We start from the raw sequence: 423,727 nt of genomic DNA on the forward strand, positions 1-423,727 counted from the left end.
ACTCACCGCTCCATGTTAGGCGGTCGACCCGGGCGTGCCGGGTCCGCCTCGGGGTTCCTGCCGCGCCCGCCCCGGGTTCGCGCCATGCCCGTCGGTCTGCGGGCGTTCCGCGCGGCACGCCCGCGTGCGCCTGGCCGCGCGTATCCTGGAGGGCAACTGTTCGCGAGAGACGAGGAGCGGCGTGGACGAACTGGGTCAGCGGGTTCTCGTGGTCGCGTTCGACGGATGGAACGACGCCGGCGAAGCCGCCTCGGCCGCGGTGCGCCACATCCGCGAGTCGGGCGCGTATCGCGAGGTCTTCGCGGTCGACCCCGAGCTGTACTTCGACTACCAGTACACGCGGCCGCAGGTGCGGCTGGATGCCGACGGCTCGCGTTCGCTCGTCTGGCCCGACGCCACGCTGTGGCGGCCCCTGCATCCCGCCGACGGCACCCGCCTCTGGCTGCTGTCGGGCTTCGAGCCCGCGCGGGCGTGGCAGGCCTTCGTCGCCGAGCTGATCGACGCGGCGCTGCGCGAGGACATCACCGGCATCGTCGCGCTCGGCTCGATGATGTCGGATGTCCCGCACACGCGCCCCATCTCCATCTTCGCGGGCAGCGATAACGAGGCGCTGCGCGCGGAGTTCGGGCTCGAGAAGCCGACGTACGAAGGTCCGGCGGGCATCCTCACGGTGCTCGCGACCGCCGCCGAAGCGGCGGGCATCCCGTGCGCCGCCCTCTGGGCGAGCGTGCCGCACTACGTCGCCGGACACACCCCGTCGCCGAAGGCGACCCTCGCCCTGCTCGACCGCCTCACCGACCTCACCGGCGCCGTCGTGCCCCGCGGCGAGCTGCCCGCCGAGTCGCTCGCGTGGGAGGCGTCGATCGACGCGGCCGCGTCGGACGACGAGGAGATGACGGAGTACATCCACCAGCTCGAGCAGACCCGCGACACGTGGGATTCGCCGGAGGCCTCCGGTGACGCGATCGCGCAGGAGTTCGAGCGGTACCTCCGCCGCGGCGGCGACGGCCCCGGCCAGGGACCCAAGGGTCTCGGCGGCCCGGGCTCCGGCCGCTGATCGCTCCGCCGGACTCCGGGCGCTGACCGTCGCGCTGGCCTCAGTACGCCTGCAGCACGCCGAGGCTCAGCAGGATGATGAGCACGATCCCGAGGACGACCCGGTAGATCACGAACGGCAGGAAGCTGCCGCGCTTCAGGTACTGCATCAGGAACGCGATCACCGCGAGGCCGACGACGAACGCGATGCCGGTCGCGACGGCGGTCTCGACGCCCGTGAACACGGCCGATCCGGGCTCCCGGATGGCGTGGATCAGCTCGTACAGGCCGCTGCCGAACACCGCCGGCACGGCGAGGAGGAAGGCGACTTCGGCGGCCGCGGTGCGCGTGAAGCCCAGGGCGAGACCCATCGTCGTGGTCGCGCCCGAGCGCGAGACGCCGGGAATGAGCGCGAGTGACTGCGCGAGACCCAGCAGCAGGCCGTCGCGGTAGGTGAGGTCGCTCTCCTCGCGCGTGCGGCGGCCGAGCGCGTCGGCGGCGCCGAGCAGCAGGCCGAACACGATCAGCACGATCGCGACGAGCCAGAGGTTCCGGAAGGTGTCGCGGATGACGTCCTGGAAGAGGAAGCCGAGCACGCCGATCGGGATGGTGCCGATGATGACGATCCAGCCCATCCGGGCGTCGGGGTCGTTGCGCGGCACCGCGCCGGTGAGGGAGCGGAACCACTGCCCGACGATGCGGACGATGCGCTTCCAGAAATACGCCAGCACGGCGAGCTCGGTGCCGATCTGGGTGATCGCGGTGAAGGTCGCCCCCGGGTCCTCCGCGGAGGGGAGGAACTCGCCGATGATGCGCAGGTGCGCGCTCGAGGAGATGGGCAGGAACTCGGTGAGCCCCTGCACGATCCCGAGGATGATCGCGTCGAACAGCATGCCGGCCTTTCAGTACGTGCGGAGGAGGTCGGTCAGCACCCGCTGGCCGAACACGAGCGCGTCGATCGGGACGCGTTCATCCACCCCATGGAACATACCCGTGAAATCGAGGTCGTCGGGAAGGCGCAGCGGGGCGAATCCATACCCGGCGATGCCGAGTTCGGCGAGGGCCTTGTTGTCGGTGCCGCCGCCCATGAGATACGGCACCACCGGCACCCCCGGATCGTGCCGGCCGAGGGCGGCGACCATCGCCTCGACGAGGTCGCCGGAGAACGGCACCTCGAGCCCGATGTCCCGGTGGGCGATGTCGATGACGATGTCGTTGCCGACGATCCGCTGGATCTCGGCGAGCACGAGATCCTCCTGCCCGGGCAGGGTGCGCACGTCGATCGCCGCCGACGCGGCATCCGGGATCACGTTGTGCTTGTAGCCGGCCTCGAGACCGGTCGGATTCGTCGTCGTGCGGAACGTGGAGCGGAGGAACCCGGCCGCCGGCCCGGTCGCCGCGGCGACCGCGTCGGGGTCGGGTGCCCCGCCGTCGTCGGCGGAGTCGGACGCCGCGCCGCACAGCGCCGCGAGGGCGTCGACGGTCTGGCGGGTGGTGTCGGTGAGCTCGATCGGCCAGTCGGTGCGGCCGAGCGTCGCGACGGCCTCGGCGAGCCGTGTGACGGCGTTGTCGGGGTGCACACGGCTGCCGTGGCCCGCGGTGCCGCGGGCGCGCAGCCGCAGCCAGACGAGGGCCTTCTCCCCCACCTGCAGGAGGTACGCGCGGCGGTCGCCGACGGGGATCGAGTAGCCGCCGACCTCGCTGATCGCCTCGGTGGCACCGGCGAACCACTCCGGCCGGTCCCGCACGACCAGCTGCGAGCCCTCGACGCCGCCGTTCTCTTCGTCGGCGAAGAACACGAGCACGAGGTCGCGTTCGGGCTGCTCCCCCGCCCGGAGGAGCTCGGCGACGGATGCCAGGATCATGGCATCCATGTCCTTCATGTCGACGGCCCCTCGGCCCCACAGCAGGCCGTCGCGCACGACCCCCGCGAACGGGTCGACGCTCCAGTCGCCCGCGACGGCGGGGACGACATCGAGGTGTCCGTGCAGCACCAGCGCGGGCTTGTCGGAGCTGCGTCCCTTCACCCGCGCCGCGACGTTCGTGCGCCGCGGGATCGGCTCGTAGTACTCCGGCTCCAGCCCGAGCGAGGCGAGGAACGTGCCGACGTACTCGGCCGCCTCGCGCTCGCCGTTCGCGCGGCCCTCGCCGTAGTTCGTCGTGTCGAACCGGATGAGGTCGCGCGCGATCCGCGCGACCTCGGGCAGATCGTCGCCGTCGCCACCCGGGAGAGGCGCGGTGGACGGTGCGGACGGCTCGGCTGCGCTCATGCCCTCACGCTACCGGGCACCGTGGCGCGCACCGAGACGGCCGACGCGCACCGAAACGGTGACGTGCGCCGGAACAAGAAAAGGGCCCCATCCGGGGCCCTTTTCACTGTATTCACACGCTGTGCGCGAGGGGGGACTTGAACTGACCTCGACCCCCTCGCGCTCAGAATCATGGATCGGCGTTGAGGCCCGGAAACACGGGGCAGAACGGCAGTCAGCCTGTGCACAACTGCATCGAGATGCGCGCAGCTACACGTTGCTTAGCACCTGAGTTAGCACTTATGACACCGCCATGAGAGGGGGGGTTCGGCCCCCGCGAAACTGCGTTGCTGACCCTCGCTGGCCTGTGTTTCCGGGGTGTCGAGTGCGTCCGACAAGTTCTTGTCGTCAGCATTCGTTGCCAAGATGTTGCCACGTTGGCGCCCTCAGGAGGCGGCTGACCGAGGGCGAACAGCGCGTGCCCGGCGCGAGGCCAGACCATGCAGCGACTCCTGCGTGCTCCTACCTCAGCGCCAGGCGCAGGGCGCTCCTAGTCTGTGAACATGGCCCACCCAACCGCTGATCGCGTCCATCTGATGATCCTGGTCGTCTGGATCGCGGGCTTCCTCATCAGGGGGCAGGACGAGGTTGCCGCCGGTGATCGTCTCGGTGCGCGTCATAGCGAACAGCCGCTTGTTGATCGCCGCCTGATCCGCACGGTCGGCAGCTCGCGCAGCAGTTGCTCGTGATCGGGTCGCCCGCGCTTGCCCAGTGTGCCGAGAACATCCAAAGGGGAGCACGGAACCGCGCTGATCTGCTCCAGCTTGGCAGGCTGTGGGAGTGGCCGGTTCGGCAGGCACAGCTTTTCCGCGCCAGCTGCTCGTGGTTCTGCTCACCTGCATCCCGTGCGGTGTCGCTCAGACGGAGTGCGTGATGCTCATCGCGCCGCGCACAGCGTTTCCTCCCCGCGCCATATCGTGGCATCGCGGTCACGCACCACAATCCGAGGCATCGATCACCGAAGCAAGTACGCTGATGCCATGGTCAAGAGACTGTTCGTTGGATGATGGGCACCCCGTTCACTTGGCTCGCAAGGCGTATCAGGTTTGGCCGCCGAAGTCTCCGCTGGGCGGCCGCTGCCGCGCTGGTGGCCAGTATTCTGATCGTCGTCACCGGCGGTGTAGTACGCGTCACCGGTTCCGGCCTCGGTTGCCCTACTTGGCCAGCATGCACGACAAGCACTCTGGGGCCAACCGCAGAGATGGGGATCCACGGCCTCGTCGAGTTCGGGAACCGCGTGTTGACTGTCGTGCTTTGCATCGTCGTCGGATGGCTGATCGTCGTGTCTAGGCTGCAAGCAGTTCCAGTGCCGCGGGTCACGCGCTGGGCATGGGTTCAGTTCTGGATCATCGTGCTCAATGCAGTCGTGGGGGGCGTGACGGTGCTCGCCCGCTTGAGTCCATATGTCGTTGCTGCCCACTTTCTGGCGGCGACTTTGCTCTTGACGGCCGCTACTGTCGCCTGGCGTCTCGTTGGATCGTTCGAAGACCGAACGACGCCGCAGACAGTTCCCGCAAGTGTTCGAAGGCTGTCGACTGCGCTTGTGGCGATCACGGCGATATTGGTTGTCGCTGGTACGGCTGTTACGGGCGCCGGTCCGCACGCTGGCGATTCCGCCAGCGTGGAGCGGATCCCCATCGACTGGGGCGTCATCACGATCGCTCACGCCATCACCGCGTCCGCGGTCCTTGTACTCACCATCTCCGTGTGGCTTGTTACGCGACGAAGCGAGACGTTCATCGTGCACCGGAGAGCCGGTGTGCTCGTCCTCGTGCTTGTCGCACAGGGAATAGTTGGCCTCGTCCAATCAATCACCGGCCTGCCCGAGATGGCGGTTGTCTTGCACCTTCTCGGCTCAGCCTTGGTCTGGGCGGGCGTTGTCAGTCTGCTGCTTGACGCACATGAACGGCCACACGTCGCTAATGCGCCACTTGGAACCGAGCTCCCAGCCTCCCCTGAGTGATGACGCAGGCATCCTGGATCGTAGACTCGCAGAAGCCTGCATGCGTGGGGAGGGCCACGAAAGATGTCAATATTCACTGAACACACAGGCCGCCCTCTGCCGCCCGTGATCGTTGGCGCAGAGCTTGCGCTAAGCCCATCGTGTGCCCTGGATTCAGCGGCGGTGGTCAAGTTTGTACTCGCACTACAACGCACAGCCTTCGAGGTTCTCGTGGTCACTTCCGCTGACGACGCACGGACCGCCGAGGTCGACACAGTATCTGTCGCTGCATACTGTGCGCGGCTATCGTCACGGCTCTACGTCGTGCCAGAGGTCTCTGCGCGAAGCGAGCCATTCCACGTCGCTTCCCAACTTGCCACTCTTGACTACGTGTCGCAGGGACGGTCAGGCTGGGTCCTCGCAGACGAGAGTCACGATCCACAGTTCGCTCGCGTTCTCCAGGCGCTGTGGGACTCGTGGGACGACGACGCTGTGATCAGAGATCCGCTAAGTGTGATGTCCAGGCAGGTTGTTGAGTCTGCTGATGGGTGCGGCTCCGACTGCGGAGTGGTGCCTGTGATGATTGTAGGTGTGTAGCCAGGCGGGTAGCGCGGCTCGGCGTTCGGATTCTGATCCGTAGAAGCGTGCGTAGGCCCAGCCGTCGGCGAGGGTGCGGTGGAACCGCTCGATCTTGCCATTGGTCTGTGGACGATAGGGGCGGGTGCGCTTGTGTCGGACGCCGAGCAGGGTGCAGGCATCTCGCCATGCGTAGGAGCGATAGGCCGACCCGTTGTCGGATAAGACGCGCTCGACTGTGACGCCGCGATCTGCGAACCAGGCGACAGCGCGTTCAAGGACACCGATCGCCGTGACGGCTTTCTCGTCGGCGCAGATCTCGGCGTAGGCAACGCGGGAGTATCCCTCTTAACCGGCTATTCCATCCTGGATCCCTTGCGGCGACACGCCGAGCACGATGAGGTGCGTCGGTCTTCTGGGTCGCGGGTGCAACATGTGTCGCATGACGGACAAGGAAGTCCTGCGGCTCGAGCAGCGTGACGGCGAGTGGGTGCTCGCCGGTGAGCACGCCGCCCGGTTCGGGTTGGTGGACGAGTACCTCGCGCATCTGCTGGATCGGAACTACTCGCCGGCGACGGTGAGGTCGTATGGGTATGACCTGCTCGCATTCTGCCGCTGGCTGACCGGGCAGGACCGCCCGCTGGAGGGGGTCACGACCGATGACCTCCTCGGGTTCCTCCGCGCATGTCGCGAGGCGACGCTGCCCGGCAGGCCGGGACCGAACGTCGTCGGGATGGACGGCCGCCGGCTGGATCGTTACGCGGCGACGACGATCAACCGCCGGCTCGCGGCGATCTCAGGGCTGTTCACGTATGCGGGACTGCGGGACCCGGCCAGACGCAACCCGGTCCCGCGGGGCAGGGAAGCGCGTTGGCGGACCAGCGGGGAGCGGTCGGGGATGCTCGCTCACACGGTCCGACGCCCCGCAGCACGGTTCGCGTTGCGGTTGCGGGAGCCGCGACGGTTGCCGGTCGCGCTGTCGCCGCAGGACGCGGCGACGCTGGTGGGGAGTCTGCGGACCTGGCGGGATCGGGCGATCGCCGGGCTGATGCTGTGGTGCGGGCTGCGGTCGATGGAAGTCCTCGGCCTCCACGTGAAGGACGTCGATATCGGCGGCCGCTGGATCACTGTCACCGGGAAGGGCGCGAAGCAGCGTCGTGTCCCGCTGGATGCGGATGTCGCGTCGGTGATCGATGTCTACCTCCTCGCCGAGCGGCCCGAGTCGGACTCCGAGATCCTGTTCCTGGTCGGGAAGGGCCCGCATCGGGGCGGCCCGTTGACGGCGGCGGGGTTGCGGACGGTGTTCCGCTATCACCGGGGCCTGACCGGGGTGACCGGCGGGCACCCGCACGCGCTGCGTCACACGTTCGGAACAGTCCTCGCCGAGGCCGGTGTCGATCTCGCGGTGATGCAGGCGCTCCTCGGTCACGCTCACGTCGATACCACCGCCCGTTACGTCCACCTCGCTCCTGCTCATGTGAAGGCCCAGTTCGATGCGGCACGCGAACGCATCCGCGCTCAGCAGCGGTGACGCCCCGATCGCGTTGCTGCGAGGCTCCGATCTCCGGGACGCGTATCTGCGTCATCTGACGGCGACGGGCCGAGGAAATCTCCCCTACGAGCGGGCGGCGCGACGGTTCTTCGAGACCTGGTCGGACCCGCAGGACTGGGCCGCGACGCCGCTTGCGGAGCGGTTGTCGGCGGGGTCGGCGACGCGTCCGGTGATCACGTTCCTGATGCTGCACGGCGGGTTGCGGCCAGGCTACGACTACCTGCTGTCGAGGAAGCTGTCACCGCTTTGGCGGGAGATCCAGACCAGCCCGCTGCGGGCCGAGATCGACGGGTTCCTTCACGAGGCCGAACAGCTCGGGTTCACCGCTCGCACCAGGCTCGCGACCGGCTCCCAGGCCCCGATCCGGCTACTGATCCAGACCGGGAAGCCGATGCGGCAACTCACCGTCGACGACCTCCAGGAGTTCGCCGCGGCCTGCCGGGAACGCGAGCACGCGACGGGGATCTCGCATCGCCACTACTTCTCGGCGATCAGCATGGCGCACATGGTGCTGTTCCACCTCGGTGTGCTCGACTCCCCACCCCGGACTGGCGGCCCGGTCCCTTACGAGGAGCGGCTCGCCGAGGTCTCCGCGCCGTTGCGAGCGGAGCTGGTCGGCTACCTGGAACGCAAACGCGCGACCTGCGACCGAAAGACGGTATCGGCGACGGCGACCCGGCTGAAGCACTTCGGGGTCTTCCTCACCGACACCGACCCCGCGTTGACTTCCGTGCGGGATCTGGATCGCCGCCGTCACATCGAGCCGTTCCTCGCGTCGCTGGTCGACACGGCCAGCGACAAGGACGGGGCCCCGATCAGCATCGGGGACCGCAACCGGCGGGTCGTCGCGGTCGCGACGTTCCTGCGCGACATCACCGAATGGGGCTGGGACGCCGCGCCACCGCGGAAGGTGCTGTTCCGCGACGACATCCCCAAGCTCCCGCAAGTGCTGCCCCGCTACCTTCCGATCGACGCCGACCGGCGACTCACCGCAGCGCTGACGGAGCATCCCGATAACGAGCTGGCCGCACTGGCGCTGCGATTGCAGCGGGCCTGCGGGCTGCGGATCGGGGAACTGCTTGATCTCGAGTTGGACTGCGTTCACGAGCTCGACGGGAACGGGGCATGGTTGAAGGTCCCGCTCGGCAAGCTCGCTACCGAACGCATGGTCCCTCTCGATCCCGAGACGCTCGAAGTGATCGACCGGGTCGCCCAGATCCGCTCCCACGGCAGACCCCTCCCGCATCCGCGTTACCGGCGGCCCACGCAGTTCCTGTTCACCTACCTCGGCCGCCGGCTCACACAGCAAGGCGTCCGTCGCGAGCTCGATCACGCCGCCGAGACCGCGGGGCTCGGGCACGTCACCTCCCACCAGCTGCGACACACCTACGCGACCGCGCTGGTCAATGCTGGCGTCTCCCTGCAAGCCCTCATGGCCCTCCTCGGCCACCAGTCCGCGGAGATGAGCCTCCGCTACGGGCGGTTGTTCGACGCGACGGTCCGAACCGAATACGAACGAGCCCTCGACCTCGCGAAACAGAACACCACCGCCGCTGCTGCCGGAGACACGGCCGGGCGCACCCAGTTGCCGCTGACGGTCATCACTGGCGGGCGCGACTGGAAAGACACCCCGCTGCTGAAGTCGCGGATGGCCGGCGGGTTCTGCCTCCGCACCCCAGCGCAGGGAGCATGCAGCTACGCGAACATCTGCGAGCACTGCCCGTCCTACCGGTCAGAACCCTCATCACTGCCGATTCTCGCCGCGCAACGCGTCGACGCCGAAGCCCTCGCCCGCGACGCGGAAGAGCGAGGATGGATCGACGAGGCCGACCGCCACCACAAGCTCATCGCCCGCCTCGACGCGCTCATCGCCGACTCGGAGACACAGACCGGATGACCAGTCCCACGCTGAACCAGATCGAACGCGCCTGCGCCGATCTCGCCCGAAACGGGCATCCCATCACAATCGCCAAGGTCGCCGAACACGCCGGGATCTCCAGGTCCACGATCTACCGCAACCCCGAACTCCACGCCCTCATCGAACACCACCGGCAGGTCGCCCCGGACGGCAGCATGACCGCGATCACCGACGAACTAGCCACCCTCCGCCAAGCCGTCCAGACTCTCGCCGACACCGTCCGCCACCACGACGCGCAACTCCGACAACTCGGCCGCGGCTGAGCCTTATCCGGCCAAACGCAAACCCGAGGCCAATTAGCCGGATAAGTCATCGATAACGGTATGGACGAATGCGGTGCCGATGTTCGGGTGACCTTTGCTGGTTCTTCCCGTGCGGAGAGCCGTCGTCGCCTTGTGTTTGTCTCCTTGCTGCTTGCCGACGAACCGCCAGCCACCACCATCGGGGATGCTGCCGAATTTGGTCACGTCGACGTGAATCATCGATCCGGGATGGGGATGCTCGTATCGGCGGATGGGTTCGCCGGTAACCCGATCGATATGACTGAGTCTGTTGATCCGCGCGCGCACCAGTACCGCATGAACAGTCGAGGTCGGGAGGCCGAGCTCCGCGGCGATCTGCGCCGGGCCGAGCCGGCGTCGCCACCGTGCCTTCACGATCCGTTTGACCAGCTCGGGAGGGGTCTTGGTCGGCATCGATCGCGGCCGGCTGGATCTGTCGAGCATCCCTGCTGCCCCCTCGACGCGGAACCTGGCGGCCCACTTCCGCGCCGTAGGCGGCGAGGTCATGAACATCTTCGCCGCGACAGTGGCGGACCAATGCTCTTCGACAATGAGCTTGGCCAGCCGCAAACGAGCGCGCGGGGTCAGAGCAGCGTTAGCGTGGGACATGAAGGCCTCCTGTGTTGCGTGAGCGGTTTCTAAACAGCTCCACTCTCGCAACCGGAGGCCTTCACCCCTCAGAAATCACGAGCGATTCACGCAACAACGTCCCTGGACATCACAGCTAAGTGGCCGATTCTTGGATGCCAAACGTCTGCGCCATGTCAACATCGACACGGGCAACTACTCAATCCGAGGGCCCCTGGTGACCCCTCGCCCCCCGCAAGGTTACCCGGTCCGCTTCGGAAACGAACTGCTCTCGGAAGTTCGGATTGCACGCGCCGATGACGTAGATCCCGAAACTCCATGCCAGCAACTTCCCGCCCCGAAGCAAGAAAGGAATCAGCCGACTCTGGTCCTCCTAAAAGGGAGAGACATCTGGGCAGAATGGGGGGGCTTGACCCCTGATCTTGGACACGCTGATTCCAGCACGATGCTGGGGAAGCGAGAATCTGAGGGATGGCAAGGAAGAACTACACGGACGAGTTCCGGCAGCGTGCGGTGGATTTGTACGAGTCCACGCCGGGCGCGACGCTGAAAGCGATCGCGGCCGATTTGGGGATCTCCCGTGGTGCGTTGAAGGAATGGGTCGACAAGCTCGGATCCGGGACCGCTGCGGCCGGTTCGGTGTCGCCGCCGGTGTCGGTGCGGTCGGAGTCGCAGGCGGCGAGGATCATCCGGTTGGAAGCCGAGTTAGCGGTCTCGAGAGCGGAGCAGGTCAAGCTCGAGACGGAGCGGGACATCCTCCGTCAGGCGGCGAAGTATTTCGCTGCGGAGACGAACTGGTGAACCGCTTCCAGTTCGTCGAGGACCACAAGGACGCCTACGGCGTGAAGCGGTTGTGTGAGGTCATCGAGATCGCCCGGTCCTCGTTCTACGCGTGGCTGGCCGCAGCCCCGGGACGGGCCGCGCGAGCCGCGGACGACGCCCGGTTGGCGGCACGGATCCGGGTGCTGCAGGACCCCGCGCAGGGTGGTGACCGCGCCTACGGGGCACCGAGGATCACTGCCGACCTCAACGACGGCGTCCCCGCCGCCGGGCGGGTGAATCATAAGCGGGTCGCTCGGGTGATGCGGGAACACGCGCTCGCGGGGATCCGACTGCGCCGCCGGGTGAAGACCACGATCCCGGACCAGTCCGGACGGAAGTTCCCCGACCTGATCGGGCGGGACTTCAGCACCGGGGAGCCGAACCGCAGGTATGTCGGCGATATCACCTACCTCCCCATCGCGGACGGCAGCAACCTGTATCTGGCGACCTGCATCGACCTCGGGTCGCGCAAGCTCGCCGGCTGGCAGGTCGCCGACCACATGCGCACCGAACTCGTCGAAGGCGCTCTCCGCGGCGCGCACCGCGACCGCGGATCGCTGGCCGGCGCAGTGTTCCACAGCGACCACGGCTCGGTCTACGCGTCGAAAGCCTACGCAGCACTCTGCGAGCAGCTCAAGGTGACCCAGTCCATGGGCGCGGTGGGCACGAGCGCCGACAACTCGCTGGCCGAGAGCTTCAACGCCGCGCTCAAACGCGAGCTCCTCCAAGGCGCGTCGGCGTTCCCCGATCAAGCCACCGCCTACCGGGCCGTGTTCCGGTGGACGAACCGATACAACACGCGCCGACGCCACTCCGCGATCGGCCAGATCACCCCGAACAGCTACGAGAACACCTACGCGGCCGCGAGATCAGCTACCCTCACGGAAGCGGCATAACCGAAATGACACCGTGTCCAAGATCAGGGGTCAAGCCCCGGGCGCCACCGGAGCGCGGGGAGACAGCACCCTTCCTAGGTCAACGCGGCACTGTTCGAGGACGCCGCCGCACGATTCGCCGCACAGAAACAAGCGCATCACGTCGAAGCCGAGGAACACGCCGAGCATGTGGCCCAGGCGAAGGAGCTTGCAGAGCACACCCGTCAGACGGTCGCCGCTGAGGTGGAGAGGCAGGCGCGGGCGGACGGGCAAGAACTCGTGCACGCTCGCGCGCATTTCCATGCCGCCCGAGAGGAGGCGAGGGCGGCGAGGTTCGGGCGCAAGCGCGCCGCCGCCCGGAACATCATCGCCGCGGAAGAGTCGGTCGAGAAGATCGACCAGCGTGTCTCCCAGACCTGGGGCACCGCACCGTCTCTCTTGCGTCCCGTCGCCGAGTGGGCGCAGACGATCGCGACGGAGCACGCTGACGCCCACCCCGAGGTGCGGGCGGCTGAACAGGCCCTCAGCGAAGCGGAGACAACGAAGCAGCAGACGGCCGAGCGGCAGGCCGCCGAGCGGGATCGCCTCACCGTGCAGGTGTACGGAGCGGAGCAGGCACGGCAGATGCGGGGCACCTTCCGCATCCTCAACCCGAGAGCCGACGCCGAACACGCCAGGAAGCGGGCAGCCGAGGCGCGGCGGGTCATTGCGGAGCTGGACGCACGGCCCGTTGCGGAGGCCGCCGATTGGCTCACCCAGCGCCGAGAACAGCAACGGGTTGAGCGCGAAGCGCTGCAAGCCCGCCAGGAAGCTCTCGCCCGCCGCCACGCGGGGCCGACGGGGACCGGGCCGGATCAGCCGCGAGGACGGCCCGGACTTGGCTTGTGAGCAGTCTTGTCAGGCGGCGGTCGGAACCTGCGGTTGTGTACCGCGATCGTGGCAGGCATCACGATCAGCGGCAGAGCGAACACGATTGGCGCAACCCAATAGCCAAGCGTGGGAGCAAGAGCTGCCGCGCCGATGACGAGCACGCCTGCCCCGATGCTCCTCATGGCGATCGTGCCCGAGGGATTGACCTCAACGTTTCGGAAGTACGGGATACGCCTATCGAGGTTCGCGCGAACCATCCGCGCAAACGACACGATGAACAGCGCCATGCCGACAGCGACCGCGATCCACCCGAACAACTCCATGCTCACAGCGTACCGAGCGGCCTATGCACTGGCGCTGTAGCGCTGACGTGCGGCCTCGCCACTGGTGCCGATCGCCTCACCAACCTCGCGCCACGACAGCCGCTTCTCGCGCGCGGCGCGTACGGCGTCGGCGAGTTCGCGTTCGGCGGTGTCGCGTCGCCAGGCGGCGAGCCTGACCGCCATCACGGGCGGGATCGGGGCGTCTTGGTCGCCAGGCTGGGGGTCGTAGTTCTCGAACGCGTCCGCGAACTCGTCGGCGCGGGCCTTGATGTCTTCGATAGAGCGTGGAGCCATGATGTTCACCTCAGATACTTGGGTCGGGTCGGACGCATCGCGTGCGCGATAGCGAGGATGCCGTGCCATTCGATGACGCCGACTTCGACCAGGGTGCCGGTCTCGTCGGGGCCGATGAACATGGTCATCGCATCGTCTTGCACGAAGTGCCGGACAGGGAAACGGAGCGCATGGAGCATCGCCGCATCCGAGACGCCGTGCCGGTGGGCACTGTCCAGGATGATCGGTTCCGGCTCCATGTCACAAGTTTACTTGCCGCAAGGTAACTTGCCAAGCCTCACGCGCCGTATGACTTCCTCGTCGGTGCAACTGCTCGTCAAGTTCCGTGATTACGTTCTACCGTAGAATCTGTGCATGAGTGCAGGTGATGTTGAGGCGCGGTTGAGCGTGTTGGAACAAGCCGTGGTGGAACTGCAAGGGCGTTCCGCTACTACTGTCGTCCCATCCGGCGCGGAAGCAGCGGCCTCGATGGCTGAGGCGTTGTGGGCGTTGGAGGGGTTGAAGAGTCGTGCTCCCGAGGGCGGCGCGGTGCTGTACACGGGTGCTGTCGATCTGCCGACAGGCGGTGCCGTGCAGTGGCAGTATGGGCTGGCCGCGTCCGAGGTTCTGGCGCAGGACTGGACCGAGCACGCGGGCACGCTGGATGCGTTGGGGCATCCGGTTCGTCTGGCGATTCTGCATGCGGTGCTGCACGGGACGGTCACCGCGTCTGGTCTGGTCGAGGCGTTGGAGAGCGGGACGAGTGGTCAGGTCTACCACCACCTGAAAGAGCTGACCACGACGGGATGGCTCGTCTCTCCCGGCCGAGGCCTATACGAGGTTCCGGCAGCTCGGGTGGTGCCGTTGCTCGCGGTCCTGGTGTCCGTGGGGACGCCACGATGAGGCCGTCTGTTCCTGGCTGGGCCGCGCATCTTCTCGGGTTGCCGGGCGCGGTGTCCTTCCGCCGTTACCTGCCGATCGTCCGCGATGCGAACGCGCTCGAAGACCGGATGCGAGCACTGGACGACGACGGGCTGCGTTCCGAAGCAGCAGCACTGTATCTGCGCACCGGGGAGAAGCGGCTGCACCGGGAGGCAACGGCACGCTACCTCGCGGTTGCGCGGGAGGCAGCGGATCGCACGGTGGGGTTGCGGGCATTCGATGAGCAGCTGTTGGGGTGCTGTGCGCTGTTGTCGGGTCACGCGGTGGAGATGGATACCGGGGAGGGCAAGACGCTCGTCGGCGCTCTCGCCGCCGCGGGGTTCGCGGTCGCGGGGCGGCGGGTGCATGTGATCTCGGTGAACGACTATCTCGCCGAGCGTGATGCGGCTTGGATGGCGCCGTTCTTCGATCTGCTGGACGTGAGCGTGGGCTGGATCGGCCAGCACACCTCGCATGAGGATCGCCGCACCGCCTACGAGTGCGATGTCGTGTACGCGCCGGTGAGCGAGATCGGGTTCGATGTGCTCCGAGACCGTTTCACAGTCACCGAGCAGGAGAGGGTGGCACCGGTGTTCGATGTTGCGGTCGTCGACGAGGTGGATGCGGTGATGATCGACGAGGCGATGGTCCCACTCGTGCTCGCAGGCTCGTCGGATCACGAGGCGGACGAGTTCGACCAGGCCACTGCTCTGGTGGAAGCTCTCATCCCGAATGAGGACTTCACCGTTGACGGAGACCTGGCCACCGCAAGCCTGACCGATGACGGGCTCGATCGTTTGGAGGCGAAGCTCGGCCGGATCAACCTCTACGACACCGAGCACCTGGCGATGTTCACTCGCATCAACCTCGCCCTGCACGCCCGGACACTGGTGCAGCGTGACGTGGACTATCTGGTGACCGACGGAAAGATCACGCTGATCAACACCACCCGCGGTCGGGTCGCGCACCTGCAACGCTGGCCCGACGGCCTCCATGCCGCACTCGAAGCGAAGGAGCATCTGCCCGTGTCAGCGCCCGGCGTGATCCTCGACCAGATCACCGTCCAAGACCTTCTGCTCCAGTACGAGACCAGGGCGGGGATGAGCGGCACCGTCACCGCAGTCGCAGAAGAACTCATCGAGTTCTACAAGCTCCCCGCAGGCCGCGTCGAGCGGCACGAACCGAACCAGCGGGTCGATGTCGCCGACAGCATCGTTCTGACCGAAGAAGCTAAGCTCACGGCCATCATCACCGAAGTGGCGACACGACACCGGGCCGGGCAGCCGGTGCTCGTGGGGACGCAGAGCGTTGCCGAGTCCGAAGCCCTCGCCGCTCGCCTCGATGCCGCCGGCGTGCCGGTTCGGGTACTGAATGCGAAGAACGATGCGCAAGAGGCGGAGATCGTGGCTCGTGCGGGCGAGTACGGGGCGGTGACGATCTCGACGCAGATGTCCGGTCGAGGAACCGACATCCGTCTCGGCGGAGTGAGCGAACTCGACCACGACCGGGTCCTGGCAGCAGGTGGCCTCGCCGTGATCGCGACAAGCCGATACCTGTCCCGGCGCCTCGACGCCCAACTGCGCGGACGCGCGGGTCGGCAAGGTGATCCTGGCATCAGCCGCACGTTCCTCAGCTTCGAGGACGACGTGATCCAGTTGCACGCCACCGACCGAATGCTCACCCGCATCGACCGGGAGCAAGATGCCTTGCCCGGAGTCACACGTCAGACGATCGCCGATCAGTGTCAGGCGATCGCGGAGAGCCTGCGCACAGACCGCCATCGCGCAACCTGGGTCTACAACCGCGCCATAGCCGCACAAAGAGCATCCGTCCTCGCCCATCGTGGAGAGATCATCCACGGCTCGGCGTCGGACGAGCGAGTGAAAGACCTCATCCCCAAGCACTGGCGTCGACTCGTGGACGCTCGGGACCTGGCGCGCGTGTCAGAGACCACCCGAGCTGTCGCCCTGTTCTTCCTGGATGAGCAGTGGGTCTCGCACCTGACCGTCCTGCAGGAGATCAGAGACGGCATCCATCTCCGAGCCCTCGGCGGTGAGAAACCCGCCGACGAGTTCCACCGACTCGCCCTGCGCGAGTTCCACGGCTTCTTCGACCGCACCTATCAGGCCGCCGCAGACTTCATCGCCGGTCTCAGCGCCGACGATATCGGCCGTGACCTCACAGAGCTGGGGCTCAGGCGGCCCTCCGCGACCTGGACCTACATGGTCACCGACGACCCCTACGGAAACCCCGGAGACCGGTTCATCCGCGGAGTCGGAAAGTTCGTCCGCTCAAAGATCCTCAACCTCGAATAGCGCTAACGACCGACGAGGGCGGGGGTGCCGATTCGGCACCACCAGTGGGAGGGTCAGGAATCGCCGGTATCGGTCACGGCGTCCGCGAAGAGGGCAAGGAACTTCTCGCGCGGGATCACGATGCGCCGCCCGAGCTTCACATGTGGGATGGTGCCCTCGTTGATGCTCGTGGTGATCGTGCGCGGATCGACGCCGAGGGCTTCGGCGGCTTCTTTGCGGGTGATGACGAGGCTGCGCCGCCCCCGGAGGTCGTCCATGTCGAGGGTGCTCTGTCGCATGTCGCGCCATCCGTTCGTGTCAGCGCCGAGAACTGTGGTTCATCCCACCGTAGAGAATCGCACTTGCGCTGTCAAGCATTGCGTTGTAGTTTTCTACTATGGAAACAGAGAGGGTGCGGGGCAACCCCGCAGGCATCACGAACACGCACGTCGCGCAGAACATCCGAGCCGCCCGGCAAGCGATCGGCATGGACTTGCGCACCATGTCCGACGGGCTGAAAGCCGCAGGGCGAAAGCTCTCCACCTCGGGCATCAGCAAGCTGGAGGCCGGGGATCGCCGCGTGGACGTGGACGACCTGACCGTGATCGCCTACCTGCTGCGCACCACCCCCGCCGCCCTCCTGACCCCACCGGACGAGCAGACGACCCTCACTGGGGTGCCGGAAGGGTATGAGCCGGAAGAGATCGACAGGTGGATGCGCGGGGAACTCGTGCTCACCGATGAGGGGCTGTTCAACTACTGGCAGCAGGAATGGGTCATCTGCACCGACCGCATCCACCACCTCGAAACCACCCTCGCGAGCATGACCGCCCCCAGCAGAGACGACCCAGAGAAAACTCAGGCACACCCCAAGACCATCGCCGCCTACCAAGAGCGGCTGGACACGGCCAGAGCACGAGCGCGCGTGATCCGGGAACGCGGCGTGCAGCTCGATCCCGAGGGGAGAGTGTTCAACGCCGCCGACTACATCGACAACTACGCCCAGACCCACCAGCCCGGCACGACGACGGCAAGGAGCACACGGTCATGACCGCGAAAAGGCAGCCCGCCGAGCAGGGCAGCGGGGGTGAGAAGCAGCAACGGCGTTCGCGCTCACGGCAGCCCGGCTCGATCCAGGCTTACGACACCGACAAGGGCAAGCGGTGGCGGTTCCAGATCTACGTCCTGAAAGACCCCGAATACCCCGAGATGGGATCGCGGCGGCTGACCCGTTCCGGGTTCACCAGCACCGACGAGGCGAACGACGCCTTGCAGGAGGCGCTGAAGCAGCGGAAGCAGAACGAGAAGTTCGGCAACAAGGTGCCCACGGTGGGCACCTATGCGGATGAGTGGGTGTCGGGGTTGAAGCTCGCGGCGTCCACGATCAAGGGGTACAAGAAGATCATCCGCAACCACATCCGCCCCCAGCTCGGCAGTATCCGGCTCGACAAGCTGACTGCGACCCGGATCGCGCGCCACTACCGCGACCTCGAAGACCACGGCCGCCGCGACGAGTACGGCAAGGGCGAGCCGCTGTCAGCCAACAGCGTCCACAAGGTGCACGTCGTGCTCGGCGCGATCCTCGACGCCGCGATAGACGACGGGGACCTGACGGTGAACCCGGCGAAGAAGAAGCGCACCGTCAAGCCGCCGAAGTCCAGCGAGGTGCGGGCGCAGAAACCCGAGATCGCGACCTGGACGGCCGAGCAGTTGCAGACGTTCCTCACCTGGAACCGCGACGAGTTGGAAGACGAGCTGTTCCCACTGTGGCGGCTCATCGCCTACACGGGAATGCGTCGCTCGGAAGCGCTCGCCCTCAAGTGGTCGGACATCAACGCGAAAACGATGCGGGTCAGCATCCGTCGCGCCGTCGATACCGACGACTGGACGAAGACGAAGACCACCAAGACCGGACAGGCCCGTGTCATCGACGTGGACGCCGAGACGTTGAAGGTGCTCGCCTCGTACAAGGTCACCCGCGCGGAGGTGTCGTTCGAGCTGGCGAAGGCCGACGCCTACGTCTTCGGCGACGATGACGGGAAGCTCCGCTCACCCGACGCAATGACGAGCCGCTGGGATCGACGCCTCAAGTGGGTGACCGCGAAGTTCGACAGCCTGCATCGGGTCACGATCAAGGGGCTGCGTCACACTCACGCGACCCTGCTGCTGGAACTCGGGGAGCATCCCAAGGTCGTGCAGGAGCGCCTGGGCCACTCAACGATCACCACGACGATGAACATCTACTCCCACGTCACCCCGACCATGCAGCGCTCGGCAGTAGACCGCTTCGCCGCCCACCTGAACGGCTGATCCAGGAGAGCGACGATTGTAAGACTCCGAACCGCTAAGCCGAGCGTCGAGGGCGGGTAACCGCGTAGATCTCGAAACAAATCCCGAGCACGATGAGGACGAAGCCGACGACACCGAGGGCTGTAAAGGTGATAACGAGAGCACCCGCAAGGACTAAGGCGATCGAGAGAATCACGCCAACAAGCGCCGCTGTGCTCAACTTCATACTTCGAGCCTATCCAACGCTGCTCTCATCGACTGAGGTGGCTGCGTCCTCACCTCACGGAACCGCTAAGCACCGTTTCTGTGGCCGTCCTCAACCACTCGCACATCGCCCCTTAGCACTTTTTCTAGCACTCCCAACGAAAACGACCCCTAACCTTAGGAACTAAATCCCAGGTCAGGGGCCATTTCATTCGCGTGCGCGAGGGGGGACTTGAACCCCCACGCCCTATACGGGCACTAGCACCTCAAGCTAGCGCGTCTACCTATTCCGCCACCCGCGCAAGGTGGTTTCGGTGCTTTCGCAACCGAGGATCGACATTACCACGTCTGAACGGTCGTCGAAAACCGCGGCCGCCGATCACCCGGCCGAGACCCCGAACGCCAGTCCCAGCACGTACGTCACCGCCGCAGCGCCGTAGCCGATCGCGAGCTGACGAAGACCACCCTTGAGCGGCGGGGCGCCGGAGAGAAGTCCCACCATGGCGCCCGTGGCGAGCAGCGCGATCCCGACGAGCACCAGGGCGAGCACGACTGCCGCCGTGCCGCTGAGGCCGAAGATCCACGGCAGCACCGGGATGATCGCCCCCGACGCGAAGAACAGGAAGCTGGATGCCGCGGCGCCGAACGCGCTCCCGACGACCTCGTGGTCGCCCGGCAGCGTCAGCGCATCGGTGGCGGGACTCGACCCATCGAGGGTGCGCGCCGCCTCGAGCACGCGCCGCGCGCGGGCTTCCGCCTCCGCCTCCGGCATCCCGCGGGTGCGGTACACCAGGGCCAGCTCGTTCGCGTCGAGATCGAGATCGGGGAGGGCGGCATCGGCGTAGTCGCTCGGCTGGGTGGCATCCAGCATCTCGCGCTGCGAGCGCACCGACACGTACTCCCCCGCACCCATCGACAGGGCGCCGGCGAGGAGGCCCGCGATGCCGCTGAAGAGAACGAACTGCGCCGAGACGCCCGTCGCGCCGATGCCCATCACGAGCGCGAGGTTCGAGACGAGTCCGTCGTTGGCGCCGAAGACTGCTGCGCGGAAGGTGCCGGAGAGCCGGCGGCGCCCGCGCGCGGCGAGCCCGCGGACGACCTCGCGGTGCACCTTCTCATCGGCGGCCATCTGCGCCGAGGCGTACGGCTCGCTGTCGTAGGGCGAGCGTCCTTCGGCGTTCTGCGCCAGGGCGAGAACGAAGATCGAACCGAACCGGCGTGCCATCCAGCCGAGCGTGCGAGCGCCGACGCTCGGGGCGGGGAGGCGCTGCGGCTCGCCGCCGAGCAGGTCGAGCCAGTGCTGCTCGTGGCGGCCCTCGGCCTCGGCGAGGGCGAGCAGGATCTCGCGCTCCTCCCCCTCACGCCGGCGGGCGAGGTCGCGGTAGACCTGCGCCTCGGCACGCTCTTCGGCGAGGTAACGCGCCCACCTGCGGCGGTCGGCCTTGGTGGGTTCGGGCGGGGTCGCGGTCACGGGCTCTCCTCGGGTCGGTCCCACGCTACCGACGGCGGCCGGGCGCGCCGGTCGAAGGGCCCCGATGGCCAGCATTTCGGGGATCCGAAGCACGGCGAGACCGGCCCCTGAACGCGACCGGTCCCTGGCGCGAGCGCCTCCGGCCGGCGGCGCGATCAGGAATGCACGCGGCGGCGCAGCACGTCGATGCGCGCCTGCAGCTGCGCGACGGTCGCACGGGCCACCTCGGGCCCGCCGCACAACCGCCGGAGTTCCGCGTGCACGGCGCCGTGCGGCTCGCCGCTCTGCCGGGCGTAGAGCCCGACCATGCTGTTGAGCAGCTGACGCTGTTCGCGCAGCGTGCGGTGCAGCGCCGGGGGCAGGCCCGCGTCGAGACCGCCCGCGGCGGACGCATCCGACGCCCCCTCGCCCGCGCCGTTCGCGCTCGTCGCGCCGCCACCCTCGCGGGCCTCGCGCACCCGCCGGTGCCGACCCTGGCGCGCCTGGCGCTGCATGAGCAGCTCGTGCACGTGCTCGGGTTCGAGGAGGCCCGGAAGCCCCAGGAACTCCTCCTCCTCGGGCGTGCCCGGCACGGCGAGCTGGCCGAACTCCTTGCCGTCGTAGAGCACCCGATCGAAGTGCGCGACGGAGCCGAGCGCCTGATAGGAGAACTCCTGCTCGAGGTCGTCGGATGCCTTTTCCTCGCGCTCCGCCTCCGCGAGCAGGGTGTCTTCGAGCCCGTCGTCGTCGCCCGCCTCGCGGTCGAGCGCGTGGTCGCGCTCGCGCTCCATCTCGCCGGCCAGCCCGAGGAGCACGGGAACGTTCGGCAGGAACACCGACGCAGCCTCGCCGCGACGCCGGGCGCGCACGAAGCGGCCGATCGCCTGCGCGAAGAAGAGCGGCGTCGACGCGCTCGTGGCGTACACGCCGACCGCGAGCCGGGGCACGTCGACGCCCTCCGACACCATCCGCACGGCGACCATCCACCGGGTCGTCGCGTTCGCGAAGGTCTCGATCCGTCCCGACGCGGCCTTGTCGTCCGAGAGCACCACGGTCGGCGCCTCGCCCGTGATCCCCTGGAGGATCGAGGCGTAGGCGCGCGCGGCGGTCTGATCCGTCGCGATGACGAGGCCCCCGGCATCCGGCACGTCCTGCCGCACCTCGGAGAGCCGCCGATCGGCGCTGCGCAGCACCGCGGGGATCCAGTCGCCCTCGGGATCGAGCGCCGTCCGCCAGGCCTGCGACGTCACGTCTTTGGTGTTGTCCTGGCCGAGGTGCGCCTCGAGCTCGTCGCCCGCCTTCGTGCGCCAGCGCATCTTGCCGGAGTAGACGAGGAACAGCACCGGGCGGACGACGCCATCGGCGAGAGCGCGACCGTAGCCGTAGTTGTAGTCGGTGCGGGAGAGGCGGATGCCCTTCTCGTTCGGGTGGTACTCCACGAACGGGATCGGCGCGGTGTCGCTCCGGAACGGCGTGCCGCTCAGCAGCAGCCGGCGGGTCGCCCGCCCGTACGCCTCGCGCAGCGCGTCGCCCCAGCTGAGCGCGTCGCCGCCGTGGTGCACCTCGTCGAGGATGACGAGCGTCGGCTTCTCGTCGACGAGGCGGCGGTGCACGGATGCCTTGACCGCGACCTGCGCGTAGGTGACCGCGACCCCGTGGTAGTGCCGCGCGTGGGTGTGCTGGCGGTTGCTGAACCGCGGGTCGAGGCGGATGCCGACCCGGGCGGCGGCGTCGGCCCACTGGGTCTTGAGGTGCTCGGTCGGCGCGACGACGACGATGCGCTCGACCACGCGGCGGCGCAGGAGCTCCGAGGCGAGACGGAGGGCGAAGGTCGTCTTGCCGGCGCCGGGCGTGGCCGCAGCGAGGAAGTCGCGGGGACCCTTGCCGGGGCCGTGCGGTCCGTCGAGGGTGAAGTACTCCTCGAGGGCTTCGGCCTGCCAGGCGCGCAGGTTCTGCGCGGTTCCCCAGGGGGCGCGCTGCGGGAACGCGGGCGACAGGTGCTCGGCGGCGAAGTTACCGAACTGGGACGACGGGCCGCTCTCTTCCTGCCGCTCGTCGTCCGCCGTCACGAGTGACCACCCTAAACGAGGTCACCGACGTCGGGCTCCGCGTCCGGACGCCGACGCGGGTAGCCTCGTGGTGGAGCCCGAGTCAGGAGAGCCATGAGCCGGAACGAACCCACCCCCGACGAACACCGGTCGCCGTACGTGCCGAACGAGAGCGCGCACCCGTGGCGTCGCATGGTCGCGATCGGCGATTCGTTCACCGAGGGCATCGGCGATCCGATCCCCGGCACCTCCGACGACCACCGCGGCTGGGCCGACCGCGTCGCCGAGGTGCTCGGCGCGCAGGTCGACGACTTCGCCTACGCGAACCTCGCCGTGCGCGGCAAGCTGATCGGGCAGATCGTCGCCGATCAGATCGAGCCCGCGCTCGCGCTGACCCCCGATCTCGTCACGTTCTCGGCGGGCGGCAACGACGTGATCCGTCCGGGCGGCGACCCCGACGCCGTCGCGCAGCAGTTCGACGACGCGGTGGCGCGCCTGTCGTCGCAGGGCGCGACGGTCGTCGTGTTCACGGGCGTCGACACCGAGTTCACGCCCGTCTTCCGAGGCATCCGTGGTCGTGTCGCGATCTACAACGAGAACATCCGCGCCATCGCCCACCGCTACGACGCGATCGTCGCCGACCAGTGGGCGCTCAAAGAGGTGCAGGACATGCGCTTCTTCGACGACGACCGCCTGCACTACAACGCGCTCGGCCACCACGAGATCGCGCGGATGGTGCTGCGCGCGCTCAACGTGCCGAACGAGCTGCAGCCCATGCAGCCCGATCCGTTGCCGACGCTGACGTGGCGCGAGGCGCGCACGAACGACTTCGTGTGGGCGCGCGCGCACCTCGTGCCGTGGGTGCTGCGGCGGCTGCGGCACCAGAGCTCGGGCGACAACATCGCGGCGAAGCGCCCCGACGCCCTGCCCGTGACGACCCAGGCGCCCGCCCGCGACCGCACCGCCGGTCCCGGCCAGCCCGTCTGACCCGCGCCGGGCGCCGTCGCGGGGGAACTTGTTGGCAGTCGTTGCTGCCTCGCGGCCGCGACCCCGTCACAACTGCCCAGTACTCGGCGCGAGTGCCCGGCTCACGCCCCGGGGCGGAGGGCCCACAGGGCGACGGCGGCGGCGGACGCCACGTTGAGCGAGTCCACTCCCCCGGCCATCGGGATCGTGACGATCGTGTCGGCCGACGCGAGCGCGTTCCGCGACAGGCCGTCGCCCTCCGACCCCAGCACGAGCGCGACCTGCTCGGGACGGGCCGCGGCGAAGGCATCCAGGGGAACCGCGCCGTCGGCGAGGGCGAGCGCGGCGACGTGCACCCCCGCCTCGCGCAACGCCTCGCGTGCCGACCGCCAGCCGCCCTCGGCGTCCACGGGCAGCCGCGTCCACGGCACCTGGAAGACCGTCCCCATGCTGACGCGCACACTCCGCCGGTACAGCGGGTCGGCGCAGCGCGGCGTCACGAGCACCGCATCCGCCCCGAGTCCCGCGGCCGCGCGGAACGCGGCACCCACATTGGAAGCGGTCACGAAGTTCTCTAGAACATCTTCGGCCCGCGACCTCTGTCCCTGTCAGTCGGGACGCCGGTCAGATAGCCGCCATGTTTCTGCAGGTCATGGGGCCAATACAGCTGCTCCATCGCCAAGGTCCGGGGACCGAGCGTGTTCAATAAACCTTATGCGACTTGTTCTCCCATGTCCCTGCCCGCTTGGACGGTGCGGCAAAGGTCTGCGCGCGGGTTGATGGCGCTCATCGGACTCGTCCGGCTCGGCTCAGATCCTGGGGACGCGAGGTCGCAACGGGGGGCGCTCGAGCCGATCTGCACGCGCATCTTCGAGGAGACGGCGTCGCGTCGACGCGTCATCACGAACCGACCTGGGCTCCTGGATGCCCTGGCGGTCCTCGGTGACGAGGATGTGCTTGTCAGGCATGATCCGGGCGGGACGCGGCCCCCCACCGGGGATGACCCTGCCGGGCCGCCGGGTCCGGACCCGGTCACGCGGCTCTCGGGACGGGCTGGGCGCGTACCTGCCGCTCTCAGCGCCCGCGACAGGGAGTTCCGCGAGTTGGCGACGGAGGTCGGGGGCCGGACATCCCGTTGTCGTCAGGTCCGGTAGGGTCATACCGTCGAGCTCCCCGCCCGAGGGACATGACGAGGAGGTCAGCATGGCTCTGCGCGAACTCGAGTTCACGTCGCACAACGGCACCGACACCATCCAGGCCTGGGTGTACGAACCGGCGGTCACGCCGGTGGCGGTGGTCCAGCTCATCCACGGTCTCGGCGAGCACTCCCGCCGGTACCTGCACATGACGGCCGCGCTGGTGGATGCGGGGTTCGTCGTGGTCGCGGACGATCACGCGGGTCACGGTCGGACGGCGATGCAGTCGGGGACGTGGGGTGACGCCGGTGACGAGTCGGCGACGGTCATCGTGCAGGACGAGGTGACGCTGTACCGGAAGGCCAAGGAGCTGTTCCCCGACCTGCCGTACGTGGTGTTCGGCCACAGCCTGGGGTCGATGATCGCGCGGGCGCTGGTGCTGCAGCCGGGTGTCGAGGTCGACGGGCTCGCGCTGGGCGGTATCGCCGTGGGCATGCGCGGTGTCGAGTCGACGCTGGATCGCGAGGCCCTGAAGGCTGCCGTGGCGGCCGACGGTTCCGCCCCCGCTGCGGATGCGTTGGTGGGCCAGCTGTTCGACGGTTTCTACGACCGCCTCGGCCCGGACTTCGGCCCGACGGACTGGGTGGCGCGCAACGCGGACGTCGTCCGTGATCACGGCCGCGACCCCTTCAACAACTTCGGCGCCCCCTTGAGCAACCGGTTCCTGCAGGGCTTCGTCGACGTGTACGACCAGGCCAACGGCGACGACTTCTTCGACCGCCTTCCGCAGGTTCCCGTCGCGATCTTCGCGGGCGCGGAGGACCCGGTGACCAACTACGGCGAGGGTGCGCGCGAGGTCGCCCGGCGCCTGGAGGAGAAGGGCCACGACGTCGAACTCCACATCTACCCCGACGTCCGCCACGAGGTTCACAACGAGCCCGAGACCCGCGCCGAGATGGAGAACTCCCTCATCGAGTTCGTCCACCGCGCCGCCGGGCGGGACGACGCCTGACCCCCGAGCCGCACCCGGCCGCTCGCGCCCAAGCACCGTGACGGGGCCCTGCCGTGAGGATCGTCTCTCGGCAGGGCCCCGTCGGTGATGTGAGGTCTCAGGCCATGACGGGACGCACGCGTCGCCCAGCGAGGGGCTCGTCCATGGTGACCTCGCGAAGCGGAGGATGTCGCCGGTGGCGCAGCGAGGGCGAGAGGCCTGGCCACGGGTGACCTCGCCGAAGTGAAGGCGAGGATGCCGAGAGCACGGGATCTCACCGTTGCGGCCGGACGTCCCATGGGATCAGGGGTGACACTCCGGCCGTGCCCGAAGGATCGTGGACGTATCGCACCGAAATTCGGTGCCCGACGTCCACATTGTTCGGGGGACCAGACAACGTGGACGCATCTCACCGACGTGCGGTGGGATCCGTCCACGTTGTCTCACCGCGGCTCGTCACGGACGAGGCTCCGCTGCGCATGGCTTGGTGCGTCCTCCCCGCCGCCCCAGCACTCAGGTCTCCGCTGAGGCGTTCTCCCCCGGCAGGTCGGGCCGATCGCTGGGGCGTCGGTGGCTCACGCCCCGCCGCGGCCCTTACGCGTCGGCGCGGAGGATGCGGTAGACGACGGAGTCGTCCTTGCGGCTGAGGCCGGCGCGGTGGCCGCGGAGGTACAGCTGTTCGGCGGTGGAGGCGAGGGGGGTCTCCTGGTGGACGGTGCGTGCGGCCTCGCCGACGAGCCCCATGTCCTTGACGAAGATGTCGAGGGCGCTGCGGACGTCGTCGAAGGCCTCGGCCACCATGCGTCCACCGCGGTCGCCGAACATGAACGACGCCGCCGCGCCGGTGCCGAGGACCTCGTGGACCTGGGCCCGGTCGAGGCCCATGGAGTCGGCGAGCGCGAGGGCTTCACCGGCGGCGGCGATGTGGACGCCGCACAGGAGCTGGTTGACGATCTTGAAGCGCTGCCCGTCGCCGGGTGCGTCGCCGACGACCGGCGCGTTGGAGGCCATGGCGTCGAGGAGGGGCTGAACTGCGGCGACGGCCTCGGGGACACCGGACACCATCATGAGCAGGTCGCCGGTGCCGGCGCGGGCGACGCCGCCGGAGACGGGGGCGTCGACGACCCTGACCCCGAGGGGTTCGAGGCGGCGCACCGCGTCCTCGATGGCTGCGGGGCCGACGGTGGCCATGACGAGCACCACGGAGTCCGGGGTGAGGACCTCGCCGATGCCGCCCTCACCGAAGAGCACGGAGTCGAGTTGGGCGCCGGTGGCGACCATGACGGCGACGACGTCGGCGCCGCGGGCCGCGTCCTGGGCCGAGGCCGCCGCGGTGATGTGCTCGGAGACGGCGTCGAGGGATGCCGGGGAGACGTCGAAGGCGGTGACGGTCATGCCGGCTCGTGCGGTGGTGAGGGCCATGGGGGCGCCCATGGCGCCGAGGCCGATCCAGGCGACGGTGGGGTGTGTGGTCATGAGCGGTTCTCCTGAGCGGCGGGCGCGGCGGCCTGGGCGGTGATGATGCGGGCGACGACGTCGGCGAGGGCGTCCGGGCCGCCGACGTTGCCGGGGAAGACCACGTACGGCACGCCCAGCACGTCGGCGGGTGCGTTGGTGGCGGTGAACATGCTGATCTGGCCGGGGTAGGACTGTCCGGCCACGGTGGCCCGGCGGATGCCGAGTCCGTTCGCGGCGACCTCGTGCGAGGTGATGCCGCCCTTGGCCACGACCCAGGCGGCGCGCGCGGCCCGTGCCTCGCGGACCACGGCGACCACGGCGTCCGAGACGGACCGGGCGATGGCGAGGGACTCGTCCTTGGAGTCGGTCTTGATGAGGGTGCGGCTGGTGGCGAGGATGACGTGCGCGTCGGCGAGGGCGGCGCGGACCTCGGCGCTCTTCTCGGCGAGGTAGCTCTCGCGCGAGTCCGCGTCGAGGAGTCGCTCCACGTCGAGCTCGATGTCTCGGAATTCACCGAGGTCGGCATCGCCGCTGCGGGCGCGTTCCTGGAGGGCCGCCAACTGACGGCTGGTGAGGCCGACGTGGGATCCCACGACGACGAGGCCGTGCCAGCTGCGTCCGGGGGCTGATCGCTTCGGAGCTCGTTGTCTGAGGCTAGCGACGACCTCCGACACTGGTGGAGTCAATCCAGTTCGAGGACTGACCGCACTCAGCGCGTCGCGTAGAACGCTACCGCCGTGGCCGCTGCGACGTTCAACGAGTCGACGCCCTCCTCCATCGGGATCTTGACCCGCAGGTCGACCTGCCTCGCCGTCCGCGGATCCACGCCAGCGCCCTCGGTGCCGAAGATCATCGCGATCGCAGGGAGGTCACGCTGGACCAGCTCGTCGAGCGTGATCGAGTCATCCGAGAGCGTGAAGACCACCGTCGTGTACCCGTCCGCCTTGAGCGTCTCGAGCATCTCCGGCATCTTCGGACCTCGTGTCCATGGCACGTTGAAGACGTTGCCCATGCTCGTCTTGATGGCCCGACGATAGAGTGGGTCGGCGCAGGCTGGAGTGATGAGCACTCCGTCGATCCCCAGCGCCGCAGCGTTGCGGAAGGCGCTGCCGACGTTGGCATGGTCGACCAAGTTCTCGAGCACGGCGATCCTCCGTCGCCGGGGTTTCGGCCGGGATGCTTTGGAACACTCCACGTTCGTGTGGTCGACGATGTCTTCGAGGATGAGCACCAGCCGCGCGCCCCGCACGATGTCGGCCACCGGCGGCAGCGCCGGGCGCTGCATGGATGCCAGGGCGCCGCGATGCACGGCGTAGCCGGTGAGCTCCTCGGCGACGTCGTCGGCGACCAGGTAGATCGGCGCGTCCGGGGCGAGCGCCTCGGCATCCGCCAGCCACTTCTCCTGCACGAGCACCGAGCGCGGACGGTGCCCAGCGGCCACCGCGCGACCGATCACCTTCGCCGACTCGGCGATGTACAGCCCCTCCGCCGGTTCGGTGCGCCGGCGCAGGGCCACGTCGGTGAGGTCGCGGTAGTCGGCCAGGCGCGGATCGGACGGATCATCGATCCTCACAACGGGCATACCGACATCGTGTCACGGCGTACGCAACATCCCCGCGCCGCAACATTCCCGAAACGGGAGGGGCGTACGCTCGAGGCGAGGGGGTGCCATGACCACGGTGCTGGAGTTCGACGCGCAGACCGCCGCCTCGCTCGGACGCGCGGTCGCGGCGCTCGCCGGTCGGCGCATCGCGGTGCTCACCGGTGCGGGGGTCTCCACCGATTCGGGCATCCCCGACTACCGCGGCAAGGGGGCGCCCACGCGGACGCCGATGACCGTGCAGCAGTTCCTCGCCGACGAGGCGTCGCGGCGACGGTACTGGGTCGGCAGCCATCTCGGCTGGCGCACCTTCGCCGCCGCCCGGCCGAACGCCGGGCACGAGGCGCTCGCCGCGCTCGAGAACGAGGGCATCGCGACCGGAGTGATCACGCAGAACGTCGACGGCCTGCACCTGCGCGCCGGCTCACGCCGCGTGGTCGAGCTGCACGGCACGATGCGCCGGGTGCTGTGCCTGCACTGCGGTCAGGTCTTCGACCGCCGCGATCTCGCGTCCCGCGTCGAGGCCGACAACCCCTGGATCACAGTGCCCGACGCCGTCGAACTCGGGCCCGACGGCGACGTGCTCCCCGCCTCGACCGACGGCTTCGTCGTGCCGACGTGCAGCGTCTGCGACGGCATGCTGAAGCCCGAGGTCGTCTTCTTCGGCGAGTACATCCCGCCCACGCGCTTCCAGGAGGCGGAGCAGCTGCTCGCGGCGAGCGATGCGCTCCTCGTGGCGGGCTCGTCGCTCGTCGTCAACTCCGGCATCCGCCTGCTCGATCGCGCGCGGCGGCGGAAGCTGCCGGTCGTGATCGTCAATCGCGGCGAGACCCGCGGTGACGCACGCGCGACCGTGAAGATCGACGCCGGCACGACCGAGGTGCTGCAGGCGCTCGCCGCGGCGCTGCCGGCGGCGCGCTGAGCCGCGCCGGCCGCGTCGTAGGCTCGTAGAGTGACGACTCTCCTTCTCGTGCGCCACGGCGAGACCGACTGGAACGCGGCGCGACGCATCCAGGGCTCCACCGACATCCCGCTCAACGACACCGGACGTGAGCAGGCCCGGGCGACCGCGGCGTCGCTCGCCGCGCAGTTCGCGGGACAGTCGCCGGTCGTCGTGTCGAGCGATCTGGCCCGCGCGCGGGAGACCGCCGAGATCATCGCCGAGGCGCTCGGCGTGCCCGGGCTGCACCTCTACCCGCAGCTGCGGGAGCGGTCGTACGGCGTCGCCGAGGGAATGACGATCGAGGAGTACCTCGAGAAGTTCGGGGCCTTCGACCGCGAGAACGTGCCCGAGGCCGAGACGACCCCGCACCTGCGCGCCCGCGCCGTCTCGGCGGCGCGCCGCGTCGTGCGCGACGCCCGCCGCCATCATGCGCCGCAGGACGTGCCCGTCATCGCGGTGGCGCACGGCGCGCTGATCGGGCAGCTCATCCGACACGCGAGCGGCGACACCCTGCCCCTCGCCGGGGAGCGGCTCGCCAACGCGTCGACGCACACGTTCCTCGTCGAGCGCGACCGCCTCGGCGTGCTCTCCTACGCCGCCGTCCCCATCGACTGAGTCGCGCGCGGGGTGCCGCGCGATCGCGGAGATCTGCATAATTGCGGATGCCCGGGCGCGAGGCATCCGCGGATCTGCAGATGTCCGCTGTTATGCAGGCGACGCCTGACTTCGCCGCACCCTAGATCTCCGCGCGCTGGCTCCCGGCGCGCCGTGCGCAACCGCGGAGATCTGCATAATTGCGGATGCCTGGGCGCGAGGCATCCGCGGATCTGCAGATCTCCGCGGTTGCGCGGGTGATGCCCGGCCCCCGCCGCCCCGACCTCAGGCGCGGGCGAGCACCGAGCGGGCGTGGCGCAGCACGGGCTCGTCGACCATGCGGCCCTCGTAGCGGAACACGCCCCGCTCCCCCTCCGCGGCAGCGAGCACGCCGTGCGCCCACGCCAGCGTCTCGGCGTCGGGGCGGTAGGCCGCGCGGATCGTCTCCACCTGACCGGGATGGATGCACGCCGATGCCTGGAACCCGCTCGCCGCCGCATCGCGCGCCTCACGGCGGAGGCCTCGCTCGTCGCCGATGTCGACGTGCACCGCGTCGATCGCGGCGATCCGCTCGGCCCCCGCCGCCATCAGCACACGCGACCGGGCGTAGCGCGCGACGTCGCGATACCCGCTTCCCTTCTTGCGGCTGCCGGTGCCGCCGAGCGAGGCGACGAGGTCTTCGGCGCCCCACATCAGCCCCACGACGTTCGGCGCGGCGGCCAGCTTCTCCGCGGCGACGATCCCCCGCGCGGTCTCGCACAGTGCGATCACCTCGAATCGCGTGTCGATCCGCACGATCTTCTTCGCCGACTCGGCCTTCGGCAGCATGATGAGCCGGAAATCGGTCTGCGACAGCGTCGCCATGTCGACGTCGAAATCCGCCGTGCCGAGGGCGTTCACCCGCACGATCACCTTCGCCGGATCGAGGTGCGCGTCGATCAGTGCGCCGCGCGCGGCGGTCTTCGCCGCGGGCGCCACGGCATCCTCCAGGTCGATGATCACGGCATCGGCGCGCTCCGCCGCCTTCGCGAACCGCTCCGGCCGGTCGGCCGGGCAGAACAACAGGGCCGGTCCCAGAGCGAAACTCATGCGTCCTCCGTCGAAGAATGTGCGGTCGGTGTGGATGCCTCGGTCTCCGCCGACGCCGAATCCGAGGCATCCGGCCGGCACCACATCAGTGCGGTGCGCGTCGCGCGGGCGACGATCTCACCGTCCTGATTGCGCCCGGTGTGGGCCATCGTGACGATCCCCTGCCCGGGCCGCGACCGAGAGAGCCGCACCTCGGTGATCTCGGTCTCGGTGTACAGGGTGTCGCCGGCGAAGAGCGGATGCGGGAAGCTCACGTCGCCGAGCCCCAGCTGCGCGACGAGGGTGCCCTGGGTCAATTGGCCGACCGAGGCGCCGACCATCGTCGCCAGAGTCCACATCGAGTTCATGAGGCGCTGGCCGAACGGCTGCGTGGCGGAGAAAGCCGCGTCGAGGTGCAGCGCCTGCGTGTTCATGGTCAGCGAGGAGAAGAGCACGTTGTCGGCTTCGGTCGCGGTGCGCCCGGGGCGGTGGAGGTACACCGCGCCCACCTCGAACTCCTCGACGTAGAGACCGCGCTGCACGTGCCGAACCAGGCCGTCGGCCGCGTGTATCGCTGCGTCGGCGGCCGGCGCCACTGCTGCAGTGGCCGGTTCGGGGCGGGAATCGCTCACGATGCCACGCTACCCGGGGTCACCGGCCGAGGCCCAGCGCGCGGGCGATCAGCAGCAGCTGCACCTCGGTCGTGCCTTCGCCGATCTCGAGGATCTTCGAGTCCCGATAGTGCCTGGCCACCGGGTACTCGTTCATGAAGCCGTTGCCGCCGAAGATCTGCGTCGCGTCGCGTGCGTTGTCCATCGCGGCATCCGACGCAGTGAGCTTCGCGATCGCCGCCTCGGCGCCGAACGGCCGCCCCGCGTCGCGCAGCCGCGCGGCGTGCAGCCACGCCAGGCGTGCGTTGTGCACGCGCAGCTGCATGCGCGCGAGCATGAACTGGATCGCCTGGCGCGAGCCGAGCGCCTGACCGAACACCTGTCGGCTCCCGGCATAGTCGAGGGCCGCTTCGAGGCATCCTTCGGCCGCACCCGTCGACAACGCGGCGATCGCGACGCGTCCCTCGTCGAGGATGCTGAGGAAGTTCGCGAACCCGCGTCCCCGCTCCCCGAGCAGGTTCTCGGCGGGCACGCGCGCCCCGTCGAACGTGAGCGGGTGGGTGTCGGAGGCGTGCCAGCCCACCTTGTCGTAGGCCGGACCGACCGTGAATCCCGGGGTGCCGTTCGGCACGATGATCGTGGAGATCTCGCCCCGACCACCGTTCGGGGCCGGAGCGGTCACCGCGGTGACCGTCACGAAGCGGGTGAGGGGCGTGCCGCTGTTGGTGATGAACTGCTTCGACCCGTCGATCACCCACTCGTCGCCCTCGAGCCGCGCCGTGGTGCGGGTGCCGCCGGCATCCGATCCCGCCTCGGGCTCCGTGAGACCGAATCCGGCCAGGGCGCGCCCGGCGAGGAGGTCGGGCAGCAGCGCCCCGCGCTGCGCGTCGGTGCCGAACCGGAACACCGGCATCGCGCCGAGACACACCCCCGCTTCGAGTGTGATCGCGACCGACTGGTCTACCCGTCCGAGCCCTTCGATCGCGAGACCGAGGGCGACGCTGTCGCCGCCCTGCCCGCCGACCTCCTCGGGGAACGGCAGACCGAACAGTCCCAGCTCTCCCATGCCGCGGACGACGTCCATGGAGAGCGTCTTCGTGCGATCGGCCTCATACGCCTGCGGCGCGACCACCTCGTCGGCGAACGTGCGGACCATCGCCGCGAGCTCGCGCTGCTCCTCCGTGAGGCCGTAGGCGGATAGGTCGAGCACAGCCATGTCATCTCCTTCGATGCGGGGCGGTCACGATCCGATCACGGGCCGCAGCGGGCGCTGTGCCGGACGTCGCAACTCGGGTTAGTGTTCACTAACCGAGTATCGCCAGGTTAGCGAGGATTAACTGATATGGCAATGCACCCCGTCGAGACGCCCCGCGAGACACCCCCCGAGGCATCCACCACGCCCTCCGAAGCGACGACCGGTCGCGGTCTCGCGAAGGCGAAGCGTCAGGATGCCCTGCTCCGCGAAGCGGCCCGGCTGTTCGCCGCCCAGGGTTTCGACGGGGTGAGCCTCGAAGACCTCGGCGCGGCGGTCGGCATCAGCGGCCCCGCGGTCTACCGCCACTTCGCGAGCAAGCGCGCACTCCTCGGCGCGATCCTCGTGCGGACGAGCGAAGAACTGCTGAGCGGCGGGCTTCGGGTCGTCGAGGGCGGGGTGGATGCCTCGGATCAGCTGCGCGATCTCATCGACTTCCACGTCGACTTCGCCGTGTCGAGCGCCGACGTCATCCGGGTGCACGATCGCGACCTCGCGCGCCTCGACGACGACGACCGGCACCGCGTGCGGCGGCTGCAGCGCGAGTACGTGGATGTCTGGACGAGCGTGCTCGCGCGCCTGCATCCGACCCGCCCCGCCCGCGACCTGCGCCTGCGCGCGCACGCGGGCTTCGGACTCATCAACTCGACGCCGTACTCGGTGCGGGCGCTGCGCGACGCGCCGTCCGAGGCCGACGTGCACGACATCCTCGCCGACATGGCCTTTGCCGCGCTCAGCGCGGACTGAGCGCGGACTGAGCGCGGACTGAGCGCGGACCGAGCGCGGATGAGACGCGGGCCGACCGCCGACGGCGCCGCCGCGGCGCTCGACGGGCCGGGCGGCATGCGCACCGACCGGCCCGTCGCGCGCGGTTCAGCTCAGCAGCATCGCTCGCCCGGGTTCGCGCAGCACGTCGCCGACGGCGGCGAGGAAGCGCGCTCCCTGCTCGCCGTCGACGAGCCGGTGATCGAACGACAGGCTGAGGGTCAGCACGTCGCGGAGGGCGATCTCGCCCTCGAACTCCCACGGGCGCCGCCGCACCGTGCCGAGCCCGAGGATCCCCGCCTCCGGCGGGTTGAGGATCGGCGTGCCGGCATCCACTCCGAACACGCCGAAGTTCGTGATCGAGAACGTGCCCCCGCTGAGCGACGCGGGCGTCGCGCGCCCGGCGCGTGCGGTCGCGGCCAGGTCTCGGATCGCCTCGGCGAGCTGCGGCAGCGTCAGCCGATCGGCATCGGGGATGTTCGGCACGATGAGCCCCCGCTCGGTCGCCGCGGCGATTCCGAGGTTCACGTAATGGTGGGTGACGATCTCGCCGGCCTCTTCGTCCCAGCTCGATCCGAGCGTCGGCTCCGCGCGGAGCGCGAGACACGCCGCCTTCGCCGCGACGGCGAGCAGGCCGATGCGCTGCTCGGCGAACCGGGGGTCGGCGCGCAGACCCGCGATGAACCGCGTCGTCTCGGTCACGTCGACCTCGAGGAAGCACGTGACGTGCGGGGCGGTGAAGGCGCTCCGCACCATCGCCGCGGCGGTGGCCTTGCGCACGCCCCGGATCGGCGTGCGCGTCTCGCGGGTGCCGTCATGCGATGGGCCGCGCGGCGCGTCCGGAACCTGCGGCTGCGCAGGCTGCGGGGCCGCGGGCATCCGCGTGGCGAAACGCTCGACGTCCTCACGGCGGATGACGGCGGTGACTCCGGATGCCTCGACGAGGGCGAGGTCGACGCCGAGCTGCTTGGCGAGCTGGCGGACCGGCGGTGTCGACCGGGGGCGCTCGTGGCGCACGTCGAGCGGCGGCGCGCTGTCGACGATGTCGTGCGGCGCCGCGGCGAGCACGGCGGTGTCGGATGCCCCGGACCGGCCGTGCTCGCCGAGCGCAGCACCGGCGCCTCGCCGCACCGCTCGCCGCTGCGGGCGTCCCTGCGCCCGCGGAGCGGCGCCGTATCCGACGAGGTTCGGCACGGCCTTCTCGGGTTCTGCGGCCTCCGACTCGGCCGAAGCCGGTTCGGCCGACGCCTCGGGCTCCGTCGATGCGGGTGCCTCCGCCTCGGGCTGCACCGGCGCGGACGCCGCCTCCCCAGGCTCCTCCCCCGGCACACCGATGACGATCAGCGGGCTGCCGACCGCGACGACGTCACCGGCCGCGGCGTGCAGCGTCTGCACGGTGCCGGCAAACGGCGAGGGCAGCTCGACGATCGCCTTCGCGGTCTCGACCTCCGCGATCGGCTGGTTGAGGGTGACCTCGTCGCCTTCGGCGACCAGCCACTGCACGATCTCGGCCTCGGGCAGTCCCTCGCCGAGATCGGGCAGCCGGAACTCCGCGTTCACAGGGCCACCTCCGAGAGGCTGTTGGGGCGGTCGAGCACCCGGTCGACCGCGTCGAGGATGCGGTCGAGATCGGGAAGGTGGTGCTTCTCGAGCTTCGCCGGCGGATACGGGATGTCGTGCCCGGTGACGCGCACGGGCGCCGCTTCGAGGTGGTGGAAACACTGCTCGGTGATGCTCGCGATGAGCTCCGCGCCGACGCCCGCCTCGCCGCCCGCCTCGTGCGTGACGACCATCCGACCGGTCTTCCGCACCGACGCCGACAGCGTGCGGTAGTCGACGGGCGACAGCGAGCGCAGGTCGACGACCTCGATCGACACACCGTCGTCTTCGGCCGCCGTCGCGGCATCCATCGCCGTCGTGACCTGCGCACCGTACGCGACGAGCGTGACGTCCGACCCCTCGCGCACCACGCGCGCGAGCCCCATCGGGGCCGCGTCGGCGATGTCGGCGCCGAGGTCGACGGCACCCTTGGTGTGATAGAGCCGCTTCGGCTCGAAGAAGACGACCGGGTCGTCGCACGCGATCGCCTGCTGCAGCATCGTGTACGCGTCCTGCGGGTTCGAGACGGCCACGACCCGGAGGCCCGCGGTGTGCACGAAGTAGGCCTCGGGCGATTCGGAGTGGTGCTCGGCCGCGCCCACGCCGCCCGCCCACGGGATGCGGATCGTGATCGGCATGTTCACCTGTCCGCGGGTGCGGTAGTGGAGCTTCGCCACCTGGCACACGATCTGATCGAATGCCGGGTAGACGAACCCGTCGAACTGGATCTCGACGACCGGGCGGAACCCGCGATACGCGAGACCGACGGCGGTGCCGACGATGCCCGACTCGGCGAGCGGGGTGTCGATGACCCGACCCGCGCCGAACTCGTCGAGGAGTCCGTCGGTGATCCGGAAGACGCCGCCGAGACGGCCGATGTCCTCCCCCATGACGACCACTCGGTCGTCGCCGGTCATGGCGGAGCGGAGGCCCGCGGTGAGCGCCTTCCCCATCGTGAGGGTCGCGGGTCCGGCGGCGGTGTGCTGCTCGGTCATCTCACACCTCCTCGTCGGCGAAGCCGTCGAGGTAGGCCGCGAACCGCTCGCGCTGCCGCCCGAGGCCGACGTGCGGCTCGGCGTACACGTCGTCGAGCACCTCGATCGCGGGGCGCGACTGCGCCGTGAGCGCCGCCTCGCGCATGCCCGCCGCGAGAGCGTCTCCGGCGGCCGCCACCTCGTCGGCGAAGGCGTCGTCCCACGCCGAGGTGCGGCGGAGGTGCGCCTCGAGCCGCGTGAGCGGGTCGCGGCTGCGCCACAGCTCCAGTTCGGATGCCTCGCGGTAGCGGGTCGGGTCGTCGGAGGTCGTGTGCGGACCCATCCGGTAGGTCACCGCCTCGATGAACGCGGGACCCTCACCCGAGCGGGCCCGGTCGAGCGCCCACCGCATCGCGGCGGTGCAGGCGATCGCGTCGTTGCCGTCGACGCGCATGCTCGGGATGCCGAAGGCGGGCGCCCTCCCCGCGATCGGGAAGCGCGACTGCACGGACACCGGCTCGGAGATCGCCCACTGGTTGTTCGAGCAGACGAAGACCACCGGCGCGCGGAACGAGGAGGCGAACACCATCGCCTCGTTGACGTCGCCCTGGCTCGTCGCGCCGTCACCGAAGTAGGCGACCGCGACCTGGTCGGTACCGTCCCGCTGGATGCCCATGGCGTAGCCGACGGCGTGCAGCGACTGGGCGCCGATGATGATCTGCGGCGTCGCGACGTGCAGGGCGTACGGGTCGAACGTGCCGTGCACCTCACCGCGCCAGCCGAGCACGAGCTCGGCGGCGCTCGCCCCGCGCGTGACGAGCACGCCGAGCTCGCGGTAGCTCGGGAAGAGGAAGTCGTCGCCGCGGCAGGCCCGGGCGCTCGCGACCTGGATCGCCTCCTGCCCCTGCGCGGGCGCCCACAGACCGAGGTGGCCTTGACGCTGGAGGGCGACGCCCTCGCCGTCGAGGCGCCGCGTGATCGCCATGTCGCGGTAGAGGGCGCGAAGGGCCGGCGCGTCGAGTACCAGTGCGGCGCCGGTGCCGTCCACCCAGGCATCCAGGCGCGGATCGGCGATGCGGTCGCCGATCGGGGTGAGCAGTTGCGCGACGGAATCGGTGTCGGCCGCGTGCATCGGATCGATGGTCAGGGTGTGCATCGTCGTCACTCCTTCGGCGGGGCGCGGGGGTCTCGTGGACCCGGCGCTTCCGGACGCCGGCATCGTCGCCGGCTGATCCCGAGGCTACGTCCGCCCCGCACGTCGCTCAAGCATCCGACCCACGCTTGAGCATGTTGCGCAGTGGACGGGTGTCAGTCCTGATACCGTTGTGCACTATGGGATCCCTGGACCGCGTCGACCTCGACCTGCTGAAGGCACTCGCCGATGACCACCGGGCGACCGTCGTCGCTCTCGCCGACCGGCTCGGCCTCTCCCGCAACACCGTGCAGGCGCGGATGGCGCGCCTGGAGCGCTCGGGGGTCTTCCAGTCGTTCGAGCGCGCCATGTCGCCGGCGGCGCTCGGGCTGCCGATCGAGGCGATGGTCAGCGTCATCGTGCGCCAGGCGGACATCCCCCGCATCACGGCGGAGATCGCCGAGATCCCGGAGGTCATCCAGGCGCACGGCCTCAGCGGTCAGATCGATCTCATGGTGCGCGTCGCGGCGCGCGACACCCAGCACCTGTTCGACGTCGACGCGCGCATCCTGTCGATCGAGGGCGTCGAGCGCACCGAGACCTCCCTCGTCATGGGCGAGGTGATCGGCTACCGGATCCGGCCGATTCTGGAGTCGGTGCGCCGCGAGCAGTGAGGGCGTCCGCCTCCGCGGCATCCAATCGCACCAGCACGACGCCGGCGAGCAGCACGACGCCGCCGACGAACTGGATCGGGGCCAGGGTCTCGCCGAGCAGCAGCCACGCGAAGCCGAGGGCGAAGAGCACCTCGCTGAGTCCGATGAACGACGCGAGACGCGACCCCACGCGCGGCACCGCCATCACCCCGAGCGCGTAGCCGAGGGTCGTGGCGACCGCGCCCACCCAGAGGATCGGCAGGATGCCCGGGACGTCGATCCCGCGGAAGGTCACCGTCACGGCCGGGGCGGCGAACGGGATCGCCCCGACCGCGGCCACCACCGCCATCGTGAGCGCTCCGATGATCAGCCCGCCGGCGGCGAGGGCGAGCGGCGGCAGGTCGTCGCCGGTGCGCTCGCTCATCGTGAAGTAGACGCACACCGTCACCGCGGCCCCGAGCGCGAGGAGCGTGCCGAGGAGGTCGAAGCGCGCGCCGGAGACATCCACCACCAGCACGAGGCCGACGACGGCCACGACCGATCCGATCAGCACGAGCCGCGAGGGCGCGCGTCGGGTGCGCAGCCAGACGAACCCGACGAGCAGCACCGGGGCGAGGTACTGGATGAGCAGGGCCACCGCGACGGGCATGCGCTGCATGGCAGAGAAGAAGAGGAGCTGGCACCCCGCGACCGGGATCAGGCCGAAGGCGAGGAGCGAGCGCCAGTGCCGCCGCAGGAACGAGCGTTCGCGCCGCACCGCGGCGATCAGCGCCGGCGAGAGGATCAGGCCGGCGAGCCCCATCCGCACGAGGAGCGCCGCCGACAGCGACCAGCCCGCCCCGAGCAGCGGTTTGACGAGCGGCCCGCTCGACGAGAACGCGAGGGCCGAGACGACGGCGATGACGATGCCGCCCGTGCGGTGTCGCGCGATCGGACGGGTGCCCGGCGCGTTCACCGGGAGCGGCAGCGCGGGCGAGGTCGAGGCGATGATCTCGATGGGGGCGGTCTGGGTCACCGGCGGTCCTGCCAGGGATGTCATGAGTGAACCGTGCGTACACTGGTGACTGTACTGCCGATGAATGTCAGGAGTCAATATGGTTTTCATCCATGACACGGAGATGTCGCTGCGGGTCGCGGCGGCCCTCGTGAACACGCTGCCCGAAACCGATTCCGACGGCATGGACCGGCTCGTCACCCAGGCCGACTTCGACGCCTATCTCGACGAGTACGCCTACACCGGCACCTTCCACCGCGACGACGAGGAGCTGGAGGCGGTGCGCGACAATCGCCCGCGGCTGTTCGAGCTGTGGAGCGTCGGCCGCGACGAGGCGGTGCCCCTCGTGAACGCCATGCTCCGCGATGGGCAGGCACTCCCCCAGCTCGTCCGCCACGACGAGTTCGACTGGCACATCCACGCCACCGAGTCCGAGGCGCCGCTGTCGGTGCGCATGCTCGTCGAGTCGGCGCTCGCGTTCGTCGACGTCATCCGCTCCGACCAGTGGGATCGTGTGCGCGTCTGCGCGGCGGACGACTGCGAGTCGGTCTACGTCGACTTCTCCAAGAACGGGTCGAAGCGCTACTGCGACACCGGCAACTGCGGCAACCGCATGAACGTCATCGCGTACCGGCGCCGGAAGGCCGAAGAAAGCGCCTGACCGCGGATGCCGCGACCTGCGGCGTCTCGTAGTGGATCAGGTGCCCGACGTCGGCGATCTCGACGAGCTCGGCGTCGGGGAAGAGCGTCTGCAGATGCCGCTCCGCCTCGATCGGCGTGATGTCGTCCTTATCGGCGGCGATGAGGAGCGTCGGCTGGGCGATCTGCGGCGCGAAGCGGCGCACGTCGTTCGAGACCGACGCGACGAACCCCTCGTGCAGCACGTCGCGGTCGCTGAATTTCGAGAAGTAGGTGTCGTGCTGGTCGTGGATGAAGGCGAGCAGCGCCTTATCGCGCGTCTTCGCCATCGACAGGCTCATGACGCGCACGATGACGCCGTTCCGCAGCAGCGCGTCGCCGAGCCGCCGCGGCAGCTTCGCGCCCGCCCAGTAGTAGAAGACGGCGAGGCGGGTGAGGATGCCTCGGGGCCCCTCGAGCGCGGGCGCGCCGATCGGGTTGACGAGGATCACCTGGGGGGTGTCGAGCCCGCCCGCGACCGCCGCGGCGACGACGATCGAGCCGAACGAGTGTCCGAGCACCGGGGCGCCGGGGGCGACCTGCGCCGCGAACGCCGTGAGCCACGCGGCATAGGTGTCGAGGTCGTGGGTGCGACCGGGCAGCGGATCGGTGTCGCCGAAGCCGGGGAGATCGGGCGAGATCACCCGCACCCCGTCGAGGTGCGCGACGACGGGCTCGAGCCCGTGGTGGTCGCCGCGGTAGCCGTGCACCGCGAGGAGCGTCGTCTCGGCGTCCGCGTCGCCGTACACCCAGTACGCCGTGGTTCCCCCGAGCACCGCGATCTCGCGGCGTTCGACGGGAATCGCGGCCAGCCGCTCGGCGTACGGGGAGGGCACGGTCATCCTTCGAGTCTACGAGTGCCGCGTGGCGTCGCCGCGCTGTCGGAGGTCGGGCATACCGTCGAAGGCATGGACCATGGGGAGCAGCTGCCGCTCTGGGATGACGCGGCGGACGAGCCGGCGGGCGTCCCCCCGCGCCGCGCGCTCGATGAGACACGCCCCGCCGAGGCATCCGTCGCCAAGGCATCCGTCGCTCAGCCCTCGGCGCGCGCCGCGCACTGGACCGACGCCGTCGGCGTGTTCGACCTGGAGACGACCGGCGTCGACGTCACGTCCGACCGCATCGTGACGGCGCACGTCGGCCTGCTCGGACCCGACGGGTCGGCCCGGTCTGCACGCTCGTGGCTGAGCGATCCGGGCGTCGAGATCCCCGAGGGTGCCACGGCGGTGCACGGCATCACGACCGAGCACGCACGGCGGCACGGCCGCCCCGCCGCCGAGGTCGTCGCGGAGGTCGTCGGCGCGCTCCGCGAGCTCTTCGCCGCCGGCGTGCCGGTGGTGGCCTACAACGCGCCGTACGACTTCTCGCTGCTCAAGTACGAGGCGCTCCGGCACGGCGTCGCGCCGATCCTCGACCCCACGCCGGTGATCGATCCGCTCGTGCTCGACAAGGCGCACGATCGCTACCGGAAGGGCAAGCGCACGCTCGAGGTGGTCGCCGCGCACTACGCCGTTCCGCTCGTCGGCGCGCACGATGCGGCGGCGGATGCCATCGCCGCGGGCCGCGTCGCGCAGGCGCTCGCGCGCCGGTTCGGGCTCGCGGCGCCGGTGCACGAGCTGCACACCCAGCAGATCGGCTGGGCGCGCACGCAGGCGGAGAGCCTGACGGAGTACTTCATCCGGGTCGGCCGACTCGACCCGACCGACGCCGTCGACGGCAGCTGGCCGATCCGCTGATCCGTCCGCGGGTGGGGATCGCCAGACGGCATCACCGGACGGAGCCGGCCGGCGTGATCGGCCGGTGTGGCCGGTGCGTGATCAGCCGACCGCGGCGTTGTCGCGCGTGATGACGAGCACGCCCGCATAGGGGTTCGCCCGGACAGTCACCTGTGTGAGCGCACCGTCGCTCTGGTAGCCGACCGCGGCGGCGAGACCGTCGCTGCGCACCTCCGCGGTGTCGCCGCACGCCCGCGCGAAGGACAGGTCGCGCGCTTCGATCGCGATGCAGGTCTGCGCGCCGCTCGTGCCCCACCACACCAGCAGGTCGCCGGCACCTCCGAGCAGATGCAGCTCGTCCCAGGTGCTCTGGGCGAGGACGACGCCGCGGGAGGCCTCGATGCGCTCCGTGTCGATGCCGAGCGGCAGGAACGGCTGCGCCGCGGCGGCGGGAAGCGCGTTGGACGCGGTCGCCCGGCCGAGCGCGAATCCGCCCGTGACGCCGGCCGCGACCGCGACCGCGCCGACGGCGGCGAGGATCCACGCCCGTCGGCGCGCCCGGGGCGTCGTCGTCGGGGCAGCCGGAGCCGCCGGCACGGCATCGCTGTCGGTGTCGTCGTGTCCGGCGGGGCCGCTCTCGGCGGAGTCGCTCTCGGCGGAACGGTCGCCGATCGAGGCCTCGCCGGCGGCGGACGACCCGGACTGCACGGCGGGGGGATCCGCCTCCCCGTCGTCCCCCGCGGCGCGCCACCCGGCCTCGAGGGCGGCGAGGCGGGCGCGCTCTTCGGCGGACAGCGCCTGGCCGCCGCGGCCGTAGGCGCGGGCGCGCAGGGCGGCGAGCTCGTCGGGCGCGGGAGTGGCCATGGACTCAGCATTCCACGTCCGCGGAACGACGAAAGCCCCGCCGAAGCGGGGCTTTCGCGGGGCGGCTTACTTGCCGCCGAAGTTCTTGAAGCGCTGGTTGAACTTCTCGACGCGACCGGCCGAGTCCATGATGCGCTGCTTGCCCGTGTAGAACGGATGCGAGGACGATGAGATCTCGACGTCGATGACGGGGTACGTGACGCCGTCGAGCTCGATCGTCTTGTCGCTCGTGACCGTCGAACGGGTCAGGAACGTGTCGCCGGAGCTGAGGTCGCGGAACACGACCGCCTGGTACTCGGGGTGGATGCCAGTCTTCATGAGGTTCCTTACGTGGTGCCCTGGATTTTGCCAGAGCGCGGGAAGTCTGCGGTGCGGATGCACCAAGGATCGATTCTACCAGTCTGCGGACGGAATCGAGAACCGGTCGTGGAGCGTGTCAGGCGCCGGAGGTCGCGCGGGCCGCGTACCGGCCGTCTTCGACGCTCAGGGCGATCGGCATGCCGAAGGTGTCGGAGAGGTTCTGCGCGGTGAGGGTCTCCTCGACCGGCCCCGCCGCCACGACGGCGCCGTCGCGCAGCAGCAGCACGTGCGTGAAACCGACCGGGATCTCCTCGACTTGGTGGGTGACCATCACCATGGCGGGCGTGGTCGGCGCCTGCGCGTAGCCGCCGAGGAGGCCGAGTAGCTCCTCCCGGGCGCCGAGGTCGAGGCTCGCAGTCGGCTCGTCGAGCAGGAGCAGCTCGGGGTCGGTCATGACCGCCCGGGCGATCTGCACGCGCTTCTGCTCGCCGTCCGACAGCGTGCCGAACGTGCGGTCGGCCAGGTGGTCGAGCTTCCACTCCCCCAGCACGCGCCGCGCACGGCGCTCGTCGATCGTCTCGTACTCCTCGTTCCAGCGACCGAGCACCGAGAACGCCGCCGTCAGCACGACGTCGAGCACCGTCTCCTCCGGCGGCACGCGCCTGGCCATCGCCGACGAGGCGAAACCGATGCGCGGGCGCAGCTCGAAGACATCCGTGCGTCCGAGGCGCTCGTCGAGGATCGTCACCTCGCCCGACGTCGGGTGCAGAAGCGTCGCGGCCAGCTGCAGGATCGTGGTCTTGCCGGCCCCGTTCGGGCCGAGCACCACCCAGCGCTGGTCGTCGGTGACCGTCCAATCGACGTGATCGACGATGTTGCGGGCGTTCCGGCGCACGACGACGTCGGCGAACTCGAGGACCTGGGGCATGCTCCCAGCCTATCGGGAGGCCTGCGCCACCTCGCGGTAGAGCGCCTCCGTGGCGTCGGCGATCGCCTGCCAGCTGAACTCGGTCGCGGCGCGCTCCCGACCGGCCTGACCGTACGCGCGCGCCCGCTCGGGGTCGGAGACGACCTCCGTGAGGGTCGATGCGAGGTCGGCGACGAAGCGGTCGGGGTCGGTCGGCGTGCCGGTGCCGTCCTGCACCTGGTCGATGGGCACGAGACGACCGGTGACGCCATCGACGACGACTTCGGGGATGCCGCCGGTGGCGGTGCCGACGACCGCGGCCCCGCACGCCATCGCCTCGAGGTTCACGATGCCGAGCGGCTCGTAGATCGACGGGCAGACGAAGGTCGTGGCCGACGTGAGGATCGCGCAGAGGTCGGGTCGCGGCAGGAACTCGTCGATCCACACGACGCCGTCGCGCGTCTGCTGCAGATCGCGCACGAGGCCCTCGACCTCGGCCAGGATCTGCGGCGTGTCGGGGACCCCGGCGCAGAGGACGACCTGCACCTCCGGCGGGAGGAGCGCGGCGGCGCGGAGGAAGTACGGCAGACCCTTCTGCCGCGTGATGCGCCCGACGAAGACCACGGAGGGTCGGTCCGGGTCGATGCCGAACCGCTCCAGCAGCGCCGGGTCGGAACGCGGATGCCAGGCATCCACATCGATCCCGTTGTAGATCACGCGCACCTTGGCGGGGTCGAGCGCCGGGTAGCTGCGCAGGATGTCGCGGCGCATGCCCTCGCTCACCGCGACGACGGCGGCGGCGTGCTCGTAGGCGGTCTGCTCGATGTAGCTCGACACGGCGTAGCCGCCGCCCAGCTGCTCGGCCTTCCACGGCCGGAGCGGTTCGAGCGAGTGCGCGGTGACGACGTGCGGGATGCCGTGCAGGAGCGAAGCGAGGTGACCGGCGAAGTTCGCGTACCAGGTGTGCGAGTGCACCACATCGGCCCCCGCGACGTCGCCGACGATCTCGAGGTCGACGCCGAGCGTCTGGATCGCCGGATTGGCCTCCTGAAGCTCCACCGGCACCGTATAAGAGCTCGTGTCGGGCTCGTCGCGCTCCTCACCGAAGGCGTGCACGCGCACCTCGATGCTCGCGCGCAATGCCGTGACGAGCTCGGTCACGTGCACTCCCGCACCCCCGTAGATCTCCGGCGGATACTCCTTCGTGACGATGTCGACGCGCATGTCTCGAACGCTAGTACAACGCCGCGCGGGGGGCATAGTGTGGGGCCATGCCAGCAGCGCCGAAGGTCTTCGGAATCATCCTCGCCGGCGGCGAGGGCAAACGTCTCATGCCCCTCACGGAAGACCGCGCCAAGCCCGCGGTGCCCTTCGGCGGGCAGTACCGCCTCATCGACTTCGCGATCTCGAATCTCATCAACTCCGGCCTCCGCCAGATCGTCGTGCTGACCCAGTACAAGTCGCACTCGCTCGACCGGCACATCTCGCAGACCTGGCGCATGTCGGCGCTGCTGAACTCGTACGTGGCATCCGTGCCCGCCCAGCAGCGCCTCGGAAAGCGCTGGTTCTCGGGGTCGGCCGACGCCATCCTGCAGTCCCTGAACCTCGTGCTGGACGAGAAGCCCGACATCGTCATGGTGATCGGTGCCGACCACGTCTACCGGATGGACTTCCAGCAGATGCTCGCCGCGCACATCGAGTCGGGCGCGAAGGCGACGGTCGCGGGCATCCGGCAGCCCATCTCGCTCGCGAACCAGTTCGGGGTCATCGACGTCGACCCGGCCGACGGGGTGACGATCCGCGACTTCTTGGAGAAGCCGCAGAACCCCGACGGACTCGTCGAGAGCCCGAACGAGGTGCTCGCATCGATGGGCAACTACATCTTCGACGCGGATGCCCTGATCGCCGCCGTCGAGGCGGACGGCGAACTGCCCACCTCCGACCACGACATGGGTGGCGACATCATCCCCTACTTCGTCGGACGCGACGAGGCCGCGGTCTACGACTTCAAGCGCAACGACGTGCCCGGCTCGACCGATCGCGATCGCGACTACTGGCGCGACGTGGGCACACTCGACTCGTTCTTCGACGCGCACATGGATCTCATCTCCACGCTGCCGATCTTCAACCTGTACAACACCGACTGGCCGATCCACTCGCAGGCCGTCAACTCACCGCCGGCGAAGTTCGTGCGCGACGGGGTGGGGCGCATCGGCAACGCGATCGACTCGATCGTCTCGCTCGGATCGGTGCTGTCGGGCACGCATCTGGAGCGGTCGGTCGTCGGTCCCTGGACGCTCGCGGCGGGCGGATCGACGATCACCGATTCGGTGCTGTTCGATCACGTCGACGTCGGCGCGGGCGCGCGCGTGCACCGCGCAATCCTCGACAAGAACGTCGTGCTCGAGCCGGGTGCGACGGTCGGCGTCGATCGGGCGCTCGACCTGTCGCGCGGGTTCACGGTGACCGACAGCGGCATCACGCTGGTCGGGAAGAACGCGCGCGTCGCACGGTGACGCGGCGCGCGGAGACGACGCGCGGCGCCCGGTAGGTTGGTCGGGTGCCTGACGCCCGGTTCCTCGTCGTGTTCGACGCTGATTCGACCCTGCTCCGCAACGAGGTCATCGAGCTGATCGCCGACGAGGCGGGGCGCGGGGCCGACGTCGCCGCCGCCACCGAGGCCGCGATGCGCGGCGAGGTCGACTTCGCCACCAGTCTGCGCACGCGCGTCCAGGCGCTCGCGGGAGTGCCGCTCGCCGCGTTCGAGCGTGTGCTCGCCCGCGTCGAGCCGACTCCCGGCGCCGCGGAGCTGATCGCCGAGATCCACCGACGCGGCGGTCGGGCGGCCGTCGTCTCGGGCGGGTTCCTCGAGGTGCTCGACACCGTCGCGCCCGCGCTCGGCGTCGACCGGTGGCGCGCCAACCGGCTCGCGTCGGCCGGCGGAGCGCTCACCGGAACGGTGGACGGCGGCATCGTGGATGCCGCGGCGAAGGCCGCCGCGCTGCAGGAGTGGGCGGCGGCCGAGGGCATCGGACTAGAGCGCACGATCGCCGTCGGCGACGGCGCGAACGACCTGCGCATGATGGCCGTCGCCGGGCTCGGCATCGCGTTCAACGCCAAGCCCGCCGTGCGCGCGCAGGCCGACCTCGTCGTCGGCCCCGTCGATCTGCGTCAGCTCATCCCCCTGCTGCCCTGACCGGGTCGCTGCCACCGGCCCTCATGGTGGGGGTCTCTGTGCCCGGGGGCTCCCCAGTGACGGGGGTCTTCTCGGTGTCGGGGGCACGCACTACCGTCGGGCCATGGAAGTCATTCTCGTTCCCGGGCTCTGGCTGACGGCGTCGTCGTGGGATCCCGTGCTCCCCGCGCTCCGCGAGGCGGGCCATACGCCCGTCCCGCTCACCCTTCCCGGCGTCGGCGGAACCGCCGCCGAGACGGCCGACATCATCATGGATGACTGGGTGGCGGCGGTGGCCGCGGAGATCGACCGGCACGAGGGTCCCGTGGGTCTCGTCGGCCACAGCGGCGGGGGCAACGTCGTCTGGGGCGCTGCGGCGGCGCGCCCCGACCGCGTCGCGCGCGTCGTGTTCGTCGACACCGTGCCGCCGGCGCCCGGGCGCGAGGTGTCGGAGTTCGACGTCGTCGACGGGGTGGTGCCGTTCCCCGGCTGGGACTTCTTCGACGCGCCCGACACCGCCGACCTCGACGCGGATACCCGCGCGGCGACGGCGCCGCTGACGCGGAGCATTCCGGCCCAGGCGCCGACCTCGCCGGTCACCCTCGACGACGACCGGCGATTCGGCGTGCCGGTAACGCTCCTCATGGGGTCGCTCGACGAGGCGGCGCTCCGCGCCGAGCTCGCCCGGTGGGGTCCGTATGCGGAGGAGTTCGCGGCGATCGACGACGCCACGGTCGTGCGCCTCGGCACCGGTCACTGGCCGCAGTTCAGCGCGCCCGCCGCCCTCGCTCGCGCACTCGTCGAGGCATTCGCGGAGGACGCCCCGCGGGAGGATGCCCCGGCCTGAAGTGCTCCCGAGGAGGAGGCATCCGAGGAGGACGCTCCCGCGGAAGCGGTTTCCGGGGAGGCGGCGGTCAGTGACCCATGCCGAGGCCGCCGTCGACGGGGATGACCGCGCCGGAGACGTAGGCGGCGTCGTCCGACGCGAGCCAGGCGACCACGCCGGCGACCTCGTCGGGCGTCGCGAAGCGACCGGCGGGGATGCTGCGCTTGTACTCGGCCTGGGTCTCCTCCGGCAGCTCCGCCGTCATGTCGGTCTCGATGAACCCGGGGGCGACGACATTCGCGGTGATGCCGCGACCGCCGAGCTCGCGGGTCAGCGACCGGGCGAACCCGACGAGTGCCGCCTTTGACGAGGAGTAGTTGATCTGCCCGGCCGACCCGTAGAGCCCGACGACACTGGAGATGAGGATGACGCGGCCCCAGCGGGCGCGCAGCATGCCCTTCGAGGCGCGCTTGACCACGCGGAACGTGCCGCCCAGGTTCGTCGAGACGACCGAGTCGAAGTCATCCTCGGTCATCCGCAGCAGGAGCGTGTCCTTCGTGATGCCCGCGTTCGCGACGACGATCTCGACCGACCCCCACGCCCGCTCGACCTCGGTGAATGCGGCGTCGAGCGACGCCGCATCGGTCACGTCCGCGCGCACGGTCATCGTGCCCTCGGGGCCTTCGCCCGAACGTGCGGTCACCGCGGTGCGGTAGCCCTCGGCGACGAAACGCTCGGCGATCGCGCGGCCGATGCCGCGGTTTCCGCCGGTGACGAGGACGACTCTGCCAGTGGACATGCTGCTCCTGAGGTTCGGGACGCGGGGATGCCCTCGCGACGGCGCAGCCGCGGCGAAGACCGCACCAGCCTACTGCCGGTGCCCCGGCCCGGTAGGCTGACGGCAGGCGAGAGGAGCCCATCGTGACCGATCCCACCGGCCCCCAGTCGGAGCAGCCCGCACACCCCGAGACGGCGCCCGAAACGGCATCCGACACCGCGGCGGCGCAGCAGGGCGACCCGACCCCGTACGGCGACTCCGCCGCGTACCCGACGGCCCCGCTCACGCCGCCTCCGCCGGCGTACGACGCCGCATCCTACGTCGCTCCCGCGGCACCCGCGTACGACACCACGCCGTATCCGCCGGTCGCGCCGTCGAGCGAGGTTCCGGCCTACGCACCCCCGACCTATGCCCCGCCCGCCTACGGCGCCCCGCCCGCCTACGGCGCCCCGCCCGCCTACGGGGCAGCACCCGCGTACGGCGCGACGCCGGAGGGCGCGTACGGCGGCTACCCCGTGCAGACGACCCCGGGCGCTCCGCCGGTGGCGCCCTACGGCTACGGCGCCTACCCGACGCGCAAGACCAACGGTCTGGCCGTCGCCTCGTTGGTGCTCTCGATCGTCGGCTTCCTCTGGATCCTCCCGCTCGTCGGCTCGGTCGCCGGGGCGATCATGGGCCACATCGCACTCGGTCAGATCAAGCGCACGGGCGAGGGCGGCCGCGGCATGGCCCTCGCCGGCGTCATCATCGGCTGGGCGGGCGTCGCGCTGCTCCTGCTCGGTGTGCTGTTCCTGTTCTTCGTCGTCGCCGTCTCGTCGGGCTCGTCCTAGTACTCCTGATCCGTGGCGCGGCGTCGCTCGGGCGGCCGCCGCACGGGTGTCGGCGGCGTAGGCTTGAGGCACCGTGAAGCACACTTCCGCTCAGTCTGCGACGTCGCTCCCGCGCGCTCCGCGCGACGACGCCCACACCCGCATGGGCAAGTACTTCTCGATGATGGCGATCCGCGTCGTCTGCTTCGTGCTGATGGTCGCGATCCAGCCGTACGGCTGGTACACGTGGCTGTTCGCGATCGGCGCGGTACTGCTGCCGTACTTCGCCGTGGTCATCGCGAACGTCGCCGCGGCGCCGGCCGCGCGGGCGGTGCCCCCGGAGCGGGCGATCGAGGCGCCCCCGAGCGCGGCACCCCGCGCCGCGCAGACCCCGACGACCTCGGACACCCCCACCGTCGTCCGCGTCCACGAAGCCCCGCGTCGTCCGGAGGACGCGGCATGAGCGCTGCGACGGGCGTCGACGCGCGCGGCGGTGTCGCCGTGTGCTCCCGTGCGGGATGCCGCGCCGAGGCGCTCTGGCAGGTCGTGTGGCGCAACCCGCGCATCCACGACGCCTCCCGCCGCAAGATCTGGGCCGCCTGCGCCGAGCACGTCGATTACCTCCGCGAATACCTCGCTTCGAGGGCGTTCCCGGTCGAGGTCGTCGCCATGCCGGATGCCGCGCCGGACGACAGTGCGAATGCCCCGCCGGATGCCACCGTGAAGGCGGACTCGTGAACCGTACGGCCCTGCGCTGGGGCGGCTACATCGCGTTCGCGATCGTCTTCGCGATCGCGTGCGCGTACCTGTCGAACTGGCAGTTCACCCGGAACGAGTCGCGCGAGCGGCAGCTGGCGCTGATCGCCGCGAACTACGACGCGGCCCCGGCGGAGCTCACCGATCTGGTCGGAACGGACGGGTCGTTCGACCCCGACGACCAGTGGCGCCCCGTGCGGCTGACGGGCGAGTACCTCACGTCGGACACGCTCCTCGCGCGCAACCGCGCGCACGGCGGAACCGCGGCCTTCGAGGTGCTCGTGCCGTTCCGCACCTCGGCGGGCGACGTTCTCGTCATCGACCGCGGATGGGTTCCCCCGGCCGAGTCCGGGTCGGGAGCACACGCCGTGCCCGATCCCCCGAGCGGCACCGTCACGGTGATCGCGCGGCTCATGCCCGGCGAACCGCTGCGCAACGCCACCCAGTCCGCGCCGGCCGGCCAGGTGCCGACGATCAACCTGCCGCTCATCGCCGACACCACGCACGTCGACGGCGTGATCGAAGGAGCCTACGGCCTCATGGTGTCGGAGGATCCTGCGCCCGCGAGCGCACCGACCGCGCTCGAGCCGCCGTCCGAAGACCCCGGGCCGCACCTGTCGTATGCGATCCAGTGGATCCTCTTCGCCGTCATGGGGTTCGTCTTCATCTGGTACATGATCCGCACCGAGCTCAAGCATCGCCGCGAAGACGCCGAGGACGCGGCGGCCGAGGCGGCGGCGGCCGACACCGCCGTCGGCGAGGCATCCACTCCCCCGGACGCATCCCCCGTGGCATCCACGACCAGGCGACGCCGGCGCGGCGATCCGCGCCCGAAGGATCGCGACATGACCGAGGAGGACGCCCTCCTCGACGAGCTCACGCCGCGCTGAGCCGCGGAATCGCGTCACCGACGCAGGAGATCTCACGAAGGCAGGACCGATCCCCCGCGTCTCGTCCTGCCTCGGTGAGATGTCCTGCGTTCGTGAGGTGAGAAGCCGGGGCTCAGGCGAGCTCGATCAGGTCGACGTAGTCGCGACCCCAGATGTCCTCGACGCCGTCGGGCAGGATCAGCACCCGCTCGGGGTTCAGCGCCTGCACGGCGCCCGAGTCGTGCGAGACGAGCACGACGGCGCCCTCGTAGTGCGCGAGCGCGCCGAGGATCTCCTCGCGCGAGGCCGGGTCGAGGTTGTTCGTCGGCTCGTCGAGGAGCAGCATGTTGGCGCTCGAGACGACGAGGGTCGCGAGCGACAGTCGGGTCTTCTCACCGCCGGAGAGCACGCCGGCGGGCTTCAGCACGTCGTCGCCGGTGAACAGGAAGGACCCGAGCACTTTGCGCGCCTCGGTCGCCGTGATGTCGGGGGCCGCCGACATCATGTTCTCGAGCACCGACCGGTTCACGTCGAGGTTCTCGTGCTCCTGCGCGTAGTAGCCGATCTTCAGGCCGTGGCCGGGTTCGAGCTCTCCGGTGTCGGGCTGGTCGACGCCGGCGAGGATGCGCAGCAGCGTCGTCTTGCCGGCACCGTTCAGACCCAGAACGACGACCTTCGAACCGCGGTCGATCGCGAGGTCGACGTCGGTGAAGATCTCGAGCGACCCGTACGACTTCGACAGGTTCTTCGCCATGAGCGGCGTCTTGCCGCACGGGGCGGGCTTGGGGAACCGCAGCTTCGCGACGCGGTCCTCCTGGCGCACCTCTTCGAGGCCCGAGAGCATCTTCTCCGCGCGCGCGACCATCTGGTGCGCGGCGGCGGCCTTGGATGCCTTGGCGCCGAACCGCGCCGCCTGCAGCTGCAGGGCGGTGGCCTTCTTCTCGATGTTGGCGCGCTCCTTCTTGCGTCGCTCCTCGTCGGCCACCCGCTGGCGCAGGTAGTTCTTCCAGTTCATGTTGTAGACGTCGATCACTTGGCGCATCGCGTCGAGGTAGAAGACGCGGTTGACGGTCTCGCCGACGAGCTCAACGTCGTGGCTGATGACGATCAGCCCGCCCTTGTAGTTCTTCAGGAACTCGCGCAGCCACACGACGCTGTCGGCGTCGAGGTGGTTCGTGGGCTCGTCGAGGATCATCGTCTGCGCGTCCGAGAACAGGATGCGCGCGAGCTCGATGCGCCGGCGCTGACCACCGGAGAGCGTCTTCAGCGGCTGATCGAGGATGCGGTCGGGCAGCGAGAGGTTGTGCGCGATGGATGCCGCCTCCGCCTCGGCCGCGTAGCCGCCGAGCCCCTCGAACCGCTCGGTGAGGTTGCCGTAGCGGCGCATCGCCTTCGCGGCGACCTTCTCGTCGGCGTCGCCCATCTCGATCGACGCCTCGTGCATCTGGAGGGCGAGAGTGCCGAGCCCGCGGGCGTCGAGGATACGGGTGCGCGCGAGCATCTCCGGGTCGCCCGAACGGGGGTCCTGCGGCAGGTAGCCGAGTTCGCCGGAGCGCTCGACCTTGCCGTCGGCGGGCGGGAGGTCGCCGGCGAGCACCTTCGTCAGCGTCGTCTTGCCGGCGCCGTTGCGCCCGACGAGGCCGATCTTGTCGCCGTCCGAGACGCGGAACGACACCTCCGACATGAGCGTGCGGGCGCCCACGCGGATCTCGAGGTCGTGCACGGCGAGCACAGCGGACGTCCGTTCTTCGGTGGTGTTCGGGGGTGGGATTGCCGGCCGGGGCGCGCATTCCGTTCGCCTGCGCAGTGTCGCAGACGGCGGCCCGCGCGCGGGCCAGCCTCCCAGTCTACTCGGCTGCGGAGACGCCGACGCCCTCCGTGGGGGCGGTCGTGCGCGCCATCCGCAGCTCGCGCACCCCCGACTCGACCCGGCCGGCGCCGTCGAAGTCGAAGCGGTGCTTGCGGTAGAAGGCCTGTGCGCGGGGGTTCGGGTCGGCGACCCAGAGCGAGGCCGTGCTCTGCGGGCGGACGACCGCCTCGAGCAGCGCCGAGCCGAGTCCTGTGCCGTGGTGGGCTGCCAGCACGTAGAGCACCGTGAGGTTCACCTCGACCGAGGCATCCTCCTCGTACGGGTCGGCGGCGAGCGTATCCCGCGACGCCCGGCGCGGAAAGGCACGCGGACTCCTTCGCCGGCGCCGCCGAGCCCGGTGTCGCCGGCGCTGTCACTGTCGTTGCCCGACAGCGCCGTGCGGGAACCTTGGTGGACGTCGTCCAAGAAGTCGCGGTGGCGTGCCCCTAGGCTGATCCCGACGCCGCGGCCCGTCGACCGGCCGCCCACCCTCAAGGAGCCTCATGTCTCTCGCCGCCCCCGTCCGCCGCCCGGTGCTCGCGGACCTCATCGCCCGCCCCTCGAACCGCGCCCGCGCATTCGCTCTGGATGCCGCCCTCGTCGTGGTCAGCGCGGGGTTCGTCGCCGCGCTGGCCCAGGTCGAGGTGCCGCTGTGGCCCGTGCCGATCACGGGTCAGACGCTCGGTGTCGTCGTGGTCGGCGCCGCGCTCGGCGCACGCCGCGGTGCCGCCGCCCTGCTCACCTATCTCGTCGCGGGGCTCGCGGGCCTCCCGGTGTTCGCGGGCTTCACCGGCTCGATCGCCGCGGTCGCGAAGCCGAGTTTCGGCTTCATCATCGGCTTCGTCTTCGCCGCCGCCGTCGCGGGATGGTTCGCGCAGCGCGCGTGGGACCGTCGTCCCCTCCTCGCCTTCGCCGGCTTCGTCCTCGCCAGCGCGATCCCGTTCGTCTTCGGCATCCCCTACATGGCGTTCATCCTCAACGTCGTCGGTGGCGGCACGTTCGGGCTCGGCGAGATCCTCGCGTTCGGCCTGTGGCCCTTCGTCATCGGCGGCATCGTGAAGGCCGCGATCGCCGCCGTGCTGATCCCGGCCGCCTGGGCGGGCGTGCGCGCCGCCGACCGCTCGACGCGTCGCTGAGATCCACCCCCACGCCGTCCGCGCCCTCGGCCCTGTACCCGCATCGGGTGCGGGGCCGTCTGCGTTCGTGCGGGGCGGCACCTACCTTCAGTTTGACTGCAGCGGATTGGTGCGTTCTCTCGCCGCGAACTAAAGTAACCCTCGCCTTACTCGGTATCCATCCACTTCGCACCGGAGGAGCTCCCATGCCCCGATTCCGCCTCGCGGCCGCCGTCGCCGCGGCCGCCCTCGTCCCGCTGCTGCTGACCGCGTGCAGCGGCACCGCCTCGACGGGCGCGAGCGGCTCCGACGCCGCCGCGGACGGCACGTTCCCCGTGACGATCACCCACGCCCTGGGCGAGACGACCATCGAGGCGAAGCCCGAGCGTGTGGCGACCATCTCGTGGGGCAACCAGGACGTGGCCCTCGCCCTCGGCGTGCTGCCGGTCGGCATGGATGCGCAGGTGTGGGCGTGGAGCGGTGCGGCCAAGCCGGGCGTCTACGAGTGGACGAGCGACAAGATCGCCGAGCTCGGCGGCGAGATGCCGCCCCTGTTCGACGTCACCGACGGTCTCGACTTCGAAGCGATCGCCGACACGTCGCCCGATGTGATCCTCGCCGCCCAGTCGGGCCTCACCGAGGAGGACTACGGCACGCTCAGCGAGATCGCCCCCGTCGTCGCCTACCCCGGCATCCCGTGGTTCACACCGTGGCGCGACCAGATCGCGCTCGACGCGAAGGCGCTGGGTCTTTCCGCCGAAGGCGATGAGCTGATCTCCGACCTCGAGAAGCAGATCGCGGATGCCACCGCCGACGCCGGCCTCGAGGGGAAGACCGCCGCCTTCTTCTTCGCCGACCCGACCGACCTGTCGAAGGTGTCGCTGTACACCGGCGGCGACTCGCGCACGGCGTTCCTGCACGACCTCGGGTTCGATCTGCCGAAGGTCGCCGTCGACGCTGCGGACGCCGGCTCGTTCTACCTCGACTTCAGCGCCGAGAACGCCGACCAGCTGCAGGACGTCGACGTGATCGTGAGCTACGGCGACGACACGCTGCTCGCCGCGATGCAGGCCGACCCGCTGTGGAGCACGCTTCCCGCCGTGAAGAACGGCGCCGTGGTCGCCGTCGGCGAGGGCGACGCCTTCAGCGCGGCCGTCACCCCGACCGCCCTCTCGATCCCGTGGGTGCTGAAGGACTACGTCGCGAAGCTCCAGGAAGCGGCAGCGAAGGTCCAGTGACCTCCGTATCGACCACGACGGCCTCCGCCGGTTCCGCCGCGCGTCGCCCCTCCGCCGCTCCGGCGCAGGGGCGACGCCGCGGCGTCGTCGTCACGGTCGCCGTCGTGGCGGTCGCGGTGACGATCGTCGTCTCGCTCTCGTTCGGGTCGCGCCCGGTGGGGGCGGCGCAGGTCGTCGAGGGCATCTCGATGTGGTTCCGCGGTCAGACGCCCACCGACATCGGCGCCCTCGCGGTGCAGAGCCGCATCCCGCGCACCGTGCTGGCCGTCCTCGCCGGCGCAGCGCTCGCGCTCTCCGGCGCCCTCATGCAGGCGATCACCCGGAACCCCCTCGCCGACCCCGGCATCCTCGGGGTGAACACGGGCGCCGCACTCGCGGTCGTCATCGGCATCGCGTTCCTCGGCGTCTCGAGTGCGTTCGGCTATCTCGGCCTCGCCCTGGTCGGCGCGTTGCTCACCGCCTTCTTCGTCTACATCGTCGGGTCGATCGGCCCCGGCGGCACGACGCCGATCAAGCTGGCCCTCGCGGGGGCGGCGACCACCGCCGCGCTCTCGTCGCTCGTCGCGGCGATCCTGCTCCCCCGCCAGGCCGTGATGGACGAGTTCCGCTACTGGCAGGTGGGCAACGTCGCCCGAGCGGACTGGGAAACGATGGGCGTCATCGTGCCGGTGCTCGTGATCGCCGGCGTGATCGCGCTCGTCGCCGCATCGTCGCTGAACGCGCTCGCCCTCGGCGACGACGTCGCCGTCGGTCTCGGGGTGCACGTCGGCCGCATCCGTGTCGTGTCGGCGGTCGCCGGCGTCGCCCTCTGCGCCGCGGTGACCGCGCTGGCCGGGCCGATCGGCTTCGTCGGCCTCATGGTTCCGCACGCCGTGCGCCTGATCTCCGGGCCCGATCTGCGCTGGCTGCTCCCCCTCTCGGCGCTCGGCGGAGCGGTGCTGCTCACCCTCGCCGACACGATCGGGCGCGTGATCGGCTCTCCCGGCGAGGTGGAGGCGGGCATCATCACCGCGTTCCTCGGCGCGCCCGTGCTCATCGCCATCGCCCGGCGCACGAGGATGAAGGCCCTGTGACCGTGACGACCCTCACTCTCCCCGCTCCCGCCTCCGTCGACCTCGTGCGCACCGGCCGCCAGCGCCGCGTTCGTCGGCGCCGCATCGCCATGGCCGTGATGGCGGTGCTCATCATGGTGCTCTTCGGCGCGATGCTCATGCTCGGGCGGACGATCTATCCGGCCTCCGACGTCATCGCGGTGCTCACCGGCGACCAGGTCACCGGCGCCTCGTTCACGGTCGGAACGCTGCGGCTCCCCCGCGCCCTCACCGCGGTGCTCGCCGGCATCGCATTCGGCGTCGCGGGCGCGACCTTCCAGACGCTGCTGCGCAACCCGCTGGCGAGCCCCGATGTCATCGGCATCAGCTCTGGCGCGAGCGCGGCCGCGATCCTCTCGATCGTCATCCTCCACTGGGGCAGCACCGCCACGATGGGGCTCGCTCTCGCCGCCGGCATCCTGACCGCACTGATCATCTACCTCGCCGCACGCGGCGGGGACTCCACCGGCGGCCGGCTGATCCTCGTCGGCATCGGCGTGGGCGCGATGCTCGACGCGGTCGTGGCGTTCCTGCTCGTGCGCGCCGCCGTCTACGACCTGTCGGTCGCCGCGCGGTGGATGACCGGGAGCCTGAACGGCTCGCGGATGGCCGACATCCCCGCCCTCGCCGTCGCGGTCATCGTGCTCGTCCCGATCGTGCTCGTGCTGCAGCGGAATCTCGGCGCCCTCGAGCTGGGCGACGCCTCGGCGACCGCGCTGGGCGTCCGGGTCGACCGCACGCGCATGGTGCTCGTCGTGGCGGCCGTGGCGCTCGTCTGCGTGGCGACGGCGACGACGGGGCCGATCGCGTTCGTCGCGTTCCTCGCCGGCCCGATCGCCGCGCGGATCGTCGGCCCCGGCGTCCCGGTCATCGCGCCGGCGGCGCTCACCGGAGCCTGCCTGGTGATGGCCGCCGACCTCATCGGTCAGTTCGCGTTCGACACGAAGTTCCCGGTCGGCGTCATCACCGGCATCCTCGGCGCGCCCTACCTCATCTACCTGCTCACCCGTACCGCCAGACGCGGAGGATCCTCATGACCGCAGCGCACACCCTGCGCACCGAGGGGCTCGTCTCGGGCTATGGCCGCACCACGATCGTGGACGGCGTCGACCTGCAGATCCCGACCGGCAAGGTCAGCGTGATCGTCGGCGCCAACGCCTGCGGCAAGTCGACGCTGCTGAAGACCATCGCGCGGCTGCTGCCGACCCAGTCGGGCGCGGTGCTGCTCGACGGCCAGGCCATCGAGCGTCTGCCGACGAAAGACCTCGCGCGCACACTGGGGCTGCTGCCGCAGCAGCCCGTCGCGCCGGAGGGCATCGCCGTGGCCGATCTCGTCGGTCGCGGCCGTCACCCGCATCAGAAGATGTTCCGCAGCTGGAGCGCCGACGACGACCGCGCCGTCACCGAGGCGCTCGCGGCGACGGGCGTGCTCGACCTCGCCGATCGCGCCGTCGACGAGCTCTCCGGCGGCCAGCGGCAGCGGGTGTGGATCGCGATGGCGCTCGCCCAGCAGACCGACATCCTGCTGCTCGACGAGCCGACGACGTTCCTCGACGTCTCGCACCAGATCGAGGTGCTCGATCTGCTCACCGATCTGAACGCGCAGCGCGGCACGACGATCGTGATGGTCCTGCACGACATCAACCTCGCGGCGCGCTACGCCGACCACCTGTTCGCGCTCCGTGCCGGACGGCTGGTCGCCTCCGGCGCGCCGCGCGACGTCGTGACGAGCGCGCTCGTGCGCGAGGTGTTCGATCTGGATGCGCTGGTGATCGACGACCCCGTCTCCGGCACACCGCTCGTGCTCCCCCGCGGGCGCCACCGTGTGCGTCAAGCCGGAACCGACGCGGCTCCGGCTGCCGACAGCTCCGCCGCCGCGTCGCCCGCCCTCGTGCCCGTCCCCTCGACGACTGGAGAGAGCCGATGACGACCGAACAAGCGACGGCCACCGAGCCGGCGACCGCCGACCGCCCGCAGAGCCGCTTCTTCCGCGCGCGGGTGACGGCGATCACCGACCTCACCCCGAGCTTCCGCCGGTTCACCTTCGGCGGCGAAGATCTGGCCGACTACGGCGACCCCGGCTTCGACCAGCGCATCAAGATCGTCTTCCCGACCTCCGACATCTCGATCGACGACATGCCGACGGCAGACGACTGGTGGGACCGCTGGCGCGCGCTCGACGATGCGGAACGCCCCCCGTTCCGCACCTACACCACCCGCGCGGTGCGCCGCGCGGCGTGCGAGGTCGACGTCGACATGGTCGCGCACGACGTGCTCGGCCCGGCGTCGGAGTGGATCGCGCGCGCCGAGGTCGGCGACGAGGTGCTGATCTTCGCGCCCACCACTGCGCACGCCGCGGTGAGCTACGGCATCGACTTCGTGCCGCCCGCCCGCACCGACGACATCCTCCTCGCCGGCGACGAGACCGCGGCCCCCGCGATCGCCGTGATCCTCGAGCAGCTCCCCCGCACCGCGCGGGGTGTCGTCGTGCTCGAGACGCCCGACCCGGCCGACGCGGCGTACCTCCCCGAGCACCCCGGCTTCGTCTACCGCGTGGCAGCTCGCCGCGACGACGCCGATCGGCACCGACACCTCATCGCCGCCGTCACCGAGGCCGCCGCGACGCTCGCCCCGGCGGGACGCGGCAGCGAGGTCGAGGAGATCGACATCGACGCCGACATCCTGTGGGAGGTGCCGCGCACCGCCAAGGGCGGCGCGGCGCTGAAGAGCGCCGCGCTCTATGCGTGGCTCGCCGGTGAGGCCGGCGCCATCAAGACGCTCCGCCGCCACCTCGTCACCGAGCGCGGCGTCGACCGTCGCGCCGTGGCGTTCATGGGCTACTGGCGGCTCGGCCGCGCCGAGGTCTAGTCGGCGACGGTCGCCGGCCCCGTCACGGCCCCGTCCGCAGGCCCCGCCTCGGCAACGCGGCCCATCCGCAGTCCGGGCACGACGGCGAGCACCGCGAGGGCGGCGGCGATCAGGAACACAGCCGGGAACGAGGCATCCGTCGCCTTCAGTGCCACGAACGTCAATCCCATGACCGCGATGGATGCCGCGGCGCCGATCGAATCCGAGATCGACAGCGCCGACGAGTTGAACCCCTGGTTCTGCGGGGTGGAGTACGCGAGCGTGAGCACCGTCAGACGCGGGTACATGAGGCCCATGCCGGCGCCGGCGAGCGACCACCCGGCGATGATCGTCCACGCCGGCAGGTGCCACGCGGCGGTCGCCGCGGCGACGAGAGCCGCGGCGGCGAGCAGGCTCGCGCCGATCAGGCTGATGCGCGCATTGCCGAGCCGGTCGCCGAACCGTCCCTGCACCTCGGCGCCGGCGGCCCAGAGGAGCGCCGCCGCGGTCAGCCCGAAGCCAGCCGCGGTCGCCGAGAAGCCGTACTCGTCGATCAGCAGGTAGGGCACGTAGATCTCGGCACCGAACAGGGCGCCGGCGATGAGGGCGCGCATGAGCACGACGCTCGGCAGGCCGCGTCGTGCGCGGAGCGTGCCGGGGGGAAGCAGCGGCCGTATCGCGAGCGCGATCGCGATCAGCGCCACGACGACCACGACGCCCGTCCAGGCGCCCGCTTCGCCGGCGAGGCTCAGGGCGAGGGCTCCGGCCGCGACGACGCTGGCGAGTGCGAGACGCCGCCCGACCGGGGCGTGCCCGGGATCGTCGATCCGCAGCGTCAGCCCGCGCAGCCGCAGGTAGACCATGGTGAAGGCGACGAGCGTCAGGACCGCCACGCCGAAGAACACCCACCGCCAGTGCAGCTGCTCGGCGACGAAGCCGGCGAGGAGCGGCCCGACGATCGAGGGGATCACCCACGCCGCCGAGAAGGCCGCGAACACGCGGCCGTGGAGGGCCGGCGGGTATACCCGCGCGACGACGACGTAGAGCGCGACCGTCTGCCCGCCGGTGCCGAGACCCTGCAGCAGACGACCCAGCACCAGCACCTCCATCGACGGGGCCGACCCGGCGATGACGAGCCCCGCGACGAACAGCGCCACTGACGTCGCGAGCGGCAGCACCGGGTCACGCCGGTCGCACCACGCGCCGACCGCGACCATGCCGATGACGCTCGTGGCGAGGGTACCGGAGAACGCGACGGCGTACAGCGCGTCGCCGCCGAGATCTGTGGCGACGAGCGGCATGACCGTCGTCACCGCCAGCGCCTGGGTCGCGGCGAGGAAGATCATCGCCACCGCGCCCAGGGTCACCCAGAAGTACCGCGCCTGCCACACGCCGCCCGCGCCGGAAGCCGCGAGGTCGGTGTCTGCGCGGGGCGCCCTCTCCGCCCCGCTCACGGGCTCGCGGGCGTGAGGCCGGCGGGCACCGCGGCGATGCGCGCGACGGCCTCGGTGAGCACCTCGGGTGCGCAGCCGAAGTTCAGGCGCACGTGGCCGACGCCCTGCGGCCCGAACAGCGGACCGTGGTGCAGCGCGACCTTCGCCGCGCGGCGCAGGTGCACCGCGGGGTCGTCGCCCCAGTCGTAGGCCGACACGTCGATCCAGGCGAGGTAGCCGGCGTCGGGTCGGCGATAGCGCGCGAGCGGCAGCTGCTCGCGCAGCAGATCGCCGAGGAGCGCGCCGTTGCGGGCGATGGCGGCGCGTTCGGCGTCGAGCCAGTCGTCGGAGACGGCGTCGAAGGCCGCGACGGCGGCGAGGGCGCCGAACAGTCCCGTGCGCCACTCGACCTCGGCGACGAGCCCCTGCACGACGGCGGTCGTGCGGTCGTCGGCAGTCACCATCAGCGCGCATTTCAGGCCGGCGAGGTTGTACGCCTTGGAGGCGCTGGTGACGGCGAATCCGACCTGCGCCGCGACCCGAGACGCGGTGAGGAACGGCGTGTAGTCGAGGCCGTCGCGCACGAGCGGCCCGTGGATCTCGTCGCTGATGACCACCGCGTCGTGACGCGCGGCGATCTCGGCGAGCTCGACGAGGTCGCCCGCCGGGTGCACCGTTCCGGTGGGATTGTGCGGATTGCACAGCAGCACGGCACGGGCGCCGTCCGCGAGCGCGCGGTCGATGCCGGGAAGATCGAGCCGCCAGCCGCCGGCGTCGCCACCGTCGCCCGCACTGTCCGGGGCGCCCTCGCCGCCCGGGTCGCCGTCGCTCGGCGCCAGCAGGGGCACCGCGGCGACCTGGCATCCGGCCTCTTCCACGCACATCGCGAACGGCGGGTACACCGGCGGCGTGATAACGACGCGGTCACCCGGCCGGGTCGTGGCGCGCAGCAGCTCGACGACGCCCATCATGACGTCGGCGGTCCAGCGCACGCGCGCCGGGTCGACCCTCCACCCGAAGCGGCGCTCCGCGTAGCCGACGAACGCGCGGGCGAGGGCCGGGTCGGGGGGCGTGTACCCGGTGTCGCCGATCGCGACGGCCTCGGCGAGCACCGCCGTGATCGCGGGCGCGAGGGGGTAGTCGGTCTCGGCCACGAACATCGGCAGCACGTCGGCGGGATAGGTGCGCCACTTGGTGCTCGAGCGGCGGCGCAGGATCTCCAGAGGCAGTGCTTCCAAGGGGGCGTGGCTCACCCTGCGAGCCTATCGGGGGCGGCGGACACGGGACGCCGCCGGAGACAGCGCGAGCGGCACCGCGGGCGGCGTCGATCGCGGGCGGCGCGATCCGGGGCGACGCGGTCCGGATCGATAGACTCGAGACACCCCGATCGACAGGATCCCCGTGAGTCCACACCGACTGCTCGTCCGTGGCGGCGAGGTCGTCGACGGCACCGGCACGCCGCCGCGCCGGGCCGACGTGCTCGTCGAGCACGGAGTGATCGCCGCGGTCGCGAGGTCAGCGCGCCGCGCGGTGCGCGGGTGCTCGACGCCACCGGCCGTCTCGTGATGCCGGGCCTCGTCGATGCGCACTCCCACGCTGACCGGCGCCGTCTTCCGGAGTGATGTGCAGCGCGCGCTCCTCCGCCAGGGCGTCACGACCGTCATCGCCGGGCAGGACGGCGTCTCCTACGCCCCCGGCGACGGCGTCTGGTCTTCGCGCTACTTCGCCGCCATCAACGGACCCCACCCGACCTTCGCGGGCGGCGCCGTCGCCGAGCTCCTCGCGACGTACGACGGCACCACTCCGCTCGGCGACGGCTACCTCGTCCCCGCGGGCACCGCGCGCCATGCCGTGATGGGCATGGATGCCTCGCCGCCGACCGTCACGCAGCTCCCGGAGATGACGGCGCTGGTCGCTGCCGGGCTCGCGGATGGCGCGCTGGGCCTGTCGACCGGGCTCGACTACGTGCCGGGGATCTTCGCCGACGCCCGCGAGATCGCCGCCCTGTGCACTCCGGTCGCCGCCGCCGACGGCGTGTACGTGACACACATGCGCGGCGGCTACGAGACGGCCGCAGCAGCGGGCCTCGAAGAGGTCTTCCAGATCGCCCGCGCGAGCCGTGTGCGCACCCATGTCTCGCACTATCACGTGGATGCCGCCGAAGGCATCCGTCTCATCGACGACCTCGCGGCGCTGGGCGTCGACGTGAGCTTCGATACACCCGCGGCTGCACGCTCGTCGCGATGGCGCTGCTCCCGCCGGAGTACAGCGCCCGCAGTGTGGACGACGCGGTCGCGCTGCTCGCCGACCCAGCCGAGCGGGCGCAGCTTCGCGCCGACTGGTTCCCCCTCGTCGCCGACAAGCCGAGCCTCGGGCCGGCGTGGCCGTCGATGGCCGTCATCGCGCACGCCCCGGCGACGCCGGAGGCCGCCGGGCTCTCCCTCGAGCAGGAGGCGGCACGGCGCGGCACCGACGTCATCGATGCCACCCTCGACCTGCTCGTGGCGAACCGGCTCGAAGTCAGCGCGGTGATGGCGGTGCGCGACGAGCGCTCCGTCGAGAACCTCGCCCGGCTGATCGGCCACCCGGCGTACACGGGCGGCTCCGACGGCATCTTCATCAGCGACGCGCCGCACCCCCGCGGCTGGGGCACGTTCGCCCGCCTGCTCGGCACGTACACGCGAGACGGCGGCGCCTTCGACTGGGCCGGCGCGGCGCGGCATCTGTCCGCCCTTCCCGCCGCGCGCTTCGGACTGCACGATCGCGGTGTGATCGCGCCGGGGCGCCGCGCCGACCTCGCGCTCGTCGACCCCGCGACGGTCGCCGACCGCGCCACCTACGGGGCCCCCACCGCCCTCGCCGTCGGCATCGACGATGTCGTCGTAGGCGGCGTCGCCGTGCTCACCGGCGCGACACCCGGCGCCGCCGCGCGGCCGACCGCCCGACCGTCCTGACCACTCCCACCCCTCACGAAGGAGACACACATGACCCGCACCGCCGTCACCATCCCGAACGCCCCCGTCCCCGCCAGGCCCTACAGCCACGGCGTCGTCGCGGGCGGTTCCTCTTCACCGCCGGTTTCGGCCCGCAGGACCCGGCCACCGGCGAGGTCGTCGCCGGCGGCGTCTACGAGCAGACGCAGCAGGTGCTCCGCAACATCCAGAAGGTGCTCGCCACGAGCGGCGCGACGATGGACGACGTCGTCAAGGTGACCGCCCACCTCGAACACCTCGACCGCGACTTCGCCGAGTACAACCGCGCCTACGCCGAGTTCTTCACCGCGCCCTACCCGGTGCGGACCACGGTCGGCTCGCGCCTCGCCGACATCCTCGTCGAGATCGACGTCGTCGCGCAGCTCCCCGCCGCTCCGGCCTCCCACGCCCAGGGCTGAGCATGACCTGGCAGCGGGTGCCCGCAGACCGCATGCTGCGCGCCGACGACAAGGCGCTCCCCGCCTGGGCGGCGGGCATGGATGCCACGGCGTTCGCCGGCGTCGCCGGGTACGAGGGAGCGGTCGCGCACGGCCGGTCGGGCGACGCGCTGCACGATGCGGGGGCGTTCGTCGCCGATCTCGTCGCCCTGCACGAGACGCTGCTCCCCCGGTACGACGATCCGGCCGCAGCGATCGTCACCGCGGGCGGCAGCGCCTTCCCCGATGTCGTCGCCGACGTGCTGGCCGAGGCGGCGGCGCGCCTCCCCGGCCGCTTCGTGATCCGCTCCGGCGCGTCGCTCATCCACGACGAGGGCTACTACCGGTCGGTGTCGCCCTTCGACGGCGCGGGCCTCCGGCCCGCGGCCCGCGCGATCGCACGAGTGGTCTCGACGCCCGAGCCGGGCCTCGCCCTGCTCGACGCCGGAAAGCGCGACGTGCCGTACGACCTCGACCTGCCGGTGCCGCTCGCCCGCCTCGACGCCGACGGCACGAGGCATCCGCTCGGCACGTCGACCACCGACGCGCGGATCGACGCGGTCAACGACCAGCACGCCTTCCTGCGCACCGACCCGGCCGTCCCCGTCGCCCTCGGTGACCGGGTGCTGCTCGGTCTGTCGCACCCGTGCACGATATTCGACAAGTGGCGGCTCCTCCCCGTGGTCGCAGATCTCGACGACGCCGACCCGCTGATCGTCGAGCTCATCGAGACCCGGTTCTGAACGCGCAGTGCTGACCCAGGGCCCGCCCGGTGCCGGCAGGGTCAACCGCGCCGGGCGTACGGGGCGAGCACCGTCACCGCGACGACGATGACGAGAGCGACGAGCGCGAGCCCGCCGTAGCCGATCCACGCGAGCACGAGCCCCGCCAGCACCGCTCCGACCGCCGCGCTGAAGGTCATGACGGTGTCGCTGATGCCCTGGCGCCGCGGGCGGAGCGCCGTGAGCGTGCTCTCGGTGAGCAATGCCGCGCCCGCGACGGTCGCGGCGCTCCATCCCGCCCCGAGCAGGAACAGCGCGACGACGACCGCGACCTGGGCGTCCGGTGCGACGGCCGCGAGCACGAGCGACGCGGCGAGCAGCGCCTGGCCGAGCATGATCGTCGCGATCCGTCCGACGCGGTCGGCGAGCACGCCGAAGACCGGCGAGAGCCCGTACATCCCGAAGACGTGCAGCGCGATCGTCGTGCCGACCACGAGCGTCACGTGATCGGGCGCGAGGTGCGCGAGGTGGATCGGCGTCATCGCCATGACGGAGGCCATGACCACGTGCGACCCTGCGACGGCGAAGATCGCGTAGCGCGCCGCGACGGGCCGGTCGGTCTCGACGATGTGCTCGCGGCGTGCCTCGCCGCTCTGCGCGAGCCGCTGCGCCGTGAGGAGCGGATCGGGCCGGAGCGCAGTGAGGTACAGCACGAACGCGGCGATCTGCGCGACGATCGAGAATGCGTACGAACCGGTCAGCGGCGGCATGCCGAGCAGCTCTCCGACGGCCTCACCGGGGGTGAGCAGGAGCGGCCCGGCGACGGCGCCGACCGTCGTCGCCCAGACCACCGTGCCGAGGTCGCGCCCGCGACGACCGGTGTCGGCGAGGTCGGTCGCGGCGAACCGCGACTGCAGATTGCCGGCGTTGCCCGCACCGATCAGGATGACCCCGACGATCAGCAGGGGGAACAGCCGCAGCGACGCGGCCGTGATGACCACCGCGATGCCGACGAGGGCGAACAGGTTGCCGAGCGTGAGCGCGACGCGCCGGCCGCGCCGGGCGGCGAGACGGGCGAGCGGGATCGCGCACAGTGACGCGCCGAGCGTGACGGAGGCCGTGGCGAGGCCCGACAGCGCATCCTGACCCGACAGGTCCGCCGCCAGCAGCGCGCCGAGCGACACCGTCGCACCGAACGCGATGCCGCCGAGCACCTGACCGGCGGCCAGCACGCGCACCGTGCGCCGCTGGACGCGGGCGATCTCGGCGGCTTCGCCGGTGACCGGCGAGGCCGCGGGCATCATCCGGCGTCGCGGACCGGGTTCCGGAGGACCCCGAGCCCCGTGATCTCCACTTCGACGGTGTCCCCGGCGACGAACGGTCCGACGCCCGCCGGCGTGCCGGCAAGGATCACGTCGCCGGGCAGCAGCGTGAACGCATGCGACGCGTACGAGATGCACTCGGCGACCGAGTGCACCATCTCGCCGAGCGTGCCGTCCTGGCGCACCTCGCCGTTGACGCGCGTGATGATCCGCACGTCGCCCGACGGCGTGAACTCGGTCTCGATCGCCGGACCCAGCGGGCAGAACGTATCGAAGCCCTTCGCCCGCGCCCACTGCCCGTCGGTCTTCTGCAGATCGCGGGCGGTCACGTCGTTGCCGATCGTGTAGCCGAAGATATAGTCCAAGGCATCCTCGGTCGACACGTTCTTCGCGACGCGTCCGATCACCGCGGCGAGCTCGCCCTCGTAATCGGTGCGCTTCGACTGCGGCGGGCGCACGATGGCGTCGCCCGGTCCGATGACCGACGTGTTGGGCTTCAGGAACATCATCGGCTCCGCCGGCACCTCGTTGCCGAGCTCGGCGGCGTGGTCGCGGTAGTTGCGGGCGATGCCGATGACCTTCGAGCGCGGGATGACGGGGGCGAGCAGCGCCGCCTCGCCGAGCGGCACCCGCTCCCCCGTCGTCTCGAAGCCGGCGAACAGCGGATCGCCGGCGAGCACCACGAGGTCGGTGCCGTCGACGATCCCGAACCGGATCGCGTCCTGGTGGGCGAAGCGGGCGATGCGCATCTCAGCCGTCCAGCCGCACGAGCCAGCCGTGCGTGTCTTCACGGCGGCCGTACTGGATGTCGGTGAGCTCCTCGCGCAGCGACAGGGCGAGCTCGCCGAGAGGCTGCTCGTCGATGAAGTCCGCGCCCTTCAGCACGCCGATCGGCGCGACGACCGCGGCGGTGCCGCACGCGAACACCTCGACGATGTCACCGGATGCCACACCCTGGCGCCACTCGTCGATCGAGACCGCGCGACCCTCGACCTTGTGCCCGCGATCGGCGGCGAGCTGCAGGATCGAGTCGCGCGTGATGCCCTCGAGGATCGACTCGGACTGCGGGGTGACGATCGTGCCGTCCTTATAGACGAACACGACGTTCATGCCGCCGAGCTCCTCGACGTTGCGGTCCTGGTCGAGGAAGACGACCTGATCGCAGCCCTGCTCGTACGCCTCGGCCTGCGGCAGGAGGCTCGCGGCGTAGTTGCCGCCGGTCTTCGCCGCACCCGTGCCGCCCTTGCCGGCGCGCGCGTAGTCCTCGCTGAGCCAGATCGAGACCGGCTTCGCGCCGCCCTTGAAGTAGCCGCCGACCGGCGAGGCGATGACGTAGTAGCCGACCTTGTTCGCGGGGCGGACGCCGAGGAAGGCCTCCTTCGCGATCATGAACGGCCGCAGGTACAGGCTCTGGTCGGCCCCCGACGGCACCCACGCGCCGTCGACGGCGATGAGTTCGCGCAGCGACTGGATGAAGTACTCGACCGGAAGCTCCGGCAGCGCCAGGCGCCGGGCGCTGCGCTGCAGGCGCTTGCCGTTCTGGTCGGGTCGGAAGGTGTGGATCGAGCCGTCAGCGTGGCGGTACGCCTTGATGCCCTCGAAGATCTCCTGGCCGTAGTGCAGCACCGCGGCGGCCGGGTCGAGCGAGAGGGGGCCGTACGGCTGCACGCGCGGACGGTGCCAGCCGCCGCGCACCGACCAGCACACGTCGATCATGTGGTCGGTGAACGCCGTGCCGAACTGCGGGTCGGCGAGCAGCTCGGCGCGCTCGGCGTCGTTCTTGGCATTGAGGTTCTTGGAGACGGAGAACTCGAGCGGGGCGAGCCCGGCGTCGGGGTCGTAGGTGAGGGTCATGGTCATCCCTGGTTTCAGTGCGGTCTCGGGTGTCGTATCCCGGTTCTGAGGCTACGCCTGCAGCGCCCGGGCGATGGCGTCGCCGACCTCGGCGGTGGTGCGCGGGGTCGTGCCCCGCTTCGCGATGTCGCTCTCGGCGGCGCGGGTGACGCGCGCGGACTCGGCCCCGAGCCCGAGGTGATCGAGCAGAAGGGCGACGGAGAGGATCGCGGCCGTGGGGTCGGCCTGCTGGGTGCCCGCGATGTCCGGCGCCGAGCCGTGCACGGGCTCGAACATCGAGGGGAACGTACCGTCGGGGTTGATGTTCCCCGATGCGGCAAGGCCGATGCCTCCGGTGACGGCGCCGGCCAGGTCGGTGAGGATGTCGCCGAAGAGGTTGTCGGTGACGATCACGTCGAAGCGACCCGGGTTCGTGACCAGATGGATGGTGGCGGCATCGACGTGGGCATAGTCTACGGCGACAGCGGGGTGTTCGAGTGCCACGGCATCCACGATCCGCTTCCACATGCCGCCCGCGTTGACGAGCACGTTCGTCTTGTGCACGAGGGTCAGCCTGTTCCGGCGCCGCTCGGCGAGGGCGAACGCGTAGCGCACGACCCGCTCCACGCCGTACGCCGTGTTGACGGAGGTCTCGTTCGCCACCTCGTGCACCGTGCCGGTGCGGATCGATCCGCCGTTGCCGACGTACGGCCCTTCGGTGCCTTCCCGGACCACGACGAAGTCGATCTCGCCCGGGTCGGCGAGCGGGCCGGGAACGCCCGCGTAGAGCTTCGCGGGCCGCAGGTTGACGTAGTGGTCGAGCGCGAAGCGCAGCTTCAGCAGCAGGCCACGCTCGATGTTCGCGTCCTTCAGGCGCGGGTCACCGGGGACTCCCCCGACGGCGCCGAGGAGGATCGCGTCGGTGCCGGCGATCGCCGTGAGGCCGTCGTCCGAGAGCGTGTCGCCGGTCTCGAGGTAGCGCGCGGCGCCGAGCGAGAACCGGATCTTCTCGATCTCGACGTCGGAACTCGCGGTCGCGGCATCCAGCACCTTCTCCGCCTCGGCGATGACCTCGGGGCCGATGCCGTCACCAGGGATGACGGCCAACCTGATGACGCGCGACATGGATCTCCTGCGGGTAGAGCGGGGACCGCGCCGCCGGCGCTGGCGGTCAGTGCTCGACGTGCGCGGTGCGGGACCCCTTCAGCGTAGTGGCCGCGATGACGGCGGCGATCGTCACGAGCACGGCGCCGATGAGGGCGGTGGTCGTCACGCCCGCGTCGAACGCGTGCGCCGCGGCGAGGCGCAGGGCGTCGCCGGTCGCGGCGTCGAGGGTCTCGGCGACGCGCATCGCGCCGGCGAGCGTCTCCCGCGCGGCATCGGCGGCGGCGCCCGTGACCCCGGCGGGCAGCACGATCCCGGCGCGGTAGGCGGCGGTGAGGATGCCTCCGAGGATGGCGGTGCCGAGCACGGCGCCGACCTCGTAGGCGGTCTCCGACACGGCGCTGGCGGCGCCCGCCTTCTCCGGCGGGGCGCTGGAGAGGATGAGGTCGTTGGAGACCGTCTCGGCCGCGCCGATACCGATGCCGAGGAGGGTGAACGCGGCGATGAGGAGAGCGAGCGCGCCGTCCCCGACGGCGCCGGGGACCAGCAGGTACGCCACGACCGAGAACGACAGCGCGACCGGCACTACGATGCGCGGCGACACGCGGCGTGCGATCGGCACGACCACGAGGCCCGCGATGATCATGGCGAGCATGCCGGGCACGAGCGCGAAGCCCGCCTCCATGGGCGAGAGGCCGACGATCAGCTGCAGGTGCTGCGCGACGAAGTAGAGGAATCCGACGAGCGAGAGCACGCTCAGGAGGTTCACGAGCAGCGCACCGCTGAACGTGCCGCGCGAGAACAGCCGCATGTCGAGCATCGGGGTGCGCGCGGCGAGCTGACGGCGAACGAAGAGCACGCCGAACCCGATGCCCGCGACCGCGAGCACGACCGGCAGCGGGCCGAAGCCGTGCACCGCGACCTCCTTGATCGCAGAGACGATCGGCACCATCGTCAGCATCGACAGCGCGATGCTGAGCGGGTCGATGGGTCCCGGGTGCGGGTCGCGGCTCTCGGGCACCAGCAGCGGCGCGAAGACGAGGAGGGGCAGCAGCACCGGCACCGACATGAGGAAGACCGATCCCCAGGAGAAGTGCTCGAGCAGGAAGCCGCCCACGATCGGGCCGAGCGCGGCGCCGGCGGAGAACATCGTCGCCCAGACGGCGATCGCGAGGCGGCGCTGGTCGCGGTCGGTGAAGATCGAGCGCAGCAGCGACAGCGTCGAGGGCATGAGCATCGCGCCGAACACGCCCATCCCGGCGCGGGCGGCGATGAGCCAGGCGGCCGAGGGCGCGAAGGCGGCGAGCACCGACACGGCGGAGAACCCGGTTGCGCCGATCAGCAGCATCCGTCGCCGTCCGAACCGGTCGCCGAGGGTGCCCATCGTGACGAGGAGGCCCGCGAGCACGAGCGGATAGGCGTCGATGATCCACAGCTGCTGAGCGCTGGAGGGGCCGAGCGCGAGTGCGATGTCAGGCAGGGCGAAGCTCAGCACCGTGTTGTCGACCGAGACGAGCAGCACGGGCAGCATGAGCACCGCCAGCGCGGCCCAGCCGCGCCAGCCCACACGCTTCCCGCGCGCGTCTGCCAGGGTGATCTCTTCGGTCAACGTCACTTCCGTGCTCCATCGTGTTCCGTGTTTTGTCGTGCTGCGGACGGCGGCTTTTCTATACCGTCCAGCCGGTATAGTATCAGAGCAGGGACCCCACAGGGAAGGATCGACGACCATGGCACGACCGCCGCGCGCCCGGGAGAGCGTGCTCGACGCGTTCGAGCAGCTGCTCGTCGACGAGGGCGAACGCGCCGCGACGATGGATGCCACGGCGCGCACCGCCGGCGTCTCCAAGGGCGGACTGCTGTACCACTTCGCGTCCAAGGATGCGCTCGAGCAGGGGCTCCTCGAGCGCCTCGACACGCTCGTCGACGACGACCTCGATGCGATGGCATCCTCCCCCGACGGCCCCGTCGCGTTCTTCCTGCGCACCTCGGTGATGGACGACGATCCCCTCGATCGCGCCCTGATCGCGACCGCGCGGCTCGCGCAGGGCGGGCACCCCGGCGCCGCCGAGGCGCTCCGCTCCGTGCGGGGCCGCTGGGCGGAGGCCCTCCGCCCGCACGTGCGCGACGAGGCCTCCCTCGCGCTCGTGCTCCTCCTCAGCGACGGGCTGTACTACAACAACGCCCTGTCCGGGCAGACGGCGGTCGCCGGCCCCGTCCCCCGCGGTACCGCCCTCGATGCGCTGGTCGCCCTCGTCGAGGCATCCGTCCGCTGACCCGCCCGCGCGCGCCGCGCGGCCCGGGTCAGGCCTCGGTGATCTCGATCTGGCGGAAGAGGTCGGCGCCGACGGCAGCGCGCATCGACTCGAGGATCTCCTCGGGCACGGGCTGGTCGACCGTGAGCACCGACAGGGCGCGGCCCGACGCATCCGGCTGCGCGACGAAGAGCCCGGCGATGTTGATGCCGGCCTCCCCGAGCTTCTGCCCGTAGATCGCGACGATGCCCGGGCGGTCGGCGTAGCGCATGACGACGTGGTGCTGCTCGATCGGCACCTCGATCTCGTAGCCGTTGATCCCGACGATCTTCGGTACCATCCGCGTCCCCGCGAGAGTGCCCGCGACGGTCAGCACCGACCCGTCGGAGAGCGTGCCCCGCAGGATCGTGATGTTGCGGTACAGCGGGCTGTCGGCCTCGACGATCATGCGCGTCTCGATCCCCCGCTGCTCGGCGAACAGCGGCGCGTTGACGTACGAGACGTTCTCGCTGACGATCTTCGACAGGATGCCCTTGAGTGCGGCCAGTCGGTACACGCTCACGTCGTAGGCGGCGAGCTCGCCGCGCACCTCGATGTCGAGGCTCGTGAGCGCGCTCGCGGCGAGCCCCGAGAAGACCTGCCCGAGCTGCTCGACGAGCGCGATACCGGGGCGGACGAACGGGTCGATGACCCCGCCGGCGACGTTGACGGCGTCGGGCACGAGGTCGCCCTCGAGGGCGAGCTTGACCGAGCGCGCGACGGAGATGCCCGCCTTCTCCTGGGCCTCATCGGTGGATGCCCCGAGGTGCGGCGTCACGACGACGTTCGGCAGCGACAGCAGCGGGAACGCGGTGCCGTCCTCCTTCGGCGGCTCCGACGTGAAGACGTCGAGGCCGGCGCCGGCGATCTCGCCCGTCGTGAGAGCGGTGTAGAGCGCCTGCTCGTCGATGAGGCCGCCGCGGGCGACGTTGACGACGTAGGCGGTCGGCTTCATCAGCGCGAACTGCTCGGCGCCGATCATCCCGGTCGTCTCGGGGGTCTTGGGCATGTGGATCGTGACGAAGTCGCTCTGGGCGAGCAGCTCGTCGAGGTCGAGCAGCGTGACCCCCAGCTGCTGCGCCCGCGCGGGAGTCACGTACGGGTCGTAGGCGACGACGGTGACCCCGAAGCCCTGCAGGCGCGCGGTGATCAGCGCGCCGATGCGGCCGAGGCCGATGATGCCGACGGTCTTCTCGAAGAGCTCCGTGCCGGTGAACGAGCTGCGCTTCCACGCGCCGGCGGACAGCGACGCGTGCGCGGCGGGGATATGCCGGGCGAGGCTCAGGATGTGGCCGACGGTGAGCTCCGCGGCCGAGATGATGTTCGAGGTCGGGGCGTTGACGACCATGACGCCCGCCTCGGTCGCCGCCTTGATGTCGACGTTGTCGAGACCGACGCCGGCGCGCGCGACGACCTTGAGGCGGGATGCCGCGGCGATGGCCTCGGCATCCACTTTCGTCGCCGAGCGCACGAGGATCGCGTCGGCGTCGGAGATCGCGGAGAGGAGCGCGCGACGGTCGGTGCCGTCGACGGTGCGGATCTCGAAGTCGGGACCGAGCGCGTCGATCGTGGCGGGAGAGAGTTCTTCGGCGAGGAGGACGACAGGTTTGGACACGGCGGCAGACCTTCGGTGCTTCGCGCGGATGCGCACGGGTGGGACCGCTCGCCGCACGCCATCGGGGGCGAGACACGCCCAGCCTAGCGGCCCCGGTGAGGGCCGGATGACCGTGTGAAGGGCCCTCAGCCGAGCATCGAGGCGCCGTTCGTGGCGCTGTAGGCGATCACGTCGAGCCAGAAGACGGCGACCACGCCGAGCCCGGCGAGGAGCACCAGAGCGAACTCCCACCCCACGCGGCGCCAGCCGATCGCGAAGGCGATGCCGAAGGCGATGAGGGGAAAGACCACGGCGAACAGCAGCAGGAACCAGCCGTAGCCGTTCAGCGGCAGCGTGCCGGAGGCGAGGGTGATGAGGAAGTCGACGGCGTTCCAGACGAAGTAGGCGTAGAACAGCCCGAAGATCACCGAGATCGTGACTATCGCCCACGTCGGCATGATGCGGGGCTTCGGCGTCTTCGCAGCCTCGCGGTGCGCCTCGGTCGCGGCCGACTTCGCTGCGCGCGCGTTCATCGCGCCACCGTCCCCACCGCGCCGACCATGATGAACGGCCACGGCACGAGCACGACGAGGCCCGCGATGAGCCACACGATCCGCACCCAGCTCTTCGACGCCCGGGTGAGCCCGTAGGCGGTCACGAACCAGAGCGCCGGGGCGGCGACGGCGAGCCACAGCGCGACCTGGTAGCCGATCGGGCTCACCAGGAAGTGCGCGGTGCCCTGCAGGCGCAGGCCGCCGATGATCCAGCCGATCGTGAAGAGCAGGTAGACGCCGGCGAGGATGCCGAGGGTGATGAGCATCGGGCTCGACATCGGCGCGGTGTCACCGGGCATGACGACGGTGCCGTCCTTCTCGATGTGTCCGACCTTCGCGCTGTCCTTGCCGACCGCCTGGAAGCCGTCCGGCAGTGCGAGCGGCTGCGCCGGGTCGTCGGCCTCCGCCGCCGGGTCGTCCGCGGCCGCCGGGTCGACGGCGCGATTCGAGCCGGCGCCGGCCTCGCGGGCCGCGGCGCGCGTGCCGACGTCGAGCGTCGGGTCGTCGTCACCGTCCCAGCGGAGGGCGTCTTCGTCGCGTCCCGTGTTCACGTGGTTCAGCGTAGCGGCCGATCAGCCCCGCGTCGCGGTCACCGCCGCGACGACGAGCGCCGGGTCGGTGATGTCGTGCCCGGCGGTGCCGCCGCCAGGGCCCGCCGGCGCGTCGAGGCCCGCCTGCCCGCGGCCTCCCCGGCGGGCGTCAGCGCGCCGATCACCACACCCCCGGCCCCGGCGCGGACGGCCGCCTCGATGTCGGCGGCGACGAGCAACGGCGGAGGGCGGCCCCCACGGCAACGCCGACGGCCCGGCCCCCTTGTGGGAGGGCCGGGCCGTGTGACGATCATCTCGAGAGGGCGCGGACGCCCGTCGATGAGCGACAGACTCGGCGGGTGAGCCGAGGGTCAAGGGGATCCGGTGCCGAGGATCAGCGCGCGGCGGAGCCTTCGGTGTAGCCCTCGTCCTGCTGCTTCCAGGCGAAGAGGGCGCGCAGCTCCTTGCCGACCTGCTCGATCGGGTGCCCGGCGGCCTTCTCGCGCAGGGCGAGGAACTCGGGCGCACCGGCATCCTGATCGGCGATGAACCGCTCGGCGAACGCTCCCGACTGGATGTCGGCGAGCACGCCCTGCATGTTCTCCTTGACGTGCTCGTCGATCACGCGCGGGCCCGACACGTAGTCGCCGTACTCGGCGGTGTCGGAGACCGACCAGCGCTGCTTGGCGATGCCGCCCTCCCACATGAGGTCGACGATGAGCTTCAGCTCGTGCAGCACCTCGAAGTAGGCGATCTGCGGCTGGTAGCCCGCCTCGGTCAGGGTCTCGAAGCCGTACTGCACGAGCTGCGACACGCCGCCGCAGAGCACCGCCTGCTCGCCGAACAGGTCGGTCTCGGTCTCCTCGGTGAAGGTCGTCTTGATAACGCCGGCACGGGTGCCGCCGATCGCCTTCGCGTAGGCGAGCGCGGTCTCCCAGGCGTGGCCCGAGGCATCCTTCTCCACCGCGATGATGTCGGGGATGCCACGGCCGGCGACGAACTCGCGACGCACCGTGTGGCCCGGGGCCTTCGGCGCGACGAGGATGACGTCGACGCCCTCGGGCGCGTCGATGTAGCCGAAGCGGATGTTGAAGCCGTGCGCGAAGGCGAGCGTCTTGCCGGGCGTGAGGTTCGGCTTGATCTCGTCGTTGTAGATGCCGCGCTGATGCTGGTCGGGCGCGAGGATCATGATGAGGTCGGCCCACGCGGTGGCGTCGGCGACCGAGAGCACCTCGAACCCGTCCTCCTGGGCCTTCGGAGCCGACTTCGAGCCCTCCTTCAGGGCGATGACGACCTCGACGCCCGAGTCGCGAAGGTTCTGCGCGTGGGCGTGGCCCTGCGAGCCGTAGCCGACGATCGCGACCTTCTTTCCCTGGATGACGGACAGGTCGGCGTCGGAGTCGTAGAAGATCTCAGCCATGGTGTGTGTTTCTCCTTGGTGTTGGTGCGAAAGTCAGCTGCGGAGGACCCGCTCGGTGATGGACTTGCCGCCACGGCCGATGGCGACCATGCCGGATTGCGCGAGCTCCTTGATACCGAAGGGCTCGAGGGCGCGCAGGAGCGCATCGACCTTGCCGCGGTCGCCGGTCACCTCGATGACGAGGGCGTCGGTGGCGTAGTCGACGATCGAGGCGCGGAAGAGGTTCACGACCTCGATCACGTTCGATCGGGTCTGGTTGTCGGCGCGCACCTTGATGAGCATGTGCTCGCGCTGGACGGATGCCGACTGCTCGAGCTCCACGATCTTGATGACGTTCACGAGCTTGTTCAGCTGCTTGGTCACCTGCTCGAGCGGCAGACCCTCGACGTCGACGACGACCGTGATGCGGGACAGGCCCGGCACCTCGGTGACGCCCACGGCGAGCGAATCGATGTTGAACCCGCGGCGGGCGAAGAGCCCCGCGACGCGCGTCAGCAGGCCCGGCTTGTCTTCGACAAGGAGGCTCAGCACGTGCTTGGTCATCGGTCACGCCTCCTGATCGAACGTCGGCGCGTGGTCGCGCGCGTACTGGACGTAGCTGTTGCTGACGCCCTGCGGCACCATCGGCCACACCATCGCGTCGGCCGACACGACGAAGTCGATGACGACGGGCCGGTCGTTGGTCGCGAGGGCGGTCTGGATCGCGGCATCCACGTCCTCCTCCTTCTCGACGCGCATCGCGAGGCATCCGTAAGCCTCGGCGAGCTTCACGAAGTCGGGCACCCGCACGGTGTCGTGACCGGTGTTGAGGTCGGTGTTCGAGAAGCGACCGTCGTAGAACAGCGCCTGCCACTGCCGGACCATGCCGAGCGAGGAGTTGTTGATGATCGCGACCTTGATCGGGATGTTGTTGATGACGCAGGTCGCGAGCTCCTGGTTGGTCATCTGGAAGCAGCCGTCGCCGTCGATCGCCCACACGGTGCGCTCGGGCTCGGCGACCTTCGCGCCCATCGCGGCGGGCACCGAGTAGCCCATCGTGCCGGCGCCGCCGGAGTTGAGCCACGCGTTCGGGCGCTCGTACTTGATGAACTGCGCCGCCCACATCTGATGCTGACCGACGCCCGCGGCGTAGACGCCCTCGGGCCCGGTGAGCTCGCCGATGCGCGAGATCACGTACTGCGGCGACATGAGACCGTCGGTGGGCTGCGTGTACCCGAGCGGGAACTCGTCGCGCAGGCCGTCGAGGTACGACCACCACTCGGCGGTGTCGGGCTCGGCGCCCTCCGCCGCGCCGCGGTAGGCGGCCTCGAGGTCGACGAGCACCTCCTTCAGGTCGCCGACGATCGGGACGTCGGCGGTGCGGATCTTGGAGATCTCCGCCGGGTCGATGTCGACGTGCACGACCTGCGCGTTCGGGGCGAACAGCGCCGCCTTGCCGGTCACGCGGTCGTCGAAGCGCGCGCCGAGGGCCACGAGCAGATCGGCCTCCTGCAGCGCGAGCACCGCCGGCACCGTGCCGTGCATGCCGGGCATACCGAGGTGCTGCGGGTGCGAGTCGGGGAACGCGCCGCGGGCCATCAGCGTCGTGACGACGGGAGCGCCGGTCGTCTCGGCGAGGGTGAGCAGCTCGTCCGCGGCGCCCGCGCGCACGACGCCGCCGCCGACGTAGAGCACCGGCTTCTTCGCCGACTGCAGCAGCTGCGCCGCCGCCTGGATCTGCTTGCCATGCGCCTTCGTGACCGGGCGGTAGCCGGGCAGGTCATAGCGCGGCGGCCAGACGAAGGGCACCTCGGCCTGCTGCGCGTCCTTCGTGATGTCCACGAGCACGGGGCCGGGGCGGCCGGTCGAGGCGATCTCGTAGGCCGCGGCGATCGCGCCGGGGATCTCCGAGGCATCCTTCACGAGGAAGGAGTGCTTCGTGATCGGCATGGTGATGCCGACGATGTCGGCCTCCTGGAAGGCGTCCGTGCCCATCAGCGTCGAGAAGACCTGGCCGGTGATGGCGAGGAGGGGCACGGAGTCCATGTAGGCGTCGGCGATCGCCGTCACCAGGTTCGTGGCGCCCGGTCCGGAGGTCGCGATCGCGACGCCGACCTTGCCGGATGCCGAGGCGTAACCCTCGGCGGCGTGACCGGCGCCCTGCTCGTGGCGGACGAGGATGTGGCGGAGCGCCGTCGAGTCCATGAGCGGGTCGTAGACCGGGAGGATCGCGCCGCCGGGCAGGCCGAACACGTCGGTGACCCCCAGCAATTCGAGCGAACGGACGACGGCCGCGGCTCCGGAGAGCACCGGAGCGGAGGCAGCGCGGGCGGGCGGCCGGGGAACGGCCGCAGCAGTGTCGACAGACATGAAGGAGACCTCGGGTGATCGATGGCGGGAAAGCGGGGCCTAGCCCGTGATCGCGCCCTCCGCAGCGGAGTGCACGAGCTTCGAGTACTTGGCCAGAACGCCACGGGTATAGCGCGGAGGAAGGGGCTCCCAGCCGTCCCGGCGGGAGCTCAGCTCTGCCTCGTCGACGAGTAGGTCGAGGGTGCGAGCCGCGATATCGACCCGTATCAGATCACCATCGCGCACGAAGGCGATGGGACCAGCGTCCACCGCTTCGGGTGCTATGTGGCCGATGCACAGGCCGGTTGTGCCGCCTGAGAATCGTCCGTCCGTCAACAGTAGTACATCTTTTCCGAGCCCCGCGCCCTTGATGGCGGCGGTGATCGCGAGCATCTCGCGCATGCCGGGGCCGCCCTTGGGGCCTTCGTAGCGGATCACGATGACGTCGCCCGCGTCGATGGCGCCCGCCTCGAGCGCGTCCATCGCGGCGCGCTCGCGCTCGAACACCCGGGCCGGTCCCTCGAACACCGACGCGTCGAAGCCGGCCGTCTTCACGACCGCGCCCTCGGGGGCGAGCGAGCCGTGCAGGATCGTCAGGCCGCCGGTCTTGTGGATCGGATTGTCGAACGTGTGGATGACCGTGCCGTCGACGGGGTCGGGGTTGAGGTCCTCGAGGTTCTCGGCGAGCGTCTTGCCGGTGACGGTGAGCGCATCACCGTGCAGCAGACCCTCGTCGAGCATCGCCTTCATGATGACCGGGATGCCGCCGTGCCGGTCGACGTCGTTCATCACGAACTTGCCGAACGGCTTCATGTCGGCCACGTGCGGGACCTTGTCGCCGATCCGGTTGAAGTCCTTGAGGCTCAGGTCGACGTCGGCCTCGCGGGCGATCGCCAGCAGGTGCAGCACGACGTTGGTCGAGCCGCCGAGGGCCATCGCCAGCGCGATCGCGTTCTCGAAGGCATCCGGCGTCAGGATGTCGCGGGTCGTGATCCCCTGGCGGAGGAGGTTCACGACGGCCTCACCCGAGCGGTGCGCGAAGTAATCGCGGCGGCGGTCGGCCGACGGCGGGGCGGCCGAGCCCGGCAGCGAGAGGCCGAGCGCCTCGGCGACCGAGGCCATCGTGTTCGCGGTGTACATGCCGCCGCACGCGCCCTCCCCCGGGGCGATCGCGCACTCGATGCGCTTGAGGTCCTCCTGGCTCATCTTGCCCGCGAGGCATGCGCCGACCGCCTCGAACGAGTCGATGATCGTGACGTCCTTCTCGGTGCCGTCGGAGAGCTTCACCCAGCCCGGCGCGATGGAGCCGGCGTAGAGGAACACGCTCGACAGGTCGAGGCGCGCCGAGGCCATGAGCATGCCCGGGATCGACTTATCGCAGCCGGCGAGGAGCACGGTGCCGTCGAGGCGCTCCGCCATGACGACGGTCTCGACGGAGTCGGCGATGACCTCGCGGCTGACGAGCGAGAAGTGCATGCCCTCGTGGCCCATCGAGATGCCGTCCGAGACCGAGATCGTGCCGAACTGCAGCGGGTAGCCGCCGCCGGCGTGCACGCCCTCCTTCGCGCCCTGCGCGAGCCTGTCGAGGCTGAGGTTGCACGGCGTGATCTCGTTCCAGCTGGACGCGATGCCGATCTGGGGCTTGTCCCAGTCCTCATCGCCCATGCCGACGGCGCGGAGCATGCCCCGGCTCGTCGTCGCCTCGATGCCGTCGGTGACGGCTCGGCTGCGGGGCTTGATGTCGATGGTCGGGTCGTTCTCGGGCATTCCCGCAGTCTATTCCCGTGCCGCACCGCGCTCGTACGCGAGCGTGCGGTCGTGCGTGGCGGTGCGGTCCTGCGCGAGTCGCGCGAGCAGGTCGGCGAGCTCGGGGATGCCCGCGACGCGGACGATCGCGGCGGTCTCCCCCGCCCCGACCCGCACGCCGACGTCGCCCGGCACGAGGGAGCGGAGGGCGTCTTCGTCGGTGACGTCGTCGCCGGCGAACAGCACCGCCGTGGCATCCGTGCGGTCGCGGAGCCACGCGACGCCCGCATCCTTGCCCTCGTCGCGGAACGCGTACTCGACGATGTGGTGGCCGGTGCGGCGACGCCAGTGCGGGGCTTCGGCCGCGACGAGCGCGTCGACGGATGCCTCGACGCCGGCCCGCTCCGCGGGCGCGACCGTGCGGGTGGGCACGGCGAAGCCGAACGTCTTCGGCTCGATCCAGGCGCCCGGGATGCCGGCGACGAGGTTCTCGGCCTCGGCGCGAAGGCGATCCCGGAGAGCGACCGCGTCGGCGTCCTCGGCGGTCGGCAGCACGCCTTCGCCGGGCACCCAGTGCTCGGCGCCGTGCGATCCGACCAGGAGCACCCGTGCGTCGTCGTCGTGCTCGGCGATGATCCGGAGATCGGGCAGGCTCCGTCCCGAGACGAACGCGACCGTCGTCTCCGGTGTGGCGACGAGCGCGTCGACTGCCGCGCGGGCGGCCGGCAGCATCCGCGCCGACATCGGGTCGTCGACGAGCGGCGAGAGCGTGCCGTCGAAGTCGAGCGCGACGAGCAGCCGCGGCGTCGTCGCGAGGGCGTGGAGCGCTGCGGCGGGGTCGGCCGAGGCGGCGAGGTCGGCGGGGCCGGCTGTGGGTTCGGCGGCGTCGGCGGGAGTCATCCGCGGTCCTTCCCCTCGGTCGCGGCCGGCGGCGTGGCATCCGCGTCCCGTGCGCCGCGCACGGTCGCGAGGTCGCGCAGGAACGCGCGCGACCAGGCCGCGACGTCGTGATCGCGCACGCGCCGGCGAAGCGCGCGCATGCGGCGCCGCTGCTCGTGCTCGGGCATCTCGATCGCGGTCATGATCGCGTCCTTCAGCCCGTCGATGTCGTGCGGGTTCACCCGGACGGCCTGGGTGAGCTCGTCGGCGGCGCCGGTGAACTCGCTCAGAACGAGTACGCCGCGACCGTCCACACGGCTCGCGACGTACTCCTTCGCGACGAGGTTCATGCCATCCCGCAGGGCCGTCACGAGCATGACGTCCGCCGCGAGGTAGAGGGCGACCATCTCCTCCCGCGGGTAGGCGTGGTGCAGGTAGCGGATGGCCGTGTGGCCGACCGTGTCGTGATCGCCGTTGATGCGACCGACGGTCAGCTCGATCTCGTCGCGCAGCTGCATGTAGGCGGCGACCCGCTCGCGGCTGGGGCTCGCGACCTGCACGAGGGTGACGTCCTCGACGTCGAGGCGGTGCTCGGCGAGGAGCTCGCCGTAGGCCTTCAGCCGGTGGCCGATGCCCTTCGTGTAGTCGAGCCGGTCGACGCCGAAGAGCACGACCGCCGGGTCGCCGAGGCTCGCGCGGATCTCCCTCGCCCGCCCCTGCACCTCCGGGCGCCGGGCGAGCTCGTCGTACACCGCGGCGTCGATCGAGATCGGGTAGGCCTTCGCGACTGCGGTGCGCACCCCGCCGTCCGGCGTCGGCACCCGGATCGATCCGGCCTTCGTCTCGTAGCCGAGCCGGCGCCGCACCGCGCGCGCGAAGTTGCCGGCGTCGGCGACCCGCTGGAAGCCGATCACGTCGGCGCCGAGGAGTCCCTCGATCACCTGCGTGCGCCACGGCAACTGGGCGTAGATGCCGTAGGCGGGGAACGGGATGTGGTGGAAGTAGCCGATCACGACGTCGGGGCGGAGCTCGCGCAGCATGCGGGGCACGAGCTGCAGCTGATAGTCGTGGACCCACACCGTGGCATCCGGTGCGGCGACCGACGCGGCCGCCTTCGCGAACCGCTCGTTGACGCGCACGTACGCCTCCCACCACTCGCGGTGGTAGGCCGGCGGCGAGATCACGTCGTGGTAGAGCGGCCAGATGGTGTCGTTGGAGAAGCCCTCGTAGAAGAGCTCCACGTCGTCGGTGGAGAGGGAGACCGGCACGAGCTCCATCCCGTCGAACGAGAACGGATCGACCTCGATGTCGGGCTGGCCGGGCCAGCCCACCCAAGCGCCGCCGGTGGACTGGATCATCGGCTCGAGCGCCGCGACGAGGCCGCCGGGTGAGCGGCGCCAGCCGCCGTCATCGGTCGAACGATCGACGGGAAGGCGGTTGGAGACGACGACGAAGTCGGCCCCCACGGGCGGTTCGGCGGCGTGCGCGCTCACACGGTTCCTCTCGGCAGGCGTTCTTCCAGGCTAACGTGGAGTCATGCGAAAGTACCTGTTCGGAACCGGGATCATCTCCGCCGTGAGGAGCGGGATGGCGCTCCTGCGCGGCGCGCGCGGCGATGTGCCGTTCACCTGGCGGCAGGCGCTCGCCTGGCTCAGCTGGGGCATCACGCTGGCCCTGTCGATCGGCACGATCGTCGACACCTACCGCGCGTCGAAGGGCAAGCTCGTCGCCGGCGACTCCCCCGTCTCGAGCAGCGAGCAGCACGCGCTGCTGAAGAAGCACCTCGACCGCTGACGGGCCGGGCCTGACTCGCGCGGGCCGCGCGCGGGGTCAACCCGTGATCAGCGCGGGCAGGTGCAGCGGGCGTCCGCCGCGACGCCGGCGAGGGCGGCGTCGACGTGCTCGCCGCAGCCGGCCCAAGTGGTCTTGCCGCAGGTGTCGCAGCTCACGGGGTAGCACATGTCACAACTCCATCTGGTAGTGCACGAAACCGGTATCGGTCGCGAGCGAATCGTACAGGCGACGCGCGGTGGCGTTGCCCGACTGGGTGAGCCAGTAGACCTTGTGGGCACCGGCATCCGTCGCCGCCGTCCGCACCTGCGCGATGAGCGCCGAGCCGACGCCGCCGCCTCGGACGTCCGGCGCCACGAAGAGGTCCTCCAGGTAGCCGTCGCCGGCGACGAGGCGCGCGAACACGTCCTCCGTCACCGCAGGATCGAGCTCGCTCTCGTAGAAGGTCAGGTACTGCTCCCAGAGCTCGCCCCACTCGGAGCGGTCCGACGCGCGCAGGGGCGAGATCGTGGTCACGTTTCGAGCCTAACGCCGGCGAGGTTCCCCGTCGCCGGCGCGAAGCCGATGACGATCAGCGGGTGAGGATCAGCGCCTCTCCCTGGCCACCGCCTCCGCACAGGCCCACCGCGGCGGTGCCGCCGCCGCGACGCACCAGCTCGTGCACGGCGTGCACGACCAGTCGTGCGCCCGAGGCCCCGATCGGATGCCCGAGCGCGATTCCCCCGCCGTGCACGTTCACGACGTCGGACGAGAGCCCGAGCTCCGCCTCGGAGTGCACGACCACGGCGCCGAACGCCTCGTTGATCTCGACGAGGTCGAGGTCGCTCGCCTGCAGGTGCTGGCGCTCGAGGGCCTGCTCGATCGCCCGGGCGGGCTGCGCGTGCAGCGAGTTGTCGGGCCCCGCGACCTGACCGGCCGCACCGACCACCGCGAGCACCGTCCAGCCGCGCTCGTCGGCGTGCGCGCGGGTCGTCAGCACGACGGCGGCCGCGCCGTCGGAGATCTGCGAGGCGTTCCCCGCCGTGATCGTGCCGTCGGCGGCGAATGCAGGCCGGAGCGCCGCGAGCGTCTCGACGGTCGTGTCCGGGCGGATGCCCTCGTCGGTCGTCACCGTGATCGCGGCGCCCTTCCGCTGCGGGACCTCCACCGCGACGATCTCGGCGTCGAACAGGCCGTCCGCCTGCGCCGCGGCGGCGCGCTGGTGCGAGAGGGCCGCGACCTCGTCTTGAGCGGCGCGAGTGATCTCGAACGTCGGGTTCAGTCGCTCGGTGGAGGCGCCCATCGACTCTCGGTCGTAGGCATCCGTCAGCCCGTCGTACGCCATGTGGTCGAGCACCTCGACGGAGCCGTACGACCAGCCGTCGCGCGAACCCATCAGCAGGTGCGGGGCGCGGGTCATCGACTCCATGCCGCCCGCGACGACGACGCGAGCGTCGCCGGTGGCGATCATGCGCTTCGCGTCGATGATCGCGGTGAGGCCCGACAGGCACACCTTGTTGACGCCCGACGCGGGAACGTCCCGCCCGAGTCCACCGGCGAGGGCCGCCTGACGGGCCGGGTTCTGGCCCGACCCGGCGGGCAGCACCTGGCCGAGGATCACGGCGTCGACGTCGGCGGGGTCGATGCCGCCCTGGGCGAGGGCACCGGCGATCGCGAACCCGCCGAGCTGCGGCGCCGTGAACGAGGCGAGCTGCCCCTTCAGGCGGCCCTGCGGCGTGCGAGCGGCGGCGACGATCACGATGTCGTCGGTGGCGGTGCGGTCGGTCATGCGATCTCCTTCAGCGAGTCGGCGATGCGGAGGGCGGGCTCGGTGGCCGCGACGACCTCGTCGACGGTGACGCCCGGCGCGGTCTCGACGAGCACGAGTCCATCATCGGTCACATCGATGACGGCGAGATCGGTGATGATCCGATCGACCACGCCGCGCCCGGTGAGGGGCAGCGAGCACGCGTCGACGATCTTCGCCGACCCGTCGCGGGCGACGTGCTCCATGAGCACGATGACCCGCCCGGCGCCGTGGACGAGATCCATCGCCCCGCCCGGACCCTTGACCATCTTCCCGGGGATCATCCAGTTGGCGAGGTCGCCGGTGGCCGACACCTGCATCGCGCCGAGGATCGCCGCGTCGATCTTGCCGCCGCGGATCATGCCGAAGCTCGTCGCCGAGTCGAAGTACGAGGCGCCCGGGAGCACCGTTACGGTCTCCTTGCCGGCGTTGATGAGGTCGGGGTCGACGTTCTCCTCGGTCGGGTACGGACCGACACCCAGGATGCCGTTCTCCGACTGCAGCACGACGGTGACGCCGTCAGGCACGTAGTTCGGCACGAGGGTCGGCAGGCCGATGCCGAGGTTCACGTACGAGCCGTCGGAGAGCTCCGCCGCGGCGCGCGCGGCCATCTCGTTGCGGGTGAGTGCCATGTCAGGCTCCTTCGGGAATCTCGCGCGGCGTGCCGTCGGGGTTCGTCAGCGCGTCGGCGACGGTGACGGTGCGGCGTTCGATGCGCTTCTCGATGTCGGTGCCCACCTCGACGATGCGGTGCACGTAGATGCCGGGCAGGTGGATGCTGTCGGGGTCGAGCTCCCCCGCCGGCACGAGCTCCTCGACCTGCGCGATGCAGACCCGGCCGGCCATCGCGGCGAGCGGGTTGAAGTTGCGAGCCGCCTTGTTGAACACGAGGTTGCCGTGCACGTCGCCGCGCGCCGCGTGCACGAGCGCGTAGTCCGTGAGGATCGCCTCTTCGAGCACGTACTCGCCCTCGGCGCCGCCGGGTGCGAAGGTGCGGACGTCCTTCTGCGGGGACGCCACGGCCACCCCGCCGGCGCCGTTGTAACGCCGCGGCAGACCGCCCTCCGCGACCTGGGTGCCGACGCCGGTCTGCGTGTAGAACGCGGCGATGCCCGCTCCCCCGGCACGCAGCTTCTCCGCGAGGGTGCCCTGCGGTGTGAGCTCGAGCTCGAGCTCGCCGGAGAGGAACTGCCGCTCGAACTCCTTGTTCTCACCGACGTACGACGAGGTCATCTTGCGGATGCGCTGGGCATTCAGCAGCACGCCGAGCCCCCAGTCGTCGACGCCGCAGTTGTTCGAGACGATCGACAGCTCGCGCGTGCCCTGCGCGAGGAGCGCCTCGATGAGGGCGATGGGATTGCCGGAGAGCCCGAACCCGCCGACGGCGAGGGACGCCCCGTCGGGGATGTCGGCGACCGCCTCGGCTGCCGAGGCGTAGGTCTTGTCGATCACGTGTACTCCTTCGTTCGTGTCGCACCTCCATCGTGCGCCCCCGGCGCGCACCCGCGCACGCGGTCGTTTGCGATGTGGGCGATCGGGCGCGTAGTGTCCACATCATGGACAGCGCCGCCACCCGTACCGTGCCCGGCGCGCAGGCGGTGGCCCGCGCGGCGGCGCTCCTGCGCCTCGTCACCGGTGCGGGCGACGACGGCATCACCGTCGCCGAGCTCGCCCGCCGCGCCGACCTCACCCGCCCGACGACGCACCGCCTGCTGGCCGCGCTGCGGCACGAGGGACTCGTCGACCAGGACGAACAGACGGGGCGGTGGATGCCGGGGCCCGAGCTCTACCTGATGGGCACCGTCGCGGCATCCCGCTACGACATCACGAACATCGCGCGCGACATCGTGCGCTCGCTCGCGGTGCGCACCGAGGAGAGCGCGTTCCTCTCGGTGCGCCGCGGCGACGAGACGGTGTGCCTGATCCGCGAGGACGGGAGCTTTCCGATCCGCTCGTTCGTCCTGTCGGAGGGCGTGCGCTTCCCGCTCGGCGTCGCCTCGGCGGGGCTCGCCATCCTCGCGTTCCTGCCGTCCCACGATGTGGACGCGTACTTCGAACGGCATCCCGAACTCGCCGAGCGCTACGGGGGCGCGCACGCCGAACCGCGACTGCGCGCTCGGCTGCGTGAGACGCAGGAGCGCGGGTTCGCGCTGAACCCCGGGCTCATCGTCGAGGGCAGCTACGGTCTCGGCGCCGCGGTGTTCAGCCGCTCGGGCCATCCGCAGTGGGCGCTGAGCCTCACCGGGGTGCAGTTCCGCTTCACGCCTGAGCGCATCGCCGAACTCGGCCGCCTGCTGCTCGGCCACGCGCACCAGCTCTCGACCCGCGTCGCCGCGGGTGCCCGCTGAGAGCCGATCAGCCGGCCGCCGCGGTGACCGCCAGCTCCGCCCGCACGAGCCCGGCGAGCCGCTCGGCGCCGGCGACGCTCAGCACCACGGTGTAGTGGTTGAACTCCGGCCAGCGCTCGTGTGCGATCGCCGGATGCGCGGCGAGCAGCCCCTCGAGGTACGGCTCGGCGTAGAGGCCGGGTTCCTCGTTCTGCAGGCCCCGCGGCACGGTCACGAGCGTGGCGGGGCGATCGAGAGCGGCGACCGCGTCGACGACCGTCGTGGTCGTGTTCATATCGATCGTGTCCTCGACCGTCGTAGCGTAGGACGTCGCCGGACGCAGCCGCGGCGGCTCGGCGGAGCCCGCCGCCGCACCCTCGGCCGCCTCCGGCACGAGGTCGTACGCGAGGTAGCGCTCGAGCGCGGGCGACCAGTCGTCCTGGAACGCGGGGTGCGAGCGCCAGAAGTCGAGGTAGTCCTCGGTCGAGTCGAAGCGCAGCGTGAGCCGCGCGGCGGTCGGCCCGAGGATCGCCGCGACGAGCGCGTCGGCGTCGAGCCCGGCGGGCGCGTCGAGGGGCAGTCCCCCGTCGACGAGCACGAGCCGCGACACGAGCTCGGGATGCCGCGCCGCGAAGGCCATCGCGACGAACGCGCCCATCGAGTGCGCGACGACGACGACCGGGCCGAGCCCGAGCGCGGCCGACACGGCGGCGAGATCGTCGGCGTGCCGCGCCATCCCGGCGGGCCCGACCAGCTCGTTGCTGCGGCCGCGGCCGCGGAGATCCGGCGCGACGATCCGCACGTCCGGCAGTTCGTCGGCCAGCAGTTCCCACGCGAGGTGCGACGACGTGACACCGTGGATCGCGAGGATCGTCGGCGCCGCGTCCTCGTGCGCCGCCTGCCCCTGCCTTCCGCGGTCCTGCCTCCCCCGCTCGTCGACGGCGTCCTGGCCGCCGCCCGCGTCACGGGCATCCCACACACCCACCTGCAGATCGCCGCCGGGGACCGGCACGGCGACGGCGCGCACGGGCCGACTCATCGCGACGTCCACCCGCCGTCCATCGTGTAGCTGCCGCCGGTCACCATGCCGGCGCGGTCGGAGACGAGCCAGCCGGCGAGCGAGGCGACCTCCTCGGCCTCGATGAGCCGCTTGATGACCGACTCCGTGAGCATGATCTTCTCGACGACCTCGCTCTCGGCGATGCCGTGCACGACCGCCTGGTCGGCGATCTGCTTCTCAACGAGCGGCGTGCGCACGTAAGCGGGGTTGATGCAGTTGCTCGTCACGCCGTGCGGGCCGCCCTCGAGCGCGGTGACCTTCGACAGACCTTCGAGGGCGTGCTTGGCGGCGACGTACGCCGACTTGTAGGCGCTCGCGCGCAGGCCGTGCGCGCTCGAGATGTTGACGATGCGCCCCCAGCCGCGCTCGTACATGGCCGGCAGCGCGGCGCGAATGAGAAGGAAGGGCGACTCGACCATGAGCCGGTGCATGAAGCGCCAGCGCTCGGGATCGAACTCGTGGATGGGCGCGACCGTCTGGATGCCGGCGTTGTTCACCAGGATGTCGACGTCGAGCGCGAGATCCTCCTGCGCGGCGGTGTCGGCGAGGTCGACGACCCAGGCCTCTCCCCCGACCTCGGCCGCGACCGTCTGCGCGGCGTCGGCGTTGAAGTCGGCGACGATCACCGTCGCCCCGCGCCCGGCGAACTCGCGCACGCACGCGAGCCCGATCCCGCTCGCGCCGCCCGTGACCAGCGCGCGCTTGCCCTGGAGGTCCTGCTCAGGCATCCGTGTTCCCCTCTGTCGCGCCCGCGCCGCGCACGGCGAGGGCGTTGCGGATGAACCGCATCATGTGGTCGATGATCTCGTCGGGCATCGCCTCGGGCGGCCGCCCCGCGCCGTCGCGCTCCCAGAGCAGGAAGCGCATGCCGATGAGCTCGCCCGCGCCCATGAGCGCCCAGGCGGTCACCTCGGGGTCGAGCGCCGCGTCGACGTCGCCGTCCCGCTGGGCTGCGCGCAGGCCCGCCTCGTAGCCTTCGACGATGCGCGTGTAGTGCAGGCGCAGCATGTCGGGCGAGACGAACTCGGCCTCGCGGACGATCCGGTAGAGCGCCGGGTGGGCGGCCGTGAACCGGAAGAACCCCTCGAAGCCCGCCCGCTCGGCGTCGATGCGGTTGTCCGCTCCCGCCATCGCCTCGGCCATCGAGTGGCGCACGCGCCGGTTCAGGTCGACCACGAGCTCTTCGAAGATCTGCTGCTTGCTGTCGAAGTAGAGGTAGAAGGTGCCGAGACCGATGCCGGCGCGCTCGGTGATCTTCACGATGGATGCCTCGTGATACCCGAGGCTCGCGAACACCTCCTCGGCCGCTTCGAGGAGCTTCCGGCGGGTCGCCTCACCGCGCTTGGTGAGCGGCTTGCCGGTCGCCGACAGTGCCGCCGTGGGCGCCGGCGGTTCGCTCGGTTCGAAGCCGACTCCCGCAGCGAAGGCGTCAGTGGTGCTCATGCGCGGTCTCCTTGATCAGGGCGGTGGCTTGCTCACGCAGCCGGGAACGGGCGAGCTTCTCGATCGTCGAGCGGGGCAGCGCGTCGACGAACGCGATGCGGACGGGCACTTTGAAGCCCGCGAGCTCGGTGCGCGCGTGCGCGAGGAGCTCGTCCTCGCCGAGCGCGGCGCCCTCGAGGTACTGCTTGCCGTAGCCGGCGAGGGGTCCGGTCTCGCTCGTGATGACGCCGACCGTGATCTCGGCGGTGCCCGCCTCGCCCGAGCCGGAGGCGTCGGGGGCGGCCGTGGTCGGCGCGCACGCCGACAGGGCCAGGGCGGCCGTGGCGGCCATCGCCATCACGACCCCGGGGAGCAGCTTCTTCGTAACCCGCATGTGCGTGCCTTTCACCATTGGAAGGGATACCTGAGATCTGATTCAGGTACTGAGAGTCTGTTCAGGTTGGCATCCGTTGTCAAATGGCGCGCGCGATGCATCCATCACCATCGGGTAACCCTTGGGGGCGCTGCGCGATCCGATCCGCATTGCATACCCTGGGTATATACTTCTGGTATGCAAACCGATGACGACCTCCTGCGTCTCGTGCTCGGCGCCCACGCGCTCACGCGTGTCGCCTCGCTCGAGACCCGAAACGAAGCGCCCGCCGCACAGTGGCGCACGCTCAGCCTGCTGCGCGAACACGGTCCTCAGCGCATCGGCGACCTCGCCGCCCTCAGCCGGGTCACCCAGCCCGGCATGACCCGGCTGGTCGCGCAGATGGCCGACGCCGGGCTGCTCGAGCGGGGTCACGACGAGCACGACTCGCGCGCGACGGTCGTCACGGTCACTCCCGCCGGTCTCGCCGCGCTCGACGAGTGGATCCAGGTGCTCGGCGCCGCCCTCGCTCCCCGCTTCAGCGACCTCGACGCCGACGACTGGGCCGCAATCCGCCGGGCCGCCGACGTCGTCGACGCGCGCACCCGCACCGCGGAGGTCTCCCGATGAGCGCCGGCACGAAGACCGCGAAGGTCAGCGTGTGGCGCCAGCCCGCTCAGGTGTGGGCGGTCGCCTTCGCCTGTGTCATCGCGTTCATGGGCATCGGCCTGGTCGACCCCATCCTCCCCGCGATCGCCGCGTCTCTGCAGGCGACGCCGGTCGAGACCGAGATGCTCTTCACGAGCTACCTCGTCGTCACCGGTGTCGCGATGCTCTTCACGAGCTGGATCTCCTCGCGCATCGGCACGAAGGCGACGCTGCTGATCGGCCTCGGGCTCATCGTCGTGTTCGCGCTGCTGTGCGCCCTGTCGGGCAGCGTCGATGCCATCATCGGCTTCCGCGCCGGCTGGGGTCTCGGCAACGCCCTGTTCATCTCCACCGCGCTGGCGACGATCGTCGGGGCGGCGTCGGGCGGCTCGTCGGCCGCCATCATCCTCTACGAGGCCGCGCTCGGTCTCGGCATCGCGATCGGCCCGCTCGTCGGCGGCATCCTCGGCGAGGTGAGCTGGCGCGGACCGTTCTTCGGTGTCGTGGCGCTCATGGCGATCGGCTTCATCGCGGTGCTCGTGCTCGTCCGCAGCGCGGGTGAGAAGCGTACGCCCGTCCCGCTGTCGGCCCCGTTCCGGGCACTTCGCCAGCCGGCGCTCGCCGTGCTCGCGACCGCGGCACTGTTCTACAACATCGGCTTCTTCGTGCTGCTGGCGTTCTCGCCGTTCCCCCTCGGCTTCGGCGCGATGGGCATCGGCCTGACCTTCTTCGGCTGGGGTGTCGCGCTCGCCATCACGAGCGTGTGGATCGCGCCGATCCTGCTCCGCACGATGAAGCGCAGCACCGCGATGCTGATCGTGCTGCCGCTGCTGGCCATCGACCTGATCGTCGCGGCGCTTGTCGTCGGTTCGGCGCCCGCGCTCGTCGCGTGCATCATCGCCGGCGGCCTCCTCCTCGGCCTCATGAACACGATCCTCACCGAGTCGGTGATGGAGGCGACGGACCTGCCGCGCTCGGTGGCATCCTCGTCGTACTCGGCCGTGCGCTTCCTCGGCGGCGCCGCCGCCCCGCCCATCGCGGCGGCGCTCTGGCACGCCTTCAACGCCTCGGTGCCGTTCTACTTCGCCGCGGTGTCGGTGCTGATCTCAGCCGCGGTCATCCTCTTCGGACGCCGCGCCCTGCGCCGGATCGACGTGCACGAAGCGGATGCCACGGAAGAAGCCGCCGCCGTGCTGGTGGGCGACGCCGCCTGAGGCAGCCCGGCCCCCCGACCGCCCGGATCTCTCCGGGGCGCGCACCGCGTGCCTCCGGAACGGGCCGGGCGGTCTTCGGCGTCACGGGGCGTGCCTCGCGCCTCCGACCACGAGCGACGCCGGTCAGGCGATCGCGTGACCGATGACCGACAGCAGCTGCAGCTTCTCGTAGCTCTCGCTGCCCGGCACGGCCGTGTAGACGAGCAGGAGGTGCGACTGCTCCGGGTCGAGCAGCGTCTGGCATTCGAGCTCGAGGGGCCCGACCTCGGGATGCACGAAGTGCTTCACCGTCGCCGGGCGCAGGCCGACCTCCTGCAGCTCCCAGAGAGCGCGGAACTCGGCGCTCTCCCGCAACAGCCGCTCGACGAGCTGCGCGGCGCGCGAGCGCGGTCCGCGTCGAGGACCATCTCGGTGCGCATGTGCGGCGTGACCCGCCACACCACGATCATGCGGGAGAACGCGTCGACGATGAAGCACACGACGTCGCCTTTGTTCGCGTCGATGAACGCGACTACTTCCGGTAGTGGCGGTCGAGCTCCGCCCCGAAGCAAGACGCGGCTCGCTTGAGCACCTCGTTGGCCCGGCGAAGCTCCCGATTCTCTTGCTCGAGCTCTCGCACCCGCTGCGCCTCGGCGCTGCTCACGCCGGGGGCGACACCGTCATCGACGTCGGCCTGCCTCACCCACGTCCGCACGGACTCGACCCCGTAGCCGAGTTGCGTCGCGACGCGCTGCACGGTCCCTTGCGTGACGCCGAGCTCAGCGCGCAGCGTTCTCACCATCCGCACCGCGGCGGCCTTCTCCTCGACCGAGTAGCGACCCGTTGCCGGCTTCCCATTCGCCAGTTCTTTGGGCATAACTCCATCCTCGTTTCCAAGGTCAGGAGCCTCCAACAGACCCAGGGCGCTTCAGATCGCGTGGGAGCTTTCGCTCGGGTATCGTCACGAGCACTTCGCCACCGTCTCGGAGGGATGCGCTCACTGCATGGCGTCCGTTGACGATGAACGCCGTCGAACCGCCGTGTTTGCGGATGCCCCAGCCGCCCCAGTCGGATGGGTGCACCGTTGTTGTCCGGACGTCGCCGAGCTTGCTGGCCGGAACCTGCTTGAGCGGGAACCGGAGGAGGGCTGAGCGGATGCGGAGGCCTTCCTGATCAACGCGTACGTCGATGCCGAGCAAGGCGACCAGCGCGATCCCCGCGATCGCGAGGACAGCCCAGATGAGCGTGCGAACGATGACCGGTGCTTCCTGGGCCGCAACGAGCCCGGCCGCGCCGGCGACGGCGAAGATGGCGAACGCCACGCCGATCTGCGGGGAGTAGACCGTCGCCGCCCAGCCAGAGCTGATGGTCCGCACGGATGGCTCTTCGTCGACCTCGCGCTGTTCTCTGGATGGGACGAAGGTGCGCAGAAGAACGCCGTAGAGGAGAAGTGCGGCGAGGAGGATCAGCCATCCGTTGAGTTCGGCGTCTTGTGCGCTTCCCGCTGCGTATGTGAGCCCTGCGGGGACGAGCCACAGTGCCATCCCGATTCCGGCGAAGAACCCTGACCAGGTGAGGACATCGCGCTTCGTGCGCAAGCTCGGAGACTTCAGCAGGACGACGATGGCGGCAACTGCGCCAGCGGCCGAGGCGATGCCCAGGGCGAGTCCGAAAACCCAACCTGTCTCGATAACACCGTCGACTCTGCCTTGAGCGTCCCAGTGGAACGCGACCTGCGAGCCGAGTCCGTCTCTCCAGAAGAAGTAGGTCACCGCAATGGCGATGGCGGGGAGGAGGCTGGCGAGGGCAGCAAGGGTGCGGCGTGCGAGTGACATCGATCATACTCCAGTTCTGGATTCGGCGGGCTCATCGTCGCTTGTCTCGGTGTCCTCTGTCGGCGGTGATGAGGGGAGGAATGTCGCGAGTGCAGGGGCTGCAGCTTGCGTCTTGATGACGTGCTGAACTATTGGCTCGATATCCATGCCCGAACAGTACAGGCGGACAGCCTGTGACAGGCAGGAGCGTCGACGCTGATTCTGCACGATCCTGACAGAATCCTGACTCGATCCGAGAAGCAGAACCGCCTCTCCGCAGGAAATTCCTGATGAGAGGCGGTTTTCTGTGCACCCCCTGGGACTCGAACCCAGAACCCACTGATTAAGAGTCAGTTGCTCTGCCGATTGAGCTAGAGGTGCGTTCCGTCGGTCCGCCGATCGGGATGAAATCCACGGGGCGAACCGAGGGTCAACGTTACCATCACGATGCCGTTCATCGCCAATCGAGCATGCCACGCCCCGTATTCTGGTGGGGTGACCTCCCCCGCCGCATCGCCTTCCTGGAGCGCGCCCTTCGACGCCGACCTGACCGATGAGCTCACGCTCGCCCTGCGCCTGGCCGATGCGGCCGACGCGGTGACGATGGCCCGGTTTGACGCCGCCGACCTCGACGTGCAGGTGAAGGCGGATGCCACCCACGTCACCGAGGCTGACCTCGCCACGGAGCGCGCGATCCGAGACATCCTCTCTCACGAGCGTCCGAACGACGGGATCCTCGGCGAGGAGTTCGGCGAGGACGCCGGAGTCGCCTCCGGCACGCAGCCGTCCGGCGGGACGCGCCAGTGGATCATCGACCCGATCGACGGCACCGCCAACTACCTCAAGGGCATCCCGATGTGGACGACCCTCATCGCCCTCGCAATCGACGGCGTGCCGCGCGTCGGGGTCGCCAGCCAGCCCGCGCTCGGACGGCGCTGGTGGGCGGCGACCGGCCTCGGCGCCTGGACGAACACCCCCTCAGGCGAACCAGCCCGCCTCGCCGTCTCGGGCGTGACGAACGTCGCCGAGGCGAGCGTCAGCTTCCAGTCGATCGCCCAGTGGGACGAGGTCGGCCGCGCCGACGACCTCCTGCGCCTCAGCCGCGCGGTCTGGCGCGACCGCGGCTACGGCGACACCTGGCCGTACATGCTGCTCGCCGAAGGCCGCCTCGAGTTCGTCGCCGAGTTCGACGTCAAGGAGTACGACATCGCCGCGCTCGTGCCGATCGTGACCGAGGCCGGCGGCCGCTTCACCGACATCGACGGCGCCGACAGCATCTCGTCGCGTTCGTCGCTGGCGACCAACGGCGCCCTGCACGACGACTTCCTGACCCTCCTCACCTCCCCCACCTCGACCGGACAGACACGATGACCCTCCCCTCGATCCGCACCCGCACCGCGTCGGCCCTCGCCGCACTCGGCATCGCCGCACTGCTGCTCGCCGGCTGCTCCACGAGCTCCGCACCGGCCCCCACCGAGACGATCGGCACGGATGCCCCGACGACGCCGCCCCCAACCGACGATTCCGCCGTCGACCCCTCGGCGTCACCGTCGGCCTCGGCGGTCGATGTCACATGCGAGAGCCTCGTGCAGGAAGACCTCCTCGCCGAGTTCCGGCAGAAGGGCTGGACCGCGAAGGAGACGCCGTTCGCCGCCGGCGGCGTGACGCTTGACAAGGGCCTTCAGTGCACCTGGGCAGACTACGCGGTGCCGTCCGGCAACCTGATGATCTTCGGCTGGGCGCCGATCACCGTCGACCAGGCCGACGCGATGCAGCGCGGCCTCGGCGCGAAGGGATGGCGGCGCGAGGAGCACGGCGACACCGTCTACATCACCGAGGACCCGACGCAGGCGCCGACCACCGATGAGAACGGCTACGGCATGACCTACGAGTTCGGCGACGGCTGGGTGACGGTCGCCGACGTGAAGCAGAGCCTGCTGCTGATCCAGCGCCCGCAGGGCTAGGCCGTAGACCTCCCGGCGGCGCACCGCACCACAGACAGCACGAAGGCCGAGCCCACGGCGGGGCTCGGCCTTCGTGACATCCACGTTCCGTGTGACAGTGACGTCGTGGAGCTGGGGGGAATCGAACCCCCGTCCAACGCTGCAATACTGCGTCTTCTCCGGGCGCAGTCTGTAGAGACGTTCTGCTCGGCTCCGACCTTTGTCACAGACACCTAAGTCGACGAGCCCAGTCTCAGAAGAGTCCCATGTGACGTCGAGACCCCGTCACACAGCTAGATCCCTAGATGACGCCAGGGTCCGTAGCGGGATCGCCTACGGTCTGACGGACTATCGAGCTCGCTTAGGCAGCGAGGGCGAAGTCGTTGCGCTTTGCATCGGCAACTATTGGTTCGCAGAGATCGTTTACGAGATAACCCTGCATCCTCGGCCCGCTTCCCGCAGCATCACAGGCGCTGTCGAAACCGATCAGCCCCTGGAAGCCTCAGACCTCTCGGTCTCGCGGCAGGGTGAGCCACTGTCACACTGTGGAGTTGGATGCTCGGATGCCGAGGCATCCGAGCATTACAGTCTACACCATGAACGAGGTCATCATCACTGTCCGTGGCGAAAGCGAGCGACGCGTCGCTCCCGAACGGGCCGTCGCGCACGTGACGGCGACCGCCGACGGGCCCGAGCGCGGCGCGGTCGTCGAGCGCACCGCCGCGCTGGCGGAGCCCGTGCGCACCGACCTCGGCGCACGCAAGAGCGCCGGCCGGATCGCCGACTGGTCGAGCCAGCGCATGAGCGTCTGGGCCGACCGCCCCTGGAACAACGAGGGGCGCCAGCTCGACCTCGTCGAGTGGCAGCTGACCCCGGAGACCCGCGCACACGTCGAACGCGAGGTCGCCACCGATGCCGTCGCCGTCGCCGTCGCCCGGGCACGCGCGTACGCGGGCGCGATCGACCGGTCTGCGGTCGAGCCGCTGCAGATCGCCGATCTCGGCCTGCTCGGCGGATCCTCGCCAGAGCCGCCCCCCCGCGCATGTTCGCGCGCGCGGCGATGACGATGGATGGCGCGGGGGCCGCGCCGGCGGTGGACTTCCGCCCCGACGACATCGTCGTCACGGCAGCCGTCGAAGCGCGATTCCGCGCCTGACACGGCCCGCGCCTTCGACTGACGGACCGAGGGTGCGCACAGCCGGGGGCGGCCGCGGCGCCTGCGCTCAGTCGCCGAGGCGGTTGCGCGAGCGCATGGCGCGCTCGGCCTCGCGCTTGTCTTCGCGCTCGCGGATCGTCTGGCGCTTCTCGTACTCGCGCTTGCCCTTCGCGACCGCGATCTCGACCTTCGCGCGCCCGTCGGCGAAGTACAGCTTCAACGGGATCAGCGTGTACCCACCGGCGCTGATCGCGTGCGAGAGCTTGATGATCTCCTGCTTGTGCAGCAGCAGCTTGCGGGTGCGCTTGGACGAGTGGTTCGTCCAATGCCCCTGCGAGTACTCCGGAATGTGCACGGCGTCGAGGTAGGCCTCTCCCCCGTCGATGTAGGCGTAGCCGTCGCTGAGGTTCGCACGGCCTTCGCGGAGGGACTTCACCTCGGTGCCGGTGAGCACGAGCCCCGCCTCGTAGGTCTTCTCGATGGCGTACTCGTGGCGCGCGCGACGGTTGGTCGCGACGACCTTCTCCCCGCGTTCCCTGGGCATGGTGACTCCTCGTTCCGGATGCCGTGGACACGGCAGCCTGTCAGCTTACCCCAGCGGGAGCGTCAGGCGCGCAGCCAGCGGCGGATCGCGAAGCCGGCCGACAGTGCGGCGAGCACGAGACCGATCGCGATGATGATGGGGATGACGATCGCGGCATCCGCCATGCCCACCCAGTCGGTGATGAACGTGACCCGGTCTTTCAGGTAGCCGTTGATGCCGAAATGCACCCCGGCGACGATCGCGGCGCCGGCGAGCACCGAACCGATGAACGCGGCGAAGACACCCTCCAGGATGAACGGGGTCTGGATGAACCGGTTCGACGCTCCCACGAGGCGCATGATGCCGACCTCGCGTCTTCGCGCGTAGGCGGAGAGGCGGATGGTCGTCGCGATCAGAAGCACCGCGGCGATGAGCATGAGCACCGCGATGCCGACGGCGATGTAGGTCGCGATCGTCAGGGCGGAGAAGAGCGGCTCGAGGTACTGCATCTGGTTTTTCACCGCCTCGACGCCCTGCGTCCCCGTGAACGCCTCGGTGATGACGTCGGACTTCCCGGGATCGACGAGACCCACCCAGTAGGTGTCGCCGAGCTGCGCGGGCGTGACGTAGTCGGCGTACTCGTCGCCGTAGAGCGCGATGAGGTTCTGGTAGGCCTCGTCCGCCGATTCGAAGCGCACGTCGCGCACGATGTCGGCGAGGGCGGGGCTCGCGAGCCGATCCGCGACGGTCTTCAGCTGCTCGTCGTTGGCCGCACCGTCGACGCACGTGGTCGCCGTGGAATCGTCGCGGCACATCACGATCGACACCTGGGCGCGCTCCACCCAGTAGGCGCGCATCTTGCCGACCTGCATCTGCATCAGCATCGCGGCACCGACGAAGGTGAGCGACACGAAGGTCACGAGGATGACCGAGATCACCATGGAGGCGTTGCGCCGCAGGCCCGAAAGCGCCTCGGCGAGGATCAGGCGCACTCTCACGAGGTCGGCCCCACTTCGTCGTCGTCGGATGCCAGGCCGAGCCGGTCGGCGACGCCGGGACCGTCGAGGTCGAGGCCGTCGAGGTCGACGGCGGGTGCGTCGATACGGATCGGTCGCGTGTGCGGGGCGGGCTCGGCGGTGGCCCCGTCCGCGGGCTGGGCCTTGACGGGCGCCGGCCGTTCGCGGGTCACCGGGGGTGCCGCGGGCTCGCGGGTCACGGCGGGCGCCGTCTCGCGGTCGGCGAGCTCAGAGGTGACGAGTTCGGGGGTCACGGCGACCGCCGCGGCGACGGCCGACGCGGCGACCGCGTCGGATGCGGCCTCGGAGACGGCGGCGGCGGCCGCCGGTGCCACGCCCTCGACGGTCGACGCGGCGATCTCGCGCTGCAGCTCGAGCACCGCGGTGAGCGCGGCGGTGGCGGCCGCGCCCTTCTCCTCCTGCGGCGCGAGGGTCGGTAGCGACGAGCGGTCGCCGTATCCGCCGTGGCGGTCGTCGCGCACCATGACGCCCGACTGCAGTTCGATCACGCGGCGCTTCATCTGGTCGACGAAGCCGGCCTCGTGAGTCGCCATCACGACCGTGGTGCCGCCCTCGTTGATGCGCGCGAGCAGCTGCATGATGTCGATCGACGTGGCGGGATCGAGGTTTCCGGTCGGCTCGTCGGCGAGGAGGATCTGCGGACGGTTGACGATGGCGCGGGCGATCGCGACGCGCTGCTGCTCACCGCCGGAGAGCTCGTGCGGCAGGCGCTTCTGCTTGCCGTCGAGGCCGACGAGGGTGAGCGCCTCGGTGACCGCCTGCTGGATGTAGGCCCGCGACGATCCGATCACCTGCAGCGTGAACGCCACGTTCTGGAAGACGGTCTTGTTCGGCAGCAGCCGGAAGTCCTGGAACACCGATCCGATGTGCCGGCGGAAGTACGGCACCTTGCGGGTCGACAGGGTGTGCAAGTCGCGCCCGAGCACGACCACGCGTCCCTCGCTGGGGGTGTCCTCGCGGAGGATGAGGCGCAGGCACGACGACTTGCCCGACCCCGACGCGCCCACGAGGAAGACGAACTCCCCGCGCTGCACTTCGAAGTCGACGTCGCTCAGCGCCGGCTTGTTCGTCCCGCGGTACTTCTTGGTGACGTGCTCGAACCGGATCATGACCCGACGAGCCTAAGCGGGCGGGCGCGGGATGCCGGGCGACGCGCCCGCGCGTCGCGGTTCCCGCGACACCCCCTCCTCTCTTTATGCCGGCCCGCAGCAACGCCGATGTCCGAGGGCAAGATTAGGGTTTTCATGAGAATCACTTAATATTTGTTCAGCAAACTCGAAAGGAGAGCGAATGACGACGCCCGCAGGTTGGTACGACGACGGATCGGGACGCTCCCGCTGGTGGGACGGATCGCAGTGGACCGCTCACTTCGCCGACGATCAGAAGGCTGGCCCCGCATCACAGTCGATTGCCAAGCGTTTCACGACCAGACTCGACGGCGCCGCTGTCGAAGGAACGCTGTGGTCTGCCGTTGGTAAGCCGATGACCGGAATCGGAGCGGGACGATATCGCCTCACCGCTGAGTACCTGATCTTCGAAACGGGAACGCTGTCGACGAAGAGCCAGCAGATCAAGGTTCACGAGATCCACGATGTGGACGCGTCGCAATCCCTCACTCAGAAGGCACGCGGCGTGGGGAACGTCACTCTCTGGGCTCGCCGGACCAGCGGCGACGAGAAAGTCGTTCTGGAGGACATCGCCGAGTTCCGCGAGGGCGTTGAAGTCATCAACCGAATCGCCGATGAGGCACGTCACCGTCTGCAAGATCGTCAGAACACGCAGACCGTGAACTACACGGGCAGCCCGCTGCCCACGACGACGACCGCGGCGCCCGCAGCTACCGATCTCAACAGTGAGATCGAGCGGCTAGCCGCCTTCCATGCCGAAGGAATCCTCGACGCCGAGGAGTTCGCGGCGGCGAAAAAGAAGCTCCTAGGTCTCTGACAGACAACCATCCACCACCCATCTACAAGAAAAGCAGCACATGACAGACCTTCCCCCCTCCGCGCAGACGCCCCCCGCCGCCAGCACGCCCCCTCCGCCAGCGCCTGGCTCGGCGTCGCCGATCCAGTCCGCGCCTCCGAAGACGAAGAAGGTCTGGTACACGCGGTGGTGGGTATGGGTGATTGCGGCGATTCTCGTCGTCGGCGTCATCTCGAACCTCGCCAATGGCGGGAAGAAGCAGGACGATGGTGCCGCTGGCGCGCCGGCTCCGGTTGCGACTGCGGAAGCCGACGCCGCGAAGACTCCAGAAGCTACGAAGACGCCTGAGCCCAAGATGGTGGCGGTGCCCAACCTCGTCGGCAAGACCGTCGCAGAGGCGCGTGCCGTGCAGGGTATTGTCATCGAGGCAACGGCAGGAGCCGCCGATGACTGGAAGATCACGGACCAGTCCCAAACCGGCAAGGTCGCCGAGGGCACGGTGGTGCAGGTGACTGCGGCGCAGCCGGTGCCTGCCGAGTACGCCGCCGCCCTCCGCAAGGCCGACAGCTACGCGAACATTATGCATATGAGCAAGGCGGGGCTCTACGACCAGCTCACGTCGCAGTATGGCGAGCAGTTCTCGCCCGAGGCTGCCCAGTATGCGGTCGACAACGTGAAGACTGACTGGAACGCGAACGCACTCGCCAAGGCCAAGAACTACCAGCAGTCGATGTCCATGTCGCCCGCCGCGATCCACGACCAGCTCACCAGCGAGTACGGAGAGAAGTTCACTCCGGAAGAGGCGGACTACGCCATCGCAAACCTGAACAGCTGACCGTAGCGAAGATGGCGGGGCGTGACCGGCATCGGTCGCGCCCCGCCATCTTGAACCCGAAGATCAACATCGGCGGACTTGGTGTCCTAAGCCCGCGCCCGCGCGTCGCGGTTCCCGCGACGGGTCAGTCGTCGTCGTCTTTGCGCTTGCGCCAGCGGATGCCCGCGGCGATGAGCCCGTCGAGGTCGCCGTCGAAGACGACGGCGGGGTTGCCGACCTCGTAGCCGGTGCGGAGATCCTTCACGAGCTGCTGGCCGTAGAGGAAGTAGGAGCGCATCTGGTCGCCCCAGCTCGCCGTGATCGTGCCGGCGAGCTCCTTCTTCTTCGCCGCCTCCTCCTCGCGCTTGAGGAGGAGCAGGCGCGTCTGCAGCACACGCATCGCGGCGGCGCGGTTCTGGATCTGGCTCTTCTCGTTCTGCATCGAGACGACGAGACCGGTCGGAAGGTGCGTGATGCGCACCGCCGAGTCGGTCGTGTTGACCGACTGACCGCCGGGGCCCGACGAGCGGAACACGTCGACGCGGATGTCGCTCTCGGGCACGTCGACCTCGACGGCCTCTTCGAGCGCGGGGATCACCTCGACCGCGGCGAAGGAGGTCTGACGCTTGTCGGCGCCGCCGAACGGGCTGATGCGCGCGAGCCGGTGCGTGCCGGCCTCGACCGACAGGGTGCCGTAGGCATATGGGGCATCCACCTCGAACGTCGCGGACTTGATGCCCGCGCCCTCCGCGTAGGACGTGTCCATGACCTTGACGGAATACTTGTGCCGCTCGGCCCAGCGCAGGTACATGCGCAGGAGCATCTCGGCGAAGTCGGTCGCGTCGTCGCCGCCCGCGCCCGAGCGGATCGTCACGACCGCGGGGCGATCGTCGTACTCGCCGTCGAGGAGAGTCTGCACCTCGAGCTGGCCGATCACATCCTGCAGGTCGGCGATCTCGCGGAGCGCCTCGGCGGCGGTGTCGTCGTCGTCCATCTCCTGCGCGAGCTCGACGAGCACGTCGAGGTCGTCGAGGCGCTGCTCGACGTCGGTGACCCGCTTGAGGTCGGCCTGGCGGTGGCTGAGCGCGCTCGTCACCTTCTGGGCCTTCTCGACGTCGTCCCAGAGATCGGGCGCACCCGCCTCTTCGGACAGGCGCTCGATCTCCGCGCGCAGCGCGGTCACATCGACCACCGCCGCGATGTCGGAGAACGTGGCGCGCAGGGCCTGGATGTCGGCGGAGGAATCGAATTCAAGCATGACAGTCCACACTAACGTGGATGGGGTGACGGATGCCTCCACCCCCGAGTCGATCCGGAGGATGATCCGCCGCCTCGCCCCGGTGATCTACGGCCCCACGGTGCTGTTCGCGCTGGGCGAGGGGGCGGTCATCCCCCTGCTGCCGATCTTCGCCGCGCACCTCGGCGCCGACGTGCCGACGGCGGCCCTCGTGGCCTCGGCGCTCGTCGTCGGGCAGCTGTGCGGCAACATCCCCGCCGGCTGGGCCGTCGCCCGCATCGGCGAGCGGATCACGATGGCGATCGGCGGCGCCGTCGCCCTCCTCGGCGTCGCCGGGCTCGCGCTCGCGCCGAACCTCCTCGTGCTGGCGATCTCCGTCTTCGTGATCGGCCTCAGCGCCGCCGCGTTCGGACTGGCTCGGCACTCGTTCATGACGACGCGGGTCCCGCTCGTCTTCCGAGCACGGGCGCTGTCCCTTCTCGGCGGCACCTTCCGACTCGGCATGTTCGTCGGTCCGTTCGTCGCGGCGCTGCTCATCGGGATCTTCGGCGACGAGCATGCGACGGTGTGGTTCTTCGCGGTCTGCCTGATCGCGGCGGTGCTGCTCGTGATGCTCGGGCCCGACCCGGAGCTGCAGGTCGCCGTGCCGCGCACCTCCCCCGCACCGCGGAGCGACGCGCACCTCGCCGAAGACTCCGGCGAGCCCGTCACCGGGGCGATCCCCACGCCCGAGCGCGCGGGCGTGTTCCGAACGATGTGGCGCTACCGCGGCGTGCTCGCCCGGCTCGGCGTCGCCGCGGCGTCGCTGTCGGCCGTGCGTTCGGCCCGCCAGATCGTGCTGCCGCTGTGGGGCGTGTCGATCGGGCTCGACGCGCAGACGATCGCGCTCGTCGTCGGCGTGTCGGGAGCCATCGATTTCGCGCTCTTCTACGCCAGCGGCCAGGTGATGGACCGGTTCGGGCGCCTCTGGGCGGCGCTTCCCGCGATGATCCTGATGGGGGCCGGCTTCCTTGCGCTGTCGTTCACGCACGATCTGCCGCAGGCGGCGATGTGGTACGCCCTCTTCGCCGCTGTGCTCGGCGTCGGGAACGGCCTGTCCAGTGGCATCCTGCTCACCCTCGGCGCCGACGTCGCACCTCAGGACGACCCCGCGCCGTTCCTCGGATCGTGGCGCACCCTCACTGATGCCGGCGGTGCGATCGCACCGCTGCTGTTCTCGGGCCTGTCGGCCGCCTTCTCGCTGTCTGTTGCGACCGGGGCGATCGGCGTCGTGGGCCTGCTCGGTGCGGCGGCGTTCGTGAAATGGGTGCCGCGGTTCGTGCCCCGGGCCGCCGGCGGCGACGCGGGCTGAGCGGCGCGGGCTGTGAGGCGCGCGCCGAGCGCTGAGCGGGCGCGTCAGCGCAGCGCGGTGCGGCTCGTCGCGGTCGCCTCGATCGTCCAGCCGTTGGGTACGAACACGCTCAGCACCGGCGGATGCCACACGGTCGCGACCCGTACCCGGGCGGAGACGCCGTCGGGTGTGCCCGCTTCGACGAGCTGCGCGGTGCCGAGCGCGTCGATGATGTCGGATGCCTGGGCGTACACGCCGTCGTCGGTGAGGCGTGCCGTGGCGCCCGCGCCCGACACGGTGAGGGTGAAACCGTCGGCGCCTGCCAGCGCGGCGGCGTCGGCCGCGGCATCCGCGCGCTTCTGCGTCAGGTAGAGGCTCGTCGCGTCGACGCACACGAGCACGAGCGCGATGGCGAGCAGGGCGTAGCCGAGGGTCAGCAGGAGCACCGAGCCCTCGTCGTCGTCCCGCCCGTCGCCTCGCACCCGCGGGCGCAGCGTGTGGGCGGTCACGGCGCGGTTCCCCAGAACCGTGACACGCGCTGCACCGAGGCGGCCTCGACGGGCACGCGGGCGAGCTGATCGAGTCCGAGGACGGCGGGGACGAGCGGCAGCGGCACCGACGTGCGGACCGTGACCGACAGCAGCGCGCCCGGCGCGGGGCATTCGGGCGCCGACCGGTCGCAGTCGATCGAGACGTCCACCGCGGCGGGGTCGAGGCCGTATTCGGCGACGATCGCGTCGAGCACCCGGGCGCCGCGCGCGTCGGCGGTCACCGCGTCGGGCGACTCGGCGATCGTGCGGGCGAGCTGGCGGGCGCCGGTCTCCACCCCGAGCGACTGCCCCTGGATCGAGCCGAGCGCGACGATGAGGTAGACGAGCGGCACGAGCAGCACGAGCCCGACGAGGATGAACTCGAGTGCGGCGGACCCTTCGTCTCCGGGCGTGGCCGCGTCGGAACGGTCCCGATCGCGGTGCGGGCACACCGCGCTCCGCAGGTCAGTCGAAGCTCTCGCGCGGAGCATGGGCGGTCACCTCCATCCCGGCCGGCACGCCGAGCAGGCCGACGAGCGGGAGCGTCGCGACGACGGTGACCTGCACCTCCGGCCCGGCGCCGCCCTCGACGGCCGCGGCGCTGACCTCGGCATCCAGGGCTCCGCCCACCGCGGTGTCGATGAGCCGCGCGGTGCGCGCCGCGCCGTCGGCGGGCTCGGTGTCGGCGAGGGCGCCGTGGTAGGCGCCCTCCACCGCGGCGTCGTGCACGACGTTCCGCACGTAGACGGCGAAGGCGAGTTGCAGCACGCCGAGCGTGAGCACGGTCAGCAGCAGCCCGACGAGCACGAACTCCACCGGCGCGGAGCCGGTGTCATCGCCCTCGCCGAAGCCGCCGCCGCGCGCCCGCTCGGCATCGCGCATCGCGGGTCAGAGCCCCGAGACGCGGCTGAGCGCCTGCTCGAACAGGTCGGCGAGAGCCGGCCCGGCGAGGCTCCAGATCGCGACGACCAAGCCTCCCGACTTCACGCAGTAATCTCTTTTCATGAGACGAGCCATTCTTTACCTGCGTCTGTCAGTCACTGATTCCAACGACGGCGTCTCTGACAGTATCCAGCGTCAGGAGAGCGACTTGCGGGCCTTCGCTGAATCCGAGGGCCTCGATGTAGCGCAGGTGCTGTCCGATGACGGCCTCTCAGGCCGGAAGGCGCGGGCGAACGCTGATGAAGCCCTTCGGATGCTCGACGCGGGCGAAGCCGACGCGCTCCTGGTGTGGAAGTTGGACCGCTGGACCCGTCAAGGACTCGGCGCAATCGGACGCCTGGTCGAAGTCCTTGATCGCCACCCAAAGGCCGAGTTCATCGCCCTCCGCGACGGCATCCGCTCCACCCAGCCGAGCTGGCGGCTCACCGCAGCCGTGCTCTCCGAAGTAGCGCGCAGCGAAGCCGACAACACCGCGATGCGGGTCTCGGCGGCGATCCGCGACAACCAGCAGAAGGGTCGCTTCAAAGGCGGAACCGTCCCCTACGGGTATTCCCCAGCGCCTCACCCCTCTGGCCGCGGCCGAACGCTGATTCTCAACCCCGCCGAGGTCGCGACCATCAAGCGCATGGCTGATTGGGCGCTCGATGGTCGGCCCATCAATGGCTTGATTGACATCCTCACGAACGAAGGCGTGCCGACCACCCGCTCCCCCTACCGTCTCGCAACTCTCCGCGGCGAAGACGCCCACGGGCTCGCTCGGGGTGTCTGGTCCTGGCCAGCCGTCGCCGCGATCCTCACGGGGGACGCTGTGCTCGGTCGGGTCAGCGTCGGCAGTCCGATCGACGGCACCCGACGCAAGGCTTGGTCACTTGTCCTTGACGAGGCGGGACTGCCGCTGCAAGCGTTTCCGGCGGCTCTCGATGTCGAGACGTCCGCACGACTCCGCGACCGGATCAAGTCATCCAAGATTCCGAGTGGCAAGCCGCGCCGAGTCCCGCGAAAAGCGCGACTGCTCAGCGGCTTGCTGTGGTGCGGGGTGTGTGGAAAGAAGCTCTGGGTGACAGTCCGCTCGGGTCGCTCGACCTACACATGTTCTCGCAAGGCGGGCGGGACATGCCCCGCACCGAATATGACTGCCGAACTCGCCGAACGCGCAATCACAGATACATTCCTCGCGGAGCGCGGACACTGGCCAGAGGCCGTCCTCGAAGAAAGCGTGCACCGACCGGAGCATGTAGACGAGCTGGCCCGCGTCCAGGCTGCGATCGACCAGACCGCGGCCCAGATGACCCACGACGACGCCGACGTGGCCCGACTCGCAACCGAGCTCCAGACGCTCAAAGGGCGGCGGACGGAGCTCCAGGCGGCTCCTGTGACCATCGAGCGTCGGTGGATACCTACGGGCCGCACGATTGCAGAGGCGTGGGCAGACGGCGATGACCACACCAAACGCGGTCTGCTCGAACGCTTCGGCCTTGATCGCATCGACCTCCTGCCAACGGAGACGCGGGGAAGCAACGTCTTCCAGCCTGAGCGGCTGGTGCCTCACTGGATCGACGTCGATGACCCCGACGCCCCAGACTCACTCGGTCGAGGTCTCCTGATCCCGCGCCTCAGCGCGCCCGTGAAGCCTCCGCGCGACTACTATTCACGCCCTCCGGGTGACGCCTCCCACACAGCTGGGTGACACCTTCAAAATCAAAGGTGTCACCCGAAGGTGTCACCCGGCTTTGGCCAGTGTTTCCAAGGCATCGGGGCACTGGGTGACACGGGTGACGCCTTCGGGAGCATCTTTCACTATGTCCGCCCCTCCCTGACGCTGGCTTCCGGCGCCATTGCTACCTATGCGTTTCCCCTGAAGCATGCGCCCACGCCGCCCATAGCCCAGGCCGCACGCTATAGTCATCAATCGTTCCTGCGGGAACCGGGGCTGCCGCCCGTCACACGGCAGACGAACCACGAGACTCCACTGCTGGCGCGATCCTTCGATTCACGCGCCGTCCGGCCGTCCTGGCCACCGCTGACCACGGTCAGTCCATCTCCCTCGGCGCACCTCGCGCAGATCGGAGTCTCGCATGTCTGCGAACCTTCTCATCCCTCGTCCCTACCTCGCGATCCAGCAGGTCACCGTCGAACCGGACGGCACTCGCTCCGCGTTCGTTCGCGTCCACACGCGCTCCGGCGGCGTCATCATCAAGAAGCTGCCCGCGGGCGAGAACCACCAGCCGCTCCTGCCCTTCCTCCAGAACGCGCATCTGCTCCTGCCGAAGAGCTACCAGCATTACCGACTGGTCTGGGGCACCGGCGCTGGCCTGGTCCCCACGACCTACACGCTGCGTCACGACTCCCGCGACGAGGGGGTGACAAACGACCACCTGCTGAGCTCCGACTTCGAAGACCTTTGGGGCGCCGACAACGGGCCCGACTTCCTCGACGCGCGCGGCTCAGCGATCCCCCGCGACGAGGTTGACCTCATCGGCGTCTACCCTGAGCTGTTCCTCACGAACGACGAAGCCGCGTTCCTCCGCGACGGTGGACAGTGAGCAACCGCTACGACGCCTTCAACCGGATCGCACCCGACTACGACTTCAGGCGCACCACGGAGGGCGCCTATGTCATCATCCCTGCTGATCCGGCAGTCCCCCACGTCGCCGAGTCCGTGGACTACCTCATCCCGGAGTGGCAAGAACGCCTCGCAGCAGAAGGCTCGGACACGTTCGGCCAGGCCCAGGTCGTCTACGACATGGCGAGGGCCTACGCCCGGAAGGTCACCCAGTACCAGGAGCGCGTGCCGCTCGTAACGCGCGTCAACCAGTACACCGGCGACGACGGTATCCCTCGCGTCCTCATCGACCTGGGCGACCGCTTGACCGGCTTCGTCGTACAGGTCGGACCCGCTGGCTGGTATGTCCACGACCCGCGCACAGAGGGCGGCCTGTTCGACTGGACGCCGGTGTGGCACCGCGAAGCGAACTTCCAGCCTCTTCCGCTCCCCGACGAGTCCCCCGACCGGGTGCCCGGCGAGGCCAAGGCCTGGTTCCGCGAAATGCTTGCCCTCTCCGATCGCGACTGGCATCTGGTGTGGCTGTGGCTGATGAGCGTCTACTTCCCGCACTGGACGCAGCAGGGCCTCATGTTCGTGGCCTCATCGCAGATGGGAAAGTCCCTGCGGAGTGCATGGCTGCTCAGCTTCCTGCATCCGGCTGACCCGACCCTCGGCGGTATCGGCGGCGACTTCCCTACGACCGAACGGGGCTGGGGCAGCCTCATGCACACGTCCCCGATTCTGGCGTTCGATGACGTCGAGTCCATCTCACCGTCGCAGCACCAAGCCATGAAGCAGGTCATCACCGGTGCGGCGTTCCGCACCCAGACCCTCTACGAGACACGGGGCACGACGACCACCACGGGCAAGCGCCCCCTGCTCATCACCGCGTCCGGGACCCCTGCGGGCTTCCGCGACGACCTCCGCAACCGCATCTGGACGGTCTCACCGACCCGCCCGCCGCTGGGCCGCGACCTGGACGCCGAGTTCAAGCGGATGGCCCCGGCGATCTTCGCCGACCTTCTCGATGACCTGGTGATCGCTCTCAAGGGCTTCCCCGATGGCCTGGCTGAGATGGATGCTTTGATCGCTGCGGGCCAGCCGGTGCGTCCCCGTGAAATCCGCGCCCTCGCGCGCTCGCTCGATCAGGCGACCGGCGCTCAGTACGAAACCGCGATGCTCGAAGAGCGCCAAGACACTCTGCAAGCCGCGGCAGAAGAAGACCGCTTCGCCCGCGTGGTCTACGAGTTCGTCAAGGCACACCCGGCAGGCGGCGAGCTCTCGAACGACGACCTGCTCAGCGAGCTCCGCGGAACCGCACTCGGCATGTTCGACTTCGAATCAGCCGGTGCCCTCGACCGGGCGCAGTGGTTCCCTCAGGACACCGGGCGCATGGGATCGTGGCTCGGTCGAAAGGCCGACAGCCTCGCATCGGTCGGCGTCGTCTTCCACGCCCGTCGTGGCGCCAAGGGCATACGACTCCGGTCCTGGGACCCACTTCCCGGCGTCCCCGAACCCCAGCCGATCATCACCGTCAACGTTCACCCTGCCGAAGGCTCACACGCGCAGGAGGCATTCTCATGACTCGATTCAACCGTCCGACCGCTGACGCCGACTTCGCCCGGGAACTGCGCGCTGCTGGCCTGGCGCAGCTCCGCGGAGCACTCTTCTACGACAACGAGCAAGCCGCCATGTTCTCGGACGCCGAGACCATCGCGCTCGCCAAGCTCCACTTCGAACAGCGCAGCGGCCTGTCGGCGGCCCTGGAGCTCAACAACTGGCTCGACGTGTCAACCGCCGCGCTCACGCTGCACGAACTCCAACAGGGTCTCCAGAAGCTGGACCACGCCGACATGCTCGCCTGACTCAGGCGTGCCCGTCCCCCCGAAGACGCTATAGATCGGTAGGGAGAGGATGCGCTGCCCAAACGTGCACCCCGCCCCACTCCGCCGCTGACCGACCGACGCGCGCGCCTACAGGAGTAGGGCCGCCCGGACGATCGACCAGCCAGCCGACACATCGGCGCAGACAGTACCGCGAGGCCCAGGAGGGCAGACGGTGCCGAGCCGATGCTGCGCGGTCCGTTGGGAGGCACTTCCGCGCCAGCTAGGCGCATCAAGTGACTACCCCCCATTGGAGTCAACCATGGACCCTAAGTCCGAACTCAAGACCATCCAGGCACGGATGGCAGTCATCGTCGACGGCTACAAGTCGGGCGGCAACCTCTCCGACGAGCAGGCGACCGAGCTCCAGGAGCTCAACGACCGCGCGACCGAACTGAAGGCCGCGATTCTGCGCGCTGAGAAGTCGGCCGAGAACATGCGCGCCGTCGCCGGCGAGCCCATCGACCACGAGGGCGACCGCAGCATCCCCGGCGCAAAGGGCTACCTGGACTTCTCGCCGGCCCGCGTGAAGTCGCTGGCCAAGTCCATCGCCAACCCCGGCATCAAGGCGCTCATCGCGGGCGGCTCGTCGGGCACCGCGGTCCCGCTCGACCCCAAGCCGGTCCCGCTCGGCCTCACCGGCCCGAACGCCGGCTTCCTGTCGCTGTTCAAGACGGTGCAGCGCACGACCCCGTCGTACAAGTTCCTCCAGCAGACGGTGCGAACGAACAACGCGGCTGTCGTGGCTCCGGGCGCACTCAAGCCCACGTCGGTCTACTCGGCCGTCGAGGTCACGAACTCGCTGAAGGTCATCGCTCATCTCTCCGAGATGGTGGACCGCTTCCTCCTCGAGGACAATGACGAGCTCGAGTCGTTCCTCGCGACAGAGCTCGGTAACGGCGTCATCCGCAAGGCTGAGGCCGAGGCGATCAGCACCATCCTGGGCACGTCGGGCATCCTGACCTACGCCACTTCCGCGAGCTACACGCCGGCCAAGGGATTCGACGGCATCTTCTCCGGCATGGCGAAGCTCGCGACCGTCGGCGGCTACACGGCTGACCTCGTGGTCATCAACTCGTCGGACTACGAGACCCTGCGTCTCGCGAAGAACGGCGAGAACGACTACTACGGCGGCGGCCCCTTCACGGGGGGCCCGAACCCCGGCCTGTGGGGAGTGACGACCTTCGTCACGTCCGGCATCGCCGCGGGCACGGCCCTGGTGCTGGACACCGACACGGTCCAGATCAGCACCGACACCAAGGGCATCCGCACCGACGTGGACGCCGCGACTGGCTTCGACAAGAACCAGGTCCGGTTCCGCACGGAAGGCCGCTTCGCCACGGACGTGAAGCAGCCCACGGGCATCCTCAAGGTCACCCTCACGGCGTGACCTCACAGCTCCGCGAGTAGCTAACTCGCCGGGCCGGCATCCTTCATCGGGTGCCGGTCCACGCAGCTCTGCGCGTCCTTACTTCGGGTTCGACGCGCAGAGTCTCAGCAGCCCTCTCCTTTCGGGCGTGGCTGAGCGCTGATGCGGAGTGATAGCCCGACGATCAGACCTGCTGGGGCGTAGGACACCCGCGAGCAGGATCACTGTGCCGGCCTCGCCCGTCGAGGTCTCCTGCCTGCGCAGCCTGACCCGCTACGCAGTAACCCCTCCGGGCGCGGGCCGGCACAGTGTGACCCCAGCTCCCTGCGACCCAGCCCCCGGGTAGGCGCCTCGCATCCTGCGGTGGCTCGCCCCACGGCTCAATCCCCGGCAATGGTCTCAATGTGTGCGATCCGTTTTGAATCCAGAACGGACCGGGCCACCAGGATCAAGCACAGATCATCCCTCCCGCCCCTGCGCCAGGAAGGCCTCATCATGACTCTCCGCGACGACCTCGAAACCGTCATCTCTTCTGACCCCGTAATGGCCGAAGACCGCATGGCGGGCATCATCAGTCTGGCGCGCGCGGTCGCCGACCAGGCCGACGCCCAGCTCAGCAACACGGGCGCACTCGAAAGCCGGATCATCGCCAGCTACGGCGGCATGCTCGCCCAGATCAACCGCACGATCCGCGATGACCGCGACCGGCGACGCCGTACCGAGGCGAAGACCGCGGGCAAGGCATCCCGCCTTTCGCTCATCCGACAGCAGGCCGCTGAGGCGACGAAGGTGCGGGAGGAGGCCTGGTGACCGGCCCCGCTCTGATCCGCTGTACCCGCTGCCGCCGCGAGCTACCCGAAGACGCCTACGGCAACCACGCTGGCCGCCGCGAAGGCAGAAACAACGAGTGCAAGGACTGCGCCCGCACACGTCGGCTGGCCTACCGCCACACCGACGTGGGCCGCGCCAAGCACAACGCCGCCAACAAGCGCGCTCGCGAACGCCGCTCAGCGGCCTGACTGACCACCCCGTGGGGCTTGATATCGAGCCTGGCCCCACGGGGGTTTTTCTTCGGCTCACTCCGCGCGCCCACGCGCCCCTTCGAAAGGAAACACCTTGTCCGCACTCGCCCACCTGCCCACCAGCATCAAGGCGCTGGAGACGCTTCTCCTGACTTCCCCGAACCCTGAGACCGCTGACCTCATCCGCGAACGCATCAACGAGCGTCGGATGCACAACCGGCGTAGCCGTGCGAAGCGTCAGGCCCGCCTTGACGAAGCGCGCGCTGAGTGAGCAAGCCTTCAGTCGCCGTACTTCGTCCGCAGCCACTCGTAGACGGCTTTCTGGTCATCCAGACCAGCACGCCTCACCTGAGCCAGCAGCCAGATCGCTGACGGCTTCTCAGTCGTGACGTTCTTCGCGCCCTGATTGCACGTCGAGCACAGGGCGCGAAGATTCGACAGCTCATCCTTGCCACCGTAGATCTTGTCCACGATGTGCCCGAGGTGCAGCCGCACCTTCCGGCCTGTGTCGGGGTCAATCTCACCCGCGGCCTTCCCGCACATCTGACAGGTGGAGCCGTCGCGGTCCAGGACCTCCGCGCGGAGCTTCTGCGAGATGCCCCGCACGAACGCCGCATCTGGCTTCTCCGGCGGGTCTGCCATCAACATGTACTCACCAGGCTTCAGGTCCTGCGTGTCGTTGTTGGTGTAGATCAGCCAGCCCTCTTGCTCGCGCAACTCGCGAACGCGTCGAGCCCATTCACCGACTGGCGCAACAAGCTGCGCGAGCTCTTTACCCTTGACTACTTCACCCTGGTGCTCACGGAAGTATGCCCTGAGCTTCGCTTTTGCGCTCGTGCTTGCCACGCCCCCGAGTCTAGGCGGCGCGCTCAGACTCCCGCGCGACGCCGCGCAGCGACCCCTGCTTGACGGCGCGCATCAGGAAGCCGCCAAGGTACTCGGTGTAGGCGGGCGGGATCGACTCGTTGAGCTCTCGCTTGTTCATCCAGTCGATGCCGAGTGCATCCTTCGCGTTGGCGATCGAACTGTTGCCCCCGCCCGTCACCTGCACGAACGACTTGTTCTGATCCAGCTTCCCGTAGTGGGCCTTACGCTTGTCGTGCGTGAACACCAGCGGGTGCTTGCCGTGCTCCGGCGCATCAAGCTCAATGTTCGACTCGAACAAGCGGTGCCGGATCACCCGCAGACCGGGGAACATGGTCCCGCACAGCACAGTCGGGTTGAGCAGCGGGGCACCTTCGACGTTCTCGATGATGTACGGCACACCCAGGCCGTCCAGCATCTCGCGCACGGGTTCGATCAGGCGCGGCCATGCATCGGCGTTCCCGTTTCGCTTTGCAAGGTCGGAGTACGACTGACACGGCGGCGATGCATGGATCGCGTCAAACGACGCCAAGAACTCAGGATCGAGGGTCAGCGCATCGTGCTGAATGAACTCGAACGGGTAGCGCGGCTGAGGGTCGATATCGACGCCGACAACCTCGAACCCCGCGCGGTGATAGCCCATTCCGGCCCCGCCGGCGCAGCTGAACAGGTCTAGGAGGCGGGGCTTCTGGGAAGGCATGCCGTCACATTACCGAAGGGTCCCGACGTTGCTGGACAGAACGCGCCGACCCCGGGCGGAACCCTAGGAACTCTGTTCTCCAGTCGTCCTGTGAGCTCTCCGATCACCCTAGGTAGCCGAGGGCACTCCCCCTCAAAACGGAGTGACCCACGGAGCCCAGAACGACGATGAGAACGCCTCAACGACAGAGACCCCTGAGGAAACCTCCCCAGGGGCCTTCTCCCACCGCGACTCATGCGGTCTTCTGGGCAGCTTCGTACATCGCAAGCGCCGCGGTGATCTTCGCCTTGCGCTTCTCGTTCGACGCCTTGCTCTGCGCGGCGCGCACGGCCTTGGCGTGGGCTCGCTTGATCCCTCGCGCCTGGTCAATCAGCTCGTCGACCCGGGCGAGGGTGTGCATCAGGTCCTCGCCGCTCTGGTCCATGCTCTCCGCAAGAATCGCGTCGAGGGCCTTGCTGGTGGTGGTGAAGTTCTTGTCCATGATCTGTCCTCCGTGCTGGTGATTGGGTGTTGCTTGCTGTCATCGACATTGCCGCGACCTCGACCACCTCGGAGCGCCGGGCGCCTCACCCCAGCGGCACTCCCGGACAGATTACTGCCGTAAGTCCGCACCTGCGGTCATCAGCGTCACGAGAACCCAGCCGGGCACGTCGCCGCGGTCGTCGTCGATCGTGTTCGTGAGGGAGGCGCGGAGCCGTCCCCATACCGTGCGGATCATGTCCGCCTCCTTCCGACCGTCGCCGGTCATGAGATTCCGAGCTTGAGCATGACGATCCCCGGGAAGACGGCGAACAGCACCGACAGCGGGAGGATCAGGAAGACGAGCGGGAGGAGCGCGCCTGCTCGGATGGCTTGCGGTCTGACACCTCCGCGGGCAAGAACATGGACGGGTCGAGCACCCCGTGAATGGTGATCGCCTGCGGTCGCCCGTCCACGATGTCCGACACGATCACGCGCACGTCGAGGAGTTCGACCACCTCGCGACGGATGGCGGCGCTGGCGTTCTCCAACCGACCACGGGCACGCTCCGCGAGCGCCGCCACGTCAGTGATCCGCTGGGCCTGCTCGGCGCGGTTCGACCGCATCGCGGCCAGGCCATCCAGACGCTCCCGAAGCTCCGCGAGGTCGCCCCGGAGTCGCTCGACGGTCGCGCGGTGCTCCGCCGGGTCGTCCGCCATCAGGTACAGATCCTTCGCCCGCCCCATGGCGCGTTCAAGGGTGGCCTCCTGCTTGCGGAGCGCCGCGACCATCGGGGCCTCGTCGTTCAGGTCCGCGTCGTCGTCCAGTTCGAGCCACTGCCGCGCTAGCCGCTCCAGACGCTCAGGGTCCGCGAGCATCGCCGCGAGTTCGGCCCACACCGGCTCATCGATCGCCGGTCCCTTGATCTGCGTGCAGGAGCACCGGGGCTGTTCCTTCGAGCGGTAGCGCTTGCCCGCGCAGATGTAGAACGGATTGGGTCGGCTCTTGGTCGTCACGCCGTCGTAATGCTTGTCGAACTCGCACTGCCCGAACAGCCGCCCGGTCAGCATCTGCCGCTGAGGAGCCGAGGGCGTCCACCCCGCGCGGCGGTTGACAGCGCGTTGGAGCGCCTGCCACTCCTGCCGCGTGAAAACCGGATTGCCGAGGACGACGCGCACCGTCTCGCCGTACTTCGGCGATCCGTCGCGGTTCATCTTCGTGACCTTGCGATGCGGGCGGTACGCGCCAGTCATCGCCGCGCCCCACTCCGTCTCGCCAGTCCACAACGTCGGGTTCGTCGCGGTCTGCCTCACCGTCTGGTACTGCCATGTAGCGGCCTGGCGCGGGCGGAGCCCCATCAGGTTCAGTCGGTCCGCGACCTCGGCGGTGCTGAGGCGCTCCTTCACGAACAGCGAGTACATCGCGCGGAGCACCTCGCGTTCGCGCTCGTCGCGCACCGGGCGCGCCTCCCGCTTCAGCCCTTCGAGCTTCCAGCCGAACGGGGGCTTCGACCCTGCCCATCCCCCGGCGCGACCCTTGGCCCGCTGACCGGCGGCGGTGCGCGCGACGATGGTGTCGCGCTCCATCTCGGCGAAGCCCGCCATCATCGTGCGCATCATCTTGCCCTGCGGCGTGCTCATGTCGATCTGCTCTTTGACGAGCACCAAGTCGACGCCCATCTCGGACAGTCGGTCCGTCTCGCGGATGGCGTCCCCGGCTTTGCGGGCGAAGCGGTCGAGCTTTGACACGACCACGGCGTCGATCTTGCCGTCGCGGGCGTCCTGGAGCATCTGTCGCCATGCGGGGCGCGAGGCGTCCGTGCCCGACAGCCCCTCATCGACGTAGGTGCCGACGAGTTCCCAGCCGCGCATCTTGATCGTCGCCTCGCAGATTTCCTTCTGCTCGGGCAGTGATGTGTTGTCGACCTGCATGTCGGTGGACACTCGGGCGTAGTAGACGGCCCTGGTCTTCGTGCTCATCGGCTCGTCTCCTTCCATGCGAGGTTGTCGGCCCTGTTGTCGGCCTTGATGTCATTGAGGTGCTTCACGGTCGCGCCCTCGGTCGGCGGCTCGCCGTGGAACGCGCGAGCGACCAGTCGATGCACGGCGAGGGTCTTGCCGCCGCCGGGGCCATAGAGGCGCACGACGGCGCATCCGGTGCTCTGGTTGACGGGCGTCGTCAGGACGTAGCCCGCGGGGCGTCCCTGGGTCGCACGCGCGTTGCGGATTCGCCCGAAGTCCGACACGTCGTAGAGCCCTTCGTATCCGGGGATCGGTCGCCATTCGGTCATGCGAACACCTCCCATCGGTCCTCGCCCGCGATGAGCCCGAGGGTCTGCCCCGAGTCCCACAGAACGTGCACCGTGTCGGCGTCGTCCACGGCCACGACTGTGCCCGTCGCGCCAGGTCGGAGGTCGGTGTGGGGGTCGGTTGTCTCCGCGAGCCGCACACGCTCGCCGACGCGCGCCACGGGGCCGATGGCCACGCACGACTCGCCGGGATGCGGGTGGCCGGGCACGCACCCGATGTCGCCGGTCATGCGGCCACTTCCTCGGCGTCGGCCTTCGCCTCGGGTGCGGGCTTCGGGGCGGTCGCACGGGCGGCGGCGCGCTCGAACTTCGCGCGGAGGGCGTCGGACGGGAGCGACTTTGCGAGCTTTGCGATCCCGGCCTTCGTGAGGCTGTCGGCCACCACTACCGCGACGAGGTTCGAGATCATCTTGGCGTCATGCCCGGCGCAGAAGGTCGCGCGGGTGGCTCCGCCGCATCCGCAGAGGCAGGCGTTGAGGTTGGTGGCCTTGGCGTTCATTGGGGTATCCGATCTGAGTAGGGTTCCGGGGGCTCCTGCCCCCAATTCCCATTCAAATGTATGTAAATAATCGGGCACAATATTCGGTCTGATCCGGCTTTTCCCGAGCCGTTGAAGCGCTCGCACCTGCGCCTTCTCGCGCTCAATCGACCGGCGGCGTTCTTCACTGCTCGGGCCGAAGAGCTTGCCGCCCCAAATGCCTGCGAGCGCCCCCGCCGTCTCGGCATATGCGCGGCATTGCGTCGCGAGCGGGCACGACCCGCACCGCTCGGCGGCGACATCTTGAAGCACGACATCTTCAGAGGTCCACGCCTCCGCGCCAGGACCGACACACGGAATCTCGATGCCGTCGTCCATTGAGGCACGCACGCGCTCGATCAGCTCCGCGTAGGCAGTTGCAGGATCGTGCGGGCGGAGAGCCATAAGCGGGGCGGACATCACGATTGGAAACCTCCGGGTCGAGGAAGAATCGCGAGTGGCGCGGCCCTCCCGCGCGGAGTCAACCAGCCGCAGACGCGCGCCGATCTGCTCCACGTCGAGAGGGCCGCGACGAATCACGCGACGGCCTCCACGGCGTCATCGACCAGACCAGCGCGCCGGAACTGCTCGGCCCGGATCCAGTCGAGGATCACTTGGTGGTGCGACTCCTTGAGCCACAACATCCCGTTGACGTATTCGACGGGTCCGGCGATCCCGGCGACGCGCCCGAGGTCGTATAGCACCGACGCCGAGGCGTAGATGTCGGCGTGCTCGGTCGATGCTCCGTCAGCGGTCATGCGGGCCTTCCGCATCGAGATGATCTCGGCGAGCGGGAGCGGCCCGCACACGAGCCATGCGGCGACCTCGGGGGCGCGCTTTGCGTCCTTCGTGTCGTCGATGAGCCACTCCATGAGGCGGTCGTCGGTGTTGTCGATCAGGATTTGCATAGTGCTAGTCATGATGGGTGCCCTCCTGGGCTGGTTACTTTGAATGGGTGTTGAAAGCAGGGTCGCGCGGCGGCGAGCGCCCCCGGCCAGCGCGCGCGATCACCGCGTCACGCCGCATCTCGCGAGTGCGACCTTCGCGTCGATGTACGCCGACCACGCCACCGAAGCCGCCTCGCGGCGAACGCGACAGCGCTCCCCCCACTCGGCCAGCGGCAGGCACGCGAGCGGATGATCGCTATGCACGAGGTCCGGATGATGCGCCTCGACTCGGATCAGCGCATCACGCGCCGTCTTGTAATCCAGCCGCGCGCGCTGATACTCACGCTTTGCGACCTGACGTGCGATCTCGTTCTCGGTCATGGTGTTGTCTCCTCGGCGTTGTGGGTGGTTTCTCGCAGGGACGGTCGTCCCGGCGCTGGCTGTGCGGCCTCCGCGAATCGAAAGCGTCGGCGGGCCATCTCGCGGTGCGCATGACACAGGCCGTTCGCCGATGCGGTGCGCTTACAGGCGGCGACCCAGCAGATCGCCTCGGGCGACCTCACTGCCGGAGCGTTCACGACGGCATCGGGATGCTCGGCGACCCAGACCGCCATCGACCCCGACTCGCGGAGCGCACGCACCCGCAGGTTGTCGTAGTGCGTGTGGCAGAGCCCGAGTGAGAACGCGGTGCGCGAGCACGCCGTCACGATGCATCGCGGGTGAGGCCGGGCGACGACGGGCCACGTCCTCACGACCGCGACATGCGGCGCGAGCCACGACGGGACCGTGAACTTCGGAACCTTGGCGCTCATGACTGCGCCTCCCCCGAGGTGAGGTCACACGGGCGCGCGAGGGTCAGCCAGACAGGGTGTAGGTTTCGCGTTCGGCGTCGTGAGCGGCGGCTCATCTCCGCCTCGCGTGTACTACTGAACTGGCGGAGATGATGGAAATACGTCTGTTCTCGGGGTTTCTTCTTTCCGTTATTTCCTTCATTTTGTAACGGGGAGTAGCGGAAATGGGGCACGGAAATCGGTACCATCAGTACTCCTCCTCGCCGAGGCCGTCGATCGGTCTGAGCCCGTCTGGCTTGTGGTACAGCCCCTTGCCCACGCGGCGGATATCCCCTCGGTCGACAGCGCGTCCGAGCTTGCGGTGCAGGTTGGTGCGCGCCTGCTTCCCGGCACCCTCCCTCGCGTTCGGGTCCACGTCGAAGCGGATGCAGATGTCGATCCAGCGGACTGGCTCGTCCTGCTCGCAGATCCACTCGATGACCTCGGCCGTCTCTTCCTTCACGCCGCGCCTGCCGTCACGCTTCGAGTTCTCGGCTTCGAGCAGGTCTTGCACGCTCTTAGGCGAGTCACCGATGTAGGCGGCTTTCGACACGAGCTGACTGCGGACGTTGCCCTTGGTGTCGCGACCTTGCACGACAGCGCCGGTCACCTCGAAGAGCATCGACTTGCCGCGCGCGTTCGAGTAGTTCGATTTGTCGATCGAGACGACGCGGTAGTCGGATTCCTCGTCGATCGCCATGACGAGCAGTGAGCGGAGCACGTCACGCCAGACGTGGGAGCCTGACACCTTCTCCCCTGCGACCCCGTGGCCCTTCTTGAAGTGCATGACCACCACGAGCGCGATGTTGAGTTCGCGAGCGAGCGCGGCAAGCGGGTCGAGTGCGCGGCGCACGTCGCCCTGGGCGTTCGGGTTGCCCTCGACGAAGCTGAGGATCGGGTCGAGGATCAACATTTTCGCGCCGGTGTCGATCAGCATCTGCCGGATTCCGGGGAGGTCTTGGGTCAACTGCATGACGGTTTCGATCTGCTGGCCCGCCGTCGTTTCGATGGTCGGCTGTAGCACGTGAACCCGACTCATGTCGGCACCGGCCACGTTGAGGCGCGGCGCGAGCTGACGGCTGATGTCGTCCTCGCCTGCGACGATCAGCACCGATGCGGGCTGGCCCTTGAGGTCGCCCTCGAAGGTGCCGCGGGTCACCCCGGCGGCGAGCCACGAGACGACGGTCGACTTCCCGATGCCCGCCTGCCCGGCGATCCCGGTCGGCACCCCGAGCGGGACCACGTTGTCCCAGGCCCATTCGGTTACCTCGAACTCCACCGCCGACAAGTCGACCAGATTGAGGGATCGCTTCGAGTTCTCGCCGGCCGTGACCGTGGCGGGCTTCTCGCGGTTCGACCACGCGCTCCGGATCGCGAACTTCACCGCGTGGCGCTCGGGCGGCTTCCCGCTGTATCCGGTGCGGTGGTACCCCCAGACCTGATCTTCGAGGTCGGTCAGGTCGGGCGCGATCTTCGCGACGGCCTCGGCCACCACGTCGATGGGCAGATCTTTCCGGATACGGTCGGCGACGGTCTGGTGCGCCGATGCGATCTTCGCCTCGACCTGCTCAATGCCCCACGCTTCATCGGTCGGGGCATGCGCTTTGACGAGCGCTTCGGCGTCGGCGACAGTGAGGTCGAAGAACGGCACGTTGGCGATCTCCAGCAGGTTGCACGCCTCGGTGTAGGTGCCTTCGTCCCAGCCCGCGCCCCCGAACCACGGTTGTGGCAGGGCGCGGAGCTTCGCGATGCATCCGTTGACGGCGGCGCGTTCGTAGTGAGTCCCACCGCTGTAGGCGTCGCCCCCGGCATAGGCCGGAACGGCTTCCGTAGCATCTCTCTTGACCTCGTGGCGCGGCGGGGCGCTCAGATAGGTCACGAGCCACTCGGGCATCACGGAGACGGGCGCGTCGTCGTTCTCAGCTTCGTAGACGACACCGGTCGCATGCGCTGAGCCTGCCGCGACGGCATAGGCGTTGCCGCCCCGAACGTCGAGGTTGTAGCCCTGCTTCTTGAACGGCGTGCGGTTGCCGAAGTGGATGCCCACGGGCTCAGCGAAGTAGTAATGCCAGCCCTTCGCGCTCCGCACCCGGTAGGTGACCGGCACCTCGACGCCGTGATCGGCGCAGAACCGCTCGAAGTCGCCGAGTTCGTCCTCGTCGAGGATCACGACGCCGGACGGGCCGCAGACCACACCGAGGTTGTAGCCCTTGCGCCTCCACGTCGCGATCACGCCGGGGTCGTTGCTGGCGTTGCGGACGTGGCTCCCGATGGGATGCTTGCCACGCTCGGCGCAGGTCCCCGGGTCGTGCGTATCGCTCTTGGGGGCGAGGCACTGCGGTGCGGTCGGGTCGTCCAGCGGCGCGTAATGGAAGCGCGCAACCGGGGCGGTCTTCGCGGCGTGTCCGATCCTTGGGGTCATCGTCCGCCCCCGATCGTCAGGGCGAACACGAAGCCGTACCCGATGTAGGCGAGGAGCCCTGTGACCGTGACGGTCGCCCAGAAGATGTCATCGTGACCGACGCGCGAGCGGCGACGGCGATGCGTTGAGGTGCTCACGCGGCGCTCACCGCCTCATCGGGGGCGTCAGTGAACGTCGGCGCGAAAAGGATCTCGCAGAGTCGTCGAACATCCTCGGCGGGAAGCGGGCGAGCTTCCCAATGGACAGTGGATCGGTTGAGCACCGTAACCTCCAGGGCTACGGGTCGCTTGCATGACAAACGCCCGTGGTTCCGTCGCTCATCGCATCTGTTGACACGCGGTGAGCGGACCCGGAACCTACGGGCGTGGGTATCGGCTACCGACATTGCTGTCGGCACTCCTGGACATGGTGTCTTCTTGCCAGCCCAGGTGAGGCGGGACCTGTCGGACCCGTCAGCCTCTGTTCAGTTGTCTATCTGCGTCTATCCAAGCACGCCGCATATTCCGGGAGCGACCTTCTCAGCTGGGAGCTTTCTGCATGACCCTGAGTCAAGCTGCGCGGAACATTCCGGCGAGAATCTTCGCCTGTTTGACTAGAGGTCGTTCGGGTGGTTCCGTTCAGACCGTTGGTCTATCTCGGCTTGGCCCCCGCTTCGGCGGGGGCCTCGTCGTACACCGTAGCTACTGCTCAGGGCTCGGTTGGGTCGTCCGCATTCTGATGACCGTACAGCTCCGCGTTGAGTTCCTCGGCGACCGCGCGGTCCGCCTCTCGCTCGGTTCGCGACGGTCTGAACGCGTGTGCCGGGTCGCGGAAACGTCCACGAGGAATAAACATGGCATCGTGCGGCTCGACCACAATGCGAACGCCGTATCTGTCAGCGACGCCCTGCAACAGATCCGAGTCGAACTCGACTTGAGCAGACCCGGCATCGACGTGAAGGACCATGCCTTCGCTCATATCGCGGAAACGATACTTGATCGGCTTGTCCAGCTCGGTAATGCACCTGGCGATAGTTTGAGCCACCTCAGCCTTCCTGGAGGCGCCCCAGCTGTGCCCAGGATCTCGACGCGAACGCTCGATCCGGCGGACCCTGAGCAGAATCTCATCCAGGATCTCCGCTTGGTCGCGAGTCGTAGTAGCTGGCTCACGCCCGTCTGCCGCCGCCGTAACGGCCGCTTCAAGCTCCGGCCAGAACTTCTCGAACAGCACCTTGAGGCCGACTTCGGGCATGGGCTCACCGTCCAGCAACTTGTTCATGTCGCGCAACAGCTTCCACACGTCGTCCTGGTCGCGAACGCTAGTCATCTGAAACTGCGTGAGCGGACCCGAAACGTCCGACTGCGTGAGGTCAACGAGTAGTGGCGCAACCCGCGAAGTACCGAGATCCTTGCCGAGCGCTCCGGCCTCAAAGTTGATCCACTTTGCGTCCTGATTCGCCTGAGTCAGGACGACGAGCCCGAACCCGGTGTCCTCAAGGCTCGAAGCGATAATGTCCATGCCGCGCGCGCCTTTGGCTATGTCCTGACTCGATACGAACGGGGTGACCCGTTCCATCAGCACGTTTTTCAACCAACCCTGCAGAAATTCGGCAATGGCTCGCGAGTCGGACCCCGACCAACTAATGAATACCTTCACGGCCTCAGATTAGCGGGCGGTTTGCATGCGGAACGCCCGTTCCTCATTGCAACTAGAGGCGGTAGGTGTCCGCTCCACGCTCCTCGTACTCCGGCGAGTAGTCCATGATGTACGACGGCTCCTCGTCGCCCTCATCGATTCGGTAGAACGCGACGAATCGCGAGCCGAATTCGAGAACGTCGTCCTGGACGACCGGCTCGCCGTTCGCTACTCCGAGACGCATGCGGAAGTACTCACCGATGAAGCTGTTGTTCTGCGGCGTCTCCAGCGCCTTGCCCTCCTCCTGAGCCAGCTTCATGAGGAACAGCTTGTTGTCCGTCGTGGTGACGCGAAACACCACTCCCAGCGGCGGGAAGAAGCCCATCCGCCGAACCTCAGCAGGCACAGGAATGTACGCCTGGTTAGGTTCACGTTGATACTCAGGTCGCTGACCCCAGTTCAGCCCGCTCTTAGCGTGCACCTTGCCGCGTTGCGTCCCTGTCCTCGAATTGGACGTGAGAGCCACCAACGGGAGCACCACCGACTCGGCGCTCATGTAGTCGGGTTCCACGTCTCCCTCGGACGATGCAACCGAAACGGCGGTCGAAAGTGGCCGGTTATGGATCGTGATCTCGTTCTCAACGTCCGGATGGTCGATGGCGATCGACACACCCTCGATCGCCGCATAGTAGGCGAGCGCCGTCTCGATGTCCGTGGTCGTCATGATCTCTTTGTGCAGGCTCCCTCGGAAGCCGACGCCGAAACCGTTCTGAGTGAAGTTCGCCGACCCAATCCAAGCGCCGAGGGGCTGGTTGCCCTGCATCCAGATGAACAGCTTTGAGTGGACGCTGATCCCGTTTGTGACGTAGCTGACGCTCACCGAGCCGGAGTCTTCCGGCGGCTCAGCCTGCACGCTCAACAGCCCTTGGTGAGTGTCGACTGTGATGCCTTCGTAGCCAGTCATGCCGACGATGAGTCGAATCTTGAGCCCCTTGTGCATCTTCTTCGCGGCGAGCAAAAGCCGCGTACACATCTCAGCCGACGCGTAGCCAGACACAATGCGCAGTTCATCCGCGCCGCGCTCGATATAGCGGGTCAGGACCGTCTCGAACAGATCTTTACTCAGAAACATGGGCACCCCTCCGTGCCCATGACTCTAGGCGGTAGCCACCGACACTCGCTCGGCCTCAACACGACGGGGCGGGACAATGTGCTGGAGGTTGGGCTCGATGCCGTCGTACTCCACACCTGCGAACGACTTGAGCACCGCCTCGAACACGATGCGCGCGCCCTCGACAGGCACCGCCATGCCGATCTGCTTCCGCACGCTCTCCTTGCCGCCCTTGAACTCGAAAGTGTCGGGGAAGGTTTGAATGCGAGCGCGCTCACGGTTCGTCAGCGCACGGTGCTCTTCCCAGTGATAAACGTGCGTTCCGCCGCCGCCCGAACCCGTGATCGTATACGAAGGCTTGTCGGCTTCGAGGCGCTTGTAGATCTGGCTGATCTTCGCGCCCGCGACGTTCAGCTGGAGGTCTGCGGGGATGTCCGCCGTGAACGCGTTCTGGCCCGGCAGGATGTGCTTGAGTCGCTTCACCACGTCGTCGCTCTGGCGGGTCAGCTCCTGGTTCTCGGCCCATCCGGGAATGTCAGACAGCGCCTTGCGCGCGGAGTTGTCGATGTCCTTGTACGACGCGGGCGACGGAACCGTGAACTCCACGTCGATGTCGTCGCGGATGCCGACGATGAGGATGCGGTGGCGGCGCTGAGGCACGCCGTAGTCCTCGAACTTGTAGAGGTGCGGATAGAGGCGGTAGCCGCCCTTCTCACCGCCAGCGTGCTGGAGCCGGTCGAGGATCATCTCGAAAGCCATGCCGTCGTTCGAGTTACGGAGTCCGCCGACGTTCTCGGCGACGAACCACTGCGGCGCGTACTCGTCAATGACTCGCGCGCCGTACTCGTAGAGCGGCCCGAACGTGCCGTCGATCCCCTTCTGCTCGCCGACCACGGAGAAGTCGTTGCAGGGGAAGCCGAACGCCAACCCGTCGATGGGTCCCAGCTGGTTCTCGATGTCCAGTTTGCGCACATCCTCGTGGATGACCCGCGTGCCAGGGAAGTTGTGCCGGTAGGTCGCGCAGGTGTCCTTGTCGTAGTCGGTCGCCCAGGCGTGTGCGATCGAGTAACCGGGGACTGACTTAGAGGCCTGGCGCGCTCCTTCGGCGATGCCCCCGGGGCCACTGAAGAGTTCACCGAGGCGGAAGGTCTTGGGGGTTTCGGTCTGTGCCACGGGGTTTGGCCTCTCGGTCGGGGATTGCAGATCGCGTTTAGTTCAGGCTAGATAGTCCACTAATGGGGAGCGTGGATTGGTTACCGCGTGTTGCAGGGTTTCTTTCGAAAGCATCGCACGCATGTTCGAACTCGGACCAGCGCGGGTGTGTAGCCTAACGGGGTGGCAGAGTCGTGGGCATCGAGCGAGCAAGCCCGCCTGACGATGGTCGCCAACCGCTCGAAGAATACGACTCCCGAACTCGCGGTGCGGGCACTCCTACACGCGCGCGGTCTGCGTTATCGAGTCCACTTCCGGCCAGTGCCTACTCTCCGACGAACCGCCGACATTGTGTTCACGAGGCAGAAGATCGCCGTCTTCATCGACGGGTGCTTCTGGCACGCCTGCCCGGAGCACTTCGTGATGCCTCGGTCGAATCCGGCCTACTGGGTGCCGAAAATCGAGGGCAACCAGCGCCGCGACCGCGAGACGAATGACGCCCTTCGGGCGGCGGGTTGGACCGTCACACGGTTCTGGGAACACGACCCGCCCGCTCAGGTCGCTGACCGCATCGCGGCGGTTGTGCGCGAGCTAGCAAGCTGACGCAGGAGCGTGCATCCCGGCTCGAAACCAGCGATCGCAAACGTTTGGTGCCCCCGAAGGGATTCGAACCCCCGACCCTCTCCTTAGGACGGAGTGGCTCTTCCACTGAGCTACGGAGGCCAGCCCTCCGATTCTACCGCTGGGTGTTCGCCTCGATGAAAGCCACCAGGGACGCGCGCGAGATGTACTTCCCCGAACCCACCTTCGTGTATTCGATGCCGCCTTCCTTCATCAGCGCGTGCAACGTGCCGTAGGAGATGCCGAGTTCCGTCGCGGCATCCTTCAGCTTGAGCAACATCGGCCCCGACGCCGACATCTGGCTCTGGTCCGAGTGGCCCGCCTCGGGCTGGGAGTCGACCACATGCACGTCGGTGGCTTTCGTTTCCCACCGTCCGGCGTAGGCCCACGAGGTGGTCAATTCGTCCTTGACCTTCTTCGCGGCGGCTTCCTCGTCGGTGGCGCGAACCCACAGTTCGGCCACCTCGACCTTCGTCACCGTCACCTTGAACCGCATGGGCACCTCCTGCAAATGGAGAGGGCCTCGGGTGCGACCCCGAGGCCCGAGCAGCTCCGTCCTAGGAACATCGTACGCTCGCGGGCACCCACGCGCGGCCTTCCTTGGGGTCTTCCTTGACCTCGGATACGCCAGGAGCCCCTGAGATAGTCCCAGAGGCTCCCGAGGTCACGGAGAGGCTTCCGTCGTCAGGCGGCGGCGTACTCATCCAGGTCGCGCACGCCCGCCGCGTGGTCCGACGCGGCAGACACCCGCACGATGTCCCGCCAGAAGCGCCGGGTTGAGTACACGACGTATCGCCACGCATCGAGCTCGTCGTCGTTCTCCTTGATCGGCTCATCCTCACCACGCGCCGCCGCCTTCGGATCCCACATGTACCCCGGCACGTGCTCGATCAGCGCCGGGCAGGCATCCGATACGACGATGCCGTCAATCGCCAGCAGAGCATTCAACGTCTGTATGCCGCCGTCCTTCGCATTATGCGCCGGGAACGTCACCAACCCGTCGTCCGCGAGTTGCGCGCGGAAGTGCCGCGCCGCCGGGTCCACGAATACCCACTCCGGTGCGCCGAACTCGGCCTCGACGCGCTCCAGCCACTCGCGAAACCGTGTCGATTGCCGACCAGGACTCATGTCCGGCTCAGGCGCGAACTCCGCCACGACATACAGCCTGCGCGGGATCTTGCGCGGGTCCGTCGCGGGTGTCCGCTCGAACTGGTGGTCAGGCCCGATCCCCAGCGCGTAAGCCCGCGTCGGGTGCTGAGTGCCGAAGTCGAGCGCGACGCCCAGCACGGCATCGAGCGTCGGCACGTCCTCAGCGCGGACCACATGACGCTCTTCGTCCCACTCCTCGTAGACCGCGCCTTCGGCCTGCACCCACTCCCCGTTCAGGAAACGGCGTCGCCAGAGGCCGACGTACTCGCGATCCAGTTGCGCCACGTACGACGGGTTCGACTTCATCAGCCACTCGTTGTCGGCGAGCATGAAGTGGAACCTCTTGTAGCCCAGTTCCTTGACGCGCTTGATGACCATGCGGTGCGCCCAGTGGTGCGGACCATCGGGGTTCGTCGTGGCGAAGATCCGCGAACCGGGAGGTGACATGCGCCCGAGAAGCTGAGTCCAGAACGGCTCGCTGATGAGCGTCAGCTCATCCACGTAGGCGAGGCCGACCGTGAGGCCACGGAGCACCATCTCGGATCGCACATCCGAAGCTCCGAGGATGTGCACCGTCCTGCCGTAGATCTTCGCGGTCGATGCCCCCGGCGTGTACGACACCAGCGACGCGAACTCGCCGAACAGCGACGGATCCATCAGGACATCGAAGACGTTGCGCGCGATGCTGTCGCGAGTCCTGCCGACGACGACAACCGCGCCACCCGGCGGCGGGTCCGCGCACGCCATGAGGAACGCGAACAGCGACGCGATGGTCTTACCCGAGCGGATCGCGCCGTCCCAGATGCAGACCTTCGCGATCTCGCCGTGCGAGTTCGGCGTGAACGCGCGACCGATCGACTCGCGCTGTGCCGGTGACAGGTCGAGGGAGACATCACTCATTCGATCACCAGCCCCTCGCGTGCGCCGTTCTCGCCCACCGTGGCGGTCAGCGCGACGATCAGAGTGCCCATGACGGACTTCGCCTGCTCTGCTCCGCCGTCCCCGGCCTGGTCGGTCTTGGTCACTTTGTCGTATGCCCGGATCGCGGCGTCACCGCCCTGCATGAAGTAGGCGAAGTCGCGGGCGTTCTCGGCGGTCGCCGCCCGGTCTGCGGCAGTCTCGGCACGGTCGAGCATCTTCTCGGCGATCGCGTCGCGACGAGCTTTCGCGTATCGCGACCGGTAACCGCGCGCCCGCGCGGCAGACTCCGGCGTGCCAGACGAGCCCGCATTCACCCGCCCCCACTCGACGCCAGGCGTCCGCCGGACGATGGCCTTCACTGTGGCTCTGTGCAGGCCGGTCGCCTCGGCGACCTCGCGGGTCGACTTGCCCTGGCGGGCAAGCGCGACGACCTCCGCTTCGACTTCTGGCGCTGTGCGCTTGCCCGCCGTCATCGGTCAGCCCACCTTGAGGTCGCCCGAGACGACCAGCGAGTCGATGCGGGCCACAGCCTGCCGCACGTCACCCGTCGGGTCAGCGGTCGCCCGCGCCACGGCGAGCGCGCGGTACCCCTCAGGGTCGGCGCTGTGCAGTGCGGTGAGTGATCCGAGGCTCTGGTCGGTGCCCAGCGCCTCGGTCATCACCTCGTGCCAGGCCTGGTGCGCGGCGAACTGCTCGTTCGACGTGTTGGCGGTCACCGCGGGCTCGTAGTCGACCTGCACCAGACGGTCGTAGACCATCGACTTGAGGTCGGCGGCGACACCGGCAGGATCGCTCGTCTCCTGCCCGTAGGCGAATGCTTCGGCGTGGCTGAGGATCGCGGCAAGGCGCTCCACCGAGGTGGCCTCCATGATCACCTGCTGGATAACTCGGCCTGACTTGAGCGCCGCCTCGACCGTCGCCCATTCGTGACTGTGGACGGCCACAGCGTCGGCACTCTTCGGTGCGAGGGCATCCAGCACCTTGGGCCGGTGGTCGGTGAGCGTCTCGGGCCGGAGCGCGGCGGGGATCTTGGCCTGGAACTTCTTCCGGGCCTCCACGACGCGGCGGGCGCGCTCCCGCGTGATGCCGCTGTTCGAGTAGTCACGGTGAGTCCATGTCGCGGCGGCGGCGAGTTCCGCCTGATATGCGGCGTACGCCTCGACGTACAGCTTGGTGTTGATTGTCATTTGAGATCCCAATCTCTGGATGAGGGCGCTCTGGCCCTCTGGGTGACTCGCCGACCGGATAGCCGACGAGAGTTCGTCGGCCTAAGCGGCCTCCCGGAGAGTTACCTCGAACGGGAAGCGCGGCAGGGTCTGGAGGGGGCTAGATGCAAGCCCACCGAGTAGGGAGGAGCATCAAGATCTCCTTGCGTCCGGCCGACTCGATGAGCGCACGTTTGGCGTCTTCGCGGGCGTCGACGGCCTGCTCCTGCAGCACCTGGGCGAGCGGGGCGCCGCGGTCCATCGCGGCGACGAGGTGTTCGATCGCCCGGGAAAGCGCGGGCGAGTCCGCGTTCTTGCCGAGGGCGAGCAGGGCGTCGGAGAGGTTCGAGCCCGTGCCGCTGGCGAGCACGGCGGCGCGGAGCTCTTCGGTCAGCACGCCCGACCCCACGTCGCCGACGCGCCGCAGCGCGTCGCGCAAGCCCTCACCGGCCGCGAGGCACAGCGCGAGGAACTCGAGCACCGTCGGCAGCTCCTCTTCGAGTCGGGCGATGCGGCGCCGGGCGCGCGCCGTGAGGCGCTGCTCGCAGAGCACGATCGCGATCACCGCCAGCAGCGGCGGCAGGAGCACGGCGATCAGTCCCCCGCGCCCGCTCACGGTCAGCACGACGGCGAGCACGCCGCCGATCGCGAGACCGGCGACCGCCCAGCCCAGCTGGGTGGCCCGGAAGGCCACGACGTCGGGAGCGAGTCCGGCCTGACGGAGCCGCTGCGCGAGGGCGTCGCCGCTCGCACCGCCGCCCCAGCCGGCGGCGAGCCGGTCGCGCGCGCTGCGCCACCCGCGCCACGCCACCGCCGGCTGGAGCGGCGTGAGTCCCGCCGGGTCGGCGACGTCGCGCAGATACGGGGCGATCCGGCGCGTGAGGTTCGGCGCCGCCCAGCGCGGAATCCGCTGCGCGATCAGCAGCGCCCCCGCGGCGAACGCCGCGCCGAGGATCACCGCGCACGCCGCAGCGCTGACCGCACTCATCCGAACCACCGCTGCGGCTCGGGGAGCCGGCCGAGGCGGATCGTCAACCGATACGCGACGAGGGAGAGCACCGCACCGGCGATCACGACGACCACTCCGGCCGGCGTCGCGTAGGCCGCCGCCCCTTCGGGGCGGATCGCGAGCAGCGCCAGCACGATCCACGGCGCGACGACACCGACGATCGCGGCGCCGCGCACCCACGACTGGCGCGCCTCGACCTCGGCGCGCAGCGTGGCATCCGCCCGCACCGACGACGACAGGGCGCGCAGCACCCCGGTGAGCTCGGTGCCGCCGACGTGACGCGCCATGCGCAGGGTCTCGATGATGCGGTCGGCGACGGGGTCGGCGAGGCTCGCCTTCAGCCGCAGGGCGCTGGAGTCGAAGTGACCGGATGCCGCCATGTCGGCCGCGAACCGGGCGAACGCGCCGCGCAGCGCGGGCGGTCCGCTCGCCGCGAGCGCCGCGACGGCGTCGGGCAGGGACATCCCCGCGCGCACCGCCGACACGAGCAGGTCGCACACATCCGACCACAGCGCGCGGCGAGACCGGCGCAGGCGCCGCGCCCGTGACTTCAGCCAGGAGAACGGTGCCGCAGCCCCGGCGGCGCCGGCGACGAGTGCGACGGCCGGAAGCCCGGTGACGAGCCAGGCGACGGAGGCGCACACAGCGCCCAGTACGACGGCGATCACGCCCGGTCGAGCGGTGGGGGTGTGCGCGAAGCCCGCCTCCTGCAGCAGCCGCGACAGACGGCCGTCGACGGGAGCGGCCTTCGGCTGCTCGCTCGCGGGCCAGAGCCACGGCGAGATCGTGAGCAGCAGCCCCGCGGCGAGCACCGCACCCCAGACGATCGTCACGACGCCACCCGCTCCCGCCCTGCCCTGAGGCCCGCCCGGTAGACCGGGCGCGTCTCGACGACCTGATCGTCGGTGCGGCCGGTCGTCTCCACGATCTCTTCGACGTAGCGGTGCCCGTCGGCGTCTCGCCGGCAGTGCACTACGAGGTCGACGCCGGTCGCGATCGCGGGCACGACGAAGCCCGCGTCGATGTTGCGGCCCGCCAGCAGCGGCAGTGCAGCGAGGCGGCGCAGCGCGTCGTCGGCGGAGTTCGCGTGGATCGTCGCGGCGCCGGGCACGCCCGTGTTGAGCGCCAGCAGCAGGTCCAGCGCCTCGGCGTCGCGCACCTCGCCGACCACGAGGCGGTCGGGGCGCATGCGGAGCGCCTCCTTCACGAGGCGCCGCAGGCTCACCGCGCCGGTGCCCTCGAGGCTCGGCTGGCGCCCTTGCAGGGCCACGGCGTCGGGCGCGGTGATGGCGAGTTCGAAGGTCTCCTCGACGGTGACGACGCGGTGCTCGGGCGGGCAGGCGCCGATGAGCGCCGCGAGGAACGTCGTCTTGCCGGCATGCGTGGCGCCCGAGACGAGCACATTGCGCCCGTCGGCCATCGCGTCGCGCAGGAGGTCCGCGGTGCCGGCCGGGAGCGAGCCCGCCGCAATCAGATCGTCGAGGCTTCGACGCGCAGTGAGGAACTTCCGGATGTTGACGGCGTAGTGCGCCCGCGTCACGTCCGGAATCACGACGTGAAGGCGCGAGCCGTCCGGCAGCGACGCGTCGACGAATGGCTGGCTGAGATCGACGCGGCGGCCGGTGGCGTGCAGCATCCGCTCGACGATGTCGCGCACCGCGTCATCGCTGAGCCGCAGGGGCACCCGCTCACTGCGCCCGGCGCGGGCGGCGAAGATCGTCTGCGGGTCGTTGATCCAGATCTCCTCGACCTCCGGGTCATCGAGCAGCGGCTGGAGCGGCCCGTACCCGGCGACGCGAGCGAGCACGTCGCGCACGCAGCCCGCCTCGTCGTCGATGTAGGCGAGCCCGCGTGCGAGGGCGAAGTCGTTGTGCCGACGTACCTCGGCCTCGGCGATCTCCTGCGTGCGCCCGGGATCGCGGAGCGGATCGACCTGCTCCTCGCGCAGCCGTGCGCGCACCCGCTCCGCCACCGCGTCGGCGGCGGGCAGAGGGAGGACGGTCGCGGAGATGCTCACCCCGGCATCCTCACAAGACCCGCCGCCGCCCGCCGGAGTTATCCACAACGACCCATTGACGGTGTGGTCTGACCACAGATACAATGAGTGACCGTGCTGAGCATCCCCGACACCCTCGAGGTCCAGGCCGCGGCCGCCGTCCACAAGTCCGACGCGCTGCGCTCCCCGGGGCGCTTCCTCGTGTCGGGCATGCTCGCGGGCGCCTACATCGGCATCGGCGTGGTGCTCATGGTCGCCACAGCCGGCCCGCTCATCGCCGCCGGCGACGGACTGGCGAAGCTCGTCAGCGGCCTCGTGTTCGGCGTCGCGCTCACCCTCGTCGTCTTCGCGGGAGCCGATCTGCTCACGAGCGCGATGATGATCCTGCCGCAGGGCGCCCTCATGCGGGTCGTCGGTCCGTGGCGCGCGCTCGGCGTGCTCGCCGCGACACTCGTCGCCAACCTCCTCGGTGCACTCGTCTTCGCCGGGCTCATCGTCGCCTCCGGCGTGCTGCACGCCAACGCCCCGGCCGGGCAGATGCTCTCCGACATGCTCGCGGCCAAGGCATCCGAAGGTCCCGTCGAGCTGTTCGTCCGCGGCATCCTCTGCAACCTGCTCGTCTGCCTCGCCATCTGGATGTGCGCGCGCGTGCGCTCCGACGTCGCGAAGATCCTCCTGATCTTCGCCGCGATCCTCGCCTTCATCTCCTCCGGCTTCGAGCACGTCGTCGCCAACATGACGACGTACGGCATCGGCCTCTTCTCCGGCGACCCGAACGCGACTTGGGCCCTCTTCGGCACGAACCTGCTCTGGGTCGGGCTCGGCAACCTCGTCGGCGGAGCGCTCATCGTCGGCGTCGGCTACTGGGTGATCGGCGGCTCGCCGCGCGCCCCTCGCACCCCGGTCCACGGCGACGCCCACGACGCGTCCCGCACCGAGGCACTCGGCACCGCTCCGGAGACTGAATCCGCCACCGCTGCCGCCGAACCCGCCCCGATAGACTGATCATTCCCCGCGGGAGTGGTGAAATCGGCAGACACGCAGGATTTAGGTTCCTGTGCCTTCGGGCGTGTGGGTTCAAGTCCCACCTTCCGCACAGGGTGACGCAGGTTACGCTCTCACCGTCTGCGCCGGCGACACCTCTCCGCACACCGACGACCGACGGGACCCACGTGCACTCTCTGGCCCTCATCCCCTGGCTGGACCCCGAGAACATCATCAGCGCGGCCGGCCCATGGGCGCTGCTCCTGGTCTGCTTCATCGTGTTCGCCGAGACCGGACTGCTCCTCGGCTTCCTGCTTCCCGGCGACACGCTGCTCGTGATCTCGGGCCTGCTGACGCACACGAACGACATCTTCGGCGTCAACATCTGGGTGGTCTCCCTGCTGATCGCCCTGTCGGCGTTCCTCGGCGGCGAGGTCGGGTACCTCATCGGCCACAAGGGCGGCCCCGCCGTGTTCGAACGCAAGGAATCGGGGCTGTTCAGCAAGAAGAACGTCGACCGCACCAACGCGTTCTTCGAGAAGTACGGCGGGCTCACGGTCATCCTCGCCCGCTTCGTGCCGATCGTGCGCACGTTCGCGCCGGTCGCCGCTGGCGTCGGCCACATGCCGTGGCGTCGCTACTCGCTCTACAACCTCATCGGCGCGCTGCTGTGGGGCTTCGGACTGACGATGCTCGGCTACCTCATCGCGTACATCCCGTGGGTCGCGCACATCGTCACCGAGTACATCGACCGGATCCTGCTCGCGGCTGTGGGCGGCACCGCCCTCGTCACCCTGTGGCACTACTTCTCCGAGCGCCGCGAGGTGCGCAAGGAGCGCGAGGCGGGCCTCGCCCCCGAGCCGATCGAGCCGATCGACGGCGACCTGCCCACCGCCTGAGCCCGCCCGGCGCTCCGGCGCGACCCGGCGCCCGCTCAGGACGCCTTCTTCTCCTTGGCGGGCTTCGCGCTCTTCGCAGTCTTCGTCTTCGCGCCCGCCCTCTTCGCGCCCGTCGTCTTGGACGATGAGCCGGATGCCTTCTTCGCCGGCTTCTCGTCGGCGCCGCCGCTCTCGCCGCGCGCGGCACGGCTGCGTTCGACGCTCGCCGTGAGCGCCGCCATGAGGTCGATGACCTCTCCCCCGGCATCCGTCGGCTGCTCCTCGCCGAACGTCTCGGCGGTGTCGAGCGCGTCGCCCTTCTCGAGCTTCGCGTCGATGAGGGTGCGGAGCTCCTGCTGGTACTCGTCGACGAACTGGTCGGGGTCGAAGTCGGCGGAGAAGCTGTCGACGAGCGAGGCGGAGAGTTCGAGCTCCTTCGCGGAGATCTTCACCGGCTCGTCGAGCGCCGGAAAGGCGGGCTCGCGCACCTCGTCGGCCCACAGCAGCGTCTGCAGCACGAGCACGTCGCCCCGCACCCGCAGCGCCGCGAGCCGCGTCTTCTGCCGCAGCGAGAACCGCACGATAGCGGTGCGTTCGGTCTGCTCGAGCGTCTGGCGCAGCAGCACATACGCCTTCGGCGAGCTCGAATCAGGTTCGAGGTAGTACGCCTTCTCGAGGGTGAGCAGGTCGATCTGGTCGCTCGGCACGAACTCGACCACCTCGATCTCGCGACTGCGCTCGGCGGGGAGCGACGCGATGTCGTCGGCGGTCAGCACGACGGTGCGCTCGCCGTCGTCGTAGGCCTTGTCGATGTCGGCGTAGGGCACGACCTCGCCGTCGAGCTCGCAGATCCGCTGGTACCGGATGCGTCCGCCGTCCGCCGCGTGCACCTGGTGGAGCGGCACGTCGTGGTCCTCGGTGGCCGAGTAGACCTTCACCGGCACGTTCACGAGCCCGAACGTGAGGGCGCCCTTCCAGATCGTTCGCATGCCCCCAGTGAACACCGCCGTCGGCGTTCGGCGCCAGGGCGGCGCTAGCCTGGCGGCATGCCCACGCGCGGTCAGCTCGTCGAGATCGACGGCCGTCGACTGCGCCTGACGAACCTCGACAAGGTGCTCTACCCGGCGACGGGCACCACCAAAGGCGAGGTGATCGACTACTACTCGCGCATCGCTCCGGCGATGCTGCCGCACCTGCGCGGACGCCCGGTGACGCGCCTGCGCTGGCCCGAGGGCACGGGCAAACCGCCGTTCTTCGCGAAAGACCTCGAAGCGGGGGCGCCCGACTGGCTCGGCCGCCACGCGATCGACCACTCCGGCGGGGCGAAGGACTACCCCCTCGTCGACGACGTCGCGGGTCTCGTCTATCTCGCCCAGGTCGCGAGCCTCGAGCTGCACACCCCGCAATGGCGCTTCGATCCGCCGCCGGGCACGGCCGGCGGGCGTGGCAGGCCCGACCGGCTCGTGCTCGACCTCGACCCAGGACCTGGTGCGGGGCTCGCCGAGTGCGCCGAGGTCGCGCGGTGGGCGCGCGAGATCCTGCAGGGCGTCGGCATGGACCCCCTGCCTGTGACGAGCGGTTCCAAAGGCATCCACCTGTACGCGGCGCTCGACGGCACGCGCACCTCCGACGACATCGCCGCGTTCGCCCGTGAGCTCGCACGCGCTCTCGAGGCCGACCACCCCGACCTCGTCGTGAGCGCGATGACGAAGGCGGTACGGCCGGGGAAGGTCTTCGTCGACTGGAGTCAGAACAGCGCCGCGAAGACGACGATCGCGCCGTACTCGCTGCGCGGGCGCGCCGAGCCCACCGTCGCCGCGCCGCGCACCTGGGCCGAGCTCGCCGCGCCCGACCTCCGCCACCTGCGCTTCGACGACGTGCTCGCCCGCGTCGCGGAGAGCGGCGACCTGCTGGCGGGGGTGGAACCGGATGCCTCGGAGGCGCTCGCCCCCTACCTCGCCAAGCGCACCGCAGGTGCGACGCCGGAACCGCTCCCCGCGGCGCCGGTCGCGCGCGCCGGTGCGGACTCGGGCGGCGAGGCGCGGTTCGTCATCCAGGAGCACCATGCGCGCCGGCTGCACTACGACCTGCGGCTCGAGCGCGACGGGGTGCTCGTCAGCTGGGCCGTGCCGCGGGGTATGCCGGCCGTCGGCGATCGCAACCACCTCGCGGTGATGACCGAACCGCACCCGCTCGAGTACCTCGACTTCGCGGGCACCATCCCCGCGGGCCAGTACGGCGCGGGAACGATGACGGTGTGGGATGCCGGGGTGTACCGCGCCGAGAAGTGGCGTAGCGACGAGGTCATCTTCACCGCGACCGGCCGCGCCGGCGGGCCGCTGGGCGAGGCGCGCTTCGCGCTCATCCGCACGTCGGGCGATGGCGAGAAGTCGCAGTGGCTGCTGCACCGGATGGCGCTCGGCGAGCAGGGCAAAGCGCAGCACGCGGCGTCGGATGGCAATCCGGCCCCGGGTGCCGGGATGCGTCAGACCACGAGCAAGCGCCGCAATCCAGACGCGGCGGACTCCCCGATGCTCGCCACCCCGTCGACGCCGGCGCTGGCGAGCGCTGCTGCGAACCGGTGGGGTGAGCCGTGGGTGGAGTTCAAGTGGGACGGCATCCGCGCGATCGGCACCTGGGACGGGGAGCGCCTGACGCTCCGCGCGCGCAGCGGCACCGACATCACCGCCCGGTACCCCGAACTCACCGCGATCGACCCGGGCTTCGGCGACAGCCCCGCCGTCGTCGACGGCGAGGTGGTCGCGCTCGACGCCGCGGGGCGCCCGAGCTTCACCCGTCTGCAGAGCCGCATGCATCTGACGAAGCCGCGCGAGATCGAGCGCGAGGCATCCCGCACCCCCGTCACGCTCATGCTGTTCGACGTGCTGCGCGCCGGCGGCGACGACGTGGCCGCGCTGCCGCTGCGCGAGCGGCGCGCCGTCCTCGAGCGTCTCGCCGCGCATCCCGCGCCCGCGATCGTGCTCCCTCCCGTCGCCGACGACGTCGACGCGGCGCTCGATGCCGCCCGCGAGCTCGCCCTCGAGGGCGTCGTGGTGAAGAACCCCGCCGCGCCCTACCGGCGCGGGCAGCGCTCGGAGGAGTGGCTGAAGGTGAAGCTCACCGCCACGCAGGACGTCGTCATCGGCGGCATCCGCCCGGGCCGCGGCGGGCGCGCCGGGTCGATCGGATCGCTCCTCCTCGGCGTCCCCGCCGCCGACGGCCTGCACTACGTCGGCCGCGTCGGATCGGGGTTCAGCGAGCGCGAGCTCGCCCGCCTCGACGCGCTGCTGCAGCCGCTGCGCACCGACACCGACCCGTTCGTCGACGTGCCCGCGGCGGATGCCTCGGACGCGCTCTGGCTCCGCCCCGAGATCGTCGGCGAGGTGGAGTACGCCGAGTTCACCCCGGGCGGCACGCTCCGTCACGCGCGCTGGCGCGGGATCCGGCCGGAGATGACCCCGGGCGACGTCACCCCCGGCTGAGATCGCTCGGCTCAGGCCGTCGTCGTCGGCGTCGGCGTCGGGGTCGGAGACGGAACCGGCGCTCCGACGAAGACGCCGACGACGTCGCCGCCGAGCACGAACTGCAGCGCCGTGCCGTCGCCGAACCGGTCACGAAGCTGCTGCGGCGAATCGATGCCCACGAGAAACTCCGCCGTGGCGGGGAAGCTGCCCGCGCGGCATCCGGTGTAGATCGGTCCATTGATCGAGCCGTCGTCGCCGATCCGCTGGTCGGCGACCACGAACAGGCAGTCATCGTCGCCCTGACCGAACATCGACCACGGTGTGCGGGCGACGGTCAAGCCCTCGAACGAGAACACGCGCACGCTCTCGCCACCCGCCCACCGCTTCAGCCACTCGCCGGCTTCGACCGGCTGCGTCAGCGTCTCGACCTGCCGCGCGCCGGACGCGGTGGGGACGGGCGGCATCGCCGCGAGCCGGAACACGAGACCACCCACGACGATCGCGACCGCGGCGACAGAGGCCGCCCACGCGAGGATCCAGCGGGTCGCGATCGGACGCGGCGGGCGCGGTTCCCCGTCGCGGGCGTCGCCCGTCACGTCGGCGGCGGTGTCCGCGGCCGGGTCTCCCGTCGCGTCGCCTGCCGCGGCAACCGCGGTGAGGGCCGGCGCGCGCTCGGCGGGCTCGTCGGGCTGAGCGACGGCCTCCGCCGCACCCTCCGCCCGCGCCTCGCTCGCCGCGGCGCGCCGCGATGGGTGCCCCTCAGTGCGCCTCGGGCTCGCGGTGGCCGGCGGGTTCGAACTGGAACGTCGAATGCTCGACGTCGAAGTGATCGGCCAGACACGACTGCAGCTGCGACAACAGCCGGACGCTGCTGCCGCCGGTGAGCACCTCGAGCGCGACGACGACGTGCGCGGTGAACACCGGCGCGCCGCGCGTGAGCTGCCACACGTGGATGTCGTGCACGTCGGCGACGCCGTCGGCGGCGAGGATGTGTTCGCGGATCGTCGCGACGTCCGTACCCTCGGGCACGCGCTCGCCGAGCACCGCGAACACCTCGCGCAGGAGAGTGATCGCGCGCGGCACGATCATGACGGCGATGAGCAGGGATGCCAGGGCGTCCGCCGGCATCCACCCGGTCACGGTGATCACGATCGCCGCGACGACGACGACGGCCGAGCCGATCAGGTCGCCCAGCACCTCGAGGTAGGCCCCGCGCACGTTGATCGAGGTGCGCTGCGCCGCCGACAGCAGCCACATCGAGATCGCGTTCGCGATGAGGCCGACCGTCGCGACGACGATCATCAGCCCGCCGGCGACCTCGACGTCGCTCGGGTGCAGTAGGCGCTGCACCGCCTCGACGGCGATCCACACGCACAGCACGATGAGGAGCACCGCGTTGATCAGCGCACCGAACACCTCGGCGCGCTGGTAGCCGTACGTGTTGCGCTCGTTCGCGGGGCGCGCGGCGACGACGCTCGCGATCAGCGCGATGACGAGCGCCGAGGCATCCGCGAACATGTGCGCCGCGTCGGCGAGCAGGGCCAGCGAGCCGGTCATGACCGCCCCGACGATCTGCACGAGCATCACGACCGAGGTGAGGCTCAACGAGATCGCGAGCAGCCGGTGGTTGGCCTGCCCTCTCACCCCGGAGACGTCGTGCGCGTGATCGTGCATGAGGCGAGGCTACGCCCGCGCAACGGTCGCGCGAGCCGTTTCGGGCAATTCGGGAATGAACGTGATTCTCACTTGCGGCGCGCCGCAGGTCGCCGAGCTCCGCACGGTGCTCACAGCGCTCACACGGCGACGAGCAGCGGCACGAGCGCCGCGAAGGCGCGGGCGCGGTGGGATGCCTCGTTCTTCTCCTCGGCGGAGAACTCCCCCGCGGTGCGCTGCGCTCCCCCGGGCTGGCCCTCGGGGATGAAGATCGGGTCGTAACCGAACCCGCCCTCACCGGCGCGCGCCGTCGCGAGGCGGCCCGGCCAAACCCCCTCGACGACGTGCTCGGCGCCGCCGGGCAGCACGAGCGCGATCGTCGAGACGAACTGCGCCGTGCGGTGCGGATCGGCGATGTCGAAGAGTTGATCGAGCAGCAGATCGAGGTTCGCCGCGGCATCCTTGCGGTGGCCCGCCCAGTACGCGGAGAAGACGCCGGGAGCGCCCCCCAGCACGTCGACGCAGATGCCGGAGTCGTCGGCCAGCGCGGGCAGACCGGTGTGCGCCGCGGCGGCACGGGCTTTGATCAGCGCGTTCTCGGCGAAGGTGACGCCGTCCTCGACGGGCTCGGGGCCGTCGTAGCCGACGACCTCGAGGTCAGGCCGGGTCGCGGCGACGATCGCGGCGAACTCCTGCACCTTGTGCGGGTTGTGGGTCGCCAGGACGATGCGCGTGGTCATCGGTCACCCTTCGCCGGTCGTCGAGACGGGGTCACTCGGCCAGCGCCGCGCTCTGGGCCTCGCGCAGCCGGTCGCACCCGGCGACGCCGAGCCCGAGCAGCGCGTCGAGCTCGCTCTTGTCGAACGGCGCGCCCTCGGCCGTGCCCTGCACCTCGACGAACAGGCCGCGGCCCGTGACGACGACGTTCATGTCCGTCTCGGCGCGGACGTCCTCGACGTACGCGAGGTCGAGCATCGGCTCACCGTCGATGATGCCGACCGACACCGCCGAGACCGAGTCGATGAGCGGCTTCGCGTTCTTCGAGACGAGGCCCTTCGCGCGGCCCCATTCGATCGCGTCGGCGAGGGCGACGTAGGCTCCGGTGATCGCGGCCGTGCGCGTGCCGCCGTCGGCCTGCAGCACGTCGCAGTCGATGACGATCGTGTTCTCGCCGAGCGCCTTCGTGTCGACGACCGCCCGGAGTGCGCGGCCGATGAGGCGCGAGATCTCGTGCGTGCGGCCGCCAACCTTGCCCTTGATCGACTCGCGGTCGTTGCGGCTGTTGGTGGCGCGCGGCAGCATCGCGTACTCGGCGGTCACCCAGCCCTTGCCCTTGCCGGTGAGCCAGCGCGGCACACCACCGGTGAACGAGGCGGTGCAGAGCACCTTCGTGCCGCCGAACGAGATCAGCGCCGACCCTTCGGCATGCGCGCTCCACCCCCGCTCGATCGTCACGGGGCGCAGCTGGTCGACGGCGCGGCCGTCGGCACGGGTGGTGGGCTCGGTCATGGTGTTCCCTTCGGAAGGTCGATGGCACCGGTCTGCACGAGGCGCACGGCGGACACGCCGCGGCCCATCAGCCGGTCGGCGAGACGGAGGAAGTCGTCGGCGGAGTCGCCGGTCGCCTCGTAGGTGTGTGACGCCGTGGCATCCGGCCCGGCGAGCAGCCCCCGGGAGACGAGCTGGCGGTAGACGTCTTTGGCGGTCTCGGTGTCGCTCGAGACAAGCGAGACATCCTCGCCCATCACGTAGCTGATCGCGCCCTCGAGGAACGGATAGTGCGTGCACCCGAGCACGAGCGTGTCGACGCCCGCGTGGCGCAGGGGCGCCAGATACTCCTCGGCGACGCGCAGCACCTCGGGCGAGTCGGTGATGCCCGCCTCGACGAACTCGACGAACCGTGGGCACGCCTGCGCGAAGACGTCGAGGGTCGCGTCGACGCCGAGCATGTCCTGGTAGACGCCCGATCCGATCGTGCCCTGCGTGCCGATCACGCCGATCCGCCGGTTGCGGGTCGTCGAGACGGCGGTGCGCACGGCCGGGCCGATCACCTCGACGACGGGCACGTCGTAGCGTTCGCGCGCGTCGCGCAGCATGGCGGCGGATGCCGTGTTGCAGGCGATCACGAGCATCTTTACGCCCTCGTCGACGAGCGTGTCGAGCACTTCGAGGCTGTACCGGCGAACGTCGGCGATGGGTTTGGGTCCGTACGGGGAGTGCGCCGTGTCGCCGATGTAGACGATCGATTCGCGAGGCAGCAGCTGAGAGACCGCCCGGGCCACCGTGAGCCCGCCGACCCCGGAGTCGAAGATCCCGATCGGCGCGTCCGTCACGATCGTCCAGCCTACTCGGCCGTCGATAGAGTGACGGCATGTCCACGGCACTGCTGACCGACCGGTACGAGCTGACGATGATCGATGCGGCGCTGCGCGACGGCACCGCCGCACGCCCCTGCGTGTTCGAGCTGTTCGCGCGCCGCCTGCCCGGAGCCCGCCGGTTCGGCGTCGTCGCCGGCACCGGCCGGCTGCTGCAGGAGCTGCGCGAGTTCCGCTTCGGCGACGACGAGCTGCGCTACCTGCGCGACCACGCGGTCGTCAGCGCCGAGACGCTCGCCTTCCTCGAGGGATATCGATTCTCGGGCACCATCCGCGGGTACCGGGAGGGCGAGCTGTACTTCCCCGGCTCCCCGATCCTCACGATCGAGGGCACCTTCGCCGAGGCGGTCGTGCTCGAGACGCTCGCCCTCAGCATCCTCAACCACGACTCGGCCGTCGCGACCGCCGCGGCGCGCATGAGCATCGCCGCCGGAGACCGGCCCCTCGCCGAGATGGGGTCGCGCCGCGCCGGGGAGCGCTCGGCGGTCGCCGCGGCCCGCGCCGCCTATATCGCCGGCTTCGGTGCGACGAGCAACCTCGAGGCGGGGCGCACCTGGGGCATCCCCACGATGGGCACCGCCGCGCACTCGTTCACGCTCCTGCACGAGACCGAGGAGCAGGCGTTCCGCAGCCAGATCGACGCGCTCGGGGTCGACACCACCCTCCTCATCGACACGTACGACATCCACGAGGGCGTCGCGACCGCGATCCGGGTCGCGGGGCCGGAGCTCGGCGGTGTCCGGATCGACTCCGGCGACCTTCCCACCGTCGCCGCCGCCGTGCGCACGCAGCTCGACGAGCTCGGCGCGACCGGCACGAAGATCACGGTCACGAGCGATCTCGACGAGTTCGCGATCGCCGCCCTCGCCGCCTCGCCCGTCGACTCGTACGGCGTCGGCACCTCGGTCGTGACCGGTTCGGGGGCGCCGACGGCGGGCATGGTCTACAAGCTCGTCGCCCGTCAGGACAGCGCCGGCGGATGGGTGGCGGTGGCCAAGGCATCCGCCGACAAGGGCTCGATGGGCGGGCGCAAGGCAGCATTCCGCACCCTCGCGCGCGGCACGGCGACGAGTGAGCTGATCGTCGTCTCCGACGGCTTCGAACAGGTCGAGACTGCGGCGGAACACCCCGACGCGCGGGCGCTGCAGGTGACGCTCGTCGACCACGGCGAGACGGATGCCTCCTACGAGGGCGTCGGCGGCGTCGCTCGGGCGCGCGAGCACCACGCGTTCGTGCGCGAGGAACTGCCGATCACGGGGCTCGCGCTCAGCCGCTCCGACCCGGCGCTGCCGACGGTCTACGAAGACGCGTGAGGCGGCGTCCGGTTCACACGGGCGCGTCGGTGCTCAGCGCATCAGCGATTCGTAGATCTCTTTGCAGGTCGGGCACACCGGGAACTTCTCCGGGTCGCGACCGGGCGTCCACTTCTTGCCGCACAGCGCGCGCACCGGCTTGCCGGTGATCGCCGACTCGAGGATCTTGTCCTTCTTGACGTAGTGCGAGAAGCGCTCGTGGTCGCCGGGCTCGATGTTCTCTTCGCGCAGCAGCTCTTCGAGCTCACGATCGAGCGTCAGCGTGCCGCCCTGCTCGGGACCACCGGGTGCGTCGAGAGTGCTCATGGCAGACGAGTCTAGCCGCGGCTCGGGACACCCGGGCGGGTCAGGTCGACTCGGCGAACTCCATCAGCCGACCGCCGCGACGTTCGAACACGGCTCCCCCGGCGACCACTCCGATGATCAGCACGACGAGTCCGATCGCCAGGCCCGCCCACAGCGCCGGCCACGTCTCGTCGACGTCGACGGCCACGGCGCGCCAGCCCCACCAGAGCGCCGGCACGCTCAGCACCAGCGCCCCGAGCAGTACGACGCCCTGTGAGAGGCCGCCGTGGGTGCGCTGCGGCTGCTGGAACGGGCTGTCGCCCGGGCGCGAGACGGCGTAGGGCGAGACGACCGACGCGAGGGACGACAGTCCGAGCCCGCTGAGGAAAAGGCTCGCGCACACGCCCGCCATCGCCGGCAGGATCGCCCACCGGCCGTGCAGCGAGACCGTCAGCGGGACGACGACGGCGAGCGAGGCGAGACCGACCAGGAGCACGGGCACGAGCCGCCCGATGCGGTCAGATGCCCCGCGCACGGCGCTCGCCACGTGCATCCACAGCGCCGTCGAGTCGTACGCGAGATCGTTGTGGGCGATCCAGCCGAAGAAGAGGGCCATGAGCGGCGCGGGGATGAGCGCGACGTACGCCGGCGGAACCCCGACGATCAGAAGCGGCACGATGACGACGACCGCGACGACCGGCACGATCGCGAGGTTGACGATGTAGCGGGGGTCCCGGAGCCAGTAGATGAGGCTCCGCGCCGCGATGCCCCCGGCCGGGGTGCTGGGCGTCAGGGCGAACCACCCGAGCCCGCCGCGCTCGCGGGCGACGGCGGGGCGTTCGGCGGTCGTCAGCAGCCGGTGCACGAGCCAGACCCAGAGGGCACCGAGCGCCAGCACGGTGGCGATCGCCACCAGCAGTGGCCCGGTGAACGACCCGCTGAGCGAGGCGGCAGGGATCGCCCACGCCGCGCCGAGCGGCGTGACGGAGAGGACCTCCACCGCTTCGCGGAGTGCCGAGGGCACCTGGCCGTTCCATTCCAGCGAGACGAAGAACAGCGCCGTGGGGATCACGACGACGAGCACCGCGACGAGGAACACGCCCGCGAGCTCCCGCGACCGTCGCCCGGGCAGCACGAGGCCGGCGAAGGCGAGTGCGACCTTCGCGGTGAGCGCGCAGGTCAGCGCGCCGAGCACGGCGGCGACGATCGTGAGAGCGACGGATGCCCCAAGCCCCACCCACAGGCGGCCGACGGCCACGGCGACGACGATGAGGGCGAGCACCGGCAGGCTGAGGATGCCGGCGGCGAAAGTCGAACCGGCGACCGAGAGCGGGGAGAGCCCGAACACCGCGAACCGGCGCGGGTCGAGCTGATCGTCGATGCCGCCCATGAACGCGGCGGCGAAGACCCCGAGCGTGAGAGCGGAGCCCGCGACGATCGTGACCGCCGCGGCGACGTCGACGCCCGCGGTCTGCAGCCGCAGCGTCCCGATGACGACCCCGGCGACCACGACGATCAGGGCGAGGAGGGCGAGGAGCACCCGCGTCACGTGGCGCGCATCGCCGCGGAGCGCGCCGAGGAGCAGGTCGAGCCTCAGTCGGAGAAGGTGTGCAGCCACTCCAGCCCCTCCACGTCGCCGATGCCGCCGGCCAGTTCGATGAAGCGCTGTTCGAGGGTCAGGTCACCGCGCACCTCGTCGACGGCGCCCTGGGCGAGCACCTGACCCGCGACGATCACGGCGACGCCGCTGCAGACGCGTTCGACGAGCTCCATCCCGTGGCTGGAGAGGACGACGGTGCCCCCGTGGTCGACGTACGCCGCGAGGATGTCGAGGATCACGGCCGACGAGACGGGGTCGACCGACTCGAACGGCTCGTCGAGCACGAGCACCCGTGGCGAGTGGATCATGGCGCCCGCGAGCATGATCTTCTTCGTCATGCCGGTGGAGTAGTCGGAGACCGAGCGGCCGAGCGCGTCGGTGAGATCGAACGCCCGGGCGAGGTCGGCGGTGCGCGATTCGACGACCGACGAGCGCAGTCCGCGCAGCACCCCGTAGTAGTGCAGCAGCTGTCGCCCGGTGAGTCGGTCGAAGGTGCGCAGGCGATCGGGCAGGATGCCCATCTGTCGCTTCGCCTTCGCGGACGCACCGGCCAGATCGATCCCGGCGACCTCGATCGTCCCCTCGTCGGGGCGGAGGAGGCCGGCGATCATCGACAGGGTCGTGGTCTTCCCGGCGCCGTTCGGACCGACGATGCCGTAGAACGTGCCGACCGGCACGGTGAGGTCGATCCCATCGACGGCGCGCGTCTGACCGAAGCTCTTCGTCACGCCGCGCAGGCGCAGCGCCGCGCCCGCCGCATCGGCATCCGCGTCGATCGTCGCAGCATCGGCGAGAGCGGCGACGGCCTCGCGCGCGTCGGTGCGCGCAGCGTCGTCCAGAGCATCGTCGTCGTGGGTCTCGTCGAGCGCGTCGTCCAGCACCTCGTGAAGTTCGAGCTCGGAGAGCAGCGCGGGAAGGGCGTCGTCGGATGCCTCGGGCTCGACTGCGGGCTCGGGCGTGTCTGTCTCGGGCTCGGGCGTCTCCGCATCGGCCGCCGTGTCGACCTCTTCGACGGCCGGCGTCTCCTCCTCGACCACCGCGAGTTCCTCGACGACCGGCTCCTCCACGGTGGCCGTCTCCGCGAAGCGCGCCGCGGCGACGGCCGCAGGCACCGCGGGCGGGGGCGGCGGGGGCGCGCCGGGATCGACCGGCGTGGTCGTCTTCCGGGGGGTGCGGCCGGTCTTCTTCGGAGCGGCCTTCGTGCGCGGCGTGGTGCGGGAGGCGGGTCGCGGCTTCGGCCGAGGCAGCGCCGTCGGCGGCGCTTCCGCCGCGGCATCCGCCGCACTCAATCGGGGCAGCGGCGGGGTCGCAGATCCCCGCGCGCCGGCGTCATCGTCGGGCAGCGGCAGGGAGGCGGGCACCCGTCCAACCTAGCAAGCGTGCCCCTCGGGCGCCGGGGGTATTTCACAGCGTGACGAGGCTCGCTATTGTCACGAAATGGCAACGGACCGGCCACTTCCTGCGCCCTCCCAGGGGGTTTCGCTACCATGTTCAGCGGCACGAAGGAGTGTCCAGCTGTCAAACGGACAGTGAACAGATCCTCCAGGAGTACCCCCTTGACTCTTCAGACCGTCATTCTCGCGGCCGGCATGGGCTCGCGTCTCGGACGCAGCCTGCCCAAGCCGCTCACCGAGCTCAACGACGGGCGCACCATCATGCGTCAGCAGCACGACAACATCCGTGCCGCCTTCGGCGACGAGGCCCGCATCACCGCGGTCGTCGGATATCGCGCCGAGACCATCATCGACGCCTTCCCGCACGCCGACTACGTGCACAACGAGCGCTACGACCAGACGAACACCTCCAAGAGCCTGCTGCGCGCCCTCAAGGCGACCGGGCGCGGCGGTGTGCTCTGGATGAACGGCGACGTCGTCTTCGACCCCCGCGTGCTCGGCCGCGCGATCGAGTACATCGAGCGCGACCAGTCCTTCGTCACGGTCAACACCGCGAAGGTCAGCGACGAAGAGATCAAGTACACCGTCACCGCCGAGGGCTACATCAAGGAGCTCTCGAAGACCGTCGTGGGCGGCATCGGCGAGGCCGTCGGCATCAACTACATCTCCAGCCGCGACAAGCGCGCCCTCATCGCGCAGCTCGGGCGTGTCGATGACCAGGACTACTTCGAGCGCGGTCTCGAACTGGCCATCGCCGAGAACGGCCTGCTGCTCGAGCCGCTCGACATCTCCGACCTGTACGCCGTCGAGATCGACTTCGCCGAAGACCTCGAGCGCGCCAACCAGTTCATCTGAGCCCAGGTGCATCTGAGCGCCGCCGCTGGCCGTCACGACGCACAGCGGCCGCTCAGGGGGCATCCATAGGATCGGCGGCGTCATGGCAAAGGTCCACCGCATCCACTCGATGACCGACGACGCGCCCTGGGCGGGCGGTCTGCCGCCGCAGGGTTCGCCCGAGCATCCGCGTACGATCCAGGCGCTCGACGGCGTGCTGCGTGTGCAGCGGCCGGCGGTCGTGGCGCACCTGCGCAGCATCCGGCTTCGCCACCCCGACGCCTCGACGGCGGAGATCGTGCGGATGCTCGAGCGCCGCTACCTCGCCGCCGTCACCACCGGGGGCGCCGCCGTGGGCGCGACCGCCGTGGTGCCGGGGATCGGCACGGGCGTCACGCTCGCGCTGTCGGGCGTCGAGACGGTCGTCTTCTTGGATGCCACGGCACTGTTCGCGCAGTCGCTGGCCGAGCTCCACGGCATTCCGGTCGAAGACCCCGACCGTGCGCGCGCGCTCGTGCTCACCCTGATGCTCGGCCAGGAGGGCGTCGACCTCGTGGCCCAGCTCACCCGACAGGCCACCGGCCGCGGCGGCACGCGCACCGCCTACTGGGGAGAGCTCGTCACCAAGTCGCTCCCCCGCGCCGCGATGGGACCGCTCGTCGACCGCCTGAAGAGCGCGTTCATCCACCAGTTCGCCGCGAAGGGCAGCGCGTCGGTGATCGGCAAGGCGCTGCCGTTCGGCATCGGCGCCGCCGTGGGCGGCGCGGGCAATCACCTACTCGGACGGCGCGTCATCGTCGGCTCCCGACGCGCGTTCGGGGTTCCGCCGCAGGAGTATCCGGCCGACCTCGAGCCGCGCCCCGGAGCGTCGCGGTTGGAGGCCTCCGCGATAGGCACCGCCCGCCGCGCCGGCACGGCGATCGGTACGGGCAGCCGCCGCATGGCGGGAGCCGTCGGGTCGGCGGTGGGGTCGACGCTGAACGGAGCGGCCGGGGCCGTCGCGGCTGCGAACCCTGCGCGACGCCGCCGCTCTCGCGACGAGGTCGTCGAGAACGTCGAGAACGTCGAGAACGTCGAGGATGTCGAGAACGTCGAGAACGTCGAGGATGTCGAGGGCGACGCTTCGGCGGAGGGCGACGACCCGCGGGACTGAACCGCCGTCGCCTCCTCCCCATCCGGGCCCGCGCACGAGTTCTCCACAGAACCGGTCTCGGGCGGGTCATCGTGTCGCCGGAGCGTCGGTGCCCGCCTCTAGCGTCACCGGCATGCTGCGCAGCCTCGACCCGTCCCGCTCCCGGCCCTACCGCGCGCCGTGGACGGTCGACCACCGCGACGACCGGCACACGCTCGTCCGCAACGACGGGCACGAGCCCGCCGATTTCGTGCGCGCCTTCCTTGTCGACGGCAGCGGCGCGCATTGGGGTCAGGTGCTCCCCGGCGAAGAGGTGGTCGTGTGTCTCACGGGGGTGCGCGGTCAGAGCTCGCGCGTGATGCTCGCCTGGTATCGCTGGCGCACCGACGATGAGTACTGCTGGGCGTTCGTCCCGTGAGCGCGCCGGCACCGCCTGAGCCTTCGCGGAGGTGGGAGGCGCACAATGGGATCATGGGAATCTTCCAGAGCCGACCCGAGGAGCCGACCGAGTGGGCGGGTCTTCCCGCCGACCCCTGGGAGCCGCGCGTTCCCGGTGAGCTGCTCGGCGATGCGTCGACCGACCCCGCCGCCGTCGGCGACGTCGCGGCCCTCGGCGTTCCCGGCGTGACGGGGATCGTCATCTCGGTGCCGATCATGGCAGAGCCCGAGGCGGCGGATGCGGGAGCGGCGGAGCCCGGCGAGGCGAGTGGCGACAGCGTCGACGGCTAGCGTCCGCGGCGCGGCACAGCAGTTCGGGTCCGCGGTGAGGCTCGACGGGTGGCCGCGCTCCTCATCACGCTTCTCCTGCTCAACGCCGTCTTCAACCTCGTCACCTGGCCGCGGTTCTACGGCCGCGTCGCAAAGGACCCGCGCGCGCACGATGCGTCCGGCCGCTCCACGCGCTTTCTCATCGTGCATGCCGTGCTGATCGGCATCGCGCTCCTGCTCGCCGCGGCCTCGGCGATCGCCGCGATCGTCGCGATCGTCGTCGGGGTCTGATCCGCGACCTGACCGACCGCGCAAGCGTCGCCGGGTGCGCCCGCGCGTCCGCACGCGCGCACCGCGCGACGCACTACCGTGGGACGCATGCACGGCACCCTCGCGCTCCTCACGGCCTGGCTGGCCCGCCAACGCTGGTTCGCCGGCACCGCCGCCTGTCCCCGGCTTCGGGTGCTCGCCGACCGCGAACTCGCCACGGATGACCCGGCGGTGCGTGTCCGGCTGCTCGTGCTCGTCGACGAGGCGCCGGAGCCTCGTGTCGTCTACCAAGTGCCCCTCGTCGAGCGGGCGACGGCCGGCGACGCCGCCGCCGGCGAAGGTTTCATCGGGCTGCGGGAGGACGGTGTGGCGCTCATCGACGGACCGCACGACCCGGCTTTCACCGCGGCGCTGCTGAGTCTCGTCGCGCCCGCGGCACCGCCCTCGACCGCCGAGGTGCTCCGCGGCGAGCAGTCGAACACGTCGATCATCTTCCGCGCCGTCGATCCCGCCGCCGCCCCCGACCGCACGCCCGTCATCTGCAAGGTGTTCCGGGTGCTGCACCCCGGGCTGAACCCCGACATCGAGCTGCAGAGCGCGCTCTCCGCCGCGGGCTCGCCGCACGTGCCCCGCGTCGTCGGACGGCTCGACGGTTCGTGGCGCGACCCCGATTTCGCCGCGGAGCAGGCGGACGCACCGAACACCCTGGACGCCCCGGATGCCGCCCTGCACGGGTCGCTCGCCTTCGCGCAGGAGTTCTACCCGGGTGTCGAGGACGCCTGGCGCGTGGCCCTCCGCGCCGCGCGCGGCGGCGTCGACTTCGCCGACGCGGCGGATGCCCTGGGGCGCGCCACGGCCGACGTGCACCTCGACCTCGCCCGGCTCTTCCCGCACCCCGAGGCCACACCCGATCAGCGCGCGACGCTCGTCGCCGCCTGGCATCGCCGCCTGCGGATCGCCCTCGCCGAGGTTCCGCAGCTCGCGCCCTGGGCCGATGACATCCGCCACCGCTACACGGCAGCGGAGGCGGCGCCGTGGCCGCGCCTGCAGCGCGTGCACGGCGACTACCACCTCGGTCAGGTGCTGCAGGTGCCCGGCCGGGGCTGGGTGCTCCTCGACTTCGAGGGCGAGCCGATGCGCCCGATGGGCGAGCGCAGCGCGCCCGACCTCGCCCTCCGCGACGTCGCGGGGATGCTCCGCTCATTCGACTACGTCGAAGGATCCCTCACCCTCGCGCGCAGCCAGACCACCGGTCTCGACGCCGACGCGCGCGGGCTCGACGCGCAAGAGGACGCCGACGACGATCGTGCCCGAGCCTGGGCGGTCTCCGCACGCACCGCGTTCCTCGCCGGCTACCGCGCCGGCTCCGGTGCGTCGCCGGAAGGCGCACTGCTCGACGCCCTCGAACTCGACAAGGCCGTGTACGAGGCGATCTACGAGGCGCGCCACCGTCCAGCGTGGCTCCCGATTCCGCTCGCGGCTGTCGCCCGTCTCGCCACCCGCTGAGACGGTTCGACAGGCCGACGAGCGGGCCCGGCAGGCGAGAAGCGCCCGCCCGACGATTCACGCGTCGTCGAGCTCGGCCGCGTCCGCGGCATCCGCCGTCTCGTCGTCGACGTCGATCGTCTCGCCGTGCCAGTGCTCCCACCGCTCCATGAGCAGTCGGATCGCCGCCTCGAACCGCGTCGTGGCCGCGCCCGGCGTCGTGTCGCCGAAGTAGCGGCGCACCCACCCCTCCAGCGCAGCCACCGCCGCCGGATCGCCCTGCAGTCGGGCGGCCTCGTCGACGATGCGCGGGGCCTGGTCGGCCGTCAGCCACTCCGCTTCCGACAGGTAGCCGTGCGTGTCGATGAGCGCCTCGGGGTCGACGGGACGGGTGACCATCAGCGGCTTGTCCGCCGCGAGCCGGTCGTAGACCATCGCCGAGATGTCGACGACGGCGACGTCGGCCGCGGCCAGCTGCCAGCCGAGCTCGGGTCCGGCGTCGTGGACGTGGTGCGCCGTGGCATCCGCCTCGTTCGCCGCGGCGATCGCCGCGATGATGCGCGCGTTCGCCGCGCCGTACTCGGGGTCGACGACCCCCGAGCGCGGGTGCGGCCGGTAGATGAGGCGATGCGAGCCCGAAGCCAGCAGCGCGCGCACGAGCGCCTCGCCGTGGGTGCGGATCGACCCGTAGTGCGCCGAGGGGCGGTCGCCCTCCCACGTCGGGGCGTAGAGCACGACCGTGCGCTCGTCGGGCGTGTACGGCAGGGCTCCGGCGTAGTAGTCGGCCTGCGGTCGGCCGATGTCGATCGCGCGCCGGTCGAGGTCGTAGTCCCACAGCACCCTCGACAGCCGTTCGCGCGCCGCGTCGCCCGCGATGAACGCGTAGTCGTAGGCCTTGAACTGGTTCGTGGTCATGTACATCTTGTCGGACTCGCCGTGGTTGACGAACACGTGCCAGCGGCGCCCGTACCGGAACATCTGGAAGTTGCGCGTGTTCTGGTTGACGTACAGCACGACGCGGATGTCCTGCCCGGCGACGTACTCCTCGAGGTCGCGCACCGTGGGTACGAACGCGACCGGGAGCGCCCCGTCGGAGAGGAGCACCCGCGCCCCGGTGGCGTTCCGCGCCAGCACGACGACCGGCCACGTGCGGGCCAGGTGCTCGAGCGGGCGATACCACTGCCGGATCTGGTACATGTTGACCTCGCCGTCGGCGAAGTAGACCGCGACCCGGTAGTGGTCGGAGGGGGCGGGCCCCTGACGGCCAAGGCGTGCGCGCACGTCGCGTGCGGCGGCGCGCCCGCGCACGGCCCGGCGCACGAGCGCGAGAGCCTTGCGGCCGTCGGAGATCAATCCCATCCGACCAGCCTAACCAGGGCGCCCGGCGCCGTCGTGACATGATCGACGGATGCACGTTCACACCCCCGGAGAGCGCGATGCCCCCGTTCCCGCCCCGGACGCGGGGGTGAGCTTCGTCATGCCCGTGCTCAACGAGGAGCGGTACCTCGAGGCCTCCGTCGCGAGCGTGCTCACCCAAGATGTCGACGGGCCATCCGAGCTGATCCTCGCCCTCGGCCCCTCCACCGACGGCACGGATGCGCTCGCCCGCCGCCTCGCCGCCGGCGATCCGCGGGTGCGACTGATCTCGAACCCCGACGCCGACATCCCGATCGGGCTGAACCGCGCCATCGCGGCATCCGCCTACCCCACGATCGTGCGGGTCGACGCGCACTCCGCGCTCGAACCCGGCTACACCCGCCGCGCCATGGCGACCCTCGCCCGCGTCCGTGCGGCGAACGTCGGCGGAGTCATGCGCGCGGAGGGTCGCACGCCGTTCCAGCGCGCCGTCGCGCGCGCGTACAACTCCCCCATCGGTCTCGGCGGCGGCGCGTACCACTCCGGCGGGTCAGACGGTCCGGCGGAGTCCGCCTACCTCGGCGTGATGCGACGCGCCGTGCTCGACGAGGTCGGCGGCTTCGACGAGTCGATCCGCCGCGGTGAGGACTGGGAGCTGAACCTCCGCATCCGCAGGGCGGGCTACCGCGTGTGGTTCGACCCCGATCTGGCGGTGGCGTACTGGCCGCGCGAGCGGTGGAGCCGCCTCGTGCGGCAGTTCCGCTCGACCGGCACGTGGCGCGGCGAGCTCGTGCGCCGGTACGGCCGCCGCAACTCGCTGCGTTTTTTCGCGCCGCCGGCCCTCGTGGTCGCGGTCGCGGTCGCCTTCGTCGTGGCGGTGCTGCAGCTCACCGGCGTGCTGCACGGCGTCTGGTCGGTCATCGCCTCGCTCGTCTACCTGCCGCTCGTCGCCTACCTCGCCGTCGTCATCGGCTACGCGGCCGGCGGGCGCGCGGGCCCGGGCATCCGCGAGCGGCTGTGGGCGCTTCTCGTCGTCCCCTCGATGCACCTCGCCTGGGGCACGGGTTTCCTCGGCGGTGCCGCGCGCGGCGCGCGCGAGAACGTCGACACCTCGCGTCTGCGGCGCAACACGCCGCTGCCCTAAGCGGCGGCACCGCGCGTCAGAGCGATGCCGCGTCCCTTGTCAGCGCGACGCGGCGCCCTGTCGTCAGCGGGTCGAGCCGTCGCGGTCGACGAAGCCCTGGTCGAGGATGCGCGCGACGACGCGCTCGGCGGCGTGGCCGTCGTCGCGCAGGTTGAACCGCGCGCGCCAGTCCGCGTAGTGGTCGACGTGGGCCGCCGGGATGCCCTCGTTCGCGAGCGCCGCGGTGAGCTCTTCCTGAGTCGTCGTCAGCGGCCCGGGGGCGTGCGCCACGAGATCGAAGTAGAACCCGCGCAGCTGCTCGCGGTAGTGCGCGAGGTCGGGCGTGAAGAAGAAGATCGGCTTGCCGGTCGCGGTGTAGTCGAACATCACCGACGAGTAGTCGGTGACCAGGGCATCCGCCACGACCAGTAGTTCGGACATGTCCGGGTACGCGGTGACGTCGATCACCCGGGTGCCCTGCGCGTCGCGGCCGGGGAGGATGGTGCGCGAATGCCCACGCACGAGCACGACCGCGCCGGTGTCGGCCGCGAGGCGCGCCGGGTCGAGGTCGTCGATCAGCTCGTCCCGATCGTCTCGCCACGTGGGGGCGTAGAGGATGACCCGCTCGGCAGGATCGATCCCGAGCGCCTGCCGGGTGGCCCGGCCGTCGCCGGTGCGGAGCACGTCGTTGCGGGGGTAGCCCTCCACCCACACCGGCCGCCGGAGGAACGCGTAGGCCTTCCGCATGATCCGCGCACCGTACGGGTTCTGCGCGAGCAGCACGTTCCACCGCCGGCTCTCTCGCACGACCGCCAGCGCGCGGCGCGGATCGAATCCGGGGCGGTGCAGGGCGAGGCGCTTGAGCGGAGTGCCGTGCCAGGTCTGCAGCACCACCTGGCCGGCGCGACGCTCGTAGCGGCGGCGCAGCCAGTCGTTGACGACGAGCAGCCGCGCCCCGCCGCGCGCACGCCACCACTGCGGGCTGCCCTCGATGACCGGCACCGCACCCTCGGGCACCTCGACCGACAGGTCGACGACGCTCCAGTACCGCGTGACGCCGGGGGCGACACGCGCGAGTTCGCGGTCGATCGCGCGCGGGTTGCAGCTCGCGTTGCGGCCGTAGAAGCTCTCGAAGAAGACCGCGTTCTCGAGTCCTCCCGGCCGCGTGGCGTACCGCCGTTCGAGGGCGGCCTGCCCCTCGCCCGAGTCGTAGGCGGGGTCGATCGGCGGGCGCACGGTCAGCATTCCGTCGTGCAGACTCACCCGCACGGTCGAGGTCATCGTCTCGCCGATCGTCGCCTCGACCGGCGCCTCCGCGCCGCCGTCGCCGGTGACGCGCAGCCGGTACTCGCCGCTCGGCAGCGGCAGGCGCGGTCCGCCCCACCGGGAGACCGCGAGCGGCAGTCGCGCGGTCCAGGTGACCCCGCGGCCGGTCAGTGCGCCGTCGACGCGGGCGCGGCGCCCCTCGAGCGTCACCGCCGTCGGGCGGGCGCCGGGCCCCGACAGGACGAGCACGGCGGTGGCGACATCGGTGTCGTCGATGCGGGCGGTGATGGTCATGAGACCCTCTCGGTCGGAGACAGCGCGTGCCGGATCGCCCGGTACACCCGCTCGGTGTTGCGGCCGTCGCGGAACGCGTGCACGCGCGCGCTCAACCGCTCGGCGCGGTGCGTGCGCTCGGCGCGGGCGCCGGGATCGGTCAGGACGCCCCTCAGCTGGTCGATGAGCGTCGCCCAGTCGTGCGCGGCGTCGTCACCCGCCACGTCGGCGTAGGTGCCGTAGAACCCGCGGCTGCGCTCGTAGGCGGCGAGGTCGGGGGCGTGGAAGAGTGTCGGCAGCGGAACGAGGGCGGCATCGAACGCGAGCGACGAGTAGTCGGTGATGAGCGCGTCGAACCCGGGCAGCAGTGGTGTGATGTCGGCGACGACGTCGCTGCCGAACGGGCGGATGCCTGCCGCAGACGCGGTGCCGGCCGCCGCTGCGCCGGCTGCCGCGCTCCCACCCGCCGCGCTCCCGCCGAGGTGGTGCGAGCGCACGAGCAGCAGCGCGCCGGTCTCGGCGAGCAGGGCCTGCAGCGCGGCGAGCTCCGTGCCGGTGGGCGGTGCCGGATCGGGCGCCCCGTCGCGCCACGTCGGCGCATACAGCACGACCGGGGCGGGTCCGGGGTCTTCGCCGAGCAGCGCGCCGATCCGGGCGCGGGCACGGGCACGGCGCTCGTCGGCGGCGCCCTGCGACAGGGTGTCGGTGCGCGGCTCCCCCGCGACGGGAACGCGGAGCGTGTCGAGCCCGAACGCCGACTCGAGGCGGCCTCGGACGATCTCCGATGCCGCCGGCAGCACGCGGATGCGTCCCTGCGTGCGCCGGTACAGGGCCGCGAGCACGCGGGCGACCGCACCCCGGGCGAACGGCACCGGACTCGCCGTCGTCACCGTGGCATCCAGCCCGATGCGCTTCAGCGGGATGCCGTGCCACAGCTGCACGACCACCCCGCCGGTCGCCGCATAGCGGTTCACGTCGCCGAACCCGTGCGTGATGACGATGACCCGCGCCCGGGCGGTCAGCCAGAATCCGCGGAGCGAGTGACGCCGCACGAAGGGGATGCCACGGGAGCGCGCGTCGGCGTCTTCGTCGGCGCTGCCGGTGAGCCAGATGGCCCGTTCACCGGCATCCGTCGCGTGCCGGTGCACCGCCAGAGCACCGTCGGCGACGCCCACCGCCGACCCGAACACCCACACGTCGCTCGTCCGCGGGATCACGAGGGTCGCCACGCGCCCGAGCAGGTAGAGCGGGATGCGCAGAAGCTTCCCGGCGTTGCCGGCGCCGAACGAGAAAGACGCCACCCCGCGAGCCTATCGCGGGGTGGCGTCCGTTCCGGCAGAGCGGATTACTGCGTGAGGGATCCGAGCGTGACCTCGGCCGAGATCGTCTTGCCGTCGCGCACGTAGACGATCGGCGCTGTGCTGCCGGCCGCCAGCGCGCGCACCTGCGCGATGAGGTCGGTCGCGTCGGTCACCGGGAAGCCGTTGAACGAGGTGACGACGTCACCCTTCTTCAGCCCCGCGGCGTCCGCCGGCCCGCCGCTCGTGACCTCGATGATGTAGGCACCGAGCATCGTCGAGTTCGGCTGCGCGGCAGCGTCGCCGACGATCGCGCCGAGCAGGCCGTGGGTGGCTTTGCCGTTCTCGATGATCTCGTCGCTGATGCGCTTGACGATGACGGACGGGATCGAGAAGCCGACACCGATCGAGCCGGCCGGGCTCGCCGAGCTCGCCCCGCCCGTCGAGGCGATCGCGACGTTGATGCCGATGAGCTTGCCGTCGCCGTTGGCCAGCGCGCCGCCGGAGTTGCCGGGATTGATGGCGGCGTCGGTCTGGATCACCGCGATCGAGATCGAGCGGGTCGCCGACTGCTGCTGACCCTGGCCGAAGTCGAACCGGAAGGGCGAATCGCCCTGACCCTGCTGCGGCGAATCCTCCTGGCTGTCGCCCTCGGGCGCGGCCGACGAGGCGATCTGGATCGAGCGGTTCAGCGCGCTGACGATACCGGCCGTCACCGTGTTGGGCAGGCCGAGCGGCGCGCCGACGGCGGCCGTCTGATCGCCCACGTTGAGCTTCGTCGAGTCGGCGAACTCGATCGGGGTGAGCCCCGACGCGTCGGTGAGCTTGATCACGGCCAGGTCGTAGGTCGGGTCGGTGCCGACGATCTCGGCGCTGTACAGCTTGCCGTCGGAGGTGGTGACGGTGAGCTCCGGGTCAGCCACCTGGCCGTCGAGCGTCACGACGTGCGTGTTCGTGACGACGTAGCCGTCGGCGGTCAGCACGACGCCCGATCCAGTGCCGCCCGACGAGCCGGACGAGACCGAGATGGTGACGACCGAGGGCACGACCTTCGCCGCGATCGCCGTCGTCTGGTTCACCGAGTCGGTGTTGTTCACGATGACCGTCGACGGGCTCGTGGTGACGACCGACTGCGGGAAGAGGGATGCCCCGGCGGCGCCCGCCGCACCGCCGACGAGGGCGGCCGCGACCATGATGCCGACGACCTTGCCCGCGCCGATCCGACCCGACGGCTGGCCCTGCGAGCCCTGGTCGGTGGCGGCGCCGTGCGCCGTGGCGGTCGCCGTGTGGTGCGGTGTGGTCGCCGCGTGCTGCGGGGCGGCGGCCGGGGTCGACGCGGCGGCCGGCGCAGGCGCAGCGGACTGCGTCGGGGTCGACGCGGGCGCCGGGGCTGCCGATCCCTCCGCCGGGGTCGTGGCCGCGGCATCCGCCGCCGGCTGCGCCGGCACGGGGGGACGCTGCGGCTCGTCGCCGGCGGAGCCGTGCGGGTCGTTCGAGGTGGGGACGTTCTCGCTCATCAGTGCTCCCTTCTTCCCAAGACACCCTCAGCATGACGCAGAATCCTGTGTGCTGCGTATGGCAGGGCCGCGCTCCTCATCCTAGGTGAGCCTATGACCGCGCCCAGGTCGGTTGCAGCCTCGGTGTGGCGCCCGTGCGGCGCCGGCGCGCGCCTGGCGTCTGACCGGGCCGGGACCCGGACCGATAGCCTGGGCGCGTGCGAGAGATCCCCGGCGCCTGGCGGCGCACCGCGCTCGGCGCGGGACTGCTCAGCCCTGGGCCGCCCGGTGTCGGCGAGGTGCCCGTCCCAACTGTCTTCGCCGAGATGACGGCCCTGGCGATCGCGACCGGCGCGGTGAACCTCGGGCAGGGCTTTCCCGACGAGGACCCACCCGCGGAGGTGCTCGCCGCCGCCCACGAGGCGATCTCGGCGGGCGCCAACCAGTACGCGCCCGGCCGCGGGGTGCCGACGCTCCTCAGCGCCATCGCTGACCACCAGCGACGCTTCTACGGCATCGGACTCGACCCCGAGCGCGAGGTGCTCGTCACCGCCGGGGCGACAGAAGCGCTCGCCGCGACGATCCTCGCCCTCGTCGCCTCGCCGGACGATGAAGTGGTCGTCTTCGAGCCCTATTACGACGCCTACGCCGCGTGCGTCGCGCTCGCCGGCGCGACCCTCGTGCCGGTGCCGCTGCGCTTCCCCGATTTCCAGCCCGACCTCGACGAACTCGCCCGCGCGGTGACCGACCGCACGCGCCTGATCATCGTCAACGATCCGCACAACCCGACGGGAGCGGTCTTCTCCCCCGAGGTGCGCGCCGAGATCGTGCGTCTCGCCGAACGTCACGACGCCTGGATCGTCACCGACGAGGTGTACGAGCACCTCGTGTTCGACGGCCCGCACGTGCCGATCGCGACCCTCCCCGGCGCCGCCGAGCGCACCGTGTCAATCTCGTCGGGCGGCAAGACCTTCCAGGCCACCGGTTGGAAGGTCGGCTGGGTGACCGGCCCCGCCGACCTCGTCGACGCCGTGCTCGCCGTGAAGCAGTTCCTCACCTATACCAACGCCACTCCCTTCCAGCACGCGGTCGCCGCGGGCCTCCGCCTGCCGGACGACTACTTCACCGGTATCGCCGCGACGCTGCGCGCCAAGCGGGACCTGCTGGCGGACGGGCTCCGGCACGCCGGATACACGGTGTCGCCGGCGGCCGGCACCTACTTCACCGTCGCCGACGCGTCGCACCGGCTGTCTCCCGGGCAGGATGCCGCGGATTTCTGTCGCGCGCTTCCCGCCCGCGTCGGCGTCGCCGCGATCCCGCTGACGGCGTTCGCCTCGGCCGCGCACCGCTCGGAGTACGCCTCGCTCGTGCGGTTCGCCGCCTGCAAGCGCGTCGAGGTGATCGCGGAGGCGGCCGCGCGCCTCAGCCGGGGCTGAGCGGCACTCGATCCGGGCTGAGCCCGCAACCGAGCACCGCCGCGGGTCAGTCGATCGGCTCGACGCGGAACCGCCGCAGCGCCAGGGCGGGGTTCACTCGGCGCACGCGCTCGATCACCGCGGCATCCACGAACGCCACAGCGACGTCCGTCGCCGTGCCGACGCCCGCGAGCTCGACCCCCTGCGGGTCGACGATGAGGGATGCCCCCACCCCGAGCGGCGGCGGGTGATCGGCGCCCGCGACATACAGCGTGTTCTCGATCGCGCGGGCGTGCACGAGCGTGCGCCAGTGATGCTCCTTGAGAGGACCCCGCACCCACTCGGCCGCCGTGAGCACGACGTGGGCGCCGGCGTCGGCGAGCACGCGTGCCACCTCGGGGAAGCGCAGGTCGTAGCAGGTCATCAGCGCGAAGCGCAGTCCCCCGACCTCGAAGGTCTCCGGAACGGACGGCGTTCCCGCCTCGACCCAGTCCGACTCGCGCTGCCCGAACGCGTCGTACAGGTGCAGCTTGCGGTAGACCGCGCGCACCCCGTCGGCGCCCACGGCGACGACGGCGTTGCGCACCCGATCGCCCGCGCCGCGCTCGACGAGCCCCGCGACGACGACCGCGCCGTACCGGCTCGCGATCTCGCGCAGCCCGCGCGTGAAGTCGCCGTCGACGTCCTGCGCGTGCGCGCGGAGGGTGTCGTCGAAGGGGTCGACGAAGTAGCTCGCGTACTCGGGGAACAGCACGACCTCCGCCCCCCGCGCGACGGCGCGTGCGGTCAACTCGTCGATCGCGGCGAGGTTGGCGCGCTCCTCGGCCGTCGGAGCGAACTGCGCCACCGCCACACCCACCGCGACACCCACCGCCGCGCCCGCCGACGCCTCGCCCCCGCTCATGCGTCCGCTCCCTTCGCGCGGAGGATCAGCGGGATCACGAGCCACAGCACGGCGACGAGGACGATCGCCACGACCGCGACGATCACCGCGGCGGCGCCGCCGATCACGACGTCGAAGACGATGTCGACGACCCCGACCAGCAGCGCCGCGACCGTGGCGAGAGCCACGACCAGGGCGGCGTGGCCGTAGAAGACGACGGTGCGCTTCTCCCGCCGCCCGAACAGCGCCCGGTGCAGCGCCACCGGGGCGAGCGCCACGATCGCGCTGAGCATCGCGAGCACGAGGAGCACGAGGGAGAACACACGTTGACCGGTGGAGAGATCCGCGAAGGCAGGCTGGAAGGCCAGCGCCAACAGGAGGCCGGCGAGGATCTGCGTGCCGGTCTGCATGACCCGCAGCTCCTGCAGCACCTCGGTCCAGTTGCGATCGGCCCGCTCGTTCGGGGTCTCGTCGCGTCCGTCGACGAGGTCGTCCACCGCCTCGACGGCGCGCTCGGAGGCATCCGGACTCATGCGCTCATCCTCCCCCGCGCCGATGGATGCCTGCAACGTGCGCGGAGCACTCCGAACCCGTGCTATGCTTAGTTCTTGTGCCGCGGGGTGGAGCAGCTCGGTAGCTCGCTGGGCTCATAACCCAGAGGTCGCAGGTTCAAATCCTGTCCCCGCAACGAAAAACGAAGAAGGCCCCCGGAAACGGGGGTCTTCTTCGTTGTCCGCCCTCAGCCGCCGAGCGCCGTCTCCATCTCGCCGAGAAAGCGCACGATCGCGCGCAGCTCGTCGTCGGTGAACGACGCCATCCCCTCCCGCATGCGCCCCATCCGCTCGCCGAAATGGCGGTAGAACTCCGCGCGGGCGGCATCGGTGAGTACGACCACGCGCGCCCGCCGGTCGCTCGGGTGCGGACGCCGCTCGAGGTGACCGCTGGCCGTCAGGCGGTCGAGCAGCTTCGTCGTCGAGGCGGTGGAGATCGACAGGTGCGCCGCGATCTGATGCGGCGACACCCACTCGCCGCGCTGCTCACGCACGACGAGCAGGCGCATCGCCGCGAGGTCGGACGCGTTCATGTCCATGTCGCCGCGCATGTCGCCGTGCATCCGGTCCATCGCATCCGAGAACGCCCGCACGGCCGTCATGGCCGACATCATCAGCGCGTCCCGCGGCGTCTGCGGCACCCATCTCTCGGTCACGTGTGGACACCTCCCTGCCCCCCAGGTAGTATCGCTGAAAATCGCTAGATAAACTAGCGAAAGGAGAAACTCGTGTCCCCCACCGATATCGCCACCGACTTCGTCGTGCTGTTGGACGAAGACGGGAGCGAAATCGGCGTCGCTCCCAAATCGAGCGTGCACGGCAGCGACACGGCGCTGCACCTGGCCTTCTCATGTCATGTCTACAACGAACGCGGTGAGACCCTGGTCACCCGTCGCGCCCTCGGCAAGAAGACCTGGCCGGGCGTGTGGACCAACTCGTTCTGCGGTCACCCGCGCCCGGCCGAGCCCGTCATCGATGCGGTGCGCCGGCACGCGCAGCACGAACTGGGGCTGACCCTCCGCGACATCCGGCTGGTGCTGCCGCTGTTCCGCTATCGCGCGGTCGATGCGAACGGCATGGTCGAGCACGAGGTGTGCCCCGTCTACACGGCCGTCGTCGACGACGAGCCGCACCTGAACCCCGACGAGGTCGTCGAGGGCCGCTGGGTCGAGCCCGCCGACCTCGCCGTCTCGCTCCGCGCCACGCCGTGGGCCTTCAGCCCGTGGCTCGTGCTGCAGGCCGAGCAGATGCACGTGTTCGACGAGGCCCTCCCCGGCCGCCCGCCCGGAGCATCCTGATGATCGCGCTCTCCCCCGCCGACCGCGACGGCGTAAATGCCGCGATCTCGGCCTCCCTCGCGCGCCTGACCGGTCGCGCGGCCGCCCTCGGCGAGGGTGCGAGCACCCTGGCATCCGCCGTCGCGGCTGCGGCGAGCGACGGCAAACGCGTGCGACCCGCGCTCGTGGTGGCCGCCTACCGGGCGCTGTGCGCCCCCGCCGGCGTCTGCGCGGCAGGCGGCGCCGCGGGCGCCTGTGCGGCAGGCGGCGCCGCGGGTGCCGGCGACCGGGATGACGAGGAGTCCGCCGAGGCGGCGCTGTGGCAGACCGCCGCCGCCTTCGAGCTGCTGCACACCGCCTTCGTCGTGCACGACGACCTCATCGACCGCGACCTCGAGCGGCGCGGGGTGCCGAACGTCGCCGGACGCTTCCGCGCTCGCGCCGCCCAGTACGGCGCGTCCGCCGACGATGCCGCCCTCGTCGGTGACGCCGCGGCCGTGCTCGCCGGCGATCTGCTGCTGTTCGAGGCGGCGCGCCTGGTCGCGACCGTGGACGTCGATGCCGCCGCGCGCGGCGCACTGCTGCAGGTCTTCGACGACGCGATCCTCGTCTCGGCGGCTGGCGAGCTCGCCGACGTCGAGAACGCGGCGCGTACTGACGTGCCCGACACGGCGGCACTCCTCGGCGTCGCCCACGACAAGACCGCCGCCTACTCCTTCGAGGCGCCGCTGCTCGCGGGCGCCGCTCTCGCGGGGGCGTCGAGCGAGGCCCGCGCCGCCCTCGGCGCCGCCGCGGCCGATCTGGGGCTCGCGTTCCAGCTCGTCGACGACCTCATCGGCACGTTCGGCACGCGGCGCCAGGCGGGTCGCGCCCCCGGCGCCGACCTGCGGGAGGCCAAGCGCACGCCGCTCATCGGCTTCGCGCGGGGCGGCAACGCCTGGCCGCAGGTGCGCTCCGCGCTCGCGCTCGCCCACACCGGCCCGATCGCCGTCCGCCGCGCGCAGCGTGAGCTCGAGGCGAGCGGCGCCCGCGACGAGGTCGTCGTGCTCGTCGGCGACGCCCTGCAGCGCGCCCGCAGCCGCGCGGCCTCGCCCGCCCTCCCCGCCCCCGCCGTCGCCCTCCTCGCCGATATCGCGACGGCGATCGAGGAGCGCATCCCGTGACGACGAGCCTCTACGACCGGTGTGCGCAGGATGCCGCGGCATCCGTCATCGTCGCCTATTCGACCTCCTTCGCGCTCGCGTCGCGTCTCCTCGGCCCGCGGGTGCGCACCCACGTGCGGAGCGTCTACGCGCTCGTGCGGGTCGCCGACGAGATCGTCGACGGCGCGGCCGACGAGGCTCTCGTCCCCGCCCCGACGCAGCGGCTGCTGCTCGACGAGTTCGAGGCCGAGACCCTCACCGCGATCGCCCGCGGGTTCAGCACGAACCTCATCGTGCACGCCTTCGCGCTCGCCGCGCGCGAGTGCGGCATCGACGGCGAGCTCGTCCGCCCGTTCTTCGCGTCGATGCGCACCGACCTCACCCGCACCGAGCACGACGCGCAGTCGCACGACGCGTACGTGTACGGGTCGGCCGAGGTCGTCGGGCTCATGTGCCTGCAGGTGTTCGTCAACGCCGGGCGCGCCGTGCCCGAGACACCGTCGCCCGAGCTCGTCGAGGGCGCCCGACGGCTCGGCGCGGCGTTCCAGGACGTCAACTTCCTCCGCGACCGCGCCGACGACCGGGGGCGGCTCGGTCGCGACTACCTGGGGATCGACGGCGAGGCATCCCGCGCCGCCGTGCTCGCGCGCATCGACCACGACCTCGACGTCGCCGCGCTCGCGATACCGGCGCTGCCGGCCGACTGCCGCCGCGCAGTGACGACCGCGCACGGACTGTTCGCCGAGCTCGCGCACCGGCTCCACGACGACGACCGCGACGACGTGCGCGTGTCGGTGCCGACGGCGGTCAAGGCGACCATCGCGGCGAAGGCGATCGCCGGTCTCCCCCCGCGACGGACCGACGCGTGAGCGGGTCGGCGGCCGTCGTCGGCGGCGGCATCGCGGGGCTCGCCACGGCCGCGCTCCTCGCACGCGACGGGTGGGAGGTGACACTCTTCGAGGCGCGCCCCGAGCTGGGCGGCCGCGCCGGATCGTGGGAGCGCGACGGCTTCCGCTTCGACACGGGGCCGAGCTGGTATCTCATGCCTGAGGTGTTCGACCACTTCTTCCGGCTCATGGGCACGACGGCCGAGGCCGAACTCGACCTCGTGCCGCTGACCCCCGCCTACCGCGTGTACCCCGAGCCCGAGGGCGATGCGCCGTCTGCTCCGGTCGACGTCGTCTCCGGCCGTGACGCGGCGCGGGCGCTGTTCGAGGAGCGCGAGCCCGGCTCGGGGCCGCAGCTCGACGCCTACCTCGACTCGGCCGGCGAGGCCTACGACCTGGCCGTCTCGAAGTTCCTCTACGACACCTACCAGGGCACCGCGGGCCTCCGCGATCCGGCCGTCGTGCGGCGGCTGCCGCAGCTCGCGCCGCTTCTCGCCCGCTCGCTCGAGCGCCACGTCGCGCAGCGGTTCGACGATCCCGTGCTGCGCCAGATCCTCGGGTATCCCGCGGTGTTCCTCGGCGCGTCGCCGGCGACCGCGCCCGCGCTCTACCACCTGATGAGCCGTCTCGACCTCGACGAGGGCGTGCTGTACCCGCAGGGCGGATTCACCGCGCTCATCGCCGCCATCGCACGCCTCGCCGAGAGCGCCGGGGCGACGCTGCGGACGGATGCCCCGGTCGAGCGCATCCTCGTCACGGGCGGCGCCGCGCGGGGCGTGCGCCTCGCCGACGGCACCGTGCACCACGCCGACATCGTCGTCTCGACCGCCGACCTCCACCGCACCGAGACGGAGCTGCTCGCCCCGGCGGAGCGGACCTATCCGGACCGCTGGTGGGAGAAGCGCAACCCCGGACCCGGGGCGCTCCTGCTCCTCCTCGGCGTCGACGGCGAGCTGCCGCAGCTCGCGCATCACACGCTGCTGTTCGCCGCCGACTGGACGGAGAACTTCGACGACATCTTCGGTGCCGACACCCGTATTCCCGATCCGGCATCCATCTACATCTGCCGTCCGTCCGCAACCGATCCCGGTGTCGCGCCGGCCGGGAGCGAGAACCTCTTCGTCCTCGTTCCGATGCCCGCCGATCCGTCGCTCGGGCACGGTGGCGAAGACGGCGACGGGGACCCGGCGATCGAGGCGGCCGCCGACCGGGTGATCGCGCAGATCGCCGACTGGACCGGCACCCCCGACCTCGCGGACCGGATCCGCGTGCGGCGCACGATCTCGCCCGCCGACTTCGAGAGCGACCTCGGCGCCTGGCGCGGCGGCGCGCTGGGCCTCGCGCACACCCTGCGGCAGAGCGCGGTGTTCCGGCCGCGCAACGCCTCGCGCCGCGTCGACGGCCTCCTCTACGCCGGTACGTCGGTGCTCCCCGGCATCGGGCTGCCGATGTGCCTCATCTCCGCCGAGCTCGTCGCCAAGCGGCTGCGCGGCGACAAGAGCGCCGCCCGCCTGCCCGAACCCGCGGCATCCGGCGCCTGAGCATGCCCGGCCTCTATCTCCTCGCCCTGCTGGTCTCCTTCGCCGGCATGCTCACCCTCGACGCGCGTTACCGGCTCGCCCTCTGGGCGGCGCCCGTGCCGTCGGGCCTCGCGATCCTCCTCGGCACGGTGTTCTTCGTCGCGTGGGATGCCACGTGCATCGCCGCGGGCGTTTTCGTGCGCGGCGGCAGCCCGCTGCTGCTCGGGGTCGAGCTGTTCCCGCACATGCCGGTGGAGGAGCCGGTGTTCCTCGCGTTCCTCTGCCATCTCGCGCTCGTGACGCACGCCGCGGCGCTTCGACTGGCGCAGCGGCGTCGTGCCGCGCGCCGAACCAGCGACGGGGAGGCACGGTGATGTACGCCCTGCTCACGATCCCGTTCCTCGTGCTCACCGCCATCGTCACCGTCGCGACGGCACGTCGACCGGGCTTCGCGGCGCGTATGCGCGCGTCGGCATGGACCGCCCTCGTGCTGATCATCCTGACCGCGATCTTCGACAACGTGATGATCGCCCTCGACCTCTTCACTTATCCGGAGCACCTCATCAGCGGCATCCGGATCGGCCTCGCCCCGATCGAGGACTTCTCCTATCCGCTCGCCGCGGCGTTCCTCGTGCCGGCGATCCGCTGCCTCTGCACCCCGCGACGGGCCGAGGAGGAGGCATGAGCGCGGGCGTCGCGCGGCAACTGGTGATCTCGTCACGACCGGTCAGCTGGATCAACACCGCCTATCCGTTCGCGGCGGCGTACCTCCTCACCACGCGCCAGGTGGATCTCGTGCTCATCGTCGGCACGGTGTTCTTCCTCGTCCCGTACAACCTCGCGATGTACGGCATCAACGACGTGTTCGACTACGAGTCGGACCTCCGCAATCCGCGCAAGGGCGGCGCGCACGGCGCGGTGCTCGACCGCAGGCTGCACCGCACGACGCTCTCGGCGGCCGCGCTCAGCTGCCTGCCGTTCGTCGTGTTCCTCGTCGCGGTCGGCTCACCCGCGTCATGGGTCGTGCTGGCCCTCAGCCTCTTCTTCGTGGTCTTCTACTCCTCGCCGCCGCTGCGCCTCAAGGAACGCCCGGTCGCCGACTCGATCACGAGCAGCATCCACTTCTTCTCCCCCGCGGTCTACGGCCTCGTGCTCGCGGGCGCGACCTGGACCTGGCCGCTCGTCGCGATCATCGTCGCCTTCGCACTGTGGGGCATCGCCTCGCACGCGTTCGGCGCGGTGCAGGACGTCGTCGCCGACCGGGAGGCCGGCATCTCGTCGATCGCCACCGCGTTCGGCGCGGCCCGCACCGTGCGGTTCGCGCTCGTCGCCTACGCCCTCGCCGGGCTCGTCATGCTCGGCACCTCCTGGCCGGGGCCGCTCGCGGCGCTGCTCGCCGTGCCGTACCTCGCGACCGTGTGGCCCTACCGCTCCGTGCCGGATGCCGAGGCCACCGCCGCCACGCGCGGGTGGGACCGCTTCCTCTGGCTGAACCAGTTCACCGGCTTCGCGGTGACGCTGCTCCTGATCTGGTACGCCCTGAGCCGCTGAGCGGGCGCCGCTGCAGCCGCCCGCGCACCCGCACGCAATCGGAGAACACGAACAGAATCGGATGCCGCGGTGGCTGGCATCCGATTCTGTTGCGGATCTCCGATTCTGCGCAGGACCCGTCGCCGCTCAGTTGCCGCCGCTCAGCGTCAGCAGCTTCTGCACGGCGGCCGTCAGACGCGCGTCGGCCTCGGCGAACTTCGTCAGGTCACCCGCCTTGAGCGCGGCATCGCGGTCGATCATCGCCTGCTGGGCATCCTTCAGCGCCGCCTGCATGGCGACGTCGGTTCCACCGCCGGTCCCGCCGCCCGTGCCGGGCTCGCCCGACTCGCTGGGGTTCGGCGACGGGGTGACGTTGTTGTCACCCGTGGAGGCACCCGAATCGCCGCCGAACAGCGAGTCCAAGGCATCCTGCAGCGTGTCCTCGAACGCGACCTTGTCGCCGAACGCGACGAGGATCTTCCGCAGCACCGGCAGTTTCGTGCCGCTGGATGCCTGGACGAACACCGGCTGCACATAAAGGAAGCCGCCGCCGACCGGGAGCGTCAGCAGGTTGCCGTTGAGCACCTCGGACAGCCCCTGCTTGAGCAGGTTCAGTTGCTGCGAGATCGTCTCGTTCGAATTGAAGGTGTTCTGCACCTGCCCGGGGCCAGGAACGCTCACGTCGGCGGAGATCTGCAGCATGCGCAGCTTTCCGTAGTCGGCCGCCTTCTGGCCGGCCACTGCGCCCGCGTCGGAGTCCACCGCCAGATATCCCATCAGGACGTTCCGCGCGCCGTCGCCCTCCGCGGCCGGGATGAACGAGGTGAACATCGAGAACGTCGGCGCCTCTTGGCCCGGCATCTTCATCGACAGGTAGTACGGCGGCTGCAGTACGTCCGCCTGGGAGACGGGGTCGTTCGGGGTCTTCCACGCGTTGTCGCGCGCATAGAACGAGGCCGCGTCGTCGACGTGGTACGTGCCGAGCATCGCGCGCTGCACCTTGAAGAGGTCGGTCGGGTAGCGCACGTGGCTCATCAGGTCGGCGGACATGTCCGAGACCGGCTTGAGCGTCGACGGATAGACCTTCTGCCACGCCTGCAGCATCGGATCGGTGTCGTCCCACGCGTAGAGGGTCACTTCGCCCGAGTAGGCGTCGACGGTCGCCTTGACCGAGTTGCGGATGTAGTTGACGTCGTCGAGCGCGACACGCGGCGACGTGTTCGTCGTGTCGCTGATCGCGTCGCGGAGGCTCACGATCGACGAGTAGGGGTAGTTCGCGCTCAAGGTGTAGCCGTCGACGATCCACACGATCTTGCCGTCGACGATCGACGGATACGGATCGTTGTCGAGCTCGAGGTACGGCGCGACCTTCTGCACCCGGGTCACCGGATCGCGGTCGTAGAGGATCTGCGACTTGTCGTTGATCGCGTCGGAGAGCAGGATGTCGGTCGACTGGAACTTCAGCGCGTAGATCAGGCGGTTGAAGAGGTTGCCGATCTGGGGGCCGCCGTCGCCCGTGAACGTCGTCTTCGTCTGCGCTGCCCCGCCGGCACCGCGCGGATAGTCGAGCTCGATGTCCGTGCCACCCTCGGGTCCGCCGACGATCGAGTACGGCGGCGAGGACTCGCCGAAGTAGACGCGCGGCTCGTAGGCGGTCTCATCCGTGAGCGCGCCCGCGGTCGGGATACCCCGCTCCAGGAACACGGGGTTGCCGTCGGCCGCGCGGTCGTTGCCCTTCGCGGCGACCATTCCGTAGCCGTGCGTATAGACGAGCGTCGTGTTGTACCAGGTCGCCGCTGCCCCGAGCTGGTCGAGGTTGAGCTCGCGGACCGAGACCACGGCATCCTGGCTTTTCCCGTCGATCTGGTAGCGGTCGACATCGAGCGGGTCGGAGAACTTGTAGTACGGACGGTACTGCTCGAGCTGGCGGACCGTCGGCGGAATGATGGCCGGGTCCATGATGCGGATGGACGCCGTCGTGTCGGCGTCCTCGCGCAGCTGCCCCGGCTCGGCGTCGGTCGCTGCCTTGAAGTCGCTCTTCTCGAGGCCGTCGATGCCGTAGGCGGCCTTCGTCGCGTCGATGTTGCGCTGGTAGAAGGGGCTTTCCAGGGTCTCCTGGTTGGGCACGACCTGGAACTGGTTCACGAGGGACGGGTAGGCGACCGTGACGACCAGGAACGACACGATGAGCAGGGCCGTTCCGATGAGGGGAAAGCGCCAGCGTCCGATCACCGAGGTGATGAAGAACAGCACGGCGACGATCGCGGCGGCGATCGAGAGGATGGTGAGCCCCGGGATGACGGCGTGCACGTCGACGTAGCTCGCACCCGTGATGCGGTCACTCGTCTCGGTGAGCGTCTTGTACCGGTCGAGCCACAGGCTCGCGCCCTGGACGAGCAGGTAGAGGCCCGCGATAATCGCGAGCTGGATGCGTGCCGCCTTCGAGATGCGCAGCTCGCGCTGGCCGATCCGCACCGAGCCGTAGAGGTAGGCGACGAGCACCGTCACGCCGAGGCAGACGAGGAGCACCGCGGAGGCGAAGCCGAGCACGGCGGAGAGGAACGGCACCGAGAACAGGTAGAACCCGACGTCCATCTGGAACTGCGGGTCGGTGGTTCCCGTGTCGACCCGATTGGCCCACAGCCACACCGTCTGCCACTGCGCGGCGGCGGCGAAGCCGGCGAAGAACCCGAAGAAGACCGGGATGCCCCACATCGCGAGGCGGCGGAGCGGCTCGACGACCTCCTGGTAGTGGTCCAGCTGCGAACTGAGCCGCGCGTAGACGGGTCGGAGCCGGTAGACGAGCTGGATCGCGACGAACACGGGGACGGCCATCGCGAGGAAGCCCACGATGAACATGACGATCCGCGCCGTCCACTGGGTCCACAGCACGCTGGTGAAGCCCAGCTGGTCGAACCACAGCCAGTCGGCGTAGAGGCTCGCGAAGATGAAGAAGCCGACGACGATCACGGCGATCACGACGAGCGTGATGGCGATGGCCTTGCGGACGGGATTCGGCGTGGCCTGGTTCGGCGCGGAGGTCGTGGTCACCCCACCATCCTAGGCGCGGCCCCGCCGCCCGGCTCGTGTGCCGGTGCGGCGAGGTGCCGGTTGGGGCATATTCCCAGCAGAACGTGACGAAGGCGTTGCGCGCCGCCCGCTCGGAGGCCGCTCAGAGACCGGTCGGGCGCGGCCGGCGACTCAGGAGCAGGTCGGCAGCGCGCCGAGGTCGCCGCCGTCGCGGATCGCGGAGAGCACCCCGAGTGCGTCGTCGAGCGTCGAGACCTTGAAGACACGGAGTCCGTCGGGGATGTGGCCGACGACCTCGTCGCAGTTGTCGGCGGGCGCGAGGAACCAGGTGTCCCCGGCATCCACGGCGCCGAACATCTTCTGACGGATGCCGCCGATCGGGCCGACCGTGCCGGCGGCGTCGATCGTGCCGGTGCCGGCGACCCGCTCGCCGCCGTTCAGCTCGCCGTCCGTGAGCGTGTCGATGATCCCGAGGGCGAACATCATGCCCGCCGAGGGCCCGCCGACGTTGTCGAGCTGAATGGTCACCTGGATCGGGAAGTCGTAGTCGTGCATCGTCGAGACGCCGATCAGCCACACCGTCTCGCCGCCGGCGGTGGATGCCTGGGGCGTGATCGTCACGTCGAGCGTCTGACCGTCGCGCTCGACCGTGAGATCGACCGGCGCGCCGTCGCCCGCGTTGATGATCTCGCGGAGGGCCGGCGTGTCGGTGATCGGGGTGCCGTTCGCGGCGCGGATGACATCGCCCTCCTGCAGGATGCCCTGCGCGGCGGAGTCGTCGGTCAGCGAGTAGACGCGCACCATCGGCTTCACGTCGTAGCCGAGCTCGGTCAGCGCCGCGGCGGTCGCCTCCTTCTGCGAGTCGACCATCATGACGGCGCTCTCCTGATTGCGCTGCTCGGTCGTCTGCCCGGCGGGGAACACCTGGTCGACCGGCAGCACCGCCTTCGACGGGTCGAACCACGCGAGGGCGAGCTCGAACCAGGACGGCGTGCGCTCGCGCGAGCCGACGACCTGCACCGTGAGGAGGTCGAGCGCCCCCGCGGTCGGGTAGGTCTGCGCGCCGTCGACCGAGATGAGCGGCACCTCGTCGCCGTCGGAGTTCTGCACCGAGCCCAGCGTGTTGAACACGGGCCCCGGGCGCTGGATGACGAACGACGTGGGCAGCACCGTGAGCGCGAGCAGCGCGAACAGCGCGACGGTGAGGGCCCAGACCCCCACCGTGGTGCGGCGCGACATGCGGCGGCGGGGCGTGGGGACGATCGTCGTGACCTCGTCGAACAGTGCCACGGCAGACCCTTCCGGCCGGTCGTTCGCGATCGGCGTACATACGACCCCCTCACCGAGAGCGCGAGACGCGCCGCGGCGGAGACCGTGCGACTAGCGTAGAGCGCGACGACTTCCGCCTGCTGAAAGGCGCCTGACATGGCTGACGACGACAACGACGACCGCTTCGGCGAGGACGAATTCCAGGAGCTCCTGCGGAACCTGCTCGGGGGCGCGGGAGGTGCCGGCGGCGCGGGAATCGACCCGGCGCAGCTCGAGGGACTCTCCCGCATGGGCATCGACCCCGCGATGCTGCAGCAGATCATGGGGCAGATGCAGGCCGCCTTCGCGCAGAGCCAGAGTGCGGGCGGCGCCGGGGACGGCATCGACTGGAGCTCGGCGAAGACGCAGGCGCTGCACCTCGCCAATCGCGACGGGCTCGGCATCACCACCGGCGACCGCACCGAGTTCGATCAGGCATTCGCCCTGGCGACTCTGTGGCTGAGCGAGGCGACGACGATCTCCGAGCTCGCCGCACCCCCGCTCGCGATCACCCGCGGCCAGTGGGTCGAGCAGACGCTGCCGGTGTGGCAGGAGCTCGCCGAGCCGGTCGCCGACTCGATCGCCGGCGCTCTCACCTCGGTGCTCGACGAGCAGACGCCCGAGGAGATGAAGCAGCTCGTCGCGGGCGCGGGCGCGTTCATGCGCCGCATCGGCGGGTCGATGTTCGCCGCGCAGCTCGGCGGCGTGATCGGCCGCCTCTCGCTCGAGGTCGTCTCGGGCGGCGACGTCGGGATCCCGGTGATGCCCGACGGGGTCGCGGCGATCCTGCCGCAGAACTTCGCCGACTTCGGCCGCGACCTCGACGTCACCGACGACCAGCTCGCCCTCTACCTCGCGACCCGCGAACTCGCCCACGCGCGGCTCTTCCGGCACGCGAAGTGGCTGCGGCTGCACGTGATCTCGCAGGTGACCGATTTCGCCCGGGGCATCCACGTCGACACGTCGGCGCTCGAAGACCTCGCGTCGCGCTTCGACCCGTCGCAACCCGAGGAGCTGCGCGCGCTGCTGGAATCGGGGGCCCTCCTCCCCCAGCGCACGCCCGTGCAGGAAGCGGCACTCACGCGCCTCGAGAACCTCCTCGCGACGATCGAGGGCTGGGTCGACATCGTGACGGCGGATGCCACGGCGCGCCTCCCCGAGGCGCCGAAGATCGCCGAGGCCGTGCGACGCCGCCGCGCCGTGGGCGGGCCGGCCGAGCAGGCGATGGCCTCGCTCGTCGGCCTCGAACTGCGCCCGCGTCGCCTGCGCGAGGCCTCGGCGATGTGGCGTGCGGTGACCGATGCGGTCGGCGTGGCCGAGCGCGACAGCCTGTGGGACTACCCCGACCTCATGCCCGGACCCGCCGACATCGACGACCCGGAGGGGCTGATCGTGCGGTTGCGCGCCCGCGCCTCCGGCGAGGCGCCGCCGCGCGACGCCATGGACGATGCGCTCGACGCCCTGCTGGCGCAGGAGGCCGGCGCCGGCGGCGAGGGCGGTGACTCTCCGAGCGACGCGGACGGCGGCGACGGATCGGGCGGCGAACCGGCCGATGACGCGGACAGCGAGTCCGGCACCGACGAGCCCGGAACGGACGACCCGCGCCCGGTCTGATCGGTCGCCCACCGCTGTCCATCGCCTCCTCCACAGGCCGGCGGAACGGACCTGTTCAGCTGATTCCTGTGGACAGCGGGCGCGGGGCCAGCCGCCGGTCGGCATGATCGGGGCATGCTCCGACTCGCCCCCTCGCACCCGCCGCTCTGGCGCACCGCTTCCAGCATGCAGCTCGGGCCCGACGGGGCGGTGCGGCTCGACGACGTCGCGCCCTGGCAGGAGCAGCTGCTCGACGCGCTGACCGAAGGCATCCCCGACGCGATGCTGCTGCCCCTCGCGCGCACGTTCGGCGCGAGCGCCGAGGCGGCAGAGCGGTTCGTCGCCGGCATCGGCGGCGCGCTCGCCCCCGGGCCGGCCGCACCGCTCGCCGTGCAGGCGGAGCTGCCCGCCGACGTGAGCTTCGCCGAGGCCGACGCCCTGGCGCACGGCTGGCAGGCCGGTGGACTCGACGCCGTGCAGACGACCCGCTGGCGGCAGGACGCGCCCGATCCGGCGCTGCCGATGATCGTCGTCGCGGATCACCTGATCGAGCCCCGCCGTGCGGGCGCGCTCCTGGCCGCCGACATCCCGCACCTGCCGATCGTGCTCGCCGGAGACCGCGTCGTCGTCGGGCCGCTCGTGGTGCCCGGCGTCACGGCCTGCCTCGCCTGCCTACACGCCCGGCGCACCGACGCCGATCCGCGCTGGCCGCTCGTGGCCGCGCAGCTGCTCGGACGCGAACGCGTGCCGACCGATGCGGGGCTCGTGCTCGAGGCGGCGGTGCTCGCGGCGCGACTGCTCCGCGCCGCATCCACCGGCCCCGTGTCGGCGACGGCGCTGTCGGTGACCCTCAGCTGCGCGGACGTGCGGCGCGTGTGGCACGCGCACCGCCCGCACGCAGATTGCCTGTGCCGATCTCCGGAACGAACCGCGACCGCTGCCGAGGACGGGGCGCTCCGTGACCCGGCGAGCCGACCTGCTCCGACCACGACAGCGACAGCGTTCGCCCGGCCCGCGTGATGCCGACGTAAACGAGACGGCGCTCCTCGTCGATCTCGGCGGGAGTGCTCGCGTACGAGATCGGCAGCAGGCCCTCCGACAGCCCGACGAGGTGCACGTGGTCCCATTCCAGACCCTTGGCGGCGTGGAGGGTCGCGAGAGTCACGGTGCGCAAGGCCGGCTCGTGCTGGTCGCGGCCCCGCGCCATCAGCTCGTCGGTGAAACCGCGCAGGGTGGTCCCTTCCGGGGCCTCTTCAGCGAGGCGCAGCACGGCGGCGCGCGCCTCCCACGCGTCGCGGAGGGCGCCGCCCGCCGGTGGCGGGTCGTCGCTGAGCCCGAGCGAGCGCAGTACGTCGCGGACGGCGGCGAGGAACGTCGTCTCCACCGGCGCGACGGACGCGCCGCGGAGGGCCATCACGGCCTGGCGCACCTCGGGCAGGTCGAAGAAGCGCCGTCCGCCGAGCACGCTCGCCGCGATGCCGCGCGCCGCGAGGGCGGCGAGAAGGGGCGCCGACTGCGCGTTCGCGCGGTAGAGCACGGCGATGTCGTCGGGCGAGACGCCGGCGGCGATCTGCGCGGCCACCGTTCCGGCCACCCCGTCCGCCTCGGCCGCATCGTCGGGATAGGCGGTCGCGACCGGCGCGACGCCGCCCGACGTGGCATCCGGCGCGGTGGCGCTCGAGAGCGTCAGCGCCCCCGGGCGCCCGTGCATCAGCGCGTTCGCGACGGTGAGGATGCCGGGGTCCGACCGATAGTTGCGCTCGAGACGCACCACCTGGGCGTCTTCGTGCCGGTCGGCGAAGTCGAGCAGGTAGCGCGGGTCGGCGCCCACGAACGAGTAGATCGTCTGGCTCGGGTCGCCGACGACGCAGATGTCGTGCCGGTCGCCGAGCCACAGCTCGAGCAGGCGGTGCTGCACGGGCGAGACGTCCTGGAACTCGTCGACGGTGAGGTGCCGGTACTGCTCGTGCACGGCCGCAGCGACCCGCGGCTCCGACTCGAGCATCCCGGCGCAGGCGAGCAGCACGTCCTCGAAGTCGAGCTGGCGCCGCTCGTCCTTCACCTTCTCGTAGGCGCGCATCAGGTCGGCGAGGGCGCCCGCGTCGAGGCTCCCGAGTCCCGTGGGGTGCGCCGCGGCATCCTGGTCGATCGTGCGCATCGCGACCTTGCGCCATTCGATGCGGCTCGCGACGTCGCGGAGCGTCGCCGCGTCGAGGTGCAGCCGCAGCAGGTCGGCGGCCTGGCCGAGCACGCGCACCTTCTTGTCGACGATCGACGGAGCGGTGTCGTTCGCGAGCTGCGGCCAGAAGAAGTTCAGCTGCGCGAGCGCGGTGGCGTGGAAGGTGCGCGCGGCGACCCCCTCGACGCCGAGCGCCCGGAGCCGTCCGCGCATCTCGCCGGCCGCCTTCGCCGTGAAGGTGACCGCCATCACCCGGCCGGGCGAGTACGCGCCGGTGTCGACGCCGTGCGCGATGCGGTGCGTGATGACGCGCGTCTTGCCGGTGCCGGCGCCGGCGAGCACGCACACCGGGCCGCGCAGCAGCGAGGCCGCGACCCGCTGCTCGTCGTCGAGGGCGGCGAGGGCGCCCTCGCTCACGCGCGCTCCACCCAGTCGACGATCAGACGGTGGGCGATCGAGGCGGTGCCGGGGAGCGCGAACGGCGCGGTGTCGCCGGTGACGGATGCCCCTGACTCGGATGCCACTGACGCGCGCGCCTGCGCCTCGCGCGCCTGCGCCCCGAGCACCTCGGCGAGCTCGCCGCGGGAGAACCAGCGCACGTCGACGATCTCCTCGCCGTCCGCGCGGGCGACCGTCCCGGCAGCCGCCGTCGCGTGGAACCCGAGCATGAGCGAGCGCGGATAGGGCCACGACTGCGACCCGCGGTAGCGCAGGTCGTCGACGGCGACGCCGGCCTCCTCGAGCACTTCGCGGGCGACCGTCGACTCGAGCGACTCCCCCGCCTCCACGAACCCGGCGAACGTCGAATACATGTTGCGGCCCGCCCAGATCGCGTTCTTGCCGAGCAGCAACCGCTCGCCGTCGGTCGACTGCACGGCGACGATCACGGCCGGGTCGGTGCGGGGGAAGTGCTCGCGCCCGCATCCGCCCTCGGAGACCGGGCAGTGCCGCGCCCAGCCGGCCGCGCGCACGACGGTGCGCGTGCCGCAGGTGGAGCAGAACGGGGCGTCGAGCAGCCAGCGGCCGAGCGAGACCGCCTCCACGAGGAGACCCGCATCGACGGCGTCGAGCTCGCCGCCCGCGGCGCGGAGCGCCCGCCACTGCGGCGAATCCGGGCCGGTCGCGCTGTCCGAGGCATCCCTCACGACCGGCTCCGGGGCCTCCGCTGCCGTCGCCGCGAGCAGCACGGCGGCGCCCGACGCGTCCCGGCCGAGGAACGCCCACTCCGCCGCGCCGGCGATCGCCGTCGGCGCCACGAGGTGAAGCCGGGTGCCGGATGGCTCGACGAGTCCGCGATCCCCGTGGACGGCGACTACCCGCGTGTCCGCCTGCTGCCGCAGCCGGTCGACGAGATCCGGCGTGTCGCGCTCCGCGGCGGCCCGGTCGATGCCGGCGCGCGCGAGCGGCGGGGGCTGAGGGGCGCGGGACTGGGGCATCCGAGACCTTCCTTGCCGGGCGTGGCGCGCGGCCGGACGGGGCACGGCAGACCTAACCTGGGGGCATGGCACGCTCACCTCTCACTCTAGCCGCGTCGGTGACCTCGGCCCTGCCCCGCGTCGTGGTGACCGGCGTCGGCTCGCTGAGCGAAGGGACCTCGGGCCGTTACGACAGCGCGATCGCCGAGCTCGACGACGGGCGGCGGGTCGTCGTGCGCGTGCCGGTGGACGACGCGGCCGACGCCGACCTCGGCGCCGAGGCGCGCGCGCTGCGCTCTCTGACCGCGGGCGTGCGCGGCGTGCTGCCCTTCGGTGCTCCCGACGTGCTCGGCGAGACCCGCGTCGACGGCCGCCTGACGCTCGTGCAGACGCTGCTATCCGGCTACCGCGTCGACGCGGCGCACGTGCCCGCCGGCCGCGGCATCGCGACGGCGCTCGCGACCGCCACCGCGCAGGTGCACGACCTGCCGGTGACCGTCGTCCGCGATGCCGGCCTGCCGATGCAGACCGCAGAGGAGGTGCGCGCCGACGCCGAGCGTCTGCTCGACGCCGCCGAGGCCACGGGTCTCCTGCCCTTCGGACTGCTCCGCCGCTGGAGCACCGCCATCGGCTCCGACCCGCTCTGGCGCTTCGAGACGACGGTCGTGCTCGGCGGTGTCGACCCGGCCTCGTTCGTCTTCGAGGACGACGCGGACGGCGTCCCGCAGGTGACGGGGCTCCTCACCTGGGGCGGGCTCGGCGTCGGCGACCCGGCGATCGACCTGCGCTGGACGGCCTCGGCGCCCGCCGCGCGCGACGACGTCTTCGACACGTATGCGCGCGCCTCGCATCGAGCCCCCGACGCGCAGATCGCCGAGCGCGCGCGCCTGCACGCCGAACTCGAGTTCGCCCGGTGGCTCGTGCACGGCCAGACCGTCGGCTCGGAGGAGATCATCGCCGACGCGATCGCCCTCCTCTCCTCCCTCGACGACACGATGCGCGACCAGCCCGCCGTCGTGCACGACACGACGACCGCCGACGACGCGATCGCCGCGAGCGAGCGCCTGCCGCTCGGCACGGGTGCGCTCGGCACCGCCGGGTTCGGCACCGGCGCGCTCGGCGCGGCCCGCGGCATTGACACGTCGATGCACACCGACACCTTCGATCCCGAGACCCTCGCCGTCTTCCTCGCCGACGAGGAGGCACGGGCCGAAGGCCGCGAGACCGGCCCCGACGCGACGGTGCCGATCGACCTCTCGGAGTGGTCCGGGCTCACCTTCGGCGACGGCGGCGCTCCCGTTGCCGCACCCGGCGCGGCGGGGAGCGGCGAGGCGGTGGCGGGCGAGGCACCCGCCGTCGACCGCGAGGAATCCTCATCAGGCGACGAGACGGGCGACGTGCGGCGCGCGGCGAGCACAGACGGCGCGGATGCCTCGGACCGCGACGACGACCTCGACACCGCGGCCCGCAACGCCATGCGCCACTGGACCGGCACCGTCTGAGCCGCGCCCGCGGCGCGACACCGCGCCACGTCAGTCGCGAATGACGAGGTCGTCGGCGACGTAGTACAGCACGACGTCGATGAGCTCGGCGGGCACGCCGGACCGCGCCTGGTACGCCCGGCGGTAGAGCCGCAGCTGCGCGAGGCGCTCCTCCCGCTCGGCGGCGGTGCGCGGCGGCCGGCCCGTCTTCCAGTCGACGATCTCGACGCGGTCGCCGCGCCGGTACACGGCGTCGAGCTTGCAGATCGCGATGTGCGGTCGCCCGTCGGGCAGCAGGTCGTCGAGCGCCACGTGGATCTCGACCTCCACCTCGACGGGCTGCAGGTCGGCCCACTCCGACGCGAGGAAGCGCGCGCGGAGCCCGTCGAGGGCGTCCGCGTCGGCGGCCGAGAGATCGTCGATGTCGGTGTCGCCTTCCCACAGCGCGTCGTCGGGTGAGGGCCCCGCTCCGACGAGCCCCGACCGCTGCTCCACCCACGCGTGGAACAGGGTGCCCAGGCGCGTCTGCCGGTAGGGCCGCTCGGGCATCGGCAGCGCATGGGCGGCCGCCGCCGCGGCGTAGTCGGCGACGAAGTCCTTGTACCGCGACGCAGGGATGCGCGTCGGGGCAACCGCCGCCGTTCCGGCCGCGCGCTCGGCCCGCTCGGCGAGGAGGAGCGCGACATCGCGCGACGGCGCGGCCGGCTCCCTCGACTGGGCGCCGCGCACCTCGTCCGCCGCAGCGGAGACCGCCGTGCGCCGCGCGCCGAGCGGGTCGATCGGCCACGACAGCAGCCGGTTCTCGTCGAGGTACGGGTTCTCGCCCAGGTCGTCGGGCACCGGGAGCGGGAGCTCGACCGCCTCGGCGATCTCCGTCTGGAACACCCCGGGCCGGCGGGCCGTCTTCGTCCCCGACCATGCGGACCCGGTCACGAGCAGCCGGTCGCGGGCGCGGGTGACCGCGACGTAGGCGAGGCGGCGCTCCTCGTCGAGCTGACGGTCCGCGAGAGCCTGTCCGAAGGCATCCAGCGCATCACGGAGGTCGTGCTGGGTGGGGGCCTCGTCGGGGCTCCACGCGAGGCGCGGCAGCCAGGCGCGGTCGCCGCGGAAGGGGTAGGGCAGTACGCCGAATCGGAGCCAGCCGAGGCCGTCGCGGGGCTTGGCGGGCAGCTCGTCGTCGACCGCGCGCACGACGGCGACGGCATCCCACTCGAGGCCCTTCGACCCGTGGATCGTGAGCAGCTGCACCACGTCGTCTTCGGGCGGCTCGGTGCGCGGGGCGAACTCGTCGGCGCGCTCGGCGCGGTCGAGCCAGGCGAGCAGCGCCGGCAGCGACCCGCTGTCATCGGCGGCGAGGAAGCCCTGCAGCTCGTCGATGAACGCGCGCAGCTGGTCGCCGGCCACCCGTGCGGGTCCGCGCGCCTCGTTGGCGGCGAGCTCGATGTCGAGGCGCAGTTCGACCTCGATGAGCCGGACGAGTTCGGGCACGGGGAGACCGGCCGCGCGGCGGAGGCCGGCGAACACGGCCGACGCCTCGCGCAGGCGTGCGCGGCCCACCGCGGTGAACCCGCCGAGCCAGCCGTGGTCGTCGGCCTGCCGGCCGATGAAGTCGAGGGCGTCGGTGAGCGACGCGCCCTCGTCGCCGGCGGCGCGCAGCCGTTTCGCGAGGTCGGCGTCGAGCTGCTGCAGCGAGGCGTCGGAGCGGGAGATCCGCCGTGCGAGCGCCGCCAGGGAGCGCAGATCGGGCAGCCCGATCGACCATCGCGGCCCGCTCAGGAGGCGGATCAGCGACGAGCCCGCGTGCGGGTCGCTGATCACGCGGATGGCGGCGACGACGTCGACCACCTCGGGCGTCGACAGGAGTCCGCCGAGGCCGAGGATGCGATGCGGGATGCCCCGGCGTCCGAGCGCATCGGCGAAGCGGACCATGTGCTTCTTCGCGCGGAACAGCACCGCCCCGGTGGTCTGCTCCCCCGCCGCGCGACGCTCGTCGCGGACGCGGCCGAACCATTCGGCGACGCGATCGGCCTCGGCGTCGACGTCGCTCTCGTAGGCGACCTCGACGACGCCGGCGGGGGCGGCCGGGCGCGCGGTGAGCGCACCGACCGGCACGGGCGTTCGGGCGGTGAGGGGCGCGAGCACGGCGTTCGCCGCCGCCAGCACCTGCTCGCTGTTGCGCCAGCTCGTCAGGAGTGAGAAGTGCTGCGCCGCGCCGGCGGGGGCGAACGCCGCGGCGAACCCGCCGAGGTTGCCGGCGCTCGCGCCGCGCCAGCCGTAGATCGACTGGTGCGGATCGCCGACCGCCATCACCGCGGTGTCCGCGAACAGCGCTGCGAGCAGGTCGCTCTGCACGACCGACGTGTCCTGGTACTCGTCGAGCAGCACGACCCGGTAGCGCCCGCGCAGCTCCGCCGCGACCGACGGATGCGCGCGGACGATCTGGAGCGCGCCGGCGACCTGATCGGAGAAGTCGATCAGTCCACGCCGGCGCTTCTGCGCGTCGTACTCGTGAGCGAGCCGGGTGAGCGGCGGCAGCCAGGAGACGGGCGCGACGGCATCGCGCACCCGAGCCAGCGGCCCTGTCCCGCGTCGCGATGGGCGCTCGAGCACCTCGCCGAGGTCGTCCGCGAAGGCCGCGACGGCGGCGAGGTCGGCCAGGTTGTCGACGGCGTCGCGGGCGAGGCCGAGGGCGGCGTCGATGATCGTCGACGGGCGGCGCGCGACCTCTTCAAGGGCCGGGTCGTCGGAGGCGTGCACGACGCTGCGCATCAGCAGCCAGGCGGCCGACTCGCTGAGCACGACCGATTCGGGGTCGCGCCCGATCCGCACGGCGTTCTCCCGCACGAGCTGGTCGGCGAAGCTGTTGTAGGTCGCGACCGTCGGGCGGTGCAGCAGAGCATCGGATGCCGCGGCGCCGGCCTCGCCCGCGGCCGCCCCATCGCCCCGAGGTGCGCCTGTCGACGAGGCATCCGCCGCCATGGCATCCCTCGACGGGGCATCCGCCGCCGTGGCATCTCTCGACGACGACGCCGCCACCGTCGCCTCCAGCGCGTCGAGGGCCGCGCGACGCGCCGCCTCGGCGGCGTGGACGCCGCCTTCGCCGTGCTCGATCCGCGCGAACGCGTCGAGCGCTCCCGTCTGGTAGAGGCCTTCGAGATGCGGCAGCAGCCCGCGCCGCTCGTACTCGCCGAGGCGGGAGAGGCGCCGCTGGATGCGCTCGGCGAGCTCGCCGGCGGCCTTGCGGGTGAAGGTCAGCCCGAGCACCTCGTCGCGGCGGACGAGGCCATTCGCGACGAGCCAGACGACGCGCCCCGCCATCGTCTCGGTCTTGCCGCTGCCGGCCCCCGCGACGACGAGGGCGGGAGTGAGCGGCGCGGCGATCACCGCAGCCTGCTCGGGGGTGGGCGGGAACTGTCCGAGCGCGGCGGCGATCGCCTCGGGTGAGATCAGTGCCGCGCCCCTCGCACCCTCGGGAGAACCCGACGGCCCGGCGGCGCCGGCCGACGTCTCGGTCAGAGAGGTTCCGCTCATGAGCTGCTCACCGGGCCGATCGTGTGGATGCGGCAGAGGCCGTGGGTGTGGTCGTCGCGGCAGTGCGCCTCGTACGGGGCGAGGAACGTCGCGCCGCCCATCACGTGCACGGCGTCGTCGATGCGGTGCAGGAACGCGGCGCGGGTCTCGTCGTCGAAGGGCGGCTGGGCGGGCGTCGCATACGGCGCGCCACGGGTCGGCTTGAGCACGAGCAGCTTCGCCCCGCCGGCGGGTCTGCCCGCCGCCGCCGGGATCGCGCCCTGTTCGAACGCGAGCTGGTAGGCGCTCAGCTGCGGGTTGCCGATGGCGGCGGCGGGCCCGGTCGCCTGCGTGCGCCCCGTCTTCAGGTCGACGATCACGACGGTGCCCTCGCCGGTGAGCTCGACCCGGTCGATGGTGCCGCTGATCACGGCGGGAAGCGCCGCTCCCGTCACGGGCACCTCGAGCTCGAAGTGCGGTTCGGCGCCGAGCAGCGTCGTGCCGCCGCCCTCGGCGTCGCGCAGGTAGCGGCTGAGCCGGGCGATGAGGTCGCGCGCGCGGGTGCGCTCGGTGCGTTCGATCCACGCGGCCTCGAAGGAGAGCTCCCCCCAGCGCGCCTCCACGCTCGCCCAGAGTGCGTCTTCGTCGGCGCCGTCGGCGTGCTCGAGCGCCGCGTGCAGCAGCGTGCCGAGACCCGCGCCGACGCTGCCGGCGTCGCCGCCGAGGTCTCCGATCACCCAGTTCAGCTGACACTCGTCGATCGCCTCGAGCTTCGACGGCGAGACGCGTGCGGGCTCGGAGGCGAGATCGTACAGCGGTCCCGCGCTCGAGGCCGGCGCCACCCCGTACCACCCGTCGGGGTCGGCGCCCGCGACGCCCGCCGCGGCCAGGAGAGCGAGCTGTCCGGCGGCGTCGCGGCGCGCGGCGGCGCTCGCGCGCGGGTCGGTGAGGGCGCGCCGGTAGAGGGCGACGAGGCCCCGCAGCGACAGCGGATGCTCGGCGCTGCGCGGCGCGGGCTCGGCGGGCGGCAGGAACTCGAACAGCACGCTCGGCCCGGTGTCGTCGTCGGCGACGGCCGTGACGATCAGCCGCTCCGCGGCGCGCGAGACGGCGCGGACGAACAGCCGCAGCTCGTCATGCAGCACGCCGCGGCGGAGGTCGAGGGCATCCGCCGCCTGACCGTCGCCCTCGCTCTGCGCGAGCCGCCACGTGTCGAACAGCCCGCCGCGGGTGCGGAGGTTCGGCCAGACGCCGTCCTGCACGCCCGCGATCACGACGGTGTCGAACTCGGTGCCGAGGGTCGCGGCGGGGGTCAGCACCCGCACGACGCCGACCGGCTCGGGAGAGCTCAGCCGGTCTTCGGCGACGTCGGAGTCGAGCACGCCGCGCACGAACGCGATCGGGCCCGTGCCGTCGGCGCGTTCGCCGTGACGCTTGGCGGCCTGGAAGAGCGCGACCACGGCGTCGAGGTCGCGCCGCGCCTGGTCGGCGAGCGATCCGTAGCCGGCCGCGGCCTCGCGCCACGTGCGCTCCCAGCCCGACCGCTCCCAGGCGGTCCAGAGCAGCTCGTGCGCGGTCGCGCCGGCGGCCAGCTGTTCGCGGAGCTGCCCGAGCGTCTGGCCGATGCGCGCGGCCCGTCGGCCCTCGCGCGTGTCGATGAGTTCGAACTCGAGCGGATGCCGCAGACCGGATGCCACGAGCTCGCGCGCGCTCGGCACCGGCTCGCCGTCCACGGCGGCCCGCACCGCGTGCTGACGGAGCGTCGTGCGCAGTCGCCGCGCGTCCACGGCGTCCAGTCCCCCGGCGCGGAGCGCCTCGACCGGCTCATCGGCGGTCCACTCGTCGCGCGCGGCGAGGTCGACGAGGGTCAGCAGGTCGCGCACCGCCCGCGTCTCGCCGAGCGTGCGCCCCTGACCGCTCGCCGTGGGCACGTCGCGCGCGGCGAGCTCGGCCTCGAGGGCGGCGACCTGCCGGCTGTCGTGGGCGATGACGGCGCACGAGCTCCAGGGCACCTGGTCGTGGATGTGGCGCTCGCGCAGCAGCCGCGCGATCGTGTCGTACTGCTCGCCGGGTGAGCGCAGGGCGTACGCCCGCACCGAGCTGTCCGCCTCCGCGCCGCCGACTGACCCACCGGCGCCCGGCTCATCCCCCACCGGCGGAGCGCCCGGAACGCGCCGGTGCGCGACGACGCCCACGGCGCCGATCCGCATCGTGACCTCGGCCGTGAGTCGCTGCAGCGCGGGGGTGCCGCGATGCGCGCCCCGCAGGATGTGCAGCGGCACGCCGGTGGCGAGCCGCGCGAAGTTCTCCGGCCGCGCGCCGCGGAACGTGCCCGATCCGACGTCCGGGTCGCCGAAGGCGAGCACCGCGGCGCCGGCGCTGCGGAACGCCTCGAGCAGTTCGACGCCGCCGAGGGTGAGCTCCTGCGCGTCGTCGACGAGGATCGCGCGCACGCGCCCCGTCGCGCCCCACGCCGGCGAGCCGGGCGGCAGCGTGCGGGCGAGGCCCACCGCCTCGCGCACGAGACCCGCAGCGTCGCGGTGCGCCCCGCGCAGCCGCGCGAGCACCGCCTGATAGTCGACCGCGAAGGACGCCAGGGACACCCAGACCTCGCGATCAGAACCCTCGCCTCGGGCGGCGAGGGCTGCCGGCGTGATGCCGAGCGTCGTGCACTCGGCGAGGAACGCGCGCAGCTCCGTACGGAACCCGCGGGTGGCGCGGATCTCGGCGCCGAGCCACGTGGGCCAGCGCCGCGCGCCCTCCGCCTCGTCCTCGGCGTCGCCGTCGAGGAGGTCCTGCACGATCCGGTCCTCGTCGGGTCCGGTGAGCAGCTGCGGCTGGTCGAGACCGGCGTGCACCGCGTGCGCGCGCACCAGCTGATAGGCGAAGGCCGCCACCGAGCGCGCGAGCGGGCCCGGCGTCGCGACGCCCACCGCGATCGCGAGGCGGTCGCGCAGCGCCGTCGCCGCCTGCCGGGTGGGCGTGAGCACGAGCACCTCCTCGGGCGCGAGACCCGCCGCGAGCAGCGCGCGCACGCGGGCGACGACGGCCGTGGTCTTGCCCGATCCCGGTGCACCGACGACGACACCGGATGCCTGCGGCGCGAGCTCGACGACGGCGCGCTGAGCAGGATCAAGGGGCATGGCATCCACGCTATCCGCCCCGTCGGACACGACCGCGCGGCCCGGGGCGCACGGCGCGTTCGCGCACAGCGAGCACCGGTCCGCCCGGCCGCGCATCCCCGCCGCCGACGGGTGTCGTAGAGTCGATATGCGCCCGACATCCCGGCCAGAAAGGCAGTCATCGTGGAGATCCGCATCGGAATCACCAACACCGCCCGCGAACTCAACTTCGAGTCCGGCCAGTCGGCGGAGGCCGTCGCCGCGGCCGTCGCATCGGCGCTCGAATCCGGACAGCCGGCCGTCACGTTCACCGACGTGAAGGGCAACACCTACATCGTCCCCACCGCGGGGATCGCGTTCGTCGAGGTCGGGACCGAGGAGTCCCGCCGCGTCGGCTTCGTGGCCTGAGCCACCGGCATCCGTCGATGCAGATCCTCCTCGCGCTGATCTTCGGCGCCGTCTATGGCGGCGTGCTGCACTTCCTCATGCCCGGGCGCGCCTCGCGCGGCGCGGTGCTCGCGCCGATGCTGGGCGCCGTCGTCGCCGGCCTCGTCTACGTCGTGCTGACGTGGGCGGGCGTCACCGCCGACAACGCCTGGCTGTGGGTCGCCGCCCTGGGCGCGCCGATCGTGGTCGTGCCGATCGTGCTCATCGTCCTCACCCGCACGCGGGCGACCCACGACGCGAACGAGCGGCTGCGCCTCAAGATCTCCTGACGCGCCGCGCAACCCGCGCGCCCTGCCGGGCTCAGGCGTCGAGCCCGATGGCCGCCATGCGGCGCGAGTGCCCCGCCAGCAAGTCGGTGAACACCGGCTCGACGCGCTTCTCCTCGGCCGCGTCGAGCGTCTGCGGGCGGAGCGCGCCGCGCGCGATCAGCAGCGTGTCGCCCACGAGCCGGCGCCCCCACAGGCTCAGGAGGTCGCGCCATTCCTCGTCGGCGGCGATCGCGTCGGTGATGATCTTCACGAGCGCCTGACGGTCGTCGTCGGCGGTGAGGATCTGCGCGACCCGGTTGCCGGTCGCGCCGTAGCTCGCCGACAGCGCCAGGTAGAAGTCGTCGAGCATGCCCGCCGTGATGTGCACCGAGAGCATCGTCTCGAGCGGGCGCGCGCCGTGCGTGGCGCGCCGGAACGCGTCGAGCGGCTCGCGGAAGGGCAGCATGATGTCGAGCGGATCGTCGCCGCGCGAGCGGATCACCTCGACGAGCTCGCGGTGCTTCAGGAGCGCCGCGCCCGCCGCCCGCGACAGCGACTCCTTGTGCGAGAGCTCCGGCGTCGGCGCGATCAGCTGGCTCAGCGTCTCGAAATAGCCGAGCTGCAGGTACGCCGCCTGACCGAGGTAGGTGTCGATGTCGGGGGCGAGCTCTTCGAAGTCGACGCGGCGCACGTCGCCGAAATCACCGCGGGAGCGCACCCGCAGGGTACGCACGGGTCTGCGCTCGCGCTGCCAGGGCCAGGTCACCACGGCACCAGCCTAGATGAGGGGTGCCCGGGGCGAGGCTCGGGCGTCGCCGCGTGCCGCGTGGCGGGCTCCCGGGCGCCCTCCGGTAGGCTGGCGGTGTCCCGGCGATGGATCGGGGCCACCGCGCCTGTGGCTGAGTGAAGGGCGTGGACCTTCTCACCCGGCGGCATCTCACCGCCAGACAGGTACGTATCGTGACGACTTTCGCAGACATGGGTGTCGACGCCGACATCGTCGAGGCCCTGGCATCCAAGGGCATCGTGGATGCCTTCCCGATCCAGGAGCAGACGATCCCCCTCGGCCTTCCCGGCCAGGACATCATCGGTCAGGCCAAGACCGGCACCGGCAAGACCTTCGGCTTCGGCATCCCCGTCGTGCAGCGCCTCGGCCTCGACCCGGCCCCCGGCGTGAAGGCGCTCATCGTCGTCCCGACGCGGGAGCTCGCCGTCCAGGTCTACGAGGACATGGACATGCTGACCTCGAACCGCTCGACGAGCGTCGTCGCGATCTACGGCGGCAAGGCCTACGAGGGGCAGATCGACCAGCTGAAGGCCGGCGCGCAGATCGTCGTCGGCACGCCCGGCCGCCTCATCGACCTGAACAACCAGCGCCTCCTCGACCTGTCGAACGCGACCGAGGTCGTGCTCGACGAGGCCGACAAGATGCTCGACCTCGGTTTCCTCCCCGACATCGAGAAGATCTTCGCGAAGGTCGCGCCGGTCCGGCACACGATGCTGTACTCGGCGACCATGCCGGGGCCGATCGTCGCCCTCGCCCGCCGCTTCATGTCGAACCCGATCCACATCCGGGCCTCCGACCCCGACGAGGGCCTCACGCAGGCGAACATCCGCCACCTCGTCTACCGCGCGCACTCGCTCGACAAGGACGAGGTCATCGCTCGCATCCTGCAGGCCGAGGGCCGCGGCAAGTCGGTCGTGTTCACGCGCACCAAGCGCGCCGCCCAGCGCCTCGTCGACGAGCTGAACGACCGCGGGTTCAACGCGGGCGCCGTGCACGGCGACATGAGCCAGGAGGCGCGCGAGCGCTCGATGGCCGCGTTCAAGGCCGGCAAGAAGGACATCCTCATCGCGACCGACGTCGCCGCCCGCGGCATCGACGTCGACGACGTCACGCACGTGATCAACCACACGATCCCCGACGACGAGAAGACCTACCTGCACCGCGCCGGCCGCACCGGCCGCGCCGGCAAGACCGGCATCGCGGTCACCTTCGTCGACTGGGAGGACCTGCACAAGTGGGCCCTCATCAACCGGGCGCTCGAGTTCGGCCAGCCCGACCCGGTCGAGACGTACTCGTCGAGCCCGCACCTCTACGAAGACCTCGACATCCCCGCCGGCACGAAGGGTCGCATCGCGAAGGCGCCGCGCACCGGCACCGTCCGCACCGCGCCGGACCGCACGCCGCGGCCCGAGCGCGCGGCCGACGTCGCCGCCGAGGGCACGACCGAAGGCGGCACGCGTCGCCGTCGCCGCCGCCGCTCCGGCGCGCAGAGCGTCGGGTCGACGTTCACCGAGGGCGCCGAAGGGGCCGTGGATGCCTCGGCTCCGGGCACTCTCACGGCCGAGCGCGCCGCCGAGGGCGCGGGCACGCACGACGGCGAGGGCAAGGAGCACCACGACGGCAAGCCCGCCCCGGCCCGGCGTCGTCGTCGCGGCGCCGGTGGCGGTGGCGCCGCTCCCGCGGCCGGCGCCTGACCGGCGACCGCCCTCTGACGGACGTCGCTCTCCGACGTACGTCGCTCTCCGACGCACATCGCGGCGACCCACGGGAACTCGGTGTCACGCGGCATGTCCTACGACGCGCCGCGTGACTCCGGATCGCTGCAGTGAGCAGCGAGCGACCTGTCGTCGCGCCGCCTTACTGAAGGGGTTGTCATGCGTTTCTTGGAAGACGCCGTGGAGTATCACGGCTTTTGGGCCTCTTTCTGGGACCTGATCTGGTGGTTCCTCGCGGTCTTCATCTTCGTCGCGTACCTGTTCGCGCTGTGGCGAAGAGTCTGCTCGACGCGGGCGCGATCTCGCCGTCGGAGTACGAGACCCTGAAGGCCAAGGCGCTCGCCTGAGAGCCGGCCTCGCCGCGGCGCGCCGGTCTGCGCGGACTACGCGTAGACCGGGGCGCTGCCGGTTCCGCGGTCGATGATCCGCGCGACCATGTCGTCGCTGGTGGTGTGCTCACCGGGCTGGTTGGGCTTTCCCAGCCCGTGGTAGTCGCTCGATCCGGTCACGATGAGATCCCGCGCGGCCGTGAGCGCGCGCAGGCGCCCGAGGGCGGGTTCGACGTTCTCGCGGTGGCCGAGTTCGAAGCCGGCCAGGCCCGCGTCGAGCATCCGCTCCACGAGGGCATCGGGCAGCAGTCCCGCCCGTCCTGCCGGGTGGGCGATGACGGGCACGCCGCCGGCTCCGGCGATCGCGGCCACCGCCGTGACGGGGTCGGGAGCGTAAAGAGAGACGTAGTAGTCGCTGCCGGGATGCAGGATGCCGGCGAACGCCTCGCCCCGGTCGCCGACGAACCCCTTCGCCACGAGGGCGTCGGCGAGGTGCGGCCTGCCCACGGTGGCCCCGGCCGCCGTCTGCGCGAGGATGTCGTCCCACCTCAGCTCGTAGTCGCGGCCGATGCGGTCGGCCATCTCCCGCGCGCGGGTGAGCCGCGACGATCGGATGCGCGTGGTGAGGGCGCGCAGCTCCGCGTCGTCGGGGTCGAACAGGTAGCCGAGCACGTGCACGCTCCGCCACTCGTACTGCGCCGACAGCTCCATGCCCGGCAGGAGCGTCATGCCGAGCGAGACCACGGCCTCGGCGGCCTCGGCCCACCCCGAGGTCGTGTCGTGGTCGGTGAGGGCGATCGTCCGGAGGCCCGCCCGGTGCGCCGAGGCCACAACGCCTGCGGGCGGTTCGGTGCCGTCGGAGTGATCGGAGTGCAGGTGCAGGTCGCTCGGACCGTGAAAGCGACTCGCCATGCTGCGAGCGTATCGGGATGCCACGCCGCCCGGTTCCGGCGACGCGTCGACACGCCTCCGACGCACGCTTCTCCCAGCCTCGGCACGTAGAGTCGTCCGCGTGCTGCGCCTGCTCGGAATCCTGATCACCGTGCTCGCGGCGATCGCCGCCGCCGTGGTCACGTGGCCGCAGTTCTTCCGCCTCGAGCGCACCTTCCCGATCGCGCAGATCGTGTCGCTGCGGGGGCCGCTGACGGTCGCGTTCGCCGCGCTGTTCGTCATCATGCTGCTGCTCTGCGCCGTCCGGGCGCTCCGCGGCTTCGCGGCATCCATCGCGGTCATCGCCGCCGTGGCGGCCGTCGCCGGCGGAGGCATCCTCCTCGCGCGCGGCATCGGCGGCGACCCGCTGCCCACCAAGACCGCCGACGCGATCCGCGTGATGACCTGGAACACCGCGGGCGCCGCGACCGACCCGCAGCTGATCGCCAAGACCGCCGTCGCGATGCAGGCCGACGTCGTCGCTCTGCCGGAGACGACGATCGAGGCGGGCGAGGCCGTCGCCATCGCGATGCGCGAGATGGGGTCGCCGATGTGGGCGCACCACGAGGCGTACCCGGGCTGGGCGGCGAACTCCACGACGCTCCTGATCTCCCCGGATCTCGGCGACTACGCCGTCGTCGAGTCGACCTCGGGCGACACCACGAACACCGCCACCGTCCCGACCGTGGTGGCCATGCCGGTCGACGGATCGGGGCCGACGATCGTCGCGGCGCACGCCGTCGCGCCGCGGCAGGACGACATGGACCAGTGGCGGGAGAGCCTCACCTGGCTCGGCGACCAGTGCGCGAGCGAGAACGTCATCATGGCGGGCGACTTCAACGCGACGGTCGACCACATGGACCGGCTCGGCGTCGACGGCGGCGATCTCGGCCGCTGCCACGACGCGGCGGTCGCGGCCGGAGCCGGCGCCGTCGGCACCTGGTCGACCGGCTGGCCGTCCCTTCTCGGCACGCCCATCGACCATGTGCTCGCGACGGATGCCTGGACCGCGACCGGCGCCGTCGTGCTGACCTCGCTCGATCAGAGCGGCAGCGATCACCGTCCGCTCGTCGCGCAGCTCGAGCCCGCCGCCCGCTGACCGTCGGCGCGGCCGTCGCGCGTGCACTCCGACGTGCCCGCCGCATGCCGGAGTGGGAGACTGGAGGCATGAGCACGAACGAGACCGACACGACGACTGCCGAGCCCCAGCCGGCCGCCGAGAACCTCAACCGCAAGCAGCCCTTCCCGCGCGGGTTCCTCGAGACGATCTCGACGGGCTGGGCCGACCGCCCCGAGCAGACTCCCCCGCCGCGCGCGCAGGCGCCTCACGCCGCCGCCCGCCGCGACGCGCTGTCCGCCGCCTTCCCCGGCAAGCGGCTCGTCCTCCCCGCCGGCACCTACAAGCAGCGCTCGAACGACACCGACTACCCGTTCCGCGCACACTCCGCGTTCGCGCACCTCACCGGCTGGGCGAGCGACGCCGTGCCCGACTCGGTGCTCGTGTTCGAACCGACCGGCGAGACCGGCCACGACGTGACCCTGTACCTCCGCGAGCGGGCCGACCGCACGACGGCGGAGTTCTACGGCGACGCCACGATCGGCGAGTTCTGGATCGGTCCCCGGCCAGCCCTCGGCGGCGTGGCATCCGACCTCGGCCTCGCGACGGCGCACCTCGATGCGTTCGACACGCTCCCCGGCGACCTCGTGCTGGAGGAGGACGCCGACCTGACGCGCTTCGTCTCGGAGCTGCGGCTCGTGAAGGACGCCTACGAGATCGAGCAGCTGCGGCTCGCCGTCGCGGTCACCGCGCGCGGCTTCGACGACATCGTCGCGGACCTCCCCCGGATCATCGACACGCCCCGCGGCGAGCGGGCGGTGGAGGGCATCTTCCACCAGCGCGCCCGCATCGAGGGCAACGGTGAGGGCTACGACACGATCGCCGCGTCGGGCCCGCACGCCTGCTACCTGCACTGGACCCGGAACGACGGCGCCGTCGTGCCGGGCGACCTGATCCTCGTCGACGCGGGTGTCGAGGTCGACAGCCTGTACACCGCCGACATCACGCGCACGCTCCCCGTGTCGGGGACCTTCACCGACGTGCAGCGCCGCGTGTACGACACGGTGCTCGAGGCCGCCGATGCGGCGTTCGCCGTCGCGAAGCCCGGCGTGCGCTTCCGTCAGGTGCACGAGGCCGCGATGGCCGTCATCGCCCGCCGCACGGCCGAGTGGGGGCTGCTGCCGGTCACGGCCGAGGAGGCGCTCGACGCCGACGCCGGCGGCCAGCACCGCCGCTACATGGTGCACGGCACCAGTCACCACCTCGGCATCGACGTGCACGACTGCGCGCAGGCCCGTCGCGAGATGTACTACGACGGCATCCTCGAGGAGGGCATGGTCTTCACGATCGAGCCGGGCCTGTACTTCCAGATCGACGATCTGACCGTGCCCGAGGAGTTCCGCGGCATCGGTGTGCGCATCGAGGACGACGTGCTCGTCACGGCGGACGGCGTCGAGAACCTCTCGGCCGCGATCCCCCGCACGGCCGACGAGATCGAGGCCTGGATCGCCGGCTCCGCGCGCTGACGCCGCGGCGCGGGCCCGTCGTGCTCCGTGGCACGGCGCGCCGCGCGCGGGCGCGTCGCGCGCTGGCGCGTCGCGCGCTGGCGTGTCAGAGGACGGCGCGTCAGAGACGGGCGCGTAGCCAGGGGCGACGGATGCCGCGAGGCCGGCGCCCACATCGGCCGGAGTCCGTCGGGCACCCCGCACCTCGAACGAGTGGGCCCCGCCGGCGATCCAGACGATCTCTGAGTCGGCGCATGTGTCGACCGCTGCGCGGAACTGGTCGACCGGTTGGATGAACGGATCGGCCGAGCCCTCGACGAACAGCTGCGGTGCGGCGATGCGCGCGAGGTGCGCACCACGCGGAGCCTCGGGCTTGCCGGGGGTGTGGAACGGGTAGCCGAGGTAGACGAGGGCATCGGGCGCGATCACCCCGTCCGCCGCGGCGACCGACGCCATCCGTCCGCCGTACGACTTGCCCGCCGCGACCTGCGGCACGCCCGGGGCGAGCCGGGCGAGCTCGGGCATCACAGCCGACCAGGTCGCCACGGCGTGCGCGGCCGGTCCGGGCATCCGTCGCTCCGCTTCCCGGTAGGGGAAGACGAAGCGCAGCGTCGCGATGCCCGCGTCGTTCAGGGCGCCGGCGAAGCCGGTGAGGAACGGATGGTCCATGCCGGCCCCTGCACCGTGCGCGAGGGCGACCGCGGCCCAGGTGCTGCCGGGGTCCGCCGGCGCGTCGAACAGGGTCGACACGGTCACCTCCCCCGCGGGGAGGACGACCGTGAGCGCGGTCACGGGGTGTCGGGACCGGGCGCCGGGTCGCCGCCGGCGGGAGCGTTCGGCCCGGGCGCCGGGCGCGGGGCGGGAGCCGGCGCCGGATCGATCCGCTCGCCGTACTGCGGCGGGGTCGTCAGGTCGACGGGAGCGGGAGCCGCGGCCGTCGGCGCCACGACGTGCCCGACGATCTCCCGGGCGCGGTGGATGCTGCGCGGCAGCACCGTCACCTCGTAGCGGTCGCCGAGCACCTGCGTCACCGACGTGTAGTCGCGCCGGCGGCGCAGCAGCGCGTAGGTGAGGATGCTGAGGAGCATCCCGATCGCGATGCCCACGAGCATGACGCCGGCGAACAGCTGGATCGCCGCGTTCGGCGTGCCCAGCACGAAGATCGCGGAGAACGCCAGGCCCAGCAGCACGCCGTTGATCGCGCCCGAACGCGCCGCGGCGGCATATCCCAGCCGTCCCGTGATCGTCTCGACCGAGCGCAGGCCGTGCCCGACGATCGCGATGTCCCGGGCGGGGATGTCGCCCTGGATCAGCTGCGACACCGCCTGCTGGGCGGCCGGATACGTCGCGTAGTCGGCGATCTTCTCACCGTGCTCCTGCGGAGCGCCGCCCATCATGCTCATCGGTCCATCTTGGCATGCGTGCGCTTCGCCCGCCCCGCCGCGCACCCTCGCCGTGCGCCCCGCCCGCGGGCAGGCGGCCGACTACGCTGGAGAGGTGAGTACGCAGAGGGTTTTCGTCGCGCGGCTGGTCGGCTGCGCCGTGTTCGACCCCGCGGGCGACCGGCTCGGCAAAGTCCGCGACGTCGTCGTCATCTATCGAAAAGACGATCCGCCGCGCGTCGTCGGGCTCGTCGTCGAGATCCCCGGCCGACGCAACGTCTTCCTCTCGATCGGCCGGGTCACCTCGATCCGGGCCGGTCAGGTCATCACCACGGGCCTCATCAACGTGCGCCGCTTCCAGCAGCGCGGCGGCGAGGTGCGGGTCATGGCCGAGATGCTCGGCCGCAAGGTCTACTTCACCGACGGTTCCGGCGAGGCCGTGATCGAAGACGTCGCGATCGAGCGCGACCGGCTCGGCATGTGGGACATCGGCCAGCTCTTCCTCCGCAAGCCCAAGACCTCCGGCTCCCCGTTCGCGAAGGGTCCGACGACCTTCGCCGACTGGCAGGACGTGCGCGAGCAGCAGTCGCCCGGCGAGGCGCAGTCGGCCGAGCAGCTCGTCGCGACGTACTCCGAGCTGAAGCCCGCCGACCTCGCCAACACGCTCCTCGACCTCCCCGACGAGCGCCTCCTCGAGGTGGCCGAGGAGCTCAGCGACGGCCGACTCGCCGACGCCCTCGAGGAGATGCCCGAAGACGACCAGGTGCACATCCTCGAGGCGCTCGGCGACGAGCGCGCGGCCGACATCCTCGATCAGATGGAGCCCGACGACGCCGCCGACGTGCTCGCGCAGCTGCCCGAGGATCAGCGCGAAGAGCTCCTCGAGCTGATGGAGCCCGAAGAGGCCGAAGACGTCCGTGCCCTGCTGAAGTACGGGCCCGACACCGCCGGTGGTCTCATGACGAGCGAGCCGATCGTGCTGTCCGCCGACTCCACGGTCGCCGAGGCCCTCGCCCTCATCCGGCGCCACGAGCTGCACCCCGCCCTCGCCGCCGCGGTCTTCGTGACGCTGCCGCCGTACGAGACCCCGACCGGGCGCCTGCTCGGCACGGTGCACTTCCAGCGGATGCTGCGCTATCCCCCGCACGAGCGACTCGGCGCGATCATCGACGAGACCGCCGACGCCGTGCCGGCCACCGCGTCGGCCGCGGAGGTCGCGCGCATGCTCGCGAGCTACAACCTCGTCTCCCTCCCCGTCGTCGACCAGGCGCATCGCCTCGTCGGTGCGGTGAGCGTCGACGACATGCTCGACTACCTCCTGCCCGAAGACTGGCGCTCGCACGACGGCGACGAGACGCCGAAGCCTGCCGCGGGCAGAGCCCGCCGGTGATGGCGCGCGCTCCCAAGGTGAGCCTCGAAGACCCGCGCGGGCGCCGCACGGGTGTGCTCACCCGCACCCCCGCGCCCTCGCGCGACCGCTTCGGCCGCTTCACCGAGTGGGTGGCCCGGGCGATGGGCACCCCGGCGTTCCTCCTCCTGCTGAGCCTCTTCTGCGTCGGCTGGATCATGTGGAACACCCTCGCCCCCGAGAACTGGCGCTTCGACTCGCAGGTCTACGGGTTCACGGTGCTGACGCTCGTGCTCTCCCTGCAGGCGTCGTACGCAGCGCCCCTGATCCTGCTCGCGCAGAACCGTCAGGACGACCGCGACCGCGTGCAGATCGAGCAGGACCGTCAGCGCGCCGAGCGGAACCTGGCCGACACCGAGTACCTCGCCCGCGAGGTTGTGGCGCTGCGGATGGCGCTGACGGACCTCTCCGATCAGGTGCTCACGCGCGACGTGCTGCGGCAGGAGTTCAAGGCCCTGCTCGAGGAGCTCACGCCCGAGCCCCAACCGTCCGAGCCGGAATCCGCCGCTGACGCGCCCGGCGCCCCCGCAGCCCCCGGCGCCCCCGCACGATGACGACGGCACCCGCACCGGATGCCGAGGCCGTCGCCCGCGCCGTCGGCGCCGTCACCGACCCCGAGATCCGCCGCCCGCTCGCCGAGCTCGACATGGTGCGCGCGGTGCGGGTGGACGGTGACGTCGCCCACGTCGAGATCGCGTTGACGATCGTCGGATGCCCCGCCGCCGATCGCATCGAGCGGGACGTGCGCGCGGCCGCGGCATCCGTTCCGGGGATCGCGGGCGTCGATCTCGCGGTCGGCGTCATGACCCCCGCGGAGCGGTCGGCCCTCACCGAGCGCCTCCGCGGCGGCAGGGCCCGCGCCATGCCGTTCGGCCCCGATTCGCTCACCCGCGTGATCGCGGTGACGAGCGGCAAGGGCGGCGTCGGCAAGTCGACGCTCACCGCGAACCTCGCCGTCGCGCTCGCGGAGCGCGGCCTCGCGGTCGGCCTCATCGACGCCGACGTGCACGGATTCTCGATCCCGCCGCTTCTCGGCCTCGTCGAGCCCGACGGCCTGCCGCCGCAGCCCACCCGCATCGACGACCTGATGCTGCCGCCGGTCGCCTACGGCGTGAAGACGATCTCGATCGGCATGTTCCTCCCCCGCGACCAGCCCGCCGCGGCGGTCGCCTGGCGAGGCCCGATGCTGCACCGCACCGTGTCGCAGTTCCTCACCGACGTGTTCTTCGGCGACCTCGACGTGCTGCTGCTCGACATGCCGCCCGGCACCGGCGACGTCGCGATCTCGGTCGGCCAGCTGCTGCCGCACGCCGACGTGCTCGTCGTCACGACGCCGCAGACCGCGGCATCCGACGTCGCCGTGCGCAGCGGCCTCGTCGCCGGCCAGACCGGCCAGCACGTCATCGGCGTCGTCGAGAACATGGCCGCGATGACTCTCCCCGACGGGTCGGTGCTCGACCTGTTCGGCGCCGGCGGAGGGGCGGCCGTCGCGGCGGCGCTGTCCGCCTCCGCGCCGGACGCGCCTCCGGTGCCGCTCCTCGGATCGGTGCCGCTGAGTGTCGCGCTCCGCCGCGGCGGAGACACCGGCGTCCCCGTCGTCGTCGGCGACCCGACGGATGCCGCGGCGCGCGCCATCTCGGCCGTCGCCGATGCCCTCGCCCGCACCGGCCGCGGCCTCGCCGGGCGTCCCCTGCCGTTCACTCCGCGCTGACGCCCCGTCCGCCCGCCTCACGGGGCGGTGCGCTCGCGGGGCGCCGCCTCAGGTCGCTTCGTTGTCGAACGGCACTCCGGCCGCGGCGGCCTCGGGGTCGAAGACGGGCGCGAGCGGAGTCGTCGCGGTGGCCGCCGCGGCGGTGCCGACCGCGGCCGCCTGCACCGTGGGCACGGGGGCGTCTTCGAGCAGGGCGTCACGGATGATCCGCCGCGGGTCGTACTGACGGGGGTCGAGCTTGCGCCACTCGACGTCGTCGAAGTCGTCGCCCATCTCCTCCTTCACGCGCGAGCGCGCGCCGGCGAGCCACTCGCGGGCGCGCTGGGTGAAGCGGGCGAGCCCCTCCGCGTAGCGCGGGAGACGCTCGGGCCCGATGAGCAGCGCAGCCACGACGAGGAGCAGGAGGAACTTCTCCATGTCGTAGCCGAAGAACATGCCTCCAGGTTACCCGTGCGCCTGCCGCCTTCCCGCCTTCTCGCACCGTACTCTGGCGGAGAAGGAGTGGTATTCATGGCCGAGTCAGATGCGATCCGCAGGTACGCCCTGGAGGCCGCCGTCGAACCCGAGGCGATCGAGCGTGCCCGCGCCCGCGCCGTCGAGATCGGCGCCGACCCGATCAGTGCCGCCGTCGGCGCGCAGATCGCCGTGGTGACCGCCGCGACCGCGGCGCTCAGCATCGTCGAGATCGGCACGGGCGCCGGCGTCTCGGGGCTCTGGTTGCTGCACGGATCGCCGCGCGCCACCCTCACCACGATCGACAACGAGCCCGAGCACCTCGCCGCCGCGCGCACCGCGTTCGCCGAGGCGAAGATCGCCCCGGCCCGGTCGCGGTTCATCACCGGCCGCGCCGCCGACGTGCTGCCGCGCATGAACGAGGCATCCTATGACATTGTCCTCGTGGACGCCGATGCGGAAGGCGTCATCGAGTACGTCGAGCACGGGCTGCGGCTCGTGCGCGCCGGCGGCACCGTGCTCGTGCCGCGCGCGCTGCGCGGCGGGGCGGTCGCCGACCCGGTGCGCCGCGACCCGATCACGACGGCGTTCCGGTCGCTGATCGAGGAGACGCAGGCTTCCCCCGCGGTGCTCGGCGCCCTGTCGATCGTCGGCGAGGGCCTGCTGCAGCTGACGACGGTGCCCGCCGAGCACTGACGGCGCACCGCACTCCCGCCCCGCAGACGCCGAACGGCCGGTCACCTCCGCAGAGGTGCCGGCCGTTCGCACGGATCGTGAGGGCCTCAGGCGGCGCCGACGACCTCACCGAGCACGCCGTGCAGTTCCTTCGCCTCGTCATCATTGACGGAGACGACCAGGCGGCCACCGCCCTCGAGGGGAACGCGCACGATGATGAGGCGGCCTTCCTTCACCGCCTCCATAGGTCCGTCTCCGGTTCGCGGCTTCATGGCTGCCATTTGGGGGCTCCCTTTCGTCTTCGGACTACAACAGAGAGTTTATCGGTACACCGGGACACGCGCGCTCACGGTTGACACGGCACGCCTCACGGTGTCACACGCGAGGTCACGGGATCTGCGTGAACGTCGTGCCGAGCACGAGCATCTCGGAGATCCACCACCACTGCAGCGCGATGCCGACGACGAGCACCGACCAGCGCCACGCGGGATGACGGGGCAGCGCGAGCGCACCGTAGAGCGGGGCGAGCGGCAGCAGCAGACGGAAGGTGCTCGACTGCGGGAAGAAGACCAGCAGCAGGTAGATCACATAGCTCGCCGACCACAGCCGGATCTCGATGCCGAGCCGGCGCACGTGCGGCTCGAGCAGCAGCAGCGCCGCGACCGCGACGACGAGCACGCCGAGCGCGACGTACCCGAGCGGCTCGGACAGCCCCCAGACGCGGAACCAGATCGCGGATGCCTGGACGAACCCTTCGAACGGCACGAACCCGCCGTCGCCGCCGGTCCAGCCGCGCCGCCACGACAGCTCGGTCTGCATGTAGGCCGACGAGTCGCCGGTCACGAGTCCCGCGATCAGCTGCCAGGAGAAGCCGACGACGACCGCGAGAAGACCGAGCGCCACGATGTGCACGATCTGGACGGCGGGGAGCGGATCGGTGCGGCGGCGGAACCACCGCACGATACCGTAGAGGCCGAGCAGGAGGGCGAAGGCGAGCACGCCCGGGCGCGTGAAGCCCATCAGCGGGATGAGCAGGTAGAGCCACCCGAATCGGCGGCGCACGAGCGCGAGGAGGGCGAGGAAGAGCCACAGGAGGAAGAGGCTCTCGGCGTACCCCATCTGGAAGAGCGCCGCGAGCGGCCCTGCCGCGAACAGCGCGACGGCCCAGAGCGCGGCCGTCCTGTCGATGCGCTCGCGCAGCAGGTGGAAGAGCGCGAGGCACGCGAAGTACCCCGCGACCAGCGACACGAGGATCGCCGCGATCGGGTACTGCCCGCCGATCACGAACGAGAGTCCCCGCGCGAGGGCCGGATAGAGCGGCATGAACGCCCACGCGTTCTGGGTGACCTCACCCGAGGCATCCAGGGGCAGCTCCGTCGGGTATCCCGCGGTCGCGACCACCCAGTACCACTGGCCGTCCCAGCGCATCGAGAGCGATCCGATCGTCGCCCCGCCGCCGCCCGTGCGGTTCGCGATCTCGGCGCCGACGAGGAAGAACACCGTCGTGATCGCGCGCGCCGCGAGGTAGATCGCACCGACGCTCAGCGCCGGGCGCAGCAGGCGCCGCGGCGCGGCGGCGACGAGATCGCCCGTCACCGGGCGGTCAACCAGGCGCGCAGGGCCCGCTCGACGTCTTCGATCTGGGCGACGGGGACGCGCTCCTGGTCGTGGTGGGCGAGGCTCGGGTCGCCGGGGCCGTAGTTCACCGCCGGAACGCCGAGCGCCGAGAACCGGGCGACGTCGGTCCAGCCGTACTTCGGGCGCGGCTCGCCGCCCACGGCGGCCAGGAACTCCTGCGCGAGCGGCGCGTCGAGCCCCGGCCGCGCCCCCGCGGCGGCGTCGACGATCTCGACCTCGAAGCCGGCGAGCACCTCGCGCACGTGCGCTTCGGCGCCCCCGACGGTGCGGCTCGGCGCGAAGCGGAAGTTCACCTCGACCTCGCACAGGTCGGGGATGACGTTGCCCGCGACCCCGCCCGTGATGCGGACGGCGTTCAGACCCTCGCGGTAGACCAGGCCGTCGACGTCGATCTCGGCCGGCTGGTAGGCGGCGAGGCGAGTGAGGATCGGCGCGGCGGCGTGGATCGCGTTCTCCCCCATCCACGCCCGGGCGCTGTGCGCGCGGGCGCCGTGGGTGCGCGCGATCGCGCGGAGCGTGCCGTTGCAGCCGCCCTCGACGGCGCCGTTCGACGGCTCGCCGAGGATCGCGAAGTCGCCGGCGAACAGGTCGGGGCGAGTGCGCGCGAGCCGGGTGAGGCCGTTCAGGTCGGAGTCGACCTCTTCGTTGTCGTACCACATCCAGGTGATGTCGACGCGGGGCGCGACGAGCTCGGCGGCGAGCTTCAGCTGCACCGCCGTGCCGCCCTTCATGTCGACCGTGCCGCGGCCCCAGAGGTAGCGCTCGCCGTCTTCGACGACCTCGCGCGTGGGCAGGTTGGCGTTGATCGGCACCGTGTCGATGTGTCCGGCGATCACGACGCGCTGCGCGCGACCCAGCTGCGTGCGGGCGACGATCGTGTCGCCGTCCCGGTAGACGTCGAGGTGGTCGAGCGGGTCGACGGCGGCGAAGATCGCGTCGGCGAGCGGGGTCTCGTCCCCCGAGACGCTGGGGATGTCGCAGATCGCACGGGTGAGCTCGACGGAGCCGGCGGTGAGGTCCAGGCGGGGCATGGGCCCGAGTCTAGCCAGCGCCGCGTCGCCGGTACGCTGGGAGGCATGACTGAACAGCGTTGGATCTGGGGGGCAGGCCTCGCCACGATCGCCGGTGACGGCACCGTCCTCGACACCTGGTTCCCCTCTCCCGCCACCGGCCGCGCCCCCGCCGAGCCCGACACCGCCGCGCTCGACGCGCAGGCAGGGCCCGACGAGCGCCGCGATGTCACCGTCGAGACGGTCGTCGTCGAGATCGACCTGGATGCCCCGCCGCAGGCCACGAGCGACGCCTACCTGCGCCTGCACGCACTGTCGCACCTGCTCGTCGCCCCGAACGAGCTGAACCTCACCGGCATCTTCGCGCACCTCCCGAACGTCGCCTGGACGAACGCCGGACCGGTCCACCCCGACGCGTTCGCGCGGCTGCGCCCGCGGCTGCAGCGCGCCGGCGTCCAGCTGCAGGGGCTCGACAAGTTCCCGCGGCTCACCGACTATGTCGTGCCGGCGGGGGTGCGCATCGCGGATGCCTCGCGCGTGCGCCTCGGCGCCCACCTCGCGCCCGGCACGACCGTCATGCACGAGGGCTTCGTCAACTTCAACGCGGGCACGGTCGGGGCCTCCATGATCGAGGGTCGGATCTCGCAGGGAGTCGTCGTCGGCGACGGGTCGGACATCGGTGGCGGCGCATCCATCATGGGGACGCTCTCGGGCGGCGGCACGCACCGCGTGTCGATCGGCGCGCGGACGCTCCTCGGAGCGAACGCGGGCATCGGCATCTCGCTCGGCGACGACTGCATCGTCGAGGCGGGCCTGTACGTCACCGCCGGGTCGAAGATCGTGCTGCCGAACGAGCCGCCGCTGCACGACGGCAGCCGCCCCGTCGTCAAGGGTGCACAGCTGTCGGGTCAGAACGGCATCCTGTTCCGCCGTAATTCGCTGTCGGGTGCGATCGAGGCCGTGCGCCGCGAGGGCAAGGGCGTCACGCTCAACGAGGCCCTGCACGCGTGAACGAGGCCGCCGTCGCCGCGTTCTGGGACGACGAGCGCCGGCAAGAGGATGCCACGCTGCCACCTCAGCCGCCCGTGGCCTGGGCGTTCGGGGCGACGCCCGAGCACGCCGATGAGCTGCTGGCGCTCGTCCCCGAGGGCGTCAAAACGGGGACGGCGTCGACCGTCTGGGAGTACGAGGACGGCGGCGAGACGATGCCCGTCGTCGGCGAGCTGAGCATCATCCTCGACGGGTCCGGCGAACCGCAGGCGGTCATCCGCACGACGGCTCTCGAGGTCGTACCGTTCGACCGCGTCGGGCCGGAGCATGCGCACTCCGAGGGCGAGGGAGACCGCACTCTCGCCTCCTGGCGCGAGGCGCACGAACGCTACTGGCGGGCGCACTCCACGTCGCCGCGCGGATTCGCCCAAGACATGCCGGTGCTCTGCGAACGGTTCGAGTTGCTCTGGCCACGCCCGGCGTGGGCCCCGGTACGCTCGGGTCATGAGCGAGCGGATGCCGAAGAAGGCGTATGAGAAGGAGCTGAAGGCCTTGCAGGCCAGGCTCGTCGATATGCAGGCGTGGGTGCAGTCCACCGGCGCGCGGGTCGTCGTCATCTTCGAGGGGCGGGATGCCGCGGGCAAGGGCTCGACCATCAGCCGCGTCTCGCAGTACCTCAACCCGCGCGTCGCGCGCGTCGTGGCGCTGCCGACCCCGACCGAGCGCGAGAAGACCCAGTGGTACTTCCAGCGGTACGTGGCGAATCTGCCGGCCGCGGGCGAGATCGTGCTGATGGATCGCTCCTGGTACAACCGCGCGGGGGTCGAGCACGTCATGGGCTACTGCACGAACATGGAGTACCACCGGTTCCTGCATCAGGCGCCGATCTTCGAGCGGATGCTCGTCGAAGACGGCATCCTGCTGCTGAAGTACTGGTTCAGCGTGTCCGACGTCGAGCAGGAGGCGCGGTTCCGCTCGCGCAACGAAGATCCGATGCGGCGCTGGAAGCTCTCCCCCAACGACGTCCTGTCGATCACCAAGTGGGAGGACTACTCGCGCGCGAAGGACACGATGTTCGTGCACACGGACATCCCCGAAGCACGCTGGTTCGAGGTCGACAACGAGGACAAGCGCCGCGGCCGGATCAACATGATCCACCATCTGCTGTCGCAGATCCCCTACCAGCCGGTGGAGCGCGAGCCCATCGACATCCCCGAGCGTCCCGCCTCGGGCGGGTACGAGCGGCCGCCGCGCGAGCTGCAGAACTACGTGCCCGACTACGCCGCCGAGGTCATCGCGCGGGGCGCCGGCTGAGCCCGTCTCCGTCGACGCGCCGCCACGGATCGCCTCGCTCCTCGGCGTCCCAGTGCACGCGCGGCTCGTCGATCTCGCGCACCTTCCCGGTCAGCCAGTAGGTTTCATCGGGACCCCACCCGCCGATGACGCTCGAGTACTCGGCATCCACCACGATCTCGCGCGTGGCGGCAGTGAGGTAGCCCCAGCCGCTGAGGTGCACGGCATCCCAGTCGTCGGCGACACGCGACCAATCCGGCAGTAGCCACCGGCCGCCCCGCCCCGTGACCCGGTACCAGTCGTGGCGGCGGCTGTTCGTCACGTCGAGCGGGTACGTGCGGCACAGGTGCGCCCAGTCCGCCGCGCCGTGGATCTCGTACGTCCGACCCGCACCCCGCACCGGAATCGCCACGGCGCGGGTCCAGGGTGAGTCCCATAGGGTGGATGCTCCTATTGCTGTCAAGCGGCCAGTGGCGGGCTGATCTGCTCCAGGGTGGCGGTCGCTCGGGCCTCGAGTTCAGGGTCGGCGCGAGTGCCGATCTCGAGTCGTCGGAGCCGCTGGTAGGGGACGCCGAGAGTGGCGGCGAGAACGCTGATCGGGATGCCTTTCGCTTGTCGGCGTGCTCGGAGTTCGCGCCCGACGGGATTGTCGGTGGCGGGATTGAGCAGAGCGGCATAGATCTCGTTCGCGACGTGTCGTTTGAGGCAGCGCATGATGTCACGGTCGGTGAGTTGCTCCGAACGACGCCTCTCGAAGTAGGCCATCGTCCGAGGCTCGCGATGCCGCATGCGCAACAGCACAATCCGGTGCAGCGCGGCGTTCGCGTGCCGGTTCCCGCCGCGAGAGAGTCGATGCCGTGTGCGTTGTCCGGAGGAGGCGGGGATCGGGGCGACACCGGCGAGAGCGGCGAAGCTGGCGCGGGTTCCGAGCCGCTCGGGGTTGTCGCCCGCGGCGACCAGGAGCGTCGCTGCGGTGACAGGACCGACTCCGCTCAGGGACAGCAGCGTGGGGTTGACCTGCCGGACGAGCATCTCCAACTGTTGTTCTATCAGGTCGATCTCGGCTTGCATCGTGAGGTGTCGGACCGCGAACCGTCGCAGTGTCTGCCGGGCGACGACCGCGGGATCGGGGGACGTGATTGTTCCGGGCCGAGTCTTGGCGAGCGTGTTCACCAGACGCGGCCCGCTGAGAGCGCGGAACGCCTGTCGCACGAGCTCGGGTGCGGTGATCAGCAGCGCGTGGATCTGGTTCATCACTTGCGCTCTGGCCTTGGCCGTCGAGCGCCGCTCTGCGAGGAGGATCCGCATCGACTCGACCGCGCCATCACCAGACTTTGGGATCGCGGTGTCCGTTCCTGAGAGGACAGCGGCCGCTGCCTGGTGGGCGTCGAGGGGGTCGGACTTGCCGCGACGACGGCGGGCTTGCCGGTCCTGTCGCGCGACTTCGATGACGGTCAGCCCCGCCGTGGTCAGCGCGCGTGCGAGGCCAGCCCCGTACGACCCCGTTCCCTCCACCCCGATACGGACGACATCACCGTGCGCGTGGAGGAACGCGACGATCTGCGCGTAACCGCGACCGTCGGCACGGAACTCTCGGTCCGCGACAGGTCGGCCCACGAGATCGAGGATCGCGACGTGATGCGTGTTCTTGTGCGTGTCGACCCCGGCGACCAACTCGGAGCCTGGTGGCAACGGGTTGGTCAGCGGCGGGTCGAGTGTCATGCTCGTCATTGACGGGATTCCCTTCCAATGGTGATGAACGTCACCGCGGGTCGGGTGAGTGCAGACAGCACAAAGGTGAGACGACTTTCCGGTCAGGCTCCTATCAAGTCATGTGCCCGCCCGGCCCGCAGCGACCCCGGCGTCGACGGACAGATCCACAAAAAGACAGCCGCGAACGGCGTCCGTGTAATTTCGGGTCACGCCGGCGCCGGAGCCGAATCCATCATCTCTGTGTCATTCCGTTGTTCCCTGTGGGTGGGTGGTGGTCAGGCGGTGAGGTAGAGCTCGGGGCGGGCGGGTTCGGTGTGTTCGTGGAGGGTGTGGACGAGTTTGCGCATGGAGATGTCGGAGAAGTAGCGACGTTCGCCGTATTGCCATTCCTCGTGCTGTTCTTGGAGGACGGCGCCGATGAGGCGGGTGACGCTGCCCTGGTCGGGGAAGATCTGGACGACGTCGGCGCGGCGTTTGATCTCCCGGTTCAGCCGCTCGATGGGATTGTTCGACCAGACTTTCTGCCAGTGCTCGCGGGGCAGCGCCGCGAACCCGGTCATGTCCGGTTCGGCGGCCTCGAGCATGGCGGCGATCTCGGGGAATGAGCCGCGGAGGCTGTCGGTGACGGCCTGGTATTGGGCGGTGACGGCTTCGGTGGTGGTCTGCGCGAAGATCGTGGAGATCAGTGCGTTGACCGGCTTGGAGCGGGCGGAGCCAATCTTCTGGGTGACGTTGCGAGCGAAATGGACCCGGCATCTCTGCCATCCCGTGCCAGGCAGGATCGCTTTGACCGCGGCTTTCAGGCCGGCGTGCGCGTCGGAGGTGACCAGGATTGCGCCGAGCGGGTCGGCATCGGTCGCGACCTTCAGTCCGCGCTCGCGCAGCGAGCGGAGGAACTCGGTCCAGAAGTCCGTCGTCTCCGCGTCGCCCAGCGCCATTCCGAGGATCTCCCGCCGGCCTTCGCCGCTGACACCGGTCGCGACGACGAGGGCCTGCGAGACGACCCGGCCGCGATGGCGGACGTCGAGGTAGGTGGCGTCGAGGAACAGGTAAGGGAACCAGGTGTGATCGATCCGCCGGTGCAAGAACTCGTGGACCGCTTCGTCGATCTCGCCGCAGATCCGCGATACCGTCGAGCGGGAGATGCCGGTGTCGTTGCCCAACGCGCGGACCAGATGCTCGACCTTGCGGGTGGACACCCCGTCGATCCAGGCCTGGCAGATCACCGCGTAGAGCGCCTTGTCGACCCGCCGCCGCGGGTGCAGCAGCGAGGGGAAGAACGACCCCTCCCGCAGCTTCGGGAGCTGAAGGTCCACCTCCCCGGCCGGGGTGGCGAGCGTCTTCGGGCGGGTGCCGTTGCGGCGGGTCGTCCGCTCCGGGGAACGCTCGTAACGGGCGGCGCCGATCTTCGCCGTTGCTTCCGCGTCGACGAGGTCTTGCAGCCCGGCCTGCAGCATCCGGCGGAACACGTCCTGATGCGCGAGCTCGGGATCGGCGAGGACTTCGCCGATCAGGGTCGAAAGGGCAGACTGGTACTGGGTCATCGTGGGATCTCTGCTTTGCTTCTTGCCGGAAACAACTGGTCATCCCACGGTGGCCCTTCAACGTCTACGACGACGAGAACCCCGCGGGAATTGACACAGAGATGATGGATTCGGCTCCGGCGCCGGCGTGACCCGAAATTACACGGACGCCGTTCGCGGCTGTCTTTTTGTGGATCTGTCCGTCGACGCCGGGGTCGCTGCGGGCCGGGCGGGCACATGACTTGATAGGAGCCTGACCGGAAAGTCGTCTCACCTTTGTGCTGTCTGCACTCACCCGACCCGCGGTGACGTTCATCACCATTGGAAGGGAATCCCGTCAATGACGAGCATGACACTCGACCCGCCGCTGACCAACCCGTTGCCACCAGGCTCCGAGTTGGTCGCCGGGGTCGACACGCACAAGAACACGCATCACGTCGCGATCCTCGATCTCGTGGGCCGACCTGTCGCGGACCGAGAGTTCCGTGCCGACGGTCGCGGTTACGCGCAGATCGTCGCGTTCCTCCACGCGCACGGTGATGTCGTCCGTATCGGGGTGGAGGGAACGGGGTCGTACGGGGCTGGCCTCGCACGCGCGCTGACCACGGCGGGGCTGACCGTCATCGAAGTCGCGCGACAGGACCGGCAAGCCCGCCGTCGTCGCGGCAAGTCCGACCCCCTCGACGCCCACCAGGCAGCGGCCGCTGTCCTCTCAGGAACGGACACCGCGATCCCAAAGTCTGGTGATGGCGCGGTCGAGTCGATGCGGATCCTCCTCGCAGAGCGGCGCTCGACGGCCAAGGCCAGAGCGCAAGTGATGAACCAGATCCACGCGCTGCTGATCACCGCACCCGAGCTCGTGCGACAGGCGTTCCGCGCTCTCAGCGGGCCGCGTCTGGTGAACACGCTCGCCAAGACTCGGCCCGGAACAATCACGTCCCCCGATCCCGCGGTCGTCGCCCGGCAGACACTGCGACGGTTCGCGGTCCGACACCTCACGATGCAAGCCGAGATCGACCTGATAGAACAACAGTTGGAGATGCTCGTCCGGCAGGTCAACCCCACGCTGCTGTCCCTGAGCGGAGTCGGTCCTGTCACCGCAGCGACGCTCCTGGTCGCCGCGGGCGACAACCCCGAGCGGCTCGGAACCCGCGCCAGCTTCGCCGCTCTCGCCGGTGTCGCCCCGATCCCCGCCTCCTCCGGACAACGCACACGGCATCGACTCTCTCGCGGCGGGAACCGGCACGCGAACGCCGCGCTGCACCGGATTGTGCTGTTGCGCATGCGGCATCGCGAGCCTCGGACGATGGCCCACTTCGAGAGGCGTCGTTCGGAGCAACTCACCGACCGTGACATCATGCGCTGCCTCAAACGACACGTCGCGAACGAGATCTATGCCGCTCTGCTCAATCCCGCCACCGACAATCCCGTCGGGCGCGAACTCCGAGCACGCCGACAAGCGAAAGGCATCCCGATCAGCGTTCTCGCCGCCACTCTCGGCGTCCCCTACCAGCGGCTCCGACGACTCGAGATCGGCACTCGCGCCGACCCTGAACTCGAGGCCCGAGCGACCGCCACCCTGGAGCAGATCAGCCCGCCACTGGCCGCTTGACAGCAATAGGAGCATCCACCCTATGGGACTCACCCGCTGCTGGATGCGAAGGCGGCGCATCGGTCACGTCGCGCGTATGACCATCTCCGCTGGATTGCGGCAACGCATGGCATCTCGCGTTCGCGGATTGACGAGGTCATCGAGATCGCGGGTCTGACGTCGGTGGACCCCCGCCGGACAAGCTCGTCCTCGAACCGGCGGGCTATGTCTTCCAGTGGACCGGCGATGAGCACACCGCGTCCCTCGATCTCGATCCTGACCATGAACTGCTCTCCTGTCTCCTCAAGTTGAGAAGACCAGCCGATCAGGATCACACGATTATGCCGACAACCGCAGCCCGCCCACCGCCGCTGACCAGGACCGCCCGAGCATCATCGGCATAACCGCGCACACGGCATAACAGACCACGATGCACACGTCCTCGACACCGCGGTTCTTGATCTCGGTGAGCACGCCCAGCCAGAACTTCGCGCCCTCGCCGCCATCGCCGGCCCAGATCCCGAGGATGTCGCGCTCCCCGGCCGTGGTGACGCCGACGGCGACGTAGAACGGCTTGTTGCGCACCTGCCCGTCCCGGACCTTCACCACGATCGCGTCGATGAACACCACCGGGTAGGCCCGGTCCAGTGGACGGTTCTGCCACTCGGTCATCTCCTCGATCACCTTGTCGGTGATCTTCGAGATCGTGTCCTTGCTGACACTCGCCCCGTAGACGTCGTCGAAGTGCGCCGCGACCTCACCAGTCGTCAGCCGGCGCGCGGTCAGCGACAGGACAATCTCGTCGATCCCGTCCAACCGCCGCTGCCGCTTGCGCACGATCTTCGGCTGGAACGACCCGTCACGATCTCTCGGCACGTCGATCTCGACGGCACCGACCTCGGTGAGCACGGTCTTGGACCGGGTCCCGTTGCGCGCGTTCTCGCCGTTCGATGACGCGTGCTTCTCATAGCCGAGATGCTCGGTCATCTCCGCCTCGAGCGCGGTCTCGAGCACGGTCTTCGTCAGCCCGCCCAGCAGCCTCCCGGCCCCACGAGGCTGACGCCCTGCTCCTTCGCCTGCGCAAGCAGCTGCTCGGCGATCTGTTGCTGATCGATGATCTCTCCTGTCACAGGATCGATCATCTCGATGGTCTGGCTCATAGCCCTTCCTTTCGGTCAGGCCAGTCCCAGATCCACCGTTTTGCTGACAGTCCCGCGCGCCTGCTGTTAGGGGCGCGGTTGCGCAGAGGACGCCTGCTGCAGGAGGTCTGCGAGCTGGATGAGGTCGGTGCGATCGGCGGCATGCCGGATACGTGCTCGGAACTGGTCCCAGTCGCTGGCTCCGATGCGCTGTTCGGCGAGGATCGGGTTCGCGGCGTCGAGGAGCCGGGTTGCCCAGGCCAGGAGCGGGTGGACGGCATCAGCGGGCGCGTTGAGCACCGGGGCTAGGTGTACTGACCCAGATCGTTGTTGACGTAGGAGAGACCTCCGGGGTCGAGTTGGAGCTGTCTAAGTTCTTCAGCTCAAACGCACGGAGGTCTCTCTTGTCTCACGCTAATGCCCGGCTGACTCCGGCCGGCCGGTTGATCATGGTTCAGCGCATCCAGTCGGGGCGTGCGGTCGCGCATGTTGCCGCGGAAATGGGGATCTCCCGCACGACCGCGTGGCGGTGGTGGCGCAGGTTCCGGGAGTGCGGCCCGGCGGGCCTGATCGATCGTTCCAGCGTCGCCCGCTCCCACCCTCGCCAGACCAAAGCGTGCGTGGAGGCGAGGGTGCGGATCATGCGGCACCTCACTCGGCGTGGGCCGGTGTTCATCGCTGACAAGTGGGGTGTGACACTTCTTGTAGACGGTCGTTACCAGGAAGGAACGACAGGCAGAGATGTCTACGAATCGCAGGAAGTTCACTGAGGAGTTCAAGGCCGACGCGGTCCAGCTCGTCGTGCAGGGCGGCCGCCCGATCGCGCAGGTCGCGCGGGAGTTGGAGATCAACGAGAGCTCGCTCGGGTACTGGGTGAAGGCGTATCGGGCCCAGCACCCCGACCCGGAGACGGCGCCGCCACCGGTGGAGGCCGCGCGGATCGCACGGTTGGAAGCGGAGAACCGGCGGCTCGCGGAGGAGAACGCGTTCTTGAAAAAAGCCGCGGCCTTCTTCGCGAAGGAGCAGCGGTGAGCGAGAAGTTCACGCTGATGCACGCGGAGAAGGCCACCTTCACGATCGAGCTGATGGCGCGCCTGCTCAGCGTCTCACGCGCCGGCTACTACGCGTGGGCGAAGCGGCGGGACACGATCCCGCCGACCACGGCGCGGAGGGTGTGGCTGTCTGGTGTGATCACGCAGATCCACGACGACTCGCACGGGGTGAACGGGTTCCGGCGGGTGCTCGCCGAATTGTCTCGCCGCGGGATCGCCGCGTCGGAGGGTCTGGTCCGCAAGATCATGCGGGAGGCGGGGATCTTCGGGATCCAGCCCCGCTCCAAGAAGCGCACCACGATCCCCGCCGACGACGTGGTGACCCGCCCCGATCTGCTCAAGCGGGACTTCACCGCCGACCGGCCCGGGGTCCGCTTCGTCGGCGACATCACCTACCTGCGCACCGGGGAAGGGTGGCTGTATCTGGCGACGGTGATCGACCTGTTCAACCGTGAGGTCGTGGGCTGGTCGATGGCTGAGCACATGCGCACCGAGCTGATCGGCGACGCCCTCACGATGGCCCATACCCACGGGCGCATCGAGTCGGGCGCTCTGTTCCACTCGGACCGCGGAAGCCAGTACACCTCTGACGAGTACGCCAAGCTCGCGGGCCGTTTCGGGGTGCGGTTGTCGGTGGGAAGGACCGGGGTGTGCTGGGACAACTCGGTCGCCGAATCGTGGTTCTCGATGCTCAAGAACGAGATGTACTACCGGCAGTCCTTCGCGACCCGGCGGCGAGCGAGATTCGCCGTGATGCAGTACATAGAGGTGTTCTACAACCGCCGCCGGCTGCACTCCACCCTCGGCTACCGCACCCCCGCCGAGACCCGGGCCGCCTACTACGCCCAGACCGCAACCGCGGCCTGAAATCCACAAAGAGATCGTCTACGAAGCTTGACACAGCCCAAAGCTCGGCTTGCAGGCCTCAACGGTCGGTAGGGTGTTGCGCCGCCACCACGTGCCGTTGCTGCGGGAGCTGGACCCGGTCACGGGGTCCGTGATCCGCGCGACCCGCCGATCCGCGCAGCGTTACGAGCATGATCATCCCGGGTCCCTGATCCACGTTGATGTGAAGAAACTCGGCCGTATCCCCGACGGCGGCGGATGGCGTCTGCATGGCCGCGGGCAACGTCCTGCGCGCAAGCGGGGCCTGGGTTACGACTACGTGCACACCGTCATCGACGACCATTCCCGAGTTGCTTACGCGGAGATCCACGACGACGAGAAAGGCACCACCGCGGCGGGCGTCCTCGACCGCGCGATCGCGTTCTACGCGCGCCTCGGCGTCACAGTCGAACGCGTCATCAGCGACAACGCGTTCGCTTACCGCCACTCGGCCGCGTTCAAGGCAGTGGTCGACGCGCACGGCATCCGACAGCGGTTCATCAAACCGCACTGCCCCTGGACCAACGGGAAAGTCGAACGCCTCAACCGCACCCTCGCCACCGAGTGGGCCTACGCCCGCCCCTGGAGCTCGAACGACGACCGAAAAGCAGGGTTGACGACCTGGCTCGACCACTACAACCTAGACAGGCACCACCTCGGCATCGGAGGCAAAACCCCCATCGACCGAATCAACAACGGTCGAGGTCAGTACATCTAGGCCGTTGGTGATGCGCTCGGCTCCGGGCAGGTCGCCTGCGCGCAGCGCCTCGAACAGGGCGGCTCGCTTGGGTTCGTCGGCGCTGGTGAGGGTGCCTTCGTAGTGGAGACGGTCGAGTCGGGCGAGCAAACGTGCGGCACGCCCGGCTGGACTATCCGCGGCTTCGTCGCGGATGGCGAGGATGCGGTGGATGTTGTCAGGCAGGAATGGGCCGTGGTTGCCGGTGCGCTTGTCCATGAAGCGGAGGATCTGCGCGCCGCCGATGCCGATTCCGTCGACGGCGGTCACGACCGCGTCGGGGATGTTGTCGAATCGGAACCCGGCTGAGAAGTAGGTCAGCAGTCCCTTCTCATGTGCACGGTGGACGAGCGTGAGTGCGAGGGGGCCGCCGAGCTGGTCGGTGATACACCGGCTCGGGTAGGTGTCGGCGGTCCCGTCCCAGGTGACTTTGTCGAGTCCGGCCTGCGCGGCGATCTCGATGCCGAGCAGCCCGATCTCCTCCGCTGTGGTGGCACGGATCACTTCCCGGCGGGCGCGGATGGTCTCTTCGCGGTCGTCGAGGATGGGGGTGTTGATGTTGAACGCCGCGGAGAGTACTTGGGCGTGTCGGTCGCGGCGCACTTCGCGGGCGAGGGCGGACAGGAGCCGGATCGCTTCGGTCGCGGTGAGCCGCTCGACGGAGAATTTGACTTCCGCGAGTCCGTCGGACAGCAGTGAGGATGCTGCGGCGGCGAATGTGCGGCTGGTCTTGATGAGCGAGTCTTCGACGGTTCCGTCCAGCAGCGGCCGGCCGATGTAGCTGGAGGTCGGTGCGGCCTCGGCGGTGTGCAGGCGGACGCGGGCGACGGTGCGCGGGGAGGGAATCCGGTAGGGCTCGAGTTCTTCCCGGCTGCGGCTGACGCCGCGTTCGAGGTGCTCGACGTGCACGATGACGCCGTGGAGGTAGCCGGGATACCGGGTGGTGCCGGCGAGGTGCCCTTCGCCGGGGTCGGTGATCGAGGCGTAGGTTTGCACGTCGCGGAACCCCGAGGTGCCCCAGATCGGGTATGGCCCGGGGATGTGCACGCCCTGGTCGAGCAGCCAGTAAGCGGCTCGTACCGCGATGCGCTCGTCGATGGTGAGGTTGTCCTCGCCGTCACGGCGGTACGCGATCAACGCGGAAGCGGCGGCGAGGAAGTCCTGCTCTGGGCGGGCGTAGCGCTCGTGATCGATGCGGATGGAGACGTCCAGGCCGTCATCGGTGAAGATCGCGTGCGCCCGGGCTGCCGAGCTGGTGGGCTCGAAGCCGTCGCGGAACGCGGCCAGCGCCGTCCGGTAGGCGGTACCGAGGGCTTCGAGGCCGTGGTCCGGCGCCTGCGTCAGCTCGATCGTTTCGGTGAACCTGTTGATCAGGTCCGTCTGATCGGAGAATCGGTCCGCGAACCGTGCGAGGTCGGCCCGGACGCGATTCTCGGTGTCTCGCAGGGTCTCCTGGGTGGGGAGCCGGTAGGAGTCGGTCTTGGTGAAGGTGTCGTCGGTGAACCGTTCCCGGGTGAGGACGGCATCGGCGCGGACGAGGAGGTCGCCGAGGTGCTCGACGATCAGGTGGGTGGCGGCGCCGGCGGGTATCTGCGCGGTGGTGGGCTGGAGACCAGCCCGGGGAACGAGGGTGACCATGTCAAGGCAGTCCCTTTTTTTTGCGTGATGAAGCTGGGGTGTCGGGGCGGTGACGCGTGTGCCCCGGACTCGGCCGCCCGAGGCACACGCCGTACGTCGCCGCGGATCAAGCGATTGCGGCGAGGGCGGCTGCGGCGACTTCGTGGTCCTGCTCCGGGGAGCCGCCGCCGGCGCCGATGGCGCCGATCACGGTGCCTGCCGCGTCGGTGATCGGGATGCCGCCGGCGACGAACGCGTAGGCGGCGTCGCGGGTGCCGAGGCCGAACAAGGCCTGGCCGGGGTTGACGGCGCCCTGGAGGTCCTGGGTGGGCTGGGCGAAGTGCACCGCGGTGAGCGCCTTGGCGACGCTGGTGCCGATCGAGGCGAGGGCTGCCCCGTCGCCGCGGACCTGGGCGACGAGGTTGCCGCCGCCGTCGAGGATCGCGATGGTGAACGGGACGCCGAGCTCGTCGGCCTTCGCGAAGCCCGCGTCGAGGGCGGCATGGGCGCTCGCCCGGGCCAGGACGACCGGGGAGATGGTGGGAGTGGGCATCGGTGTGCTCCTTCTGATCCAGATGCATGGTTCGTCCCGCACGAGATGTGACGGGTGCTGCGAAGGTAAACAACGAGCCGTAGTTACCGGCAAGGCCTGCTACTATCCGATGGGTATTGCTGTGGTGAAATCAGGCCTGGAGGGCGGGAATCATGACGTTGAGTGACAGCCGGGTACCGATCCGTGAGCGGGTCAAGACGCGCGGGGACGTGTACTCAGCCGACTGTCCCTGCCGGGACCTGCTGGATGTGGTGGCGACCAAGTGGGCCGCCTTGGCGATCGGCGCCCTCGCGGACGGCACTCTTCGCTTCGGGGAGTTGCAGCGGCGGTTGCAGGGGGTGTCCCCGAAGGTGCTGACTGCGACGCTGCGGCGGCTGGAGGATTTCGGGCTCGTGCACCGGGAAGTGATCCCGGCCGTGCCCCTGCATGTCGAGTACTCCCTGACCGACGTCGGGCGCAGCGCCGTCGAACCGGTCTTCGCGCTGCGCGAGTGGGCTGAGTCCCGTTATGCCTTCGCTCTGGCGCACGCGGAACGCGCCGGAGACGCCTGAACGAACGCGGATCGGATGAGAACGCTACCCATTGGGTAGTAGTAGCTCTTGCGGGTAACCACTGGTCACGCGGTTACGGTGAAGGCGTCGGCGTTGTTCCGTGCGCCGCGCCACACCCGTGAGAAGGAGCTTCCGCGATGACGACCATCGAACAGACCATGACGATCCCCGCCGTCGTGTCCCGCGCCGGCGGGTCCGTCGACGGACCCGACAGCCTCATCGACGCCACGATCCCGACCCCGCCCACGCCGACCGGGCACGACCTGCTCGTCGAGGTCAAGGCCGTCTCCGTCAACCCGGTCGACGTGAAGGTGCGCGCCTCCGGGAACCGGGGCGGCACGGACCGTGTGCTCGGCTGGGATGCCGCCGGCACCGTGATCGCCGTCGGTGAGGAGGTCACTCTCTTCCGGCCAGGTGACGACGTGTACTACGCGGGAGCGATCGAACGCCCGGGCTCCTACGCGAGCCGGCAGCTCGTGGATGAGCGCATCGTCGGTCCCAAGCCCACGAGCTTGAGCTACGCCGAGGCTGCGGCGCTGCCGCTGACCGGGATCACGGCGTGGGAGGCGCTGTTCGACAAGCTCGGCCTCACCGAGGACTCCACCGGGACGCTGCTTGTGCTCGGCGCCGCGGGCGGGGTGGGCTCGATCCTGATCCAGCTCGCGAAGGCGCTCACCGGGGTTCGGGTGATCGCCACCGCCTCCCGGCCCGAGTCCCGCGAGTGGGTGCGCTCCCTCGGCGCGGACGTGATCGTCGATCACAGTGCGGATGATCTGGACCGGCAGATTCTCGCCGCCGCCCCCGGCGGGGTGGATTACGTGTTCACATCGCAGAGTAAGGGCCGCATCCCGCTGTTCACGAAGGTCGTGCGCCCGTTCGGGGAGATCGTCGCGATCGACGACGAACGGGACCTCGACTACTTCGCGCTCAAGTCCAAGGCCATCTCGTGGCACTGGGAGTTCATGTTCACCCGTCCCCGCTACGGCTACGACCTCGAAGCCCAGCATCGCGCCCTCACCCGGATCGCCGAGCTCGTCGACGTCGGCCGCATCCGCACCACCCGCACCCGCACCCTCACGCCGATCGATGCGAGCACGCTCCGCGAAGCCCACAGGATCGTGGAGACCGGCCACGCCGTCGGCAAGATCGTGGTCGCGGACCGCGAGTGAAGCCGCGGCGCCGGATGCTCTTGGCCGGGCGGTCAGGTGATGCTCTGGCTCTGGGCGATCATCTGGCGGGCGATGTCGGCCAGCCGGGGGCGGGGCAGGCGGCTGGCTGGGCCGGCGACTCCGATCGCCGCGCCCGGGCCGATGGCGATGGCGATGCAGGAGACCCCGGGGTGGAAGCTGTTCTCGTCGAGCGCGTATCCGCGAACCGCAGCATCGGACACAGCCGCCGCATGCGCCGCCCACGCGGCGGGATCGGTGTCGGCGATCCGTTCGGCGAGCGCGGGGTCGGCGGCAAGCAGGGCGTGTCCGATCGCGGTGCCCAGGAGTGGCTCGCGTTCCCCGGTCGTGACGGTCAGGCGGAGCGGTTCGCTGGATTGCACCGCATCGGCGCACAGATACTCGCTGCCCGCGGCGAAGGCGAGGTAGGCGGTCTCGCCCGTCTGCGTCGACAGCGCCTCCAGCAACGGCCGGACTCGGGTGCGCAGCATCTGCTCCGCCTCGACCCGGGGACGCAGCAGCGCTTCCAGCTTGCCGGTCAGCCGATACGGGCCGCCCCGGTTCGGCTGTTCCACGTAGCCCAGCGTCTCCAGGGAGGCCAGCAGGTTGTGGGCGGTGCTCCGGTTCAGCCCGACGCCGTCCGCCAGGTCGCTCAACCGCAGCCCTTCCGGCGCCGCGGCCAGGTGCTCCACGAGTGCGAACGCGCGCTGGACCGACTGGATGACCCGGCCCGACTCCGACCTTGATTCCATGATGCTGAACTATACCGGACACGAGTGGCATCTGGTTTGACAATCGGGCGAAACCAAAGATAGTTTGTTCATCAAGACGGAATCCATGTAGCCGTCGTCTCACATTCATTCAGCAAGGAGGAATCATGGTTCAGCGTGTGCGTGCGCAGGCGGTGATCGACGCGGTCGTCGCGAAGGCCGACGAGGACGGGCACGGGGTGGCCGTCGCAGTGGTGGATGCCGCCGGGACGCTGGTGGCCTTCGCCCGCACGGACGCGGCCCTGATCGGCCCGGTCGAGGTGGCGCAGAAGAAGGCCCGCACCGCGGCCCTGTTCGGCACCGACAGCATCGACCTCGGCCGGGACGCGCAGCCCGGGGGCGCGATCTACTCGATCGAGCACACCAACGGCGGGCTCATCTCCTTCGGAGGCGGCATCGTCCTCCGCGACGGCGACACGGTTATCGGAGCGGTCGGCGTCGCCGGCGCCACCCTCGACGCCGACGAGGACCTCGCCCGGCTGGGAGCGGCGACCTTCTGACCGCGGAACCCGAATCGCGGAGGCGGGTCGCACCCGAGCGACCCGCCTCCGTTGTCCGCCCGAGTGGCATCGCCCCTCACTTCCTCCGCAGAAAGCGAGACAGACACCCATGATCCGGCTTCTCTCCTTGACCGTCGCCGCGTTCGCGATCGGCATCAGCGAGTTCGTCCTCGTCGGGCTGCTGCCCACCATCGCCGCAGAGACCGGCGTGAACGTCGGCACCGCAGGCCTGCTGGTCACGTTCTACGCCCTGGCGATCACCGTGCTCTCACCCGTGCTGACGAGCTGGCTCAGCCGCTACGACTCCCGCTGGGCGCTCGTCGCCCTCATGATCGCCTTCGCCGCCGGGAACGTCCTCGTCGCCACCGCTGGAGGCTTCACCGGGCTGCTGCTCGGCCGCATCCTCGCCGGAGCCGCCCACGGCACCGTGTTCGCCCTGGGAGCCCCGGCCGCCGCCGCGCTCGTCCCGAAGGACAAGGCCGCCCACGCCATCTCCCTGATGTTCCTCGGCCTCACCGGCGCGATGGTCATCGGCGTCCCCCTGGGCACCATCATCGGCACCGCCGTCGGCTGGCGCACCACGTTCCTCATCGTCGCCGCGTTGGGCGCGATCGCAGCATTCGCCATCGCGGCGCTCATCCCCTCCACCCGCACCGGCGAGTCGGTGAGCCTGCGCGAACAGCTCTCCCTGCTGCGAGACCGGCCGATCGCGATGACCTACCTCGTCACCGGCCTTGGGTTCGGCGCGACTTTCGCCGTGTTCACTTACCTCGAACCCCTTCTCACCGGCGACGCCGGCTACACCGCCACCGGGGTGACCCTCGCGCTGTTCCTGTTCGGCGGCGCGACCGTGATCGGCAACCTCGCCGGCGGAGCCCTGGCCGACCGCCTGGGCACCACACGGGTCATACGCATCGCCCTCATAGGGCTCATCGTCAGCTTCATCGGCGTGCTGGCCACCTCGTCCAGCACAGTAGGGATCGCCATCGTGATCGCCGTATGGGGCGTGTTCGCGTTCCTCATCTCACCCCCCGTGCAGACCCACGCCGTCGCCCTCGCCAGCGGCCGCGGCCCCGGCGCCGAGAAGGCAGCCAGCGGGCTGAACATCGCCGCCTTCAACGCCGGAATCGCCCTCGCCTCCTGGGCCGGCGGCGTGATCGTGGAATCCGCGGGCGTCACACGCACCCCATGGGCCGCCCTCGCCCTGTCGATCCTCGCTCTCGTCGCCAGCTTCGGCATCAACCGCGCCTTCGCGGCCGCCCGGTCCGCCCGCGTCGAGGCGTGAACAGCGTGACGCGGCCGATCAGCGGCGGCGGGAACCCTTCCAGCAAGGGCACAGCGGCACCGCCGTCAGAGGGGGGTGGATGCATGTGCCGGAGCCTCACGGCCTGCACCGTGTGCGTCCACCGTTCACGGCGCACTGCCACGCTCTCACGCAGACGATCGAGTCCGCCGGCGACTGCGTGACGATCGTCGTCGTGCGGCGGGGCGGTGCGACCATCGCCGGAGACGCCGGCGGAAGGTTCGTGCGGACAGGGGACGTCATCGTGATGACGGCGTCGGACGCCTCCCTGCGTGCGGAGCCTGAGCCTTGTTCGACAGCGACAACCCTGCGTGTCGATTGCGCCTATCTGAGTGATCAGGCGTTCTGGCAACACGCTGGCATCTTCTCCGACCGCCTCGACGCCAAGCGCATGCTAGAAGCCCGCCCGGGCAGTTCCATCCAGATCGTGCGGGTCAGCGAGAGCCGCAATGAGCGGATCGGATCGTGGCTGGACGAGCTTGTCTTCCTCAGCGCGGAGGGGTTGCCCTCCGCCCGGTTCTATCGGGCGCAGTCGATCTTGTTCTCTGTGCTGCACGCGGTCGTTCCCGATCTGACGCTGATCCAGCACGGTGAGCGCGTCGCGCAGCGGGGCGGTGCGCATTCGGGGAACGCAGGGGTGCGCATGCACCTCCCTTACAGAACAGAGGCGCGTCTCGTCGCGGAGCTGTTGCGAGACGATCTGCGGCGTCGACGGACGCTGGACGAGCTGGCGCGCACCGTCCATCTCTCACCATCACAGCTCAACCGCGTCTTCGTGCAAGCGTTCGGTCGACCACCGATCGCCTACCTGACGATGCTTCGGGTGGAGCGGATGGCGCTTCTGCTTCGCACGACCGACCTGACCGTTTCCGCGATCGCCGCGGAGGTCGGATGGGGCAGCGCCGACTTCGCCGCGCGGCAGTTCCGCCGCAGCCAAGGCGTCAGTCCGACGCGCTACCGAGCCGGACTCGATCTGCCTGCTCTCGGGGATACGCCCGACTGATCTTCGCAACGATCCCACCGATCAGCGCGGGATGGCCCGCTATCGCTTCTGCGAGCTTTCTTTGCCAGGTAGACCGGGCTAGACACGTCGGGTTCATCGGAGCCTGGCGGTCGCCACTGTCCGTTCCGTCCGTCCTCGTCTCCTGATCTTCCCGGCGCACCTCATGGTCGCAAGGGTCAACGGCTCGCGCCGCTGGCCTCGCCGGGAGGAGGTCGATTGTGGCGACGAACGAGGAGGCTCGGGCTGTGCGGGATGCGAAGCTCGATGAGCTGCACGAGCGCCTGACGGCCGCGGTGGAACAGCTCGTCACCGGGGAGGACTGGAAGCGTGCTCTGGAGTTCGCGGCCCGGTTCCGGGCGCGGTCGTTCCGTAACACGCTGCTGATCTTCGCCCAGCACGAAGCTGCGTTCCAGGCTGGCCGCGTGCCTGGCCCGGTCCCGTCGTATGTCGCCGGGTACAAGCAATGGCAGGCGCTCGGCAGGAACGTTCGGGGTGGCGAGCCGGGGTATCGCAGCTTCGCCCCGGTTACGGGCCGATTCGCGTCCTCGACCCCGCTGGACTCCGGTTCGTGGCGGCGGCTGGACAGGTTCGAGAAGCCTAAGCCCGGCGAGGTCGTGCGCTCGCGCATGGTCGGATCGAAGGCCGCGTACGTCTGGGACGTCGCGCTCACCGGCGGTGTTCCGATCCCGGAGCGCCCGACCGTCGCGCCGCTCACGGGCGAGGCGCCCGACGGATTGTGGGAGGGTCTGGTGGCGCTGATCGAGGCCGAGGGGTTCGCCGTCCGGCGCGTCCCGGACGCCGCCGCCATTGAGGGCGCGTATGGGCTGACGCAGTACCGGACCCGCACCGTGTCGGTGCGGGAGGACCTCTCGTCGGCCGAGCAAGCGGTGACGCTCGTGCATGAGCTGGCGCATGTGCGGATGCACGGCCCCGACAACGAGGATGGCACGCGGCACCGTGGCATCCGGGAGGTCGAGGCGGAGTCGGTGGCGGTGATGGTCGCCGCCGCGCACGGCATGGAGGCGACCGCCCCCTCCGCGGCCTACGTCTCCGACTGGGCGGCGACGGTGACGGACAAGTCCCCCGTGGACGTGGTGCAGGAGACCGGCGAGAAGGTTCGCAACGCCGCAGGCGCCATCCTCGATGCCATCTCGACCGTGCAGGCCGGCACGGGCGACCCGCCCGGCCTGACCCGCAACGCTTCGCCGCCGCTGGAGCGGGCCGGCCGGGCACTCGCACCCGTTGCGGAGCCGCGTCCCGCATCCGCATCGACCGCCCGTTCGGTGAGGGGGCTGTGATGAGCGTCGCCAGCGTCCTCGGCTCCGTGTCGGCCCTTCCGCTATCGCAGGCCGCCGTGCGGCTCGCGGCAGCCGGGGTGCCGGTGTTCCCGTGCGTGCCCGGCGCGAAGAACCCGCTGCTGAAGCCCGACGAGGACAACCCGCAGGCGCAGCCCGGCGGGTTCCACGCGGCAACCACCGATGCCCGTCGGGTCGCGGCGTGGTGGCGGCGTTGGCCGGCCGCGAACATCGGCGTCCCGACCGGTGCCGCCTCCGGGGTCGAGGTCGTCGATGTGGACCGCAAGCCCGGCGGTGACGGGTTCGCGGCGTTCGAGCGCGCCCGCCGCGCCGGGCTGGTGCCGGGGTGGCTGGCGGTGGTGCGTTCCGCGTCGGGCGGGGCGCACTTCTACTTCCCGGCCGACCCGGACCGGCCGCAGCGGTCGTGGCAGGCGGCGACGGCGCATGTGGACTTCCGTGGCGACGGCGGCTACATCATCGTCCCACCCTCGGCCGTCGGCGGCGCCGGCTCCTACGAGCTCGTCGCCGGCGCCGATCGTGCGCCTGGCCCGGTTGATGCGGCCCGGCTGCGGGACTTCCTCGACCCGCGCCCCGAGCCCACCCCGCACCGCGTGAGCGGGCCGATCCGTTCTAGGGATGCGGCGCGGCTGGCCGCCTGGGTCGCGATGCGTGCCGAGGGCGAGCGCAACCGCGGCCTGTTCTGGGCGTCCTGCCGTCTCGCGGAGGCCGGCCTGTCGCTGCCTGAGATGGTCGACGCGCTTGCGCCTGCCGGCAAAGGTCAAGTCCCGTGGTGTGGATGCTCCTATTGCTGTCAAGCGGCCAGTGGCGGGCTGATCTGCTCCAGGGTGGCGGTCGCTCGGGCCTCGAGTTCAGGGTCGGCGCGAGTGCCGATCTCGAGTCGTCGGAGCCGCTGGTAGGGGACGCCGAGAGTGGCGGCGAGAACGCTGATCGGGATGCCTTTCGCTTGTCGGCGTGCTCGGAGTTCGCGCCCGACGGGATTGTCGGTGGCGGGATTGAGCAGAGCGGCATAGATCTCGTTCGCGACGTGTCGTTTGAGGCAGCGCATGATGTCACGGTCGGTGAGTTGCTCCGAACGACGCCTCTCGAAGTGGGCCATCGTCCGAGGCTCGCGATGCCGCATGCGCAACAGCACAATCCGGTGCAGCGCGGCGTTCGCGTGCCGGTTCCCGCCGCGAGAGAGTCGATGCCGTGTGCGTTGTCCGGAGGAGGCGGGGATCGGGGCGACACCGGCGAGAGCGGCGAAGCTGGCGCGGGTTCCGAGCCGCTCGGGGTTGTCGCCCGCGGCGACCAGGAGCGTCGCTGCGGTGACAGGACCGACTCCGCTCAGGGACAGCAGCGTGGGGTTGACCTGCCGGACGAGCATCTCCAACTGTTGTTCTATCAGGTCGGTCTCGGCTTGCATCGTGAGGTGTCGGACCGCGAACCGTCGCAGTGTCTGCCGGGCGACGACCGCGGGATCGGGGGACGTGATTGTTCCGGGCCGAGTCTTGGCGAGCGTGTTCACCAGACGCGGCCCGCTGAGAGCGCGGAACGCCTGTCGCACGAGCTCGGGTGCGGTGATCAGCAGCGCGTGGATCTGGTTCATCACTTGCGCTCTGGCCTTGGCCGTCGAGCGCCGCTCTGCGAGGAGGATCCGCATCGACTCGACCGCGCCATCACCAGACTTTGGGATCGCGGTGTCCGTTCCTGAGAGGACAGCGACCGCTGCCTGGTGGGCGTCGAGGGGGTCGGACTTGCCGCGACGACGGCGGGCTTGCCGGTCCTGTCGCGCGACTTCGATGACGGTCAGCCCCGCCGTGGTCAGCGCGCGTGCGAGGCCAGCCCCGTACGACCCCGTTCCCTCCACCCCGATACGGACGACATCACCGTGCGCGTGGAGGAACGCGACGATCTGCGCGTAACCGCGACCGTCGGCACGGAACTCTCGGTCCGCGACAGGTCGGCCCACGAGATCGAGGATCGCGACGTGATGCGTGTTCTTGTGCGTGTCGACCCCGGCGACCAACTCGGAGCCTGGTGGCAACGGGTTGGTCAGCGGCGGGTCGAGTGTCATGCTCGTCATTGACGGGATTCCCTTCCAATGGTGATGAACGTCACCGCGGGTCGGGTGAGTGCAGACAGCACAAAGGTGAGACGACTTTCCGGTCAGGCTCCTATCAAGTCATGTGCCCGCCCGGCCCGCAGCGACCCCGGCGTCGACGGACAGATCCACAAAAAGACAGCCGCGAACGGCGTCCGTGTAATTTCGGGTCACGCCGGCGCCGGAGCCGAATCCATCATCTCTGTGTCAATTCCCGCGGGGTTCTCGTCGTCGTAGACGTTGAAGGGCCACCGTGGGATGACCAGTTGTTTCCGGCAAGAAGCAAAGCAGAGATCCCACGATGACCCAGTACCAGTCTGCCCTTTCGACCCTGATCGGCGAAGTCCTCGCCGATCCCGAGCTCGCGCATCAGGACGTGTTCCGCCGGATGCTGCAGGCCGGGCTGCAAGACCTCGTCGACGCGGAAGCAACGGCGAAGATCGGCGCCGCCCGTTACGAGCGTTCCCCGGAGCGGACGACCCGCCGCAACGGCACCCGCCCGAAGACGCTCGCCACCCCGGCCGGGGAGGTGGACCTTCAGCTCCCGAAGCTGCGGGAGGGGTCGTTCTTCCCCTCGCTGCTGCACCCGCGGCGGCGGGTCGACAAGGCGCTCTACGCGGTGATCTGCCAGGCCTGGATCGACGGGGTGTCCACCCGCAAGGTCGAGCATCTGGTCCGCGCGTTGGGCAACGACACCGGCATCTCCCGCTCGACGGTATCGCGGATCTGCGGCGAGATCGACGAAGCGGTCCACGAGTTCTTGCACCGGCGGATCGATCACACCTGGTTCCCTTACCTGTTCCTCGACGCCACCTACCTCGACGTCCGCCATCGCGGCCGGGTCGTCTCGCAGGCCCTCGTCGTCGCGACCGGTGTCAGCGGCGAAGGCCGGCGGGAGATCCTCGGAATGGCGCTGGGCGACGCGGAGACGACGGACTTCTGGACCGAGTTCCTCCGCTCGCTGCGCGAGCGCGGACTGAAGGTCGCGACCGATGCCGACCCGCTCGGCGCAATCCTGGTCACCTCCGACGCGCACGCCGGCCTGAAAGCCGCGGTCAAAGCGATCCTGCCTGGCACGGGATGGCAGAGATGCCGTGGGCTGTGTCAAGCTTCGTAGACGATCTCTTTGTGGATTTCAGGCCGCGGTTGCGGTCTGGGCGTAGTAGGCGGCCCGGGTCTCGGCGGGGGTGCGGTAGCCGAGGGTGGAGTGCAGCCGGCGGCGGTTGTAGAACACCTCTATGTACTGCATCACGGCGAATCTCGCTCGCCGCCGGGTCGCGAAGGACTGCCGGTAGTACATCTCGTTCTTGAGCATCGAGAACCACGATTCGGCGACCGAGTTGTCCCAGCACACCCCGGTCCTTCCCACCGACAACCGCACCCCGAAACGGCCCGCGAGCTTGGCGTACTCGTCAGAGGTGTACTGGCTTCCGCGGTCCGAGTGGAACAGAGCGCCCGACTCGATGCGCCCGTGGGTATGGGCCATCGTGAGGGCGTCGCCGATCAGCTCGGTGCGCATGTGCTCAGCCATCGACCAGCCCACGACCTCACGGTTGAACAGGTCGATCACCGTCGCCAGATACAGCCACCCTTCCCCGGTGCGCAGGTAGGTGATGTCGCCGACGAAGCGGACCCCGGGCCGGTCGGCGGTGAAGTCCCGCTTGAGCAGATCGGGGCGGGTCACCACGTCGTCGGCGGGGATCGTGGTGCGCTTCTTGGAGCGGGGCTGGATCCCGAAGATCCCCGCCTCCCGCATGATCTTGCGGACCAGACCCTCCGACGCGGCGATCCCGCGGCGAGACAATTCGGCGAGCACCCGCCGGAACCCGTTCACCCCGTGCGAGTCGTCGTGGATCTGCGTGATCACACCAGACAGCCACACCCTCCGCGCCGTGGTCGGCGGGATCGTGTCCCGCCGCTTCGCCCACGCGTAGTAGCCGGCGCGTGAGACGCTGAGCAGGCGCGCCATCAGCTCGATCGTGAAGGTGGCCTTCTCCGCGTGCATCAGCGTGAACTTCTCGCTCACCGCTGCTCCTTCGCGAAGAAGGCCGCGGCTTTTTTCAAGAACGCGTTCTCCTCCGCGAGCCGCCGGTTCTCCGCTTCCAACCGTGCGATCCGCGCGGCCTCCACCGGTGGCGGCGCCGTCTCCGGGTCGGGGTGCTGGGCCCGATACGCCTTCACCCAGTACCCGAGCGAGCTCTCGTTGATCTCCAACTCCCGCGCGACCTGCGCGATCGGGCGGCCGCCCTGCACGACGAGCTGGACCGCGTCGGCCTTGAACTCCTCAGTGAACTTCCTGCGATTCGTAGACATCTCTGCCTGTCGTTCCTTCCTGGTAACGACCGTCTACAAGAAGTGTCACACCCCACCGGGTCCATTTCGCTCGCAACGTCACCCAGAAGATTGGCTCCGCCCGCTCCAAGCCGGTCAACGCACTGATCTCCACGATCTTCGCGCAGACCACCACCGAAGCCGTCACCGCCCAATACCAGGCCGTCACCGACAGCCTCCGCGGCTCATTCCCCGAGATCGCCGCCATGCTCGAGGCCGCCGAACCGGACATGACCGGGTTCGCGGCGCTGCCCCGCGAGCACTGGCAGAAAGTCTGGTCAAACAATCCCATCGAGCGGCTGAACCGGGAGATCAAACGCCGCGCCGACGTCGTCCAGATCTTCCCCGACCAGGGCAGCGTCACCCGCCTCATCGGCGCCGTCCTCCAAGAACAGCACGAGGAATGGCAATACGGCGAACGTCGCTACTTCTCCGACATCTCCATGCGCAAACTCGTCCACACCCTCCACGAACACACCGAACCCGCCCGCCCCGAGCTCTACCTCACCGCCTGACCACCACCCACCCCAGGAAGCAACGGAATGACACAGAGATGATGGATTCGGCTCCGGCGCCGGCGTGACCCGAAATTACACGGACGCCGTTCGCGGCTGTCTTTTTGTGGATCTGTCCGTCGACGCCGGGGTCGCTGCGGGCCGGGCGGGCACATGACTTGATAGGAGCCTGACCGGAAAGTCGTCTCACCTTTGTGCTGTCTGCACTCACCCGACCCGCGGTGACGTTCATCACCATTGGAAGGGAATCCCGTCAATGACGAGCATGACACTCGACCCGCCGCTGACCAACCCGTTGCCACCAGGCTCCGAGTTGGTCGCCGGGGTCGACACGCACAAGAACACGCATCACGTCGCGATCCTCGATCTCGTGGGCCGACCTGTCGCGGACCGAGAGTTCCGTGCCGACGGTCGCGGTTACGCGCAGATCGTCGCGTTCCTCCACGCGCACGGTGATGTCGTCCGTATCGGGGTGGAGGGAACGGGGTCGTACGGGGCTGGCCTCGCACGCGCGCTGACCACGGCGGGGCTGACCGTCATCGAAGTCGCGCGACAGGACCGGCAAGCCCGCCGTCGTCGCGGCAAGTCCGACCCCCTCGACGCCCACCAGGCAGCGGCCGCTGTCCTCTCAGGAACGGACACCGCGATCCCAAAGTCTGGTGATGGCGCGGTCGAGTCGATGCGGATCCTCCTCGCAGAGCGGCGCTCGACGGCCAAGGCCAGAGCGCAAGTGATGAACCAGATCCACGCGCTGCTGATCACCGCACCCGAGCTCGTGCGACAGGCGTTCCGCGCTCTCAGCGGGCCGCGTCTGGTGAACACGCTCGCCAAGACTCGGCCCGGAACAATCACGTCCCCCGATCCCGCGGTCGTCGCCCGGCAGACACTGCGACGGTTCGCGGTCCGACACCTCACGATGCAAGCCGAGATCGACCTGATAGAACAACAGTTGGAGATGCTCGTCCGGCAGGTCAACCCCACGCTGCTGTCCCTGAGCGGAGTCGGTCCTGTCACCGCAGCGACGCTCCTGGTCGCCGCGGGCGACAACCCCGAGCGGCTCGGAACCCGCGCCAGCTTCGCCGCTCTCGCCGGTGTCGCCCCGATCCCCGCCTCCTCCGGACAACGCACACGGCATCGACTCTCTCGCGGCGGGAACCGGCACGCGAACGCCGCGCTGCACCGGATTGTGCTGTTGCGCATGCGGCATCGCGAGCCTCGGACGATGGCCCACTTCGAGAGGCGTCGTTCGGAGCAACTCACCGACCGTGACATCATGCGCTGCCTCAAACGACACGTCGCGAACGAGATCTATGCCGCTCTGCTCAATCCCGCCACCGACAATCCCGTCGGGCGCGAACTCCGAGCACGCCGACAAGCGAAAGGCATCCCGATCAGCGTTCTCGCCGCCACTCTCGGCGTCCCCTACCAGCGGCTCCGACGACTCGAGATCGGCACTCGCGCCGACCCTGAACTCGAGGCCCGAGCGACCGCCACCCTGGAGCAGATCAGCCCGCCACTGGCCGCTTGACAGCAATAGGAGCATCCACACCACGGGACTTGACCCGGGTCCATCCGAATCCGTCCTCGACGTACGGGATGCCGGCGGGCAGGCCCGAGCTCAGAACACCGGTCGTGTGCGGCGCACCCCACGGGTGCGACCACCAATCCCCGCTCCACCCGGCCGTCGGGTCGGCCGGTCGGTCGATGCGGGCGCGCGACTCCCCGGCTTCGGTGCGTTCACGCCACCGCTGCACGCCACCCGGCGCGGGGTCGAACGGCGCTCCGTCACCGTCCGGATCGAACTCGACCGCCCACTGCTCGATGCTGCGGTCGCGCTGCCACCATGCGGCATCCGGCCGCCGGGCCAGGCCCGCGCCGACATCGGCCAGTGCCGAGGTGACGACGGGATCGGCGGCCACGAGATCGTCGCCGTCAGCCGCCTGCCAGTACCGGGCGGTGTCGACCGACCGCCGCACCGACTCCACCAGCTCCTCCCCGTCGGGACGCAGCGACCCGAGAGCCCGGATCGCGTCGGCGAGCTGCTCCGGTGACGGCACGGACGGCGTCTGCCCACCGTCGTCCCCCACGCGACGGAAGGTCAAGCGCGTCACTGCCGCGCCCGCGGCCACGTCGGCCCGGTACGCGAGCTCGAACAATCCGCGACGCATCTCTTCCGGCAGAAGGTCTCGAACCAGCTCGATCACGACGCGCCGTCCGCGTGGGCCGTCGCACAGCCGGGAACTCATCGCCTCCTCCACCTCACGTCACCAGCGACAGCACGAAGCTCCACACGCACACGAACGCGAGCATGCCGAGGCTGTAGAGGATGGATGCCCGGAGGATCTCGCTCTCTCGACCGGACAGACCCACCGCACCCGCCGCGATCGCGATCGACTGCGGCGAGATGACCTTGGCCGTGTTGCCGCCGGCGGTGTTGGCGGCCACGAAGAGCGACGGGTCGACCGACAGCTTGTCGGCGGTCGCGACCTGCAGCGGCGCGAAGAGCGTGTTGTTGTTGACGACCGACCCGGTGAGGAAGACGCCGATCCACCCGATGATCGGGGCGAGGAGCGGGAAGACCGGACCGGCGGCCGCCAGCGCGTAGCCCATCGCGGTCGAGGCGCCCGCGTAGTTCGCGATGTTCGCGAGCATGAGGATCAGCGCGATCAGCACCAGCGCGCGCCAGAGCTCGGTGAGGGTGTTGCGCAGCTCGCGCCAGAGATCGGAGGCGCGCAGCGTCGCGGTGGTGAAGAAGGTCACGAGCACCGCGAGGAGGATGGCGGTGCCGGTCGCATTCAGCGGGGTGAAGCTCCAGGTCGCTGTGACGACGCTCCCCGACGAGGTCGTGACCTCGCCCGTGAGCCCCGGGATGGGCACCGACAGGACGCTTGCGGACAGCGCGCCGCCCGCGGCGAACAGATCTTTGAAGACGGGCAGGCTCCACACGAGGATGAACGCCGTCAAGATGTAGAACGGACTCCACGCCGCCGCGATCTCGCGCAACGAGTGGCGCTCCGGCTCCGGCGCCGTCCCCCCGTCTTCGCGGTAGGTCCGCGTGGGCTGCCAGACGCGCCCGAACAGGAAGATGGCGACCATCGCGGCGAGGCCGGCACCGAGGTCGGCGAGTTCCGGGCCGAGGAACCAGAGGACGGATGCCTGGACACCGCTGAAGACCAGGGTGACCACGAGCGCCATCGGCCAGGTCTCGCGCAGGCCCCGCCGCCCATCGAGGATCGCCACGAGGACGAAGGGGATGACGAGGGTCAGCGGCTGGAGCATGAGCACCATGGCGCGGGAGAGCTCCAGCACGTCGAGCCCGCTCACCTGCGCCCCGACGATGACGGGGATGCCGATTGCGCCGTACGCCCCGGCGCCCGCATTCGCGACGAGTGAGATCATCGCGGCCTTCACCGGCCGGAATCCGAGCTGGACGAGAAGCGCCGCACAGATCGCGATCGGCACGCCGAACCCCGCGGCACCCTCGAGGAACCCGCCGAACGCGAAGCTGATGAGGAGCACCTGGACGCGCTGGTCGGGCGAGACCCCGCCGATGGAGGCTCGGATGACGTCGAAGCGACCACTCGCATCGGCGAGTTTGTACAGCCAGACCGCCATCACGATGATGTAGGCGATGGGCCAGATCGCGGTCAGCAGACCGAGCAGCCCCGCGCCCGCGACGGCTGTGGCGGGCATGTGGAACGGCAGCATCGCGACGACGATCTGGGTCGCCAGGGCGACGAGCGCGGCGGTGATGCCGCTCAGCTTGAAGACGACGAGGCCGGCGAGGAACACGACGATCGGGATCGCCGCGACGAGCGCGGAGAGCCACAGCGACCCGAACGGATCGACGGTCTGCGTCCACATGGCCGACCTCCTTCTGGCGCCGCGCCGAAGGCGACGGGGCGCGAGGCCAGACTAGAGCACTCGACCGCTGCGCGTGCGGAGGTCGCGCCCGCCGGTCAGACGCCCGGGTAGTTCCGCTCGCCGGCGCCGATGTAGAGCTGCTGCGGGCGGCCGATCTTGGTCTGCGGGTCGTTCTGCATCTCGGTCCAGTGCGCGAGCCAGCCGGGAAGGCGGCCGATCGCGAACAGCGGCGTGAACATGCGGGTGGGGAATCCCATCGCCTTGTAGATGACGCCGGTGTAGAAGTCGACGTTCGGGTAGAGCCGGCGCTCCTTGAAGTAGTCGTCCTCGAGGGCGACCTGCTCGAGCTCCTGCGCGAGGTCGAGCAGCGGATCGTGCACGCCCAGCTCGGCGAGGATCTCGTCGGCCGACTCCTTGACGAGCTTCGCGCGGGGGTCGTAATTCTTGTAGACGCGGTGCCCGAAGCCCATCAGCTTCACGCCGTCTTCCTTGTTCTTCACGCGCTCGACGAAGCGCTGCACGCTCTCGCCCGAGTCGCGGATGCGCGCCAGCATGTCGAGCACGGCTTCGTTCGCGCCGCCGTGCAGCGGCCCGTACAGTGCGTTGATGCCGGCCGAGATCGACGAGAACTGGTTGGCACCCGTCGAGCCGACGAGGCGCACCGTCGAGGTCGACGCGTTCTGCTCGTGGTCCTCGTGCAGGATCAGCAGACGCTCGAGCGCGCGCGAGGTGACCGGGTTCACCTCGTACACCTCGGCCAGGTTGCCGAAGTTCAGCTTCAGGAAGTTGTCGACGAAGCTCAGCGAGTTGTCCGGGTAGAGGAACGCCTGACCGATCGACTTCTTGTGCGCATACGCGGCGATCACGGGCAGCTTCGCCAGCAGACGGATCGTGTTCAGCTCGACGTGCTCGGGGTTGTCGGGGTCGGACTGGCCCTCGTAATAGGTCGAGAGCGCCGCGGTCGCGGCCGAGAGCACCGACATCGGGTGCGCCGTGTGCGGCAGCGACGAGAAGAAGCGCTTGAGATCCTCGTGCAGCAGCGTGTGGTGGCGGATCTTGTCGTCCCACTCGCCCAGCTGGTCGGTCGTCGGCAGTTCGCCGTAGAGCAGCAGCCAGGCCACCTCGAGGTAGGTGCTGTTCTTCGCGAGCTGCTCGATCGGGTACCCGCGGTAGCGGAGGATCCCCTGGTCGCCGTCGATGAACGTGATCGCCGACTTAGTGGCCGCGGTGTTCACGAAGCCATAGTCGAGCGCGGTGTGCCCCGTCTGCTTCGTGAACGTCGCGAAGTCGACGCTGGGAACGCCCTCGGTGCCGGCGAGGATCGGCAGCTCGGCGGTCTTGTCGCCGACGGTGACGGTCGCGGTCTGGGGGGTGCCCGTGTCGCTCACGAAGCCTCCTTGCAGTGGTCGAGGGATCCTTTACAGCCTAGTAGTCGTCGCGGCCTACTCAGATCTCCGCCAAAGGACGGCCGGATGCCTCCGAGGAAACCTACGAAGTCTGCGAAGCCTGCGCCGCCGACAGTCGCCGCGCGGCTTCCGCGATGCGCTCGTCGGTCGCGGTGAGCGAGAACCGCACGTGCTGCGGGTAGTGCTCGCCGTAGAAGTGCCCGGGGCCGGCCAGGATGCCGCGCTCCGCGAGCGCGCCCATCGTGTCCCAGGCATCCCGACCCTCGGTCGCCCAGAGGTACAGCCCGCCCTCGGAGTGGTCGATGCGGAATCCGGCGTTCTCGAGCGCGGGCTTCAGCACCTCGCGGCGGGCACGGTAGCGCTCCCGCTGCGCCGCGACGTGCGCGTCGTCGCCGAGCGCCGCCGTCATCGCCGCCTGCACAGGGGCCGGCAGCATGAGCCCGAGGTGCTTCCGCACCGTGAGCAGGCTCGCGACGAGCGTCGCGTCGCCGGCGAGGAACGCGGCGCGATACCCTGCGAGGTTCGACTGCTTGCTGAGCGAATACACCGACAGGATGCCTCGGCGATCGCCGTCCGTCACGCGGGGGTCGAGGATGCTCGGCACGGGCTCGCTCGCCCAGGCACCGTCCCATCCGAGCTCCGCGTAGCACTCGTCGGAGGCGATGACCGCGCCGAGCTCGCGCGCCCGGGCGACGGCGGCGCGGAGCGCCTCGACGTCGAGCACCCGCCCGTCGGGGTTGCCGGGCGTGTTCAGCCAGACGAGGCGCGTCCCCTCCGGCCAGGTCGCCGGGTCGTCTGCGGCGACGGGCGTGGCGCCGACGAGCTTCGCGCCGACGGCGTAGGTCGGATACGCCGCGCGGGGGTGCACGACGATGTCACCCTCAGCGAGTCCGAGCAGCAGCGGCAGCAGCGCGACGAGCTCCTTCGAGCCGACGGTGGGGAGCACCTCCGAGGCATCCAGCCCCGGCACGCCCCGCCGGCGCGCATACCAGGCGGCGATCGCCTCGCGCAGGGCCGGGGTGCCGACCGTCTGCGGGTACGCGTGCGCGTCGGTCGCGGCGCGGAGGGCGTCGGCGACGACGGCGGGCGTCTCATCGACGGGCGAGCCGATCGACAGGTCGACGAGGCCGCCGGGGTGCTCCGCGGCGCGGCGCGCGTAGGGAGCGACGGCGTCCCACGGGTACTCGTCGAGGTCGCGGACGGCCATCCGAGGTCAGTGTCCCTGCGGCGGGAGCGCGGCGATGATGGGGTGGTCCTTCGCGATCACGCCGACCTTCGCCGCGCCGCCGGGCGAGCCGATGTCCTCGAAGAACTCGACGTTGGCCGTGTAGTAGTCCTGCCACTCTTCGGGCAGGTCGTCCTCGTAGTAGATCGCCTCGACGGGGCAGACCGGTTCGCACGCGCCGCAGTCGACGCACTCATCCGGATGGATGTAGAGGGAGCGCAGGCCTTCGTAGATGCAGTCGACGGGGCATTCGTCGACACAGGCACGGTCCTTCACATCCACGCAGGGCAGGGCGATCACGTACGTCACCCCTCGAGTCTAGTTCGTCGTCCGCTCGGCGGGTTCCGCGTCCGGCGTCGCGCGTCTACGCGCTGGGGGGCGCGGGCGTGTCCCGCCGGCCGGAGCGCGACGGCCAGCCGACGATGATCGCGGCGAGCAGCGGCACGGCGATCGTCCAGACGACGCCGGTGGAGAACTGCCCGTCGGCGGGCGCGGGCACGACGATCGACCCGCCCGGCCCGCGGCCGGAGAACACGAGCGTGGCGAGCATGACGCCCAGTCCGCAGGCGAGCGCCGCCCAGCGGTCGTCGGTGAGGGTGCGGACGGCGAGCATCAGCGCGCCGACGCCGATCACGGCGATGACGAGCCCGAGCGGCACCGGTCCCCACATCGCGGCCTGACCGATCGTGCCGGCGACGCCGTAGACGATGCCGATCACGCCGGCGACGATCCACGTGCCCACGCGCGCCCAGGAGAATCCCACGCGGCCAGCTTAGGCGACAGGCATCCGCGCCGCCCCGCGCGCGGCGCGGCCCCCGGCGCTACGCGGCGAGCCCCCACAGCCGCAGCAACGCGGCGACGACCGCCGCGGCGACCACGACCACGAGGAATGGCGCCCGCACCATGAGCAGCCCGGCGGCGACGAGCAGCGCCGGCACCCGGGCATCCACGACGATCTGCTGGCCGACGCCGAGCGTCTGCACGGCGACCAGGGCGGCGAGAAGCGCCACGGTCAGCAGGTCGATGATGCGCGACGGCGCGGGCGCGGTGAACCACCGCGGCGGGATGAGATACCCGAGCGCCTTGAGCGCGAAGCAGAGCAGGGATGCCACGAGCACGGCCGTCCAGAGGGTCACGGCAGTCCCTCCAGCTCTCCCCCGGGACCCTGCGGGTCACCGCCCGCGTCGGTGCGCGGCTGACCCGCCGGTCTCGGCGGGCGCCGCGGGGCGAACCAGTTCGTCCACCCGACGACGACGGCGACGAGCGCGGCGATCAGCACGGGGATGCCGGGGAGGAGCACCGGCGTCAGCACGGTCGCGACGACAGCCGCCGCCACGCCGACGGCGATGGCCTGCCGCTGCCGCAGGCGCGGCCACAGCAGCGCGAGGAAGGCCGCGGCCGCCGCGGCATCCAGTCCGTACTGCTTCGGGTCGCCGAGCACGTCGCCGAGGAGCGCGCCAAGGAGGGTCGTGAGGTTCCAGCCGAGATAGATGCCGACGCCGGTCACCCAGAATCCGAGCCGGCGCGCCTTCGGCTCTTCGTGTGCGAGCGCGACCGCCGTCGACTCGTCGATCGTGAAGTGCGGGGCGACGATCCGGCGCCACGGCGACGTGCCGACCACCGGCGCCATCCGCAGGCCGTACGCGACGTTCCGCACGCCCAGGAGGCCCGACGAGGCGATCGCGGCGGGGGCGGCCGCCACTCCCCCGGCGCCGATCACGCCGATGAAGGCGAACTGCGACCCCCGGTGAACATCACGAGACTGAGCACGCAGGTCTGCCAGATGTCGAGCCCGGATGCCACGGCCAACGCACCGAACGAGATGCCGTAGGCGCTCGTGGCGAGCGCGACCCCGAGCCCCTCCCGCCGCGCGCGGCGGGAGGCGGCGTCAGTGGTCACCTGCCTGAGCCTACTGACCTGGCAGAGCCCGCCCGCCCGAACTGCAAGGGATTCGGCGCGACACGCCGCGCGGGGCGCTCGGACCACGGCGTGTCGGCGTCGAGGCCTTGCAGTTGCGCCGGGGCGCGGGGCCCGGGGCCAGACGGCGTCGGCGCGTACGCTGGTGGGCATGGACCGGAACGAGCGCCTCTACGGGATGCCTTTCGCGAAGGTGTACCCGCTGTACATCCAGAAGGTGGAGCGGAAGGGGCGCTCGAAGGCCGAGGTCGACGACGCGATCCGCTGGCTGACCGGCTTCACGCAGGACGAGATCGACGCTCACGTGGCATCCGACACGACCTTCCGGGACTTCTTCGCGGACGCCGATCTGAACCCGAACGCGGGCCTCATCACGGGTGGGATCTGCGGCGTGCGCGTCGAGGAGATCGAGGATCCCCTGATGCAGCGGATCCGCTACCTCGACAAGCTCGTCGACGAGGTCGCGCGCGGCAAGGCGATGGACAAGGTCCTCCGCGCCTGACGCGCGCCCCGCGCTCAGGCGTTCGCGTCCTGGCGCTTCGCGCGCGCCGTGGCGCGGCCGCGCTCCGTGGCATCCAGCACGACCTTGCGGATGCGCACCTTCTCGGGCGTGACCTCGACGCATTCGTCGTCGCGCGCGAACTCGAGCGACTCCTCCAGCGTGAGCACGCGCGGCGGCGTCATCGACTCGAAGGAGTCGGACGTCGACGAACGCATGTTCGTGAGCTTCTTCTCCTTGGTGATGTTCACGTCCATGTCGTCGGCGCGCGAGTTCTCGCCGATCACCATGCCCTCATAGACCTCTTCGGTCGGCTGCACGAAGAACGACATGCGCTCCTGCAGGGCGATCATGGCGAAGGGCGTGACGACACCCGACCGGTCGGCGACGATCGACCCGTTCTGACGCGTCGAGATGGCGCCGGCCCAGTCGTCGTAGCCGTACGAGATCGCGTTGGCGATGCCGGTGCCGCGCGTGATCGTGAGGAACTCGCTGCGGAACCCGATGAGCCCGCGCGAGGGCACGACGAACTCCATGCGCACCCAGCCAGTGCCGTGGTTGGTCATCGTGTCCATCCGGCCCTTGCGCGCCGCCATCAGCTGCGTGATCGCGCCGAGGTGCTCTTCGGGCGCGTCGATCGTCAGGTGCTCGAACGGCTCCTTGACCTTGCCGTCCTCACCCTTGCGAGTGACCACCTGGGGCTTGCCGACGGTCAGCTCGAAGCCTTCGCGGCGCATGTTCTCGACGAGGATCGCGAGCGCGAGCTCGCCGCGGCCCTGCACCTCCCAGGCATCCGGACGTCCGATGTCGACGACCTTGAGCGACACATTGCCGATGAGCTCGCGGTCGAGGCGGTCCTTCACCATGCGCGCGGTCAGCTTGTGGCCCTTCACCTTGCCCATGAGGGGCGAGGTGTTCGTGCCGATCGTCATCGAGATCGCGGGGTCGTCGACCGTGATCGCGGGAAGCGCGCGCACGTCTTCGGGGTCGGCGATGGTCTCGCCGATCGTGATGTCCTCGATGCCGGCGATGGCGACGATGTCGCCGGGGCCCGCAGACTCGGCCGGGTAGCGGTCGAGGGCGCGGGTCTTCAGCAGTTCGGTGATGCGGGCGTTGGAGTGGGTGCCGTCGTGGCGCACCCAGGCGACGGTCTGGCCCTTCTTCAGCGTGCCGTTGAACACGCGCAGCAGCGCCAGGCGCCCGAGGAACGGCGACGAGTCGAGGTTCGTCACCCACGCCTGCAGCGGCGCCTCGTCGTCGTAGGCCGGGGCGGGCACGTGCTCGAGGATCGCCTCGAACAGCGGCTCGAGGTCGTCGTTGTCGGGCAGCGTGCCGTTCTCCGGACGGGTGCGGGATGCCGCGCCGGCGCGCCCGGAGGCGTAGACGACCGGCACGTCGAGGAGCGCGTCGACGTCGAGGTCGGGCACATCGTCGACGAGGTCGCCGGCGAGGCCCAGCAGCAGGTCGTGCGCCTCCTCCTCGACCTCGGCGATGCGCGCGTCGGGGCGGTCGGTCTTGTTGACCAGCAGGATGACCGGGAGCTTCGCCTCGAGCGCCTTGCGCAGCACGAAGCGGGTCTGCGGAAGCGGGCCCTCCGAGGCATCCACGAGCAGCACCACGCCGTCGACCATCGACAGGCCGCGCTCGACCTCGCCGCCGAAGTCGGCGTGACCGGGGGTGTCGATCACGTTGATCGTCACGGGGGTGTCGGTGTGGACGCCGTTGTAGGTGATCGCCGTGTTCTTGGCGAGGATCGTGATGCCCTTTTCGCGCTCGAGGTCGTTCGAGTCCATGGCGCGCTCTTCCATGTGCTCGTGCGAGCCGAAGGAGCCGGTCTGGCGCAGCATCGCGTCGACGAGCGTCGTCTTGCCGTGGTCGACGTGCGCCACGATCGCGACGTTGCGGAGGTCCGGACGGAGGGCGTGCGCCATGGAATGCCTAACGAAAGAATGGGATGCGCCCCGAGCGGAGCGCATCCCATTCTACAAGGGATGACCGTCAGTGACGGTCAGACCTCACTTCTTCCAGCCGACGACCGTCCAGTCGACCGGCGAGTAGCCGAACATCGCCGCACCGTAGTTGACGAGGCCCTGCTTCACGGCCCACACGTTGGGCAGCGGCGCGATCGGGAACATCGGGACGTACGACCAGATGGTGTCGTTGATCTCGTGCGCGATCTCGATGCGCTTGTCGGGGTCGAGTTCGGTGTTCGCCTTGGTCCACAGGTCGCCGAGCTTCTCGTCGGTCGTGCCGGTGTAGTTCTGACCCGAGTCGAGCGGGTAGAACAGCGACTCCCTCGACGAGATCGGGAAGGGCGTGCCCTGCCACGAGAAGCTGACCATCTCGAAGTTGCCGGGGATCACGTAGTCGCTGAAGTACTGCGCGACCGGAACCGTCGTCAGTTCGACCGGGATGCCGAAGTCACCGAGGTCGGCCTGCACCTGCTCGGAACGCTGGATGTTCGTCGTCGTGTCGGCGGGAACCGTGATCGTGAGCTTGAGCGCCTCGCCGTCCTTCGTCCAGCTGTCGCCCTCCTTCGTGTAGCCGGCGTCCTTCAGGAAGCCCTCGGCCGCGGCGGTGTCGCGCGGCAGCGCCTTGTCCTGGTAGCCCTTCTGGCCGTTCATGAAGATGTAGTCGCCCTGGGTGACGGCGGGAACACCGACGGGGGTGTTGGCAGCCGCCGCGATCTGCTCGCGGTTGACGACGGATGCCACGGCCTTGCGGACGTTGACGTCCGACAGCGGGCCCGACTTGGCGTTCATCGTGACGTGGGTCCAGGTGAGACCGTTCGTGGCCTGGATCTCGGCGTCGTCACGCGACTTCGCGGTGGCGTACAGGTCGGCGTTCGCCGAGATGTACAGCGCGTCGATCTCCTTGTTGGCGAACGACGAGCCCTGCTGGGCCTGGCTGACCACCTTGAAGAGGATCGTGTCGAGCTTCGGCTTCTCGCCCCACCACACCGGGTTGGGCGTCAGGGTGACGACCTGGCCGGTCTGGTCGATGTTGGAGATCACGTACGGGCCGTACGACGGCATCGCCTTCGCGGTGTACCCCGTGTTGAAGGCCGTCGGGTCGTTCGCGATGGCAGCGGGCAGCACCGTGCCGCCGAACAGGCTCTGCCAGTCGGCGAACACCGAGCTGAAGGTGACCTTCACGTCGAACTCGTCCGAGCCCTGCTCGACCGAGCCGATCTGGTCCCACCCGGTCGTCGAGACGACCTGGTAGGCCTCGTTGGTTCCGTTGAGCGCCTTCCAGGTGGCCTCGTAGTCGGCGACGGTGATGGGCGTGCCGTCTTCCCAGACCGCCTTGGGGTTGAGCTTGATCTCGACGACCTGGGGGTCTTCGCTCGTGAGCTCGACCGAGGACGCGTAGTCGGGGTTGACCTCGGTGCCGCCGTCGGTGGTGATCCGCAGCGGCCCGCCCTGGGTGGGCGAGAGCAGCGTGTTGGTGTCGACCTCGTTGCCGTCGATCTGCGAGTTGTTGTAGTTGACCGGCAGGGCGCCGACGGCGAGCGTCAGCGTGCCGCCGTCCTGAACGTCGCCCGCGTCGGCGGCATCCCAGTCGACCGTCGGCAGCGCCGCTGCCGGGCTGTCGGTCGAGCTCGGCGCGGTGTTGCCTGCGGCGCAGCCGGCGAAGACCATCGCTGCTGCGCTGAGCAGAGCGACGGCGCCGAGCGCTTTTGCACTCCGTGTCCTCATGTGATCTTTCCTTTCGTTACCTTCTGGGGGCCCGGGCGAGGTGGTGCGCTCGCCGGGGGTCTGTTACGACGCGGCGGCCAGCACCGTGTCGGAGACGAGCTCGGAGCGGTCGGCGTGGTGGCACGCGACCTTCGAACGGCCGTGGGGGGTGAGTTGCGGGTCGGAGGCCCGGCAGAGCTCCTGCGCGGACTCGTCGAGGAGCGCATAGAGCGGGCAACGGGTGCGGAAGCGGCATCCGCTGATCTCCTGCGTGGGGCTCGGCAGGTCGCCGTTGAGGAGGATCCGGGTGCGTCCGCGCTCGATCGCCGGGTCGGGGATCGGCGCCGCGGAGATCAGCGCCTTCGTGTACGGATGCCGCGGATTGTTGAACACCTCGGCGGCGGGGCCCTGCTCGACGATCACGCCGAGGTACATGACCGCGACGTCGTCGGCGATCTGCCGGACGACGGCGAGGTCGTGCGCGACGAAGAGGTACGAGAGCCCCAGACGCTCGCGCAGGTCCTCGAGCAGGTTGATGACACCCGCCTGGATCGACACGTCGAGGGCGGAGACCGGCTCGTCGAGGATGAGCACGGCGGGGTTGGTCGACAGAGCGCGAGCGATGCCGATGCGCTGGCGCTGACCGCCGGAGAACTCGTGCGGGTACCGGTCGGCCATCGCGGGGTCGAGCCCCACGAGGTCGAGCAGCTCCGCGACGCGCTCGTCGCGTTCGGACTTCGAAACGCCCTGCACGCGCAGCGGCTCCGTGATCACCTCGCCGACCGGGAGGCGCGGGTCGATCGCGCCCATCGGGTCCTGGAAGACGATCTGCACGTCGCGCCGGAGGTTCTTGATCTCCTTCTTCGACGCCTCGGAGACATCGACGCCCTCGATGCGGATCGACCCCGACTGCGGGGCGGTCATCTCCATCACCTCGAGGATCGTCGTCGTCTTGCCGCACCCCGACTCTCCCACGAGGCCGAGCGTGCGCCCGGGGCGAAGCGTGAACGACACCCCGTCGACGGCGCGCACCGTGCCGACGCGTCGCGGGAACACCGAACCGCGCATCAACGGGAAGTGCCGTGTGAGGTCGGACACCTCGAGCACCGGCTGCTGATCGGTCTCGGCGCGCTCTTCGGCCGGAAGCGGCTCGGGGCGGGGGAACACCTCGGCCCGCACCAGCTCGCCGTCCACGATCTCTCCGGCGCGGATGCACGCGGAGACATGGGTCGGCGAGGCCGGATCGTGCGCGACGAGCGAGGGCTCGACCTCTCGGCACGCGTCGACCGCGATCGGGCAGCGGGCGGCGAAGGGGCATCCCTTCGGCAGGTTCGCGAGGGACGGCGGGCGCCCCTCCAGCGGCACGAGCCGCTGCGTGCCGGCGGTGAGCATGTTCGGCACCGAGCGCAGGAGGCCGATCGTGTACGGCATCTGCGGCGCGGCGAACACCTCGCCGGTCGCGCCGAGCTCGACCATCTTGCCGGCGTACATCACCCCGACGCGGTCGGCGTGGCCGGCGACGACACCGAGGTCGTGCGTGATGAGCACGACGGATGCCCCGGTGATGTCCTTGGCCGTCTCGAGCACCTCGAGGATCTGCGCCTGGATCGTGACGTCGAGCGCGGTCGTCGGCTCGTCGGCGATGATGACCTTCGGGTCGTTCGCGATCGCCATCGCGATCATCGCGCGCTGACGCATGCCGCCGGAGTACTCGTGCGGGAACGCGCGGGCGCGCCGCTCGGCGTCGGGGATGCCGACGACCTTGAGCAACTCGACGGCGCGGGCGGCGGCGGCCTGCATCGACAGCTTGCTGTCGTGCAGGCGCAGCGCCTCGCTGATCTGGTCGCCGACGGTGTAGACGGGGGTGAGCGCCGACAGCGGGTCCTGGAAGACCATCGCCAGCTCCTTGCCGCGGATGCGGGAGAGCTTGTTGTCGTCGAGACCGATCAGCGGGCGGCCCTCGAACTCGATCGAGCCGGTGATCTCGGCCGTCGAGGGCAGCAGGCCCATGATCGCGAGCGACGAGACCGACTTGCCCGATCCCGACTCCCCCACGATGCCGAGGAACTCGCCCGGGTAGACGTCGTACGAGATCCCGCGCACCGCCTGCACGGCGTCGCCGTCGCGCTGCGGGAACGTGACGCTCAGGTCGCGCACCGACAGGAGCGGTGTCCCCGTCCGCTCGCGCGTTGCGGTGGCGAAGGTGGCGGGCTCAGTCACGGTTCATTCCAGAGGTGGGGTCGATCGCGTCGCGCAGCGCATCGCCGACGAGGCTGATGGCGAACAGCAGGATGATGAGGACGAAGGCGGGGAAGACGAACAGCCACGGGCGCGTCACCGCCGCGGCGGTGCCGTCGGACAGGAGCGTGCCGAGGGAGACGTCGGGCTTCTGGATGCCGAAGCCGAAGTAGCTGAGGGACGTCTCGGCCATGATCGCAGAGACGACGCCGAGCGTCGCGTCGATGATGAGCAGCGACGCCATGTTCGGGATGATGTGGCGCGAGAGGATCGTGTGCGTCGGCTCGCCCATATAGCGCGCGGCGCGCACGAAGTCGCGGTTGCGGAGGGATCTCGTCTGGGACCTGACGACCTGCGCCATGATCATCTAGCTGAACAGGGCGATGTAGAACATCAGCACCACCCACGACAGCCCCTTGATGAGCGGGCTCAGCAGGATGAACAGGAAGAAGGCGGGGATGACGAGCAGCAGCAGGATGATCCACTGGATCACCCGGTCGACCCAGCCGCCGATGTATCCGGCCGTCGAACCCACGAGCGCCGCGATGATCGTGGCCGTCGGTCCGGCGACCAGACCGATGACGAGCGACTTCTGCAGGCCCGCGAGGGTCTGGGCGTAGATGTCCTGCCCGATCGAGTTGGTGCCGAACCAGTGGATCATGGTCGGGCCCATGCCCATGTTGAGCGGATCGCGGTCGGTGATCGACCACGGATAGACGAGCGGCCCGACGAACGCCCAGAGGATGATCGCGACGACGACCACGATGCCGATCCAGAATCGGGGCATCTTCTTCAACCGCGACCAGACGAGCCCCGAGCGCGAGAGCGGCTTGCGGGTCTGCGTGACGTCGCTGACGCTCTCGAGCGACTCCTCGATCGCTTTCTCCTGCATCACGGACACGTCAGCTCCTCACTCTCGGATCGAGTGCGGCGTAGAGCACTTCGGACAGCGTCGACGCGATGAGGTACAGGATCGCGACGAACAGGGCGGCACCGGCGACCGCGTTGATGTCGTTCTTCTGGATGGCCTCGATCTGGAACTGCCCCATGCCGCGCCAGCTGAAGACGATCTCGAGCATCGCGGAGCCCGCGATCAGCGTGCCGAAGCTGTAGGCGAAGAAGGTCGACATCGGGATGAGGGCCAGCCGCACGCCGTGCCGGAAGAGCGCCTTCGTGCGCGGCAGCCCCTTGGCGCGGGCGGTGCGGATGTAGTCGGCGCCGAGCACGTCGAGCATGACGCTGCGCTGATAGCGCGAGAAGGATGCCGCGCTGATGAGCACGAGCGCGATCGTGGGCAGCAGCAGGTGGATGGCCCTGTCGAGGGCGAGATCCCACCAGCTGCCGCTGATGCCCGCCGTGTACTCACCGGTGAAGGTGATGACTTGAGACCCGACGAGGTTGTTGAACTGCGTCGCGAGGATCATCAGCAGCACGCCGATCACGAAGGTCGGCGTCGCGAACACGATGTAGGAGGCGTACGTGACGATCTGGTCGCTGGCGCGGTACTGGCGCACCGCCCCCCAGACGCCCAGCAGCACGCCGAGGATGGCGCCGATGATCGAGCCGATGAGCAGCAGCCGCAGGCTCGCGCCCGAGCGAGCGGCGATCTCCGCCGTCACCTGGGCGCCCCCGACCGTGGTGCCGAGCGAGAACTGGGTGAACAGGTTCGTCAGCCAGTGCCACAGCCGCACGAGGATCGGCACGTCGGGGTTCACGCCCATGGCATCCAGCGACGCGTCGATCGAGGACTGCGGCGGACTCGGGTTCATTCCGTAGAAGCGCGCGGCGGGGTCGAGCGCGATGCTCGCGAGGATGTACGCCATGCACGTCGCGATGAGGCTCAGGATGGCGTAGTTCAGGAACCGCCGAAAGATGTAGATGGTCATTGAGCCGGCCTCGCGGCCTGCCGGGGGTCAGACGTGCACATCGTCGTTCTTTCGTCAGGGTCAGTCTGGGGAATGCAGCGTGTGCGGGGCCGCGATACCGTCGAGCCCGATCCTTCGACCCTAACCCCAGAGCCACGCTGCGACCGTCGTTGATGGGGAGTCTTTGCACGACCGTAACATTGGGTCACGCCTTCGCAAAATGACCCGTGCGTGGTGGCGTTCATAGGCAATCCTGATACTTTCAGGCGGTCGTGCTGAGCGCAGAGATCACTGCGCCGACCACGATGACGGCGAGAGCCACGAGGGCGGGAACATCCCACGATCGCTGGATGCCGAGGTCGCCGGCATCCCGACCGGCGGGTGCCCCGGCGGCGTCGCCCGACTGCCAGGCATCCACGCCCTGCCAGGCGTCACGCAGTTCGGCGACGTCGCGCAGCGCGGCGGGCACCGCGCGCCCCGGTGACGGGTCGGCGGGGCCCGTGCCGGCCGACCGCGTCCGGTCGGTGCGGGGTGCGCGCCCCGGCCGACCCGCCACCGGGCCGCCGTAGGCGGGCAGCGACGAGCCGTCGTCGAGGCCGAACACGACCTGCCAGCGCATCGCGATGTCGCGCACGCGCGGCCAGGGCACCCGGGTGATACGCAGATAGTTCTGCACGGTGGCGCCCTCGCGGTCGAAGGTGATGTGCGAGGCGTAGAGCAGCACGTACACCGCCCATACGGCGAGCAGCACCCAGGGCACCAGGCGCAGCATCTCGACGACACCCGCCCGCACGAGCGCGTCGCCGAGCAGCAGCACCGCGACGGCGCCCGCGAAGATCAGTGCGATGGTGCCCGAGGTCGCACGAAGGGTCCGGCGCGGCGGGGACGACCCCGCCGCGCCGGAGGAGTGCTGCACGCTCAAGACCCGGCCGCCGCTCCCCCGCCGAGCGGGATCGAGGCGCCGGGGATCGCGTCGAGCAGACGTTTCGTGTACGGCTGGGTCGGGTTCGCGAAGATCTCGTCGACCGTGCCCTGCTCGACGACCTTGCCGCGCTCCATGACGCAGACGAGGTCGGCCGCCACGCGGACCACCGCGAGGTCGTGCGTGATGAACAGGTACGTGAGCCCGAGCTCCGACTGCAGGTCGGCGAGCAGCTTCAGGATCTGATCCTGCACCAGCACGTCGAGCGCCGAGACCGCCTCGTCGAGGATGACGATGTCGGGCTTGAGCGCGAGGGCACGGGCGATCGCGACGCGCTGCCGCTGGCCGCCCGAGAGCTCGTTCGCGTAGCGCGAGGCGAGCGCACGCGGCAGCGACACCTGGTCGAGGAGCTCGTTGACCCGGGCGCGACGCGACGCGGAGTCGCCGACCTTGTGGATCTCGAGCGGCTCGGCGATCGTGTTGCCGATGTTGCGCATCGGGTCGAGCGAACCGTACGGGTCCTGGAACACCGGCTGCATGCGCCGGCGCAGGTCGAAGGTCTGCTTGCGGGAGAGCCCGGAGACGTCGACGCCGTCGATCTCGATCGCCCCGGAGGTCGGGTCTTCGAGCTTCAGCACCATCTTCGCGACCGTCGACTTGCCCGATCCCGACTCGCCCACCAGCGCCAGCGTCTTCCCGCGCGGGATGTCGAACGACACGGCATCCACGGCGCGGAACGGCTCGCTGCGGAAGCTGCCCTGACGGATCTTGTAATCCTTCGTCAGGCCGCGCACGCGCAGCGTCGGCGTCGCGTCGGCGAGGTCGTCGAGGGACTTCACGCCGCGGTCCTCCGCCACGGCCTGGATGCGCTGCGAGGCGATCGAGGGCGCGGCGGCGACGAGGCGCTGCGTGTACGGGTGCTGCGGGTTCTCGAGGATGAGGCGGCTCGGGCCGGACTCGACGATCTCGCCGTCCTTCATCACGATGATCCGCTCCGCGCGCTCGGCGGCGAGGCCGAGGTCGTGGGTGATCAGCAGCACCGAGGTGCCCTTCTCGCGGGTGAGCTTCGCCATGTGGTCGAGGATCACGCGCTGCACCGTCACGTCGAGAGCCGAGGTCGGCTCGTCGGCGATCAGCAGCTTCGGGTCGGCGGCGAGGCCGATGCCGATCAGCGCCCGCTGGCGCATGCCGCCGGAGAACTGGTGCGGGTACTGGTGCATGCGCTTCTCGGCATCCGCCAGACCCGCCTGCTTGAGCACCTCGACGGCGCGCGCCTCGATCTCCTTCTTGCCGCTGGCGATGCCGTTGGCGCGCACCGCCTCCTTCACCTGGAAGCCGATGGACCACACCGGGTTGAGGTTCGACATCGGGTCCTGCGGGACGTAGCCGATCTCGCGACCGCGGATCTTCGCCATCTGCGCCTGGTTGTACAGGGTGAGGTCGTCGTCGCCGAGCATGATGCTGCCCGACGTGACGTGACCGGTGCCCGGCAGCAGCTGGATGATCGCGGATGCGGTCGTGGACTTGCCCGACCCCGACTCCCCCACGATGGCGATCGTCTCGCCGGGGAAGATGTCGAAGCTGACGTTGTGCAGCACTTCGCGGCTGCCCGACTGGGATTCGAACGCGACGCGGAGGTCGCGCACGCTCAGCAGCGGTTCGCGGGAGGCCCCGGTCATCGGCGTGCCCTCGCTCTCGGGTCGAGGGCGTCGCGGATGAGCTCGCCCAGAAGGATGAAGGCCAGCACCGTGACCGTGAGGATGATCGACGGGTAGATGAGCGCCATCGGCGCGACGCGCAGCGACTGCTGCGCCTGCGCGATGTCATTACCCCACGACATGACGTTGCTGCCGAGACCGACACCCAGGAACGCCAGCGTCGCCTCTGCGACGATCGCGTAGGCGAGCGAGATCGTCGTGATGACCAGCAGCGGCGCGATCGCGTTCGGCACGACGTGGCTGATGAGGGTGCCGAAGCGCGACTTGCCGAGCGCCCGGGACGCGGTGACGAAGTCGGCCTGACGCACGCGCAGCACTTCGGCGCGCACGACACGGGCCGTGGATGCCCAGGCGAAGCCACCGATCGCGAACGCCAGCGTGAACACGTTGCGGTTCGTGGAGAAGACGCTCATGACGACGATCGCCGCGAGGATGTACGGGATCGAGAAGAAGATGTCGCCGATGCGCGAGAGCAGCGAGTCGAGCCAGCCGCCGTAGAAGCCGGCGAACGCGCCCATGATGAGGCCGATGACCGTGCCGATGATCGTCGCGAGCAGGCCGACGGTCAGCGAGGTGCGCGCACCCCAGACCATGCGCGCCCAGACGTCGCAGCCGAGGAACGTGAAGCCGAGCGGATGCCCGTCGGTCGGGCCGCCGTTGCTGTTTCCGAGCTGGCAGTCGTTGTTCGGCGGAACCTGCGTGAACAGGGTCGGCCAGATGGCCATGAGCAGGACGATGGCCACCACCAGCAGGCTCAGCCAGAACACGGGGCGGCGGCGCAGGTCGCGCCACGCGTCCGTCCAGAGGTTGCTCGGCTTCTCGTCGACGCGGACGGCGTCGACGACGAGCGTCGTGGTCGGGACGGGAGCGACGTAGTGGTTCACCCCCGTGGGGTCGTTGCGATCACTTGACATAGCGGATCCTCGGGTCGAGCAGGCCGTAGAGCAGGTCCACGAGCAGGTTGACGAGCACGTAGATGATGACGAACACCGTGACGAAGGACACGACGGTCGGACCCTCGTGCTTCTGGATGGCGAGGAAGAGCGTGTTGCCGACGCCGGGCACGTTGAAGATGCCCTCGGTCACGGTCGCACCCACCAGCAGCACGCCGAAGTTGGTGGCGGTGTTCGTGATGACGGGGATGAGCGAGTTGCGCAGCACGTGCACGGGGATGACGCGGCGACGCGGCAGGCCCTTGCTGTACGCGGTGCGCACCCAGTCCTGGTTGAGCGTGTCGATGACCGAGGAGCGCATGAGCCGCATGCTGGTGGCGTACAGGCTGAGGCCGAGCACGATGGCCGGCAGCCACAGGTCGCCCCAGTCGTTCTGCGCACCCACGGTGGGCTTGAACCAGCCCCACTGGATCGCGAGGAAGTACTGCGCCAGGAAGCTCAGGACGAAGATCGGCACCGCCACGAAGATCAGCGCGATCACGAGCATCGTGTTGTCGAAAAGCTTGCCCTTGCGCAGCGCCGAGATCGTGCCGATGATGATCGCCAGCGTGAACTCGATCGCGATGGCCATGACGGCGAGGCGCGCCGTGACCGGGAGGGTGCGGGCGAGCACGTCGTTGACCGACTGGCCCGAGAAGGTCGAGCCGAGGTCCCCCTGGAAGATGCCGGTGATGTAGTAGAAGTACTGCACGAGGAACGGCTGATCGAGGTGGTATTGCGCGCGCAGCTGCTCGACGACCGCGGGGTTCGGCGTCTTGTCGCCGAACAGGGCGACGATCGGGTCTCCGGGCAGCGCGAAGACCATGAAATAGATGAGCAGTGTGGCCCCGAAGAACACCGGGATCACCTGCAACAGGCGTCTGAGGATGTAACCGAACATCCCTCTCCTTCAGATGTGGGGTGCGGCCCGTCGGGTACGGCCGGCTCACCCGCGAGAAGCATCGTGCCGCGCAGACGGCGCGGACGCGAGAGCCAGATGGACATACCGCGGGGCGGTGACGAGGTGTCACCGCCCCACGGATGATCAGGATGATCTGATTACTTGGTGATGAGGTAGTACAGCGGCACCGAGTTCCAACCGAACTCGACGTTCTGCACGCCCTCGGCGAAACCGCCGGTGACGTTCTGGTACCACAGCGGGGTCGCCGGGAGGTCCTTCAGCAGGATCGACTGCGCCTTCTGGAAGTACTCGTTGGCCGTGGCCGAGTCGGTCGCTGAGATGCCGTCGGAGAGGAGCTTGTCGAACTCGGGGTTCGAGTAGTCACCGTCGTTCGAGCCGGCGTTGGTCGCGTAGAGCGGGCCGAGGAAGTTGTACAGACCGGGGTAGTCGGCCTGCCATCCGGTGCGGAACGCCGTCTGGATCGTGCGACCCGTGACGTCCTTGCGGAGTGAGGCAAAGTCGGCGTAGGGGTTGCCCGACGCGTCGATGCCGAGGGTGTTCTTGATCGAGTTGGTCACCGCGTCGACCCACGTCTGGTGGCCGCCGTCAGCGTTGTACGAGATCTGGAACGCGCCCGACCACGGCGCGATGGCGTCGGCCTGGGCCCACAGCTTCTTCGCCTCGTCGGGGTTGTACGCGAGCACCTCGGAGCCTTCGAGCTTGTCCGACCAACCGTCGATGACGGGCGAGGTGAAGTCGCTCGCGGGGGTGCGGGTCTCGTTGAAGACGACCTTGGTGATCTCCGGCCGGTTGATCGACATGGAGATCGCCTGGCGGCGCAGCTGGCCCTCCTCGCCCGAGAAGTGCGGGAGGCGCTCCGGGACGGTGAAGGACCGGAAGATCGCGGCGGGCTGGTTGACCGCGCGGTCGCCGAGCTCGGACTGGAAGGTCGCGAGCGCGGACGGCGGGACGCCGTCGATCACGTCGACCTGACCCGAGAGCAGGTCGGCGTATGCCGCGTCCTGCGTCCCGTAGAAGACGATGTCGAGGCCGGCGTTGTGCGCTGCACGGCCGCCCTGGTAGTCCTCGTTCTTCACGAGCGAGATCTGCACGTCGTGCTGCCACGCGTCGTCGGAGGCGATCTTGTAGGGGCCGTTGCCGATCGGGTTCTGGCCGAAGGCATCCATGTCCTCGAACGCGGCGTCGGGCAGCGGGTAGAACGCCGAGTAGCCCAGGCGCAGCGCGAAGTCGGAGGCCGGCTTGTTGAGCGCGATCGTGAAGGTGTAGTCGTCGACTTCCTTCAGACCGGACATCGGGCCCTGCGCGCCGTAGAGGTCGTCGTCGGTTCCGGCTTGGCCGTCCGCGCCCGCGTTGTTCTCGAAGCCCTCGATGTCCTCGAAGAAGTAGCTGTTGAGCTGGGCGTTGGACTGCAGCGCACCGTAGTTCCACGCGTCGATGAAGTTGTGGGCCTGCACCTCGGTGCCGTCCGTGAACTTCTGGCCCTTCTTGAGCTTGACCGTGAGGTTCTGCGCGTCGTCGACGGTGATCGACTCGGCCATGTCGTTCTGCGGCGCGCCCTTGGCGTCGTAGTAGACCAGGCCCGCGAAGATCTCGTCGAGGATCTTGCCGCCACCGACCTCGTTGGTGTTGGTCGGGATCAGCGGGTTCGCGGGCTCAGTCCCATTGGTCTTGATGATGGCGGTGCTGTCGCCGCCGCCCGATGCGCTCGGCGTGCCGCCGCCGCTGCCGGAGCAGCCCGTGAGGGCGAGTCCTCCGGCGACGAGCAGCGCGATGCCCGCGAGGGCGATCTTGTTGCGCTTCAACTTGTCCTCCTGTGCAGGGTGAATCGCCCACGGCGTGCTGTGTGAACGCAGGGGCGGGAATAGGGAAACTGTAAGTAACCGAACAGTCTTCGACAAATCAACCTCGGAAAACGTTACAGACCCTTAACTCAACGGACTCCAGACGTGGCAATCTGACAAGATGAGCGCCAATCGTCACCCAATCGGTCCTGTCGCACCCCTGACTTCGCGTGCCGCGTTGCGCACCTCGCTCTGGTGGGAGATCGCGATCGTCCTCGCCCTGTCGGTGGGTCGGTCGGCGGTGTACTCGGTGCTGGCGCTCATCCAGGCGCTGACGAGGGAGCAGGCGCTCGGCGACCAGTCCACCGCGCTCAACCCGGGGGCGGACGCCGAACAGTTCTGGGACGTGCTCTACCAGTTCGTCGGGGCGTTCTTCGGTTTCGCGCCGGTGGCGCTCGCGATCTACCTGCTGTGGGAGCCGGGACGCTCCGCCTTCTGCCGCATCGGCCTCGACTTCCGCGTCTTCGGACGGGATCTCGGCGCAGGCATCCTGCTCGTGCTCGTCATCGGCGTGCCGGGGCTCGGGCTCTACGCGGCCGGGCGCGCGCTCGGTCTGACCGTGCAGGTGGATGCCGCGCCGCTCGACGGCTCGTGGTGGACGGTCCCCCTGCTGCTGATCGCCGCGCTGCGCGCGGGGCTCACCGAGGAGGTCATCTTCATCGGGTACCTGTTCGACCGGCTCCGCCGGCTCGGCTGGGGCACGTTGACGATCATCCTCTCGACGGCGGCGCTCCGCGGCGCGTACCACGCCTACCAGGGCTTCGGCCCGATCGTCGGCAACATCGCGATGGGCATCGTCTTCGGCTGGGTCTACCAGCGCTGGGGCCGGGTGATGCCCCTCGTGATCGCCCACACCCTGATCGACGTGATCGCCTTCGTCGGCTACCCCCTCGCCGCCGCCTGGTGGCCCGCCCTGTTCTGACCCGCGTCACGCGCGTGGCCCCGGTCCGGCCCCTCCGCCGAGACGGCATGCAGCGCGTGAAACGCGGGGGCGTACGCCGCGCTGCATGCCGTCTCGGCGTGAAGTGGGGGGCGCGTCGGAGCGGTGCGGCGCCTCCTCCACAAGGTCGAGAATCGCGGGTGCGAAGAGGACCGGGTGGGGATAACCCGGATACGGTGCCCATCGGCATCGAGGCTGGGCGGATGGACCTCGCAACCTCGCTGCGGCCGTGCCCCGTGCCGCTTCTCATCGCTCACGATGCCGATCCGACGGGGCGGCCGCGGGAGCTACCCGGCCAGATTCGGGTGCGCCGCGGCGTCTACGTGCCTGTGGCTCCGTGGCGTGCGCTCGCGCCGTGGGACCGCTACCTCACCAGGGTGCATGCCGTCGCCGCGGTGCGACCGAACTCGGTGTTCTGCCTCGAATCAGCCGCGGCACTATGCGGACTGCCTCTCTTCGGCGAACCACGCAACATCCACGTCTACGACCCCGTCGCGGCGCGGTCGACGACCTTCGGCGACATCGCCGTGCACACGAGTCGAACACCACGCATCGTGAGCCGCCACGGCGACAACGACGTCGTCGGTGTCGCCGACACCGTCGTCGACCTCGCCCGGGTGTTGCCGCCTGCGTTCGCGCTCGCGACGCTCGACGCCGCGATCGGCCCGGGCTCTGCTGCTCATCTGACTCTCGACACGATCGCAGACCGACTCGCGTGCCGCGCTGACGGCAGCCGCGGCACGCGCCGAGCGCGGTGGGCGATCGATAAAGCCGAGGGGCGCGCAGAGTCGGTTGGAGAGAGCGTCAGCCGTGCCGTGATCGATTGGCTGGGCTACCCTCCCCCGACCCTGCAACGCACGTTCCGGTTCGAGGGAGTCGAGGATCGTGTCGATTTCTTCTGGGAGGAATACGGGGTCGCCGGCGAATCAGACGGTTACGGAAAGTACTCAGCGGATGCCGTGGCATCCGTCATCGGCGAGAAACGTCGTGAAGACCGCCTTCGCCGTCATCTGATTGGCTTCGCGCGGTGGGACTGGACGGATGCCATGCGCGCGGACCCCCTCGACCGGTCGCTCGCCGCCGCTGGCCTTCGCCCGGAACGGGCGCGTCAGCACGGCATGCTCGCAACGCTCCGCCGAAACCCCCGCTCGCTCTAACCGACTCCACGCCCGCACGACCCGGGCTACGCCGGTTTCCGGACGTTCCGAGAAGGCATGCAACGCGCCCCACGGAGCCGCGCGAGCCGCGCTGCATGCCTTCTCGCGAAGAGGGCGCGGGCGCTAGGCGAAGGCCTCCACGGGCGGGCAGGCGCACACGAGGTTGCGGTCGCCGTAGGCGTTGTCGATGCGGCGGACGGGCGGCCAGTACTTCGTGCGCACCAGCGTGTGCACGGGGTACACCGCGAGCTCTCGCGAGTACGGGTGCTCCCACGAGCCCTCGATCACCGACGCGGCGGTGTGCGGGGCGTTCACGAGGGGGTTGTCGGATGCCGGCCACTCCCCCGCCTGCACGCGCGCCGCCTCGGCGCGGATCGCGATCATCGCCTCGATGAAGCGCTCGATCTCGCCGAGATCCTCCGACTCGGTCGGCTCGACCATGAGCGTGCCCGCGACGGGGAACGACATCGTCGGCGCGTGGAACCCGTAGTCGATCAGGCGCTTGGCCACATCGTCGACGGTGACTCCGGTCTCCTCTTTGAGCGGGCGCAGGTCGAGGATGCACTCGTGCGCGACGAGCCCACCCTCCCCGGCGTAGAGCACGGGATAGTGCTCACCGAGGCGCGCGGCGATGTAGTTCGCCGACAGCACCGCGGCACCGGTCGCCTCTCGGAGGCCCGCGGCCCCCATCATCCGGATGTACGCCCACGAGATCGGCAGAATGGATGCCGAGCCGTAGGGCGCCGCCGAGATCGGACCCCCGTCGAAGACGAAGCCGCCCGCGTGCTCGGCCCGCTGCGCGAGCGGGTGCGAGGGCAGGTAGGGGGCGAGGTGCGCCTTCGCCGCGACCGGGCCGACGCCCGGTCCGCCGCCGCCGTGCGGGATCGCGAACGTCTTGTGCAGGTTCAGGTGCGACACGTCGCCGCCGAAGTCGCCGAAGCGGGCGAACCCGACGAGCGCGTTCATGTTGGCGCCGTCGACGTAGACCTGGCCGCCGGCCTCGTGCACGGCCGCGCACAGGTCGACGACGTCCTGCTCGTAGACGCCGTGCGTCGACGGGTAGGTGATCATGAGCGCCGCGAGCGTGTCGGCGTGGGCCGCGATCTTGGCGCGCAGGTCGCCGAGGTCGACGTTCCCCGCCTCGTCGCAGGCCACGACGACGACGCGCATTCCCGCGAGCACGGCCGACGCCGCATTCGTGCCGTGCGCCGACGACGGGATGAGGCACACATCGCGCTGCACCTCGCCGCGGTCGTGGTGGTATCCGCGGATCGCGAGGAGGCCGGCGAGCTCTCCCTGCGAACCGGCGTTCGGCTGCAGCGAGACCGCGTCGTACCCGGTGATCTCCGCGAGCCACGACTCAAGCTGTTCGATGAGCACGAGGTAGCCCGCGACGTCCTCCGCCGGTGCGAACGGGTGCACCCGGGAGAACTCCGGCCACGACACGGCCGCCATCTCGGTCGCCGCGTTGAGCTTCATCGTGCACGAGCCGAGCGGGATCATGCCGCGATCGAGCGCGTAGTCGCGGTCGGCGAGCTGCTTCAGGTAGCGCATGATCGCCGTCTCGGAGTGGTGCACGTGGAAGACGGGGTGCGTCAGGAACTCGTCCTCGCGGCGCAGCGACTCGGGCAGAGAGGCCGGCACCGGACCGATGACGAACCCGAAGGCGCGCTGCTCCGGGCCGCCGAACACCTGGGCGAGGGCGTGGAGTTCGGCGACCGTCGTGGTCTCGTCCACCGAGATGCCCACCGAGTCGGTGTCGCGGAACCACAGCTGGAACCCGCGCTCGCGCGCCGCCTCGACGATCTCGCCCGCGCGTCCGGGCACCGACACGACGATCGTGTCGAAGAAGTCCTCGTGGAGCACCTCGCTCCCGGCATCCACGATCCAGTCGCGCAGCGTCAGGGCCTTGGCGGCGACCTCCGCGGCGATCGCGCGCAGCCCGTTCGGCCCGTGGTAGACGGCGTACATGGATGCCATGACGGCGAGCAGCACCTGGGCGGTGCAGATGTTCGACGTGGCCTTCTCGCGCCGGATGTGCTGTTCGCGGGTCTGCAGCGACAGACGGTACGCGGGCGCGCCCGAGGCATCCATCGACACACCGACGAGGCGCCCGGGCAGCTGCCGCTCGAGTCCCGCGCGCACCGCCATGTATCCCGCGTGCGGGCCGCCGAAGCCCATCGGCACGCCGAAGCGCTGCGTCGTGCCGACCGCGATGTCGGCGCCGAGCGACCCGGGCGAGCGCAGCAGGGTGAGCGCGAGGAGGTCGGCCGCGACGACCGCGAGACCGCCCTGGGCCTGCACGGCGGCGATGACCTCCGACGGGTCCCAGACCCTGCCGCTGGCGCCCGGGTACTGGATGAACGCGCCGAAGACGTCCATGTCGGCGGGAGGCGGCGACAGGTCGTACGGGGTCTCGTGCAGCTCGATGCCGAGCGCCGCGGCCCGGTGCGCGAGCAGCGCCTTGGTCTGCGGCAGCGCGTCGGCGTCGACGAGGAACACGTTCGAGGCCGACTTCGAGGCGCGGCGCGCGACGAGCATCCCCTCGACCACCGCGGTCGACTCGTCGAGCATCGACGCGTTCGCCGTCGCGAGCCCCGTGAGGTCGGTCACCATCGTCTGGAAGTTGATGAGCGCCTCGAGCCGGCCCTGCGAGATCTCCGGCTGGTAGGGCGTGTACGCGGTGTACCACGACGGGTTCTCGAAGACGTTCCGCGCGATCACCGAGGGGGTCAGCGTGTCGTAATAGCCGAGCCCGATCATCGATCGTGCGGGGCGGTTCATCGCGGCGAGCGAGCGCAGCTCGGCGAGAGCCTCGGCCTCGGTCGCGGCCGGCGGGATCACCGACGCGGCGGTGCCGGCGGCAGGCTCGGCCGTGCCGTCATCGGACGCGACACCCGGCTCGCGCAGAATGGATGCCGGGACCGCGCGCTCGACCAGTTCGGCGACCGTCTCGTAGCCGAGCGCGGCGAGCATCTGCGCCTGGGCGCCGGCGTCGGTGCCGATGTGACGGTCGGTGAACGGCGTGCTCACGCCTCGCCGCCCGTGAGCGCGACGTAGGCGGCGCGGTCCATCAGCGCCTCGACGGCGGCCGGGTCGACGCGGATCTTCACGAGCCACGCGTCGAACGCGTTGCCGTTGACCGACGCGGGGTCGGCCACGACGTCATCGTTGATCTCGACGACCTCGCCGCTGAGCGGCGCGTAGAGCTCGCCGACCGACTTGGTCGACTCGATCTCACCGCAGACGTCGCCGGCGGTGACCGCCGAGCCGACCGAGGGCAGGTCGACGAAGACGACGTCGCCGAGCTTGTCGGCGGCGTAGTCGGTGATGCCGACGGTCGCGACATCACCCGACAGGGCGACCCACTCGTGCTCGTCGGTGTACTTGAGGGCGGTCAGATCGGTCATGCGTTCCTCCGGTAAAAGGGCAGGGCGGCGACGGCGGCGGGGATGCGGGTCCCCCGCACGTCGATGAACAGGGCGGTGCCGGGCTCGGCGAGATCCGGCGTCACGAAGGCCATGGCGACGGGATGCCCGAGCGTCGGGCTCAGCGCACCGCTGGTGATCTCGCCGACGGGCTCGCCGCCCTCTGCCGCGGAGTAGACCGCATACCCGGCGCGGCCGGCGCGGCGGCCCTCGGCGGCGAGGCCCACGAGGACGGGCAGGTCGCTCGGCGCGGCGGCGAGGGCATCCTTGCCGATGAAGGAGTCTTTGTCGGATGCCACGACCCGGCCGAGCCCCGCCTGTGCGGGGAGGATGGCGTCGCTCAGTTCGTGTCCGTGGAGCGGCATGCCCGCCTCGAGACGCAGCGTGTCGCGAGCGGCGAGGCCTGCCGGGACGAGCCCGAGCGGTTTACCGGCGGCGAGGAGCGCGTCCCAGAGCGCGGGCGCCGCGGCGTTCGGCACGAGCAGCTCGAACCCGTCCTCCCCCGTGTAGCCGGTGCGCGCGACGAAGAGGTCGGCGCCGGCGAACGTGCCGGCCGCCCACGCGTAATAGCCGAGCTCGGCCAGGGCGGGGGTCACGCCGTCGATCCCCGCCGTCGCCTCGACGATCTCGCGGGCGCGCGGGCCCTGCACGGCGATCAGGGAGACGTCGTCGGAGATGTCCGCGATCTCCGCATCGCCGAGATAGCGGTCGAGGGCCGCGGCGACGAGCGCGCGGTTGCCGGCGTTGGAGATCACGAGGAAGTGCTCGTCGCCGCGGCGGTAGACGATGACGTCGTCGACGACACCCCCGGCATCCGAGAGCAGCAGCGAGTACTTCGCCTTCCCGATCTTCATCGTCGAGATGCGCCCGGCGAGAGCGTCGTCGAGCACCGCCGCCGCGCCCGGGCCGGCCAGGGTGAACTCGGCCATGTGCGAGATGTCGAACAGTCCCGCGGCGTTGCGTACCGCGTGGTGCTCGGCGAGATCGGAGGTGTAGCGCACCGGCATCGACCAGCCGCCGAAGTCGGTGAACGAGGCGCCGAGGGCGGCATGCCGGTCGTGCAGGGCGGTGGTGCGAAGGTCTGACACGAGTTCTCCCGGGTGGCGGGCTGGCACATGCCGGAATCGGCATGTGTGAACTCCCCCTCTGTCATGGGCCTGAGAGTTTCACCGCGGGAGGGCGTGAGAGGCCGTGTCCGGGGTTTTCACCGTCGGCGGACGCCGCGTCGCGCGCGACATCGCTTTCCAGAGTGGCCGGACGCGTGCGGTACGCGGACCTGAGAGATTGGCGGGGAGGCTTGCTCCTTCGGTGCTCGGCATCGCCTCGAAGGACGAGGATGCCGGGGCTCTCCCGCGCGCGTCATGCGGCCGATGTTCTGTTGTGCGCCCAGCATAGCCGGTGCGGGTGTTCTGTCACCGCCCGCGCGCGATCGGGTGCGTCGCGCGGGCGGGAGCTCAGCGGGCGGCCGTCGCGTCGATCGTTTGCGTTCAGGTGCGGATGACTCTAACATCGGACCACCGAGTTAGAGTCACTATGACCACAACCACCTCCACGTCACCCGCCACCGCCCACGCCGACATCCGCGTCGCCGTGTCGACGGTGATCTTCAGCCTGCGCCGCGAGCCGGGCCGGGAGCGACCGAGCGTCGTCATCCCCCTCGTCCGCCGCACGCGCGCACCGCACGAAGGTCAATGGGCCCTCCCCGGCGGCTGGCTCGGAGCCGACGAGGATCTCGAGATGGCGGCGTCGCGCACGCTCCGCGAGACGACGGGGCTCGCGCCGAGCTTCCTCGAGCAGCTCTACGCGTTCGGCGCGGTCGACCGCTCCCCCACCCGCGCCGTCTCGATCGTCTACTGGGCGCTCGTGCGCGAAGACGTGTCCGCACGCCCCGCACCCGAGAACGTCGCCTGGTTCGACGCGACGTCGCTGCCCGCGCTCGCCTTCGACCACAACCAGATCGTCGAGTACGCGCTGTGGCGCCTACGCAACAAGGTCGGCTACAGCCGCATCGCGCACGGTCTGCTGCCGGAGCTGTTCACCCTCGCCGACCTCCGCGAGGTCTACGAGGCGATCCTCGACCGCCGCCTCGACCCGGCGAACTTCCGCCGACAGGTCGACACGTCCGGCACCCTCATCCCCACCGATGGATTCCGCACCGGCAGCCACCGCCCGGCGCGGCTGTACCGCTACGACCACGACGTGGAACTCGCCGAGCGCGGACCGCTCCCCGAGTGATCGCCCTCCCGAAAGGCATCGACATGACCCTCCTGCAGATCCACCCGCGTCAGCCGGACGCGAGCGTCGACCACGGCATCCAGGCGATCGTGGCGGGCATCTCGACCACTGAGACGTGCAACACCGACCTCGCCGCCGGACCCTGGGACTTCGACGCGCGCCCCGGCTACGGTCCGGGCTCGTCGATGGGCGACGTGATCCCGACCGGCGCGCCCCGGCAGGGCGAGCTGCCCGCGGAGTACCGCGAGGCATCCGAGACGGAGCTCCACGCCCGCATCACCGCGGCGAAGACGACGCTCGGCGACCGCGTGGTCGTGCTCGGGCACTTCTACCAGCGCGAAGAGGTGGTGACCCACGCCGACTACGTGGGCGACTCGTTCCAGCTCGCGAACGCCGCGCTCACTCAGCCGCAGGCCGAGGCGATCGTCTTCTGCGGCGTGCACTTCATGGCCGAGACCGCCGACCTGCTCTCCCGGCCCGACCAGGCGGTGATCCTGCCGAACCTCGCCGCCGGCTGCTCGATGGCCGACATGGCCTCGATCGACGAGGTCGAGGACTGCTGGGAGCAGCTCGCCGAGATCTACGGGCCGCTGGATGCCGCGGATGCGGACGGCCTCGTGCCGGTCATCCCGGTCACCTACATGAACTCGTCGGCGGCGATCAAGGGCTTCGTGGGCCGGCACGGCGGCATCGTCTGCACCTCGTCGAACGCCCGCGCGGTGCTCGAGTGGGCGTTCGCGCGCGGGCGCAGGGTGCTGTTCTTCCCCGACCAGCACCTCGGTCGCAACACCGCGAAGGCCATGGGGGTGCCGCTCGAGCAGATGCCGATGTGGAACCCGCGCCGCCCCCTCGGCGGCTCCGCCGAGGCCGACCTCGGCGATGCCCGGGTCATCCTCTGGCACGGGTTCTGCTCGGTGCACCGACGCTTCACGGTCGACCAGATCGCGACGGCGCGCGCGGAGCACCCCGGCGTGCGGGTGATCGTGCACCCCGAGTGCCCGATGGCGGTCGTGGATGCCGCGGACGAGGCCGGTTCGACGGACTACATCCGGAAGGCCATCGCCGCCGCGACCGAACCGACGACGTTCGCGATCGGCACCGAGATCAACCTCGTGCAGCGCCTCGCCGCACAGTATCCGCAGCACGAGATCTTCTGCCTCGACCCCGTCGTCTGTCCCTGCTCGACGATGTACCGCATCCACCCCGGCTACCTCGCCTGGGTGCTCGAGGAGCTCGTCGCGGGGCGGGTCGTCAACCGCATCACGGTGCCGGGCGACGTCGCCGACCCCGCGCGCGTCGCGCTCGATCGCATGCTGGCGGCGAAGCCGTGAGCGGCTTCTCCGGTGGGGCGCCGGCTGGTGCCGGCGACCGGGCCGCCGACGGCGCCGCGGTCGTGGTCGTCGGCTCGGGCATCGCCGGACTGACGGCGGCGCTGCACGCCGTGGCATCCGGATGCCGCGTCACCCTCGTGACGAAAGACGCGCTCGAGCAGGCGAACACCCGCTTCGCGCAGGGCGGGATCGCCGGCGTGATGTTCGACGACGACAGCGCGGCGGCGCACCTGCGCGACACCCTCGTCGCCGGCGCGGGGCTGTCCGACCCCGAGGCGGCGCGCGTGCTGGTCGACGAGGGCCCGGCGCGCATTCGCGAGCTGATCGCGTGGGGCGTCGCGTTCGACCGCGAGCCCGCCGGCGGGTTCGTGAAGGGCCTCGAGGCGGCCCACTCCTACCCGCGGGTGCTGCACGCCGGCGGGGATGCCACGGGGAGCGCGATCGAGCGGGCGCTCGTCGCGCGCGTGCGGGCCGCCGCGGTGCGGATCGTCGAGCCGGCGTTCCTGCGCGACCTCGTCGTCGAGGCAGGTCGCATCGTCGGGGTCGATCTGCTCGTGGGCGACGGGTCGGCGCCGGTGCGCGAGCGGATCGCGGCCGACGCGGTGATCCTCGCGACCGGCGGGGCTGGGCAGCTCTACGCGCACACGACGAACCCGCCCGTGGCGACCGGCGACGGCATCGCCGCGGCCCTCCGCGCGGGCGCCGCGGTGGTCGATCTGGAGTTCGTCCAGTTCCACCCGACGGTGCTTCCAGGGAGCGCGGCGGAGGCGCCGTTCCTCGTGTCGGAGGCGGTCCGTGGCGAGGGCGCGGTTCTCCGCGACGAGCAGGGGCGCCGGTTCATGCTCGAGGTGCACCCCGATGCGGAGCTCGCCCCGCGCGATGTCGTGGCGCGGACGATCGCCGAGGTGATGGCGGCGCAGGACGGCCGGCCCGTGCTGCTCGACGCGACCGGGCTCCGCCCCACGCGCAAGCAGACGACCGCGTTCCTCGCGGCGCGCTTTCCGACGATCGATGCGGCGGTGCGGGAGCGCGGCGACGACTGGGCGCGCGAGCCGACCGCGGTGACGCCCGCGGCGCACTACCTGATGGGCGGGGTGACGACCGACCTGTCCGGACGCACGAGCGTGCCGGACCTCTACGCCGTGGGCGAGGTCGCCCGCACGGGCGTGCACGGCGCCAACCGGCTCGCGTCGAACTCGCTGCTCGAGGGCGCCGTGTTCGGCGCGCGCGCCGGCGACGCGGTGGCCGCCGACGTCCGCTCGGGAGCGTGGCCGGACCCCGCGGGCTTCGCCCGGGGCGCCGCCGCTCCCCCGCCGCCGGCCGAATCGGGTGCCGTGGGGGTCCCGTTCAGCCGGGCCGCCCTGCAGGAGCTGATGTGGCGCGACGCCGGACTCGTGCGCGATGCGCCCGGGCTCGCGCACGCGGCATCCGTCATCGCCGGCTGGCGCGGGCGGGCTCTCGCGACGCCGGTCACCGAGGCCGACCACGAGGACGCGAACCTGCTGCAGGTGGCCGCCGCCCTCGTCGCGGCCGCGCTCGCCCGCCCCGAATCGGTCGGCGCGCACACGCGGCGCGACGCGCCGGCGGGACGTATGCAGGAGATCCGCACCGGAACCGCCGATCTCGGCCCCGAAACCTCCCCATCAGGGTCAGTTCTCCGGCAATCGTCACACGGCCCCGCCCGAGATGACGCCGCAGCGCCTCCCGCCGCCGAGCTGGTGCCGGCGGCGCCCGAGCCGCTGGTGGCGGCGCCCGAGCCGCTGGTGGCGGCGCCCGAACCGGCCGGGCGCGACGCGCCGGCGGGAGGTATGCAGGAGATTCCCGCCGGAACCGCCGATTTCGGCCCCGAAACCGCCCCTCCGGAGTCAGTTCTCCTGCAATCGTCACGCGACCCCGACGCAGCGACGCCTGATCGGGTTCGGGGCGACCGGGCGGAGGTCACGGCATGCTGACGCGGAGCCACATCGAGGCCGTCGTGCGCGCCACGCTCGACGAAGATGCCCCGTGGGGCGACCTCACGAGCGAGACCCTGATCCCCGCGGATGCGACGGCGACGGCCGACCTGCGGGCGCGGGAGGACGGCGTCTTCAGCGGCGGGGAGGTGTTCGCCGCCGCGTTCGCCCTGACCGATCCGCGCATCGAGGTCGATCTGCTGCGCCGCGACGGCGACGCGTTCGGCGCCGGCGACGTGCTCGCCCGGGTCACCGGTCCCGCCCGCGGCGTGCTCACGGCGGAGCGGATCGGGCTGAACTTCGCGCAGCGCATGTCGGGCATCGCGACCCTGACCGCCGCGTACGTCGCCGCCGTCGCGCATACGACCGCGCGCATCGTCGACACCCGCAAGACGACGCCGGGGCTCCGACGGTTCGAGCGGCACGCGGTGCGCAGCGGCGGCGGCCGGAATCACCGCTTCAGCCTCTCCGACGCGGTGATGGCCAAGGACAACCACCTCGCCGTGCTCACCGCCCGGCACGGGTCGGTGACCGAGGCGCTCCGCGCCGCGCGCGCGGCGCTCCCGCACACCGCCCACCTCGAGGTCGAGATCGACCGCCTCGACCAGCTCGACGCCGTGCTCGCCGCCGGCACGGGCCCCGCGGGCGTCGGCACGATCATGCTCGACAACTTCAGCATCGACGACCTCCGCACCGGCGTCGCCCGCATCGGCGGGCGGACGATCGTGGAGGCATCCGGCGGCGTCGCGCTCGACACCGTCGCCGCGATCGCGGAAACCGGCGTCGACGTCATCTCGGTCGGCGCGCTCACGCACTCCGCCCGCGCGCTCGACCTCGGGCTCGACGCGCGCGTCGAAGGCTGACGCCGGTGCTCTACCTCGACCACGCCGCCACTACGCCGGTGCGCCCCGAGGTGCTCGAGGCGATGCTCCCCTACCTCACGGACCGGTTCGGCAACCCCTCCAGCCATCACACGGTCGGCGAGGCCGCCGCCTCCGCCCTCGCCGACGCGCGAGCGCGGGTGGCGGACGTGCTCGGCGTGCGGGCGTCCGACGTCGTGTTCACCTCGGGTGGCACCGAGGCCGACAACCTCGCGATCAAGGGTCTCGCGATCGGGGCGCTGCTCCGCCGCCGCGATCCGCGCCGCGCGCTCGGCACGCCCAGCGCGCTGAACACATCCAGCGCGGCCGGCATGGCCGAACCGCCGGTGCACGTGATCACGACCGCGATCGAGCACGAGGCGGTCCTCGCCTCGTGCGACTACCTCGAGCGCGTGCACGGCATGGCCGTGACACGACTGGCGGTGGATGCCACGGGCACCGTGTCACCGGACAATCTCGCCGCGGCGATCCGCCCCGAGACGGCGGTCGTGAGCATCGGCTACGCCAACAACGAGGTCGGCACGGTGCAGGACGTGGCGGCACTGTCGGCGGTCACCGCCGCCGCGCGCGTGCCGCTGCACCTCGACGCGGTGCAGGCGGCGGGCTGGCTGCCGCTGCGCGGCACCGGCGCCGACGCTCTCTCGATCGCGGGCCACAAGCTCGGCGCGCCCGCCGGGATCGGCGTGCTCGCGGTGGGGTCGCGGCTCCCCCTCGAACCGGTGCTCCACGGCGGCGGTCAGGAACGCGACCGCCGCAGCGGCACCGAGAACGTCGCCGGCGCCGTCGGCCTCGCCGTGGCGCTCGAGCGTGCCGAGGCCGAGCGCGCCGAGGCATCCGCCCGGGTCGGCGCGCTCCGCGACCGGTTCGCCCGGCGGGTGCTCTCGCTCGTGCCGACCGCCCGGCTCACCGGGCATCCGACCCGACGCCTGCCCGGCACGGCGAGCTTCACTTTCGCGGGCACGAGCGGCGAGGCCGTGCTGCTCGAACTCGAGCGGCGCGGGGTCGTCACCTCGAGCGGCTCGGCGTGCGCGGCGGGCAGCGACGAGCCCTCGCACGTGCTGCTCGCGTGCGGGATCGATCCCGCCACGGCGCAGACCGCCGTGCGCTTCACCTTCGCGCACGGGCACACCGCCGACCTCGATCCGGTCGCGGACGCGGTCGCGGCGGCCGTCGCGGCGGTACGATCGGGCGCGTGAGCATCGCCGCAGATCCAACTCCGGACGCCCCCGCCGCGCCGGACGCCCTGGTGACCGTGATCATGCCCGGTCGCGACGTCGCCGACTACGTCGCCGAGGCCCTCTCCTCGCTCCGCGCACAGACCCTCACCCGCTGGCGGGCGATCCTCGTCGACGACGCATCGCGCGACGCGACGGCCGAGCTGTTCGCGCGCGCCGCCGCATCCGACCCGCGGTTCCGGCTTGTGCGTCTGGAGCGCCCGCGCGGACTCGGCGCGGCGCGCAACGTCGGGCTCGACCTCGTCGAGACGCCGTACGTCGCGTTCCTCGACGCCGACGACGTCATGACCCCGACCGCGCTCGAGCGTCTGGTCGCGACCCTCTCGGCCTCCGGCAGCGACGTCGCCGTCGGCGCGTACGTGCGGCTGCGGCCGGACGTCGACGGCGGGTACGTCACGGGCGAGGTGCAGCCGTGGGTGCGCGCCGCGACCGACCCGGAGCGCCGCGGCACGACCCTCGCCGAGCATCCGGAGATCTCGGGGAACGTCGTCGCCTGGTCGAAGCTCAGCCGCGTGGAGCTGTGGCGCCGGAACGCCCTCCGCTTCCCCGAGGGCGCCCTCTACGAGGACCAGGTCGTCGCGCAGCTGCTCTACGTGCACGCGCGCGCGATCGATGTCATCCCCGACGTCGTCGTGCACTGGCGCGAGCGCGCCGACGGCTCCTCGCTCACCCAGCGCAAGGCGGCCGTCGCCGTGCTCAGCGACTACCTCACGGGCATGCGCGACGGCATCGCGATCCTCGACAGCGCGGGCCACCGCGCGGCGGCGCGCGCCCGCGTGCGCCTGATCCTCGAGATGGACACGCCGCCGCTCGTGCGCATCGCCGAGGGGCACCCGGATGCCACGTACCGCCGACTCCTCGGGGAGTTCGTGCGCGAGCTCACCGCACGCGCCGACCTCGAGGCGCTCGAGCTCGATCCGCAGACGGCGGCGCTGCGCTCGGCCGCCGTGCTGTGGTGACCCGCTCCCGCGGGGTCGCCCGTTGCGGCTAGGGTGAACGGCATGACCGGCACCCCCGAGAACCTCCCCGAGACGCCCGACGGCCCCGACCTGGGCGCGCTGCGCGACGAGATCGACGAGCTGAAGAAGACGCCCACAGAGGAGCTCATCAGCCCCGTTCCGACCGCCGTCGAAGAGAACGAGCCCACGCCGGTACCGACCGACGCCATCGGCTCGGCCGACGAGGACGACGCGAAGCCCGCGCACTGACCACGGCCGCGCGCACCGACCCAAAGCCGCGCACTGACCGCGACCCCGCTCGCTGACGGACGGCCCCGCCGCGCCTCACTCCACGAACTGCCAGGCCGGTTCCGGGGCGCTCTGCGCGGGCGGATCGGCCAGCAGTCGTGCCGCATCGGCGCCCGCCGCACCGTCAGGTGCCTTGTCGGCCCGGCGCTCAGGCAGCGCGGCGCGGCCCGGCGCCGCGGCATCCATCCCGGCGATCGTCGCGGCGGCCATCTGCTCCGCCGCGAGCTCGGCGTAGAGACCGCCGCGGGCGAGCAGCTCGGCGTGCGTGCCCGACTCGACGATCCGACCGGCGTCGACGACGTGGATGACATCGGCGCCGACCACCGTCGACAGCCGGTGTGCGATCGACAGGGTGGTGCGCCCGGATGAGGCCGCCTCGAGCGCCTCCTGCACGACCCGCTCCGAGACGGTATCGAGCGCGCTCGTCGCCTCATCGAGCAGCAGCACCGGTGGGTCCTTCAGCAGCACCCGGGCGATCGCGATGCGCTGCTTCTCGCCGCCGGACAGGCGGTAGCCGCGCTCGCCGACGATGGTGTCGTAGCCGCCCTCGAAGCTCTCGATGATGTGGTGGATGTTGGCGGCACGGCACGCGGCCTCGATCTCGGCGTCGGTCGCGTCAGGCTTCGCGTAGCGCAGGTTCTCGCGGATCGTCGCGTGGAAGAGGTAGGTCTCCTGCGTGACGATGCCGATGTGGTCGATGATCGACTCCTGCGTGAGGCCGCGCACGTCCGCCCCGGAGAAGAGCACCTCCCCCGCGCTCGCCTCGTAGAACCGCGGCGCGAGGTAGAGCACCGTGGTCTTGCCGGCGCCCGACGGCCCGACGAAGGCCACATGCTGACCGTGCTCGGCGACGAACGAGACACCGCCGAGGGTCGGGCGGGTGTCCGGCGCCGCGTCGGGGTAGCGGAACACCACGTCGCGGAACTCGATCCGGCCGACCGGCCCGGGCGCGTCTGCGACCGTGATCGCGCCGGGCGCGTCCTGGATGGCGGGCACGAGGTCGAGGTACTCGAAGATGCGCGCGAACAGCGCGCGGGAGGTCTGCAGGTCGAGCGCGACCCGCATGAGGCCCATGAGCGGCTGCAGCAGCCGCGCCTGCACCGTCGTGAACGCGACGACGGTGCCGGCCGTGATCGTCGCGCCGCCCGCGCTGCCCGTCAGCAGATAGCCTGCGACGAGGTAGATCACCGCGGGGACGGATGCCATGAGCACCTGCACGACCGCCAAGAACCCCTGCCCGCTCATCGCCCGCTGCACCTGCAGGCGCACCTGGTTGGCGTTCTCCTCGCGGTAGCGCGTCGACTCGGTGCGCTGGCGGTTGAACGACTTCGACAGCAGGATGCCCGACACGGACAGTGTCTCCTGCGTGATCGTCGTGAGCTCCGACAGTGATTCCTGCGTCTGCCCGGCGATCCGGGCGCGCACCTGACCGACGCGCCGCTGCACGAAGATCAGGATCGGCATGAGGAAGACGGCGATGAGGGTGAGGCGCCAGTCGATCAGGATCATCGCGACGAGCGCCGAGATCACGGTCACGACGTTGCCGAGGATGCTCGTGACGGTATTCGTGAGCACTCCCGACACGCCGCCGACGTCGTTCTGCAGACGCGACTGGATCACGCCTGTCTTCGTGCGCGTAAAGAACCCCAGCTCCATCGCCTGCAGATGGTCGAACAGGCGCACCCGCAGGTCGCCGGTGACCGCGTTGCCGACCGTCGAGGTGAGCCAGGTCTGCGCGATGCCGAGTGCCGCGGAGAGGAGGAACAGCCCGATCATCGCCGCGACCAGACGCCACAGCAGCGCGATGTCGACCCCGGAGCCGTCGGTGGGGAAGAGCGCCTGGTCGAAGATCTGCTGCACGATCAGCGGCGGGATGACCCCGATCGCGGCACCGGCGATCACCAGCAGCGCAGTCAGGAGCAGCCGTCCGCGGTAGGGGCGGAACATCTCCCGCACCCGCGCGCCCAGGTTCGGGATCTTCGGCGCCTGCGCGTTGAGTTTGCGCTGCGCCTCCGCATCCACCCCGCGGAAACCGCCTCCGCGGCCGCCCGGACCGCCCGCCATGCTCATCCGGCAACTTTAGCCAGCGGCGGGGACACCGGGGCGGATGCCGGGCAGAAGCCGGTTCAGCCGAGGCCGGAGACCAGGTTGATCACGGTGGCGAGGATGACCGCGCCGAACAGGTAGGCGATGAGTGTCTGCGCGATGACGATCCGGCGGATCTCGTTCGTCGTGACATCGGTGTCGGCGACCTGATAGGTCATCCCGAGCCCCACCGAGAAGTAGCCGAAGTCGGAGTACATGGGCGGTTCGTCCTGATTGAAGTCGATGCCGCCGCGCGCGCCGTCCTCGACCCGCGAGTAGTAGCGGTGCGCGTAGCGCAGCATGTAATCGACCTGGATCAGCGCCCACGAGAAGGTGACCGCGGCGATCGCGACCGCGGCGATCGCGAACGCCGTCGCCGGGTCGCTATGGCTGCGCACGAGCACGGCGATGACCGCGCCGAGGCTCGCGACGCTCCCGATCAGCGAGATCGCCCGCGCGACGGTGCGCCCCGGATCCTCCGCCGTCGCGTGCGAGCGCGTGCTCTCGGCATCCATCGGCCACAGCGCCACCAGCAGCCACACCACGTTGACGAAGGCGAGCGCCGTCCAGCCGACGAGGAGGCCCGCCACCCAGTCGAGGAGGGGGATCGCGATCGCGGCGGCGGCGACGCCCACCGCGACGGAGACGGGGCCGCGGACGGCGAGGCGCGAATACAGGTGGTGGGATGCCATGGGCGAATCGTCTCACCCCGCACGGGAATACGATGTCAGGCCCCCCGGTTAGCTTTGAGGCTCCCACCGGCCACGCCGTCTCGCGCGGTCGCAGCCCCTGCCGCAGGCATCCCGTCAGCGCCTCCCCGCCCCCGATGACCTTCAGGAGTTCCCATGGCACACGTCGACACCGACACCGCCCACACCGCGCCGGCGACGGTGGGCGCGAAGGAGAACCGCGTCATCTGGCTGCTGCTGGCGGCCGCGTTCGTCGCGATCCTCAATGAGACCACGATGGGCGTCGCGATCCCGCACCTGATCGGCGACCTCGGCATCACGGCCGTGGATGCCCAGTGGCTGACCACCGCGTTCATGCTGACCATGGCGGTCGTGATCCCGACGACCGGGTTCCTGCTCAACCGCTTCTCGACGCGGGCCATGTTCGCGACGGCGATGGGCCTCTTCTCGGCGGGCACGTTCGTCGCGCTCGTCGCGCCCGGGTACGAGGTGCTGCTCGTGGCGCGGGTCATCCAGGCATCCGGCACCGCCATCATGATGCCGCTGCTCATGACGACGCTCATGACCGTCGTGCCCGCGCACCTGCGCGGACGCATGATGGGACGCGTCTCGATCGTGATGTCGCTCGCCCCCGCGATCGGCCCGACGATGGCCGGCGTGATCCTCGACACGCTCAGCTGGCGGTGGATCTTCGCGATCGTGCTGCCGATCGCGCTCATCGCGCTGGTCGTGGGCGTGCGCTGGATCCCCAACATCGGTGAGCGCACCCACGCGCCGCTCGATGTCGTGTCGGTCATCCTCTCCGCGTTCGGCTTCGGCGGGCTGGTCTTCGGACTCAGCCAGATCGGCGGCGCCGGCCACGGCGGGGCGACGGCCGCGGGCGCCACGACGACGCTCGTCGTCTCGCTCGCCGTCGGCGTCGTCGCGCTCGCTCTCTTCATCTGGCGCCAGATCTCGCTGCAGAAGGTCGACGACGCGCTGCTCGACCTCCGGATCTTCCGCTCGCGCAACTTCTCGCTGTCGGTCGCGCACTTCGCGGTGATGTCGCTCGCCTTCTTCGGCACGATCACTGCGCTGCCCCTGTACCTGCAGGGGACGCTCGGGCTGTCGGCGACCGAGTCGGGCCTCGTCGTGCTGCCGGGCGCCGTCGCGATGGGCCTGCTCGGCCCGGTGATCGGGCGCATCTACGACCGCTGGGGCACAACGGTGCTGCTCGTGCCGGGCACGATCGTCGTGCTCGCGATCCTGTGGAGCTTCACCCTGCTCACCGAGACGACTCCGGTGTGGCTGCTCGTCGTGACCCAGACAGTGCTCTCGGTGGGCCTCGCGATGTCGTTCACACCGCTGTTCACCGCGTCGCTCGGGTCGCTGCAGCCGAAGTACTACTCCTACGGAAGCGCCACCGTCTCCACCGTGCAGCAGGTCGCCGGGGCCGCCGGGATCGCCCTGCTCATCACCGTCATGTCGTCGGTGTCGGCGGGCGCCACCGCACCGGGCGCGTCCGCTGCCGCCTCCGGCGCCGCGGGGGCGCGGGCGGCGTTCCTGCTGGCGGCGATCATCGCGACGCCGTTGCTGGTCAGCGCCGTCCTCATCCGCAAGCCCGCCGACTCGATCGGCGAAGGCGCGCGGGCAGCGCACTGAGCGGGATTCGGCCGGTCGCGTGTCAACCCCCGGCGCCCGGCGACGGGCGGCGCCGTAGCGTTGCGGCATGGACACGCTCAACGGAAAGAAGATCGTGTTCCTCGCGACCGACGGCTATGCGCGTGGACGAGGACTCCGTGGCCTTCGCCACGGCGTTCTTCGCGGCGCACAAGCCCGTCGGCGCGATCTGCCACGCCGCGTGGACCCTTGTCGAGGGCGACGTCGTGCGAGGCCGGACGCTGACGAGCTATCCGAGTCTGCAGACCGATCTGCGCAACGCCGGCGCGACGTGGGTGGATGAAGAGGTGGTGGTCGACGACGGGCTCGTCACGAGCCGCACTCCGGATGACCTGCCCGCCTTCAACGCGAAGCTCATCGAAGAGTGTGCCGAGGGCGAGCACGCCGGCCAGACGGCCTGACCGCGCTCCGCGCCGGCTGAGCCCTCGACGGGGGCGTCAGTTCGTGCTGCAGCACCCGCCGCCGCAGCACGAGGCGCCCTCGTCGGCGCCGGCGAGCAGGTTCAGCTCCTCGGGCACGGGCTGAAGCGTGGGAGTGGGGGGGTTCGACGTGGCCATGGCACGATTCTAACGCCGCGCCGGACGGCGGAGGCGAAGAACCTGTCAACCCCCGTGTAGGTCGGCGGCGGATCGGATTAGCCTGGGTCTACGAAGCCGTCGACGGCCGTCGACGCGAGTCGAGAGCGAGGACCCCATGCCTGATCTTCCCGTCGCCGATTCCGGCGCCGCCACATCCGAGGGTTCGCCCGCCGGCGAGTCCATCCGCACCGCGCCCTCCGCCGAGGCATCCCTCGGCTCCACCACCGACACGGGCGCACCCGCTCCCAGCGACCGCAATGCCCTCACCGTCGGCGCGGACGGGCCGATCCTGCTGCACGATGTGCACTTCGTGAACCAGATGGCTCACTTCAACCGTGAGCGCGTGCCCGAGCGGAACGTCCACGCCAAGGGCTCGGGTGCGTTCGGTCACTTCGAGACCACCGAGGACGTGAGCGCGTTCACGAAGGCGGGCCTGTTCCAGCCCGGCGCCGTCACCGACATGCTGGCGCGCTTCTCGACCGTCGCCGGCGAGCAGGGCTCTCCCGACACCTGGCGCGACCCGCGCGGGTTCGCGCTGAAGTTCTACACCGATGAGGGCAACTACGACCTCGTCGGCAACAACACGCCAATCTTCTTCATCCGCGATGCGATGAAGTTCCCGCACTTCATCCGCTCGCAGAAACGCCGCGGCGGCAACGGCCTTCGCGACAACAACATGCAGTGGGATTTCTGGACGCTGAACCCGGAGTCCGCTCATCAGGTCACGTATCTCATGGGCGACCGCGGCATCCCGCGCTCCTATCGCACCATGAACGGCTACGGGTCGCACACGTACATGTGGGTCAACGCGGCCGGCGAGCGGTTCTGGGTCAAGTACCACTTCCACAGCGATCAGGGGGTGGAAGGCCTTACGGATGAGGACGCGACGCGCATCGCGGGAGAGGACGCCGACTTCCACCGCCGAGACCTGTACGAGGCGATCGACCGGGGCGAGTTCCCCTCGTGGACCCTGTCGGTGCAGGTCATGCCGTACGAGCAGGCCCGCGACTATCACCTGAACCCGTTCGACCTCACCAAGGTGTGGCCGCACGCGGATATTCCGTTGCGCAAGGTCGGCACGATGACGCTCGACCGCAATCCCGAGAACTTCTTCGCCGAGATCGAGCAGGCAGCGTTCGAGCCGTCGGCGCTCGTGCCCGGCATCGGGTTCTCGCCCGACAAGATGTTGCTCGGGAGGGCGTTCGCCTACGCCGACACGCACCGGCACCGCATCGGCGCGAACTATCTGCAGCTGCCCGTCAACCGCCCGCACGTCGAGGTGAACACCTACACCAAGGACGGCCCGATGGCGTATGAGCACACGGGAGACGCCCCCGTGTACGCGCCGAACTCGTTCGGCCGCGGGTACGCCGACAACGTCGGCGAGGTCGACCCGGGGTGGGAGACCGACGGACCGATGGTGCGCGAGGCCTACACGCTGCGCCCGGACGACGACGACTTCTCGCAGGCCGGGGCGCTCGTGCGCGACGTCTGGAACGACGAGCAGCGCGCCGCCTTCGTGAAGACGGTCGCGGGGCACCTGCTGGGCGGCGTGACGGGCGACGTCCTCGAGCGCGCCTTCTCGTACTGGCGGCACGTCGACGAGGCGACGGGGGCCGAGATCGAGCGGCTCGTCCGCGCCGACGCGGACCTCGGTGCGCCGGGCGCGCAAGACGACGCGGCCAAAGAGAATGCTTCGGACCCGATCGTCGAGCCGAACACGAACGCCGCCACCTGAGCGGTGACGGCGTTCGCGCGTCGCGTCTGAGCGCCGGGCATCCTCTGACGGATGCCCGGCGCTCAGACGCCGAGCTTCTTCGCGGCCTTCTTGGCAGCCTTGTCTACGACCTTCCGCGACTGCGCGCGCGCCTTCCGCAGCGACGGGTCGTCCCACAGGTGCTTGGCGGCCTTGCTGATCTCGCGATAGCGCGAGCGGCCGGCGCGTGTGCCGAGAACGTAGCCACCCGCGGCGGCCAGGCCGACGACGAGCCAGAACTTGAATCCGGACATGGATGTCCACCCTTCGATAGTCGTCCTCTCACGTTAGACGCGGGCGTGCAGCGAGTGTAGGGGTTGACACCGCGGGCGCGTTCGGTGAACGGCGCCCGGTAGCCTGGATGCCACGCCGGCGAAAGGAACCCCGATGCAGATCACCGCGCTGCGGCGATTCGTCGCCGTCGTCGATGCTGGGCTGCACTTCCCGCGCGCGGCGGACGCGCTCGGCGTTCCCCTCGCGTCGCTCTACACCTCGATCGAGAAGCTCGAGGGCGAGGTCGGGCATCCGGTGCTCAGCAAGCAGGGGTCGGGGTGGCAGCTGACGCCGGCGGGGACGCTTCTGCTCGCCGAGGCACGCGAGCGGATCGCGGCCGCTCCCCCGGCCACGCTGCCCGCGCGGACGGCAGCCGGGGGGAAGGCGAAGGCCTCGAAGGGCCGGGGGCGCGCGCCGATCGTCAAGGGGCAGCCCAAGCCGTACAAGAAGCGCCAGGGGCGCTGACCGGGCGAGTCGTGCGCCGCTGACTGTGCGCGCGTCGCTGCTGCATCCGGGCGACGCGTCAGGGCGCCGCGTCAGCCCGATCCCGCCGACGTCGGGCTCGCGTCGCTGCTACGTCAGCGTCGGCGTTCGCGCCAGCGGGTCGGCGGAGGGTCGAGCGCAGCGAACCGCTCGTCGATGCCGGTGATCACGCCGGCGAGCCTGAGACGCGCGAGCACCTCGACGCGCACGCGGCGCACGCGCGCGCCCTCGCGCGCCAGGGCGGCGGGGCCGGCGACCCGCCACCACTCGTCGAGGGCGAAGAACACCGCCACGCCGTCCCGGGGGTCGACGAGGTCGCCGGTGAGCCGCGCCATCCCCGACTGGCGACCCGACCGGTCGGCGCGGGCGGCGCGATGCCAGAGGAAGAGCGCGAGGGTCGCCGCCGCGACCAGGAGGACGAGCCCCGTCGTCACTGGGAGGGGCTGCTGCGCGTCGATCTCCGGCCACCGCACGAGCACGGCGACCGCCGCGGCGATCAGCCACAGCGCGGCGCAGGTGAGGTGCAAAACGGCGGGCAGCCGCGAACCCCAGAGAGCCCCCGCGGCGCGCAGCGGTTCGAGCCACCAGAGGATCGAAAGGGCGACGACGGCAGCCGCGCCCGCAGGGAGCATCTCCTGCTGCAGTCCGAATCCACCGGCCGACCCCACGGTGCGCGAGGGCAGGACGAGCCCCGCGGCGACCACGGCGAGCACGAGGGCGAGCGCCAAGCAGAGGCGATGCCAGATCGAGGCATCCCGCACGCGGCCCACCGCGGGATCGCGCCGCGCGTTCGCGGCATGCACGGCGTGCGCCCGCACGCGCTCACGATCCGTGCGTGCGCGGGGCGCGGCCGCGAGCACGGCGATCCGCCAGGAGTCGTCGACCGCATCGGCCGCGGCGGAGTAGTCGGCGTCGAAGAGCAGCAGGTCGATGCGCCCGAGCGTGCGCTCGTCGATTCCCGTGACAGACCCGTGTCCGTATCCGGCCACCCTGCACCCTCCTGACTCGCCGGTTTCGGGGGGTGTGGCTCAGCGTACTCCGCGTTGCGTCCGTGCGCGGTGCGTCAGCGGGCGGCGGCGAGCCCGACCCGTCGCCGGTCGTAGGCTGGGCGCATGAGCGCGCGACCGGCGGATCGCCTGACCTGCCCGACCTGCGGCGAACCGCTCGTGTTCGAGATCCTCGACGACGAGAAGTTCCTCGTCGCCTGGTCGTGCGTGACCTGCGGCCTCATCCGCACGACCGAGCCCGCCTGAGCGTGTCCGTGCGCGGGAGCGGAACCGGACCCGGTCAGTTGTTGAAGCGGAACTCAACGACGTCGCCGTCCTGCATGACATAGTCCTTGCCCTCGAGGCGCGCCTTGCCCTTGGCACGAGCCTCGGCGACCGAGCCGAGCGCGACGAGGTCGTCGAACGAGATCACCTCGGCCTTGATGAAGCCCTTCTCGAAGTCGGTGTGGATGACCCCCGCCGCCTGCGGCGCCTTCCAGCCCTTGCCGATCGTCCACGCGCGGGCTTCCTTCGGGCCGGCGGTGAGGTAGGTCTGCAGCCCCAGGGTGTCGAAGCCGATGCGGGCGAGCTGGTCGAGTCCCGACTCCTCCTGACCGGTGGATGCCAGCAGCTCCGCCGCGTCCGCGGGGTCGAGGTCGATCAGCTCCGACTCGATCTTCGCGTCGAGGAAGACGGCCTTCGCGGGGGCGACGAGCGCTTCGAGCTCGGCCTTGCGCGCGGCATCCGTCAGCACCTGCTCGTCGACGTTGAAGACGAAGATGAACGGCTTCGCGGTGAGCAGGCCCAGCTCGCGGATGGGTGCGAGGTCGAGGTTCGACGCGGACAGAAGTTCCCCGCGCTGCAGAGCGTCGCGCGCGGCGATCGCAGCCTCGAGCACCGAGGGGTCGAGCTTCTTCCCACGCACCTCCTTCTCGTAGCGCGTGATCGCCTTCTCGAGCGTCTCGAGGTCGGCCAGCTGCAGCTCGGCGTTGATCGTCTCCATGTCGCCGCGCGGATTCACCGCACCGTCGACGTGCACGACGTCGTCGTCGGCGAAGCCACGGACGACCTGGGCGATCGCGTCGGCCTCGCGGATGTTCGCGAGGAACTTGTTGCCGAGCCCCTCACCCTCGCTGGCGCCGCGCACGATGCCGGCGATGTCGACGAACGAGACCGCGGCGGGAAGGATCCGCTCCGAACCGAACACCTCGGCGAGCTTCTCGAGCCGCGGATCGGGCAGGTTCACCACGCCGACGTTCGGCTCGATCGTCGCGAACGGATAGTTCGCGGCGAGCACGTCGTTCTTGGTCAGAGCGTTGAACAGGGTCGACTTGCCGACGTTGGGGAGACCGACGATTCCGATGGTAAGAGCCACGGGAGACCAGTCTAGATGTACTGACCCAGATCGTTGTTGACGTAGGAGAGACCTCCGGGGTCGAGTTGGAGCTGTCAAAGTTCTTCAGCTCAAACGCACGGAGGTCTCTCTTGTCTCACGCTAATGCCCGGCTGACTCCGGCCGGCCGGTTGATCATGGTTCAGCGCATCCAGTCGGGGCGTGCGGTCGCGCATGTCGCCGCGGAAATGGGGATCTCCCGCACGACCGCGTGGCGGTGGTGGCGCAGGTTCCGGGAGTGCGGCCCGGCGGGCCTGATCGATCGTTCCAGCGTCGCCCGCTCCCACCCTCGCCAGACCAAAGCGTGCGTGGAGGCGAGGGTGCGGATCATGCGGCACCTCACTCGGCGTGGGCCGGTGTTCATCGCTGACAAGCTCGGCTTGCAGGCCTCAACGGTCGGTAGGGTGTTGCGCCGCCACCACGTGCCGTTGCTGCGGGAGCTGGACCCGGTCACGGGGTCCGTGATCCGCGCGACCCGCCGATCCGCGCAGCGTTACGAGCATGATCATCCCGGGTCCCTGATCCACGTTGATGTGAAGAAACTCGGCCGTATCCCCGACGGCGGCGGATGGCGTCTGCATGGCCGCGGGCAACGTCCTGCGCGCAAGCGGGGCCTGGGTTACGACTACGTGCACACCGTCATCGACGACCATTCCCGAGTTGCTTACGCGGAGATCCACGACGACGAGAAAGGCACCACCGCGGCGGGCGTGCTCGAGCGGGCGATCGCGTTCTACGCGCGCCTCGGCGTCACAGTCGAACGCGTCATCAGCGACAACGCGTTCGCTTACCGCCACTCGGCCGCGTTCAAGGCAGTGGTCGACGCGCACGGCATCCGACAGCGGTTCATCAAACCGCACTGCCCCTGGACCAACGGGAAAGTCGAACGCCTCAACCGCACCCTCGCCACCGAGTGGGCCTACGCCCGCCCCTGGAGCTCGAACGACGACCGAAAAGCAGGGTTGACGACCTGGCTCGACCACTACAACCTAGACAGGCACCACCTCGGCATCGGAGGCAAAACCCCCATCGACCGAATCAACAACGGTCGAGGTCAGTACATCTAGATGCCGGACCCGTCAGCGCGCGGCGCCGCCGGCCTCGGGCTTCACAGCGCGGAACGCGTACGTCACGTACGGCAGCGACACCGTGGCATCCCCCGTCGCACCGATGTCGTCGAACAGCACCTCCAGCTCACGGTCGATCCGCGCGCGCTCCTCCGGCGTCGCCGTGATGACGTAGCTGCGCGAGTGCACCATCGCCATGAGCGCGGCGCGCGTGATCGGGCGCGCCCAGTGCCAGGTGCGGGATGCGAGCTCGCCGAAGGGCGCCGCCACCTCGGGCCCGCCGTCCGCCAGCAGCTGCTCGGCGTGGCTGCCCTTCGTGATCTCGGTCAGCCGCGCGACCCACGGCACCGACTCGTCGCGGATGTTCCAGACGAGGCCGAGCACTCCGCCCGGGCGGAGCACACGACCGATCTCCGCCGACGCCGCGACCGGGTCGACCCAGTGCCAGGCCTGCCCGAGCACGGCCGCGTCCGCGCTCTCGTCGGGCAGCGCGAGGTGCTCCGCGGTGCCCACGAGCGTCTGGATGCCCGGGAGCGCGTTCCGCAGCGCATCGAGCATCGCCGCGTCGGGTTCCACCGCGATCACATCCGTGCCGTGCTCGGCGGTGATCTCCGCGACGACGCGGGTGAGCTTGCCGGTTCCGGCGCCGATGTCGACGACCCGCGGGTGGGCGCCGGCCGGTTCGAGCAGCCACGCGACGGCCTCCGCCGGGTAGCCCGGCCGACCCTCCTCATACGCCGCCGCTTCGGCTCCGAAACTGTTCGCCATCTCGTCGCGTGTCGCCATGGTGCGACCATACCGCCCGCCACCGACGCAACATCATGCAACGTTGCGCGTTCTACCGTCGTCGCCATCGGGCGGAACGGCTCCGCCGAGAGGAAGTGATGTCAATGACGACTCTGACCGACACCCCCACCCGCGCCGCCGCCTCGGCGACGCCCACCACGATGCGCGCCGCGGTCGTGAAGACCTCGGGCGAACCCCTCGTGGTGGAGGAAGTCCCCCTGCCCACGCCGGGCCCGCGCCAGGCGCTCGTGAAGGTGATCACGACCGGCGTCTGCCACACCGACCTGCACGCCGCCCACGGCGACTGGCCGGTCGCTCCGAAAGCCGACCTCATCCCGGGCCACGAGGGCTACGGCGAGGTCGTCGCGATCGGCGACCAGGTGACGACGCTCGAGGTCGGCCAGAAGGTCGGCAACGCGTGGCTCTGGTCGGCGTGCGGCGTGTGCGAGTACTGCCGCACCGGCTGGGAGACCCTGTGCCCCGAGCAGCAGAACGGCGGATACTCCGTCGACGGCAGCTTCGGCGAGTACATGCTCGTCGACGAGCGGTTCGCCGCACGCATCCCCGAGGGCGCCGACCCGGTCGAGGTCGCCCCGATCCTGTGCGCCGGGGTCACCGTCTACAAGGGCCTCAAGATGACGGGAGTGCGCCCCGGCCAGTGGGTCGTGATCTCGGGGATCGGCGGTCTCGGCCGCATCGCCGTGCAGTACGCCCGCGCGATGGGGATGCACGTGGTCGCGGTCGACGTCGACGACGCCAAGCTCGCGCTCGCGCGCACGCATGGCGCGGAGGTCGTCGTGAACGCCGCGCACGACGATCCCGGCGCCGCCGTGCAGGAGGCGATCGGCGGCGCGCACGGCGTGCTCGTCACGGCCGTGCACCCGCGCGCGTTCGACCAGGCGCTCGGCGCGGTGCGCCGCGGCGGCACGGTCGTCTTCAACGGGCTGCCGCCGGGCACCTTCGACGCCGACATCTTCGACATCGTGCTGCGCGCGATCACGGTACGCGGCTCGATCGTCGGCACCCGGCAGGACATGATCGAGGCGCTCGACTTCTATGCCCGCGGCCAGATCCACCCGAGAGTGCAGGTCGAGACTCTCGACGACATCAACGACATCTTCGACCGCATGCAGCGCGGCGCGATCGAGGGCCGCATCGTGATGAAGTACTGACGAAGCGAGAGGATCCGGGAGGGGCGGCCGCAGCAGGGTCGCCCCTCCCGGTGTGTTCCGGGGGGCGGAGACGGCGCCGCGCAGCGCGGCACCGTGACGATTGCAGGAGATGGCGCGATGCGGCGGGAGATCCGGCCTAGCGGGGTGTGGAGCGCACCAAACTCCTGCGATCGTCACCGCGCGGCGCGCGCAGGACCGCGTCCGGGCGGCGGGGGCGCCAGAGTGCGGGGGTGTGAGGTGGCCGCAGTATGGCCGTCCCTCCCGATGCCGTTCGGGGGCGGCGCCGTGACGATTGCAGGTGATGGCGCGCGATGCGGCGGGAGATCCGGCGTGTCGCGGTGGGTCGCACACGAATCTCCTGCAATCGTCACCGAGCGGCGCGCGCATCCTGTCGGGGTGACGACGCGGGCGCCGGCCTGACGGCGCGCCGGGGCGCCTCCGCGGCGGCGGCGGTCGGCGGGGCGAGGGTGGGGAGGTGCCCTTGGATTTCACCGCGATCGACTTCGAGACCGCGAACTCCTCAAGCGCATCGGCCTGTGCCGTGGGCCTCGCCCGGGTGCGGGACGGGCACGTGATCGAGACTGCGGGCTGGCTCATCAAACCGCCCGCCGGGCACGATCAGTTCTTCGAGGTGAACATCGGCATCCACGGGATCCGGCCCGACCACGTCGCTGCCGCACCGACCTGGACCGATCAGCTCGGCGCCCTGACCGACTTCGTCGGCGACGACGTGCTCGTCGCGCACAACGCCGGATTCGACGTGCGGGTGCTCCGCACCGCCTGCGAGGCGACGGATGCCCCGTGCCCGCCGTACCGGTACGTGTGCAGCCTGCAGGCGTCGCGCAAGACGTACCGGCTCGACTCGTATCGGCTGCCGAACGTCGCCGCCGCCGCGGGATTCCTCGACTTTGCGCACCACGACGCCACCGCCGACGCCCTCGCCTGCGCGCACATCATGATCGATGCCGCACGCCGCGTCGGCGCCGACGACATCGTCGAGCTCGCGATGCTCCTCGGACTGCGCGTGCCGCAGATTCCGGGCGCATCCGTCGAGCCGCCCGAGGTGGCCGCTGGTTCGGCACGCCGGATGGCCTCCCCCGCGCGGTAACACCGTCGACTGCACCCGGGCACCCGGGCACCCGGGCGGCCCGCCGCGGGCCGTTGTCTGCGCGTCGATCCGGCGATGTCGGAGGCCTGCGCCACGCTGTGATCATGGATGCCACCCTCGTCACCGCCCTCGTGCTGGTCAGTCTGCTCGCCGGTCTGCTGGCGGGCTGGTTCGCCGCCACGGCGCGGGCCGCGGAGCGCTCCTCGGAGGCCCTGGCCGGCCTGACCGCTCGCGCGGTCGCCGCCGAAGGCGCGCAGCGCTCCCTCACCGACCAGCTCGAGCAGCAGCGATCGCTCACCCGCGATCTTGGCGCGCAGACGCGCGCCGACCAGGCGGCGCAGCACGAGCGCGAACGCCGCGAGCAGGTGGTGCTGCGGGCCCTCGCGCCCGTGCAGGAGACGCTCCAGACGATGCAGCACAAGGTCGACGAGCTCGAGCGCGAGCGGCAGGCGCAGTACGGCTCGATCGCCGAGCAGCTGCGCCGCGCGCATGAGTCCGACGAGGCGCTCCGCGCCACGACCGAGTCGCTCGCGGGCGCGCTCCGCTCCAACGCGACGCGCGGCGTGTGGGGCGAGACGCAGCTGCGCCGGGTGGTCGAGTCGGCGGGCCTCACTCGTTATGTCGACTTCGATACGCAGTCCTCGGTCACCGCCGATGTCGGCGCCGGGCGGCCCGACATGATCGTGCGGCTGCCCGGCGAGAAGGCGCTCGCGATCGATGCGAAAGTGCCGCTCGACGCCTACCTCGAGGCATCCGCGATCCCGCTGACCGCGCAGGGCGAGCAGGCCGCGCAGCGGGCCCGACTGCTGCAGAAGCACGTCAAGGCGGTGCGTGCGCACGTCGACGCGCTCGCGGGCAAGCGGTATTGGACCGGCCTGCAGTCGAGCCCCGAGTTCGTCGTGTGCTTCCTGCCGACCGAATCGCTGCTCGCGGCCGCGCTCGAAGAAGACCCGGCCCTGCTCGACTACGCGTTCTCGCGGCGCGTTGCGCTGGCCTCTCCGGTGAACCTCTGGGCGGTGCTCAAGACCGTCGCGTACACGTGGACGCAGCAGGACGTCTCGACGGAGGCGCGGCGGCTCTTCGACCTCGGCAACGAGCTGTACCAGCGCCTCGGCGGTCTCGCCACGCACACCGACGAGCTGCGGCGTGCGATCGAGCGCACCGTCGACAGCTACAACCGGTTCGCCGGCTCGCTCGAGTCGCGGGTGCTCGTGAGCGCACGGCGTTTCCCCGGCATCGACGACACGCGGCTCGATGCGACGGCGACGCCGATGGCAATCGAGAAGAGCCCCCGCAAGCTGACGGCGCCGGAGCTCATCGAGCATCTGGGTGACGAAGAGCCCGACGCTGGGCGGGTGGGCGCCGACGTGGGCGACCTCAGGGGACGACTGTGAGCCCCAACCGGGGAGGCCCCCCGTTCGCGCGGGCGCGGGGTCAGCCGCCAGGGAAGAATCCGAGCAGCGCGACGACGCCGACCGAGACGCCGACGAAGGCGCCGATCATCCACCAGGCGCTGACCTGGTGCCCCTCGGGCATGCGCTTGCGGAGGAGGACATCGGGTCGACGGGCCGTGTCGACGGGGATCGGGATCTGCCCGGTCCTCGGACTACTGGCTGCGGTGGACATGTGAACCCCCGGTGATGACGTGGACGACGTGCAGGTCTCCGGTGACCCGCCCTCATTCTGCCAGAGTGCACCGCTCGATGGGTGGAAGCGGGCCGGGACTTTCGCCGCGAGCGGCGAAGGTCACAGCCACTTCGACGTCAGATGCTCCGAGCTGATCCGGCGGAGGGTGCCCGACGCGCCGCGCAGCACGACGCTCTCGGTCAGCACGAAGTCGCCATCACGGCGGACCCCCGCGACGAGCTCACCGTTGGTGACGCCGGTAGCGACGAAGATCGTGTTCTTGCCCTTCACCAGGTCATCGGCCTCGTACACCGTGTCGTCGACCTTGAGTCCCGCGTCGATGCCGCGCTGCTTCTCGTCGTCGTCCCGCGGCCACAGCCGGCCCTGGATGTGCCCGCCGAGCGCCTTGATCGCGCACGCCGTCGCCACGCCCTCCGGGCTGCCGCCGATGCCGATGCACATGTCGGTGCGCGCGTTGTAGCGCGCGGCATTGATGCCGCCGGCCACGTCGCCGTCGCTCATCAGGCGCGTGCCGGCGCCCGCGTCGCGGATCTCTTGGATGAGCCGCGCGTGGCGCGGCCGGTTCAGCACCGACACCACGAGCTCGTCGACGGGCTTTCCGAGCGCCTTGGCGAGCAGTCGGATGTTCTCCGCGACGGGGAGCCGGATGTCGACGACGCCGACGCCTGCCGGGCCCGTGACGATCTTGTCCATGTAGAACACGCTCGAGGCATCCAGCATCGTGCCGCGATCGGAGACCGCCAGCACCGACAGCGCGTTGTTGCGCCCCTCGGCGGTCAGCGACGTGCCATCGATCGGGTCGACGGCGATGTCGCACTGCGGGCCGCGGCCCGTCCCGACGTGCTCCCCGTTGAAGAGCATGGGCGCGTTGTCCTTCTCGCCCTCGCCGATGACGATCACACCGTCGAAGTTCACGGTGGTGAGGAAGGCGCGCATCGCGTCGACGGCGGCACCGTCGGCGAGCTCCTTCTGCCCGCGTCCGATGAACGGGACGGACCGGATCGCGGCCGCCTCGGTCGCGCGCACGAGCTCCAGCGCGAGGTTCCGGTCGGGGTGGAGGGGACTCATGTCTGCGGTCAGGCTCACCATGCTCTGAGACTACGGCGACCGATCGCCGCGCGGGCCCGATTCCGTGCTGCGCCGCACGAAGGAATCGCGGTTCTTTCGCGCCGCGCGGTATCGCCGCCGCCGACCGCTGCGGCGGCGGGCCGCTTTTGCCCGGTGAGCACCCCGCGCCGCGAACGCTCCCTTCGCTAGAGTGACCGGTGGAGATATCCGCAGACCTGAGGAGTGGAAATGCCCGTCGCAACCCCCGAGCAGTATGCAGAGATGCTGGACAAGGCGAAGGCGGGCGGGTACGCCCTCCCCGCGATCAACGCCTCCAGCTCGCAGTCGGTCAACGCCATCCTGCAGGGACTCACCGAGGCCGGCTCCGACGGCATCATCCAGGTGACCACCGGTGGCGCCGACTACTTCGCCGGCCACACCGTCAAGGGCCGCGCGACCGGCGCCATCGCCTTCGCCAAGTTCGCCACCGAGGTCGCCAAGAACTACCCGATCACGGTCGCGCTGCACACCGACCACTGCCCCAAGCCGGCACTCGAGGACTTCCTGCTTCCGCTGATCGCGGCATCCGAAGAAGAGGTCAAGGCCGGTCGCAACCCGATCTTCCAGTCGCACATGTGGGACGGCTCGGCCCTGCCGCTGGACGAGAACATCGAGATCGCGAAGCAACTGCTCCCCCGCATGAAGAACATCAACGCGATCCTCGAGGTCGAGATCGGTGTCGTCGGCGGCGAGGAGGACGGTGTCAAGCACGAGGGCTCCAACGAGGCGCTCTACACGACGGTCGCCGACGTGTCGAAGTTCGTCGAGGCTCTGGGTCTGGGCGAGAACGGCCGCTACCTCGCGGCGCTGACTTTCGGCAACGTGCACGGCGTCTACAAGCCGGGCAACGTGAAGCTGCGCCCCGAGCTGCTCGGTGAGATCCAGGCCGCTATCGCGGAGAAGTTCGGCACGGGCCCCAAGCCCCTCGACCTCGTCTTCCACGGCGGCAGCGGCTCGACCCCCGAGGAGATCGCGACGGCCGTCGCGAACGGCGTCGTGAAGATGAACATCGACACCGACACGCAGTACGCCTTCACCCGCTCGGTCGCGGACTTCATGTTCCGCAACTACGACGGCGTCCTGAAGGTCGACGGCGGGGTCGGCAACAAGAAGCTCTACGACCCGCGCGCGTGGGGCAAGGTCGCCGAATCGGGGATGGCCGCCCGCGTCGTCGAGGCCACGCAGCTGCTGGGCTCTGCGGGTCACTCGATCAGCGCCTGATCACCGCGTCTGCGAGACGCCCCGTCCTCTTCCGAGGGCGGGGCGTCTCGCTGTGCGGCCCGGCGGCGTCGCCGGAAGCGCACACGGACGCTCGTGGCGTCAGGCGCCGAAGTGCGCGACGATCGCCGGGTCGCCGAGGAGCGGCACGGTCAGGCACACGCTCACCACGATGAACGTGACGATCGCCCCGACCAGCGGAATCCACCACGCGAGCTTTCCCCGCGCGATCGCGCGCACCGACAGCGCGGCGGTCACGAGCCAGCCGACGACGAACACGCCGACGCCGATCCGGCCCCACAGGTCGCCCTGCGCGGTGTTCGTGAAGGTGCCGTCGATGCCGGCGAGGTCCATCCACGACCCCGCGAACGCCGCGAAGTGCCACAGCTGCGGGATCGCGCTCGCGACGGTGACGAGCCCGTAGGCGAGCAGGATCAGCGTGATGACCCGGTCGGCGGTGCGGCTCGGCCGCGCCGCGCTGGTCGTCGGCCGGGGCGGTGGAAGGTGACGATCACCGGATGCCCCGTGCCGGCGCGACGGCGAAGCGTCTGCCGCCGGCGCCGTGCGCCCCGCGGACGCCGAGCCCGACACCGACGCCGAACCCGGCTCAGACCCGGCACCCGCGCCCGGCGCGGGCACCCGGATCGCCGCGCGCTGCTCCTCGGGCGTCGCGTACTCGCCGTACTGCGGTCGCGCGCGCTCCGGCTCGCTCACGCGCCGGCCCGTCCCCCCGACTGCCGTCCGCCGAGCGCCCGCCCGTCGCGGCGGCCCGAGGCATCCTGGCGCAGCTCTTTCGGCAGCGAGAACATGAGGTCCTCCTCCGCGGTGCGCACCTGCTCCACGTCGCGGTAGCCGGCACCGGAGAGCTCGTCGAGCACCTCCTGCACGAGCACCTCCGGAACCGACGCGCCGCTCGTGACACCGACGGTCTCGACGCCGTCGAGCCACGACTGCTCGATCTCGTGGACGTAGTCGACGCGGTAGGCCGCCTTCGCCCCGTACTCCAGGGCGACCTCGACGAGGCGCACCGAGTTCGACGAGTTGGCCGAGCCGACGACGATCACGAGGTCGGCGTCCTGCGCAACCTTCTTGATCGCGACCTGCCGGTTCTGGGTGGCGTAGCAGATGTCATCGGACGGCGGATCGTTCAGCTCGGGAAAGCGCTCGCGCAGTCGCCGCACGGTCTCCATGGTCTCGTCGACCGAGAGCGTCGTCTGCGAGAGCCACACCACCTTCGACGGGTCCTTCACGACGACCGTGTCGGCGTCCTCCGGCGAGTTCACGACGGTGACATGGTCGGGCGCCTCGCCGGCGGTGCCCTCGACCTCTTCGTGACCGTCGTGGCCGATCAGCAGGATCTCGTAGTCGTCGCGCGCGAACCGCACCGCCTCGCGGTGCACCTTCGTCACGAGCGGGCAGGTCGCGTCGATCGCCTGCAGGCCGCGGTTCTCGGCGGCGCTGACGACCGCGGGCGAGACACCGTGCGCGCTGAAGACGACGTGCGCGCCCTCGGGAACCTCGTCGACCTCGTCGATGAAGATCGCCCCCTGCGCCTCGAGCTCGGTGACCACGTGGATGTTGTGCACGATCTGCTTGCGGACGTAGACCGGGGCGCCGAAGCGCTCGAGCGCCTTCTCGACGGCGATCACGGCGCGGTCGACGCCGGCGCAGTAGCCGCGGGGCGAGGCCAGCAGCACGCGCTTGTGTCCGACCACCGGGTTATCCTGAAGCCGTCCACGCGGCCCCGGTATGCGGGGCGAGGGAAGACGGACGGCTGTGCTGCTCACCCTTGTGATTCTACGGATGCCACGCTGGGCGCGGGCCGCACGCGCGCCCGACACGACATCACCGCACACGTCCGGACACGACAGGGAGACCCGATGACCGCGTTCGCCCCGGCATCCGGCCAGACTCCGCCGCCCGATTCGGTGCACCCGCGGGAGTCGTCGCCGGAGGCCCCCACCTCGATCTCGCGGCTCAACGAGACGATCCGCGGGTTCGTCTCGAACTGGGGTTCGGTATGGGTCGAGGGCGAGATCACCGCCTGGAACCTCCGCGGCGGCCACGTGTTCGGACGGTTGAAGGATGCCACGGGCGACGCCCTCATCTCCTTCCGGCTGTGGTCGTCGACGCTGCAGCGGCTGCCCGACGACCTGCGCGTGGGCAACCGGGTCGTCGCGTGCGTGAAGAGCGACTACTTCATGAAGTCGGGAGACTTCACCTTCACCGTCTCGGCGATGCGGCACACCGGCCTCGGCGACCAGCTCGCCCGTCTCGAGCAGCTGCGCGCGCAGCTGCGACGCGAGGGCCTGTTCGACGAGTCGCGCAAGAAGCGCCTGCCGTTCCTGCCGCACGTGATCGGACTCATCACCGGGGAGCGCAGCGACGCCGAGAAGGACGTGCACAGGAACGCCGAGCTGCGCTGGCCGCAGGTGCGCTTCCGCACCGCGCACGTCGCCGTGCAGGGCGAGCGGTGCGTGCCGGAGACGCTCGCCGCGCTCGCGACCCTCGACGCCGACCCCGAGGTCGACGTCATCGTCATCGCCCGCGGCGGCGGCGACCCGCAGACGCTCCTCGGTTTCAGCGACGAGCGGCTGCTGCGAGCGGTGGCCGCGACATCCACCCCGATCGTCTCGGCGATCGGTCATGAGAACGACCATCCGCTGCTCGACGACGTCGCCGATCTCCGCGCCTCGACGCCGACGGATGCCGCGAAGAAGGTCGTCCCCGACGTCGCCGAGCAGCGGGCCCTCGTGCAGCAGCTGCGCGCCCGCGCGCGCACCCGCCTCACGCAGCGGATCGCGCACGATGTCGCCCAGCTCGAGCAGCTGCGCACGCGCCCCGTGCTGCGCGCGCCCGAGGGCATGCTCGTCGCGCGCTCGCACGAGCTGTTCGCGCTCACCTCGCGCGGGCGCGACGTCGTGACCCGACAGGTGTACGAGGGCGAGCGGCGCGTCGCGCAGCTGCAGGCCTCGCTCGCCGCCCTCTCCCCCGGCGCGACCCTCGCCCGGGGCTACGCGATCGCGCACCTCGAGGGCGGCGTCATCGTGCGCGAGGCGACCCAGGCGCCCGCCGGCGCCGCGGTGGTCGTCACCGTCGCCGAGGGATCCTTCGCGGCACGCTCCGACGGCCCCGTCGCCGAGGCGGATGTCTCCTGACGCTCCCGCCCCGAACCGGGCGAAGCGGTGTCGGAGGCGACCCTAAGATGAGAGTATGACCGCCGACCCCGCTGCCGACGTCGCGAGCCTCTCGTTCGAGCAGGCCCGCGATGAGCTCGTGCGGGTGGTCGCCGAGCTCGAACAGGGCGCACCGACCCTCGAGCAGTCGCTGAGCCTGTGGACCCGCGGCGAGGCGCTCGCGGCCCGCTGCGAGGAGTGGCTGCTGGGCGCCAAGCGTCTTCTCGACGCCGCCCGGCCCTCCAGCGGAGACGCCTGATGCGGGGGACGTGCTGATGGCCGGTCCGCGCATCGTCGCCGAGCTCGGCCGCCCCGAGACTCCGCAGGAGACGGCCGACCGCAAGGCCGCCTCCTCCGCCAGGTACCGGTCGAGCAAGACGTTCCGAAACCTCGTCGCGGCGCTTCTGATCACGATCGCCGTCGTCGCCGTCGTCTACCTGGGCGTGCCCCGCGGCTCGCTCGCCGAGCCCGAGCCGGCCGATGTCCCCGCCGCCGCGGCGGCGGCCGAGGCATCCGTCGGCAGACCCGTCCTCGTCCCCGAGGTCCCCGAAGATTGGCGAGCCAACTCGGCCCGTCTCGAGGGCGGCATGTGGCGCGTCGTCTACGCCCCCGCGAGCGGGTTCGTCCGCGTCGCCCAGGGCCTCGACGCCCCCGACGACTGGGCGAGCCGCGAGATCGGCGGCTACGCCCCGACCGGCACCGTCACGATCGACGGCATCACGTGGGACGAGTACCGCATCCCGAGCGCGGGGCGCACCGACTCGATCTCCTACGCACTGTCGACGCCCGCCGGCACCGACACCGTGCTCGTCTACGGTGCGACCGACGCCGCCACCGCCGCGATCGCGGCCGAGGGCGTGACCGACCAGATCCGCACCCTGCGCGAGGAGACGCCATGACGGATGCCGCTGTCACCGCACGACCGACGCCGGCGGATGTCTGGGCCGAGATGCGCGAGGGCAACGCCCGCTTCGTCGCGGGCGAACCCCGCCACCCCCGTCAGGACGTGGAGCGCCGGCACGTGCTCGCCGCGGCGCAGACCCCCCGCGCGGCCCTGTTCGGCTGCGCCGACTCGCGCCTGGCCGCGGAGATCATCTTCGATCAGGGCCTCGGCGACCTGTTCGTCGTGCGCAACGCCGGGCAGGTCGCGTCGGACTCGGCCGTCGCGAGCCTCGAGTACGCGGTCGCCGCCCTCGACGTGTCACTCATCATCGTGCTCGCCCACGACGCGTGCGGCGCGGTGCGGGCCGCGATCGACTCGACCGCGCTCGACTCCCCCGAACTCCCCCCGCACATCTGGCGCCTGATCGCCAAGATCGTGCCGGCGGCGCGCACCGTGCTCCGCGCGAGCGGCGGCATCGACCCGCGCGAGCTCGACGCCGAAGACGTCGGCATCGCGCACCTGCACAACACGATCGACGACCTGCTGGCCTCGTCGCGCCTCATCGCCGACGCCGCCGCCGAAGGCCGCGTCGGCATCGTCGGCGCGAACTACCGACTCAGCGAGGGCACCGCGGTGCCGCACGTGGCCGTCGGCATCGGCTTCTGACGGCGACGCGAAGCGCCGACCTGCCTTCCGAACACCCGAACACCCCCACCACGAGGACGTGACACCCATGACCGAGAGCACCGAGTACCGCATCGAGCACGACACGATGGGAGAGGTGCGCGTTCCGAAGAACGCCCTCTACGCCGCGCAGACCCAGCGCGCCGTGGAGAACTTCCCGATCTCCGGCTCGGGGCTCGAGTCGACCCAGATCGCCGCGCTCGCCCGCATCAAGAAGGCGGCCGCCCTCGCCAACAAGCAGCTCGGCACCCTCGACGGCGACATCGCCGACGCGATCGCCGCCGCCGCCGAGGAGGTCATCAGCGGCCGCTACGACGACCAGTTCCCCGTCGACACCTACCAGACCGGCTCGGGCACGTCGTCGAACATGAACATGAACGAGGTGCTCGCGACCCTCGCCACCCGGCACCTCGGGGCGCCGGTGCACCCGAACGACCACGTCAACGCGTCGCAGTCATCCAACGACGTCTTCCCCACCTCGGTGCACATCGCCGTCACGCAGGCGCTCATCGACGACCTGATCCCGGCGCTCGACCACCTCGCCGTCGCCCTCGAGGCGAAGGCGGAGCTGTGGAAGGATGCCGTGAAGTCGGGCCGCACGCACCTCATGGATGCCACGCCGGTCACCCTCGGCCAGGAGTTCGGCGGCTACGCCCGCCAGATGCGCCTGGGCATCGACCGCGTGCAGGCCGTGCTCCCCCGCGTCGGCGAGGTGCCGCTCGGCGGCACGGCCGTCGGCACCGGCATCAACACGCCCACCGGCTTCCCGCAGAAGGTCATCGAGCTCCTCGCCGCCGAGACCGAGCTGCCGATCACCGAGGCGAAGGACCACTTCGAGGCGCAGGCCAACCGTGACGGCCTCGTCGAGGCATCCGGCGCCCTCCGCACGATCGCGGTGTCGCTGACCAAGATCAACAACGACATCCGCTGGATGGGCTCGGGCCCGAACACCGGCCTCGGCGAGCTGCACATCCCCGACCTGCAGCCGGGTTCGTCGATCATGCCCGGCAAGGTGAACCCCGTCGTCCCCGAGGCGACCCTGATGGTCTGCGCCCGCGTCATCGGCAACGACGCGACCGTCGCCTGGGCCGGGGCGTCCGGCTCATTCGAGCTCAACGTCGCGATCCCGGTCATGGGCACGGCCCTGCTCGAGTCGATCCGACTGCTCTCCAACGCGCTGCGCGTGCTCGCCGACAAGACCATCGACGGCCTCGAGGCGAACCTCGAGCGCGCCGCCGCCTACGCCGGCATGTCGCCCTCGATCGTCACGCCCCTGAACAAGCTGATCGGCTACGAGGCGGCGGCGAAGATCGCCAAGCACGCGGTCGCCGAAGGCATCACCGTGCGCGAGGCCGTCATCGATCTCGGGTACGTCGAGCGGGGCGAGCTGACCGAAGAGCAGCTCGACGCGAAACTCGATCTGCTGTCGATGACCCACCCTGGTTGATAATCGTCAGTGTGAACCGCACCGCCGGCGCCGCACGGGTGAGCACCGCCCGCCGCCCCCGCACGCTCGGCCTGGTTCTCGCGACGGTGGCGGCGGGGTTCGCGGTCACCGCGATCGGCGTGCTCATCGCGCTCGTCGCGACCTCGGCGGAGGTGTCCTGGCCCGCGGTGGCGGTGTTCGGCGTGGGCGCGGTGGCGACCCTCGGGGTGACCGCGATCGTCGGGTGGGCGCTCCTCGCTGAGGCGCCCGCCGCGGCATCCACCGACGGCGCGGAGGCCTCGTTCGACACGCAGCGGCGCCTGCTCGACGACGTGCGCCATGAGTTGAAGACGCCGATCACGATCGTGCGCGGGCACCTGGAGCTGATGGATCCGAACGATCCCGTCGACACCGCGGCGACGCGGGAGCTCGGCATCGCGGAGCTCGACCGCATGACGCGCCTCATCGGCGACATCGATCTGCTCGCCGCCGTCGAGGCCGACAGCTTCTCGATGGGCGACGTAGATCTCGCGGAGCTCACCCGCCGCGTCGCCGACCTCGTCGGGGTGATCGCCGGCCACACCTGGCGGGTCGAGCAGGAGGCGCAGGCGATCGTCCGCGGCGATCGCGACCGGCTGCTGCAGGCGTGGCTGCAGCTGGCCGACAACGCCGCCAAGTACACCCCCGAGGGCAGCCCGATCGAGATCGGCAGCGCCGTGCATCCGTCGGGCGCGCAGCTCTGGGTGCGCGATCACGGCCCCGGCATCCCGCCCGCCATGCGTCACCGCGTGTTCCGCCGCTTCGACCGCGGCGCCGGCAAGCGCTCGGTCGGCGGATCGGGCCTCGGGCTCGCGATCGTCGACGCCATCGCGAAGGCGCACGGCGGCCGCTGCACCGTCGCCGAGACGCCCGGCGGCGGCGCCACGCTGACCCTCGGGATCCCCATCGGTACCCGCGCATCCCTTCCCATGCCGGTGCGCGCCGGCGACGTCGTACTCCAGCGAGAGGCCTCCGGATGACCCGCATCCTCGTCGTCGATGACGAACCCCACATCCTCGCCCTGGTCACCCGGGCGCTGCATGCCGACGGGCACGAGACCGTCGTCGCCGAGGACGGTCAGGCGGCCCTCGATCGCGCGCTCGAGGGCGATATCGACCTCGTCATCCTCGACGTGGGGTTGCCGAGCCTCGACGGCTTCGAGGTGCTGCGGGCGCTCCGCGCCGGTGGCGAGCGAATGCCCGTGATCATGCTCACCGCGCGGTCGTCGACGAGCGACGCGGTCGACGGGCTGGATGCCGGAGCGAGCGATTACGTGCCGAAGCCGTTCTCGGTCGCCGAGCTGATGGCGCGTGTGCGGTCGCGGCTGCGGGAGCGCACCGGCGCGGTGACGATGGTGCTCTCGCAGGGCGATGTGACCCTCGACATCCTGGCGCGGCGGACGACCGTCGCGGGGCGCGAGGTCGACCTGTCGGCGCGCGAGTTCGCGCTCGCGGAGCAGTTCCTGCGCCACCCCGGCGCGGTGCTCACCCGCGAGGTGCTGCTGAGCCGCATCTGGGGCATGGACTTCGACCCGGGCTCCAACGTCGTCGATGTGTACGTGCGCTACCTGCGCGCGAAGCTCGGCGCCGACCACATCGTGACCGTGCGCGGCGAGGGCTACCGCTGGGAGTAGACCCGTCGGGCCCCGCCCCGGCCCCGCGGCCGCGCCTCGATCGCGGCGGTCAGCTGAGCTCGCCCTGCTCCAGCAGGTCGGTCACGAGCGCGGCGATGGCGGAGCGCTCCGAGCGGGTCAGCGTGACGTGGCCGAACAGGTCGTGGCCCTTGAGGGTCTCGATGACCGACGCGACCCCGTCGTGCCGGCCGACCCGCAGGTTGTCGCGCTGGCCGACGTCGTGCGTGAGCACGACCTTGGAGTTCTGACCCATCCGGCTCAGCACCGTGAGCAGCACGTTCCGCTCGAGCGACTGCGCCTCGTCGACGATCACGAAGGCGTCGTGCAGGGAGCGGCCACGGATGTGGGTGAGCGGCATGACCTCGAGCATGCCCCGCGCGACGACCTCTTCGAGGACGTTGCCCGAGACGACGGAGCCGAGCGTGTCGAACACGGCCTGCCCCCACGGGTTCATCTTCTCGGCCTGATCGCCGGGCAGGTACCCGAGCTCCTGACCGCCGACGGCGAAGAGGGGCCGGAACACGATGACCTTCTTCTGCTGCTGACGCTCGAGCACCGCCTCGAGACCCGCGCACAGGGCGAGGGCCGACTTGCCGGTGCCGGCGCGGCCGCCGAGCGAGACGATCCCGACCTCCGGGTCGAGCAGCAGGTCGATCGCGATCCGCTGCTCGGCGGAGCGCCCGTGCAGCCCGAACACGTCGCGGTCGCCACGCACGAGCTTGTACGCGCCGTCACCGGTCACCCGGCCGAGCGCCGAGCCGCGCTCGGAGTGGATGACGAGGCCCGTGTTCACCGGCAGTCCGCGCACCTCGTCGCTCGAGGCGACCTCGCTCTCGTAGAGGTCGCTGATGTCGTCGCCCGAGACGTTCAGGTCGGCGATGCCGGTCCAGCCGCTGTCGACGGCCTGCTCGGCGAGGTACTCCTCGGCGTGCAGGCCGAGCGAAGCGGCTTTGACGCGCATCGGCAGGTCTTTCGAGACGATCGTGACCTCCTGTCCGTCCTGGGCGAGGTGCGTCGCGACCGACAGGATGCGGGTGTCGTTGTCGCTCAGGCGGAGGCCGGCCGGCAGCACCGAGGCATCCGTGTTGGCGAGCTCGACGCGCAGCGTGCCGCCCGCGCCGACCGGAACCGGGAAGTCGAGGCGTCCGTGTTCGACGCGCAGCTCGTCGAGGTGGCGCAGCGCCTGGCGGGCGAAGTAGCCGAGTTCGGGATCGTGTCGCTTGGCCTCGAGCTCGGTGATCACGACCACCGGCACGACGATCGAATGTTCGGCGAACCGGAAGAAGGCCCGCGGATCGCTCAGCAGCACCGACGTGTCGAGCACGTAGGTGCGGAGGTCCTGGTCCACCTCCGCCGCGGTGTCGAGGTGCTGCTGCTCTGGAACTCGTGTGGTCACGACCCACTCCCGCCCCGGGTGAGGATCACCCGGCAGTCTCGAGTCGACCAGGGCCACGAGTCGTGGTGAGGCCGACCCGACCGGGCGCCTTGCCCGATGTGATGAACGTACGGCCGCCGTGGATGCCACCGCAGGCGCGACACGCCGCGCTCAGGTTGCCGTGGTGTTAATTCTCGGTGCGGCCGTCGTTGTCCGGCGCGGCGTCGTCGATGGTGGCGATCACGATCTCGTCATCGGCGGCGTCGACCGCGTCGTCGACGGCGGCCTCGGCGTCGAGCGCGTCGTCGGGCACCGCCTCGATCTCCGCCTCGATCTCCGCCTCGGGGACGGCGCCCGTCGCGGGTTCGGCCCACGCGTCGCCTTCCGGGCGCGTCTCGGGCGCCGGCGGCACGTCGATCACCTCGATCGTGATGATCTCGGCCGCGCTGATCTCCCCGCCGGGGTCGCCGCCGAAGTCGACCGCGCTGACGCGGCGGCTGGCAGCATCGGCGAGGGCGTCGCCGAGGAGCAGCAGGCTGTCGGCGCCGGTGCCGACGTGCGCCGACACGCGGATGCTCGCTCCCCGGGCCGTGACGGTGACGCCGTGGTTGGCGAGGGCCGCGGCCAGCGCCGAGGCGTCGGCCGCCGCAGGCAGGAGCGTGACGATGCCGGCGTGGGCTTCACGCGGCGTCATCACGGGCACCTCGTAACGATCGGCGAGGTGCATGACCTCCTGCGCGCGAGCGCGGACGGCCGCAGCGATGGGCGCGACGCCGACGTCGTCGATGTCCCGCAGCGCCGCGGCGAGCCGCGAGGCCGCCAGCGGGTCGGAGGGCGCCACGGAGTAGGCGGCCGCTCCCGGCAGCACCCCGGGGACGCCGAGGGTGCCGGCGTCGCCGAGCATGCCGGAGATCCCCGACAGCACCGCTTCGATGCGGTCGCGCGCCGCCGGTGAGAACCGCGCGAAGCCGGTCCCCCGCCCGGAGCGCAGCCATTTGTAGCCATTGCCGGTGATGACATCGGCCGCGCGCCAGTCGACGTCGACGACGCCGAAGGCCTGGATGGCATCGACGATGAGCAGACGGTCGCCGATCGCCTCCCGGATGGCGGGGAGGTCGACGAGGGCCCCGGTGCGGTAGTCGACGAGACTCAGCGCCACCGCGGTCACGTCGTCGTCGAGGGCGTCGACGATGGCATCCGTCGTCACGATGCCCTCGGGCGGGTCGATCTCGCGAACGGCGAGCAGTCCGCGCGCCGCGGCCGCCCGTGCCGCGGAGAGCCGCACCGCCGGGAAGTCCTGCGCGGGAACGACGACGGTGCCCTCGAGGCCGAACATGGCGTGCAGCAGACCGTGGGTCGTCGAGGGCTGCAGCACGATCTCGTCGCCGGGCACGTCGAGCAGCTTCGCGACGAGCGTGCGCGCTTCCGCGGCGCGAGCGCCGACGAGGTCGATCCCGGCGCGCCGTCCGGTGCCGAGCAGTTCGGCGTCGGCGCTCATCTCCGCGCGCACACTCGGGGAGAGGGGGCCGAAGCGGGCCCAGTCGAGATATCCCGGTTCGACGTCGAACGAGTCGATCAGAGTGTCCACATCGTTCACGTCTGCCATTGTCTCACGCGCCGGTCGCGCGTACCGATCAGCCCCCGAAGCGGCGGTCGCGGGTCGCGTAATCGCGGATCGCGCGCAGAAAGTCGACCTCGCGCAGATCGGGGCCGAGCGCCTCGACGAAGTAGAACTCGGAGTGCGCCGACTGCCAGAGCAGGAAGTCGCTCAGGCGCTGCTCCCCCGACGTCCGGATGACGAGGTCGGGGTCGGCCTGACCGCCGGTGTAGAGGTGCTCGCCGATCTGCTCGGGGGTGAGACTCGCGGCGAGCTCTTCGAGCGAGCCGCCGACCCGCTGGTGCTGGGCGATGATGCTCCGCACCGCGTCGACGATCTCGCCGCGACCGCCGTAGCCGACGGCGAGGTTCACGTGCAGTCCGGTGTTGCCGGCGGTGCGCTCCTCGGCCGTCTTCAGCACGCGGGCGAGATCGGCGGGCAGGCCGTCGGCGCGGCCGACGTGCTGCACCCGCCAGCCGGGCTCCTGGGAGAGCTCGTCGGCGAGTTCCGCGATGATCTCGATGAGATCCGACAGCTCCTGCGAGTCGCGCTTGCGGAGGTTGTCGTTCGAGAGCAGGTACAGCGAGACGACACGGATGCCGAGCTCATCGCACCAGCGGAGGAACTCGTGCATCTTGGCCGCACCGGCCCGATGGCCCTCCGCGACCGTCGCGTAGCCCGACTGGCGCGCCCAGCGCCGATTGCCGTCGATCATCATCGCGACGTGGTGCGGGACGGTCTCGGGGGTGAGCAGGCGCCGGAGTCGCGAACTGTACAGCCGATAGAGGAACCCTCTCCCCTCACCCGGCGCCGACGCTGTCACCCCCCTACGCTACCGTGCCCGGGCGTGAGCCCGCGTGTCCGCGTATGTGCGCGACGGCATACGCCGCGCCCTATGCTCGGACCGTGTCCGAACCCACACCCGATGAGGGCGTCGACATGCCCCAGCTGCCTCTGATCGAGGCGGCCGAGGTCAGCGCGAACGCCGAGATCAAGCCCACGTGGCGCGGATGGATCCACGCCGGCACCTTCCCCGTGGCGATCGCCGCGGGCATCGTGCTGATCGCGCTCGCCGACGGCGCCGCGGCCAAGTGGGCCTGCGCGATCTTCATGGCGACCTCGGTGCTGCTGTTCGGGAACTCCGCGCTCTACCACCGCTTCAACTGGGGCCCGCGCACCAAGGCGGTGCTCAAGCGCATCGACCACGCGAACATCATGCTGCTGATCGCGGGCACCTACACGCCCATCGCCGTGCTGGCCCTTCCCCCGCAGAAGGGCACGGTGCTGCTCGTGCTCGTATGGACGGGGGCTCTCGTCGGCATCCTCTTCCGCGTGTTCTGGATCAACGCGCCGCGCTGGCTGTACGTCGCGCTGTATCTGCTGCTCGGCTGGGCGGCGGTCATGTACCTCGTCGACCTGCTCGAGGCGAACGTCGCGATGATGGTGCTCGTCATCATCGGCGGCCTCCTCTACACCGGCGGCGCCGTCTGCTACGCGCTGAAGAAGCCGAACCCCTGGCCGGGGCGCTTCGGCTTCCACGAGATCTTCCACGTGTGCACGGTGCTCGCCTTCCTGTGCCACTGGACGGCGTGTCTGCTGATCGCGCTCGACCCGGTGGTGCCCTCGCTCGGCGCGCCCGCCTGATCCGGCGCGGGTATTCGCCGCGCGGTCAGCGCCCTGCGCCGCCGCGGGGGTCGATGTCCTGGTCGTCGACGTCGGTCGCGCGCTCGGCGGACTCGCCCTGAGCCTCGGCCTCCGCCGCGGCCTGCGCCTCGGCATCCAGCTGCCCGTTGACGTCGGCGCGGTAGCCGGCACGACGGATGCGTCGCAGCATGTCGATGATGAGGAACACCACGACGACCGCGATGAGCGCGATCGCGACGAACCCGACGAACCCGGGAGTGACCGAGTCGGGGTCGACCGTCATCGAGGGCGAGGGCGTCGCGAGCCCCGCGTGCCGCGCGGAGGCGGCGATCCACTCGGTCGCGGAGGGAAGTGTCAGCATCGTTCCTCGGTTCGTCGTTCCTCGGCGGCGCGCGCACGGCGTAGCCTGGAACTCCAGCCTAGATCGCCCGCCTCCACCGCGAAGACCCACGATGCCCTCCACCCCCGACGTCACCGCGCACGACGACACCGCGACGCTGTCGCCCGAGGTCCGTGCCGAGCTCGACGATCGCTACGGCCGCACGCGCGGGCGTCGCCGAGGCCTCTGGATCGCGGTCGGCGTGGTCGCGGTCGCCCTCATCGGGTACTTCGGCTGGACGACAGTCGCACAGTCGATGGACTCCGTCGACGTCGACAACACCGCCTTCCACCCGGTCGACGCGCACTCGGTGACGATCGAGTTTCAGGTGACCCTCCGGCGCGGCGCGGCGGTCACGTGCGCGATCGAGGCGCAGGACACCGACCACGGCGTCGTGGGGTGGCGGATCGTCGAGTATCCGGCCAGCGACGCGCACAGCCGCAGCTTCACCGAGACGATCCCGACCGTCGCCGAGGCGACGACGGGTTTGGCGACCTCCTGCTGGATCCCGTAGTCTGAGGCGACACGACGCGCCCCGGCTGCCCGCCGGGGCGTTCGGTTTACCCCGGCAGGGCCGGGCGAACCCAGCACGACACACCCGTGCGGCAGAGCCGCACGTTCCCCCGATGCAAGGAGAGACGCGTGGCCGAGAACACGGAGACCTTCCTCACCCAGGACGCCTACGACCGGCTCGCCGCCGAGCTCGAACACCTGTCGACGACGGGACGCACCGAGATCGCGGCGCGCATCGAGGCCGCCCGCGAAGAAGGCGACCTCAAGGAGAACGGCGGCTACCACGCCGCGAAGGACGAGCAGGGCAAGCAGGAGGCGCGCATCCGCACGCTGCAGCAGCTGCTGAAGGAGGCCGTGGTCGGCGAGGCTCCCGAGGCCGACGGCATCGTCCGCGGCGGCACGGTCGTCACCGCGATCGTCGCCGGCGGCGAAGAGGTGTTCCTCCTCGGCAGCCGCGAGATCGCCGCCGGTTCCGAGCTCGACGTCTACAGCGAGGCGTCCCCGCTCGGCGCGGCGATCCTCGGCCTCGCCGTGGGCGCCAAGACCTCGTACACGGCGCCGACGGGGCGCGAGATCCCCGTCGAGATCGTCAAGGTCGACACCTACACCGGCCAGTAGGCCGCGCCCAGGCATCCTGCGCCTCACGAAGGCAGGACAAATCACCGAGGCAGGACGGAACCCGCGGGTTTCGTCCTGCCTCGGTGATTTGTCCTGTGTCGGTGACGCACGCGGACGGCGACGGATGCCCCGACGCGGTCAGTCCTCGACGACGCGCGGGTGGAAGCCCGCGGCATCCAGCACGCTGATCACGTGCGCGCGGTGCTCCTCGCCGCGCGTCTCGACGCTCAGCTGCAGGATCACCTCGCTGATCTGCAGCCCCTGGCCGTGCCGTGTGTGCAGCACCTCGATGACGTTGGCGCCGGCGATCGAGAGCAGCTCCGACACGCGGGCGAGCTGGCCCGGACGGTCGGGCAGCGGGATCTGCAGCGTCATGTAGCGCCCGGATGCCGCGAGGCCGTGTGCCACGACGCGCTGGAGCAGCAGCGGGTCGATGTTGCCGCCGGAGAGGATGACCGTGGTCGGGCCGCTGGCCCGCACCTTGCCGGCGAGGATCGCGGCGACCCCGACCGCACCGGCGGGCTCGACGACCTGCTTGGCGCGCTCGAGGAGGTTCAAGAGCGCACGGGCGATATCGTCGTCGCTGACCGTCACGACCTCATCGACGAGCTCGCTGATGACCTCGAAGGTCAGCTCCCCCGGGCGCGCCACGGCGATGCCGTCGGCGATCGTCGGCGTGGTCTCGACCGTGAGCGGCTCGCCGGCCGCGAGCGAGGCGGGGTAGGCGGCCGAGTTCTCCGCCTGCACGCCGATGACCCGTACGGTGCGCCCCTCGGCCGCCGCACGCGCCTTGACGGCGGCGGCGACACCGGCGATGAGCCCCCCGCCGCCGATGCCGACGATGACCGTCTCGAGGTCCTCGACCGCGTCCCACAGCTCGAGTCCGAGCGTTCCTTGCCCGACGATCACGTCACGGTGGTCGAACGGGTGGATGAGCACCGCCCCGGTGCGCTCGGCGTACTCCGCGGCGAGGCGCAGCGGCGTCTCGACGGTCGCGCCCTCGAGGATCACCTCGGCGCCGTACCCGCGCGTCGCGAGGAGCTTCGGCACGGGCACACCGAGCGGCATGAAGATCGTGGCGTGGATGCCGAGCTTCTGCGCCGCGAGCGCGACGCCCTGCGCGTGGTTGCCGGCGGATGCCGCAACGACACCCCGCGCGCGTTCTTCCGCGCTCAGCCGGGAGAGCCGGTAGGTCGCGCCGCGGATCTTGAAGGAGCCGGTGCGCTGCAGATTCTCGAGCTTCAGATGCACGGGCGCGCCGAGCACGTCGGAGAGGTACTCCGACTCGTCGAACGGGGTCTGCACGATGACGGGGCGCAGCACGGCGGCGGCGTCTTCGAACTCCGCCAGGGTCGGGATGGTCACGCGGTCGTCCTCCTGCTTCGCGGCACGGTACTCCAGATCAGATCGGCCTCGGACGGCGGCGCCGACCCCCCGGGGTGCCGGTGGGAGAGGTAGACCGCGACGACGTTGATGAAGGCCGCGATCGGCACCGCGAACAGGGCGCCGGGGATGCCCGCGATCATCGCGCCGCCGGCGACGACGAGCACGACGGCGAGCGGATGCACCTTGACGGCCGATCCCATGAGGAGCGGCTGCAGCACGTGGCCCTCGAGCTGCTGCACGCCGAGCACGACGATGATCATCCAGAACGCGATCCAGGGGCCGTTGTAGACGAGCGCGAGGAACACCGCGAGCGTGCCGGTGACGATCGCGCCTACGAAGGGCACGAAGGCGCCGAGGAGGACGAGCACCCCGATGGGGATCGCGAGCGGCACGCCGAGGAGGAAGGCGCCGAGCCCGATGCCGATCGCATCGATCGTGGCGACCAGCAGCTGCGTGCGCGCGTAGGTGACGACCGTCGCCCAGCCCGCGCGGCCGGCGCCGTCGACGTCCGCGCGCGCGCGGCGGGGGAACAGGCGCACCACCCAGCGCCAGATGCCGGCGCCGTCGGCGAGGATGCAGAGCAGGATGAACAGCGACAGCACGGCGCCGGTCGCGACGTGCCCGACGGTCGATCCGATCGCGAGCGCGCCGGACCAGAGGAGCTCCGCCTGCTGCTGCAGGAAGGTCCATGCCTGCGAGAGCATGCTGTCGATCTGGGCTTCGGTGAGGTGCAGGGGGCCCTCGACGAGGTACTGCCGCAGCTGCTGCACCGACTCGAGGGTGCGGGCGCGCACGGAGCCCCACTCGCGGCTGATCTGCCAGACGGCGAGCCACAGCAGGCCGCCGATCACGGCGAAGGTGCCGATCACCGACACGACGATCGCGAGCCACCGCGGCACCCGGTGGCGCAGCAGCCAGGTGAATCCGGGCCAGATCAGCGCCGCCACGAGGATCGCGACGAGGAGCGGCACGACCAGCAGCTTCAGCTGGATGACGATCCAGATGAGGATGCCTGCCGCCACCGCGATCACGACGAACCGCCACGCGTAGGCGGTGGTGACCTTGAGGCCGTGGGGCAGCCCCGCGGAGATCTCCGTCGTCACGGTCCGCTCGGGGTTCCGCAGGGATTCCAGCAACGACGGCCGGGGCTTGCGCTCCCCGCCGGTCTCATCCGCGCCGCTCATCCGCTCAGTCTAGGACTCGGAATATGCCGGCTCCGTCACGCGAAACCGCTCGACGCGCACTGCCGGGTCAGAACTGGATGCGCGGGGGTTCGGCGATCGCCGCTCCCCCGGTGACCTCGAAGAACTCGCGCTCGTGGAAGCCGAGGTTTCGCGCGAACAGGTTGTTCGGGAACACCTTGATCTTGGTGTTCAGTTCACGGACGCCTCCGTTGTAGAACCGGCGCGAGGCCTGGATCTTGTCCTCGGTGTCGACGATCTGGCTCTGCAGCTGCAGGAAGTTCTGGCTCGCCTGCAGCTGCGGGTAGGCCTCGGCGACGGCGAACAGCGACTTGAGCGCCTGCTGCATGTGGCCCTCGGCGACCCCCGCCTCGGCGGGCGTCTGGGCGCCGATCGTCTCGGCACGGGCGCGCGTGACGTTCTCGAACACGGCCTTCTCGTGCGCGGCGTAGCCCTTCACCGTCTCGATGAGGTTCGGCAACAGGTCGGCGCGGCGCTTCAACTGCACCGTGATGTCGCTCCACGCCTCGTCGACGCGGACGTTCAGCGCCACGAGCGAGTTGTAGGTCGCCCACAGGTAGATCCCGACGATCACGACCAGCGCGACCACGATCAGAACCAGGATCAGCCACGCCATGTCCATAGGACTCCCCTCGATGCTGTGATCATCCTATCCGCGCGCGCCGGGGCATCCGTGTGCCTCCCGCGCACTTCTCAGCGGTTACCCACCGAGCACGCGGTCGAGGTACGTGTTGCGGAACGCGCGGTGCGGATCGAGGCGGTCGCGGAGGGCGGTGAAGTCGTCGAAGCGCGGATACCGGGCGCGCAGCGCCGTGGCATCCAGGGTGTGCATCTTGCCCCAGTGCGGGCGCCCGCCGTGCGCGAGCATGACCTCTTCGACGGCGGCGAAGTAGGCGGTCGGGTCGACCTTCCAGTACCGGTGCACGGCGAGGTAGCCGGTCGCGCGACCCGTCGCGGTTGAGAGCCAGAGGTCGTCGGCGGCGGCGACGCGCACCTCGATCGGGAATTCGACGTGCCAGCCGTTCTCGTCGATCACGCGCTGCACCCCGCGGAAGGCGGATGCCAGGTTCTCGAGCGGCACGGCGTATTCCATCTCGCGGAAGCGCACGCCACGGCTCGTGGCGAACACGCGGTGCGACGCGTCGGAGAACGTGCGGTCGCCCCAGACCCGCGCCGACAGGCGGTTGATGCCCGGCACGAGACCCGGCGCCGCGCGCCCGGCGCTGCACACCGACTGATGCACGACGTTTCCAACGAGCACGTCGTCGACGAGGCGCGAGGTGGCGGTGAGGGGCCGCGTCGCGGTGCCGGCGGGCAGGCGCGTGTTGGTCTTGGTGAGCGCGGTGGCCGTGTGCGGGAACCAGTAGAACTCGAAGTGGTCGACGGCATCGGCACGCGTCTCGAGATCGTCGACGACGGCGTCGAGCGGCTCGGGGCGCTCGACCGCCTCGAGCACGAAGGCAGGGACGCACTGGATCGTGATGTCGACGAGGATGCCGAGGGCGCCGAGCCCGAGCGCGACGGCGGGGAGCATTTCGGCGTTCTCGGTCTCGGAGACCGTCAGCAGGTCGCCGTCGGCCGTGACGAGGGTCGCGGCGACGACCTGGCTGGCGATGCCGCCGAAGCGCGCCCCGGTGCCGTGCGTGCCGGTCGAGATCGCGCCGGACAGCGACTGCCGGTCGATGTCGCCGAGGTTCGTCATCGCGAGGCCGTACGCCCGCAGGCCCGCAGGCCCGCAGAGCAGTCGCTCAGGCGCAGACGCGCGCGAGTCGGTTCTCGTAGCCGACCACGTCACCGACCTGCAGCTGGCGCCCGCGCCGGCGATCGACCTCGCCGTTGACGGTAACGAGCCCGTCGATGATCGCCTCTTTGACGTCGCCGCCCGAGTCGAGAAGACTCGCGAACTTCATGAACTGACCGAGCCGGATGCCATCGCCGCCGATCGACACGTCTTCGATCGCAGCCTCATTCGCCATATCGGAAGGGTAACCGACCGACCGGGCGCCGCCGCGTCAGCCGCGCAGGGCGAGCGCGAACGGGAGCACCGCGGTCGCGCCGGCACGGCGGAGCTCGCGTGCGGCGGCGGTGATCGTCCAACGGCTGTCGACGAGGTCGTCGACGAGGAGGACCGGACCGGGCGGCACGTCGAGGTGCGCCGCGCTGACCCGCTCCCACACCCCCGCCAGCCGGAAGGCGCTGTTGCCGCCCGGACCGTTCGTCGAGCCGCCGTCGACGAGGTCGAGCGTGCCGACGAGCGGCAGCCGACCGACGTCGGCGAGATGGCGGGCGAGCGAGTCGACGAGCATCGGGCGGGAGCGCGACGGCATCGCGACCACCGCGACGGGGCGCTCCTCCCACCCCCAGTCGGCGAGCACGCGGACGCAGGCGGCGAGCACGTTCGGGGCCGCGGCCGCGTCGGACGCTCCCGCCGCGAACACGCCGCGCAGCACCCCGCCCCAGCCGAGGTCGGTGAGGCGCGCGAGCGCGCGACCCTCGGTGTACTGCTCGTCGGCGGCGATGCGACCGCGCACCGGCACGCCGAGGCGGTCGGCGCCCGTCGGCCACTGCCGGCGCGGTTCGATCGGCACCCCGACGCGATCGAGCGCCGAGACCGCGATCTGCGTGGCATCCTCGGTCACCCCGGCGGGATACCACGCCCCCGCGCAGGTGTCGCAGCGTCCGCACGGCACGGCGGTGTCGTCGTCGAGGGTGCGCTGGAGGAACTCCATGCGGCAGGCATCCGTCTGCTCGTAGTCGAGCATGTGCTGCTGCTCGGCGACGCGCTCGGCCGCGATGCGCGCGTAGCGGTGCTCGTCGTACATCCAGGGCTCGCCGGTCGCGCGCCAGCCGCCTTGCACGCGGTCGACCGCACCGTCGACGTCGAGCACCTTCAGCAGCAGCTCGAGCGGCGTGCGGCGGATGTCGACGACCGCCTCGAGGGCGGCGGTGGACATCGGCGACGGGGCGGCCGAGAGCGCGGCGAGCACGCGATCGGCGCGGGCGCGGTCGGGCATCGAGGCGGTGGCGAAGTAGTGCCAGATCTCACGGTCCTCGTCGCCCGGCAGCAGGAGCACGTCGGCAGACGCGGTGGCGCGCCCCGCGCGACCGACCTGCTGGTAGTAGGCCACCGGGGACGACGGTGCGCCGAGGTGCACGACGAAGCCGAGGTCGGGTTTGTCGAAGCCCATGCCGAGCGCGCTCGTGGCGACGAGGGCCTTGACGCGGTTGTCCTTCAGGAGCGCTTCGGACTCCTCGCGCTCGTCGGCGTCGGTCTGCCCCGTGTAGGCGCGCACGTCGTACCCGCGCTCACGGAGGAGGCGCGCGGTGTCGTTCGCGGCGGCGACGGTGAGGGTGTAGATGATGCCGGACCCGGCCAGGTCGCCGAGGTGGGTGAGCAGCCACGCGAGGCGGGCGTGGGCGGTGGGCAGCTTCAGCACGCCGAGGCGTAGCGAGCTGCGCGCGAGGGGTCCGCGGATGACGAGCACCTCGGCGCTCTCTCCCGCGGGCCCTTGCGCGTCGAGCTGCTCGGCGACGTCGGCGACGACGCGGCTGTTGGCGGTCGCCGTGGTGGCGAGCACCGGAACGCCATCGGGGATGCGCGCGATGAGATCGCGGAGGCGCCGATAGTCCGGGCGGAAATCGTGGCCCCAATCGCTGATGCAGTGCGCTTCATCGACCACCAGCAGCCCGATGCGGGAGACGAGCTGCGGCAGCTGCTCGTCGCGGAAGGAGGGGTTGTTGAGGCGTTCGGGTGAGACGAGCAGCACGTCGACCTCGTCGCGGTCGAGGGCGTCGATGACGTCCCGCCATTCGTGCGGGTTGGTGGAGTTGATCGCCACGGCGCGAACGCCGGCGCGCTCTGCCGCCGCGATCTGATCGCGCATGAGAGCCAGCAGCGGCGAGACGAGCACCGTCGGTCCGGCGCCTCGGCGACGCAACAGCAGTGTCGCGACGAAGTACACCGCCGACTTGCCCCACCCGGTGCGCTGCACGACGAGCGCGCGCCTGTGATCGGCGACGAGGGCGTCGATCGCCTCGAACTGGCCGTCGTGGAAGCGGGCGTCGTCGCGCCCGACCAGCGTGCGCAGGACGTCGAGGGCATCGGATCGCGTCGAGGTCGTCGTGGCCATGGCATCCAGTCTGCTCTGCGCCACCGACATGGATGCCCCCGCGCGGGGAGCACTCACTGCGGGTCGAGGTACCAACCCCTCGGGCCGCCCGTATTCTTCAAGAAGTCGAGGAAGTGACGCTCGAGCCGATCGACGCGGTGTCCTTTCGCTACGAGGAGGAAGACCGTCGTGGGTGCACGATAAGCGCCGATCTACCCGGTCCGCGGCGGGACTGTTCCACCCAACGGAACGGACGTGCCCCCGCTGGGACTCGAACCCAGACTGAAGCGATTTTAAGTCGCCTGCCTCTGCCATTGGGCTACGGGGGCCCGCGTCCAGGCTAGTGCGCCGATGCGATGAGCCCCCATCCTGCGACAGGACGGGGGCTCATCGAACGCACGAGGATGGCGGGTCGGTCAGGCCTGCGACTTCGCCTTGGCCGGAGCCTTCTTCGCAGGCACCTTCTTCGCCGGAGCCTTCTTCGCGGGGGTCTCGGTCTCGACGGGAGCGGCGTCATCCGCCTTCTCGCCGGCGACGGGAGCGTTCTCGCCCACGACCGACTTCGGGTCGATCGCCGGCGACGCAGCAGCCGGCGCCGCGGCAACCGGCGCGGCAGGCGCCGCCTCGGGCGCGGCCGGACGCGGGCGCGCCGCGAACTCCTGGAAGACGTGGCGAGGGTTCTGCACGGCCTCCAGCGACACGTTGTCGCGGTGCAGCCAGAAGTTGTGCCACCAGTCGCCGATCACGCGCCACTTGCGCTCCCACGACGGCATCGCCAGGCCGTGGTAGCCGCGGTGCGCGCACCAGGCGATAAAGCCCTTGAGCGCGATCTTGCCCGACTGGAACACACCGTTGTACAGCCCCAGACCCGCGACGGCGCCCAGGTTGTGGTGGATGTACTGGTGCGGCAGCTCGCCCCGCAGGTCGGCGACGATGTTCTTCGCGAGCAGCTTCGCCTGGCGGACGGCGTGCTGCGCGTTCGGCACGCAGTACCCGCCGACGCCCTTACCGGTGAGGTCGGGAACGGCGGCGACGTCGCCCGCGGCCCAGGCATCCGCCACGGCCTCTTCTTCGGAACCGACCCGCAGGTCGGCGCGGGTGCGGATGCGGCCGCGCTCCTCGACGGGCAGGTCTCCCCCGCGCACGACGGTCGGGTTCGCCATGACGCCGGCGGTCCACACGATCAGGTCGGTCGGGATGACCTCGCCGGTCGAGAGCTCGACGTTGCCGTCGATGGCGCCGGTCACCTGCGTGTCGAGGTGCACGTTCGCGCCCCGCTTGGCGAGGTCCTTCAGCACCCACTCGCTCGTCTTCAGCGACACCTCGGGCATGATCCGGCTCATCGCCTCGATCAGGTGGAAGTGCGTGTCCTCGAAGCGCAGCTCCGGGTAGTCCTTCAGCAGCGAGGATGCCAGGGCGCGCATCTCGGCGAACACCTCGATGCCGGCGAAGCCGCCACCGACGACCACGACGGTCAGCAGTCGGTCGCGCTCGGGACCGGCGGGCAGGTTCGCCGCACGGTCGAAGTTCGACAGGATGCGGTCGCGGATCGCGACGGCCTCTTCGATCGTCTTCAGCCCGATGGCGTTGTCGGCGATGCCGGGGATCGGGAACGTGCGCGAGACGGCACCGGCGGTCACGACGATCTGGTCGTAGCTCTCCTGCCACGGCTCGCCGACCTGCGGCGTGATGGTCGCGGTGCGGTGGGCGTGGTCGATGCCCGTGACCTTCGCCGTGATCACGCGCGTCTTCTTCAGGTGGCGACGCAACCCCACGACCGCGTGGCGCGCCTCGATCTCACCGGCGGCGACCTCGGGAAGGAACGGCTGATACGTCATGTAGGGCAGCGGGTCGACGATCGTGACCTCTGCCTCGCCCTTGCGCAGGTGCTTCTCGAGCTTCCATGCGGTGTAGAAACCGGCGTAGCCACCGCCGACGACGAGGATCTTGGGAGCCGTGGCGCCGACCGTGCGATCGGCAGTGCTGGACGCTGTGTGAGTCACAGGTGGAAGTACTCCTTGGATGGGCGACTCGGAGTACGAGGTGCGCGCTCCGATCTGATGCGCCGGGCAGCAGCAGTGACACCGAGCGCCACCAGTATAGCCGCCAGGGTCCCGGCCATGAGCGGCACGGTGCCGTAGCGCAGGCTGTCGGCGTTCGGCAGCAGCGGCGAACGCACGTCGACGCGATCGGCCGCGGGCAGGTCGGGCACGCTCGCCGTCGCCGTCGGCTGCGGCGCCGGGGCGACGTCGGCGCGGCGGTACAGGCGCACCCATTCCGTGAGGGTCATGCCGAGCGGACTCGACGACACGGATGCCACGTTTGCCGTCACCGCCGCTGCGGCATCCACCAGTCCGTAGCCGTAACTCGGATCGGGCGTCCGCGTCGCACCCGCCGCGGGCTTCGCCGTGCGGATGATGCGGTTGATGACGTTGTCGGCGTCGAGCTCGGGGTGCGCGGAACGCACGAGCGCGGCGATCCCCGCGACGATCGGCGCCGCACCGCTCGTGCCGTTCCAGACGACCAGCTGACCGTCGGCCGACACACCCAGCAGCTCCTCGCTGGGAGCCGAGATCCCGATGGTGATGCCCTGCGTGGATGCCTCTTCGCTCGCCGCGCCGGCACGGTTGACTCCGCCCACGGTGAGCACGCCCGGGATCGTCGCCGGCGCTCCGACCTCGTCGGTGCCGCTCCCCTTGTTGCCCGCCGCGACGATGACCACGACATCGTGGTCGAACGCGTACTGGAAGGCGTCGTCCCACAGCGGATCCCAGGAGAGCGTGTTGGTGGTGAACGACAGGTTGATGATGTCGGCGTCGTGGTCGACCGCCCACCGCATCGCGTCGGCCACCTGCTGCACGAGCGGCACCGACGACGACTCTCCGAAGCCGATCGAGATCGACAGCAGCTGCGCCTCGGGCGCCACGCCGATCATGCCGGTTCCGGCGCCCGTGCCCCGGGACGCCGCGAGCGAGGCGACCCAGCTGCCGTGGTTCGCGTCGACCGCGCCGACCGGCATGCGCCCGTCGGACGCGCCGACGCCGGAGAAGTCGGCGCCGCCGGCGACGGCCCCGGCGAACTCGACCGGGGAGCGCCCGATGCCCGTGTCGATGATCGCGATCGTCGATCCCTTGCCGCGCGTCGTCTGCCACGCGGTGCGGATGCCGTACTCGTCGAGCCAGTACTCCGCGGCACGCGCAGGGTCTTCCGCGCCGGCGCCCACCCCCGGCGACGACACTCTGGGAGACGGGACCCCGGGTGACGGGACCGGCGCCGCAACGGGTGCGGTCGCACCCGGCGGCGCCTCGTCGACGGCCGGGGCGATGCTCGCACCGCCGAGCACGACCGTCATCGCGATCGCCGCGGCGCTGACCGCGACCCGCCCCGCTCGCCGGGCGTTCACTGGGTCTCCCGAGGCTCCGCACACGTGCAGCGCAACGGCGACCAGTCACCGCGCGCGAGCGCGAGGTCGCCGATCGGGTTGACGCCCGGGCCGGCCGCGAGGGCGTGCCCGGCGAGGGCGTGCAGGCACTTCACCCGCGTCGGCATGCCGCCGGCGGAGATGCCCTCGATCTCGGTCACGTCGCCGTAGACCTCTCGGTCGGACAGGTACGCCTCGTGCGCGGCGCGGTAGGCGCTCGCGACCTCAGCATCCTCGTCGAGCAGGTCGCTGAACTCGCGCATGACCTGTCCCGCCTCGAGCGCCGACATGGCGGCGGTGGCGCCGGGGTGGGTCAGATAGTAGAAGGTCGGGAAGGGCGTGCCGTCGGGCAGGCGCGGCTCCGTGGCGACGACCGTCGGATTGCCGCACACGCACCGCGCGGTGACCCCCACGACGCCGCGCATCGGGCGGCCGAGCTGCGCGCGCATGACCTCGAGATCGGCGTCGGTCGCGGGGCTGAGCGTGGGGTGGGGCATCCGTCCAGGGTAGCGGGACGGCCTGACGAACCGCTGATCGGGCGCGGGGTCAGGGTGCGGTGCCGCCGGTGCCGTCCGGCGCGACCGCGGTCTGGGTGAGCCCGGCTGCGGTCACCGAGCGCACGAGCTGCGCCATCCAGTCCGACCGGGTCTCCTGCACGTCGTCGCTGACGGGCTGCTGGTCGAGCGGGATGGAGGCGGGCGGCAGGTCGTCGTCGACGAGGTAGACGACCTCGCCGGGCAGCATGTAGTACAGCCGCGCACGGGCCTGCGAGGTGACGTAGGCGGGGTCGGCCCAGCGCTGCTTCTGCTGCTCGAGAGCGGCGACCTCGTCGGTCGTCAGCTGCACCGAATGCTCCAGTGCCGTGATCTGCTGCTGCTGCGACAGGTAGGTGCCCACGGTCGGCACGAGCACGAACACCGCGAGCACGACGAGGCCCAGCATGATCGCCGTGAAGGCCGAGAACCGGATGCCTCCGGCCCACTCGCGCACGTCGACGGCGCGGCGCTCGCGCGAGGCATCCGTGATCTGCGAGTTCGGGGTACGAGAAGGGGGAGCCGCAGGTCTTCTCACGGCTCCCCCTCTCGTCTCAGCGTCTCAGCGGCGCATCAGCCCTTGTAGCGGCGGAAGGCGGCGCGACCGGCGAAGGTCGCCGCATCGCCCAGTTCTTCTTCGATGCGCAGAAGCTGATTGTACTTCGCGACGCGCTCCGACCGAGCGGGCGCGCCGCTCTTGATCTGGCCCGAGTTCACCGCGACGACGAGGTCGGCGATCGTGGTGTCCTCGGTCTCGCCCGAACGGTGCGAGAACATCGTCGTGTAGCCCGAGCGGTGCGCGAGGTCGACGGCGTCGAGGGTCTCGGACAGCGTGCCGATCTGGTTGACCTTGACGAGCAGCGAGTTCGCGACGCCGAGGTCGATGCCCTTCGCGAGGCGCTTCGGGTTGGTCACGAACAGGTCGTCGCCGACGAGCTGCACCTTGCTGCCGAGGCGCTCGGTGAGCTTCTGCCAGTTTTCCCAGTCCTCTTCGTCGAGCGCGTCTTCGATCGTCACGACGGGGAACGAGTCGACGAGGTCGGCGTAGTAGTCGATGAGCTGGTCGGGCGTCCAATCCTTGCCGTCCATGTGGTAGACGCCGTCGTTGTAGAACTCGCTCGCCGCGACGTCGAGACCGACACCGACGTCCTTGCCGGGGGTGAAGCCGGCCTTCGAGATCGCGTCGATGAGGAACTCGAGTCCGGCGCGGTTGCTCGGCAGGTCGGGCGCGAACCCGCCCTCGTCGCCGAGGCCCGTCGCGTAGCCGGCGGCCTTCAGCTCGCTCTTGAGCACGTGGTAGATCTCGGTGCCCCAGCGCAGCGCCTCGGAGAACGTCTCGGCACCGTAGGGCGCGAGGAAGAACTCCTGGAAGTCGATGCCGTTGTCGGCGTGCTCGCCGCCGTTGATCACGTTGAACAGCGGCACGGGAAGCACGTGCGCGTTCGGCCCGCCGACGTAGCGGAACAGGGGCAGGTCGGCCGCGTCGGCGGCCGCCTTCGCGACCGCGAGCGAGACGCCGAGGATGGCGTTCGCGCCGGTGCGCGACTTGTTCTCGGTGCCGTCGGTGGCGATGAGGATTTCATCGATGACGCGCTGCTCACTGGCATCCACGCCCTCGATCGCCGGGCCGAGCTCGTCGATGACGGCGGCCACGGCCTTCAGCACGCCCTTGCCGCCGTACCGGCTCTTGTCGCCGTCGCGCAGCTCGTACGCTTCGAACGCGCCGGTGGATGCGCCGGAGGGGACGGCCGCCCGCTGGACGATGCCGTCGTCGAGGAGCACCTCCACTTCGACGGTCGGGTTGCCACGCGAATCCAGGATCTCGCGTGCGCCTACAGCCTCGATCAGTGCCACAGGGGACTCCTTGCTTGTGGAGGATGAATCTCGGAGCGTCGTCGGTCCGTCTTCGAGCATAGTGACCTGGATGCCGCGGCCACAGGCCCCTCCCCCGGATCTAACGTCACACGAGGACAGCGAGGGCGATGCCGTCCCAGCCCTTGGCATCCAGGGTCTGCAGGGCCGTCGCCTCGAACCGCGGATCGTCGGCGAGCATCGCGAGTCCGGCACGGATGCCCGCGACCTGCGCGCTGTCATCGGCGGGGTCGGTGACGCGTCCGGAACGCACGACGTTGTCCACGATGACGAGTGCGCCCGGGCGCCCGAGCCGCGCCGCCCAGTCGAGGTAGACGGTGTTCGACTCCTTGTCGGCGTCGATGAAGACGAAGTCGAACGGCTCGTCGCCGGCGAGGTCGGGCAGGACGTCCGCGGCGCGGCCGACGCGGATCTCGACCCTGTCGCCGATGCCGGCGCGGTCGATGCTCGCGCGGGCGATGTCGGCGTTGCGCGGCTCGGCCTCGATCGTGACGACGCGGCCGCCGGTCGGCAGGGCGCGGGCGAGCCAGATGGTCGAGTAGCCGCCGAGGGTGCCGATCTCGAGCACCCGCCGCGCCCCGATCGCACGGGCGAGCAGGTGCAGCAGCTTGCCGCCCGTGGGCGCGACCTCGATGTCGGGCAGTCCTGCCGCGCGCTGGTCCGCGACCGCGACATCCAGCGCCGCATCCGCCCCGATCAGCGTCTCGACGAGATACCGATCCACCGCCCGCGCCCCCTCGGGGGTCACTTCCCTCATCCCCCCACCCAACCCCGCCCCTCCTCACCGCGTCAACCGACCCGACCCGCGAGCCGCTACGCCCCATGCGAGCCGCTACGCCGTGGACTGTCCGGGGCGCGGCGGCTCGGCCGTGGCGTGGCGGCTCGGCGAGGCGCGTCAGCGAGCCAGGGCGCGGACGCGGAGCGCTTCCAGGAGTGCCGCGCCGGTCGCGGCGTCGTCATCCTTCCCGGCGACGAGCGTCGGCCGGTACGGCTGATGGGGCTGCAGCATCCAGCCGGCCACGCCGGCGACGATCGCCGCGGCGAGCGCGACCAGCACCGGGAGGGCGATGGAGGGCGCGTCCTGCGCCGAGCCCAGCCCGACCTGCCCGAGGACGGTGCCGGTGCTCAGCACGGCCATCAGCGCGGCCATCGCCGAGGCCGTCGCGCCGAGAAGTCGATATGTCGCGCCGCGGTCGCCGCGGCGCAGCCCACTGAGACCGGAGACGGCGATCAGCAACGGAACGCCCAGTCCCACGACGGCGGTGAGCAGGATGCTCGCCCACGCCGGCGCGAACCCGCCCGGCTGACCGTCGAAGCCCCAGTGCACCGCGATGGGGTCCGGCAGGGATGGCAGCGCGATGAGCTGGACGACGACGGCCAGCACCACCAGGACGATCGGGATCACGACGGCCACGATCGTGAACCTGCGGACGGCGTTCGGTGTGCGGGCGGTCATGAGTCGTCCTCCTCGGACGTGTCGGCGGCATGGCGGGTGAGTGCGGCGAGGGCGTCGGAGGTGAGTCCGAGGTCGCGCGCCCGGCGGGCGAGGGCGGAGACGTCGGCCTGCAGTTCGCCGAGGCGTGCGGCGGCAGGGGCGACGACCGCGCCGCGTCCGCGGTGCAGCTGCACGAGCCCCTCGTCGCGCAGCTGCTGATAGGCGCGGAGAACGGTGTGCAGGTTCATGCCCAGGCCTGTCGCGAGCTCGCGCGCGGACGGCAGTCGATCGCCGGGCTGCACGCGCCCTGCCACCAGCTCCACGCGGACGGCATCCGCCAGCTGCGTGAACAACGGGGTCGCAGACTGCGGATCGATGCGCAGGAGCATGCTTCTATTCTATATAAACTAGAACAATTGTGGAGACGTACAACCGATGTGCGAGTGTTCGTGAGCACCGCCACACTGGCCGAATGCGCATGACTCCCCGACGACTGGCCCTGGGCATGAGCCTGTGGACGCCGAACCTGTTCAGCGGCATCCGCGTCCGGCGATTCTCCGCGGACTGGACCGAGGCGACGGTCGAACTGCACGTCAACGCCATCACCCGCAACTACGTCGGGACCGCGTTCGGCGGCTCGATGTCGGCGATGACCGATCCGTACTTCTTCATGCTCGTGATGCATCAGCTCGGCCGCGACTACGTAGTCTGGGACACGCGCGGCGAGATCGAGTTCCTCACGCCGGGGCGCGGAGTGCTGACCGCGCACTTCCACGTGCCGCGCGAGGCGGCCGAGTCGATCCGCGCGCGCGCCCGCGGCGGAGCCAAGGTGCTCGAGTGGTTCGAGACCGAGATCACGGATGCCGGAGGCGAGGTCGTCGCGCGGGTGCGGCGCGAGGTCTACGTCCGCGAGAAGAAGCGCGTCACGAGCGCGGGCGCGTAGCCCGGGTCACTGGGCTGCCGGCAGGGGCCCTCGACGCCGTCGGCGGTCAGGTGAGACCGTCGACGGCGGCCTGGATGCGGCGCTCGCGCGTCTCCGACTTCTTCGCCTCGACGACCCCGCGCACGATCTCCTTGCGGCGGGACGGCGCGAGCGCATCGAAGGCATCGCGAACATCTGCGGCGTCGAGGGGCTGCTGCCAGGTCGGCGGGCACCTCGGTGACGCGATCATCGCCGTCGAGATCGATCGTCGCGTCGACGGTGTCACCGATCTCGACGCCGAGTTCGGTGCGCGCCGCTTTGGAGAGCCCCACGAGGTTCCTTCCGCCCATGACACCCAGACGCAGTCGTGCCTCGCGGTCGCCGATCCGCACGCGCACGGCGGCGCGCTTCCCCCGCCCAGCTCCTCGACCTGCTCATCGGTGAGTTCGATCGCCGTCGCGGGGCCGTGCGCGGCGAGGGTGGTGTGCACGTGCAGAGTCATGGCCGCATTCTGCCCCACGCGGGCGCGGCGCGCACGAGGTTCTCGCGCGCGATGCTCCGGCACGGGCACGGGCACGAGGGCGCCGTTCAGGGCGCGGTTCAGCTGAGCGGCTTGACCTCGAGGTCTGCGGCGGTCTGACCTGCCGTGACCGTCGCGAAGGAGGTGTATCCGTCGGCGGCGGCGCGTTCGAGCAGCGCCTTGAGGTTCTTCGTCCGCTGCTCGAGTCGCACCCGCGTCCCCTGCGCGACGAGCGCCGCTTTCAGGCTCACGAGGTCGGCGGGCGGCAGGTCGCGGTCGTGCACGAGGACGATCGCCTCGGCCGCGGCATCCGCCTCGGCATCCAGCAGGTCGACGATCCGCTCGAAACCGATCGAGAAGCCGACCGCGGGCACGTCCTGGCCGAGGAACCGCCCGATCATGCCGTCGTAGCGCCCACCGCCGCCGAGCGAGTAGTCGACGCTCGGGTGCGCGAGCTCGAAGATCGTGCCGGTGTAATACCCCATGCCGCGCACGAGGAACGGGTCGAACTGCACGGGCAGCGTGAAGTACGGCGCAGGGATGCCTCGGGCGCGGCCGACGGCGTCGCCGAGCGCGACGAGGTCGGCGACGACATCATCGGGGGCGTCCTCGGGCAGCGCCTTGCGGATCGAGCCCTCGCCGAAGGCGCGGAGTTCGAGGGTCTGCGGACGGTGCAGGAAGGCGTCGAACGCGTCGACAGCGGTGGGCGTCACGCCGCGCTCGCGGAGCTCGGCGACGACACCGTCAACGCCGATCTTGTCGAGCTTGTCGATCGTGATCAGCACGCCCGGGCGCTCGTCGGCGCTGAAGCCGAAATGCCCGAGCATCCAGTCGAGGAGGCGCCGGTCGTTGATGCGCACCACCGCTCCCTCGAGGCCGAGCGCGTCGACGGCGTCGAGCGTCGCGGCGAGCAGCTCCGCCTCGGCACGCGCCGACGGGTCGCCGATGATGTCGATGTCGCACTGCACGAACTGCCGGTAGCGCCCCTTCTGCGGGCGCTCCGCCCGCCAGACCGGTGCGATCTGGATCGAACGGAACACCGTCGGCAGCTCGGCCCGATGCGACGCGTAGAAGCGCGCGAGCGGCACCGTCAGGTCGTAGCGCAGCCCGAGGTCGGCGAGCCGGGCGGGGTCATCGGCCGCCGCGGCGATGGCCTCGGCATCCAGCCCGCGCTTGAGCACACTGAAGGAGAGCTTCTCGTTGTCGCCGCCGATCCCGGCGTGCAGTCGCACGTAATCCTCCATGACGGGGGTCTCGATCTCGTCGAAACCGTGCGCGCGGTAGCGCTCGCGGATCGTGGCGAGCACGCGCTCGCGACGGGCCTTGTCGGCGGGGAGGAGGTCGCGCATGCCGCGCGGCGGGTTCACGGAGGGCACCGATCCAGTATTCCAGGTCGGGATCGGCGCCGATGTGGGGCGACGGGAGAGGTGTCCGGCGGCGGTCTCGGGGGCGCCGTGTTCACAACGTCGGAGAATCTGCGCGCCGTGGCGGGAATCGGGCCCGTCGGGGCGTTCGCGGCCCGAAACTCCGACGTTGTGAACGCGCGGGTGGTGGGACCGGGCGGCGCGGACCCCCTGTTACGCGCCTTCGGCGGCCCGCACGTCGCCTTCGGCGGCGCGCACGTCCGCTTCGAGGGCGCGGATCGTGCCGCGGAGGGCGCGATCGGCGTCCCACCCGCGCTCGCGCGCGAGCGCGACGAGCCCGAGCAGCGACGCGCCCAGCTCCGCCTCCGACTCCGGGGGACGCGTGACCGCCGCGGCGGGCGCGACCTCCGGCGCGGGCGCCCCGACGCCGACCTGCGCGGCGCGGCCGAGGAGCTTCTGGGCCAGCGCGAGCGAGGGCATGTGCGGCGAGACGCCGTCGAGCACCGAGCGGCGCTCGCGCTTCTCCGCGGCTTTGGCGGCGTGCCAGTGCACGAGCACTTCCTCGGGCGTCCGCGCCACGGCGCCGGCGAAGACGTGCGGGTGTCGCCGCACCATCTTCTCGACCAGGCCGGATGCCACGTCATCGATCGTGAACGGGTCGTCGGGGTCCTCCGCGGCGACCGCGGCATGGAACAGCACCTGCCAGAGCAGATCGCCGAGCTCCTCGCGGAGGTCGGCGCGCGAACCCTGCTCGACGGCGTCGATGAGCTCGGCCGACTCCTCGACGAGGTACGGCACGAGGTCGTCGTGCGTGATCTGCTGCGACCAGACACACCGCTCGCGCACCGCGCGCATCGTCTCCGCCGCCTCCCGCAGTGGGTCTCCCCCGGACGACGCGGCGGGGCCAGCGCCGGCGGCGCCGGTCGGCCCGGCGCCGCCGGAACGGCCGGGCTCCGGGGCATCCGACGTCGTCATACGTCCTCGCTTCGCACCATCCGACGATAGTGCCGCGCCCGCGCCGAGACCAGGACGGCGGCGAGCGCGATCGAGATGAGCGACCCGGTCAGCACGCCCAGCACCGCCTCGTCGCGCAGCAGCGCGTCACCGGCGAAGGCGAGGTCCGACAGCAGCAGCGAGACCGTGAATCCGATGCCGCCGAGAGCGCCGGCGGCGAGCAGATCAGCGAACGGCAGGGGCGGTTCGGCAGCCCGGCCGCGACCGACCCGCTGCGAGAACCAGCCGAACGCCGAGATGCCGAGGACCTTGCCCACCGGCAGCGCGATCGCCACGCCCCAGAACGCCGGCTGCAGCTGCGCCGGGGTCACCGCCGGGATCACCACGAGCGCCGCCGTGAACGCGAACAGCGGCAGGATGAGCCCGTTCACCCACGGCTCGAGCGCGTGCCGCACGCGGAGCGCCGGGTGCTGCGACATCGCGAGCCCGAGGGCGACGCCCGCGATGGTCGCGTGCACTCCCGACACGTAGACGAATCCCCAGGTGAGCAGGGCGACGATGACCATGACGCCCGCGATCGCCGTGCGGTGCCGCGAGTCGAGCTGCCGGCTCAGGATGCCGAAGACCACCACCCAGACGCCCGCCGCGGCGAGCATGCCGACATTGACCCCGGTCGTGAACAGCACCGCGATGAAGACGATCCCGGCGATGTCGTCGAGGATCGCCAGCGCCAGCAGGAAGACGCGGAGCGCCGAGGGCAGCCCCTTGCCGAACACCGCGAGCACGCCGAGCGCGAACGCGATGTCGGTCGCCGTTGGCACGGGCCATCCCCCGGCACTCGGCGTGCCCCAGGCGAGCGCCAGATAGATCGCGATCGGTACGAGCACGCCGCCCGCGGCCGCGATCGCCGGCTGGATCGCCTTCCGCGCGGAGTTCAGATCGCCCGCGGTGAGTTCGAACTGCAGCTCGACCGCGACGACGAAGAAGAAGACGGCGAGCAGACCGTCCTTGATGACATGCTCGACGCTCAGCTCGAATACCCCGGGGATCGCGATCTCCGTGTGCAGGAACGCGTCGAGCGCCGGCCCGGCGGGGCTGTTGGCCGCGATGAGGCCGAGGGCCGCAGCCGCGAGCAGCATGATCGCGGGAACGCGGGCGGAGCGGAGCAGCTCGCGGGAGCGGAGCAGGGCGGCGGAGTGCAGCAGGGGCATGGAATCCTCACGGGTCGTGTCGGACGAGACGGGGATCCCGCCGCCGACCAGACTTCCCGGCACACCTCCGCCGATCCTACCGCGTGACACGACGGAAACACCGGGCCATTAGCGTGGGGGGATGCACGAACTCACTCGCACCGAAGCCATCGACCTCGTCGGCCGTGGCGAAGCCGAGCAGGAGCTGCCCGAGAAGATGCGCGCCGACGTGCGCATGCTCGGGGCGCTCCTCGGGCGGGTGCTGCGCGAAAGCGGCTCGCCCGGCCTCTACGACGACGTCGAACGTCTGCGCCTCGCGACCATCGCCGCCTACACCGACGAGTCGCCCGAGGCCTTCGAGCGGGCCGCGGCGATCGCGGACTCGTTCTCGATCGAGCGCGCCGACGAGGTCGCCCGCGCCTTCACGGTCTACTTCCACCTCGTGAATCTCGCCGAAGAGCACCAGCGGGTGCGGGTGCTGCGCGAGCGCGACGGCCGGCCCGAGAAGGAGGATGCCGCCGACTCGGTCGCCGCCGCCTTCGTGCGCCTGGCCGCCGAGGTCGGCGACGACACCGCGCTGCAGCGTCTGCAGGCCCTGCGCTTCCACCCCGTCTTCACTGCGCACCCGACCGAGGCGCGGCGCCGTGCCGTGTCCACCAGCATCCGTCGCCTGGTCACCCTGCTCGGAGAGTACGATGCGTCGCTGCGCGGCGGTGCCGACGAGCGGCGCGCCCAGCGCCGCATGCTCGAAGAGATCGACACCCTCTGGCGCACCGCGCCGCTGCGCGCCGAGAAGCCGACGCCCGTCGACGAGGTGCGCGCCATCATGGCTGTCTTCGACGAGACCCTCTACACCGCCGTGCCGCACGTCTACCGGCGGGTCGACGACGCCCTGCAGGGCCCCGCCGCGGGCGGCCGCGCGCCGATCGTCCGCCCCTTCGTGCGCCTGGGCACCTGGGTCGGCGGCGACCGCGACGGCAACCCGTTCGTCACCGCGTCGATCACGAAGAAGGCCGCCGGCATCGCGTCGGAGCACATCCTGCTCGGCCTCGAGAACTCCGCGAACCGCATCACGAAGACCCTCACGCTCTCGGCCGAGACGACTCCGCCCGCCGCCGAGCTCGACGCGCTCCTGCAGCGCCTGTCCTCGGCCGATGAGGACGGTGCCGCAGACGCCGCCAAGCGCGCCAAAGTCGAGCCGCACAAGCGCGTCATGCTGCTCATCACCCGGCGCATCACCGCGACCCGCCGCCGCGACGCCGACCTCGCCTACCGCGACCCCGCGCACCTGCTGGCCGACCTCCGCATCGTGCAGGATTCGCTCGTGGCGGCCGGCGCACCCCGGCAGGCCTACGGCCACCTGCAGCAGCTCATCTGGCAGGTCGAGACCTTCGGGTTCCACCTCGCCGAGCTCGAGGTGCGCCAGCACTCGGCCGTGCACGCGAAGGTGCTCGCCGAGTGCGTCGCCGCGCGCGACGAGGGGGCGGCTCTCAGCACGCAGGCCGAAGAGGTGCTCGACGTGTTCCGCACCATCGCCCAGATCCAGCACCGCTACGGCCCCGGCGCGGCGGGCCGGTACATCGTCTCGTTCACCCAGTCGGCGCACGACCTCGCCACCGTGCACGAGCTCGCCCGCTTCGCCGCGGGCCCCGGCGGCACTCCCCCGGTGCTCGATGTGATCCCGCTCTTCGAGACCTTCGCCGACCTGCAGGCCGCGCCGGAGATCATGGCCGAGATCATTCAGCATCCCGAATTCGCGAAACGGCTGGATGCCACGGGCCGCCGCCTCGAGGTCATGCTGGGCTACTCCGACTCGTCGAAGGACGTCGGTCCTGTCGCGGCCAATCTGGCGCTCTACGAGGCGCAGGCCCTCATCGCCGCATGGGCGCAGGACGAAGGCATCCAGCTCACCCTCTTCCACGGTCGCGGCGGCGCCCTCGGTCGCGGCGGCGGCCCCGCGAACTCGGCGATCCTCGCGCAACCGCCGCACTCGGTCGACGGGCGGTTCAAGCTGACCGAGCAGGGCGAGGTGATCTTCGCGCGCTACGGCGACCCGAACATCGCGATGCGTCACATCGACCAGGTCGCGGCGGCCGTGCTGCTGGCCTCGGCGCCCTCGATCGAGCAGCACAACCGCGAGGCCGCGGACCGGTACGCCGACGTCGCGGCGACGATGGACCGCGCCTCTCGCGAGCGGTTCTTCTCGCTCGTGAAGGCCGACGGCTTCGCGCCGTGGTTCGCGACAGTGACGCCGATGGAGGAGATCGGGATGCTCGCCCTCGGCTCGCGGCCCGCTCGGCGCGGCCTGTCGGTCGAGTCGCTCGAAGACCTGCGGGCGATCCCGTGGGTGTTCGCGTGGTCGCAGGCTCGCATCAACCTCGCCGGCTGGTTCGGCCTCGGGACCGCGCTCGACGCGGTCGGCGACGTCGAGCTGCTGCGCCGCGCCTACGACGAGTGGCCCCTTTTCCGCACCGTGATCGACAACGTCGGGATGAGCCTCGCGAAGGCCGATCAGCGCATCGCGCGCCGCTACCTCGACCTCGGCGACCGCGCCGACCTCGCCGACCTCGCCGCCGACGAGATGGCCCTCACCCGGCGATGGGTGGTCGAGATCGCCGGCGGCGACGACCTGCTCGCGAACAAGCCCGTGCTCCAGCGCGCCGTGAAGATGCGCAGCCCGTACGTCGACGCGCTCTCCCTCTTGCAGTTGCGCGCGCTCCGCACGCTCCGCACCGGGGAGGTGTCCGAGGCGGAGCTGCCCGGGTGGCAGCGGCTGCTGCTGCTGTCGGTCTCCGGCGTCTCGGCGGGGCTCCAGAACACCGGGTGATCCCGGCTCGACGGCGCTCCGCCCGCGGACGCCCGGGCCGCGTCAGTCGACGCGGCGGTCGGCGGCGTGCCGCGCGAGCGCGGCGCCGTACCGCTCGGTGAGCTGGGTCATGTAGTCGGGTGCGGAGCGGTCGAGGCCGAACACGTATCCGGGGAAGTCGAGCTCCTCGCGCGCGGCGGAGATCTCCTCGGCGTCCGCCGCGGGCAGCAGCCGCATGGGATCGCCGATCGCGACCCAGCCGAGGGGCACCACGGTACGCGGCGGCAGGGTCGTCTTCACGTGCACGACCGCGCCCACGCGCACGAGCGAGCCCTCCCCCACGCGCGCGCCGTTGACGATGCGGCTGCCGCTCGCGAGGTACACCTCGTCGCCGATCGTGGCGCCGGAGACGGATGCCATCGGGCCGACCAGCACGTGATCGCCGATGTGCACGGGGTGCACGGCGCTCGCCCGGATGAGCGCGTTCTCCATCACGATGACGTTCTCACCGATGACGATCGGCGACCCCTCGGCAGTGAGGACGGCGCCGTGCAGCACCTGGCATCCCTCCCCGATCGTCACATCTCCGGAGATGACGGCGGTCGGGGCGACGACGGCACCCGGGTGGATGCGGGGCCGCGCCCCGAGGTGCTCGAACTGCATGATGGGCCTCCACCGCCAGCGTAGAGGCGCGATGTCACACTCGTCGAGGGCGGCGGGAACCGCTGCTAGGGTGAGACAGGCCGCGCGCACCGTCTCCCCGACCTCCCTCCCCAACCGTCCGCGGCCGGAAAGCGCCACCGTGACCGACGCCCTCACCGACCTGCCCGCCTCCGTCGCCCCTGTCTTCGAGACCGTCACCGCGCGCAATCCGCACGAGCCGGAGTTCCATCAGGCCGTGCACGAGGTGCTGCACTCGATCGCGCCGGTGCTCGACCGGCACCCCGAGTTCACCGGCGCCGGCATCGTGCCGCGCCTGGTCGAGCCCGAGCGGCAGATCATGTTCCGGGTGCCGTGGGTCGACGATGCCGGGCGCGTACAGGTCGACCGCGGCTACCGCATCCAGTTCTCTTCCGTCCTCGGCCCCTACAAGGGCGGCCTGCGCTTCCACCCCAGCGTGAACCTCTCGATCATCAAGTTCCTGGGGTTCGAGCAGATCTTCAAGAACGCGCTCACCGGTCAGGGCATCGGCGGCGCCAAGGGCGGCAGCGACTTCGACCCGCACGGAAAGTCGGATGCCGAGGTCATGCGCTTCTGCCAGTCGTTCGTGAGCGAGCTGTACCGCCACCTCGGCGAGCACACCGACGTGCCCGCCGGGGACATCGGCGTCGGCGTCCGCGAGATCGGCTACCTGTTCGGTCAGTACCGCAAGATCACGAACCGCCACGAGTCGGGCACGTTCACTGGCAAGGGCGTGCAGTGGGGCGGTGCCGAGGTGCGCACCGAGGCGACCGGCTACGGCGTGGTGTTCTTCGCCGAGGAGATGCTCTCCGCGCGCGGCACGTCGCTCGAGGGCCTTCGCGTGGGCGTCTCCGGGTCGGGCAACGTCGCGATCTACGCCATCGCCAAGGCGCACGAGCTCGGCGCGCTGCCCGTCACCGCCTCGGACTCGTCCGGCTACGTCGTCGACGACGACGGGATCGACGTCGCTCTCCTGCGCCAGATCAAGGAGGTCGAGCGCGCGCGAATCGCGGAGTACGCGGCGCGTCGCCCGTCGGCGCGGTTCGTGGAGGGCGGGCGCCCGTGGGAGGTCGCGGTCGACGTCGCGATTCCCGCGGCGACCCAGAACGAGCTCGACGAGGCCGATGCGCGCGCGCTCATCGGCAACGGCGTGCGTGCGGTCGCCGAAGGGGCGAACATGCCCTCGACGCCCGCCGCGGTCGCGGCGTTCCAGGCGTCCGATGTGCTCTTCGGCCCGGGTAAGGCCGCGAACGCGGGCGGTGTCGCGGCCTCGGCGTTCGAGATGAGCCAGAACGCGTCTCGCCAGCGCTGGAGCTTCGACGAAAGCGAGCGCAAGCTCCGCGCGATCATCGCCGACATCCATGCGTCCGCGCGAGACGCCGCCGAGCGGTACGACCGCCCGGGTGACTACGTCGCGGGCGCGAACATCGCCGGCTTCGAACGGGTCGCGCACGCGATGCTCGCCCAGGGCGTCATCTGATGCGCGGACGTCGCGCGACGCCGGCCGTCTGACGCGCGCCTCGAGTCTGATCTACAGTCGCCGCATGACCGACGACACCGTACCGCCTACCGGGGACGCGCCCGCGCCCCGCACGAGCGTGTCGATGCTCACCCTGTCGAGCTTCGTCGTCGGGTCGATGGTCGGTGCGGGCGTGTTCTCGCTGCCCGGGACGTTCGCCCGCGAGACGGGCGTCATCGGGTCGCTCGTCGCGTGGCTCGTGGCGGGGACCGGCATGTTCCTGCTCGCGCTGGTGTTCCACCGCCTCGCGCTGCGGCGCCCCGATCTCGACGCCGGCGTCTACGCGTACGCGCGCGCCGGGTTCGGGCGATACGCGGGCTTCCTCTCCGCGTTCGGATACTGGGCGAGCGCGTGCGCGGGGAACGTCCTCTACTGGATCCTCATCATGTCGACGATCGGCATGGTGCTGCCGGGGCTCGGCGAGGGCGACACGGTGCTCGCCGTCGCGCTGTCGTCGGTCGGCCTGTGGATCTTCTACGCCCTCGTCCGCCGCGGGGCCCGCGAGGCCGCGGCGGTCAATCGCGTCGTGAGCATCGCGAAGGTGCTGCCGATCGCCGTCTTCGTCGTGCTGTGCCTGGTCGCCTTCGACCCGGCCGTCTTCGCGGCGAACCTCGCCGGCGAGGCATCCACACCGCTTTTCGACCAGGTGCGCGGCACGCTGCTGCTGACGGTCTTCGCGTTCATCGGCGTGGAGGGCGCGAGTGCCTACTCGCGGCATGCGCGGCGCCGACGCGACATCGGGCGGGCGACGGTGCTCGGCTACCTGAGCGTGCTGGCCGTCTTCGCGTCCGTCACGATCGTGTCGTTCGGCGTCCTGCCGCGGGACGACATCGCGACGCTCGCGCAGCCGTCGGTCGGCGGCGTGCTCGCGGCCGTCGTCGGGCCGTGGGGCGCGGCGTTCGTGGGTGTCGCTCTCATCGCCGCGGTGCTCGGCGCGTACATCTCGTGGACACTGATGGCCGCCGAGGTGCTGCTCATCGCTGCGCGAGACGGTGACCTGCCGCCGGTGTTCGCCCGCACGAACGGGCGCGACGTGCCCGTCGGGGCGCTCACGATGTCGACGCTGCTCGTGCAGGCACTGCTTCTGGTCGTGGTGTTCTCGTCGAACGCGTTCGACGTCGCACTGAACCTCACGAGCGCGCTGGTGCTCGTTCCGTACGTACTGACGGCGGGGTACGGCGTGCGGGTCGCATGGGCTGATCGGCGGATGCCGGGACGCGGGTCTGTCGCCGCGGCCGCCGCGCTCGTCGTCGCGGTGCTCGCCACGGGGTACACGGCCTTCCTCCTGTATGCGGCGGGCGGGGAGTACGTGCTGCTCGCGATGCTCATCCTCGTGCCGGGCACCGCCCTGTTCGCCCTCGCGCGGCGCCGCGCCGGCGCCCGCGTGTTCGCGCCGTGGGAGTGGGTGCTGTTCGCCCTCTGCGCCGCGGGCGCCCTCGCCGCGCTCGCGCTGATCGCGACCGGCGCCATCGCCCTGTAACCCCCGCCCGTTCCGCCCCCGCCGGTTTCGCGCCCCGTCTTTCCCGCGAGACCGCGATTTCTCGACGAGACCGCGTGCAGATTCGTGCGGTCTCGTCGAGAACCGTGGGTCTCGCGGGAGGAGGGGACGGCGCGGGCGGGAGGGGAGTCAGGCGTCCGCGGCGGGCTCGGGCAGGGGGAACAGCTGGTCGAGCAGCTGCTCGACCCAGGCGATGAGATCCGCATCGGCGAGGCGCTCGCCGCCCGCATTCGGCAGCGGCACGACCATCGCCTCGCCGCCCGCGAGCACCTTCGACTTGGGGTAGAGCCGCTGCAGGCGCACGCGGAGCGAATCGGATGCCGGGGCGGGAGCCACGCGCAGATTCGGGCCCATCGCCACGACGTCGGTGAGCTCCGACTGCGCGGCGCGGCGGCGGAGCCGCGCGATGCGGAACAGCCCGTCGACCTCGGCCGGCGCCTGACCGTACCGGTCTTCGAGCTCCTCGCGCACGAGGTCGATCGCGTCGGGCGCGGCGGTGAGGGATGCCGCGGCGGACAGCTTCTGGTAGGCCTCGAGCCGCAGGCGCTCGCTGTCGATGTAGGTCTCGGGCAGGCGCGCGTCGACCGGGAGCTCGAGGCGAAGCTCGGCGGGTCCGTCGACCTCGTCGCCGCGGAACGTCGCGACCGCCTCGCCGATCATCCGGAGGTACAGATCGAACCCGACGCCCGCGATGTGACCGGCCTGCTCCGCCCCGAGCAGGTTGCCCGCGCCGCGGATCTCGAGATCCTTCAGCGCCACCTGCATGCCCGATCCGAGGTCGTTGTTGACCGCGATCGTCTCGAGTCGGTCGGCGGCGGCCTCCGACAGCGGCTTCAGGTCGTCGTAGAGGAAGTACGCGTACGCGCGCTCACGCCCGCGCCCGACGCGTCCGCGCAGCTGGTGCAGCTGGCTGAGACCGTACTTGTCGGCGCGGTCGATGATGATCGTGTTGGCGTTCGAGATGTCGAGCCCGGTCTCGACGATCGTCGTCGAGACGAGCACGTCGTACTTGCGCTCCCAGAACCCGTCGACGACCTCCTCGAGCGCGTGCTCGCCCATCTGCCCGTGGGCGACGGCGACGCGCGCCTCCGGCACGAGCTCGGCGAGATGCGCCGCGACCCGCTGGATCGACTGCACCCGGTTGTGCACGTAGAACACCTGCCCCTCGCGCAGCAGCTCGCGGCGGATCGCCGCGGCGATCTGCTTGTCGCTGCGCGCGCCGACGTAGGAGAGGATCGGATGCCGGTCTTCGGGTGGCGTCTGCAGCGACGACATCTCACGGATGCCCGTGACCGCCATCTCGAGCGTCCGCGGGATGGGGGTCGCGCTCATCGCGAGGATGTCGACGTTGGTCTTGAGCTTCTTCAAGGCATCCTTGTGCTCGACACCGAAGCGCTGCTCCTCGTCGATGATGAGGAGCCCGACGTCTTTGAAGATCACCTTCTCGGTGAGGATGCGGTGCGTGCCGATGACCATGTCGACGGTGCCGTCGGTGAGGCCGGCGAGGGTGTCCCGCGCCTCCTTGTCGGTCTGGAAGCGCGAGAGCGCGCGCACCTTCACCGGGAACCCGGCGAAGCGCTCGGTGAACGTCTCGAGGTGCTGCTTCACGAGGAGCGTCGTCGGCACGAGCATCGCGACCTGCTTGCCGTCCTGGATCGCCTTGAATGCAGCCCGGACGGCGACCTCGGTCTTGCCGAACCCGACGTCGCCCGACAATAGGCGATCCATCGGGATGGGCCGCTCCATGTCGGCCTTGATCTCGTCGATCGTCTGCAGCTGGTCGGGGGTCTCGGCGAAGGGGAACGCCTCTTCGAGCTCGCGCTGCCAGGGGGTGTCGGGGCCGAACGCGTACCCCTTCGCCGACATCCGCGCGGAGTACAGCTTGACGAGCTCGACGGCGATGTCGCGCACGGCCTTGCGCGCCTTGCCCTTCGCGGCGGCCCAGTCGCTGCCACCCATCTTCGACAGCGTCGGCGCGTCGCCGCCGACGTACTTGCTGAGCAGATCGAGTTGGTCGGTCGGCACGAACAGCTTGTCGCCGGGATGCCCGCGCTTGGACGGCGCGTACTCGAGCACGAGGTATTCGCGCGTCGTCTTGACCGCGTTGCGCCCGCCCGAGGAGACCTCGCGCTGGACGAGTTCGACGAACCGGCCGATGCCGTGCGTGGAGTGCACGACGACGTCGCCGGCCTTCAGCTGCAGCGGATCGACGACGTTGCGCCGACGCGACGCGAGCTTCTTCACGACCCGGCCGTCGGCGCCGATGGTGCGGCCGTAGAACTCCGCTTCGGTGAGCACGGCGAGCTTCGTCTCGGGCAGCTCGAAGCCGCTCTCGAGCTGCCCGAGCACGGCGACGGCGACCCCGGGCTCGGGCGCCTCGTCGAGGCCTTCGGCGGTGCGGGCGGCGATGCCGCGGTCGGCGAGCACGTCCCGCGCACGATCGACGAGGCCGGCGCCCGACGCCGTCACGACGACGCGCCAGCCCTCCGACACGAGAGCTCCGACGTGCGCGGTCGCGCCGTCGACGTTGCCCTGGAACGACGGCACCGACCGGGCCGGCACGCGGACGACGTCGCTCTGGCCGAGACCCTCGTCGGCGGCATCCGTCTCGCCGGAGTCGAACCCGCTGAACGACCACCACACGCCGCCGCGCTCGCGGGTCGCGGCCTGCAGCTCGGGGAGGGCGAGGAAGTCGCCGGCGTCGAGGTCAACGGGCGCGTCGGCGCCCGCGGTCGCGGCGCTCCACGCCGCCTCGAGGAACTCGCGGTTCGTCTCGCCGAGCGTCATGGCGCGGGTGACGGACCGCTCGGGATCGATGAGCGCCACAGCAGTGCCGCGCGGCAGGTAGTCGATGAGCGGCACGAGAGAATCGGCGACCGCGGGCAGCAGCGACTCCATGCCCTCGACCGGGATGCCCTCGCTCATCTTCTCGAGCATCGTGCGGAGGCCCGGGAACCGGCCGTGGAGGCCCGCCGCGCGCTCCCGCACCGCGGGCGTCAGCAGCAGTTCGCGCGCCGGCAGCAGCGTGACGGCGGGCACGTCGCCGGGGAGCGACCGCTGGTCGGCGACCGAGAACGCGCGGATCTGATCGACCTCGTCGCCGAAGAACTCGACCCGGTACGGGTGGTCGGCGACGGGCGGGAAGACATCGAGGATGCCTCCGCGCACCGCGAACTCGCCGCGCCGCGAGACCATGTCGACCCGCAGGTAGGCGAGCCCGACGAGGCGACGGGCGACCGATTCGAGGTCGTAGCCGCGGCCGGACACGGCGAGCTCGAGCGCACCCGCCTCGGTGAGACCCGCCGCGACGGGCTGCAGAGCCCCGCGCACCGAGGCGGTGACGATGAGCGGCGCGTCACCGGCATCCGACCACTGGGCCGCTTCGCGGAGCACGGAGAGGCGACGGCCGACGGTCTCGGTCGAGGGGCTCAGCCGTTCGTGGGGCAGGGTCTCCCACGCGGGGAAATGGCGGACGGCCGCGTGCGGCACGAGGCTCTGCAGCGCGGCGCCGATGCTGTCGGCGCGGCGGCCGGTGGGCGTGATGACGAGGAGGGATGCCGGGGCTCGCTCCGCATCGCCCGCGCCGCGCCGGGCGGCGCTGCGGGCGGCGAGCAGCGCAGCGAGCACCGGGGCGTCGAGGCCCGCGACCATCGAGAAATCGGTGTCGGTGCGGGCGGCCTCGGCGGCGCGCTGCACGGACGGAGCCTGCGTCAAGGCGCGCGCGATCCCGGAAATTGTCACCGCACGAGTCTATTGCGCCCCACCGACACCGGCTCTGCCGCGGCGGGCGGCGCTCCGGCGACAGGCCGGCGACGACGCCGTTCGGGCATCCGGGGCACTCCCTAGGATGAGCGTGTGAGCGACGACCCGCAGCCTCCCCCGCCCGCCCCGTACCCGGGCGGGTACGTGCAGCCCGTTCCGGGGGCGGCACCGGTGCCCTCGTCCGCGCCGGGGCCCTCTGCCGCGCCGACCGGCTACGGCGTCGCGCCTTCCCCCGCATACGGGCAGTACCCGCCGGCGGGGTACGGCGTCGCGGCCTACCCCGGCCCACCCGCTCCGGCGGCCGCGCCCGCCCGCTCGCGCACTCTCGGGCTGGTCGCCCTCATCGTGGCGATCGCCGCCGTCGTCATCTCGGTGATCCTGAGCGCGAGCACCGGGTTCGCCGCCGCCGAGGGCGCGATGCGCCACGCGGTCGGCATCTCCCCGGAGGGTCTCGAGAGCTTCACCGAGGAACAGCTGCTCGCCCTGCTGAGCCCCGTGCGCGACCTCGTGCTGTGGGCCGAGATCGGCTACTGGATCGGCACGGTGCTGGGCCTCGCCGCTCTCGCGCTCGGCATCACCGCGATCGCGACGCGTCGCGGTCGCGGGCTCGGGATCTCCGCGGTCGTCATCGCGGGAGTCGGGCCGTTCGTCTACGCGATCGTCGTCGGCGCGGTCGTCCTCGCCGGCGTGGGTGCCGGAGCTTCCTGACCCCACAGATCGAACGCGCCTCGATCAGGCGCGCGTCGAACGCGCCTCGATCAGGCGCGCGGCGCGTGATACCGCTGCTGGGCCGCGAGGAGTCCCTCGCCGATGATCTGCTCCACGGCATCCGCCGCATCGCCCAGCACGAGCGGGAGCTGCGTGCGCTCCGCCGACGAGAACGGATCGAGCACCCAGTCGGCCGGGTCCTGCCGTCCCGGCGGGCGGCCGATGCCCACCCGCACGCGCGGGAAGTTGGGGGTGCCGAGCGCCTTGGCGACGTCGCGGATGCCGTTGTGGCCGCCGTGTCCACCGCCGGTCTTGAGCTTGATCGTGTCGAACGGGATGTCGAGTTCGTCGTGCACCAGCACGATGCGCTCGGCCGGCACGTCGTAGAACCGCGCGAGCTGCGACACCGGGCCGCCCGACACGTTCATGAACGAGTTCGGCGTCGCGAGCACGAGCTTCGGTCCCCCGGGGCGCAGCCAGGTCTCGGCGGCGCGGGCGTTCGCCTTGTGCGCGCGGAGGGTCTCGCTGCGGCGCGCGGCGAGCTCGGCGATGACCATCTGCCCCACGTTGTGCCGGGTCTGCTCGTAGCGCGTGCCGGGGTTTCCGAGCCCGACGACCAGCCAGGTGTCAGCCATGCCGTTCCTTTCGATCAGATGTGTTGCGGCGCGACGACCGGGGACGGGACGACGACCGGGGCCGGGGGCGTGACGACGAAGCCCGCCTCCCAGTATGGGCGGCGGGCTTCGTGCGCAACGCGATGGCGCAGGGGGACTGCGCGAGGAGTCTCCGCGCTCGGATTACTCGGCGGCCTCTTCGGACTGCTCGGCGGCGACCTCGGCGTCGGCCTCCGCGATCTCCTCCTCGGCGGCGAGGGCAGCGGTCGGGACCGACACCGCGACGATGAGCGTCTCGGGGTCGACGACCAGCGACGCACCCTTGGGCAGCGTCAGGTCGGCGGCGGTGATGCGCACGCCGTCCTCGAGGCCCTCGACGTCGACCTCGATGTTCTGCGGGATGTGGGTCGCCTCGACCTCGAGCAGCACCGTAGCGTTGTCGAGGTTGGCGATGGTGCCGGCGAAGGGCTCGCCGACGACGACGACGGGCACGTCGACCTGGATCTTCTCGCCCTTCTTCACCACGAGCAGGTCGATGTGCTCGATGATCTGGCGCACCGGGTCCTTCTGCACGTCCTTGACGAGCGTGAGCTGCTGCTTGCCGGCGACGTCGAGCTCGAGCACCGCGTTGGCGCGGCGGATGAGCAGCGAGACCTGGTGGCCCGGCAGCGACACGTGCACCGGGTCGGTGCCGTGGCCGTAGATCACGGCGGGGATCTTGCCGGCGGCGCGCAGGCGGCGGGCGTAGCCCTTGCCGAAGTTCTCGCGGACCTCGGCGACGACCTTGGTGTCGGTCTCGGTGGACATGTTGTTCTCCTTGCGGGCGGTGGGCCCTGGTCTGGGGTCTGGGTCTCGACTCGAACGCACGCGCGTGAGGAATGCCCCGCAAGGCCTCACCGCGTCGATCACGGATGCCGCTTGAGCAGGCATCCCTCGCCGAAGTACGGGTTCAGTCTACCAGCGCGACCGCTACGATGAAGACGTCGTTGAAGCAGACCCGAGGAGAACCCATGGACTACGGCTGGATGTCGCACGCACTCATGTGGCTGGTGGGCCTGATGACGGTCTGCGCGACGATCGGCGCTTGCGGCGCGATGTTCGCACTCGGCCGCTCGAACTACCGCAAGGACTGATCGCGCACGGGCTGATCCTGCCCGGCACCCGACAGCAGCTGCGCGATCCGATCGACGATCGACGCGAGATCGGCGTCGTCGGCGATCCGCACGCCCGGTTCGTCGCCCGCGAGCGGCTCGATCGCCGGGCGCTCGACGGGCTTCGCGCGACGCCAGCGTGAGCGCCGCGGCGGTGCGGCCTGGTCATCGACGACGAGTTCGACGAACACGACCCCGGGTACGCGCGCCCGGATGAGATCGCGCCGCGCGCGCGACAGGGAACCACTGGATGCCACGAGGGCACGTTCGCGGGTGAACGCGAGCGCGAGGGCTTCGAGCCACACCTCGCCGAGGGTCGGTCCGCCCGGTCGCACCCGCGCCGGGTAGAGCTCCGCCGTGTCGAGGTAGCGCGCCCGCAGGCGCGCCGCCAGTGCCGCAGCGACGAGCGGCGTCGCCGCCTCGGCGGGACCGGTCACCACGATGCGCATGCCGCCATCGTGTCACGCGCCCGCACCGGGCCCCGGCACGGCGCGCGCATCACCGCGAACCGGCGATGCCCGTCGAGGCGCCAAGCTCAGACGACGCTCGTCATGCCGCCGTCGACGACGAGGTTCTGCCCCGAGACGAACGAGGACGCGTCGGAGGCGAGGAAAAGCAACGGTCCGTCGAGCTCGCTGAAGTCGCCCCACCGACCGGCCGGCGTGCGGGTCTCGAGCCACGCTGTGAAGGCGTCGTCGTCGACCAGGTCGCGGTTCATCTCGGTGGCGAAGTACCCCGGGGAGAGGGTGTTGACCTGGATGCCGTGGCGCGCGAGGTCGGCGGCCATGCCGCGCGTGAGTCCCGCGATGCCCGCCTTGGATGCCGAATACGGCGCGATCGTCTGCCGTGCGAGCACCGACTGGACCGATCCGATGTTCACGATCTTCCCCGAGCCGCGCGCGACGAAGGACGGCGACGCGCATCCGCAGACGCACGTCGGCCAGGGATGCCTCGGTGTCGATCCACGGCCCGAGCGGCGTGTATCCGACGCCCGACTTGCTCTCGAAGTTGCGGGGATCGGCCAGCACCCGATCCGGGCTCGACAGGTCGTCGACCGCGCTGAGTCCGAGCACGTAGTCGCCGGCGTTCTGCACGGTCAACCCGGCGGTGCCGCGCGCGATCACCACCGCGATCTCGCCCTCGGCGACGGACGTCCCGGCGTCACGACGGAGCGTCACGGCCGTGCCGCTCGCGACGACGGTGCGCGGGCTCTTCAACCAGGCCTGCACGGGGCTCGGGTGGTCCGGCCCATTCTGCGCGATGCCGACGACCACCTGCGGCTCGCTCGGAGCGAGCACGTCACCGGTCACCTCCCCCACGGTCTCGAGGTCGGCGGGGAGCCGCCCGGCGGCGTGCGCCGCATAGGGGTCTTCGATCGCGCGCAGCGCCTCGCCGTCGCGTCGCACGTGCACGGTCTCGCCGGTCGCGGTGCGCACCCGGCCGATCAGCACGTCGCCCCTCCCCACCGGGCGGCCACGCTGCGCCGCGCTCCCGTCACCATTCGACGGTCCGGATGGTCACGGTGGTCGACGACACGCCCTCCCCCGCCTCGTCGCGCGACACCCTCACGGCATCGTCGAGACGCGTCAGGTCGCGGCGCAGGGTTTCGGGGACGAGGAAGGTGCAGGCGGTGGTGATGAGCGCGAGCACCGTCATGTAGATCGCCAGCAGCACCCAGTTGCCTCCGCTCACGGCGATCAGGTAGGCGACGAGCACGCCCGCGAGTCCGCCGGCGAGCACCGCCGAGATCTCGCGCGCCATGGCGACGCCGAGGTAGCGGTGACGGTTGCCGAACATCTCGGGCAGCATCGCGCACTGGGGCCCGAGCATGACGTTCACCCCGAAGCCGATGCCGACGGCGATCACCGCGATCGCGAGCGCGTGGTTGCCGAGGGTGAGCATCCACCACGCGGGGAACGAGTACAGCAGCAGGAAGACGGAACCGATCCGGTAGACCCGGCGCCGGCCCCACCGGTCGGAGAGGGCGCCGGTCAGCGGCACGGAGAAGATGCCGATCAGGGATCCGATCGTCACTCCCCAGGTGAGCAGCTCTGGACCCTGCTCGACGGTGGATACGCGGGGTCGAACCTGCTCACGAGCCGCAAGGACAAGCTCGTCGCCGGCGACGACACCCCCTCGGGCGTCGCCGAGTACATGGTCAAAGACCTCCGCTTCGCGAGCGATGTCGCGCAGGCCACAGGCATCCAGCCCGCTCTGCTGCCGGCGCTCCGCACGATCTTCGACGAGATCGTCGCGGTCGGGCTCGGCGGCCGCGACATCGCGGTGACCCGTCGCCTCACCGCCGAGCGCGCCGGCGCGGTCACAGCGGGAGCGGGCACGCCCGGGGCGGACTACGCTGAAGGATGAACCCACCACCCGCATCGAAGGAGTCTTCCGTGCCCGAAGCCGACGCCCAGCCCACCGCCAATATCGGAGTCGTGGGACTCGCCGTCATGGGGTCGAACCTGGCCCGCAACCTCGCGAGCCGCGAGGGCAACACGGTCGCGGTGTACAACCGGTCGCGATCGAAGACCGACGAGCTGGTTGCCGAGCACCCCGAGGCCGGGTTCGTGCCAGCCTTCAGCTACGAGGAGTTCGCCGCGGCGCTGCAGAAGCCCCGCACGGCGCTCATCATGGTGAAGGCCGGCGCCCCGACCGACGCCGTAATCGAGTCGCTGATGGAGGTCTTCGAGCCCGGCGACATCATCATCGACGGCGGAAATTCGCTGTTCACCGACACGATCCGCCGCGAGAAGGCCGTGCGCGAGCGCGGATTCAACTTCGTCGGCATGGGCGTCTCGGGCGGCGAGGAGGGTGCCCTGCACGGCCCCTCGCTCATGCCGGGCGGCCCCGACGAGGCGTGGGTCACCCTCGCCCCGATCCTCCGGTCGATCGCGGCCGTCGCCCCCGACGGCGAGCCGTGCGTCACGCACGTCGGCCACGACGGCGCCGGTCACTTCGTGAAGATGGTGCACAACGGCATCGAGTACGCCGACATGCAGCTCATCGCCGAGGCGTACGACCTCATCCGCCGCGGCACCGGCAAGACCCCCGCCGAGATCGCCGACATCTTCGCCGAGTGGAACACCGGCGAGCTCGAGTCGTACCTCATCGAGATCACCGCCGAGGTGCTCCGCCAGGTGGATGCCGAGACCGGCAAGCCCCTCGTCGACGTCATCCTCGACTCGGCCGGCGCGAAGGGCACCGGCGCCTGGACGGTGCAGACCGCCCTCGACCTCGGCGTCCCGGTCTCCGGCATCGCCGAGGCGACGTTCGCCCGGTCGCTGTCGAGCCACCGCGAGCAGCGCGCGGTCTCCGGCGGCCTTCCCGGCCCGGCCGAGGATGCCTTCACCGTCGACGACGCCAACGCGTTCGTCGAGCAGGTGCGTCTCGCCCTCTACGCCTCGAAGATCGTCGCCTACTCGCAGGGCTTCGACGAGATCCGCGCCGGCGCCGCGCAGTACGGCTGGACGATCGACCTCGGCGCGATCAGCAAGATCTGGCGCGCCGGCTGCATCATCCGGGCGCAGTTCCTCAACCGCATCGCGGATGCCTACGCCGCCGAGCCGAACCTCGAAGTGCTCCTCACGGCGCCCTACTTCGTCGACGCCCTCGGTCGTGCGCAGGGCGCCTGGCGCCACATCGTCGGAACGGCCGCCACCGCCGGCATCCCCGCCCCCGCCTTCTCGTCGTCGCTCGCCTACTATGACGGGCTCCGCGCGAAGCGCCTGCCTGCCGCGCTCATCCAGGCTCAGCGCGACTTCTTCGGCGCGCACACCTACCAGCGCATCGACAAGCCGGGCACCTTCCACACCCTGTGGTCGGGCGACCGTACCGAGGTCGAGGCCGAAGACACGCACTGACCGCGCGGCCACGGCCGCGGGGTTCGAGGCCGCGCAGTTCACGGCCGCGGGGTTCACGGAGGACGACTGGCCTACAGCCAGTCGTTCTTCTTGAACACGACGTACAGTCCGGCGCTCACCGCCGCCATCAGGCCAATCGCGAACGGGTAGCCCCACGGCCACTCCAGTTCGGGCATGAAGCGGAAGTTCATGCCGTAGATGCCGGCGACGAGCGTCGGGGCGAAGCCGATCGCCGCCCACGACGAGATCTTCTTGACCTGGTCGTTCTGCTCGAGGCTCGTCTCGGTCATCCGCTGCATCGCCTCGTTGCGCCGCTGCTCGGCGAGCGACGAGTACACCGTGAGGGCGCTGTCGAGCGTGCCCCGGAACGACGTCACCCGCGCGTCGACGTAGCGCGCCCGGTCGGCGACCTCGCGGAACGCGGGGGCGTCGTCGATGTGCAGCCTGTTCTCGACGAGGCGCTGCAGACGCAGCAGCATGTCGGGCAGCGGCGCGGTCGCGTGCCCCAGATCGATCACCTCGCGCTGCAGCGCGAAGATCCGGTACGAGACGTCCTCGTCTTCTCCGAAGAGCTGCTCCTCGATCTCGTCGATATCGTGCTCGATGCCGTCGAGCACGTCGCGGTACCCGCGGGTCACGTACTCGAACGTGCCCCAGAGCACCCCGTACGGCCCGCGATCGAGCACGTCGGGGAGCTCTTCGAGGAGCGCCCGGAGCTTCTCCAGATCGATCGCCCCGTCGGGAGAGATCGCGATGAAGAAGTCCTCGCCGACGAACAGGTCGACCTCGTGGCACTCGACGGTCTCCGCCGCGTCGTCGTACTGCCCGGGCTGCACCACGACGAAGAGGTGCTCGCCGTACCGGTCGAGCTTCGAGCGCTGGTGGGTGCGGAGGGCCGACGCGACCCCGAGGGGCTCGAGCCCGAACACCGCCGCGAGCTCGTGCACCTGCTCACGGGTGGGCTGGGACAGGTCCACCCACACCATGCCGCCAACCGACCGCGCCTGGGCGAGCGCCGCCGCCGGGTCGGGGTCGGTCTCCAGGGGTGTGTGACCGTCGTAGACGACGCAGTGCGGCTGGGCCATCCTGCCACCCTAGATGCCCCGACGCTGATGTCGGCGCCACGCCACGGCCGGCCCTGATGAGGCTCGGGAGCGGTTCGGGATCGGCTCACGGCGTGATGTCGCGGATCGTGCCCTTCTCCAGCCGCAGCCGACGCCGCGCCCGCTTCGCGACGGCCGAATCGTGCGTGACGACGACCAGGGTGAGGCCGTCGGCGTTCAGGTGTTCGAGCACCGCGAGGATCTCGTCGCGCATCTGCTCGTCGAGGTTGCCGGTGGGCTCGTCGGCCAGCAGCACGCGCGGCTGCTTCGCGATGGCGCGGGCGATCGCGACGCGCTGCTGCTGGCCGCCGGAGAGCTCCCCTGGCCGGTGGTCGGCCCGCTCGGAGAGGCCGACGCGAGCGAGCGCGTCGGCCACCCGGGCGCCGCGTTCGGCCGAGTCGAGACCGAGAGGTTCGAGCCCCATCGCGATGTTCTCCGCGGCGGTGAGCGTCGGGATGAGGTTGAACGCCTGGAAGACGAATCCCACCTCCCGAGCGCGGAGCGCCTCCAGGTCTTTCGCCGACGCCGCGGCGAGGTCGGTGTCGCCGATCAGCACGTGCCCCGCGGTGGGCACGTCGAGCGCGCCGAGCAGCTGCAGCAGCGTCGACTTGCCGCCGCCGGTCGACCCCTGGATCGTGACGAAGTCCCCCGCCGCGATCTCGACGTCGATGCCCCGCAGAGCGTGCACGATCCGGCCCTTCTGCTGGTAGGTCTTCGTGACCCCGGTCAGGCGGTACGCGGGCGGGGCGGGCGCGGCGGAGGCATCCGTCGCCGTTTGATCGATCATGGTCATGTCGTTCTCCTTCGATGAGATGGTCGGGGTGAGGTCGGGGTCGGATGCCACGGTCGCGCGCGCGTCCGTGGCGCCGGGCGGACGCTCGGTCATGCGACGGTCCGGAGCGCCTCGGCGGGGCTGAGACGCGCGGCCCGCCAGCCGCCGAACGCCCCGGCCACGAGGCCGCCGGCGACCGCCAGCGCGAGCGCGGCGAGCACGATCCACAGCGACAGCGGCGCGTGCAGGACGATGTCGGAGGCGGTCTGCGCGAACAAGCCGAACCCGCCCCCGCCACCACCCGCGGGCGCACCCATGCCGCCGGCACCGCCCGCGCCCTCCATGCCGCCGCGGCCCGCCGTGGCGGCCGGTGCCGAGGAGATGGTCGGAGCGACGAGGTTGATGATCGTGACGCCGATGAGGCCGAGGACCACGCCCGCGACCCCGCCGATCAGCGCCTGCACGACCGACTCGCCGGCGACCTGACCGACCACCCGTGAGTTCGACCACCCGATGGCCTTGAGGGTGCCGAGCTCGCGGGTGCGCCGCGAGATCCCCGAGATCGTGAACAGCACCGCAAGGGCGACCGCGACGGCGAGGACGATGATCGACAGCCACGTGCCGAGGCTCGTGATGAGCGAGCCGGCGCTGGCGAGCGACCCCGACACGGTGGCGGCGAGGTCGGACTGCGAGCTCACGGTGGCATCCGGCAGAGCGCTCTGCAGCGCCGACTGCACCGACGCGATGCCGTCGCTCGAGGTCGCCTGCACGTACACCGTCGAGACGACGTTGCCCGCGCCGGACAGGGTCTGCGCGACGTCGAGCGGGATGTAGACGTTCGCGGCGGTGTCGGCGTCGGCGCTGGCCGAGGCGGCGATGCCGACGACCTCGAAGCTCGTGCCGCCGAAGTCGATCGTGCTGCCGACGGAGAGATCGCTCGACGACGCGTAGGTCGCGTCGAGCACGGCGACGTTCGCGCCGGCGTCGGAGGAGGTCAGCGCGCGGCCAGACTCGATCATCACGGCGGACAGCGGACCCACCGTGATCGCCGACGGGTCGACGCCGAGCACGGTGAACGAGTCGACGCCGAACGAGCCGCCGCCGAAGCCGCCGCCGCCCTCGCCGGGCGTGCCCTGCGGCGCCTGACCCTGGGTCGCGCTGCCGTCCGAGCCGGATTGGCCGTCGGTGCCGGTCGCGCCGCCCGTCGGCGCCTGCGGCAGCTCGCCGCTGAAGGTCATGTTCGTGAGGCTCAGCGCGCCCGTCGCGGCGGCGACGCCCTCGACCGCGGTCACCTGGTCGACGGTGGCGGCATCGAGCGTCCCACGCCGGAAGTCGGTCACGAGCCGGGACTGGCTGAGCGTCGTCGTGCCGTCGGAAGACGTCTGCCCGCCGCCCTCGCCGAAGTCGAACCGGCCGCCGCCTCCGCCCTGCCCGGGCTCGGCCTCCGCACCGGTGACGGTGAGGTCGGTGCCGACGCCGTAGACGGATGCCAGAGCCTGCGCCTGCGCGTCGCGCACGCCCGCCGAGAGCGCGTTGACGATGATGACGAGCGCGATGGCGATGGCGAGGCCGATCGCGACGATCGTGGTCTGCTTCTTGCGCCCCGCCAGCTCGCGACGCAGGTAGGTCCAGTACATGGTTCTCCTTCTGTGTGGCGCGTCCGGCGCCGACGGATCGACGGTACGAGCGCCGTCGATGGAGAACCTCGGGCGAGATGATGTGGATGCTATGCGCGCCGGGGCTGGGGCGCGACGCGGGCGCGGGCACGGGCGAAGGTGGGCACCGAGGCATCCGTCTCGTGAGCGGATTCATAGATTTCGCATAAAGAACGCCATAGCCGCTTCACAGTGCGCCCATGACAATTGATTCATGACCGCTCCCGCCGCCAGCCCCGCCCTCCGCCGCCCCGACGGCTCGGCTCTTCGCGTGCTCGTCGTCGACGATGAGCAGATGCTCACCGACCTGCTGTCGATGGCGCTGCGCATGGAGGGCTGGGAGGTGCGGACGGCCGGCTCGGGCTTCGACGCGCTCACCGTCACCCGCGACTTCGATCCCGACGCGCTCGTGCTCGACATCATGATGCCCGACCTCGACGGCATGGCCGTGCTGCAGCGGCTGCGCCACGCCGGCAACGACGTGCCGGTGCTGTTCCTCACGGCGAAGGACTCGGTCTCCGACCGCGTCGCCGGGCTTACCGCCGGCGGTGACGACTACGTCACGAAGCCGTTCAGCCTGGAGGAGGTGGTCGCGCGCCTCCGCGGCCTGATGCGGCGGGCCGGCACCGCGACGGCGGGCGGCTCGGATCCCATCCTGCGCGTGGGCGAGCTGTCGCTCAACGAGGACTCGCACGAGGTGGAGCGCGCGGGCACCGAGATCGACCTCACCGCGACGGAGTTCGAACTGCTGCGCTTCCTCATGCGCAACCAGCGCCGCGTGGTGTCGAAAGCGCAGATCCTCGACCGGGTGTGGAACTACGACTTCGGGGGCCGCTCGTCGGTCGTCGAGCTGTACATCTCCTACCTCCGCAAGAAGATCGACGCGGGCCGCGAACCGCTCATCCACACCGTGCGCGGCGTCGGCTACATGATCAAAGCGCCCCAGTGAGCGCGCGCGCCCGTCATCGCTGGAGCCTGCAGACCCGCCTCATCGCGACGGTCGTCGGCATGGTGGCGCTCATCCTTGCGATGATCGGGGTGGCCACCGCGACGACCTTGCGCGCCATCATCTCCGACAGCCTCGACTCCGAGATCAAGGCGACCGCGTCCAGCATCCATCTCTCCCCCGGCTCGACGGCGCAGGATGCCTTGAACAAGGGCCGTCAGCAGAACGGCACCCTCCTCATCCTGCAGACGTTCGGAACGCTCACCGGCGCGTACGTGGACAACGACTCGTCGGTCGTCGCGATGACCGACGAGGAGATCGCGTCGATCGTCGCCAGCGTGCCGCAGGCGGGGCTGACGACGCTCGATCTGCCGTCGCTCGGCGATTACCGCGTCTACACCACCTCGCTCGGCGGCAACGGGTTCGCCATCCTGGGCATGTCGGCGTCGGAGCAGATCGCGACGCTCACGAAGATCCTCACCACGGTTGCGCTGATGACCGCGGGCGGCCTGCTGCTGCTCGCAGCGATCATCGCCCTGGTCATCCGCCGATCCCTGCGCCCGCTGCGGGCCGTCGCCGTCACGGCGACCCGCGTGGCCGCCCAGCCGCTCGATGCGGGCGAGGTCACGATCACCGAGCGGGTGCCGGCGGAGGAGGCGGATGCCTCCGACGAGATCGGCCGGGTCGGTGCGGCCCTGAACACGCTCCTCGACCACGTCGACACCTCGCTCGCGGCCCGGCAGCGCAACGAGGAGCGCATGCGCGCGTTCGTCGCCGACGCGAGCCACGAGCTGCGCACGCCCCTCGCCGCGATCCGCGGCTACTCCGAGCTGTCGCTGCGCTCGCTCGCCCAGACGCAGGCCGCGGGGGCGCGGGTGACGAGGGCGCAGCTCGAGACGAGCTCGGCGCAGTCGCAGCAGGGCCTGGAGCGCATCCAAGCGGCATCCCTGCGGATGACCACCCTCGTCGAAGACCTGCTGCTGCTCGCCCGGCTCGACGAGGGCAAGGAGCTCGTCTACGGCGCCGTCGACCTCACGCGCGTCGTCGTCGACGCGGTCGCCGACGCGCAGGCGGCCGGTCCCGACCACGAGTGGATCATCGACGTGCCCGAGGAGCCGGTCGTCGTCGCCGGCGACGCCTCGCGCCTGCACCAGGTCGTCGCGAACCTGCTCACCAACGCCCGCGTGCACACGCCGGAGGGCGTGCACGTGACGGCGAGCGTGGCGACCCGCGGGGGTCGCGCCGTGCTGCGCGTGACCGACGACGGACCGGGCATCGATCCGGCGGTCGCCGACGGATTGTTCGAGCGGTTCGCGCGCGCCGATTCGTCGCGCGCGCGGCAGACCGGCGGCACCGGGCTGGGCCTCTCGATCGCCAAGGCGATCGTGACCGCCCACCACGGCACGATCACGGTGACGAGCGAACCCGGCGCCACGGTGTTCGAGGTGAGCCTGCCCGCACGCCCCGCCGACCCCGCCGTCTGATCAGGGACGGGATCGCGCGGATCGGCAGGGTCTCCCGCTCAGTATCCCGAGAAGGCGTCGGTGGTCAGGCCGTGGGCCTTCTCGAGCGCGGGCGCGAGGTCGGCGATGAGGCCCGGAGGGCCCGAGATGTAGGCGTGCCGCGACGCGATGTCGGGAACCACCTGCACGAGCCCGTCGGCATCGAGGCGCACACCCTTCGCCCACGTCCAGTGCGCGGGAAGGTCGGTGGGCTCGTCGCGGGTGAAGACGATCACGGGGATGCCGGCGTCTTCGAGGTCCTGCCGGAACGCGAGCTCTTCGGCGCCGGAGGCGACGTAGACGAACACGACGTCGCGCGCCCCGCCCTCACGGCGCAGGTGCCGCAGCTGCGAGACGAACGGCGTCACGCCGATGCCGGCGGCGACCATCAGCACCGGCACGGAGGTCTTCGCGGGCAGGACGAAGTCGCCCCACACACCGGTCACCGACAGCTCCGCGCCCGGCTCGATCGCCGCGAGCGCCTTCTTGTACGACGACTGCGACCCGCGTCGCATCGCCACCTTCACGACGGGCAGCTCCTCGGGGGCTGAGACGATGCTGAACTCGCGCCGCGTGCCGCGCGAATCGGCGTGCGCGTGCGGCACCTCGAGCTCGAGGTACTGCCCCGCGTCGAAGTGCAGCATCCGGCTGGCGCGGAACGACAGCTCCTCGACGCTCGGCGTCAGCTGCTCGCGACCGAGGAAGGTGAGCTTCAACGACGCGCGCGTCGCGTAGGCGAAGGCGAACGCGACGAGATTTCCGACGACCACGGCCGCCTCGGGCCCGAAGGTCAGCGTGCCGACCGTCAGCGGCGCGCCGGCGAGCACGCCCACGACGACCGCGACGATGTACTGCTGCCAGCGGCGCGGTGGCTGGGTCAGCGGCTCGGAGAACATGAACGCCGCGAGGAAGAAGAACGGCGACGACCACAGCACGGTCGTCAGCAGCTGACCGGCGTCGATGGCCTGCCCGACACCCGCGAAGGCGAGGCTCACCCGCACCGCGGCGACCACGAGCGCGATCACGAGGAACAGCAGCACCGGACCCAGCTTGTCGGCGCGCACCACCACGAAGAACCCGAGCAGGATCACGGGGGCCGCAAGTCCCGGCGTGCCCACCCACCAGCCGGCCGCGCCGAGCGCGTACGCCCCGCTCAGCGCGGTGATGACCGAGAGCGCCGTGGCACCGAAAGCGGCCGGGTTGACGATGTGTCGGCCACGCCAGGCGATGACGTACTTGGATGCCGAGGCCACCGCCCCGGCGATCGCGATGCCCACGAGCCCCATCGGCTCGACCGTCGGGTACAGGACGAACAGGAGGATGCCGGCGGTGATCAGCGACGACTCGTAGCGCCAGGCACGCCCCGTGAGGCGCTGGCCGACGAGGTCGACGAGCACGCAGACGACGTTCAGCACCACGAAGGTGACGATGATCGCGAGCGGCGAGGGGGTGACCGCGTCGAACAGCGACAGGATCAGCGAGATCACCGTCAGAAGACCCAGGGCGATCAGCACCAGCCGGTACATCGAGTAGCGTCCGACGAAGGCGAGCAGACGGTTCCAGGCGGCGGTCACAGCGGTCATCACGCCTCCAAACTATCGCTCGGCGCGGAGTCGGAGCTCCGCCGCACGAACAGCTCGACGCCCGCGCTGGGCGCCTCGGGCGACCACTCCAGTTGCCCCGCCGTGGTCATCCGCACCCACGGGGTGCCGCGGCGATGGGCGAGCTCCGGTCCGCCGTCGAAGAACAGCGCGGTCGCGACGGCGTCGGCGAGCATCGCGGTCGGGGCGACCGCCCAGGTCGCGGCGATCTGCCGCACCGGCTCGCCGGTGCGCGCGTCGAGCACGTGGTGGAGCCCGTCGCCCCACGCGCGCCGGTTCACCGCCGACGCGCACAGGGCGCCGCCGGCGAGCTCCCACACCCCGACGGCCTTCGCCGGGTCGTACGGATGCTCGAGCGCGATCCGCTCCGTGACGCCGGACAGCCGGATGTCTCCGCCGGCATCCACCACCAGCGCCGCGGGCTCCTCCTCGTCCGGCAGCAGATCCCGCAGCCTGTCGGTGACGAGGTCGACGAGGCGTCCCCTGCCGAGCGCGCCGACGTCGATGACGGCCGGTGCGCGGAGGGCCAGGACGGCGTCCCTCCAGGTCAGGAGGTCGCGCCAGCGCTCCGGCGCCGGCCGGGCGCCCTGGTCGCGCAGGGAATACGCCGGGTCGTAGCCGCGCCGGGCGAGACTCTCGCCGACGAGAGGATTGACGGCACCGCCCGTCGCCGCGGAGAGCTCCGCGTAGAGATCCAGCATGTCCGTGGCATCCGCCGTCGCCGGTACCTCGCCGCCGCGTTCGAGTGCGCACACCACCGAGTCGGTGCGGAACCGCGACCATTCCCGGTCGAAACGGGCGATGAGGCGCTCGACGTCGGCACGGACGGGTGCGGGCAGGGGGTCGCCCGTCTGCACCTGCCAGCGGGTGCCGATCGCGTCGAACTCCCCGACCGCCGGCGGGGCGGCGCTCATGCCCGCGCGTCGGCCTTGATCGTCTCGAGGGCGTCGTTGAAGCCGCCGCTCGTCAGCGACGATCCGGCGACGCGAGAGACCGACAGGTCGTCGATGTCCTTGCCGACGACCTCGCCGGCGATGCCGCCGATGAACACCTGCTGGTACTGCCGCGACTGCGGGCTGGCGGCGTCGCCGGTCACGTCGACCGCGGTGACGACGTCGCCGGCGAGGCTGATTGTGACGGTGACGGTCTCGGCGACCCCTCCCCCGTCGACGTACGTGCCATCGGCGGTGTACGTCCCGTCGACGTAGGTCGTCGCGGGGGCCGCGGCGGTCTCCGACGCGGTGGCCGACGGCGTCGTCGAGGGGGTCGCCGACGCGGAGGTCGTGGGCGACGGGGTCGTGTCGGCGGTGGCGTCGGCCTCGGCGGTGCCGGAGCAGCCGGCGAGCACGGCGACGCCGAGAACGGATGCCGCGGCGAACCCGGTGCGCACAGGGGTCATGCGGGGACGAGCGACGGCGGTGGTGCGGATCATGATGGTCCTCCTTCTGTCGTGCCGTCCGCGGAAGCGGGGGCGTGGCCCCACGCTAACGCGGGCACTATCGGCAGCACCCCGGTATCACCTATGCGCTTGCATAGAGCGTCGCGGTGTCGGCGCTCTTGTCTCCGGCCCGGCGCATCGCCTTGAGCACCTCGACGGCGAGGAAGATCCCGATCGAGAACGCGATCGGCAGCAGCCAGCCGGTGATCGTCAGGGGCTCCGACCCGAACAGGCTGTTCATGAACGGCGCGTACGCGTACACGAGCTGGAGCACGATGAGCGCGAGCGCCGACCAGCCGATCGCCGGGTTGCCGCGGAACACGTCGAACGTGAGGCTCGAGCGCGTGAGGAATCGGCAGTTCAGCAGGTAGGCGAGCTGGCCGAGCGCGAGCATCGTGACCGCCTCGGTGCGCGCGACGGCGAGGTCGGTGCCCGACGCCAGCGAGATGCCGAACACCGCGAGGGTCGCCCCGCCGATCAGCAGCGACACGAGGAGCACGAACCCGAGTTCGCGGCCGCCCACGATCGAGCCGCCCGACCCGCGCGGCGGGCGGCGCATGATGCCGGGTTCGGCCGGCTCGTAGGCGAGCGCGAGGGAGAGCGTCACGGCGGTGACCATGTTGACCCACAGCACCTGCACCGGCGTGAGCGGCAGCGTGAGACCGAAGACGACCGCCACGAGGATCACGAGCGACTGTGCGCCGTTGGTCGGCAGCAGGAAGACGACCGACTTGCGCAGGTTGTCGTAGATGCGCCGCCCCTCACGGATGGCGCTGCGGATGGTGGCGAAGTTGTCGTCGGCGAGGACGATCTCGGCGGCCTCCTTGGTCGCCTCGGTGCCCTTGATGCCCATCGCGATGCCGACGTCGGCGCGCGTCAGGGCGGGCGCGTCGTTGACGCCGTCGCCGGTCATCGCGACGACCTCGCCGCGCGACTGGAGTGCCCGGACGATGCGGATCTTGTGCTCGGGGCTCGTGCGCGCGTAGACGTCGACGTCCTGCACGACCTTGGCGAGCTCGTCCTGGCTCATCGCCTCGAGCTCGGCGCCGGTGAGCACCGGCGCGTCATCGCCGCTGACGAGCCCCATCTCGCGGCTGATCGCGAGGGCGGTGCCCGCGTGATCACCGGTGATCATCTTCACGTCGATGCCGGCGGCGTGGCAGTCGGCGATCGCCTCGATCGCTTCGGGCCGCGGCGGGTCGACGATGCCCCAGAGACCCAGGAACTCGAGGTCGACGAGGTCGTCGACCGTCACGTCCCCGGCGCGGGTGGCCTTGCGCGCCGCGGCCAGCACGCGGAGCCCCTGTGCGCTGAGGTCGTCGATCGCGCCCTCCCAGAACGCGATGTTCAGCGGCTCCGACCCGTCGGCGCCGCGCTGGGTGAGCGAGCGCTCCAGCAGGCGGTCGGGCGCGCCCTTCACGAGGATCGCGCGGGAGCCGTCGGGCGCCTCGACGAGGGTCGCCATGAACTTGTACGCCGAGTCGAACGGCACCACGCCGATCCGCTGAGCGCGGGTGTCGACGGCGCCGCCCTTCATCGCGACGACCTTCAGCGCACCCTCCGTCGGTTCGCCGACGAGCGTCCAGCCGCCGCTCTCCGACTCGTCGAGGTGCGCGTCGTTGCAGAGGTCGGCGACCGCGAGGAGCGCCGCCAGGTCGCCGCCGCCGGCGGGGGTGATCTCGCCCGTCGGGTCGTAGCCGAGGCCCGACACCTCGTACCGGGCGACCGGGGTGACCATCGTCCGGACGGTCATCTCGTTCTTGGTGAGCGTGCCGGTCTTGTCGGAGCACACCGTCGTCACCGAACCGAGCGCCTCGACGGCGGGGAGCTTGCGGGTGATCGCGTTCCGGCGGGCCATCTGCTGCACGCCGATCGCGAGCGTGATCGTCACGAGCGCGGGAAGGCCCTCGGGGATCGCGGCGACCGCGAATCCGATGGTCGCCGAGATGAGCTCGGGCAGCGGCATATCGTGCAGGTAGCGGCCGATCAGCATCATCACGGCGGCCATGCCGAGGATGACGAGGGTCAGCACCCGCCCGAACGCGTCGAGCTGCTTGGTGAGCGGGGTGGTGAGGCTGCCGGCGGCGCCCACGAGCGCCTGGATCTTGCCGATCTCGGTGTTCTCGCCGGTCGCGGTGACGATGCCGCTGCCCTGGCCGGCCGACACGATGGTCCCCGAGAACGCCATCGACGCGCGGTCGCCCACCCCGGCATCCTCGGATACCGCACCGACCTCCTTCGACGACGGCACCGACTCACCGGTGAGCGCGGCCTCTTCGATGCGCAGCTGCGCCACCGACGTGAGCCGCAGATCCGCGGGCACCTTGTCGCCCGGGGCGAGGCGCACGAGGTCGCCCGGCACGAGGTCGGCCGCGGGGATGGTCGTCCATGCGCCGCTGCGGCGCGCCGTGGCATCCGCCGACAGCATGCCGCGGATGCCCGCGAGCGCTTTCTCCGCACGCCCCTCCTGCACGAAGCCGATGACCGCGTTGATCACGGCGACGGCCATGATCACCCAGAAGTCGAGCCAGTCCCCCATCACCGCCTTGATCGCCGCGGCGCCGAGGAGGATGTAGATCAGGGTGTCGTTGAAGTGGCTGAGGAACCGCCGCCACGCCGGCGTCCGTTCGGGCTCGGGCAGCAGGTTCGGCCCGACGGCGTCGAGCCGCGCGGCGGCCTCGTCGGACGACAGTCCGTCGCCGTCGGTGCGGAGCGCCCGCTCGACCTCGTGGGCGCTGAGCGCGTACGGACGGTCGACGGCGAAGTCGGTGGCGGATGCGGCGGATGCGGCCATGGCGCGATCCTATGCCCGTCACCGGGCGGCGCCGCGTGGCGGCGCCGGAGCAATCAGCGGGAGCGGATCAAGCGGCGCCGTCGAACATGCTCGTGACCGAGCCGTCTTCGAAGACTTCCTTGATCGCGCGGGCGAGGAGCGGCGCGATCGGCAGCACGGTGAGCGCGTCGAAGCGCTTCTCGGGCGGGAGCGGGATCGTGTCGGTGACGACGACCTCGTCGATCGCGTCGTCCTGCAGGCGCTCGACGGCCGGGTCGCTGAAGATCGCGTGCGTCGCGGCGACGATGACGCGCTCGGCGCCGTTCGCCTTCAGCGCCTGCGCAGCCTTGACGATCGTGCCGCCGGTGTCGATCATGTCATCGACGAGGAGGCACACGCGGCCGGCGACGTGTCCGACGATCTCGTTCACGGTGATCTGGTTGGCCACGTTCGGGTCGCGGCGCTTGTGGATGATCGCGAGCGGCGCGCCGAGCGAGTCCGACCACTGGTCGGCGACGCGCACGCGGCCGGTGTCGGGCGAGACGACGGTGAGCTTCTCCCGGTCTTCGGGGCTCAGGGTGCGCTGGAAGTACTCCAGCAGCACCGGCTTGGCGAACAGGTGATCGACCGGGCCGTCGAAGAAGCCCTGGATCTGCGCCGCGTGCAGGTCGACGCTCATCACGCGGTCGGCGCCCGCCGTCTTCAGCAGGTCGGCGACGAGGCGCGCCGAGATCGGCTCGCGCCCGCGCCCCTTCTTGTCCTGCCGCGAGTACGGATAGTAGGGCGCCACGACGGTGATGCGCTTGGCGGATGCCCGCTTGGCGGCATCCAGCATGATGAGCAGCTCCATGAGCCACTCGTTCACCGGGGGGCCGAACGACTGGATGATGAACGCGTCGCAGCCGCGGATCGAGACCTCGAAGCGGGTCAGGATCTCGCCCGAGGCGAAGGTGCGGTGCTCGGTGGGCACGAGCTCGGTGCCGAGCGCGAGGGCCACCTCTTCGGAGAGAGCCGGGTGCGAGCTGCCGCTCGCGACGACGAGACGCTTCTTGGTCTTGGCGACCAGTCCCGGCGCGATCCCTCGCTCGACGTCGAGGTCAACCTTCTTCTTGCGCGTCATCGCCCTGTTCCTGTGCGGACCGGGCCCGTGCAGCGGCGTCTGCCGCGGCGGTCCCCGATCGGTGATTCTCGACCCACCCCTCGACGTTTCGCTGGGGGGCGACACTCAAGGCGAGAGCTCCGGGCGGGACATCCTTGCGGATCACCGCACCGGCACCGGTCTTGGCGCCATCTCCGATCCTAACCGGCGCGACGAACACGTTGTGCGAGCCGGAGTGCACCTCGTCGCCGATCTCGGTGCGGTGCTTGGCGACGTCGTCGTAGTTGGCGGTGATCGCGCCCGCGCCGAGGTTGACGCCGCGGCCGATCGTGGTGTCGCCGATGTACGACAGGTGCGGCACCTTGCTGCCCTCGCCGATGGTGGAGTTCTTCGTCTCGACGAACGTGCCGATCTTTCCGCGCGCGTCGAGGATGGTGCCGGGGCGCAGGTACGCGAACGGCCCCACGGTCGCGCCCGCGCCGATGACGGCGAGGGTCGCGTCGGCGCGGCGGACGGTGGCACCCTCCCCCACCTCGCAGTCCTCGAGGGTCGTGTCGGGGCCGATCGTCGCGCCGGAGGCCACGGCGGTGGCCCGCAGGATGTGCGTGTTCGGCAGCACCGTGACGTCGGGGGCGAGGGTCGCGGTGACGTCGATCCAGGTCGTCGCGGGGTCTTGGATGGTCGCGCCCTCGAGCTGCCAGCGCCGCACCGTACGGGCGTTGAGCAGCCGGCCGACCTCGGCGAGCTGCGCGCGGTCGTTGACGCCGAAGGTGACGGTCACGTCGTCGACCACCCATGCGACGACACGCTCACCCGCCGCATGCAGGAGACCGATGACATCGGTGAGGTACTTCTCGTTCTGAGCGTTGTCGGTTCCCACGCGCGCCAGCTCCGACCGGAGGACGGATGCCTGGAAGACGTACATCCCGGCGTTGATCTCGGCGACGGCGGCCTCGACGGCCGTGGCATCCTTCTGCTCGACGATCCGCGCGACCGTGCCGTCGGGATCGCGGATGATCCGGCCGTAACCCGTGGGGTCGTCGACCACGGCTGTCATGAGCGTCGCTCGTGCACCTGTGGACCGGTGTTCGGCGATGAACGCCGACAGTGTCGCCTCGTCCGCGAGCGGGCAGTCGCCCGAGAGCACGAGCACGTCGCCGTCGAAGTCGGGCACCGCGGCGAGGGCGACCTCGACGGCCCGACCGGTGCCCGGGGTCTCGTCCTGGTCGACGACGACGACCTCCGGCGAGATGCCGGTGACGGCCTCGGCGACCTGATCGCGCTCGTGGCGCACGACGACGAGCACGTGGCCCGGGGCGAGGTCGCGCGCCGTGTCGAGCACATGGCCGACGAGGGGGCGACCGCCGATGCGGTGCAGCACCTTCGGCAGGGACGAGCGCATGCGCGTGCCCTGACCGGCGGCGAGGATCACGACGGCCAGCGAGGCATCCAGGGTGTTCGTCATGCTCCGCCGCCAGGATTCGAACCTGGTCCTCACAGCTCCAAAGGCTGTCGTGCTGCCGTTACACCACGGCGGAACGTCCGCGGGCGCGGACCCGTCCAGTCTGCCATTGAACTCGCGCGCGCCCGAGCCGGACGGGCGCGCCGTGCCGTCGCCGGAACGCACGAACGCACGGCCGCGGTTCGGGCGGCGAACCCGCGATAATGAACGGATGGCCACCGAACACGACGAAGTCGACCGCATCGTCGGCGCGTGGGTGACCCAGCGGCCCGACCTGGACTTCTCGCCTCTCGAGGTGCTCTCCCGCGTCGACCGGCTGTCGCGGCACCTCGACCGGGCGCGGCGCGAGGCGTTCCGCCGCAGCGACCTCGAGCCCTGGGAGTGGGACGTGCTGTCGGCGCTCCGCCGGGCGGGTGAGCCGTACCAGCTGAGCCCGAAGCAGCTGCTGCAGCAGACACTGGTCTCGAGCGGCACGATGACCAACCGCATCGACCGTCTCGTCGGGCGCCGGCTCGTGCGCCGTGAGGCCGACCCGGCCGACGGGCGCAGCGTGCTCGTGACCCTGACCGACGACGGGAAGACGCGGGTGGATGCCGCGATCACCCGCCTCGTCGACGCCGAAGCGGAGCTGCTGGGCGTGCTCTCGCGCACAGACCGCGAACGACTCGCGGGCCTGCTGCGCAAGCTTTCGCTGGGTTTCGACTCCTGACGAAGAAAGTGCGTGAACGTTTCGAAGTTATGTACTAGCTTGAGTTTATCGGCGATGGAGCTCCGAGAGGAGCAGCGGGTTCGGGGACATGCCTCCCGGCGTTGGGTTTTCGACGTCTGTGGAGTTGTGATGACCGATCCGTTTCGGTCCGCCGAGCGGCCTCGTCGGCGCGTGGAGTTCACCGCGGTGGGGACGCCTCTTCCGGTCGCGCAGCGGCTCTCGACCCGCCGGCGTGTGATCCGCCAGCATGCGATGTGCACTGGGCGGAGTTGTCGGCGCTCGTCACGCGCGCGGAGGCGAACCGCGCCGAGATGTCCCGCCTGCAGGCGGAGCGCGCGGAGGTGTGCGCGGCGGCGCTCGACCTGGTGGCGTTGCGCGTCGCGCAGCGTGACGCGGCGCGCGTGGCGCGAGCGGGTACTCCGCGAGCGTATTCGGGGCACGGGTCGCGGGTGGCGTCGACGGTGGAGTTCGGGGATTCGATCCCGCTGCGCGAGATCCTCGCCGAGCTGTCGGCCGCGCTGCGGGCCGGCGAGCGGACGCTGTCGAACTGGCTCGGCGACGGTGCGGCGCTCGTCGGGACGTACTCGGCAACGCTCGAGGCGCTCCGCACGGGGCGGATCGATGAGCGGCACGCGGCGGCGATCATCGATGCCGGCGCCGCGCTCGATCCGGAGCACCGCGCCAAGTACGAGGCGTTGATCCTGCCTGTCGCGGAGGTCGAGACCGCGCCCGCGGTCCGCGAGTACGCGAAGGTCGTCGCGGCGCGCATCCAACCCGACATCTTGGTCGAGAACCAGCGGCGTGCGCTCGCGGAGCGACGGGTGCGGGCGCCACCGACCGTGACCGCCCCCGCGGCGAGACCCACCCGGCTGGGCGCGACGGCTCGACGCGCGCCCCGACACCGGCGATCCGCCGCCGTTCTGACGCACGCCCGACGGCGCCGTCGAGCCTCAGCGCATGCGGCGTCCGCGTGCCAGGTCGATCAGGCGCGGCAGCACGTCGCCGGCGCGCAGTCCGTTATGCTCGTGCTCGCTCGTGATCCAGGGGGTGATCCCGGGGAGCAGCCGCGCGGTCTCGAGCGAGAACTCCAGCGGCACGAACACGTCCCCGGTGTAGACCGCCGCGGCGCCGCCGGCATCCGACGCGGCGAGCGCGTCGGCGTCGTAGAGGCGCGGCCATTCGACGTCAGCCACGCGGAGCGCCGCGTCGCGCCACGGCTGCATGCCCGGCACGGTGTCGAACCAGTCGCGGCGCACGTGCTCACCCGTCAGGAGCGTCGGGTCGGCCAGGAAGTCGTCCGGCTCGACGCGGTCGGCCGACCAGCGCGTCGCGTGACCGTCCGCGTAGCTGGACTCGTGGAAGAGGAAGTACAGCGGGTTCCGCGCCGAGAACGGCAGCGCCCTGGCGAGGTCGTAGCGGAACGCGTTGCTGCGCGGATCCGTCTCGAGCAGCCCATAAAGGGTCTGCCACCCGTCGTTCGTCCCCAGCAGCATGCCGAGCGAGCGCAGGCGAGACACCGACACCACCTCGCCGCCCGGCAGCACGATCCCGCCCGAGGCGGCGAGGTCGAGTCGCTCCCGCATCGCGTCGCGGTGACCGGGGAAGCGCCGGTAGTAGCGCTCCGAAGCATCCCGCATCTTGTCGTAGGTCAGCGCATAGACCTCGTCGGGATGCCGGCCCACGGCGCTGAGCCCACCCGTGATGTACACGTCATCGAGCGAGTCGGCGTGCGTGCTCAGGTAATGCAGGATCGTGAAGCCGCCGAACGACTGGCCGAGCACGCTCCAGGTCTCCACGCCCAGGCTCTCGCGCACCGCCTCGGCATCCGCCACGATCGCGTCGGCGCGCAGGTGCGTCACATACTCGGCGACGCCCTCCGCCCCGCGGGCCAGATTGTCGTCGCCGAACGGGGTGGATGCCCCGGTGCCGCGCTGATCGAGCAGCACGACCCGGTAGTGGGCGAGCGCGCCGTCGAGCCAGCTCGGCGAGGTCGGCGCATGGAACGCGGGCGGAGCCTCGAACCCCGGGCCGCCCTGCAGAAACACCAGGTACGGCAGGTCGTCGCCGCCCTCGCGGGTGACGACGGCGGCGTGCACGTCGATCGTGCGCGCGTCGGTCGGATCACCCCAGACGAGCGGCAGCGTGACGGTGTGGTCGTCGATGCGGAGGTCAGCCAGGCGGCGGGTCGTGACAGTCACACGACCAGCCTAGACACGCCCCGGTCAGCCGATCTGCTCGGTGAGGGCGAACCAGCGCTCCTCGAGAGCCGCGACCTCGGCATCCAGCTCGCCGATCCGCGCCATCTTCTCGCCGAGGCCCACGTAGTCGGACTGGTCGTGCTCGGCGAGCGCCGTGCGCGCGGCGTCGGCCTGCGCGGTGAGCTTCTCGATGCGCCGCTCGGCCGCGGCGATCTCCTTCTGCGCCGCGCGCAGATCCGCGCCGCTGAGGGCGGGTCCCGCGGATGCCGGTGACGCGGGCGATCCCGCGCCGGCGCCGGACCCCGCGCCGGAGCCAGACCCGGCGCCCGCCGTCGCCCGCTCCCGCTCGCGCAGCCGCAGATACTCGTCGATGCCGCCGGGGAGATGCCGCAGGCGCCCACCCCCGTCCTGCCCCGGGAGCACGGCGTACTGCTGGTCGGTGACCCGTTCGAGGAAGTACCGATCGTGACTGACCACGAGGAGCGTCCCCGCCCACGAGTCGAGGAGGTCTTCGAACGCGGCGAGCATGTCGGTGTCGAGGTCGTTCGTCGGCTCACCAAACCCTCCGGAAGCGAATACAGGAAGAGAGCACCTGTTCGCCATGGAGAATCAACTACTCAAGCCCACGCCCACCGATGAGGTCAACGCTCTCATCTACACCCGAGCATCGATGGACCGGAAGTACCTCATGCGGTCCACCGGCGATCAAGAGACCGACTGCCGAACCTGGTGCGACCAGCAAGCATGGCACGTCGGCAAGGTCATCACCGATGCGAACCGTTCCGCCTCCAAGTGGCGCACTCGCGAACGCGAAGGATTCGAGGAGGCCCTACACCTGATCGAATCTCAAGAATACGCCGCCTTCGTTACCTGGGAACCCTCCCGCGCAGGGCGTGAACTGCTCGCCTTCGTTCAACTCCGCGCGGCCTGCCAGGAGGCTGGCGTGCTTTACCTGACGAAGGGCCGCGTCTACGACTTCTCCCGCCATGACGACAGCTTCATGATGGGACTGGAGTTCCTGACTGCGGAGAAGGACGCCGCGATCATCCGCGACCGGCAACTCCGTACCGTGCGCCTCCACGCCCAACAAGGACGCCCTCACGGCCGTCTTCCGTACGGATATCGTCGAGTTTATGATCCGCACACCGGTGTGCTGCTCCGTCAGGAGATCGACCCCGAGAAGGCAGCGATCATCACTCGAGCCGTCGAAGACATCCTCAATGGCGTACCGATCAACGCAATCGTCACCCAACTGAACCGCGAAGGCGTGCCGACCCCGATGAAGCCGAACACCGAGAACTCTCGCGGATGGATGAGCTCGTCGCTGAGACAGATCCTACTCAGCCCGACGATTGTAGGTCTGCGCAAGTACCGCGGTGAGATCATCGGCGAAGCGGACTGGCCGGCGATCATTCCCCGCGAGAAGTGGGAACAGGTCAACCGCGTCCTGGCCGATCGGGCACGTCGCACCCGCTACGTCGACGAGGACAACCACAGCCATCCGAAGTGGCTGCTGTCCTTCGTCGCCAAGTGCGGCTACTGCTCGCGCGGCTTGGTCCGCCTACACGGAGTAATCCCACGCAAGAACGGCGAGCGGCGCGACAACTACACGTGCGCAGCCGTCGGGTGCCGGAAGATCAGCATCGACATCCCGCGAACGGACGAGTTTGTCGTGTCGACCCTGCTCGGCTGGCTGTCGAAGCCTGAGAGCCTGGCCGTGCTGGCTGGTCCAGGAGAGAACTGGCAGGAACAGATCGAAGAGGCCGAGGCCCGTGTGGCGCAGCTGCGCGGACGGTTGGACGAGGCCGCAGAAGAGTATGCGGCCGGACGTATCAGCATGGCGATGCTGTCGAGCATCGAACAGCGCTTGAAGCCCCAGATCGTGGAGGCCGCGAAGGCCACCGTCCCACCCGTTTCCGACGCCACGGTGCTTCATCTCATGAGCGCAGAGGACATCGAGACGGCGTGGAACGGCCTGGACTTGCTGGAGCAGCGACGCATCGTCAAGACGCTGTTCGATATCAGGATCGTGAAGGCGAAGCAGATGGGGGGCATCTTCGACACCGGTCGCATCAGGATCGAGCCTCGATACGCCGTGCCTCAGCAGTCATATCGATGGAGTCGAGAAGAGACTGCCTAATCGCATCCTCCTGTTCCTGGCTCAGCGGCAGGAACGACGAGCCGAGCTCTCGCCCTCGCGCCGCGATGGGCGAGAGCTCGGCGGTCGACTCCTCATCGTCGCGCTTCGCGCTCTCCAGAGCTCCAGCGTGTCGAGTACGGTCGCCTTCCTGGTGCTTCACATGTTCGTTCATGCGCAGGAGGTACGCAGAGCACCCAATACGCGCCCGGTGTGGATAAGCCCGTTCCGGAGATTGCCTTTGAGTGGTTCGATCAGCCAGAGAGCATTGTCCGACTCACCGGAGGCGCGCCCCTTCCCGCTTGAATGGGGCAGGGCCGCGCTGCGCTGTTGCCTATGTCCGGATTTCTCAGTGTTGCCGCGGAGGAGGACCCGGAGAAGGTTGACCAGTGAGGAGGGCGCTACGACCCTAGATGTACTGACCTCGACCGTTGTTGATTCGGTCGATGGGGGTTTTGCCTCCGATGCCGAGGTGGTGCCTGTCTAGGTTGTAGTAGTCGAGCCAGGTCGTCAACCCTGCTTTTCGGTCGTCGTTCGAGCTCCAGGGGCGGGCGTAGGCCCACTCGGTGGCGAGGGTGCGGTTGAGGCGTTCGACTTTCCCGTTGGTCCAGGGGCAGTGCGGTTTGATGAACCGCTGTCGGATGCCGTGCGCGTCGACCACGGCCTTGAACGCGGCCGAGTGGCGGTAAGCGAACGCGTTGTCGCTGATGACGCGTTCGACTGTGACGCCGAGGCGCGCGTAGAACGCGATCGCCCGCTCGAGCACACCCGCGGCGGTGATGCCTTTCTCGTCGTCGTGGATCTCCGCGTAAGCAACTCGGGAATGGTCGTCGATGACGGTGTGCACGTAGTCGTAACCCAGGCCCCGCTTGCGCGCAGGACGTTGCCCGCGGCCATGCAGACGCCATCCGCCGCCGTCGGGGATACGGCCGAGTTTCTTCACATCAACGTGGATCAGGGACCCGGGATGATCATGCTCGTAACGCTGCGCGGATCGGCGGGTCGCGCGGATCACGGACCCCGTGACCGGGTCCAGCTCCCGCAGCAACGGCACGTGGTGGCGGCGCAACACCCTACCGACCGTTGAGGCCTGCAAGCCGAGCTTGTCAGCGATGAACACCGGCCCACGCCGAGTGAGGTGCCGCATGATCCGCACCCTCGCCTCCACGCACGCTTTGGTCTGGCGAGGGTGGGAGCGGGCGACGCTGGAACGATCGATCAGGCCCGCCGGGCCGCACTCCCGGAACCTGCGCCACCACCGCCACGCGGTCGTGCGGGAGATCCCCATTTCCGCGGCAACATGCGCGACCGCACGCCCCGACTGGATGCGCTGAACCATGATCAACCGGCCGGCCGGAGTCAGCCGGGCATTAGCGTGAGACAAGAGAGACCTCCGTGCGTTTGAGCTGAAGAACTTAGACAGCTCCAACTCGACCCCGGAGGTCTCTCCTACGTCAACAACGATCTGGGTCAGTACACCTAGACGCCCGTGTGCACATAGACTCACGACCATGGCCAGGAGGATCATTGAACGACTTGTAGACGATCTCGACGGTGCTGTGCTTGACCCCGATGAAGGAGTGACGATCACGTTCGGGATCGACAAAGGGACGTACGAGATCGACCTCTCCGAGGCGCACGCGCAGGAACTGCGTAATGCACTGACTCCGTACGTTGAGGCGGCTCGTGCGGTCGGTGGCCGACGGTCTTCACGCGCCCGGATCGTGAATTCGCGGCAGCGTAGCGGCTACCAGTTGAGCGAGATTCGGCAGTGGGCGGTGGAGAACGGACATGACGTCCCTGCTCGCGGGCGGGTTCCCAACGCCGTCATCGATGCCTACAACGCCGCGCACTAGAGGTCGCGGATCACCAACTCTTGAAAGCCTTGCGGGCCTGAGAAGGGTGGCCGAGGATCGCTGTCCGGGAGTGGAGTCAGCGGGTCGGTCGGTGAGGTAACGGCTGGAGCTACGTCATCGGTCCGCGTGGACGGGTTCGGCTGCTTCTTCGTGATCGGTTGCGGTCGTTTCCTCACGTCGGCTCTGGATGCCTTCGGTAGCGCGCGCCCAGGCCAAGAGAACAAGGCTCACCGGCCCCATGATAAGAAACTTGAACGCCGACCAGAAGCAGACCAGCACGACCATGTGCAGCCATTCCCAGCCGGGTCCGCCGGTGTCGATCTTGACGGTGCACCAGTAGGCGATGGCGAAGTACAGGCCCGAGATGAGCATCGCCGGCACGCCCCACTTCAGGCCGCGCCGGGAGCGGATGAGATCGAGCGCGATGTTGCTGGGCAGGCAGGTTCGTAGCAGGCCGCGGGTTGCGACGCTCGCGATGAAGATGTTCCGGAACGTGGCAGTCCTCCGTAGCGGCGATGCTGCTACTGGATGAACGTGCCGGGGCGGATTCCCTGGCGTGTCATGCCGTTCCACTTTGCGGGGTACGGCCTACTAATTCGATTCGCCTGCCCCTAGTTTATCGCTCTCATCGGACAAGCGGAAGAGCCGTGCGAGGAGCGCTCGGCGGCGTACCGACTGGTGTCAGAGACTCAGCCCTCCGCGTTCCGGCGCTGCCCTCCGCCGTGGGGCAGAACCGAGTGGATCGGCTCGCTGGCTGCGGATGCCCCGGGACGTCTGCGAGCGAAGCGCGTCGATCTCCTTCTGCTGTGCCTCGAGCCGAGCCTCCAGACTCCCCACGTGCTCGGTCAGCTGCGTGACGCGCCCCTCCAACGCTTCGTGCTCGGTGCGGGGCGCGCGTGCAGGTGCCAGGATGGGAGGTGATGGCGGGAGCGGGTTGCCCTCTCTCACCAGGAACAGCATCTGCTCCGGCTCTGACGATTGAGGACCGCCGTCGCGAGAAGCCGTGACAAGGTCCGCGAACTCGCTGGCGTGGGAGAGTTCCGGCGGCATCTCGTCTGGGTGGGCCTCGCGGAGCGACACGCTGATCAGTTCGAGATGTGACGCTGAGACCGGCACGACCTGCCGCGCGTCGAGTTCGTCAGCAAGCGCCTCGCACTGATCCGCGAGGGCGAAGTGGCTCGCGGCCGCTTCCTGCACGTCGTCCGTCAACCCGGGTAAACCGTCTTCATCGTCCGTTTCGGGAAGGAGGTGTGCGTCGAGCAATCCGTCGCCTTCTCCTCGCCGGTAGTTGCTGTACCGGCGTAGCTCGCGGGTTACCGCCACCCGTTCGGTGTCGTTCAACGTCAATGAGGATGGATGAGTCACGACGGTGATGGCGCTCATCGAAATTCTCCAGAGTTGCTCATCGGAATTCCTCAGGTCGCGTGGTCAGTCAGGTTAGCGCAGGTTCGTGCCGGTCGTGACGCGGCGGAGTTCGTCTGCGGCGGTGGCGTGGTGGCGGAGCCGGTAAGAGGCTCCATCGAGGGTGATCACGACGGATCGGTGCAAGAGCCGGTCGAGCATGGCTGCGGCGACGGTGGTGTCGCCGAGGATCTCGCCCCAGGCTCCGACCGGCCGGTTCGTGGTGATCACGATGGAGGTCTTCAGGTAGCGCTGGTTGATGACCTGGAACAAGGCTGAGGCGGCCTCGCCGGGTAGTGGCAGGTAGCCAAGCTCGTCGATGATGAGCAGGGTCGGACCGGCGAAGAAACGCATCATCGTCGACCACTTGCCTTCGATCGCGGCGCGGTGGCAGCGGGCGGCGAGGTCGGCGGCGGAGGTGAAGTAGACGCGGTAGCCGGCGGTGACGGCGGCGTGGCCGAGGCCGGTGGCGATGTGGGTCTTCCCGACGCCGGGCGGGCCGATCAGGAGCACGTTGGTGGCGGTGTCGATGAACCGGCAGGTGCCGAGCTCGGCCAGCAGCGACCGGTCGATGCCGGATGCGGCGTCGTGATCGAAGTCGTCCAGGGTCTGCCCGGTGGGGAGGTTCGCGAAACGGAACCGGCCAGCCAAGCGGCGGGCGTCGGTGGCGGTGACCTCGACTCGCAGTAGGTGCTCGAGGGCCTGCGTCAGGGTCCATCCTTCGGCTTGCGCCTGGTCGAGGACGGCGGGGAGGGCGTCCGCGGCGTCGGCGAGTTTCAGGTCGGTGAGGTGGCCGCGCAGCTGTTGATAGACGCTCGCTGCCGTCGTGGTGGCTGTGGTTGTGGTCATCGGAGGGTGTTCCTGTTCTTCGCGGCCTGCTCGTAAGCGGCCAGGCTGATCACGGTCGAAGGCTGCGCTGCAGCGCTGGTGAGGGCTGCGGCAGCGCGCAGCGCGGCGCTGCCGGGTGGGATGCGTTCTTTGCGGCGGTGCGGGCGTCCTGGTGTCGCTGACGCCATCGCGATGGCCTCCAGTGCGGTGACATGGCCGCTGTCGCGGATCGTGACGCCGAGGCCGGGTTCGGCGACCTGGTGGCGGGCGACGACCGTCCCCGATGCGGTGGCGATGTCGATGATGTCCGCGCCGAGCCGCTGCCGGACCTCGACTTTCGCGGCGGCGAGTTCGGGCGGGACGGAGTAGCGATTCCCACGCCAGTCGATCAGCGCTTGCCGGGTCGCGGTGCGCTCCTCTGTGATGATCACAGGGAACACAACCGCAGGTAGCGGTCTGAGCCGCTCGTTCACGAACAGGGCCGACGCTGTCGTCGTCCCGAGCTCGCCCTCACGCCGCCGGTCGTCCTGCCCTGCGGCGAACGTGTTCAGGCTGGCCTGCGCTTGCTCGAGGGTGAGGTCGTCGGGCAAGGTCCGCCACCAGCGTTGCGCGGCGGTGTGATTGTTCTTCTCGACCACGCCCTTCCTGTTCCCCGACCTCGGCCGGCAGACCACCGCGGTGACGCCGTGGTGCTTCGCGAACGCGGCGAACTGCGGGACCAGGTCGCCGGTGCGGTGGTCCAGGACCGTCCGCATCCGGTCGAACCGCCAGGTCTTCGTGAGCCCGCCCAGCAGGGCGAGCAGGGTCGTCATCGCGGCGAGCAGGTGCGGGGTGTCCATCGACGGGGAGATCACGCCCCGCCAGACACCCGAGTGCGCGAGCGACCCGACCAGGACATACGCGGTCTTGCGTCCGAACCCCCAATGCGCGGGCGGGTCGGGCATCTCGACCCAGTCGAACTGGGTCTCCTCCCCGGGCGGGTGCTCGATGACCGCGTTTGCGCGTTTGGTGACGTGCGCGCACGCGGTGCACGCCGGACGCAGCCCGCGGGCACGAATCTGCCGCGTCAGCGTCGGATACGACCCCTCGTAACCGAGCGGTCGCAGCTCGTCGAGCAGCGTCACCGCCCACAGGTGCGGGTCCTCGGTCAGTCTCGCGGTGGCGTAGTCGACGAACGCGTCGAACGAGTCCGGGATGGTGCGCTCACGCATCCCGGGCTGGCGTTCACCGTTCAGATACGCGCGGATGGTCTTGCGGTCATGGTTAGTGCGGCGGGCGATCTCGCTGATCGTCATCCCCTGCCGTTTCAGAGCGTGGATGTCCACGCTGCTCCTCTCTGAGAGCATGAGAACAGGGCCTTCCTCCGGCTGGTGTGTGGTCAGAGACCACCAGCATCGAGGAAGGCCCGCCTCATGCGGCGGAGCGACCCAGAGTGGAGAATTTCGATGAGCAGAACCGAGGAATTTCAGTGAGCGCCGTCAACGGGTCGCCTTCCGACTGTGCACGAGGACAAAGTGATGCTGGAAAGGTGCCCGCGTCGCTTCGGCCAGACCGTGAGGCTCCCACGGCGATACCCCAGCTTGCGGAAGGGTCGACATGAGCGGCCGGATGGTGACCCCGCGCCACGAGTTCGATAGTTCCGCGTCTGACTGAAGCTTCTATGTCTGTCAAGCGGGGCTCGGTGCGGATTCTGGGACGGCGATGGCGGCCCGTGATTCGGCGGTCAGCGTGCGGTAGATCTGCCGTGCGAGGTAGCGCTTGAGGACTCGGCGGATCTCCTTCTTCGAGAGTCCTTCTGCGGTGCGTCGTTCGGCGTATGCGCGGGTCGTAGGGTCGTAGGCCATCCGAGTGACGACGGCCATGTGCAGGGCTCGGTTCAGTCGCCGGTCTCCACCTCGGTTCAGGCGATGGCGCACTGTGTTGCCTGACGATGCAGGGATGGGGCTGACCCCGGCGAGGGAGGCGAACGCGGCCTCGTCGCGCACGCGACCGTCGTGGGACCAAGCGGCCATAGCGACGGCGGCAGTGACAGGACCGATGCCGATCTTTTCAAGGAGCACCTTTGCCGGCGACTGAGCGAGGAGCGCAGTCGTAGCCGCGATGTTCTCGGCGAGCTCGCTGTCCAGAGCGGTGATGCGTCTGGCGAGCCTCACGGCTTCGTTCCGGGCCGTTGCAATGCCGACCTCTTCATGGCGGACGCGCCAATGGGACACCTCGCCGATCTGCGTTCTCGTGAGCGGCTTGCGCGCGTCAATGCCCAGATCCACCATCCGCAGCAAGGCGAGCAGTGCGTTGACGTTGGCCGTCCGCTCGCCTGTCATCAGCTCCCGAGCAGTCACCAGTACGCGCAATCCTGCACGTACTGCGTCGTCCGAGCGCAACTGGCGCATCCGGTCGACCTCGAGGGGCAGCACGGCGGCGGCAATCCGGCGGGCGTCCAACTGATCGGACTTGCCGATTCCGCGGTTGGCTTTGGCGTTCATCCGCGCAGCTTCGACGGCCGTGTAGCCGGTGTCGGCGACGGCGCGAGCGAGTTGCGCGCCGTAGGTGGCGGCGCATTCGATCACCCACAACACCGTGAGATCGCCACCAGTTCGACGCCCTGCCCAGGCGACGGCCCGCGCCAGGCCGCTACGGGTGGTGGGGAAGGTCGCCTCCTCGATGATCTCGCCGCTCGGTGTGGCGAGGATCGATAGGGCGTGGGTCTTGGCATGTGTGTCGACACCGATGACGAACGGGTGGGCGTGCGCGACGATAGTCATTGCGGCTCGGTCCTTCCTACTTGAGACAGATGGGCTGGCCGCGACGGCCAGTGCCAGCCCGGGTAGGAGTCATTTCGGGGCAGGACTGTGATGAGTCACAGCCTCGCTACGGCGGGGCTGGACAAGCTTCTGATCAGGTCACCGAGGTGGGCCGGGATGGCGCTGGCCGACCTGCTTCCGCTGGACAATTCAGTTCGAGGACACCGCTCACACAGGTCAGTCACCTATTGGGTCACAGCAGTTACAGCCGGCCAACGCCATCCATCAGCAGCCGGTCCCGGACCAGCCACCTCAAGACTCACAGTCTCCTGTGCTCCATTCGATACGTGCGGCGAAGCGCGCTGTCGTCCGTCGGCTCGGCGCGTACCTGACGGCGAGGGGAAGGAGCAGCATGGACAAGCAGATCGATGGGCAGCTTGCGTTCGACTTCGACCAGTTCGCCCGCGAGGAGGCCCGCGACCGGTTGGATGAATGGTCGGGCGCTCCGCTGCGCTTCACGCAGGACTACTACCCGCCGGCTGCGATTGACGAGGCCTTCGATCACTGGGTCTTCATCAACGGTCATCACGGGTCTCACGCGCGCAGTCACATGTGGCATCGGATGATGTGGAACGCTGGAGCGGTGGAGTTCGGTGACCATCGCGGCGAGATGTTCAGTGCCGAGTTGAGGCCCGAGCACGGGCAGGAAGGGCCGGGCGGTCTGCTTGAGCAGATGGTGTGCGAGCCGTGCCAGTGGCACGCGATCGACGAGGATGAGAATTCCGTCGTCGAGCAGTGGCATGACCACGCCGTTCCGGGCTGGCGTGAGCTTCCCGTCGTGCCGGCGTCGGTGCGCGTGCGTGACGGGTCGAAAATGACGAAGCTCGCACTTGCCTGGATTCGGGAGCGCTACCCGGAGCATATGCAGGTGCCGGGTGCTCCGATCATCACCGAACGCCAGCCGTACGGCACTCGTCACGTCGCCGGCTACTCGCCGTGGAACGGGTACGACCTCTCGCACACGGCCCTGGACTGCCCCGCCCGACTATCCAACGGGCGAGCCATTCGAAGGGATGTGCCGCCGTTCACACCAGCAAGGACAGCCTCCGACCGTGATCTTCCGGGTGCCAAGAGCTTGACGAGTTGATGCCGAAGCCAGCTACTGCGATTGCACGATCGCGCATCCAATGACTTCAAGTCCTTCGTAGCGAGGAAGCGAGCGGTCTGGTCGCGAAGCCACGTGGTTGCGAGTCCCGTGCGCTGAGAGCATGATTTCTACATGGACGCTCCGATGGAAAATCTCCGTGCTCTCCGTGATGAACTGGAGCACCGTGGGTGGGTAGTCACATGCTTCCCGTTCGTCTATAAGAAGCACAAGTACTTCGTCCTGGTCGAGAGATATGTTCCACCTGCACAGGTTCCGAAAGGACAGCTTGTTCAGCTCACGTTCGTCGACAGTCAGGACACGAGCAATACCTTGTCTGGCCCGGCCAACAGGTACAAGATCGACGTCGCCGTGAAACACCTGCGCAAATTCTTCGGCGTCGAATGGGCCGAAAACCTGGGAGATTTCATGAGCCAGTTTTATGTGCACTTTGGAAGACTCGTACCCTCAACCCTGCCATTACATCTCGGGGTCGAAGAGCAGGACGTCGTAGTCCGTCAACTCGACAATAGTGATAGCGAGGATCCGCGCAAGCGGTTCTGCTACACGGTGCGTCGGAACGGCCTTCGCGCTGGCGGAAAGGTTGGCAGGCGGTCACCTTTCAACTCTCAGAAGACGGATATGCTTCGACCTGCACTGTACGAGCACTTTAAGAACGACGAACACATCAGTTTCGTCTACTCCGTCAATCCAGAAGATGGGAATGCTGAAGCTTTGGTTGACTCTGGGACTGCTTTGATTTGAAGGATCGGGGCGGGAAGGATGAAGTCATGCCGGTGAAGTTTTCGGAGGAGTTCAAGCGCGACGCGGTCGCTCTGGTGCTCACGCAGGGAATGTCGCAGAAGCAGGTCTGCGCGGATATGGGGATCTCGAAGTCGGCGTTGCAGGCGTGGGTGCGTAACGTCGAGCTGGCCGGCCGCGGGATCGCGCCGGCGGCGTCGAGCGATCGGGACGGGCAGCGTGAGCAGGCGAAGATGCTCAAGCGGATCCGCGAGTTGGAGATGGAGAACGAGATCCTCCGGAAGGCCGCGGCGTATCTTTCGCAAGCGAACCTTCGGATCGGTGCTGCGTCCCCAAAATAGTGTTCCCGCTCGTCCGTGAACTGGCTGCGGCCGGCGCCCCCGTGAGGGTGTCGGTCGCGGTGGCGTGCAGGGTCCTCGGCTTCTCCAAGCAGGCGTACTACCAGTGGCTGGCCAATCCGGTCAGCGATCGCGACTGGGACGAGGCGCATCTGATCAACGCTGCCCGGGACGTGTGGGATGAGGACCGTTGTCAGGGGTACCGGCTCATCTCCGACGAACTCGTCGACGACGGCTGGCAGGTGTCTGAGCGTCGCGTGTGGCGGGTGTGCTCGCAGGAGGGCATGTTCTCGGCCGCGCACCGCCGCAAGGGCTCTCGGAAGCATCGCCGGCCGGGTCCTGCCGTGCACGACGACCATGTCAGACGTGACTTCACCGCCGACCGGCCCAACGAGTTGTGGCTCACCGACATCACCGAACACCGAACCGGTGAGGGCAAGGTGTACTTGTGCGCGGTCAAGGACGTGTTCAGCAACCGGATCGTGGGCTACTCGATCAGCGACCGGATGAAGGCCCGACTGGCCGTTGACGCGCTCACCGACGCATTCCACCGGCGCGGTAAGCCAGCCGGGGTGACGGTGCATTCCGATAGAGGCAGTCAATTTCGAAGCCGTAGATTCCGGCGTGCCCTTCGACACTTCGGGCTGCGCGGATCGATGGGCAGAGTCGGCGCGTGCGCGGACAACGCGGCCATGGAGAACTGGTTCAGTCTGCTGCAGAAGAACGTCCTCAACCAGCAGCAGTGGACCACCCGTGACGAGCTTCGCCTCGCGATCGTGTACTGGATCGAGGCACGCTACCACCGATGCCGCCGTCAACGAAGACTCGGGAAGTTGACGCCCATCGAGTTCGAGACCATCATGAAACACCCCGCCTGCCTGGCGGGATAAGGAAACGAGTCAACCAAAGGCTCAGCATTCCCGATGAACAGACTGACGAACAGATTCTCGACCGTTTCGCGGGTAGGTAACGGGCTCTTCGGACTTTAGGTGGGGGTGGTGGGGTCGAGGCCGCCGGCGATGAGGAGCATGCGGAGGCGGTAGTTGTGCCGGTTGCGATAGCCGCGGGCGAGGCGCCGGTGCAGCTCGATGATTCCGTTGATCGCCTCGGTGCCGCCGTTGTTCGCGCGCCCGGTCGCGAAATACGCGAGGAACGCTGACCGCCACCGGCGCAGGGTGCGACCGAGGCGGGCGATCTCCGGGATCGGGCAGGTGTGGAATGTCTCGGCGACTCGCTCCGCGATTCGGCGGCCCTCGGCGAGATCCTTCGCGTGGTAGGCGGATCGCAGTTGCTGCGCGCACTGCCACGCAACGAACACCTCGTCGTGCGCAGGATCTGCCTCGATCGCCGCGGCCAGCCTAACTCGCTGCTCGTCGGTGAGGTTCTCCGCTCCGGCGCGCAGGATGGTCTGGATCCCGTAGAGCGGCTCTCCCTTGCGTCCGCGGTGGCCGAGCGTGTCGTGTTGCACTCTGCGGCGGACCTCGTCGACCGCGGCGGTGCCGAGTTTCACGACATGGAACGCGTCGAGCACCGCGACAGCGTCTTCCAGCTTGTCGTTGATCGCGGTCTTGTATCCGGCGAAGGGATCCAACGCCGCCACCTCCACGTTTTTCCGGAACGCGTCGCCGCGCTCACCGAGCCAAGTCGCGTAGGCCTTCCCGGACCGGCCGGGTACGAGATCCAGTAGCCGCGCACGCACCCGGCCGTGCTCGTCGCGGGTGAGGTCGACCATCCCCGTCAGTTCCTTCGGACCGCGCTTGCGTGGATCGACGTGATGCCAGACATGCTCGTCGACACCGAGCGTCGTGACGCCATCGAACCGGGATTCGTCCGCGGCGAGGCGCACGAGTTCGGGCTCGACGGCGCGCCACACGGTCTTCCACGATGTTCCGAGCTGACGGGCGAGCCCAGCGATGGTCGCGTGCTCGCCTCGTAGCTGTCCGATAGCCCAGGCGATAGTGCGCTTCGTGATCGACCCCCGGTGAGCGACCAGCGACGGGATCTGCTCGACGAAGGTCTTTCGCGCACAGTCTGCATCGTCGCACCGGAAGACGCGCTGCCGCCACACGATCCGAACCCGCGCGACACCGGGCACGTCGTTCAGCACTCGACGGCGGCGCCCACGACCGACGGCGACGACCCCGCACGACGGGCACCCGGTGGGCGCCGCGGGACTCGATACCCTCACCACCAGCAGCCCGTCGCGGCGGTCGACGTGCTCAACATGGACGCCGTCAAGGCCAAACAACAGATCGCAACGCGGGCACGGACAAGTGGCAGGGCGCGAATCAGCGCACCCCGAAGTAGGGTGAAGCACGTCGAGGTCCTCGGTCGGAATCAGGGAGTTAGCGCTTCTGATCCTCCAGGGCCTCGACCCCTACCCGCCGACCATCACCCGGCGCGCCTCACCCCCACCGAATGTCCGAAGAGCCCGTTTGACGGTCATCGCGTCATCACCTTCGGCCTGGTCGACGACGCGTTTGAGCTCGTTGATCTGCCCCTGGATGTAGGCCTGCTGCGTCTCCTGCCGCAGCGGCACCTTCGTGAACGCGGCCTGCGTCAGCAGAATCCCATCCCAATCGTTCGCCGCCGCACGCGCGACGAACTGCCGTCTTTTCTCGGCTCTTCGGAATCAAGGGTGTAGCGAGGGTCTGAAACCTCCGGCCTCGAGCAGGCTCCTGGCTGTGTAGTTCGCGAGGTTGCGGAAGCCGAGCGCGGAGCCGCGGAGATGCTCGAGTCGGCCGTTGATCGCCTCTGTCGGACCGTTGCTCGTGCCGGGCAGGTCGAAGAACGCGAGGACGTCCGCGGCGCGCTGCTTCAACGTCCGACCGAGCCGGCGAATCTCGGCCAGCATCGCGGGGACGCCACTGCTGACGGAATCGATCACCGACCGCATCATCTCCTTCGCCTTCTTCTTGTCGGGTTCGCGGTAGGCGGCGACGATGCGCTGGTAGATGCCCCAGGTCGCTTCGACCTCGACGTGCTCCTCGACCGCGAACACCGCGTCCAGCCGTGCAGTCTGCTTCTCGGTGAGGAAGCTCACGCCGGTGTGGAGGGTGCGGCGGACCCCGTAGAGCGGGTCCCCGGCGTGACCGCGGTGCCCGAGAGTGTCCTGCTGAACCCTCTGCCGGGTCCGGTCCAGGGCGTCACCGGCGAGCCGGACGACATGGAACGGATCCATCACCGGGACCGCGTCGGGGAGTTCCTCGGACGCGGCGGTCTTGAACCCACTGAACCCATCCATCGCGACCACTTCGATCTGCTTCGACCACTCCTTGGGCCGGGCGGCGAGCCACTGCTTGAACACCGCCTTCGACCGACCCTCGACCATCTCCAGCAGCCGTGCGGGACCTGTCTTGTTGCGGGCGGGCGTGAGGTCGATGATCACGGTCACGTACTTGTCACCGAACCGTGCGTGACGCCAGACGTGCTCGTCGACGCCGATCGTGGTGACGCCGTCGAACCTGGCCGGATCGTCGATCAGCCGCCGCTTGCCCTCGGCGAGGATCGCGGTGTTCGCGGTGTGCCACGACACCCCCAGGCCTGCCGCGGCGCGGGAGACGGTGAGGTGGTCGACCACGATCGCCTTCAGCGCCCACCCGACCCCGCCGCGGGAGATCTTCGCCCGCGGCGCCGCCGCGTTCGTCGTGTCCTGCCGCCAGGTGCGGCGGCAGTGGCCGCACCGGTAGCGGCGTACCCGCACCAGCAGCGTCGTGGGCCGGTGACCGAACGGCTCGTGCGCGAGCGGACGCGTCACGGTGTCGCGCGGCACGCCCTCGGCGCCACACTTCCGACACCACGGGTCATCGTCAACGACGCGGCACTCGAGTACCGCCCGGTCGGGCTCGATCAACTGGCCGATGGCTTCGAGGCCGAGCTCATCGAGACGGCAGAACGTGGTGAGGTCAGGGGTCGCGAACGTAGGGTGGCGCAAGTCGAGGTCTTCCGGCAGATGGGCAGTGTGAGAACTTCCATCCTGGAAGACCTCGACGTCTATCCGCGAACCAGCCGCCGACCCTCGACTACACCCTCAACTGCGAAGAGCCCTTTTCTCGGCACTGATGTCCTTGCTGGAGGCGGCGAGGATCCTGGCCTGCGGATAGATTTGCAGCCACTCTCTGCTGAACTGCTCCAACATATGATTCGGGATGACAATCAAGGGCTTGCTGACGAGACCCATGCGTCGCATCTCCATCACGCCCATGATCGCTTCAGCCGTTTTCCCGGCCCCGACCTCGTGGAATAATCCGGCGGCGGGTTCGGCGATCATGCGGGCAACTGCGGCGCGTTGATGCGGTCGCGGGGTGAACGTCTCGGCGAGACCCGGGAGTGACAGATAGTCGCCGGCGGCACTGTAGTCGCGTAGGACGAGGTTGTTGAACCGTTGGTTGTACTCGTCGACGAGTTCCTGGGCGCGTTCGGGGTTCTCCCACACCCACTCGGAGAACCGTTCCTGGAGCGCCTCCGCCTTTTCTTGTGCCGCGGCCGTCTCGGTGGGGTTGACGACCATTTGCGGTTTGCCGTCCACGCCGTCGATCTCGTCTTTGACGAGGATCGGCCGCTGCTCCATGATCGCCTGGACAAGGTCCGGTGCCGGACGGCGTTCGGTGCCCCACTCGCTGGTCGCCTGCAGGCCCTGACGACCGCCGCGCACTTCCCACATTCCCGGAATCGGGTTCTCGACTCTGACCTGGGTGGTGCGCAGGATCTCGTTGAGGAACTGCTCGTGGATCTCCGCGCTGATCCACACCGCGCCGATGCGGGCGCCGATCTCCTCGACGCCGAGGTCCCGCGGCTGCACCTCGGCCAACGCGTCGACGTTGGCTTGGAAGGCCGGGTCGTCGGCCGCGCGTTCCTTCGCCTGGGCGAGCTTGGCGCGGACGTCTCCGGAGAGGTATTCGGGGGCGTGGACGAGGGTGCCGGTGGCAGGGTCCGTGTAGGCGAGCCCGGTCAGCGCCTCGCGGGCCTCGGTCTCGTCCATGCCGAGCATGTCCGCGATCAGCGGGAGATCGATCCCGCCGGTGCGATCCAGACTCACCGCCACCGCGTCTGCCGGGGTATCGACGCCTTGGACCTCGGTGCGCGGGGCGACGACGCGGCGGGTCATGATCGTCGCCGGGGTTGCCGTCTGCTCAGCGTCGTCGAACTCTTCGAGGGCGAGGACGAGCGCCCCGAACGGGTCCGAGCGCAATAGCCGGATCGGAGTGGGCACGATGCGGGCGTAGGTCTCCTCACCGGACTCGTTCGTCCGGCCGGTGCGCCGCCAGGAGTACCGGTTCAACGGCCCGTACTTCCCGACATACTTCTGGTAGTCGCGACGCAGCCCCTCCCTGGTCGTGGCGATCTCGTCGGTGTCCTCGACGGTCGCTGCCTCCAGCTCCAGCAGCCGGTTGGCCGCGTCGCGCAGTCCGAGCAGCGCCCGCATCTCCGCGTACGCGTTCTTCGGCACCTTCAGGGGCTCGATGCTGCTGCCATTGACGGTGCCGAAACCGCCGCCGTCGGTGGCAACGATCGCCCCATCCCACTGCTCCGTCGCTGTGCCGGTGGCAGCGGCCGGTCGTTCCGGGGCGGTGCCGGTGCGTTCGGTCAGCACCATGCCGGAACGGCGGGCGGTGAACGTGATCGACTCCAGCGCGGCGCGCAGTTCGTCGGCGACTCGATCCGGGTCGCCTGCAACGGTCAGGGTCTCCGACCCGTACATGCCGTGCCCGACCGACAGCTCGCCCAGGACATACTCCGGGTGCTGATCGAAGTAGCGGTTGATCCTGATCGGCTCGGTGCCGTCGAGCGAGACAGGGGTGACGGTCTCCCACAGGTCATCGGCGGGCGGCTGACCGTCCTCGCGGCGCCGGAAAATCAGCAGATCAGTGATCGCCTCGGTTCCCGCCGTCCGCCGGTGGGCTCCGGAGGGCAGGCGGACGGCACCGACGAGATCGGCCAGCAGGTTCATCTCCCGCCGAGCTCCGGGGTTCTGGGCGTCCATCGTGTAGTGCGAGGAGAGCACGGCGACCAGCCCGCCCGGCCGCGTCAACCGCAGGGACTTGAGAATGAAATGGTTGTGGATCGAGTGCCCGCCCGGGTTATGCACCGGATCGTAGAGGGTCACTTTCCCGAACGGCACATTGCCGATGGCCGCGTCGAACATGCCCTCGGGCAGTCGGGTGTCAGCGAAGCTCTCGGCCCGGATGCTCGCATCGGGATACAGGGCCTGGCTGATCGCGGCGGTGATCGGGTCGAGTTCGACCCCGGTCATCCGGGCGGTCTCGGGGGCGAGCCCGATGACCGTCCCGGACCCGGAGCCGGGTTCGAGGATCTCCCCGCCGGTCAGGCCCAGTGACCGCAGTGCCCGCCACATTTCCGCCGCGATGAGGGGGTCGGTGTAATGGGCGTTGATCGTTGTCCGCTCCGCTGCGGCCCATTCGTCCGCGCTGAGCAGGCCCTGAAGCTCGGCACGCTCCTGCGCCCGGGCGTCGTTGCGGGGGTCGAACACGTCCGGTACCGCGCCCCAGCTGGACCATCCGGCCAGCACACGCTGCTCATCGGCGGTGGCGGGACGCTGTTCGGCTGCGAGTGCGCGGGCGAGGGTGAGCGCGTCGATGTTCGCGCGGAACCGGGCACGCGCCCCGGAGGGCACACGATGGGCGGTCGGGTCGAACCGCGGTCCTGGCTCGGGGGTTAACGCACTTCGCGCAGGAACCGCACGTTCGCGGCCTCCGCCAGGATCTCCTGATGCTCGTTCGCGTACTGGCGCGGAATCTCCGCGCTCGTCAGACCCTCCAGGAACCAGGTCGGCACGGCCCAGTCCTTGGCCTTCTGTTCGAGATCCACCGTCGCCGGCATTAGGTCCGGGGCGTCCTGAATCCGCTCCGCCCAGCTGATCAGGTTCTCGTCGGAGGCTCTGGTCTCCTCCCACTCCTGCCGGGCTTCGTCCAGGGGCAGGCTCGGGTCGTGGATCCAGACCAGTTCGTCCATCACGACCTCCTCGGCGACCCGTCGCGCCGTCATCCGGCGCGCCACCTCCGGCAGATACCTGCTCCCAGTCTCTCGCGAAGAGGCCGCCATCGCCAGCGACAGGTCCGAGTTCGCCTCCAGCTGCCGGGCCAGGTCGCTGATCTGTCCGCTGATCTCCAGACCCAGGTCGCTGAAGAACGTCTCCGGATCGTCCATCTGCTCGACCCGTTGCGGGGCGTAGCGCCTCCAGTGCTCCAGGGCCTTCTTCCCGTACTGGTTCATTCTTCTCCTCCACGCTTTCGATCAGTTCGTGCGGCTCCGGGCCGGTGAGGTTCTCCTCGACCCGGGCGTCGGCATCGGCATTGGCGAGACCCCACAGGTCGAACTCGAGCTGGCCGGGCGGAGGCGTCGTGCGCCGGCGTCGCGCCATAGTGGTCTCCTTCGCTCATCTGCGTCACACCGTGCAGGTGCGGATCACTCGCCTCCGCCACTGCCCTCGCCCTGTTCGAGCACCTCTTCGAGATCGGCCCGGTCGGCCTGCAGGCGTGCCACGTCGGCGCGGGACGGCCAGGGGCGCAGGTCGGTGATGATCGGGGGTGCCGAGCGCAGCAGCGTCACGCCCGTGCCGAAGGGCAGCCGACGGATCTGGTCAGGTGGGAGGATCGGAATCCGCCGCACCGAACGCTGATTGCTGCGCGCACCGTGGTCGCCGAGGGTCACGCTGTCGGTGTACTCGTCGCGTTCCCCGATGAGGCTGCTGAGATCCTGAAGGTCTCTGCTGTTGGAGGCCCCGCCGAGGATGATCTTGGTGATCGCGGCATCCCAAATGGCGTTCGCCTGGTTCTCATTCCACCGGTCACAGGCCTGCGCGAGGCTCTGCAAGACCGGCATCGTCGTGATGCCGGTGCCGCCGCCTTCTGCCATCAGAATGGGCAGGCTCGGCAGCGGGCTGAGGTTCGCGATCTCATCCAGAGCCAGCAGCAGCGGCGGGTCCAGCCGTGCCCCCGGCGAACGGGCTGCCAGACGGCGGGCAGTCTCGATGAGGTCCTCTACGAATGCCGCCACGAGCGCTGCCGAGGCTCCCGCCCCGGCACCGGTGGCCAGCAAGAACAGGGTGCCCTTGTTCCGGATGAATTTCTCCGGGTCGAAGTCCTCTCCGGGGCCGGGGCTGACGGCATCGAGGACACGCGGATCGGCCAGGGCGCCCAGCGACAGGCTCACACCCTGCCAGATGCTGTCGCGGGTTCGGGGGTCCGCGTCGATCATCGATTCCAGCGATTCCGCCCACCCCTCGGCGGCTTCGGAACTGTTGTTGAGGATCGCGACGGCCTCACTGGCGGCCGTCGGGTCCAACGTCCACCGGAACAGCTCGGATGCGGGCCGGTCATCCAGCGCTGCCGCGTGCAGGAGCGCTTGGAGCGTCGAGCGCGTTTTGCCTTCCCAGAATCCGCCGCCTTCGACGCCGCCGGCCGAGAGCCCCGTCGCCGAGGCCAGGCCGGTGGCGCGGATCATCGCCGTCAACGGTGATTGGCAGCCGCGAATCGGCGACCAGCGCAGGCCCGCGGGCAAGCCTTCAGCGAGATGCTGCGGATCGAACACGGCCACGGGTCCACCTCGCTGGCGGGCACGCAGCGTGGCGGTCAGGTTGTCCGGCCTTGTGCTCGTTGCCACCGCCGCGCCGGGAGCATCGAGGATCGCATTGATGACTAGGTGCAAGCCTTTGCCCGAGCGGGGTGGTCCGAGAACGAGGATCGAGTCCTCCACGCTCGCCCACACTTCTTGGCCCCGTGAGGTGCCCAGCCGATAGCCGACATCGGCGGCCGTCGGAGAATCCAGCGAAGGGCACAGGTTCCCCGCCCGGCGCATCAGCGCCTTCGTCGATACGGCATCGGCGATGTCTTGTCGTGTGGCGACTCCGGCGAGGCGGCGAGGGTCCGCCGCGATGCGGTGGCCGCGACGGCGCACCAGGGTCCACACCCACGCGACCGCTGCGGCCAGTCCGGCCAGGAGCACCACAGACACGATCCAGAACCCGATCGGGTTGAGGTTGTCGGCCTCGAGCACCCCGGCGGGATCGGCGGGCCGGAACAGCACCAGAATGCCTGCTGCCGGCCCGGCGCCGGGCTGCGGGGTTCCGGTGAGGAACGCCGTGATCGACCCGGCCACACGCAGGATGATCGCCAGGGCGAACAGGCTCACGAGTCCGATCATCGCGACGTTGGTCAGCTCGTCGCCGAACGACCCGGTCTGCCGGCCCTGCTGCGGCATGCTCATCACAGGCTCCGCGCCGTGATCGTGCCCGACCTGGATCGTGTCACCGTCGGGTGATTTCGCGGGTTGAGGATCGTTGAGGCTTGATTTTCCGGGGGTGCTGGTGCCTCGTGCGGGGCACTAATGGCGTCGATCTAGACTCGCTCGGTGGGGTGGTTCGTGCGGAAGGTGCGCACCGCGTCGGGTGCGACGGCGGCGCAGATCGCGTCGAAGACCCGTGGTGTGCGGACGATCGTGGAGCACCTCGGCTCCGCGCACGACGATGAGCAGCTCGCGGTGCTGGTCGCGATCGCGCGGGAGCGGATCGCGGAGCTGGCCGGGCATGTCCCGTTCGATCTGGACGGGCTGGGCGCGACGCCGCCGGCCACGACCGCGCCGACGGTGACCGGGTCGAGGTCCAGGTTGTTGTGGGATGTCCTCGAGGACGCCTACGCCCGTCTCGGGTTCGACGCGGTCGGCAACGACACATTCAAGAAGCTGGTCCTGGCCCGCGTCGTCGAGCCGACCAGCAAGGCGGACACGCTGCGGGTGTGGGACGAGCTCGGTGTCCCGGGTGCGCCGTCGCTGTCGACCGTGTGGCGGACCCTCGCCCGCAGCGTTGAGCAGGACTGGCGGTCGAAGATCGCCGCCGCAGCCTACGCGCATGCGACCCGATCTGGCCCGCTCACCGTCGTGCTCTACGACGTCACCACCCTCTACTTCGAGGCGGAGCGTGAAGACAAGCTCCGCAAGGTCGGGATGAGCAAAGAGCGCCGCGTCGACCCGCAGATCCTCGTCGGCCTCCTCGTGGACCAGGGCGGGTTCCCCCTCGAAGTCCACGAGTTCGCGGGCAACAGGGGCGAGACCCTCACCCTGCTGCCCGTCCTCGACCAGTTCCGCGAACGTCACTCCGCGACCGAGGTCGTGGTCGTCGCGGACGCCGGCATGCTGTCCGCAGCGAACCTGAACCGGCTGGAGGACGCCGGGTTCGGTTTCATCGTCGGCTCCCGCACCTCCTCCGCGCCATACGATCTCGCCGAGCACTACGCGACCGTCGGGAACATCGTCACCGATGGGGAGACGGTCGAGACCACCCGAACCATGGGTGCGGGTGTGAACGCGCGGGAGCGGCAAGTGGTGTGGCAGTACTCCCACAAGCGGAAGATCCGCGACAACATCACGTTGAACAAGCAGATCGAACGCGCCGAGCAGATCGCTGCCGGCACCCGCCCGGCGAAGAAGGACCGGTTCGTCACCCTCGGCACGGGGCCCGGCGTGAACTGGGCAAGAGTCGAGAAGGCCCGCGAATACATCGGCCTCAAGGGGTACGTCACCAACCTCAGCACCGCGACGGCTTCCGCTGCAGAGATCGTGGCGGCCTACCATGACCTGTTCCAGGTCGAGGCGACGTTCCGGATGGCGAAGACCGACCTGCGGGCGAGGCCGATGTTCGCGTCGACCGCGGACTCGATCCACGCGCACCTCACCGTCGTGTTCTGCGCTCTCGCGATCAGCCGGCACCTCTACAAGACCACCGGCGTGACGGTCCGCCGTATCGTCCGCGCGCTGCGCCCGCTGCGTGACGTCACGATCACCATCGACGGACACGAACTCACCGCGACCACCCCGCCAACGGGGGAAGCCGCCGACATCATCGCCGCACTCCGGCCGGGCGTGGGGCACTAATCTGACACGATCCAGGCCCGACGCCCGGCCGAAGAACAGCACCTCGTCCGCGGCGAGCGCGGCGATGTGGGCGGGGTCGAGCAGAACGCGCGCATCCCCGGACGGGGTGGCATCGGTGTGCCCGGACACGAGCGCGACGGCGATGTCCTCGCCCGGGAGGAAGCCGACGCCGGTGACCCGGACCTCCACTGGTGCCACGACGTTCGAGGCAGGCTCTTCTGCATGCTCTGGTTCCGGTGCAGGCTCAGCAGTTTCGGGCTCGGGCGTGCGTCGGATGATCGCGGGAATGATGTCCGTGAAGGAGGTGCCGTCCGTCTCGTGCACCGTGACTCGGATCGGAACGGCCCGGTCGTGACTGGCGGTGTCGATGATCTGCACGAAGTCTCCGCGCCGCCAGGCTCCGGAAACTGGCGGAGGAGCCAGAGGTGCGTGGTCGACGGAGACGGAGACGGTGCCGTCGTCACGCACGTCGAGCACGACTTGCACCATGGACACGGGCGGATGATCAGCAGGAGGTTTCTTCATGCCACGAGGTACGCGTGACGGGCACGAGTGCTTGCGGTCAGCGCTTAGCTGTACTGACCTCGACCGTTGTTGATTCGGTCGATGGGGGTTCTGCCTCCGATGCCGAGGTGGTGCCTGTCTAGGTTGTAGTAGTCGAGCCAGGTCGTCAACCCTGCTTTTCGGTCGTCGTTCGAGCTCCAGGGGCGGGCGTAGGCCCACTCGGTGGCGAGGGTGCGGTTGAGGCGTTCGACTTTCCCGTTGGTCCAGGGGCAGTGCGGTTTGATGAACCGCTGTCGGATGCCGTGCGCGTCGACCACGGCCTTGAACGCGGCCGAGTGGCGGTAAGCGAACGCGTTGTCGCTGATGACGCGTTCGACCTTGACGCCGAGGCGCGCGTAGAACGCGATCGCCCGCTCGAGCACACCCGCGGCGGTGATGCCTTTCTCGTCGTCGTGGATCTCCGCGTAAGCAACTCGGGAATGGTCGTCGATGACGGTGTGCACGTAGTCGTAACCCAGGCCCCGCTTGCGCGCAGGACGTTGCCCGCGGCCATGCAGACGCCATCCGCCGCCGTCGGGGATACGGCCGAGTTTCTTCACATCAACGTGGATCAGGGACCCGGGATGATCATGCTCGTAACGCTGCGCGGATCGGCGGGTCGCGCGGATCACGGACCCCGTGACCGGGTCCAGCTCCCGCAGCAACGGCACGTGGTGGCGGCGCAACACCCTACCGACCGTTGAGGCCTGCAAGCCGAGCTTGTCAGCGATGAACACCGGCCCACGCCGAGTGAGGTGCCGCATGATCCGCACCCTCGCCTCCACGCACGCTTTGGTCTGGCGAGGGTGGGAGCGGGCGACGCTGGAACGATCGATCAGGCCCGCCGGGCCGCACTCCCGGAACCTGCGCCACCACCGCCACGCGGTCGTGCGGGAGATCCCCATTTCCGCGGCAACATGCGCGACCGCACGCCCCGACTGGATGCGCTGAACCATGATCAACCGGCCGGCCGGAGTCAGCCGGGCATTAGCGTGAGACAAGAGAGACCTCCGTGCGTTTGAGCTGAAGAACTTAGACAGCTCCAACTCGACCCCGGAGGTCTCTCCTACGTCAACAACGATCTGGGTCAGTACACTTAGCGCCAGACCAACGAGCGTTCGGAACGGGTTAGGGTCGACCCATGCTTATCGTTCGAGTTCCACCTTGGGCGGCGACGGGGCAGTCATTCACAGTGCCGGTCGATGCCGACCCAAGCATGCCCAGAACCGCGACACAGCCGACCCCGGATTTGGATGTCACCGGGATCGACATCGCACGAGCGGCAGTTTTCTCGGGACGACCTTGGCATCTATTGCACCAGCCACATCACGGCAGCAATGCCGAGTTCGCGCAGTGGCGGGTTACGTCATGCCTGCGATTGATCGAACCGAACGGATCGAGCCTGCGTCGTCCGGCAATCTTTCATTCTGAGGTTGATGCAACTGAGAAAGGGCACTTGAACTTCGCGCTGGGCGGTGCGATGACAAAGGCGTATCTCGAGGCCAAGCTGGGAATCTTTTGGCTTGCTCACTATTCGCTGGTGAAGAAGTCACCTCGGTACAGGGTGTTGCGCCGCGTGCCAGGGTTTAGCGAGCCGGACTATATCGGCATGGACTCCCAGTACCGTTTCTTCGCTGCCGAAGCCAAAGGACGCGTCTCCCTTGATGCGGCGACCAAGAAGAGTCTCAACTGCAAGAAGCAAACCGGGATAGTGAACTCTGTCAACGGACAGATAATTCTCCAACGTTATGGCGTCGCTGCCATCACGGGCGGTTCGCACATTCAGTTGTATGCGACCGACCCTGAAGTGGAGATTGAGCTACCCAAGCCGAGTGAATGGTTGGCCTCATTCTACGAGTACGTGCGGGCGGTTTGCGGGCCTGAAGGTGAGGTATCGGAGGCGGAGAACACTCCCGAAAGCTGGACTCAGGTATCCTTCGATCTGCCCGAACAGGTTTCCCAGTGGGTAAGCGAGGGGGCAGATCCAGCCGAGTGGGAGGGCCTCGCGAGTCGTACCCGCGAAGCCTACAGGGAGAGCATTGTTCTTCCCGATCTGACCGTGATGTCCGTTTCCTCGCAATCGTGACAAGCTAGAGCGGCCGACGTTGAAAAACGGCATGTGGGCTGTGTCAAGCTTCGTAGACGATCTCTTTGTGGATTTCAGGCCGCGGTTGCGGTCTGGGCGTAGTAGGCGGCCCGGGTCTCGGCGGGGGTGCGGTAGCCGAGGGTGGAGTGCAGCCGGCGGCGGTTGTAGAACACCTCTATGTACTGCATCACGGCGAATCTCGCTCGCCGCCGGGTCGCGAAGGACTGCCGGTAGTACATCTCGTTCTTGAGCATCGAGAACCACGATTCGGCGACCGAGTTGTCCCAGCACACCCCGGTCCTTCCCACCGACAACCGCACCCCGAAACGGCCCGCGAGCTTGGCGTACTCGTCAGAGGTGTACTGGCTTCCGCGGTCCGAGTGGAACAGAGCGCCCGACTCGATGCGCCCGTGGGTATGGGCCATCGTGAGGGCGTCGCCGATCAGCTCGGTGCGCATGTGCTCAGCCATCGACCAGCCCACGACCTCACGGTTGAACAGGTCGATCACCGTCGCCAGATACAGCCACCCTTCCCCGGTGCGCAGGTAGGTGATGTCGCCGACGAAGCGGACCCCGGGCCGGTCGGCGGTGAAGTCCCGCTTGAGCAGATCGGGGCGGGTCACCACGTCGTCGGCGGGGATCGTGGTGCGCTTCTTGGAGCGGGGCTGGATCCCGAAGATCCCCGCCTCCCGCATGATCTTGCGGACCAGACCCTCCGACGCGGCGATCCCGCGGCGAGACAATTCGGCGAGCACCCGCCGGAACCCGTTCACCCCGTGCGAGTCGTCGTGGATCTGCGTGATCACACCAGACAGCCACACCCTCCGCGCCGTGGTCGGCGGGATCGTGTCCCGCCGCTTCGCCCACGCGTAGTAGCCGGCGCGTGAGACGCTGAGCAGGCGCGCCATCAGCTCGATCGTGAAGGTGGCCTTCTCCGCGTGCATCAGCGTGAACTTCTCGCTCACCGCTGCTCCTTCGCGAAGAAGGCCGCGGCTTTTTTCAAGAACGCGTTCTCCTCCGCGAGCCGCCGGTTCTCCGCTTCCAACCGTGCGATCCGCGCGGCCTCCACCGGTGGCGGCGCCGTCTCCGGGTCGGGGTGCTGGGCCCGATACGCCTTCACCCAGTACCCGAGCGAGCTCTCGTTGATCTCCAACTCCCGCGCGACCTGCGCGATCGGGCGGCCGCCCTGCACGACGAGCTGGACCGCGTCGGCCTTGAACTCCTCAGTGAACTTCCTGCGATTCGTAGACATCTCTGCCTGTCGTTCCTTCCTGGTAACGACCGTCTACAAGAAGTGTCACACCCCAATGTGAGTTTCGAACAGGGGCTCGGAACTGCTCTCTTTGCGCGGCGCGGTTCTGCACGCGTCGCGCCCATTGCTCGGCCTCGGTGAGCAGGGTCTGGACGTCCTTCGAGCGGGTCTCGCCTTCACGTTCGACACCCCAGATGTAGGCGCCGTTCTGGTCGCGCACTTCGCGTTCGGCCACCCACGTCCACGAGGTCGGTACCCGCTCATCATCCGACCAGTCGGTGCCGGTGTACTGCTCTTCGATCGCGAACCGCGAGCGCGTGTTGTCTACCGGGTAGAACACGAAATGCCCGGCTCCGAACGTCACGGGGTCTTCGTAGTTGAACTGTACGGCGCTGCCGTACTTCTGGGCGATCCGATTGAGCCCGTCGTCGAGCTTGAGCATCGCCTCCGTGAGCCTCTCGTGCTCCTGCTCCGCGTTCATGCCGTCTCACCGCCAATCCCTGGCACGAGAGCGCGCGTAGGCTCTTCTTTCTCAGCGAATCTCCCCGTCGGGTGACAGGCTCGTCCCGGTACGCGGACGACAGCCGCGTCAGGGCAGGCCGCGAGGACTGCGGCGGACGGAACCGGTGCGAGGAGGTCGGTGGAGCATCTCATGCCGTCAGGTGTGCGTAGGTTCCTGAAAGTGAGTGGTGCGACCTATCGAGTTTGCGGGCTCTTCGGACATTCGGTGGGGGTCATGGGGGGAGGATATCCCGGAGCAGGCTGGCCGAGTCGCTCTCTACGACCAGGCAGCGGGGTTCCCCGGCCGCAAGCACATCGCAACCAAGGGGCATCAGAGCCACTACAAGCCGTCGAACCTGAAGCTGCAGTGGCAGGAGCGGGACTTCGGCAACGTGCGCAAGGTCTCGTTCGCCCGGAGCAAGTCACACGGAGCGCGGGCGCTCGCGTCGATCATTCGATACGGGTTCGGACTGAAGGAGGTTCCCGCCGTCGGGCGTGTACGGCGCTTTAGCCCGTCCGGCGGGAATCTCGGATCACCCGAGGCCGCGATCATCGTGCGCTCGGTACCGGGGGTGGACCCGGGGGTATACCACTACTTGGCGCACTCCGACACGTTCGCCTATCTGGGCGAGATCGGACCTTCCGTCGACGAGGCGGTGCCGGACGGTGATCACGAGGTTTTGCTGGTGGCTACCGGAGCGATCGAACGGATCGCGCGAAAGTACGGGGTGCTCAGTCTTAAGATCTGCCTCCTCGACGCAGGATGCGCGCTCACACAGGTGGCGCACGCGGCTGCAGACCGCGACGTGACCATCACGACTAAGGACCACTGGAACGACGAGACCCTCTCCTCGGTCCTGCGCAACGACAGAACGCAGCATCCGATCATGGCGGTCATGGGGATGACAGGGTTCGAAAGGAGAGAGCTGTGAACTTCTCAGACCGAGGTCGAGTGCTCGTCGAAGCGGTGGTGGACCTGGACGGGACGGATGCCGGCCCAGCTCTCCGAGGCGACTGCTCGTTCGAGGGCGACGTCGAGAACTGGGGGCCCGCAGAGGGGAAGAGCGAAGTATTGTTCGACTTCGCGTCCGTGCAGATGCTCCGTCAGGCAACGCATTTCTACGACACGCAGCGCAGCGTCACCCCGGACGAATTGGCCTCCGTGTGCGAAGCCATGTCCGCGCCGGAGTCTGGGTTGGAGGGGGCTTGACCCCTGATCTTGGACACGCTGATTCCAGCACGATGCTGGGGAAGCGAGAATCTGAGGGATGGCAAGGAAGAACTACACGGACGAGTTCCGGCAGCGTGCGGTGGATTTGTACGAGTCCACGCCGGGCGCGACGCTGAAAGCGATCGCGGCCGATTTGGGGATCTCCCGTGGTGCGTTGAAGGAATGGGTCGACAAGCTCGGATCCGGGACCGCTGCGGCCGGTTCGGTGTCGCCGCCGGTGTCGGTGCGGTCGGAGTCGCAGGCGGCGAGGATCATCCGGTTGGAAGCCGAGTTAGCGGTCTCGAGAGCGGAGCAGGTCAAGCTCGAGACGGAGCGGGACATCCTCCGTCAGGCGGCGAAGTATTTCGCTGCGGAGACGAACTGGTGAACCGCTTCCAGTTCGTCGAGGACCACAAGGACGCCTACGGCGTGAAGCGGTTGTGTGAGGTCATCGAGATCGCCCGGTCCTCGTTCTACGCGTGGCTGGCCGCAGCCCCGGGACGGGCCGCGCGAGCCGCGGACGACGCCCGGTTGGCGGCACGGATCCGGGTGCTGCAGGACCCCGCGCAGGGTGGTGACCGCGCCTACGGGGCACCGAGGATCACTGCCGACCTCAACGACGGCGTCCCCGCCGCCGGGCGGGTGAATCATAAGCGGGTCGCTCGGGTGATGCGGGAACACGCGCTCGCGGGGATCCGACTGCGCCGCCGGGTGAAGACCACGATCCCGGACCAGTCCGGACGGAAGTTCCCCGACCTGATCGGGCGGGACTTCAGCACCGGGGAGCCGAACCGCAGGTATGTCGGCGATATCACCTACCTCCCCATCGCGGACGGCAGCAACCTGTATCTGGCGACCTGCATCGACCTCGGGTCGCGCAAGCTCGCCGGCTGGCAGGTCGCCGACCACATGCGCACCGAACTCGTCGAAGGCGCTCTCCGCGGCGCGCACCGCGACCGCGGATCGCTGGCCGGCGCAGTGTTCCACAGCGACCACGGCTCGGTCTACGCGTCGAAAGCCTACGCAGCACTCTGCGAGCAGCTCAAGGTGACCCAGTCCATGGGCGCGGTGGGCACGAGCGCCGACAACTCGCTGGCCGAGAGCTTCAACGCCGCGCTCAAACGCGAGCTCCTCCAAGGCGCGTCGGCGTTCCCCGATCAAGCCACCGCCTACCGGGCCGTGTTCCGGTGGACGAACCGATACAACACGCGCCGACGCCACTCCGCGATCGGCCAGATCACCCCGAACAGCTACGAGAACACCTACGCGGCCGCGAGATCAGCTACCCTCACGGAAGCGGCATAACCGAAATGACACCGTGTCCAAGATCAGGGGTCAAGCCCCGAGGTTGTGGCGTTTGTGCGGGATGTCGAGGGCTTTCGGCCGGGTGTGTACCTGTGGAGCACGTCCCGGTTCGGGCTGGTCTGCGAGGCCAGCGAGGACGAGCTCGACCGCATCGAGTGGGTCCTCCAACTCGAGTTCGCGCGCAGCCCTGTCTTCGTCGCTGTCGTCGGCGACATCGGGGCCTGCGCGGATATGCACGCCTATCGGCGGATGGTCGTGAGAGCGGGGAGCATGTGCCAGGAGGGTTGGCTGGCCGCAGTCGCCCGAGGTCTCGCCGGTACAATCTTCGCTGGCATCATCCAGGGAGGGATACGCGATCTGGGGTTCGACGCGACGAGACGGAATGCGATCGTCGCGTTCTCATTCGGCCACCCCGTTCGTGTCCCTGGCTCCGCTGACGGCGGCCGTCTCGAGTGACTTGATACGGGACTTGATTGCGGCGAAAGCAGCCGACCACGCTGCGCCAAGCCCGGCCGCAGTCGCACCGGCACCGGCCATCTGAGAGCCGGACTCTGCTGCGGCAGCGAAAGCGAACCAGGCTACCGCGCAGAAGACTCCGACGATGGCAACCAAGGATGCCAGCCGTAAGATGGTCCGTAGCCGTCGAGCGTCATGCGAGTTGTCGTTCATTCTTGCTCCTATCGATTCGTTTTGGGTGCCTCATTCGCTTCGGCTGGCATCTGTGCTGTCGTCTCGAACGTGCACGTGGCTGCCCCGGGGGAGGAGATAATTGTCGTTTATCAGATCCAAGGTCTCATCGATCTGTCGGACCGTAAGATCTCGTAGTGGCGCCCCCTGCGCCCGCGCGCCAACGACCTCCAGAGCAGAAATCGAGACCTTCACTTCGACAAGCGTCTGAACCGCAGAGAGGATGAGCATCTCGACAGAATCGTCCGGGTGGCGACCAGAGTCGGGCGTCCTCCGCGTGGATGATGGGGCCATGATGCTAGCAAACAGTGAGGGCGCTGACGGCGCATCCCCCGTGCGGGGGACTTGCGGGCGAGCTGGAATAGGAATATGTGGAGTGCCAGCCGCCTGTCAGAAGCTGCAGATGCGAATGCGGCCGGCCGCTCGCTTGGGTCTGTCGGAAAGTTTGTGTGTGAGGGGTTCGGCGTGATCGGTTCGGCTTCGGTCGGACGGGAAGATGAATCACGTCATGAGCACTGAATTGAAGACAACAACTGAGCAATCCGAGACCGTCGATCTGCGAACCGGGGAGGTCCTTCCTGCGCCGCCGAATATCACCGCGGTCGCGGAGCAACTCGTGGCCGCCGCTCGTGGTCAAGGGATCGAACGGACTGGCCCGAACGGGCTGCTGACGGGACTGACCCGGCAGGTCCTGCAGTCCGCGTTGGAAGCGGAGCTGACCGAGCACCTCGGCTACGACCCGGGCGATCGGGTCGGGAAGCACACGCCGAACAGCCGGAACGGATCCACGCCGAAGACGGTGCGGACCGAGATCGGCGATCTCACGATCTAGGTCCCGAGGGACCGGGCGGGCACGTTCGCGCCGGTGGTGGTGCCCAAGCATCAGCGCCGGATCGCGGGGTTCGACGAGGCGGTGATCTCGCTGTATGCGAAGGGCATGACCACCGGCGATATCGCCAAGCACCACCTCTCCGATCTCTACGGATCAGACGTCTCTCGTGATCTGGTGTCGACGGTGACCGACAAGGTGCTCGGCGACATGCAGGAATGGCAAGCCCGTCCGCTGGACGTCGTCTATCCCGTGGTTCTGATCGACGCGCTCGTGATCAAGGTCCGCGACGGGCAGGTCGCCAACCGGCCTGTCTACGTCGCTGTCGGCATCGATCTCGAGGGTCACCGTGACGTTCCGCCGCTGACACCGGTCGCGACGACGAGGGCCTGCGAGACGACCCGGCCGCGATGGCGGACGTCGAGGTAAGTGGCGTCGAGGAACAGGTAAGGGAACCAGGTGTGATCGATCCGCCGGATCACCCCAGACGAGCGGCAGCGTGACGGTGTGGTCGTCGATGCGGAGGTCGGCCAGGCGGCGGGTCGTGACAGTCACACGACCAGCCTAGACACGCCCCGGTCAGCCGATCTGCTCGGTGAGGGCGAACCAGCGCTCCTCGAGAGCCGCGACCTCGGCATCCAGCTCGCCGATCCGCGCCATCTTCTCGCCGAGGCCCACGTAGTCGGACTGGTCGTGCTCGGCGAGCGCCGTGCGCGCGGCGTCGGCCTGCGCGGTGAGCTTCTCGATGCGCCGCTCGGCCGCGGCGATCTCCTTCTGCGCCGCGCGCAGATCCGCGCCGCTGAGGGCGGGTCCCGCGGATGCCGGTGACGCGGGCGATCCCGCGCCGGAGCCGGACCCGGCGCCGGAGCCAGACCCGGCGCCCGCCGTCGCCCGCTCCCGCTCGCGCAGCCGCAGATACTCGTCGATGCCGCCGGGGAGATGCCGCAGGCGCCCACCCCCGTCCTGCCCCGGGAGCACGGCGTACTGCTGGTCGGTGACCCGTTCGAGGAAGTACCGATCGTGACTGACCACGAGGAGCGTCCCCGCCCACGAGTCGAGGAGGTCTTCGATCGCGGCGAGCATGTCGGTGTCGAGGTCGTTCGTCGGCTCGTCGAGGATCAGCACGTTCGGCTGGTCGAGGAGGATCAGCAGCAGCTGCAGCCGACGCTGCTGCCCGCCGGAGAGATCCTTCACCGGCGTCGACAGCTGCGCCGACGAGAACCCCATGCGCTCGAGCAGCTGCCCGGGGGTGAGCTCCGTCGCCTTCGACCCCGCCCCGATCGTGTAACTCGTCCGCAGCCCCGAGATCACGACGCGCACGGGATCGTTCAGGTGCTGATCGAGCTCGTCCATGCGCTGGGTGAGAGTCGCGACCTTCACCGTCGAGCCGCGCTTCACCCGTCCGCTCGTGGGGGCGACCGTCCCCGCGACGAGCTCGAGGAGCGTCGACTTGCCGGCGCCGTTGACGCCGAGGATGCCGGTGCGCTCCCCCGGCGCGATGCGCCACTCGATGTCCTTCAGCACGTCGCGGCCGCCGTAGGAGACGCCGGCGTCGAGCAGGTCGACGACATCCTTGCCGAGACGCGAGACGGCGAGCGACTGCAGCGATACCTTGTCGCGGATCTCCGGGACATCCTCGATCAGCACGTTCGCGGCGTCGATGCGGAACTTGGGCTTGGCCGTCCGTGCCGGCGCGCCGCGGCGCAGCCAGGCGAGCTCCTTGCGGGCCAGGTTCTGCCGCCGCTGCTCGATGACCGCCGCCTGCCGGTCGCGCTCGACCCGCTGCAGGATGTACGCCGCGTAGCCGCCCTCGAAGGGCTCGACGATGCGGTCGTGCACCTCCCACGTCGTAGTGCACACCTCGTCGAGGAACCACCGGTCGTGCGTCACGACCAGGAGCGCCCCGGCGTTCCGCGACCACCGGGTCTTCAGGTGCTCGGCGAGCCACGCGATCGCCTCGACGTCGAGGTGGTTCGTTGGCTCGTCGAGGGCGAGCACGTCCCAATCGCCCGCGAGTAGCCGCGCGAGCGCGACGCGGCGGCGCTGACCGCCCGACAGGCCCGCGACCGGGCCATCCCAGTCGAGGTCGCCGACGAGTCCCGCGATGACGCTGCGCACCGTGGCATCCCCCGCCCACTCGTGCTCGGGACGGTCGCCGACGACGGTCTGCGCGACCGTCAGCGCGTCGTCGAGGGTGTCACCTTGATCGAGCACGCCCACCCGCACCCCGCCGCGGACCGTGACCCGGCCGCCGTCGGGCTCGAGACGCCCGGAGAGCATCGCGAGCAGGCTCGACTTGCCGTCGCCGTTGCGCCCCACGATGCCGATGCGGTCGCCCTCGTCGACACCGAGCGAGACGGAGTCGAAGACGACGCGGGTGGGGAATTCGAGGTGGAGGTTCTCGCCTCCGAGGAGATGTGCCATCCCCTTCAGGGTAGGCGAGTTCCGGCTCTGCTCACCCGAGAAGCCCGGCCGCGCGGAACGCGCGGGCGTAGATCGCGCGGATCACGTCCTGCTTGCGGTCGTTGTACGACATCATGTCCTCGCCGTGCGCGTTCGCCGCCTCCGCCGCGGCGTGCTTGGCAGCGGCGTACTCCGCCCGGTCGTCCGGGTGGCCGCGGAGCCAGTCTCGGAAGATCACGTGACGGACGGGTTCGGGGGTGTCCGGAGACCACACGTGCACGAACGCGCGCGGATCGTCGGCACCGAGCAGCCGGTGGCCGTACCACCACGGCTCGCGCACGCGGAGCGTGAACCCCGCCGCCTCGAGCGCGGGCACGTAGGCCGGCTCATCCGCCCCGTCAGCGACGGTGAGGTCGATGTCGATGATCGGCTTGGCCGCAAAACCCGGAACGGAGGTCGATCCGACATGCTCGAGGGCGAGCACCCGCTCGCCGAGCGCGGCACGGATCCTCGTCTCGAGCGCGGCGAACCGCTCCGGCCAGGCGGGGTCGGGCGGCACGATCTCGATGTCCCTCGCGGGGGCGGCGCCGCCCACCCACGGGCTCGCGCCCTCCGGCGCGGGCGTGTCGGAGAAGCGGACGATGTCCGCGGGGTCGAGCATGGCGCGCTCCCGTCAGTACCAGAAGCTCAGGCGGGGCGCCTGAACCGTCTGGAAGAGCCGTGCGACGCGCTCCGGGTCATCGGTCTCGATGCGGCCGGCACGGGCGAGCGTCACCGCCGACACCCCGCCGAGCAGCAGCGCCGACAGTTCCGCGATGCCCAGGCGCACGAACGGGATGCCGAGGGGCGGATCGTCCATCGTCTCCACGAAGCCCGAGCCGTCGGCATCCGTCGTCAGCACGAACGGTCCGCCCGCGATCTCGAGCGGATCGACCACGTCGAGCGCGAGCGTGTCGACGACGTCGTAGGTGCGCGCGGCGAGCGCCGCGGGCACGTCGAGGATGCGTACGTAGTGGTGGTCGCGCACCGCGATCTTCGCGGCGCGCTGATCGGCGATCATCCACCACAGCGGCTCGTCGACGGCCAGTTCGCTCGCGCGGAGCGTGCCGATGAGATCCATCGACAGGAAGAAGCGCCAGAGCCCCGCATACGCCTCGTCGGTGGCCGAGAGGAGCAGCGTGAGGTCGACCGTCGACGCGGCGAAGTCATCAGGATCCTCGCTCACGCGGTAGAGCGCCAGTCCGTCGATGCCGCCGCCGGGGGCGCGGTACTGCACGACGCGGAGCAGCTCGGGATTCTCCGCGTCGGGTCGGGTGCCGAAGAACCGGTCGAGGTGCCCGCCGGGCATCCCGACCTCGCCGACCGACGTGGGCCGGATGCGCTCGTGGAGCTCCTCGGCGAGCTCGCGCCCCCGCTCGCGGCTCACGAAGTCGACGCGGCCGGGGGCTACGGGCCCGATCCACCCCGCGCGGCGCACGTCGAGCGTCCACGACGTCGAGGCGACGGCGGGGGCGAAGCCGAACCGTCCGTAGATCGACGACTCGCTCACGGTGAGCACGGCCGCCGGCACGTCGCGCTCGGCCGCGGTGCGCAGCTCGCCCGCCATCAGCGAGCGCAGGATGCCACGGCGACGGTGCGTCGGCGACACCGTGACGGAGCTGATCGCGGTCACCGGCAGGGCGCCGCCGGGCACCGTCAGCTCGGCCAGCCACGAGGCGAACGTGGCGACCGGCTCGGTCGGCTGCGCTCCGGTGGGGTCGTACACGCCGATCTTCCGGCGGTGCGCCGTGCGGTCGAAGAACGCCTGGCGCCGCTTCTCGTCGGGCTCGCCGTTGAGAAAACCGCGTGCCACGGCATCCAGCCACCGGTCGACCGGTTCGCGATCGGTGTCGTCGACGCGGGTCACCGCGAGGTGCTGCGCGTCGAGTTCGGCGCGGAGAGTCTCGTCGAGCGGGGCGTCGTGCAGGTCGGAGGGGACGTGCAGGTCGGAAGCGTCTGGCCGGTGCAGCGGAGTATCGGTCATGGGGCCACGCTACGCGGGACCACGGACGCGCGGGCCGTGCCAGGTCACCCGAGCACGCGCGCCCCGGGCACGGGGCCGTACGCGGCGACCGCCCCGCGGCCGGCCGCCCGCAGCCCCCGCACGACCTGGTCGGCGGCCTCGGCGTCGGCGGCGAGGAAGGCGACCGTGGGGCCCGATCCCGAGACGAATGCGGCGAGCGCGCCGGCGGCGTCGCCGTCGCGGAGGACTTCGTCGAGCGCCGGCAGGAGGCTGCAGGCCGCCCGCTGCAGATCGTTGCGGACCGCGTCGGCGAGGGCGACCGGGTCGCCCGCCCGAAGCGCCTGCAGCACGGCGGGGTCGACTGAGGGAGCGCCGCGACGCGGGCGGATGTCGATGCCGGCGCGCAGACGGTCGAGCTCCGCGTACACCGCAGGGGTCGAGAGCCCGTCGCCGCGCGCGGCGAGCACCCAGTCGAAGCGCCCGCGCACGAGCGCCGTCGCGAGCTCGTCGCCGCGACCGGTGCCGACGGCGGTGCCGCCGAGCACCGCGAACGGCACGTCGGCGCCCAGCTGCGCGCCGAGCTCCTGCAGCTGCGCGGGCGTGAGGTGCGCGTCGAGCAGCTCGTTGACGGCGACGAGGGTCGCCGCGGCGTCTGCCGAACCGCCGCCCATGCCTCCCGCGACCGGCACGCCCTTGTGGATGTCGATGCGGATGCCGCCGGTGTAGCCCGCCCGCGCCGCGACGAGCCGCGCCGCGCGGACCGCGAGGTTCGAGGCATCCCGCGGCACGCCGGAGACGTCGACGTCACCGGTCACCGCGACCGCGTCGGTCTCGCCCCGGCGCACCCACACGTCTTCGTAGAGCGAGACGGCCTGATAGACGGAGGCGACGTCGTGATACCCGTCGGGCTGCACATCGCCGACGTCGAAGAAGACGTTGATCTTCCCCGGCGCGCGGGCGTGCACGCGGCGGTCCCCTCCGGGCGGCGTCACGCGGTGGCCGATCCCGCCCACAGGTCGACGTCGATCGCGTCGGCGACGGCGTCGATCTGCTCGAGCTCCTCGACGTCGAACGCGGGACCGTCCAGCGCCGCGAGGTTCTCATCGAGCTGCTCGGGCCGCGAGGCGCCGATCAGGGCCGACGCGACCACCGGGTCGCGCAGCACCCACTGGATCGCGAGCTGCGCGAGGGTCTGTCCGCGCTCCTTCGCGACCACGTCGAGGCTGCGGAGGGCCGCCAGGGCGTTCTCGCTCAGCCGTCCGCCCGGCAGCGACGAGCGGCTCTGCGCGCGCTCGGCGGTGCCGTCGCCGAGGTACTTGTCGGTGAGGAGGCCCTGCGCGAGCGGGGTGAACGCGATCGCGCCCATCCCCTCCTGGCGGAGCGCCCCGGTGAGGCCGTCCTCGATCCACCGGTTGAGGATCGAGTACGCCGGCTGGTGGATGATCAGCGGCGTGCCGAGCGAGCGGGCGATCGCCTTCGCCTCGACGGTGCGCTCGGCGCTGTATGAGGAGATGCCGACGTAGAGGGCCTTGCCGTGACGGACGAGCGTGTCGAGCGCGCCGATGGTCTCCTCCAGCGGGGTCACCGGGTCGAAGCGGTGCGAGTAGAAGATGTCGACGTAGTCGAGGCTCATGCGGGTGAGCGACTGCTCGGCGCTGGCTAGCAGGTATTTGCGCGAGCCGTACGTGCCGTAGGGGCCGGGCCACATGTCCCAGCCGGCCTTCGACGAGATGATCAGCTCGTCGCGGTACGGGCGGAAGTCCTCACGGACCATGCGGCCGAAGTTCGTCTCGGCGGTGCCGTAGGGCGGGCCGTAGTTGTTCGCGAGGTCGAAGTGGGTGATGCCGCGGTCGAACGCGTGCCGCAGCAGGGCCCGCTGCCGGTCGAACGGGATGTTGTCGCCGAAGTTCCACCACAGGCCGAGCGACAGCGGCGGCAGGTACAGGCCGCTCTCACCGACCTGACGGAACGCGGCACCCTCGTAGCGGTCTGCGGCGGCGGTGTAGGGGCGGTGGATGTCTCCGCCGCGGGTCGACGGGAAGCGGTCTTCGGTCTCGGTCACCCCTCCAGGCTAGCGAGGTGCGCCGACGCGACGGCGACGAAGTCGTCGATCGTGAGCTGCTCGCCGCGGAGGGTCGGGTCGACACCGGCACGCGTGAGCACGTCGCTCGCGAGCGCCGAAGACCCGCCGAGCACCGGCGCGAGCGCCTGCCGCAGCATCTTGCGGCGCTGCTGGAAGGCGGCGTCGACGATCCCGAACACGGCGCGACGCAGCTGCTCGTCGCCGCGCGGCTCGGCGTCGCGACGGAACGCCACGAGCACGCTGTCGACGTTCGGCACCGGCCAGAAGACCTGCCGCGACACGGTTCCGGCGAGCCGCCACGTGCCGTACCAGGCGGCCTTCACGCTCGGCGCACCGTAGATCTTCGATCCGGGCGGGGCGGCGAGCCGCTCCCCCACCTCGGCCTGCACCATGACGACGCCGCGCGCCAGCCCCGGGAAGGTCGCCATGAAGTGCAGCAGCACCGGCACGCTGACGTTGTAGGGCAGGTTGGCGATGAGCACCGTGGGGTCGCCCGGCAGCTCCGTGACGCGGAGCGCATCGGCATCCACCACCGTCAGCGCCCCCGCGGGCACGCCGTGCGCGGCGGCGGTCTCCGGCAGCCGGGCGGCGAGGCGGTGATCGATCTCGACGGCGGTGACCGCGGCCCCCGTCTCGAGCACGGCGAGGGTCAGCGAGCCGAGCCCCGGGCCCACCTCGACGACCCGGTCGGCGGCGGTGATCTCTCCGACGTGCACGATCTTGCGCACGGTGTTGGCGTCGACGACGAAGTTCTGCCCGAGCTTCTTGGTGGGGGTGACGTCGAGTTCGGCGGCGAGAGCGCGGATCTCCGACGCCCCGAGCAGGGTCACGGGCATGCGTCGAGCCTACCGGGGACGGGCGCACGGTCCGTCAGCACGATCCGTCAGGGAGACGCCGCAGGCCTACGGCAACCTGACGACGATCATCGCCCGCGGTGCCGCCTACATGCAGACGGTGTTCTACCGGTTCGTGCAGCGCGGGCGGAACCGGTTCAACGCGGCCTTCTGCGTCGGCACCAACGTGATCTACCGACCAGCGCATCCAGTACTTCGTGACCGCGATGTTCTACCTCACCGGCATCTGCCCGCTGCTGCTGCTGCTCGTGCCGCCGCTGGAGATCTACTTCGACCTCCGACCGATGAACCTGACGATCACCCCGATCACGTGGGCGCTGTACTACTTCGGCTTCTACGCGATGCATATCCTGCTCGCCTGGTTCGTGGTCGGATCGTTCCGCTGGGAGACCCTGACCCTCGCCACCGCGTCGTTCCCGATCTACACGAAGGCGCTGTGGAACGTGATCACGGGTAAGGACGTCGGCTGGCACGTGACCGAGTCGGGATCGAACCGGTCGCCTTTCGACTTCATCGTGCCGCAGCTGCTCTTCCTGCTCTTCCTCGCCCTGACCTCGGTCGTCGCGATCACCCGCGACGTGCAGAACGGCCAGCCGACGCTCGCGATGGCCTGGAACGTCACGAACACGATCATCCTGGCGCTGTTCGTCGGAGCCGCCGCCCGCGAGGCCTGGGGTCCGCGGCCCGCCGCCTCGATCATCGTCGCCACCGACGACGACGCGCCCGCGCAGCGGACCATCGTCGCCCGGCCGCTGCCCGCAGCCACGCCCGCACCGGCACCCGCACCCGCGCCCGCGCCCGCCCCGGTGCTCGTGAGCGTCGCCGCATCCCCTGCCCCGTCCCGGAGAGGAGTCCGCGCATGAGCTGGGCCAGCCGCCTCAAACTGTTCCTCGGAGTGATCGTCGTGCTCGGCGTCGTCGCCGGGTGCACCCTCGTCTTCACTCAGCGGCAGAGCGCCGCGCAGAGCGCCACCGCCACGATCGAGGCGGAGACCTTGACCGTCGGCGCCGTCTATGCCGGCACCGTCGTCGACCAGCTCGTGCAGCCGGGCGACACGGTCGCCGCAGGCGATCCGCTGCTCACCGTCCACAGCGTGCAGCTCTCCCGTGACCTCGAGGACGACGTGATCACGCCCGCCGAGCTCGACGGCGTCGACACCACGGCGGGCACCTACCAGGTCGTCGCGACGGTCGACGGCACCGTGGCATCCATCGACACCCCCGTCGGCGACTTCGTCACTGCGGGCGGCACGCCCTCGCCCTCGTCGCCTGCACGGCGGGCGGCGGGGCGGGCGCCGGTGGCCGAGGCGCCGCGGCGGGCGCATCGCAGGATGCCGCGGCACCGCTCTCGGGCGACGCGGTGAGCGCCCTCCCCGTCGAGCAGATCTCGAGCGCGGCCATCCCGCATCTCGCCGACGGGGTCGCCCCGCCGACGAGCCGCTGGTACGCGAGCCTGGCGTTCTCCGATCCCGGTGTGCCGGTGTATCCGACGCCGCTCGCGTTCCTCGCGACGGGCGACGGGTTCACCGTCCAGCGCCCGGCCATGAGCGTCTCGCCGACCTCGATCGCGGCGCCCTTCACGGGCGGACTGCACCTCGACCTCGGCGCGACGGACTACCGGGTCGCGCGCACCGACCCCGTGTCGGTGACGATCGCCTACACGGATGCCACGGGCCCGCGCGCCCGCGTCACGATCGCCGAGGGCTCGCCGATCGTCGCCGTCGCCGCGGAGTCGGACCTCGACCTCGTGCTGCCGGAGACGCCCACCGAGGTCGCCGCGGGCGCCTGGACCGTGACGCTCGACGGCGCCGTCCACCTCCTCGTGGCGCCGCAGGCCGAGACCGACGGCTCGGCGCTGCGGGTGCCCGCCGGCGGGACCCTGCAGGTCGCGGTGCCGCCCGACGACGGCGATCTCGCCGCATGGGCGGCGGCGATCGGCGAGCCGGTCACCGGGGTCGCCGTCACGGGCGGCGTCGGCGACGAAGGCGCCGACACCCGCCTCGACTACGAGGGCACAGACCGCACCGTCGTCGTGCCGTTCGCAGGTCTTGACGCCGGCTCCACGAGCCCCGCCGACGACTGCACCCTCGGCACCTACGACACGCCCTACGGCGCGGCGTCGGCGTGCGCGTCGACGACCCTGGAGTGGTCGGTGCCGCGGATCGCGCCCGCCGCCGAGTACGACCTCGCCGGAACCGACGACGCCACACGCGCGTCGCTTCTCGCCCAGGCATCCGACGACCTCGCCGCCACCGGCGCGCTCCCCGACGACACCTACTTCGGCGGCAAGGCGCTCGCGCGCCTCGGCGACCTGCTCTCGCTCGCCCGCACCCTTGGCGACGCCGACCTCGCGACGCGCATCGCCGACCGGCTCGCCGCCGAGCTCGAGCCGTGGACCGTCGCGGACGGGTGCGCGACGCGCGCCGCGAAGTGCTTCGTGTACGACGACCGGCTGCACCTCGTCGTCGGCAAGGAGGTGGGTTTCGGCGCCGAGGACGGCAACGACCACCACTTCCACTACGGCTACTTCCTCGCCGCCGCAGCGTCGCTCGCCGCCGCGCGGCCCGACCTCGTCGACGAGCTGCGACCCGTCATGAACGCCCTCGCCGCCGACGTCGCGGGCGGCTCGGGCGACGCCCTCACGGCGCTCCGCGTCTTCGACCCCTACCGCGGCCACTCCTGGGCGGCGGGCCTCGCCCCCTTCGCCGACGGCAACAATCAGGAGTCGAGCTCGGAGGCCGTCGCCGCGTGGAACGGGCTCGCCCTCTGGGCAGAGGCGAGCGGCGACGACGAGCTCCTCCGGCGCGCCGAGTGGCTGCTGTCGAACGAGGCCGCCGCCGCCCGCACCCTGTGGCTCGAGCCCACCGACCTCCCCGCCGGGTACGCGCACACGATCGTCTCGATCAGCTGGGGCGCGAAGCGCGATGACGCGACCTGGTTCAGCGCCGAGCCGTCGGCGATCCTCGGCATCCAGGCCCTGCCGCTCGGGCCGGTGTCGCTCGAATACTTCGCCGGCGACCCCGCGCGGGTCGCGGAGAACGTCGCGGATGCCGGGGACACCGCGTTCACCGGCCCGCTCGGCGACTACGTGCAGGCGTACTCCGCGCTCGGCTCGCCCGACGCGGCATCCGCCGCCGCGACGGCGTTCGCGGCGCGCACCACCTTCGACGACGGCTGGTCGAAGGCGCTCGCCCTCGCCTGGGTCGCCGCGGTGCGGGCCCGGTCGGGCTGAGCGTCAGCCGGCGGCCGCGCGGGCGGCCGCGGGCAGCGCCGCGACGATCCGGTCGATCACGGCATCGTCGTGGGCGGCGGTGACGAACCAGGCCTCGAACGCCGACGGCGGCAGCGACACCCCGGCATCCAGCATCGCGTGGAAGAACCGGCCGTACGCGGCGGCGTCCTGGCGCTGCGCGGTCGCGTAGTCGGGCACGCCGCCCGCGACCTCGGCGCCGAAGAAGACGCTGAAGAGTGTGCCGGCGTGCTGCACGACGTGCGGGACGGACGCCTCGTCGAGCGCGGCGCCGACCGCGGCCGACAGGGCGCCTGAGGCCGCGGCGAGCCGCGCGTAGACGGCGTCGTCGGCGAGCCGCAGCGTCGCGAGCCCGGCCGCGACGGCGACCGGGTTCCCGCTCAGCGTGCCGGCCTGGTAGACCGGCCCGGTCGGGGCGAGGAGGTCCATCACGTCGGCGCGACCGCCGACGGCCGCGACCGGCAGGCCCCCGCCGATGACCTTGCCGAACGTGGCGAGGTCGGGCAGCACCTGCTCCCCCGCCTCGGCGAGCACCTGAGCATAGCCGCCCGCGGCGGCGCGGAACCCGGTGAGCACCTCGTCGCTGATGAGGAGCGCGCCCTCCCGGTGGCACAGCTCGGCGACGAAGGTCGTGAACCCGGATGCCGGGGCGACGACGCCCATGTTGGCGGCGGCGGCCTCGGTGATGACGGCGGCGATCTGGCCCGGGTGGGCGGCGAACACCGCCTCGAGGGCGGCGCGGTCGTTGTAGGGCACGACGAGGGTCTGCGCGGCGATCGCCGCGGGCACCCCGGCCGAGCCCGGCAGGGCGAACGTCGCGAGCCCCGATCCCGCTGCGGCGAGCAGGCCGTCGGAGTGACCATGGTAGTGACCGGCGAACTTCACCAGGAGATCTCGCCCCGTCGCCCCGCGCGCGAGGCGGATCGCCGTCATCGTCGCCTCGGTGCCGGTCGAGACGAGCCGCGCCTTCTGCACGGCGGGAACGCGCGCGACGATCTCTTCGACGAGCTCGGCCTCGGCGGGCGTCGGCGCGCCGAAGGAGAGCCCGCGCGCCGCGGCCTCCTGCACGGCGGCGACGACCTCGGGGTGGGCGTGACCGAGCAGCGCCGGCCCCCAGCTGGCGACGAGGTCGATGTACCGGCGGCCCTCGGCATCCGTCACGTGCGCGCCCTCGGCGCTCGTCACGAACCGCGGCGTGCCGCCGACCGATCCGTACGCCCGCACGGGCGAGTCGACGCCGCCGGGGATCACCGCACGCGCCCGCGCGAAAAGCTCCTCGTTCGTCACGTGACCGCTCATGCGAGGCTCCGCCCCTCGTTCAGCCAGCCGGCGACCTCGATCGCCCAGTAGGTCAGGATCGCCTCCGCGCCCGCGCGGCGGATGCCCAGCAGGCTCTCGCCGATCGCCCGGTCGCGGTCGATGACGCCCGCCGCGGCGGCGTGCTCGATCATCGCGTACTCGCCCGACACCTGATACGCCCAGACCGGCACCGGCGAGAGGGCCGCGACCTCCGACAGCACGTCGAGGTAGGGACCGGCGGGCTTGACCATGACGATGTCGGCGCCCTCGTCGATGTCGACGAGCGCCTCCTGCACGCCCTCACGGCCGTTCGCGGCGTCGAGCTGGTAGGTGCGACGGTCGCCGGTGAGCGTCGACTCCACGGCGTCGCGGAACGGACCGTAGAACGCCGAGGCGTACTTCGCCGAGTAGGCGAGGATGACGACGTCACGGCGGGTGGTGCCGTACCCCGCGGCATCCAGGGCCGCGCGGCACGCGGCGACCTGGCCGTCCATCATGCCCGACAGGCCGAGGATGTCGGCGCCGGCGTCGGCCTGCGCGAGCGCCATGCGCGCGTAGATCTCGAGCGTGGTGTCGTTGTCGACGGTGCCGTCGGCGGCGAGTACGCCGCAGTGGCCGTGGTCGGTGAACTCGTCGAGGCACAGGTCGGCCTGCACTGTGAGACGGCCCGCGGATGCCTCGGCCGCGAGCGCGATCGCCCGGTTCAGGATGCCGTCAGGGTCGGTCGCGCCGCTGCCGACGGCGTCGCGCACCGCGGGCACCCCGAAGAGCATGATGCCGCCGATGCCGGCGGCCACGGCCTCCTCGACGAGGCCCGGCACCGCGGCGAGGGGATGCTGGGACACCCCCGGCATGCTCGCGATCGGCTGCGCGGCGTCGATCCCCTCTTTGACGAAGACGGGGAGCACGAGGCGGCGGGGCGTGAGGTCGTGCTCGGCGACGAGGCGGCGGAGCGCGGGGCTCTGCCGCAGACGGCGGAGGCGGCGGACGGGGAACGCGGTCATGGGGTGCCTTGCTGTTCGGAGGATCCGGTGGGGCCGGTGGGTGCGTCGCCAGCGTCGTCGAGCTCGGCGAGGAGGGCGTCGACGCTCTGCGTGCGTGCGGTGTGGGCGACGGCGAAGCCGAGCCGCTCGGCGTCGCGGGTCGTGCCCGGCCCGATCGACGCTACCCGCACCTGCGCGGGCAGGGGGCCGACTTGGCGGCGCAGCTCGCGGGCGACGCTCAGCGAGGTGAGCAGCACGACGTCGATCGTGCCGCGGGCCAGGCTCGACGCGACCTCGCGCGGCAGGTCGACGCCGACGGTGCGGTAGGCGATGCAGACGTCGACGGCGAAGCCGCGGAGGGCCAGCTCGTCGCTGATGACGGCGGTGGCGAGGTCGGAGCGGACGACGAGCGAGCGCCCGGCCGTGTCGGGAGTGCGCCCCGCGCACCACTGGGCGGCCATCGCGGCCGCCGACGACTCGCCGAGCGGCACGAACGAGACCTCGGCGCCCGACGCGGCGACGGCGCGCGCTGTGGCCGGACCGACGGCCGCGATGCGGGTGGTCGCGGGGATCCGCACGCCGCGCGCGGTGAGCTGCTCGACGCTCGCGGCGCTCGTGACGAACAGCCACGAGTACTCCCCCGCCGCCAGCGCGGCGAAGGCGCGGTCGCGGGATGCCTCGTCGCGCGGCGGCGCCGACGCGATGAGCGGCGCGACGACCGGCACTCCGCCGCGGCGGTCGACCTCGGCCGCCACCCGCGCACCCCAGGAGCCGTCGCGCGGGATCAGCACCCGGGCGCCGCGGAGCGCTCCGGTCACCGCCCGCTCCCGGCGAGGTCGGCGAGCTCGCCCGCACCCCGCGCGAGGAGGTCCGCGACCACGCGCTCGGCCGCCGCGGCGCGACCGGCGTCGTCGGCGACCTCGGCGCGGGCGAGGTCGTGCGTCACGCGCACGGCGCGCGCGCCGTCGAGCGCGTAGACCTCCGCGACGAGCGCGACACGGTCGGCGTCGGCATCCGCGTCGGCCCCCGCCTCGGCCTCGAGCGTCGCGGCGATGCCGACGGGCGCCGCGCACCCGGCCTCGAGCCGCCGCAGCACGGCGCGTTCGAGGAGGGCCGTGACCTCGGCATCCGCGTCGGTGATCCGCGCGACCGCGTCGCGCACGGCGGCGGAGTCATCGCCTTCGACACCCGTGCGCACCTCGACGGCGAGGGCCCCCTGGCCGGCCGAGGGCGGCCAGCCGTCGGCGTCGAAGCGCTCGCTGATCCGGTCGGTGCGTCCGATGCGCGTGAGGCCCGCCTCGGCGAGCACGACCGCGTCGTACTCGCCCTCGTCGACCTTGCGCAGGCGCGTGTCGACGTTGCCGCGGATGCCTCGCACCACGAGATCGGGGCGGCGACGGAGCAGCTGGGCGACGCGGCGCGGCGAGCCGCTCCCGACGACGGCGCCGTGCGGCAGGGCGTCGAGGGGGCTCCCGTCCCGGGTGCACAGCACGTCGCGGACCGGCGCACGGTGGGGTACCGCGCCGATCGTGAGCCCGTCGACCGCCCCTGTCGGGAGGTCCTTCATCGAGTGCACCACGAAGTCGCACTCGCCGCGCAGCAGCGCATCGCGCAGGGCCGCGACGAAGACGCCGGTGCCGCCGAGCTGGGCGAGCGGGCCGGTGAGCACGTCGCCGTCGGTCGTGATCGGCACGAGCTCCACCTCGCGGCCGGTCGCCGCGCGCACGGCGTCGGCGACGGTACCCGACTGGGTGCGGGCGAGCAGGCTCGCCCGCGTGCCGAGCCGCAGCGGCGCCGCCCCGGGAGCGGTGTCGGTGCTCATTCCGCGAGCCCCGCGAGCGCCGGCTGGAACCCGAGGCGCTTGTTCTCGCAGCAGCCGGTGCGGCAGACGTCGTACCAGGGACCGAGATCGGTCAGGTGCGGGCGCTCCGCCGGCGGCGTCGCGGCGAGCCGCTCCTCGATGAGGTCGACGAGCCCCGCGACGTAGGCGGGGTGCGTGCCCGGCGTGGGGGTGCGCACGGCCACGAGCCCCAGCCGCTCGGCGGTCTCCATCGCCTCGGTGTCGAGGTCCCAGAGCACCTCCATGTGGTCGCTGACGAACCCGAGCGGCACGATCACGACGGCCTTCCGGCCGAGCGCGGGCAGCTCCTCCATGGCGTCGTTGACGTCGGGCTCGAGCCACGGAACCTGCGGCGGGCCGGAGCGGCTCTGGAAGACGACCTGCCACGGGGCATCCGACCCGAGGTCGCTCATGATGCGCTCGGCGACCGCGGCGTGCTGCGCGACGTACGCGCCGCCCGGGCCGAGGCGGTCTTCGGGCGGACCCGACCGGTCGGCGTCGGCGTTCGGGATCGAGTGCGTCGAGAAGAGCACCTCGACCTCGGTCGATGTGTCGAAGCCCTGCGCGGCGAGGGTGTCGAGCGCCGCGCGCACGCCCTCGGTGAACGGTCCGACGAAGCCCGGGTGGTCGAAGAACGGCCGAACCTTGTCGATCTGCACCCCGCGCTGCAGCGCCGTCGCCTCGACGGCGTCGGCGAGGTCCTCGCGGTACTGCCGGCACGACGAGTACGACGAGTACGCGCTCGTCGCGATCGAGAGGAACCGGCGGTGACCGTCGTCGTAGGCCTGCTGCAGTGCGTCGGCGACGTAGGGCATCCAGTTGCGGTTGCCCCAGTAGACCGGCAGGCCGAGGCCGCGCGCGGCGATCTCCGCATCGAGCGCGGCCTTCAGCTCGCGGTTGTGCTCGTTGATCGGCGAGACGCCGCCGAAGTGCCGGTAGTGGTGCGCGACCTCTTCGAGGCGCTCGTCCGGGATGCCGCGGCCGCCCGTCACGTTCCGCAGGTACGGGATCACGTCGTCCTGCCCCTCCGGGCCGCCGAAGCCGAGCAGCAGCACGGCGTCGTAGGCGACCGGCTCGGTGGCGAACGGCTCGCCGGCGCAGGTCGCGGCGGTCGCGCCGGCCACCCGGCATCCGTCCGCGACGACGGCCGCGGTCGCGCGCGGCGGCTTGGGGCGGAACGGCTCGGGTTCGGTCGTGGATGCCAGGCGTTCGGCGGCCATCAGCCCAGCACCTCCGCGAGTTCGGCGATCTCGACGCGCCGCCCGGTGTAGAACGGCACCTCCTCGCGCACGTGCCGCCGTGCGTCGGTGGCGCGGAGGTCGCGCATGAGGTCGACGAGGTGGATCGGGTCGTCGGCCTCGAGCGGCAGCAGCCACTCGTAGTCGCTCAGCGCGAAGGTCGACACGGTGTTCGCGACCACCTCGGTGAAGCGCGCGCCGCGCCGGCCGTGCTGGGCGAGCATCGCGGAGCGCTCCTCCTCGGGCATCAGGTACCACTCGTAGCTGCGCACGAACGGGTAGAGGCAGAGCCACCCGCGGGCGTGCTCGCCGCGCAGGTATCCCGGCACGTGCCGCTTGTTGAACTCGGCCTCGCGGTGCACGCCCATCGCGGTCCACACTGCGTCGTACGCCGAGAGGGCGGCGGTGCGGCGCAGGGCGCGGAGCGCCCGCTGGAGAGCGGCGGGGTCGTCGACCGCGCCGGGGGTCGTGTGCAGCCAGATCATGAGGTCGGCCTCGGCGCGCATGCCGGTGACGTCGTAGAGGCCGCGGAGGGTCACGCCGTCGCCGGCGAGCTTCGCGGCGACGGTCTCGAGCTCGGCGAGGGCCGCCTGGTCGGGGGCGGTCCGCGGGCGCGGGCCGGCGAGCACGGAGAACAGGGTGTACCCGAGCGGAACGGATTCGGTCATGCGTGACTCCTCAGGGGATCGGATGCGGGTCGGATGGGCGTGCGCAGCTCGGCGATGAGCGTCGCGGCGAGGGCACGGGCGTGCGGGATGACCGAGGCGAGCCCCGTGCCGGCGACGCTCGCGCCGGCGATCCGCACGGGAGCGGCCGCGAGTGCGGCGGCGGTGCGTGGGGATGCCACAGCGTCGGGCCACTCCTGCACGACGACGTCGACGACGTCGGCTGGGGCGATGTCGACGCCGGTGAGGAGCGACACCTCGCGGGCGACGCCCTCGCGGGAGTCGAGCCCGGCGGGGTCCTTCCCGCGGGCGGAGAGCCTGACGAGGTGACGGTGCGCGGGGGCGGCGTCGCGGGCCCACGCCCACTTCGCGGTGACATGGGTGAGCGCCTTCGCGGGTGTCGGCAGGGCCGGATCGACGATGACTCCCGAACCGGCCGGGAACGCGTCGAGTCCGGCGTGGTCGATCGCGGCCGCGATCACCTGCACGCGGCCCGCGGCCGCGGCGTCGCGGGCTTCGGTGTCGGCGCTCACCAGCCGCGCCGCGGCCGCCGGGCCGGTGGCGACGACGACGACGCGCGCCGTCACGTCGCCCGCCGAGGTCTCGAGCAGGGAGCCGCCCGTGATGGTGTCATCGGCTCGCACGGCGTGCACCGCGACGCCGATGCGGATGTCGGCGCCGTGCGCGCGGGCCGCCTCGGCGAGCGCCGCGGGCAGCCGCCACATGCCGCCGGAGACACCGCCGACGGCGGCGCCCGCGCGGGCGCCGGTCGCGAGGGCTTCGGCCGCCGCGATCAGCGAGCCGTGTTCGCGCACGGCGGCCCACATGCCGGGATGCAGGTCGGAGAGGCGCACGTCGGTCGCGGGCCGCGAGTAGACACTCCGGCAGAGCGTGTCGACGAGGCGCTCGGCGACCACGCGCCCGGAGCGCTCGGTGACGAGGTCGAACAGAGACGGCTCGGTCCCGTCGTCGTCGCCGAATGCGAGCGGGGGAAGGTCCCGCTCCGCCGCGGCGCGCGCGGCGGCATCCGCCCCGATGAGCGCCACGACGTCGTCCGCGAGCGGATCGGCGGGGATGCCGAGCACGGTGCGGCGGGGCAGCGGCGCCCGCACGACGGCGCCCGCCTCGCCCGCAACGGCGAGGTGCGCGCCGCCGGGGCTCGGAGCGACGAGATCGAGGTCGAGGGCGGCGTCGGAGACGAGCGCGGCCACGGCGTCGGTGCGGGTCGCGAACGACTCGGCGCCGAGGTCGAGATCGATCTCGCCCACCCGCCCGCGCCGGAGGAGCCCCCCGACCGTGTCCGACGCTTCGCAGACGATCACCCGGAGACCGGCGCGGGCGAGGTCGTGAGCGAGGGTAAGACCGGCGATCCCGGCGCCGACGATCGCGACGTCGGCATCCTGCGCTCCCGGCGCGGAGGGCTCGATCGTGGTCACCGCGCCCGCCAGTCGTGCACCGTGCGCACGAGGTCGGTGAGCACGTCGGGGTCGGTGTCCATGGGCACGCCGTGACCGAGGTTGAACACGTGCGCGCGGGCCGCGCGACCCGTTTCGAGCGCGGCGTGCACGGCGGCCTCGCGGGCCTCGGCGGGGGCGAACAGCATCGCGGGGTCGAGGTTTCCCTGCAGCGTGAGGTCGCTCGCGCCGCCGACGCGCTCGGCGGCGACGTCGAGCGGCACACGGTAGTCGACGCCGAGCGCGTCGACGCCGATGGATGCCATGTCGGCGAGGATCTCGCCGGTGCCGACGCCGAAGTGGATGAGCGGCACGCCCTCCGGCGCGCCCGGCAGCTCGAGCGCGCGCACAGGCTCGAGCGCCGCCGCGGAGGCGGGCAGCACCGCACGGCGGTAATCGGCGGGGGCCAGTGCGCCGGCCCACGAGTCGAACAGCTGGCCGGCGCTCGCGCCCGCCTGCACCTGCAGGGCGAGGAAGCGCCCGGTCACCTCGGCGAGCCACGCGGTGAGGTCGTGCCAGGCCGCGGGGTCGGAGTGGATGAGGCTCCGCGCGCCCAGGTGGTCCTTCGACGGGCCGCCCTCGACGAGGTAGGCCGCGAGGGTGAAGGGCGCACCGGCGAAGCCGATCAGCGGGATCGGCTCACCGCGCAGCGCCGACTCGTCGGCGAGCAGCTCCGTCGTGCGCGCGACCGCGGCGGCGACCTCCTCGCCGCGCTCGGTGATGAGGGCGGGGTCGATGCGCACCAGGTCGGCGATCTGCGCCGCCGTCCGCACGGGCTCGGTGAACACCGGGCCGCGCCCGGCGACGATCTCGACCTCGAGGCCGACGAGTTTCAGGGGCACCACGATGTCGCTGAAGAACACCGCGGCATCCACCCCGTGCCGGCGCACCGGCTGCAGCGTGATCTCGCTCGCCATGGCCGGGTCGAGGCAGGCGTCGAGCATCGATCCGCCGGTCGCGCGCAGCGCCCGGTACTCGGGCAGCGAGCGGCCCGCCTGCCGCATGAACCACACCGGCGTGACCTCGGGCCGGTGACCGCGCAGGGCCTGCACGAGGCGGGAGGAGGCGGTGTCGTGCAGGGCGAGCGGATGCGTGGAGGGCAAGACGGAGGCCTTCGAATCGGAGTGGGGTTAATCGTTATACTACTCACGATCCGAAAGAGGTCCCCACCCGTGCTCGTCTGCCTGTCCGCCCACCAGCGCACCACCTCGCTCGAAGACCTCGAGCGCCTGTCGGTGATCGGCGACGCCGCCGCCACCGAGCTCACCGCCGCGCACGACGCGATCCGCGGCGCGGTCGTGCTCGCCACCTGCAACCGGTTCGAGGCCTACTTCGACGTCGACGACGCGCCCGACGCCTCGCCGATCCCGGCGATGGACGCCGCCATGGAGCGCATCGCGGGGCTCACCGCGCTCCCCTTCCGACACGTGCGGGAGACGGTCGACTTCGCCCACGGCAACGGCGTCGCCCAGCACCTCTTCTCCGTCGCGGCCGGGCTCGACTCGGTAGCCCTCGGCGAGGACGAGATCTCCGGACAGGTCACCCGGGCCCTCGAGACCGCGCGCCGCGAGGGCGCGACCACGGGCCCGCTCGAGCACCTCTTCCAGCGCGCCACCGAGACCTCCCGGGCCGTCAAGAACTCCACCCGGCTCGGCGAGTCGGGCCGCTCGCTCGTGCGCCTGGCCGTCGAGCTCGCTGGATCACGGGTGGGCGCGTGGGAGGACGCACGCGTGCTGCTGGTCGGCACGGGGCGCTACGCCGCGGCATCCCTCGCCGCCCTGCGCGCCGTCGGCGCGACCGACATCCGCGTGCACTCCCCCTCGGGGCGCCGCAAGTTCGCACAGCGCGAGAACCTCACCGTGGTCGCCGCCGACGCATTCGCCGCCGAGGCGGCCGCGGCCGACGTCGTCGTCACCTGCACGACGACGACCGGCGCGTACGCCCTGACCGCGGCGGAGCACCGGGCGGCCCGCGGCGAGAGCGACGCCGCGCAGCTCGTCATCGACCTCGGCATGCCGCGGAACGTCGACCCGGGGCTGCGCGCCCTGCCCGGCGTCGAGGTGCTCGACCTCGACACGATCCGCGTGCACGCGCCGATCGACGAGTTCGCCACGATGAACGAGGCCCGCCTCATCGTGCACACCGCCGCGCAGCGCCACGCCGCCGCGCGCCGCGTGCACGAGGTGTCGCCCGCCGTCGTCGACATGCGCCGCTACGTGCACGAGATGCTCGAGGCCGAGATCGCCCGCTCCCGCACCCGCGGCGGCGACGCGGAGACCGAGGCGGCGCTGCGGCACTTCTCCGGCGCGCTGCTGCACGGGCTCATCGCGCAAGGCCACGCGCTGGCGTCGGCCGGTGAAGGCACGGCGTGGCGCGACGCGGTGCGTACGGTGTTCCCCGGAGGCGACCCCGCATGAGCCGCGTGACGCTGCGCGACGTCGCTGAACGCGCCGGGGTGTCGACCGCGGCGATCAGCCAGGCGCTCAACGACCGCGGCAGCCTCCGCCCCGAGACGCGGGAGCGCATCAAGGCGATCGCCGCCGAGCTCGGCTACACCCCCAACAAGCACGCGGCGGCCCTCCGCAGCGGGCGCACCATGTCGATCGGCTTCGTCATGCCCGCCGTCGACGACGCCACCGCCAAGAGCTGGGCGTTCGCGCACAACCTGCAGCTGAACGCGCTCGTCCGCGCATCCGCCGAGCACGGCTTCACCGTGACCGTCCTCCCCGCCTCGCGCCCCGACCTCCTCGCCACCCCGCAGCTCGACGCGCTGTACCTCGCCGACGCGCGCACGGGCGCCGAGCTCCTGCGCGCCGCCGCCTCGCGCGGGCTCCCGGTGATCGCCCGCGACCTCTACGTCGACGTCGACCGCGCCCTCAGCATCCGCACCGGCTACGACGCCGCCCTCCGCGCGGCCCTCGACCACCTCTCCGCGACCGGCGCCGAGCGCATCGCGCTGCTCGTCGACGAGGGCGATCATCCGCGCGACGAGATCGCCCGCTCCGGCTACCTCGCCTGGTCGACGGTGCACGGCGCGGATCCGCTCGTCATCGAGCTCGACGCGGCGCATCGCACGCTCCCCCGGCGGGTGCGCGACGCCGTGGATGCCGGGGCCGACGCGATCCTCGCGTTCTGCGAGGACGGCCCCGAGATCTACCTGCAGCTCGAGGCGATGCCGCTCGTCATCCCGCGCGACGTGCAGCTGCTCGCGCTGTGCTCGACCGACTGCGCGCTCAACGAGCGCCTCGGCGTGACGCACGTGTGCGTGCACCCCGAGCTCGCCGCCGACGCGGTCTTCCCCTCGCTCGGCGCGCTCGTGCCGAGCCCCGGCGGTGCGCCCCGGGTGGTCGACCTGCCGTGGGAGCTCGTGCGCGGTTCGACGACGCGCTGACGGCGTCCGCCGAGCCGCGCAGTCCGACCCCCGCCGTCCGACCTCCGCCCTAGGATGACGGGATGCCCTCCCTCGGTGAACTCGTCGCACCGCGGCGCCTGGGCACGGATTTCCGGTGGCTGCTCGGCTCGTCGTGGACGAGCAACCTGGGCGATGGCGTCGCCCTGTCGGCCGCGCCCCTGCTGATCGCGTCGCTGACCTCGTCGCCGATCCTCGTCGCCTCGGGCGCCGTGATGCAGTTCCTGCCGTGGCTGCTGTTCGGCCTGTTCGCCGGGTCGGTCGCCGACCACCACGACCGCCGCCGGCTGGTGATGATCGCCAACGGCTCGCGCGCGGTGATCGTCGCCGCGCTCGTGGTGTTCCTCGTCACCGGTCACGCGACCGTCGCGATCGTCCTGGCCACCGCGTTCCTCTACGGCGTCGCCGAGGTGTTCGCCGACACCGCCGGATCGACGCTGCTGCCCATGCTCGTGCGTCCCGCCGACCTCGGCATCGGGAACGCGCGTCTCCAGGCCGGTTACCTCGTCGCGAACCAGCTCGCCGGGCCACCGCTGGGCGCCTTCCTCTTCGCGATCGGCTCGTTCTGGCCGTTCCTCGTGCAGATCCTCTGCGTCGCGCTCGCCGTCGTGCTCATCTCCCGGATCGGCCGCAGCTCGGTGCCCGCACCGGATCCCGGTGCCGGGGCCGGTGCCGGCCCCGGCACCGAGGCATCCGCGCCCGTCCATCCGATCCGGGAGGGGCTCCGGTGGCTGCGGGGCAACCCGCCGGTGCGGACGCTCGTGCTCATCATCCTGGTGTTCAACGTCACGTGGGCGGCGCCGTGGAGCATCCTCGTGCTCTACGCGACCGAACACCTCGGCATGGGTCCGGTCGGCTACGGCGCGCTGACGAGCGCGGCGGCGCTCGGCGGACTGGTCGGCATCGGCAGCTTCGGCTGGCTCGAGAAGCACGTGTCGTTCGCGACGCTGATGCGGGTGTGCCTGTCGCTCGAGGTGATCATGCACCTCGCATTCGCGCTCACGACGGCGCCCGCGGTCGCCTTCGCGATCATGTTCGGCTTCGGCGCGTACGCGTTCGTCTGGAGCACGATCTCGACCACCGTCCGTCAGCGGCTCGTGCCGATGCAGCTGCAGGGGCGCATTGCGTCGGTGAACATGGTCGGCGTCTTCGGCGGACTCGTCATCGGTCAGACCCTCGGCGGCATCATCGCGCAGACCTGGGGCCTCACCGCGCCGTGGTGGTTCGCCTTCGCCGGCTCGCTCGTGACGCTCCTCCTCGTGTGGCGCTCGATCTCCCTGATCGCCGCCGCACGACCCGTGCTCGACGACGCGCAGCTTCCTGAGGAGAACGCACCTTCCTGAGGACGAGTTCCGGCCCAGGAATCCTCGAGATCCGTCATCTCCTCAGCATCCGACGCGTCAGCCGGAGGTGCGACGGGCGACGTCAGAGCACGGTCAGTCCTCGAAGGCGCCGTAGACGGCGAGGGTGTTGGATGCCACCTGCGCGCAGAACTCGTCGAGATCGAGCCCCAGCTCCTCGGCCATGAAGCGCACCGTCACGGGGACGAGGTACGGCGCGTTCGGCCGGCCGCGGAACGGAGTGGGCGTCAGGAACGGGGCATCCGTCTCTACGAGGATGCGCTCGCGCGGAGTCACCGCGAGCGCGTCGCGGAGGTTCTGCGCGTTCTTGAACGTCACGTTGCCCGCGAAGCTCAGCCAGTAGCCGCGGTCGGCGGCGATCCGGGCCATGTCCGCGTCGCCCGAGAAGCAGTGGAACACCGTGCGCTCGGGCGCGCCGACCCGCTCGAGCGTCTCGAGCACCGCCTCGTGCGCGTCGCGGTCGTGGATCTGCATCGCGATGCCGTGCTTCTTCGCGAGCGCGATGTGCGCCTCGAAGCTCTCGAACTGGGCGGGAAGCCCCTCACCCTCGGTGCGGAAGAAGTCGAGCCCGGTCTCGCCGATGGCTCGCACGCGCGGCTGCGCGGCGAGTTCGTCGATGACGGCGATCGCCTCGTCGAGCATGCCCTGTTCGGCATATGCCGGCGCTTCGTTCGGGTGGATGGCCACCGCGGCGAGCACGCGCGGGTGCGACGCGGCCGCCCACGCCGACCACCGGCTCGAGTCGATGTCCCCGCCCGCCTGCACGACGCCGGCGACCCCGACCTCGCCGGCACGCAGCAGCTGCTCGTCGAGCGACATCCCCTCGCCGTCCTCGATCTCGAGGTGGCAGTGGTTGTCGTACACCGGCACCGCGAGCGGCTCGGGCGAGACGGGATACGACACGTCGCGCGCCCCCTTCTCGCGCTGGCGCACGTACTGCGACGGATCGGTCACTGCTCGACGCGCGGGAAGAGCGGGGCGAGACCGTTGACGCTCGACCCGGCGGCGAGCTGCCCCCACGCGCCGGCTTCGCGGAGCGGCTGATCCTGCAGGCGACCCGGGTGCCCGAGCGCGATCCAGAGCTTCTCGGTCGCCTCCGGCATGAACGGCGACAGCAGCACGGCGAGGGCGCGCAGGCCCTCCGCCGCCGTGTAGAGCACCGTGCCCAGCCGCGCGCGCTGCGCGTCGTCCTTCGCGAGCGCCCACGGCTCGTTGTCGGTGATGTACCCGTTCAGGGCGTCGACGATCGTCCAGATCGCCGCGATCGCCTCGTCGGGGCGGAAGCGCTCCATCGCCGCATCGGCGTTCACCGCGGCATCCGCGACGATCCGCTGGATCTCGAGGTCACCCTCGGTGTACGTGGATGCCGGGGGCACGATCCCCTCGAAGTAGCGCTCGATCATCGCGGTCGTCCGCGACGCGAGGTTGCCGAAGCCGTTCGCGAGCTCGGCCTGGTAGCGGGCGGAGAGGTCCTCCCACGAGAACGAGCCGTCCTGCCCGAACGCGATCGCCGACAGGAAGTAGAACCGGTAGGCATCCGAGCCGAACACATCGGTGATCTCGGTGGGCGCGATGCCGGTCAGCTTCGACTTCGACATCTTCTCGCCGCCGACGAGCAGCCAGCCGTGCGCGAACACGCCGCGCGGCACGTCGAGACCGGCGGCCATCAGCATCGCGGGCCAGATCACCGCGTGGAAGCGCAGGATGTCCTTGCCGACGACGTGGTAGGCCGGCCAGCGGCGGTCGAACTGCTCGGGGTCGGTGCCGAAGCCGACGGCCGTCGCGTAGTTGAGCAGCGCGTCGACCCAGACGTAGATGACGTGCGACGGGTCCCACGGCACCGTGATGCCCCAGTCGAACGCCGACCGCGAGATCGAGAGGTCCTTGAGGCCCGACCGCACGAAGGAGACGACCTCGTTGCGCGCCGCCTCGGGGCGCACGAAGTCGTCCTCGTCCTTGTAGAGCTCGAGCAGGCGGTCCTGGAACTCGCTCAGCTTGAAGAAGTAGTTCTTCTCCTGCAGCAACTCGAGCGGCTTCGAGTGGATGGCGCAGACCTTGAGGCCCTCGAACGCGCCGGTGCCGTCGACGATCTCGGCCTCGGGCTTGAACTCCTCGCAGCCGACGCAGTAGAGCGCCTCGTACTCCCCCGCGTAGATGTAGCCGCGGTCGTAAAGCCGCTGCACGAACATCTTCACGCTGTCTTCGTGCCGCTCCTGCGTGGTACGGATGAAGTCGTCGTTGGCGACGTCGAGCGTCTCCAGCAGCGGGAACCACGACTCGGTGACGAGCTTGTCGACCCACTGTTGCGGGGTCACGCCGTTCGCCGCGGCGGCACGGAGCATCTTCTGGCCGTGCTCGTCGGTGCCGGTGAGCATCCAGGTGTCGTCGCCCGACTGACGGTGCCAGCGCGCGAGCGCGTCGACCGCGACCGTCGTGTACCCGTGGCCGATGTGCGGCAGATCGCTCGGATAGTAGATCGGGGTCGTGATGTAGAAGGACTGACCGGTGCTCACCCGACGATTCTAGTTGTACTGACCCAGATCGTTGTTGACGTAGGAGAGACCTCCGGGGTCGAGTTGGAGCTGTCTAAGTTCTTCAGCTCAAACGCACGGAGGTCTCTCTTGTCTCACGCTAATGCCCGGCTGACTCCGGCCGGCCGGTTGATCATGGTTCAGCGCATCCAGTCGGGGCGTGCGGTCGCGCATGTTGCCGCGGAAATGGGGATCTCCCGCACGACCGCGTGGCGGTGGTGGCGCAGGTTCCGGGAGTGCGGCCCGGCGGGCCTGATCGATCGTTCCAGCGTCGCCCGCTCCCACCCTCGCCAGACCAAAGCGTGCGTGGAGGCGAGGGTGCGGATCATGCGGCACCTCACTCGGCGTGGGCCGGTGTTCATCGCTGACAAGCTCGGCTTGCAGGCCTCAACGGTCGGTAGGGTGTTGCGCCGCCACCACGTGCCGTTGCTGCGGGAGCTGGACCCGGTCACGGGGTCCGTGATCCGCGCGACCCGCCGATCCGCGCAGCGTTACGAGCATGATCATCCCGGGTCCCTGATCCACGTTGATGTGAAGAAACTCGGCCGTATCCCCGACGGCGGCGGATGGCGTCTGCATGGCCGCGGGCAACGTCCTGCGCGCAAGCGGGGCCTGGGTTACGACTACGTGCACACCGTCATCGACGACCATTCCCGAGTTGCTTACGCGGAGATCCACGACGACGAGAAAGGCACCACCGCGGCGGGCGTCCTCGACCGCGCGATCGCGTTCTACGCGCGCCTCGGCGTCACAGTCGAACGCGTCATCAGCGACAACGCGTTCGCTTACCGCCACTCGGCCGCGTTCAAGGCCGTGGTCGACGCGCACGGCATCCGACAGCGGTTCATCAAACCGCACTGCCCCTGGACCAACGGGAAAGTCGAACGCCTCAACCGCACCCTCGCCACCGAGTGGGCCTACGCCCGCCCCTGGAGCTCGAACGACGACCGAAAAGCAGGGTTGACGACCTGGCTCGACTACTACAACCTAGACAGGCACCACCTCGGCATCGGAGGCAAAACCCCCATCGACCGAATCAACAACGGTCGAGGTCAGTACATCTAGTTGGCGGCGCCGGCGCGATCCCGCGTGTGACGGGGCTCAGGCGCTCTCCCGCACGACGAGCGTCGTGGGGAGGACGACCGACTCCCGGGGCGTGCCGTCGATGATGTCGAGCAGCATGTCGACCATCGTCGCGCTGATGTCGGGCCAGGGCTGGCGCACGGTCGTGAGCGGCGGGGTGTGCACGGCGGCGAGACCGGAATCGTCGAACCCGGCGACGGCGACGTCCTCGGGCACCCGTCTGCCGGCGCGGCGTAGCGCGTCGATCGCTCCGACGGCCATCACGTCGCTCGCGGCGAACACGGCGTCGATGTCGGGCGCGCGTTCGAGCAGCCGCGTCATCGCCGCATTCCCGCTGTCCCGCTCATAGGGCCCCTGCTCGACGAGGCCCGGGTCGAAGCGGTCGCCGAGCTCCTCGCGGAAACCGACGAGCCGGAACCGGCCGCCCGGGGTGTCGTTGGGGCCCGTGATGAGGGCGATCCTCCGGTGCCCGCGGTCCATCAGGTAGCGCGTCATCATGCGCGCAGACCCGACCTCGTCGATCGAGACCGACGGCACCGGGGTGTCGCCGGCGCGCGGGATGCCCGAGCACACCGTCGGCACCTGGGCCGCCACGAGCGAGGCGAGCAGCGAGTCCGACGCGTGCGAGGAGACGAGCAGCACGCCGTCGACGTGCCCCGCGCGCACGTACCGCTCGACGTTGGCCTGCTCGCCCGGGCTGTCGGCGATGAGCAGCACGAGGGTCATCGCCCGCTCGGCGAGCGCCGCGGTCGCTCCGCGCAGGAGCAGGGCGAAGGTGGGGTCGGAGAAGAGCAGCTGCTGCGATTCGGTGAGGAGGAAGGCGAGCGAGCCCGACCGCCCGGTCGCGAGGCTTCGCGCGGCGTGGTTCGTCGTGTACCCGGTCGTGCGGATCGCCTCTTCGACGGCGGCGCGCGCCTCGGGCGAGACCCAGTGGCCGCCGTTGATCACGCGGGAGACGGTGCCGTGCGACACTCCGGCCACCGCCGCGACGTCGCGGATCGTCGGTTTTCGGGTGAGGTCGCTGGATGCCACGAGACGAGACCCTACCGCGCGCAAACCCGTGGTACCGTGGTCGGACCACAAATCCTGTGACCGGTCACAGTTCCATAACGAACCTGCCGCGCACGCCACCCCGGCGAGCATGATAGAGACCGTCCGCACACGTGCGGACGAGAGTCGTGCGCGGGGTCGAACCCCGCGGACGGACACCGAGGACAGACACCGGGAACACAGGGCGGCGACGGAGCCGACACGCTCCGCCTCCCCCACCGAAAGAGAGAGGCACACCGATGAAGGTGAACAAGAAGGGCATGGCTGCAACCGGCCTGCTCGTCGCGGCGAGCATGCTGACGCTCGCCGGCTGCGCGGGCGGCAGCTCGGCCGCGCCGTCCGACGACGCGAGCAAGGGCGACAGCGACGCGCTGACCGTCTGGGTCGACGCCAACCGGGCGCGCGCGCTCGAAGACGTCGCGAAGACGTTCGAGCAGGACAAGGGCGTCAAGGTCAACCTCGTCGTCAAGGACTACGACAAGATCCGTGACGAGTTCACGGCGCAGGTCCCCACCGGCAAGGGCCCCGACATCACGATCGGCGGTCACGACTGGATCGGCGCGTTCGTGAAGGACGGCATCGTCGCTCCCGTCGAGCTCGGCGACAAGAGCGCCGACTTCGAGAAGGTCGCCATGGAGGCGGTCAGCTACGACGGCAAGACCTACGGCCTGCCCTACGCCATCGAGAACATCGCGATCCTGCGCAACACCGCCCTCGCCGACTCGACTCCCGCGACCTTCGACGAGATGATCGCCAAGGGCCGTGCGGCGGGCACGGAGTACCCGTTCGTCGTGGGCCTCGACCCCCAGACAGCCGACCCGTACCACCTGTACCCGTTCCAGACGTCGTTCGGCAACTCGGTCTTCGCCCGCAACGCCGACGGATCGTACGACCCGTCGCAGCTGACGATCGGTGACGAGGCCGGCCAGCAGTTCGCCGGCTGGCTCACCGCGCAGGGCGACACGGGCACCAAGGTGCTGAACCTCAACCTCTCCGACGACCTCGCCAAGGAGGCGTTCAACGCCGGCAAGTCGCCCTATTTCCTGACCGGTCCGTGGAACGTCGCCGACGCGCAGTCGGCCGGCGTCGACGTCTCGGTCGACGTGATCCCGAGCGCCGGCGGCTCCGCGGCACAGCCGTTCGCCGGTGTGCAGGCGTTCTTCCTGTCGGCCAAGAGCACGAACCCGATCGTGGCGAACGAGTTCCTCGTCAACTACATCGCGACCGACGACGTGCAGACGAAGCTGTTCGAGGCGGGCGGGCGTCCGCCGGCGCTGACCGAGTCGTTCGAGGCGGCGCAGTCCGACCCGATCGTCAGGGGCTTCGCGACCGTCGGCGCCAACGCCGTGCCGATGCCGTCCATCCCCGAGATGGGCTCGGTGTGGGATGACTGGGGCAAGACCGAGGCCGCGCTCATCAAGGGCTCTGCCGACCCGGCCGCCGACTGGGTCAAGATGGCCGACGCCATCAAGGCCAAGCTCGGCTGACACCCTCGACGGGGCGGCGCCCGCCGCGGCGCCGCCCCGTCACTCCCCTGCGCACTCCCCGCGCACTCCCGCACGCACCTCGCACGCATTTCCCCAGGCCCGACAGGAATCGACGATGACCGGCCCCACGCTCGACGCGGAAAAGACCTACACCCCGCTGCCCGACCGCGCGACGCAGCGCAGGCAGAAACGCGCCGCGGCCCTCGCCGAGGCCGCGAGCCTCGGCTGGAAGGTCTGGCTCGTCAAGATCGTGTGCCTCGGCATCATCGACGCGATGGCGCTGTACGCGATCGTCGTGCTCATGAGCCGCGACAGCTGGGTCGTCGCCGCGATCATCGCGCTCGGCGCGTTCGCGATCAACTACGTGTACCTGAAGCCCGGCCTCCTGCCGGCGAAGTACCTGACACCCGGCCTCGTCTTCCTCTTCGTCTTCCAGATCTTCGTCGTCCTCTACTGCACCTACATCGCGTTCACGAACTACGGCTCCGGCCACATGTTGACGAAGGATGACGCGGTCAACGCCCTCCTCATCCAGAACCAGCAGCGCGTCGAGGACTCCGCCGCCTACCCCCTGACGATCCTCGAGCAGGGCGGGCAGCTCTTCTTCCTCATCACCACCGAGGACGGCCACGCCGAGGTCGGCAGCGTCGACCGCCCCCTCGAGCCCGCGCCCGACGCGGAGTTCTCCGGCGGCAAGGCCGTCGGCCTCGACGGCTACACGGCCCTCGACTACAGCCAGCTCGTCGCCAGACAGCAGGAGATCGCCGCCCTCGCCGTGCCGGTCTCCGACGACCCCAACGACGGCACGCTGCAGACCCGTGACGGTTCGACCGCCTACCATTTCGTGTCGACCCTCGTGTGGGACCCGGCCGCCGACACGATGACCAACACCCAGACCGGCGTCGTCTACGCCGACAACGGCAACGGCTCGTTCGAGTCCGCCGACGGCCAGCAGCTCTACCCCGGCTGGCAGGCGTGGGTCGGCCTGGACAACTTCGTGCGGGCGTTCTCGACCGAGTCGATCCGCGGACCGTTCATCGCGGTGCTCGTCTGGACGTTCGCCTTCGCGATCCTGTCGGTCGCGACGACGTTCGCCCTGGGCCTGTTCCTCGCGATCGTCTTCAACGATCCGCGGATGCGCAGCCGCAAGTACTACCGCGTCATCATGATCCTGCCGTACGCCTTCCCCGCGTTCCTGTCGGCGCTCGTCTGGCAGGGCATGTTCAATCAGGACTTCGGCTTCATCAACCAGACGATCCTCGGCGGGGCATCCATACCCTGGCTGCAAGATCCCTGGTTGGCGAAGATATCCATCCTCATCGTCAACCTCTGGCTCGGCTACCCGTACATGTTCCTCGTGACCACCGGCGCGATCCAGTCCATCCCGGAGGACATCCAGGAGGCGGGCCGGGCCGACGGGGCGAGCGTCTGGCAGGTGTTCCGCTACATCAAGTTCCCGCTGCTGCTCGTCTCGGTGGCGCCGCTGCTGATCTCGTCGTTCGCGTTCAACTTCAACAACTTCAACCTGATCTACATGCTCACCGGCGGCGGGCCGAGGTTCGCGGATGCCTCGATCAACGTCGGCGCCACCGACATCCTCATCTCGATGGTCTACAAAGTGGCCTTCGTCGGCGCCGAACACGACTACGGGCTCGCGAGCGCCTTCTCGATCATCATCTTCGTGCTCGTCGCCGTGATCTCCTACCTGAGCTTCCGGCAGACCAAGGTTCTCGAGGAGCTGAACTGACATGACCACCCCTGAGACCCTCCCCGCCCCCACGGCGATCACCGTGAGCAGCACCGGATCGGCCGGTGACCCCGACGCGCACGAGCCCCGCCGCCCGTTCGGCCGGTGGTTCCGCGAGACCGGATGGCGCCACCTCATCGGCATCGTGATGCTCGTCTTCTCGGCGTTCCCGCTCGTCTACGTGCTGTCGGCGTCGCTCAACCCGGGCGGCACCCTGCTGACGGCCAACAGCCTGTTCTCGAACTTCGACCTCGGCAGCTACATCGCCCTCTTCCAGGACCCGCTGCGGCCGTACGGGGCGTGGCTGGTCAACTCGATCTTCATCGGCCTGACGACCTCGTTCTTCACGGTCGTGCTCTGCGCCCTGGCGGCCTACGCGTTCTCGCGCATGCGCTTCCGCGGGCGCCGCACGGGCCTACTGACCCTGCTCCTCGTCCAGATGTTCCCGCAGCTGCTGGCCGTCGTCGCCATCTTCCTGCTGATGTCGGCGATCGGCGAGATCTTCCCCGCCCTCGGCCTCAACTCGCAGATCGGGCTCATCATGGTCTACCTCGGCGGAGCGCTCGGCGTGAACACGTTCCTCATGTACGGGTTCTTCAACACCGTTCCCGCCTCGATCGACGAGGCCGCCAAGATCGACGGCGCCGGGCACGCACGCATCTTCTTCACGATCATCCTGCGCCTCGTCGCGCCGGTGCTCGCGGTGATCGGACTGCTCTCGTTCATCGTCACGATGAACGACTTCCTGATCGCGTCGGTCATCCTCGTCGACCCCGACAAGCAGACCCTCGCGGTCGGGCTCTACCAGTACGTCTCGCAGGAGACGGCGCGCAACTGGAGCGTCTTCGCCGCCGGTGCCGTGCTCGCCGCGATCCTGCCGATGGCCCTCTTCCTGAGCCTGCAGCGCTTCATCGTGGGCGGTCTCACCGCCGGATCGGTCAAGTGAGGCCGCACCACGACGGCTCGCCGCTGTACGTCTCGAACCCGGCGCCGAGCCTCGGTGACGACGTCGTCGTGCGGCTGCGCGTGCCGAGCGGGTACGGTCCGGTCGAGCGTGTCGTCGTCCGCTCGAACCCCGACCACGAGCCGGCCTGGGTCGACGCCGTCAGCGACGGCGCGGCGGACGGGTGGGAGTGGTGGAGCGCCGTCATCCGGGTCGCGAATCCGCGCCACGGCTACCGCTTCCACCTCGTGCGCGCGGACGGCCGGGTCGAGATCCTGAACCAGGGCGGCCTCGGCGACATCGACGCCCTCGACGGCCAGGACTTCGCCCTCGTCGCCCACAATCCCCCGCCGGCCTGGCTCGACGACACGATCCTGTACCAGATCTTCCCCGACCGATTCGCCCGCTCGGCGGCGGCCGACGCGCGCACGGCGCCCGACTGGGCGATCCCGGCCGCATGGAACGAACCGCTCGACCCGGTGCATCCGGGGCGCAGCCGCCAGCTGTACGGCGGCGACCTCGACGGGGCCACCGAGCGCCTCGACCACGTCGCCGACCTCGGCGCGACCGCGCTGTACCACACCCCGATCTTCCCGGCCGAGTCGAACCATCGCTACGACGCCTCCCGGTTCGACACGGTCGACCCGGTGCTCGGCGGCGACGACGCCTACCGCCGGCTGATCGAGGCGGCGCACGCCCGGGGCATCCATGTCATCGGCGACCTCACCACCAACCACTCCGGCATCGCGCACGAGTGGTTCCGTGCCGCGTACGGCGATCCCGACGCGCCCGAGGGCGCCTTTTACTACTTCCACGACGATGCCCACACCGACTACGAGACGTGGCTCGACGCCGACACGCTGCCGAAGTTCGCGTGGTCGAGCGACGAGCTCCGCCGCCGGTTCATCGACGGACCCGACTCGGTCGTCGGCCGGTGGCTGCGCCCGCCGTACGGCATCGACGGCTGGCGCATCGACGTGGCGAACATGACGGGGCGCCTCGGCGCCGAAGACCGCAACGCCGAGGTGCGCCAGACGCTCCGCCGCACGATGACGGACATCCGCGAGGAGACGCTGCTGCTGGCCGAATCGACCAACGACGCGGCGACCGACCTGCAGGGCGACGCGTGGCACGGCGGCATGACCTACCCGGCGTTCACCCGTGGCGTGTGGGCGTGGCTCGCCGACCCGCGCCGCATTCCGCACCACGGGTTCGACGGCGAAGAGACCGACGAGATGTGGTTCTTCGGACTGCCGACCGGTATGCCCCGTTACGACGCCCGCCAGTTCGTCGCCCAGTACGAGCGGTTCACGAGCCAGATCCCGTGGCGAGTGCAGCGCGGCACGATGTCGGCCCTCGACACGCACGACACGGCCCGCTTCGCGACCTACGCGTCGCCGGGCGCCGTTCCCGTCGCACTCGGACTGTCGATGACGCTCCCCGGCATCCCCGTCGTCTACGCGGGCGACGAGTTCGGCCTCGAGGCCGTGGACGGCGAGATGAGCCGCACCCCGATCCCCTGGGCGCGACGCGACGAGCCGGAGATCCGCGAGCGCATCGCGCTGTACCGCGAACTCATCGGCCTCCGCCGCGCGCACCCGGCGCTGTCGACCGGGGGTCTCCGCTGGCTGCACGTCGACGAGCGGAGCGTCGTGTTCGTGCGCGAGAGCGCCGACGAGTGCGTGCTCGTCGTCGCGGCGCGCGGCGGGGCGGATGCCACGGTTCCCGCCGCCCTCGTCCCCGGAGCCGGCGCCGCGCGTGCGCTGTACGGCGACGCCGAGCTGACCGTCGGCGACGACGAGATCCGGATCACGGCCGACGGCACGGCGTTCGCCGCGTGGGCGCTCCCCGGTGTCAGCGCCCCGCCGCCGCGCGCGCACGAGACCGCCCCCGAGTACGAGGCGTTCGCCCAGCTCGGCGGCCCGGCGGACTGACGCGCCGCGGCGAATCAGCGCGCGGCGAGCGCCGCCTGGTAGAGGTCGCGCGAGCGCAGACCGGTCTGCGCGGCGACCTCCGCCGCGGCATCCTTGAGGCGCGTGCCGGATGCCACGAGCGCCTGCACCTGCGCGAGAGCGTCGTCGGTCGACACGGTCAGCGCGGCCGCGCCGCCGACGACGACGACGATCTCGCCGCGGACGCCGTCCCCGGCCCACGCGGCGAGCTCGCCGAGCCCGCCCCGCACGACCTCCTCGTGCAGCTTGGTCAGCTCGCGGCAGACGGCGGCGGGCCGGGCCGCGCCGAAGGCATCCACCATCGCGGCGAGCGTCTCGCCGAGCCGCGACGGCGCCTCGAAGAACACCATCGTGCGGGGCTCGGCGGTGAGCGCATCGAGAGCGCGGCGGCGGTCGCCCGCCTTTCGCGGCAGGAACCCCTCGAACGTGAACCGGTCGGTCGGCAGCCCCGCGACAGCGAGCGCCGTGACGACCGCGCTCGGCCCCGGGATCGCGGTGACGGTCACGCCGTCGGCGGCGGCCTGGGCGACGAGCGCGTAGCCGGGGTCGCTGACCGTGGGCATCCCGGCATCGCTCAGCACGAGCAGATCCTCGTCGCGGGCGCGCGCGACGAGCTCGGCGGCGCGCTGGCGTTCGTTGTGGTCGTGCAGCGCCAGCAGCTTCGGCCGGTTCTCGATGCCGAGCGCCTGCAGCAGCCGCTGCGCGGTGCGAGTGTCTTCGGCGGCGATGACGGTGGCCGCTTCGAGGGCGGCGACCAGTCGCGGCGAGGCGTCGCCGAGATTGCCGATGGGCGTCGCAGCGAGGATGATCACCGCCCCAGCATAGGCTGGTGCCCGTGACGACGACGGAGCAGCCGTTGCTGCCGGAAACTGCCGCCGAGCGGCCCTCGCGCTACGACGCCTGGCGCGCGCGGGTGGCCGGCGACCCGCGCCTGCACCGGCTCTACGGCTGGCTCGCCCCCGTGCTGATCACGGTGCTCGCCGCGGTGCTGCGCCTCGCGAACCTCGGCCATCCGCACGCCCTCGTCTTCGACGAGACGTATTACGTGAAGGATGCCTGGAGCCAGTGGAACCTCGGCTACGCCTCGACGTGGCCCGAGGGCGCCGACGCCCGGTTCGTCGCGGGCGAGACCGACATCTTCACGACGACCGGCAGCTTCGTCGTCCATCCGCCGCTCGGCAAGTACCTGATCGGCGCCGGGATGTGGCTCTTCGGCCCCGACAACTCGTTCGGGTGGCGTTTCGCGACGGCTCTGGCGGGCACCGCGCTCGTGCTCGTGCTGTTCCTGCTCGCCAAGGCGCTCACGAACTCGACGGTGCTCGCGAGCGTGGCGGCGTTCCTGCTCGCCATCGACGGCCTCGGCATCGTGATGAGCCGGGTGGCGCTGCTCGACATCTTCCTGGCACTGTTCGTGCTGATCGCGTTCTGGTTCGTCGTGCTCGATCGACGGCGCACGCTCGAGCGTCTCGCCACGCAGACGGCGAAGCGGGAGCGACGGTCAGAGAGCGGCGAGGTGACTCCTCCCGCCTGGGGCCCGGTCCTCTGGAACCGTCCCTGGATCATCGCCGCCGGCGCCGCGGCCGGTGCCGCCACGGCGGTGAAGTGGTCGGGCGTCTGGGTGCTCGCCGCGATCGGCCTCTACCTCGTCGTCACCGACGCCCTCGAGCGTCGCCGGCTCGGCATCGTGTTCTGGCCCACCGACGCGGTGCGTCAAGGCCTGGCATCCTTCGCGCTGCTCGTCCCGGCCGCGTTCGTCGTCTACCTCGCCTCGTGGACGGGCTGGCTCGTCACCGACGGCGGCTACGACCGGCACGCGGCCGACGCGAACCCGGCGACGGGCTTCTTCTCGTGGGTGCCGCTGAGCCTGCAGAGCCTGTGGAAGTACCACGAGACGATCTACCACTCGATGACCGGCATGACCTCGCCGCACAGCTACGCGAGCCCCGCCTGGCAGTGGGCGCTGCTGCTGCGCCCCACCTCGATGTACGCGCAGGGGACGCAGGGCGGACAGTCCGGGTGCGCGGGGGGCGATGCGGGATGCCTCGACATCCTCTACAGCATGCCGAACCCGCTGCTCTGGTATGCGAGCATCGCCGCGGCGCTCTACCTGCTGTACCGATTCGTCATCGACCGCGATTGGCGGCAGGCGCTCGTGCTCGTCGGCATCGCGGCGACGTGGCTGCCCTGGTTCGCCTACCCCGAGCGCACGATCTTCCAGTTCTACACGATCGCGATCTGGCCGTTCCTGCTGCTCGCGCTGACGTTCGCGCTGCGGGCGATGAGCGGCCCCGCGCACGCGAGCAGCGCCCGCCGTACGACGGGACAGCGGGTCGTCATCGTCTTCCTCGCCATCGCGGTGCTGTTGTCGATCTTCTGGTACCCGCTGTGGTCGGGCATGCAGGTGCCCTACGAGTTCTATCGCCTCCACAACTGGATGCAGGGCTGGGTCTGAGCCGGCGACGGACAGGACAGGCCCGGAGCATGGGGAGTCCTCCCCATCGCCGGGTCGCCACCGCTCTCGTAGGGTGAAGGCACCGGTTCACCGAGGGGGACGATATGGCCGATCTGAGGATCGATGTCGCGGAGCTCACCGCCAGCGCGTCACGCGCAGAGCGCATCGCGAGCGAGTTCTCGACCGCCGAGCGCATCGCCGACGAGACCGCGGGCTACAGCGGGCATGACGGTCTCGCCGGCAAGGTGCACGACTTCGCCGACAAGTGGGACATCGCCCGCGGCAAGCTCGAAGAGAACCTCACGACGATCGCCGACTACCTCCGCGCCGTCGTCGACACCTTCGACGACCTCGACACCGATCTCGCCGCGTCGCTGGAGCATTCGAAGCTCGGCGACGGTGCGATGAACCGAGAGATCGACGGCGCGATCGCCGAGGGTCAGGCGTCGGCGCCCTCCCCCGCGCCCGCACCGACTCCGTCGCCCACCCCCGGCCCCGCGCCGACCCCGCCCTCGGACGGAGACGACAACTGATGGCTCTTCCCGGCAACCCCACGGCGCTCGCCGACCGCGCATCCACCTACCAGGCATCCGCGAGCCGCATCCAGCGCGCCGCCGATGACCGCGCTCACCCGGCACGTGCGGAACCTCGAGGAGGCCGCGGCACCAGTAGGCACGATCGAAGCGGCGGAGCGAGACCTCGCCGACGCCCAGCGCGCCTCGCGCCGCTACGACACGGCGGCCACCTCTGCGCGCGACGACCACGAGGCCGCCCGCCGCGACATGGAGGCGGCCGCGCAGCGCGCGATATCGCTCATCGACAGCGCGATCGACGCGACCAACGAGAGCTGGCTCGACCACGTCGGCAACTTCTTCGCCGGCGTCGGGTCGCGGCTCGCCGACCTCGGAAAGTGGGTGGGCGAGTTTCTGCAGGACCTCTGGGACGAGCTGCAGCGGCGCTGGTCGTCGGCATCCTCGCCGGCTTCCTGCTCGCCAGCATCCTCTCCGACGTGCTCAAGCCGACGCCGAAGCCGTCCGAATACGACCGCACGAAGAAGGAGACGCGCGCCTCGCACGGGGAGCCGTCGGATCTCGCACACGTGCTGAAGGATGCCGGCTACGTCGACTCGCTCGGCCACCACACGGCCGACAGCGCCGACGAGACGGTCATCAAGGTCACCAAGGTCGTCGACGCCGACGGCGTTGCGCGCTGGCGGGTCGCTCTTCCGAGCACGCAGGAGTGGTTGTCGCGTCTCAATGGAGACCAGGGCGCGGTGAACGATCTCGACAGCAGCCTCGCACTGATGCTGACTCCGTCGCTGCGCTCGCAATACGAGCGGGCCGTGCTCGCCGCAATGCAACAGGCAGGCGTCGGACCGAACGATCCGGTGATGCTCGTCGGATTCAGCCAGGGCGGCATCATGGCTGGGCACCTGGCCGCGTACAACTCCGACGACAACTGGGATGCCGTCGTGGTCGCTGGAGCCCCGATCGACAGCATGCCGATCCCCTCGACCACGACCGTCGTGTCGGTCCAGCACAGCGGCGACCCCGTCCCGAGGCTCGACTCGATGCCGCGCGCAGCGCAGGACGAGCTCGATCAGTACTTCATCGGCTCGGACAACGCCTACGGTTATGAGAACACCTACTACTCGTGGCAGGAGGACTGATGGTCGCCCTTCGCTCGTCGGCGCGCCTCACCGCGGCGCTCGTCGCCGCAGCGCTGCTCGCTGCTCCCCTCGCCGGCTGTGGCGCGTCGGACGGTCCGGACAGCTCGCCGACATCGTCTCAGGAAGGCACCGCCATGGATCTGCAGACCGTCTACGACGCGGTCATCGCATCGGACCCGCGGGTCGAGGACCCGCTCGGCACCGTCAGCTACTCCGGCGCCGCGAAGACGCTGTCGCTGAGCGTCCTGATCTCGGGCGATGAGCCCATGAGCACCGAGACGCTGACGGCGATCCTCGTCGCCGTGCGCGATACAACGCCCGACGACATCGAGACCGTGGGCCTCGTCGCCCGCGAGGCGGCGCACGAAGAGCGCATCGTCGATCTGCGGAGCGCGATCGCGGGTCTGCCGGAGGACACCACGCCCCTGTGGGATGGGGGCCTGACGATGTCGCGCGTCGACCTCGACAAGCTCGGCGCGTGAGCGCCGACAACACGCCGGAGCTCGTCTTTCGCCTGATCGGGACATGGTGGCGGCTCGATCTCGACTCGGATGACGCGTCCCGCGCGTCGGCGACCGACATCGCGCGCGGCACGCTGGGCGCACGCGATCAGGAGGCGACGGCCCGCCGACGGATGCGCGACGACCTCGTGTCCGCCGCGGCGTCAGCCCGCTCCGCGCAGGCGCGCCTGCTGCTGCTGGTACCCCCAGCACGGCACGAAGAAACTTGCTCTGGTCGTGCTCTCCACGCCCCTCGGCGATATCCCGAACACCCTCCTGTCCTATTTCGACGCCATCGTCGAGGCCTCCCGCTTCGTCGAACCTGTCGCCGCTGACTGAGCCCGCGCGGTTACGATGGAGGGCTATGCCTTCCCCCGAACCAGTGATCTCCTATCCGGTGGAGCTGCCCGTCAGCGCCGCGCGGGACGAGATCGCGCGCGCGATCGCGGGTCACCAGGTGGTCATCGTCGCGGGCGCGACGGGCTCGGGCAAGACGACGCAGCTGCCGAAGATCTGCCTCGAGCTCGGCCGCACCTCCATCGCGCACACGCAGCCCCGGCGCATCGCCGCGCGGACGATCGCCGAGCGCATCGCGCACGAGCTGCAGGTGCCCCTCGGCGGCGCCGTCGGCTACAAGGTGCGTTTCACCGATCAGGTCTCCGCCAACACCAAGATCGCCCTCGTCACCGACGGCATCCTGCTGAACGAGATCCACCGCGACCGGCTGCTGCGCCGCTACGACACGATCATCGTCGACGAAGCGCACGAGCGCTCCCTGAACATCGACTTCCTGCTCGGGTACCTCGCCCGCATCCTGCCCGAACGCCCCGACCTCAAGGTCGTCATCACGTCGGCGACGATCGATCCCGAGAGCTTCGCGCGTCACTTCGCGGATGCCTCGGGCTCGCCCGCGCCGATCGTCGAGGTCTCGGGGCGCACGTACCCGGTCGAGATCCGCTACCGTGGCGCGCTCGATGCCCCGGGCGCGGCGGCGGATGCTGCATTGGGGGCCGAGTCCGACGACGTCGACACCCTCCTCGCGGCCCTCCGCGAACTCGACCGCGAGCCCGACGGCGACGTGCTCGTGTTCCTCCCCGGGGAGGCCGAGATCCGCGACGCGATGGATGCCGTCCGCGGCATGTACGCGAAGGACGCCCGGCCGACCGAAGTGCTGCCCCTGTACGGGCGCCTCTCCGCGGCGGAGCAGCACCGCGTCTTCGAGTCGTCGGGCGTCGCGGGCCTCCGCCGCCGCGTCATCCTCGCGACGAATGTCGCCGAGACGAGCCTCACCGTGCCCGGCATCCGCTACGTCGTCGACGCCGGCACGGCGCGCATCTCGCGCTACAGCGTGCGCTCGAAAGTACAGCGTCTGCCGATCGAGCCCGTCTCACAGGCATCCGCTCAGCAGCGCGCCGGGCGCGCCGGGCGCACCTCCGACGGCATCGCGATCCGGCTTTACTCCGAAGAAGACTTCGCCTCGCGCCCGGAGTACACCGAGCCCGAGATCCTGCGCACCTCCCTCGCCTCGGTCATCCTGCAGATGCTCGCGCTCGGCTTCGGCGACATCGAGGACTTCCCCTTCCTCACGAAACCCGACAGCCGCGGCGTCAAGGCGGCGTTCGAGCTGCTCACCGAGCTGCGGGCCGTCACCCCCGCCCGCCGGCTGACGAAGATCGGTCGCGAGATCGCACGCCTCCCGATCGACCCCCGGTTCGCGCGCATGCTCATCGAGGCGCGCCGGCTCGACGTGCTCGACCCCGTGCTGGCGATCGTGGCGGGCCTCTCGATCCAAGACGTGCGCGAGCGCCCGTCCGCCGAAGACGGCGCGGCGCGCGAGCAGGCCGACCGCATGCACGCGCGGTTCGCCGATCCGACGAGCGACTTCCTGCCCCTCCTGAACCTCTGGAACCACCTGCAGACCGGCCAGCGCGAGCTCGGGTCGAGTGCCTTCCGGCGCCTCTGCCGGACGGAGTTCCTGAACTACGTGCGCGTGCGGGAGTGGTTCGACGTGCACCGGCAGCTGCGTCAGCTGCTCGGCGTGAAGGGTCGCGGCGCGGCCGCGGAGACCGGAGACGGCGCGGCCGCCGACCCCGCACTCGTCCACCGCGCGATGCTGGCGGGGCTCCTCTCGCACATCGGCGTGCTCGACACCCGCTCGCTCGCGAAGACGAAGCCCGGCGACAAGCGGAAGGCCCTCGCGACCTACCGCGGCGCGCGCGGAGCGGCGTTCGCGATCTTCCCCGGGTCGGCGCTGCGCAAGGCCTCCCCCGACGCCGTCATGGCCGCCGAGCTCGTCGAGACCTCGCGCCTCTATGCCCGCACCGTCGCCGCGATCGATCCCGCGTGGGCCGAAGAGCTCGCCGGCGACCTCGCGCACCGCCAGCTGAGCGACCCGCACTGGTCGAAGGATGCCGGGGCCGCCGTCGCCGCCGAGAAGGTCACCCTCTTCGGGGTCGAGATCATCCCGCGGCGCCGGGTGCAGCTCGCCCGCATCGACCAGCCGCTCGCGCGAGAGCTGTTCCTGCGCCACGCACTCACCGACGGCGAGTGGAACTCCAGCCACCTCGACAAGAAGCTCACCGGGTTCGAGCGGCGGAACCTCGAGCTCCGCCGCCGCCTCGAGAAGGTCGAGGAGCGCGAGCGGCGCCGGGACATCCTCGTCGGCGACGAAGCGGTGTTCGCCTTCTACGACCAGCGCGTGCCCGCCGACGTGTACGACGCGCGCTCGTTCGAGCGGTGGTGGCGGGAGGCATCCGCCCGCACGCCGCGCCTGCTCGACATGACGGAGGTCGACCTGAAGGGCGACGCCGCGGGCTCCGATGACCGCGCATTCCCGGGCCGGTGGGAGCAGGGCGACCAGGTGCTCTCGCTGGCCTATCGGTTCGAGCCGGGCGATCCCGAGGACGGCGTCAGCGTCGTCGTGCCGCTGCCGCTTCTCGCGGGGCTCTCGCCGGAGGGTTTCGACTGGCAGGTGCCGGGCATGCGGGCAGAGCTCATCACGGCGCTCCTGCGCGCGCTGCCGAAGGCGATCCGGCGCCACGTGGTGCCGGCGGCGGACTGGGCCGCGACACTCGGCGACGAGCTCGCCGGCGAAGGGCCCGAGCACCATCGCGGGCTCCCCGCGCTGCCGCTCCGGGCGGCGCTCGCCCGGCGCATCCAGCGCGTCGCGAACCAGCCTGTGACCCCGGACGACTTCGAGATGGACCGGGTGCCCGGCCATCTCGTGATGACCTTCCGCGCCGTCGACCACCGGGGCCGCACCGTCGGCACCTCGCGCGACCTCGTCGAGCTGCAGCAGCGGCTCGCCGGTCGGGCGCGCGAGCAGGTCGCCCGCTCGCTCGCGCGGCCCGCGCCCGGACCCGTCGCGGAGGCCGGGACGGCGCGCCCCGGCGGAGCGCCACCGGCCGCATCATCCGCGATCGGCGGCAGCGGCGGCGTCGCCGAGCGTTCCGGCATCACCACATGGGACGTGGGCACTCTCCCCGCTGTCGTCGACACCCGCGTCGCGGGCGGCGTGGTGCGCGGCTACCCGGCGCTGGTCGACGAGAAGGATGCCGTGGCGCTGCGCATCGAGTCGACCCCCGAGCGCGCCGCGCGCCTCGCCCACGCGGGCGTGCGGCGCCTGCTGCTGCTCGCCGTCCCGTCGCCGAGCGCCTACGTCCTCGATCACCTGACCGCCGCCGAGAAGCTCTCGCTCGCCGCGTCGCCCTACTCGTCGGCGAAGGCGCTCATCGAAGACGCCCGGGTCGCGGTCGCCGACGCGGTGATGGCGCGGGTCGCTCCGGAGGGGGTCCGCACGCCGGAGCAGTTCGCGGCCGTCCGCGACGCCCTGTCCGCGGCCGTCGTCGACGAGCTGTTCCAGGCGGTGTCGCTCACCGCCCGCATCCTCACACTGCACCGCGACGTCGAGCGCGCCGTGAAGGGGCAGAACTCGATGACGCTCCTCGCCGCCCTCGGCGACGTCAAGGCGCAGCTGGCCGGTCTCGTCTTCCCCGGGTTCGTCGCCCGCACCGGCCTTGCGCGCCTCGCCCACCTGCCCCGGTACCTGCAGGGTGCCCTCTCGCGGGTCGAGGCCCTCGCCGACAGTCCGGTGCGCGACCGCCAGCGGATGACCGAGTTCGAACGCGCCGCCGCGGCCTACGCCGATGCGGGTGGCGCGCTTCCGCTCGACGCCGACGCCGCCGCAACGCTCGCGCACGCACGCTGGCTGCTCGAGGAGTACCGGGTGAGCCTGTTCGCCCAGCAGCTCGGCACGGCCGAACCGGTCTCACTGCAGCGGATCACGAAGGCCCTCGCCGCGACGACCTGATCGCGTCGTAGGGTGGGTCAATCATGGGCACTGCAATCGCATACACCGAGCTCGGAGGGCCGGAGGTCCTCACCGTCATCGACATCGACGTCCCCGCGCCCGGGCCGGGCGAGGTCGCCGTCCGCGTCGAAGCGGTCGGCGTGAACCCGCTCGACCTGAAGCTGCGGGCGGGCCTGCGCCCCTCCCCGCCGATCACCGAGCCGCGCCGGGTCGGGTCGGATGCCGCGGGCGTGGTCACCGCCGTCGGCGACGGCGTCGAAGGCTACCGGCCGGGCGATGCGGTCATCGTCACGGGCGCGCAGGGCGCCTACGCCACCGATCTCGTCGTGCCCGCCGCGCACGTCGTCCGCCGCCCCGAAGGGGTGAGCGCCGCCCAGGGCGCAGCCCTCGGCATCCCCGTCGGCACGGCCTACCAGACGGTGCGCTCGCTCGCGATCGGCCCGGACGACACGGTGCTCGTGCACGCGGCATCCGGTTCGGTCGGTCAGGCCGTGGTGCAGTTCGCGCGGCTGTACGGCGCCACCGTGCTCGGCACGACGAGCGACCGGCGCGCCGACGGATATAGGGCGGGTTGCCGATCACGACGGAATAGCGCGCTTCCGGCTCGACGAGGAAGAAGTCGTTGACAGTCAGGTGGGGCCTTCCGCCGGCCGCCGCCACCCGCTCACCTGCGACGCGAGCGCTATGCGGGTGGATCTCGACCCCATCGACGCGTGGCGCTTCGTGCCCGCGCTCGCGAAGTCGTCGCACGGCCTGAACCAAGAACGCTGCATCGCCCGCAGACGGCTCCAACACGGAGTCTTCCGCGGTTCGAATGGCCCAGTCCGTGATGTAGCGGGTGATCGCGTCCGGGGTAAAGAACGCGCCTCGGGCCTTGCGCGCCTCTGCCGTGTCAGCTGCGATCACTACGGGTTCGGACATGCAATCATCCTGCCTCACGGTCTATCAACGATTCCGTATGCGACCGCTCTCCGCGAACTCGATGGTCCGTGCGGATACCGGCTCTTCGGACTTTAGGGGCTCTGCGCATTCTGGGTGGGGTGAGGCGCTCGGGCGTGGCGTGACGGGGTGAGGTGGGTCGAGGCCCGGAGGATCGGTAGCGACCAAGCAACCTGTTCGTCCGGAGACCTCGACCCGTGCCTGATGCTACGCGCTGCGCCGCCGCGCGCCCATGTTCTGCTGTCTACTGTGATCGCTGCGACCTGCTCGTCGGACTCGACGGGCTCCGGGTGGCCGGGGTCGAGCGTCGCGGCGATGGCGTGCTCGTGATCGATGCCGAGTCGCCGCCGGGTCCGGTCGGCTGCCCTGAGTGCGGAGTGGTCGCGGAGTCGGCGGGACGGAAGGTGCTCGTTCTGACGGACGCCCCGATGGGCGGTACTCCGGTTCGGGTCCGGTGGCGCAAGCGCCGCTGGCGGTGTCGCCAGGACGGGTGCGGGGTGCGCTCATTCACGGAGCAGAACCCGGCCGTCGCGGCGGCGAACAAAGCGCTGACGGCTCGCGCGGTGGCGTGGGCGGTGGTGCAGATGCGCCGCGAGAACGCGTCAGTGCGCGGTGTCGCTCGGCAGCTGCGCGTCGCGTGGCCGCACGGTCTGGACGCACGTGGAGGCCGAGTTACAGCGCCGCGAGCAGGACCCTGGCCGGTTCGATGGCGTCGAGGTGCTCGGCGTGGACGAGCACCTGTGGCATCACGTGTCCACGAAGCCCGTCGCCGACGGCGGGCGCGGTCCGAAGGAGCTGACCGGGATGGTCGACCTGACCCGAGACGCCACGGGACGCGTGCGGGCGCGACTGCTGGACCTGGTGCCAGGTCGATCCTCGAAGGCGTACGCAGACTGGATCAAGGAGCGGGACGAGCAGTTCCGTGCCGGGGTGAAGATCGCAGCTCTTGACCCGTTCGCCGGCTACAAGAAGGCCCTCGACGACGAACTCGACGACGCGACCGCGGTGCTGGACGCGTTCCACGTCGTCAAGCTCGGCACCGCCGCGGTTGATGACGTCCGTCGCCGCGTCCAGCAAGACACCCTCAGCCATCGCGGCCGCAAGGGAGATCCGCTCTACGGGATCCGCAACATCCTCCGCGCCGGACGGGAGCGCCTCACCGACAGGCAGCGGTCCCGGCTCGACGCGGCGTTCGCGACGAGAGAGGAGCACGTTGAAGTTGAAGTCGCCTGGCACGCCGCCCAGCAGCTCCGCGACGCCTACCGGCACCCCAACCTGGTCGAAGGGCACAAGATCGCCGAGAAGGTTCTCGAATCGTTCCCGTCCTGCCCGATCCCCGAAATCGCCCGCCTCGGCCGCACCCTCACCCAGTGGCGAGCCGCGTTCCTGGCCTACTGGGCGACAGGACGCTCATCCAACGGAGGCACCGAGGCCGTGAACGGGCTCATCGAACCTGGATCGTGTCACCGTCGGGTGATTTCGCGGGTTGAGGATCGTTGAGGCTTGATTTTCCGGGGGTGCTGGTGCCTCGTGCGGGGCACTAATGGCGTCGATCTAGATGTACTGACCTCGACCGTTGTTGATTCGGTCGATGGGGGTTTTGCCTCCGATGCCGAGGTGGTGCCTGTCTAGGTTGTAGTAGTCGAGCCAGGTCGTCAACCCTGCTTTTCGGTCGTCGTTCGAGCTCCAGGGGCGGGCGTAGGCCCACTCGGTGGCGAGGGTGCGGTTGAGGCGTTCGACTTTCCCGTTGGTCCAGGGGCAGTGCGGTTTGATGAACCGCTGTCGGATGCCGTGCGCGTCGACCACGGCCTTGAACGCGGCCGAGTGGCGGTAAGCGAACGCGTTGTCGCTGATGACGCGTTCGACTGTGACGCCGAGGCGCGCGTAGAACGCGATCGCGCGGTCGAGGACGCCCGCCGCGGTGGTGCCTTTCTCGTCGTCGTGGATCTCCGCGTAAGCAACTCGGGAATGGTCGTCGATGACGGTGTGCACGTAGTCGTAACCCAGGCCCCGCTTGCGCGCAGGACGTTGCCCGCGGCCATGCAGACGCCATCCGCCGCCGTCGGGGATACGGCCGAGTTTCTTCACATCAACGTGGATCAGGGACCCGGGATGATCATGCTCGTAACGCTGCGCGGATCGGCGGGTCGCGCGGATCACGGACCCCGTGACCGGGTCCAGCTCCCGCAGCAACGGCACGTGGTGGCGGCGCAACACCCTACCGACCGTTGAGGCCTGCAAGCCGAGCTTGTCAGCGATGAACACCGGCCCACGCCGAGTGAGGTGCCGCATGATCCGCACCCTCGCCTCCACGCACGCTTTGGTCTGGCGAGGGTGGGAGCGGGCGACGCTGGAACGATCGATCAGGCCCGCCGGGCCGCACTCCCGGAACCTGCGCCACCACCGCCACGCGGTCGTGCGGGAGATCCCCATTTCCGCGGCAACATGCGCGACCGCACGCCCCGACTGGATGCGCTGAACCATGATCAACCGGCCGGCCGGAGTCAGCCGGGCATTAGCGTGAGACAAGAGAGACCTCCGTGCGTTTGAGCTGAAGAACTTAGACAGCTCCAACTCGACCCCGGAGGTCTCTCCTACGTCAACAACGATCTGGGTCAGTACATCTAGACTCGCTCGGTGGGGTGGTTCGTGCGGAAGGTGCGCACCGCGTCGGGTGCGACGGCGGTGCAGATCGCGTCGAAGACCCGTGGTGTGCGGACGATCGTGGAGCACCTCGGCTCCGCGCACGACGATGAGCAGCTCGCGGTGCTGGTCGCGATCGCGCGGGAGCGGATCGCGGAGCTGGCCGGGCATGTCCCGTTCGATCTGGACGGGCTGGGCGCGACGCCGCCGGCCACGACCGCGCCGACGGTGACCGGGTCGAGGTCCAGGTTGTTGTGGGATGTCCTCGAGGACGCCTACGCCCGTCTCGGGTTCGACGCGGTCGGCAACGACACATTCAAGAAGCTGGTCCTGGCCCGCGTCGTCGAGCCGACCAGCAAGGCGGACACGCTGCGGGTGTGGGACGAGCTCGGTGTCCCGGGTGCGCCGTCGCTGTCGACCGTGTGGCGGACCCTCGCCCGCAGCGTTGAGCAGGACTGGCGGTCGAAGATCGCCGCCGCAGCCTACGCGCATGCGACCCGATCTGGCCCGCTCACCGTCGTGCTCTACGACGTCACCACCCTCTACTTCGAGGCGGAGCGTGAAGACAAGCTCCGCAAGGTCGGGATGAGCAAAGAGCGCCGCGTCGACCCGCAGATCCTCGTCGGCCTCCTCGTGGACCAGGGCGGGTTCCCCCTCGAAGTCCACGAGTTCGCGGGCAACAGGGGCGAGACCCTCACCCTGCTGCCCGTCCTCGACCAGTTCCGCGAACGTCACTCCGCGACCGAGGTCGTGGTCGTCGCGGACGCCGGCATGCTGTCCGCAGCGAACCTGAACCGGCTGGAGGACGCCGGGTTCGGTTTCATCGTCGGCTCCCGCACCTCCTCCGCGCCATACGATCTCGCCGAGCACTACGCGACCGTCGGGAACATCGTCACCGATGGGGAGACGGTCGAGACCACCCGAACCATGGGTGCGGGTGTGAACGCGCGGGAGCGGCGAGTGGTGTGGCAGTACTCCCACAAGCGGAAGATCCGCGACAACATCACGTTGAACAAGCAGATCGAACGCGCCGAGCAGATCGCTGCCGGCACCCGCCCGGCGAAGAAGGACCGGTTCGTCACCCTCGGCACGGGGCCCGGCGTGAACTGGGCAAGAGTCGAGAAGGCCCGCGAATACATCGGCCTCAAGGGGTACGTCACCAACCTCAGCACCGCGACGGCTTCCGCTGCAGAGATCGTGGCGGCCTACCATGACCTGTTCCAGGTCGAGGCGACGTTCCGGATGGCAAAGACCGACCTGCGGGCGAGGCCGATGTTCGCGTCGACCGCGGACTCGATCCACGCGCACCTCACCGTCGTGTTCTGCGCTCTCGCGATCAGCCGGCACCTCTACAAGACCACCGGCGTGACGGTCCGCCGTATCGTCCGCGCGCTGCGCCCGCTGCGTGACGTCACGATCACCATCGACGGACACGAACTCACCGCGACCACCCCGCCAACGGGGGAAGCCGCCGACATCATCGCCGCACTCCGGCCGGGCGTGGGGCACTAATCTGACACGATCCAGGTCGAACTCGCCCGCCGGATCGCCCGCGGCCTTCACCAACTACGACAACTACCGACTCCGCATGCTCCTGATCGCCGGCGGACTTGACCCCCTCACCCCCACCTAGAATGCGCAGAGCCGTCAAACCTAATGAGGTTGGTCGCATTCATTTCAGTTTCGACAAGGATGGTCGGCGACTCATTGTGAACCACGTGGCGCTCAAGCTATACGGGATCTAAGTCTCCGCGAGCCTGCGCCGAGTTGGGCGCACTGCCGAGACACAGAGTCTAGGCAGCACGCTCCTGACCGTACGCGCTGTGGAACACATCGCCTGCGACTGAAACGAGCGCATTGCAGAGGCGATTCCAATCGATCTCCTCAGACTCCACAGGAGCTAGCGCCGGCCGATAGTGCACGATTCGATTACGCAGGTCATATACGGCTTTGCCGGCCGCCGACGCCAGATTCGTGTCTTTGTACAGCGGGACGTTCAGGCATTCGCAGACCTCTCGCAGGTCGTCAACTTGAGCGAATGCGAGCACGACATTCAGGCTGGACGCTTCTAACGGACGCCAAGGACATCTCCTTCTCCAGGATCTCAGCGATCTTCCTGCCACTCGTGCTCGATCGAAAGACCTTGTTTGAGCTTCGTGGCTTTGTCGTGCGCGTAGGTAGCTTCGACGCACCGGTAGAGGCTCATGAAGAGGCTTCGCGGATCCAGA

General features: G+C 70.4%; 399 protein-coding genes, 7 tRNA genes, 1 other RNA gene, 22 pseudogenes and 2 riboswitches (1 of these 431 cut by a window edge). Of the genes and pseudogenes, 184 read left to right on the plus strand and 245 right to left on the minus strand.

Going from position 1 to position 423,727, the window contains the following annotated elements; translation table 11 throughout:
- On the minus strand, positions 1-6 hold the start of the coding sequence (locus FHX68_RS03540; protein ID WP_255314010.1) for an HAD family hydrolase. Its footprint begins 702 nt before the window's first position; the window shows 6 of its 708 coding nt (coding positions 1-6); its start codon is at positions 4-6; the stop codon falls past the left edge of the window.
- Positions 7-181: 175 nt separating this feature from the next.
- Between FHX68_RS03540 and FHX68_RS03545 the strand changes: the two genes are divergently transcribed.
- On the plus strand, positions 182-1,057 hold the full coding sequence (locus tag FHX68_RS03545) for a PAC2 family protein (protein WP_141379765.1): 876 nt from the start codon (positions 182-184) through the stop codon (positions 1,055-1,057).
- Positions 1,058-1,097: 40 nt separating this feature from the next.
- Here the strand turns inward: FHX68_RS03545 and FHX68_RS03550 are convergent, their stop codons facing one another.
- Together FHX68_RS03550 and FHX68_RS03555 are read right to left on the minus strand one after the other, a co-directional pair.
- On the minus strand, positions 1,098-1,928 hold the full coding sequence (locus tag FHX68_RS03550; protein WP_141379766.1) for an undecaprenyl-diphosphate phosphatase: 831 nt from the start codon (positions 1,926-1,928) through the stop codon (positions 1,098-1,100).
- Positions 1,929-1,937: 9 nt separating this feature from the next.
- Positions 1,938-3,305, minus strand: a complete 1,368-nt coding sequence (locus tag FHX68_RS03555; RefSeq protein WP_141379767.1) for a M20/M25/M40 family metallo-hydrolase — start codon at positions 3,303-3,305, stop codon at positions 1,938-1,940.
- Positions 3,306-3,847: 542 nt separating this feature from the next.
- On the opposite strand from FHX68_RS03555, the gene FHX68_RS03560 reads away from it, so the two are divergent.
- From FHX68_RS03560 to FHX68_RS16305, 3 genes are all read left to right on the plus strand, one after another.
- Positions 3,848-4,033: a hypothetical protein gene (locus tag FHX68_RS03560; RefSeq protein WP_141379768.1), complete on the plus strand. Its 186-nt coding sequence runs from the start codon at positions 3,848-3,850 to the stop codon at positions 4,031-4,033.
- 314 nt (positions 4,034-4,347) lie between these two features.
- Positions 4,348-5,307, plus strand: coding sequence for a COX15/CtaA family protein (locus FHX68_RS03565; protein WP_229661485.1), 960 nt, complete (start codon positions 4,348-4,350; stop codon positions 5,305-5,307).
- A gap of 63 nt (positions 5,308-5,370) precedes the next feature.
- Positions 5,371-5,883, plus strand: coding sequence for an LLM class flavin-dependent oxidoreductase (locus FHX68_RS16305; protein ID WP_141379769.1), 513 nt, complete (start codon positions 5,371-5,373; stop codon positions 5,881-5,883).
- Here FHX68_RS16305 and FHX68_RS03575 read toward each other — a convergent pair.
- Positions 5,794-6,210 (minus strand): annotated as a pseudogene (locus FHX68_RS03575) (integrase core domain-containing protein); the annotation flags it as partial. The gene FHX68_RS16305 and the pseudogene FHX68_RS03575 sit on opposite strands and share 90 nt — an antisense overlap.
- Before the next feature lie 94 nt (positions 6,211-6,304).
- On the opposite strand from FHX68_RS03575, the gene FHX68_RS03580 reads away from it, so the two are divergent.
- Genes FHX68_RS03580 through FHX68_RS03590 form a run of 3 tightly spaced genes read left to right on the plus strand, consistent with a single transcriptional unit; the run spans position 6,305 to position 9,595 of the window.
- Positions 6,305-7,393, plus strand: coding sequence for a tyrosine-type recombinase/integrase (locus FHX68_RS03580; protein ID WP_141379770.1), 1,089 nt, complete (start codon positions 6,305-6,307; stop codon positions 7,391-7,393).
- The gene (locus FHX68_RS03585; RefSeq protein ID WP_141379771.1) at positions 7,356-9,311 is read left to right on the plus strand and encodes a tyrosine-type recombinase/integrase; all 1,956 of its coding nucleotides are present in this window, start codon (positions 7,356-7,358) and stop codon (positions 9,309-9,311) included. Before FHX68_RS03580 ends, FHX68_RS03585 begins: the two co-directional genes overlap by 38 nt.
- Positions 9,308-9,595 (plus strand): DUF6262 family protein, encoded by a 288-nt coding sequence (locus FHX68_RS03590; RefSeq protein ID WP_141920041.1) that lies wholly within the window; start codon positions 9,308-9,310, stop codon positions 9,593-9,595. Before FHX68_RS03585 ends, FHX68_RS03590 begins: the two co-directional genes overlap by 4 nt.
- A gap of 39 nt (positions 9,596-9,634) precedes the next feature.
- On the opposite strand, the pseudogene FHX68_RS03595 reads toward FHX68_RS03590, so the two are convergent.
- Positions 9,635-10,222, minus strand: a pseudogene (locus FHX68_RS03595) (leucine zipper domain-containing protein); the annotation flags it as partial.
- Positions 10,223-10,672: 450 nt separating this feature from the next.
- On the opposite strand from FHX68_RS03595, the gene FHX68_RS03600 reads away from it, so the two are divergent.
- Both FHX68_RS03600 and FHX68_RS03605 read left to right on the plus strand, forming a co-directional pair.
- Positions 10,673-11,919, plus strand: a protein-coding gene (locus tag FHX68_RS03600; protein ID WP_141920043.1) for an IS3 family transposase whose coding sequence is annotated in 2 segments (ribosomal slippage) — positions 10,673-10,985 and positions 10,985-11,919 — 1,248 coding nt in all. Because the reading frame shifts where the segments join, the coding sequence is not laid out codon by codon here.
- A gap of 168 nt (positions 11,920-12,087) precedes the next feature.
- Positions 12,088-12,786 (plus strand): hypothetical protein, encoded by a 699-nt coding sequence (locus FHX68_RS03605; protein ID WP_141379132.1) that lies wholly within the window; start codon positions 12,088-12,090, stop codon positions 12,784-12,786.
- Here FHX68_RS03605 and FHX68_RS03610 read toward each other — a convergent pair.
- The 3 genes from FHX68_RS03610 to FHX68_RS03620 are packed head-to-tail and all read right to left on the minus strand — an operon-like array spanning position 12,753 to position 13,624.
- Complete coding sequence (locus tag FHX68_RS03610; RefSeq protein ID WP_141379130.1) at positions 12,753-13,091, minus strand: hypothetical protein; 339 nt, start codon at positions 13,089-13,091, stop codon at positions 12,753-12,755. The two genes, FHX68_RS03605 and FHX68_RS03610, sit on opposite strands and share 34 nt — an antisense overlap.
- A gap of 21 nt (positions 13,092-13,112) precedes the next feature.
- A complete protein-coding gene (locus tag FHX68_RS03615) occupies positions 13,113-13,385 on the minus strand; it encodes a hypothetical protein (RefSeq protein ID WP_141379128.1) in 273 nt (90 codons plus the stop codon).
- Positions 13,386-13,390: 5 nt separating this feature from the next.
- On the minus strand, positions 13,391-13,624 hold the full coding sequence (locus tag FHX68_RS03620; RefSeq protein WP_141379126.1) for a hypothetical protein: 234 nt from the start codon (positions 13,622-13,624) through the stop codon (positions 13,391-13,393).
- Between the two features lie 115 nt (positions 13,625-13,739).
- Here FHX68_RS03620 and FHX68_RS03625 point away from each other — a divergent pair, with 115 nt between their 5' ends.
- Both FHX68_RS03625 and secA2 read left to right on the plus strand, forming a co-directional pair.
- The gene (locus FHX68_RS03625; RefSeq protein ID WP_141379124.1) at positions 13,740-14,267 is read left to right on the plus strand and encodes an ArsR/SmtB family transcription factor; all 528 of its coding nucleotides are present in this window, start codon (positions 13,740-13,742) and stop codon (positions 14,265-14,267) included.
- A gap of 50 nt (positions 14,268-14,317) precedes the next feature.
- Positions 14,318-16,600 carry an accessory Sec system translocase SecA2 gene (secA2, locus tag FHX68_RS03630; RefSeq protein WP_211345042.1) on the plus strand — a complete coding sequence of 761 codons (2,283 nt, stop codon included), beginning with the start codon at positions 14,318-14,320 and terminating at the stop codon, positions 16,598-16,600.
- A gap of 53 nt (positions 16,601-16,653) precedes the next feature.
- Here the strand turns inward: secA2 and FHX68_RS03635 are convergent, their stop codons facing one another.
- On the minus strand, positions 16,654-16,878 hold the full coding sequence (locus FHX68_RS03635) for a helix-turn-helix domain-containing protein (RefSeq protein ID WP_141379120.1): 225 nt from the start codon (positions 16,876-16,878) through the stop codon (positions 16,654-16,656).
- A gap of 98 nt (positions 16,879-16,976) precedes the next feature.
- Here FHX68_RS03635 and FHX68_RS15130 point away from each other — a divergent pair, with 98 nt between their 5' ends.
- The gene (locus tag FHX68_RS15130) at positions 16,977-17,630 is read left to right on the plus strand and encodes a helix-turn-helix domain-containing protein (RefSeq protein ID WP_170219041.1); all 654 of its coding nucleotides are present in this window, start codon (positions 16,977-16,979) and stop codon (positions 17,628-17,630) included.
- Entirely contained in the window at positions 17,627-18,889 is a 1,263-nt protein-coding gene (locus FHX68_RS03640; RefSeq protein ID WP_170214178.1) for a tyrosine-type recombinase/integrase, read from the plus strand. Before FHX68_RS15130 ends, FHX68_RS03640 begins: the two co-directional genes overlap by 4 nt.
- 34 nt (positions 18,890-18,923) lie before the next feature.
- Here the strand turns inward: FHX68_RS03640 and FHX68_RS15135 are convergent, their stop codons facing one another.
- The 4 genes from FHX68_RS15135 to FHX68_RS03655 all read right to left on the minus strand — a co-directional run bounded on the left by FHX68_RS15135 (position 18,924) and on the right by FHX68_RS03655 (position 22,591).
- Positions 18,924-19,094 carry a hypothetical protein gene (locus FHX68_RS15135; RefSeq protein ID WP_170214177.1) on the minus strand — a complete coding sequence of 57 codons (171 nt, stop codon included), beginning with the start codon at positions 19,092-19,094 and terminating at the stop codon, positions 18,924-18,926.
- 195 nt (positions 19,095-19,289) lie between these two features.
- Positions 19,290-19,374 (minus strand) — tRNA-Leu (locus tag FHX68_RS03645).
- A gap of 77 nt (positions 19,375-19,451) precedes the next feature.
- Entirely contained in the window at positions 19,452-20,543 is a 1,092-nt protein-coding gene (locus FHX68_RS03650) for a VIT1/CCC1 transporter family protein (protein WP_229661608.1), read from the minus strand.
- Positions 20,544-20,698: 155 nt separating this feature from the next.
- Positions 20,699-22,591 carry a DEAD/DEAH box helicase gene (locus FHX68_RS03655; protein WP_141379114.1) on the minus strand — a complete coding sequence of 631 codons (1,893 nt, stop codon included), beginning with the start codon at positions 22,589-22,591 and terminating at the stop codon, positions 20,699-20,701.
- A gap of 93 nt (positions 22,592-22,684) precedes the next feature.
- Here FHX68_RS03655 and FHX68_RS03660 point away from each other — a divergent pair, with 93 nt between their 5' ends.
- The gene (locus FHX68_RS03660) at positions 22,685-23,557 is read left to right on the plus strand and encodes an SGNH/GDSL hydrolase family protein (protein WP_141379112.1); all 873 of its coding nucleotides are present in this window, start codon (positions 22,685-22,687) and stop codon (positions 23,555-23,557) included.
- Positions 23,558-23,658: 101 nt separating this feature from the next.
- Here the strand turns inward: FHX68_RS03660 and FHX68_RS03665 are convergent.
- Positions 23,659-24,117 (minus strand): annotated as a pseudogene (locus FHX68_RS03665) (TrmH family RNA methyltransferase); the annotation flags it as partial.
- Between the two features lie 622 nt (positions 24,118-24,739).
- On the opposite strand from FHX68_RS03665, the gene FHX68_RS03670 reads away from it, so the two are divergent.
- Positions 24,740-25,684, plus strand: coding sequence for an alpha/beta fold hydrolase (locus FHX68_RS03670; RefSeq protein ID WP_035964342.1), 945 nt, complete (start codon positions 24,740-24,742; stop codon positions 25,682-25,684).
- Between the two features lie 573 nt (positions 25,685-26,257).
- Here the strand turns inward: FHX68_RS03670 and FHX68_RS03675 are convergent.
- The 3 genes from FHX68_RS03675 to FHX68_RS03685 all read right to left on the minus strand — a co-directional run bounded on the left by FHX68_RS03675 (position 26,258) and on the right by FHX68_RS03685 (position 28,703).
- Entirely contained in the window at positions 26,258-27,139 is an 882-nt protein-coding gene (locus FHX68_RS03675) for an NAD(P)-dependent oxidoreductase (RefSeq protein ID WP_141379110.1), read from the minus strand.
- Complete coding sequence (locus tag FHX68_RS03680) at positions 27,136-27,714, minus strand: nucleotide-binding domain containing protein (protein ID WP_229661609.1); 579 nt, start codon at positions 27,712-27,714, stop codon at positions 27,136-27,138. Before FHX68_RS03680 ends, FHX68_RS03675 begins: the two co-directional genes overlap by 4 nt.
- Before the next feature lie 116 nt (positions 27,715-27,830).
- Positions 27,831-28,703 (minus strand): TrmH family RNA methyltransferase, encoded by an 873-nt coding sequence (locus tag FHX68_RS03685; protein ID WP_141379106.1) that lies wholly within the window; start codon positions 28,701-28,703, stop codon positions 27,831-27,833.
- 88 nt (positions 28,704-28,791) lie between these two features.
- Here FHX68_RS03685 and FHX68_RS03690 point away from each other — a divergent pair, with 88 nt between their 5' ends.
- Together FHX68_RS03690 and FHX68_RS03695 are read left to right on the plus strand one after the other, a co-directional pair.
- The gene (locus FHX68_RS03690; protein WP_141379104.1) at positions 28,792-29,643 is read left to right on the plus strand and encodes a Sir2 family NAD-dependent protein deacetylase; all 852 of its coding nucleotides are present in this window, start codon (positions 28,792-28,794) and stop codon (positions 29,641-29,643) included.
- Positions 29,644-29,673: 30 nt separating this feature from the next.
- Complete coding sequence (locus tag FHX68_RS03695; RefSeq protein ID WP_141379102.1) at positions 29,674-30,279, plus strand: histidine phosphatase family protein; 606 nt, start codon at positions 29,674-29,676, stop codon at positions 30,277-30,279.
- Between the two features lie 264 nt (positions 30,280-30,543).
- On the opposite strand, the gene FHX68_RS03700 is transcribed toward FHX68_RS03695, so the two are convergent.
- From FHX68_RS03700 to FHX68_RS03710, 3 genes are all read right to left on the minus strand, one after another.
- Positions 30,544-31,347, minus strand: a complete 804-nt coding sequence (locus tag FHX68_RS03700; protein ID WP_141379100.1) for an HpcH/HpaI aldolase/citrate lyase family protein — start codon at positions 31,345-31,347, stop codon at positions 30,544-30,546.
- Positions 31,344-31,898, minus strand: a complete 555-nt coding sequence (locus FHX68_RS03705) for a MaoC family dehydratase (protein ID WP_141379151.1) — start codon at positions 31,896-31,898, stop codon at positions 31,344-31,346. Before FHX68_RS03705 ends, FHX68_RS03700 begins: the two co-directional genes overlap by 4 nt.
- Positions 31,899-31,977: 79 nt before the next feature.
- Positions 31,978-33,153: an acyl-CoA dehydrogenase family protein gene (locus FHX68_RS03710; RefSeq protein ID WP_141379098.1), complete on the minus strand. Its 1,176-nt coding sequence runs from the start codon at positions 33,151-33,153 to the stop codon at positions 31,978-31,980.
- 126 nt (positions 33,154-33,279) lie between these two features.
- Between FHX68_RS03710 and FHX68_RS03715 the strand changes: the two genes are divergently transcribed.
- A complete protein-coding gene (locus FHX68_RS03715) occupies positions 33,280-33,936 on the plus strand; it encodes a TetR/AcrR family transcriptional regulator (protein WP_229661492.1) in 657 nt (218 codons plus the stop codon).
- A gap of 126 nt (positions 33,937-34,062) precedes the next feature.
- On the opposite strand, the gene FHX68_RS03720 is transcribed toward FHX68_RS03715, so the two are convergent.
- The 3 genes from FHX68_RS03720 to pdhA are packed head-to-tail and all read right to left on the minus strand — an operon-like array spanning position 34,063 to position 37,683.
- Positions 34,063-35,514 carry a dihydrolipoamide acetyltransferase family protein gene (locus FHX68_RS03720; protein ID WP_141379096.1) on the minus strand — a complete coding sequence of 484 codons (1,452 nt, stop codon included), beginning with the start codon at positions 35,512-35,514 and terminating at the stop codon, positions 34,063-34,065.
- A complete protein-coding gene (locus tag FHX68_RS03725; RefSeq protein WP_141379094.1) occupies positions 35,511-36,548 on the minus strand; it encodes an alpha-ketoacid dehydrogenase subunit beta in 1,038 nt (345 codons plus the stop codon). Before FHX68_RS03725 ends, FHX68_RS03720 begins: the two co-directional genes overlap by 4 nt.
- 1 nt (position 36,549) lies before the next feature.
- Positions 36,550-37,683 (minus strand): pyruvate dehydrogenase (acetyl-transferring) E1 component subunit alpha, encoded by a 1,134-nt coding sequence (gene pdhA, locus FHX68_RS03730; RefSeq protein ID WP_141379092.1) that lies wholly within the window; start codon positions 37,681-37,683, stop codon positions 36,550-36,552.
- Between the two features lie 176 nt (positions 37,684-37,859).
- Here pdhA and FHX68_RS03735 point away from each other — a divergent pair, with 176 nt between their 5' ends.
- Positions 37,860-38,333 carry an Lrp/AsnC family transcriptional regulator gene (locus tag FHX68_RS03735; protein WP_141379090.1) on the plus strand — a complete coding sequence of 158 codons (474 nt, stop codon included), beginning with the start codon at positions 37,860-37,862 and terminating at the stop codon, positions 38,331-38,333.
- Here FHX68_RS03735 and FHX68_RS03740 read toward each other — a convergent pair.
- A complete protein-coding gene (locus tag FHX68_RS03740; protein ID WP_141379088.1) occupies positions 38,269-39,351 on the minus strand; it encodes an EamA family transporter in 1,083 nt (360 codons plus the stop codon). The two genes, FHX68_RS03735 and FHX68_RS03740, sit on opposite strands and share 65 nt — an antisense overlap.
- 55 nt (positions 39,352-39,406) lie before the next feature.
- Here FHX68_RS03740 and FHX68_RS03745 point away from each other — a divergent pair, with 55 nt between their 5' ends.
- Positions 39,407-39,967, plus strand: coding sequence for a CGNR zinc finger domain-containing protein (locus FHX68_RS03745; RefSeq protein ID WP_141379086.1), 561 nt, complete (start codon positions 39,407-39,409; stop codon positions 39,965-39,967).
- Here the strand turns inward: FHX68_RS03745 and FHX68_RS03750 are convergent.
- The gene (locus tag FHX68_RS03750; RefSeq protein ID WP_141379084.1) at positions 39,927-40,826 is read right to left on the minus strand and encodes an alpha/beta fold hydrolase; all 900 of its coding nucleotides are present in this window, start codon (positions 40,824-40,826) and stop codon (positions 39,927-39,929) included. The genes FHX68_RS03745 and FHX68_RS03750 overlap by 41 nt on opposite strands.
- 36 nt (positions 40,827-40,862) lie before the next feature.
- Here FHX68_RS03750 and FHX68_RS03755 point away from each other — a divergent pair, with 36 nt between their 5' ends.
- The gene (locus tag FHX68_RS03755; protein ID WP_229661499.1) at positions 40,863-41,720 is read left to right on the plus strand and encodes an exonuclease domain-containing protein; all 858 of its coding nucleotides are present in this window, start codon (positions 40,863-40,865) and stop codon (positions 41,718-41,720) included.
- 81 nt (positions 41,721-41,801) lie between these two features.
- Here the strand turns inward: FHX68_RS03755 and FHX68_RS15140 are convergent, their stop codons facing one another.
- From FHX68_RS15140 to glgA, 4 genes are all read right to left on the minus strand, one after another.
- Positions 41,802-42,563 carry a hypothetical protein gene (locus FHX68_RS15140; RefSeq protein ID WP_170214176.1) on the minus strand — a complete coding sequence of 254 codons (762 nt, stop codon included), beginning with the start codon at positions 42,561-42,563 and terminating at the stop codon, positions 41,802-41,804.
- 66 nt (positions 42,564-42,629) lie between these two features.
- Positions 42,630-42,881 (minus strand): type B 50S ribosomal protein L31, encoded by a 252-nt coding sequence (locus FHX68_RS03765; RefSeq protein ID WP_141379082.1) that lies wholly within the window; start codon positions 42,879-42,881, stop codon positions 42,630-42,632.
- Between the two features lie 118 nt (positions 42,882-42,999).
- Positions 43,000-43,791, minus strand: coding sequence for an ABC transporter ATP-binding protein (locus FHX68_RS03770; protein WP_141379080.1), 792 nt, complete (start codon positions 43,789-43,791; stop codon positions 43,000-43,002).
- A gap of 9 nt (positions 43,792-43,800) precedes the next feature.
- Positions 43,801-44,994 (minus strand): glycogen synthase, encoded by a 1,194-nt coding sequence (glgA, locus tag FHX68_RS03775; RefSeq protein ID WP_141379078.1) that lies wholly within the window; start codon positions 44,992-44,994, stop codon positions 43,801-43,803.
- 47 nt (positions 44,995-45,041) lie between these two features.
- Here glgA and FHX68_RS03780 point away from each other — a divergent pair, with 47 nt between their 5' ends.
- The 3 genes from FHX68_RS03780 (at position 45,042) to FHX68_RS03790 (ending at position 47,792) form a co-directional block, all read left to right on the plus strand.
- Positions 45,042-46,286: a glucose-1-phosphate adenylyltransferase gene (locus FHX68_RS03780; protein WP_141379076.1), complete on the plus strand. Its 1,245-nt coding sequence runs from the start codon at positions 45,042-45,044 to the stop codon at positions 46,284-46,286.
- A 44-nt stretch (positions 46,287-46,330) separates the two neighbouring features.
- Positions 46,331-46,966, plus strand: a complete 636-nt coding sequence (gene serB, locus FHX68_RS03785; protein ID WP_141379074.1) for a phosphoserine phosphatase SerB — start codon at positions 46,331-46,333, stop codon at positions 46,964-46,966.
- A 103-nt stretch (positions 46,967-47,069) separates the two neighbouring features.
- Positions 47,070-47,792, plus strand: coding sequence for an alpha/beta fold hydrolase (locus tag FHX68_RS03790; protein WP_141379072.1), 723 nt, complete (start codon positions 47,070-47,072; stop codon positions 47,790-47,792).
- A gap of 67 nt (positions 47,793-47,859) precedes the next feature.
- Here the strand turns inward: FHX68_RS03790 and FHX68_RS03795 are convergent, their stop codons facing one another.
- A complete protein-coding gene (locus FHX68_RS03795; protein WP_141379070.1) occupies positions 47,860-48,570 on the minus strand; it encodes a beta-ketoacyl-ACP reductase in 711 nt (236 codons plus the stop codon).
- Positions 48,571-48,692: 122 nt separating this feature from the next.
- On the opposite strand from FHX68_RS03795, the gene FHX68_RS03800 reads away from it, so the two are divergent.
- The 4 genes from FHX68_RS03800 to FHX68_RS03815 all read left to right on the plus strand — a co-directional run bounded on the left by FHX68_RS03800 (position 48,693) and on the right by FHX68_RS03815 (position 51,004).
- Entirely contained in the window at positions 48,693-49,379 is a 687-nt protein-coding gene (locus FHX68_RS03800) for a DUF4190 domain-containing protein (RefSeq protein ID WP_141379068.1), read from the plus strand.
- A gap of 73 nt (positions 49,380-49,452) precedes the next feature.
- Complete coding sequence (locus tag FHX68_RS03805; RefSeq protein ID WP_141379066.1) at positions 49,453-49,821, plus strand: DUF3099 domain-containing protein; 369 nt, start codon at positions 49,453-49,455, stop codon at positions 49,819-49,821.
- The gene (locus FHX68_RS03810) at positions 49,818-50,096 is read left to right on the plus strand and encodes a hypothetical protein (RefSeq protein ID WP_229661493.1); all 279 of its coding nucleotides are present in this window, start codon (positions 49,818-49,820) and stop codon (positions 50,094-50,096) included. Before FHX68_RS03805 ends, FHX68_RS03810 begins: the two co-directional genes overlap by 4 nt.
- On the plus strand, positions 50,093-51,004 hold the full coding sequence (locus FHX68_RS03815; RefSeq protein ID WP_141379064.1) for an SURF1 family cytochrome oxidase biogenesis protein: 912 nt from the start codon (positions 50,093-50,095) through the stop codon (positions 51,002-51,004). The genes FHX68_RS03810 and FHX68_RS03815 overlap by 4 nt, the downstream gene beginning before the upstream one ends.
- Positions 51,005-51,116: 112 nt before the next feature.
- Here FHX68_RS03815 and FHX68_RS03820 read toward each other — a convergent pair whose 3' ends face one another.
- Entirely contained in the window at positions 51,117-52,715 is a 1,599-nt protein-coding gene (locus FHX68_RS03820; protein WP_141379063.1) for an ABC-F family ATP-binding cassette domain-containing protein, read from the minus strand.
- Between the two features lie 115 nt (positions 52,716-52,830).
- Complete coding sequence (locus tag FHX68_RS03825) at positions 52,831-53,088, minus strand: GNAT family N-acetyltransferase (RefSeq protein ID WP_141379061.1); 258 nt, start codon at positions 53,086-53,088, stop codon at positions 52,831-52,833.
- A 247-nt stretch (positions 53,089-53,335) separates the two neighbouring features.
- Between FHX68_RS03825 and FHX68_RS03830 the strand changes: the two genes are divergently transcribed.
- From FHX68_RS03830 to FHX68_RS03855, 6 genes are all read left to right on the plus strand, one after another.
- Positions 53,336-53,968, plus strand: a complete 633-nt coding sequence (locus tag FHX68_RS03830; RefSeq protein WP_141379059.1) for a biotin transporter BioY — start codon at positions 53,336-53,338, stop codon at positions 53,966-53,968.
- Between the two features lie 185 nt (positions 53,969-54,153).
- The gene (locus FHX68_RS03835; RefSeq protein WP_141379057.1) at positions 54,154-55,185 is read left to right on the plus strand and encodes an iron-siderophore ABC transporter substrate-binding protein; all 1,032 of its coding nucleotides are present in this window, start codon (positions 54,154-54,156) and stop codon (positions 55,183-55,185) included.
- Complete coding sequence (locus tag FHX68_RS03840; protein ID WP_141379055.1) at positions 55,182-56,258, plus strand: FecCD family ABC transporter permease; 1,077 nt, start codon at positions 55,182-55,184, stop codon at positions 56,256-56,258. Before FHX68_RS03835 ends, FHX68_RS03840 begins: the two co-directional genes overlap by 4 nt.
- Positions 56,255-57,313 carry a FecCD family ABC transporter permease gene (locus FHX68_RS03845; protein WP_229661494.1) on the plus strand — a complete coding sequence of 353 codons (1,059 nt, stop codon included), beginning with the start codon at positions 56,255-56,257 and terminating at the stop codon, positions 57,311-57,313. The genes FHX68_RS03840 and FHX68_RS03845 overlap by 4 nt, the downstream gene beginning before the upstream one ends.
- Positions 57,310-58,203, plus strand: a complete 894-nt coding sequence (locus tag FHX68_RS03850; protein WP_141379053.1) for an ABC transporter ATP-binding protein — start codon at positions 57,310-57,312, stop codon at positions 58,201-58,203. Before FHX68_RS03845 ends, FHX68_RS03850 begins: the two co-directional genes overlap by 4 nt.
- Positions 58,200-59,144, plus strand: a complete 945-nt coding sequence (locus tag FHX68_RS03855) for a siderophore-interacting protein (RefSeq protein WP_141379052.1) — start codon at positions 58,200-58,202, stop codon at positions 59,142-59,144. The genes FHX68_RS03850 and FHX68_RS03855 overlap by 4 nt, the downstream gene beginning before the upstream one ends.
- On the opposite strand, the gene FHX68_RS03860 is transcribed toward FHX68_RS03855, so the two are convergent.
- Together FHX68_RS03860 and FHX68_RS03865 are read right to left on the minus strand one after the other, a co-directional pair.
- Positions 59,141-60,577, minus strand: coding sequence for an MFS transporter (locus FHX68_RS03860; RefSeq protein WP_229661495.1), 1,437 nt, complete (start codon positions 60,575-60,577; stop codon positions 59,141-59,143). The two genes, FHX68_RS03855 and FHX68_RS03860, sit on opposite strands and share 4 nt — an antisense overlap.
- The gene (locus FHX68_RS03865) at positions 60,574-61,809 is read right to left on the minus strand and encodes a MalY/PatB family protein (RefSeq protein ID WP_141379050.1); all 1,236 of its coding nucleotides are present in this window, start codon (positions 61,807-61,809) and stop codon (positions 60,574-60,576) included. The genes FHX68_RS03860 and FHX68_RS03865 overlap by 4 nt, the downstream gene beginning before the upstream one ends.
- 148 nt (positions 61,810-61,957) lie before the next feature.
- Here FHX68_RS03865 and FHX68_RS15445 point away from each other — a divergent pair, with 148 nt between their 5' ends.
- The 5 genes from FHX68_RS15445 to FHX68_RS03880 are packed head-to-tail and all read left to right on the plus strand — an operon-like array spanning position 61,958 to position 64,708.
- Entirely contained in the window at positions 61,958-62,122 is a 165-nt protein-coding gene (locus FHX68_RS15445) for a hypothetical protein (protein WP_211345043.1), read from the plus strand.
- 15 nt (positions 62,123-62,137) lie between these two features.
- Positions 62,138-63,088 (plus strand): amidohydrolase family protein, encoded by a 951-nt coding sequence (locus tag FHX68_RS15450; RefSeq protein WP_211345044.1) that lies wholly within the window; start codon positions 62,138-62,140, stop codon positions 63,086-63,088.
- On the plus strand, positions 63,088-63,510 hold the full coding sequence (locus tag FHX68_RS15455; protein ID WP_211345045.1) for an amidohydrolase family protein: 423 nt from the start codon (positions 63,088-63,090) through the stop codon (positions 63,508-63,510). The genes FHX68_RS15450 and FHX68_RS15455 overlap by 1 nt, the downstream gene beginning before the upstream one ends.
- Complete coding sequence (locus FHX68_RS03875) at positions 63,507-63,947, plus strand: RidA family protein (RefSeq protein WP_229661501.1); 441 nt, start codon at positions 63,507-63,509, stop codon at positions 63,945-63,947. The genes FHX68_RS15455 and FHX68_RS03875 overlap by 4 nt, the downstream gene beginning before the upstream one ends.
- A gap of 2 nt (positions 63,948-63,949) precedes the next feature.
- Positions 63,950-64,708 (plus strand): type III PLP-dependent enzyme domain-containing protein, encoded by a 759-nt coding sequence (locus FHX68_RS03880; RefSeq protein WP_141379048.1) that lies wholly within the window; start codon positions 63,950-63,952, stop codon positions 64,706-64,708.
- A gap of 41 nt (positions 64,709-64,749) precedes the next feature.
- Here FHX68_RS03880 and FHX68_RS03885 read toward each other — a convergent pair whose 3' ends face one another.
- The 5 genes from FHX68_RS03885 to FHX68_RS03905 are packed head-to-tail and all read right to left on the minus strand — an operon-like array spanning position 64,750 to position 70,561.
- Entirely contained in the window at positions 64,750-65,988 is a 1,239-nt protein-coding gene (locus FHX68_RS03885; RefSeq protein ID WP_141379141.1) for an MFS transporter, read from the minus strand.
- On the minus strand, positions 65,988-66,758 hold the full coding sequence (locus FHX68_RS03890; RefSeq protein WP_141379046.1) for a fumarylacetoacetate hydrolase family protein: 771 nt from the start codon (positions 66,756-66,758) through the stop codon (positions 65,988-65,990). The genes FHX68_RS03885 and FHX68_RS03890 overlap by 1 nt, the downstream gene beginning before the upstream one ends.
- A gap of 1 nt (position 66,759) precedes the next feature.
- Complete coding sequence (locus tag FHX68_RS03895; RefSeq protein WP_141379044.1) at positions 66,760-67,863, minus strand: branched-chain amino acid aminotransferase; 1,104 nt, start codon at positions 67,861-67,863, stop codon at positions 66,760-66,762.
- Positions 67,864-67,914: 51 nt separating this feature from the next.
- Entirely contained in the window at positions 67,915-68,967 is a 1,053-nt protein-coding gene (locus FHX68_RS03900; protein WP_141379042.1) for a 3-isopropylmalate dehydrogenase, read from the minus strand.
- Between the two features lie 46 nt (positions 68,968-69,013).
- Positions 69,014-70,561: an MFS transporter gene (locus tag FHX68_RS03905; protein WP_229661496.1), complete on the minus strand. Its 1,548-nt coding sequence runs from the start codon at positions 70,559-70,561 to the stop codon at positions 69,014-69,016.
- Positions 70,562-70,673: 112 nt separating this feature from the next.
- Here FHX68_RS03905 and FHX68_RS03910 point away from each other — a divergent pair, with 112 nt between their 5' ends.
- Positions 70,674-71,219 carry a TetR/AcrR family transcriptional regulator gene (locus tag FHX68_RS03910; RefSeq protein WP_141379038.1) on the plus strand — a complete coding sequence of 182 codons (546 nt, stop codon included), beginning with the start codon at positions 70,674-70,676 and terminating at the stop codon, positions 71,217-71,219.
- A gap of 28 nt (positions 71,220-71,247) precedes the next feature.
- Here FHX68_RS03910 and serA read toward each other — a convergent pair whose 3' ends face one another.
- The 9 genes from serA to FHX68_RS03955 all read right to left on the minus strand — a co-directional run bounded on the left by serA (position 71,248) and on the right by FHX68_RS03955 (position 81,781).
- Positions 71,248-72,852, minus strand: a complete 1,605-nt coding sequence (serA, locus tag FHX68_RS03915; protein WP_141379036.1) for a phosphoglycerate dehydrogenase — start codon at positions 72,850-72,852, stop codon at positions 71,248-71,250.
- 125 nt (positions 72,853-72,977) lie between these two features.
- The gene (locus FHX68_RS03920) at positions 72,978-73,364 is read right to left on the minus strand and encodes a bacitracin resistance protein (protein WP_141379034.1); all 387 of its coding nucleotides are present in this window, start codon (positions 73,362-73,364) and stop codon (positions 72,978-72,980) included.
- Positions 73,361-73,936 carry a DNA polymerase III subunit gamma/tau gene (locus FHX68_RS03925; protein WP_141379032.1) on the minus strand — a complete coding sequence of 192 codons (576 nt, stop codon included), beginning with the start codon at positions 73,934-73,936 and terminating at the stop codon, positions 73,361-73,363. Before FHX68_RS03925 ends, FHX68_RS03920 begins: the two co-directional genes overlap by 4 nt.
- A gap of 373 nt (positions 73,937-74,309) precedes the next feature.
- The gene (gene ilvC, locus FHX68_RS03935) at positions 74,310-75,335 is read right to left on the minus strand and encodes a ketol-acid reductoisomerase (RefSeq protein WP_141379030.1); all 1,026 of its coding nucleotides are present in this window, start codon (positions 75,333-75,335) and stop codon (positions 74,310-74,312) included.
- A gap of 33 nt (positions 75,336-75,368) precedes the next feature.
- Complete coding sequence (ilvN, locus tag FHX68_RS03940; protein WP_141379028.1) at positions 75,369-75,878, minus strand: acetolactate synthase small subunit; 510 nt, start codon at positions 75,876-75,878, stop codon at positions 75,369-75,371.
- Positions 75,879-75,881: 3 nt separating this feature from the next.
- Positions 75,882-77,684, minus strand: a complete 1,803-nt coding sequence (locus FHX68_RS15460) for an acetolactate synthase large subunit (protein WP_141379026.1) — start codon at positions 77,682-77,684, stop codon at positions 75,882-75,884.
- A gap of 39 nt (positions 77,685-77,723) precedes the next feature.
- Entirely contained in the window at positions 77,724-79,430 is a 1,707-nt protein-coding gene (ilvD, locus tag FHX68_RS15465; RefSeq protein WP_141379024.1) for a dihydroxy-acid dehydratase, read from the minus strand.
- A 9-nt stretch (positions 79,431-79,439) separates the two neighbouring features.
- Positions 79,440-80,309 (minus strand): trehalose-phosphatase, encoded by an 870-nt coding sequence (gene otsB / locus FHX68_RS03950; protein ID WP_141379022.1) that lies wholly within the window; start codon positions 80,307-80,309, stop codon positions 79,440-79,442.
- Positions 80,306-81,781, minus strand: a complete 1,476-nt coding sequence (locus FHX68_RS03955; RefSeq protein ID WP_141379020.1) for an alpha,alpha-trehalose-phosphate synthase (UDP-forming) — start codon at positions 81,779-81,781, stop codon at positions 80,306-80,308. Before FHX68_RS03955 ends, otsB begins: the two co-directional genes overlap by 4 nt.
- Positions 81,782-81,824: 43 nt before the next feature.
- Between FHX68_RS03955 and FHX68_RS03960 the strand changes: the two genes are divergently transcribed.
- On the plus strand, positions 81,825-82,082 hold the full coding sequence (locus tag FHX68_RS03960) for a hypothetical protein (protein ID WP_141379019.1): 258 nt from the start codon (positions 81,825-81,827) through the stop codon (positions 82,080-82,082).
- Positions 82,083-82,250: 168 nt separating this feature from the next.
- Here the strand turns inward: FHX68_RS03960 and FHX68_RS03965 are convergent, their stop codons facing one another.
- Genes FHX68_RS03965 through FHX68_RS03980 form a run of 4 tightly spaced genes read right to left on the minus strand, consistent with a single transcriptional unit; the run spans position 82,251 to position 85,317 of the window.
- Positions 82,251-82,595 (minus strand): GNAT family N-acetyltransferase, encoded by a 345-nt coding sequence (locus FHX68_RS03965; protein WP_141379017.1) that lies wholly within the window; start codon positions 82,593-82,595, stop codon positions 82,251-82,253.
- Between the two features lie 55 nt (positions 82,596-82,650).
- Positions 82,651-83,847, minus strand: coding sequence for an acetyl-CoA C-acetyltransferase (locus FHX68_RS03970; protein ID WP_141379015.1), 1,197 nt, complete (start codon positions 83,845-83,847; stop codon positions 82,651-82,653).
- Positions 83,844-84,497 carry a CoA transferase subunit B gene (locus tag FHX68_RS03975; RefSeq protein ID WP_174799057.1) on the minus strand — a complete coding sequence of 218 codons (654 nt, stop codon included), beginning with the start codon at positions 84,495-84,497 and terminating at the stop codon, positions 83,844-83,846. Before FHX68_RS03975 ends, FHX68_RS03970 begins: the two co-directional genes overlap by 4 nt.
- Position 84,498: 1 nt before the next feature.
- Positions 84,499-85,317 carry a CoA transferase subunit A gene (locus tag FHX68_RS03980; RefSeq protein ID WP_141379013.1) on the minus strand — a complete coding sequence of 273 codons (819 nt, stop codon included), beginning with the start codon at positions 85,315-85,317 and terminating at the stop codon, positions 84,499-84,501.
- Between the two features lie 104 nt (positions 85,318-85,421).
- Here FHX68_RS03980 and FHX68_RS03985 point away from each other — a divergent pair, with 104 nt between their 5' ends.
- On the plus strand, positions 85,422-86,213 hold the full coding sequence (locus tag FHX68_RS03985; RefSeq protein ID WP_141379011.1) for an IclR family transcriptional regulator: 792 nt from the start codon (positions 85,422-85,424) through the stop codon (positions 86,211-86,213).
- Positions 86,214-86,220: 7 nt separating this feature from the next.
- Here FHX68_RS03985 and FHX68_RS03990 read toward each other — a convergent pair whose 3' ends face one another.
- The 4 genes from FHX68_RS03990 to FHX68_RS15715 are packed head-to-tail and all read right to left on the minus strand — an operon-like array spanning position 86,221 to position 89,068.
- Positions 86,221-87,219 (minus strand): alpha/beta hydrolase, encoded by a 999-nt coding sequence (locus FHX68_RS03990; protein ID WP_229661497.1) that lies wholly within the window; start codon positions 87,217-87,219, stop codon positions 86,221-86,223.
- Between the two features lie 8 nt (positions 87,220-87,227).
- The gene (locus FHX68_RS03995) at positions 87,228-87,980 is read right to left on the minus strand and encodes a 3-hydroxybutyrate dehydrogenase (RefSeq protein WP_141379009.1); all 753 of its coding nucleotides are present in this window, start codon (positions 87,978-87,980) and stop codon (positions 87,228-87,230) included.
- Positions 87,973-88,695 carry a TetR/AcrR family transcriptional regulator gene (locus FHX68_RS04000; RefSeq protein WP_141379007.1) on the minus strand — a complete coding sequence of 241 codons (723 nt, stop codon included), beginning with the start codon at positions 88,693-88,695 and terminating at the stop codon, positions 87,973-87,975. Before FHX68_RS04000 ends, FHX68_RS03995 begins: the two co-directional genes overlap by 8 nt.
- Complete coding sequence (locus FHX68_RS15715; protein ID WP_229661498.1) at positions 88,682-89,068, minus strand: hypothetical protein; 387 nt, start codon at positions 89,066-89,068, stop codon at positions 88,682-88,684. Before FHX68_RS15715 ends, FHX68_RS04000 begins: the two co-directional genes overlap by 14 nt.
- 177 nt (positions 89,069-89,245) lie before the next feature.
- On the opposite strand from FHX68_RS15715, the gene FHX68_RS04010 reads away from it, so the two are divergent.
- Entirely contained in the window at positions 89,246-89,677 is a 432-nt protein-coding gene (locus tag FHX68_RS04010; protein ID WP_141379005.1) for a MarR family winged helix-turn-helix transcriptional regulator, read from the plus strand.
- Positions 89,674-90,909 (plus strand): MFS transporter, encoded by a 1,236-nt coding sequence (locus FHX68_RS04015; protein ID WP_141379003.1) that lies wholly within the window; start codon positions 89,674-89,676, stop codon positions 90,907-90,909. Before FHX68_RS04010 ends, FHX68_RS04015 begins: the two co-directional genes overlap by 4 nt.
- 123 nt (positions 90,910-91,032) lie before the next feature.
- On the opposite strand, the gene FHX68_RS04020 is transcribed toward FHX68_RS04015, so the two are convergent.
- The 4 genes and pseudogenes from FHX68_RS04020 to FHX68_RS04035 all read right to left on the minus strand — a co-directional run bounded on the left by FHX68_RS04020 (position 91,033) and on the right by FHX68_RS04035 (position 93,083).
- The gene (locus tag FHX68_RS04020; RefSeq protein ID WP_170214175.1) at positions 91,033-91,386 is read right to left on the minus strand and encodes an MmyB family transcriptional regulator; all 354 of its coding nucleotides are present in this window, start codon (positions 91,384-91,386) and stop codon (positions 91,033-91,035) included.
- Positions 91,386-91,765: pseudogene (locus FHX68_RS04025) on the minus strand (transposase); the annotation flags it as partial. The gene FHX68_RS04020 and the pseudogene FHX68_RS04025, both read right to left, overlap by 1 nt.
- Before the next feature lie 22 nt (positions 91,766-91,787).
- A complete protein-coding gene (locus FHX68_RS04030; protein WP_141379001.1) occupies positions 91,788-92,723 on the minus strand; it encodes a hypothetical protein in 936 nt (311 codons plus the stop codon).
- Between the two features lie 287 nt (positions 92,724-93,010).
- A tRNA-Lys gene (locus FHX68_RS04035) sits at positions 93,011-93,083 on the minus strand.
- 114 nt (positions 93,084-93,197) lie between these two features.
- On the opposite strand from FHX68_RS04035, the gene FHX68_RS04040 reads away from it, so the two are divergent.
- Positions 93,198-94,073, plus strand: coding sequence for an inositol monophosphatase family protein (locus FHX68_RS04040; RefSeq protein ID WP_229661417.1), 876 nt, complete (start codon positions 93,198-93,200; stop codon positions 94,071-94,073).
- Positions 94,070-94,666, plus strand: coding sequence for a hypothetical protein (locus tag FHX68_RS04045; protein ID WP_141378998.1), 597 nt, complete (start codon positions 94,070-94,072; stop codon positions 94,664-94,666). The genes FHX68_RS04040 and FHX68_RS04045 overlap by 4 nt, the downstream gene beginning before the upstream one ends.
- Before the next feature lie 103 nt (positions 94,667-94,769).
- Here the strand turns inward: FHX68_RS04045 and ssrA are convergent.
- Positions 94,770-95,139, minus strand: a transfer-messenger RNA (tmRNA) gene (ssrA, locus tag FHX68_RS04050).
- A gap of 102 nt (positions 95,140-95,241) precedes the next feature.
- Here ssrA and FHX68_RS04055 point away from each other — a divergent pair.
- Positions 95,242-95,709, plus strand: coding sequence for an SIMPL domain-containing protein (locus tag FHX68_RS04055; protein WP_229661416.1), 468 nt, complete (start codon positions 95,242-95,244; stop codon positions 95,707-95,709).
- 159 nt (positions 95,710-95,868) lie between these two features.
- Here FHX68_RS04055 and smpB read toward each other — a convergent pair whose 3' ends face one another.
- The 3 genes from smpB to ftsE all read right to left on the minus strand — a co-directional run bounded on the left by smpB (position 95,869) and on the right by ftsE (position 98,470).
- Positions 95,869-96,345, minus strand: a complete 477-nt coding sequence (gene smpB, locus FHX68_RS04060; protein WP_141378996.1) for an SsrA-binding protein SmpB — start codon at positions 96,343-96,345, stop codon at positions 95,869-95,871.
- A gap of 62 nt (positions 96,346-96,407) precedes the next feature.
- Positions 96,408-97,322, minus strand: a complete 915-nt coding sequence (gene ftsX, locus FHX68_RS04065; RefSeq protein ID WP_141378994.1) for a permease-like cell division protein FtsX — start codon at positions 97,320-97,322, stop codon at positions 96,408-96,410.
- Complete coding sequence (gene ftsE, locus FHX68_RS04070) at positions 97,319-98,470, minus strand: cell division ATP-binding protein FtsE (protein WP_141378992.1); 1,152 nt, start codon at positions 98,468-98,470, stop codon at positions 97,319-97,321. Before ftsE ends, ftsX begins: the two co-directional genes overlap by 4 nt.
- A 181-nt stretch (positions 98,471-98,651) precedes the next feature.
- On the opposite strand from ftsE, the gene FHX68_RS04075 reads away from it, so the two are divergent.
- Both FHX68_RS04075 and FHX68_RS15720 read left to right on the plus strand, forming a co-directional pair.
- Positions 98,652-99,305: a PH domain-containing protein gene (locus FHX68_RS04075; RefSeq protein WP_141378990.1), complete on the plus strand. Its 654-nt coding sequence runs from the start codon at positions 98,652-98,654 to the stop codon at positions 99,303-99,305.
- A gap of 40 nt (positions 99,306-99,345) precedes the next feature.
- On the plus strand, positions 99,346-100,119 hold the full coding sequence (locus tag FHX68_RS15720) for an Ltp family lipoprotein (RefSeq protein ID WP_141378988.1): 774 nt from the start codon (positions 99,346-99,348) through the stop codon (positions 100,117-100,119).
- A 124-nt stretch (positions 100,120-100,243) separates the two neighbouring features.
- Here FHX68_RS15720 and prfB read toward each other — a convergent pair whose 3' ends face one another.
- On the minus strand, positions 100,244-101,356 hold the full coding sequence (prfB, locus tag FHX68_RS04085; protein ID WP_141378986.1) for a peptide chain release factor 2: 1,113 nt from the start codon (positions 101,354-101,356) through the stop codon (positions 100,244-100,246).
- A 61-nt stretch (positions 101,357-101,417) separates the two neighbouring features.
- Between prfB and FHX68_RS04090 the strand changes: the two genes are divergently transcribed.
- Complete coding sequence (locus FHX68_RS04090) at positions 101,418-102,686, plus strand: MFS transporter (RefSeq protein WP_342353559.1); 1,269 nt, start codon at positions 101,418-101,420, stop codon at positions 102,684-102,686.
- Positions 102,687-102,730: 44 nt separating this feature from the next.
- Here the strand turns inward: FHX68_RS04090 and FHX68_RS04095 are convergent, their stop codons facing one another.
- The 3 genes from FHX68_RS04095 to FHX68_RS04105 are packed head-to-tail and all read right to left on the minus strand — an operon-like array spanning position 102,731 to position 104,077.
- Complete coding sequence (locus tag FHX68_RS04095) at positions 102,731-103,174, minus strand: pilus assembly protein TadG-related protein (protein WP_229661415.1); 444 nt, start codon at positions 103,172-103,174, stop codon at positions 102,731-102,733.
- Complete coding sequence (locus FHX68_RS04100; RefSeq protein WP_229661414.1) at positions 103,171-103,686, minus strand: TadE family protein; 516 nt, start codon at positions 103,684-103,686, stop codon at positions 103,171-103,173. The genes FHX68_RS04095 and FHX68_RS04100 overlap by 4 nt, the downstream gene beginning before the upstream one ends.
- Positions 103,661-104,077, minus strand: a complete 417-nt coding sequence (locus FHX68_RS04105) for a TadE/TadG family type IV pilus assembly protein (RefSeq protein WP_141378982.1) — start codon at positions 104,075-104,077, stop codon at positions 103,661-103,663. Before FHX68_RS04105 ends, FHX68_RS04100 begins: the two co-directional genes overlap by 26 nt.
- 121 nt (positions 104,078-104,198) lie before the next feature.
- Between FHX68_RS04105 and FHX68_RS04110 the strand changes: the two genes are divergently transcribed.
- From FHX68_RS04110 to FHX68_RS15145, 8 genes are all read left to right on the plus strand, one after another.
- Positions 104,199-105,824, plus strand: coding sequence for a recombinase family protein (locus FHX68_RS04110; protein WP_141378979.1), 1,626 nt, complete (start codon positions 104,199-104,201; stop codon positions 105,822-105,824).
- 388 nt (positions 105,825-106,212) lie between these two features.
- Positions 106,213-106,680, plus strand: a complete 468-nt coding sequence (locus tag FHX68_RS04115; RefSeq protein ID WP_141378978.1) for a hypothetical protein — start codon at positions 106,213-106,215, stop codon at positions 106,678-106,680.
- Entirely contained in the window at positions 106,677-108,266 is a 1,590-nt protein-coding gene (locus FHX68_RS04120; RefSeq protein WP_141378976.1) for a hypothetical protein, read from the plus strand. The genes FHX68_RS04115 and FHX68_RS04120 overlap by 4 nt, the downstream gene beginning before the upstream one ends.
- Positions 108,263-108,547 carry a hypothetical protein gene (locus FHX68_RS04125; RefSeq protein WP_141378974.1) on the plus strand — a complete coding sequence of 95 codons (285 nt, stop codon included), beginning with the start codon at positions 108,263-108,265 and terminating at the stop codon, positions 108,545-108,547. Before FHX68_RS04120 ends, FHX68_RS04125 begins: the two co-directional genes overlap by 4 nt.
- A 280-nt stretch (positions 108,548-108,827) precedes the next feature.
- The gene (locus tag FHX68_RS04130; RefSeq protein WP_141381588.1) at positions 108,828-109,955 is read left to right on the plus strand and encodes a phage major capsid protein; all 1,128 of its coding nucleotides are present in this window, start codon (positions 108,828-108,830) and stop codon (positions 109,953-109,955) included.
- A 474-nt stretch (positions 109,956-110,429) separates the two neighbouring features.
- Positions 110,430-110,744, plus strand: coding sequence for a hypothetical protein (locus tag FHX68_RS04135; protein ID WP_170219042.1), 315 nt, complete (start codon positions 110,430-110,432; stop codon positions 110,742-110,744).
- Complete coding sequence (locus FHX68_RS04140; RefSeq protein WP_141381586.1) at positions 110,741-110,953, plus strand: hypothetical protein; 213 nt, start codon at positions 110,741-110,743, stop codon at positions 110,951-110,953. Before FHX68_RS04135 ends, FHX68_RS04140 begins: the two co-directional genes overlap by 4 nt.
- 97 nt (positions 110,954-111,050) lie before the next feature.
- Positions 111,051-111,227, plus strand: a complete 177-nt coding sequence (locus tag FHX68_RS15145; RefSeq protein ID WP_170214312.1) for a hypothetical protein — start codon at positions 111,051-111,053, stop codon at positions 111,225-111,227.
- Positions 111,228-111,235: 8 nt separating this feature from the next.
- On the opposite strand, the gene FHX68_RS04145 is transcribed toward FHX68_RS15145, so the two are convergent.
- The 16 genes from FHX68_RS04145 to FHX68_RS04210 all read right to left on the minus strand — a co-directional run bounded on the left by FHX68_RS04145 (position 111,236) and on the right by FHX68_RS04210 (position 123,841).
- On the minus strand, positions 111,236-111,802 hold the full coding sequence (locus FHX68_RS04145) for an HNH endonuclease (RefSeq protein WP_141381585.1): 567 nt from the start codon (positions 111,800-111,802) through the stop codon (positions 111,236-111,238).
- A 10-nt stretch (positions 111,803-111,812) separates the two neighbouring features.
- Complete coding sequence (locus FHX68_RS04150) at positions 111,813-112,520, minus strand: DNA cytosine methyltransferase (protein WP_141381584.1); 708 nt, start codon at positions 112,518-112,520, stop codon at positions 111,813-111,815.
- Between the two features lie 232 nt (positions 112,521-112,752).
- Entirely contained in the window at positions 112,753-113,001 is a 249-nt protein-coding gene (locus tag FHX68_RS04155) for a hypothetical protein (protein ID WP_141379304.1), read from the minus strand.
- 111 nt (positions 113,002-113,112) lie between these two features.
- Positions 113,113-113,238: a hypothetical protein gene (locus FHX68_RS16115; RefSeq protein WP_255314003.1), complete on the minus strand. Its 126-nt coding sequence runs from the start codon at positions 113,236-113,238 to the stop codon at positions 113,113-113,115.
- 94 nt (positions 113,239-113,332) lie between these two features.
- Positions 113,333-114,958 carry a recombinase family protein gene (locus FHX68_RS04160; protein WP_141379302.1) on the minus strand — a complete coding sequence of 542 codons (1,626 nt, stop codon included), beginning with the start codon at positions 114,956-114,958 and terminating at the stop codon, positions 113,333-113,335.
- Entirely contained in the window at positions 114,955-115,269 is a 315-nt protein-coding gene (locus FHX68_RS04165; protein WP_170214183.1) for an NUMOD4 domain-containing protein, read from the minus strand. The genes FHX68_RS04160 and FHX68_RS04165 overlap by 4 nt, the downstream gene beginning before the upstream one ends.
- Positions 115,266-115,517: a DUF4314 domain-containing protein gene (locus FHX68_RS04170; RefSeq protein WP_141379298.1), complete on the minus strand. Its 252-nt coding sequence runs from the start codon at positions 115,515-115,517 to the stop codon at positions 115,266-115,268. The genes FHX68_RS04165 and FHX68_RS04170 overlap by 4 nt, the downstream gene beginning before the upstream one ends.
- Positions 115,514-116,320, minus strand: coding sequence for a WhiB family transcriptional regulator (locus tag FHX68_RS04175; RefSeq protein ID WP_141379296.1), 807 nt, complete (start codon positions 116,318-116,320; stop codon positions 115,514-115,516). The genes FHX68_RS04170 and FHX68_RS04175 overlap by 4 nt, the downstream gene beginning before the upstream one ends.
- A gap of 20 nt (positions 116,321-116,340) precedes the next feature.
- Entirely contained in the window at positions 116,341-116,712 is a 372-nt protein-coding gene (locus FHX68_RS04180; RefSeq protein ID WP_188756916.1) for a hypothetical protein, read from the minus strand.
- A 99-nt stretch (positions 116,713-116,811) separates the two neighbouring features.
- Positions 116,812-117,072, minus strand: a complete 261-nt coding sequence (locus FHX68_RS04185; RefSeq protein WP_141379292.1) for a hypothetical protein — start codon at positions 117,070-117,072, stop codon at positions 116,812-116,814.
- Entirely contained in the window at positions 117,069-117,503 is a 435-nt protein-coding gene (locus FHX68_RS04190; protein WP_141379290.1) for a hypothetical protein, read from the minus strand. The genes FHX68_RS04185 and FHX68_RS04190 overlap by 4 nt, the downstream gene beginning before the upstream one ends.
- A gap of 226 nt (positions 117,504-117,729) precedes the next feature.
- Positions 117,730-119,943 carry an AAA family ATPase gene (locus FHX68_RS04195; protein ID WP_141379288.1) on the minus strand — a complete coding sequence of 738 codons (2,214 nt, stop codon included), beginning with the start codon at positions 119,941-119,943 and terminating at the stop codon, positions 117,730-117,732.
- Entirely contained in the window at positions 119,940-120,080 is a 141-nt protein-coding gene (locus FHX68_RS15150; RefSeq protein WP_170214182.1) for a hypothetical protein, read from the minus strand. The genes FHX68_RS04195 and FHX68_RS15150 overlap by 4 nt, the downstream gene beginning before the upstream one ends.
- 550 nt (positions 120,081-120,630) lie before the next feature.
- Positions 120,631-121,578 carry a toll/interleukin-1 receptor domain-containing protein gene (locus tag FHX68_RS04200; protein WP_141379286.1) on the minus strand — a complete coding sequence of 316 codons (948 nt, stop codon included), beginning with the start codon at positions 121,576-121,578 and terminating at the stop codon, positions 120,631-120,633.
- 52 nt (positions 121,579-121,630) lie between these two features.
- Positions 121,631-122,689, minus strand: coding sequence for a restriction endonuclease PLD domain-containing protein (locus FHX68_RS04205; protein WP_141379284.1), 1,059 nt, complete (start codon positions 122,687-122,689; stop codon positions 121,631-121,633).
- Positions 122,690-122,713: 24 nt separating this feature from the next.
- Positions 122,714-123,841: a DNA cytosine methyltransferase gene (locus tag FHX68_RS04210; protein ID WP_141379282.1), complete on the minus strand. Its 1,128-nt coding sequence runs from the start codon at positions 123,839-123,841 to the stop codon at positions 122,714-122,716.
- A 162-nt stretch (positions 123,842-124,003) separates the two neighbouring features.
- Between FHX68_RS04210 and FHX68_RS04215 the strand changes: the two genes are divergently transcribed.
- On the plus strand, positions 124,004-124,423 hold the full coding sequence (locus tag FHX68_RS04215; protein ID WP_141379280.1) for a very short patch repair endonuclease: 420 nt from the start codon (positions 124,004-124,006) through the stop codon (positions 124,421-124,423).
- Positions 124,424-124,468: 45 nt separating this feature from the next.
- On the opposite strand, the gene FHX68_RS04220 is transcribed toward FHX68_RS04215, so the two are convergent.
- The 8 genes from FHX68_RS04220 to FHX68_RS04255 form a co-directional block, all read right to left on the minus strand.
- Positions 124,469-124,543: transfer RNA gene (locus tag FHX68_RS04220), tRNA-Arg, on the minus strand.
- A gap of 13 nt (positions 124,544-124,556) precedes the next feature.
- Positions 124,557-124,937, minus strand: coding sequence for a helix-turn-helix domain-containing protein (locus FHX68_RS04225; RefSeq protein WP_141379278.1), 381 nt, complete (start codon positions 124,935-124,937; stop codon positions 124,557-124,559).
- Between the two features lie 188 nt (positions 124,938-125,125).
- A complete protein-coding gene (locus FHX68_RS04230; RefSeq protein WP_141379276.1) occupies positions 125,126-126,490 on the minus strand; it encodes a PBSX family phage terminase large subunit in 1,365 nt (454 codons plus the stop codon).
- The gene (locus FHX68_RS04235) at positions 126,487-126,984 is read right to left on the minus strand and encodes a helix-turn-helix domain-containing protein (RefSeq protein ID WP_141379274.1); all 498 of its coding nucleotides are present in this window, start codon (positions 126,982-126,984) and stop codon (positions 126,487-126,489) included. The genes FHX68_RS04230 and FHX68_RS04235 overlap by 4 nt, the downstream gene beginning before the upstream one ends.
- A gap of 3 nt (positions 126,985-126,987) precedes the next feature.
- Positions 126,988-127,698: a hypothetical protein gene (locus FHX68_RS04240; RefSeq protein WP_141379272.1), complete on the minus strand. Its 711-nt coding sequence runs from the start codon at positions 127,696-127,698 to the stop codon at positions 126,988-126,990.
- A 139-nt stretch (positions 127,699-127,837) separates the two neighbouring features.
- Positions 127,838-128,704, minus strand: coding sequence for a type II secretion system F family protein (locus FHX68_RS04245; RefSeq protein ID WP_141379270.1), 867 nt, complete (start codon positions 128,702-128,704; stop codon positions 127,838-127,840).
- Positions 128,701-129,558, minus strand: a complete 858-nt coding sequence (locus FHX68_RS04250; protein WP_141379268.1) for a type II secretion system F family protein — start codon at positions 129,556-129,558, stop codon at positions 128,701-128,703. Before FHX68_RS04250 ends, FHX68_RS04245 begins: the two co-directional genes overlap by 4 nt.
- Entirely contained in the window at positions 129,555-130,742 is a 1,188-nt protein-coding gene (locus FHX68_RS04255) for a TadA family conjugal transfer-associated ATPase (protein WP_141379266.1), read from the minus strand. Before FHX68_RS04255 ends, FHX68_RS04250 begins: the two co-directional genes overlap by 4 nt.
- Positions 130,743-130,835: 93 nt before the next feature.
- Here FHX68_RS04255 and FHX68_RS04260 point away from each other — a divergent pair, with 93 nt between their 5' ends.
- From FHX68_RS04260 to FHX68_RS04270, 3 genes are all read left to right on the plus strand, one after another.
- Complete coding sequence (locus FHX68_RS04260; RefSeq protein WP_141379264.1) at positions 130,836-131,726, plus strand: formate/nitrite transporter family protein; 891 nt, start codon at positions 130,836-130,838, stop codon at positions 131,724-131,726.
- A gap of 9 nt (positions 131,727-131,735) precedes the next feature.
- Positions 131,736-131,817 (plus strand) — tRNA-Leu (locus FHX68_RS04265).
- Positions 131,818-131,893: 76 nt separating this feature from the next.
- Complete coding sequence (locus FHX68_RS04270) at positions 131,894-132,604, plus strand: DedA family protein (RefSeq protein ID WP_141379262.1); 711 nt, start codon at positions 131,894-131,896, stop codon at positions 132,602-132,604.
- Positions 132,605-132,639: 35 nt separating this feature from the next.
- Here FHX68_RS04270 and ku read toward each other — a convergent pair whose 3' ends face one another.
- Positions 132,640-133,572, minus strand: coding sequence for a non-homologous end joining protein Ku (gene ku, locus FHX68_RS04275; RefSeq protein WP_141379260.1), 933 nt, complete (start codon positions 133,570-133,572; stop codon positions 132,640-132,642).
- Positions 133,573-133,629: 57 nt separating this feature from the next.
- Between ku and FHX68_RS04280 the strand changes: the two genes are divergently transcribed.
- On the plus strand, positions 133,630-136,065 hold the full coding sequence (locus FHX68_RS04280; RefSeq protein ID WP_141379258.1) for an ATP-dependent DNA ligase: 2,436 nt from the start codon (positions 133,630-133,632) through the stop codon (positions 136,063-136,065).
- An 11-nt stretch (positions 136,066-136,076) separates the two neighbouring features.
- Here FHX68_RS04280 and FHX68_RS04285 read toward each other — a convergent pair whose 3' ends face one another.
- From FHX68_RS04285 to murI, 5 genes are all read right to left on the minus strand, one after another.
- On the minus strand, positions 136,077-136,643 hold the full coding sequence (locus FHX68_RS04285) for a spermidine/putrescine ABC transporter permease (RefSeq protein WP_141379257.1): 567 nt from the start codon (positions 136,641-136,643) through the stop codon (positions 136,077-136,079).
- A gap of 163 nt (positions 136,644-136,806) precedes the next feature.
- Positions 136,807-137,721 (minus strand): cation diffusion facilitator family transporter, encoded by a 915-nt coding sequence (locus FHX68_RS04290; protein WP_141379255.1) that lies wholly within the window; start codon positions 137,719-137,721, stop codon positions 136,807-136,809.
- Positions 137,722-137,840: 119 nt separating this feature from the next.
- Entirely contained in the window at positions 137,841-138,440 is a 600-nt protein-coding gene (gene rdgB / locus FHX68_RS04295) for an RdgB/HAM1 family non-canonical purine NTP pyrophosphatase (protein WP_141379253.1), read from the minus strand.
- 31 nt (positions 138,441-138,471) lie between these two features.
- Complete coding sequence (gene rph / locus FHX68_RS04300; protein ID WP_141379251.1) at positions 138,472-139,209, minus strand: ribonuclease PH; 738 nt, start codon at positions 139,207-139,209, stop codon at positions 138,472-138,474.
- Positions 139,206-140,033 carry a glutamate racemase gene (murI, locus tag FHX68_RS04305; protein ID WP_141379249.1) on the minus strand — a complete coding sequence of 276 codons (828 nt, stop codon included), beginning with the start codon at positions 140,031-140,033 and terminating at the stop codon, positions 139,206-139,208. The genes rph and murI overlap by 4 nt, the downstream gene beginning before the upstream one ends.
- Positions 140,034-140,071: 38 nt before the next feature.
- On the opposite strand from murI, the gene FHX68_RS04310 reads away from it, so the two are divergent.
- On the plus strand, positions 140,072-141,388 hold the full coding sequence (locus FHX68_RS04310) for a nicotinate phosphoribosyltransferase (protein ID WP_141379247.1): 1,317 nt from the start codon (positions 140,072-140,074) through the stop codon (positions 141,386-141,388).
- 33 nt (positions 141,389-141,421) lie between these two features.
- Here the strand turns inward: FHX68_RS04310 and FHX68_RS04315 are convergent, their stop codons facing one another.
- Genes FHX68_RS04315 through FHX68_RS04325 form a run of 3 tightly spaced genes read right to left on the minus strand, consistent with a single transcriptional unit; the run spans position 141,422 to position 144,634 of the window.
- Complete coding sequence (locus tag FHX68_RS04315; protein WP_141379245.1) at positions 141,422-141,694, minus strand: DUF3039 domain-containing protein; 273 nt, start codon at positions 141,692-141,694, stop codon at positions 141,422-141,424.
- Between the two features lie 40 nt (positions 141,695-141,734).
- The gene (locus FHX68_RS04320; RefSeq protein ID WP_141379243.1) at positions 141,735-143,291 is read right to left on the minus strand and encodes a hypothetical protein; all 1,557 of its coding nucleotides are present in this window, start codon (positions 143,289-143,291) and stop codon (positions 141,735-141,737) included.
- Positions 143,267-144,634, minus strand: a complete 1,368-nt coding sequence (locus FHX68_RS04325; protein ID WP_229661413.1) for an ABC transporter ATP-binding protein — start codon at positions 144,632-144,634, stop codon at positions 143,267-143,269. The genes FHX68_RS04320 and FHX68_RS04325 overlap by 25 nt, the downstream gene beginning before the upstream one ends.
- Positions 144,635-144,829: 195 nt before the next feature.
- On the opposite strand from FHX68_RS04325, the gene FHX68_RS04330 reads away from it, so the two are divergent.
- The 6 genes from FHX68_RS04330 to FHX68_RS04355 all read left to right on the plus strand — a co-directional run bounded on the left by FHX68_RS04330 (position 144,830) and on the right by FHX68_RS04355 (position 149,117).
- The gene (locus tag FHX68_RS04330) at positions 144,830-145,522 is read left to right on the plus strand and encodes a phosphocholine cytidylyltransferase family protein (RefSeq protein ID WP_141379241.1); all 693 of its coding nucleotides are present in this window, start codon (positions 144,830-144,832) and stop codon (positions 145,520-145,522) included.
- Positions 145,523-145,604: 82 nt separating this feature from the next.
- The gene (locus FHX68_RS04335; RefSeq protein ID WP_229661412.1) at positions 145,605-146,654 is read left to right on the plus strand and encodes a hypothetical protein; all 1,050 of its coding nucleotides are present in this window, start codon (positions 145,605-145,607) and stop codon (positions 146,652-146,654) included.
- 112 nt (positions 146,655-146,766) lie between these two features.
- On the plus strand, positions 146,767-147,051 hold the full coding sequence (locus tag FHX68_RS04340; RefSeq protein WP_141379239.1) for a hypothetical protein: 285 nt from the start codon (positions 146,767-146,769) through the stop codon (positions 147,049-147,051).
- A 53-nt stretch (positions 147,052-147,104) separates the two neighbouring features.
- A complete protein-coding gene (locus tag FHX68_RS04345; protein WP_141379237.1) occupies positions 147,105-147,362 on the plus strand; it encodes a hypothetical protein in 258 nt (85 codons plus the stop codon).
- A gap of 48 nt (positions 147,363-147,410) precedes the next feature.
- On the plus strand, positions 147,411-147,632 hold the full coding sequence (locus FHX68_RS04350; protein WP_141379235.1) for an SCO4848 family membrane protein: 222 nt from the start codon (positions 147,411-147,413) through the stop codon (positions 147,630-147,632).
- 87 nt (positions 147,633-147,719) lie between these two features.
- Positions 147,720-149,117 carry a maltokinase N-terminal cap-like domain-containing protein gene (locus FHX68_RS04355; protein WP_141379233.1) on the plus strand — a complete coding sequence of 466 codons (1,398 nt, stop codon included), beginning with the start codon at positions 147,720-147,722 and terminating at the stop codon, positions 149,115-149,117.
- Positions 149,118-149,174: 57 nt separating this feature from the next.
- Here the strand turns inward: FHX68_RS04355 and FHX68_RS04360 are convergent, their stop codons facing one another.
- Positions 149,175-150,455: a CDP-glycerol glycerophosphotransferase family protein gene (locus FHX68_RS04360; protein ID WP_141379231.1), complete on the minus strand. Its 1,281-nt coding sequence runs from the start codon at positions 150,453-150,455 to the stop codon at positions 149,175-149,177.
- Between the two features lie 49 nt (positions 150,456-150,504).
- On the opposite strand from FHX68_RS04360, the gene FHX68_RS04365 reads away from it, so the two are divergent.
- Positions 150,505-151,596, plus strand: a complete 1,092-nt coding sequence (locus FHX68_RS04365) for a glycosyltransferase family 2 protein (protein ID WP_141379229.1) — start codon at positions 150,505-150,507, stop codon at positions 151,594-151,596.
- A gap of 63 nt (positions 151,597-151,659) precedes the next feature.
- On the opposite strand, the gene FHX68_RS04370 is transcribed toward FHX68_RS04365, so the two are convergent.
- From FHX68_RS04370 to FHX68_RS04380, 3 genes are read right to left on the minus strand one after another with little or no spacing between them, the layout of a single operon-like run.
- Complete coding sequence (locus FHX68_RS04370; protein ID WP_141379227.1) at positions 151,660-153,135, minus strand: CDP-glycerol glycerophosphotransferase family protein; 1,476 nt, start codon at positions 153,133-153,135, stop codon at positions 151,660-151,662.
- Positions 153,132-154,415, minus strand: a complete 1,284-nt coding sequence (locus FHX68_RS04375) for a CDP-glycerol glycerophosphotransferase family protein (RefSeq protein ID WP_141379226.1) — start codon at positions 154,413-154,415, stop codon at positions 153,132-153,134. The genes FHX68_RS04370 and FHX68_RS04375 overlap by 4 nt, the downstream gene beginning before the upstream one ends.
- Positions 154,416-154,459: 44 nt before the next feature.
- On the minus strand, positions 154,460-155,929 hold the full coding sequence (locus tag FHX68_RS04380; protein WP_141379224.1) for a S1C family serine protease: 1,470 nt from the start codon (positions 155,927-155,929) through the stop codon (positions 154,460-154,462).
- Between the two features lie 197 nt (positions 155,930-156,126).
- On the opposite strand from FHX68_RS04380, the gene FHX68_RS04385 reads away from it, so the two are divergent.
- Positions 156,127-157,344 (plus strand): aminotransferase class I/II-fold pyridoxal phosphate-dependent enzyme, encoded by a 1,218-nt coding sequence (locus FHX68_RS04385; RefSeq protein ID WP_141379222.1) that lies wholly within the window; start codon positions 156,127-156,129, stop codon positions 157,342-157,344.
- Between the two features lie 46 nt (positions 157,345-157,390).
- Here the strand turns inward: FHX68_RS04385 and FHX68_RS04390 are convergent, their stop codons facing one another.
- Positions 157,391-158,227: a carbon-nitrogen hydrolase family protein gene (locus tag FHX68_RS04390; protein WP_141379220.1), complete on the minus strand. Its 837-nt coding sequence runs from the start codon at positions 158,225-158,227 to the stop codon at positions 157,391-157,393.
- A complete protein-coding gene (locus FHX68_RS04395; RefSeq protein ID WP_141379218.1) occupies positions 158,224-158,739 on the minus strand; it encodes a DUF6328 family protein in 516 nt (171 codons plus the stop codon). Before FHX68_RS04395 ends, FHX68_RS04390 begins: the two co-directional genes overlap by 4 nt.
- Before the next feature lie 81 nt (positions 158,740-158,820).
- Between FHX68_RS04395 and FHX68_RS04400 the strand changes: the two genes are divergently transcribed.
- A tRNA-Met gene (locus FHX68_RS04400) sits at positions 158,821-158,894 on the plus strand.
- Positions 158,895-158,945: 51 nt separating this feature from the next.
- On the opposite strand, the gene FHX68_RS04405 is transcribed toward FHX68_RS04400, so the two are convergent.
- Positions 158,946-159,413: a MarR family winged helix-turn-helix transcriptional regulator gene (locus FHX68_RS04405; protein ID WP_229661411.1), complete on the minus strand. Its 468-nt coding sequence runs from the start codon at positions 159,411-159,413 to the stop codon at positions 158,946-158,948.
- Positions 159,414-159,485: 72 nt separating this feature from the next.
- Here FHX68_RS04405 and idi point away from each other — a divergent pair, with 72 nt between their 5' ends.
- From idi to FHX68_RS04440, 7 genes are read left to right on the plus strand one after another with little or no spacing between them, the layout of a single operon-like run.
- A complete protein-coding gene (idi, locus tag FHX68_RS04410; protein WP_141379216.1) occupies positions 159,486-160,055 on the plus strand; it encodes an isopentenyl-diphosphate Delta-isomerase in 570 nt (189 codons plus the stop codon).
- Positions 160,055-161,197 carry a polyprenyl synthetase family protein gene (locus FHX68_RS04415; RefSeq protein WP_141379214.1) on the plus strand — a complete coding sequence of 381 codons (1,143 nt, stop codon included), beginning with the start codon at positions 160,055-160,057 and terminating at the stop codon, positions 161,195-161,197. The genes idi and FHX68_RS04415 overlap by 1 nt, the downstream gene beginning before the upstream one ends.
- Positions 161,194-162,045 (plus strand): phytoene/squalene synthase family protein, encoded by an 852-nt coding sequence (locus FHX68_RS04420; protein WP_141379212.1) that lies wholly within the window; start codon positions 161,194-161,196, stop codon positions 162,043-162,045. Before FHX68_RS04415 ends, FHX68_RS04420 begins: the two co-directional genes overlap by 4 nt.
- Entirely contained in the window at positions 162,042-163,604 is a 1,563-nt protein-coding gene (gene crtI / locus FHX68_RS04425) for a phytoene desaturase family protein (RefSeq protein ID WP_141379211.1), read from the plus strand. Before FHX68_RS04420 ends, crtI begins: the two co-directional genes overlap by 4 nt.
- A gap of 2 nt (positions 163,605-163,606) precedes the next feature.
- Positions 163,607-163,957: a lycopene cyclase domain-containing protein gene (locus FHX68_RS04430; protein WP_141379209.1), complete on the plus strand. Its 351-nt coding sequence runs from the start codon at positions 163,607-163,609 to the stop codon at positions 163,955-163,957.
- The gene (locus FHX68_RS04435) at positions 163,957-164,268 is read left to right on the plus strand and encodes a lycopene cyclase domain-containing protein (RefSeq protein ID WP_206694260.1); all 312 of its coding nucleotides are present in this window, start codon (positions 163,957-163,959) and stop codon (positions 164,266-164,268) included. The genes FHX68_RS04430 and FHX68_RS04435 overlap by 1 nt, the downstream gene beginning before the upstream one ends.
- A complete protein-coding gene (locus tag FHX68_RS04440) occupies positions 164,265-165,134 on the plus strand; it encodes a prenyltransferase (protein WP_141379205.1) in 870 nt (289 codons plus the stop codon). The genes FHX68_RS04435 and FHX68_RS04440 overlap by 4 nt, the downstream gene beginning before the upstream one ends.
- Positions 165,135-165,260: 126 nt before the next feature.
- Here the strand turns inward: FHX68_RS04440 and FHX68_RS04445 are convergent, their stop codons facing one another.
- Both FHX68_RS04445 and FHX68_RS04450 read right to left on the minus strand, forming a co-directional pair.
- The gene (locus tag FHX68_RS04445) at positions 165,261-168,164 is read right to left on the minus strand and encodes a UPF0182 family membrane protein (RefSeq protein WP_141379203.1); all 2,904 of its coding nucleotides are present in this window, start codon (positions 168,162-168,164) and stop codon (positions 165,261-165,263) included.
- A gap of 150 nt (positions 168,165-168,314) precedes the next feature.
- Positions 168,315-169,433: a YlbL family protein gene (locus tag FHX68_RS04450; protein ID WP_141379201.1), complete on the minus strand. Its 1,119-nt coding sequence runs from the start codon at positions 169,431-169,433 to the stop codon at positions 168,315-168,317.
- A 135-nt stretch (positions 169,434-169,568) separates the two neighbouring features.
- Here FHX68_RS04450 and FHX68_RS04455 point away from each other — a divergent pair, with 135 nt between their 5' ends.
- Positions 169,569-171,065 carry a zinc-dependent metalloprotease gene (locus FHX68_RS04455; protein ID WP_141379199.1) on the plus strand — a complete coding sequence of 499 codons (1,497 nt, stop codon included), beginning with the start codon at positions 169,569-169,571 and terminating at the stop codon, positions 171,063-171,065.
- Positions 171,066-171,566: 501 nt separating this feature from the next.
- Positions 171,567-171,932, plus strand: a pseudogene (locus FHX68_RS15725) (TOMM precursor leader peptide-binding protein); the annotation flags it as partial.
- Here FHX68_RS15725 and FHX68_RS04465 read toward each other — a convergent pair.
- Positions 171,895-173,640, minus strand: a complete 1,746-nt coding sequence (locus FHX68_RS04465; protein WP_141379197.1) for an ATP-dependent helicase — start codon at positions 173,638-173,640, stop codon at positions 171,895-171,897. The pseudogene FHX68_RS15725 and the gene FHX68_RS04465 overlap by 38 nt on opposite strands.
- Complete coding sequence (gene nudC / locus FHX68_RS04470) at positions 173,637-174,659, minus strand: NAD(+) diphosphatase (protein ID WP_141379195.1); 1,023 nt, start codon at positions 174,657-174,659, stop codon at positions 173,637-173,639. Before nudC ends, FHX68_RS04465 begins: the two co-directional genes overlap by 4 nt.
- A 65-nt stretch (positions 174,660-174,724) precedes the next feature.
- Here nudC and FHX68_RS04475 point away from each other — a divergent pair, with 65 nt between their 5' ends.
- Positions 174,725-176,140, plus strand: coding sequence for a phosphotransferase (locus FHX68_RS04475; RefSeq protein ID WP_141379193.1), 1,416 nt, complete (start codon positions 174,725-174,727; stop codon positions 176,138-176,140).
- 30 nt (positions 176,141-176,170) lie between these two features.
- On the opposite strand, the gene FHX68_RS04480 is transcribed toward FHX68_RS04475, so the two are convergent.
- Together FHX68_RS04480 and FHX68_RS04485 are read right to left on the minus strand one after the other, a co-directional pair.
- The gene (locus FHX68_RS04480) at positions 176,171-179,650 is read right to left on the minus strand and encodes an ATP-dependent helicase (protein WP_141379191.1); all 3,480 of its coding nucleotides are present in this window, start codon (positions 179,648-179,650) and stop codon (positions 176,171-176,173) included.
- Positions 179,647-182,772 (minus strand): ATP-dependent helicase, encoded by a 3,126-nt coding sequence (locus tag FHX68_RS04485; RefSeq protein WP_174799061.1) that lies wholly within the window; start codon positions 182,770-182,772, stop codon positions 179,647-179,649. The genes FHX68_RS04480 and FHX68_RS04485 overlap by 4 nt, the downstream gene beginning before the upstream one ends.
- Before the next feature lie 162 nt (positions 182,773-182,934).
- On the opposite strand from FHX68_RS04485, the gene FHX68_RS04490 reads away from it, so the two are divergent.
- Both FHX68_RS04490 and FHX68_RS04495 read left to right on the plus strand, forming a co-directional pair.
- Positions 182,935-183,159, plus strand: a complete 225-nt coding sequence (locus FHX68_RS04490) for a DUF3107 domain-containing protein (RefSeq protein WP_141379188.1) — start codon at positions 182,935-182,937, stop codon at positions 183,157-183,159.
- A 17-nt stretch (positions 183,160-183,176) separates the two neighbouring features.
- Positions 183,177-183,467 carry a hypothetical protein gene (locus FHX68_RS04495; RefSeq protein ID WP_141379187.1) on the plus strand — a complete coding sequence of 97 codons (291 nt, stop codon included), beginning with the start codon at positions 183,177-183,179 and terminating at the stop codon, positions 183,465-183,467.
- Positions 183,468-183,498: 31 nt separating this feature from the next.
- Here FHX68_RS04495 and FHX68_RS04500 read toward each other — a convergent pair whose 3' ends face one another.
- On the minus strand, positions 183,499-184,215 hold the full coding sequence (locus FHX68_RS04500) for a ferritin-like fold-containing protein (protein WP_141379185.1): 717 nt from the start codon (positions 184,213-184,215) through the stop codon (positions 183,499-183,501).
- Between the two features lie 191 nt (positions 184,216-184,406).
- On the opposite strand from FHX68_RS04500, the gene FHX68_RS04505 reads away from it, so the two are divergent.
- Together FHX68_RS04505 and FHX68_RS04510 are read left to right on the plus strand one after the other, a co-directional pair.
- The gene (locus FHX68_RS04505) at positions 184,407-185,927 is read left to right on the plus strand and encodes a DEAD/DEAH box helicase (RefSeq protein ID WP_141379183.1); all 1,521 of its coding nucleotides are present in this window, start codon (positions 184,407-184,409) and stop codon (positions 185,925-185,927) included.
- Between the two features lie 245 nt (positions 185,928-186,172).
- Complete coding sequence (locus FHX68_RS04510) at positions 186,173-186,295, plus strand: SHOCT domain-containing protein (RefSeq protein ID WP_141379181.1); 123 nt, start codon at positions 186,173-186,175, stop codon at positions 186,293-186,295.
- A gap of 36 nt (positions 186,296-186,331) precedes the next feature.
- On the opposite strand, the gene FHX68_RS04515 is transcribed toward FHX68_RS04510, so the two are convergent.
- Positions 186,332-187,189: a PHP domain-containing protein gene (locus FHX68_RS04515; protein WP_141379179.1), complete on the minus strand. Its 858-nt coding sequence runs from the start codon at positions 187,187-187,189 to the stop codon at positions 186,332-186,334.
- 100 nt (positions 187,190-187,289) lie between these two features.
- Here FHX68_RS04515 and FHX68_RS04520 point away from each other — a divergent pair, with 100 nt between their 5' ends.
- Together FHX68_RS04520 and FHX68_RS04525 are read left to right on the plus strand one after the other, a co-directional pair.
- Positions 187,290-188,306: an endonuclease/exonuclease/phosphatase family protein gene (locus tag FHX68_RS04520; RefSeq protein WP_141379177.1), complete on the plus strand. Its 1,017-nt coding sequence runs from the start codon at positions 187,290-187,292 to the stop codon at positions 188,304-188,306.
- A gap of 68 nt (positions 188,307-188,374) precedes the next feature.
- A complete protein-coding gene (locus FHX68_RS04525; RefSeq protein WP_141379175.1) occupies positions 188,375-189,790 on the plus strand; it encodes an aminopeptidase P family protein in 1,416 nt (471 codons plus the stop codon).
- Between the two features lie 231 nt (positions 189,791-190,021).
- On the opposite strand, the pseudogene FHX68_RS16245 reads toward FHX68_RS04525, so the two are convergent.
- Positions 190,022-190,438, minus strand: a pseudogene (locus FHX68_RS16245) (alpha/beta hydrolase family protein); the annotation flags it as partial.
- A 119-nt stretch (positions 190,439-190,557) separates the two neighbouring features.
- A complete protein-coding gene (locus FHX68_RS04535) occupies positions 190,558-191,172 on the minus strand; it encodes a YflT domain-containing protein (RefSeq protein WP_229661410.1) in 615 nt (204 codons plus the stop codon).
- A gap of 94 nt (positions 191,173-191,266) precedes the next feature.
- On the opposite strand from FHX68_RS04535, the gene FHX68_RS04540 reads away from it, so the two are divergent.
- Genes FHX68_RS04540 through FHX68_RS04550 form a run of 3 tightly spaced genes read left to right on the plus strand, consistent with a single transcriptional unit; the run spans position 191,267 to position 194,270 of the window.
- Positions 191,267-192,541: a magnesium transporter MgtE N-terminal domain-containing protein gene (locus FHX68_RS04540; protein WP_141379173.1), complete on the plus strand. Its 1,275-nt coding sequence runs from the start codon at positions 191,267-191,269 to the stop codon at positions 192,539-192,541.
- Positions 192,541-193,113 (plus strand): DUF1003 domain-containing protein, encoded by a 573-nt coding sequence (locus FHX68_RS04545; protein WP_141379171.1) that lies wholly within the window; start codon positions 192,541-192,543, stop codon positions 193,111-193,113. Before FHX68_RS04540 ends, FHX68_RS04545 begins: the two co-directional genes overlap by 1 nt.
- Complete coding sequence (locus tag FHX68_RS04550) at positions 193,110-194,270, plus strand: P-loop NTPase (protein ID WP_141379169.1); 1,161 nt, start codon at positions 193,110-193,112, stop codon at positions 194,268-194,270. Before FHX68_RS04545 ends, FHX68_RS04550 begins: the two co-directional genes overlap by 4 nt.
- Before the next feature lie 48 nt (positions 194,271-194,318).
- On the opposite strand, the gene FHX68_RS04555 is transcribed toward FHX68_RS04550, so the two are convergent.
- Entirely contained in the window at positions 194,319-194,705 is a 387-nt protein-coding gene (locus tag FHX68_RS04555; protein ID WP_141379167.1) for a twin-arginine translocase TatA/TatE family subunit, read from the minus strand.
- 75 nt (positions 194,706-194,780) lie between these two features.
- On the opposite strand from FHX68_RS04555, the gene FHX68_RS04560 reads away from it, so the two are divergent.
- Positions 194,781-195,419, plus strand: coding sequence for an O-methyltransferase (locus FHX68_RS04560; protein ID WP_141379165.1), 639 nt, complete (start codon positions 194,781-194,783; stop codon positions 195,417-195,419).
- An 86-nt stretch (positions 195,420-195,505) separates the two neighbouring features.
- On the opposite strand, the gene FHX68_RS04565 is transcribed toward FHX68_RS04560, so the two are convergent.
- From FHX68_RS04565 to dapE, 3 genes are all read right to left on the minus strand, one after another.
- Positions 195,506-195,679 (minus strand): DUF3117 domain-containing protein, encoded by a 174-nt coding sequence (locus FHX68_RS04565; protein ID WP_141379163.1) that lies wholly within the window; start codon positions 195,677-195,679, stop codon positions 195,506-195,508.
- Between the two features lie 106 nt (positions 195,680-195,785).
- Positions 195,786-196,994, minus strand: a complete 1,209-nt coding sequence (locus FHX68_RS04570) for a hypothetical protein (RefSeq protein ID WP_174799060.1) — start codon at positions 196,992-196,994, stop codon at positions 195,786-195,788.
- The gene (gene dapE, locus FHX68_RS04575; protein ID WP_141379160.1) at positions 196,991-198,067 is read right to left on the minus strand and encodes a succinyl-diaminopimelate desuccinylase; all 1,077 of its coding nucleotides are present in this window, start codon (positions 198,065-198,067) and stop codon (positions 196,991-196,993) included. The genes FHX68_RS04570 and dapE overlap by 4 nt, the downstream gene beginning before the upstream one ends.
- 45 nt (positions 198,068-198,112) lie before the next feature.
- On the opposite strand from dapE, the gene dapD reads away from it, so the two are divergent.
- Genes dapD through ppk2 form a run of 3 tightly spaced genes read left to right on the plus strand, consistent with a single transcriptional unit; the run spans position 198,113 to position 200,350 of the window.
- Positions 198,113-199,057: a 2,3,4,5-tetrahydropyridine-2,6-dicarboxylate N-succinyltransferase gene (dapD, locus tag FHX68_RS04580; protein ID WP_141379158.1), complete on the plus strand. Its 945-nt coding sequence runs from the start codon at positions 198,113-198,115 to the stop codon at positions 199,055-199,057.
- Entirely contained in the window at positions 199,054-199,572 is a 519-nt protein-coding gene (locus FHX68_RS04585; protein ID WP_141379156.1) for an ASCH domain-containing protein, read from the plus strand. Before dapD ends, FHX68_RS04585 begins: the two co-directional genes overlap by 4 nt.
- Entirely contained in the window at positions 199,553-200,350 is a 798-nt protein-coding gene (ppk2, locus tag FHX68_RS04590) for a polyphosphate kinase 2 (RefSeq protein WP_141379306.1), read from the plus strand. The genes FHX68_RS04585 and ppk2 overlap by 20 nt, the downstream gene beginning before the upstream one ends.
- Here ppk2 and FHX68_RS04595 read toward each other — a convergent pair.
- From FHX68_RS04595 to FHX68_RS04605, 3 genes are all read right to left on the minus strand, one after another.
- Complete coding sequence (locus FHX68_RS04595; RefSeq protein WP_141379154.1) at positions 200,328-200,741, minus strand: hypothetical protein; 414 nt, start codon at positions 200,739-200,741, stop codon at positions 200,328-200,330. The two genes, ppk2 and FHX68_RS04595, sit on opposite strands and share 23 nt — an antisense overlap.
- 47 nt (positions 200,742-200,788) lie before the next feature.
- Positions 200,789-202,060 carry an IS110 family RNA-guided transposase gene (locus FHX68_RS04600; protein ID WP_211345046.1) on the minus strand — a complete coding sequence of 424 codons (1,272 nt, stop codon included), beginning with the start codon at positions 202,058-202,060 and terminating at the stop codon, positions 200,789-200,791.
- 257 nt (positions 202,061-202,317) lie between these two features.
- Positions 202,318-203,586, minus strand: a complete 1,269-nt coding sequence (locus FHX68_RS04605; RefSeq protein ID WP_141920047.1) for an IS256 family transposase — start codon at positions 203,584-203,586, stop codon at positions 202,318-202,320.
- Positions 203,587-203,905: 319 nt separating this feature from the next.
- On the opposite strand from FHX68_RS04605, the gene FHX68_RS04610 reads away from it, so the two are divergent.
- Positions 203,906-205,177 (plus strand): IS110 family RNA-guided transposase, encoded by a 1,272-nt coding sequence (locus FHX68_RS04610; RefSeq protein ID WP_211345047.1) that lies wholly within the window; start codon positions 203,906-203,908, stop codon positions 205,175-205,177.
- Positions 205,178-205,593: 416 nt separating this feature from the next.
- Here the strand turns inward: FHX68_RS04610 and FHX68_RS04615 are convergent.
- Positions 205,594-206,298: pseudogene (locus FHX68_RS04615) on the minus strand (IS256 family transposase); the annotation flags it as partial.
- A gap of 84 nt (positions 206,299-206,382) precedes the next feature.
- Entirely contained in the window at positions 206,383-206,595 is a 213-nt protein-coding gene (locus FHX68_RS04620; RefSeq protein WP_141920050.1) for a hypothetical protein, read from the minus strand.
- A 104-nt stretch (positions 206,596-206,699) separates the two neighbouring features.
- On the opposite strand from FHX68_RS04620, the gene FHX68_RS16120 reads away from it, so the two are divergent.
- From FHX68_RS16120 to FHX68_RS04635, 3 genes and pseudogenes are all read left to right on the plus strand, one after another.
- Positions 206,700-207,065 (plus strand): helix-turn-helix domain-containing protein, encoded by a 366-nt coding sequence (locus FHX68_RS16120; protein ID WP_425325855.1) that lies wholly within the window; start codon positions 206,700-206,702, stop codon positions 207,063-207,065.
- A protein-coding gene (locus tag FHX68_RS04630) for an IS3 family transposase (RefSeq protein ID WP_141920053.1) occupies positions 207,037-208,214 on the plus strand; the annotation gives its coding sequence in 2 pieces (ribosomal slippage) (positions 207,037-207,295 and positions 207,295-208,214; 1,179 coding nt in all). Before FHX68_RS16120 ends, FHX68_RS04630 begins: the two co-directional genes overlap by 29 nt.
- Positions 208,215-208,248: 34 nt before the next feature.
- A pseudogene (locus FHX68_RS04635) lies at positions 208,249-208,950 on the plus strand (IS481 family transposase); the annotation flags it as partial.
- Here the strand turns inward: FHX68_RS04635 and FHX68_RS04640 are convergent.
- Both FHX68_RS04640 and FHX68_RS04645 read right to left on the minus strand, forming a co-directional pair.
- Positions 208,873-210,606, minus strand: coding sequence for a hypothetical protein (locus FHX68_RS04640; protein WP_141920055.1), 1,734 nt, complete (start codon positions 210,604-210,606; stop codon positions 208,873-208,875). The pseudogene FHX68_RS04635 and the gene FHX68_RS04640 overlap by 78 nt on opposite strands.
- A gap of 106 nt (positions 210,607-210,712) precedes the next feature.
- A complete protein-coding gene (locus FHX68_RS04645) occupies positions 210,713-211,138 on the minus strand; it encodes a GlcG/HbpS family heme-binding protein (protein ID WP_141381459.1) in 426 nt (141 codons plus the stop codon).
- 152 nt (positions 211,139-211,290) lie between these two features.
- On the opposite strand from FHX68_RS04645, the gene FHX68_RS04650 reads away from it, so the two are divergent.
- Positions 211,291-211,689 carry a winged helix-turn-helix transcriptional regulator gene (locus tag FHX68_RS04650; RefSeq protein WP_170214296.1) on the plus strand — a complete coding sequence of 133 codons (399 nt, stop codon included), beginning with the start codon at positions 211,291-211,293 and terminating at the stop codon, positions 211,687-211,689.
- 137 nt (positions 211,690-211,826) lie between these two features.
- Positions 211,827-212,858, plus strand: coding sequence for a zinc-binding alcohol dehydrogenase family protein (locus FHX68_RS04655; RefSeq protein ID WP_141381458.1), 1,032 nt, complete (start codon positions 211,827-211,829; stop codon positions 212,856-212,858).
- A 32-nt stretch (positions 212,859-212,890) separates the two neighbouring features.
- Here FHX68_RS04655 and FHX68_RS04660 read toward each other — a convergent pair whose 3' ends face one another.
- Positions 212,891-213,607 (minus strand): IclR family transcriptional regulator, encoded by a 717-nt coding sequence (locus FHX68_RS04660; RefSeq protein ID WP_141381457.1) that lies wholly within the window; start codon positions 213,605-213,607, stop codon positions 212,891-212,893.
- Positions 213,608-213,732: 125 nt separating this feature from the next.
- Between FHX68_RS04660 and FHX68_RS04665 the strand changes: the two genes are divergently transcribed.
- The 5 genes from FHX68_RS04665 (at position 213,733) to FHX68_RS04685 (ending at position 218,643) form a co-directional block, all read left to right on the plus strand.
- Positions 213,733-214,125: a GlcG/HbpS family heme-binding protein gene (locus FHX68_RS04665; protein WP_141381456.1), complete on the plus strand. Its 393-nt coding sequence runs from the start codon at positions 213,733-213,735 to the stop codon at positions 214,123-214,125.
- Between the two features lie 109 nt (positions 214,126-214,234).
- Positions 214,235-215,410, plus strand: a complete 1,176-nt coding sequence (locus FHX68_RS04670) for an MFS transporter (protein ID WP_141381455.1) — start codon at positions 214,235-214,237, stop codon at positions 215,408-215,410.
- A gap of 178 nt (positions 215,411-215,588) precedes the next feature.
- Entirely contained in the window at positions 215,589-216,431 is an 843-nt protein-coding gene (locus tag FHX68_RS04675; RefSeq protein ID WP_170214295.1) for a helix-turn-helix domain-containing protein, read from the plus strand.
- A gap of 218 nt (positions 216,432-216,649) precedes the next feature.
- Positions 216,650-217,729, plus strand: coding sequence for an ImmA/IrrE family metallo-endopeptidase (locus FHX68_RS04680; protein ID WP_141381453.1), 1,080 nt, complete (start codon positions 216,650-216,652; stop codon positions 217,727-217,729).
- Positions 217,729-218,643 (plus strand): bifunctional DNA primase/polymerase, encoded by a 915-nt coding sequence (locus tag FHX68_RS04685; RefSeq protein WP_141920057.1) that lies wholly within the window; start codon positions 217,729-217,731, stop codon positions 218,641-218,643. The genes FHX68_RS04680 and FHX68_RS04685 overlap by 1 nt, the downstream gene beginning before the upstream one ends.
- On the opposite strand, the gene FHX68_RS04690 is transcribed toward FHX68_RS04685, so the two are convergent.
- Complete coding sequence (locus tag FHX68_RS04690; RefSeq protein WP_211345048.1) at positions 218,538-219,809, minus strand: IS110 family RNA-guided transposase; 1,272 nt, start codon at positions 219,807-219,809, stop codon at positions 218,538-218,540. The two genes, FHX68_RS04685 and FHX68_RS04690, sit on opposite strands and share 106 nt — an antisense overlap.
- 319 nt (positions 219,810-220,128) lie before the next feature.
- Here FHX68_RS04690 and FHX68_RS04695 point away from each other — a divergent pair.
- Positions 220,129-220,923 (plus strand): annotated as a pseudogene (locus FHX68_RS04695) (IS256 family transposase); the annotation flags it as partial.
- A gap of 39 nt (positions 220,924-220,962) precedes the next feature.
- Here the strand turns inward: FHX68_RS04695 and FHX68_RS04700 are convergent.
- Positions 220,963-222,140 (minus strand): IS3 family transposase gene (locus FHX68_RS04700; protein ID WP_141920053.1). Its coding sequence is split into 2 segments (ribosomal slippage): positions 220,963-221,882 and positions 221,882-222,140, totalling 1,179 coding nucleotides; the frame shifts between segments, so codons are not numbered across the junction.
- 56 nt (positions 222,141-222,196) lie between these two features.
- Between FHX68_RS04700 and FHX68_RS04705 the strand changes: the two are divergent.
- Both FHX68_RS04705 and FHX68_RS04710 read left to right on the plus strand, forming a co-directional pair.
- Positions 222,197-222,673 (plus strand): annotated as a pseudogene (locus FHX68_RS04705) (transposase); the annotation flags it as partial.
- Positions 222,674-222,929: 256 nt separating this feature from the next.
- Positions 222,930-224,201: an IS110 family RNA-guided transposase gene (locus tag FHX68_RS04710; RefSeq protein WP_211345047.1), complete on the plus strand. Its 1,272-nt coding sequence runs from the start codon at positions 222,930-222,932 to the stop codon at positions 224,199-224,201.
- On the opposite strand, the gene FHX68_RS04715 is transcribed toward FHX68_RS04710, so the two are convergent.
- From FHX68_RS04715 to FHX68_RS04750, 8 genes and pseudogenes are all read right to left on the minus strand, one after another.
- Positions 224,179-224,877 (minus strand): hypothetical protein, encoded by a 699-nt coding sequence (locus FHX68_RS04715; protein ID WP_170219044.1) that lies wholly within the window; start codon positions 224,875-224,877, stop codon positions 224,179-224,181. The genes FHX68_RS04710 and FHX68_RS04715 overlap by 23 nt on opposite strands.
- Before the next feature lie 55 nt (positions 224,878-224,932).
- Entirely contained in the window at positions 224,933-226,537 is a 1,605-nt protein-coding gene (locus tag FHX68_RS04720; RefSeq protein WP_141380390.1) for an L-lactate permease, read from the minus strand.
- Positions 226,538-226,632: 95 nt separating this feature from the next.
- The gene (locus FHX68_RS04725) at positions 226,633-227,925 is read right to left on the minus strand and encodes a citrate synthase (protein WP_141380389.1); all 1,293 of its coding nucleotides are present in this window, start codon (positions 227,923-227,925) and stop codon (positions 226,633-226,635) included.
- 100 nt (positions 227,926-228,025) lie between these two features.
- Positions 228,026-229,150 (minus strand): succinyldiaminopimelate transaminase, encoded by a 1,125-nt coding sequence (dapC, locus tag FHX68_RS04730; RefSeq protein ID WP_141380388.1) that lies wholly within the window; start codon positions 229,148-229,150, stop codon positions 228,026-228,028.
- A gap of 6 nt (positions 229,151-229,156) precedes the next feature.
- The gene (fdxA, locus tag FHX68_RS04735) at positions 229,157-229,477 is read right to left on the minus strand and encodes a ferredoxin (RefSeq protein WP_141380387.1); all 321 of its coding nucleotides are present in this window, start codon (positions 229,475-229,477) and stop codon (positions 229,157-229,159) included.
- Between the two features lie 55 nt (positions 229,478-229,532).
- Entirely contained in the window at positions 229,533-229,931 is a 399-nt protein-coding gene (locus FHX68_RS04740) for a histidinol dehydrogenase (protein ID WP_141380386.1), read from the minus strand.
- Positions 229,932-229,989: 58 nt separating this feature from the next.
- Positions 229,990-230,304: an AzlD domain-containing protein gene (locus FHX68_RS04745; protein ID WP_141380385.1), complete on the minus strand. Its 315-nt coding sequence runs from the start codon at positions 230,302-230,304 to the stop codon at positions 229,990-229,992.
- Positions 230,301-231,067, minus strand: a pseudogene (locus FHX68_RS04750) (AzlC family ABC transporter permease). The gene FHX68_RS04745 and the pseudogene FHX68_RS04750 overlap by 4 nt, the downstream one beginning before the upstream one ends.
- Before the next feature lie 169 nt (positions 231,068-231,236).
- Between FHX68_RS04750 and FHX68_RS04755 the strand changes: the two are divergent.
- Positions 231,237-231,587: a DUF2200 domain-containing protein gene (locus FHX68_RS04755; protein ID WP_141380384.1), complete on the plus strand. Its 351-nt coding sequence runs from the start codon at positions 231,237-231,239 to the stop codon at positions 231,585-231,587.
- A 14-nt stretch (positions 231,588-231,601) separates the two neighbouring features.
- On the opposite strand, the gene typA is transcribed toward FHX68_RS04755, so the two are convergent.
- The 11 genes from typA to FHX68_RS04805 form a co-directional block, all read right to left on the minus strand.
- A complete protein-coding gene (typA, locus tag FHX68_RS04760) occupies positions 231,602-233,515 on the minus strand; it encodes a translational GTPase TypA (RefSeq protein ID WP_141380383.1) in 1,914 nt (637 codons plus the stop codon).
- A gap of 84 nt (positions 233,516-233,599) precedes the next feature.
- A complete protein-coding gene (locus tag FHX68_RS04765) occupies positions 233,600-235,282 on the minus strand; it encodes an ABC transporter family substrate-binding protein (RefSeq protein ID WP_141380382.1) in 1,683 nt (560 codons plus the stop codon).
- A 63-nt stretch (positions 235,283-235,345) separates the two neighbouring features.
- Complete coding sequence (locus FHX68_RS04770; protein WP_141380381.1) at positions 235,346-237,481, minus strand: ABC transporter ATP-binding protein; 2,136 nt, start codon at positions 237,479-237,481, stop codon at positions 235,346-235,348.
- Positions 237,474-237,860, minus strand: a complete 387-nt coding sequence (locus FHX68_RS15740; protein ID WP_229661536.1) for an ABC transporter permease — start codon at positions 237,858-237,860, stop codon at positions 237,474-237,476. Before FHX68_RS15740 ends, FHX68_RS04770 begins: the two co-directional genes overlap by 8 nt.
- 6 nt (positions 237,861-237,866) lie before the next feature.
- Positions 237,867-238,391 carry an ABC transporter permease gene (locus FHX68_RS15745; RefSeq protein WP_229661537.1) on the minus strand — a complete coding sequence of 175 codons (525 nt, stop codon included), beginning with the start codon at positions 238,389-238,391 and terminating at the stop codon, positions 237,867-237,869.
- A 10-nt stretch (positions 238,392-238,401) separates the two neighbouring features.
- Positions 238,402-239,385, minus strand: a complete 984-nt coding sequence (locus FHX68_RS04780) for an ABC transporter permease (protein ID WP_141380380.1) — start codon at positions 239,383-239,385, stop codon at positions 238,402-238,404.
- A gap of 241 nt (positions 239,386-239,626) precedes the next feature.
- A complete protein-coding gene (locus tag FHX68_RS04785; RefSeq protein WP_229661535.1) occupies positions 239,627-240,280 on the minus strand; it encodes a hypothetical protein in 654 nt (217 codons plus the stop codon).
- Between the two features lie 2 nt (positions 240,281-240,282).
- Entirely contained in the window at positions 240,283-241,965 is a 1,683-nt protein-coding gene (locus tag FHX68_RS04790; protein ID WP_141380378.1) for a dipeptide ABC transporter ATP-binding protein, read from the minus strand.
- Positions 241,962-242,918, minus strand: coding sequence for an ABC transporter permease (locus tag FHX68_RS04795; protein WP_141380377.1), 957 nt, complete (start codon positions 242,916-242,918; stop codon positions 241,962-241,964). Before FHX68_RS04795 ends, FHX68_RS04790 begins: the two co-directional genes overlap by 4 nt.
- Positions 242,908-243,837 (minus strand): ABC transporter permease, encoded by a 930-nt coding sequence (locus FHX68_RS04800; RefSeq protein WP_141380376.1) that lies wholly within the window; start codon positions 243,835-243,837, stop codon positions 242,908-242,910. Before FHX68_RS04800 ends, FHX68_RS04795 begins: the two co-directional genes overlap by 11 nt.
- A gap of 158 nt (positions 243,838-243,995) precedes the next feature.
- Positions 243,996-245,660, minus strand: coding sequence for a peptide ABC transporter substrate-binding protein (locus FHX68_RS04805; protein WP_141380375.1), 1,665 nt, complete (start codon positions 245,658-245,660; stop codon positions 243,996-243,998).
- A gap of 160 nt (positions 245,661-245,820) precedes the next feature.
- Here FHX68_RS04805 and FHX68_RS04810 point away from each other — a divergent pair, with 160 nt between their 5' ends.
- Entirely contained in the window at positions 245,821-246,621 is an 801-nt protein-coding gene (locus FHX68_RS04810; RefSeq protein ID WP_141380374.1) for a CPBP family intramembrane glutamic endopeptidase, read from the plus strand.
- A gap of 221 nt (positions 246,622-246,842) precedes the next feature.
- Positions 246,843-247,796, plus strand: coding sequence for a hypothetical protein (locus FHX68_RS04815; RefSeq protein WP_141380373.1), 954 nt, complete (start codon positions 246,843-246,845; stop codon positions 247,794-247,796).
- 123 nt (positions 247,797-247,919) lie between these two features.
- Here the strand turns inward: FHX68_RS04815 and gcvP are convergent, their stop codons facing one another.
- Genes gcvP through gcvT form a run of 3 tightly spaced genes read right to left on the minus strand, consistent with a single transcriptional unit; the run spans position 247,920 to position 252,312 of the window.
- Complete coding sequence (gcvP, locus tag FHX68_RS04820; RefSeq protein WP_373288707.1) at positions 247,920-250,772, minus strand: aminomethyl-transferring glycine dehydrogenase; 2,853 nt, start codon at positions 250,770-250,772, stop codon at positions 247,920-247,922.
- 53 nt (positions 250,773-250,825) lie between these two features.
- The gene (gene gcvH / locus FHX68_RS04825) at positions 250,826-251,206 is read right to left on the minus strand and encodes a glycine cleavage system protein GcvH (RefSeq protein ID WP_141380371.1); all 381 of its coding nucleotides are present in this window, start codon (positions 251,204-251,206) and stop codon (positions 250,826-250,828) included.
- Positions 251,203-252,312: a glycine cleavage system aminomethyltransferase GcvT gene (gene gcvT, locus FHX68_RS04830; RefSeq protein ID WP_141380370.1), complete on the minus strand. Its 1,110-nt coding sequence runs from the start codon at positions 252,310-252,312 to the stop codon at positions 251,203-251,205. Before gcvT ends, gcvH begins: the two co-directional genes overlap by 4 nt.
- A gap of 51 nt (positions 252,313-252,363) precedes the next feature.
- A riboswitch (glycine riboswitch) is annotated at positions 252,364-252,477 on the minus strand.
- A 1-nt stretch (position 252,478) separates the two neighbouring features.
- A riboswitch (glycine riboswitch) is annotated at positions 252,479-252,587 on the minus strand.
- Between the two features lie 170 nt (positions 252,588-252,757).
- Here gcvT and FHX68_RS04835 point away from each other — a divergent pair.
- The 7 genes and pseudogenes from FHX68_RS04835 (at position 252,758) to FHX68_RS04865 (ending at position 260,066) form a co-directional block, all read left to right on the plus strand.
- Positions 252,758-253,459, plus strand: coding sequence for an NUDIX hydrolase (locus FHX68_RS04835; protein WP_174799116.1), 702 nt, complete (start codon positions 252,758-252,760; stop codon positions 253,457-253,459).
- A gap of 23 nt (positions 253,460-253,482) precedes the next feature.
- Positions 253,483-254,790: a quinolinate synthase NadA gene (gene nadA / locus FHX68_RS04840; protein ID WP_141380369.1), complete on the plus strand. Its 1,308-nt coding sequence runs from the start codon at positions 253,483-253,485 to the stop codon at positions 254,788-254,790.
- A 62-nt stretch (positions 254,791-254,852) separates the two neighbouring features.
- Positions 254,853-256,376, plus strand: a pseudogene (gene nadB / locus FHX68_RS04845) (L-aspartate oxidase); the annotation flags it as partial.
- Between the two features lie 359 nt (positions 256,377-256,735).
- Complete coding sequence (gene nadC / locus FHX68_RS04850) at positions 256,736-257,605, plus strand: carboxylating nicotinate-nucleotide diphosphorylase (protein ID WP_141380367.1); 870 nt, start codon at positions 256,736-256,738, stop codon at positions 257,603-257,605.
- A 5-nt stretch (positions 257,606-257,610) separates the two neighbouring features.
- Positions 257,611-258,819 (plus strand): cysteine desulfurase family protein, encoded by a 1,209-nt coding sequence (locus FHX68_RS04855; protein ID WP_141380366.1) that lies wholly within the window; start codon positions 257,611-257,613, stop codon positions 258,817-258,819.
- Between the two features lie 62 nt (positions 258,820-258,881).
- Positions 258,882-259,817 (plus strand): glycosyltransferase family 2 protein, encoded by a 936-nt coding sequence (locus tag FHX68_RS04860; RefSeq protein WP_141380392.1) that lies wholly within the window; start codon positions 258,882-258,884, stop codon positions 259,815-259,817.
- Positions 259,818-259,859: 42 nt separating this feature from the next.
- Positions 259,860-260,066, plus strand: coding sequence for a hypothetical protein (locus tag FHX68_RS04865; protein WP_141380365.1), 207 nt, complete (start codon positions 259,860-259,862; stop codon positions 260,064-260,066).
- A gap of 75 nt (positions 260,067-260,141) precedes the next feature.
- Here FHX68_RS04865 and FHX68_RS04870 read toward each other — a convergent pair whose 3' ends face one another.
- A complete protein-coding gene (locus FHX68_RS04870; protein WP_141380391.1) occupies positions 260,142-262,169 on the minus strand; it encodes an ABC transporter ATP-binding protein in 2,028 nt (675 codons plus the stop codon).
- A 62-nt stretch (positions 262,170-262,231) separates the two neighbouring features.
- Entirely contained in the window at positions 262,232-262,882 is a 651-nt protein-coding gene (locus FHX68_RS04875; RefSeq protein WP_141380364.1) for a DUF1345 domain-containing protein, read from the minus strand.
- A gap of 153 nt (positions 262,883-263,035) precedes the next feature.
- On the opposite strand from FHX68_RS04875, the gene FHX68_RS04880 reads away from it, so the two are divergent.
- The 3 genes and pseudogenes from FHX68_RS04880 to FHX68_RS04890 all read left to right on the plus strand — a co-directional run bounded on the left by FHX68_RS04880 (position 263,036) and on the right by FHX68_RS04890 (position 266,854).
- Positions 263,036-264,520, plus strand: coding sequence for an MDR family MFS transporter (locus FHX68_RS04880; protein WP_141380363.1), 1,485 nt, complete (start codon positions 263,036-263,038; stop codon positions 264,518-264,520).
- 116 nt (positions 264,521-264,636) lie between these two features.
- A pseudogene (locus tag FHX68_RS04885) lies at positions 264,637-264,939 on the plus strand (DJ-1/PfpI family protein); the annotation flags it as partial.
- A gap of 292 nt (positions 264,940-265,231) precedes the next feature.
- Positions 265,232-266,854 carry a catalase gene (locus tag FHX68_RS04890; RefSeq protein ID WP_141380361.1) on the plus strand — a complete coding sequence of 541 codons (1,623 nt, stop codon included), beginning with the start codon at positions 265,232-265,234 and terminating at the stop codon, positions 266,852-266,854.
- Between the two features lie 62 nt (positions 266,855-266,916).
- Here the strand turns inward: FHX68_RS04890 and FHX68_RS04895 are convergent, their stop codons facing one another.
- The gene (locus FHX68_RS04895; RefSeq protein ID WP_141380360.1) at positions 266,917-267,126 is read right to left on the minus strand and encodes a hypothetical protein; all 210 of its coding nucleotides are present in this window, start codon (positions 267,124-267,126) and stop codon (positions 266,917-266,919) included.
- A 133-nt stretch (positions 267,127-267,259) separates the two neighbouring features.
- Between FHX68_RS04895 and FHX68_RS04900 the strand changes: the two genes are divergently transcribed.
- Positions 267,260-267,610 carry a LysR family transcriptional regulator gene (locus FHX68_RS04900; RefSeq protein ID WP_141380359.1) on the plus strand — a complete coding sequence of 117 codons (351 nt, stop codon included), beginning with the start codon at positions 267,260-267,262 and terminating at the stop codon, positions 267,608-267,610.
- 113 nt (positions 267,611-267,723) lie between these two features.
- Here FHX68_RS04900 and FHX68_RS04905 read toward each other — a convergent pair whose 3' ends face one another.
- Positions 267,724-268,617: a hypothetical protein gene (locus FHX68_RS04905; protein ID WP_141380358.1), complete on the minus strand. Its 894-nt coding sequence runs from the start codon at positions 268,615-268,617 to the stop codon at positions 267,724-267,726.
- A gap of 123 nt (positions 268,618-268,740) precedes the next feature.
- Between FHX68_RS04905 and FHX68_RS15155 the strand changes: the two genes are divergently transcribed.
- Positions 268,741-268,881, plus strand: coding sequence for a hypothetical protein (locus FHX68_RS15155; RefSeq protein ID WP_170214221.1), 141 nt, complete (start codon positions 268,741-268,743; stop codon positions 268,879-268,881).
- Positions 268,882-268,915: 34 nt separating this feature from the next.
- Here FHX68_RS15155 and ychF read toward each other — a convergent pair whose 3' ends face one another.
- Positions 268,916-269,989: a redox-regulated ATPase YchF gene (ychF, locus tag FHX68_RS04910; protein ID WP_141380357.1), complete on the minus strand. Its 1,074-nt coding sequence runs from the start codon at positions 269,987-269,989 to the stop codon at positions 268,916-268,918.
- Positions 269,990-270,099: 110 nt separating this feature from the next.
- Here ychF and FHX68_RS04915 point away from each other — a divergent pair, with 110 nt between their 5' ends.
- Positions 270,100-271,074: an IS481 family transposase gene (locus tag FHX68_RS04915; RefSeq protein ID WP_141920061.1), complete on the plus strand. Its 975-nt coding sequence runs from the start codon at positions 270,100-270,102 to the stop codon at positions 271,072-271,074.
- A 12-nt stretch (positions 271,075-271,086) separates the two neighbouring features.
- Here the strand turns inward: FHX68_RS04915 and FHX68_RS04920 are convergent, their stop codons facing one another.
- Positions 271,087-271,860, minus strand: coding sequence for a class I SAM-dependent methyltransferase (locus tag FHX68_RS04920; RefSeq protein WP_141379638.1), 774 nt, complete (start codon positions 271,858-271,860; stop codon positions 271,087-271,089).
- A 104-nt stretch (positions 271,861-271,964) separates the two neighbouring features.
- Between FHX68_RS04920 and adhP the strand changes: the two genes are divergently transcribed.
- The 3 genes from adhP (at position 271,965) to FHX68_RS04935 (ending at position 275,534) form a co-directional block, all read left to right on the plus strand.
- Entirely contained in the window at positions 271,965-273,032 is a 1,068-nt protein-coding gene (adhP, locus tag FHX68_RS04925) for an alcohol dehydrogenase AdhP (RefSeq protein WP_141379637.1), read from the plus strand.
- A 475-nt stretch (positions 273,033-273,507) separates the two neighbouring features.
- Positions 273,508-274,140 (plus strand): exonuclease domain-containing protein, encoded by a 633-nt coding sequence (locus FHX68_RS04930; RefSeq protein WP_141379636.1) that lies wholly within the window; start codon positions 273,508-273,510, stop codon positions 274,138-274,140.
- 104 nt (positions 274,141-274,244) lie between these two features.
- Positions 274,245-275,534: a DNA recombination protein RmuC gene (locus FHX68_RS04935; protein ID WP_141379635.1), complete on the plus strand. Its 1,290-nt coding sequence runs from the start codon at positions 274,245-274,247 to the stop codon at positions 275,532-275,534.
- A 40-nt stretch (positions 275,535-275,574) separates the two neighbouring features.
- Here FHX68_RS04935 and FHX68_RS04940 read toward each other — a convergent pair whose 3' ends face one another.
- Together FHX68_RS04940 and glpX are read right to left on the minus strand one after the other, a co-directional pair.
- Positions 275,575-275,766, minus strand: a complete 192-nt coding sequence (locus FHX68_RS04940; protein WP_141379634.1) for a UDP-N-acetylmuramyl pentapeptide phosphotransferase — start codon at positions 275,764-275,766, stop codon at positions 275,575-275,577.
- A 120-nt stretch (positions 275,767-275,886) separates the two neighbouring features.
- The gene (gene glpX, locus FHX68_RS04945; RefSeq protein ID WP_141379633.1) at positions 275,887-276,876 is read right to left on the minus strand and encodes a class II fructose-bisphosphatase; all 990 of its coding nucleotides are present in this window, start codon (positions 276,874-276,876) and stop codon (positions 275,887-275,889) included.
- Positions 276,877-277,083: 207 nt separating this feature from the next.
- On the opposite strand from glpX, the gene fbaA reads away from it, so the two are divergent.
- On the plus strand, positions 277,084-278,115 hold the full coding sequence (gene fbaA / locus FHX68_RS04950) for a class II fructose-bisphosphate aldolase (RefSeq protein WP_141379632.1): 1,032 nt from the start codon (positions 277,084-277,086) through the stop codon (positions 278,113-278,115).
- A gap of 99 nt (positions 278,116-278,214) precedes the next feature.
- On the opposite strand, the gene FHX68_RS04955 is transcribed toward fbaA, so the two are convergent.
- Together FHX68_RS04955 and FHX68_RS04960 are read right to left on the minus strand one after the other, a co-directional pair.
- Positions 278,215-278,826, minus strand: a complete 612-nt coding sequence (locus tag FHX68_RS04955) for a DUF6264 family protein (RefSeq protein ID WP_141379631.1) — start codon at positions 278,824-278,826, stop codon at positions 278,215-278,217.
- Positions 278,823-279,827: a 4-hydroxy-3-methylbut-2-enyl diphosphate reductase gene (locus tag FHX68_RS04960; RefSeq protein ID WP_141379630.1), complete on the minus strand. Its 1,005-nt coding sequence runs from the start codon at positions 279,825-279,827 to the stop codon at positions 278,823-278,825. The genes FHX68_RS04955 and FHX68_RS04960 overlap by 4 nt, the downstream gene beginning before the upstream one ends.
- A gap of 165 nt (positions 279,828-279,992) precedes the next feature.
- Here FHX68_RS04960 and xseA point away from each other — a divergent pair, with 165 nt between their 5' ends.
- The 7 genes from xseA to FHX68_RS04995 all read left to right on the plus strand — a co-directional run bounded on the left by xseA (position 279,993) and on the right by FHX68_RS04995 (position 285,953).
- The gene (xseA, locus tag FHX68_RS04965; protein WP_141379629.1) at positions 279,993-281,270 is read left to right on the plus strand and encodes an exodeoxyribonuclease VII large subunit; all 1,278 of its coding nucleotides are present in this window, start codon (positions 279,993-279,995) and stop codon (positions 281,268-281,270) included.
- A gap of 55 nt (positions 281,271-281,325) precedes the next feature.
- Complete coding sequence (locus tag FHX68_RS04970) at positions 281,326-281,547, plus strand: exodeoxyribonuclease VII small subunit (protein ID WP_141379628.1); 222 nt, start codon at positions 281,326-281,328, stop codon at positions 281,545-281,547.
- Between the two features lie 16 nt (positions 281,548-281,563).
- Positions 281,564-282,187: a DUF4245 family protein gene (locus FHX68_RS04975; protein WP_141379627.1), complete on the plus strand. Its 624-nt coding sequence runs from the start codon at positions 281,564-281,566 to the stop codon at positions 282,185-282,187.
- Positions 282,184-282,837, plus strand: coding sequence for a carbonic anhydrase (locus FHX68_RS04980; protein WP_141379626.1), 654 nt, complete (start codon positions 282,184-282,186; stop codon positions 282,835-282,837). Before FHX68_RS04975 ends, FHX68_RS04980 begins: the two co-directional genes overlap by 4 nt.
- A gap of 67 nt (positions 282,838-282,904) precedes the next feature.
- On the plus strand, positions 282,905-284,302 hold the full coding sequence (locus FHX68_RS04985; protein ID WP_141379625.1) for a class II fumarate hydratase: 1,398 nt from the start codon (positions 282,905-282,907) through the stop codon (positions 284,300-284,302).
- Positions 284,303-284,313: 11 nt separating this feature from the next.
- Positions 284,314-285,300 carry a sensor histidine kinase gene (locus tag FHX68_RS04990; protein ID WP_229661464.1) on the plus strand — a complete coding sequence of 329 codons (987 nt, stop codon included), beginning with the start codon at positions 284,314-284,316 and terminating at the stop codon, positions 285,298-285,300.
- Positions 285,297-285,953, plus strand: a complete 657-nt coding sequence (locus FHX68_RS04995) for a response regulator transcription factor (RefSeq protein WP_141379624.1) — start codon at positions 285,297-285,299, stop codon at positions 285,951-285,953. Before FHX68_RS04990 ends, FHX68_RS04995 begins: the two co-directional genes overlap by 4 nt.
- Before the next feature lie 49 nt (positions 285,954-286,002).
- Here FHX68_RS04995 and phoH2 read toward each other — a convergent pair whose 3' ends face one another.
- The 3 genes from phoH2 to FHX68_RS05010 form a co-directional block, all read right to left on the minus strand.
- Entirely contained in the window at positions 286,003-287,349 is a 1,347-nt protein-coding gene (gene phoH2 / locus FHX68_RS05000) for an RNA 5'-3' helicase PhoH2 (protein WP_174799070.1), read from the minus strand.
- A 166-nt stretch (positions 287,350-287,515) separates the two neighbouring features.
- Positions 287,516-288,934: an aminotransferase class V-fold PLP-dependent enzyme gene (locus tag FHX68_RS05005; protein WP_211345049.1), complete on the minus strand. Its 1,419-nt coding sequence runs from the start codon at positions 288,932-288,934 to the stop codon at positions 287,516-287,518.
- A 28-nt stretch (positions 288,935-288,962) separates the two neighbouring features.
- Entirely contained in the window at positions 288,963-289,748 is a 786-nt protein-coding gene (locus FHX68_RS05010; RefSeq protein WP_141379622.1) for an isoprenyl transferase, read from the minus strand.
- Between the two features lie 116 nt (positions 289,749-289,864).
- On the opposite strand from FHX68_RS05010, the gene trhA reads away from it, so the two are divergent.
- Positions 289,865-290,569, plus strand: coding sequence for a PAQR family membrane homeostasis protein TrhA (trhA, locus tag FHX68_RS05015; RefSeq protein ID WP_141379647.1), 705 nt, complete (start codon positions 289,865-289,867; stop codon positions 290,567-290,569).
- Between the two features lie 25 nt (positions 290,570-290,594).
- On the opposite strand, the gene FHX68_RS05020 is transcribed toward trhA, so the two are convergent.
- Complete coding sequence (locus tag FHX68_RS05020) at positions 290,595-290,930, minus strand: hypothetical protein (protein WP_229661465.1); 336 nt, start codon at positions 290,928-290,930, stop codon at positions 290,595-290,597.
- Between the two features lie 91 nt (positions 290,931-291,021).
- On the opposite strand from FHX68_RS05020, the gene FHX68_RS05025 reads away from it, so the two are divergent.
- Together FHX68_RS05025 and greA are read left to right on the plus strand one after the other, a co-directional pair.
- Entirely contained in the window at positions 291,022-291,462 is a 441-nt protein-coding gene (locus tag FHX68_RS05025; protein WP_141379620.1) for a DUF4307 domain-containing protein, read from the plus strand.
- A 128-nt stretch (positions 291,463-291,590) separates the two neighbouring features.
- A complete protein-coding gene (gene greA / locus FHX68_RS05030; protein ID WP_141379618.1) occupies positions 291,591-292,079 on the plus strand; it encodes a transcription elongation factor GreA in 489 nt (162 codons plus the stop codon).
- Positions 292,080-292,217: 138 nt separating this feature from the next.
- Here greA and ilvA read toward each other — a convergent pair whose 3' ends face one another.
- From ilvA to FHX68_RS05105, 15 genes and pseudogenes are all read right to left on the minus strand, one after another.
- Complete coding sequence (ilvA, locus tag FHX68_RS05035) at positions 292,218-293,444, minus strand: threonine ammonia-lyase (protein WP_141379616.1); 1,227 nt, start codon at positions 293,442-293,444, stop codon at positions 292,218-292,220.
- A complete protein-coding gene (locus FHX68_RS05040; RefSeq protein WP_141379614.1) occupies positions 293,441-294,649 on the minus strand; it encodes an AI-2E family transporter in 1,209 nt (402 codons plus the stop codon). Before FHX68_RS05040 ends, ilvA begins: the two co-directional genes overlap by 4 nt.
- A 67-nt stretch (positions 294,650-294,716) precedes the next feature.
- Positions 294,717-295,283: a LemA family protein gene (locus FHX68_RS05045; RefSeq protein ID WP_141379645.1), complete on the minus strand. Its 567-nt coding sequence runs from the start codon at positions 295,281-295,283 to the stop codon at positions 294,717-294,719.
- 84 nt (positions 295,284-295,367) lie between these two features.
- Positions 295,368-296,399: pseudogene (locus tag FHX68_RS05050) on the minus strand (D-arabinono-1,4-lactone oxidase); the annotation flags it as partial.
- Between the two features lie 16 nt (positions 296,400-296,415).
- A complete protein-coding gene (locus tag FHX68_RS05055) occupies positions 296,416-296,643 on the minus strand; it encodes an RNA-binding S4 domain-containing protein (protein ID WP_141379610.1) in 228 nt (75 codons plus the stop codon).
- Between the two features lie 36 nt (positions 296,644-296,679).
- Positions 296,680-298,797: a RecQ family ATP-dependent DNA helicase gene (locus tag FHX68_RS05060; RefSeq protein ID WP_141379608.1), complete on the minus strand. Its 2,118-nt coding sequence runs from the start codon at positions 298,795-298,797 to the stop codon at positions 296,680-296,682.
- 235 nt (positions 298,798-299,032) lie between these two features.
- Positions 299,033-299,105, minus strand: a tRNA-Leu gene (locus FHX68_RS05065).
- Between the two features lie 87 nt (positions 299,106-299,192).
- A complete protein-coding gene (locus FHX68_RS05070) occupies positions 299,193-300,779 on the minus strand; it encodes an NAD(P)/FAD-dependent oxidoreductase (RefSeq protein ID WP_141379606.1) in 1,587 nt (528 codons plus the stop codon).
- Positions 300,776-302,179: a S8 family peptidase gene (locus tag FHX68_RS05075; RefSeq protein ID WP_229661466.1), complete on the minus strand. Its 1,404-nt coding sequence runs from the start codon at positions 302,177-302,179 to the stop codon at positions 300,776-300,778. The genes FHX68_RS05070 and FHX68_RS05075 overlap by 4 nt, the downstream gene beginning before the upstream one ends.
- Entirely contained in the window at positions 302,176-302,694 is a 519-nt protein-coding gene (locus FHX68_RS05080) for a DUF501 domain-containing protein (RefSeq protein ID WP_229661467.1), read from the minus strand. The genes FHX68_RS05075 and FHX68_RS05080 overlap by 4 nt, the downstream gene beginning before the upstream one ends.
- A 49-nt stretch (positions 302,695-302,743) precedes the next feature.
- The gene (locus FHX68_RS05085) at positions 302,744-303,268 is read right to left on the minus strand and encodes an FtsB family cell division protein (protein ID WP_229661468.1); all 525 of its coding nucleotides are present in this window, start codon (positions 303,266-303,268) and stop codon (positions 302,744-302,746) included.
- Positions 303,269-303,303: 35 nt separating this feature from the next.
- Complete coding sequence (eno, locus tag FHX68_RS05090) at positions 303,304-304,584, minus strand: phosphopyruvate hydratase (RefSeq protein WP_141379604.1); 1,281 nt, start codon at positions 304,582-304,584, stop codon at positions 303,304-303,306.
- A 106-nt stretch (positions 304,585-304,690) separates the two neighbouring features.
- Positions 304,691-305,359 carry an O-methyltransferase gene (locus tag FHX68_RS05095; protein ID WP_141379602.1) on the minus strand — a complete coding sequence of 223 codons (669 nt, stop codon included), beginning with the start codon at positions 305,357-305,359 and terminating at the stop codon, positions 304,691-304,693.
- 138 nt (positions 305,360-305,497) lie between these two features.
- Positions 305,498-306,058 (minus strand): DUF1648 domain-containing protein, encoded by a 561-nt coding sequence (locus FHX68_RS05100; RefSeq protein ID WP_141379600.1) that lies wholly within the window; start codon positions 306,056-306,058, stop codon positions 305,498-305,500.
- Positions 306,055-306,426: a GntR family transcriptional regulator gene (locus tag FHX68_RS05105; RefSeq protein ID WP_141379598.1), complete on the minus strand. Its 372-nt coding sequence runs from the start codon at positions 306,424-306,426 to the stop codon at positions 306,055-306,057. The genes FHX68_RS05100 and FHX68_RS05105 overlap by 4 nt, the downstream gene beginning before the upstream one ends.
- A gap of 116 nt (positions 306,427-306,542) precedes the next feature.
- Here FHX68_RS05105 and FHX68_RS05110 point away from each other — a divergent pair, with 116 nt between their 5' ends.
- A complete protein-coding gene (locus FHX68_RS05110) occupies positions 306,543-306,980 on the plus strand; it encodes a DUF4442 domain-containing protein (protein WP_425325856.1) in 438 nt (145 codons plus the stop codon).
- 46 nt (positions 306,981-307,026) lie between these two features.
- On the opposite strand, the gene FHX68_RS15750 is transcribed toward FHX68_RS05110, so the two are convergent.
- The 5 genes and pseudogenes from FHX68_RS15750 to nhaA all read right to left on the minus strand — a co-directional run bounded on the left by FHX68_RS15750 (position 307,027) and on the right by nhaA (position 311,008).
- The gene (locus FHX68_RS15750) at positions 307,027-307,209 is read right to left on the minus strand and encodes a YdeI/OmpD-associated family protein (RefSeq protein WP_229661472.1); all 183 of its coding nucleotides are present in this window, start codon (positions 307,207-307,209) and stop codon (positions 307,027-307,029) included.
- A 73-nt stretch (positions 307,210-307,282) separates the two neighbouring features.
- A pseudogene (locus FHX68_RS15755) lies at positions 307,283-307,357 on the minus strand (YdeI/OmpD-associated family protein); the annotation flags it as partial.
- A 202-nt stretch (positions 307,358-307,559) separates the two neighbouring features.
- Positions 307,560-308,828 carry a histidine--tRNA ligase gene (gene hisS / locus FHX68_RS05120; protein ID WP_218026393.1) on the minus strand — a complete coding sequence of 423 codons (1,269 nt, stop codon included), beginning with the start codon at positions 308,826-308,828 and terminating at the stop codon, positions 307,560-307,562.
- A gap of 228 nt (positions 308,829-309,056) precedes the next feature.
- The gene (locus FHX68_RS05125) at positions 309,057-309,698 is read right to left on the minus strand and encodes a nucleoside triphosphate pyrophosphohydrolase (RefSeq protein WP_229661473.1); all 642 of its coding nucleotides are present in this window, start codon (positions 309,696-309,698) and stop codon (positions 309,057-309,059) included.
- Between the two features lie 116 nt (positions 309,699-309,814).
- Positions 309,815-311,008 carry a Na+/H+ antiporter NhaA gene (gene nhaA, locus FHX68_RS05130; RefSeq protein WP_141379641.1) on the minus strand — a complete coding sequence of 398 codons (1,194 nt, stop codon included), beginning with the start codon at positions 311,006-311,008 and terminating at the stop codon, positions 309,815-309,817.
- A gap of 121 nt (positions 311,009-311,129) precedes the next feature.
- Here nhaA and FHX68_RS05135 point away from each other — a divergent pair, with 121 nt between their 5' ends.
- Positions 311,130-313,814, plus strand: coding sequence for a phosphoenolpyruvate carboxylase (locus FHX68_RS05135; protein WP_141379590.1), 2,685 nt, complete (start codon positions 311,130-311,132; stop codon positions 313,812-313,814).
- A 42-nt stretch (positions 313,815-313,856) separates the two neighbouring features.
- Here FHX68_RS05135 and FHX68_RS05140 read toward each other — a convergent pair whose 3' ends face one another.
- Positions 313,857-314,456, minus strand: coding sequence for a gamma carbonic anhydrase family protein (locus tag FHX68_RS05140; protein ID WP_141379588.1), 600 nt, complete (start codon positions 314,454-314,456; stop codon positions 313,857-313,859).
- A 139-nt stretch (positions 314,457-314,595) separates the two neighbouring features.
- On the opposite strand from FHX68_RS05140, the gene gdhA reads away from it, so the two are divergent.
- Both gdhA and FHX68_RS05150 read left to right on the plus strand, forming a co-directional pair.
- Positions 314,596-315,954 carry an NADP-specific glutamate dehydrogenase gene (gene gdhA, locus FHX68_RS05145; RefSeq protein WP_229661469.1) on the plus strand — a complete coding sequence of 453 codons (1,359 nt, stop codon included), beginning with the start codon at positions 314,596-314,598 and terminating at the stop codon, positions 315,952-315,954.
- Between the two features lie 64 nt (positions 315,955-316,018).
- Positions 316,019-317,473 carry a basic amino acid/polyamine antiporter gene (locus FHX68_RS05150; protein WP_141379584.1) on the plus strand — a complete coding sequence of 485 codons (1,455 nt, stop codon included), beginning with the start codon at positions 316,019-316,021 and terminating at the stop codon, positions 317,471-317,473.
- A 147-nt stretch (positions 317,474-317,620) separates the two neighbouring features.
- On the opposite strand, the gene mfd is transcribed toward FHX68_RS05150, so the two are convergent.
- Positions 317,621-321,232 (minus strand): transcription-repair coupling factor, encoded by a 3,612-nt coding sequence (gene mfd, locus FHX68_RS05155; protein WP_141379582.1) that lies wholly within the window; start codon positions 321,230-321,232, stop codon positions 317,621-317,623.
- Between the two features lie 114 nt (positions 321,233-321,346).
- Between mfd and FHX68_RS05160 the strand changes: the two genes are divergently transcribed.
- Positions 321,347-321,961 (plus strand): hypothetical protein, encoded by a 615-nt coding sequence (locus FHX68_RS05160; protein WP_141379580.1) that lies wholly within the window; start codon positions 321,347-321,349, stop codon positions 321,959-321,961.
- A gap of 50 nt (positions 321,962-322,011) precedes the next feature.
- Here FHX68_RS05160 and pth read toward each other — a convergent pair whose 3' ends face one another.
- Together pth and FHX68_RS05170 are read right to left on the minus strand one after the other, a co-directional pair.
- Positions 322,012-322,596 (minus strand): aminoacyl-tRNA hydrolase, encoded by a 585-nt coding sequence (pth, locus tag FHX68_RS05165; RefSeq protein ID WP_141379578.1) that lies wholly within the window; start codon positions 322,594-322,596, stop codon positions 322,012-322,014.
- Between the two features lie 162 nt (positions 322,597-322,758).
- Complete coding sequence (locus FHX68_RS05170) at positions 322,759-323,382, minus strand: 50S ribosomal protein L25/general stress protein Ctc (RefSeq protein ID WP_141379576.1); 624 nt, start codon at positions 323,380-323,382, stop codon at positions 322,759-322,761.
- 203 nt (positions 323,383-323,585) lie between these two features.
- Between FHX68_RS05170 and FHX68_RS16125 the strand changes: the two genes are divergently transcribed.
- The gene (locus tag FHX68_RS16125; protein ID WP_255314007.1) at positions 323,586-323,708 is read left to right on the plus strand and encodes a hypothetical protein; all 123 of its coding nucleotides are present in this window, start codon (positions 323,586-323,588) and stop codon (positions 323,706-323,708) included.
- On the opposite strand, the gene FHX68_RS05175 is transcribed toward FHX68_RS16125, so the two are convergent.
- The 4 genes and pseudogenes from FHX68_RS05175 to FHX68_RS05190 form a co-directional block, all read right to left on the minus strand.
- On the minus strand, positions 323,693-324,175 hold the full coding sequence (locus tag FHX68_RS05175; RefSeq protein WP_141379575.1) for a shikimate kinase: 483 nt from the start codon (positions 324,173-324,175) through the stop codon (positions 323,693-323,695). The genes FHX68_RS16125 and FHX68_RS05175 overlap by 16 nt on opposite strands.
- Before the next feature lie 86 nt (positions 324,176-324,261).
- Positions 324,262-324,642: pseudogene (locus tag FHX68_RS05180) on the minus strand (SDR family oxidoreductase); the annotation flags it as partial.
- A gap of 52 nt (positions 324,643-324,694) precedes the next feature.
- Positions 324,695-325,192, minus strand: a pseudogene (locus tag FHX68_RS16250) (fumarylacetoacetate hydrolase family protein); the annotation flags it as partial.
- Between the two features lie 28 nt (positions 325,193-325,220).
- Positions 325,221-325,760 (minus strand): MFS transporter, encoded by a 540-nt coding sequence (locus FHX68_RS05190; protein ID WP_229661470.1) that lies wholly within the window; start codon positions 325,758-325,760, stop codon positions 325,221-325,223.
- Between the two features lie 120 nt (positions 325,761-325,880).
- On the opposite strand from FHX68_RS05190, the gene FHX68_RS05195 reads away from it, so the two are divergent.
- Together FHX68_RS05195 and gndA are read left to right on the plus strand one after the other, a co-directional pair.
- On the plus strand, positions 325,881-326,093 hold the full coding sequence (locus tag FHX68_RS05195; RefSeq protein ID WP_229661471.1) for a hypothetical protein: 213 nt from the start codon (positions 325,881-325,883) through the stop codon (positions 326,091-326,093).
- Between the two features lie 29 nt (positions 326,094-326,122).
- Positions 326,123-327,589, plus strand: coding sequence for an NADP-dependent phosphogluconate dehydrogenase (gene gndA, locus FHX68_RS05200; protein WP_255314006.1), 1,467 nt, complete (start codon positions 326,123-326,125; stop codon positions 327,587-327,589).
- 71 nt (positions 327,590-327,660) lie between these two features.
- Here gndA and FHX68_RS05205 read toward each other — a convergent pair whose 3' ends face one another.
- The 3 genes from FHX68_RS05205 to FHX68_RS05215 form a co-directional block, all read right to left on the minus strand.
- The gene (locus FHX68_RS05205) at positions 327,661-328,674 is read right to left on the minus strand and encodes a magnesium and cobalt transport protein CorA (protein ID WP_141379571.1); all 1,014 of its coding nucleotides are present in this window, start codon (positions 328,672-328,674) and stop codon (positions 327,661-327,663) included.
- An 85-nt stretch (positions 328,675-328,759) separates the two neighbouring features.
- A complete protein-coding gene (locus FHX68_RS05210) occupies positions 328,760-329,485 on the minus strand; it encodes an ABC transporter ATP-binding protein (protein ID WP_141379640.1) in 726 nt (241 codons plus the stop codon).
- 89 nt (positions 329,486-329,574) lie between these two features.
- Positions 329,575-331,101, minus strand: coding sequence for an ABC transporter permease (locus tag FHX68_RS05215; protein WP_141379569.1), 1,527 nt, complete (start codon positions 331,099-331,101; stop codon positions 329,575-329,577).
- Positions 331,102-331,333: 232 nt separating this feature from the next.
- Here FHX68_RS05215 and FHX68_RS05220 point away from each other — a divergent pair, with 232 nt between their 5' ends.
- The gene (locus tag FHX68_RS05220) at positions 331,334-332,068 is read left to right on the plus strand and encodes a response regulator transcription factor (protein WP_141379568.1); all 735 of its coding nucleotides are present in this window, start codon (positions 331,334-331,336) and stop codon (positions 332,066-332,068) included.
- Positions 332,065-333,549 (plus strand): sensor histidine kinase, encoded by a 1,485-nt coding sequence (locus FHX68_RS05225; protein ID WP_307723048.1) that lies wholly within the window; start codon positions 332,065-332,067, stop codon positions 333,547-333,549. The genes FHX68_RS05220 and FHX68_RS05225 overlap by 4 nt, the downstream gene beginning before the upstream one ends.
- Positions 333,550-333,587: 38 nt before the next feature.
- Here FHX68_RS05225 and FHX68_RS05230 read toward each other — a convergent pair whose 3' ends face one another.
- The 7 genes from FHX68_RS05230 to FHX68_RS05260 form a co-directional block, all read right to left on the minus strand.
- Positions 333,588-335,150, minus strand: coding sequence for an FAD-dependent oxidoreductase (locus FHX68_RS05230; RefSeq protein WP_141379566.1), 1,563 nt, complete (start codon positions 335,148-335,150; stop codon positions 333,588-333,590).
- Positions 335,150-336,082, minus strand: coding sequence for an FAD:protein FMN transferase (locus FHX68_RS05235; protein WP_141379564.1), 933 nt, complete (start codon positions 336,080-336,082; stop codon positions 335,150-335,152). The genes FHX68_RS05230 and FHX68_RS05235 overlap by 1 nt, the downstream gene beginning before the upstream one ends.
- Complete coding sequence (locus tag FHX68_RS05240) at positions 336,079-336,600, minus strand: hypothetical protein (protein WP_141379562.1); 522 nt, start codon at positions 336,598-336,600, stop codon at positions 336,079-336,081. The genes FHX68_RS05235 and FHX68_RS05240 overlap by 4 nt, the downstream gene beginning before the upstream one ends.
- 88 nt (positions 336,601-336,688) lie before the next feature.
- A complete protein-coding gene (locus FHX68_RS05245; RefSeq protein WP_141379561.1) occupies positions 336,689-339,400 on the minus strand; it encodes an HAD-IC family P-type ATPase in 2,712 nt (903 codons plus the stop codon).
- Between the two features lie 67 nt (positions 339,401-339,467).
- Positions 339,468-340,499 (minus strand): ribose-phosphate diphosphokinase, encoded by a 1,032-nt coding sequence (locus FHX68_RS05250; RefSeq protein ID WP_141379559.1) that lies wholly within the window; start codon positions 340,497-340,499, stop codon positions 339,468-339,470.
- A complete protein-coding gene (gene glmU, locus FHX68_RS05255) occupies positions 340,477-341,943 on the minus strand; it encodes a bifunctional UDP-N-acetylglucosamine diphosphorylase/glucosamine-1-phosphate N-acetyltransferase GlmU (protein ID WP_141379557.1) in 1,467 nt (488 codons plus the stop codon). Before glmU ends, FHX68_RS05250 begins: the two co-directional genes overlap by 23 nt.
- A 1-nt stretch (position 341,944) precedes the next feature.
- A tRNA-Gln gene (locus FHX68_RS05260) sits at positions 341,945-342,016 on the minus strand.
- A gap of 135 nt (positions 342,017-342,151) precedes the next feature.
- Between FHX68_RS05260 and FHX68_RS05265 the strand changes: the two genes are divergently transcribed.
- Positions 342,152-342,649: a MarR family winged helix-turn-helix transcriptional regulator gene (locus FHX68_RS05265; RefSeq protein ID WP_141379555.1), complete on the plus strand. Its 498-nt coding sequence runs from the start codon at positions 342,152-342,154 to the stop codon at positions 342,647-342,649.
- 950 nt (positions 342,650-343,599) lie between these two features.
- Here the strand turns inward: FHX68_RS05265 and FHX68_RS05270 are convergent.
- Positions 343,600-344,847, minus strand: a complete 1,248-nt coding sequence (locus FHX68_RS05270) for an alpha/beta fold hydrolase (protein WP_141920063.1) — start codon at positions 344,845-344,847, stop codon at positions 343,600-343,602.
- Between the two features lie 24 nt (positions 344,848-344,871).
- Positions 344,872-345,402 (minus strand): annotated as a pseudogene (locus FHX68_RS05275) (ABC transporter ATP-binding protein); the annotation flags it as partial.
- 46 nt (positions 345,403-345,448) lie between these two features.
- On the opposite strand from FHX68_RS05275, the gene FHX68_RS05280 reads away from it, so the two are divergent.
- Entirely contained in the window at positions 345,449-346,987 is a 1,539-nt protein-coding gene (locus tag FHX68_RS05280) for a recombinase family protein (protein WP_211345050.1), read from the plus strand.
- A 406-nt stretch (positions 346,988-347,393) separates the two neighbouring features.
- On the opposite strand, the gene FHX68_RS05285 is transcribed toward FHX68_RS05280, so the two are convergent.
- A complete protein-coding gene (locus FHX68_RS05285; RefSeq protein ID WP_141920066.1) occupies positions 347,394-348,368 on the minus strand; it encodes an IS481 family transposase in 975 nt (324 codons plus the stop codon).
- Between the two features lie 127 nt (positions 348,369-348,495).
- Here FHX68_RS05285 and FHX68_RS05290 point away from each other — a divergent pair, with 127 nt between their 5' ends.
- Complete coding sequence (locus FHX68_RS05290) at positions 348,496-348,840, plus strand: histone-like nucleoid-structuring protein Lsr2 (RefSeq protein ID WP_141381573.1); 345 nt, start codon at positions 348,496-348,498, stop codon at positions 348,838-348,840.
- A 114-nt stretch (positions 348,841-348,954) separates the two neighbouring features.
- Here the strand turns inward: FHX68_RS05290 and FHX68_RS05295 are convergent, their stop codons facing one another.
- The 5 genes from FHX68_RS05295 to FHX68_RS05315 all read right to left on the minus strand — a co-directional run bounded on the left by FHX68_RS05295 (position 348,955) and on the right by FHX68_RS05315 (position 353,831).
- Entirely contained in the window at positions 348,955-349,413 is a 459-nt protein-coding gene (locus FHX68_RS05295) for a sulfate permease (protein WP_229661657.1), read from the minus strand.
- A 108-nt stretch (positions 349,414-349,521) separates the two neighbouring features.
- On the minus strand, positions 349,522-350,223 hold the full coding sequence (locus FHX68_RS05300) for a hypothetical protein (RefSeq protein WP_141381572.1): 702 nt from the start codon (positions 350,221-350,223) through the stop codon (positions 349,522-349,524).
- 54 nt (positions 350,224-350,277) lie between these two features.
- Entirely contained in the window at positions 350,278-351,090 is an 813-nt protein-coding gene (gene istB, locus FHX68_RS05305) for an IS21-like element helper ATPase IstB (RefSeq protein ID WP_068476904.1), read from the minus strand.
- Positions 351,087-352,394 carry an IS21 family transposase gene (istA, locus tag FHX68_RS05310; protein ID WP_438268237.1) on the minus strand — a complete coding sequence of 436 codons (1,308 nt, stop codon included), beginning with the start codon at positions 352,392-352,394 and terminating at the stop codon, positions 351,087-351,089. The genes istB and istA overlap by 4 nt, the downstream gene beginning before the upstream one ends.
- A 342-nt stretch (positions 352,395-352,736) precedes the next feature.
- Complete coding sequence (locus tag FHX68_RS05315; RefSeq protein ID WP_141920068.1) at positions 352,737-353,831, minus strand: IS110 family RNA-guided transposase; 1,095 nt, start codon at positions 353,829-353,831, stop codon at positions 352,737-352,739.
- 391 nt (positions 353,832-354,222) lie between these two features.
- On the opposite strand from FHX68_RS05315, the gene FHX68_RS05320 reads away from it, so the two are divergent.
- The 3 genes from FHX68_RS05320 (at position 354,223) to FHX68_RS05330 (ending at position 356,944) form a co-directional block, all read left to right on the plus strand.
- Positions 354,223-354,957 carry a DUF6349 family protein gene (locus FHX68_RS05320; RefSeq protein WP_141381634.1) on the plus strand — a complete coding sequence of 245 codons (735 nt, stop codon included), beginning with the start codon at positions 354,223-354,225 and terminating at the stop codon, positions 354,955-354,957.
- A 132-nt stretch (positions 354,958-355,089) separates the two neighbouring features.
- A complete protein-coding gene (locus FHX68_RS05325) occupies positions 355,090-355,719 on the plus strand; it encodes a DUF6037 family protein (RefSeq protein ID WP_141920070.1) in 630 nt (209 codons plus the stop codon).
- A 26-nt stretch (positions 355,720-355,745) separates the two neighbouring features.
- Positions 355,746-356,944 (plus strand): IS3 family transposase gene (locus FHX68_RS05330; RefSeq protein ID WP_425325853.1). Its coding sequence is split into 2 segments (ribosomal slippage): positions 355,746-356,015 and positions 356,018-356,944, totalling 1,197 coding nucleotides; the frame shifts between segments, so codons are not numbered across the junction.
- Positions 356,945-357,039: 95 nt separating this feature from the next.
- Here FHX68_RS05330 and FHX68_RS05335 read toward each other — a convergent pair.
- The 6 genes from FHX68_RS05335 to FHX68_RS05355 form a co-directional block, all read right to left on the minus strand.
- The gene (locus FHX68_RS05335; RefSeq protein ID WP_308424089.1) at positions 357,040-358,371 is read right to left on the minus strand and encodes an ISL3 family transposase; all 1,332 of its coding nucleotides are present in this window, start codon (positions 358,369-358,371) and stop codon (positions 357,040-357,042) included.
- 60 nt (positions 358,372-358,431) lie between these two features.
- The gene (locus tag FHX68_RS15160) at positions 358,432-358,593 is read right to left on the minus strand and encodes a hypothetical protein (RefSeq protein ID WP_170219046.1); all 162 of its coding nucleotides are present in this window, start codon (positions 358,591-358,593) and stop codon (positions 358,432-358,434) included.
- Positions 358,594-358,686: 93 nt separating this feature from the next.
- Complete coding sequence (locus FHX68_RS05340) at positions 358,687-359,988, minus strand: ISL3 family transposase (protein WP_141920072.1); 1,302 nt, start codon at positions 359,986-359,988, stop codon at positions 358,687-358,689.
- 96 nt (positions 359,989-360,084) lie between these two features.
- On the minus strand, positions 360,085-362,688 hold the full coding sequence (locus FHX68_RS05345) for a hypothetical protein (protein WP_229661658.1): 2,604 nt from the start codon (positions 362,686-362,688) through the stop codon (positions 360,085-360,087).
- A 41-nt stretch (positions 362,689-362,729) separates the two neighbouring features.
- On the minus strand, positions 362,730-363,287 hold the full coding sequence (locus tag FHX68_RS05350) for a hypothetical protein (RefSeq protein WP_141381565.1): 558 nt from the start codon (positions 363,285-363,287) through the stop codon (positions 362,730-362,732).
- 192 nt (positions 363,288-363,479) lie between these two features.
- Positions 363,480-365,279, minus strand: coding sequence for a type IV secretory system conjugative DNA transfer family protein (locus tag FHX68_RS05355; RefSeq protein WP_141381566.1), 1,800 nt, complete (start codon positions 365,277-365,279; stop codon positions 363,480-363,482).
- Between the two features lie 144 nt (positions 365,280-365,423).
- On the opposite strand from FHX68_RS05355, the gene FHX68_RS05360 reads away from it, so the two are divergent.
- Positions 365,424-366,941, plus strand: a complete 1,518-nt coding sequence (locus FHX68_RS05360; RefSeq protein WP_141920074.1) for an IS1634 family transposase — start codon at positions 365,424-365,426, stop codon at positions 366,939-366,941.
- A gap of 66 nt (positions 366,942-367,007) precedes the next feature.
- A complete protein-coding gene (locus FHX68_RS15165; RefSeq protein WP_170219047.1) occupies positions 367,008-367,484 on the plus strand; it encodes a hypothetical protein in 477 nt (158 codons plus the stop codon).
- A 26-nt stretch (positions 367,485-367,510) separates the two neighbouring features.
- On the opposite strand, the gene FHX68_RS05370 is transcribed toward FHX68_RS15165, so the two are convergent.
- Positions 367,511-368,485 (minus strand): IS481 family transposase, encoded by a 975-nt coding sequence (locus tag FHX68_RS05370; protein ID WP_141920076.1) that lies wholly within the window; start codon positions 368,483-368,485, stop codon positions 367,511-367,513.
- A gap of 140 nt (positions 368,486-368,625) precedes the next feature.
- Between FHX68_RS05370 and FHX68_RS05375 the strand changes: the two genes are divergently transcribed.
- Positions 368,626-369,570 (plus strand): hypothetical protein, encoded by a 945-nt coding sequence (locus tag FHX68_RS05375; protein ID WP_141381656.1) that lies wholly within the window; start codon positions 368,626-368,628, stop codon positions 369,568-369,570.
- A gap of 74 nt (positions 369,571-369,644) precedes the next feature.
- Here the strand turns inward: FHX68_RS05375 and FHX68_RS05380 are convergent.
- A protein-coding gene (locus FHX68_RS05380) for an IS3 family transposase (protein WP_141920053.1) occupies positions 369,645-370,822 on the minus strand; the annotation gives its coding sequence in 2 pieces (ribosomal slippage) (positions 369,645-370,564 and positions 370,564-370,822; 1,179 coding nt in all).
- On the minus strand, positions 370,794-371,264 hold the full coding sequence (locus FHX68_RS05385; protein ID WP_141920078.1) for a hypothetical protein: 471 nt from the start codon (positions 371,262-371,264) through the stop codon (positions 370,794-370,796). The genes FHX68_RS05380 and FHX68_RS05385 overlap by 29 nt, the downstream gene beginning before the upstream one ends.
- 247 nt (positions 371,265-371,511) lie before the next feature.
- On the opposite strand from FHX68_RS05385, the gene FHX68_RS05390 reads away from it, so the two are divergent.
- From FHX68_RS05390 to FHX68_RS15765, 5 genes and pseudogenes are all read left to right on the plus strand, one after another.
- Positions 371,512-372,255 carry a nitroreductase family protein gene (locus FHX68_RS05390; protein ID WP_170219048.1) on the plus strand — a complete coding sequence of 248 codons (744 nt, stop codon included), beginning with the start codon at positions 371,512-371,514 and terminating at the stop codon, positions 372,253-372,255.
- Entirely contained in the window at positions 372,252-372,533 is a 282-nt protein-coding gene (locus tag FHX68_RS05395; RefSeq protein WP_141920080.1) for a hypothetical protein, read from the plus strand. Before FHX68_RS05390 ends, FHX68_RS05395 begins: the two co-directional genes overlap by 4 nt.
- 58 nt (positions 372,534-372,591) lie before the next feature.
- Positions 372,592-373,838 (plus strand): IS3 family transposase gene (locus FHX68_RS05400; RefSeq protein ID WP_141920043.1). Its coding sequence is split into 2 segments (ribosomal slippage): positions 372,592-372,904 and positions 372,904-373,838, totalling 1,248 coding nucleotides; the frame shifts between segments, so codons are not numbered across the junction.
- 54 nt (positions 373,839-373,892) lie between these two features.
- Positions 373,893-374,294 (plus strand): hypothetical protein, encoded by a 402-nt coding sequence (locus FHX68_RS05405; RefSeq protein ID WP_211345051.1) that lies wholly within the window; start codon positions 373,893-373,895, stop codon positions 374,292-374,294.
- A 739-nt stretch (positions 374,295-375,033) separates the two neighbouring features.
- Positions 375,034-375,711, plus strand: a pseudogene (locus tag FHX68_RS15765) (IS256 family transposase); the annotation flags it as partial.
- A 5-nt stretch (positions 375,712-375,716) separates the two neighbouring features.
- Here the strand turns inward: FHX68_RS15765 and FHX68_RS15770 are convergent.
- From FHX68_RS15770 to rsmA, 7 genes and pseudogenes are all read right to left on the minus strand, one after another.
- A pseudogene (locus tag FHX68_RS15770) lies at positions 375,717-375,830 on the minus strand (transposase); the annotation flags it as partial.
- 103 nt (positions 375,831-375,933) lie between these two features.
- The gene (locus FHX68_RS05425) at positions 375,934-377,778 is read right to left on the minus strand and encodes an ABC-F family ATP-binding cassette domain-containing protein (protein WP_141380881.1); all 1,845 of its coding nucleotides are present in this window, start codon (positions 377,776-377,778) and stop codon (positions 375,934-375,936) included.
- A gap of 31 nt (positions 377,779-377,809) precedes the next feature.
- A complete protein-coding gene (locus tag FHX68_RS05430; RefSeq protein WP_141380880.1) occupies positions 377,810-378,418 on the minus strand; it encodes a GrpB family protein in 609 nt (202 codons plus the stop codon).
- Positions 378,419-378,430: 12 nt separating this feature from the next.
- The gene (locus FHX68_RS05435; RefSeq protein WP_141380879.1) at positions 378,431-379,780 is read right to left on the minus strand and encodes a GNAT family N-acetyltransferase; all 1,350 of its coding nucleotides are present in this window, start codon (positions 379,778-379,780) and stop codon (positions 378,431-378,433) included.
- Positions 379,781-379,824: 44 nt separating this feature from the next.
- Positions 379,825-380,724: a 4-(cytidine 5'-diphospho)-2-C-methyl-D-erythritol kinase gene (locus FHX68_RS05440; RefSeq protein WP_141380878.1), complete on the minus strand. Its 900-nt coding sequence runs from the start codon at positions 380,722-380,724 to the stop codon at positions 379,825-379,827.
- A 23-nt stretch (positions 380,725-380,747) separates the two neighbouring features.
- On the minus strand, positions 380,748-381,821 hold the full coding sequence (locus FHX68_RS05445; RefSeq protein ID WP_141380877.1) for an aldo/keto reductase: 1,074 nt from the start codon (positions 381,819-381,821) through the stop codon (positions 380,748-380,750).
- Positions 381,818-382,678: a 16S rRNA (adenine(1518)-N(6)/adenine(1519)-N(6))-dimethyltransferase RsmA gene (gene rsmA / locus FHX68_RS05450; RefSeq protein ID WP_141380876.1), complete on the minus strand. Its 861-nt coding sequence runs from the start codon at positions 382,676-382,678 to the stop codon at positions 381,818-381,820. Before rsmA ends, FHX68_RS05445 begins: the two co-directional genes overlap by 4 nt.
- A gap of 215 nt (positions 382,679-382,893) precedes the next feature.
- Here rsmA and FHX68_RS05455 point away from each other — a divergent pair, with 215 nt between their 5' ends.
- Genes FHX68_RS05455 through FHX68_RS05465 form a run of 3 tightly spaced genes read left to right on the plus strand, consistent with a single transcriptional unit; the run spans position 382,894 to position 385,927 of the window.
- Complete coding sequence (locus FHX68_RS05455; RefSeq protein WP_141380875.1) at positions 382,894-383,559, plus strand: hypothetical protein; 666 nt, start codon at positions 382,894-382,896, stop codon at positions 383,557-383,559.
- The gene (locus tag FHX68_RS15170; RefSeq protein ID WP_141380874.1) at positions 383,556-384,059 is read left to right on the plus strand and encodes a biotin/lipoyl attachment domain-containing protein; all 504 of its coding nucleotides are present in this window, start codon (positions 383,556-383,558) and stop codon (positions 384,057-384,059) included. Before FHX68_RS05455 ends, FHX68_RS15170 begins: the two co-directional genes overlap by 4 nt.
- Positions 384,056-385,927 carry a glycosyl hydrolase gene (locus FHX68_RS05465; protein WP_141380873.1) on the plus strand — a complete coding sequence of 624 codons (1,872 nt, stop codon included), beginning with the start codon at positions 384,056-384,058 and terminating at the stop codon, positions 385,925-385,927. The genes FHX68_RS15170 and FHX68_RS05465 overlap by 4 nt, the downstream gene beginning before the upstream one ends.
- A gap of 3 nt (positions 385,928-385,930) precedes the next feature.
- Here FHX68_RS05465 and hemL read toward each other — a convergent pair whose 3' ends face one another.
- From hemL to hemE, 8 genes are read right to left on the minus strand one after another with little or no spacing between them, the layout of a single operon-like run.
- On the minus strand, positions 385,931-387,244 hold the full coding sequence (gene hemL, locus FHX68_RS05470; RefSeq protein ID WP_141380872.1) for a glutamate-1-semialdehyde 2,1-aminomutase: 1,314 nt from the start codon (positions 387,242-387,244) through the stop codon (positions 385,931-385,933).
- Positions 387,241-388,248: a porphobilinogen synthase gene (gene hemB, locus FHX68_RS05475; protein WP_141380871.1), complete on the minus strand. Its 1,008-nt coding sequence runs from the start codon at positions 388,246-388,248 to the stop codon at positions 387,241-387,243. Before hemB ends, hemL begins: the two co-directional genes overlap by 4 nt.
- The gene (locus tag FHX68_RS05480; protein ID WP_141380870.1) at positions 388,245-389,045 is read right to left on the minus strand and encodes a uroporphyrinogen-III synthase; all 801 of its coding nucleotides are present in this window, start codon (positions 389,043-389,045) and stop codon (positions 388,245-388,247) included. Before FHX68_RS05480 ends, hemB begins: the two co-directional genes overlap by 4 nt.
- Positions 389,042-390,049 carry a hydroxymethylbilane synthase gene (gene hemC, locus FHX68_RS05485; RefSeq protein ID WP_141380869.1) on the minus strand — a complete coding sequence of 336 codons (1,008 nt, stop codon included), beginning with the start codon at positions 390,047-390,049 and terminating at the stop codon, positions 389,042-389,044. The genes FHX68_RS05480 and hemC overlap by 4 nt, the downstream gene beginning before the upstream one ends.
- Positions 390,046-391,287, minus strand: coding sequence for a ferrochelatase (locus FHX68_RS05490; protein WP_141380868.1), 1,242 nt, complete (start codon positions 391,285-391,287; stop codon positions 390,046-390,048). The genes hemC and FHX68_RS05490 overlap by 4 nt, the downstream gene beginning before the upstream one ends.
- Positions 391,287-391,973, minus strand: a complete 687-nt coding sequence (gene hemQ, locus FHX68_RS05495; protein WP_141380867.1) for a hydrogen peroxide-dependent heme synthase — start codon at positions 391,971-391,973, stop codon at positions 391,287-391,289. The genes FHX68_RS05490 and hemQ overlap by 1 nt, the downstream gene beginning before the upstream one ends.
- Positions 391,970-393,406 (minus strand): protoporphyrinogen/coproporphyrinogen oxidase, encoded by a 1,437-nt coding sequence (locus FHX68_RS05500; protein WP_141380866.1) that lies wholly within the window; start codon positions 393,404-393,406, stop codon positions 391,970-391,972. The genes hemQ and FHX68_RS05500 overlap by 4 nt, the downstream gene beginning before the upstream one ends.
- Positions 393,403-394,527: a uroporphyrinogen decarboxylase gene (hemE, locus tag FHX68_RS05505; RefSeq protein WP_141380865.1), complete on the minus strand. Its 1,125-nt coding sequence runs from the start codon at positions 394,525-394,527 to the stop codon at positions 393,403-393,405. The genes FHX68_RS05500 and hemE overlap by 4 nt, the downstream gene beginning before the upstream one ends.
- Before the next feature lie 69 nt (positions 394,528-394,596).
- On the opposite strand from hemE, the gene FHX68_RS05510 reads away from it, so the two are divergent.
- From FHX68_RS05510 to FHX68_RS05520, 3 genes are all read left to right on the plus strand, one after another.
- Positions 394,597-395,841, plus strand: coding sequence for a glutamyl-tRNA reductase (locus FHX68_RS05510; RefSeq protein ID WP_141380864.1), 1,245 nt, complete (start codon positions 394,597-394,599; stop codon positions 395,839-395,841).
- Positions 395,838-396,815: a LacI family DNA-binding transcriptional regulator gene (locus tag FHX68_RS05515; RefSeq protein WP_141380863.1), complete on the plus strand. Its 978-nt coding sequence runs from the start codon at positions 395,838-395,840 to the stop codon at positions 396,813-396,815. Before FHX68_RS05510 ends, FHX68_RS05515 begins: the two co-directional genes overlap by 4 nt.
- Positions 396,816-396,877: 62 nt before the next feature.
- Positions 396,878-398,176 carry an MFS transporter gene (locus tag FHX68_RS05520; protein WP_141380862.1) on the plus strand — a complete coding sequence of 433 codons (1,299 nt, stop codon included), beginning with the start codon at positions 396,878-396,880 and terminating at the stop codon, positions 398,174-398,176.
- A 93-nt stretch (positions 398,177-398,269) separates the two neighbouring features.
- On the opposite strand, the gene FHX68_RS05525 is transcribed toward FHX68_RS05520, so the two are convergent.
- Together FHX68_RS05525 and metG are read right to left on the minus strand one after the other, a co-directional pair.
- A complete protein-coding gene (locus FHX68_RS05525) occupies positions 398,270-399,148 on the minus strand; it encodes a TatD family hydrolase (RefSeq protein ID WP_141380861.1) in 879 nt (292 codons plus the stop codon).
- The gene (gene metG, locus FHX68_RS05530; protein WP_141380860.1) at positions 399,145-400,707 is read right to left on the minus strand and encodes a methionine--tRNA ligase; all 1,563 of its coding nucleotides are present in this window, start codon (positions 400,705-400,707) and stop codon (positions 399,145-399,147) included. Before metG ends, FHX68_RS05525 begins: the two co-directional genes overlap by 4 nt.
- A gap of 108 nt (positions 400,708-400,815) precedes the next feature.
- On the opposite strand from metG, the gene FHX68_RS05535 reads away from it, so the two are divergent.
- Entirely contained in the window at positions 400,816-401,790 is a 975-nt protein-coding gene (locus tag FHX68_RS05535; RefSeq protein ID WP_141920012.1) for an IS481 family transposase, read from the plus strand.
- A 36-nt stretch (positions 401,791-401,826) separates the two neighbouring features.
- Here the strand turns inward: FHX68_RS05535 and FHX68_RS05540 are convergent, their stop codons facing one another.
- Positions 401,827-402,840, minus strand: coding sequence for a LacI family DNA-binding transcriptional regulator (locus tag FHX68_RS05540; protein ID WP_229661617.1), 1,014 nt, complete (start codon positions 402,838-402,840; stop codon positions 401,827-401,829).
- 257 nt (positions 402,841-403,097) lie between these two features.
- On the opposite strand from FHX68_RS05540, the gene FHX68_RS05545 reads away from it, so the two are divergent.
- From FHX68_RS05545 to FHX68_RS05560, 4 genes are all read left to right on the plus strand, one after another.
- Positions 403,098-404,345, plus strand: coding sequence for a sugar ABC transporter substrate-binding protein (locus FHX68_RS05545; RefSeq protein WP_141381163.1), 1,248 nt, complete (start codon positions 403,098-403,100; stop codon positions 404,343-404,345).
- A 115-nt stretch (positions 404,346-404,460) separates the two neighbouring features.
- A complete protein-coding gene (locus tag FHX68_RS05550) occupies positions 404,461-406,092 on the plus strand; it encodes an ABC transporter permease subunit (RefSeq protein ID WP_141381164.1) in 1,632 nt (543 codons plus the stop codon).
- 1 nt (position 406,093) lies between these two features.
- A complete protein-coding gene (locus FHX68_RS05555; RefSeq protein ID WP_141381165.1) occupies positions 406,094-407,038 on the plus strand; it encodes a sugar ABC transporter permease in 945 nt (314 codons plus the stop codon).
- Complete coding sequence (locus FHX68_RS05560) at positions 407,035-408,969, plus strand: glycoside hydrolase family 13 protein (RefSeq protein ID WP_229661616.1); 1,935 nt, start codon at positions 407,035-407,037, stop codon at positions 408,967-408,969. The genes FHX68_RS05555 and FHX68_RS05560 overlap by 4 nt, the downstream gene beginning before the upstream one ends.
- Before the next feature lie 14 nt (positions 408,970-408,983).
- On the opposite strand, the gene rsmI is transcribed toward FHX68_RS05560, so the two are convergent.
- Complete coding sequence (gene rsmI, locus FHX68_RS05565; protein WP_141381166.1) at positions 408,984-409,799, minus strand: 16S rRNA (cytidine(1402)-2'-O)-methyltransferase; 816 nt, start codon at positions 409,797-409,799, stop codon at positions 408,984-408,986.
- 23 nt (positions 409,800-409,822) lie between these two features.
- Here rsmI and FHX68_RS05570 point away from each other — a divergent pair, with 23 nt between their 5' ends.
- From FHX68_RS05570 to FHX68_RS15480, 7 genes are all read left to right on the plus strand, one after another.
- On the plus strand, positions 409,823-411,439 hold the full coding sequence (locus FHX68_RS05570) for a dolichyl-phosphate-mannose--protein mannosyltransferase (RefSeq protein WP_141381167.1): 1,617 nt from the start codon (positions 409,823-409,825) through the stop codon (positions 411,437-411,439).
- A gap of 104 nt (positions 411,440-411,543) precedes the next feature.
- Positions 411,544-411,972, plus strand: a complete 429-nt coding sequence (locus FHX68_RS05575) for a hypothetical protein (protein ID WP_141381168.1) — start codon at positions 411,544-411,546, stop codon at positions 411,970-411,972.
- Positions 411,973-412,056: 84 nt separating this feature from the next.
- Positions 412,057-412,545 (plus strand): hypothetical protein, encoded by a 489-nt coding sequence (locus FHX68_RS15775; RefSeq protein WP_229661615.1) that lies wholly within the window; start codon positions 412,057-412,059, stop codon positions 412,543-412,545.
- Positions 412,449-413,108, plus strand: a complete 660-nt coding sequence (locus tag FHX68_RS15780; RefSeq protein WP_229661614.1) for an alpha/beta hydrolase family protein — start codon at positions 412,449-412,451, stop codon at positions 413,106-413,108. The genes FHX68_RS15775 and FHX68_RS15780 overlap by 97 nt, the downstream gene beginning before the upstream one ends.
- Positions 413,108-413,590: a hypothetical protein gene (locus tag FHX68_RS05585; protein WP_141381169.1), complete on the plus strand. Its 483-nt coding sequence runs from the start codon at positions 413,108-413,110 to the stop codon at positions 413,588-413,590. The genes FHX68_RS15780 and FHX68_RS05585 overlap by 1 nt, the downstream gene beginning before the upstream one ends.
- A gap of 382 nt (positions 413,591-413,972) precedes the next feature.
- Complete coding sequence (gene hrpA, locus FHX68_RS05595) at positions 413,973-417,917, plus strand: ATP-dependent RNA helicase HrpA (RefSeq protein WP_141381170.1); 3,945 nt, start codon at positions 413,973-413,975, stop codon at positions 417,915-417,917.
- Between the two features lie 23 nt (positions 417,918-417,940).
- Entirely contained in the window at positions 417,941-418,543 is a 603-nt protein-coding gene (locus tag FHX68_RS15480; protein ID WP_141381171.1) for a quinone oxidoreductase family protein, read from the plus strand.
- On the opposite strand, the pseudogene FHX68_RS15485 reads toward FHX68_RS15480, so the two are convergent.
- Positions 418,491-418,838: pseudogene (locus FHX68_RS15485) on the minus strand (N-6 DNA methylase); the annotation flags it as partial. The gene FHX68_RS15480 and the pseudogene FHX68_RS15485 overlap by 53 nt on opposite strands.
- A gap of 215 nt (positions 418,839-419,053) precedes the next feature.
- Between FHX68_RS15485 and FHX68_RS16310 the strand changes: the two are divergent.
- Positions 419,054-420,356: pseudogene (locus FHX68_RS16310) on the plus strand (ISL3 family transposase).
- 54 nt (positions 420,357-420,410) lie between these two features.
- Here the strand turns inward: FHX68_RS16310 and FHX68_RS05615 are convergent.
- Positions 420,411-421,385 carry an IS481 family transposase gene (locus tag FHX68_RS05615; RefSeq protein WP_141920012.1) on the minus strand — a complete coding sequence of 325 codons (975 nt, stop codon included), beginning with the start codon at positions 421,383-421,385 and terminating at the stop codon, positions 420,411-420,413.
- Between the two features lie 108 nt (positions 421,386-421,493).
- Here FHX68_RS05615 and FHX68_RS05620 point away from each other — a divergent pair, with 108 nt between their 5' ends.
- A complete protein-coding gene (locus FHX68_RS05620) occupies positions 421,494-423,011 on the plus strand; it encodes an IS1634 family transposase (RefSeq protein ID WP_141920091.1) in 1,518 nt (505 codons plus the stop codon).
- 281 nt (positions 423,012-423,292) lie between these two features.
- Here the strand turns inward: FHX68_RS05620 and FHX68_RS15500 are convergent, their stop codons facing one another.
- Positions 423,293-423,547, minus strand: coding sequence for a hypothetical protein (locus tag FHX68_RS15500; protein ID WP_141920093.1), 255 nt, complete (start codon positions 423,545-423,547; stop codon positions 423,293-423,295).
- Positions 423,548-423,727 lie beyond the last annotated feature (180 nt).

The organism is Microbacterium lacticum, assembly GCF_006716815.1.
GTDB lineage: Bacteria > Actinomycetota > Actinomycetes > Actinomycetales > Microbacteriaceae > Microbacterium > Microbacterium lacticum.

Excerpts from the sequence above, each read along its gene's own strand:
- FHX68_RS03550 (WP_141379766.1), bottom strand. The coding sequence starts at position 1,928 with ATGCTGTTCGACGCGATCATCCTCGGGATCGTGCAGGGGCTCACCGAG.
- FHX68_RS03555 (WP_141379767.1), bottom strand. The coding sequence starts at position 3,305 with ATGAGCGCAGCCGAGCCGTCCGCACCGTCCACCGCGCCTCTCCCGGGT.
- FHX68_RS03560 (WP_141379768.1), top strand. The coding sequence starts at position 3,848 with ATGGCCCACCCAACCGCTGATCGCGTCCATCTGATGATCCTGGTCGTC.
- FHX68_RS03565 (WP_229661485.1), top strand. The coding sequence starts at position 4,348 with ATGATGGGCACCCCGTTCACTTGGCTCGCAAGGCGTATCAGGTTTGGC.
- FHX68_RS16305 (WP_141379769.1), top strand. The coding sequence starts at position 5,371 with ATGTCAATATTCACTGAACACACAGGCCGCCCTCTGCCGCCCGTGATC.
- FHX68_RS03580 (WP_141379770.1), top strand. The coding sequence starts at position 6,305 with ATGACGGACAAGGAAGTCCTGCGGCTCGAGCAGCGTGACGGCGAGTGG.
- FHX68_RS03585 (WP_141379771.1), top strand. The coding sequence starts at position 7,356 with ATGCGGCACGCGAACGCATCCGCGCTCAGCAGCGGTGACGCCCCGATC.
- FHX68_RS03590 (WP_141920041.1), top strand. The coding sequence starts at position 9,308 with ATGACCAGTCCCACGCTGAACCAGATCGAACGCGCCTGCGCCGATCTC.
- FHX68_RS03610 (WP_141379130.1), bottom strand. The coding sequence starts at position 13,091 with ATGGAGTTGTTCGGGTGGATCGCGGTCGCTGTCGGCATGGCGCTGTTC.
- FHX68_RS03615 (WP_141379128.1), bottom strand. The coding sequence starts at position 13,385 with ATGGCTCCACGCTCTATCGAAGACATCAAGGCCCGCGCCGACGAGTTC.
- FHX68_RS03620 (WP_141379126.1), bottom strand. The coding sequence starts at position 13,624 with ATGGAGCCGGAACCGATCATCCTGGACAGTGCCCACCGGCACGGCGTC.
- FHX68_RS03625 (WP_141379124.1), top strand. The coding sequence starts at position 13,740 with ATGAGTGCAGGTGATGTTGAGGCGCGGTTGAGCGTGTTGGAACAAGCC.
- FHX68_RS03635 (WP_141379120.1), bottom strand. The coding sequence starts at position 16,878 with ATGCGACAGAGCACCCTCGACATGGACGACCTCCGGGGGCGGCGCAGC.
- FHX68_RS15130 (WP_170219041.1), top strand. The coding sequence starts at position 16,977 with ATGGAAACAGAGAGGGTGCGGGGCAACCCCGCAGGCATCACGAACACG.
- FHX68_RS03640 (WP_170214178.1), top strand. The coding sequence starts at position 17,627 with ATGACCGCGAAAAGGCAGCCCGCCGAGCAGGGCAGCGGGGGTGAGAAG.
- FHX68_RS15135 (WP_170214177.1), bottom strand. The coding sequence starts at position 19,094 with ATGAAGTTGAGCACAGCGGCGCTTGTTGGCGTGATTCTCTCGATCGCC.
- FHX68_RS03660 (WP_141379112.1), top strand. The coding sequence starts at position 22,685 with ATGAGCCGGAACGAACCCACCCCCGACGAACACCGGTCGCCGTACGTG.
- FHX68_RS03670 (WP_035964342.1), top strand. The coding sequence starts at position 24,740 with ATGGCTCTGCGCGAACTCGAGTTCACGTCGCACAACGGCACCGACACC.
- FHX68_RS03675 (WP_141379110.1), bottom strand. The coding sequence starts at position 27,139 with ATGACCACACACCCCACCGTCGCCTGGATCGGCCTCGGCGCCATGGGC.
- FHX68_RS03685 (WP_141379106.1), bottom strand. The coding sequence starts at position 28,703 with ATGCCCGTTGTGAGGATCGATGATCCGTCCGATCCGCGCCTGGCCGAC.
- FHX68_RS03690 (WP_141379104.1), top strand. The coding sequence starts at position 28,792 with ATGACCACGGTGCTGGAGTTCGACGCGCAGACCGCCGCCTCGCTCGGA.
- FHX68_RS03700 (WP_141379100.1), bottom strand. The coding sequence starts at position 31,347 with ATGAGTTTCGCTCTGGGACCGGCCCTGTTGTTCTGCCCGGCCGACCGG.
- FHX68_RS03710 (WP_141379098.1), bottom strand. The coding sequence starts at position 33,153 with ATGGCTGTGCTCGACCTATCCGCCTACGGCCTCACGGAGGAGCAGCGC.
- FHX68_RS03715 (WP_229661492.1), top strand. The coding sequence starts at position 33,280 with ATGGCAATGCACCCCGTCGAGACGCCCCGCGAGACACCCCCCGAGGCA.
- FHX68_RS03725 (WP_141379094.1), bottom strand. The coding sequence starts at position 36,548 with ATGACCGAGCAGCACACCGCCGCCGGACCCGCGACCCTCACGATGGGG.
- pdhA (WP_141379092.1), bottom strand. The coding sequence starts at position 37,683 with ATGCACACCCTGACCATCGATCCGATGCACGCGGCCGACACCGATTCC.
- FHX68_RS03735 (WP_141379090.1), top strand. The coding sequence starts at position 37,860 with ATGGGATCCCTGGACCGCGTCGACCTCGACCTGCTGAAGGCACTCGCC.
- FHX68_RS03740 (WP_141379088.1), bottom strand. The coding sequence starts at position 39,351 with ATGACATCCCTGGCAGGACCGCCGGTGACCCAGACCGCCCCCATCGAG.
- FHX68_RS03745 (WP_141379086.1), top strand. The coding sequence starts at position 39,407 with ATGGTTTTCATCCATGACACGGAGATGTCGCTGCGGGTCGCGGCGGCC.
- FHX68_RS03750 (WP_141379084.1), bottom strand. The coding sequence starts at position 40,826 with ATGACCGTGCCCTCCCCGTACGCCGAGCGGCTGGCCGCGATTCCCGTC.
- FHX68_RS15140 (WP_170214176.1), bottom strand. The coding sequence starts at position 42,563 with ATGGCCACTCCCGCGCCCGACGAGCTCGCCGCCCTGCGCGCCCGCGCC.
- FHX68_RS03765 (WP_141379082.1), bottom strand. The coding sequence starts at position 42,881 with ATGAAGACTGGCATCCACCCCGAGTACCAGGCGGTCGTGTTCCGCGAC.
- FHX68_RS03770 (WP_141379080.1), bottom strand. The coding sequence starts at position 43,791 with ATGCCCCAGGTCCTCGAGTTCGCCGACGTCGTCGTGCGCCGGAACGCC.
- glgA (WP_141379078.1), bottom strand. The coding sequence starts at position 44,994 with ATGCGCGTCGACATCGTCACGAAGGAGTATCCGCCGGAGATCTACGGG.
- FHX68_RS03780 (WP_141379076.1), top strand. The coding sequence starts at position 45,042 with ATGCCAGCAGCGCCGAAGGTCTTCGGAATCATCCTCGCCGGCGGCGAG.
- FHX68_RS03790 (WP_141379072.1), top strand. The coding sequence starts at position 47,070 with ATGGAAGTCATTCTCGTTCCCGGGCTCTGGCTGACGGCGTCGTCGTGG.
- FHX68_RS03795 (WP_141379070.1), bottom strand. The coding sequence starts at position 48,570 with ATGTCCACTGGCAGAGTCGTCCTCGTCACCGGCGGAAACCGCGGCATC.
- FHX68_RS03810 (WP_229661493.1), top strand. The coding sequence starts at position 49,818 with ATGAGCGCTGCGACGGGCGTCGACGCGCGCGGCGGTGTCGCCGTGTGC.
- FHX68_RS03830 (WP_141379059.1), top strand. The coding sequence starts at position 53,336 with ATGTCTCTCGCCGCCCCCGTCCGCCGCCCGGTGCTCGCGGACCTCATC.
- FHX68_RS03835 (WP_141379057.1), top strand. The coding sequence starts at position 54,154 with ATGCCCCGATTCCGCCTCGCGGCCGCCGTCGCCGCGGCCGCCCTCGTC.
- FHX68_RS03850 (WP_141379053.1), top strand. The coding sequence starts at position 57,310 with ATGACCGCAGCGCACACCCTGCGCACCGAGGGGCTCGTCTCGGGCTAT.
- FHX68_RS03855 (WP_141379052.1), top strand. The coding sequence starts at position 58,200 with ATGACGACCGAACAAGCGACGGCCACCGAGCCGGCGACCGCCGACCGC.
- FHX68_RS15450 (WP_211345044.1), top strand. The coding sequence starts at position 62,138 with ATGCGCACTCCCACGCTGACCGGCGCCGTCTTCCGGAGTGATGTGCAG.
- FHX68_RS15455 (WP_211345045.1), top strand. The coding sequence starts at position 63,088 with ATGGCGGTGCGCGACGAGCGCTCCGTCGAGAACCTCGCCCGGCTGATC.
- FHX68_RS03880 (WP_141379048.1), top strand. The coding sequence starts at position 63,950 with ATGACCTGGCAGCGGGTGCCCGCAGACCGCATGCTGCGCGCCGACGAC.
- FHX68_RS03885 (WP_141379141.1), bottom strand. The coding sequence starts at position 65,988 with ATGCCCGCGGCCTCGCCGGTCACCGGCGAAGCCGCCGAGATCGCCCGC.
- FHX68_RS03890 (WP_141379046.1), bottom strand. The coding sequence starts at position 66,758 with ATGCGCATCGCCCGCTTCGCCCACCAGGACGCGATCCGGTTCGGGATC.
- FHX68_RS03895 (WP_141379044.1), bottom strand. The coding sequence starts at position 67,863 with ATGACCCTCACCTACGACCCCGACGCCGGGCTCGCCCCGCTCGAGTTC.
- FHX68_RS03900 (WP_141379042.1), bottom strand. The coding sequence starts at position 68,967 with ATGTCGCGCGTCATCAGGTTGGCCGTCATCCCTGGTGACGGCATCGGC.
- FHX68_RS03910 (WP_141379038.1), top strand. The coding sequence starts at position 70,674 with ATGGCACGACCGCCGCGCGCCCGGGAGAGCGTGCTCGACGCGTTCGAG.
- FHX68_RS03920 (WP_141379034.1), bottom strand. The coding sequence starts at position 73,364 with ATGAACGCGCGCGCAGCGAAGTCGGCCGCGACCGAGGCGCACCGCGAG.
- ilvC (WP_141379030.1), bottom strand. The coding sequence starts at position 75,335 with ATGGCTGAGATCTTCTACGACTCCGACGCCGACCTGTCCGTCATCCAG.
- ilvN (WP_141379028.1), bottom strand. The coding sequence starts at position 75,878 with ATGACCAAGCACGTGCTGAGCCTCCTTGTCGAAGACAAGCCGGGCCTG.
- FHX68_RS15460 (WP_141379026.1), bottom strand. The coding sequence starts at position 77,684 with ATGTCTGTCGACACTGCTGCGGCCGTTCCCCGGCCGCCCGCCCGCGCT.
- ilvD (WP_141379024.1), bottom strand. The coding sequence starts at position 79,430 with ATGCCCGAGAACGACCCGACCATCGACATCAAGCCCCGCAGCCGAGCC.
- otsB (WP_141379022.1), bottom strand. The coding sequence starts at position 80,309 with ATGACTCCCGCCGACGCCGCCGAACCCACAGCCGGCCCCGCCGACCTC.
- FHX68_RS03960 (WP_141379019.1), top strand. The coding sequence starts at position 81,825 with ATGCGAAAGTACCTGTTCGGAACCGGGATCATCTCCGCCGTGAGGAGC.
- FHX68_RS03970 (WP_141379015.1), bottom strand. The coding sequence starts at position 83,847 with ATGACCGACCGCACCGCCACCGACGACATCGTGATCGTCGCCGCCGCT.
- FHX68_RS03975 (WP_174799057.1), bottom strand. The coding sequence starts at position 84,497 with ATGGCACTCACCCGCAACGAGATGGCCGCGCGCGCCGCGGCGGAGCTC.
- FHX68_RS03985 (WP_141379011.1), top strand. The coding sequence starts at position 85,422 with ATGGACAGCGCCGCCACCCGTACCGTGCCCGGCGCGCAGGCGGTGGCC.
- FHX68_RS03995 (WP_141379009.1), bottom strand. The coding sequence starts at position 87,980 with ATGCCTGAGCAGGACCTCCAGGGCAAGCGCGCGCTGGTCACGGGCGGC.
- FHX68_RS04000 (WP_141379007.1), bottom strand. The coding sequence starts at position 88,695 with ATGAGCACCACTGACGCCTTCGCTGCGGGAGTCGGCTTCGAACCGAGC.
- FHX68_RS15715 (WP_229661498.1), bottom strand. The coding sequence starts at position 89,068 with ATGCGGGTTACGAAGAAGCTGCTCCCCGGGGTCGTGATGGCGATGGCC.
- FHX68_RS04010 (WP_141379005.1), top strand. The coding sequence starts at position 89,246 with ATGCAAACCGATGACGACCTCCTGCGTCTCGTGCTCGGCGCCCACGCG.
- FHX68_RS04015 (WP_141379003.1), top strand. The coding sequence starts at position 89,674 with ATGAGCGCCGGCACGAAGACCGCGAAGGTCAGCGTGTGGCGCCAGCCC.
- FHX68_RS04030 (WP_141379001.1), bottom strand. The coding sequence starts at position 92,723 with ATGTCACTCGCACGCCGCACCCTTGCTGCCCTCGCCAGCCTCCTCCCC.
- FHX68_RS04045 (WP_141378998.1), top strand. The coding sequence starts at position 94,070 with ATGACCCTCCCCTCGATCCGCACCCGCACCGCGTCGGCCCTCGCCGCA.
- FHX68_RS04055 (WP_229661416.1), top strand. The coding sequence starts at position 95,242 with ATGAACGAGGTCATCATCACTGTCCGTGGCGAAAGCGAGCGACGCGTC.
- smpB (WP_141378996.1), bottom strand. The coding sequence starts at position 96,345 with ATGCCCAGGGAACGCGGGGAGAAGGTCGTCGCGACCAACCGTCGCGCG.
- ftsE (WP_141378992.1), bottom strand. The coding sequence starts at position 98,470 with ATGATCCGGTTCGAGCACGTCACCAAGAAGTACCGCGGGACGAACAAG.
- FHX68_RS04075 (WP_141378990.1), top strand. The coding sequence starts at position 98,652 with ATGACGACGCCCGCAGGTTGGTACGACGACGGATCGGGACGCTCCCGC.
- FHX68_RS15720 (WP_141378988.1), top strand. The coding sequence starts at position 99,346 with ATGACAGACCTTCCCCCCTCCGCGCAGACGCCCCCCGCCGCCAGCACG.
- prfB (WP_141378986.1), bottom strand. The coding sequence starts at position 101,356 with ATGCTTGAATTCGATTCCTCCGCCGACATCCAGGCCCTGCGCGCCACG.
- FHX68_RS04090 (WP_342353559.1), top strand. The coding sequence starts at position 101,418 with ATGATCCGCCGCCTCGCCCCGGTGATCTACGGCCCCACGGTGCTGTTC.
- FHX68_RS04100 (WP_229661414.1), bottom strand. The coding sequence starts at position 103,686 with ATGCTCCGCGCGAGAGCTTCGACTGACCTGCGGAGCGCGGTGTGCCCG.
- FHX68_RS04105 (WP_141378982.1), bottom strand. The coding sequence starts at position 104,077 with ATGCGCGATGCCGAGCGGGCGCGCGGCGGCGGCTTCGGCGAGGGCGAT.
- FHX68_RS04110 (WP_141378979.1), top strand. The coding sequence starts at position 104,199 with ATGAGACGAGCCATTCTTTACCTGCGTCTGTCAGTCACTGATTCCAAC.
- FHX68_RS04115 (WP_141378978.1), top strand. The coding sequence starts at position 106,213 with ATGTCTGCGAACCTTCTCATCCCTCGTCCCTACCTCGCGATCCAGCAG.
- FHX68_RS04125 (WP_141378974.1), top strand. The coding sequence starts at position 108,263 with ATGACTCGATTCAACCGTCCGACCGCTGACGCCGACTTCGCCCGGGAA.
- FHX68_RS04130 (WP_141381588.1), top strand. The coding sequence starts at position 108,828 with ATGGACCCTAAGTCCGAACTCAAGACCATCCAGGCACGGATGGCAGTC.
- FHX68_RS04135 (WP_170219042.1), top strand. The coding sequence starts at position 110,430 with ATGACTCTCCGCGACGACCTCGAAACCGTCATCTCTTCTGACCCCGTA.
- FHX68_RS04150 (WP_141381584.1), bottom strand. The coding sequence starts at position 112,520 with ATGCCTTCCCAGAAGCCCCGCCTCCTAGACCTGTTCAGCTGCGCCGGC.
- FHX68_RS04155 (WP_141379304.1), bottom strand. The coding sequence starts at position 113,001 with ATGGACAAGAACTTCACCACCACCAGCAAGGCCCTCGACGCGATTCTT.
- FHX68_RS16115 (WP_255314003.1), bottom strand. The coding sequence starts at position 113,238 with ATGATCCGCACGGTATGGGGACGGCTCCGCGCCTCCCTCACGAACACG.
- FHX68_RS04160 (WP_141379302.1), bottom strand. The coding sequence starts at position 114,958 with ATGAGCACGAAGACCAGGGCCGTCTACTACGCCCGAGTGTCCACCGAC.
- FHX68_RS04165 (WP_170214183.1), bottom strand. The coding sequence starts at position 115,269 with ATGACCGAATGGCGACCGATCCCCGGATACGAAGGGCTCTACGACGTG.
- FHX68_RS04170 (WP_141379298.1), bottom strand. The coding sequence starts at position 115,517 with ATGACCGGCGACATCGGGTGCGTGCCCGGCCACCCGCATCCCGGCGAG.
- FHX68_RS04180 (WP_188756916.1), bottom strand. The coding sequence starts at position 116,712 with ATGCAAATCCTGATCGACAACACCGACGACCGCCTCATGGAGTGGCTC.
- FHX68_RS04185 (WP_141379292.1), bottom strand. The coding sequence starts at position 117,072 with ATGACCGAGAACGAGATCGCACGTCAGGTCGCAAAGCGTGAGTATCAG.
- FHX68_RS04190 (WP_141379290.1), bottom strand. The coding sequence starts at position 117,503 with ATGAGCGCCAAGGTTCCGAAGTTCACGGTCCCGTCGTGGCTCGCGCCG.
- FHX68_RS04195 (WP_141379288.1), bottom strand. The coding sequence starts at position 119,943 with ATGACCCCAAGGATCGGACACGCCGCGAAGACCGCCCCGGTTGCGCGC.
- FHX68_RS04205 (WP_141379284.1), bottom strand. The coding sequence starts at position 122,689 with ATGTTTCTGAGTAAAGATCTGTTCGAGACGGTCCTGACCCGCTATATC.
- FHX68_RS04225 (WP_141379278.1), bottom strand. The coding sequence starts at position 124,937 with ATGCGGTTCAAGGTGACGGTGACGAAGGTCGAGGTGGCCGAACTGTGG.
- FHX68_RS04230 (WP_141379276.1), bottom strand. The coding sequence starts at position 126,490 with ATGAGTGATGTCTCCCTCGACCTGTCACCGGCACAGCGCGAGTCGATC.
- FHX68_RS04235 (WP_141379274.1), bottom strand. The coding sequence starts at position 126,984 with ATGACGGCGGGCAAGCGCACAGCGCCAGAAGTCGAAGCGGAGGTCGTC.
- FHX68_RS04240 (WP_141379272.1), bottom strand. The coding sequence starts at position 127,698 with ATGACAATCAACACCAAGCTGTACGTCGAGGCGTACGCCGCATATCAG.
- FHX68_RS04245 (WP_141379270.1), bottom strand. The coding sequence starts at position 128,704 with ATGAGTGCGGTCAGCGCTGCGGCGTGCGCGGTGATCCTCGGCGCGGCG.
- ku (WP_141379260.1), bottom strand. The coding sequence starts at position 133,572 with ATGCGAACGATCTGGAAGGGCGCCCTCACGTTCGGGCTCGTGAACGTG.
- FHX68_RS04280 (WP_141379258.1), top strand. The coding sequence starts at position 133,630 with ATGCCCACGCGCGGTCAGCTCGTCGAGATCGACGGCCGTCGACTGCGC.
- FHX68_RS04290 (WP_141379255.1), bottom strand. The coding sequence starts at position 137,721 with ATGCACGATCACGCGCACGACGTCTCCGGGGTGAGAGGGCAGGCCAAC.
- rdgB (WP_141379253.1), bottom strand. The coding sequence starts at position 138,440 with ATGACCACGCGCATCGTCCTGGCGACCCACAACCCGCACAAGGTGCAG.
- rph (WP_141379251.1), bottom strand. The coding sequence starts at position 139,209 with ATGACCGAGCCCACCACCCGTGCCGACGGCCGCGCCGTCGACCAGCTG.
- FHX68_RS04310 (WP_141379247.1), top strand. The coding sequence starts at position 140,072 with ATGTCCACGGCACTGCTGACCGACCGGTACGAGCTGACGATGATCGAT.
- FHX68_RS04315 (WP_141379245.1), bottom strand. The coding sequence starts at position 141,694 with ATGAGCACTCTCGACGCACCCGGTGGTCCCGAGCAGGGCGGCACGCTG.
- FHX68_RS04335 (WP_229661412.1), top strand. The coding sequence starts at position 145,605 with ATGGCAAAGGTCCACCGCATCCACTCGATGACCGACGACGCGCCCTGG.
- FHX68_RS04340 (WP_141379239.1), top strand. The coding sequence starts at position 146,767 with ATGCTGCGCAGCCTCGACCCGTCCCGCTCCCGGCCCTACCGCGCGCCG.
- FHX68_RS04345 (WP_141379237.1), top strand. The coding sequence starts at position 147,105 with ATGGGAATCTTCCAGAGCCGACCCGAGGAGCCGACCGAGTGGGCGGGT.
- FHX68_RS04355 (WP_141379233.1), top strand. The coding sequence starts at position 147,720 with ATGCACGGCACCCTCGCGCTCCTCACGGCCTGGCTGGCCCGCCAACGC.
- FHX68_RS04360 (WP_141379231.1), bottom strand. The coding sequence starts at position 150,455 with ATGGGATTGATCTCCGACGGCCGCAAGGCTCTCGCGCTCGTGCGCCGG.
- FHX68_RS04365 (WP_141379229.1), top strand. The coding sequence starts at position 150,505 with ATGCACGTTCACACCCCCGGAGAGCGCGATGCCCCCGTTCCCGCCCCG.
- FHX68_RS04370 (WP_141379227.1), bottom strand. The coding sequence starts at position 153,135 with ATGACCATCACCGCCCGCATCGACGACACCGATGTCGCCACCGCCGTG.
- FHX68_RS04380 (WP_141379224.1), bottom strand. The coding sequence starts at position 155,929 with ATGAGCGAGAACGTCCCCACCTCGAACGACCCGCACGGCTCCGCCGGC.
- FHX68_RS04390 (WP_141379220.1), bottom strand. The coding sequence starts at position 158,227 with ATGAGCGGGGGCGAGGCGTCGGCGGGCGCGGCGGTGGGTGTCGCGGTG.
- FHX68_RS04395 (WP_141379218.1), bottom strand. The coding sequence starts at position 158,739 with ATGAGTCCGGATGCCTCCGAGCGCGCCGTCGAGGCGGTGGACGACCTC.
- FHX68_RS04415 (WP_141379214.1), top strand. The coding sequence starts at position 160,055 with ATGATCGCGCTCTCCCCCGCCGACCGCGACGGCGTAAATGCCGCGATC.
- FHX68_RS04430 (WP_141379209.1), top strand. The coding sequence starts at position 163,607 with ATGCCCGGCCTCTATCTCCTCGCCCTGCTGGTCTCCTTCGCCGGCATG.
- FHX68_RS04435 (WP_206694260.1), top strand. The coding sequence starts at position 163,957 with ATGTACGCCCTGCTCACGATCCCGTTCCTCGTGCTCACCGCCATCGTC.
- FHX68_RS04440 (WP_141379205.1), top strand. The coding sequence starts at position 164,265 with ATGAGCGCGGGCGTCGCGCGGCAACTGGTGATCTCGTCACGACCGGTC.
- FHX68_RS04455 (WP_141379199.1), top strand. The coding sequence starts at position 169,569 with ATGGCTGACGACGACAACGACGACCGCTTCGGCGAGGACGAATTCCAG.
- nudC (WP_141379195.1), bottom strand. The coding sequence starts at position 174,659 with ATGCCCCAGTCCCGCGCCCCTCAGCCCCCGCCGCTCGCGCGCGCCGGC.
- FHX68_RS04475 (WP_141379193.1), top strand. The coding sequence starts at position 174,725 with ATGGCACGCTCACCTCTCACTCTAGCCGCGTCGGTGACCTCGGCCCTG.
- FHX68_RS04480 (WP_141379191.1), bottom strand. The coding sequence starts at position 179,650 with ATGAGCGGAACCTCTCTGACCGAGACGTCGGCCGGCGCCGCCGGGCCG.
- FHX68_RS04485 (WP_174799061.1), bottom strand. The coding sequence starts at position 182,772 with ATGCCCCTTGATCCTGCTCAGCGCGCCGTCGTCGAGCTCGCGCCGCAG.
- FHX68_RS04495 (WP_141379187.1), top strand. The coding sequence starts at position 183,177 with ATGCAGATCCTCCTCGCGCTGATCTTCGGCGCCGTCTATGGCGGCGTG.
- FHX68_RS04515 (WP_141379179.1), bottom strand. The coding sequence starts at position 187,189 with ATGGCGAGTCGCTTTCACGGTCCGAGCGACCTGCACCTGCACTCCGAT.
- FHX68_RS04525 (WP_141379175.1), top strand. The coding sequence starts at position 188,375 with ATGAGCACGAACGAGACCGACACGACGACTGCCGAGCCCCAGCCGGCC.
- FHX68_RS04535 (WP_229661410.1), bottom strand. The coding sequence starts at position 191,172 with ATGAGCATGATGGGCGGCGCTCCGCAGGAGCACGGTGAGAAGATCGCC.
- FHX68_RS04545 (WP_141379171.1), top strand. The coding sequence starts at position 192,541 with ATGGCGCGCGCTCCCAAGGTGAGCCTCGAAGACCCGCGCGGGCGCCGC.
- FHX68_RS04550 (WP_141379169.1), top strand. The coding sequence starts at position 193,110 with ATGACGACGGCACCCGCACCGGATGCCGAGGCCGTCGCCCGCGCCGTC.
- FHX68_RS04555 (WP_141379167.1), bottom strand. The coding sequence starts at position 194,705 with ATGTTCTTCGGCTACGACATGGAGAAGTTCCTCCTGCTCCTCGTCGTG.
- FHX68_RS04560 (WP_141379165.1), top strand. The coding sequence starts at position 194,781 with ATGGCCGAGTCAGATGCGATCCGCAGGTACGCCCTGGAGGCCGCCGTC.
- FHX68_RS04565 (WP_141379163.1), bottom strand. The coding sequence starts at position 195,679 with ATGGCAGCCATGAAGCCGCGAACCGGAGACGGACCTATGGAGGCGGTG.
- dapE (WP_141379160.1), bottom strand. The coding sequence starts at position 198,067 with ATGCCCCGCCTGGACCTCACCGCCGGCTCCGTCGAGCTCACCCGTGCG.
- dapD (WP_141379158.1), top strand. The coding sequence starts at position 198,113 with ATGACTGAACAGCGTTGGATCTGGGGGGCAGGCCTCGCCACGATCGCC.
- ppk2 (WP_141379306.1), top strand. The coding sequence starts at position 199,553 with ATGCCGAAGAAGGCGTATGAGAAGGAGCTGAAGGCCTTGCAGGCCAGG.
- FHX68_RS04600 (WP_211345046.1), bottom strand. The coding sequence starts at position 202,060 with ATGACGAGCATGACACTCGACCCGCCGCTGACCAACCCGTTGCCACCA.
- FHX68_RS04605 (WP_141920047.1), bottom strand. The coding sequence starts at position 203,586 with ATGACCCAGTACCAGTCTGCCCTTTCGACCCTGATCGGCGAAGTCCTC.
- FHX68_RS04610 (WP_211345047.1), top strand. The coding sequence starts at position 203,906 with ATGACGAGCATGACACTCGACCCGCCGCTGACCAACCCGTTGCCACCA.
- FHX68_RS04640 (WP_141920055.1), bottom strand. The coding sequence starts at position 210,606 with ATGGTCACCCTCGTTCCCCGGGCTGGTCTCCAGCCCACCACCGCGCAG.
- FHX68_RS04645 (WP_141381459.1), bottom strand. The coding sequence starts at position 211,138 with ATGCCCACTCCCACCATCTCCCCGGTCGTCCTGGCCCGGGCGAGCGCC.
- FHX68_RS04650 (WP_170214296.1), top strand. The coding sequence starts at position 211,291 with ATGACGTTGAGTGACAGCCGGGTACCGATCCGTGAGCGGGTCAAGACG.
- FHX68_RS04655 (WP_141381458.1), top strand. The coding sequence starts at position 211,827 with ATGACGACCATCGAACAGACCATGACGATCCCCGCCGTCGTGTCCCGC.
- FHX68_RS04660 (WP_141381457.1), bottom strand. The coding sequence starts at position 213,607 with ATGGAATCAAGGTCGGAGTCGGGCCGGGTCATCCAGTCGGTCCAGCGC.
- FHX68_RS04665 (WP_141381456.1), top strand. The coding sequence starts at position 213,733 with ATGGTTCAGCGTGTGCGTGCGCAGGCGGTGATCGACGCGGTCGTCGCG.
- FHX68_RS04670 (WP_141381455.1), top strand. The coding sequence starts at position 214,235 with ATGATCCGGCTTCTCTCCTTGACCGTCGCCGCGTTCGCGATCGGCATC.
- FHX68_RS04685 (WP_141920057.1), top strand. The coding sequence starts at position 217,729 with ATGAGCGTCGCCAGCGTCCTCGGCTCCGTGTCGGCCCTTCCGCTATCG.
- FHX68_RS04690 (WP_211345048.1), bottom strand. The coding sequence starts at position 219,809 with ATGACGAGCATGACACTCGACCCGCCGCTGACCAACCCGTTGCCACCA.
- FHX68_RS04710 (WP_211345047.1), top strand. The coding sequence starts at position 222,930 with ATGACGAGCATGACACTCGACCCGCCGCTGACCAACCCGTTGCCACCA.
- FHX68_RS04720 (WP_141380390.1), bottom strand. The coding sequence starts at position 226,537 with ATGTGGACGCAGACCGTCGATCCGTTCGGGTCGCTGTGGCTCTCCGCG.
- dapC (WP_141380388.1), bottom strand. The coding sequence starts at position 229,150 with ATGGCCGTCCGCGACCTCGACGAGTACCCGTGGGACGCCGTCGCTCCC.
- FHX68_RS04755 (WP_141380384.1), top strand. The coding sequence starts at position 231,237 with ATGGACCGGAACGAGCGCCTCTACGGGATGCCTTTCGCGAAGGTGTAC.
- typA (WP_141380383.1), bottom strand. The coding sequence starts at position 233,515 with ATGGCGCACGCCCTCCGTCCGGACCTCCGCAACGTCGCGATCGTGGCG.
- FHX68_RS04765 (WP_141380382.1), bottom strand. The coding sequence starts at position 235,282 with ATGAGGACACGGAGTGCAAAAGCGCTCGGCGCCGTCGCTCTGCTCAGC.
- FHX68_RS15740 (WP_229661536.1), bottom strand. The coding sequence starts at position 237,860 with ATGGCGCAGGTCGTCAGGTCCCAGACGAGATCCCTCCGCAACCGCGAC.
- FHX68_RS15745 (WP_229661537.1), bottom strand. The coding sequence starts at position 238,391 with ATGCAGGAGAAAGCGATCGAGGAGTCGCTCGAGAGCGTCAGCGACGTC.
- FHX68_RS04780 (WP_141380380.1), bottom strand. The coding sequence starts at position 239,385 with ATGACCATCTACATCTTTCGGCGGTTCCTGAACTACGCCATCCTGAGC.
- FHX68_RS04790 (WP_141380378.1), bottom strand. The coding sequence starts at position 241,965 with ATGACCGGGGCCTCCCGCGAACCGCTGCTGAGCGTGCGCGACCTCCGC.
- FHX68_RS04795 (WP_141380377.1), bottom strand. The coding sequence starts at position 242,918 with ATGTCAAGTGATCGCAACGACCCCACGGGGGTGAACCACTACGTCGCT.
- FHX68_RS04800 (WP_141380376.1), bottom strand. The coding sequence starts at position 243,837 with ATGTTCGGTTACATCCTCAGACGCCTGTTGCAGGTGATCCCGGTGTTC.
- FHX68_RS04810 (WP_141380374.1), top strand. The coding sequence starts at position 245,821 with ATGAGCGCCAATCGTCACCCAATCGGTCCTGTCGCACCCCTGACTTCG.
- FHX68_RS04815 (WP_141380373.1), top strand. The coding sequence starts at position 246,843 with ATGGACCTCGCAACCTCGCTGCGGCCGTGCCCCGTGCCGCTTCTCATC.
- gcvP (WP_373288707.1), bottom strand. The coding sequence starts at position 250,772 with ATGCTCGCCGCGCTCGGCTACGAGACGGTCGCCGAACTGGTCGAGCGC.
- gcvH (WP_141380371.1), bottom strand. The coding sequence starts at position 251,206 with ATGACCGATCTGACCGCCCTCAAGTACACCGACGAGCACGAGTGGGTC.
- FHX68_RS04835 (WP_174799116.1), top strand. The coding sequence starts at position 252,758 with ATGACCACAACCACCTCCACGTCACCCGCCACCGCCCACGCCGACATC.
- nadA (WP_141380369.1), top strand. The coding sequence starts at position 253,483 with ATGACCCTCCTGCAGATCCACCCGCGTCAGCCGGACGCGAGCGTCGAC.
- nadC (WP_141380367.1), top strand. The coding sequence starts at position 256,736 with ATGCTGACGCGGAGCCACATCGAGGCCGTCGTGCGCGCCACGCTCGAC.
- FHX68_RS04860 (WP_141380392.1), top strand. The coding sequence starts at position 258,882 with ATGCCCGGTCGCGACGTCGCCGACTACGTCGCCGAGGCCCTCTCCTCG.
- FHX68_RS04865 (WP_141380365.1), top strand. The coding sequence starts at position 259,860 with ATGACCGGCACCCCCGAGAACCTCCCCGAGACGCCCGACGGCCCCGAC.
- FHX68_RS04870 (WP_141380391.1), bottom strand. The coding sequence starts at position 262,169 with ATGGCGGGCGGTCCGGGCGGCCGCGGAGGCGGTTTCCGCGGGGTGGAT.
- FHX68_RS04875 (WP_141380364.1), bottom strand. The coding sequence starts at position 262,882 with ATGGCATCCCACCACCTGTATTCGCGCCTCGCCGTCCGCGGCCCCGTC.
- FHX68_RS04880 (WP_141380363.1), top strand. The coding sequence starts at position 263,036 with ATGGCACACGTCGACACCGACACCGCCCACACCGCGCCGGCGACGGTG.
- FHX68_RS04890 (WP_141380361.1), top strand. The coding sequence starts at position 265,232 with ATGCCTGATCTTCCCGTCGCCGATTCCGGCGCCGCCACATCCGAGGGT.
- FHX68_RS04895 (WP_141380360.1), bottom strand. The coding sequence starts at position 267,126 with ATGTCCGGATTCAAGTTCTGGCTCGTCGTCGGCCTGGCCGCCGCGGGT.
- FHX68_RS04900 (WP_141380359.1), top strand. The coding sequence starts at position 267,260 with ATGCAGATCACCGCGCTGCGGCGATTCGTCGCCGTCGTCGATGCTGGG.
- FHX68_RS15155 (WP_170214221.1), top strand. The coding sequence starts at position 268,741 with ATGAGCGCGCGACCGGCGGATCGCCTGACCTGCCCGACCTGCGGCGAA.
- FHX68_RS04920 (WP_141379638.1), bottom strand. The coding sequence starts at position 271,860 with ATGGCGACACGCGACGAGATGGCGAACAGTTTCGGAGCCGAAGCGGCG.
- adhP (WP_141379637.1), top strand. The coding sequence starts at position 271,965 with ATGACGACTCTGACCGACACCCCCACCCGCGCCGCCGCCTCGGCGACG.
- FHX68_RS04935 (WP_141379635.1), top strand. The coding sequence starts at position 274,245 with ATGGATGCCACCCTCGTCACCGCCCTCGTGCTGGTCAGTCTGCTCGCC.
- FHX68_RS04940 (WP_141379634.1), bottom strand. The coding sequence starts at position 275,766 with ATGTCCACCGCAGCCAGTAGTCCGAGGACCGGGCAGATCCCGATCCCC.
- glpX (WP_141379633.1), bottom strand. The coding sequence starts at position 276,876 with ATGGTGAGCCTGACCGCAGACATGAGTCCCCTCCACCCCGACCGGAAC.
- fbaA (WP_141379632.1), top strand. The coding sequence starts at position 277,084 with ATGCCCGTCGCAACCCCCGAGCAGTATGCAGAGATGCTGGACAAGGCG.
- xseA (WP_141379629.1), top strand. The coding sequence starts at position 279,993 with ATGACCGCGTTCGCCCCGGCATCCGGCCAGACTCCGCCGCCCGATTCG.
- FHX68_RS04970 (WP_141379628.1), top strand. The coding sequence starts at position 281,326 with ATGACCGCCGACCCCGCTGCCGACGTCGCGAGCCTCTCGTTCGAGCAG.
- FHX68_RS04975 (WP_141379627.1), top strand. The coding sequence starts at position 281,564 with ATGGCCGGTCCGCGCATCGTCGCCGAGCTCGGCCGCCCCGAGACTCCG.
- FHX68_RS04980 (WP_141379626.1), top strand. The coding sequence starts at position 282,184 with ATGACGGATGCCGCTGTCACCGCACGACCGACGCCGGCGGATGTCTGG.
- FHX68_RS04985 (WP_141379625.1), top strand. The coding sequence starts at position 282,905 with ATGACCGAGAGCACCGAGTACCGCATCGAGCACGACACGATGGGAGAG.
- FHX68_RS04995 (WP_141379624.1), top strand. The coding sequence starts at position 285,297 with ATGACCCGCATCCTCGTCGTCGATGACGAACCCCACATCCTCGCCCTG.
- FHX68_RS05005 (WP_211345049.1), bottom strand. The coding sequence starts at position 288,934 with ATGGCAGACGTGAACGATGTGGACACTCTGATCGACTCGTTCGACGTC.
- trhA (WP_141379647.1), top strand. The coding sequence starts at position 289,865 with ATGCCCCAGCTGCCTCTGATCGAGGCGGCCGAGGTCAGCGCGAACGCC.
- FHX68_RS05020 (WP_229661465.1), bottom strand. The coding sequence starts at position 290,930 with ATGCTGACACTTCCCTCCGCGACCGAGTGGATCGCCGCCTCCGCGCGG.
- FHX68_RS05025 (WP_141379620.1), top strand. The coding sequence starts at position 291,022 with ATGCCCTCCACCCCCGACGTCACCGCGCACGACGACACCGCGACGCTG.
- FHX68_RS05040 (WP_141379614.1), bottom strand. The coding sequence starts at position 294,649 with ATGAGCGGCGCGGATGAGACCGGCGGGGAGCGCAAGCCCCGGCCGTCG.
- FHX68_RS05045 (WP_141379645.1), bottom strand. The coding sequence starts at position 295,283 with ATGGCGTGGCTGATCCTGGTTCTGATCGTGGTCGCGCTGGTCGTGATC.
- FHX68_RS05055 (WP_141379610.1), bottom strand. The coding sequence starts at position 296,643 with ATGGCGAATGAGGCTGCGATCGAAGACGTGTCGATCGGCGGCGATGGC.
- FHX68_RS05060 (WP_141379608.1), bottom strand. The coding sequence starts at position 298,797 with ATGGCCACGACGACCTCGACGCGATCCGATGCCCTCGACGTCCTGCGC.
- FHX68_RS05080 (WP_229661467.1), bottom strand. The coding sequence starts at position 302,694 with ATGCCCCACCCCACGCTCAGCCCCGCGACCGACGCCGATCTCGAGGTC.
- FHX68_RS05095 (WP_141379602.1), bottom strand. The coding sequence starts at position 305,359 with ATGAGGGAAGTGACCCCCGAGGGGGCGCGGGCGGTGGATCGGTATCTC.
- FHX68_RS05100 (WP_141379600.1), bottom strand. The coding sequence starts at position 306,058 with ATGACCGCCCGCACACCGAACGCCGTCCGCAGGTTCACGATCGTGGCC.
- FHX68_RS05105 (WP_141379598.1), bottom strand. The coding sequence starts at position 306,426 with ATGCTCCTGCGCATCGATCCGCAGTCTGCGACCCCGTTGTTCACGCAG.
- FHX68_RS05110 (WP_425325856.1), top strand. The coding sequence starts at position 306,543 with ATGAGCCTGTGGACGCCGAACCTGTTCAGCGGCATCCGCGTCCGGCGA.
- FHX68_RS15750 (WP_229661472.1), bottom strand. The coding sequence starts at position 307,209 with ATGATCGCGTCACCGAGGTGCCCGCCGACCTGGCAGCAGCCCCTCGAC.
- hisS (WP_218026393.1), bottom strand. The coding sequence starts at position 308,828 with ATGCGCGACCTCCTCCCCGCCGACAAGGCCCGTCGCGAGCGCGTGCTC.
- FHX68_RS05125 (WP_229661473.1), bottom strand. The coding sequence starts at position 309,698 with ATGCGCGCGGTGCGCGAGCGGTGTGTCTGGTCGCAGCAGATCACGCAC.
- nhaA (WP_141379641.1), bottom strand. The coding sequence starts at position 311,008 with ATGCCCCTGCTGCACTCCGCCGCCCTGCTCCGCTCCCGCGAGCTGCTC.
- FHX68_RS05135 (WP_141379590.1), top strand. The coding sequence starts at position 311,130 with ATGCACGAACTCACTCGCACCGAAGCCATCGACCTCGTCGGCCGTGGC.
- FHX68_RS05140 (WP_141379588.1), bottom strand. The coding sequence starts at position 314,456 with ATGCAGTTCGAGCACCTCGGGGCGCGGCCCCGCATCCACCCGGGTGCC.
- FHX68_RS05150 (WP_141379584.1), top strand. The coding sequence starts at position 316,019 with ATGACCGACGACACCGTACCGCCTACCGGGGACGCGCCCGCGCCCCGC.
- pth (WP_141379578.1), bottom strand. The coding sequence starts at position 322,596 with ATGGCTGACACCTGGCTGGTCGTCGGGCTCGGAAACCCCGGCACGCGC.
- FHX68_RS05170 (WP_141379576.1), bottom strand. The coding sequence starts at position 323,382 with ATGTCCACCGAGACCGACACCAAGGTCGTCGCCGAGGTCCGCGAGAAC.
- FHX68_RS16125 (WP_255314007.1), top strand. The coding sequence starts at position 323,586 with ATGGACTACGGCTGGATGTCGCACGCACTCATGTGGCTGGTGGGCCTG.
- FHX68_RS05175 (WP_141379575.1), bottom strand. The coding sequence starts at position 324,175 with ATGCGCATCGTGGTGACCGGTCCCGCCGAGGCGGCGACGCCGCTCGTC.
- FHX68_RS05195 (WP_229661471.1), top strand. The coding sequence starts at position 325,881 with ATGGTCAAAGACCTCCGCTTCGCGAGCGATGTCGCGCAGGCCACAGGC.
- FHX68_RS05205 (WP_141379571.1), bottom strand. The coding sequence starts at position 328,674 with ATGGCCCAGCCGCACTGCGTCGTCTACGACGGTCACACACCCCTGGAG.
- FHX68_RS05210 (WP_141379640.1), bottom strand. The coding sequence starts at position 329,485 with ATGACCATGATCGATCAAACGGCGACGGATGCCTCCGCCGCGCCCGCC.
- FHX68_RS05215 (WP_141379569.1), bottom strand. The coding sequence starts at position 331,101 with ATGTACTGGACCTACCTGCGTCGCGAGCTGGCGGGGCGCAAGAAGCAG.
- FHX68_RS05220 (WP_141379568.1), top strand. The coding sequence starts at position 331,334 with ATGACCGCTCCCGCCGCCAGCCCCGCCCTCCGCCGCCCCGACGGCTCG.
- FHX68_RS05230 (WP_141379566.1), bottom strand. The coding sequence starts at position 335,150 with ATGACCGCTGTGACCGCCGCCTGGAACCGTCTGCTCGCCTTCGTCGGA.
- FHX68_RS05235 (WP_141379564.1), bottom strand. The coding sequence starts at position 336,082 with ATGAGCGCCGCCCCGCCGGCGGTCGGGGAGTTCGACGCGATCGGCACC.
- FHX68_RS05240 (WP_141379562.1), bottom strand. The coding sequence starts at position 336,600 with ATGATCCGCACCACCGCCGTCGCTCGTCCCCGCATGACCCCTGTGCGC.
- FHX68_RS05245 (WP_141379561.1), bottom strand. The coding sequence starts at position 339,400 with ATGGCCGCATCCGCCGCATCCGCCACCGACTTCGCCGTCGACCGTCCG.
- FHX68_RS05250 (WP_141379559.1), bottom strand. The coding sequence starts at position 340,499 with ATGACGCGCAAGAAGAAGGTTGACCTCGACGTCGAGCGAGGGATCGCG.
- glmU (WP_141379557.1), bottom strand. The coding sequence starts at position 341,943 with ATGACGAACACCCTGGATGCCTCGCTGGCCGTCGTGATCCTCGCCGCC.
- FHX68_RS05265 (WP_141379555.1), top strand. The coding sequence starts at position 342,152 with ATGGCCACCGAACACGACGAAGTCGACCGCATCGTCGGCGCGTGGGTG.
- FHX68_RS05280 (WP_211345050.1), top strand. The coding sequence starts at position 345,449 with ATGGAGAATCAACTACTCAAGCCCACGCCCACCGATGAGGTCAACGCT.
- FHX68_RS05290 (WP_141381573.1), top strand. The coding sequence starts at position 348,496 with ATGGCCAGGAGGATCATTGAACGACTTGTAGACGATCTCGACGGTGCT.
- FHX68_RS05300 (WP_141381572.1), bottom strand. The coding sequence starts at position 350,223 with ATGAGCGCCATCACCGTCGTGACTCATCCATCCTCATTGACGTTGAAC.
- istB (WP_068476904.1), bottom strand. The coding sequence starts at position 351,090 with ATGACCACAACCACAGCCACCACGACGGCAGCGAGCGTCTATCAACAG.
- FHX68_RS05315 (WP_141920068.1), bottom strand. The coding sequence starts at position 353,831 with ATGACTATCGTCGCGCACGCCCACCCGTTCGTCATCGGTGTCGACACA.
- FHX68_RS05320 (WP_141381634.1), top strand. The coding sequence starts at position 354,223 with ATGGACAAGCAGATCGATGGGCAGCTTGCGTTCGACTTCGACCAGTTC.
- FHX68_RS05325 (WP_141920070.1), top strand. The coding sequence starts at position 355,090 with ATGGACGCTCCGATGGAAAATCTCCGTGCTCTCCGTGATGAACTGGAG.
- FHX68_RS05350 (WP_141381565.1), bottom strand. The coding sequence starts at position 363,287 with ATGAACCAGTACGGGAAGAAGGCCCTGGAGCACTGGAGGCGCTACGCC.
- FHX68_RS05355 (WP_141381566.1), bottom strand. The coding sequence starts at position 365,279 with ATGAGCATGCCGCAGCAGGGCCGGCAGACCGGGTCGTTCGGCGACGAG.
- FHX68_RS05375 (WP_141381656.1), top strand. The coding sequence starts at position 368,626 with ATGCTTATCGTTCGAGTTCCACCTTGGGCGGCGACGGGGCAGTCATTC.
- FHX68_RS05385 (WP_141920078.1), bottom strand. The coding sequence starts at position 371,264 with ATGCTCAAGCTCGACGACGGGCTCAATCGGATCGCCCAGAAGTACGGC.
- FHX68_RS05425 (WP_141380881.1), bottom strand. The coding sequence starts at position 377,778 with ATGGCACATCTCCTCGGAGGCGAGAACCTCCACCTCGAATTCCCCACC.
- FHX68_RS05430 (WP_141380880.1), bottom strand. The coding sequence starts at position 378,418 with ATGCTCGACCCCGCGGACATCGTCCGCTTCTCCGACACGCCCGCGCCG.
- FHX68_RS05435 (WP_141380879.1), bottom strand. The coding sequence starts at position 379,780 with ATGACCGATACTCCGCTGCACCGGCCAGACGCTTCCGACCTGCACGTC.
- rsmA (WP_141380876.1), bottom strand. The coding sequence starts at position 382,678 with ATGCCCGTGACCCTGCTCGGGGCGTCGGAGATCCGCGCTCTCGCCGCC.
- FHX68_RS15170 (WP_141380874.1), top strand. The coding sequence starts at position 383,556 with ATGAGCTGGGCCAGCCGCCTCAAACTGTTCCTCGGAGTGATCGTCGTG.
- hemL (WP_141380872.1), bottom strand. The coding sequence starts at position 387,244 with ATGAGCGGTCACGTGACGAACGAGGAGCTTTTCGCGCGGGCGCGTGCG.
- hemB (WP_141380871.1), bottom strand. The coding sequence starts at position 388,248 with ATGACCGCGTTCCCCGTCCGCCGCCTCCGCCGTCTGCGGCAGAGCCCC.
- hemC (WP_141380869.1), bottom strand. The coding sequence starts at position 390,049 with ATGAGCACCGACACCGCTCCCGGGGCGGCGCCGCTGCGGCTCGGCACG.
- FHX68_RS05490 (WP_141380868.1), bottom strand. The coding sequence starts at position 391,287 with ATGGCCGCCGAACGCCTGGCATCCACGACCGAACCCGAGCCGTTCCGC.
- hemQ (WP_141380867.1), bottom strand. The coding sequence starts at position 391,973 with ATGACCGAATCCGTTCCGCTCGGGTACACCCTGTTCTCCGTGCTCGCC.
- FHX68_RS05515 (WP_141380863.1), top strand. The coding sequence starts at position 395,838 with ATGAGCCGCGTGACGCTGCGCGACGTCGCTGAACGCGCCGGGGTGTCG.
- FHX68_RS05520 (WP_141380862.1), top strand. The coding sequence starts at position 396,878 with ATGCCCTCCCTCGGTGAACTCGTCGCACCGCGGCGCCTGGGCACGGAT.
- FHX68_RS05545 (WP_141381163.1), top strand. The coding sequence starts at position 403,098 with ATGAAGGTGAACAAGAAGGGCATGGCTGCAACCGGCCTGCTCGTCGCG.
- FHX68_RS05550 (WP_141381164.1), top strand. The coding sequence starts at position 404,461 with ATGACCGGCCCCACGCTCGACGCGGAAAAGACCTACACCCCGCTGCCC.
- FHX68_RS05555 (WP_141381165.1), top strand. The coding sequence starts at position 406,094 with ATGACCACCCCTGAGACCCTCCCCGCCCCCACGGCGATCACCGTGAGC.
- FHX68_RS05575 (WP_141381168.1), top strand. The coding sequence starts at position 411,544 with ATGGCCGATCTGAGGATCGATGTCGCGGAGCTCACCGCCAGCGCGTCA.
- FHX68_RS15775 (WP_229661615.1), top strand. The coding sequence starts at position 412,057 with ATGACCGCGCTCACCCGGCACGTGCGGAACCTCGAGGAGGCCGCGGCA.
- FHX68_RS05585 (WP_141381169.1), top strand. The coding sequence starts at position 413,108 with ATGGTCGCCCTTCGCTCGTCGGCGCGCCTCACCGCGGCGCTCGTCGCC.
- hrpA (WP_141381170.1), top strand. The coding sequence starts at position 413,973 with ATGCCTTCCCCCGAACCAGTGATCTCCTATCCGGTGGAGCTGCCCGTC.
- FHX68_RS15480 (WP_141381171.1), top strand. The coding sequence starts at position 417,941 with ATGGGCACTGCAATCGCATACACCGAGCTCGGAGGGCCGGAGGTCCTC.